The following is a 461,373-nucleotide window of genomic DNA, read 5'->3' on the forward strand; positions in this document are numbered from 1 at the left end:
CCCAGGGCGCCTCGGGCATCCGCCCGCAGACGCTGGCCCTGCTGGAAGCCTTCCTGCAGCACGACTTCATTCCGGTGATTCCGTGCCAGGGCTCGGTCGGCGCCTCCGGCGATCTGGCCCCGCTCTCGCACCTGGCGAGCGTGATGATCGGCGTCGGCGAAGCCTTCGTGGCGGGCGAGCGCCTGCCGGCGGCCGAGGCGCTGGCCAAGGTCGGCCTGGCCCCGCTGGTGCTGGGCGCGAAGGAAGGCCTGGCCCTGCTCAACGGCACCCAGTACTCCACCGCCTATGCACTGGCCGGTCTGTTCGCGATCGACACCGTGTTCCGCGCGGCGTTGGTCACCGGCGCGCTCTCGGTGGAAGCGGCCAAGGGTTCGGACACCCCGTTCGACCCGCGCATCCACAGCATCCGCGGCCAGCGCGGACAGATCGCCACCGCCGCCGCGCTGCGTACCCTGATGCAGGGCTCGGCGATCCGCGAATCGCACCGCGACAACGACGTGCGCGTGCAGGATCCGTACTGCCTGCGCTGCCAGCCGCAGGTGATGGGCGCCGCGTTCGACGTGATGCGCCAGGCCGCCACCACGCTGGCGATCGAAGCCAACGGTGTCTCCGACAATCCGCTGGTATTCACCGATACCAACGAGGCGCTGAGCGGTGGCAACTTCCACGCCGAGCCGGTCGCTTTCGCGGCGGACATGCTGGCGATGGCCGTGTGCGAGATCGGCTCGATCAGCGAGCGCCGCACCGCGATGCTGGTCGACCCGGCCCTGTCCGGCCTGCCCGCCTTCCTCACCCCGAAGCCCGGCTTGAATTCCGGCTTCATGATTCCGCAGGTCACCGCCGCGGCGCTGGTCTCGGAAAACAAGCAGCGCGCCTATCCGGCCAGCGTCGACTCGATCCCGACCTCGGCCAACCAGGAAGACCACGTCTCGATGGCCGCACACGGTGCGCGCCGCCTGATGGCGATGGCCGAGAACGCCGCCAACGTGATCGGCATCGAGCTGCTGGCCGCTGCACAGGGCTGCGATTTCCATGCCCCGCTGCGCTCCAGCGATGCACTGGAAGCCGTACGCCAGCGCCTGCGCGCGCAGGTGCCGACGCTGGAAGACGACCGTTACTTCCACCCGGACATGGTGGCCGCGACCGACCTGGTGCGCAGTGGCGTGCTGGCTGCCGGGCTGGACGACATCCTGCCGCCACTGGAGCCGCTGGCATGACTTCCCAACCGGATTGGCTGCAGATCCACCGCGGCGATGTGCCGTTGATCGTCAGCTTCCCGCACACGGGCACCGAGCTGCCCGATGCACTGGCCGCGCAGTTCGTCTCGCCGTGGCTGGCCCGCCGCGACGCCGACTGGTGGGTGCATGAGCTGTACGCCTTCGCGCAGCAGATGGGCGCCACCACGGTGCGCACCGCGGTGTCGCGCTCGGTCATCGACGTCAACCGCGACCCCAGCGGCACCTCGCTGTACCCGGGCCAGAACACCACCGGCCTGTGCCCGCTGACCACCTTCGACAACCAGCCGCTGTACCGCGATGGCCACGGCCCGGACGAGGCGGAGATCGCGCGCCGCCGCGATACCTGGTTCGCGCCTTACCACGACGCCCTCGCGGCGGAGGTCGCGCGACTGCGTGCCCGGCACGGCACCGTGGTGGTGTACGACGCGCACTCGATCCGCTCGCACATCCCGCACCTGTTCGATGGCCAGCTGCCACAGTTCAACCTCGGCACCAACGGCGATACCACCTGCGACAACGCGTTGACCGACGTGGTCGACAATCTGTGCGCGATGAGCGGCATGAGCCATGTGCGCAACGGCCGCTTCAAGGGCGGCTACATCACCCGCCATTACAGCGACATCCCCGGCGGCGTGCACACGCTGCAGATGGAGCTGGCCTGCCGCGGCTACATGCACGAGCCCGAGGCCGTGGATGAGCACAGCTGGCCCACGCCATTGGATCCCGATCACGCCGCCCCGCTGCGCGCCACGCTGCAGCAGGTGCTCGATGCCTGTCTCGACTTCGCTACGTCCCGGAGTGCTGCATGACCCGTCTCGATTCCACCCGCACCATCCTCGCCCCGACCGGCACCACGCTGACCTGCAAGAGCTGGCTGACCGAAGCCCCGCTGCGCATGCTGATGAACAACCTGCACCCGGACGTGGCCGAGCGCCCGCAGGAGCTGGTGGTCTACGGCGGCATCGGCCGCGCCGCGCGCGACTGGGAGAGCTACGACAAGATCATCGAGACCCTGCAGCGGCTCGAAGATGACCAGACCCTGCTGGTGCAGTCGGGCAAGCCGGTCGGCGTGTTCCGCACCCATGTGGATGCCCCGCGCGTGCTGATCGCCAACTCCAACCTGGTGCCGCGCTGGGCCAACTGGGACCACTTCAACGAGCTCGATAAGAAGGGCCTGGCCATGTACGGCCAGATGACCGCCGGCAGCTGGATCTACATCGGCGCCCAGGGCATCGTGCAGGGCACTTACGAGACCTTCGTGGAGATGGGCCGCCAGCACTACAACGGCAGCCTGGCCGGCAAGTGGCTGTTCACCGGTGGGCTGGGCGGCATGGGCGGCGCACAGCCGCTGGCTGCGGTGATGGCCGGCGCCTCGTGCCTGGCGGTGGAATGCCGCAAGAGCAGCATCGAGATGCGCCTGCGTACCGGGTATCTGGACACCTGGACCGACGACCTCGACGAAGCGCTGCGCCTGATCGAAGAGTCGTGCACCGCCAAGAAGCCGCTCTCGGTCGGCCTGCTCGGCAACGTCGCCGACGTGCTGGACGAGCTGCTGATCCGCGGCGTGAAGCCGGACCTGCTGACCGACCAGACCTCCGCGCACGACCCGGTCAACGGTTACCTGCCGCAGGGCTGGACGGTGGAAGAATGGGACGACAAGCGCGTCTCCGCGCCGAAGGAAGTGGAAGCGGCCGCGCGCGAATCGATGGCCAACCACATCCGCGCCATGCTCGGCTTCCACTCGCTCGGCGTACCGACCGTGGATTACGGCAACAACCTGCGCCAGATGGCGCTGGAAGAAGGCGTGGAAGATGCCTTCGACTTCCCCGGCTTCGTGCCCGCCTACATCCGCCCGCTGTTCTGCCGCGGCATCGGCCCGTTCCGCTGGGCCGCGCTGAGCGGCGATCCGGAGGACATCGCCAAGACCGACGCCAAGGTCAAGGAACTGATCCCGGACAACCCGCACCTGCACCGCTGGCTGGACATGGCCGCCGAGAAGATCAAGTTCCAGGGCATGCCCGCGCGCATCTGCTGGGTCGGCCTGGGCGATCGTGATCGACTCGGTCTGGCCTTCAACGAGATGGTCGCCAATGGCGAACTGAAGGCGCCGGTGGTGATCGGCCGCGATCACCTGGATTCGGGCAGCGTCGCCTCGCCGAACCGCGAAACCGAAGCCATGCAGGACGGCTCGGATGCCGTCTCCGACTGGCCGCTGCTCAACGCCCTGCTCAACACCGCCAGTGGCGCCACCTGGGTCTCGCTGCACCATGGCGGCGGCGTCGGCATGGGCTTCTCGCAGCACTCGGGCATGGTCATCGTCTGCGATGGCACCGACGCGGCGGCCAAGCGCATCGCCCGCGTGCTGTGGAACGACCCGGCCACGGGCGTGATGCGGCATGCCGACGCGGGGTATGCGATCGCGGTGGACTGCGCGAAGGAAAAGGGGCTGGATCTGCCTGGGATTCTTTGAGTGCGCGCGGAGGAACGGTACGCACCCGCTGCAGGACGGTGCGCCGCCGGCTGGAATGACTCCGCCAAACGTACGCTCTGACGTCCTCAATTTGGTCGCTTTTAGAACCAGTTGCCTGTCTAATGTTTCTGGGAAGACCTCGCGCCGCCCATGTGGCGGCAAGTCTCATCGTTCAACGTTGATGGATCACCATGCTGAACTTTCCGGAAAACTCCTTAGCGTTTCACTTGGAAGCGTTCTTGCAAAATGCAAGAACACATCAAGATCAAGAGCTGACGTTGCCTGCCCAGCTATATCTTGATGGCGGCTTAGGAAGTGCCGCACAGGCAGTTCAAGTCTTATCTCAGCTATCCATCGACACCGACCAAGATCTTTCAATACAGGTTAAAGATGAGGCGCTTGCGACAGAGCCAAGCCGGCGCCGCCTCGCTGAGACGCTACATGGCATGGCCGCATTGTACTTTGCGAACAGCGCCGCACTTTCAGATACAGTAATTTCCCGACGAGATCTCCGCCAGACGCTCGTGCCGCGATTGCTGGCCATGAGATCACAGAACTACAAGACACTTGACCAGAAAAAATCTGCGTCCCTGTGCTTTCTCATGGGATCGAAGAATGAATTCCTACCCTCTGTGTACTCAGCATCAGAACCACGCACAGTTCGGTCACGATCAGAATTTTTGATCGCTTTTCGCAGAATGCTCAACAGTCTTGATCCAGAGAGAGATGAGAGCTTTCTCACAGAGGGCGCGGAGAATTACCTCAACACCTTGGTACACGAACTATTCCTGAATGCAGACGAGCATGGCTCAATCGACGCTTACGGAAATCGGCTGCGCCAGGGCATGCGAGGCATACACATGCAGCTCACCAGCATGGTGTCCGCGCCAGACGTAGCTCGCGACGCCGGCGAAGACAACGCACTAAGATTCTATTTGGCCACACTCCCTCTACATGGATCATTCGAATCTGAAGATAACGCAACTCTTCTCGAGATGAGCGTATTCGATACCGGCCCCGGCATGGGCCTAAGTTGGCTATCAAGGATTAGCGACGCAAAAACGTACGACGATTTTGAGTTGGAGGAAGAACTTGAGGCAGTAAAGACCTGTTTTAAGAAGCAGGCGACCACTCGTTCAAGCGTCGTCCGTGGACAAGGCCTTCCAACTGTCCTTAGAGCACTCAATAGGCTTAACGCCTTTATGACTGTCCGGACAGGAAGGACAAGCCTCTACCAAGATTTTTCACTAGTGGATTCCGACGAGTTTCATCCCTATCAGCGATTCTCTAATGAGGAACTACCCCTCATCAGCGGAACGTCTTTCACGATATGGTTTAGGATCAAATAACGCATGGACGCGCCAGCGGATTTCTACTACTTCTCCGTGCCAGCAAGTCACGGCGGCCATTACGCATTCGTCTTTAGCCCGAACGCCGGGCTTTTCTCGTTTCAACTGAATGCCATTTCCTTTGGCGCGTTCAACACCCCGGTTGCGCCTGACGCAATTGTCATAGTGGGGCCTGACTTAGACCCGACTACCACACTAGCGAAGCTCCGGGAATCGAATGCAGAGAGCGAAGCTGAAAGTGTCAAAGAGCGCCTTGCCAATCACACTCCACTGATTTACCTGGCCCTGAGTCCACTGAGCCTCGGGAAAGATGTTGCCGAGGTCGTGTTCCCGGAGTCGACGATGCCGCCGCATCTAGCTCAAACCATCAGGGACCGTTCATGGGTGCGTGACGGCCTTGCTCAAGTTTTCTCACCTGAGCTAGTCATCCACCGCGCGCCACCCGGCCACGCATTTCTCAAGCCTTCTGGCGAGTCTTCGACGACCTTCCTGAAACCTGAATTTGCACTAAGCACTTCGCCGAGAGTGTCATTTGTTGCCTTTTCAATTCTCAAGAAGATTTTCGACGGAAATCAGGAGTACGCGCGAGTCTTGACGGTTATTTACGTCGACACGATGGCTATTTCTCCAGTTGCATTTGCTCTGCGAGAGCTCCTCCAGATGGGAGGATCAGAACAGACGATTCGCATAAGCAGCTTTCATTCATATGATGGCATGGAGAACATCTCCAACCCTATGCCAATGAGCTCGCTCTGTCTGATTTCTGCGTCATCATCAATGTCTCTTCAGGACAGATGGTTGAGGGACAAAGGAGTTTCACCTAGCGAGGTCATCACACTGGTCACCCAGACTTCCGCAAGGAACCCGGACCGCGCACTTTTCGCACTAGATATTGGAAGATCAGGAGATTCTGAGGGGCCGCAAGAACTCTGCATCAAGATCTATGGCGAGAGCTTCATTCCAGCACTCGAAACCCCGAAAAAGGTGCTACTCAGGTATGAGGCGCACAGGATAGATGTCGGCGAGGTGTTTGGTCTTCGCGATGAACAAGTATTTGATGTCTACACGCCAGACCGCATTTCGTCCGGCATGCAAAGGACGGTCAATGTCAATGGTCAAAATTTGATCAAGGCGGCCGACTTTACTAAGTGGGTGAAGCGAACGCTCCCACAGCTTCTGAGAGCTAACTGCCGCCATATCATTCATCAGAATGATCCATCATCCGCAGCGTTTGCCGACGAGCTCGCCGCGCAATGCGATCAGTTGTCAGGATTGCGGCCCATCTGCATTCCCGCCCACCTTGTCAGAAAAGAAAACATCGAGAAGACCTCCGCTATATTGATTTGCGCTGCGGTTGTTGGGAGAGGGTCAGACTTACTTCAAGTTAGCAGAGCGTTACGGGATTTACATGATGGACCAAGACTTTACATGGTCGGATTTCAGGTGACTGACACTCGAGAAGAGATCGCAACACTTCGGAACAATCTGAGATTCCGCGAGCCGTATCACTATGATTACGCAATGTATGCATCAATCGCTACGGGATCACAGCTATGGCATTCATTTAAGAAAGAGGTGGATCTCTATAGGTCCACAGAGCTATGCGATGCCGCGCCGCCAGGCGAACTGTCCACTCGAATCCAAGAGCTCGGAACCTCGTCATACACAGGCAAGCGAGCCCTGATGCCGTTTGGCAATTTGGCGGATACAAGCATGAAACTGCGTACAGGATTTGCATTCTGGCATCCAAAAAAGTATGAGCCGAAGGCCTATCATGCAGAGGTGATAGTGACTATCGCCGGAATTCTTCAGCGCGCCCGAGAGGATAAAAGGATATCGGAGGACAACAGACTTTCGTCCCCAACATTCCGCCATATCCTTTTGGATCCGGAGAACTTCGCTCGTTACAACGACGGAGTCATCCAGGGCGCCATACTCCGATGCGCTTATCCATCTGAGCTTGACTATCGTAGCGACTATTCTTCTAGCGACTTCATCGCGCAGCTTATCGTTCGACTCATTTCGAGGATGAATACGGAGCATGGAGAAGCCGCACTGGAATTCCTTGTAGCCCTATCAATTGGTCGCTTGAAGCTCCATTCCGACCATTTACATAAAACTATCGCGTCGATTGATTCGGCACCTGTCGAGAAGATGACGCGCAGGTTCATGCACTTGTTGATCGAGGCTCCCAAGACCGATCCCGCTGGCGAGGTTGAGTTCTGACGATAGTTAGAGCGCAAGCGGGGCCATATGGGCCTCGCTGCACCAGGGCGGCGTCGGCATGGGCTTCTCGCAGCATTCGGGATGGTCATCGTCTGCGACGGCACCGAAGCGGCGGCCAAGCGCATCGCGCGCATGCCGTGGAACGACCCGGCCACGGGTGTGATGCGGCGTGCGGATGCGGGGTATGAGATCGCGGTGGACTGCGCGAAGGACAAGGGGCTGGATCTGCCTGGGATTCTGGGCTGATATGGGTGGGCCCCGGCCGACGATAGGGGCCTTTCACGACCGGGGGTGACTTCCGCCGCATTGACCGGGGTGCCAGCGGTTCCTACTGTGCGGGCTCACCCACGCGGATGCCCGCAATGCATCGTTTCGCCTTTGTCGCGGTCCTGCTGCTCGCGGTATCGACGCCGTCCGGCACCGTGCGCGCCGCGGAGTTAGACGCCCGGATCACCCGGCAACTCCACACAAACGCAGCTCGCTATGGCATCGCCGGCCAGGCAGTGCTGATACGGCACAACGGCACGCTGCTTGCGCAGGCCGTCGCCGGAGAGGCCGACCTCACCACGCACCAACCGGTGATACCCGAGACGGTGTTCAACACTTACTCCCTGGCCAAACTGCTGGTCAGCGCTCTGGTCATGCAACGGGTGGAGGCCGGCAGGGTCGAGCTGGATGCACCGGCCAGCCGCTATCTTCCCGATCTGCCCGAGGCCTGGCAGGTGATCACCGTAAGGCAGTTCCTCAACCATGCGTCCGGTGTTCCCGAGTATTTCCAGTATCGGGAAGGTGAGGTGATCACCTCGCAGGGCAACCGGTTCCCGGCCACGGCAGCGGAGGTGTTCAAGGCACTCACCGGCACGCCACTGCAGTTCACGCCGGGCACTGCCAATCGGTATACGCAGACAAACTATCTGGTCCTCACCGCGCTGCTGGAAGCGCAGTACCAGCAGCCCTATGCGCAGATCGTCCAAGACCGCGTGCTGAGTCCGCTGTCGATGACGCACACCTCGCTGGGCCCGGCAACGGATGTGTCGCACGACAATGCCATCGCCTACATCGGCAAACAAGGCGCCCTGCAGCGCGAAGACGACATCTCCTGGCCATCCTATGCCTACGGGCATGCCGCACTGCATACCACCGTCGGTGATCTGGACCGCTTCCTGCTGGCCCTGACCCGCGGTGAGCTGGTGAGTCGTGCCACGCTGCAGCAGCTGTGGCAGCCACAGCTGCTGAGCAACGGACGACGCAGCGGCTTCTCCACGGGTTGGGAATTCGAAGAAAGCGGCGAGTACCGCTTGGTGGGGCATGACGGTGGCACGCGGGTACGTGCACGGATTGCCTTCCTGGACGACTTGGGCGGGGATACCTACAGCTTCCTCTACCTCACCAACGGCAGTGCGAAGAATGTGTGGTCGCGCACGCTGGTGGACAGCACCATGGCAGTGGTGGCCCCGATGCAGTTCCCTGGCGAGGCCCTGTCGGAAAGGCTGATCACCTACGCACTGGAGCCCCAGACGGTCGCACGCACAACCGCGTTGAACCAGTGGCTCATCACTACCGGGCGCAGTGGTCAGCCGATGCTGGAGCAGGACATCAACCGCGTTGGCTACGCGGTGGCCGAGAACCTGGGCCACGCCACCGCCGTGCACATCTTCACCCTCAACACCACGCTGTTCCCACGCTCGCCCAATGCCTGGGACAGCTTGGCGGAGACCTACTCCGCGATGGGGGACACGAAGCAGGCCAAACAGCTGTACGCCAAGTCGAAAGCCCTGGCAGCGGCCCGGTAGTGCCGGCCGCTGGCCGGCAACCACGCAATCATGGTTCTCACGCGACGGGATCGCGTAGATCCTGGCGAGCCGGCCAGCGGCCGGCACTACGGACATCCCGCCGTCGGCGTTCGTCACCCATACGCCCCACAAGGGTGACGAACTCGCAACATCCTGTTAACTTGCGCGCCCCACATGAAGTTGACAGGGTGCCACGGCGACGTGGGCGCTGTCCGCACTGATACCGCGCACGAATGACTGCCCTCCCGAATCGCTCCATCGCCCCTGCCCCATCCCTGCTCGCCGCTGCCTTGCTGGCCAGCCTTGCCGCCACCGACATCGCCCATGCCGCGCCCGCCGGTCAGGCGGTCACCCTGGATGCGGTGAACGTCACCGCCGCCGACGCCACCGAGGCGGCGCGCCGCGCGCTCGACCGGGTCCCCGGTGCAGGCAACGTGGTGGATCTGGCGCAGGTCGGCCAGGGCCGCATCGCCGGCACGGCCGATGTACTCGCCTACCAGCCCGGCATCAGCGCGCAGAGCGCCGGCAATGAAGGCGTCAAGGTCTCCATCCGCGGCTCGGGCCTCAACCGCGCGCCGGGTGCGCATGCCTCCGGCCTGTCGGTCTCGCTGGATGGTCTGCCGCTGACCGGCCCGGGTGGCACGCCTTACGAGCTGCTGGAGCCGCTGTGGCTGAGCCGCGTCGAGGTCCTGCGCGGCGCCAACGGGTTCGAGCGCGGCGCGCTGGCCTTGGGCGGTGCGGTCAACTACATCACCCGCAGTGGCCGCGATACGCCCGGGCTGGAGCTGCACTACGAAGCTGGCGCACGCGGCTACCAGAAGCGCGGGATCAGCCTGGGTGGCGTGCGGGACGCGGTCGATTACTTCATCGCCTACACCGACAGCGAGTACGACGGCTATCAGCAGCACGCTGCCGGCAAGGGCAAGGGTGCGGTGGCCAACCTAGGCTGGCAGCTCACGCCGGATCTGGAGACGCGCTTCTTCCTGCGCTACCGCGAGACCGATCACGAAACCCCGGGGCGCCTGACCCGCGCGCAGATCCGCAACGATCCCCGCGCCGCCAACCCGGCCAACGTGGCCATCGATGCGCGCCGCCCGCAGCCGGGCAGCACCTGGGTGGGCAACACCACTACCTACACGATCGATGAAGATTCGTCGCTGCAGGCCGGCCTCGTCTATCACAAGTACCCGATGGACTTGAACGAGAGCCTGTACCGCCAGCAGCTGGAGTACGCCAACCTCAACGGCACGCTGGACTACCGCCGCCGGCACGCGCTGTTCGGGCATGACAGCGTGACCACGATCGGCCTGCGCGTCACCCACGATCTGGATGCCAACGTGCGCGAGACCCTGCGCTTTGCCAGCAACGGCTACGCCGCCGGCACGCACACCCGCGACGTTGAGCATTACGGCACCGACAGCGTGCTGCACATCGGCAATGATCTGGCGCTGAGCGACACGCTGCGCCTGCAGACCGGCATGGCGTTGATCCACACCCGGCGCGATGTGCAGGTCACCTGGCCGGCGACGGCGGAGAAACTGTCCGAGCGCCAGTGGGATTACGCGCCGCGGCTGGGTTTCACTTGGCAGCAGACGCCGCAGACGCAGTGGTTCGGCAACCTGAGCCGCTCGGTGGAACCTGCGCATCCGTGGTCGATGATCTGGGGCTCGAACAAGTATTTCGCCGCCGGCAACGGTGCCTCCACGGGCCGCCAGCGCGCGCCGGTGAACCTGGACAACCAGACCGCGACCACGCTGGAACTCGGCGCACGCGGCGACAGCGCACTCGGCCGCTGGGAGCTGACCAGCTATTACGCTTGCCTCAACCACGAACTGCTCACCGTGGAAGTGCAGCCGGTGCCGAACCTGTTCATCGCCGAATCCAACGCCAGCCCGACCGTGCACCGCGGCATCGAAGCTGGTCTGGACAGTGCGCTGTGGCAAGGCGTCGGCGGGCGGCTGTCGTTGCGCCAGGCTTACACCTTCAGCGACTTCCGCTACCGCGATGATGCGCGCTTCGGCAGCAATCGCCTGCCCGGCCTGCCGCGCCACTACTACCAGGCCGAACTGCGCTACGACCACCCGGCCGGCTTCTACGCCGGGCTGAACACCGAGTACGCGTCGAAAATGTTCGTCGACTATGCCAACAGCATGGCCGCTGATAGTCACGTCATCTTCGGCACCCGCATCGGTTACGACGCCCCCGGTGGCCGCTGGCAGGCCTGGGCGGAGCTGCGCAATCTCACCGACCGCCACTACGCCGCCACGGTCACGCCGGGCTACGACGACGCGGGCAAGGATGTCGCGCGCTCGACGCCCGGTGATGGGCGTGGTGTGTACGCCGGGGTGCGTTGGCGCTTCGATTGAGCGCTGCGGACGGCGCGGTGCCTCACACCACCGCGCCGATCTGGAACATCGGCATATACAGCCCGAACACAGTCACCAGCGCACCGCCCAGCATCGCCAGCACGCCCAGCACGGCCGCCAGATGGGGGCGATACAGGCCGCCCGGGCCGCGAAACCACTGCAGCACCACCAGCACCGGCGCGATCCAGGCCCAGCCATACCCGTGGATCAGCGCGCGCGTGAGCCACGGCAGCGCCACGCCGAAACTGGTGAACACCTCCTGGAACTGCGGCACCACAAAGAACCCGATGGCGGTCATCACGATCGCGGTCAAGCCACTGCTCAGCACACCCACCGCCAGCAGGCCGTAGCCGCGCGAGGCAGGCGGGAGCGAGGCTCGTACCGCCACCGAGTAGGGATTGTTCATCGTCAACGCGCCTGCGCCCGCGCGATCGCCGCTTCGGCCAACGGTACCATCCGCGCATAACCTGCCGGCGTGGGATGCACGCCATCGGCGGCCAGTTGCGGGTCGAGGCCGCCGTCTTTGTTGGTCATGGCGGTGTGGTAATCCAGATAGACCAGCCCCTGCTGCTCCGCATACGCACGCAATGCCCGGTTGAGCGCCGTCACCTTGCCCGCAGGCTGCACGCCGGGTTGCCACGGGTAGTCGCTGACCGGCAGGACAGACGCCAGCACGATGCGGATGTTGTGCGCCTGCGCCAGTTCCACCATCGCGTGCAGATTGTCTTCGATCATCGCCTGCGTGGTCGGCCCGGTGTTGCCCGCGATGTCGTTGGTGCCGGCGAGGATGACCACCACCGCCGGCTTCAGGGCGATGACATCCTGCTGGAAGCGCAGCAGCATCTGCGCCGTGGTCTGCCCGGAGATGCCGCGGTTGACGTAGGGCTTGCCCGGGAAGAAACGCTCACTGCCGGTTGGCCCCCAGCCTTCGGTGATCGAGTCACCGTAGAACACCACGCGCTTGGTCCCCGGCGCGACGGGTGCCAATGCGGCGTTCTCGCCGCGGTAGCGCTGAAGCTGCGGCCAGTCCAGCAGGCGCTGCTGCATCTCTGTGACCTGCGCGGGCGTCGCCTGGTCGGCAGGCACCCGATACAGCGGATGGGTCGCAGGCGATTCCTGCGCGTGCGCACTCGGATGCAGGGCGCACGCGGCAAGCGTCGCGGCAAACACGGCGGAACGGATCAAGGCGGTCAAAGCGCGGCACTCCGGTTGCGGCAGGCCGACAGTCTCAGCGATCGGCGACCAGGGAAACAAGCTGCGCTGCGACGCGATCGAACGGGCCGATGTCACGCGTGGCCCGGCTCATCGCCACCGCGCCTTCGATGCTGGCGATGATCATGGTGGCAATGCCATTGGCCTGCTCGGGCGAGCGACCACCGCGGCTCAGCGCTTCGGTCAGCCGGGCTTCCCAGCGCGCGAATACCTCGGCCGCGGCCCGCCGTGCATCGTCGGGGGCATCGTCGATCGGCTCTTCGACCGCCGCCGCGAGCACCGGGCAGCCCACGTGGAAATCCGAACGGATCAAGCGCTCGCGCCACGCGGCCAGGAACAGGTGCAGCCCCTCGGGGGCCGCTCCCTGCAGGCAGGTATCGAGCAGCGCATCCACCTTGGCACCCGCCAATGTCGTGGCTTCGGCCAGCACCTGCTGCTTGCCGCCCGGGAAGTGGTGATACGTAGAACCGAACGGCGCCTGCGCGCGCCTGGCGACCTCGCGGACGCTGGAGGCATTGAGTCCGTAGGTGGCCAGCATTTCCGCGGCTGCAGCCACAACGCGCTGCGGTGCATCGGAATGACGTGCGCTCATGGGCCGGACTCCTTGCTAAGACGAGTGTCATAGATTAGCGTATTTGAATTATGACGACTGTTATAGATGAGCACCCACGCCCATGAATCTCTGGTTCCGCCTGCTGTTCCTGCTGCTGTCCTCGCCGTTCCGAGCCAAACTCACCGCCCCGCTGGCCGTGTCGCGACTGAGCTTCCGGGTGCTGCCCAACGACATCGACAGCAACCTGCACATGACCAACGGCCGCTATTGGACGATCTTCGACCTGGGCCGGCTCGATCTGGTATTCCGCATGGGCCTGGGCCGGGTGGCATGGCGCTCGAAGTGGGCCCCGATCGTCAGTGGCGGCAGCATCCAGTTCCGGCGCGAGCTCAAGCCGTTCCAGCGCTTCGTGCTGGAGACGCGGCTGGCCGGCTGGGTCGGCACGCGCATCATCATGGAGCAGCGGGTGCTGATCGGCGACGAGGAAAAGGTCGCCACGCGTGCCCTGCTGATCACCGGCATCTACGACCGCCGGCATCGCCGGTTCGTCTCCACCGATCAGATGATGGAGGCCATCGGCGCGCCCATCGTGCCTTCGCCGGAACTGAGCACGGCCGCGCAGGCGTTGCTTGCGGCGGAAGTGGCGATGAAAGAGGACTGAGGCTCGCGCTGGTCGCGCAGTGACAGGAGCGCTCAGGCGTCGCGCCAGGGAAGGATCTGCGCCTTGGTCATCATTGTCTGTTCGATCAGGCGCAGGCACTCCTCCCCCGGGCTGACCAGATACCACTGCGCGCTGTTGCGCAACAGCGGCAGATCGGCGCAGTGGTCGGTGTAGGCGACGCGCCACGGCGGCGGATAACCGCGCTCGGCCAGCATCGGAATCTTGTTCTCACCCAGGCAATGCCGCTCGCTGACCCACCCTCCCAGGCAGGGGCGCAGGGTGGAGGCGACCAATGGGACGTCCTGCAGACCCTCGCGTTCGAGCAGCGCCTGCGCCAGCGGCTCCCAACACCCCGTGGCGATGACCACCTGGTCGCCCTGCGCGAGATGGTCGCGCAGCCGTTCCACGCCCTGCGTCAGGAACACCGGCTCCGGTCCGCCAAACACCTCGTCGGCATGCGCGACCGCAAGCGCAGCCAGTGCCTCACCGCTACGTCCGAACGTGGCCATCCAGACCGCGAAGCGGACGGGCAGCCGCCGCGTGTGCGGCAGCGCCCAAAGCGGAACCAGCACCGGCAGCGCCAGCACCACACCGGCGATCCGCCACGGCTGGCGTCGCAGCAGCGTTTTGAAGAACCGGCTTGCGGTCTCCCATCCGGTCAGCGTCAAGTCGAAATCGAACACCACTACGTGAGGTCTGGACATCCGTGTCACTCCATTCAGAAGACGCCCTGCACCAGCAGTTTGTCGTCATCGGTCGGTGTGAGCACCAACCCGTAAGCCTCGTTTCTGCGATGGAAGCCTGCCGAGCAGATCGCGTCCCAGCCCTGCCCGCAATCCACCTCCGGATGCGCGGCAAAGACGGGCGTGCCCTCGTTGTCGGGCGCGGATGCGAGCCATCCGGCCTTGATGAGCAGCGCCTTGGCCTGCGCGTATGGCATGCCGACGGTGATGCCGATCTGCGTCCACGCTGCGGGCAGCGACGGTGCATCAGCGGCATGCACGTGGCCGGCAGACAGCAGGAGCACCACGGCCAGGAACATCGATTTCATCGGCATCACACCAACAACATGGCTGCACAGGATAAAGCGCAGAACCCATCAGAACCCATCCAGCGTCCGCAGCAGTGAGCCAAAGGTCAGATAGAACGAAGTGTGCCCACCCTGCGCGCGGCCGTAGCCGAGGAACACCGGTCCCAGGAACGTATCGGCACCGACGAACAGGCTGCCTGCGGTCTGCATGCCATCCAGGCTGACATCCTCGCGGCGCTGCCAGAATCCGCCCCACTCCACACTGCCGCCGACATACAACGGGATGGTCAGCAGCGAATCCGCGTGCGCGACGCGGCGGTAGTACACCACTCTCGCCAGCGCGGTCTGTGGCGCGAAGATGGATTCTTCCGGATAGCCGGACAGATTTCCCAACCCACCCAGGAAACCGTAGGTGGCCAGCAGATCATCGCCACCGTGTGCGGAGGAGGCGCGCAGGCCCCCCAGCCAGCGGTTGTGACCGTGCGCCCATGCCCCATCCCACTGCACCCGCGTGACCGCCGCCGAATTGTCGGCGCCCAGTGCATCGAGATAGTGCTGGCGCGTGAGCGACAGGCGCTGGCCGCGACTCGGGAAAGCCGAACTGTCGATCGAATCGTGCCGAAGCTGCCAACCGAGGCTGCCCATGTCCGCGCGGTAATTGCCCAGCTCGGTCGGGTTGCCGACGTCCAGGCGCAGGCGCTCACGGCCACGCTCGCCGAACAGCGCGATTTCCCAATCCGGATGTGGCGAATATGCCCAGCGTAGCCCGCCCAGCCACTGGCTGTAGCGGAACTCGGCGAGTGCGCCGCCGCGCATCAGGGCCAGGTCCAGATCGGTGGCGCGGTACTTGGCATAGGTGGACAGCGCATGCCGGCCACTGCTGCCGAACGGCCGGTAGTACTCGGCGAAGGCCTCTTCGACTTCGCCCAGCCCCACGCGCAGTTTCAGCTCCGCGCCCTGCTCGCTGAGGCCGGTACGGGTCAGCTCGGTGATGAGCTGGTAGTTGCTGCTGCCGTCGAAATCATCGGACAGGCGCAGCGCGAAATGCAGGAAATCCGGACCCCAACGTTTGTCCTGCGGTGCAAGCACCAGGCCCTGTTGCCCGTCGCGCTCTTCCAGCCGCCACTGCACCTGCTGGTAGCGGCCTTCGCCGTAGGCCGTGGCCACGTTCTGCTCCACGCGGTCCGGCGCCAGCGGCTGGCCGACCTCCGGCTTCAGGCGCTGCTCGATATAGCGCGCGGTACGTGTCTTATCGCGCAGCACATCGATGAAGGCCACGATCGGCGCTTCATATGCCGGCGGCCGATGCTGGCGCTGGAAGGCGGCGTAGCGGGTGTGATCCACCTGGAAGCGACGAACTGCCGCGACCTCGGCCTGCGTGGCCTGCTCACCGACGCCGACCGCCTGTGGTGAGCGGTTGAAATCCTGGCTGCCCATATCCCCCAGCGGTGGTGTGATCAGCAGATCCTGGGGGCCGAGCGTGGCCAGCTGCGCCAGTACTTCGCGCTGCATCAGCACGCTGGCCATCTGGTGGCTGATCGCCAAGGGTGAATCCAGCTGCGCTTCGGTCATCAGCGGCGAGCCGACCCGCGACACGATCAGCCGCTGCGCGCCCAGCCGCCGCGCTTCATCGATCGGCACGTTGTCGACCACCCCACCATCGACCAGCAGATGGTCCTCATAGCGCACCGGCGCGAACACGCCCGGCACCGACATGCTCGCGCGGATGGCCAAGGCCAGATCGCCCTGTGCGAACACCACCTTCTCGCCGCTGACGATATCGGTGGCGATGGCCCGGAACGGAATCGGCAGATGATCGAAGTCGCGCACCTGCCAGGTCGGCAGCAGCAGGCGGCGCAGCAGCATCTCCAGCTTCTGGCCCTGGATCAGCCCCTGCGGGAACGCGATCTTGCCGTTGCTCAGGCCTACTTCGACGCCGCCGAGCAGGCGCAGGTCATCTTCCTTGCGGCGCATGCTGCGCTCATCGCGTGGCGGTTTGTCGCGCAGCACCTCGGTCCAGTCGATCCGGTCCAGCACCGCCTCGATCTCGTCGGCCGTGTAGCCGGAGGCATACAAGCCGCCGACCACCGCGCCCATCGAGGTGCCGACGATGCAGTCGATCGGTACGCGCTCGCGCTCGAGCACCTTGAGCACGCCGATATGGGCCGCGCCGCGGGCACCGCCACCGCCAAGGACCAGGCAGGTGCGGGGGCGGTCGGGATCCCGCGTTGCGGAATCAACGGGCGCGGTAGCGGTCTGCGCCACCGCCATGAGCGGGGCGCACGCCAGCGCTGCCAGGACGAACAGCCAGCGGCTGCACCGACGCCGCGTGGCGGTACCGGTGGGTTGTAATGGAGTCTGCTGCATTCGATCCCTCATTCCCCGGTACCCGGCATCCCCTTGAAGCGCACTTTGCCTGCCGGGCCGGGCGAGGTCCACCCGTCGCGCGTCGGTCCGCTGTCCGCCATCTCAACGGCCGATGGGAAGAAAGCCCACCAGTGCCACGACCAGACAGACCAGGCCGCCAGCCAGCGGCAGATAGGTGGCCCATACCGGCGCCCCTTGGCCGATCGCGAAGGCGACGAACGCTTCCCGTATGCTTCGACCGGTCAGGAACGGAATGACGACCAGTGCCAGCAGGGGCAACAGCGACGCGAGCCCGAAGCCGAGCAATGCCGGCCGGTGATCGTTGCTGGCGAATCCGCCCAGCAGGTACAGGGCCAAGCCACTGAACAACCCCACGAAGAGCAGGATGTTGGCGGCCCGGATCGTGGTGCGGTGACGGCGCCGCAGCGCGGCCCGGGACCAGCCACGGTAGTGCGTCTGCAGTCCCCTCGCCCAGTACGCGACGAGCCATGTGGCGATGATGCCGCCGACGACACCGCTGCCCGCCGGTCCCCAAGACTGGATATCCATGCCTGCATCCTTGTGGTCTGATCCGAGTGTAATTCCATCCCCCGCCCAGGAATGCAGAACGGCCGCCCATTGAGGGCGGCCGTGGGTCTGATGCGAAGCGCAGCCGACTGACCAGCGGCGCTACCGGTGTCTCGCCTCAGTGCTTGGCCGGCGGCGCATTCTTCACATAGGTGTCGAACCAGGTGAGCATTTCCGACACCAGCTGCTCATTGGATTCCAGTGCGGTGTACCAGTGCGGTTCGTGCGGCAGCATCACCAGGCGGGTGGTGCCGCCATTGCCGCGAATCGCCTGGAACAGCTTGCGCGACTGGAACGGCTCGGTGCCCGGATTGGCATCATCCTCGCCGTGGACCAGCAGCAGCGGCAGCTTGATCTTGTCGGCGTAGAAGAACGGCGAGGCCTTCAGGTACACGTCCTGTGCCTGCCACACCGAGCGACGCTCGTTCTGGAAGCCGAACGGGGTGAACGTCTTGTTGTACGAACCACTGGTGGCGACCCCGGCCTTGAACAGGTCGGTATGCGCGATCAGGTTGGCGGTCATCAGACCCCCGTGGCTGTGCCCGGTGACACCGATCCGGTTGCGGTCGACCACGCCCAGCTCCACGGCCTTGTCCACTGCGGCCTTCGCATCGGCTTCAAGCTGTTCCAGATACGTGTTGTAGGCGGTTTTCGGGTCGCCGACGATCGGGAACGAGGCGTTGTCGATGATCGCGTAGCCGGCCAGCAGCATCAGCCGGTACGGCGCCAGGCGGGTGAAGGTCTGCTGCGAACCGGACACCTGCCCCGCCTGCGCCGCGTTGGCAAAGTCGGCCGGGTACGCGTAGAGAATCGCTGGGACGCGCTGGCCTTCCTTGTAACCCGGCGGCGTGTACAGGGTGAACGACAGGTCCACGCCATCGGCGCGCTTGTAGGTCACCAGGCGCTTCTTGATCTGACGCACTTCGGGGGTCGGGTCCACCAGGTGGGTCAGTGCGTCCGGCTTCGACGCGAACTGCGCTTCGCCCGGCGTGGCGGCGGCGACCCGCTCGCCCAACAGGCGCACGAACGCATTCGGCGCATCGGTCACCGACTGGTGCCACGTGAGGAGGTGGCCAGGCATCGCGCTGAAGCCGATGAACTGCTCATAGGCATCGGCATCGCTGCGGAACAGGCGCTCGGTTTTCAGGCTGCCGAGGTTGAGTGCATCCAGGAAGGGACGATCCCCCTGCGGCGAAGCACCCTGCCCGCGCAGGAACACGCTGTTGCCTTCCTGGCGCACCACGTAGGCGCCGTTGGGCAGGCGCTGGTAAACGAAATTGCCCGGGTCCTCGTACAACTCATCGCTGGAAAGATCCCACAGCAGGCGACCTTCCTGCTTCGGCTTGTCCACGTTGACGATGCGGGTCTGGCGCCAATGCCGGTTCTCGTCGTTCTCATCAAGGAAGGCAACGTCCGGCTGCGCGGTCCAGGCAAGGCCTTCGAAGCGCTGCGCGGTGCGGGCGATCTCCGTCGGCTTGGCGGTGAACGGAGCCTTGAGCATCAGCACGCGGTCGCGATGCGGGACGGTGACTTTCCAGTCGCCCTTGTCCAGCGCCTCGGCGTAGACCAGTGTGGCTGGATCGGTGGCGCGCCAATCGAAATCGCGTGGGCCTTCCGGCACGCCGTGTACCGGTACGCGGTCGGCCAGCGGCAGGCTGGCAATCGGCGTGCTGCGGCCGCTGGCGAGATCCAGCACCGCCACGTCATTGGCGAAACGCTGGTAGGTCACCGCGTGCGAGAACGGTGCCTTGAGCGTGCTGGTGAGCACATGCACGCCATCCGGTGCGGCCCCGACGCTGTCCAGCAACGCCGGGGCACCCACGGTGCGCACGGTGTTGGAGGTGGTATCCACGACCGCCAGCTGCGACTGGCCGTAGTACGCGAACATCGCCTCGTCGTGGGCACTGGTCAGCGTATCGCGGGCTTCGTAGGTGCTGCTTTCGCCGGCCGTGCCCAGCGACTCCTGGATGTCCGGGCCGATCGCACCGTCCGCAGACGGTGCCGGGCCCTGCGTGGCAGGCACCAGCTTGACCAGCAACTGCTGGCTGCCACCGAGCCACTGCACGGTGCTGCCGAAGATCGGGTTGAGCGCCACGTTGGGCACCTGGCGGACCTGGCCGGTGACCGCATCGCCGACCCACAGCTGCACGCTGTCATCGACCACATTCTGGAACGCGAAGCGCTGGCCGTCGGCCGACCACTGCGCCATGCCGGCACACCCGTTGGGCAGCGCCACCTTGGTAGAGCGGCCGCTGAGGGTCTCCACCACGGTGAAGTCACCGACGCACGGTGGAATGCCGTAACCACCCGGGGTGTCGTGGCGGCTGCGGTTCTTCGGCTCCAGGCGCACACCGGCCAGCTTCAGGTACGGCTGGGCGACGCGGGTGATCGAGGGATAGGTCTGCGTGGTGGTCAGCAGCAGGCGCTGGCCGGTCGGGTCGACGCTGGGTATCGGCGGCGGCGGTGCCTTGAGCACCTTGAGCAGGCGCTCCGGTGGTGTGGCGTAGCCACTGGCATGGGCGGGCATCGTGCCCAGCGTGGCGAAGGCTGTCACGGTGAACGCCGTGGACCAGAACGTACGAGCAAGCATGCGTGTCCCCTTGGATATGGTGGGAGCCGGCGCGGCAGGGTCGTCGGTCGGCACGTCTCGAATCTAGCACTGCCGTCCTTCCCGAGGATGGGCCAGAAGAAATGGCCGGCGGCTTTTCACCTGATCCGGCAAAGCCTGCCGCAGGCGGCCATCGAGACCGGTATCGCGGTGCGGTACCCTTGTCGTTCCATTGCTTCCGGGTGCCGCTGTGCGAACCGTGCACGCCCTTCGTTATGTCACCCCGCTGCGCGAAGGCGGCTCCCTGCCCGCCGTGGTCGAGACCGACGACGACGGCATGGTGGTGCTCAAATTCCGCGGCGCTGGCCAAGGGCCGAAGGCCCTGATCGCCGAGCTGATCGCCGGCGAGATCGCGCGGACGCTGGGCCTGCCGATCCCCGAGATCGTGTTCGTCGAGCTCGACCGCGAGTTCGCGCGGACCGAGCCGGACCCGGAGATCCAGGACCTGATCCGCGCCAGCGAAGGCCTGAACCTGGGCAGTGATTACCTGCCCGGCGCGATCAACTACGACCCGGCCGCGATGCAGCCCGATGCGGAACTCGCCTCGAAGATCGTGTGGTTCGATGCGTTCACCAGCAACGTGGACCGCACCGCGCGCAATCCCAACCTGATGGTGTGGCATCGCAAGCTGTACCTGATCGACCATGGTGCAGCAATGTACTTCCATCACGATTGGGCCAGTGCGGGCGAGGCCTGCAAGAAGCCCTTCGTGCTGATCCGCGATCATGTACTGCTGCCCTTCGCCACGCAGATTGCCGAGGTCGATGCCGGTCTTGCGGTGATGCTGCCCGATGCGGAGATCGAACGCATCGTCGGCCTGGTGCCGGACAGCTGGCTGGTGGATGAACCCGTGTTCGACAGCCCGGCCGCCTACCGCCAGGCCTATGTCGATTACCTGCAACACCGCCTTCGCGTTCGCGCGGCCTTTGTACAGGAGGCCGTCCGTGCCCACACTGCACACGTATGACTATGCGGTGATCCGCGTGGTGCCCCGCGTGGAACGCGAAGAGTTCATCAACGTCGGGGTCATCGTGTCCTGCCCGGGCGCCAAGCACCTGGAAGCGGCGATCGAACTGGATCTGGACCGGCTGCGCGCCTTCGCGCCCGCCCTGGATATTGAAGGGCTGCAGCCGTGGCTGGATGCCATCGTGGCAATCTGCCGCGGCGATGCGAACGCAGGCCCCATCGCGCAGTTGCCGGCGCGTGCACGTTTCCATTTCTTGACCGCCAAACGCAGCTCGGTGGTGCAGATGTCGAGCACGCATGTGGGCCGCACGGCGAATCCAGCCGGTGTAGTGGAGCATCTGATGCGTAAGATGGTGCGGGTACCGGCGTAGCGCCGGGGGCTCTCCTCACCCTTTGGGCAGCGCGTAAGCGATCACGTAATCGCCAGCCGGGGTTTCCATGAAGTGGTGGCCACCGGCCATGATGACCACATACTGGCGCCCGCCAAATTCATAGATCATCGGGTTGGCCTGCCCACCGGCCGGCAGTTTGGTGTGCCAGAGTTCCTTGCCGGTCTTCAGGTCGATCGCGCGCAGCAGATCGTCGGTCGCGGCCGCAATGAAGATCAGTCCGCTGGCGGTGACCACCGAGCCACCGTTGTTCGGCGTGCCGATCTCGATCGGCAGGCCGGAGCGGATGCCGAACGGGCCATTGCCACGGGCGCTGCCGAACGGGCGGTCCCACAGGGTCTTGCCGGTACGCAGGTCGACCGCGCGGATGCCACCGTACGGCGGCTCCTTGCACAGCAGCTTGGTGAACGGCAGGCGCCAGCCAGCGTTGACGTCGATGGCGTACGGCGTGCCCACCTGCGGATCGCCTGCGCCTTCGGCACCGCCCTTGTCGGCGGTGATCTCCTCGCGCGGCACCCAACCCAGCTTGTCCGCCTTTTCGCGCGGCACCAGCCGGTTGTAGTTGGGCATGTCGTTGTAGTTGGCCACGATCACGCCGCGGCGCGGATCCACGGCCACGCTGCCCCAGTCCGAGCCACCGTTGTAGCCGGGATATTCGATGGAGTGACGGTCCGCGGTCGGCGGGGTGTAGAAACCTTCGTAGCTGGCCTCGCGGAACTGGATGCGGCACACCAGCTGATCGATCGGGGTCATGCCCCACATGTCGCGCTCGGTGAGGTCCGGCTTGCGCAGCGTGTGATACAGCGAGAACAGCTGGGTCGGGGAACGCTGCTCCGGCTCGACGCCGCCGGTGGGCACTTTGCGCTCTTCGGCCGGGGTCAGCAGCTTGCCGGTGCGGCGGTCGAGGATGTACATGTCGCCCTGCTTGGTCGGCAGCAGCAGCGCCGGGACTTTGCCGGCGGCGGTCGGGTAGTCGATCAGGGTCGCCTGCGAACCCATGTCGTAATCCCAGACGTCCTTGCGCACGGCCTGGAAGTGCCAGGCCGGCTTGCCGGTGTTGACGTCGATGGCGACCAGCGACGTGGCGTATCTGTTTTCGTTCTCGGTGCGCGAGCCACTCCAGTAATCGCCGGCCGAGTTGCCCATCGGCAGGTAGACCAGGCCGAGTTCGTCGTCACCGGTCGCGGTGGTCCACATGTTCGGGGTGCCGCGGGTATAGGTCTCGCCGGCCGGCGGTGCGCCGTTGCGTTCCGGGCGGACCATATCCCACGCCCAGCGCAGCTTGCCGGTCACGGCATCGTAGGCCTGGATCACGCCCGAGGGGGCGTCGCGGCGCTGGCCATCCAGCACCTGGTGGCCGGTCACGATCACGCCCTGCACGATCGCCGGCGGCGAGGTGATGGAGACATAGCCGGCGGGGCTGTCGCCCATGCCAACGGTGATGTCCACCTGACCGTTGTTGCCGAAGCCTGTGCACAGCTTGCCGGTGGCGGCATCGACCGCGATCAGGCGGCCATCCAGGGTGCCTTCAATGATGCGGGCGGCACAGGCGCCGCGCGGCACCTGGGTCAGCACCGGCACGCCACTGGGGACGGCAAGATCGGCGGCGACATCGTTCAGCGCGGTGTCCTGCGCGGTGGCCGGCACTTCGTAATAGGAGACGCCACGGCAGGCCGCGGTGTACGGAATGGACGTGTCCTTGATCTTCGGGTCGTAGCGCCAGCGCTCGGTGCCATCGGCCGCGTTGAGCGCGACCAGCTGATTGCGCGCGGTGCACAGGTAGAGGCTGTCGCCGACTTTCAGCGGCGTGGTTTCCGCGCCCCAGCGCTTCTCCGGCAGATCACCGGTGCGGAACAACCAGGCCTGCTCCAGCTTGGCCACGTTATCCGGGGTGATCTGCTGCAGCGGCGAGAAGCGCGTGGCGGCATTGTTGCGACCATAGGCGGCCCAGTCGCCATCCACCGGGCGGTCGGCCGGCTGCAGGGGCGCATCGGCGGTCGGTGCCAGGCCGGTGCTGGTCATCGGTTCGGGGAACGCGCCCTCGGCGGCTGTAACGCCGTGCGGCACGAAGGCCAGGGTGAAGGCGGCGACGAACACGAGCGCGAGCACGCCGGCGATGCTACGCGAGACCTTGCGTGAGACCGGGCGATCCAGCGTGGGCAACAGCAGCGACAGCACGAAGCCGATGGCCACGATCAGGCCCAGGCGCGGTACCCAGCGCCAGTAATTGCTGCCTGACTCCCACCATGTCCACAGCAGCGTGCCGACGAACACCAGCGCAAACCACAGCGCGCCGCTGTAACGGCCCCGCCACAGCTGTACGCCAGAGATCAACAGGCCGACACCGGCCAGCACGTAGTACCAGGAACCACCGAGGCTGGCGAGCCAAGCGCCCCCTGCGGTGAATACAACCCCCAGCAACAGAATGACAATGGCCAGCACAGCCACCAGCCAATGGCGGGTGCGGCGGGTCTGCGTCGTGGTGGACATCGGTCTCTCCTGAAGCGCGAAGATCGCCGACATTGCTGCCGGCCCCGCGGCTCTTATCCCACCGGGGTCGTGAACGTTGCGCGTTCTTTGCAGCGGTCGCCAACGTCGGCACAGCCGACGATGAAACCCGGCAAGCCCCTGCCCCACAACGAAAAACGCCGGCGTGTGCCGGCGTTCTCCGTATGACTCCCACTGGCAGGGCTTACGCCTCCGGGGGTGTCACTGCCGGGCTGGCCTCGATGGCTGCCGGTGTCTCTTCTTCCACACCCTCGTCCAGCGAGGCGTCCATGCGTTCAACCGCCTGGAGTTTCTCTTCCTTGGACAGACGGATCAGGGTCACGCCCTGCGTGTTGCGGCCGACGCGCGAGATTTCCGAACCACGGGTGCGCACCAGGGTGCCACCATCGGAAATCAGCAGCACTTCGTCGCGCGGCCCCATCAGCACCGCACGCACCAGCTTGCCGTTGCGCTCGGTGGTCTGGATGCCGATCACGCCCTGCGTGCCACGGCCCTTGCGTGGGTAATCCGGCAGCGGGGTGCGCTTGCCGTAGCCGTTCTCGGTCGCGGTCAGGATGTACAGCGCGTTGTCATCGTCAGCCCCGTTCTCGATCACGGCATCGCCGCTGTCGATCACGGTCTCGTCGACCTGGCTTTCATCCTCGTTCTCGTCTTCACTGCCGCCTGCACTCTCGGCCACGATCAGACTGACCACTTCCTCGCCCTTGGGCATCTTGATGCCGCGCACGCCGGTAGCGGTACGGCCCATCGAGCGGACCTTGTCCTCACCAAAGCGCACGGTCTTGCCGTTGGAGGCGAACAGCAGGATGTCGCGCTCACCGTCGGTCAGGCCGACGCCGACCAGCGCGTCACCCTCATCGAGGTTGATCGCGATCTTGCCGCGTGCCAGACGGAAGGCGAACTCGCTGAGCGGGGTCTTCTTGACGGTGCCGTTGCGGGTGGCGAAGAACACGAACTGGCCTTCGGCATACTCGCGGACCGGCAGCACGGCCTGCACCCGCTCACCGGCTTCCAGCGGAATCCAGTTGATGATCGGGCGGCCACGGGCGTTGGAACCGGCTTCCGGCAGCTGATGCACCGGCAGCCAGAATACCTTGCCCGCACTGGTGAAGGTCAGCAACGTATCGTGCGTGTTGACCAGCCACAGCTGTTCGATGAAATCCTCTTCCTTGGTCGACGCGGCGCTGCGGCCACGGCCACCGCGGCGCTGGGCCCGGTAGGCGCTGACCGGCTGGCGCTTGGCATAGCCGGCGTGCGACAGGGTGACCACCACGTCTTCCGGGGCGATCAGGTCGAGGATGTCCAGGTCTTCTTCGCTGTGGCGGATCTCGGTGCGGCGTTCGTCACCGAACTCGGTACGCACGTTGATCAGCTCTTCGCGGATTACCTGCAGCAGACGGTCGGGATCTTCCAGGATTTCGATCAGCCCGGCGATCACTTCCAGCAGCTGCTTGTACTCGTCGGTCAGGCGGTCCTGCTCCAGCCCGGTCAGGCGATGCAGGCGCATTTCCAGGATCTGGGTCGCCTGGATCTCGGTCAGCTGGTAGCCGCCCTCGAGCAGGCCCACACCCTTGGGCAGATCATCCGGACGCGACGCTTCGGCACCGGCGGCGCCCAGCATCGAGCCGACCAGGCCCGGCTCCCACAGGCGGGCGAGCATGCGTTCGCGCGCTTCGGTGGGGTTCGGCGAGGTCTTGATCAGTTCGATCATCTCGTCGATGTTGGCCAGCGCGACGGTCAGGCCTTCCAGCACGTGCGCACGGGCACGCGCCTTGCGCAGCTCGAACACGGTGCGGCGGGTGACCACTTCGCGGCGGTGACGCACGAAGGCCTCGAGCATCTGCTTGAGGTTCATCAACTGCGGGCGGCCATCCACCAGCGCCACCATGTTGATGCCGAACACCGACTCCATCTGGGTCTGCTGGTAGAGGTTGTTCAACACCACTTCCGCCGACTCGCCACGCTTGATCTCGATGAAGATGCGCATGCCGTCCTTGTCGGACTCATCGCGCAGTTCACTGATGCCTTCGAGCTTCTTTTCCTTGACCAGCTCGGCGATCTTCTCGATCAACCGGGCCTTGTTCACCTGGTACGGGATCTCGGTCACGATGATCGATTCGCGGCCGTTGTCAGCCACTTCGACCTCGGCCTTGGCGCGGATGCGCACACGGCCACGACCGGTCCGGTACCCGGCAACGATGCCGGCGGTGCCGTTGATGATGCCTGCGGTCGGGAAGTCCGGGCCCGGGATGAACTCCATCAGGCCGTCGACGTCGATCTCGGGATTGTCGATCAGCGCGATGCAGGCGTTGATCGATTCGGTCAGGTTGTGCGGCGGGATGTTGGTCGCCATGCCCACCGCGATACCGGCCGAACCATTGACCAGCAGGTTCGGGAACCGGGTCGGCATGACCGTCGGCTCCAGTTCCTTCTCGTCGTAGTTGGGCTGGAAATCGACCGTTTCCTTCTCGATGTCCGCCATCAGCTCATGGGTGAGCTTGGACATGCGGGCTTCGGTGTATCGCATCGCAGCGGCGGAGTCGCCGTCGACCGAGCCGAAGTTACCCTGGCCATCGACCAGCATGTAACGCAGCGAGAACGGCTGCGCCAGACGCACCAGCGTGTCGTACACCGACTGATCGCCATGCGGGTGGTACTTACCGATGACGTCACCGACGATACGCGCCGACTTGAAGTAAGGCTTGTTGGCGTGCGCGTTGAGTTCACTCATCGCGAACAGCACGCGGCGATGCACCGGCTTGAGGCCATCGCGCGCATCCGGGAGTGCGCGCCCCACGATCACGCTCATCGCGTAATCGAGGTAACTCTTGCGCATCTCGTCTTCCAGGTTGACCTGGATGATTTCCTTGGCGGTTTCTGCCATTCGGGTTCCGTTGTCTGGTAGCGGTCCAGTCCGTCACGACCGCCCTTTCGGGGCAGTTGCGCCGGAATCTCGATTAACCGTTGGATTCTACCACAGCAGGCCGTTCTCCGCCTGCTTTTACGGGGGTTTTACCGGCAAGAATCAGGAACTTACGAGGGCGTTGCCGGACGCTGGGGTGGGTACCGACCCATGCTCATCGGCGGTACCGACCAACGGTTGGCCGCTACCGGGCAGGCCACGACCCTTGGTCGTGGCGCGGGCCGCAGCAGGCCTCAGCCGAAGGCGGCCTGCATGTTGGCCACTGTCGGGCTCAGGATCACCCCGCGTTCGGTCACGATGGCATCGATCAGGCTGCCCGGGGTGACATCGAACACCGGGTTCCAGGCGGCGATGCCCTCGGCCACGGTGCGGGTGCCGCCCACGCCGTACAGCTCGCCCGGGTCGCGCTGCTCGATCTCGATCTGCTCGCCGTCGGCGGTGTCCATGTCCACTGTGGAGGACGGCGCCACCACCATGAACTTCACGCCGTGGTGGCGGGCGGCGATGGCCAGCTGGTAGGTGCCGATCTTGTTGGCGGTATCCCCGTTGGCGCAGATGCGGTCCGCACCCACGATGACCCACTGCACCGCACCGGTCTTCATCAGGTGCGAGGCCGCCGAATCGGCGATCAGGGTGGCGTCGATGCCGTCCTGCTGCAGCTCCCACACGGTCAGGCGCGCGCCCTGCAGCCACGGCCGGGTCTCACCGGCGAACACGCGGGCGATGCGGTGCTGGGCCATGCCGGCACGGATCACGCCCAACGCGGTACCGAAGCCGGCGGTGGCCAGCGAGCCGGTGTTGCAGTGGGTCAGCACGCCGCTGCCCGCCTCGATCAAGCAAGCGCCCAGCGCGCCCATGTGACGGTTGGCAGCCAGGTCCTCCTCGGCGATCGCCTGCGCCTCGGCAGCCAGCACCTGCTGCCAGTCGGCACCGGCCGGGGCCAGCGCGCGGCGCATCCGGGCCAGCGCCCAGGCCAGATTCACGGCGGTCGGGCGGGAGGCATTGAGGCGCTGCAGCGCCGGTTCCAGCTTCAGCAGCGCCTGGGCGCCATCATCGGCCTGCACCTCGTTGGCCGCCAGTACCACACCCCAGGCGGCCGCAATGCCGATGGCCGGCGCGCCGCGCACGGTCAGCGCGTGGATGGCCTCGGCGACTGCATCGCTGTCGCGGCACTCCACGTGCTCGACAATGAACGGCAGTTTGCGCTGGTCGAGCAGCTGCAGGCTCTCGCCGGTCCACAGGATCGGGCGGATATGGTCGTAACGGGCGTAATCGATATCGGTGGATGCGTTCATCGGCCCATTGTAGCGGCGCGCCGATGCGGGCGGAATCGCGTGCTCAGTTGACCGCGAACTCGGCGCGGCAGCCCTTGTCCACCCATACCCCGCGGCTGTCCCAGCCCCAACTGCTGCCCTGCTCGCAGGGCGTGCCGGAGAGCTGCTTGTTGAGCGTGGCACCGTGGGTGATCCCGGCGCCACAGAAGCGGCGCTGACGGGATTTGGATTCGCAGACGAGAATGCGTGGCACGTTGAGGAAGCCGCTGCCATCGGCGGCACCGACCTCGAACTCGCCCTGGCAACCGCGGGTCACCCAGATCTCGTTGCGGCGGTAGCCCCAGCTGTGACCTTCGCGACACGGCAGCGAGGTGAGCTGGCGAAGCAGGCGCACCGGCGCACCCTGCAACACCACCGGACAGCTCTGCGGGCGGCCATTGGATTCACAGCGCACGACGCGGCGCGTGCGACGCTCTCCATCGGCGCGGGTGGCGGCAACGGCCGTGCGCGCGCGGAACTCAGCGCGGCAGCCCAAGGTGACCCAGACGCCGGAGCGATCGGTGCCCCACTCCGAGCCACGCACACAACTGTTGTCGGACAGCTGGCGGATCAGATCCACGCCGCGCTCGGTGGGAATATCGCAGTGCACCCATCCCATATCGCGCGATTCGCAGCGCACCACTTCGCCGGCATAGCCGCCCGCCTGCGCGAGGGCCGTCTCCGGCATCAGCGCAGTCCACAGCAACACCGGCCACAAGGGCATGCCCGCGCCTACCAACAGCTTCATCAACTCGATCCCTGCCACGCCTGAACGATCACCTGACCACCTTCGGACATCCGGTGTGATCAGAGCATCATCATGCAGGCCGCGCAAGACGCGAATGCGTCAAAACGCCTCAGGCGTGGGCGAAATCCAGAGCCAGCACATCGGCGATCCGGCCGGTGCCGTTCATCGCCATCAACAAGCGGTCCACACCGACCGCGACACCCGCGCAATCGGGCAGGTCCGGCAGCGCTGCGAGCAGGTGTTCATCCAGCGGCGGCAGCACGTCGCCACGTGCGGTGCGTATCGCATGGTCGCGCTCGAAACGCGCGCGTTGCTCAACCGCGTCGTTCAGCTCGTGATAGCCATTGGCCAGTTCGACACTGCCCAGGTACAGCTCGAAACGCTCGGCCAGGGGCGGTGTACCGGGACGGATCCGGGCCAGTGCCGCCTGGGTCGCGGGCCAGTCATGCACGACCGTCATGGTGTCGTCACGGAAGTGCGGCTGGATGCAGTGGGTCATCAGCAGATCGAGCCAATCGTCGCGGGTGAGCCCATCGGCATCGATGCGGATCTCGGCCAGCGGCGCCTGCAGCTGTTCCAGGTTGGCCTGGAACGGGTCCAGCCCGATGTGCCGCTGGTAGAGACCGCGGTAATCGATCACCTCCAACGTGGCCTCGCGCTGGACCAGCTGCAGCGCGGCGCGCACCAGCTCGGCGGTCTCGCCCATCAAGCGGCGTTGATCCCAGCCGACCCGATACCACTCCAGCATGGTGAACTCGGGGTTGTGGCGGCCACCGGCCTCGCCATTACGGAACACGCGGCCGAGTTCGTAACAGTCCCCCACCCCGGCGGCGAGCAGCCGCTTGAGCGGAAACTCCGGCGAGGTGCGTAGCCAGCGTTGCGGCGTGCCTGCATCCACGTGCCCGCTGAAGCGGGTGTGGAAGCTGTCGATGTTCGGCTCGGTATTGCCGGCGGCGGAGAGGATCGGCGTTTCCACCTCCAGCACATCGCGCGCGGCGAAGAAGCTGCGGATCAGCGCGTTGAGCGCGGCACGCTGGCGCAGCGCGGCGATCATGCGCGCGCGTCCTTCAGGCGCTGGGCCAACGGCAGGGTGAGCAGATCGCGGGTGTCATCCACATAGCCGGTGGCCAGGTACAACCGGCGCGCCAGTTCGTTGTGGTGGTTTACCTCCAGGCGCATGCGTTCCACGCCCCGCGCATTGGCACGCTGCTCCAGAATCGCCAGCGCCTGCTTGCCGCGCCCTCTGCCGCGCGCGGCATGGGCCAGGTAGAGCTCGTCCAGCAGCGCGAAATGACCGCCCTGCTCCAGGCTGAAGCCCATCGCCAGCGCCCCATAACCCACCACAGCGCCCGCCTCGTCCAGCCACAACAACACTTCGCCATTGCGCGGATCTTCCAGCAGTGCGGCCAAGGCATTGCGGACCCGGGTGTCGTCGAAATCGAGTTTATCTTCGGCGTAGAAATCACGCATCAGCCCGATCAACAGCGCGGTGTCAGCCACGGTGGCCAGGCGGAAATCAAGGGGAATGGTCTGCATGCGATCTCTCTTGTTCAATGCTGCGCGAGGAAAGCGACCAGCTGGTCTTCGTCCCAGACCGGCACGCCCAGCTCCTGCGCCTTGGTCAGCTTGGAGCCGGCCTCGGCGCCCGCCACCACGAACGAGGTCTTCTTGGACACACTGCCGGCCACCTTGGCGCCCAACGCTTCCAGGCGCGCCTTGGCCTCATCGCGATTCATCTGCGACAACGTTCCGGTCAGCACGGCGGTCTGGCCCTCCAGCGGACCTGCTGCCTGCTCGGCCTGTTCCGGCGCCAGCGCCAGCAGCCTCTGGCGGTACTCCTCGGCCTTGAGCAACATCGGGCCGTGGCCCTCGCTGTCCAGCCAGTCGGCCAGGCCCATGGCCACCTCGTTGGGCAGGCCGGCGGCCACGAAGCGTACCGGCTCGGCATCCAGCAGCGCGGCAGCGTCCGGCAGCACGGCGACCAGCTTCTCGGCGCGCAGGCGGGTGATGCCCGGAATCTCCGCCTCGACCAACAACTGCGCGAAATCCAGACCCTCGCGCAGCTTGGCGATCGGCGGGTGCACATCGCTGATGCGCACCTGACCGACCTGCAGCAGGGCATCGATCGCCTCCTGGTTGCCGGCCTGTTCGAAGAAGTGGCCGAGCGAGCGCGCGACTTCGCCGCCGATATCGGGCACGCGCTTGAACAGCGGCCACGGCAGGTGGCGGATCAGCTGCAGATCGCCGAACCAGGTCGCCAGGGCCTTGGCGGTGCTTTCACCGACATGCTCGATGCCCAGCGCGAACAACAGGCGCTCCAGCGTGGTGGTACGGCTGGCGTCGATGGCGCCGATCAGATTGTCGGCCCACTTGGTGGCGATCTTCTTCGTGTTCCAGGTGAACGTGGCCGGCATCGCCAGCGCCTGCGCGCGCCATCCCGCATCGCTGCCATCCAGCTTGAGCAGCCCGCGGAGATAGTCGCCACTGCCTTCCGGCGGCAGATGCAGGCCGATCTGGCTGGCCAGCGCCTCGGGCGATTCGGCATCCAGCACCAGCTTGAGCTGCAGCAGTTGATCGCGCTGCAGACGGTACAGATCCGACACGCCGCGCACGATGCCGGCATCGACCAGCGTCTCGATGTACTTGCCGCCCAATCCGTCGATATCCATCGCACGGCGCGAGGCGAAGTGCGCGATGGCTTCCTTGCGCTGCGCCGGGCAGCTCAACTCACCCGAGCAGCGCCAGGCGGCCTCGCCCTCTTCGCGGACGATCTCCGAGCCGCACACCGGGCACTGCGAGGGCATCTGCCACGGTGTGGTACCGGCGGGGCGGCGATCGGCGATCACGCTGACCACTTCCGGGATCACATCGCCGGCGCGGCGCACGATCACCGTATCGCCCACGCGGACATCCAGACGCGCGATCTGGTCGGCGTTGTGCAGCGTCGCGTTGGAGACGATCACGCCAGCTACCGCGACCGGCGCCAGACGCGCCACCGGAGTCGCCGCACCGGTGCGGCCGATCTGGATCTCGATCGCCTCCACCGTGGTGGTCTGTTCCTGCGCCGGGAACTTGTGCGCGATCGCCCAGCGCGGTGCACGCGCGACGAAGCCCATCTGTTCCTGGCCGGCACGGTCATCGAGCTTGTAGACCACCCCATCGATATCGAAGGCCAGGCCATCGCGGCGCTCGCCGATATCACGGTAATAGGCGAGCAGCCCCTCCGCGCCCTCCACCACCTGGCACAGGTCGCTGACCGGGAAGCCCCATGCACGCAGCTGGGCCAGCGTGGCCGAGTGGGTGGGCGGCAGTTCACCGCCGTCGACCTGGCCGATGCCATAGGCGTAGAAACTGAGCTTGCGCCTGGCGCTCATCTTCGGATCCAGCTGGCGCAGCGAGCCGGCCGCGGCATTGCGCGGATTGGCCAGCACCTTGCCGTCATGCAGGCGGGCATCGGCGTTGTAGGCCTCGAAATCAGCGCGGGCCATATAGACCTCGCCGCGTACTTCCAACACCCCAGGCCAGCCCTCGCCTTTGAGCACCTGCGGGATCACGCTGATCTGGCGCAGGTTGGCACTGACATCCTCACCGGTGGCGCCATCACCCCGGGTTGCGCCCTGGACGAAGCGGCCATTCTCGTAGCGCAGGCTGATCGCCAGGCCGTCGAGCTTGGGTTCGGCGGAGAAGTAAAGCGTGCTCCGGCGCAGGCGCTCGCTGATGCGGCGCACGAAATCCTGGACTTCTTCATCGCTGAAGGCGTTGCCCAGCGACAGCATCGGCACCGCATGGCGGACCTCGGCGAAGCGCGAAGAAGCCTTCCCCCCCACCTGCCGGGTGGGCGAGTCTGCGGTGATGAGCTCGGGGTGCGCCTGCTCGATCGCTTCCAGCTCGCGCACCAGCCGGTCGTACTCGACGTCGGGAATCAGCTGCTCGTCGCGCTCGTGGTAGGCCTTGCCGGCCTCCTCGATCTGGCGGCGCAGGACGTCGGCACGTGCGGCGGGGCTGGGGGTCATGCGGAAGGCGATCCTGGTGGGGCATTCAATTTTACCCCTCCCCCCGCTCCTGCGCGCAGTGAAGAACGCTTGCCGCCGATCCGCCGTGGCGCTAGCGTGCGCCAAACCCCTTGTTTCCGGTGCCCCGTGACCCCTGCCCTCGTCGCTTCCCGTCGCTCGTTCCTGCAGTTGGCCGGCACCGGCCTTGCGTTGTCCGGCCTGGGTGCACTGCCTGCATCGGCCGCGCCGTCGCGCACGCTCCCCGCCAGTGCGGGACCGGTGCTGCTGAACTTCAACGAATGCCCGTATGGGCCATCGCCCGCCGCGCAGGCCGCGGCACGCGACATCGTCGCCGGCAGCGGGCGGTATCTGTTTGCGCTGGCCGGCGAGCTGCGCGACCTGCTCGCCCAGCAGGAAGGCATCGGCAAGGATCACGTGCGGCTGTATCCGGGCTCAAGCGAGCCACTGAACCGGGCGGCAGTGCTCTGGACCTCGCCTGGCGCGGGGCTGGTGGTCGCTGATCCCACCTTCGAGGCGCTGGGCGATCTTGCGGCTGCGCGTGGGGCCACCGTGGCCAAGGTGCCGCTGCGCGCCGACGGGGCACACGACGTGCATGCGATGGCGGCGGCTGCCGCGACGGTCAATGCCGGCTTGCTGTACCTGTGCAACCCCAACAATCCCACCGGCTCGATCACCCCGGCGGCCGACATCGCCTGGCTGCTGGCCAACAAGCCTGCGCAGACCCGGGTGCTGGTCGATGAGGCCTACCTGCAATACAGCGAACAACGCTCGGTGATTGCCCAGGTGATGCAGCGCGATGACGTGATCGTGCTGCGCACCTTCTCCAAGCTCTACGGCATGGCCGGCCTGCGCCTGGGTGTGGCAGCTGCGCATCCGGATCGGCTGAAGGAACTGGCCAGCCTGGGCGACAACCCGTTGCCGGTCACGGCGGTGGCCGCCGGCCTGGCGAGCCTGCGCGATCCGGGGTTGATTGCGCAGCGCAACGCAGAGAATGCCGTGGTGCGGCAGGAGACCATCAGCTGGCTGGGCAAGCGCGGTTTTACCTGCGTGCCTTCCGAAGCGAACTGTTTCGTGGTCGATGTGCAGCGCGACGGCGCAGCATTTTCCGCGGCGATGGCCGAGCGCGGCGTGGTCATCGGCCGCAGCTGGTCGATCTGGCCGCAGCGGGTGCGGGTAACGGTCGGCACCGAGGCCGAGATGGCCCGGTTCCGTGAGGCGTTCGAGGCGGTGGTCAGCCGCAACGGGTAAATGTAGCGCCGACCGTTGGTCGGCTCTACATGATCACCAACGCGGTGCTTTGGTCAGCGGCGGGGCCTGGTGCTGGCGGTCGTAGGCACGCAGTTCGTCGCGGATGTGCGCGATGCGCTGGCGGCCCAGGGCGTTGCGACTGTCATCGAGCACCACGCCATCGAGCAGTTCGCCCATGCGCTGCACGGTCGGCAGCATCTTTTCCCAGGCGTCCAGCGCGGTCAGCGGCGCCGGCAGGGTCAAGAAGAAGGCGATCGCCGGCGTTTCCATCTCGCGGATGTTGGCCATGTCGAAACTGCCCGGCTTCATGATGCTGGCCATCGAGAAGATCGGGCCACGCTCGGGGTGGCCTTCGACCAGACGGTGGAAGACATTCATGTGGCCGAACACCAGGCCGGTCTTTTCCGCAGCGACGACGATGTCTTCGCCACGCAGCTGCTCACCGGCACGGGCGGCCACGAACAGCGAGACGATCTTGTCGAAATCCTGGGTGGTGCGCTTGCCAAGGTCACTGGCCGGACCGGCATCCACCTCGGGCAGGCCGAGTTCGGGCTGGGTCACGCCGTCTTCGCCCACCACGGGCGCAGCGCCGTCGGCCGGGATCTCGCCCTCGCCCAGTACGGGCTCGCGGCGCTGGCCGTTGGTGCCTTCGGCACCCTCGACGCGGCGGCCCTGCATTTTCTTTTTCGGACGGCCAAACAGGAAGATCGCAGCGATCAACAGCAGGCCGGCGGCCAGGATGCCGATGCGGAGCAGTGCCATGTCGGACATTCGGGAGGTTCTCCGGCTAAATCATTCAGGTACTTAAGGATGGCACGTCACGCCGCGCCCGCCAATCGTGCGGCTTCCTCCAGGTCGACACTGACCAGTCGGCTGACGCCCGGTTCGCGCATGGTCACGCCGGAAAGCTGGTGCGCCGCCTCCATCGTGGCCTTGTTGTGGCTCACAAACAGGAACTGAACCTTCTCGCTCATTTCCTTGACCATGTTGGCCAGGCGGCCGACGTTGGCTTCGTCCAGTGGCGCGTCCACCTCGTCCAGCAGGCAGAACGGCGCCGGGTTGAGCTGGAAGATCGCAAACACCAGCGCCACCGCGGTCATCGCCTTCTCGCCACCGGACAGCAGCGAGATGCTCGATACCCGCTTGCCCGGCGGCCGCGCCATGATCGCAACACCGGTGTCGAGCAGGTCTTCACCTGTCAATTCCAGATACGCGTGGCCACCACCGAACAGGCGCGGATACAGCTGCTGCACGCCGGCATTGACCCGGTCGAAGGTGTCCTTGAAGCGGCCGCGGGTCTCGCGGTCGATCTTGCGGATCGCGTCTTCCAGGGTTTCCAGCGCGGTGGTGAGGTCGGTGTTCTGGGCGTCCAGGTATTCCGAACGCTGCGAGGCCTCGCCGTATTCCTGGATGGCGGCCAGGTTCACCGGCTCCAGGCGGCGCATGCGGCCGTCGATCTGATGGACCGTCTGCTCCCAGTCGGTGATGCGCGCATCCTCGGGCAGGCCGTTGATCACGTCCTGCAGCACGAACCCGGCCTTCTCCACCGAGGCCGACAGCTGGTCGGCGCTGAGCACCAGCGCCTGCTGATCCAGCTTGCGCTGGGAAATCCGCTCGCGCTGCGCCAGCGCCTGTTCGTCGCGCTGATGGCGGGTCTGTTCGAAGGTGCGCAGCTCGGCATCGATGCCATCCAGCAGCGTACGGGCCTCACCGAGCACGCGGTCTGCACGCACGCGCTCGCCGAGCGCGTTCTGGTGTTCGGCTTCGAGCGTCTTGACCGGCGAATCGCCTTCGTCGAGCTGCGAGTGCAGTTCGCCCAAGCGGGTATCCAGCTGCCCGCGCTGCGTGCTCATGCGCTCCAGTGCCTGGCTCAGCGAGGCGATCTGCGCCCGTTGTGATTCCAGGGTCAGTGCCAGCGAGTGCGCCGCCTCGCGTACGTTGCGCGCCTGGTCGCGCGCCTGATCGCGCGCATCGGTGAGCTGGCGGCGCTCGCCCTCCAGCGCGGCGCGGACCGATTCCAGATCGCCCATGCTGGTGACCGCATCGTCCAGCCGCGCGCGCGCTTCGCGCACCTGCTCGCGGCCGGCATCCAGCGTTTCCAGCAGTTGCACCAGCTCGCCTTCGATGCGATCGATGCGGGTGCGTGCGGCCTCCACTTTGCCCTGCTGGCTCTGCAGCTGACCGCCGAGTTCGGACACGCTGCGATGCGCCAGGTACAGCTCGCGCTGCGCGTCTTCGCGCTGCTGCTCACCCGCCAGCAACTGGTCACGGAAACCGGACAACTGCTGTTCCAGGGCCGCTTCGCGGTCCTGCAGGGTTTCAATCTGCTCGCGCAGGGTGACGATCTCGCGCTCACGCAGCAGCGCGCCCTGCTTGGCCGCGCCGGAGCGCGACACGCGCACCCAGCCCTCGCCCAAGCGCTCGCCACCGCGGGTAATGACCGAATCGCCCTCACCCAGCGTCGCCTGCAGTGCACGCGCGGCCTCGAGATCCTCGGCGGCATGCAGGCGCGCCAGCAGGCGACGGATCGCCGTCGGGCCCTGCACTTTCGCGGCCAAGGAGGTCGGGGCGACGTCCAGCGCGGCCTGCTCGGCAGAGACCAGCGCGATGCGGCCTTCGCCGAGTTCGCCCAGCGCATCCACCAGCGATTCCGGTGCATCGACCAACACACCTTCGATCAGCTGACCGAGCGCGCTTTCCACGGCGTTTTCCCAGCCACTCTCCACGGTCAGGCGCTCACCGACGCGCGCGCCGGAATCCAGCCCACGCGCCTTCAGCCATGCCACCGCAGCGCCCTGCTCCTGGCCCAGCGCGGCCTGCTGCAGGGTTTCCAGCGAGGACAAACGGCCGCGTGCGGCCTGGGCCTGCTTGCGGATCTCGGCCAGCTCGGTCTGGCCGGTACGCTGGCGATCCTGCAGCCCGGCCACGACAAGTTTGCGTTCTTCCACCTGTTCGTTGAGCGTGTCCAGCGAGGCCTTCTGGGTCTCGTGCTGGATGTGCAGCTCCTCGAACACCTCGGCCAATGCGTCCAGATCCAGCCCGGTGCGCTCGGCCTGCAGCGACTCGCGGCGGCGGTCGGCTTCCAGCACCTGGCGGTCCAGATAGTCCACGCGGGTACGTTCAACTTCACCGGCGCGCGAGGCTTCCGAGGTATTGCGGGTATGGGCTTCCCAGCGCTGCTGCCAATCGGCCAGACGGGCCTCGGCGTCGCGCAGGGCTTCCTGCTTGATTTCGTTCTCTTCCTGCAGCTGCTCCAGGCGCGGCTCGGCGTCATCGACCGCCTCGCGCAGCACCATCAGCTTGGCCTCATCGCCACTGATGTGCTGGCCCAGATCGGCCAGTGCCTGCTGGGCTTCATCGCGCGCCTTGTTGAGTCGCTGCGACATCTCGCGCTGATGCTGGATCTGCTGCTCAAGGCGCGCCAGCGTACTGCCGACCTGGTACACCTCGGCCTGCGCGGTGTTGAGCGCATCGGAGGCTTCTTCGCGGCGCAGGCGGCTGGTTTCAATGCGGGCTTCGGCGTCACGCTGTTCGGCGATCAACTGCTGCAGGCGCGTTTCCTCGCGCGACAGCGCTTCGCGCAGGCCCCCGAGGCGCCCATCCAGGCCGCGGTACTCCAGCGCCTTCCACTCGGCATCCTTGACCTTGCGCTCTTCCTGCAACGCCTGGTACTGCTCGGCCTGGCGCGCCTGGCGCTTGAGGTGTTCGAGCTGCTTGCCGATTTCCTCGCGCAGGTCGCCCAGGCGATCCAGGTTTTCGCGGGTATGCCGGATGCGGGTTTCAGTTTCCTTGCGGCGCTCCTTGTACTTGGAGATGCCGGCGGCTTCTTCCAGATACACACGCAGGTCTTCGGGCCGGGCCTCGATGATCTTGCTGATCATGCCCTGCTCGATGATCGAGTAGCTGCGCGGCCCCAGGCCGGTGCCGAGGAACAGATCGGTGATGTCGCGGCGGCGGCACTTGGTGCCGTTGAGGTAGTAGTTGCTGCTGCCATCGCGGCTGACGGTACGCTTCACCGAGATCTCGTTGAACGAGGCGTACTCGCCGGTGATGGTGTGGTCGGTGTTGTCGAAGATCAGTTCGACGGTGGCCTGCGAGACGGGCTTGCGGGCGGAGGAGCCGGAGAAGATGACGTCGGTGAGCGAGTCGCCGCGCAGGCGGCTGGCGGAGCTTTCGCCCATGACCCAGCGCACGGCGTCGATGATGTTCGATTTGCCACAGCCATTGGGCCCCACCACGCCGGTCATGTTGGTCGGCAGGTGCAGCGTGGTCGGATCGACGAAGGATTTGAATCCGGACAGCTTGATCGTGGACAGACGCATGGCGTGATGGTTTTCCGGGCGAAGGCCTGAAGCGACCCCCACCATGGTGGATTACGGAGCGGATTTACCCTTCAAGCCATTGATGTTGCAGGGTTTCAATGGCCCCGGGGGCGACGCGATAGCCTGAGTATAACGGGGCGGGTGTTCAGCGGGCTGCGGGGGTTGGTGTTGGCCGTGGCCGTGGCCGTGGCCGTGCAGCCGTAGCCAGAGCCAGAGCAGAAGCGGCATTTCAGGTTGGTGCGTGGCGGGACGGCGTGGGGGGGGTCGCGGGACCCGCCGTGAACCCGTCCATGGGGGCTCATAAGGCGCCATCCATGGCGCCTTATGGTCCCGCCACCCCACCCACGCCATCCCGTAGACACATGGCTGGTGTGCAGGCTGAGAGCCAAGGCATGGCAGCCTTGGATTGACCTGGCCTGGCCTGACCCGAGCGGAATGACTCAAATCGAGCTGAGCCGCCATCGTCTGTGCGTCGGAACGGCGCGGGAGAGCCACGCCATGCGTGGCTGGGGGACGGGGAAGCAAGAACATCCACGCATGGCGTGGATCTACCTGAGAGCTGGACCACCAACATGCCGGCTTGGGTACCGCCCGCCACAGCCGGCGGACGCCAGCTCTTCCAACCGCCCGGACCGGACATTTGGCTGGAGGGTGCCGGGTAGCCTGGGCCGGGACCGTAATGCGCCATGGATGGCGCATTACGAGCCCCCATGGATGGGTTTACGGCGGGTCCCGGCCCAGGCTACCCGGCGCACTCCCACCGATGTCATCAAGGCGCCCAGCCGCTGCCGCTGCCGTTGCCACAAACAAAAACGGGCACCCTCGCGGGCGCCCGTTTCAGTGACTCCCGCCTTTCGGCAGGGATCAGGCCTTTTCGGCTTCCACAACCACCTTGACGGTGGTTTCCACGTCGGCGTGCAGGTGAACAGTCACCTCGTACTCGCCCACGTTGCGGAACGCGCCTTCGCCCAGGATCACTTCGCTCTTTTCCAGCGGCAGGCCGACAGCGGTGAAGGCTTCGGCGATATCGCGCGGGCCAACCGAACCGTACAACTTGCCTTCGGTCGACGCGTTCGCAGCGATCGTGACGCTCTTGCCTTCCAGCTTCGCCTTGCGGGCTTCGGCGTCAGCGTGGATCGACTGGGCCTTGGCTTCGTAATCAGCGCGCTTGGCTTCGAACTCAGCCACGTTGGTCGCGGTGGCCGGAACGGCCTTGCCGGTCGGGACGAGGAAGTTGCGGCCGTAGCCCGGCTTCACGTCGACCAGATCGCCCAGACCGCCGAGGTTGGTGACCTTCTGAAGAAGAATCAGCTTCATGGTGTAGCTCCAAATATGTATTCGTTAGCGAGGCTCAGGCCCCGCAGCGGATGGCTGTCCGAATATCCGAACGGCGAATCCTTAAACCGCCCGACGCTTTACAGCGCGGGCGGCCGGATCCGCGAAAGCGGCGACTCGAAGTCGCCAGCCTTCATCAGACGTCGTGGTTGTCGGTGTACGGGATCAGGGCCAGGAAACGGGCGCGCTTGACGGCCGTTGCCAGCTGGCGCTGGTACTTCGACTTGGTACCGGTCACGCGGCTCGGCACGATCTTGCCGTTCTCGGTGAGGTACTGGCGCAGGGTGTTGAGATCCTTGTAATCGATCTCCTTGACACCTTCGGCCGTGAACTTGCAGAACTTGCGACGACGGAAGAACTTGGACATGTCAGTGCTCCTTAAGCGGCCGAAGCGGCGTCTTCGCCGGCATCGGTGTCAGCGGCGGCGGGGGTGGTTTCACCTTCTTCGTCATCACGACGACGACGCTCGCCACGCTCGGGCTTGTCACCCTTCTCGTCCTTGCTCTTCATGATCAGCGACTGCTCGGTGTCAGCTTCGTCACGCTTGATGACGAGGTTGCGCAGCACGGCGTCGTTGAAGCGGAAGCTTTCCACCAGCTCGCTCAGCACGGCCTGGTCGCACTCAATGTTGAGCATGACGTAGTGGGCCTTCACCAGGTTCTGGATCGGGTAAGCCAGCTGACGACGGCCCCAATCTTCCAGACGATGGATGGTGCCGTTGCCGTTCTCGACCAGCGCCTTGTAGCGCTCGATCATGGCCGGGACCTGTTCGCTCTGGTCCGGATGGACCAGGAACACGACTTCGTAATGACGACTCATGTGTTTTTACCTTTCGGATGTGGCCCTTTGAGGGCCGGACAGCCCCCCGCAGGTGAACGCGGTGGGGCAAGGGTCCTGCCCGGAATCAGGCAGGAAGCCGCGCATTGTGGCAGCAGAAGGGGTTTCAGGCAAGCCGGGCGGGCTGAACAGGCCCGGCGCGCGGGCGATCAGGCCTTGTCGGCCTCGGTCGTGAAACTCTCGCCGCAGCCGCATTCCGCGGTCGCGTTCGGGTTCCTGAACGTGAAGGTCTCGCTCAGCCCGTGCTTGCCGAAGTCGATCTCGGTGCCGTCCACCAGCTCCAGGCTGGTGGCATCCACATAGATGCGGACCCCGTCCTGCTCGAAAACGGTGTCGCCTTCGCGCTCATCGCGGGCCAGATCGGTGATGTGCCCCCAGCCGGAACAGCCGGTGCGGGTCACGCCGAAACGCAGGCCCAGCGCACCGGGGGTCTGCTCGACGAACTTCTGCACACGGGCAAAGGCAACAGGGGTAAGGCTTACGGCCATGACAGGCAACTCCAGCGGATCGTGATCATTATAGAGGGTATGGCGCGGCCCGGCCTCGGCGGCCGCAGCTGCGGTTCACACGGCGCGCAGCCCCGGGGGACGCGAGAAATGCCTCGCAAGCCGAACACCGCACCCGTTAAACTCCGTGTTCAGAGATCGAGTCGATCAACAGAGGATTCAAGTCATGACGGTGGTCAGCGTTGAACATGCGCTTGCCGGGAAGATCCCGGAAGGCGGCGAGGCAACAGTACGCGGATGGGTCCGCACGGTGCGCGGCTCTGCGGCGCTTGCCTTCGTCAATGTCACCGATGGCTCCTGCTTCGCCCCCATCCAGGTGGTGGCCAATGACACCCTGGCCAATTTCGACGACATCAAGAGCCTGACCCCGGGCTGCTCGGTGATCGCCCGCGGCACCCTGGTCAAATCCCAGGGCAAGGGCCAGTCCTTCGAGATCCAGGCCAGCGACATCGAGATCGTGGGCCTGGTCGAAGACCCGCTGACCTACCCGATCCAGCCCAAGCCGATGAGCCCGGAGTTCCTGCGGGAAGTGGCGCACCTGCGCCCGCGCACGAACCTGTTCGGTGCGGTCACCCGCATCCGCAACTGCCTGGCCCAGGCCGTGCACCGGTTCTTCCACCAGAATGGCTTCAACTGGATCAGCACCCCGATCGTGACCACGTCCGATGCCGAAGGTGCCGGCCAGATGTTCCGGGTCTCGACCCTGGACATGGCCAACCTGCCGCGCAACGAAAAGGGCGAGGTGGATTTCAGCCGCGATTTCTTCGGCAAGGAAACCTTCCTGACCGTGTCCGGCCAGCTGAACGTCGAGGCCTACTGCCTGGCGCTGAGCAAGGTCTACACCTTCGGCCCGACCTTCCGTGCCGAGAACTCCAACACCACCCGCCATCTGGCCGAGTTCTGGATGATCGAGCCGGAAATCGCCTTCGCCGATCTGGCCGAAGACGCGCGCCTGGCCGAGCAGTTCCTGAAGTACCTGTTCCGCGCGGTGCTCGATGAGCGTGGCGATGACCTGGCCTTCCTGGCCGAGCGGGTGGACAAGAACGCGATCACCAAGCTGGAAGGCTTCATCAACGCCCCGTTCGAGCAGATCGACTACACCGAAGCGGTGAAGCTGCTGCAGAACTCGGGCAAGAAGTTCGACTTCCCGGTCGAATGGGGCCTGGACCTGCAGACCGAGCACGAGCGCTGGCTGACCGAAGAACACATCGGCCGCCCGGTGGTGGTGACCAACTACCCCGAGCACATCAAGGCGTTCTACATGCGCCTGAACGACGACGGCAAGACCGTTGCGGCGATGGACGTGCTGGCCCCGGGCATCGGCGAGATCATCGGCGGCAGCCAGCGTGAAGAGCGCCTGGATGTGCTGGATGCGCGCATGGCGCAGTTCGGCCTGGATCCGGCGCACTACGGCTGGTACCGCGATTTCCGCCGCTACGGTTCGGTGCCGCACGCCGGCTTCGGCCTGGGCTTCGAGCGCCTGGTGGTCTACGTCTGCGGGCTGAGCAACATCCGCGATGCGATCCCCTACCCGCGCGCACCGGGCAGCGCCGAATTCTGATCGACCTACGGAGGCACTGAACCATGACCCTGTTCTTCGCGCTGTGTTTCGTCGGCGTGGCGATCGCCGGGTTCAGTGCCTTCGTGATCTTCTGGCCGCTGACCCTGGTCCACATCCGCGACCGCCACCCGGCGCTGGCGGATCGTTTCGGCACGGGCGCATTTCTGCGCCCGGATGCGCTGCGCTGGCTGCTCGGGCGCGACTATCGCCAGAGCACCGACCGCTCGCTGACCGGCCTGGCCGCGCCGGCCTGGCTTTCCCTGCTTACGCTGCTTGCTGGACTGGGCATGGCTGCCCTGCTCTGGCTGCTTTCGATGGTAATCACATGAACGACGACACCTCCCACCACGACGAGTGGTTCCTGGCCAGCCTGGGCAACACCCTGATCTGGGCCCGCCTGCGCGTGCGCCCGGCCGGCACCGCCGAAGTGCTGGACAGCGACGGCAACACGCTGAGCTATGACAGCGAAGACACCGCGCGCTCGCAGCTGTTCGACGCCGAGTTCGTCGCCTACGACGGTCTGGATGAAGAAGACGCCCTGGTGCGCGGCTTCTCGCTGCATGAAGTGCAGCCGCCACAGGCCGACAGCGATGACGCATTGCACGGCCGCATGGTCCAGAGCCTGGGCGCCCGCGCGTAACCGACGATGTTCATCCCGTCCGCCTTCGTCGAGACCGACCTGATCTGGCTGGACCGGCTGCTGGCGCGCGATGCGTTCGTCACCCTCGTCACGACCGGGGCCGACGGCCTGCCGCAGGCCACGCGGATGCCGGTGCTGTACCGGCGCGATGCTGACGGCATCCTGATCGAAGGCCACTGGGCCAAGCCCAACCCGCAGGCGGGCCATGCAGGCCCCGCGTTGATGCTGGTGCACGGCCCGCATGCGTATGTATCGCCGGGGTGGTACCCGGACAAGGAAGCACAGGCACGCGTCCCGACCTGGAACTACGCCGCTGCGGAACTGCGCGGGGTGCTGGAACCGACCACCGATCCGGACACATTGATCGCCATGCTGGACGGCCTGAGCGCGCACTATGAAGCACAGGTCGGCGGTGACTGGGACCTGCTGCCGATCGAGCCGCGCCAACAGCGCATGCTCGCCGGCATCGTCGGTTTCCGCTTCCGCCCGGCCAAGGTGCAGATCAAACTCAAGCTCAGCCAGAACCACCCCGAGGCCAACCAGTCCAGCGTGATCGATGCGCTGTCGGCACTGGACGCCCCGGCATCACGCGAGCTGGCGCAGTGGATGCGCTGGCGCCGCGAGGGCGGCCCTGCCGCCGACTGACCTTCCCCACTCCTGCGACGACGCGGCCACCCTGGCCGCGCCTTGCCCCCACCCGACGTCAGGGACCCCGCACGATGAAAGACATCCACAAGCTGCTGCAGAACAACCGCGAATGGGCGGACCGGATCGAGAAAGAAGACCCGGAGTTCTTCCACCAGCTGGCCAAGCAGCAGCACCCGGAATACCTGTGGATCGGCTGTTCCGATTCGCGCGTGCCGGCCAACCAGATCATCGGCATGGCGCCGGGTGAGGTGTTCGTGCACCGCAACGTGGCCAACGTCGTGGTGCATACGGATCTGAACTGCCTGAGCGTGATCCAGTACGCCGTGGATCAGCTGAAGGTGAAGCACATCCTGATCGTGGGCCATTACGGCTGCGGCGGCGTGCACGCCAGCTTGAACAACACGCGCGTGGGCCTGGCCGACAACTGGCTGCGCCATGTCGGCGATGTGGCGCAGAAACACTCGGCCATCATGGACGCGATCGAGGATCCTGCGCTGAAGCATGCGCGCCTGTGCGAGTTGAACGTGATCGAGCAGGTGGTCAACGCCTGCCGCTCGACTATCGTGCAGGACGCGTGGGCACGCGGCCAGAAGCTGATGGTGCACGGCTGGGTATACAGCCTGAAGGATGGCCGGGTGCGCGAGATGGGCATCGACGTGGGCGCACCGGAAGACCTGCAGCCGGCCTACGAGAAGGCGCTGTCCTACGTGCCGCGCCACGGTCGGCGCGACTGATTCTTCCTTTTACGGACATCGCCCATGCTTGCCTCGCCCATCAATCTGCTCGGCTGGATCGAAGAACACCGGCATCTGTTGAAGCCGCCGGTCGGCAACAAGATGATCGAGAACGGCGATTTCATCGTGATGGTGGTCGGCGGCCCGAACAGCCGCACGGATTTCCATTACGACGAGGGCCCGGAGTGGTTCTATCAGCTTGAAGGGGAGATGACGCTGAAGGTGCAGGAGGATGGCGCGGTGCGCGACATTCCGATCCGCGCGGGCGAGATCTTCCTGTTGCCGGGCGGTGTGCCACATTCGCCGCGCCGCCCGCCGGGCGGTGTGGGCCTGGTGGTGGAGCGCAAGCGGCTGGCGCATGAGCGCGATGGGTTGATGTGGTTCTGCGAGCGGTGCAATCACAAGTTGTACGAGGAGTTTTTCGCACTGGAGAACATCGAGACGGATCTGCCGAAGGTGTTCGATCGCTATCACTCTTCGCTGGAGTTGCGCACGTGCGATGCGTGCGGACACGTGGATCCGTTGCCTGCGAAGGTCGCTGTTGAGGGGTGATAGCTTGGAAGCTCGGAAGCTTGAAAGCTTGAAAGCCACCCGTTGAGTGGACTGGGAGTGGGCCGGCGGGGGCGGGTTTCCTGGACCCGCCGCAAGTACGTCCATGTAGGCTCGTAGTGCGGCATCCATGCCGCACACGGTCCCGGAAACCCACCCCCACCGACCCATCCACACTTCGCGGTGCGCATGGAAAAGAGCAACGCTGGAGCTAGCGCGGCCTCTGCTGCTTCTGCTGCTTCTGCTGCTTCTGCTGCTTCTGCTGCTTCTGCTGCTGCTCCTGCTGCTTCTGCTGCTTCTGCTGCTTCTGCTGCTTCTGCTGCCGTGACTGCTTCTGCTGATACTGCGCCGCAGCCTCACAAGCAAAACCAAGCTGCGCTGGTCCCAGCGCCGCCAACCTCGGCGCAGGCATGAACGACTGCGACTGCGACTGCGACTGCGACTGCGATTAAGTCTGGACCAGCTCCGAAAGTTGAGCGAAGACCGGCAAATTGGGTGAGCGAGCAATACCGTTGTGTCCGATCACGGCGGACAGTGCCAAGCGTCGGCAAGTGGATGCATCGTCCACCGCTGTTGGCTCACCCGGCCTCCGCGCTCAAACTGCACCAGTGAACAGTCCAAGGCGCAGGCGCCCGCCTTTTCCCGTACGCACCGACCAATTGTCAGCGGGTCGGTGTGGGTGGGTCTGCAGGACCGTGTGCGGCATGGATGCCGCACTACGAGCCTACACGGACGTACTTGCGGCGGGTCCAGCAGACCCACCCACACCGGCCCGTACACTGGAACGTCACCCCGTACGCATTGGCTTTGGCTTTGGCTTTGGCTTTGGCGTTGGCGTTGGCTCCGGCCTCCAGCTAGAGCGCCAACCACCAGCCCACGCCAAAACAGCACCGCAAGCCAGATTCAGCCCACACCCCCACCACCCGGATAAACTGTCGGCTCACTGACACCGCCGGTTGCACCATGTCCGAACTCCTCAGCCGCACCCATGCCGTTGCCCTGGACGCCGCCGACCCGCTGCGCGCCCTGCGCAACGAATTCGTCTTCCCCCAGCACAACCACCGCGACCAGACCTACTTCGTCGGCAACTCGCTGGGTCTGCAGCCGCGCGGCGCACGTGCCGCCGTCCAGGAAGTCATGGATAAATGGGCCTCGCTGGCCGTCGAAGGCCACTTCACCGGCGACACCCAGTGGCTGCACTACCACCGCCTGGTGAGCGAACAGCTCGCTCGCGTGGTGGGCGCCCTGCCCAGCGAAGTCGTGGCGATGAACACCCTCAGCGTCAACCTGCACCTGATGATGGTCAGCTTCTACCGGCCCACCGCCGAGCGCCCCGTCATCCTCATGGAGGCCGGCGCCTTCCCGACGGATCGGCATGCAGTGGAATCGCAGATCCGCTTCCATGGCTTCAACCCCGATACCGATCTGATCGAGGTGCAGCCCGATGAGCCCAACGGCACGATCTCGCTGCAGGCGATCGAACGCGCGATCACCGAACACGGGCCGCGCCTGGCGCTGGTGCTGTGGCCCGGCGTGCAGTACCGCAGTGGCCAGGTGTTCGATCTGGACGCCATCACCCGCATGGCGCGTCTGCAGGGCGCCCGCGTCGGTTTCGATCTGGCGCATTCGGTCGGCAATGTGCCGCTGCAGCTGCACGATATCGCGCCGGATTTCGCCGTGTGGTGCCATTACAAGTACCTCAACGCCGGCCCGGGCGCCGTGGCCGGCTGCTTCGTGCACGAACGCCATCACCGCGATGCCACGCTGCCGCGCTTCGCCGGCTGGTGGGGCCATGAAGAAGCCACCCGCTTCAAGATGGCGCCGCAGTTCGTGCCCGCGGTCGGTGCCGAAGGCTGGCAGCTCAGCAATCCGCCGGTGCTGGGTCTGGCCCCGCTGCGCGCTGCCCTTGATGTCGTCGACAAAGCCGGTGGCATCGATGCGCTGCGGACCAAATCGCTGCGCCTGACCGGGATGCTGGATGCGCTGGTGCGTGCGCGCCTGTCCGGTGTGCTGGAGGTGCTGACGCCTTCCGAGCCGGAGCGCCGAGGCTGCCAGCTCTCGCTGCGTGTGGCCGGTGGCCGCGAGCGCGGCCGCAGCCTGTTCGAGTACCTGCAGACCGTGGGCATGCTCGGCGACTGGCGCGAGCCCGACGTGATCCGCATCTCGCCGACACCGCTGTACAACCGCTACCTCGACCTGCACCACTTCGTCGAGGAAGTGGAAGCCTGGGCCGGTCTCTGACCCGACCGCCCTCCCCGCCCCCACGGACATCGCCTTGATCGCTACCCCCTCCCGCTCGCTGAGCATCATCGGCGCTGGCCTGGCCGGTTCATTGCTGGCCATCCTGCTGTCCCGCCAGGGCTGGCAGATCACCTTGTATGAGCGCCGCGGCGATCCGCGCGTGAGCGATTACGAGTCCGGTCGTTCGATCAATCTGGCGCTCGCCGAACGTGGCCGGCATGCGCTGCGCCAGGCCGGGGTCGAAAACGCGGTCATGGCCAAGGCGGTGATGATGCGTGGGCGCATGATTCACCCGCGCGAGGGCGAACTGCAGCTGCAGCGCTACGGGCGGGACGACAGCGAGGTGATCTGGTCGATCCATCGCAAGGACCTCAACACCACGTTGCTGCAGCTGGCCGAGGATGCCGGTGCCACCGTGCACTTCCACCGGCGCCTGCATACGGTGGACTTCGATGCGGGCTACGCACGCTTCATCGATGACCGCGACGACCAGCCGCACGATATCCGCTTCGATACCCTGATCGGGGCCGACGGTGCCGGTTCGGCGCTGCGCGCGGCGATGAACCGCAAGCAGCCGCTGGACGAGCGCATCGACTTCCTGGATCACTCCTACAAGGAGCTGGAGATCCCGCCGACCGACGATGGTGGGTTCCGGATCGAGGCCAACGCACTGCATATCTGGCCGCGCGGGCACTACATGTGCATCGCGTTGCCGAACGACGAAGGCACGTTCACGGTCACGCTGTTCCTGCCCAACGAGGGCGATCCGAGCTTTGCCACCACCAACAGCGGAGCCGAGGCCGAGGCGCTGTTCGCGCGCGACTTCCCCGATGCGCTGGCGCTTATCCCGAACCTGCGCCGCGACTGGGAGCAGCATCCGCCGGGCCTGCTCGGCACGCTGCATCTCAAGCACTGGCACATGAAGGGCCGCGCGGTGCTGATCGGCGATGCCGCGCACGCAATGGTGCCGTTCCACGGCCAAGGCATGAACTGCGCCTTCGAGGATTGCATCGCCCTGGCCGCGCATCTGCTGGAGCAGGATTCGCTGGGCGAGGCCTTCGCTGCATTCGAAGCGGACCGCAAGCCGAATGCCGAGGCGATCCAGCAGATGGCGCTGGAGAACTACCTGGAGATGCGCGACCGCGTGGCCGATCCGCAGTTCCTGCTGCAGCGCGAACTGGAACAGGCGCTGCAGGCGCGCTGGCCGACCCGCTTCGTGCCGCATTACACGATGGTCACCTTCCTGCGGACCCCGTACGCCGTTGCGATGGCGCGCACCGAGCTGCAGCGGCGCATGCTGGAGCAAGCTACTGCCGGGCACGACAGCCTGGCGCATATCGACTGGGCCGCACTGGAGCGGCTGGTCCACGAACAACTGCCCGTCCTGGAGGGTGCGCACTGATGGCCGACAGCTTCCTGTTCTATGACCTGGAAACCTTCGGTCAGGACCCGCGCCGCACGCGCATCGCGCAGTTCGCCGGTATCCGCACCGATGCCGATCTCAACATCATCGAAGAACCGGTCAGCTTCTACGTCAAACCGGCCGATGATCTGCTGCCCTCCCCGGTCGCCACCCTGATCACCGGTATCACCCCGCAGCACGCACTGAGCGCCGGCGTCACCGAGGCCGAGGCGTTCGCGCGGATCAACGACCTGATGGCGCAGCCGGGCACCTGCTCGCTGGGTTACAACACGCTGCGCTTCGACGATGAATTCGTCCGCCACGGGCTGTTCCGCAACTTCTACGACCCCTACGAGCGCGAGTGGCGCAACGGCAATTCGCGCTGGGATCTGCTGGACATGATGCGGCTGCTGCATGCGCTGCGCCCGGACGGGATTGTCTGGCCGCAGCGCGAAGACGGCGCCACCTCGTTCAAGCTCGAGCACCTGGCCACGGCCAACAACGTCCGTCAGGGCGATGCGCATGAAGCGCTGTCCGATGTGTACGCGACAATCGGCCTGGCGAAGCTGTTCAAGCAGGCCCAGCCACGGCTGTGGGACTACGCGCTGAAGCTGCGCGACAAGCGCTTCGTGGGTAGCCTGCTGGATGTGGATGCAATGCAGCCGGTGCTGCACATCTCGATGCGCTACCCCGCCCAACGCATGTGCGCCGCACCGGTACTGCCACTGGCGCGCCATCCCTTCATCAACAACCGCATCATCGCGCTCGATCTGGACGGCGATATCGAGCCGCTGCTCGATCTGCCGCCGGAAACCATCGCCGCACGCCTGTACACCCGCGCCGCCGACATGGCCGAGGGCGAGCAGCGCGTGCCGCTCAAGGAGGTGCACCTCAACAAGGTCCCGGCGCTGGTCGCCTGGAACCATCTTCGCCCGGCCGACCATGCGCGCCTGGGTATCGACCCGGCCGCAATCGAAGCCAAGGCCGAGCGGCTGCGCCAGATCGGTCCCGCACTGGCCGAGAAGGTCCGCCAGGTGTACTCCGGCGAGCGCACCCTGGCGCCAAGCGATGTCGATGCGTCGCTGTATGACGGCTTCCTGGCCGACGGCGACAAATCCCTGATGGCCCGCATCCGCACCAGCCCGCCGGCCGAACTGGCCAGCTTCGCCGAGCGCCTGCGGGATCCGCGCATGCCCGAGCTGCTGTTCCGGTACCGCGCCCGCAACTACCTGGACACCCTGGACACTACCGAGCGCTCACGCTGGAACGACTATCGTCGCCAGCGCCTGCTCGGCGATGCATCGCTGGGCGAACAGACCCTGCCGCAGTTCACCGCGCAGCTGGATGCACTGGCCGCAGAGCATGCCAACGACGCCGGCAAGCTCGCCCTGCTGCAGCAGCTGCGCGACTGGGGCACCCACCTGCAGAGCAGCCTATGAGCACCTATTTCAGCCCGGCGACCTTCACGTTCCTGCGTGGCCTGGCCCGCAACAACGACAAGACCTGGTTCAACGAGCACAAGCCGACGTACGAAGCGCACGTCCGCCAGCCGTTCCTGCGCCTGATCACCGATCTGCAGCCGGACCTGGCCGCGGTCAGCGAGCACTTCCGCGCCGACCCGCGCACCGTGGGTGGCTCGTTGTTCCGCATCTACCGCGATGCGCGCTTCTCCAACGACAAGTCGCCCTACAAGAGCTGGCAGGGCGCGCGCCTGTTCCATGAGCGCCGCAAGCAGGTTCCAGCGCCGTCGTTCTATATCCACCTGCAGCCGGGCGAGAGCTTCGTCGGCGCGGGGCTGTGGCATCCCGAGCCGGCCACCCAGCGCAAGGTGCGGCACTTCATCGTCGACAACCCCGGCAGCTGGAAGGCCGCCGCGCATTCGCCGGTGCTGCGCAAGACGTTCGATTTCGAGGAAAGCGAGAAGCTGGTCCGCGCCCCGCGCGGGTTCGAGCCGGAGTTCGAATTCATCGACGATCTCAAGCACCGCAACTGGGTGTTCTGGCGCTCGCTGGACGACGCCACGATGACCGGCCCGCGCCTGCGCCAGACCATCGCGGCCGACCTGGTCACGCTGGCCCCCTTCGTGGATTACCTGTGCGCGGCGCTGGACCTGGAGTTCTGAGCTTCACGTGCACTGACACCCGCTGGGTCAAGCTGGGCACCATGACGACAAGGCAGACCCGATGAAGAAGCTGCTCTGGTTGCTGGTCACCGTGCTGCTGGTGCTGGCCGGCATCGTGTTCAGCGGCCCCTACGTGACCGTGCATGGCCTCAGCCGCGCGATCGAACAGCGCGATACCGCCAAACTCGACCGTTACGTGGATTTTCCGATGCTGCGCGCCAACCTGCGCGCCCAGCTGAGCGATTACGTGGTCCGCCGCGCGGGTCCGGACATGCAGTCCAGCCTGTTTGGCGCGTTGCTGCTCTCGGCCGGCGACCGGCTCAGCGCGACCGCCGTAGACGCGCTGGTCACCCCCACCGGCATCGGTGCGCTGCTGGAGGGCCACACCCTGTGGAAGCGCGCCAGCAACGATCTGGACAGCCCCAGCAATGACGCCTATGCGGCGCCACGGCCGGCGCGGCCCCTGAAGGGCGCCACTCACCGATTCGAGTCGCTGTCGCGGTTCACCGCCACCACCTACACGCCGCAGGGCGCGCCGGTGGTCTTCATCCTGCAGCGCTCGGGGCTGCGCTGGCGGCTGGTCGACATCCGCCTGCCGCTCAATCCTGACACCACTGCGCCGTCGGTCCTGCCGATCCCGTAGGTACCGACCGTGGGTCGGTACACGGATCCCACGCACCCCCGTGGCGCATCAACCGTCGTTGGCCACCCCGTGCGGCACGTGCCCGGCGGCCACGCTCTGGTGCTGCAGCGCGCTGTCGATGTTGTGCTGCGAATCGTCGAAGAAGATGTCCGCGCCGAAGGCTTCCAGGAATGGGCCCTTGTGGCGGCCGCCGAGGAACAGCGCTTCGTCCAGACGCACGCCCCACTCGCGCAGCGTGCGGATCACCCGCTCGTGCGCCGGCGCCGAGCGCGCCGTCACCAGCGCAGTGCGGATCGGCGCATCTTCGCCCGAGGGGAACACGGCCTGCAGCGTATGCAGCGCCGAGAGGAAGTTGCGGAAGGGGCCACCGCTGAGCGGCTCACGGGCGTTCTCACGCTCATGGCGGCCGAAGGCTTCCACGCCCTGCTCGCGCGAGATGCGTTCGCTCTCATCGCCAAAGATCACCGCATCACCATCGAAGGCGATGCGCAGCTGGCCCAGCGGACGGCCCAGATCGACCTGTTCGGCCGCGGCGATGGTCTCGCCCGGCGGCTTGGGCAGGATGGTCGCGGCAGCGATCCCGTGCAGCAGCGCGCGCCGCACCGATTCGGGGTTGGCCGACAGGAACAGATCGGTGCCGAACGGCTTCACATACGGCCAGGTCGGCTCGCCCGCGGTGAAGGTCGCGCGGATGATGCCCAGGTCGTAGTGCTGGATCGAATTGAAGATGCGCAGGCCGGTATCGGCCGAGTTGCGCGACAGCAGGATCACTTCCACCCGCGGCTGTTCCGGTGACTGGCCCTGGTTGAGCGCGAGCAGCTTGCGCACCACCGGGAAGGCCACGCCGGGGCGCAGCACATCATCTTCGTGCTTGCGCTGGTACTCGGCGTAGGCATCGACGCCTTCGGCCTCGAACAGCGCGTGCCCCTCTTCCAGATCGAACAGGGCCCGCGACGTCACGGCAACGGTCAGCAAACGGGGGGTGTTGTCGCCCATGGCAATCAGCAATCCAATGCGGCCGCAGCGGCCGGCCAGCCATTCTCCCACAGAGCATGGCCGCCACGGCCGTGCGCCGTCAGAACATGAACTGCTCGCTCAGGATCCGGTCTTCCAGATTGTGCTCCGGGTCGAACAGCATGGTGACGCGGCGTTCGCGCGATTCACGGATGGTCACTTCCACCACATCGCGGGTTTCATGCGAATCGGCGGTGACGCTGACCGGGCGCTTGTAGGGGTCGAGAACGCGGAACCGCACTTCGGTGTCGGCCTTGAGGATCGCCCCGCGCCAGCGGCGCGGACGGTACGGCGCCAACGGGGTCAGCGCGATCGTGTGCGAGCCCAGCGGAAGGATCGGGCCATGCGCGGAATAGTTGTACGCCGTGCTGCCGGCAGGCGTGGCGACCAGCACCCCGTCGCCGATCAGCTCGGCCACGCGTTCCTGGCCGTTGAGGTCGATGCCGATATGCGCGGCCTGGCGGGTCTGGCGCAGCAGCGAGACGTCGTTGTAGGCCAGCGACCCGGTGGTGGTGCCGGACTCGGTCAGGGCCAGCATCTCCAGCGGCCGCAGGTTGGCCGGCTCGGCGGCCGCCAGGCGCGCGGGCAGATCGTCATCACGGAACTGGTTCATCAGGAACCCGACCGTGCCCAGCTTCATGCCGAACACGGGCCGATCCAGCGCGCCGTAGCGATGCAGGGTCTGCAGCAGGAAGCCATCACCGCCCAACGGGCACAGCACCTCGGCCTGCTCGGGCGCGTAGTCGCCGTAGCGGGCCCGCATCTGTGCCAGGGCGAGCTGCGCCGCTTCGGTGGAACTGGCCAGGAAGGCGATACGGGGGGTGTCGCTCATCGGTGAATCCGGGTGGGGTATGCCGGCAAGAGCATAACCGTTCGTGCCGGTCGCGGGCCGGCACGAACGGAAACGAAAACGGCCCCGCCGAAGCGGAGCCGTGTGTTTCTCATGCAATGCCGTTACCGGCCCCCCGCCCATCCCTCTGGAGCAGAGCCCCCCTGAGTCAGGGGGGCGCGCCGAAGGCGCGGGGGTCTGGACGCATCGTCTGCATGGGGCCCACGGTTTGCTAGGCAAACCGTGGGGCGTCAGCGCGAATGCGCCAACGCACCATGCGCTTACGCACCATGCGAGGCCAGCTGACCCAGGCGCTGCACCGCGACCGACACGGTCGGGTAGTCCAGGGTCTTCTGCTCGGCCAGCTCGGCCAGCATCGCCAGGGTGAAGCGCAGGCTGCTGTCATCGCGCCCCATCCAGGCGGCGACCTTGGCTTCGGCGCTGCTGCCCTTCATCGACAGGACCTGGGCAGCCAGGTTGCGATGGTGGGCGGCCAGCTCGTCGCGCAGCACGCCACGGGCCACGGCGTGCCAGCGGCCGTTGACCTCCAGCGCGTCGATCTGCTCGAACAGCCACGGCAGCTGCAGGGCGTCGCCCAGGCGGAAGTGGACCTTGGAGACGTCCACCGGCTTGAGCTTGCGGGTGCGGGCCAGCTCGATGATGTCGAACGCCGGCTCCAGGAACTGCAGTTCCGAGAGCTGCTGCGACAACGCCGGCGGCAGGCCCTTGTCCTTCCACTCCTGCACGCTGGCCTCGTAGGCCGGGCGCTGCGAATCGGGCAGCACGCCCGAGGCATCGCGGATGTCGTTGAAGGCAGCCTGGTAGCGGTTGACCGCTTCGGTGATGCCCGGCATGGCGCCCGGGCGCGAGAGCAGCCAGCGCACGAACGAACGCTGCAGCTTCCAGATCACTTCCAGCGCGTCGATCTGCACCGACTCCGGCAACGTGCCGTCGAGGGCGTCGATCTGTGCCCACAGGGCGCGTGCATCCAGCGTTTCACGGCTGATCGTGTACGCCTTGGCGACCTCGGCCACGGTGCGGCCGGTGTCTTCCTGCATGCGCATCAGGAAGGTGGCGCCCATGCGGTTGATGGTCTGGTTGGTCACGGCCGTGGCGATGATTTCGCGCTTCAGGCGGTGACGCTCCATCGCATCGGCGTACTTCTTCTGCAGCGGCGTCGGGAAGTAGCGCTGCAGCTCCTTGGACAGGTAGGGATCTTCCGGAATGTCCGACTCCAGCAGCTGCTGGAAGGCCACCAGCTTGGAGTAGGACAACAGCACCGACAGTTCCGGACGGGTCAGGCCCTGGCCACGCGCCTTGCGTGCGGACAGTTCCGCATCCGAGGGCAGGTACTCGATCTGGCGATCCAGCAGGCCCTGCTGTTCCAGCGTGCGGATGAAGTGCTGCTTGGAACCCAGGCGCTTGACCGCCATGCGTTCCATCAGGCTCAGCGCCTGGTTCTGACGGTAGTTGTCCATCAGCACCAGCGCGGCCACTTCGTCGGTCATCGAGGCCAGCAGCTTGTTGCGCTGTTCGACGGTCAACTTTTTGGCACGCACCACATCGTTGAGCAGGATCTTGATGTTGACTTCGTGATCGGAGGTGTCCACACCGGCCGAGTTGTCGATGAAGTCGGTGTTGAGCAGCACGCCGGCCTGGGCGGCTTCGATACGGCCCAGCTGGGTCATGCCCAGGTTGCCGCCCTCGCCCACCACCTTGCAGCGCAGCTCGCCGCCATTGACGCGCAGCGCGTTGTTGGCGCGGTCGCCGACATCGCTGTGCTGCTCGCTGGCCGCCTTGACGTAGGTACCGATGCCGCCGTTCCACAACAGATCGACCGGCGCCTTGAGGATCGCGCTCATCAGATCGTTCGGGGTCATCGACTTGATGCCCTCGTCCAGGCCGAGCACCTCACGCACCTGCGGGGTGATCTCGATCGACTTCAGCGTACGCGGGTACACGCCGCCGCCCTTGCTGATCAGCTTGGCATCGTAATCGGCCCAGCTGGAGCGCGGCACGGTGAACAGACGCTCGCGCTCGACGAAGGTCGTGGCCGCATCCGGGTTCGGGTCCAGGAAGATGTGGCGGTGATCGAATGCAGCCACCAGGCGGATGTGGCGCGACAACAGCATGCCGTTGCCGAACACGTCGCCGGACATGTCGCCCACGCCGACCGCGGTGAAGTCCTGGCTCTGGCTGTCACGGCCCAGCGCACGGAAGTGGCGCTTGACCGACTCCCACGCACCGCGGGCGGTGATGCCCATGCCCTTGTGGTCGTAACCGACCGAGCCACCGGAGGCGAACGCATCGCCCATCCAGAAGCCGTGCGCCACGGCCAGGCCGTTGGCGATGTCGGAGAAGGTCGCGGTGCCCTTGTCGGCGGCCACCACCAGGTACGGGTCGTCCATGTCGTGGCGGACCACGTCCACCGGCGGCACGATCTTGTTGTTGACGATGTTGTCGGTGATGTCCAGCAGGCCCTGGATGAACAGCTTGTAGCAGGCCACGCCGTTGGCGAACACCGCATCACGGTCACCGTTGACCGGCGGCATCTTGGCGAAGAAGCCGCCCTTCGCGCCGACCGGCACGATCACGGTGTTCTTGACCATCTGTGCCTTGACCAGGCCCAGCACCTCGGTACGGAAATCTTCGCGACGGTCCGACCAGCGCAGGCCGCCACGGGCAACGGCACCGAAACGCAGGTGGGTACCTTCCACGCGCGGGCCGTACACGAAGATTTCGCGGTACGGGCGCGGCTTGGGCAGGTCCGGCACCAGCGCCGAATCGAACTTGAAGCTGATGACGTGGCCCGGGCGGCCCTCGGCATCGGTCTGGTAGTAGCTGGTGCGCAGGGTCGCATCGATCACGCCCATGAAGCTGCGCAGGATGCGGTCTTCATCGAGGCTGGAGACGCGGTCCATCAGCTTGAGCAGCGCATCGCGCGCGGCGTCCATCTGCACGGTGCGGTCGCCCTTGCGCGCATCGACCACGGTCTTGAGCACTTTCAGGGTGGCTTCGTCACCGCCGGCGAGCACGGTCAGGTGCGCGCGCAGCTGGGCTTGGCCCTCGGCGATCGCGTCCTTGCTCTCGTGGCCGGTGGCCGGATCGAAGCGGGCTTCGAACAGCTCCACCAGCAGGCGGGCCAGCAGCGGGTAACGGGTGAAGGTGCCTTCCACATAGGCCTGCGAGAACGGCACGCCGGTCTGCAGCAGGTACTTGCAGTAGCCACGCAGCATCGCGACCTGGCGCCAGTGCAGACCGGCGGCGAGCACGAGGCGGTTGAAGCCATCGTTCTCCGCATCGCCGTGCCACACGCGGGCAAAGGTTTCACCGAAGGCGGCATCAACGCTCGGCGCATCGATCGCCCCGGCCACCGATTCCACTTCGAAGTCCTGCACGTACACCGGGGCGTTATCGACCGTCAGACGGTACGGACGCTCGGCGATGACACGCAGGCCCATGTTTTCCATCATCGGCAGCGCATCGGACAGCGGGATATCGTCCAGCTGGCGATACAGCTTCAGGCGCAGGCCATCGCCGCCTTCGCGCTGCACGGCCTGCAGGCTCAGGCGCAGATCGTCCGGGCCGGTCAGCGCATCCAGCTGGCTGACGTCATTGGCGGCGATCTCGGTGCTGGAGTCTTCGATGTAGCCGGCCGGCAACGCCTTGCCGATACGCGCCGCGATGCGCAGGCCTTCGCCCTCACCGTGACGGGCCACCAGCGCTTCGCGCAGATCGTCCTGCCAGTTGCGCAGCACCTGGGCAAGCTTCTGCTCCAGTGCGCTGGTATCCACTTCCAGGGTCTGGCCAGCCTTCGGGCGCACGATCAGGTGCACCTGGGCCAGCGGCGACTCACCGAGCACGACCGAGCTGTCCACGTACTCGCCCTGCAGGGCGTCCTTGAGCATGGCTTCGATGCGCAGGCGCACATCGGTGTTGAAGCGTTCGCGCGGCAGGTACACCAGCGCGGAGATGAAACGGCTGTACTTGTCACGGCGCAGGAACAGACGGCTGCGCACGCGCTCCTGCAGGCCCAGCACGCCCATGGCGGTGCGGAACAGTTCGTCCTCGCTGGACTGGAACAGCTCTTCGCGCGGCAGGGTTTCCAGGATGTGGCGCAGGGCCTTGCCGCTGTGGCTGCTCGGTGCCAGGCCGGACTTGCTCATCACGTATTCGTGGCGCTGGCGCACCAGCGGGATTTCCCACGGGCGGCGGTTGTACGCGCTGGAGGTGAACAGACCCAGGAAGCGCTGCTCGCCGATGATCTTGCCCTTGGCGTCGAATTCGAGCACGCCGATGTAATCCATGTAACCGGCGCGATGCACGCGCGAGCGGGCATTGGTCTTGGTCAGGATCAGCGCGTCCTTCAACCCGGTGGTGGCATTGAGGCCCTGCGCGGCGAGGGTCTTGACCGGACGTGCAGCGGACTTGTCCTGCCCGCGCATCAGGCCCAGGCCGGTGTCGTTCAACGGCGCCAGCACGTCTTCCTTGCCCTGCTTCTCGACGCGGTATTCGCGGTAACCGAAGAAGGTGAAGTGGTTGTCGGCGGCCCAGCGCAGGAACTCCTGCGCCTCAGCGCGCGAGGCGGCATCGACGGGCAGCTGGCGGCTGCCGAGGTCATCGGCCAGGCTCTGCGCCTTGGCACGCATCGCGTCCCAATCGCGGACGATGGCACGCACCTCGTCCAGCGCCTTGATGATCGCCTTCTCGACGTCGGCCATCGCCTCGGCCGGCTGGCGGTCGATCTCCAGCAGCATCACCGATTCGGCGGTGCCGTCGCTGACACCGGTCAGCTTGCCGGCCTTGTCACGCGCGAAACGGATCACCGGGTGACCCAGCACGTGCACGCCGACGCCATGCTCGGCCAGCGACATCGTGACGGTGTCGACCAGGAACGGCATATCGTCGTTGACGATCTGCAGCACCGTGTGCGGCGACTCCCACCCGTTGCTCTTCAGCGTCGGGTTGAACACGCGGACGTTGGCCTTGCCGGACTTGCGCACGCGCGCAAATTCCAGCGTGTCCGCTGCCAGTGCAGCCCACTCCTCGGCGCTGTGGTGCGGGAACTCGTCCGCCTCCATGCGCTTGTAGAAGTCGGCGGCAAAAGCCACTGCCTCGGCCTGCCCGGCCGACGGGTAGCGCTTGCGCAAGGCCGTGTACACCGGCTCCAGCGAGAAGCCCACTGGCGAAACAGTCTGCGTATCGGCTGGTTTGGATTTGTTTTTCACGGTCTTGGCTGCTGGTTTCTGCGGTTTCATGACGGAGCGGTGCGTGTTGCTCAGTTGGGAAAATGAAATTGTAGGCCTACCGCACAGAAATACCTTGCTGCAGGACGGAATAAGGTGATTCGGGTTGGGTCCCGTTTACATCGCCACCGTCAATTCGGCCGGGTACGGATCAACGCATCGGGGTTTCATCCGACGCAGCATCGGCCGCGTCGGTTACAACGTGACGTTGGTCATCAAACGCGACGGAAAGACAAGGCTTCTACAATTCTGAACTGGACGGTATAGTCCACCCCGTGACTCCCCCACCCCCCGCCGCCAGCGCCATGGACGCGCGCGATCATCGCGTGTTCGATGCTGTGCGCGAACTGCTGGCCAGCCAGGGCATGCAATTGAGCATGGACGCCGTGGCCCAGCACGCGGGCTGCTCCAAGCAGACGCTCTACAGCCGCTACGGCAGCAAGCAGGAACTGCTGCGCCGGGTGATGCAGCGGCATGTCTGCCGCGCGACCGCCGGGCTGCGCTCACTCGACGGTGATGACCTGCGTGGCAGCCTGCTGCAGTTCGCCAACGACTACCTGGACCATTTCAACCAGCCGCATGTGGTCCAGGCCCGAAGGCTGATCGCGACAGAATCCAGCCAGTTCCCCCAGGAAGCCCGTACCCTCTATCAGGACGGCGCCGGGGCCCTGGCGCTTCACGTATCTGAATGGCTGGCAACACGCTCTGCCCGCGGCCAATTGAGGCATGACGACCCGCACTTCATGGCTGAACTGCTATTGAGCATGATCGCCGGCTTGGATGTCGAAAAACAGCGCTTCCATATCCCCCATCGCGCTGACGCCGCCGTGCGCCGCCGCTGGGCAGAATTCTCCGTTGACAGCTTCCTGCGCGCGTTCGCCGCGCCCGAAGCCGCCACGGCTTCGTATTCAAACCAACACCGGAGCTTCTCCTGATGATCGCCCCACTCCGCACCCTTGCCCTGACGTGCGCAGTCGCCCTTGCGTTGACCGCCTGCAAGAAGGAAGAGCAGCAGGCCCCGCCGCCGCCGGAGGTGGGCGTGATCGAGGCCAAGCCGCAGACCCTGCCGTTGCAGCGTGAACTGGTCGGCCGTCTGTCGCCGTTCCGCAGTGCCGACGTCCGGGCCCGCGTGCCGGGCGTGCTGCTCAAGCGCGTCTATCAGGAAGGCTCGGATGTGAAGGAAGGCCAGGTGCTGTTCCTGATCGATCCGGCTCCCCTGCGTGCCTCGCTCAATGCTGCGCAGGCCGAACTGGCCTCGGCCCAGGCCACCGCCGCCAATGCCAAGGCCGCTGCCAACCGCGCCCGCTCGCTGGCGCCGCAGGCCTACGTCTCCAAGTCCGACCTGGATGCAGCCGAAGCCACCGAGCGCACTGCCGCTGCCGCCGTGCAGCAGGCCCAGGCCTCGCTGGCCAGCGCGAAGATCAACCTCGGCTATGCCGAAGTGCGCTCGCCGATCAGCGGCCGCGCTGGCAAGCAGCAGGTCACTGAAGGTGCGCTGGTTGGCCAGGGCGATGTGACCCTGCTGACCACCGTGGATCAGCTCGACCCGCTGTACGTGAACTTCTCGATGAGCGTGGATGAGTTGACCCAGATGCGCGCAGCCCAGGCCAAGGGCGCACTGGCCCTTAGTGGTGACGGCAAGTCCACCGTGCAGGTGAAGCTGGCTGACGGCACCGTCTACGACCAGCCGGGCACACTGGATTTCTCCTCGACCACGGTCGACCCGGCCACCGGCGCGGTCTCGCTGCGCGCGGTGCTGCCCAACCCGCAGCAGATCCTGCTGCCGGGTGCCTTCGTCAGCTTCCAGGCGACCCTGGGTGAGCGCAACAACGCCTACCTGGTGCCCCTGCAGGCGCTGCAGCGCGACACCACCGGCGGCTACGTGCTGGTGGTGGGCAAGGACGGCAAGGTTGCCCGCAAGAATGTGAAGAGCGAAGGCCAGCAGGGCAGCAACTGGCTGGTCAGCGGTGGTCTGGATGCCGGCGATCAGGTGATCGTGGCCGGCGTACAGAAGGTCAAGGAAGGCGAACCGGCCAAGGCCGCCCCGTGGAACCCGGCCGCCGGCAACGGCAATGGCCAGGCGCCGGCGGGTGCTGCCCCGGCAGGTACTGCTCCGGCGGCTGCCGCCAAGCCCGATGCCGCGGCCGCCCCGGCTGATGCCGCCGCCGCAAAGTCCGACGCCGCTCCGGCTGCCGAACCGAACAAGCAATAACGGGAATCCTCCGTCATGCCTAAATTTTTCATTGAACACCCGGTATTCGCCTGGGTGGTCGCGATCCTGATCTCGCTTGCGGGCGTGATCTCGATCCTGGGTCTGGGCGTGGAGTCCTACCCGAGCATCGCGCCTCCCCAGGTGACGGTGAGCGCCACCTACCCCGGCGCCAGCGCCGACACCGCCGAAAAGTCGGTCACCCAGGTGATCGAGCAGCAGCTGACCGGTATCGATCACCTGCTGTACTTCAGTTCCTCTTCGGCCTCCAACGGCCGCGTCACCATCACCTTGACCTTCGAAACCGGCACCGATGCCGATATCGCCCAGGTCCAGGTGCAGAACAAGGTCTCGCTGGCAACGCCTCGCCTGCCGACCGAAGTGACCCAGCAGGGCGTGGTGGTGGCCAAGGCCAACGCCGGCTTCCTGATGGTGGTGGCCCTGCAGTCCGACAGCGCCTCGATCGACCGCGACGCCCTCAACGACATCGTCGGTTCGCGCGTGCTCGACCAGATCTCGCGTATCCCCGGCGTGGGCAGCACCCAGCAGTTCGGTTCCGAGTACGCCATGAATATCTGGCTCAACCCGGAAAAGATGCAGGGTTACGGCCTGTCGGCCACCCAGGTACTGGCCGCGATCAAGGACCAGAACGTGCAGTTCGCGGCCGGTTCGCTGGGCTCGGATCCCTCGCCCGAGGGGCACTACTTCACCGCGACCGTGTCGGCCGAAGGCCGCTTCAGCTCGCCGGAAGAGTTCGAGAACATCATCCTGCGCGCCAATGCCGACGGCTCGCGCGTGCTGCTCAAGGACGTCGCCCGGATCGCCTTCGGTGCGAACAACTACGGTTTTGACACCCAGTACAACGGCAAGCCGACCGGTGCCTTCGCGATCCAGCTGCTGCCGGGCGCCAACGCGCTGAACGTGGCCAATGCGGTCACCTCGAAGATGGATGAGCTCAAACCGAGCTTCCCGGCTGGTGTCAGCTGGTTCTCGCCGTACGACAGCACCACCTTCGTGAAGATCTCGATCGAGGAAGTGGTCAAGACCCTGATCGAAGCGGTCGTGCTGGTGTTCCTGGTGATGCTGATCTTCCTGCAGAACTTCCGCGCCACGCTGATCCCGACCCTGGTCATCCCGGTCGCGCTGCTGGGCACGTTCCTGGGCATGAGCATCATCGGCTTCACCATCAACCAGCTGACGCTGTTTGCGATGGTGCTGGCGATCGGCATCGTGGTCGATGACGCCATCGTGGTCATCGAGAACGTCGAACGCATCATGACCGAGGAGAAGCTGCCGCCCAAGGCCGCCACCCAGAAGGCCATGACCCAGATCACCGGTGCGGTGGTGGCCATCACCGTGGTGCTGGCCGCGGTGTTCATTCCGTCGGCCCTGCAGGGCGGCGCCGCCGGCGAGATCTACAAGCAGTTCGCGCTGACCATCGCCATCGCGATGGCCTTCTCGGCCTTCCTGGCCCTGGGCTTCACCCCGGCGCTGTGCGCGACGTTCCTCAAGCCGACGCACAACGACAAGCCGAACATCGTCTACCGCACCTTCAACAAGTACTACGACAAGGTCAGCAACACCTACGTGGGCCACATCACCTCGGCGGTGAAGCATGCCCCGCGCTGGATGATCCTGTTCGTGGTGCTGACCGTGCTGTGCGGTTTCCTGTTCACGCGCATGCCGGGCAGCTTCCTGCCCGAAGAAGACCAGGGCTACGCGCTGGCGATCGTGCAGCTGCCGCCGGGCTCGACCAAGTCGCAGACCAACCACGCCTTTGCCCAGATGCGCGGCATCCTGGAAAAGCAGGATGGCTTCGAAGGCATGCTGCAGGTGGCTGGTTTCAGCTTCGTCGGCTCCGGTGAAAACGTGGGCATGGGCTTCATCCGCCTCAAGCCCTGGGCGGACCGTGACATCACGGTGCCCGAGTTCATCAACAACATGAACGGCGCGTTCTACGGGATCAAGGAAGCGCAGATCTTCGTGGTCAACCTGCCGACCGTGCAGGGCCTGGGCCAGTTCGGCGGCTTCGACATGTGGCTGCAGGACCGTGGCGGCGTGGGCTATGAGCAGCTGACGCAGGCCCGCAACATCCTGCTCGGCAAGGCGGCGCAGGAAAGCGACCTGCTGACCGGCGTGCGCCCGAACGGCCTGGAAAACGCCCCGCAGCTGCAGTTGCACGTGGACCGCGTGCAGGCGCAGACCATGGGCCTGTCGGTGTCGGACGTGTACAGCACCATCCAGCTGATGCTGGCCCCGGTGTACGTCAACGACTTCTTCTACGAAGGCCGCATCAAGCGCGTGACCCTGCAGGCCGATGGCCCGTATCGCACCGGTGCGGAATCGTTGAACAGCTTCTACACGCCCAGCACGCTGCAGACCAATCCCGACGGCACGCAGGCGATGATCCCGCTGAGCACCGTGGTGAAGTCCGAGTGGGTGTCCGCACCGCCGTCGCTGAGCCGCTACAACGGCTACTCGGCGGTCAACATCGTCGGTTCGCAGGCGGCCGGGCGCAGCTCGGGCGAGGCGATGCAGGCGATGGAGCGGATCGTCAACGACGACCTGCCAGCCGGCTTCGGCTACGACTGGTCGGGCATGTCCTACCAGGAAATCCTGGCCGGCAACGCCGCGACCCTGCTGCTGGTGCTGTCCATCGTGGTGGTGTTCCTCTGCCTTGCCGCGCTGTATGAAAGCTGGTCGATCCCGGTGGCGGTGCTGCTGGTGGTGCCACTGGGTGTCCTCGGCGCCCTGGCCTTCTCGCTGGCACGTGGCCTGCCGAACGATCTGTACTTCAAGATCGGCCTGATCACGGTGATCGGCCTGGCGGCGAAGAACGCGATCCTGATCGTGGAGTTCGCGGTTGAGCAGCGGGCCGCAGGCAAGAACCTGCGCGAGGCGACCATCGAAGCCTCCCGCCTGCGTTTCCGCCCGATCCTGATGACCTCGTTTGCCTTCATCATGGGCGTGGTGCCGATGGCCATCTCCACCGGTGCCGGTGCCAACGCGCGTCACGCCATCGGTACCGGCGTGATCGGCGGCATGGTGTTCGCCACCTTCCTGGGTCTGTTGATGATCCCGGTGTTCTTCGTGGTGGTCCGCCGCATGCTGGGTGACAAGCTGGACGAACCGTCCAAGGAGTTCCTGGAACGCCAGGGCGAAGCCAATACGGCCCACCGTCCGGATCGTTGATGCACAGGGGCAGCCACGGTTGCCCCACCGCCAGGTGACCACCGTGGGTGGTCACGCTGGAATGAAAAAGCCCCGGCGCGAGCCGGGGCTTTTTTGTGTGCGCCGCATGACGGGTAGAGCCACACCATGTGTGGCTGAGCGGGGGCACGCATCGGGGGACCAGGTAATGACGGCCGCTTGCCGGCTGCTCCGGGCACCTGCCAGGCAAGGATCGCCGGGTTGCCGGCCGACGGCCGGCACTACCAAATGGTCTCAGCGCAGCAACGCTACTGCCGCGCATACCAACACGATCACCAACGACGGCCACTGCATTGGCATGTAGAAGAAGTGATGGCGGGCATGCTCGCCCACCGCGCGCGGGCCGCGGTTGAGCACGATGCCGAGCACGACATTGATCGCTGCGCCGATGCCGAATCCGACCAGCAGCTGCGCCAGCGAGGTATTGCCTTTGGCAACCGCAGGATCCGGCCACAGCCACATCAGCAGCAACAGGGCGGCAATGGGGGTGAGCAGGGTCAGGAACCCTGCGCCTCGATAAATAACCATGGGGTGACCTGCAGAACGGGGCCGCACATTCTGCACTACCCCGCGTTCCGACCAGCGGTCGGCACCTACCTTGATCCGACGCTGGAGCGTCCGCAACCTCTCAAGGCCACTTCAGAGGCCCCGGACCGACCAGCGGCGCCCAACGGGCGCCGCTGTCCTATCGATCAGCGCAGCCCGGTCTCGTTGCGCGCGATCACCAACCGCTGGATTTCCGAGGTGCCCTCGTAGATCTCGGTGATCTTGGCATCACGGAAGTAGCGCTCCAGCGGCATTTCCTTGGAATAGCCCATGCCACCGTGGATCTGCACGGCCTGGTGGGTAATCCACATCGCCGCTTCGGAGGCGGTCAGCTTGGCGATCGCCGCTTCGTTGCTGAAGCGCTTGCCCTGCCCCTTCACCCACGCCGCGCGCAGCGTCAGCAGCAGGGCTGCATCCAGCTTGCACTTCATGTCGGCGATCTTCGCTTGGGTCATCTGGAAAGTGCCGATCGCCGCGCCGAAGGCCTTGCGGTCCTTCACGTACTCGATCGTGGCCTCATAGGCAGCGCGGGCGATGCCGATGGCCTGGGAGGCGATGCCGATGCGGCCGGCGTCAAGCACGCCCATGGCGATCTTGAAGCCCTCACCTTCCTTGCCCAGCACGTCGTCGGCGCTGGCCACGTAGTCCTGGAACTCGATTTCGCAGGTGGCCGAGGCGCGGATGCCCAGCTTCGGCTCGGTCTTGCCCCGGTGGAAGCCGGCCTTGTCGGTGTCGATCATGAAGGCGGTGATGCCACGCGCGCCCTGTTCCGGATCGGTCATCGCAAACAGCACGATGTACTTGGCCACCGGGCCGGAGGTGATCCAGCTCTTCTTGCCGTTGATCACGTAGGTGCCGTCGGCCTGCTTGACCGCGCGGCAGCGCATGGCTGTCGCATCCGAACCGGACTGCGGCTCGGTCAGCGCGAACGCACCGATGGCCTCGCCCTCGGCGATGGCGCGCACATACTTCTGCTTCTGCGCTTCGCTGCCGTGGGTCAGGATGCCGTTGCAGAACAGCGAGTTGTTGACCGACATGATCGTCGAATGCGCAGCGTCCCCGGCGGCGACCTCCACCATCGCCAGGACGTAGGCGATCGGGTCCATGCCCGCACCGCCGTAGGCTTCGGGCACTTCAATGCCCATCAGCCCGTTCTCGCCCAGCAGGCGAATGTTCTCCAGCGGGAACTCGCCGGTGCGGTCGTGGTGTTCGGCGCTGGGCGCGATTTTTTCCTGCGCGATTCGGCGCGCAACGTCCTGCAGCATCAACTGCTCTTCGGTAAAACTGAAATCCACAACACCCTCCCGGGTACAGAGTGATAAGGGCCGCAGTGCGCGCGGCCCGGTCGGGCGATTGTACCGGGGGCCGGGGAAAGCACGCCTGACTTGACCGCACCGCCGCCAAAGGACGAAAATATCTCTATATCGCGATAGGTAGATATTTATGGATCTCGAGGACTGGTCCGTCCGGCTGAAAGTGTTTGCCGACGCCACCCGGGTGCGCCTGCTGGCGCTGCTGGAACAGGAAGAACTCACTGTGGCCGAGCTGTCGGCCATCACCACGCTGGCGCAGCCGCGGGTGTCCACCCACCTGGCCCGGCTCAAGGAAGCCGGCCTGGTACGCGACCGTCGCTCTGGCGTCTCGGCGTATTACCGCTTCGATGACGCTGCGCTGGATCCGGCGCAGCGCGCATTGTGGCATGCCCTGAGCACCGGCAGCGACGACCCGCTGCTGCGCCAGGACGCTGAGCGCGTGGCTGCCGTCATGGCCAGCCGAGCGGCGGACCAGAACTGGGCCGACAGCGTCGCCGGCGACATGGAGCGCCATTATTCCCCGGGTCGCACCTGGGAAGCGCTGGCACGCACCGCTCTGCCGTTGCTGGAAACCGGTGACGTGCTCGATATCGCCTCCGGTGACGGCGTGCTGGCCGAGCTTGTGGCGCCGCACGCCAAGCGCTACATCTGTATCGACACCAGCGCGCGCGTGGTCGCCGCTGCCAGCGAGCGCCTGCGCCGGCTGGCCAATGTGGAAGTGCGCGAAGGCGATATGCACGCGTTGCCCTTCCCCGACCAGAGTTTCGACCTGGTGGTGCTGATGCACGCACTGACCTATGCGGCCAAGCCGGCGCAGGCCGTCGCCGAGGGCGCGCGCGTGCTGCGCCCGGGTGGTCGCCTGCTGTTGTGCAGCCTGGCCCGCCACGAACACCGTGCGGCCGTGGATGCCTATGGCCACGTCAACCTCGGCTTCAGCGACAAGGAACTGCGCAAGTTCGTGGAGAAGGCCGGCCTGGTCGTTTCCAGCCTGGAAACCGTGACCCGCGAGAAGCGCCCGCCGCATTTCGAAGTCATTTCGCTGATTGCCAGCAAGCCCTGAGGTCTGCCCATGCCATCCCTGCCCTGGCTCCACCCCGACCGCGTGCATGCGCTGGAAACGGCGCTGGCCCAGCGCATCCTGATCATCGATGGCGCCATGGGCACGATGATCCAGCGCCATGGGCTGGAAGAGGACGATTACCGCGGCGCGCGCTTCGCCGGCGGTTACGACCACCAGCACGAGCCCGGCTGCGATCATGCCGCGACCGGTGACACGCCGGAGGGACATGACCTCAAGGGCAACAACGACCTGCTGTTGCTGACCCGCCCGGAGGTGATCGGCGGCATCCATACCGCGTACCTGGAGGCCGGCGCCGATCTGGTCGAGACCAATACGTTCAATGCGACCTCGGTCAGCCAGGCCGACTACCACCTTGAACACCTGGTCTACGAGCTCAACAAAGCCGGTGCTGCAGTGGCGCGTGCCTGCTGCGATGCAGTCGCGGCGACCACGCCGGGCAAACCGCGCTTCGTGATCGGCGTGCTCGGCCCGACCAGCCGCACCGCGTCGATCAGCCCGGACGTGAACGATCCCGGCTTCCGCAATACCAGCTTCGATGCGCTGCGCGAGACCTACCGCGAAGCCATCGATGGCCTGATCGACGGTGGCGCCGACACCCTGATGGTGGAAACCATCTTCGATACGCTCAACGCCAAGGCCGCGCTGTTCGCCATCGAAGAAGTGTTCGATGCGCGCGGTGGTCGACTGCCGGTGATGATCTCCGGCACGATCACCGATGCCTCCGGCCGCACCCTCTCCGGGCAGACGGCCGAGGCGTTCTACGCCTCGGTCGCGCATGGCCGGCCGCTGTCGATCGGGCTGAACTGCGCGCTCGGCGCCAGCGACATGCGGCCCCACGTGGAGACATTGTCCACTGTGGCCGAGTGTCTGGTCAGCGCGCATCCCAATGCCGGCCTGCCCAATGCCTTCGGCGAGTACGACGAAACCCCGGAAGAAATGGCCACCACGCTGCGCGAGTTCGCCAGCGCCGGTCTGCTCAACCTGGTGGGCGGCTGCTGCGGCACCACCCCGGCGCACATCCGCGCGATTGCCGAAGCGGTGGCCGATCTGCCGCCGCGCCGCCTGCCCGCACCACCGCTGGAAGACGCGGCATGACCGCATCCGCCCCACGCTCCCGTTGTCGTTGACCCTCCTCCGCCAGCCCGTGCCAGCCTGCCCATGACGTCTTCCCGCCACACCCGCCTGTCCGGTCTCGAGCCGCTGGTCATCACCCCGGACCTGCTGTTCGTCAACATCGGGGAGCGCACCAACGTCACCGGCAGCGCGCAGTTCCGCAAGCTGGTGAAGGAAGAACGCTATGAAGAGGCGGTGGAAGTGGCGCGCCAGCAGGTCGCCAACGGCGCGCAGATCCTCGACGTCAACATGGACGAGGGCCTGATCGATTCCGAAAAGGCGATGACGCGCTACCTCAACCTGATCATGTCCGAGCCGGACATCGCCCGGATTCCGGTGATGGTCGACTCCTCCAAGTGGAGCGTGATCGAAGCGGGTCTGAAGTGCCTGCAGGGCAAGAGCGTGGTCAACTCGATCTCGCTCAAGGAAGGCGAAGCGCAGTTCATCGAACAGGCACGCAAGGTGCTGCGCTACGGTGCGGCCGCCGTGGTGATGGCCTTCGATGAGGACGGCCAGGCCGATACCTGCGCGCGCAAGGTCGAGATCTGCACCCGCGCCTACCGGGTCCTGACCGAGCAGGTCGGCTTCCCGCCCCAAGACATCATCTTCGACCCGAACATCTTCGCCGTCGCCACCGGCATCGAAGAGCACGACAACTACGCGGTCGACTTCATCGAAGCCACCCGCATCATCAAACGCACCCTGCCGCACTGCCATGTCTCCGGCGGCGTCTCCAACGTGTCGTTCTCGTTCCGCGGCAATGAAACCGTGCGCCAGGCGATCCACTCGGTGTTCCTGTTCCATGCCATCGGCGCGGGCATGGACATGGGCATCGTCAACGCGGGCGCGATGCCGATCTACGATGATCTGGACGCCGAGCTGCGCGAGCGCGTGGAGGATGTGATCCTCAACCGCCGCAGTGACGGCACCGAGCGCCTGCTGGAAATTGCCGAGCGCTACAAGGGCAAGAAGGGCGAAGTGCGCGGCGAAGACCTCGCCTGGCGCGAAAAGCCGGTCAATGATCGCCTCGCGCATGCGCTGGTGCACGGCATGGATGCGTGGGTCGAGCAGGACACCGAAGAAGCCCGTGCGCGCTCGACCCGTCCGCTGGATGTGATCGAAGGACCGCTGATGGACGGCATGAACATCGTGGGCGACCTGTTCGGCGCCGGCAAGATGTTCCTGCCGCAGGTGGTCAAGTCCGCACGCGTGATGAAGAAGGCGGTGGCCTACCTGCTGCCGTACATCGAGGCGGAAAAGGCCCGCAGCGGCGACACTGCCAAGAGCAACGGCAAGATCATCATGGCCACGGTCAAGGGTGACGTGCACGACATCGGCAAGAACATCGTCGGCGTGGTCCTGGCCTGCAACAACTTCGACGTGATCGATCTGGGCGTGATGGTGCCGGCACAGAAGATCCTGGATGCCGCGCGCGCCGAGAACGCCGACATCATCGGCCTGTCCGGCCTGATCACGCCCTCGCTGGAAGAGATGAGCCACGTCGCGCGCGAGATGGAGCGCCAGGGCTTCACGATGCCGCTGATGATCGGCGGTGCGACCACCTCGCGCGCGCACACCGCGCTGAAGATCGATCCGCACTACAAGGCACCCACGGTGTGGGTGAAGGACGCCTCGCGCGCGGTCGGCGTGGCGCAATCGCTGATCTCGCGAGAGCTGCGCGATGCCTTCGTGGCTGCCAACGAGGCCGACTACGCCGACATCCGCCAGCGCCACCGCAATCGTGGCGACGCCAAGCGGTTGGTCACCCTCGCCAAGGCACGCGCCCAGCGGTTCGTGGGCGACTGGGCCACCTACACACCGCCGGCACCGCGCAAGCCGGGCCTGCATGTGCTCGACGATTACCCGCTGGCCGACCTGGTCGAGGTGATCGACTGGACGCCGTTCTTCCAGGCCTGGGAACTGGCCGGCAAGTTTCCGGCGATCCTCACCGATGAGATCGTCGGCCCGCAGGCCACCGATCTGTACAAGGACGCCCGCGCGATGCTCACCCGCATCGTCGAGGAGAAGTGGCTGACCGCCAAGGCCGTATTCGGCCTGTGGCCGGCCAACAGCGTTGGCGATGATGTGCACCTGCGTACCGACAATGGCCCGGCCGTGCTGCACTTCCTGCGCCAGCAGGTGGACAAGCCGGTCGAGCGCCCGGATTTCTGCCTGGCCGATTTCATCGCCCCGGCCGACAGCGGCAAGCAGGACTGGATCGGCGCGTTCGCGGTGACCGCCGGCATCGGCATCGACCCGCACGTGGCCCGCTTCGAGGCCGACCACGACGACTACAACGCGATCCTGCTCAAGGCACTGGCCGACCGCCTGGCCGAGGCCCTGGCCGAGCGCCTGCACCAGCACGTGCGCATGGATTACTGGGGCTACCAGCCCGATGAGCAGCTGGACAACGAATCGCTGATCGCCGAGAAGTACGCCGGCATCCGCCCTGCGCCCGGCTACCCGGCCTGCCCCGAGCACAGCGAGAAAGCCACGCTGTTCCGCTTGCTGGATGCCGAGCGCAACGCGGACATGCAGCTGACCGAGAGCTTTGCGATGCTGCCCACCGCGGCGGTGTCGGGCTACTACTTCAGCCACCCGCAGAGCCAGTATTTCGTGGTCGGCCGTGTCACCCGCGAGCAGGTGGTCGATTACGCCAAGCGCAAGGGCGTGGACCGTGTACAGGCCGAGCGCTGGCTGGCGTCCAATCTGGATTACGATCCGGAATAAGGCGGTCGCCCACCCCGTGCCCGGGTGCGCGCGTCCATAATGCACCGGTCGTCACCGAGATCCCGCATGACCGCCCTCCCCCGCGACGCCGTACCGGCCGTCCGCCTGTCCTCGTTCTACCTGTTCTACTACGCCGCTCTGGGCGCGTTCACACCGTACTGGTCGTTGTTCCTGACCTCGCGCGGCATGAGCGTCACCGCGATCAGCGTGATGATGGGCATCTGGTATGCCACCCGCATCGTGGCGCCCACCACCTGGACCTCCCTCGCCGCCGCCTCGCCGCGCCCGATCTTCTGGCTGCGGCTGGGCTGCGTGATCACCCTGCTGACCTTCTGCGCGTTCCTGCTGCCGTTGCCGCAGCCGTGGCTGTACCCGGCGATGATCGCGTTCTGTTTCTTCTACAACGCGGTGATGCCACAGTTCGAATCGATCACGTTGACCCACCTGGGCAGCGACAGCCATCGCTATGGGCTGATCCGGGTGTGGGGCTCGCTGGGCTTCATCGCCGTGGTGATGCTGTTCGGCTGGATCATCGAAGGCGACGGCGGCGCCGGCAACGCACATCTGCTGCCGTGGTTGATGCTGCCGCTGTTCGGCCTGCTGACCGCCTCGGGCTTTGCCAACCACTACGCACGCAACCTGCAGCGCAACGACGGTGATGCCAGTGGATTCTGGGCGATCGTGCGCAAGCCGCAGGTGCTGGCGTTCTTCCTGGCCGCGTTCATGGAGCAGCTGTCGTTCGGCCCCTATTACACCTTCTTCTCGGTCTACATGGATCACCACGGCTACGCGACCTCCACGCTGGGCGTGCTGTGGACGGTCGGGGTGGTGTTCGAAGTGGGTGTGTTCTTCACCATCGGCCGCTTCTTCCGCCGCTATGACGCCAGCTGGATGCTGCTGATCGCCCTGCTCAGTTCCGCGGTGCGCTGGGCGGTGACCGCGCTGTTCCCGGAGAACCTGCCGGTGATGCTCCTCGCCCAGACTGCGCATGCGCTCGGTTTTGCCGCCTTCTTCGCCGCCGCGATGCAGATGCTGGCCACCTACTTCCCCGGGCGCCTGAACGGCCATGGCCAGGGTTTGTTGTACGGCTTCTCCTCCGGAGTGGGCGGCGTGCTCGGCGCACTGATCGCGGGCCAGTTGTGGCCGATCGATCAGGGCCGTACCGCGTTCCTCGCGGGCAGTGGCTTTGCATTGGCTGGCGCACTGTTGTGCTTCTTTGCGATCAGTCTGCCGCTGCTGCGGGCGCGCACGCGCTGATCGTCCGCTCCCGGGCGTACCGGCCACAGTCCGGCAACACGATCCCCCGGATGGGGTAGGCTCAAGGCTCCCCCTGACTGGAGCCGCCGATGCGACCGACCCGCCTGTGGGCGCTGCTGCTTGCCGCCACCACCGCCCTGCCTGCCGCAGCCGAGCCGATCCTGTTCGAAAACGCCCGCGTCTTCGATGGCACGCGCGACCTTGGCGTCACCCCGGTGCTGATCGACGGCCCACGGATCGTGCATGTCGGCACGCCGCTGCCCGCGGCGGCGACCGGTGCCCGCCGCATCGATTACAGCGGCAAGACCTTGTTGCCCGGGCTGGTCAGCGACCATGCCCACGTCGGCAATACGCAGGGGCTGGAACACGGCGACCGCTTCTACACCCATGACAACGTGGTGCGCGATCTGCGCCAGTTCCAGCGCTACGGCATCACCACGGTGACGGCGCTGGGCATGAACGGCGCGGACTTCTTCACCCTCCGCAAGGGGATCAACATCGATCCCGGCCTGGGTGCGCAGCTGTACGGTGCCGGCGGCGGTATCGGCGCCCCGGAGGGTGCGCCCCCGGCCGACACCATGGGCCTGCGCCACGATCCGGTGGCACGCCCGCGCAACGCCGAAGAGGCGCGCGCGGCCGTGGCCACCCAGCATGCCGATGGCGTGGACCTGATCAAGCTGTGGGTGGACGACCTCGGTGGCAAACGCCCGATGATGACTCCGGAGGTGTATCGCGCCGCCATCGCCGAAGCGCATGCGCGCGGGCTCAAGGTTGCCGCGCACATCCACGATCTGGAGCAGGCCCGCGACCTGGTCGATGCCAAGGTCGACATCCTCGCCCACGGTATCCGCGACCGCGCGGTGGACCCGATGCTGGCGCGGAAGATGCGCGACCAGGGCACCTGGTACATCCCCACCATCGCCATCGACGAGGCCAATTACTGGTATGCCGAGCATCCGCTGGCATTGCAGAAGCCCTTCCTGCGCCAGGCACTGCACGCCGATGTGCTGGCGCGCTGGTCGCAGCCGGACTGGCAGCGCAGCCAGCTGGCCAGCGACGGCATACCCGCCGCGCGCAAGGCGGTCGCGACCAATCTGGACAACGTGCGCCGCCTGCATGCGGCGGGAGTGAAGCTCGGCTTCGGCACCGATGCCGGCGCGATGCCGCAACGGGTGATCGGCGTGGCTGAACATCGCGAACTGCAGCTGTTGGTGGAAGCCGGGCTGACGCCCTCCGAAGCCTTGCAGGTCGCCACCACGCAGGCGGCGGCATTGCTGGGGCTGACCGACCGCGGCCGCATTGCCGCCGGCAAGCGCGCCGACCTGCTGGTGCTCGATGCCGATCCGCTGGTGGATATCGCCAACACGCAGCGCATTGGCGCGGTCTGGCAAGCCGGCCAGCGGGTCGCCGGCCCGATCGAGGCCGCTGCAGACACGGCTACCCGCGACTGATCGCGGGGTGTGTGATTCAGGGGGCGACGGCGGGCGCCGTCGTCTCCCACCGCTTCAGCTGCGCCTGGAAATCAGGCAGCAGCAGACGATTGCCATAGCCGCTGAGATGATCACCATCGAAGAACAGCGGCTTGCCCTCACGTGTCGGCAGGCATTGCTCGCCGGGGCACAGCAACGGCATCGGATCCCAGATCGACGCGCCGGGCAGACCTGCAGCCACCTGCTGCAGGCCGGCCAATACCGGCGCACGCAACTGCTCGATCTCGGTGCGCGGCACGGTCATGCCGTTGGCGCAGATCGGATTGTGCCGGTTGAACACATCCGAGCACCGGTACGGGGGCGCTGGCAAAACGGGTTTGGGCGCCTCCAGCACGATGTGAACACCGCGATCGGCCAGCGGCGTGAGCTGCTCGATCCAGTGAGATATTTCGGCGGTACGGCCTGCATTGGCCGCCTCGCTGAGATGGGCAGCGCGAACCTGCGCGACATCGAACAGTGCGTACTGTTCGGACAGGCGCGGCAGCCGCAGCCCTGCCAACAGCACCACATCGCCCGGCTGCGCACGCGCCTGGATATCGTCCAGCACATTGCGCGCATAGGCCTCGCACGCCGGATTGGGCCCCTGCCAGGCGCGCAGCCCGACCAGCGCGCAACCTCCGCTGCCATACAGTCGGATCGGCGCTCCATCCAGCACAGCCAGGCGCTGCAGCATTTCGTGGTAGGCCAGCGCATGCGAATCGCCGGCCACGAACAGTTGGCGGGTGGATGCGGTGCGTCCCGGGCACTCACCACGCGCATACAGACGCGCTTGCCCGCCCAGCACCGGCACGTTGCTGACCCGCACGCGGCAGTCCGGGATCTCCTTCTTCAACCCCTTGGCATACGGATACCAGTCCAGCGGGGCACGGCTGACCACGCTGAGCGAGGTGTACTGCTGGGTCTTGACCAGCGCCGCCTGCAGGCCGGCGCCAAGCACCAGTACGCCCAGCCCGACCACGACCCAGCGCGCGTTGCTGACGCCCCAGCGCGCACCATGCCGCAGGGGCTGTTCCACCCAGCGCCACGACAGCCAGGACAACAGTGCCACGCACAGCAGCGCGGCGCCGCCGGTGGCCACCGTCTCCAGGCCCACCGTCCAGCGGAACAGCACGAAGACCGGCCAGTGCCACAGGTACAGCGAGTAGGACAGCCGACCGATCGTCACCATCGGTGTGGTCGCCAGCGCCCGCCCGACCCAGCCCCCGGGTGAGCGCTGCAGCAGGCCCAGCAACCCCAGCGTGCCCACTACCGGCCACAGCCCATCGATCCATGGCGAATGCCCCGGCCGTGCGGCCCACAAACCATAGCCCAGCGCCGCAAGGCTCAGCACCAGCAGCGGCGAGCGCCAGCTGATACCGCGCGGCGGCACCGGCGGCGGCGTGAACCGCCCGCTCAGGGACAGCAGCTGGAACAGCAGCACGCCAGCGCCCAGCTGCCAGAAGCGCGTGGTCGTGAGGTAGAACGCATCGATCTCATGGCCGCCCTGTCGCGCGCGGAACACCGCATAGCCCAGCGATGCCACGGTTGCCACGCCGAACAGGCCCAGCGACAGCCAGCGCCCACGCGGGCCTTTGGCCCACGCCAGGAACAACAGCGGGAACAGCAGATAGAACTGCTCTTCCACACCCAGCGACCAGGTATGGGTGTACGGATTGAACTCGGTGCGCGGCGAGAAGTAATCGTTGCCGGTGCTGGCGAGCACCCAGTTGCTCAGCCCGACGAACGCCATCCGGCCGGTCTTGTCGCTGGTCTCGCTGAGCCAGGATTCGGGAATCAGCAACGCGCTGAGCATCGCCGTTACCAGCAGGCAGACCACCAGTGCCGGAGCGATGCGACGCATGCGGCGCGCATAGAAGCGTGCCAGCCCGGCCCAGCCGCCGACCGCCGGCAGGCGATCCACCGAGGCGCTGACCACGAAACCGGAGATGACGAAGAACACGTCCACACCAGTGAAGCCGCCCGGCAACCAGCTCGCCTTGAGGTGATAGAGGATGACCGCCAGGACCGCGATCGCACGCAGGCCATCGATATGCGGGAAATACCCGGGACTGCGTTCCTGCATGGCCCTGCTCCTGACATGCACTGGGCGCCTCACGGCGCCCAGTGCGTTCAACAATGGTTGCGTTGGTTTACCAGACCAGGTCGTCGGGCACCTGGTACTGCGGATCGGCATACGGATCTTCACCGGCCGGCGCATCCGGATCGACCTTCAGCGCCACCGACGGTGCGAACACCGCTTCGGCTTCGGCCAGCACCGCGGCAGTCACCAGCACATAGCGGCCGTTCTGCTGCAGCACGCCGAGCTCGCCGGCATTGAGTGCCCTGAGCTGGTCGGCGGTGACGTAGATACGCTTGATCTTGCCGCCGTACGGGAAGTGGCGCGCGATGTCGGCCGCTTCAGCGTTGAGGGACTTGCCTTCCAGCAGGACCTCCAGCTTGGCCTTGGCTTCGCGACGCAGACGGGCTTCTTCCTGCTTCAGGCGCTCGGCCTCGATACGGTCGTCTTTTTCCTTCTGCGCACGGATCGCATACGCCTTGGCGAGGTCGATGTCCTCGCGCGAGCGCGGCTTGCCGGGTGCGCCCTGCGGCGGGCGGGCACCAGCGGGGCGGCCCTTGCCCTGCGGGCGGCGCTCGCCGTCGCGGGCGGGCCGCTGGCCCTCGCCGGGCTTGCCGGCCGGGCGCGCGCCCTGCGGCTTGCCGGCCGGGCGGCCATCGCGGCGCGCGTCGGGTCGACGATCCGGCTTGCGGTCGTTGGTTCGTTCGGGTTTGGGCGCGGCTTTGAAGCCAAGGCCCAGCAGCTGGTCGCGGAGAGTATCGCTCATGACGTCAGATCAGTAGTGCGGCGGCGGCGGCTCTTCGGCCGAATCGGAATACAACGCGGTGCGGACCTTGCCGAGGTCTTCGAGCAGGATGCGGGTCAGGTCGGCATTGCGGTTGCCTTCCATGCGCGCATCGGCCAGGGCCTCGCTCAGTTCGGCCAACGCCTGCTCCTGGAAGGAGACGCGCATTTCCAGCTCGATCAGGCGTGCTTCCAGTGCCTGTTCGCGCTCGGAGGGTGTGGACTCATGCATTCAACGAACGTCCCCGGCCAATGCCGTAATAAGCCAGGCCCGCGGCTTCGATGTCCTGCGGGTCGTACAGATTGCGGCCGTCGAACACGACCGCATCGTTGAGCATTTCACGCAGGCGGACGAAATCCGGGCTGCGGAACTGCTTCCATTCGGTCACCACGACCAGCGCATCGGCGCCCTCGAGGGCGTCATAAGCGTTGTCGCAGAACACCAGATCATCGCGCTCACCGAAAATGCGGCGCGCTTCTTCGGTCGCTTCAGGATCGTAGGCGCGCACCTGCGCACCGGCCTCCCACAGCTGCGCCAGCAGGCGGCGGCTGGAGGCTTCACGCATGTCATCGGTGTTGGGCTTGAACGCCAGGCCCCACACCGCGAAGGTCTTGCCGCGCACGCCTTCATCCTCGCCACGGTCGTAGTGGCGCTGGATCAGGGCGTACAGATGGCCCTTCTGGTGTTCGTTGACGGCTTCGACCGCGTTCAACAGCTTCGGCTCATGGCCGTACTGCTGGGCGGTCCGGGCCAGCGCCTGCACATCCTTGGGGAAGCACGAGCCACCGTACCCGGCGCCGGGGTAGATGAAGTGCCAGCCGATGCGCGGATCCGAGCCGATGCCCTGGCGGACCTGCTCGATATCGGCACCGACCTTCTCGGCGATGTTGGCGATTTCGTTCATGAACGAAATCTTGGTCGCCAGCATCGCGTTGGCCGCGTACTTGGTCAGCTCCGCCGAGCGCACGTCCATCTCCACCACGCGGTCGTGGTTGCGGTTGAACGGCGCATACAGGCGGCGCATCAGCGCGACCGATTCGGGATTGGACGCGCCCACCACGATGCGGTCCGGCCGCATGCAGTCGGCGACCGCGTCACCTTCCTTGAGGAATTCGGGGTTGGAGACCACGTCGAACGCGATCTCCACGCCGCGGTCGGCCAGCGCCTGCGCGATGGCCTCACGGACTTTGTCGGCCGTGCCTACCGGCACGGTCGATTTGTTCACCACCACCACCGGCACGGTGATGTGCCGGCCGATGGTGCGGGCCACGGCCAGCACGTACTGCAGGTCGGCACTGCCGTCCTCGTCCGGTGGCGTGCCCACGGCAATGAAAATCACCTGGCCATGCGCGATCGCGGCGGCGGCGTCGCAGGTGAAGGTCAACCGCGACGCATCGTGGTTGGCCTTGACCATCGGCTCCAGGCCGGGCTCATAGATCGGAACGATCCCGTTGTTGAGGCCGTCGACCTTGGCCTGGTCGATATCGACACAGATCACCTGGTGGCCAACCTCGGCCAGGCAGGTACCCGTGACAAGACCGACGTAGCCGGTACCGAAAATCGCAACGCGCATGGGCGGTGGTGCTCCAGATCCGTTACGGCAGAACGTTCAGCAGCTCGACGTCGAACGTCAGCGTCGCGTTCGGACCGATCGGGCCACCCGGGGTGCCCTGCTCGCCATAGGCCAGCTCGCCCGGAATCCAGAAGCGGTACTTCGAGCCGGTCGGCATCAGCGAAACGCCTTCGGACCACCCCTTGATCACCTGGTCCAGACCGAACTCGATCGGCTGGCCACGCTGGTAGCTGCTGTCGAACACGGTGCCGTCGAGCAGCTTGCCTTCGTAGTTCACGCGCACCTTGCTGGTCGGCATCGGGCGCTCGCCCGAACCCGGGCGCAGCACCTGGTACTGCAGGCCCGAGGCGGTGGTCACCACGCCCGGCGCGGTCTTGTTCTTGGCCAGGAAGTTGTTGCCATCCACGCGGTTGGTACCGGCCTGGGCGGCGGACTTGGCGTCCATTTCAGCCTGCTTGCCCTTCATGAAGCCTTCCAGCGTGGCCTTGGCCTGCTCGGCGCTCATCTTCGGAGTGCCGTTGTTGAAGGTGGTGCTGACCGCATCGAACAGCGCGTCCAGGTCCAGATCGTCCTTCAGCGGTGCCAGCGACGGGCCCACGGCGAAGCTGCCCAGCATCAGGCCGACCTTTTCACGGTCCACCTTCGGCGGCGCGGTGCCCGGCGCAACGCCCGGAACCGGCTGGCCGCTCTTGGCCATCACGGCCTGGCGCAGGGCGGCATCGGTCTTCTGCGCCTCTTCCTGGCTGATCAGCGGCTGCTTGCCTTCAAAGGCATTGGTCACACCGCGACGCAGGGCGGCCAGGTCGATCTCGCTGGAGATCGGACCGAACGAATTGGCCACATCGATACCGATGGCGTAGCCGAGCTTTTCCCGTTGGGTGTTCAAAGTGGAAGTCTCCTTGACAGCCGCGCGGGCGGCTGGTTGTTGCGACATCGCGGTACCGGTGGCACCCATCGCCAGAATCAGAACCGACGCCGCGGCGCCGCGCATTCCCATCTTCATTCGCTGCATTCCTGGAAGTGACTGGACGCCGACGTCGGCGCGAAAGCAACCATTGTCGCACGCGCGTCCGAGATGTCGATATCGTCAGCGCGTGTTGGTGGTGACAGAGAGTTCACGTTCGATCGCCGCCACCAGCTTCGGATCGTCCGGCGTGACCTTGCTCGGGAACTGCGCTACCACCCGGCCATCGCGGCCGATCAGATACTTGTGGAAGTTCCAGCCCGGAGACACGCCCGTGGCGGTGGCGAGACTGCGGTACAGCGGCGTCGCATCCGGCCCGGTCACCACCACCTTCTGGAACATCGGGAACTTCACGCCGTAGGTCAGCGTGCAGAACTCCTGGATCTGGCTCTCATCGCCCGGCTCCTGACCCTTGAAGTCGTTGGAGGGGAAGCCAAGCACCGAGAAACCACGCGCGGCGTACTTGCGCTGCAGCGCCTCCAGACCTTCGTACTGCGGGGTGAAACCGCACTTGCTGGCGGTATTGACCACCAGCAGCACCTTGCCGCCGTACTGCTTGGCCAGGTTGACCTCGCCCTTGCCGGCCAGCGGGCGGTAGCTCACATCCAGCAGATCGGCCGCCTGGGCCGACGCGCCCACCAGCAGGCTGGCCGCCAGCAACAGCAGGGACCAAGGCGCCCGGCGCGCAGCGCGGTCGCGACGGACAGACGACAGAGACACGTGGTGCATCGCGACACTCCAAAGTGGGGACAACGAGGGGGTGAACGGGCCTGGCAAGGGCTGCCAAGGCTGCGGCGGGCACTATATCACCGGTGTTTTTGCCGCCGGACGCCGCCGGTCCGCCGGTTTCAGGCACACGCAAGCAACGCGGTCGCAGCGCCCCATGCAGGGCGCGGGCCCAGCGCATTCGGGGGCTGCTTTGCCGCGTTTGGCGGTGTCGGTTGCGGTAGCGGGCATCCGCATCCCATTGCCTGAATGCGCTTACGGCTTGCCATACCATTGACATCAATGAATGTGCGCTGGCGCATGTCGACGTCGCGCATCCAACAAACATCCTTTCCATTCAAAGACTTGGGAGATTCCGGACGGGGCCGCCAGGCCCCTGCCATCAGTTGGGTATCGCCCCCTGTTGATCTTCGGCGTGCCGGTGTTATAGTTGCATACAACACCAGTCACCTAGACAGGGGAAGCCCATGAACCGCATGCGCCACCGCCACGCCGCCAAAGCCGTCACCGCCGCCTCGGCGCTGCTCCTGCTCGGCTGGTTCGGCACCCCCTCCGGTGACGCTGGCAGCCCTGCCAGCGCCGATGTGTTTGAAGGCCCGCAGGACGCAGGCGTCATCGAGGCAGGGACCGCCAACGGCGCCCCCACGCCCCCCCGCCGGCTGCACAGCTCCCTGTCCATGCCTTACTTCTCATTCGCGCAGTCGCTGAACCCACGGAGCTGACCATGAGCGATATTCAATGGAGCGATGGTGCTCCGATCTACCGCCAGCTGAAAGAGCGCGTGATCGCCATGATGCTTGACGGCATCATCAAGCCCGGCGACGCCCTGCCTTCGGTCCGGCAGGTTGCCGCCGAGTACCAGCTCAACCCCATCACCGTATCGCGCGCCTACCAGGAACTGGCTGATGAAGGCCTGGTCGAAAAGCGCCGCGGCCTGGGCATGTTCATGACCGAGGAAGCGGCCACGCAGCTGCGCAGCAGCGAGCGCGACCGCTTCCTCAATGAAGAATGGCCGCTGGTCCTGGAGCGCATCCAGCGCCTGGGCCTGAACCTCGACGAATTGCTGCCCCAGGGGAAATCCTCATGAATGCCGTTGCAAGTGATGTCGTCATTTCCGCTCGAGGCCTGCGCAAGGCCTATAAACAGACCGTGGCGCTGGACAACACCAGCTTCACGATCGCGCCCGGCCGCATCACCGGCCTGATCGGCCCCAACGGCGCCGGCAAGACCACCCTGCTCAAGGCGCTGCTCGGCCTGACCTCGGTGGAAGGCGAGCTGCGCGTGCTCGGGCTGGACCCGACCGAGCAGCGCAATGCCCTGATGAACGATGTGTGCTTCATCGCCGACGTGGCGGTGCTGCCGCGCTGGATGAAGGTGCGCGAGGCGATCGATTTCGTCGCCGGCACCCATCCGCGTTTCGACCGGGCGCGCTGCGAGCGCTTCCTGGCCTCCACCAAGCTGCATCCCAAGCAGCGCGTGCGCGAACTGTCCAAGGGCATGATCGTGCAGCTGCACCTGGCCCTGGTGATGGCCATCGATGCCAAGGTGCTGGTGCTGGACGAGCCGACCCTGGGCCTGGACATCCTGTACCGCAAGGAGTTCTACCAGCGTCTGCTGGAGGACTACTTCGATGAGCAGAAGACGATCATCGTCACCACCCACCAGGTGGAAGAGATCGAGCACATCCTCACCGATGTGATGTTCATCCGTGATGGCCGCATCGTGCTCACCACCGATATGGAAGACATCGGCGAGCGCTATACCGAAGTGCTGGTGTCGGCCGATGCCGTCGAGGCCGCGCGCGCACTCAAGCCGATCGACGAACGCGCCCTGCCCTTCGGCAAGACCGTGCTGCTGTTCGACGGGGTGCCACGCGCCCAACTCACGCCCTTGGGGGAAATCCGCAGCCCGGGGCTGGCGGATCTGTTCGTGGCCATCATGAAGGGAACCTACGCATGAACACCGTCAACCACCCCATCAGCAAGGCCAGTTCGTTCAAGTGGCTGCTCAAGCGTGAGTACTGGGAAAACCGTGGCGGGTTCCTGTATGCGCCGGTGATCGCCGGTGGCATCTCGCTGGTGATGAGCCTGCTCGGCATCGTGTTCGGCCTGGTGGCCATGCACCGTGCGGTCAAGAGTGGCGGCCTCCACCTCAACGACGAAAACGTCAGCATCAACGGACTGGACCTGAGCCTGCTGACCAGCAAGCTCGATGCCAAGAACCTGCATGACCTGGCCAACGGCCTGGATCTGACCCTGATCCTGAGCTCGGGCTGGCCGCTGATCGTGCTCGCCTTCGTGGTGTTCTTCTACTGCCTGGGCGCCCTGTACGACGACCGTCGCGATCGCAGCATCCTGTTCTGGAAGTCGCTGCCGCTGTCGGATACGTCCACCGTCCTGTCCAAGGCCGTGAGTGCGCTGCTGATCGCCCCGCTCATCGCGGTGATTGCCTCGGCCCTGACCATGTTCGGCTTCCTGGTGATGATCTCGATCGTGGTGATCGCCCACGGCGGCGACCCGATGCTGCTGATCTGGGGCCCGGCCAGCCCACTGACCATTCTCGCCGGTCACCTGTCCTGGATCCCGGTCTACCTGCTCTGGGCCCTGCCGACCGTTGGCTGGCTGCTGCTGTGCTCGGCCTGGGCCAAGACCAAGCCGTTCCTGTGGGCGGTGATGCTGCCGCTGTTCGCCGGCATCATCGTCAGCACCACCAAGGTGATGACCCTGTTCGACCTGACCGGCGGCTGGTTCTGGAAGCACATCGTGGGCCGCCTGCTGCTCAGCGCGGTCCCGGCCAGCGACCAGTTCTACCGCGGCGAGTCGATGTTCAGCGGCAACGGCAACATGGACAACCTGGTCAACGAACTGGGCCCGAGCCACCAGCTGGCTACCTTCGCCATGCCGGAACTGTGGATCGGTGCCGCCGCCGGCGTGGTGTTCCTGTTCCTGGCCATCCGCCTGCGCCGCCGCGCCGGCGAAATCTGATCCCTGCCCTTCACTGAGGAGCCACCCATGATCCGCACGCTCGCTGTTGCTTCCCTGTTGTTGCTGCCGCTGACCGCCCTCGCCGATGAACCGCAGTGCAAGTTCAACGAAGTGCGTGACCTCAAGCTCGACCTGGCCGGCGCCAAGGCGGTGGTGTTCGAAGTGAACCAGCACGACCTGGTGCTGCAGGCCGGGCCGGGTGCGGCCCAGCTCGGGGGGCGCGCCTGCGCCTCCAATGCGGATTGGCTGCGCGAACTGACCGTGACCCAGCAGAAGGTCGGCGACAAGCTGGTCGTCCGCCTGCAGCGCGACGCCCGCAACACGCTCACCATCAGCGGCAGCAGCTATGCCTACCTGGACATGCGCGGCACCGTACCGGACTCGATCCTGGTCCAGCTCAAGGTTGGCTCCGGCGATGCCAGCGTCACCGGTGCGCACTCGCTGAGCGCCGACGTCGGCTCGGGTGACATCAAGGTTCAGCAGATCAAAGGCCTGGTGACCGCAGCGGTCGGCTCGGGCGATGTCATCCTCGACGGTGCCGGTGCGCTGAACCTGCTGTCGGTCGGTTCCGGCGATTTCAAGGCCCGCAACATCCGCGGCGATGCCAAGGTCGGCACGATCGGCTCGGGCGACTTCGAGCTGGATACCGTGGGTGGCAACGTCGAGATCGGCGTGGTCGGCTCCGGTGATACCGATGTGCGCAAAGCCAAGGGCAACGTGCGCGTCGGCACCGTCGGCTCCGGCGACACCGACCTGCGCGATATCGGCGGCAGCGTCACCGTGGACCGCCATGGCTCCGGCGATGTCACCGCGCGCGATGTCGGCGGCGACCTGCGCGTGGCCAACAGCGGCAGCGGCGACATCCGCCACAGCAACGTGCGCGGCCGGGTGGAACTGCCGCGCGGCAAGTAAGCCTCTCTTCTCCTCTGACGGATACGCATCATGACGACTCGACTGCTGCTGCCTGCCCTGCTGTTGTGCCTGCCGATCGCAGCCTGTACCGCCCCCGACAGTGGCAAGGGCAAGGCGCCCGCCGACCAGAGCGCCGCCGCCCCGGCGACCAGCACGCTGGATACCGATGGCATCGGCAAGACCGTGCAGGAGGCCACCGAGAAGGCCCGCCGGGAGATCAGCCAGGGCAACATTTCCATCGCCAACGGGAAGACCCCGAAGGCGGAGATCAGCCCGCAGGGCGACCTGCTCATTGATGGCAAGGCCGTTACCGTGGATGCCCACCAGCGTGCGCTGCTGCTGGACTACCGCAAGCAGGTCGAGCAGCTGGCCAGTGCCGGCATGGAGATCGGCGTGGCCGGTGCCAATCTCGGCGTGAAGGCGGCCGGCGAAGCCATCAAGGGCATGTTCTCCGGCGACACCCAGGGCATCGAGGCGCGCGTGAACGACGAGGCCAGGAAAATCGAGGACCAGGCCAAGAAGCTGTGCGGGCTGCTACCCGGCATGATGGTGAAGCAGCAGGCGCTGGCCGCTGCGCTGCCGGCCTTCCAGCCCTACGCAACGATGGACCAGAGCGACATCGACGACTGCGGCAAGTAATCCCGGCACTGCCTGCGACGATGCGTCGCAGGCAGGCCCTTCCCGGCGCCGGAGGACTACAATCCCCCTTCCCGTCGCATGCGTTGCCTGCTCATGAAGAAGCTGAGTCTGTTGCTGTTCGCCCTGTTCTGCCTGGTCGCCACCGGTTGCGATCAGGAGTACCGCAATCACCGCGCCGAGCGCAGCAAGCCGAAGATCACCGTCAGCGACGGCATGGTCACCGTGCGCCGCGCGCCTGCGCCGAACATCATCATCCTGCCCAACGGGCACATGAAGATCGATGAGATCGAGATTCCGCTCAACGAAGAGCAGCAGGCGATGCTGCAGGGCATGTTCGGCCAGCTGCAGGTGCTGCGCCAGAACACCCTGACCGACGCCCCGCCGGACCCGGCCAAGCGCTCGGTGAAGATCCAGGTCCCCGAGGGCATGCAGCCGATCCCGCCGGACCTGATCACGAAGATTCCGGAATTCAAGGACTACACCGAAACCTTCGGCAACCTGCAGGCCGCTCGCCACTGAGTGTGTGCGCGAGCCCCGCAGTGACCGGCAGGCCCCTGGGCAAATGTCCCCCGTCCGCCGCCTGGCGGCGACGGCCTCCTCCTTGATTTTGCCCTGGGGCCCGCCGGCCGATACGGAGCTCACGCACAAAAAAACGGGCCGTTCGGCCCGTTTTTCGTTTCAGGTAGTGCGAGCGGTCAACCGCCCCCACCTCCACCGCCATGGATGCCACCGGCAGTCAGTGCCGCCGGATCCAGCAACCTGCGCAGTTCGGCTTCGGACAGGCCACTGTCTTCCTTGGCCACGTCCAGCACCGGGCGTTGTTCCTTGTAGGCGCGCTTGGCAATTGCCGCCGCCTTCTCGTAGCCGATGATCGGGTTCAAGGCGGTCACCAGGATCGGGTTGCGATCCAGTGCCTCGCGGACGCGATCCTCGCGCACCTTCAACCCGGCGATTGCGGTATCGGCGAGCAGGCGGGTGATGTTGGCCAGCAGATGGATGCCATCAAGCAGGTTGGCCGCGATCAGCGGCAGCGTCACGTTCAACTGGAAGTTGCCGGTCTGGCCGGCCACGGTGATCGCGGTGTGGTGGCCGATCACCTGGGCACACACCATCACGGTGGCTTCGGGAATCACCGGATTGACCTTGCCCGGCATGATCGAGCTGCCCGGCTGCAGCGCCGGCAGTTCGATCTCGCCCAGCCCGGCCAGCGGCCCGGCATTCATCCAGCGCAGGTCGTTGGCGATCTTGATCAGTGCCACCGCCAACGCATTGAGCTGGCCGGACAGTTCGACCGCATCGTCCTGTGCGGCCAGGCCTTCGAACTTGTTCTCGGCGCTGTCGAACTTGATGCCGGTCTGCTGCTTGAGCTGCTTGGCCACCAGCGCGCCGAAGCGCGGGTCGGCATTGATGCCGGTGCCGATCGCCGTGCCACCCAATGGCAGGCGACGCAGCCGCTTGAGGCTGTCTTCGATCCGATCCTGGGCCGAGGACAACTGCGCCGACCACGCGCCGAATTCCTGTTCGAAGGTCAGCGGCATCGCATCCATCAGATGGGTGCGGCCGGTCTTGACCACCTTGCGCAGTGCGCGGCCGCGCTTGTCGATGGTCTTGCGCAGGTGCACCAGCGAAGGCAGCAGCTGCTCATGCACGCCCAGCAGCGCGGAGACACGCAGCGCGGTGGGAATCACATCGTTGGAGCTCTGCCCCTGGTTGACGTGATCGTTGGGATGCACCGCGGTCTTGCCGGCCTTGCCCGCGCGGTTGGCGAGCGTGGCGATGACCTCGTTGGCATTCATGTTCGAGGAGGTGCCCGAACCGGTCTGGTACACATCGATCGGGAAGTGCGCGTCGTGGCGGCCGTCGGCAACGTCCGCCGCCGCCGCTTCGATGGCCTTGCCGATGTTGCGCGGCAGATGGCCCAGCTCGACATTGACGTTCGCCGCAGCGCCTTTGACCAGGCCGAGCGCGCGGATGAAACCGCGCGGCATACGTTGGCCCGACACCGGGAAATTATCGACGGCGCGCTGGGTCTGCGCGCCCCACAATGCATCGGCGGGCACCTGCAGCTCGCCCATGCTGTCGTGTTCAATCCTGAAACCCTTGCTCATTGCTTCAACTCCGCACATCTTTCGTGGATGAAAGGGAACCTGCGGCTGGCAACGGGCCTGATTCCCTGGCTGGCGGCTCGCATCACGATACTCCCAAGCGCCGTTGAAACCCAAGGCCGCGATGGATCGGCTAGACTCGGGATTCGCTTCCATTCAGACAGCCTGCCGCCCCCATGGGTGACGATCCCGACAGTAGTACCGGGCGTGCCGCCGCGCACGCACCGATGACCGCCCTCGCCGCCCCGGCGACCGCGGGTACCCCCTCGCCCCTGGCAGCGCCGCTGCGGGGCCGCGAATGATCGGCAACCTCCTGCTCCTTGCGCTGGCGCTGCTGCTGGTGGTGCTCAACGGTTTCTTCGTGGCCGCCGAGTTCGCGCTGGTCAAGCTGCGCCACACCCAGGCCGTGGGCCTTGCGGAAAAAAACGGCTGGCGTGGGCGCCTGCTGCTCAACGTGCACGCGCACCTGGATGCGTATCTGTCCGCCTGCCAGCTGGGCATCACACTGTCCTCGCTGGGCCTGGGCTGGGTGGGTGAACCGGCGTTCGCGCATCTGCTGCAGCCGCTGTTCGATACGCTGGGGTTGACCCCGGAAGCCTCGCGCCTGACCGCTTTCATCATCGCCTTCAGCATCATCTCGTTCCTGCACATCGTGCTGGGCGAACTGGCCCCGAAGTCGATGGCGATCCGCCGCCCGGAAGCGATGTCACTGTGGACGGCCGCACCGCTGTACCTGTTCTACTGGGCGATGTACCCGGCCATCTGGCTGCTCAACAACAGCGCCAACGCGCTGCTGCGCCTGGCCGGCTGGGGGGATGTGGAGCACACCTCGCACCGTTATTCGCGCGAGGAGCTCAAGCTCATCGTGGGCCGCCAGCAGCCCACCGGCAGCGCGCCGGACCAGGACCTCACCCTGATGAGCCACGCCCTGGAACTGCCCGAACTGGTGGCCGGCGACCTGATGCGCTCACGCGACCATATGCGTTCGTTCCGCGACGGGATGAGCCTGGCCGACGTGATGGCCGAGTTCGCCGAGAGCCGCTACAGCCGCTACCCCTGGTTCGACCGCGACGGCGAGGAAGTGCTCGGCATCCTGCACATGAAGGACCTGCTGGTGGAAATCGCCCGCGGCAACCCAACCGACGATCTGCGCCCGCTGCTGCGCCCGGCCAACCTGATCGCGCTGGAGACCCCGGTGCCGCTGGTGCTGGAGCGCTTCCGCACCGGCACCACCCACCTGGCACTGTGCGTGGAAGAACACGGCCGCATCCTGGGCTACTTCACCCTGGAAGACCTGCTGGAAGTGGTGGTCGGCGATATCGAGGACGAGCACCCGCATGTCGTCAAGGACGCCCCGACCCGCGGCGCGGACGGCACCCTGCTGGTGGCCGGCTCGACCTCCATCTTCCGGCTGGAGCGGCTGCTGGGGCATGACCTGAGCGCGCCGGACCACCTCAATTCGGTCGGCGGGCTGATCGTGCACCAGCTCCAGCGCCTGCCCGAGGAAGGCGAGCAGCTGGAGATCGACGGGCACCTGTTCACGATCAAGCGCATGGCCGGGCACCGGATCCAGGCGGTGACGGTGCGCATGGCACAGGCCGAGGACGCCGGGGCAGCGTAGAATGACGGCCCCCGCTGCCACCGATCTGCGCCCTGCCATGTCCGAATTCGCCCTGCTCGCCCTGTCCCCGCTCGATGGCCGCTACGCCGGCAAGGTCGACGCCCTGCGCCCGATCTTCTCCGAATACGGCCTGATCAAGGCCCGCGTGAAGGTGGAAGTGGAATGGCTGCTGGCACTGGCCAATGAGCCGGGCATCGTCGAACTGGCCCCGTTCTCGGCCGCTGCCACCGCGCGCCTGCGGGCCCTGGCCGATGACTTCGCCCCGGCCCACGCCGCGCGGGTGAAGGAGATCGAGCGCACCACCAACCACGACGTCAAGGCCGTGGAGTACTTCATCAAGGAGCAGCTCACCGCCGATGCCGAGCTGGGCCCGGCGCTGGAGTTCGTGCATTTCGCCTGTACCAGCGAAGACATCAACAACCTCAGCTACGGCCTGATGCTTGAGCAGGCCCGCCGCGAGGTGCTGCTGCCGTCGCTGGACAACATCGCCGGCGTGCTGCGCGCCCTGGCCCACGCCCAGGCTGCCCAGCCGATGCTGTCGCGCACCCACGGCCAGACCGCCTCGCCGACCACCCTGGGCAAGGAAGTGGCCAACGTCGTGGCCCGTCTGGAGCGCCAGCGCCGCCAGATCGCCGCAGTGGAGCTGACCGGCAAGATCAACGGCGCGGTGGGCAACTACAACGCGCACGTCATCGCCTACCCCGACGTTGACTGGCCGGCCTTCGCCCAGCGCTTCGTGGAAAGCCTCGGCCTGGTGTTCAATCCGTACACCACCCAGATCGAGCCGCACGACAACGTCGCCGAGATCGGCGATGCCGCGCGCCGCGCCAACATCATCCTGATCGATCTGGCCCGCGACGTCTGGGGCTATATCTCGCTGGGCTACTTCAAGCAGAAGCTCAAGGAAGGCGAAGTCGGCTCCTCGACCATGCCGCACAAGGTCAACCCGATCGATTTCGAAAACGCCGAAGGCAACTTCGGCATCGCCAACGCCCTGTTCGAGCATTTCAGCGCCAAGCTGCCGATCAGCCGCTGGCAGCGTGACCTGACCGACTCCACCGTGCTGCGCGCGGTCGGCACCGCGTTCGGCCACACCGAGGTCGCCCTGGACTCGCTGGCCAAGGGCCTGGGCAAGCTGACCGTGAACCCGGAACGCCTGGACGCCGACCTGGACGCCGCGTGGGAAGTGCTGGCCGAAGCCGTGCAGACCGTCATGCGCCGCCACGGCCTGCCCAACCCTTACGAACAGCTCAAGGCCCTCACCCGTGGCCAGGGCATCACCACCGAATCGATGCAGGCCTTCGTCGAATCCCTGGAGCTGCCGGCCGACGCCAAGCAGAGCCTGCGCGCCCTGACCCCGGGCGGCTACATCGGCCTGGCGGCGGACCTGGCCAAGGCGATCTGAAGGCATGGGCGCGGCACCGTCGCGCCCCCCAATACCCGTCTATACGCTGCAAGGATCTCCCCCATGGCCGCACGCAAGACCAAAACCCCCGTCATCGACATCCAGGCCCGCCCCGGCCTGCCGCTGGGCATGCCCGCCGCCACCTTCCTGCGCGATTACTGGCAGAAGCGCCCGCTGCTCATCCGTGGCGCGTTCCCCGATTTCGAAACCCCGGTCCAGCCCGAAGACCTCGCCGGCCTGGCCTGCGAAGAAGGTGCGCTGTCGCGCCTGATCACGCACGATCGTGCCACCGATGGCTGGAGCGTGCGCACCGGCCCGTTCCAGGAAGAAGAGTTCCCCGGCATGCCCGACCACGACTGGACCCTGCTGGTCCAGGACGTGGACAAGTGGGACGCCGACGTGCGCGCCCTGATCAGCCACTTCAACTTCCTGCCGCGCTGGCGCATGGATGACGTGATGATCAGCTTCGCCGCCACCGGCGGCTCGGTCGGCGCCCATGTGGACCAGTACGATGTCTTCCTGCTGCAGGCCCATGGCCATCGCCGCTGGCAGATCGACGCCAGCGAATCCATCAAGGGCAAGCGCCCGCCGCTGGACTTCCGCGACGACGTCGAACTCAAGCTGCTGCGCCGCTTCAAGCCGACCCACGACTGGGTGCTGGCCCCGGGCGACATGCTGTACCTGCCGCCGAACGTGCCGCACAACGGCGTCGCCGAAGATCCCTGCCTGACCTTCTCCTTCGGCATGCGCGCCCCGGCCTCCGCCGAGCTGATCAGCGACTACCTCGATACCCTGATCGACGGTGCCGACGAGTCCATCCGCTACCAGGATCCGGACCTGAAGGTGCCTGAAGATCCGAACGAAATCGACGTGGTCTCGATGAACCGCGTGGTCGAAGCGCTCAACGCCATCCGCATGAACGATCCGGACAGGCTCGGCGACTGGTTCGGCCGCTTCATCACCACCTACCGCGCCGCCGGGGAAGTGATGGCGCACGGCGAACCGCTGCCGCGCGAAGAAATCGAAGCCGCACTGGGCGCAGGCGTGGAACTGCAGCGCCACCCGTGGGCGCGGCTGGCCTGGCGTCGTGCCAAGCGCGGTGCCAGCCTGTACTGCAGCGGCCTGGACTTCGCCCTGCCGGTCAAGGATGCGCAGGTGCTGGCCGGCGCCGAACAGATCGGCGCGGCGCTGTACCAGAAGCTCTCGGCCAAGAGCCGCGATGCCGTGCAGGCGCTGGTCGCCGGCGGCTTCTACCAGCTGGTGGACGATGCCGGGTTCGAGGACGACGACAACTACGTCGCCGAGTACGACATCGTCGACGGCACCGAGGCGGTCGAGGTCATCGATGACGAGGCCATCCAGGCCGATGTGCACGAGGTCACCATCCATGACGACGGCATCGAAGTGATCGTCGATTTCGACGACAGCGACGAGACCGACGGCAAGGACGAGCCCCCGCGCGGCTGATCCGCCCGCCCGCCATGGCCGCCTCCGGTTTCCAGGTTGACGTGGTCGATTACCCGGCGCAGCACGCCGCGCTGCACCGGGTGCGGTTCACCGTGTTCGTCGAGGAACAGCAGGTACCGGCCGAGCTGGAGATCGACGCGCTTGATCCCCTGAGCGTGCACGTGCTGGCCCGGGACACCGACGGCACGCCGATCGGTGCCGGCCGGCTCACCCCGGAGGGCCGGATCGGCCGGATGGCGGTGCTTGCGGCCTGGCGCGGCAAAGGCGTCGGCGACGCCCTGCTGCAGGCCCTGATCGAGCAGGCCCGGGCCCGTGGCTGGCGCGAGGTCGGGCTGCATGCGCAGCTGCCGGCCCGCGTGTTCTACACCCGGCAGGGCTTCCTGCCCGAGGGCGAGGTGTTCGAAGAGGCCGGCATCGCCCACCAGCACATGCGCCTGGCCCTGTCCGGGGCGGTCGCGATCGACCGGGCCGAGGACGCCGTGGCGATCACCACCGCGCTGGTCCACCGCGCCCGCCGCCAGCTCTGGATCCACAGCCGCCAGCTTGACCCCGGCCTGCTTGATGCACCGCCGGTGCTGGAGGCGCTGCGCCGCTACGCCACCGCCCGCCACGACAAACATGCCTGGCTGATCGTCCACGACAGCGCCGCCATCCATCAGGCCGGCTCGCCCCTGTTGACCCTGCTGCAGCGCCTGCCGAGCGTATTCCGGGTGCGCGAAGCAAGCGATCCGATCGACCGCGCCACGGCATCGGCCTGTCTGCTCAATGACGCCGGCGACTACTACTTTCGTCTGAGTGGCCACCGCTTCGACGGTGAGGCGGGTTTGTCCCAGCCTGCACGTTCACGACCGTTGCAGGACGGTTTGCAGCGCGTATGGGAACGTTCGCGTGATTGCAGCGAACTGCGCGCACTGGGCCTGTAGCTCACCCCACGCTCCCGAACCTGTCTGGGAATGACACCGCGGTCCCCGCACTGGCCCGTACGGTGCCCCTTCCTGTCTCGATGGGGGTACAATTTGGGGTGTTAGATACCGCCCGCGCAGGGCTATTCACTTTTCCCTGCCGGATCATCGAAGCCTTACCCCACAAGCGAATCCGACTCTCCATCGTGGACAATCAACTGAAGCAGTTTGCGCAATCTTCGCAGCTCGCCGGCGGCAACGCCTCCTATATCGAGGATCTGTACGAGCAGTACCTCGTTTCTCCGGACAGTGTCGATCCCAAATGGAAGACCTACTTCGACGGCTTCCAGGGCCGCGAAGCCGGTGATATTCCGCATTCGGCCGTCATCGCCCACATTGCCGACGCCGCCAAGAATGCCGTCAAGAGCGGCACCGCCGCCGGTGCCGGCGACGAGCGCGAGCGCAATGTCGGCCGCCTGATCACCGCCTACCGTTCGCGTGGCCACATGGCCGCCCGCCTGGACCCGCTGAGCCTGACCGCGCCGACCAATCCGCCGGATCTGGGCCTGCCGTTCCACAGCCTGTCGGAAAGCGACCTGGGCAGTGAGTTCAGCACCGGCGGTGTCGCCGGGCAGCCGCGCATGAAACTGCGCGACCTGCTGGAGCGCCTGAAGAAGACCTACACCGGCTCGATCGGTGCGGAATTCATGCACATCTCCGAGGTCGAGCAGCGCCAGTGGCTGTACCAGCGCCTGGAGCTGGCCGGTGGCAACTACAACCTGGATGCCGATACCCAGCGCCGCACCCTGGAGCGCCTGACGGCTGCCGAGGGTCTGGAGCGCTACCTGCACACCAAGTACGTCGGCCAGAAGCGCTTCTCGCTGGAAGGCGGCGATGCGCTGATCCCGATGATGGACACCATCATCCGTGACGCTGGCAAGGATGGCGTCAAGGACGTGGTGATCGGCATGGCCCACCGCGGCCGCCTGAACGTGCTGGTCAATACACTCGGCAAGAGCCCGCGCAAGCTGTTCGACGAGTTCGAAGGCAAGTTCGAGCACGATGACCACGCCTCCGCCGGCGACGTGAAGTACCACATGGGCTTCTCCGCCGACGTCTCCACCCCGGGCGGCGCCGTCCACCTGGCGCTGGCGTTCAACCCGTCGCACCTGGAAATCGCCGATCCCGTCGTGGCCGGCAGCGTGCGCTCGCGCCAGGAACGTCGTGGCGATACCGCCCGCAAGCAGGTGATGCCGATCCTGATCCACGGCGACGCGGCCTTCTCCGGCCAGGGCGTGGTGATGGAGCTGTTCCAGATGTCCCAGGCCCGCGGCTTCGCCGTCGGTGGCACGGTGCACATCGTGGTCAACAACCAGGTCGGTTTCACCACCTCCAACCCGCTGGATACGCGCTCCACGCGCTACGCCACCGACGTGGCCAAGATGATCGCCGCCCCGGTGCTGCACGTGAATGGCGACGATCCGGAAGCCGTGGTGTTTGCTGCCCAGCTGGCCTTCGAGTTCCGCCAGAAGTTCGCCAAGGACGTGGTCATCGATCTGATGTGCTACCGCCGTTGGGGCCATAACGAGGCCGACGAACCGGCGATCACCCAGCCGCTGATGTACCAGGTGATCCGCAAGCACCAGACCACCCGCGAGCTGTACGCCGCGGCGCTGGAAGCTGCCGGCGTGATCGAAGCCGGTGGCGGCAAGGCGCTGGTCGATGCCTACCGCAACAAGCTCGATGCCGGCGAAGTCACCACCGAGCTGGCCCAGGTCGAAAAGACCCCGGCCACCAGCAAGATGTACGTGGATTGGCCCAAGCTGCTCAACGGCAAGCTCTCCGACGCGGTCTCCACCGCGGTCGGCATGGAGAAGGTCAAGCAGCTGGCGCAGATGATCAACACCGTGCCTGAAGGCGTGGAACTGCACTCGCGCGTGGCCAAGGTCTATGACGACCGCCGCAAGATGGCCGCCGGCGAGATCCCGGGCGACTGGGGCTTTGCCGAGAACCTGGCCTACGCCACGATCCTCGACGAAGGCAACAACCTGCGCCTGGTCGGCCAGGACGTGGGCCGCGGTACGTTCACGCACCGCCACGCGATCCTGCACGACCAGAAGACCGACAACTACTACCTGCCGCTGCGCCAGCTGGTCGAGTCGCCGGAACAGGCCACCATCATCGATTCGCTGCTCAGCGAAGAAGCGGTGATGGCCTATGAGTACGGCTTCTCCACCACCGATCCGAACACCCTGTGCATCTGGGAAGGCCAGTTCGGCGATTTCGCCAACGGCGCCCAGGTCGTGATCGATCAGTTCATCGCCGCCGGCGAAGCCAAGTGGGGCCGCATCACCGGCCTGACCCTGCTGCTGCCGCACGGTTACGAAGGCCAGGGCCCGGAGCACAGCTCCGCGCGCCTGGAGCGCTTCCTGCAGCTGTGCGCACTGGAGAACATGCTGGTGTGCGTGCCGTCGACCCCGGCGCAGGCGTACCACATGCTGCGTCGCCAGATGCGCATGACCACCCGCAAGCCGCTGATCGTGATGTCGCCCAAGTCGCTGCTGCGCCACAAGCTGGCCGTGTCGACCCTGGAGGAACTGGCCAACGGCGAGTTCCAGCACCTGATCGGCGATGCCAACGCAGACGCCAAGAAGGTCAAGCGCGTGGTGCTGTGCTCGGGCAAGGTCTACTACGACCTGCTGGAAGACCAGACCAAGCGTGGCCAGGACGATGTCGCCATCATCCGCGTGGAGCAGCTGTATCCGTTCCCGCGCGTGGCACTGGCAGCAGAGCTGAAGAAGTATGGCAAGGCGGCCGATGTGGTGTGGTGTCAGGAAGAACCGCAGAACCAGGGTGCCTGGTACCAGATCCGTCACCACCTGCAGGCGTGCCTGGCCGATGGCCAGAGCATCCATTACGCAGGTCGCGCCCGTTCGGCATCGCCGGCCGCTGGACACATGGCTGACCACATCATCGAACAGCAGAAGCTGATCGCCGATGCCCTGGTCAACCCGTTCAACGACTCGGTCGCTGAATAACTCTCCCCCTCATTCTAGAAAAGACAAACCAGGAAGCTCCCGCATGGCCACCGAAGTCAAAGCCCCGGTACTGCCCGAATCCGTCGCCGACGGCACCATCGCCACCTGGCACAAGAAGGTCGGCGATGCCGTCAAGCGCGATGAAAACCTGCTTGATCTGGAAACCGACAAGGTCGTCCTGGAAGTGCCGTCGCCGGTCGACGGCGTGCTGAAGGAGATCAAGTTCGAGGTGGGCGCCACTGTGACCTCCAGCCAGGTCGTGGCGATCATCGAAGAAGGCGCCGTGGCCGATGCCCCGGCGCCGGCCGCGGAAGAGAAGAAGGCCGAGGCCGCACCGGCCAAGGCGGCGGCTCCGGCCGCTGCCGCAGCGCCCGCACCGGCCGCCAAGTCCGCTGCCGACTCCCTGCCCCCGGGCGCCCGCTTCACCGCCATCACTGAAGGCGTGAACCCGGCCGACGTGGACGGCACCGGCCGTCGTGGCGCAGTGACCAAGGAAGACATCGTCAACTTCGCCCGTAACGGTGGCGCCGGCAAGTCGGGTGGCGCACGTCCGGAAGAACGCGTGCCGATGACCCGCATCCGCAAGCGCATCGCCGAACGCCTGATGCAGTCCAAGAACGGCACCGCGATGCTGACCACCTTCAACGAGGTCGACCTGTCCAAGGTCTCGGCCGCGCGCAAGGATCTGCAGGACGAGTTCGTCAAGGCCCACGGCATCAAGCTGGGCTTCATGAGCTTCTTCGTGAAGGCCGCCGCCAACGCGCTGCAGCGCTTCCCGCTGGTCAATGCCTCGATCGATGGTGATGACATCATCTATCACGGCTACTCGGACATCTCGATCGCCGTGTCGACCGAGAAGGGTCTGGTGACCCCGGTCCTGCGCAACGTCGAGCGCATGTCCTTCGCCGACATCGAAAAGACCATCGCCGACTACGCCAAGAAGGCCCGTGACGGCAAGCTGAGCCTGGAAGAACTGCAGGGCGGCACCTTCACCGTGACCAACGGCGGCACCTTCGGCTCGCTGCTGTCGACCCCGATCATCAACCCGCCGCAGAGCGCCATCCTGGGCATGCACGCCATCAAGGAGCGTCCGATCGCCCAGAACGGCCAGGTCGTGATCGCGCCGATGATGTACCTGGCGCTGTCCTACGATCACCGCATCATCGATGGCAAGGACTCGGTCCAGTTCCTGGTGGACATCAAGAACCAGCTGGAAAACCCGGGCCGCATGCTGTTCGGCCTGTAAGACCTCCCACCCCTCCGCGCCTGCGCGGAGGGGTTCTGGTAAAGAAACAAGGAATATCTCAATGGCTGAACAATTCGACGTCGTCGTCATCGGTGCCGGCCCGGCCGGCTACCATGCCGCCATCCGCGCCGCGCAGCTGGGTCTGAAGACCGCCTGCATCGACGCTGCGCTGGGCAAGGACGGCAAGCCGGCCCTGGGCGGCACCTGCCTGCGCGTGGGCTGCATCCCGTCCAAGGCGCTGCTGGATTCCTCGCGCCAGTTCTGGAACATGGGCCACATCTTTGGCGACCACGGCATCAGCTTCAAGGACGCCAAGATGGACGTCGAGGCGATGGTTGGCCGCAAGGACAAGATCGTCAAGCAGTTCACCGGCGGCATCGCCATGCTGTTCAAGGCGAACAAGGTCACCGCGTATTACGGTTTCGGTGAGCTGCAGCCGGGCAACATCGTCAAGGTGAAGCAGCACGACGGCTCGGAAGTCGAGCTGAAGGGCACCAACGTCATCATCGCCGCCGGTTCGGATTCGATCGAACTGCCGTTCGCCAAGTTCGACGGCGAGACCATCGTCGACAACGTCGGCGGCCTGGACTTCACCGAAGTCCCCGCCCGCCTGGCCGTGATCGGTGCCGGCGTGATCGGCCTGGAACTGGGCAGCGTCTGGAAGCGCCTCGGTTCGGAAGTGACCATCCTGGAAGCCCTGCCGGACTTCCTGGCGGCCGCCGATGCCGAAGTGGCCAAGACCGCCTTGAAGGAATTCAAGAAGCAGGGCCTGGACATCCGCCTGGGCGCCAAGGTCTCCAAGGCCGAGGTGACCGGCAAGGGCAAGAAGAAGGAAGTCGCCCTGACCTACACCGATGGTGAAGGCGAGAAGAGCCTGATCGTGGACAAGCTGCTGGTGGCCGTTGGCCGTCGCGCCGCCACCAAGGGCCTGCTGGCCGAAGGTACCGGCGTCAAGATCAACGAGCGTGGCCAGATCGAAGTGGACGCGCACTGCCACACCGGCGTCAATGGCGTCTGGGCGGTCGGTGACTGCGTGCGCGGCCCGATGCTGGCGCACAAGGGCTTCGAGGAAGGCATCGCCGTGGCCGAGCTGATCGCGGGCCTGCCGGGCCACGTCAACTTCGACACCATCCCGTGGGTAATCTACACCGAGCCGGAGCTGGCCTGGGTCGGCAAGACCGAGCAGCAGCTCAAGGACGAAGGCATCCCGTACAAGGCGGGCAGCTTCCCGTTCGCCGCCAACGGCCGTGCCGTGGCGATGATCGAGCCGACCGGCTTCGTGAAGGTCCTGGCGCATGCCGAGACCGATCGCATCCTGGGCATGCACCTGGTTGGCGCGAATGTCTCCGAGCTGGTGCACGAAGGCGTGCTGACCATGGAGTTCAGCGGTTCGGCCGACGACCTGGCGCGCATCTGCCACGCCCACCCGTCGTTGTCCGAAGTGGTGCATGACGCCGCTATGGCCGTCAGCAAGCGCGCGATCCACAAGGCGAACTGAGCCGGCGTTGGTGCCGTAACGAAAAACCCCGCCTCGGCGGGGTTTTTTGTGGGCGACAGGTACTGTGCCGGCCGCTGGCCGGCTCCACGCCATCCCGACAGAAGAGCAGCCGGCCAGCGGCCGGCACTACCCGATCGCGGTGTTGTTCAGGCCGTCGCCGGGCGCCCGCCACCCAGGACCCGCGCCGGCAGCATGAGCAGCGCGCCCAGGAACGCGAACAGTGCCGAGAAGGTGATGCCCACCAGCCGGAACGGCAGGCTCAACAGCCACACGAACGGCCACGCCACCAGGGCCAGGATCGCCAGCGGCCAGCACAGCACGAACAGCAGGCACCACACGCCCAAGGCGAACAGGGTCTTCATCGCACGTCTCCGTTGGCGGCACCCTGCCGCCCGGAGACCACCATCGCGCCCAGCCCGCGCGCACTGCAACGGGTTTGCGACGAAACCCGGGATACGCCGATGAAACGGCAGTGCCGGCCGCTGGCCGGCTCTGCACGATGACAGTTCCATAGGAGCCGGCCAGCGGCCGGCACTACCGTAACGCCTTTGGCGTTACTCGAACGAACCCACCGAATCGTGCGACAGGTTGTCGAACCGGGTGTATTCGCCGAAGAACTTGAGCTTGCACGAGCCGGTCGGGCCGCCTCGGTGCTTGCCGATGATGATCTCGGCCAGGCCCTTGTCCGGCGAGGTTTCCTTGTTGTAGTAGTCGTCGCGGTAGATGAACACGATCATGTCCGCATCCTGCTCGATAGCGCCGGATTCACGAAGATCGGCCATCACCGGGCGCTTGTCGGTACGCGTTTCCAGCGAGCGGTTGAGCTGGGAGAGCGCGATGACCGGCACGTTGAGTTCCTTGGCCAGGCCCTTCAACGACCGCGAGATCTCCGAGATTTCGGTCGCGCGGTTTTCGCTGTTGCCCGGCACGCTCATCAGCTGCAGGTAGTCGATCACGATCAGGCCCAGGTCGTGCTCGCGCTTGAGGCGGCGGCACTTGGAACGCAGGATTTCCGGCGACACGCCCGGCGTATCGTCGATGAAGATCTTGGTTTCCTTCAGCATCCGGATCGCACCGGTGACCCGGCTCCAATCCTCATCTTCCAGCTGACCGGTACGCAGGCGCTGGGCGTTGATGCGGCCGTTGGAGGAAATCAGACGCATGGCCAGCTGCGAGGCCGACATTTCCATCGAGAACACCGCCACGCCCTTCTTGGACTTGATCGCGGCGTACTCGGCGATGTTCAGCGCCAGCGTGGTCTTGCCCATGGCCGGTCGCGCGGCCAGGATGATCAGATCGGTCGGCTGCAGGCCGGCGGTCATCGCATCGAAATCGGTATAGCCGGTCGGCAGACCGGTGATGTTGCCGCCGTTCTCAAAGCGGTTGCGCAGCTCTTCGAAGGCGTCTTTCAGCGCGCCCGGCATCGCCACGAAATCAGTGCGCCCGCGCGCGCCCTGCTCGGCGATCGCGAACACCGATTTTTCCGCTGCCGAGAGCAGTTCGCTGCTCTCGCGGCCTTCGGGCTGGAAGCCGTCGTTGACGATGTCCGTGCCGACCTGGATCAGCTGGCGCAGCACCGCTTTGTCACGCACGATTTCCGCGTAGGCGCTGATGTTGGCGGCTGACGGCGTGGTGCTCGCCAGCTCGATCAGGTACGCGCCATCGCCGACCAACTCCATCTTGCCCTGCGATTCGAACCACTCGCCCAGCGTCACCGCATCGAACGGGCGGTCGCGTTCGGACAGCTCGCGGATCGCGCGGTAGATCATCTGGTGATCGCGGCGGTAGAAGTCGGTTTCGGTCAGCTGGTCGTTGACCCGGTCATAGCTCTCCGGGGCCAGCATCAGCCCGCCCAGCACCGCCTGTTCGGCCTCGATCGAATGCGGCGGCACGCGCAGGGCGTCGATGCGCATTTCATCGCGATCAAAGCGGTCACCGCGGTCTTTGCGGTCGGAACGGAAGCCAGAACGGGCGGACATGGGGGGCGTACTTCCTGCAGTATGAGGCGTAGGACATGGTAGGCACGCGGGGCGCCCCGCAGCCATGCACAAACCTGTGGATAAACAGTGGATGAGCTGGGGATACCGGCGCCTGCCGGTACGATCGGCCGGGGCCGTCGCATCGCGTGCGACGGACGCCCTTGCGGCGCCCGTCCCCGCCATTATCGCAGAAGCCTGACCCGCTCGCGGTGGATCAGTGCGTGCCGCCGTGGGTGCCGACCCAGGCGATGAATGTGTCCACGAAGCCCTGCAGGAAGTCCTTGGTGCCCTCGTTGCTGATCGTGCCGTGCGCATCGATCAGCCCTTCCTTGAAGTGCAGGAAGGCCTCGGGCTGGCCCAGCACCGGCATGTCCAGGTAGGCCAGGATGTTGCGCAGGTGCTGCTGGGCCAGCGCCGTGCCGATCACCCCGATCGAGGCGCCGATCACCGCCGCCGGCTTGCCGGCGAAGGCACTGTCGCCATACGGGCGCGAGCCCAGGTCGATGGCGTTCTTGAGCACGCCCGGGACCGAGCGGTTGTATTCGGGGGTGACGAACAGCACCGCATCGGCATCCCGGATCTGCTGCTTCAAGCGAAGGCCCTGGCTGGGATAGTCCTTGTCGAAATCCTGGTTGTACAACGGCAGGTCGCCGATCTCCACGTAGGAGAACACCGCCTTGCCGGTGGCCAGTTTCTCCAGCGCGTGAGCCAACGCCTGGTTGTGCGAGCCCTTGCGCAGGCTGCCGACCAGTACGGCAATCTTGAATTCGGCCATCACGTTCGCTCCGTTGGGGGAAAGGCCCAGCCTAGGCGGGACCACCTTCGGCAACGGTGAAGGCGGCGTCAGCCACCCATGGGTGGCTGCCTTCCGTCCAGATGTACTCGCACGCGTCGCGCTATGCGCGCGTCACGTCGGCGCGTGCCTTGCGCCAATGCGCCTGCCAGGCCTGGAACATCAGCACGTTCCACAGATGCGTGTGCCATTTGCGCTCGCCCTGCTTGAACTGCTGCCACAGCGGCGCCACCGCCTCGACGTTGAACACCCCCTCCTCGGCCAGCCGCGCCGGATCCAGCAGTTCATCGGCCCAGCCACGCAGGTCGCCCTTGAGCCACGCGCTGACCGGGGCACCGAAGCCGCGTTTGGGGCGGTGCACCATATCCTGCGGTACATAGCGGCCCAGCACGCGCTTGAGCAGGTACTTGCTGACGCCATCGCGCTGTTTCATCGCCATCGGCAGCGACCAGGCGAACTCGGCCACCCGCCAGTCCAGCAGCGGGGCACGCGCCTCCAGGCTGACCGCCATGCTGGTGCGGTCCACTTTGCACAGCAGATCATCGGGCAGATAGGTACTGAAATCGGCCAGCATCATCGCGTCCGCCGGTGAGCCGGCGCCGTGCAGCGGATCGGCCAGGTCGTAGAAACTGCCGGCCGCCTGTGCACCGCGAACGGCGGCCACCGGATCGCGCCAGCGCGAAATGCGGTTGCGGTAGACATCGCCGATGCCGCGCGCGCCGGACTCGGCCAGCAGCGCGGCCAGCCCGCCCGTGCGCGAGGCCTCGCCCTGCGTATGCGCATGGCTGGCCATCCAGCGCCGCAGCGGCGCCGGCACCTTGCCCAGCAGGCGCCAGTTGCGCATCGCCCGCTGGTAACGGGTGTAGCCGAAGAACAGTTCATCGCCACCGTCGCCGGACAGCGCCACGGTCACGCCCTGCCGCGCCAGCTTGGCAACCAGCGCCGTGGGCACCTGCGAGGCATCGGCGAAGGGTTCATCGAACATTGCCGGCAGGCTGGGCACCACCGCGAGCGCGTCGGCACCGCTGACATACAGCTCGGTGTGATCGCAGCCCAGGTGCTGGGCCAGCGACTTGGCCAGCGGCGCCTCGTCATGATCCGAGCCGGTGAAGCCGATGCTGAAACTGTGCACCGGCTGGCTCGACTGTGCCTGCATCAAGGCGGCCACCACCGAGGAATCGGTGCCGCCGGAGAGGAAGACGCCGACCGGCACATCGGCCACCATGCGCAGCGCGACCGCGTCGCGCAGCACGGCATCCAGACGTTCTTCGGCCTCGGCCTCATTGCCGGTGAACGGCGCGGCCAGGGCCTGCTGCATGCGCTCGCGCGCGTTCCAGAACGGCTGCTGCAACTGGTCCGGGCGATGCGCGGCAGCACCGGCGGCTACCGCCTCGGCGTCCAGCCGCAGCACGCGGCCGGGCATCAGCTTGAAACAGCGTTCGTGGATGCAGTGCGGCGCGGGAATGTAATCCAGCCGCAGCAGCAGGGTCAGCGCATCGCGGTCGACCTCGTTGTCGAAGGCCGGGTGCTGCCACAGGGCCTTGAGCTCGGAGCCGAACACCAGCGTTTCACCGGCCCAGCCGTAGTACAGCGGTTTCTTGCCGACCCGGTCGCGGGCCAGCCACAGGCAGTGCTCGGCGCGGTCCCACAAAGCGATGGCGAACATGCCGTTGCTGCGCTGCAGGGTCTCGTCCAAGCCCCATTCGGTGATCGCCGCGAGCAGCACTTCGGTATCCGAATGGCCGCGGAAACCATGCCCCAGTGCGTCGAGCTCGGCGCGCAGCTCGGCGAAGTTGTAGACCTCGCCGTTGTAGGCCAGCACGTAGCGGCCATCGGCCGAGGTCATCGGCTGATGGCCCAGCGGCGACAGGTCCAGGATGCTCAGCCGGCGGTGCGCCAGCGCGATGCCGGCCGAGGCATCGGCCCACACCCCGCTGTCATCCGGGCCGCGGTGCACCAATGCGTCGCCCATGCGCCGCGCCTGTTCTTCCAGTGCTGCCTGCTCCCTTGCCGGAGCGGGCAGCAACATGCCTGCCAATCCACACATGTATCAATGGTCCTGCGCCAGCGCGAGGGCGGCGTTCAATACCGCATTGTCGCTTGGAAGCACGCACAATGCTGCCCCCGCCAGCGGCGTGTAGCTATCGGCCCCGCATACCCGCCGGATCGGCAGGTGCCCCAGCCCGGCCTCGACCAGCGCGGTGATCACGCCCTCGCCCACCCCGGCGCTGTGCCGCCCCTCATCGACCACCAGCACGCGCTGGGCATCGGCAGCCTGGCCAGCGATGAAACCGGTATTGAGCGGCACCAGCCAGCGCAGGTCGACAATGCGCACCTGCCAGCCCAGCTGCTGCTCGATCGCCCGCGCCGCCCGCAGGCTCATCGGCACGCCATTGCCGTAGGTGAAGATGACCAGGTCACTGGCCTCCGGCGCGTAGACCCGGCCCTCGCCGAGCACCAGTGCCTGGTCGGCGGCCGGATACGGGAACAGCCATTGGCCATCGCCCGGCGCGTGCAGGTCCTTGGTCATGTACAGCGCGATCGGCTCGAGGAACACCGCGACGCGGCCATCGACGGTCGCCAGCGCCGCCAGGGTGCGCAGCATCATCGCCGCATCGTCGCCGCGCGAGGGACAGCCGACCACCAGGCCGGGAATGTCGCGCAGCGCAGCGATCGAGTTGTCGTTGTGGAAATGCCCGCCGAAGCCCTTCTGGTAGCCCAGCCCGGCAATGCGCACCAGCATCGGGTTGCGGTACTGATCGTTGGAGAAGAACTGCAGCGAGCACGCCTCGCCACGCAGCTGGTCGGCCGCGTTGTGCAGGTAAGCCAGGTACTGGATCTCCGGGATCGGCAGCATGCCCAGGTTGGCCAGGCCCTGCGCCATGCCCAGGATCATGGTTTCGTCCAGCAGGGTGTTGAACACGCGGCGTGGGCCAAACGCCTTGAGCAGCCCCTTGCTGACCGTGTACACCCCACCTTTCTGCGCGACGTCCTCGCCGAACAGCAGCGTGGCCGGGTACTTGGCCATCAGATCGTGCAGGGCCTGGTTGATCTGGATCGCCAGATGGCGCGGCGGCTGTATTTCCGGCAACTGCGACGCACCCCCAAATGCGGCAGCACGCGCGTCATCGGCGGCCACGCGCGTAGCTTCGGCATGCACCGCCGCCGGCGAGTACGGCGCCAGTGGGGCGATGACCTCGGCGAGAGCGGTCAGCTTCGGGCGTCGGTCCGCCTCGGCGGCCGCGGCGAAGCAGCGCGCGCGCACGCGCTCGTACAGATCGAGCACCTGCGCGGCGGTCATCCACCCGGACTGCATCGCGATCGCCGCCGAGCGCAGCAGCGGATCGCTGGCCTCGGCGGCGCACAGCTCCGGCAACGGCCGCCATTCGATCTCGAAATCGGTGCCCGCATGGCCCATCAGACGCGTGGTACGCAGGTGCAGGAAGGTCGGACGGCGGGTCTGCCGGCAATGCGCCAGCGCGCGCTCGACCTGCGCATGCCCCTCGACCAGATCCAGCCCATCAGCGAAGAAGTAATCCAGGCCCGGGCGGTGCGCGAAACTCTGCGCGATCCAGCCGTCCGGGGTCTTGACCGAAATGCCGATGCCGTTGTCTTCGCAGACGAACAGGATCGGCGCGGGCAGCCGCTGGTAGGCCGCCCACGCCGCCGTGTTGAACGCGGTCTGCGCGGTGGCGTGGTTGGCCGAGGCATCGCCGAAGGAGCAGATCACCACGCTGTCCTCGGGAATCGGCAGCGTGTGACCGATGCGTCGCCCGCTTTCGATGGCCAGCGCGGTGCCCAGGGCCTTGGGCAGGTGCGAGGCGATCGTCGAGGTCTGCGGCAGTACCCACAGGGGCTTGCTGCCCCACACCTTGTGGCGTCCGCCGCTGGCAGGATCGTCCCGACTGGCCGCAAACGAAAGCGCCGCATCCATCACCGGATCCATGCCCGGCAGCTTGCGGAAGCGCTCGGCCATGAAGCCGCCGGAGCGGTAATGCAGGAAGGCCGGATCGGTATGCCGGGCCAGCCGCGCCACCAGCGCATTGCCTTCATGCCCGGACGAACCGATGGTGTAGAAGACCTTGTTCTGCACCCGCAGCACGCGCGCCATCAGGTCCAGGTGGCGGCTGATCAGCTGCGACTCGAAGAGGTCGGCAAAGCCCTGCGCATCCAGCGTGCTGCCGGGCAGGACGGGGCTGCCGGGGGCTGGCCTCGGCGCAGGCTCGCCACGCCACTGCTGCACGAAATCGATGAAGTTGGCGTCGCAGATCTCGGCCCGGTTGAGGCCCTTCATGCGCGCGGGAATCGGATCGGGAACCACGGCAAACATGCATCACCCTCCGGGACGTGTTGCGTAGGCGGATAGCCGGATGGACGCTTGCTCATGCACCGCGGGCGGCTCGCCCGCGATGCCGAGTCTGGCCTCACCCCATCGCCTTTGCCAAGCGCGGGTGCAGCATCACCGCTGCCCGGCGCGGCGCTGCTGCCACTGCTGCCGCGACTGGCCCCAGATCTCGATTGGCTTGCCGGCATGCGGCGGCGGCAGCTCGCCCATGCGCAGCAGCGAGCTGCCCAGCTTGCGCGCGACGACCTTGGAGTTTTCGTTGGCGGCATCGATGGTGTGGATGACCTCGTCCCAGCCCAGCGTGTCGAACGCCCAGTCCATGCTGGCCACGGCCGCTTCGGGCGCATAGCCCCTGCCCCAACTCTCGCGGCGGATGCTCCAGCCGACCTCGGTGCCCGGCCAGTCCAGCGGCTGCCAGGGGCCCATGCGGCCGACCCACTCACCGCTGCTCTTTTCGATCACCGAAAACATCGAAAACCCGTACAGATGCCAACTGCCGACCAGGCAGCTGAAACTGCGCCACGCCTGCGACGGGGCCTGCACGCCACCGAGGTGCTGCATCACCTCGGGGTCCGAGCAGAAGCGCAGGAAGGCATCGAAATCCTCGGCGCGCGGTGGGCGCAGGATCAGACGGTCGGTCTCCAGCTGGAGGTCGAAAATGCTCATGGCGCCCTCGTGTGTTGCATGCGTGCCGGCATGATCGCAGATGCCGTGATCGGCGTGCCGTGCGGCTCGCCCCAAAACGCAGCACGCCGGCAGATGCCGGCGTGCGGGTGGTGCATTTGGAGCTGCAGGAACTTACTGCCTGTTCGCATCCAGTGCAGCGGTCTGGGTGACCAGCTGGCCATCGATCATCGGCAGGCGATCGCTGCTCGGCTTGTTGTCCATCTTCACGGTCTTCTCGGCGCCGTCGTAACGGTAGGTCACGTTGTAACCGGTGACCGCATTGGTGGTGCCCATCGGGATGCGGTTGCCCGGCTTGCTGGCCATGCGCATGGTGCCGGTGGTGCCGTCTTCATTGCGGTAGGTCACGTTGTAGCCGGTCACGCGGGTCGACTCGGAGGTCGCGGTTTCGGTATGGCACTGGCGCTCGGTGCGGTTGACCACGCGGCCACCCACATGGCGCTTGTCCACCTGGTTGCCGATCATGCCGCCGGCAACGGCACCGGCGGCCGTGGCGGCCTTGCGGCCATTGCCACCACCGACCTGGTTGCCCAGCAGGCCACCGATGACCGCACCGGCGACGGTACCGCCAACGTTGCCGTCGCGCTCGGGCAGGCGTTCCTGCACCACCACGTCCTGGCAGACTTCATGCGGCGTCTGCGTGCTGGAGGTCTCGCGCACCGGCTCGGTGCCGATCACGGTGGCGAAGGCCTTTTCCTTCTTGGTCAGCGGATCGACCTTGACGATGTCGGCGTACTCGAGCTTGCCCGCCTTGTCTTCAATGGCCAGCTGATCGGTGCGCGCGCCATCGTCGGCCAGTGGCGTGGTGTCCAGAGTGGGCCGGGTCTGAGCAGCGGTCACCGCATCGGGCGAGGAACTGCCGCCCTTCATGAAGGCAGCGGTGGCGATACCGCCAACCAGCAGCGCACCCGCAGCGACCAACGCAGTAGTAGTTGTACTTTTCATAACCGGCTCCTTGCGGACGATCCGCAACGTTCTTGAGTGAATTCCAGCACGGCCACCCTGAACGGAATCTCCACGGATCGTGAACATCCGGTCGCCCATTCAGGTTCGGTGAGCCTTGGGCTCGTGATAGCGTTTACAGCATCTGCCCAGGAGTGCCTCATGTCCAATCCCATACTGTTGCCGGTGCTGGAATGGGCCCGTCGGCTGCGCTACCCCACCCTGTTCAAGATCACCGCCGCCCTGTTCGCAGTGACGCTGGTGATTCCCGATCCGCTGCCGTTCGTGGATGAAGTCCTGTTTGGCCTGGGCACACTGCTGCTGGCCAACTGGAAGCGACGCGGCGACAAGCTTCCCCCGCCGCTGCCGGCCAAGCGCCGCGCGTGAGGTTGATCGACAGCCACTGCCACCTGGATGCGGGCGAGTTCGATGCGGATCGCCCTGAAGTGATCGCGCGCGCGCGCGCGGCCGGCGTCATGGCCCAGGTCGTTCCCGCCGTCACTGCCGCCAGTTGGCCCGGCCTGCGCGATGCGTGCCGGCTGGCCGACGGGCTGCACTCGGCCTACGGACTGCACCCGATGTTTCTGGACCAGCACCGCCCCGAACACCTGGAGGCTCTGCGTGCGTGGCTCGAACGCGAGCGCCCCTGCGCGGTTGGGGAATGCGGGCTGGACTTCTTCGTGGAGGGTCTGGACGTGGACGCTCAGCTGCACTACTTCCTGGGCCAGCTGCGGCTGGCACGCGAATTCGACCTGCCGGTGATCGTGCATGCGCGCCGCGCGGTGGATGCGGTGATCGCGGCGATCAAGCAGATCGGCGGGCTGCGCGGCGTGGTGCACAGCTTCTCCGGCAGCCCCGAGCAGGCGCGGCAACTGCACCAGCTGGGCTTCCTGATCGGACTGGGCGGCCCGCTCACCTATGACCGCGCCCAGCGCCTGCACCGCCTGGTCGCCAGCATGCCGCTGGAGCAGCTGCTCCTGGAAACCGATGCGCCGGATCAGCCGGATGCTGGGATCCGTGGAGAGCGTAATGAACCGGCACGCTTGCCGGTGATCCTGGAGACGGTGGCGCGACTGCGCGGGGAGCGGGCCGACGTGATTGCCGCGCAGACCACGGCCAATGCGCGCAGCCTATTCGGGCTTCACGGTTTCTCCTGAAGCGCGCAACGGGTGCAGCGGCCCCGGCCGCATGCCAGACCAGCACAGGACGCTCGCCAGCAATAGCGCTGCCGCCGACATGCCGATCGAGATGTGCATGCCATGCATGAATGCATCCGGCGCGCCATCGCCGATCAGGCTGCCGAACAGGGCGACACCCAGCATGCCGCCGACCTGTCGCGCACAGTTCAGTACGCTGGAGGCGATGCCTGCCCGCGACCGGTCGATCGATGCAAGCGTCGCGTTGGTCATGGTCGGCACCACCAAGGCGACCCCGCTTGCCGCCATCAGCATCGGTACGATCAACAGCGCGTAATGGCCCCCGATGCTCACCGGCATCAACAACAGGTAACCCGATCCTGCCAGCGCAAGACCCATGAACATCAGCAACCTGGGACCGAGCCGCGTAATCAGGCGCCCCGCCACCACATTGAGTGCGACCAGAACGAGGGTCATCGGCAGAAAGGCCAGGCCGGTCTGTTGCGGGGATAGATGCTGCTGCATCTGAAAAAACAGACTGAACACAAAAATCAGCCCGTAATAGGCGAAATTCACCGCGACGCCTGCCAGCGAGACGATGGAGAACGTGTGATTCCGAAACAGATTCAATGGCAGCATGGGTGAGGTGCTGCGAGCTTCAATCCACAGGAAGGCCGTGAGGGACATGAGCGCCAACAGGGCCCCTCCGCGCACCACGCCATGCCCCCAACCCAGCTGACCTGCCTCGATCAGGGTCATGGTCGTCGCTGCCAGCGCAACCATGGCAGCCACCTGCCCACTCCAATCGAGGCCACGCCGATGTCCGCCGCCGGAAGGCGCCGCATGCCGAAGCGTCAGGCAGATCCCGATCAAACCCATCGGAAGGTTGATCAGAAACACGCTGCGCCAGCCTGCATGCGCTACCAGCACTCCGCCCAGCACGGGACCGGCAGCCAGGGCCGCTCCCCCGAGAGCGCCCCACCAACCGACGGCACGACTACGTGCCTGGCTGTCCGGAAATGCCTGCTGCACCATGACCAGCGAGTTGGGTACCAGCAACGCCGCGCCCATGCCCTGGATCAGTCTGGCCCCGACCATCACAGTCAGACTGCCCGAAAGCCCGCAGGCAGCCGACGCCAGAGTGAACACCACCAAGCCCGAGAGATAGAGCCGGCGCGCGCCGAAGCGGTCGCCCAGCGCCCCGCTGGTAAGCAGCAGAGCGGCGAAAGCCAAGGTGTAGGCATTGACCACCCACTGCAAGCCGGCCACATCGGTTGAAAATTCATGCTGCAGGGCATCCAGTGCAACATTGACCACACTGATGTCCAGCAGCACCACCACGAAGCCGAGCGCGGCGGCCCAGAGCGTACCGCGCGCGGAAGCAGAAAAAGCTGTCATTGGGGTCCCACAAGCAGAAGAGACCGCCCATGCTAGGCTTGGCGAGCACCCTCGAAAATTCCCCGAAATCACACTCCATACCTGCGAAAACGCACCGATGTTCGACTGGGAGAATCTCCGTCATTTCCTGGCGGTTGCGCGCGACGGCACCTTGTCAGGCGCGGCTCGGGCGTTGCATGTCGACCATGCAACCGTCAGCCGTCGTGTTGCGGCGCTGGAGGTCGAACTGCAGGTTGCGCTGGTCGAGCGCTTGCCACGCTCCGTCCGCCTTACCGCGATGGGCGTCCAGATTTACGAGCACGCCAAGGCCATGGACGCCTCAGCATTTGCTGTCGCCCGCGTGAGCCGGGCCAGCCAGGAGGCCGTCAATGCCAGGGTGACGCTTAGTGCACCGCCAGTGCTGGTGGCGCACCTGCTGGCGGAACGGGTTGCCGACTTCCGGGCAGCGCAGCCCGGCATTCAACTTTCCGTGTCGGCCCAAGCCCAGCAGGTATCACTCGCCCGCCGCGAGGCGGATGTGGCTCTGCGGCTGGTCCGTCCCAAGGAAGCCAGCAGCGTTGTGCGCAGAATCGGACGAATGCCGTTCGCGCTCTATGCCAGCCACGAGTACGTCGCCACCCGGCGGCCCGAAGACTGGGCCTTCATTGCCTATGACACGCAGTTTGCTGACATGCCCCAGCAGCAGTGGCTGTTGCAGATCGCGGGAAGCCGGACCGTGGCGTGCGAACTGAGCGACATCAGCAGTCATCGGGCAGCCGCTCTGGCCGGAGCGGGCGTGGCCGCGTTGCCGCGCTTTCTGGGTGATGCCGCGCCCGGACTGACTCCGCTGGAGCATGACGGGGCGCCGTTCTCGCGTGACATCTGGCTGGTGGTGCACCGTGACCTCCGGCGCTCGCCATCGGTACGCACGGTCATGGACTTTGTGGCGAAAGTCGTCGCGGACCGGCCCGGCCTCGGGTTGGACGCGTAAGCCGGTCCACTGCGTGACCGCAGCGGCTCAGTCGGCCGTGACCGCCGTGGCCGGCTTCTTCATCAACATCTCCAGCGCCTTGCCCACCGCCGCGAACGCGAACGCGCCGGTGATATGCGTGGCCGCGCCCAGCCCGGCGCCGCAGTCCAGCTTCAGCGCCGCGTCGGCCCCGAGGTTCGGGCGGATGCCACACACGCTGCCGTCGGCCTGCGGGTACTTCACGTTTTCCAGCGAGTACACCGCCGGCACGCCGAAGTAACGCGAGGCGTTCTTGGGGAAGTTGAAATCGCTGCGCAGCTTCTTGCGGATCAGCGCCATCATCGCGTCGTGTTCGGTGCGCGAGACATCGCGGATCCGCACCAGGGTGGGATCGGTACGACCGCCGGCCGCGCCCACGGTCAGGATCGGCAGCTTGCGGCGGCGGCACCAGGCGATGGTCTCGACCTTGACCCGGAAGCTGTCGCAGGCATCGATCACCAGATCGAAATCGCGGTCCAGCAGCTCGACCATGTTGGACACGGTCAAGAAAGAGGCGACCGCATCGACACTGATGTCCGGGTTGATCGCCCGGCAGCGCTCGGCCATCGCCTCGGCCTTGTTGCGGCCGTACTGGCCGGCCAGCGCCGGCAGCTGGCGGTTGGTGTTGGACACGCAGATGTCATCGGCATCGATCAGGGTCAGATGGCCCACCGCCGTGCGCGCCAGCGCTTCGACCACCCACGAGCCGACGCCGCCCATGCCCACCACCGCCACCCGGCGGGTGGCAAGCAGATCCACGGTGCCTACCCCATACAACCGGTCGATGCCGGCAAATCGTTCGCGCAATACGTCGTTCTTCATGCCCCTATTTTAATGTGCACAGGGCGCTCCGGGACGCGCCGTGGACAGGACGCGTCGTACCATCGCCGCAGCCACCCTCACCGAAGCCCTCACCATGAACGACCCTATGTCCCCGCCCCGCCGCCCGTCCGCCGCGTACCGCTATCTGTTCGTCGGCCTGCTTGGCCTGGTGATCGGCCTGATCGCCACGGTGATGGTCTCGCGCGCGATCCAGGCCCGCCAGGACCCCTTCCCGGATTCGCTGATGCACGTGATGAACCGCCAGGTGCAGTTGCTTCAGGCGGCGCAGGCGCAGAACCGCTGCAGCCTGGCCGACACCGTGCCGCGGCTGCAGACGCTGCGCTCGCTCTCCAATGATCTGGACCTGGCCTTTCCCGGCCTGAAGGACAGCCAAGGCTTCCAGCAGCACGCCAGCGCCCTGCGCGCCACCCTCAATGAGGCCCTGGCCGCGCCGCCGACCGACTGCCCGGGCATGGCTACGCTGGTGGAGAAGATCCAGACCGACTGCAAGGCCTGCCACCAGGATTTCCGCTGATTCATCTTCCAGCCACCCTGGCGCACCGGGATTGGCACGCTGTTCACGCAGCACAGGACACGATCTGCTCCATGCGCACCAGACGCATTCGACCACCCCTCTGGCCAGGAGATACACCATGAAGATTCAACTGATTGCCGCCGCTGCCGTTGCCACCGTCGCCCTGGCTGGCTGTGCCACCACCTCGCCGGGCTACGGCAGCAGTGGTTACAACAACGGTTACGGCAATTCCGGCGGCAACTACAACACCAACCGCTGCGCGGACTGCGGCATCGTGACCCGTATCAATCAGGTCGCTTCGGGCCGCAGCGCACCGAGCGCGACCGGCGCGGTGCTGGGTGGCATCGTCGGCGCCGTCGCCGGCCATGAGATCTCCGACCACACCGGTGGCAGCCGTGGCAACAAGAACATCGCCGCCGCCGCAGGCGCGGTGGGTGGTGCGCTGGCCGGCAACCAGATCCAGAAGAACGTGACCAGCGATACGTTCGACATCACCGTGCGCATGGATGACGGCCGTACCGTCGTCGTCAACCAGCGTGATCTGGGTGGCATCCGCGAGAATACCTACGTGCGCGTGGTCAACGGCAAGGTGATCCTGCGCTGATCGGCGCAACGCACGCGTAGATAAAAAAGGGCCCGCGCAAGCGGGCCCTTTTCGTGTTTCAACCAGGCAGGACCCGGTCTGCGCTCAGAGCGGCTTGACCTTGTCGGCCTGCAGGCCCTTCTGGCCCGTGACCACTTCGAACTCGACCGCTTGACCTTCCTTCAGGCTCTTGAAGCCCTGGGATTCGATCGCACGGAAGTGCACGAACACATCTTCGCCGCTCTCACGGCTGATGAACCCGAAACCCTTCGCGTCGTTGAACCACTTGACGGTGCCCTTCTCAGCCATCTCAGCTACTCCCTAACTGTCTTGTTGTTGGATACACCCGTACAGGCGGCTGACAGCAAGGGGAAGCGGGGTGCAACGATGCAGCGGATCTGGAAGATCTACCATCATCAGGCCACGATCCACGGTGACCTTGCCAAGCTCAGCGTCTGCAACTTAACCCGGGCAAAACGAAAAAGCAACTAGCTAAAAGCTTCCGATGTCAACCCCATTTCAGGAACCATACTCGACAGCATGGACCCTTCATTCATCTTGTATCTGCTAGCAGCCCTCCTGGTACTGGTCGGCATCGCCGGCATCCTCCTCCCGGCCCTGCCCGGAATTCCCCTGGTGTTCGCCGGCCTGCTGCTGGCGGCATGGGCAGATGGCTTTGTCCATGTGGGCTGGATGCCCCTGGCGGTACTGGGGCTGCTGACCCTGCTCTCCTTCGCGGTGGACATCCTCGCCACGGTGGTCGGCGCCCAGCGGGTCGGCGCCAGCCGCAAGGCGCTGTGGGGCACCTTCATCGGCAGCATCGCCGGGCTGTTCTTCATGCCGATCGGCCTGTTCGTCGGGCCGCTGGCCGGTGCGCTGCTGGGCGAGTATTGGCATACCCGCGAGCTCGGCCGTTCGACCAAGGTGGGCCTGGCAACCTGGGTTGGCATCCTGCTCGGGTTCGCCTTGAAACTGGCGCTGGTGATCGCGATGCTGGGCCTGTTCGCGTTCGCGTGGTTCTTCTGACCGGCGGCGGCGTGACGGCTTCACGCCCTGACCACACCATTGACCGGCATAAACCGGATCAGATCGACCGTGTCGTGCGCTGGCGGGAATAGTCCTCAGCGGCCACACTGTGCCGGTTGACCCATTCATTCTTGTCACGCGGCCCTGCTCCCATGACCATTCCCCATTCCCGCTCCGCCCTGTTCACCGCCCTGGCCCTGGCCTGCGCGGCGCTGCCTGCTGCTGCCCAGGAAGCCGCGCCCACCCCGGCCTCGCCGGAGGCCTGCGCCCAGGTGGACACAGACGCAGCGCGCCTGGCCTGCTACGACACGCTGTTCGGGCGTACGCCCGAGGTCACCCTGGCCGCCGATGCCGCTGCCACCGCCGCCAAGCAGGAGCGCCGGGAAGAACGTCATGCCGCCCGCAGTGCCGACGCCGACGCGCCCGCGACGCAGCGGGTCAAGCAGCGCCTCGGAGAAGTGTTCAAGAACGACGGCCATGAAGATGCGCTGGCCAATGCCGGCAAGGGCTCGCTGCTCGACAGCCGCTGGGAGCTCGCGCAGGACTCCAAGCTCGGCGCGTTCCAGCTGCGCGCCTACAAGCCGGTCTACCTGCTTCCCGCGTTCTGGACCAGCGACAAGAACCAGATGCCGCAGTCGCCCAATCCGGTCAACACGGTCACCACCTCGCAGCAGTTGGACAGCGCGGAACTGAAGTTCCAGCTCAGCTTCAAGACCAAGATCGTGGAGAATCTGTTCGGCGACAACGGCGACATCTGGGCCGGCTACACGCAGAGCTCGCGCTGGCAGGCCTACAACGCCGACAACTCGCGCCCGTTCCGTGAGACCAATTACGAGCCGGAAGTGATGCTGATGTTCCGCAACGGCTACTCGATCGGCGGCTGGCGCGGGCGCATGAGCGGGATCAGCATCAACCACATGTCCAACGGTCGCGCCGATCCCCTGTCGCGCAGCTGGAACCGGGTGATCGCCACCGTCGGCCTGGACCGCGAAAACTGGGCGCTGGTGCTGCGCCCGTGGTATCGCATTCCGGAAGATCGCAAGGACGACAACAACCCGGACATCTCCGATTACATGGGCCGCGGTGACGCCACCCTGACCTGGAACAAGAACGGTCACGAAGTCTCGCTGATGGCGCGTCACTCGCTGCGCGGCGGCGACCGTTCGCACGGTGCGCTGCAGCTCGATTACGGCTTCCCGATCAGCAATCTGCTGCGCGGCCACGTGCAGATCTTCGATGGTTACGGCGAGAGCATGATCGATTACAACCACAAGGCCACCTATGTCGGCCTGGGTGTGTCGCTGCTGGAGTGGTATTGATGGCCGTGACGATCTGGCACAACCCGCGCTGCAGCAACTCGCGCGGGGCGCTGGAGATCCTGCGTGAACACGGCATCGAGCCGGTGGTGGTCGAGTACCTGAAGACGCCGCCGGACCGTGCCACGCTGGCAGGGCTGATCACGCGCATGGGCATCGCCCCGCGCGCGTTGCTGCGCAGCAAGGAGCCGGCCTATGGTTCGCTCGGGCTGGACGATGACGCGTTGCCCGATGCCGCGCTGATCGAGGCGATGGTCGCCCACCCGGAGCTGATCAACCGCCCGATCGTGGAGACCCCGCGCGGCGCACGCCTGTGCCGGCCGCCGGAGACGGTGCTGGCGATCCTGCCAGCCTAAGGCCGTGCCTCAGCTGCCCCCGCAGCGGCTGGTGCACCGGCTGTTATCCTCGCCGCAGGTCAGCGCGGGCAGCCGGTTGCGGCAGTAGTCGCTGCTGGCCTGGCATGATTTACGCAGGTCCGGGTTGTCGATCTTGTCGCACTTCGCGTCGCGCTGGGTCGCCACCCCGGCGCCACAGCTGTCGCCGCTGCCAAATCCCGTCCGGTTGGTCATGCAACTGTCGTACTGGCGTTGGCACTGCTGCATGCACTGATTGGCGGCGGTGACCTCGCGCAGGCTGGGCGGGGCGGTGTGGAAATCGCCATCACTGCTGCAGGCGGTGACCAGCAGGATCAACAGCAGGGCGGAAAGCATCCTCGGCATCGTCGTGCTCCGTGTCGAAAGCATCCGGCCTTGGCCGGCATGTGTGCATGCCCGGAATGTAGCACTGCTTGTTTTCCAAATTAATACCGGGCTGCCACCGCAGCCGCAAATGCCTCTTCCGTTACGCCGGCTCCGGCGCCCACAATAGCCCCGCCCTTTCACCTGGATGCCAGCGGATGGCCCGACCACAACGCTCGTTCTTCGCCTACGGCTCGGCTCTGCTGGGCCTGCTAAGCCTGATGGGCGTGGCCTGCTTCCATTTTCCGGATCTGTTGACCAGCCGCGAGTTCCGCGCGGTCTACAACGAACAGTTCGCCCGCCACCTGCTGCTGGTCGGGCTGGCCGCCGCCTTCATCATGGGCACCCTGGCGATCCTGCGCGACCGCAACAAGCGGATCGCCACGATCGGCGTCGGCAGCGCCACCCTGGCGGTGCTGCTGGGGGGTACCAACGTGCAGTTCGATGCGATCGGACAGACACCCTACTCGCTGGGTCTGGACTGGTTTGTGCTGTCGCTGTTCTTCTCGGCACTGGTATTCGTGCCGCTGGAGCGCTACCTCGGCAAACACGTACTCTCGCCGCTACGGCCGGGCTGGCGTACCGATGTCGGCTATTTCTTCATGAGCCACGTGCTGGTGCAGTTCATCCTGATCCTGGTGACCGCCTCGACCTCGACCATTGCCGGGCTGGCCGCGTTCCCTGCGCTCAAGACGCTGATCCAGTCGATGCCGGTGTGGCTGCAGTTCCTGATCGCGGTATTCGTCGCGGACATGGCCCAGGCACTTCTGCACCGCGCGTATCACAACACCCCATGGCTCTGGCGCTTCCACGCCGTTCACCACTCCAGCCGGCACATGGATTGGCTGGCCGGCTCGCGCATCCATTTCGTCGAAATCGTCATCACCCGCAGCTGCGTGCTGCTGCCACTGCTGGTACTCGGCTTCTCGACCCCGGCGATCAATGCCTACGTGATCCTGGTGGGTCTGCAGGCGGTGTTGGCCCACGCCAACCTGGGCATCCGGTTCGGGTGGCTGGAGTACCTGCTGGTGCTGCCGCGCTACCACCATTGGCATCACGCGCGGCAACAGGAGTACGTCGACGTCAACTACGCCATCCACCTACCGCTGGTGGACATGCTGATGGGCACCTTCAAACTGCCCCGGGATCAGCGCGAATGGCCGCAGGAATACGGCGTCATGAAACTGGAGACCGTGCCCAAGGGGCTGCTCAACCAGCACCTGATGCCATTCCGTGCACGACGGACCTTCGACGAGTACGTCGACTGAACCCTGTCAGCGCCAGTCGGTGATGCCCTCGCGCCGGTAGACCTCGGCGAACGCCGGCCGTGCTTTCAGGCGATCCGCGTACGTCTTCAATGCCGGCCAGGTGTCACTGGGCGTGGGCATGTTGCGCGACCAGCGCATCAGCATCACCAACATGAAATCGACCACGCTCAACGACTCGCCCAGCACATACGGGCCGCGCGTGGACAGGTGCTCGGTCAGATGCTGCCAGGCGCCTTCCAACCGCTCGCGCGCACGCTGGCGGGTCGCGTCCACGTGCTCGGGGCCCGCCATTTCCTGCGGGTAGAACCACGCCCGGTACGCCGGCTGTACGGTGTTGGCGCACCAGAACATCCAGCGGTACGCCTCGGCGCGGTCGGCAGACCCCGGTGCTGGCAGCAGGGCCGCTTCCGGATGGCGGTCTGCCAGATGCAGCGCGATCGCTGCCGCTTCGGTCAATACCTGCCCGTCCAGCACCAGCGTCGGCACCAGGCCCGCGGGATTCAAAGCGAGATACGCTGCATCCTTGTGCTCGCGCTTGTCGAAATCCAGCAGCACCAGATCGTGCTCGATCTGCAGTTCCAGCAAGAGCCAATGGACGACCAGGGCGGCGGTACTCGGCGATCCATACAACGTGGTGCGCATGCTCAGGGCCTCTTGAGGGAGGCGCACAGTATGCGCCCGCGCTCCGTGCCATCACATGGGTACAGAGCACGGGCGATGGGGACGCGTTCTGTCTCTGCCACTGCGCCGCGGACGCTCGCAGAATGCGTCCTCTGCCCCGCCGCCAGCCCAGGATCCCCCCATGCCCGATTCGTCCGCTCTGCTCGCCTTCGGTCTGATTTCGCTGGGGATGGTGCTGACGCCCGGGCCGAACATGATCTATCTGATCTCGCGCTCGATCTGCCAGGGACGCACCGCCGGGCTGATCTCGCTGAGCGGTGTCGCGCTGGGTTTTCTGGTGTATCTGGTGTGCGCGGCACTGGGCATCACCGCGCTGCTGATGGCAGTGCCGCATGCCTACGATGTGTTGCGTTTCGCCGGCGCGGCGTATCTGCTGTACCTCGCCTGGCAGGCGCTGCGCCCTGGCGGACGTTCGCCGTTCCAGCTGCGCACGCTGGACCATGACAGCCCGCGCAGATTGTTCGGCATGGGCCTGTTCACCGCGCTGCTCAATCCGAAGATCGCCGTGATGTATCTCTCGCTGCTGCCGCAGTTCATCCAGCCCCGTGGGCATGGCAGCGTGATGGTGCAATCGGTGGTGCTCGGGCTGGTGCAGATCGCAACCAGCGTCAGTGTCAACGCACTGATCGTACTGGCCGCCGGCAGTATCGCCACCTTTCTGGCCGGGCGCCCGCGCTGGCAGACGGTACAGCGTGGCCTGATGGGCACGGTGCTCGGCGCGCTGGCGGTGCGCATGCTGGTGGACGCGCGCCGCTGAGGGGAAGTAGCGGCCAACGGTCGGTGCCTGCCAGCGTCAGCCACGAAAAACGGCGCCCTGGGGCGCCGTTTTCGTTTCCAGCGTTGCCGCGACCGGAGGCCTCAGGCGACCACAACTGGAATCTTGCCGATGCGGGCCTGCCATTCGCGCGGGCCGGTCTGGTGCACGGACTCGCCGGTGGAATCCACCGCCACGGTCACCGGCATGTCCTGCACGGTGAACTCGTAGATCGCTTCCATGCCCAGATCCGCGAAGCCCACCACCTTGGCCGCCTTGATCGCCTTGGAGACCAGGTACGCCGAGCCGCCGACCGCCATCAGGTAGGCCGACTTGTTGTCACGGATCGCTTCGATCGCCGCCGGGCCGCGCTCGGCCTTGCCGACCATGCCCAGCAGGCCGGTCTGTTCCAGCACCTGGCGGGTGAACTTGTCCATGCGGGTGGCGGTGGTCGGGCCGGCCGGGCCCACCACTTCGTCGCGCACCGGATCGACCGGGCCGACGTAGTAGATGAAGCGGCCCTTGAGGTCGACCGGCAGCGGCTCGCCCTTGTCCAGCATCTCCACCATGCGCTTGTGCGCGGCGTCTCGGCCGGTCAGCAGCTTGCCGTTGAGCAGCAGGGTCTGGCCCGGCGTCCAGCTGGCGACGTCTTCCGGAGTGATCGTGTCCAGATCGACCCGGGTGCCCTTGGAGGCGTCATAGGTGATCTGCGGCCAGTCTTCCAGCGACGGCGGATCGAGCATCACCGGGCCGCTGCCATCCAGCGTGAAATGCGCATGGCGGGTGGCCGCGCAGTTCGGGATCATCGCCACCGGCAGGTTGGCCGCGTGGGTGGGGAAATCCTTGACCTTGATGTCCAGCACAGTGGTCAGGCCGCCCAGGCCCTGCGCGCCGATGCCCAACGCGTTCACCTTGTCGAACAGTTCCAGGCGCAGTTCTTCGGCACGGTTGGAGGCGCCACGGGCCTTGAGCTCGTTGATGTCGATCGGCTCCATCAGCGACTCCTTGGCCAGCAGCATCGCCTTCTCGGCGGTACCGCCGATGCCGATGCCGAGCATGCCCGGCGGGCACCAGCCGGCGCCCATGGTCGGCACGGTCTTGAGGACCCAGTCCACGATCGAATCGGACGGGTTGAGCATGGCGAACTTGGACTTGGCTTCCGAACCGCCGCCCTTGGCCGCGACGATCACCTCCACGGTGTCACCCGGCACCACCTTGACGTTGACCACGCCCGGGGTGTTGTCCCTGGTGTTGATGCGCTTGCCGGCCGGATCGGCCAGCACCGAGGCGCGCAGCTTGTTGTCCGGGTAGTTGTAGGCACGGCGCACGCCTTCGTTGGCCATGTCCTCCACGCCCATCGTGGCGTCGTCCCAGCGCACGTTCATGCCGATTTCCAGGAACACGGTCACGATGCCGGTGTCCTGGCAGATCGGCCGGTGGCCTTCGGCGCACATGCGCGAGTTGATCAGGATCTGGGCCATCGCCTCCTTCGCGGCCGGCGACTCTTCGCGCTCGTAGGCAGCGTTGAGGCTCTTGATGTAATCGACCGGGTGGTAGTACGAGATGTACTGCAGCGCGTCGGCGATGGACTGGATGAGGTCTTCCTGCTTGATCGATGTCACGACTTGCTCGCTTGCTGGAGGCTGGCGGGGTTGAACCGCCGATTTTAACAACTACCGCCGGGCGGCGTTGAGAATCGCTCGCGGCCGCGGCGTTTGGTGCACAGTGGCCGCCCAGCCTTGTCACAGCGGCCTGCCCGGCCGCGTCCTTCCGGCATGACCCCGACCGATACCTTCCAGACCCACCGCCCCCGCCTGTTCGCCCTGGCCTACCGCCTGCTGGGCAGCCGCAGCGACGCCGAGGACATCGTCCAGGATGCCTGGCTGCGCTGGCAGGGCGCCGACACCACCGTGATCCGCGACCCGGAAGGCTGGCTGGTCACCGCCACCACCCGGCTGGGCCTGGACCGGCTGCGCGCCCGCCGCAGCGCACGCCTGGAGTACGTGGGGCCGTGGCTGCCCGAGCCGCTGGAGATCACCCTGGACCCGGACCCGCTGCAGGACCCGGCCCAGCGCCATGCGTTGGCCGACGAGGTTTCCGTGGCGTTCCTTGCCCTGCTGGAGCAGCTCACGCCGGACGAGCGTGCCGCCTTCCTGCTCAAGGACGTGTTCGACTATGACTACCCGGACATCGCCCCGCTGCTGGAGCACGCCCCGGCCAACTGCCGGCAGCTGGTCCATCGGGCGCGGCAGCGGCTGCAGACCGGCGCCCCACGCTTCGCGGTCTCGCCGGCGCAGCACCGCAACCTCCTGGCACGCTTCATGGACGCCTCCCAGCAGGGCGACCTGGCGGCGATCCGCGCGCTGCTCGACGCCAACGCCGAGATGATCTCCGATGGCGGTGGCCGCGTGACGGCGGCAATCCGTCCCCTGCTCGGCGCCGAGCGCATCGCGCAGCTGTACTGGGCGATCGCGCGCCGCAACGGCCAGCATCCAGCCCAGCTGGGCCAGGTCAACGGCGAGCCGGCGATCCTGCGTTTTGCCGGGGACCAGTTGCACTCGGTCACGATGATCACGGTCGATGCAGGGCGTATCGTGCGCGTGCTCAGCGTGCTCAATCCGGAAAAACTCACTGCGCTTGTCACAGCGCGCGAGGCTGGCGCGTCCTCCTGATGAAGACGGCCATTGTGGCCGTCATGGAGTACCCACATGTCCGCTTCACCCCGCGTTCCGTACACCCGTCTGGCCGCCGAGGCCTTCAAGGGCCTGCTGGCCACCAGCAAGGCCGTCCACGACAGCTCCATCGATCCTGTGTTGATGGAGCTGGTGTTCCTGCGTGTCTCGCAGATCAATGGCTGCGGCTACTGCATGGACATGCACGGCACCACCCTGCGCAAGGGGGGAATCGAACCGCGCAAGCTCGATACGCTGCCGGCCTGGCACGAGAGCCGCTTCTTCGATGCGCGCGAGCGTGCCGCGCTGGGCTGGGCCGAGGCACTGACCCGGCTGAGCTGCGCAGCGCCCTCCGATGCCGCGTACGAGGCACTGTTGCCGCACTTCGATGAAAAGGGCATCAGCGACCTGAGCATGGGCATCGCGGTGATCAACGCCTGGAACCGCCTCGGCGCCGGGCTGTTGCCGCCCCTGCCGTAAGCACCGGGTAGTGCCGGCCGCTGGCCGGCTCTGCACGATGCTGGCTGCCACGTGGAGCCGGCCAGCGGCCGGCACTGCCGGGCTGCGGTCCGCGCGCACTCCTGCGCTGTGGTGCGTATGCGTCCGCAATCTGCGCGTGCATTGAATTCATGCATCAACCACGGTCACGACGCGCACAATGTCGCCCATGCCCGCCTCCCCCGCTGCCGGTGCACCCGGCCAGAAGAATCCCAGCCTGCGCGAGCGCGTCAACGCGATGCGCAATCTGCCCCCGTTCCTGCGCCAGGTCTGGCAGACCAGCCCCGGGCTGACCCTGGCCAGCCTCGGCCTGCGCGTGATCCGTGCATTGCTGCCGGTGGCGATGCTGTATGTCGGCAAGCTGATCATCGATGCGGCGGTACTGCTCAGCCAGCACGATGCGGGCTTCCCGCCGTTCGGCGAGGCACTTTCCAGCGGGCTGCTGAACCCGCTGCTCGGTCTGCTCGCACTCGAGTTCGGCCTGGCCATGGCCTCGGACCTGCTCGGCCGCATGGTCAGCTACGCCGATACGTTGCTGTCGGAGCTGTTCACCAACGTCACCAGCGTGCGCCTGATGGAACACGCCGCCGAACTGGACCTGGAGGATTTCGAAGACCCCGACCTGCAGGACAAGCTGGACCGCGCACGCCGCCAGACCATGGGCCGGATGAACCTGATGAGCCAGCTGTTCGGCCAGGTGCAGGACAGCATCACCGTGGCCAGTCTCGCGGTCGGCCTGATCGTGTACGCGCCCTGGTTGATCCTGCTCCTCGCGGTGGCGCTGATCCCGGCGTTCATCGGCGAATCGCATTTCAACGCTGCCGGCTACAGCCTCAATTTCCAGTGGACGCCCGAGCGCCGCCAGCTGGAGTACCTGCGCCAGATCGGGGCCAGCGTTGAGACCGCCAAGGAGGTGAAGATCTTCAACCTCCATCGCTTCCTGATCGACCGCTACAAACGGCTGGCCGAGAAGTTCTACCTCGCCAACCGCGCCCTGGCGCGCAAGCGTGCGATCTGGGGCACGCTGCTCGCCGCGCTGGGAACGCTCGGGTACTACGCGGCGTACGCTTACATCGCCTGGCGCACCGTGCGCGGCGATTTCTCGATCGGCGACCTCACCTTCCTGGCCGGCAGTTTCCTGCGCCTGCGCCAGCTGCTGGAAGGCCTGCTGATCGGTTTTTCGCAGGTCGCCGGGCAAGCGCTGTATCTGGACGACCTGTTTTCGTTCTTCCAGATCGAACCGGAGATCCATTCGCGGCCTGACGCCATCGCCATCCCACAACCGATCACCCAGGGCTTCGTGTTCGAGAACGTCGGCTTCCGGTATCCCGATGCCGAAAGCTGGGCGGTGCGCCATCTGGATTTCGACCTGCGTGCCGGCGAAGTGCTGGCGCTGGTCGGCGAGAACGGTGCCGGCAAGACCACCCTGGTCAAGCTGCTGGCCCGCCTGTACGACCCCGATGAAGGCCGCATCCTGCTTGATGGCCGCGACCTGCGTGATTACGACCTCGATGACCTGCGGGCCAACATGGGCGTGATCTTCCAGGACTTCGTGCGCTACAACCTCAGCGCCGGCGAGAACATCGGCGTCGGCCTGGTCGAGGCGATGACCGACGACGCCCGCATCCGCGATGCTGCGCGCCGTGGCATGGCCGATGAAGTGATCGCCGGCCTGCCCGGCGGCTACGACCAGCTCATCGGCCGCCGCTTCAAGATGGGCGTGGACCTGTCCGGTGGGCAATGGCAGAAGATCGCGATCGCCCGCGCCTACATGCGCAATGCGCAGGTCATGATCCTCGATGAACCGACCGCGGCCCTGGATGCCCGCAGCGAGTTCGAGGTGTTCCAGCGCTTCAAGGAACTGTCCGACAACCGCACCGCGGTGCTGATCTCGCACCGCTTCTCCTCGGTGCGCATGGCCGACCGCATCCTGGTGCTGGCCGGCGGCCGGATCGAGGCCAGCGGAACCCACGCCGAACTGATGACCCAGGGCGGCCGCTACGCCGAACTGTTCGAGCTGCAGGCCGCTGGCTATCGCTGAAACCCACGCCTGGCGGGCCTGCCCAGCCAGTCAATGAGAATTTATCTCATTTGAGATAAACTAGACCCGACGAAACCGACCAGAACCCCACCCCCATGTCTTCCGCTTTTGGCGCCGAAACGGTGCTTGAGGTCCGTCACTGGACCGATGCCTACTTCAGCTTCACCACGACCCGCGACAGCGGCTTCCGCTTCGAGAACGGCCAGTTCGTGATGATCGGCCTGGAAACCGAGGCGCGGCCGCTGCTGCGCGCGTACTCCATCGCCAGTGCCAACTGGGAAGAAAACCTGGAGTTCTTCAGCATCAAGGTCCAGGACGGCCCGCTGACCTCGCGCCTGCAGCACATCCAGCCGGGCGACAAAGTGCTGGTCGGCAAGAAGCCCACCGGCACCCTGCTGATCAGCGACCTGCACCCGGGCAAGCACCTGTACCTGCTCGGCACCGGCACCGGTCTTGCGCCGTGGCTGTCGGTGATCAAGGACCCGGAAACCTACGAGCGTTTCGACAAGGTGATCCTCACCCACGGCGTGCGCTACGAAAAGGACCTGGCCTACCGCGACCTGTTCGAGAAGGAACTGCGCGAGCACGAATTCCTCGGCGAGATGATCGGCGACAAGCTGCTCTACTACCCGGCGGTGACCCGCGAGGCCTTCCCCAACCAGGGCCGGCTGACCTCGCTGATGGAAAGCGGCGAGATGCAGAAGACCCTCGGCCTGCCGCCGCTGGATCCGGAAAACGACCGCGCCATGATCTGCGGCAGCCCGCAGATGCTGGCCGACCTGCGCACCGTGCTGGACAGCCGCGGCTTCCAGACCTCCCCGCGCATCGGCACGCCGGGCCACTACGTGTTCGAGCGCGCCTTCGTCGAAAAATGACGTAGAGCCACGCCATGCGTGGCTGGGCCCGCGAAGATCATGCAACACGAGCAGCCGGCCAGCGGCCGGCGCTCCCCGATCACGGCCCGTCGTGGTCGGGCAACCGCCTCAGCCCAGCGCCGCGCCGATATCCCCGCGCAGCGATTCGGGCTTGTCAGTCGGCGCGTAGCGCGCCAGCACCTGCCCATCGCGGCCGACCAGGAACTTGCTGAAGTTCCACTTGATCCCGCGCGTACCCAACACCCCGGCCTTCTCGGCCTTGAGCCACTGCCATAGCGGATCAGCGCCGGCGCCGTTGACCTCCACCTTGTCCGACATCGGGAAACTGACCCCGTAGCTCAGCGAGCAGAATTCCCCGATCTGCGCCGCATCGCCCGGCTCCTGGTGTCCGAACTGATCGCAGGGAAACCCGACCACCACCAGCCCCCGCGGCCCGAACTCCCGCCACAGCGCCTCCAAGCCCTCGTACTGCGGCGTAAAGCCGCACTTGCTGGCCACATTGACCAGCAACAACACCTTGCCCCGATACTGCGCCAACGCCTGCGGCTGGCCGGACAGATCCACGAACGGGAAATCGAAGGCAGTGGTCATGGCAGGGGTTCCGGTGGAAAGACCTCATCTTAGCTCGCCCGCTGGACTTGTCCTGCACGGCTGGGGAGCCGGCCAGCGGCCGGCACTACCGCTCCTAATCTTGGCCGCACGCCGCTTTTCGAGGCGCCGGACAGTGTCCGGCGCGGGGCGGGTGGGGGTTGGCGGGGCCGTAGTGCGCCATGGATGGCGCACTACGAGCGTACATGGACGTATTCACAGCGTGCCCCGCCGGCCCCCACCCGCCCCGCGCCTCGCAGCAGCCCATCGCCGCTGTTGCTGTTGCTGTTGCTGTGACCGCGCCCTTTCGCAATGCCCCGGCCGTGGTCCGGCCAAAACATGCCTTTCGACACAAGCCGCTCCCCAACGGCTCGGGTTACCCTCAAAGACTTGTCTGACCGGAGAACTCCCCTTGACCACCCGTCTTGCCCTCGCCGTCGCCGTGACCCTCGGCCTTGCCCTGCCCGCCTATTCCGCCACCGCCGCCACCCCGGCCGCGACCACCGCCCAGCAGGCCAACCCGTTCTTCGCCGACAGCCCGCTGCCGCTGCACTTCCCGCAGTTCGACAAGATCAAGGACAGCGACTTCGCGCCCGCCTTCGACGCCGGCATGGCCCAGCAACTGAAGGAAGTCGACGCGATCGCCAACAACAAGGCCAAGCCGACCTTCGACAACACCATCATCGCCCTGGAAAAGAGCGGTGACACCCTGGATCGCGCCACCACCGTCTTCTTCAGCCTCGTCGGCGCCGACACCAACGACGCACGCAAGAAGCTGCAGGCCGATTACTCCGCCCGCTTCGCCGCGCACAGCGACGCCATCGCGCTGAACGGCAAGCTGTTCGCCCGCATCCAGAGCCTGTACGACGGTCGCGCGGCGCTCGGCCTCGACGCCGAAGGCGTGCGCCTGGTCGAGAAGTACTACGAGAGCTACGTCCGCGCCGGCGCCAAGCTGTCCGAAGCCGACAAGACCAAGCTCAAGGAAATGAACGCCGAACTGGCCAACCTGGGCACCAAGTTCAGCCAGAACGTGCTGGCCGAAGTGAACGCCTCGGCGATCACCGTTGATGACGTCAAGGAGCTGGCCGGTCTCTCGCAGGAGCAGATCTCCGCCGCTGCCGAAGCCGCCAAGGCCCGTGGCCAGGACGGCAAGTACGTCATCACCCTGCTCAACACCACCGGCCAGCCGCCGCTGACCAACCTGGCCAACCGCGCGCTGCGCCAGAAGATCTACGAAGCCTCCATCACCCGCGGCAGCCGCGGCGGCGAGTACGACAACACCGCCCTGGTCTCGCGCATCATGCAGCTGCGTGCCGACAAGGCCAAGCTGATGGGCTTTGCGAACTTCGCCGCCTACAACCTCACCAACCAGACCGCCAAGACCCCCGAAGCCGTCAACGCCATGCTCGGCCAGCTCGCCCCGGCCGCCGTCGCCAACGCCAAGCGCGAAGCCGCCGACCTGCAGGCCATGATCGACAAGGAACAGAAGGCCGCCGGCAAGCCCACCTTCAAGCTCGAAGCATGGGACTGGGCGTTCTACAGCGAGAAGGTCCGCCAGGCCAAGTACAACTTCGACGAATCCCAGCTCAAGCCGTACTTCGAAATGAAGAACGTGCTCGAAAACGGCGTCTTCCACGCCGCCCAGCTCGAATTCGGCCTGACCTTCAAGCAGCGCACCGACCTGCCGGTCTACCACGAAGACGTCACCGTCTACGACGTGTTCGATGCCGACGGCAGCCAGCTGGCGATCTTCATCTTCGACCCGTACGCACGCGCCTCCAAGCGCGGTGGTGCATGGATGAACTCGTATGTCTCGCAGTCCGAGCTGACCGGCTTCAAGCCGGTGGTCGCCAACCACCTCAACATCCCCAAGCCGCCGGCCGGCAAGCCGACCCTGCTGACCTGGGATGAAGTGACCACCACCTTCCACGAATTCGGCCATGCCCTGCACGGCATGTTCTCGAACGTGAAGTACCCCTATTTCTCGGGCACCTCGGTGCCGCGCGACTTCGTCGAGTTCCCCTCGCAGGTCAACGAGATGTGGGCCGATGATCCGGTCATCCTGAAGAACTACGCCAAGCACTACCAGAACGGCACGGCCATGCCGCAGGCCCTGCTCGACAAGGTCGTCGCTGCCGCCAAGTTCAACCAGGGCTTCGCCACCACCGAATACCTCGGTGCGGCCATGCTCGACCAGCGCTGGCACCAGATCGGCCCGGACCAGGTGCCGGCTGCCAAGGACGTGATGAAGTTCGAAGCCGAGGCCCTGGCCAAGGACGGCATCTTCTACGCGCCGGTCCCGCCGCGTTACAAGACCCCGTACTTCAGCCACATCATGGGCGGCTACTCGGCCGGCTACTACGCCTACATCTGGTCCGAAGTGCTCGATGCCAACACCCAGAAGTGGTTCCGCGAAAACGGTGGCCTGAGCCGCAAGAACGGCGACCACTTCCGCCAGACCCTGCTCTCCAAGGGCGGCAGCGTGGATGCGATGGAGCTGTTCCAGAACTTCGCCGGGCACGCCCCGCAGATCGAGCCGCTGCTCGAAAAGCGCGGCCTGACCTCGGGTGACAGCAAGAAGTAAGCGTCTGTTTCAAGGACGTGCAGTACGAAAAACGCCCGGCATTACCGGGCGTTTTTTTGTTGCCCTCACCGCGGCGCCACATACCCCCCCGGCACACCATCCGGCGACAACACCAACTGCCACAACTGCGCATGCCGGCAGCGGAAACTCGCCATCGAGCCGGCCAGATAGAACTGCCACATCCGGCGGAAGCGTTCGTCATAGCGCTGCGCATCCAGCCGTGGCCACGCCGCCTCGATATTGGCCCGCCACGCCTGCAGCGTCCGGTCGTAATCGGTGCCGAAGTTGTGCCAATCCTCCAACACGAACAGCCCCTCGAACGCCTCCGTCACCTGCGCGGCCGAGGGCAGCATCGAGTTCGGGAAAATGTACTTGGCGATCCACGGATCGGTACGATGCCGCGACAGATTGCTGCCGATCGAATGCAGCAGGAACAATCCCTCCGGCCGCAGGCAGCGCCGCGCCATCTCGAAGTAGCCACGATAGTTCTTGTCGCCTACGTGCTCGAACATGCCCACTGACAGGATCGCGTCGAACGACTCGTCCACCGCGTGATAGTCCTGCAGCCGGATCTCGATCGGCAGCCCCGCGCACAACTGGCGCGCATACTCCGCCTGTTCCTGCGAGATCGTCACGCCCACCCCGGACACGCCATAGCGCTCGGCCGCGAATTTCAGCGCCTCGCCCCACCCGCAGCCGATATCCAGAATGCGCTGGCCAGCGCGCAGCCCCAGCTTGCGGCAGATCAGATCGAGCTTGGCCTCCTGGGCGGCATCCAGATCCGTTGCCTGGCGCCAGTAGCCACAGCTGTAGACCAGGCGTTGGCCGAGCATCGCCTCGTACAGATCGTTGCCCAGATCGTAATGGCGCCGGCCGACCTCGAAACTGCCGGCCCCGGCCTGCAGGTTGAACACCCTCGCCTTGAGCGCATCGGCCAGATCGCGCCAGCCGTGCACGCGCTCGTCCAGATGCGCCTGCATCAGATGAAAGAGGACGTCATCCAGCGCGCGGGCATCCCACTGCCCGTCCATGTAACTCTCGCCCAGGCCCAGCGAGCCGTGGGCCATGACCCGCGCGTAGAAGCGCGGGTCGTGCACCGTGATGTCCTGCGGCTGGTCACCTTCCACGGTGATCCCCGCCTCATGCAGCAACCCTGTCACCCGTCGTTGCAGCCCAGCGTCCACATCGCCTCCGTCGATCAGCCCCGGGCGAACAACCCTGCGACATCCTGACCCACGTGCGGCACCAGCACGGCGGCCGGGACGTCCACGGTCTGCGTGCCGTCCGAGTACGGCCCTACCTGGTAGGGCGGGAACACGAAGCGTATCGCAGAGATGCGCCCGTCGGAACCGGTCAGCGGCTGGAACTGGCTGAAGTTGTCGGCACTTGGCCCGGTGCCGTCGGCGATCATCCGGCTGGCATTGCGCAGCGATTCCTGCATCTGTGCCGGCTCCAATTCATCGCCGCTCAACCGGGTCGCCACGCGCTCGCGCAGCTGGTCGGCCACGTAATCGCTGATCGCTTTCCAGCCCTTGGCATCGGCCACCAGCTTGTCGGCGGTCAGCATCTGCTGCTGCTCCGGCAGCCACACAAAGCGCGCCACCAGCGGCTCACCGTGCGCACCGCCGGTATAGCGGCTGCCATCGGCGGTCACCACCACCAGCTGCGGCGTTTCCAGCACCTTCTCGAAGGTCAGCGAAAGCTCGTAGGGCATGGTCGGCTTGTCGTTGCCCAGCCCGTCCAGCGCCTGCTGCAGCTCTGCCCGCGCACTGTCGGCATAGCCGCCCAGCGCCTTGGCCAAGCCCGGATACCGGGCGATGTCCGGCGGGTAGGTGATTCCGACCACGGCCTGCGGCGAGGTTTCGATCACATCGCGCAGCTCGACCGGTGCGTCGGGCGCCACCGCGGGCGCGACAGGTTCGGCAGCCGTGTCGACCGGCGCCGCCGGTGCTTGTGTGTCGCCGTCGTGCTTGTTGCAGCCTGCCAGCACCACCACGCCCATGGCCATGGCCAACGCGCTGGCGCGCAGCGCGCGACGGTTTCCTGCGATGTTCATCCTGAAATCCCCTTGTTGTAACCCACCATCATGATCGGCCATCCCTGAAGCATGACCCGCTGTCGTCATCGGACCAGCAGGTCGTCGTACTCCTCGTGCCGCTGCAGGAACGCCTCGGCGTAAGCGCAGGCCGGCACCACCTTGAATTTCTGTTCGCGCGCATAGCGCAGCGCCACCTTGGTCAACTCACCCGCCACGCCACGGCCAGCGATCGGCTCCGGCACCTCGGTATGGGTGATGATCATCCGCTTGCGCTTGATCTGGTAATCCAGCAGCGCCAGATGCCCTTTGACCCGGGCCTGGAAGCGGTGATTGGCCAGATCGTGCTCCACCTCGTAAGCCAGTCCGGGCGGCGTGACCGAAGCCATGAGCGGTGTCTCCTGCGGCGACTGCAGCGATAGTGCGCAGCCGGCCGCCATGATCGCGTGAAGCCTGAACAGGGGCAAGCAGCGACGTGCTGCGTCACATCCCGCCCTAAAGCCCGGCGTCCTCCGGCCGATACCGGAGTCGGACAGGGCGTGAAAGCTGGCATGGCTTTTGCGAAGACCTGCCTGTACGCACCCGCTTTCCGGAGGTCCGCATGGACAACACCGCACCTGCCCCCGCCCCCCACGGCGACGCCGACACCTCCCTGCTGGAAGGCTTGTTCCAGTTGGCCGTGAACGGCCAGACCCAGGGTTGGGAATTCGACCAGATCGACAACGAGGTCTATTCCCGCCTGCTCAGCACCTATGGCGTAGACGGCAAGAAGGCTGCCTGACGGCTGAGACGCTCACGCCTGACGGTTACCGGGCTCACGACCAACGGTCGTGAGCTACCCGCGCCAGGTACCACGTTGCAGGTACCGACCGTTGGTCGGTAGGCCCGGACTCAACCGCCGAGGCGGAAGGTCGGGTTGCTCAGCTCACGCAGGAAGTGGCTGAAGATGCTCGGCTGCATGGCCAGCATGAACAGCACACCGAAGGCCGCACCGGCCAGATGCGCGCTGTGGTTGATGCGATCGCCGCCGCGGCGGTCCATCCAGATGCTGTAGCCCACGTAGAACACCGCATAGATGATCGCCGGGGCCGGAATGAACAGCACCAGGATGATCGACCACGGCTTGATCAGGATGAAGGCGAACAACACCGCCGACACCGCGCCCGATGCCCCCAGGCTGAGGTAGTTGGGGTTCTTCTGGTTCTTCAGATAGCTCGGCAGGATCGACACCAGCAATGCACCCAGATAGAACGCCGGATAGGTCAGGTAGCTGCCGCTCAACTGCAGCATCACCTGTTCGATGAAGCCGCCGAAGAAGAACAGCGTGATCATGTTGAACGCCAGGTGCGACAGATCGGCGTGGATGAACCCGTACGTGATCAGGCGATCGTACTGACGGTTGCGGTCCACCGCCGGCGGCCACAGGATCAGGCGGTCGGCGAGCGCACGGTTCTTGAACGCCATCCACGACACGATGACGGTGATGGCGATCAGCAGCAGGTTGACTGGGGTCATGTCAGGCTCAGGCGGTGCGGTAGTTGTCGACCATACGATAGCGCTTGGCATACCAACCGAAGGCCAACGCCGCCAGGAACGCAAAGCCGGCGAAGAAGAACATCAGGAACGCCGCCTCGCTCAAGCCGGTACTGGCGATCTGGTGGGTCACCGTATCGTTGCGCACCGCCGCGTTGGACAGCAGCACCCACAGGTTGCCGATGGTGGTGGTCAGGTTCCAGAAGCTCATCACCACGCCCTTCATCGCCTGCGGCGCCTGGCTGTAGGCGAACTCCAGGCCGGTGGCCGAGACCAGCACCTCACCGAAGGTGAGCAGCGCGTAGGGCAGCATCTGCCAGAAGATGGACATGACGTTGCCGCCATCCATCATCACCTGGATGCCACCAACCACGATCCAGGCCAGGCCGCTGAAGGCGATACCGGCGGTCATCCGGCGCAGCGCGGTCGGCTCGAAGCCGAAGCGGCGCAGCATCGGGTACAGCACCAGGTTGTTGAACGGGATGAGGATCATCACCAGCAGCGGGTTCAGCGCCTGCATCTGCGAGGCGGTGAACCAGCTCGGCATGGCCATCTGCTGGCCCTGCAACACCCAGGTCGAGGCCTTCTGGTCGAACAGCGAGAAGAACGGCGTGGTCAGCGCGAAGATCACCAGCACGCGCAGCACCGAGCGCACACCTTCCACGGCCTCGGCCGGATGCACTGCACGGGCGCGGTCCAGCTGGATCCAGGTGCCGCCACCGATACCGGCCAGCAGCAGGACCAGCGCGATGCACAGGCAGATCACGATGCCCAGGCTGCCCACCAGCCCCATCGAGGCCACCGCCAGCACCGCACCGAGGATCGCCAGCGTACGCCCCGGACGGCCCTTGCCCGGCACCTGCGCCGACAGCGCGGTGCGCACCACGTTGCCGAACGAATGCGGGTCCTTCGGCGGCAGCGACACCAGCACATAGCGCTTGCGGCCCATCCAGAACACGAAGGTGGCCACGAACATCAGGATGCCCGGGATGCCGAAGGCCCACGACGGGCCCAGGTTCTTCAGTGCCAGCGGGATCAGCAGCGAGGCGAACAGCGAGCCGAAGTTGATGATCCAGTAGAAGGCATCGAACACGAGCTTGGCCAGATGCTTGTTGCTCTGGTCGAACTGATCACCCATGAACGAGGCCACCAGCGGCTTGATGCCACCGGCGCCCAGCGCGATCAGGCCCAGGCCGACGAAGAAGCCCTGGCGGCTGTCCTCGAAGATGGCCAGGCAGGCGTGGCCGGCGCAGTAAATGAGGCTGAACCACAGGATGGTGTGGTACTTGCCGAAAAACTTGTCGGCCAGCCAGCCACCAAGCAGCGGGAAGAAATACACGCCGATCATGAAGCTGTGCATGATGTCCTTGGCCTCGCCGGCACGGCCATCGGCGGTGATCTCCTGCAGCAGCAGCGAGGTGATCAGGAACTGCACCAGGATGTTGCGCATCCCATAGAAGCTGAAGCGTTCGCAGGCCTCATTGCCGATGATGTAGGGAATCTGGCGCGGCATCTTTCCTTTGCCTGCGCTGGCGGCTGCGATATTGCTCATCCTGTGGGGCTGTCCTGCAAACACGAAAGGACCAAGATTACCGGAAGCCCCTACCCCAGCGCACGCTGCACAGCTGCATGACAGGCGGCGCCGGACATGGCAGGCAGGCCGAAAACGGCCGCGCGGGATGGCACCCATGTCACGGATCGTCGACGGCGGAAGCGTAAACTTATCGTTATGCGCACGCACATCACTGGTGGGACCCGACGTTGGACAGGCTGGATCCTGCTGCTGTTGCTGGCGGCCCCCGCCGCAGGCGCGCACGCACGCCAGGCCGAGGATGCCCTGCCCTCGCTGAAGATCGCCACGCTGGAACTGCCGACGCAGGACGATGCGCAGTGGCAGCAACGGCGGGACCAGGTGCTGCAGCTGCTCGAATCCATGCAGCCGGACGTGATCGCGGTGCAGCGCGTGCTGCAGACCCAGGGGCGTAACCCGGCCTGCTGGCTGGCCAGCCGTCTGCGCTACAGCTGCGATTTCGTCACCGCCGATCCGCCCAGCCAGCCGTTGCGCCATGGCAGCGCGATGCTGACCCGGTTGCCGGTCACCGACGACGCCGTCACCCTGCTGCACCCGCCCGGGCAGTTCAGCGCCGCCGGCATGGTGCGGATCAAGCTGCGCGAAGAGCTGATCAACATCTACGTGGCCCGGCTGCGGCCGGAGCCGGACGACGCGCAGATCCGCCGGCACCAGACCAGCGACCTGATGACCTGGATCGGCGCGACCGCCGAGGGCCTGCCCTCGCTGATCGCCGGCGATTTCTCCGCCGAGATCACCGAACTGGTGGGCAGCACGCCGGGCTTCCAGCCGGCCCGCAAGAACCCCGGCGAACGCGTGGATCCGCCCTCACTGGCCGGCGCGGCACGTGGGCACGGCCTGGACGTGCTGTTCCAGGTGAAGTATTTCGGCGGCATCCGCCAGGACAGCATCAAGCTGCCGGCCAGCGAAAGTGACCCCGCCACGATGCGTCTGGGCACCATGGCGACCCTGCGCCTGCAGACGCCGGAGAGCACCAGCGCGCCCTGATGTCGCAGGGCTCCCGGCGGCGCAACGAAGAACGGCCAGGCATCGCTGCCTGGCCGTTCTCGTTTCAGGTGACCCTGCCGATCAGGCAATGGCGTCCTGGTAACGACGCTCGACTTCATTCCAGTCGACGACGTTGAAGAACGCGCCGATGTATTCCGGGCGACGGTTCTGGTACTTCAGGTAGTACGCGTGCTCCCACACGTCCAGGGCCAGGATCGGCGTGTTGCCGTCCATCAGCGGGCTGTCCTGGTTGGCGCTGCTTTCCACCACGACCTTCTTGTCCGGGGTGACGCTCAGCCAGGCCCAGCCGCTGCCGAAGCGGGTCAGTGCGGCCTTGGTGAAGGCTTCCTTGAACTTCTCCAGGCCGCCCAGCTGCGAATCGATGGCCTTGGCCACGTCGCCCACCGGTGCACCGCCGCCGTTGGGCGACATCACGGTCCAGAACAGGGTGTGGTTGGCATGGCCGCCGCCGTTGTTGCGCACGACGCCCTGCAGGTTTTCCGGAAGCGACTTGGTCTTCTTGACCAGTTCTTCCACCGGCAGATCGGCGAACTCGGTGCCTTCCAGCGCGGCGTTGACGTTGTTGATGTACGTCTGGTGATGCTTGGTGTGGTGGATTTCCATCGTCGCTGCGTCGATATGCGGCTCGAGCGCGTCGTAGGCGTAGGACAGCTTGGGGAGGGTATAGGCCATGTGGTTCTCCTGGTAGCTCACTCACCCGGCAAAGACCGGGCGTTGCGGAGTCGATGATGGGGATGGCCGATAAGCTTACCAAGGGCCATGTAAAGGAAACTTCGTCCTGTGCGGTCGGTCGCGTGTCCGGATCGTGACGCGACAGTGACGGTGCACGCCGGGCGAGGTGGGCTCCCTCGCAGCGCAGCACGCCTGTTCGGCTGGGCCTCACCGTGCGGGGCGATGATCGCAGTAGAGTAGTCGCCTCGCCCATCGCCCTTGGCCCCTCATGCGCAAGCCACTGCTGTTGTTGATCGCCATCGTGCTGCTGGTGGGCGGCCTGGCCGCCATCAAGCTGGCCCAACGCCCGCCCGCTCCGCAGTTCGCGCCATCGCTGACGCAACCGGATGCCGCGCCGCCCGCCAGTGCCGCGACGTCATCACCGGCATCGGCCAAGGCAGCGCGCGATCCCCTGCCCCCGTTCCTGCCCGCCGAGGCGCGCGACACCATCGCACTGATCCAGCGCGGCGGCCCGTACCCGCACCGGCAGGACGGCAGCATTTTCAGCAACCGCGAACAGCGCCTGCCGCAGCGGCCGCGCGGCTATTACCACGAATACACGGTGGACACGCCCGGCGCCGGCAATCGCGGTGCGCGGCGCATCGTCACCGGCGGCACACCCCCTACTGGCTGGTTCTACACCGATGATCACTATGAAACGTTCCGCAGTTTCGACGTTCCACCTGCCGGGAGCTGGCAATGACGCATGACGGATTCGAGTTGGGCCTGCACGACATCAACAATGCCGGTATCTATGCGATCGGCAACGATGATGTCGCCCCCTTGTCGGCCGCGATGCGCGATGCCGGCCTGCGCGTGATCCAGATCGATCTGGACGGCTGCCACGACAAACGCACGCTGCTGATGCGCCTGGCCGCACGCCTGGATTTTCCAACCGGCTTCGGCGGCAACTGGGATGCGCTGACCGATAACCTGCGCGACCTGGCCTGGCTGCCGGCGAACGGCTATGCGCTGTTCTTCAGCGACGCCGATGCCCTGCGCAGCGATGCCGGTGCCGATTTCGACACGCTGCTGGATGTGCTCGACGAAGCCAGCCGCTACTGGAGCGACAGCAACGTGCCGTTCTGGGCGTTCGTGGCACTGCGCGATGCAGACGTGGAACTGGACGAGGACGCCGCGACGCCGTAACACCCTCTCCGGGCAGAGCCACGCCATGCTTTGCTGTGACGCCCCTGATGCCTGACCCCAGGGCGGCCACCCCTGGGGTGGCTCTACTGCCGATGAGGCACAGCCTCATCGGCTGCCGTTGTCTTCCTGCAGTTCTTTCTTGAACGGGATGTCCGGCGGCGGGCGGGCGATGGCCGGCTGGTCCTGCATGTTCGGATCGCTCAGGCCGCAGCCGCCACCGAACTGCAGCACGGAAATCACGCAGGAAATGGACGAACTCGTGCCTGGGATCGGAATCTCGACGGCCTTGATGCCCTTGCGTACCCACTCGGCCAGCAGCGATTCGTTGGGGGCCCAGTACTTGTCGAACGAGGTCGGCGTGTAGTCGTACGGCGGGCGCTTGAGCCATGTGCCGGACTGCGCGATGCGCTCCTTGCTCCAGCCGTCCTTATCGCCGCCCGGCGCGCCACGCTCGCTGTTTGCGCGCCCCTCCTGGCCAGGCACGCGCACGCTGCCATCGGCCTTGAACAGGCTGCCGGCATTGCCTTGGGTCGCACTCACGGCCCTGCCATTGAGGTCGGCATCCTGCGGATGATTGGCCGCACCCCAGTCGTCGGAACGGTTGGGCGTGGCCCAACTGCCCGGGGGCGCCTTGGAGGGGCTCGCCGGGGCGCGCGCTGCAGCGGACGCACTCGCAGCACTGCTGGCATTGCTCGCCGCCGCCGCCGCCGGTGATGGCGGTGCCGGGCGCGGGGCGGCGTTGGGCACCGCGCGCTCGCGCACGGCGACATCCGGCGTTCGACCGGACACAGCCACCTCGCGCGCGGGCAATGTGGCCACGCTCACCGCCGGCGCGCTCACCGGCCGGATCTCGCGTTCGCGCACCTGCACGTCACGTTGGGGCACGGTGGCCTCCACGCGCGGCCCGGGAATGGCCACGGTGGGTGTCGGCGCTTCGACCACGGTGACCTGCCGCTCCTGCACGCTCAGCTCGGGCGTGCGCACCTGCGGTTCGGCCGGGCGCGGCGCCGGTACGGTGGCACGCGGCGTCGGCGTCTCCACCGTGACCACGGTGCGCTCACGGACGGCAATGTCCTGCGGTTCGCGCGTCATCACACGTACTTCGGTGCGCGGGACGCTGGTCGGCGGCACCACGAAATCGGTGGTGGCCTCGGCCACCTCGGTCGCCTGGACGGGCTGCTCCACCGCGGGCGTCGCCGGCGCGGGTGGCGCCGGTTGCGGCTCGCTCGGTGGCGCCGGCGCTGCGGTCGGCTGTGGGGCCGATGCTGTCTGCGCATCGGCCTCGGCCTGCGCCATCGCCTGGGCATTGGCCATCGCCGCAGCGATCGCAGCTTCCGCCGTGGCCGGCTCGGCAGTGGCAGGTTGCGCGCCCTCTTCCTGCTGCGGCGCGCCGCGTCCAACGAACGCCACCTGCACACGCCCGCTCTCACCGCCTTGTTCCGGTTCGCTGGGCGGCCGGATCAAGGCGACCCACAGCAGCGCCACGGCGAACAACAGATGCAACAACGCGCTGATCACCGCCGAGGTCCAGCGCATCCAGCGCTGGTCGCGCGGGGCCGGTTCCCAGCCCTGCCAGAGCAGCCGGCGCATCGCCTGCACGAAACTCAGCGCCGGCAGCCGCCCGCCGTGCCGTACCGGCTCACGCTGGGCCAGCTCGGCCAGCACTTCGCTGGCCCGGAACGGACGCGGCAACGGCGACAACGCACGTAGCCACAGGCCCCACCCATAGGGGAGGCCGGTGGTTTTTTCAAGAAAGCGCGTGTCCGGCTGGCGAGCCAGCAGCCACTCGAGGATGTCGTCAGCCCGGCGCAGTGGCACGCAGCGGGATCAGGCTGCCGTGCCGCGGGGAATGTACGGCGCGTCGCCACTGTCGTGGTCGGTCGCATCGCGCACCGCGGTGATGCCGGGCACCCGCCCCATCAGGGTCTTTTCAATGCCCTGCTTGAGCGTGACGTCGGCCATGCCGCAGCCCTGGCAGCCACCGCCGAAGCGCAGCAGCACCACGCCATCGGCCGAGACTTCCTGCACCGCGACCTTGCCGCCGTGCGAGGCCAGCTGCGGATTGACTTCATTCTCCACCACCCAGCGCACGCGCTCGACCAGCGAGGAGCCTTCGGTCGGCGCCTCGCCCTTGATCTTGGGGGCCTTGATGGTCAGCTGCTGGCTGCCGGTGGCATTGGTGACGAAGTCGATCTCGGCGCCATCGACCCAGGCCACACTGGCGGCGGCCACGTAAAGGGTGAAGCCATCGCAGTCCACCGCCCACTCATCACCCAGCAGTTCACTGGGATCAGCGAACTCCAGGCGGGCATCGGCGCGCGGGGTACCCGCATCGACGGCGGTCAGGCGCACACCCATGCCGGGCACGGCCTCACGTTCGATCAGCTTGCGGAAATAGGATTGGGCAGTGTCGGATATCTGGATCATCGGGCTATTCTAGCCAATCCCTTGTTATGCGCTCATTCGGTTTATACACCGGACCGCGCATTGTTCAGTCATCCAGATGTGGAGGAACCCATGGCCGACCTGATTCCGCTGGCGCAAGCGCACTGCGTGCCGCGCAAAGGCAGCGACCACAAGCTCGGCACCGCCCGGGTCACCGAGCTGCTGGCGCAGATTCCCGGCTGGGAGCTGGCCGAGGCCGGCCAGGCGCTGACCCGCACCTTCCGCTTCGACAACTACCACGGCACCATGGCCTTCGTGAACGCCTTGGCCTGGGTGGCCCATCGCGAGGACCACCACCCGGACCTGGGCGTGCATTACGACCGCGCCGTGGTGCGCTTCTCCACCCACGATGTGGGCGGCCTGAGCGAGAACGACTTCATCTGCGCGGCGAAAGCCTCGGCCCTGACGGAGTAAGCCCATGAAATTGCAGTACATCATGCTGTCCAGCCTTGCCCTGGCCGCCCTGGCCGGGTGCAACAAGACGCCCGCCGAACCGGCCGCCCCGGTCGCTGCACCCACCGAGGTCGCCGCGGTCAAGACGCCCCCGCCGGAGTACCCGATCGAACTGGCCTGCCAGGGGATCGGCGGCACCAGCACCTTCAAGGTGACCATCGCCGCCGATGGCCAGCCCAGCCAGGTCCAGCTCGCCAGCGGCAGCGGCAATGCCCAGCTCGACGAGCAGGCACAGAAGGCCGTACAGGCCTGGCAGTTCAAGGCGGCCACCCGCGCCGGGCAGGCGGTCTCGACCACGATCCAGGTGCCGGTCAGCTTCAACCCGCCGCAGCCCAAGCCCGACCAGTGCTTCGCGGTCGAAGAACGGCTGCGCCGCGGCGGCTGATCGTCGCGTTGTATTGAGGTCAGCCGCCGCAAACCGCGCATCATGGATCGTCAAGGCGCCCGTCGGATCAACGCGTCGCCACGCGCCCGGTGAACACCGCCCCCACGCAGCACCGCATTTGAGCGGTCCGGTGCGGAGGTTGGGATCGCATGGCGCACTTTTCTCGTACAAGGACGCGTTGGCGGATGCCTGATATTTCCAGTGAAAACGTATGGATCGCCCTGGCGGTCACCCTGGCCGCCGGCCTGGCCACCGCGCTGGGCAGCCTGATGGTGCTGTTCTCGCGCCGGCCCAACCCGCGCCTGCTGGCGTTCGGGCTGGCCTTTGCCGGTGGCGCGATGGTTTTCGTCTCGCTGACCGAGATCCTCAACAAGGCAATCGACTCGTTCACCCAGGCCTATGACGCCCGGCTGGGCTTCGCCTACGGCACCGCGGCCTTCCTGGTCGGCGTGCTGCTGATCGTGGTGATCGACCACCTGATCCCGAACCCGCACGAGAGTCTGGACAAGCAGGACCCGCTGTTCCGCGACAACAACAAGGCCTACATCAAGCGGGTCGGCCTGCTGACGGCGGTGGCGATCACCGCGCATAACTTCCCCGAGGGGCTGGCAACGTTCTTCGCCACGCTGGAAAGCCCGTCGGTGGGCATGCCGCTGGCCTTCGCCATCGCCATCCACAACATCCCCGAGGGCATCGCGATCGCGGTCCCGGTGTATTTCGCCACGCAGAACAAGTTCTACGCGTTCGGCGCCAGCCTGCTGTCCGGGTTGGCGGAGCCGATCGGCGCGGCGATCGGGTACGTGGTCCTGTCGGGGGTCCTCAACCACGCCACCTTCGGCTGGGTGTTCGGCATCATTTCCGGGGTGATGGTGTTCCTGGCCTTGGATGAACTGCTGCCGGCGGCCAAGCGCTACGCCAAGGGCCACGAGACCGTGTACGGTCTGGTGGCCGGCATGGGCAGCCTGGCGATCAGCCTGGTGTTGTTCAAATGGTGACGGTGCAGAGCCGGCCAGCGGCCGGCACTACCCTCCGTTCGGCACGGCGTTATCTGCCGGCGCTCACTTCAACCGGTTCAACACCTCGACGAGCTCCTCGGCGAGCGGTGCATTGATCAGGTACGGCGTCTTGCCCGCGTCCAGGGCGAACTCCAGCGAGGCCGCGTGCAGGAACAGCCGTTTCAGGCCGATCTGCTCACGAAGCCGCTTGTTGACGTCCGGATCGCCGTACTTGTCGTCACCGGCCACCGGATGACCCAGATGCTGGGCATGTACGCGGATCTGGTGGGTGCGGCCGGTTTCGATGCGGACCTCACAGTACGAATGCCCGCCCTTGCGCTCCAGCACCTTGAAGTGGCTGATCGACTCCTTGCCGATCGGATTGACCTGCACGTGCCGCTCGCCGCCCTGGCGCAGACCCACGTGCAACGGGGCATCCACGGTCATGGTGCCATCGGGCATGCGGCCGGCCAGCAGGGTCAGGTAGCGCTTGCGGATGCCGGCGCCGTGGTCTTCGCGCAGCAGCGCCTGCAGCTCGCTCAGCGCCGAGCGCTTCTTGGCCACGATCAGCAGGCCCGAGGTATCCCGGTCCAGCCGATGCACCAGTTCCAGGGTCTTTCCCGGACGCAGGGCACGCAGCGTCTCGATCGCGCCGAAGCTGATGCCACTGCCGCCGTGGCTGGCCACGCCCGACGGCTTGTTCAGGGCCAGCAACCGATCGTCTTCGAACACGATGGCATCTTCCAGCCGTTTCATGAATGCCGCGGGCGGACCCGCTTTGTCGCCTTCCTCGTTGAGACGGACCGGCGGGACCCGGACTTCGTCGCCGCCCTCGAGCTTGCGCTCGGCCTTGGCGCGGCCACCATTGACGCGGACCTGGCCACTGCGGACGAGCTTGTAGATCAGGCTGCGCGGTGCACCCTTGAGCTGGCCGAGCAGGAAGTTGTCCAGGCGTTGCCCGGCGCGGTCGGCCGGGACAGTGATGATACGTACGCTGGTCATGGCTTCAGCGGCTTTGGGGGTGGGCTCGGTAACGGTCATTGGCCTTTTATTCTGTTACACTCGGCAGGCGAGATAAGGGATTGATTTCGTTGGAAGTTGCTCTGGGCCAGAAGCCCGACTTCCCGCGATTCCGGCACAGTGCGCAGCCACCGCCCCCGGGGCGGCCATGTTAGCGGCTCACCGGCGGTCCCGGCCATCGCCGGATGTCTGACACGCATTCGCGCTGAACATGTCCCTGTGGCGCTCCAGCCTGGCTGAAAGCTGCCTCCGGCCCCGTTACACCCAAACCAAAACAAATGAAGCGCTCCCGCGGCCTGCCGTGGTGTTGTAGCGCTGGAAACCCAAACCGCCCTCCCCGCGCATGCGCGATGGGCGGTGAAGCGTGACCAGAAGCGAAACCCCATGGCGTTCCGCGCGGTAGCAGCGCGCGAGGAACGCAAGAATGAAGCGAATGCTGATCAATGCCACGCAGGCTGAAGAGCTGCGGGTAGCCATCGTGGATGGCCAGACGCTGTACGACATCGACATCGAACAGCCGTCCAAGGAACAGAAAAAGTCGAACATCTACAAGGGTCGCATCACGCGCCTTGAGCCTTCACTGGAAGCGGCCTTCGTCGAATACGGCGGTGAGCGCCATGGCTTCCTGCCGCTGAAGGAAATCTCCCGCGATTACTTCCAGGCCGGCGTCGACCACAACAAGGCCGGCATCCGCGAGCTGCTGCGTGAGGGCCAGGAAGTCGTGGTCCAGGTGGACAAGGAAGAACGCGGCAACAAGGGCGCTGCCCTGACCACGTTCATCTCGCTGGCCGGCCGCTACATGGTGCTGATGCCGAACTCGCCGAGCGCCGGTGGCGTCTCGCGTCGCATCGAGGGCGAAGACCGCGCCGCGCTGAAGGAAGCGCTGGACAAGCTGAACATCCCCGACGACATGGGCGTGATCATCCGCACCGCCGGCGTCGGCCGCGATGCCGAAGAGCTGCAGTGGGATCTGGATTACCTGCTGCAGGTCTGGAAGTCGATCGCCGAAGCGGCACTGACCAAGCCGGCCTCGTTCCTGATCTACCAGGAATCGCGCCTGATCGTGCGCGCCCTGCGTGACTACCTGCGCGCCGATGTCGGCGAGATCCTGGTGGACACCGAAGAGCTGTACGAGACCGCCCAGGAGTTCATGCAGCAGGTGATGCCGCAGACCCTGCGCAAGCTCAAGCATTACAAGGACGACATCCCGCTGTTCAACCGCTTCCAGATCGAATCGCAGATCGAAGGCGCGTATGAACGCAACGTCCGCCTGCCGTCGGGCGGCTCGATCGTGGTCGACCAGACCGAAGCGCTGACCGCCATCGACGTCAACTCCTCGCGCGCCACCAAGGGCAGCGACATCGAGGACACCGCGTTCCAGACCAACCTGGAAGCGGCCGACGAAGTGGCCCGCCAGCTGCGCCTGCGCGATCTGGGCGGCCTGGTGGTCATCGACTTCATCGACATGGCCTCCAACAAGCACCAGCGCGAAGTCGAGAACCGCCTGCAGAACGCGCTCAAGTACGACCGTGCGCGCGTGCAGCTGGGCCGCATCTCGCGCTTCGGCCTGATGGAAATGAGCCGCCAGCGCCTGCGTCCGAGCCTGGGCGAATCCAGCCAGATCGTCTGCCCGCGTTGCGACGGCCATGGCCGCATGCGCAGCGTCGAGTCGCTGTCGCTCTCCATCATCCGCGTGGCTGAAGAGCATGCGATGAAGGAGAACACCGGGCAGGTGCTGGTCCAGGCCCCGGTCGAGATCGCCAACTACCTGCTCAACGAAAAGCGCAGCGCGCTGCGCGAGATCGAACAGCGCCATGACGCGCCGATCGTGATCGTCGCCGATGAGCAGTTGCACACCCCGCATTACGAAGTAACCCGCCTGCGTGAGAACGAGCTGGGCGAAGAAAGCGGCAAGCCGAGCTACCAGCGCGGTACCCCGCGCAAGCTGCCGGTGCACGCGCTGACCAAGGCCCAGCTGAACATCCCGGTCGCCCCGGTGGTGACCCAGGTCAAGCACAGCCAGCCGGCCCCGGTGCGTGACGCCCCGGAACCGGAAGCCGCACCGGCCCCGGTCGCGGCCCCCGTTGCCACCCCGGCGGCAACCGGCGTGGTGGGTTGGCTAAAGCGCATCTTCGGTGGCGAACCGGCCCCGGCCGCCGCACCGCAGCCGAGCAACCGCTCGGGCCAGGACGGCAACCGCAACGGTCGCAACAAGGATCGCAACGGCAAAGACCGCAACGGCCGCCGCGATGAGCGTGGCGAACGTGGTGGCAACGGCAATGCGCAGGCGCAGGGCCGTGGCAAGGACCGTGGTGAGCGTGGCGAACGTGGCCCGAAGGGCGAGCGCCGTGAGGAGCGCCGCCAGGACACCGCCGCACCGGCCAATGGCAATGCGGCACAGGTGCAGGCACCCGCGCAGGGCAAGCCGCGCAACGAGCAGCAGCCGGCCAAGCCGCGCAATGAACCGCGCAATGACCAGCAGCAGCCGAAGCTGAAGCAGAAGCAGGGCCAGAACGGCCAGGCCAAGCCGCAGCAGAACGACGGCGACAAGCCGGCCATGAGCGAGAAGCCCGCGCGTCAGCCGCAGGCCGATGCACCCAAGCCGACCACCGCCGCACCGGTCGCTGCCGACGCCGCCGTGATCGCTGCGGCTGCCGTGGTCGCCACCGATGGCGCCGCGCCGGCCGCCCACGTCCAGGAAACGGCCAAGGCCGCTCCGGCCGAGGATGCACAGCTGGGCGACACCGACGCCACCGAACAGGGTGACGCGCCGGCCAATGCCGAAGACGGTACCGGCGAAGGCGCTTCGCGTCGTCGTCGTGGCCGTCGCGGTGGCCGTCGTCGTCGTCGTGGCAACGGTGAGCAGGCTGCCGGCAGCGATGGCCTGAATGGTGACGACAACGGTCTGGATGACGAGGGCGACGACCAGGACGGCGATCAGGACGGCGATACCGCCGCCCCGGCCGAGCGCCAGGTCGCCAATAACGGTCAGCCGCAGCCGGAGTTCGAGTTCGACGACGAATCCGGCAACGCGCCGGCCGCTGCCCCCGCACCTGTCCAGGCCCCGCGCCCGGCCCCGGTGGCGGCAGTGGCTGCCGCCGCTCCGGTCGCCGTGGTCAGCAGCCCGGTCGTGACCGCTGGTCATGCCGAGCCGACCCCGGCCCCGGTGGCCGAGAAGGCACCAACCCCGGTCGTCGAGAAGGCCGCTGCGCCGGCCGTCGAGCCGGTCGCTGAGAAGGCCCCGGCCTCCTACAACGACCCGGTGCCGTTCGTGGAAAGCCCGAGGCCGGCTCCGGCGGCTCCGGTGGCTGCTCCGGTGGCTCCGGCTCCGGTCGCTGCTCCGGTGGCTCCGGCCCCGGTCGCTGCTCCGGCAGCTGCTCCGGCAGCTGCTCCGGCAGCTGCTCCGGCAGCTCCGGCTCCGGTAGCTGCTCCGGCGGCGACCGCCCCGGCCCCGGTGGCTGCTCCGGCGGCTCCGGCTCCGGTTGCTGCTCCGGCGGCCCCGGTTGTTGAGGCCGCCCCGCAGGAAGTGAAGGAGCCGACCGTCGCACCGGTGCAGACCAGCATGCTGGATGCCGTCGATGCGACCCAGGCGCCGGCACAGCCGGCAGCCCCGCAAGCCCGCACCGAATCGGCCCCGGCCGGCCCGGTCGTGCACAACGGTCAGTTGTTCGGTTCGGCCGCCAGCGACACCCCGGCGGCGACCAACGCCGCCGAACAGGCCGCGCAGGCCGAAGCGCGCGAGGACATCCCCACCGATGCCCCGCAGGCCGAGGAAGGCGACAAGGCCGACCAGGAAAAGAAAGACACGCTCTGATCCTGAGTGAGTGACGCAACAAACAGACAGCGGCCTTCGGGCCGCTGTCTGCGTTTGGGGGGGGGATGGCGCATGCAGTGGCGTGCGTCAACCGGTCATGATGGCGGCGCTGAGCGCATCCACGCATGGCGTGGATCTACACGGGCCATCGGATGCATCAAGGGTAGACCCACGCCACGCGTGGATCCTGCACGGAATACGTCAAGGGCAGATCCACGCCATGCGTGGAGGCAGCCGGTCGCGCGCTACGCCATCACCGATGACGCGGCGCGCGCCTCAGGGCGTCGTCGCGCCGGCGTTTCCGGTGGCCGGCGCGAACTGCAGCCGGGTCCACACGCCGTAATGATCCGAGGCCCAGCGGCCATCGGCGTACGGCTGGTCGAACAGGATCTTCGCCTCACGGGCAAGCAGTCGATCCTGCTGGAAGAAAATATGGTCGATGCGCGAGGGCGCGTCGTAGTAGTGCCGGTTGAGCGTGCTGACCTGGGCCAGTTCGTTGTTGACGTGCACGCTGCCGTAGCTGTCGCCGTAGTGATTGCGCAGCTCGCTCAGGTCCCCGGCGTCCACCAGCGCGTTGAAGTCACCCGCCACGACCACCGGCGCGTCGCCTGCGCTCTGCGCGATGAAGGCCAGCAGATCCGCCACCTGTTCTCCACGGATGCGGCTGCCGACCTCGTCCGAACGCTCGTTCAAATGCGTGGCATAAACATTGACCGGGCGACCGTCCACATCGATGCGCAGATGCGCCACGGTCCGGTAGTCGCCCAGCGGCGCCAGCAGATGGTCGTTGCGCGACAGCACCGGCCGCCGGGTCAGCAGGGCATTGCCGTAGCGCTTGAAACGCCCCGGCGGATCGGTCGAGACGAACTGATACTCATAGCCCAGCTTGCGCGCCAACCATGCGGCCTGGTTGCGCACATGGGGCTTCTGGATCACTTCCTGCAGCGCGATCGCATCGGGCTGCAGTGCCTGCAGTTCACGCAGGATCACCTGGCGGCGGGCCGGCCAGTTCTCGCGGTCGTGGTGAAGATTGAAGGTGACCATGGTCATCTCCTGCGCGGGCGCCGCCACGGTGCCCTGCGCCAGTGCCACCAGCGGCGCGGACGCCAGCACGGCGGCCAGCAGGCCGCGCATCATCATCGTCATCTGCCGCATTACGGTGCCTTGCGTTCCGCCCGGCGTACCGACGCCGGAATCTCGATCTCGACCTTGGCCGGCACCTGCATCACACGCAGTTCGCCGCCCACCCATTCCGCCGGCTCACCATTGACGGTGGTGGCGCCAGGCTCGCCGCTGTACGGCCACGGCAGCACCACGCCACCGGCCGGCGGCACCAGGCCGGCCGACACGGTCAGGGTGAGCTGCTTGTCGTTGCGGATCAGCGCGTAGTTGAGCTGCCCGTTCGGTGTGCGCAGGCCCTGCACGCCCACGCCCTTGCCTTCCAGCCAGCGCGACGGCACGCCCGCGGCCAGCACCAGGCTGTCGTCGATGTCGCGGCTGTAGGCGAACATGTCCAATGCCGAACGCACGAAGTCCGAGGCCACCCACGCATGTGGCAGGTCACCCAGGAAGAACGGTTTGCGCGGCGTGCGCGAGACCACTTCGGCCCACTGGTTCCACGGCTGCGGTGCACGGTCCTTGAAGAAGAACTCGGTCGCCTGCCAGGCGCGGTCACGCCAGCCCAGGCGCACGAAGGCGGCCACGTTGCGCCACTCGTACGGGGTGTAGTCCTTCCACTCGCGCTTGCCATCGCGGCGCGCTTCGAACTCGCTCCAGTAGCGCTCGAAGGTGTTGTTCAAGTACGGCTGCGGCAGGCGCCCCTGCTCGCCGGCCGGCGCCAGTGCGATGGTGGTCGAGGTGGCATCGAAATCGCCCGTTCGGCTGAACCGGGCAGATAGTCGATCTTGTGCTGCGCGGTCGCCGCCAGCAGCGAAGCCTGCAGGTCGTCACGGAACTGATCGCGCGATTCACTGATCTGCAGCGCTTCGGCCTTGCCCAGCGTGCTGGCGATGATCGCCGCGTCCTTGTAGCCACGCAGCGCCCAGAAGTTGTCCCAGTACGAATGCATCGGCTTGGCCGAATACCCTTCGTGACTGATCGAGACCGGCATCATCCCGTAGAAGGCGGGGTTGCGCGCGCGGTTGTCTTCGGTGCGCTCGCTCAGGCGCAGCTGCTCCATGTACTGGTAGGCGCCCTGCACATGCGGCCACATCAGCTCCAGGAAGGTGGAGTCGCCGGTGTAGCGCCAGTACTCGGCGATGTTGAAGATCAACTCGCCGTGGCTGTCGTTCTCCGGCACCGGGTCACTGCCGCGCGAGTCCACGCAGCACGGCACCTTGCCATTGTCGAACTGATAGGGCGCATACCAGTTCACGTACTGGCGCACCGCATCACTGCGGCCCATCCGCAGCAGGCCTTCGGAAATCATCGCGCCATCGCGGATCCAGCTACGCGAATACGAACGCGTGCCCGGCTGCAGGCTGGGGCCGATGCGCGAAATCAGCATGTGCGCCAACGCGGTGCGCAGCGTATCGGCCAGCGGCTTGCCAGCCGCGGGGACCTGCAGCGTCACCTGGTCCAGTTTGGTCCGCCACATCGAAGCGACCTGCTGCTGCGCCTTGGCCGCATCGAAGGCCTTGGGCATCGCCCAGTTGCCGGTCTGCGGCAGCACGATGGCGACCTCGCGGCTCTGGCCAGGCTCCAGCTTCCAGCGGTACAGCAGCGCACCCGAGGCCAGGCCGGTGCTGTCCTTCACTTCGGTGGTGCCTGGCAGCTTGCCGCTGGCCAGGTGGACCACGTCGAACTTGCTGTCGAACGCGGTGGCGAAGGCCGCGTCCGGTGCCTGTGCCGGGTACAGGCGCGGCGTGCCGTTGACGTCGACATGGGTCGGGTCGAAGGACAGGTTGTCGATCCGGCTGACGCCGCCGACGGTATTGAGGAACTGGGTCGGCGGGTTCACCTGCCATGGGCGCACGGCCAGGGCCAGGGTGTACTCGTGGGCCACCTTGTCCGGGTTGCGCAGGGTGTAACGACCGACCAGCTGCGCGTTGTCCGGCGTGCCCTGCACGAAGCCGGTCACCTGCAGGCCAGCCTTGTCGTGGGTCCAGCCGACGTTGGCGATAGGCAGGTAATCGTCCTGCAGCGCTTGGCTGGTTTTTACGTCGGCCCAGCTCAGCAGTTTGTTGTCGACCAGCACGAACGGTTCGACGCTGAAGCTGGACTTGGCCACTTCCAGCGCACCGTCTTCGCCGATCAAGGCCTGCTCGCGACCGCCATCCAACCCGAGCAGCGTCCAGTACGGCTGCTCGCCGGTGAAGCCACGTGGCACCGAACCGCGTGGCAGGTCGGCACCGACCGAGCGGACGAAATCATTCGGGGTATCGGCGAACTCGAGCGGCTTGAGCGTGATATCGCGGATACCGTAGCGCCAGCTCGGGCCGCCCTTGAGGTCGAAGCGCAGGTACCGCGCTTCCGTATCCGGCAGCGCCAGCCAGTCGCGGCCACCGCCGCCGGCGGTCACCTCGCGCAGCGTGTTCCAGTTGCGCCCATCGGCCGAGGAACGCACCACGTAGCGTGTGGCCTCCAGCCCGGGCAGCCATTCGATCACCGCCCCGCCAAACTCGCGCACCTTGTGCAGGTCCAGGCTGATGGTCTGTTCGGCCACACCGCCGCTGATCCAGACCGTGTCCGGCTTGCCATCGACGATGCGGTTCTGCAGCGCGGTGGCGGTATCGGCGATCACCGAGGGGCTCAGCGAAGATGTATCGGCCGGCGGCAGGCCCTGCAGCGTGAGCCGGTCGAAACAGACCGTGCCCTTGCCACCGACCTTGCTGTAGATCGTGAACTCCATCGCAGCGCTGCGCTTGAGCGTCTTGTCCGTCTCCGGGCCCCAGGCCTTGTCGATCTGGCGCTTGCGGTACTGCACCGGCGTCCACGCCTTGGGGAACGCATAGCCGGGGCGATTGACCCACCACACGTTGTCGCCACTGGCATCGATCAGCTTGAACTGCAGATCGTTGGCGGGGGAATCGCCACGCAGCTGGAAGCCGAACTGGTAATTCTCCGGGTACTGGATGCCCAGCTCGCGGCGTATGCCGACATAGCCGGACACGTTGTGGAAGTCGTAATCCACACACAGCGCGCGGCCACCGCCACTGCCGGCCACGCTGCGCAGCGAGCCGCTGACCTGATCGGAGACGACCAGCTTCCACGGGGTCATGTCATCGAAGCTGTCCAGCACCTTGGGTGCGGGCAACACCGGCGTCGCCGGCGGTGCGGCCGAGGCCGCCAGTGACCAGACCAGACCCAGACCCACCGCGACGACGGCATGCTTCACCCTTTGACACTCCCCAGCAACAGACCTTGGATGTAATAACGCTGCAATGCCAGGAACAGCAGCAGCACCGGAACCACCGTGACCACCGCGCCGGCCATCATCATTTCAACGTCCATGATGTGCTCGCGCGAGAGCGTGGCCAGGGCCACCGGGAGAGTGTAGTGCTCCTGGTCGGTCAACACGATCAAGGGCCACATGAAATCGTTCCAGGCCGCCATGAAGGTGAAGATCGACAGGGTCACCAGCACCGGCTTGAGCATCGGCAGCACGATCTGGAAGAAGATCCGCAGCTCCCCTGCCCCGTCGATGCGGGCCGCTTCGAGCAGCTCATCCGGGATCGAACGGGCGTACTGGCGCACCAGGAAGATGCCGAACACGGTGGCCAGCGCCGGCACGATCACGCCACCGAAGTTGTTGACCAGGCCCAGCTGCTTCATCAGCAGGAACAGCGGCAGCATCGCCACCTGCGCGGGGATCACCAGTGCGGCCAGCAGCAGCTGGAAGATGCGCTCGCGGCCGGCGAAGCGCAACTTGGCGAAGGCGTAGCCGGCCATGGTGTTGAGCAGCAGCGAGCCGAAGGTGATGGCCAGCGACACCATCAGGCTGTTGACGAAGTTGTTGGCCATCCCGGTGCGCGCGAACAACTCGTGGTAGTTCGCGGTGGTCAGCGAGGACGGCAGCAGCGGCGGCGGGAAATGCGCCGCCTCGCCGGTCGGCATGAACGACACCGACAGCATCCACAACAGCGGCGCCAGGCTCAGCGCGGCAAGCACCAGCAGGCCACCATTGACCCACCAGGCATGCCAGCGCGATTGACCGATTTCACGACTCATACCAACTGCCTCTTGCGGCCGAAACGCAGCATGATGCTGGTCACGCCCAGGATGATCAGGAACAGCAGGAACGCCACCGCGGAGGCGCGGCCCAGGTTCCACCACTTGAAGCCTTCTTCGAACATGAAATACAGCACGCTGACCGTGCTCTGCAGTGGGTCGCCACGCGTCATCACGTAGGGCTCGGCGAACAGCTGGAAATAACCGGACACGGTGATCACACCGACCACCAGCAGTACCGGGCCCAGCATCGGCAGGGTGATGTGCAGGAACTGCTTCCAGCGCGAGGCACCGTCGATGCGCGCGGCCTCGTACAGGTCATGCGGGATCGCCTGCAGGCCGGCCAGGAAGATCACCATGTTGTAGCCGAAGTTCTTCCACACCGCGAACAGCATGATGGTCGGCATCGCCCAGTTCGGGTCGCCCAGCCAGTCAATCGGGCTGATGCCCAGATGGCCCAGGCCGTAGTTCACCAGGCCGTAGCTGGTATGGAACAGGTAACGCCAGATCACCGCCACCGCCACCAGGGTGGTCACCACCGGGGCGAACAGCGCGGTACGGAACAACGCCTTGAAGCGGGCGGCCGGCGCGTTGAGCAGGATCGCCGCGCCCAGCGATACCGCGATCGACATCGGCACGCCGACGATCACGAAGTAGGTGGTATTCCACAGCGACTTCCAGAACATCGGGGTCTGCAGCAGATCGATGTAGTTGCCCAGGCCGACGAAACGCAGGTTTTCGCCATCGGCCAGTGCGTACAGATCGAAATCGGTGATGCTCAGCGCCAGCGCCGAGAACACCGGCAGGCCGAAGAACACCGCGATGACCAGGATGGCCGGGCCGGCAAACATCCAACCGGCAAGCGAACGCTGCTTCATGGTGCCGCCTCCGTTGCGACCGCACTGGAGTGCTGCTTGTCGCTTACGCCAGACGAGTCCTGGCGGTGCTGCTCATGCATCCAACGGCGTTTGGCGAGGACCTTGTCCACGCGCTTGTCCAGTTCTTTCACTGCTACGTCCTGATCCATGCCACCACGCACCACCTGTTCGGTGATGATCCGCATTTCCTGCACGATGCGCTCCCACTCCAGCACTTTCGGCGTGGGCTTGACCCGCTCGAGCTGATCGCGGAACGGCTGCGCCAACGGGTCGTTGGCCAGCGAGGGGTATTCCCAGGTGCTGCGCCGTGGCGGCAGGTCACCGATGATCGAATGGAAGCGCTCCTGGATCGCCGGGCGCGACAGGAACTCGATCAGCTTCCACGAGGCTTCCTTCTGCTGCGAAGAACGGAAGATCACCAGGCTGGTACCCCCGGCGATGCCGGCGCCGGGGCCGTCCGGACCCGGCAGCGCAGCGGTGCCCCACTGCCCCTCCAGCGCCTTGGGCTGCAGCTTCTTGAACTCGCGGATGTTCCAGGGGCCGGACACGTAGAACACGTTGAAGCCGCGGAAGAACTCATCCCAGACGTTGGAGATCTGCGTCTCGGACATGCGCGGGGCCCAGCCCTGCGCGAACATGTTTTCGTAGAAGCCCAGCGTCCTGCGGAAGCCGGGGCTGCTGAAGTTGCCACGGGTGTCATCGTCACGCAGCAGCGGATCGGGCTGCTGCAGGGCGAAGGACAGCTGCTGCTCGAACTCGTTGATCGGCATCAGCACCGCATAGCGGTTCGCGCCCTGCATCTTCTTGATCGCCGCCATCATCTCGTTCCACTCGCCCCAGGTACGCGGCGGGTGGTCATAGCCGGCCTTGGCCAGCATGTCCTTGCGGTAATACAGCAGGCGCGTATCGACGTACCACGGCACGCCGACCAGTTCGTCATGGATGACGTTGGTGTCCCAGATGCCCTGGAAGTAGTCGGCCGGGTCCACCACCTTGGACTGTGCCACATAGGGCTGCAGCGGGGTCAGGGTGTTGAGCTCGGCGAACTCGGGAATCCAGGTGTTGCCCAGCTGGCACACATCCGGCAGCCCGTCGGCCGCGAATGCGGTTAACAGTTTTTCATGCGCGGCCGTCCACGGGATGTTCTGGACATCCACATGAATGCCCGGGTTTTCCGCTTCAAACTCGCGGATCAGGCCGGTGACCACTTCGGCCTCGCGGCCCATCGCCCAGAAACGCACGGTGACCCCTTCCGGTTCTTTCCGGCAGGCACTCAACAACAGGCTGCCGACCAGCAGCAGCAACAGACTCAACCCCAGCTTCGGGCGCGACGACGATGGCACTGCTTACTTCCCCTGCTGCTGGTTGCGGTTCGAATTGGAATTGTTCTTCTGTTCCTGGGCGGCCGCCGCGCGCGATTCGGCGATGCCGACCGAGCGGGCCGAGGCCGCCTTTTCATCTTTCTGCAGTTCCATCGGCTGATCCTCGCCTTCCGGAGTCAACCAGCCACCACTGAAGCCGGCACGCTCCAGACCCTTGCGGATATGGGCGTTCTTCTTCATCACATCCCAGACGAAATCGTTCCGGTAGTTGGCGATCATGGTCAGGATCGGGCCTTGGTCGATACCGATGTAATCGCTGGCCACCCAGCCGCGATCCGGCACCAGGCGACCGGTCTTGATCGGGATGTCGTAGTTGAAACTCGGGTTGAACGAATCCAGGAAGCCGTAGCTGGAATAGATGTAATCGCCATAGCGCTTGTGCATCTCCACCGCGGCCGGGATGACTTCTTCCGGCGCGAACACGATCGAGGCGATCGCCGCGGTCGGCGCGATGGTGCCGTCATCGAAGTTCTCGCGCAGGCCGGCGCCGCGCGAAGAGTAATGGCGGAACTGGCGCTGCTCGCCCCGGTATTCCTGGGTGGTGTTCTGCGGACCGTCGCTGGCGGTCAGGCCCCATACGTTCTGGCCGTAATCCTTCCAGTTCATCGGGTTGGCGATCGCGTACTCGCGCTGCGCCAGGGCGGCCGAACGGCTGTTGAGGAAGTAGGTACTGCCCCGCTCGCGCATGTAGGCATCCTGGATGTCGCGGAAGTCCACCCACACATGCGTGTACTGGTGGCCGAACAGCGGGCCGAAGGACAGGTATTCCTGGCCCTGGTAGACGCCCCAGTCGTTGTCGTAGGTACGCGTCCAGACCGTCCAGGCGTCCGGGCTGACCGGGTGGGTGGGCGAGCCGAGCGCGAGGATGTAGACCATCATCGCCTCGTTGTAGCCCATCCAGTCGTGGTCGATGAAGCCGCTTTCCGGGAACCAGCCCATCGAGATCAGCGGCGCGCGCTGCTGCAGCCACGGCCAGTCCACGCGCTTGTACAGCGTATCGGCGATCTCGCGGATCTCTTTTTCGCGCGCGTCGTCACCGTCGTAATAGGACTGCGCGAACAGCACGCCCATCATCAGCAGCGCGGTATCCACGCTGGACAGTTCCACCCAGCTGTCATAGCGGCGGCCTTCCTGCATGTCCAGGAAGTGGTAGTAGAAGCCTTTGTAACCGCCCTTGCCGGTGCGCTGCGGGCCCATCGGCAGGTCGCGGAAGAACTTCAGCGTCAGCAGGGTGCGGTCGATCGCCTGGTTGCGGCTGACCCAGCCGTTCTCGATGCCGATCGGATAGGCGGTCAGCGCATAGCCCACCGAGGCGATGCTGGCGAACGGGCGCGACGGATAACGGTCCGGGCTGAGCCCGTTGACCTCGTTGGTGGTATCCCAGAAGAACTGGAAGGTGCGGCGCTCGATATCGTCGAACAGCGGCGGCAGCTCCGGCTTCATCGGCCGCGGCGGCACGTCCGCCTCGACCAGGATCACGGGCGGCTTGGGCTTGGCCGGCTCCTGCTGGGCCTGCGGCTGGCAGGCAGCGACGGCGAGACTGATCGTCGCGGCGGTCAACAGGTGGCGTGCCTGCATGGGCCAACTCCTTCTACAGTGTTCGTGACTGGGAAGCATAACGTCCAATGACCTGAAATCGTTTACAGAACGCGGCCTAAAAAAACCACGCAGGCGTGGTCCAAAGCCGCGGTCATTGCCCAGGCCGCTGCCACCCTCCGTGGCACCGGCCTGGACAATGGACTGGCCCGAAGGCCAGCCATTGCCATGAAACCGGCCCCGTCCGAAGACGGGGCCGTGTGCTGCATCAGAAGCGGAAGCCGACTTCGGCCTTCACCTGGCGCGGCGTACCGACGATATCGCCGGTCTCGTTGTAGCTGGCCTGCAGCTTGCCGTCGGTCTTGAAGTAGTTGTAGGTGGCGAAGTTGTCGAAGTTGAACACGTTGATGATGTCGATACGCGCGTACAGCTCGGTATCGCCCGCCATCTTGAACGTCTTCGTCGCCTGCAGATCGACCGAACGGTAGCCGAAGATCTTGCCACCCAGCAGGAACTTGCCATTGGCGTTGGGCACCGCGGCCTGCGGCGTCGGCAGGTCGTAGCCACTGGCCTGCGGCACGCCGTACCAGTCGTTGACGGCCGTCGGGGTGGCCAGGGTGACCTTGCCGCCGAAGGTGATGCCCCAGAAGCCCGCGTACGAACCGGTGACCACCAGGCGGTGGCGCGGCGCGCCGTTGGAACGGATGGTCGGATAATCTTCGATCAGGCCGCGGTCGAACGCGTACTTCTCGTTGATGTCGCGGTTGTGGCGCGCGGTGGTCCAGGTGTAGGCCACCGAGGTGCCCCAGCCGCTTTCCTGGGTGAACGGCTTCTGCGCCGACAGCAGGACCTGGGTCGCACGGGTCTTGATGCCCTGCTGGCCGATGATCAGGCTGCCGAAGCCCGGCACGTTGCAGCTCCAGGCCTGGCTCAGGCCCGGGTCGGTGCCGCCGCACAGGCGCGGGTCATCGAAGAACTGGCCGGTCGGGTAACGGTTGCCCAGGGTGAAGGCGAAGCCGTCGTAGCTCAGGGTGCGGGAGATGGTGGCATCGGTCAGCCACTCACCCACCTGGTTGCTCATGCCGAAGCTGAACTGATCCGAGTACGGCACCTTGAGGTTGTTGTTCAGCAGGTCCACTTCCAGACCGGCATTGCTGGTCGAGCCGACCAGGGCCTGCAGGTTGCCGATCCCGTTGAGCAGGTTCGGGTTCCAGTCGTAGCAGGCGGCCTGGCCGTTGATGCAGGTGCCGGTCGACGGGTTGCGGAAGTAGATGGTCGGCTGCGGCAGGGCCAGCTTGGTGGTTTCCAGCTGCAGGTTGTCGAACAGGTCGCGATCGTACGAACGACCGGCACCACCGTGGAACACGTGCTGCTCGTCGGCGTTGAGGTCATACGAGAAGCCCAGGCGCGGCTGCCAGGCATCCTTGAACGCCTTGCGGTTTTTGCCGGTGCTGATGTAATCGCCGATGTTCAGGCCACCCAGCGCCAGCGAATCGGCGTAGGTCTGGCCAGCGGCCGCGCGCGGATCCTGCGAGTAGATCGCGTCGACCACCTGCTGCGGGGTCACGAAGTCCAGGTAGGACGGCGTCTTCTCGTAGTCCCAACGCAGGCCGAGGTTGAGCTGCAGGTGGTCGTTGACCTGCCAGTCGTCCTGGATGAACAGGCCGATCTGCTTGGACTTCGAACGCACTTCGCCCGACACGCCCGACACGCCGGTCACCGGCTTGACGAACTGCGCCTTGTACGGGATGGAATCCGGGAAGTCCGGATCGCCCAGGGTGTAGGTGAAGGTCGGGTTGATCTGCGCAGCATCGGATGCGTACAGGTCGATCTGCTTGTACTTGGCGCCCATCTTGATGGTGTGGTCGCCCGCCCACTGGATGCCATCCAGGGTCAGGTTGTCTTCGATCGACCAGCCCTTCTGGCCCTTCACCTGCGAATCCAGCGCCGATGCGCCACCGATCTTCACCACGGTGCGGTCTTCGGTGCCGTCCGGCGCGGTGTAGGTGATGCCGTTGGCCAGGGTCAGCGGGGTCGGGTTGTTGAACGAATCTTCGTGGGTGACCATCAGTTCGTTGTAGTAACGCTCGCCGCTGTGGTTCCAGCGCAGGGCGTAACGACGGTCGGTGTTGACCACTTCACGGCCGGCTTCCGGCGCGGTCTGGCCGCTGAACTGCGACTGGGTTTCATCGCGGTCCTGGAAGGTCAGCTCGATGCGATCGTTGTCGGTCGGCTCGAAGTCGACCTTGGCGAAGATCAGATCCTGCTGGAACGGCTGGCTGGCCGGGCCGAGGCCGGCGGCGCCTTCCGGCGGCAGCAGGGCGGCAGCTCGGCCGACCGCGCCGTCAGGCGCGATGGTGACCGGCAAGTCGAAGCGCTTGGCTTCATAGGTCACGAAGAAGTGGGCCTTGTCCTGGATGATCGGACCACCCAATGCAAAACCGTATTCCTTCTCGGCCGATGCCTCTTTCGTCTGGCCAGCCTGACGCTCGGCCGGGGTCTTGGCGCGCATGTCTTCGTTGGTGTAACGGTAGAAGGTTTCACCCTTGAACTCGTTGGTGCCGGACTTGGTGGCCGCGGTCACGGCCGCGCTCGACACCTGGCCGTACTCGGCCTTGTAGTTGCCGCTGATGACCTTGTATTCGCCGATCGCCAGCTGCGGGAACGGGTTGCCGGCGCTGCCGGACTGGCCGGCCACGCCGCCGCCCTTGACGTAGCTCTTCTGGCCCACGCCGTCGATATAGACGTTGGTGCCGTCGGAGTTGGTGGCACCGCCGCGCAGGGAGGTGTTGCCCTTGGCATCACGGGTGAAGATCAGGCCCGGCACCGCGTCGGCGAATTCCAGGAAGTTGCGCGACACCTGCGGGGTGGTCTGGATCTGCTGCAGGCTGACGGTCTTGCCCACTTCGGAGGTACGCACTTCCTGCAGCAGGGTCGGTGCAATGACGTTGACCGTGTCCAGGTTGGTGGCGTTGGCAGTGCTGCCGTTGGCCGGCGCGCCGCTGAAGTTCAGGGTCGCGGTGGAGGCCACGGTGACCGTCACCTTCTGCGTCTGGCCATTGGCCACCACGTTGTAGGTGCCCGGGTCCAGGCCCATCAGCGAGTAGCTGCCATCGGCACGGGTGGTGGCGCGGCGCACGGTGCCGCTGGCCACGTTGGTGGCGGTGACTTCGGTGCCGGCGGCAGCCTCGGCGACCTGGCCGCGCAGCGACGAGGTGGCCGACTGCGCCATCACGCTCGGGGCGGCGCCCAGCATCAGGCAGGTGACCAGCGCGCTGGACAACAGACTGCGTGCGGGCGCGCGGTTGCGGTGATTGGAATACGTCATGTAACTCTCCGGGTGGTGGTGGCCGTCTTTGCGGCCCCTGTCGTTTTATGTGGTGCGTTTTTTTAGGGCGTCACGACCAACGGTCGTGACCTACTGCTGGGTTCTGGCTTTGCTCGAATCACGCACGATCAGGGTCGGCACGAGCGTCTGCTTGTCGCCGGCCCCTTCTGTGTTGTTGCCATCCATCAACTGCAACAGGCGCGTCGCGGCCTTATCGCCGAGGTCGGCGATACTCACCTGCATCGTTGTCAACGATGGGTGAACGAAACGTGCCAGCGGAATGTCATCGAAACCCGCCAAGGCGACATCGGCCGGCACCCGGACACCTGCCTGCGCGAACGCATACAGACACCCCAGCGCCATCATGTCGTTGGCGGCGAACACCGCATCGGGCAGCGTGCCGGCTGCCAGCAACTCCTGTCCGGCGCGATGGCCGGAAGCTTCGTCAAAGTCACCGGGCAACTCGATCCCTTCGGCAGCATCGCCGAAGGCCGCCAGCGCATCGCGGAAACCGCGCAGGCGCTCACGGGCGTCGTAGTTGAGGTCCGGACCGGAAATGAAGGCGATGCGCCGATGCCCGACGTCCAGCAGGTGACGGGTCATGGCCATCGCGCCGGCATGGTCATCGATGCTCAGCACCGGATGATCCTGCTCGGGCAGATACGTGTTGATCAGCACCGTGGGCAACGACTGCGGCAGGTTGTCGGTCAGGAAGCCGGGGCTCTCGGCATACGGCGAAAGCACCAGCAACCCATCGACACGACCGCGCATGGCCCGCAGGGCCGCGCCCTGCTGCTCCTGGTCACCGTGGTAACTGGACACGAGCAGATGCTGGCGACGCTCGCGGGCCACCCCATCGATGCCACGCATCAGTTCGGAGAAGAATTCGCCATAGAGATCGGGCAACACCACGCCAATGGTGTTGGTCCGTCGGCTGCTCAGGCTCCGGGCCGCTGCATGCGGGGTATAGCGCAGTCGCGCTGCCACCTCCAGCACCAGCTTGCGCACGGGCTCGGCAACATTTTCATGGCCATTGAGTGCGCGCGAGACCGTGGCAACAGAGACACGGGCTTCACGGGCGACATCTTTGATAGTGATCGCTGCCTTGTTCACTTCGCCGCCCTCCACGGCTTAGAGATCTGGGCTTGGCGCGGAATGTAAGCGTTTTCAAACCCGAATGTAAACACTACGTTAGCCTCATGTCGTACGGCGGTAACCAAAAGCTGTCCATGTCGGCCCCTTTCGGGACTGGCCAGGACAAGGCGGGACAAGGGTTTCAGCGGTTTTTGACCGGTGTCTCGGCACGGATGGACAACGCGTGGATATCGGTCTCCATCATCGTTCCCAGGGCCGCATAGACGGCCCGATGGCGCGCCAGCGGGAGCTTTCCTTCGAAGGCTGCGCTGACCACGTGCACCTTGAAGTGCCCCCGGCCGTCACGCGCGCCCTCATGGCCGGCGTGGCGGTGGCTGTCATCCTTGACCTCCAGCAGTTCCGGATCCAGTGCCTGCTGCAGCGCCTGCCGGATGCGCTCGACCCGGTTCATGGCAGGACCTTGCGGAACGGACGCACCTGGACGCGCACGTAGACGCCCGCCTCTACATACGGATCGGCGGCGGCCCAGTCCTGGGCGTGGGTCAGCGAATCGAACGCGGCGATCACCACGCTGCCACTGAAGCCGGCCGGGCCGGGATCTTCGCTGTCGATGGCCGGGCACGGGCCGGCCAGCAGCAGCCGCCCCTCGTCCTGCAGGGCCTGCAGCCGGGCCAGATGGGCCGGGCGCGACGCCAGACGGGCGGCCAGCACATCGGTGCCGTCATAGCCTTCAATCACATACCACACGGGCAACTCCGAGGTCTTGTTGAATCAATCCCGGGCATTCTAGCGGGGCTGGCTGGACACTGGCGCGGCAACCCCGTAGTCTTATGTCCATTGCACGTGGCTGGATGCAGCGCCCCGTCGGCAACCGGCTCCACCGCCAGCCGACGACCGATCCACTGCCCCACACCAGCACACGTAGACGACCTCCCCGTAGTTCTGTCGCTGCCCATCGCGGCGCGCCTTGCTGTTTGAAGTGTGGAATCGCGCCGACCCAGGCGTGTCATGGCTTGCCATCCTGCCGCCCGGGACCGTTCCGGACGCTGGCATGGTGCGGCGACCGGTCCGTTGCAATACTGACGTCTATTTGATGACTGCCGAACTCGCGCCCGACGCGAACCCGCCAATCCGAGTGCCCGCCCCACAGCAGCAGGAAATGCCGCTGGCCGTGGTGCATGGACAGCCGGTCCTGCAGATTCCGCAGGACCTGTACATCCCGCCGGACGCGCTGGAAGTCATCCTGGATGCGTTCGAGGGTCCGCTGGACCTGCTGCTGTACCTGATCCGCCGGCAGAACCTGGACATCCTGGATATCCCGGTCGCCGAGATCACCCGCCAGTATGTCGAGTACATCAACGTCATGCAGGAGCTGCGCTTCGAACTGGCGGCCGAGTACCTGGTGATGGCGGCGATCCTGGCCGAAGTGAAGTCGCGGATGCTGTTGCCGCGGCCGCCCAGCATCGAGGGCGAGGAAGCCGATCCGCGCGCCGAGCTGGTGCGCCGGCTGCAGGAGTACGAACGTTTCAAGCAGGCCGCCGAGGACATCGACAGCCTGCCCCGCCAGGACCGCGACACCACCGTGGTCCACGCCTTCGTCCCTGACCGCGCGGCCGTCAAGCTGCCGCCGCCGGTGGATCTGAAGGAAATGCTGATGGCGCTGCACGACGTGCTCAAGCGCGCCGAGCTGTTCACCGGCCACGCGATCAAACGCGAGGCACTGAGCGTGCGCCAGCGGATGGGCGACGTGCTGGGTCGTCTGGAAGACGGCAGGTTCTACCGGTTTGAAACGCTGTTCACCGCCGAAGAAGGCAAGCTGGGGGTGCTGGTCACCTTCCTGGCCCTGCTGGAACTGGCCAAGGAACAGCTGCTGGACATCGTCCAGGAAGCTCCGCTGGCGCCGATCTACGTCAAGTCCCTGGCCGCCGGCAACACCAACGAACCGCTGCAATTCAACAGCGAGTTCGACGACAACGACGCCGCCGCCAACGAATCCGACTGAGCACCCGACCCACGCATGGATCAACCGCTGATCAACCGTATTGTCGAAGGCGCCCTGCTGGCGGCCAGTGAGCCGTTGACGCTGGCGCAGCTGCAGGGCCTGTTCCCGGAAGAGGAACCGGCACCGCCGGGCAGCATCGAACGCGCGCTGGAACTGCTGCGCGAAGGCTGCCAGGACCGCGGCGTGGAGCTGGTCGAGGTGGCCTCCGGCTTCCGCTTCCAGGTCACCAGCGAAGTGCATGGCTACATCACCCGGCTGTGGACGGAGCGCAAGACCCGCTACACCCGTGCCACGCTGGAAACGCTGGCATTGATCGCCTACCGCCAGCCGATCACCCGCGGCGAGATCGAACAGGTCCGCGGTGTGGCGGTCAGCAGCAACATCATCCAGGCCCTGGAAGAGCGCGAATGGATCCGCGTGATCGGCCACCGCGACGTGCCCGGCAAACCGGCGCTGTTCGGGACCACCAAGGGCTTCCTGGATTATTTCGGGCTCAAGCGCCTGGACGAACTGCCGCCGCTGTCCGAGTTGCGCGACCTGGGCGAGCTGGAACCGCAGCTGCCGCTGGACAGCGAAGGCCAGCCGGCCGGTCGCCTGCCCGCCGGCGCGGCGACCCCGGAGGCCGAGCTGGAGACGGACGCGGCCAATGATGACGCCACTCCAGCACCGGCGGACCCGGCGGACCCAGTGGACCCTGCAGCGGCCCGGTTGGCAGCCCGCGTGGCGCTGGCCTCGGCGCGACTGGCGGAGCAACTGGCAGAACCGGACAATAGCGAGGCGCCCGATGCTGCAGACGCCACCGACACCCCATCCCATGCGCCGTTGTCGCTTGCCGACGACGACGCGGATACGACCGCCAGCGATGGCGAACCCGATACCGCGCCGGGAGAGCGCGCGGCGCCCCAGAACGAAACCGGAAACAACGCCGTCGCGAAGACGACCGTGGCTGTTGACGAAGCCGATCCCGAACCAGAGGCCGACGCATCCGTTGCCGGCCGGAGCCAAGTAAATGAGTGACACCCCCCGCAAGCCATCGTTGAACAAGCTTTCGCTCAAGCGCGAATCCGCCTCCGAACAGCCCAAGCTCGAAGAGCGCCTGCACAAAGTGCTGGCGCAGGCCGGCCTGGGTTCGCGCCGCGCGCTGGAACAGCGCATCGCCGATGGCCTGGTCAAGGTCAATGGCGAGGTCGCGCAGACCGGCCAGTCGATCAAGAGCGGCGACAAGGTCGAGCTGGACGGCCGTGGCTTCGTCGCCACCGCGCTGACTGAAACGTCCCGCGTGCTGGCCTACAACAAGCCGGAAGGCGAAGTGACCACGCGCGAAGACCCCGAAGGTCGCCCGACCGTGTTCGAAGCGCTGCCTGCCCTGAAGGGCGCGCGCTGGATTGCGATCGGCCGCCTGGACATCAACACCACCGGCCTGCTGCTGGCGACCACCGACGGTGAGCTGGCCAACGCGATGATGCACCCCTCCTACGAGGTCGAGCGCGAGTACGTGGTGCGCGTGCGCGCCCCGGAAGGCGAAGAGAAGGTGCCCGACAGCATCGTTGACCGCCTCGCCCGTGGCGTCGCGCTGGAAGACGGCCCGGCCAAGTTCGACGAGATCGAACGCATCGGCGGCACCGATTCGCACGACTGGTTCCGCGTGGTGGTCAAGGAAGGCCGCAACCGCGAAGTGCGCCGCCTGTGGGAATCCCAGGGCTGCCAGGTCAGCCGCCTCAAGCGCACGCGCTACGGCAAGGTCAGCCTGCCGCGCGAACTGCTGCGTGGCCAGTCGGTCGAACTGCCGGCCAAGCAGGTTGAAGCGCTGCGCGCCGAACTGAAGCTGGAAGAAGGTGCCCCGTCGGCACTGACCCTGCAGCCGGTGATCGGTCAGCGTCGTGCCGCCAAGACCACCGTGCGCGTTTCGCGCGACGGCGGCCGTGGCAACGCCTACGTCAACGGCCACAACTCGGCCGATGAAGGCCGCGAACTGCGTCGTTTCGACAACGTGCGCGAAGAGCGCGGCCGTGGCCGCGGCGGCAAGGGCGGCGGCTTCAAGGGTGGCCTGACGGTCAGCGGCGAAGCAGCGGCCAAGCAGTCGCAGCGCCCGTTCAAGGCTCGCCCGGACAAGGGCAACCGGGCACTTCCGGAAGGCAACCCGGCGGCGTTCCGCAGCTGGTACGTGCCGGACGGTGTCAGCACCGGGCCGAGCGGCCACCGCAATGCCGGCCCGGGCGCTGCCCGTGGTCCCGGCGCGCGTGGTCCGGGCGCCGGCGCAGGTGCCGGTGGCCAGGGCCGTCCGTATGGCAAGCCGAAGGGTCCGGGTGGCGCAGGCGGCCCGGGGCGCGGCAGCTACGGCGGCGGTGCTGAAGGTCGTGGCGGTTACGCCGGCGGTGGCGAAAGCCGTGGCGGCTACGGTGGCCAAGGCCGTCCGGCCGGTCCGGGTGGCGGTGGCAACCGCGGTGCCCAGGGTGGCCAGGGTCCTTCCCGCCATCCGTACGGTCATCCGGGCAATGCCCCGAGCTTCCCGTCCGATCACGCCAATCCGGGCGCCAGCCCGTACGGCAGCGCGCGTCCGGCGGGTAACCGCGGTCCGGGTGGTCCGGGTGGCAACCGTGGCCCGGGTGGTCCCGGCGCACGCGGCCCGGGTGGCGCCAGTGCGCGCGGCCCCGGCGGTCCCGGTGGCAACCGTGGTCCGGGTGGTCCGGGCGGCAACCGTGGCCCGGGTGGCCCCGGTGCTCGTGGTCCCGGCGGCCCGGGCGGTCGCCCCGGCGGCAACCGCGGCCCGGGTGGCGGCGGTCACCGTGGTGGCGGCCCGCGCGGCGGCTGATCAGTGACACAAAAAAACCCCGGCTTCGGCCGGGGTTTTTTGTTGGGTCAACTCACCCTCAACGGCGTTCGATGGTGAAGCGCCCCACCCCAATGCCCAGATCCCAGCCCTTGCCGGTCCCGGCCAGGGCCAGCGATACATCGCCCTTGGTCATCACCTGCGCATTGCTGGATTTGTCCGCGCCGGCGTGCGCTTCAACGGCCGCATAGGAACCGATCAGGTCGTTGACCGAGTAGGCACCGGAGAACTTGCCCTTGCCGTCGACGATCTTCGACTTGCCCACGGTGAGGCCGCCGCCCTTGGCGGTGATCTTGACCGGGATGCGGGTGCCGTTGTCGCACTGGATGGTGCCGGTCCCCGAGGCGGTCTTGTACAGCACCGACCAGCCGGCCAGGGTGTAGTGCAGCTCGCAATCAATGTTGCCGGCGGCCTGTGCGGCCGGGATGCCAGCCAGTGCGATCAATGCCAGGGAGAACTTCTTCATGCAGGTCCGCTCGTACTGAAGGGGTAACGAGCCGAATCTAGCAGCGCGCGCGTGTGGCGCGGATGATGCGTATCGCGCGCCTCCGGCATCCGTTCAGCCATCAACTGCGTTCCTGCAGGCTGAAGCTGTCCGCATCGAGCATCGCCGGGAAGCGCGCACGGTGCGCGGCCAGTGCCGCCGCCGAGATCGTGGTGGTGACCACCTGCTCGCGCTCGTGTACTTCCACCTGCGGCTGGCCGAGGAAATCGATCACGGCACTGTCGCCGGCGTAATGCAGTTCGTTGCCGTCCACACCGATCCGGTTGACCGCCGCCACATAGCAGAGGTTCTCGATCGCGCGCGCGCGCAGCAGCGTCTTCCAGGCATAGGCGCGGGCCGACGGCCAGTTGGCCACGAAAATCTGCAGATCGAAATCCAGCTGGTCGGCGCGCTCGACGTTGTAGCGGTTGCGGCAGAACACCGGGAAACGCAGGTCGTAGCAGACCTGCGGATTGATCCGCCAGCTTTTCCATTCCACGCACAGGCGCTCGCGGCCAGCGGCATAGCGTTCGTGCTCGCCGCCGTAACGGAACAGGTGGCGCTTGTCGTAGTACTCAAGCTCGCCCTCCGGCGTGGCCCACAGCAAGCGGTTGTAGACGCCCTCGCCCACCCGCAGCTGCACGCTGCCGGTGACCGCCGCGCCCAGCCGCACAGCCTGCTCGCGGATCCAGGCGACGGTGGGGCCGTCCATGCCCTCGGCCTTGTCGATGGCCTCGTTGGAGAAGCCACTGGTGAAGGTCTCCGGCAGGATCACCAGATCGGTCCGCCCGGCCAGCGGCGCCAGCAGCGCACCGTAATGCGCGCGATTGCCCGCCGGGTCGTGCCAGCGGGTGTCGCCCTGGATCAGGGAAATGCGCAGATCCTGCAGCCCGGTCACGGCACTCATCACAGGGCCCGCAGGCGTTCGATCGCCGCGTCCATCGTGGCGTCGTTCTTGGCAAAGCACAGGCGGACCAGGCGCTGGCCGGCCGGGGCGGTCTCATAGAACGGCGACAGCGGGATCGCCGCCACGCCCTGCTCGATGGTCAGCCATTTCACGAATTCGTGGTCTGGCAGATCGCTGACGGCCGAGTAATCCACCAGCTGGAAGTAGCCGCCCGGCACCGACAGGGGTGTCAGGCGCGTGGTCAGCAGCTGCTCGCGGAAGCGGTCGCGCTTGGCCTGGTAGAACGCGCCCAGCTCCAGATGGTGCTCGGGCTCATCGCGGATCATGGCAGCGAAACCGTATTGGGCCGGGCCGAAGCTGGTGAAGGTGTTGTACTGGTGCACTTTGCGGAACTCGGCGGTCATCGCCGGCGGCGCGATGGCATAACCGATCTTCCAGCCGGTGCAGTGGTAGGTCTTGCCGAAGCTGGAAATGACGAACGCGCGCGCGCGCAGTTCCGGATGGCGCAGCGAGGATTCGTGGCGACGACCGTCGTAGATGATGTGCTCGTACACCTCATCGGAAATCAGATAGATATCGGTACCGCGCAGCACATCGGCCAGCGCCTGCATGTCCTCGGCGGTCAGCATCGCGCCGGACGGGTTGTGCGGCGTGTTGACCATCAGCAGGCGGGTGCGCGGGGTGATCGCGGCACGCACGCGGTCCCAGTCGACCGCGAAGGTCTGCGGGTCCAGCGGCACGTGCACGGCCCGCGCGCCGGCCAGGTCGATCGCCGGCTCGTAGCAGTCGTAGGCCGGATCAAGCACGATCACTTCCTCGCCGGGGCGGACCACGGCGTGGATGGCGTTGAAGATCGCCTCGGTGGCGCCACTGGTGACGGTGATCTCGGTATCCGGATCCACCTGGGCGCCGTACAGATCCAGCGACTTCTGCGCGATGGCCTGGCGCAGCGGCGCCACGCCGGTCATCGGCGGGTACTGGTTGAGTCCGCCCTGCATCGCGGCGATGGTTTCATCGATCAGCCGCTGCGGTGCGGAGAAATCCGGGAACCCCTGGCCAAGGTTGACCGCGCCGTGTTCGGCGGCGAGCTGGGACATCACGGTGAAGATGGTGGTGCCCACCTTGGGCAGCTTGGTTTGCGGTTGCATCGGCAGCAGGGAAAGAACCGGGAGAACTCCCAGTGTACGCAAATCATCCCGCCCGTTCCCCCGATACAATGGCGGCCCATTCCGGTGCAAAGATCCCGCCCCTTGAACGCCCCTCCGTTGCTGGCCGCGCATGGCCTTGGCTTCAGTCGCAACGACGAACCCGTCTTCGGCCCGCTGGACCTGCACGTGGATGCCGGCGAAGCCCTGCTGGTGCAGGGCGACAACGGCGCCGGCAAGACCACCCTGCTGCGGGTGCTGGCCGGCCTGCTGCGCGCCGGCAGCGGCCAGGTCGAGATCGATGGCAAGCGCGCCGGGCACAAGGAGCGCGCCAACTACGTGGCCTACCTGAGCCACCTGCCCGCGCTGAAGCCGGACCTGGACACGCTGGAGAACCTGCATTTCCTGTGCGGGCTGCACGGCCGCCGCGCCCGCCAGATGCCCGGCAACGCGCTGGCGATCGTCGGCCTGGCCGGCTATGAGGACACCTTGGTGCGGCAGCTGTCGGCCGGGCAGAAGCGCCGCCTGGCACTGGCCCGCATCTGGCTCTCGCCCGCGCCGCTATGGCTGCTTGACGAGCCGTACGCCAATCTCGATCTGGACGGCATCAACCTGGTGAACCGCATGATTTCCGCGCACCTGCGCAGCGGCGGTGCCGCCCTGGTCACCACCCACGGCGCGTATGCCGCGCCACCGGTGCGTACGCGCCTGCTGACCCTGGGAGCGGCGGCATGATCGCCCCGGGTACCGAACCGGGTCTGTGGCAGACCGCACGGGCGCTGGTCGGCCGCGACATGCGCCTGCTCTGGCGCCGCCGCGGCGATGCGTTGCAGCCCTTGCTGTTCGCGTTGCTGGTGGTGGTGCTGTTCGCATTGGCACTGGGCCGCGACCCCGAGGCGATGGCACGCGTCGCCGCCGCCGTGATGTGGCTGGCGGTGCTGCTGGCCGGCCAACTGGCCCTGGATTCACTGTTCCGCAGCGACGCCGAAGATGGCTCGCTGGAGCAATGGCTGCTGGCCCCGGTGCCGCTGGCCTGGCTGGTGCTGGTGAGGGTGCTGGTGCACTGGCTCACCACCGCCCTGCCGCTGATCGTGATGTCGCCGCTGCTGGCGGAAATGCTGCATCTGCCGCATGACCAGCTGCCGATGTTGCTGGCATCGTTGCTGCTGGGAACGCCGCTGCTGAGCCTGATCGGCGGGGTGGTCGCCGCGCTGACGGTCGGCATCCGGCGCTCTGGTATTCTCGTGGCGCTGCTGGCCCTGCCGCTGTATGTGCCGGTGCTGGTGTTCGGCGCGGGCAGTGTGGCGGCGGTCGCCCGCGGCCAGGACCCGATCGGCGCGCTGCTGATGCTGGGCGCCGGGCTGGTGGTGGCGTTGGTGCTGGCCCCGCTGGCGACGGCCGCGGCGATCCGCATCTCGCTGAGTTGAGCGGTATGGCGTACTGTCGGTGGCGTGCGCTGCGTTGTGAGCGTCACCTGCCTCCGCGTCATCCGTTACCGAGCCACTCCACGTCCGTTCCATCGTCGCCCTTCGTTGGATAGCCACTGCCGCATGCACCCGATCGTCCGCTGGTTCCACCAACTCGGTTCGCCGCCCACCTTCGACCGCTTTGCCGCGCGCTGGTCGCGGGTGTTCTACCTGGCGGCGGTGCCGGTGCTGCTGGTCGGCATCTGGCAGGCGCTGGCCGTGGTGCCGGCCGATTCCAAGCAGCTGGACAGCTTCCGGATTCTCTACATCCACGTGCCGAGCGCGTGGATGAGCCTGTTCGTGTTCGCGCTGATGGCGCTGTACGCGGCGATCGCGCTGATCTGGCGGATCAAGACCTGCGAAATCCTGGCAATGGCCTGTGCCCCGCTCGGCGCTGGCTTCACCCTGATCACCCTGCTCACCGGCAGCATCTGGGGCAAGCCGACCTGGGGCACATGGTGGGACTGGGACCCGCGCATGACCACCGAGCTGATCCTGCTGTTCCTGTACCTGGGCGTGATCGGCCTGTACCACGCCATCGAGGACCGCCGCAGCGCCGCGCGCGCAGCGGGCCTGCTGGCCATCGTCGGGGTGAGCCTGCTCCCGGTGATCCGCTATTCCGTGGAATGGTGGGGCAGCCTGCACCAGGGCCAGACCATCCGCCTGTTCGGCGCGTCCACGCTGGATGCCAGCATGGCACTGCCACTGTGGCTGATGGTGATCGGCACCAAGCTGTGGTTCGCCGGCTCGCTGCTGGCCAAGGCCCGCGCCGACAACCTGCTGCGCGAGGCCGGCAAGGCCTGGGTCGCCGCTGGCACCCGTGCCCCGCTGGAGGACAGCCGCCCGTGACCCATCTGCCTTATGTGATCGCCGCCTACGCGGTGTTCGTGCTGGTACTCGGCAGCGATGCCATCGGCTCCTGGCTGCGCCTGCGCTGGGCGCGCCGCCTGGCCGCGCGCCGCCAGCAGCGCCAGCAGGCCCGCACTGCAGCAGGCAGCGCACCGCCGCTGGCGCCGGAGCTGACCCGATGAATCCGGTCCGGCGTCGTCGCCTGCTCTGGGTGATGCTGCTGGTGCTCGCCTCCGGCCTGGCGACCGCGCTGGTCGCGATGGCCCTGCAGCGCAATATCGCCTACCTCTATACCCCCTCCGAAGTGCTGCGCGGCGATGCCGGCGATCACGCCCGGTTCCGCCTGGGCGGCATGGTGGTCAAAGGGTCGCTGCAGCGCGCGCCCGGTTCGCTGGATGCGCACTTCGTGGTCACCGATGGTGACGCGACCCTGCCGGTGATCACCTCGCGGATCCTCCCGGACCTGTTCGCCGAAGGCACTGCCGTGGTCGCCACCGGGCGCCTGCAGGACGGCCGTTTCGTTGCCGAAGAAGTGCTGGCCAAGCACGACGAGACCTACATGCCCAAGGAAGTGGCCGACAAGATGGGGCAGGCGCATATCAAACACGATGTGCCCGTGCCGGCGCCGGAGACGTACTGAGTGCTGCCGGAACTGGGGCAGATCCTGCTGGTCACCGCACTGTTGATGGCCGTGCTGCAGACCGTACTGCCGCTGTGGGGCGCCCATCGTGGCCGCGCCGCGTGGATGGCGGTGGCGCGACCGGCGGCCTACGCGCAGCTGGCGCTGCTGCTTGGGGCGTTCGGCGTGCTGACAGCGGCGTTCGTCACCCAGGATTTCTCGGTGCGCTATGTGGCGGAGAATTCCAACTCGCTGCTGCCACTGGCCTACCGCTACTCGGCGGTGTGGGGCGCGCATGAAGGCTCCCTGCTGCTGTGGGCGCTGGTGCTGGCGCTGTGGTGCGGCGCCGTCGCGCTGTGGTCCAAACGCCTGCCGGCCGAGGTGTCCGCCCGCGTACTGGGCGTGCTTGGCATCATCAGCATCGGCTTTCTCGCCTTCCTGATCTTCACCTCCAACCCGTTCGCGCGGCTGCTCCCGGCGCCGCTGGAAGGACGCGACCTCAATCCGCTGCTGCAGGATCCCGGGCTGATCATCCACCCGCCGATGCTGTACATCGGGTACGTGGGCTTCGCGGTGCCGTTCGCGTTCGCGATCGCCGCGCTGCTGGAAGGGCGCGTGGATGCGCGCTGGCTGCGCTGGACCCGGCCGTGGACCAATGTGGCCTGGGGCTTTCTGACCATCGGCATCGCACTGGGCAGCTGGTGGGCGTATTACGAACTGGGCTGGGGCGGCTGGTGGTTCTGGGATCCGGTCGAGAACGCCAGCTTCATGCCGTGGCTGGCCGGTGCGGCACTGATTCATTCGCAGGCGGTTACCGAGAAACGCGGCAGCTTCGCCAGCTGGACGCTGCTGCTGGCCATCGCCGCGTTCGCACTGTCGCTGCTCGGCACCTTCCTGGTGCGCTCGGGCGTGCTGACCAGCGTGCACTCGTTCGCGGCCGATCCCTCGCGCGGCACCTTCATCCTGATCTTCCTGGCGCTGGTGATCGGCGGCGCGCTGCTGCTGTACGCGCTGCGGGCTGGCGCGCTGACCAGCGAGGATCCGCGCCGCGGCTTCCTGCCGACCTCGCGCGAGACCCTGCTGCTGGCCAACAACCTGCTGCTGGCCGCCGCCTGCGGCATGGTCCTGCTCGGCACGCTGTATCCGCTGCTGGCCGATGCGTTGGGCCTGGGCAAGGTCTCGGTCGGGCCGCCCTACTTCGGCACGCTGTTCGTGGTGTTGATGGCGCCGCTGGTGGCGCTGCTGCCGTTCGGGCCGCTGGTCAACTGGCAGCGCGACCAGGCCTCGCGGCGGTTGGCGATGCTGGCACCGTGGGCCGGGCTGGCGCTGCTGCTGGGCGTGATCGCGTACTTCATGGCACCGCAGGGCGCGTTGAAGACCGCTGCCGGCGTGACCGGTGCGGCCTGGGTCGCGTTCGGTACCGGGCGCTTCGTGTGGACCCGCCTGCGCGGCAACGGCAGGTTCACTGCCGAGATGATCGGCATGCTGCTGGCCCATGGCGGCGTGGCCGTGTTCCTGGCCGGCGCACTGCTGGTGGAAGCGTTGAACGTGCAGCGCGAAGTCGCGCTCGCCCCCGGGCAGTCGCTGGTGGTCGGCACCTACGAAGTGCGCTTCGAAGGCGTGGACCATCAGCAAGGCCCGAACTACGTCGCCGATCGCGGCCACCTGCGCGTGTTCCAGCACGACCGCCAGTTGGCGCTGCTGCATCCGGAAAAACGCCTGTACGCCAGTGGCGGGCAGGTGATGACCGAGGCCGGCATCCACGCCCGCCTCAACGGCGATGTTTACGTGGCACTCGGCGAATCGCTGGGCAACAATGCATGGGCCGTGCGCGTGCACATCAAACCGTTCGTCCGCTGGGTCTGGCTGGGCGCGCTGCTGATGGCACTGGGTGGCTTCGTCACCGCCGCCGATCGTCGTTTCCGTCGTCCCTAGGAGTTTCCCGTGTCCGATCCCCGCCCCGCCTCCCGCCCGCTGCCGCCCGTGGCCATCGTCATCGGGGTGCTGTTCTTCTTCGGGCTGCTGGGGCTGATGATCTACGGGGTGATGAAATCCGGCGCGCCGGACCGCGATGTCCTGCCCTCGGCACTGATCGGCAAGCCCGCACCGGCCTTCGAGCTGCCGGTGCTGCACGACCCGCACATCAAGGTCAGCAGCGCTGAACTGCGCGGCGCCCCCTACGTGCTCAACGTGTGGGGCAGCTGGTGCGCGGCCTGCCGCGATGAACACCCGATCCTGACCAGGTTCGCCGAAACCAAGCGCGTGCGCGTGATCGGCTACAACTGGAAGGACGAGCCGGCCGATGCCCTGCGCTGGCTGGAACAGCTGGGCAATCCGTTCGTGCTGGTGCTGAGCGACATCGAAGGCCGCACCGCGATCGACTGGGGCGTCACCGCCGCGCCGGAGACCTTCCTGGTCGATGCCAGTGGCGTGGTGCGCTGGAAGTACAGTGGCGCGCTCAGCCAGCGCGTGATCGATACCCAGCTGATCCCGGAACTGGAAAAGGTGGAGCGTGCCAATGCCCAGCCGCAGCTGCCCGCCTCGCCGTAAGCGCAGGATCCACGGGCCCGGCGCGGCGCTGCTCGCGCTGTCGCTCGCCATGGCCTCGCCGGTGATGGCGCAGGCCGTCTCCGACCCGACTCCGTTGCAGTACCGCGATGCCGCCGAGGAAGCCCGCTTCCACGCGCTGGCCGCCGAGCTGCGCTGCGTGCAGTGCCAGAACCAGTCGCTGGCCGATTCCAATGCGCAGATCGCGCACGACCTGCGCCGCGAAGTGCTGGTGCTGATGCAGCAGGGCAACAGCGATGCGCAGATCAAGCAGTTCCTGGTCGATCGCTATGGCGAGTTCGTGCTGTACCGGCCGCCGATGGAAGCACGCAATGCGCTGCTCTGGTTCGGGCCGCCGGTGGCGCTGCTGCTCGGCGCGGGCGTGCTGGTCTGGGTGGTGCGCCGTCGCAGCCGCGGGATCGAACCGATGGACAAGAGCGAGGAGCGCTGGTGAGCCTTTGGATGGCCCTGAGTGCCGCGGTCGTCGCCGCTGCCGTGGCGGCACGCGTGCTGTGGCCGCTGCGTGCAGGCGGCCAACGCCGCCCCTTCGTGATCGCGATGCTGGCCCTTGGGTTGGCCGGTGGCGCGCTGTACCTGCTGGTCGGCACGCCGGATGCCGCCGAGCGGACGGCGGCCAGCGACGAGCCTGCCACGCTGGAGGATGGCGTGCAGGCGCTGCAACAGGCGCTGGCGAAAGACCCGCAGCGCGCCGATGGCTGGGCTCTGCTTGGCCGCTCGCAGCTGGCCCTGGGCAAGCTGGCCGAGGCCACGGCCGCGTTTGACCGCGCGGTGCAACTCGCCCCGGACGACCCCGGCGTGCTGGTCGAAGCGGCGCAGGCGCGCGCACAGGCCGCGCCGGGCAAACAATTCGATGACCAGGCCCTGCAATGGCTGCGTCACGCCAACGCACTCGCGCCGGAGAGCGAACGCGCCGGCTGGCTGATCGGCATTGCCCTGCGCCAGCGCGGGCAGGACGCCGAAGCGGCGGCCGCCTGGGAAGCGCTTCTGCCACGCCTGGAGCCGGGCGCGGCGCGCGCGTTGCGCGAGCAGATCGCCATCGCCCGCGGCACTGCCGGGCTGCCGCCCATGACCGGAACCTCCGTCCCTGCGGCGGCGGGCAACCACGCCCTCACGGTGCAGGTCCGGTTCGCACCCGGAACCACGTTGGATCCCGCGTTGGCCAACGCGAGCGTGTTCGTGATCGCGCGCGCACCCGATGGCCCGCCGATGCCGATCGCGGTGCAGAAGCATCCGGCCAGCCAGGTGCCGCTGCTGGTCACCCTTGGCGATGGCGACAGCCCGATGCCGACCAGCACGCTCTCGCAGGTGCAGGAGGTTGAGGTCATTGCGCGGCTGTCGCGTTCGGGCCAGGCCAACCGCCAGCCGGACGATCTGGAAACCACGCCGGTACGGGTGCGTCTGCCGCATGCCGGGCCGGTGCCCCTGGTGTTTGATCGCCCATGACCGATGCGCGGCCGCGACGCAGCGTGCCGCTCACCACTACGGCGCCATCGCGGCGCCCGGCTAAACTGCGCGCATGACTGAATTCATTCCCCCCGGCACCCGTTATCACGCCCTGCCCTCGCCGTTCGCGTTCAAGCGCGGCGGTGAACTGCGCGGTGCGCACGTTGCCTACGAAACCTGGGGCACGCTCGCGGCCGATGCCGGCAATGCAGTATTGATCGTCACCGGGCTCTCGCCCGATGCGCATGCCGCGGCCAACGCCGACAACCCGGCCGCCGGCTGGTGGGAGGCGATGGTTGGCCCAGGCAAGCCGATCGATACCGACCGCTGGTTCGTGATCTGCGTGAACTCGCTGGGCAGCTGCAAAGGCTCCACCGGGCCGGCCAGTCTCGATCCGGCGACGGGCGAACTGTATGGCCTGCGCTTCCCCGAACTGTCCATCGAAGATGGCGCGCGGGCGGCGGTGGAGGTGGTGCGCGCCTTGGGCGTGACCGAGCTGGCCTGCGTGATCGGCAACTCGATGGGCGGGATGACCGCGTTGGCCCTGCTGATGCTGCACCCGGGCCTCGCGCGCAGCCATATCAATATTTCCGGCAGTGCCCAGGCGCTGCCGTTCTCCATCGCGATCCGCTCGCTGCAACGCGAGGCGATCCGGCTTGATCCGCAGTGGAATGGCGGGCGCTATACCGACCAGGCCTACCCGGAATCGGGCATGCGCATGGCCCGCAAGCTCGGCGTGATCACCTATCGCTCCGCGCTGGAATGGGATGGCCGCTTCGGCCGCGTACGGTTGGATTCGGACCAGGCCGATGACGATCCGTTCGGCCTGGAGTTCCAGGTCGAAAGCTACCTGGAAGGCCATGCCCGCCGTTTCGTGCGCTTCTTCGATCCCAACTGCTATCTGTACCTGAGCCGCTCGATGGACTGGTTCGACCTGGCCGAATACGCCGACGGCGACGTGATGGCGGGGCTGGCCCGCATCCGGGTGGGCAAGGCACTGGCGATCGGCGCCAACACCGACATCCTGTTCCCGGTGCAGCAGCAACAGCAGATCGCCGAGGGCCTGCGCGCCGGCGGTGCCGATGCGCAGTTCATCGGGCTGGATTCGCCGCAGGGGCACGATGCGTTCCTGGTGGATGTCGCGCGGTTCGGGCCGGCGGTCAGCGGTTTCCTGTCTTCACTCTGAGTTTACCCATGCGCCTTCAAGGAAAGATCAGCGAGTGGAACGAGGCGCGCGGATTCGGCTTCGTGCACCCCAATGGCGGCGGCGAGCGATGCTTCGTACATATCCGCGCATTCTCGGCACGCGATCGACGCCCGGTACTGGGCGATGTAATCACCTATGACATTCAGACCGATGCGCAGGGGCGCCGCAACGCGGGCGCGGTGCGGTTTGCGCTGGACCGCGATGGGGGCCGCCCTGCTGCACGCGCTGCGGTGCGGGGTGCGGGGCCGGATCGATTGCCACGTACGGCCATCGCGCTGGTGTTCCTCGCAGGCCTCATTGCCGTGGCGATGTGGCAGCACTGGCCGACGTGGGTACCGGGTGCCTACCTCGCCCTGAGCGTGGTGACATACCTCTGGTATTGGCATGACAAATCCGCCGCCCGGAATGATCGCCAGCGCACACCGGAAAGCACGCTGCAGGGCCTGGCCCTGCTGGGCGGTTGGCCGGGTGCGTTGATGGCGCAGGCCGTGCTGCGCCACAAGAACCGCAAGGCCTCCTTCCAGCGAGTGTTCTGGGTGGCGGTAGTGATCAACATAACGGCGCTGGGCTGGCTGATCCACAACGGCAGCATCCCAGGGTAGATCCACGCCATGCGTGGATGCTTTACACGCTGCGTGCGGATCGCCCTCGCCGCTACCCTTCCAACCGCCCATCCCGCAAACGATAGCTGCGATGCACGATGCCCTCCGGCAGTTCGTCGTGGGTGATCATCAACAGACTGCGGTTGCCCAGCGCCGCCACCATGTCCTGCAGCAGCGCATGCGCGGTATCCACATCCAGGCCTTCGGTGGGCTCATCCAGCAACAGGATCGGTGCGTCACGCAGCAGCGCGCGCGCCAGCGCCAGGCGCCGTGCCTGCCCGGCTGACATGGTCGCGCCGTTCTCGCCCACCCACGCCGCCAACCCACCGATCTGCTCGGCCCACGCGTGCAGACGGACCTCCGCCAGTACCTGCCACAGTCGTGCATCGCTGGCCTGTGCATCGCCGAGCCGCAGGTTGTCCGCCACGGTGCCAGCGAACACCGGCGCGTTCTGCGGGAGCCAGGCGATCTGACGGTGCCAGTCGGCCTGCGCGACACTGCGGATATCCGCATCGCCGTAACGCACGCTGCCGGCCTCCGGATCCCATAGTCGCAGCAGCAGCGAGGACAGCGTGGTCTTGCCACTGCCGCTGTCACCGCGGATCGCGATCCGTTCGCCCGGTGCGAGTTCCAGTTGCACATGGTCCAGCAACACGCGCGCCTGGCCGGGCCAACGGAACACCACGTGATCGAATCGCAGCGTTGCGGGCACGGATGGCACGGCCAGCGGCGCGTCGGGCTCGACCACGCCCGGCGCCTGATCCACGATCGCCTCCAGCCGCACCGCGGCGACGCGGCCGGACAACCACGATTGCCAGGCCAGCCCGATCCCGGCCCACAGCTCCAGCAGTGCGACGGTCAGAAACACCAGTGCCGCCGCCAGCGCGGCATCCACGCTGCCACGCTCGAACGCATGCAGGGCCAGCCACAGCATCGCCACCAAGCCACCCGCGCCACACAGACCATGCAGCGCATTGCCACTGATCAAGCGCCAGCGGCGACGTTTGTCACGCGACTTCAGCTGTTTGGCTGCCACCAGCACGCGCTGGTTCCAATGCTCGCGCGCCTGCAGCGCAGCAAGATCGGCCGCGCCTTCCAGCCCTTCGAAGGATTGGGTACGCAGCTGCGCACGGTGCAGCGCGCGGTCGCGCTCCTGGTCGGCCGCGCCACGCACGGTCAGCCACGGCACGCCCACCCCGATCAGCAAGGCGAGCACCGCCAGCAGACCGGCCGCCGGCAGATAGATGATGCCGGCCGACACCACCGCGACCAGCGAGACGCCGCCCAGCGCCAGCAGCGGGCCGATCGCGCGCACCAACAGGCCATCGACCTCGCCGATGTCCGACATCAGCCGCGCCAGCAGTTCACCGGTGCGTACACCGGCCAAGCGCGCCGGTGCGAGTGGCAGCGCGCGACGGAAGAACCACACGCGCAGATCGCGTGCGATGCGCAGGGTGACATCGTGGCCGACCAGTTTTTCGAAGTAGCGCGACACGATGCGCGCCATGGTCAGCCCGCGGATGCCCGCCGAGGGCGAGAAGAAGTTGAAGCCGTTGCCGAGCCCGGCCGCGCCGGCCAGGGCGGCGGCAGTGAGGAAACCACCGGACAACCCGAGCAGCGCGGTGCCAGCCAGCATCGTCGTCCACAGCAGCAGCACAGTCAGCAGCAGGCGGCCGCGGTGCCGGGCGAACACACCCTTCAGCGAATCGATGTGCGCCGCCTTCATGGCGTTACCTCCGAGGCCAGGCGCGCGCCGCCGGCGGTCAAGGTCAGGCGGGTATCGGCCCAGCGCATCGCGGTCTCGCTGTGGGTGGCGATCACCACGCTGCGCCCACGCGCGAAGGCGGCCAGGGTACGCAGCAGATCGGCTTCGGTATCGGGATCGAGGAAAGCGGTCGGCTCGTCGAGCAGCAGCAGCTGTGGATCGCGCAGCAGCAGCCGGGCCAGGCCGATGCGGCGCGCTTCGCCACCGGACAATCCGAAGCCGCGCTCACCGATCACGGTGTCCAGCCCCTGTGGGAGTGCGGCGGCAAACCGCATTACCTGGGCGGCCTCGGCCACGGCGCGCAGGTGCGCATCGGTCGCGCCGGGTGCGGCCAGGCGCAGGTTGTCGGCGATCGTGCCGTGGAACAGATAGGGGCGCTGCCCGGCGTAGCCCACGTCCAACCCGGGGCGCAGCACGATGCTGCCCTCGCGCGGGGGCAACCAGCCGGCCAGCGCTTCCAGCAACGTGCTCTTGCCACTGCCGCTGGGGCCGACCAGCGCCACGCGCTGCCCCGGCTCGATCTGGAACGAGAGCTGCTGCACCACATCGTGATGCGCACCCAGTGGTCGCAGGCTCACCCCGCGTACCACCACCGGCGGCGCGTGCTGTTCCAGCAGTTCCGGAGCACGTGCGGTGGCCGGCGATGCCTCCTCGGCCACGGGTGCGTCCGGCAACTCGCCAAGCAGACGCTCCACTTCGGCCGCCGCGGCCAGGGCGTTGGCGCGATCGTGGTAGTGCGCGGCCAAGCGCCGCAGCGGTGCATAGAACTCCGGTGCCAGCAGCAGGCAGAACATGCCCACGCCCAGCGTCGGCACCTGCGCATGCAACGACATCAGGCCGAGATAGCTCAGGCCCAGATACAACGCGACCATCGCCACGCTGACCGACGCGAAGAACTCCAGCACTGTCGAAGAGAGGAAGGCGATCCGCAGCACTTTCAAGGTGCGCTCACGCACGCCTTCGGCCGCCGTGGCCACACCGTCCAGCTCGGCCTCGCCCCGCCCGTACAGGCGCAGCAGGCCGAGCCCCTTGATGCGATCAGCGAAGTGGCCGCTCATCCGCGCCAGTTCGCCCAGCTGCGCGCGGCCGGCGGCTTCAGCGCCCCAACCGACCAGCATCATGAAGAACGGCACCAGCGGCGCGGTGAACAAGAGAATCAGCGCGATCACCCAATCGGTCCAGGCCACGGCGATGGCGATCAGCAGCGGAACCACCACCACTTCGATGCGGACCGGCTGGTAACCGGCGTAATAATTCTCGATCGCATCGGCATGGGCGAGCATCAGTTCGCCGAGTTCGCCGGTGCGTTGCTGGCGCAGCCACAGGGGCCCGCGCCCCAGCAGCCGCTGATAAACCCGTTCACGCAGCGCCAGCCGCGCCGCATCGGCGACCTCACCGGCCGCCGCCTGGGTCGCACTCCCCAACAGGGTGCGGATGCCCAGCACCGCCAGCAAGCCCAGCAGCACGGGCGTGGCGTCGGCCAGGGGGCGGTGATCGACCAGCACCGCCTGGATCAACCAGGCGATGGCGGCCGCCTGCCCGATCAGCAGGGCGCCGGACAGGCAGATGCAGATCGCCGCCAAGCGCTGCTTGCCGCGGGCGGCCGCCGCCAGCCCACCCAGCCAGTGCAGGCGACGGCGGCGCAGGGCGGTTGTCTCAACAATGGTCGCGTCGGGGGGTATGCTCAAAACAAGTCACTGGCGGCCACAGGGAGGTTCCGTCGATTGTAGTAGGTGCTGGCCCCGCCCCCGTGCGGCCAGCGGTCGCAGGGGCGGGATGGCCTACGATCCCCGTGCGAGTGCGTTTGTACATTGATCTGAATCAAGGCTGTTTGAAGTTGCTGGTCACAGAATTCACCCCGTAGACCCCCCTTCCCGCCACCTGAAACGGCAAAACCCAACGAGGTAGCCAGGCCATGATTGATCAGACAGTCGTAGAACTGTCGCGGCTGCAATTCGCTCTGACCGCGATGTACCACTTCCTTTTCGTTCCCCTCACGCTTGGCCTGTCCTTCATGGTGGCCATCATGGAGAGCGTCTACGTCATGACCCGCAAACAGGTCTGGCGCCAGATGACGCTGTTCTGGGGCACGTTGTTCGGCATCAACTTCGCCATCGGCGTCGCCACCGGCATCGTGATGGAATTCCAGTTCGGCATGAACTGGTCGTATTACAGCCATTACGTCGGCGATATCTTCGGCGCACCGCTGGCGATCGAAGGCCTGATGGCGTTCTTCCTGGAAGCGACCTTCATCGGTCTGTTCTTCTTCGGCTGGAAGCGCCTGAGCCCGGTCAAGCACCTCACCGTGACCTGGCTGATGGCCCTGGGCACCAACCTCTCGGCGGTGTGGATCCTGATCGCCAACGGCTGGATGCAGAACCCGACCGGCGCGATCTTCAACCCGGAAACGATGCGCATGGAGGTGGTGGATTTCGCCGCCGTGCTGTTCAACCCGGTGGCCCAGGCCAAGTTCGTGCACACGGTCAGCGCCGGCTACGTGACCGGTGCGGTGTTCGTGATGTCGATCAGCGCCCTGTTCCTGCTGCGCAACAAGCACAAGGACATGGCACGCCGCTCCTTCGCGGTGGCGGCCGCCTTCGGCCTGCTGTCCTCGCTGTCGGTGGTGGTGCTGGGTGACGAAAGCGGCTATGCCGCCAGCGAACACCAGAAGATGAAGCTGGCCGCGATCGAAGCGATGTGGGAAACCGAGCGTGCGCCGGCCGACTTCACCGCCTTCGGCATTCCGAACCAGACCACCCAGCAGAACGATTACGCGATCAAGATCCCTTACCTGATGGGCCTGATCGCCACCCGTTCGCTGGACCAGCCGATCCCGGGCATCCTGGAGCTGGTGGAACGCGCCGAGAACCGCATCCGCGGCGGCCAGCTGGCCTACGGTGCGCTGGAGCGCGTGCGCAAGGACAAGAACGACGTCGAAGCGCGCGAGATGTTCGACCGCCATTGGCAGGATCTGGGCCACGGCCTGCTGCTCAAGCGCTATCGCGAGGACATCCTCAACGCCACCCCGGAAGAAATCTCCAAGGCCGCGATGGATACCGTGCCGCGGGTCGCCCCGCTGTTCTGGACCTTCCGCATCATGGCCGGGCTGGGCTTCTACCTGATCGCCTTCTTCGCACTGGCCTTCTACTACTCGTGCCGCCACAACTTCCAGGACAAGCGCTGGTTCCTCAAGCTTGCCCTGTGGTCGCTGCCGGCGCCGTGGATCGCGATCGAATGCGGTTGGTTCGTGGCCGAGTACGGTCGCCAGCCGTGGGCGGTGGACGGCGTGCTGCCGACCTTCTACGCCGCCTCGGGCCTGGCCCTGCATGAAATCCTGACCACGCTGGCCGTGTTCACCGCGCTGTACACGGTGCTGTTGATCATCGAAGTGAAGCTGATGCTCAAGGCGATCCGCAAGGGCCCGGACGACATCCTGCCGTCGCTGCAGGCTGCAGCCACGTCCCTTTCCCCCAATGCCGCTGCGCCGACCCACGGTCGGGCGTAAGGCAGGAGAACCCAGATGGAATTCATTGGACTCGATTACACCACGCTCCGCGTGATCTGGTGGCTGCTGCTCGGCATCCTGCTGATCGCCTGGGCGGTGATGGACGGTTTCGACCTCGGCGTTGGCACGTTGCTGCCGTTCGTGGCCAGGACCGATGACGAACGCCGGCTGGTGATCAACACCGTCGGCCCGGTATGGGAAGGCAACCAGGTGTGGCTGGTGCTCGGTGGCGGTGCGATCTTCGCCGCCTGGCCGCCGCTGTACGCGGTCAGCTTCTCCGGCTTCTACCTGGCGGTGTTCCTGATGCTGTTCGGGCTGATCCTGCGCCCGGTCGCCTTCAAGTACCGCAGCAAGATGCCCGGCAAGCGCTGGCGCGAGAACTGGGACCGTGCGCTGTTCGTCGGCGGCCTGCTGCCGGCACTGATCGCCGGCGTGGCGGTGGGCAATGTGCTGGTCGGCGTGCCGTTCCACTTCGATGACAGCATGCGCATCTTCTACACCGGCACCCTGATCGGCCTGCTCAACCCGTTCGCGCTGGTGGCGGGGTTGGTCAGCGTGGCGATGGTGGTCTCGCACGGTGCCGCGATGCTGGTGCTCAAGACCGATGGCCCGGTGGCCGAGCGCTCGGCCCGCTACGGCAGCGTCGCGGCGGTGCTGACCTTCGTGCTGTTCGCCCTGGCCGGCGTCTGGGTGGCCTTCGGCCTGCCGGGCTACCAGATCACCTCGCAGGTGGTGACCGATGGCCCGACCAACCCGCTGCTCAAGACCGCGGCCGTCGGTGCGGTGGCCGGTGGCTGGCTGCGCAACTACCAGAGCATGCCGCTGACCCTGCTGGCCCCGATCCTCGGGCTGGTGGGTGCGCTGGCCAGCGCGGTACTGCTGCGGGCCCGCCGTGGTGGCCTGGCGTTCCTTGCCTCGGGGGCGTCGATCGCCGGCATCATCCTGACCGTCGGTTTTGCGATTTTCCCGTTCCTGCTGCCCTCCTCCAGTCAGCCGGGCTCCAGCCTGACCGTCTGGGACAGCTCCTCCAGCCACCTGACCCTGGGGATCATGCTGATCGCCACGGCCATCTTCCTGCCGATCATCATCGCCTACACCTCCTGGGTCTACCGCGTGATGAAGGGCAAGACCACGGCCGAAGAGATGGGCGACAACCCCAACGCTTACTGACGCGCCCCACGGCGCCATAGGAGACTTACCATGTGGTACTTCGCTTGGATTCTGGGTGCAGGGCTGGCTTCGGTCGTGGCCATTCTCAACGGCATGTGGTTCGAAGCCCGCGAGCAGAGCCGTACGGATCACGAAGAAGGCTAAAAAAAGGTTGCCGATCGGGTCTTCACACCGTATCCTTGTCGGCTCCTTCGGGGTGTAGCTCAGTCTGGTAGAGCGCTACGTTCGGGACGTAGAGGTCGCAGGTTCGAATCCTGTCTCCCCGACCACTTCGGTGGTCGTATTGAAGCCTGGGAACACGTTTCCAGGCTTCTTTATCAAGGGCCGTGGCAACACGGCACCGAAGGCGAAAAACGCGATCCCCCCTTGCCGCCGACCGGCGGGATCGATACAATAGGCGGCTCCTTACGGGGTGTAGCTCAGTCTGGTAGAGCGCTACGTTCGGGACGTAGAGGTCGCAGGTTCGAATCCTGTCTCCCCGACCATCTGATGGTCACAATCAAGCCTGGAAGACGTCACTGTCCTCCGGGTTTTTTTGTGTCTGGCGATTGGCAGGCCGGGTAGCGGCTGCGGATCTCCCCTCCGCAGCTGCCGGTGTAGCGGTAGCCCTTCCCCAGCATGCACCGTTGTGCCGCGTAGAGCTTGTCGCGTGAAAGATGGGCGGTTTCCTCACCCGTGGCACCTTGCCGGTCTGGGGAGATGTTCCCGCTGCGTTGGCCGCCGCAGGCCTGCCAGTCCGTATCACGCACCAGGGCACCTGCGTCCGGCCTGCTCCAGTCGTGGCCCGGCGGCACCAGCTGCCGGGTTGCGGCAGGGTTTCCATTCATCCACATCCCACCTGCACCACAGGCGGTCAGCCCGAACAGCATGCCGAGCACCACCGTCGCACGACCGGTGTGCCGTTTGGCGGGATGCTTGCGACAGATGAACCCCCTACGGACGAACAGCAGTGTCATGCGCATCGTATTCACTCCACCGGAAACCCACGACGCACGAACTCGAACCCCTCGCCGGCCATGCATGCATCATGGAGCTGGCCCAGCCGAGCGGCGATCTCTTTGCGCCGCTTCTTCTGTGCCGAGGTACGTTCGGCATGCCAGATCTTCGTGATCACGGCGCTCTCCTTGAGAAGCCCAACGTACTCGTCGGTGTTGCGCAGGTGCTGGCTGCATTGCTGCCGGGCCAGGTCCGCGTCGGCCTTGCTCGCCCCCGCCTTGCGCCAGTACTGCCGCGTCGGCATGACACGAACGGAACCCGCCGGAACAGGCCCCATGTCCGTCACCGCCACCTGCCCCGGTACAGCGGGAGTGCTGGCACAGCCTGCAACCGCGAAAAGTACGATCGCCATCAGCATCGATATACGTCTGACCCTCCGGCTCGCGCGAGGGTGCTCATGCGCCGTCCGCCGATCCCAGGGAGCAGGTGCAGCGGTGAACGCAACGCCACGAGGTCGCCGCACGTTCATCGCGACTGGCAGGCGGGGAATCGACTCGCAGTATCCCCTGAGCATGTCCCGGTGTATCGGTATCCCTTTTGCATCATGCAGCGCTGGACGTCGTCATTCTTCCGGGTGAGGCGCTGCACGGTTTCGGGACCGTTGCCGCCCTGCTGATCGATGCCGACGTTGCCGTTCGCCATGCCGCCGCATGCCACCCACGCCGCCCCCAGTTGCGAGGCATCTGCCGTGCCCGCGGCCCAGCTGTCGCGCTGCGAAGGGGGATTGGCCAAGGCGTCGTGGGTTTTCTTGTCACAGTAGGCGCGCGGCGTCTGCGGGCCGCATAAGCGCCCGTTGCCCGCGGTGCAGCCCGTCATGACCGCTACCGCCATCAGCAGACCGAACCCCGTACAGCTTCGCCTTCGAACCTGCTTCATGCGCTTCGTCCAGGATGTCCGCAGACGCCTTACTTCTGGCATGCGGGATATTGACTGCGTATATCGCCTTCGCAGGAGCCCGTGTATTGATACCCGCGGGACATCATGCAACGCTGCATGTCGTCGAACTTGCGGCTCATCGCCTGCTGGATCACCGCAGAGCTCGATCCATCCGACGTGGCGACGTTGTAACCGCCGCTGTCCGCCCCGCCACAACCGAGCCAGTCCGCACTGCGGGCCGCGGGGTCATTGCCTGCTTTCTGCCAATGATCGCGCGGTGGAACGATGTTCCTGCCCACGGACGGATCTCCATTCATCCACATACCGCCGATGCCACAACTGGCGAGCATCAACGTTACACAGGCAAGTAGGAGCCTGTTTCCTGCACGCGGGGAACTCATGCTGACGTACCTTTTCTTTGAGGGATTGAGGAGGGATGTCATCGACTGGCACCGGCAAGAATGGAGATCGCGGACCAGACCTGGGGCGGCAGCGCCTTCGCCATTGCGAAGGGAGCCGCCACGGGAATCGCGACGACGGTCCAGCCTTCGTGGAAGGTGGACAGCGCCCATGGACGGCCACGACGTGCATTCCCCTGCTCATCGTACAACCCTGCAAGTTGCCCGCCGATCATGTCATGCGGGCCGGCGAAGTACTCGATCAGCCTGTCCTGCCAGTCTCCTGGCTTGTAGGGGTCGCCTCGCAGCGTCCCTGTCCAGCCTTGGATACCCCCAGTTACGCCGCCCAGTTTCTTGCCTTCCTCCGACGCCAGGTACTGGGCGAGGGTCAATCCCCCCTGTTTATCGTCGAACTGCACGCGTCCCAGCGAATCCAGGGCAAGTGTGCCGTCTGGATTCGTTGCACAGCGGATGCTGCCAGGTCCGCACAGCTGATCCAGGTCCACGCGGGTTCCCCCGATCTTGAACTCATCGCCATCCACACCGGCACTCTTTCCGTGGATGTTGTCCAGTGTCGTCACGCCGTCGGTGACACCCGGGAACAACTGCGAGTTCTTGATCATCTCCTGCCGCATCCAGTCCGCCGCACTGGCCAGCGCCTCCTTGGAGACCGCGCTGGTCGCCGAGCCGGTCACCGCGCCGATCAGGATGTTGAGCATCTTCTCCTGCGTGCGCAGTTCATCGGCTTCAGCCTGCAGCGCAGCCTTCTGCTCCGGCGTGGAGGCTTCCTCGTAACGCTCCTTGATGCTGGCGCCGCGGCTGGCCACATAGCTGCCCACGGCACTGTGCGCCTGCTGGGTGAACGCTGCGCTGATCTGCGCTTCGGCCTGCACCTTCTGCGCGAGCTCCACCGGATCCCAGTTACGGATCAGCCCGTTGGCATCGTCGCCACTGAGCACACCGCGATTGAGGCTGGCCAGGGTGTCGTCGATGCTCTTGCCGGTCTTGGCCAGCTGCGCGTTGCCATCGGTGATGGTCAGCGCGCCTGCGCTGATACCGCTGCGGGTGGTGCTGGCATCGCTGCCCTTGTCGCTGGCATAGCCGGGTGCGGCGGCGCTGGCATCGTTGCCATAGTTCTGCCACGACCAGCTGCTGCCCTGCCCGGCTGCACCGGTGGACCCGGGCGTGCCGTCGTTGCCACGGCCGCTGTTGCCGCCATTGGACGGGCCGCCTGTGCCGCTCTTGCTGAAGCCGCCGGACAGGCTCAGGCTGCTGGCCTTGTAATCGCTGCGGTTGTCCAGATCGCGCACACTCAATGTGCTGGTGATCAGCTGGTTGCGACCGTCGGCGATGGCCTGCTCGCTGGAGGCGATCACGCCACCGATCAGATCGGTATTGCCGCCTACGCGCACCTGGTAGCCACCGTCGCCCGCCTTGATCCCGCTCTGCTCGACAACACTGGCGTAGTCACCATCGACCTTGGTGTTGCCGTAGCTGGCGCTGCCGGAGAAACCCAAGCCGACCGTGACACTGCCGCCGACACTGGTGTCCTTGCTTTGGAAGGTGGAGGTGTCCTGCAGGCTCTCGATGTTGAGGTCGCCGCCGATATCGGCGATCACCTCGCGGCCGCTGGCCACCGCGCCACGCAGGGTGGTGTCGCCACCGGATTCGAGCACCAGCGTGTTGCCGGCGTTGACGTGGCTGTTGGTCCACTGCACGTCGGTGCCCTCGCCCTTGCCCTTGGAGCCACTGGCGTTGGCGGTGATGCCCGCACTGGCACCGCCGGAGCCGATGCTGATGGCCACGCCGACACCACCGCTGGCCGCGCTGCTCTTGCGATCGGTTTCCTGCGTGTTCTTCGCCGCCAGCAGGGCGATATCGCCATCGGCCCGCAGGTAGGCGTTGTTGCCGGCGTTGATGGTGCTGCCAATCACGGTCAGATCCGAGTCCTTGCCCGCGCCCGTGGCACTGATGCGCACGTCGCCGCCCGCGGTGATGCTGGAGCCGGCTGCGTTGTCATGCGTGGTGGTGGTCTTGCTGTCGCTGCGTGCGCCGCCCACGGTGATGGAGATGTTGATGCCGCCCGCCGCGCCCGGATCGGCCTGCACCGCACCCACCGCTGCCGCCGTATTGAGCACGGTGGTCGCCGCCGCCAGCGTCTTCATGCGGCTGTCGTCGGTCTGGCTGGCCGCCTTCTTCATCTGCTCGGCGCTCTGGATCGCCGAGATCACCGGCGCGGTCAGCGCCACCGTCAGGCCGGCCTGGCGGAACTTGTCCTCCTGGGTGGCGACGCCGGTCTCGCGGGCCTCCACGATGTCGACCTTGCGCGCATGGATGTCGATGTCGCCCTCGGGCGCGACGACGTGGCTGCCAACCTGGCGGTAGTTGTTGCCCGCCACCATCACCACGTTGCCCGCGGTGGAGCCGATGGTGGACGCCGAGGCACTGGTACTCACGTCCTTGGCATCGCGGCTCTGCATCTGCGTGCCGACCGTGAACGCGACGCCGCCGTTGTAGAGGAAGCCGCTTTCATCCTTGCGCTTGTAGTGGCTCTCACCGCGCGTGTTGGTCGCCGCCTGCACGGTCAGATCGTTGTCGGCCAGCAGCACGGTGCCCGCATCGGAGACCACGTTGCTGCCGGTCACGGTGATGTTGTTGCCGCGCACCGCCACCTGGTGCCCGCTGAGCGTGCTGGCGATGGCCTGGGTTTCCTCCAGGCTGTCGCGCGTGGTGTTGGTGGTGGACTTCAACAGCCCGCGATGGGTGTGCTTGCGGCCCTCGCTCCAGTTGTTGCTCTGCTCGCCGCTGGCGATGCTGACGTCGTTGTCGGCCATCACCGAGATCGCGCCATCGCTGCTGTAGACCTGCGCGGCGCGCAGGTTCACGTCATGCCCGGCCTGCAGCTGCACGGCCCCGGCGGTATCGAGGGTGGTGCCGACCTCGCGCACGTAGCCTTGGCGCAGGTAGTTGTCGTTGTTGCGGACATTGTTTTCCTGGCGCGCCTCGGTGACCGTGCCCAGGGAGAGATCCCGCCCCGCCGCGAGCAGGGTCTGGCCCTGTGCACCGGTGTTGACCACCTGGGCGCCGTCCATGCGCAGATCGCGGCCGGCCTTGGCCAGCAACGTGGCGCCCTGGTCGCTCACGAACAACCCGGCCACGCGATCGATGTTGGTCCGGCTGAAGTCGCTCAACCCCGCGGTGTTCTGACCGCTGCGGGTGGTGGTGACCATGTTGAGATCACGGCCGGCGCTGGCGACCAGCACGCTGCGCGCATCGATCAGGCCGCCGAGGTTGTCCAGATCGGTACGCGCGTTGGCACTGACCGTGTCACCGCTGATGCGGCCGTCGAGGTTGCGCAGGTTCTGCGCGTCGATCTTCACCGCGGTGCGGCCAGCAATGGTGCCGCTGTTGACCAGGTCGCCGCGCAGGTTCAGCTCCACCGAGCGGCCGGCCAGCAGCGTACCGGTGCCGTCGATATCGCCGGGGCGCACGCGCACATACACCTGCGGAACCAGTGCGGTGGTGGTGCTGCCATCGGCCAGGGTGACGCGCTGCTCGACCAGCCAGACGATGTCGCTGGTGAGCTGGGCCATCTGCGCCGGGGTCAGCGCCACGCCCGGGCGCAGGCCCCATGCGTCGGCGATGGTGGCCGCGTTGTCGAGCAGCGCGCGGTACTGCGCTTCATCGTCGGCGTAGCCATCCAGGAAGCGGCGGCCGGTGAGCTGGGCGACCTGATCGCGGACCAGCTTCTGTTCGTAGAACCCATCGCCCAAGCGCTTCTGCACGTTGGCCGGGTCCACGCCCATCTTCTGCAGCAGGTACTCCGAGCCGAGCCAGCTGCGGTAATCGGCAAAACGCGGATCGGTTTCGACCAGGTACTGGCCGGCATCCGGGCCGCTCTGGAACAGGCTGCTCTGCGGCAGTTCGGCCTCCACGCCGATGGTGCGGATCACGGTCGGCTGGTTGCCCGCCGCACCCTGCGCACCGGTGCCGGCAGTGCTGCCGGGCCCGGCCAGCGAGGCCACGCTGGCGCTGACTTCGGTCACCTGGCGCTGCCCACCCACGGCACCGGCCTCGGCTGCGCCACCGACCTGCCCACCGACGGAACCGGTGCTGACGCCGCCCACCTGATAGCCGCTGCCACCGTCGCGGGTGTGCTCGGCCGTCCGGGTGACGCCCAGGTTGATGGTGCGCACTTCATCGGCCGGGCGATAGGCGATCTTCCGGTCCCACTTGCGTTCGTGATAGCGCTTGAAACCACCGCGCCAGCGACTGTAGGTGTACTGGCTGGTGCCTTCCTCGTGCACCCGGTACTCGCCGAACGCATCGATGTTGCGCAGGTTGCCCAGGTCGCCCAGCAACGCACCGCCGGCCAGGATCTGGCTCTTGTCGTTGATCAGCTCATCGCCGCGCAGGCTCATGTTGCCGCCGGAAATGATGCGGCCGGGCGCGCTGGAGGCGACCTGGGTTTCGTACTCGGTATGGGTGACGTCGTACTGGGTCCAGTCCTTGACGTCGCCGTTGCCGTTCTTCCACCAGTACTTGCCGGCGCGGCTCCAGCTGGACCAGGTGAACTCGCTGGCATCGTGCATGCCCGGCGTGCCCTTGGGCTGGATGTACAGCTTCTTGGTCGGGCCCACCACCATCACTTCAGTGGTGGCGAAATGCTCGTTGCTGTTGAGCAGGCGCGCGGCATCGATGCTCACGCCACCCAGCGACTCGATGGTCGCGCTGGCATTGTGCACCGAGCCGGCGCGACCGACCGCATGCCCCTGCGCATCCAGCGCACCGCCGATGTTGAGTGCATTGTCGCCACCGCCGGCGCTGAAGATCAGCGCCTGCTCGCGGTTGACCACGGTGCCGGCGCCGATATCCAGGCGCTCACGCGCGGCAATGGTGGCGGCGCGGGTCACGCCCTCCAGCGTTTCGTCACTGTTGACCAGGGTGTTGGCACCGATCGACAGGCGGTCGCCATAGATGCGACCGGTGCCGACGTTGAGGATCACATCGGCATCGACGCGGGTATCCACGCCATCGATCAGCCCACGGTTGCCGAGCACGCCATCGGCGCGTACCTGGGTGCGGATGCCGCTGATCTCACCCGTGGCGAGGTTGTCGATCTGGCGTGCGTGCAGGTTCAGATCCCCGGCCTGCACCTTGCCTGCATTGGTCCACAGCCCCTGCGTGGAAACGGTGGCCTTGCCATTGGCGGTGATCTGGCCATCGTTGCGGTAGTCCTGCTGCAGCGCCAGCACCAGGTCGCCCTGCGACAACACCCGGCCCGTACCGTTGAGCGCGTTGGCATGCAGCGTCTGGTTGCCCGCCGACAGCAGCGTGCCGTCGGTGTTGCCGACCTGGCCGGCGTGCACGTCCAGGCTGCCCGCCGAGGACACCAGCCCCTGCTGGTTGAGCAGTGCATCGGTCGCCTGCAGCGCAATGCGCTGGTCGGCAGCGATCATGCCGCTGCTGTTGTCGATCTGCGCGGCAGTGAGGTCCACGTTGCGACCCTGCAGCCCGAGCGCGGTGCCGCCGCCGCTCGTGGCGCGGTTGTCGATGCGCGCGGCCCGGGCGACCAGATCGCCACCGGCCACGGCCAGCCCGGCCTGGTTGACCAGCTCACCGCTCAGATCGAGGGTCAGATTCTGGGCGGCCTGGAGACGGCCACCGCTGTTATCCACGCGCTGCGCCTGCAGCAGCAACGAGGCCCCGCTACCCACCTGCCCGCCGCTGCGGTTGTCCAGCGAGGCCAGCCGCGCATCCAGCGCCGCCTGCGCCTGGACAAGGCCGGCCCGGTTGTCCAGCTCACCCGCGCGGAGGGTCAGCCCAGCACCGCTGACGATACCACCGCGCGCGCCCGCCTCGGTGTTGCCCAGGCGCTGGCCGTGGGTATCGATGCGCATCGCCGCACTGGACTGCAGCAGGCCAGCGCGGTTCTCCAGCGCGCCACTGCGGATATCCAGCGTGCCGCCGGTGGCGGCGAGGATGCCCTCACTGTTGTCCACGCCCCCCAGGCCCGTATCGAGAGCAACGGACGCGCCCGCCAGGGTGCCACGCACGTTGGTCAGCCCCTGACTGGCGACCGAGAGCGCACGTTCGGCCTGGATCACACCGGCGGTGTTGTCGATAGCGCTCGCGCTATCGAGCGTGACATCGCCCTCGACCGAGGCCAGCGTGCCCGCCTCACGGTTGACGATGCGGCCGGCCTGCACCTGCAGCGTGCCGTTGGCAGCAACGGTGCCGGCGCTGTTGTCCAGCGCCTGCGTCACCGCCACGCCGAGCGTATCGCCCGCGTTGACGGTGCCGCTGCGATTGTCGAGGCTGCCGGCGCGCAGCTGCTGCGCACCACCGGAGGCGATCAGGCCACCCTGGCGGTTGTCGAGCAAGCCGTCCACGCTCAGCTGCAATGCACGGTCACCGGCCGCCTGGACCGTGCCAGCCTGGTTGTCCAGCTGGCCAGCCTGCAGGGTCAGATCGCCCGCGCTGGCCAGTGTGCCGCGCTGGTTGTCGATCACACCGGCCACCTGCAGCGCGGAGGCCGCATTGCCTGCCGCCAGCAGCTTGCCGTCGCGGTTGGAGAGGCTGCCCGCCTCCACGGCGAGCGCACCATTGCCGATGATCTGACCGCTATCGTTTTGCAGCGCGTGGGTCACGCGCAGGCCAAGTGTGTCGGTGCCGGTGGCGATCAGCTCACCCCGACGGTTGTCCAACTGCCCGGCGTCGATCTCCATGCGCACCGCCGAGGCGATACCGCCGGAGACGTCGATGCGCTGTCCCTGCAGGTGTAGCGCGCCATTGCTCAGCAGCTTGCCGCCTGCCCCGGCCAAGGTCGCCGCGGTGACGTCCAGGCGGCCGCTGCCGGCCTGCTGCACCTGCCCACCCGCGTTGCTCAACAGCGCGGTATCGATGGCCAGATCGCCGTTGCTGGCGAGCGTGCCACCGCTGTTGTCCAGCGCGGTTGCCGCCTTGATGCGGTTGGCCTGGCTGCCGGTCGCCAGCAGCTGGCCGCCACGGTTGTCGAGCGTATCGACCTGGAGATCGAGCGTGCCGGCCTGCAGTTCCGCCTGGCGATGGTCGACCTGCCCTGCGCGCAGGCTGAGCGTTCCAGCCGTGGCGATCTCGCCGCGCTGGCCGTCCAGCGTGCCGGTGGTGAGCTGCAGGCCGTCGCTGCCGGCGTGCAGCAGCGTGCCATCGGTGTTGACCAGCATTGCACTGGTCAGCGCCAGCGAAGCGGCGTTGCTGGCGAGACTGCCGTCGGTGTTATCGAGCGTGCCTGCCACCTGAAGCTGCGCGGGTGCAGTGCCGCTGTGGGCGATCTTGCCGCTGCGGTTGGACAGCTGCGTGGTGCGCACATCGAGGGCGCCGCCCACATTCAATGCGCCCGCGTCGTTGTGCAGTGCCTGGCCCTGCACGCGCAGGTCGCGCTGGGTGGTCAGTTCGCCCTGCCGATTGGACAGCACACCACCGTTCACGCTCAGGTCGCGCACGCCGATGCTGCCGGCGTCGTTGTCCAACCCACTGGCGCGCAGATCGATATCGCCACCGGCCAGCACCGCGCCGGCATTGTTGTCGAGCAGGCCGGCAATCACCACGCGGCCCTGCGCGAGCGGCGCGGTGGTCGGCGGAATCACGCCCGGCGCGCTGCCGTCGGTGCTGCCGTTGCCGGTGCCCGGTGTTCCTGGGTTGCCCGTGCCTTCCCCCGTGCCTGGCGTCGTCGGTGCGGTGCCATCCTGCTGGGCCAGCGCGCCGATGCTGCCCTTGTCGCGGTTGTTCAGCTGCCCACTCTCTACCGCCAACGCCTGCACACCCGCCTGCTCAATGCGCCCGTCGCGGTTGACCAGCGAGGCGGCTTCCACATCCAGACGGGTGCCATTGAGCTGGCCGCCGCGGTTGTCCAGATCCTGGCCGGTGCGCAGGTTCAACTCGCGACCCGCGCTGACCAGACCTTCATTGCGCACACCGCCGCTGGCCGCGATGCCGGTGTCATCGCGCGCCTGCAGTTTGCCGGTGTTTTCCAGCCGGCCATCGACGGTGACCACCAGCTCACCGGTCTGCGCGCCGAGATTGCCGGCGTTGCGCACGCCTACCCCATGCTCGGTGCCCATCAGCAGAATCTTGTTGGCATACATGCCGCCGAGCTGGGCGACGTCGAGCGCGTACTGCGGCGTGCTGCCGTCGGCCGCTTGGGCCTGCACGCGGCTCAGATCGGCGCTCACCGTATTGGCGCCAGTGGTGACCTGCAGCTGCTGTGCCCAGAGGCCCGCATTGAGCTGCACCGAGCGCGCGATCAGATCGGTGTAGTCGACCCGGCTGGCATCCATGCCGGCGCCAAAGATATGGATTGCCCCGCCCTGCACGCGATAGCCCTCCAACGCGCCGCCGTTGAACGTCGGCGTGCCGGTGGTCAGGGTGATGCGGTTGGCGTTGATGAAGCCGCAGCCATCGCAATCGATACCAGCGGGGTTGGCGATCACCACCTGCGCACGGTCGCCGGCAACTTCCACGTAGCCGCGCAGCTGGCTCGGGTTGGCGCCGTTGATCTCGTTGAGGATCACCCGTGCGGTGCCACCGGCCAGCCACGGATTGCCCTGTACCCAGCCACCGAGCTGGGACTGCGTGTTGCCGCGCGAATTGTTGAGGATGGCGCCCTGCTGGTCGACATCGAAACGCTGGTAGGTATTGCGCGAGACACCCGCCGCACTGGGGGTCTGGATGTTGATCTGCGGCGTGCCGTTGGCGGTTTCCAGCACGGTCGGGCGCTGGTTGCCCGGTGCGTTCGGATCGGCCACCACCTGCGCCGCGGCCAGGCCGCTCACGCCGACCCAGCCCAGCATCACCCACAACGCGAAGGCCATCGGGCGCAGTGCCGCCGTGCGATCGCCATCCTGCCCGGTACCGGCGCCGCCGGGGCGCGGGGTGATTTCCGCGGCGACCTGCCAGAGCATGAGGGCGTGGTTGAACACGAGGCGGTACAGATGCTTGTTCATTACAATTCCTTTGTGTGCGTGCGGTCGGTGCGGCGCGAACGCGCCCGCACTGAAATCAGAACGACCAGCTCAGGGTGAATTCGGTGACCGTGTACGCGTTCTGGAAGCCAGACGGCTTGTTCAACGGGGCGCCGACGAAGCCGTCCCAATACAGGCCGCGATAGGACCCGCGCAGGCCGATCACCGTGCCTGCGAGGTCATTGCCCAGCTGCCATTGCGTGGCGCTGCCGCCGACATGGCCGTAATCGGCGCCGACGTAGAACTCCTGCCCACCGCCGAGTGCCAAGCCGATGTCGTTGCGGATGAGCCAACCGCGTTCGCCCATCAGCGACATCTCGCCATCGAAGCCGCGCACGGTGTAGCGGCCACCGATCGCGAAGCGGTCCTGCGGCACCAGCCCGCCACGGTTCCACTGCGCGCGCCAGCTGCCGGTGTAACGCAGGCGCTGCTGGCCCAGCTGGAACGGGACGCTCAGCTGGGCGTCGGCGAAGTAGATCTTCGGGTGCGAGGTGGCTTCACCGAACAGCTCCTCGGGCGCTGCGATCGAGCCGAATGCCCCGGTGCCGCGGCGGAAGCCGACGGTGCCATCCAGCGTGGCCTGGCCGATGAAATGCCGGTGGTTCAGGCCGAGTTCCCAGCCGCCCATGCGCCGGCGCTGCACCAGGATTTCGGTGTCGTCGATGAAGTTGCGCGAGTCGCGCTCCCACGCGCGCAGGTACATGCTGGTCTTGCTGCTCGCGTTGCGGAACAGCAGGCGCGTTGCCCGTACTTCGGCGTTGTAGCTTTCGCCGCTGTACAGATACGACTGCTGGTTGCCGGCCACGGTCTGCTCGTATTCGTAGCCGCTGCGCGTGGCGCCGAACAGCCAGTAGCCGACAGGCACGGAGTAGTGGAAGGTGAAGCCCTTGGTGCCGCGCTTGCCGCCGCTGAACACGTCATGGTTGAGGTTGACGTAGAACAGGTCGTTCTGGCGCAGCGCGTGGTCCAGCGACATCGTCGCACCGGCCTGGGTCTTGCCGGTGGCCTTGCTCCCGGAATCGTCCAGGCTCAGGTTGAAGCGCACCAGCCGCTGCTGCGACCACTGCACGACCAGGTCGCTCTGCCCGGGCGCGGCATCGGCGCCTTCGGCCGGGCTGATCTGGATGTCGGCCTCGGCGGTCGGTACCCGCTTGAAGTTCTCCAGTCCCTGTTCGATATCGCGCAGGTTGAGCAGGTCGCCACTGCGCGCGGGGATCGCATTCCACAAGGTGGCGTCGCGATGGGTGCCCTCGGCGAACCGGATCTGGCGCAGCGTGCCGGGTACGACGGTCAACTCCAGCGTGCCAGTGGTCAGGTCCTGCGGTTGGGCCAACACGCGTGTGGTGACAAAGCCGCGTTCCACGATGGCGTTCTGCACGCGCGACATCACCACGTTGATCCCGGTGGTGCCCAGGCAACGGCCAAGCGCCGGGTCGCCTTTGACGTTGGCCGCAGCCAGCGCCCACTGGAATCGCTCGGCCTGCTCACCGCCCAAGGTGATGCGTTCGATCACGAAACAGGGGGCCTCATCGGTGGGCAGCCGCTCCGGGGCCGCTACCGGTGCTTCCTGCAGGCGCGCATCGGGCCGGGTTTCAAGCTGCTCGCGCAGCGCGCGTTCGCGCTCCTGCTGGCGGAGCAGTTCCTGATCCGGGGCAGGCAGCTGCTGGGCGTGCACGGGCGAGCAGATCAGGGCGAGCGCGGCCGCCAGCGGGGCCAGCAGCCATGCGCGCGGGGAAGCGCCGTGAGTACCGGCGCGAGCCGGGGTGGGGAATACGTTGTTTGGCATGCAGGATCTCGAACGTGGGCTGGCACGAACCATCGTTCGCTATAGACCGCCCCTATGGAGGCCCGCCAATTTAAGAGCTATTTGCGACATGAAAACCGTCAAAAACCCCACTCACTCGGTAGGGCAAGCACCCGTCGGCGTGTAGGTATTTTCCTAAATAGTCATTTTTTTGACGTAGCTCACATGGAAGGAGATCGCGCGACCCTTGTTGTGAAGACGTTTTCACACGTAGCGCCTGCCGAGGGCCTCGATGAGGGACCTGTCGGGATCGAACCCGTACAATGGCCGGTCCTGGCCCCGCCTTCGGCGGCGGCCCAGTCCCCTACCCCGCAGATGCCGGCCGCTGGCCGGTCTCTGCCGTTGCACCCGCGTGCCTGAGGCCGCGGTGCGCCACCTGTCAGGAACCATGCTGATGACTCACCCCACTTCACCGTCCCAGTCCCTGCTGCACGGACGCCTGCTGGCCTTTGCCGCCATCCTGCTGGCGGCCTTGAACCTGCGCACCGCGGTCACCTCGCTGACCCCGCTATTGGATGTGCTCGGCCAGACCTTCGGCTTCGGCACCACCATGACCGGCGTGCTCGGCATGCTGCCGACGGCCGCCTTCGCGCTGTTCGGCGTGACCACCCCGGCAGTGGCGCGCCGCCTGGGCCTGGAGCGCACCGCCTTGCTGGCGATGAGCCTGGCCACCGTGGGCCTGCTGCTGCGCTCGATGGCCGGCGGCGTGGGCAGCCTGCTGTTCGGCTCGGTGGTGGCGCTGGCCGGCATGGGGATCGGCAACGTGGTCGTACCGCCGCTGGTGAAGCGTTACTTCGCCAACCGCGTGGGCACCATGAGCACGCTCTACATCACCGTGCTGCAGATCGGCACGATGATGCCGGCCCTGCTGGCGGTACCCGTCGCGCAGCAGGCGGGCTGGCGCGTATCGCTGGGCATCTGGGCGCTGATGTCGCTGGCTGCGGCACTGCCGTGGCTGATGCTCTCCCGCGCCCGTCCGCACCCGGACACGATCAGCGCTGCCAACGATCCCTCCAGCGCGCCGCACGGCAAGGTCTGGAAGACCCCGCTGGCGTGGGGCATGACCCTGATGTTCGGCATGACCTCGTTGATGACCTATTCGATGTTCACCTGGCTGCCGCGGATCGTGGTCGAGGCCGGTGCAACACCGGCATTCGGCGGCATCATGGTGGCGATCTTCGCGGCCTGCGGCCTGCTGCCATCGCTGACCATGCCGGCCCTGGCCGTGCGCCTGCGCAATCCTTTCGGGCTGGTGCTGATCGGCTTCAGCGCGTTTCTGATCGCCTTCGCCGGCCTGTTGTTCGCCCCGATGAAGGCCCCGTGGCTGTGGGCGGTGCTGCTCGGCATCGGGCCGTCCACGTTCCCGTTGGCGTTGACCCTGATCAACCTGCGCACCCGCACCCCCGCCGGTTCGGCCGCGTTGTCCGGCTTCATGCAGGGCGTGGGCTATGCCTTCAGCTGCCTGGGGCCGTTCCTGTTCGGCTGGCTGCACGCGGTCAGCGGTGGCTGGCACCTGCCGTTCGGCTTCCTGGTGCTGTGCGCGGTGGTGCTGTTGTGCGCCTCGTGGGTCGCCTGCAAACCGCAGAAGCTCGAAGACCAGTGGTAAGCGCCCCGGCGCGTCCATCTACACGCGCTGTGCGCAACTGCTGACGTAGCGTGTCGCTAACTGACCCGGTGGGCTGCACCGGGCAGTGTTCGGAGCCTCTGGCGTCGCCAGCCGGCTGAACAGCTTCATGGCGATGGAGTGCGCTGTCCATGTTGGCGACATGGTCTGAATCCGTAGCAATTCAATGGCTTGCCTTTCCCCTCCGGGTTCCACCCGGGGGCTGATCGGCCGTACCCGGCCATTAACGATTTGGCAACAACTGCGCAGTCAGGCACGATTGGCATGTGATGTGCGTCACACTTTTGACGCAACACACCTTTGAAAGGATGCTCCAAGGGGGGTTCCATGTACGACCATCGGCCGCTGGCGCTCAGCGTCGGCCTGGCATGCGCCGCACTCGCTTTCTCCACTCCGGCCACCGCAGCCGCCGACCCGCAGGCTGACGCGTTGGCCGAGATCGGCCACTACCGCGACCAGGCCCATTGGCTGGATGCACTGGCCGCGATCGAGCGGGCACGGGTGCAATCGCCCGACGACGCACTGCTGTATCGCCTGCAGGTGCTGACCCTGGCGGACATCGGCAACGCGCACCGCGCCTGGCAGCTGTATCTGGCGCGCCCCACCCTGTTCGATGCGGCACAGAAAGAACGGCTGGAAGGCAATTACCTGGCCAAGCTGGTGGGCTGGAGCCTGGCCTATGGCCCCAGCGAGGACACCCGCCTGGATGAAGCCGATGCCGCGCTGGTGCAGATGCAGCAGTACCTCGAACGCGATGGCACCCCCGTGCAGCAGGCCCCGCTGCGGATCCGCTATGACCGGCTGATCCTGCTCAACCGGCTGGGGCGTCATGCACAGGTGCGCGAGGAGTACCGCACGCTGCTCGCCGAGGGCCACCCGGTGCCGAACTATCTGCTGGCCGCCGTCGGCGATTCGCTGATGGCCACGCAGCATCCGGCCGAGGCGATCCCGGTGCTGGACGCCGCGCTCAAAGCCGATCCGTCACTGCCGCAGGCGCGCTCGGAACTGGCCTATGCGTATCTGGAGGACGAGCAGGCCGACACCGCGATCGCCCTGCTGAAGAAGTGGCAGGCCGATGAGCCCGCGTGGCGCTGGGCGAACGGTGCCAAGGCACCCTATGCGAACTGGCCGCGCTACGAGGCCGACCTCAACCTGGCCATGGTGCGTGCCTACAGTGGCGACCTGCCCACCGCCCAGCGCGATCTGGAGAAGATGGTCGAGATCGGCCCGGGCAACACCGGCACGCAGTCCTCGCTGGGCAACATCTACCTGATGCGTGGCTGGCCACGACGGGCGCTGGAGCGCTACAGCATGGCCAACACGCTGGACCCGCGCGACGTACCTGCGCGCCTGGGTCAGTACGACGCCTATGTACAGGTGCAGCGCGATGACCTGGCGCGACCGGTCCACGACACGCTGCTTGCCGCCTACCCCAACCAGCCCTCCGTGCAACGCATGGACCGCAGCTGGCGTGCGCACCGTGGCTGGCAATGGCATGCCTACGCCGAAGGTGGGCGCAGCTCGGGCGGTGGCGGTGCATCGCCGCTGGGCAATGATGACGGCCGCTACGGCGTGGAAGTGCAGTCCCCGGTGCTGGACGACCGCTGGCGCCTGGTCGCGTTCGCCGATCGGCGCAGCGTGGATTTCCAGGACCAGACCATCGACCCGTTGCGGATCGGCGCGGGCACGCGCTACCGCTACGGCCGCGCCGATGCCGAAGCCTTCGTCAACCGCGCCAACGACCACATCGGCGATACCGGCCTCAGCGCCGGGTTCGGCTGGCAGTTCAGCGATCAATGGCATGCCGGCATCACTGCCGCACGCAATGACCCGGATGCCTCGATGCAGGCACGCGTCTCCGGCATCACGGCCGACAGCATCGCACTGGCGGCCGACTATCGCCGCGACGAGCGCACCCACTGGAGCGTGGGGGCCAGCCAGTTCCGCTACGACGACGGCAACCGTCGCGATACCGTCAGCACCGCCATCGAGCAGCGCCTGATGACCCGGCCGACGGTATTCCTGGACGGTCTGGGCAGCGTGTATGCCAGCCGCGGCAGCCGCGATGACGTGCCCTATTTCAATCCCTCCGAGGATCACTCGGTGGAGATCGGCCTGCGCGTGGACCAGCAGTTATGGCGCCACTACGAACGCCACTTCCGGCATCGCCTGACCGTCTCCGTGGGCCAGTACTGGCAGCAGGGTTATGGCAGCGCGATCGTGCCCTCGGCCGAGTATCGCCATGAGTGGCAGCTCGGCGAAGGCCGCATTTTCGAGTACGGCATCCGCTGGTCGCGACCGGTCTATGACGGACAGCGTGAACGACACATCGGCCTGGATGCCGGCCTGCGGTGGGGAGAATGACATGCGGCACATGGACTTGAAGCGCTGGACCCGCTGGCTGTTGCTGGCCCTGCTCACCGCGGTGCTGCCGGCCCAGGCACAGCAACCACCGGCCGTACTTGATGCCGCCGACAACGGGCTGCTGGTGCTCAGCTACCACGACATCCGCGACGAGGTCGCCGCCCGCGGCGACCCGGACGCGTATGCCGTGAGCACGCAGAACTTCGCCGCACACCTGGACTGGCTGTCCGCGCATGGGTATCACCCGGTGTCGCTGTCGCAGCTGATCACCGCCTCGCAGGGCGGCACGCCGCTGCCCCCCAAGCCGGTACTGCTGACCTTCGATGACGGCCTGCGCAGCGTGTACAGCAAGGTCTTCCCGCTGCTGCGCGCCTACAACTATCCGGCGCTGGTCGCGGTGATCACCGACTACGTGGACATGCCGGCCGGGCGCCAGATCGACTACGGCTACCGCCCGTTCACCCGCGATGATTTCCTGACCTGGGCGCAGCTGCGCGAGATGCAGAAAAGCGGACTGATCGAACTGGCCAGCCACACCGACAACCTGCACCATGGCGTGCAGTCCAATCCGCAGGGCAACTCCACCCCGGCGGTGATCACCCGGACCTACGATCCGGCCCGCAGGACCTATGAAACCGCGGCCGACTACGAGACCCGCCTGCGCGCCGACCTGGGCCGCAGCGTGGAGCGCATCCAGCGCAATGTCGGCGTCAGCCCCAAGGCGATCGTGTGGCCGTACGCGGCCTACAACGCGCTGAGCAACGACATCGCCGAGCAGCTGGGCATGCCGGTCTCGTTCGATCTGGAAGGGCGCAGCACGCCGGTCAAGCGTGATCTGCACGGTCTGGCCCGGTTGCTGGTGACCAACAACCCGACCGTGGTGCAGCTGGCTTATGAACTGCGCCGCGATGTCGAACGCGATGGCATGCGGGCGCTGCAGATCGACCTGGATGCGGTCTACGATGCCGACCCGGTGCAACAGGGCAAGAACCTGGATGCGCTGATCGACCGGGTCAAGAAGATCGGCCCGACCCACGTGTTCCTGCAGGCCTTCGCCGATCCGGACGGCAACGGCTCGGCCGATGCGCTGTACTTCCCCAACCGCCATCTGCCGATGCGTGCGGACCTGTTCAACCGCGTGGCGTGGCAGCTCAAGACGCGCGCGGGGGTGAAGGTGTTTGCGTGGCTGCCGGTGCTGGGCTACGAGCTCAAGGATCCGGCCATCCGCAAGGCGCTGGCCATCGAGAGCCCGGAAAGCGACGGCATCTTCCGGCTGGACTTCACCCGGCCCCAGGTCCGCAAGATCATCGATGACATCTACGAAGACCTCGCGATCAACTCGTACTTCGAGGGCCTGCTCTTCCACGATGACGCCTACCTGCGCGACACCGAGCTGACCCAGCTGCCGCAGGAAGGCGATGACGGTGCACGTACCCAGGCCCTGATCGACTTCACGCTGGAGCTGCGCACCGCCGCGCAGCGCTGGCGGCCGAAGCTGGGCACCGTGCGAAACCTGTATGCCCAGCCCGTGCTGGAACCGCAGAGCGCGAGCTGGTTCGCCCAGCGCCTGGACCTGTTCAACAAGGCCTACGACCACACCGCTTTGATGGCGATGCCGTGGATGGAAGGCAGCCGCAGCCCGGAACGCTGGCTGGACCGGCTGGTGGTGGCGGTGAAGCAACACGATCCGCAGTTGTCGCAGACGATGTTCGAGCTGCAGACGCTGGACTGGCGCACCGGCAAGCCGATCCCCGGCGACCGCCTGCGCGCGCAGATCCGTCGTCTACAGGCGCAGGGCGTGCGTCATTTCGCCTGGTATCCGGATGACTTCATCGCCGGACGTCCCTCCACGTATGACGCGCGCGCGGCCATGTCGGCCCGCAGCTTCCCGTACGAGGAAAAGTGAGGTCGCCATGCATCCTCTTCTCTACACCTTGTTCCAGTTCGCCTTCTTCTACCCGATGGTGATGGCGTTCTTCTGGATGTCCGGCGGCCTGTATTACTTCTTCCGGCGCGAACGCAAGGCACGCGACCGTGATGATCCGCCGCCGATGGCCGAGTATCCGTTCGCGTCGATCCTGATCCCGTGCCACAACGAGGCGGAGAATCTGGACGACACCCTCGGTTCGGCGCTCAAGCAGAACTACCCGGATTTCGAAGTCATCGCCATCAACGATGGCAGCAGCGACGACACCGGGGCACGGCTGGATGCCCTGGCCGCCCTGCACCCACGCCTGCGCGTGGTGCATCTGGACCGCAACCTGGGCAAGGCCAATGCGCTGCGCATGGGCGCGCTGGCGGCACGCTCGGAGTTCCTGGTCTGCATCGATGGCGATGCGATGCTGGAGGAATACGCCACCCACTGGATGGTCTGGCACCTGACCTCCGGCCCGCGCGTGGGCGCGGTCACCGGCAACCCGCGCATCCGCAACCGTTCCACCCTGCTGGGCCGGCTGCAGGTGGCCGAGTTCTCCTCGATCATCGGCATGATCAAGCGCGCGCAGCGGGTGTATGGGCGCATCTTCACCATCTCCGGGGTGATCGCCGCGTTCCGCCGTACTGCCCTGCATCGGATCGGGTACTGGTCCGACGACATGGTCACCGAGGACATCGACATCAGCTGGCGCCTGCAGCTGGATCATTGGGACATCCGCTACGAGCCCAATGCGCTGTGCTTCATCCTGATGCCGGAAACGCTGAAGGGGCTGTGGCGGCAGCGCCTGCGCTGGGCCCAGGGCGGCGTGGAAGTGCTGCTGCGGCATGGCGGCTCGCTGTTCCACTGGCGCAAGCGCCGCATGTGGGGCGTGCTGCTGGAGTACATCCTCAGCGTGCTGTGGGCGTACACGATGCTGGCCATCATCGTGCTGTGGGCACTGGGCAAGTTCATGACGCTGCCGCCCGAGCTGTACATCGCCACGCTGCTGCCGCAGTGGCATGGCGTGATCCTGGCGCTGGTCTGCCTGCTGCAGTTCGCCAGCAGCCTGATCATCGACCGACGTTACGAAACGCATATTGGACGTAATTACTTCTGGGTGATCTGGTACCCGATGGCGTACTGGCTCATCAGTCTGTTCACGACCCTGGTGGCGTTCCCCAAGACGATCTTCAAGCGTCGTGGCAAGCGCGCGGTCTGGGTCAGTCCTGACCGGGGTATCCGATGAACACTGTCAAATCCACCCGCCGCTTCGACTCGCGGCTGATCCAGAAACCGCGCCAGCAGCCACGCCTGCAGCGTACTGCCTGGGGCTTTGTGACCATCGCCTTCTGGGCGTTCTACTTCTACCTGTGGGCACCGTTGGTGACGCTGATCTCTTGGCTGCTCGGCGGGCGGATGGCCTGGGCGCAGCTGTACGAACAGAAGCAGACGGTCGATCCGTTCGTGGTCATCGCGCTGCCGGTGATGCTGGTGTGCTGCGCAGCGCTGCTGATCGCCTGGGCCGAGTACAACCGCATGCGGTTTTCGGGCAAGGAGCGCCGGCTGCCGCATGACGATGTGACCCGTGAAGAGATGGCGCACGACCTGGGCGCGAGCGCTGCGGTGGCATCCCTGCTGGCCGATGGCAAGGCGGTGACCCTGCACATGGATGACCACGCGCGGCCGGTGCGGGTGACAGCGCAGGCGCTGGCCGGTTGAGGCTCGTGCCGGCCGCTGGCCGGCACGACCGATTACGTGCGTGTCTGGCCTTCGCCGCGGACGACGAAGCGCTCCACGGTGAGCGCTTCCAGTCCCATCGGGCCGTAGGCATGCAGGCGGGTGGTGGAGATGCCGATCTCCGCACCCAGGCCGAGCTCGCCACCATCGGAGAAGCGCGAGGAGGCGTTGACCATCACCACCGCTGAGCGCAACGCGTGCACGAAGCGCTCCGCCGCCGCGGCATCCTCGGTCGCGATCACTTCGGTGTGGTCCGAGCTGTACTGCTGGATATGCGCGAGGGCGTGGTCGAGGTCTTCCACCACGCGCACGGCGAGGATCAGATCCAGATACTCGGCGGCGTAATCGTCTTCGCTGGCTGCCTCTGCATCGGGCAGCCACTGGCGTGCCACCGCATCGGCGCGTAGCTGCACCCCACGTTCGGCCAGCGCTTTCGCCGCCAAGGGCAGGAAGGTCGGCGCGAGGTCGGCATGGACCAGCAGCGTCTCCAGCGAGTTGCAGGCCGACGGCCGGCTGCACTTGCCATCCACCAGCAGGCGCAGCGCCAGTGCAGGATCGGCGGCGCGGTCCACGTACAGATGGCAGACGCCCTTGTAATGCTTGATCACCGGTACGCGGGCATGCTCGGCCACGAAGCGGATCAACCCTTCCCCGCCGCGTGGAATCGCCAGGTCGATCAGGTCGTTGAGCTGCAGCAGCGCCAGCATGGTCTCGCGGCGCAGATCCTCGACCAGCGTCAGTGCTGCATCGGCAATGCCGGCCTCGCGCAGCGCGCGCTTGAGCGAGGCGGCAATCGCGGTGTTGGAGTGGATCGCCTCCGAGCCGCCGCGCAGGATCACGCCGTTGCCGGCCTTGATGCACAGCGCTGCCGCATCGGCGGTCACGTTGGGGCGCGCCTCGTAGATCATCGCGATGACGCCCAGCGGTACGCGCACTTTCTGAACGCGGATGCCATTGGGGCGCACATCATCGCGGGTCACCTGGCCGACCGGATCGGGCAATGCGGCGACCTCGCGCAGGGCGGCGGCGATACCGGCCAGACGCGGCGGGTTCAAGGCCAGGCGATCCAGCATCGCCGTGCCCACGCCCTTCTCCGTGGCCGCAGCAAGATCGCGGGCGTTGGCGGCGAGAATCGCATCGGTATCGGCGTCCAGCGCGGTGGCCATGGCCTCCAGCAGTTCGGCCTTGGCGGCGGATGACAGCTGAGCAAGTTGCTGGGCAGCCTCGCGGCAGGCCAGCGCCTGGGTGCGGATGTCGGTAGTGGAGCTGGCGACCATCTCAATATCCTTGAAAAAACACGGCGGGGACGCAATCACAACAGCACCAGATCGTCACGGTGGATGACGTTGCCACCGTAGTTGTAGCCGAGCACGCTTTCGATGTCGCGCGAGTGACGCCCGGCGACGCGGCGGATGTCGCTGGCCGAGTACTGGCTGACGCCACGGGCCAGGCAGACCTCGCCGGCCTCGGTGCGTTGCCGGATCTCGACCATGTCACCGCGGCGGAAGTCACCCTCCGCACCGACCACGCCGCCGGGCAGCAGCGAGGCGCCCTTGCCACGCAGCGCATCGGCCGCACCGGTATCGACCAGGATCGCGCCCGGTTCCAGCGGTGCGTGCCGCAGCCAGTATTTGCGCGCGGCCACGCGGGTCTGCGCGGCATGGATGCGGGTACCGAAGAGGCGGCCCTGGCTGAGCGCGCGCACCACCTCGGCGCTGCGCCCGTTGAACAGGCAGGTCTCGATGCCGACACGCCCGGCCTTGGCTGCGGCCTCCAGCTTGGTATGCATGCCGCCGGTGCCCGCGCCGCTGCCGGCCCCCCCGGCCATCGCCAGCACCTCGACGGTCAGCTCGGGCACATCGTGGATCGGCCGCGCCTGCGGATCACGCCGCGGGTCGGCGCTGTACAGGCCGTCGATATCGGTGGCGATGAACAGCACATCGGCGTCGATCAGCGCAGCGACGGTCGCCGCGAGATTGTCGTTGTCGCCGAGCTTGAGCTCATCCACCGAGACGGTGTCGTTCTCGTTGACCACCGGCAGCGCGCCCAGCCGCAGCAGTTCGTTGAGCGTGGCCCGGGCATTGAGGTAGCGGCGGCGGTTGCGCAGGTCGTCATGGGTCAGCAGCACCTGCGCCACCGGACGTTCGAAGAAGCGCTGCCACAGCCCGATCAGCTGTGCCTGGCCCAGCGCGGCCAGTGCCTGCCGTGCGGCCATCGCCGCCCCGGCTTCCAGCGCGCGCGGCACGATCGCCCGGCCAGCGGCGACCGCGCCGGAGGACACGATCACCACTTCACGCCCGGCCAGGACATTGGCCGAGACGAACTGGGCCAGCCCCAGTGCGTGGCGGGGCGAGAGACCGCCGCCGTCAGCGGCCAGCAGGCTGCTGCCCACTTTGAGGACGGCACGTTTCCACTGCGGAACGGCTTGTTCGGTAAACGGCGAAGGCACGGACTGGTTCATGTGATCGGTGCGCTCAGCGCGTGCTCCATTCGTGGATACGGGCGGTGGCACTGCCGTGCACCAGCAGCGGATCAGTGTCGACCAGCGCCTGCGCGGCGGCCAGGTCGGCGATGTCCTGCAGCACGTAGGCGCCACCGCTCTTGTCGGTGAAGCCCCCGGTCAGCAGCAGCTGCCCGCGGGCCCGCACCGCATCGAGAAAGCGCACGTGCTCGGCACCCACGTCATCGCGGAAGTCCGGCGTGCGGGTGACCATCACCAGGTAACAGGTTTTCATGTGGATCCTTTTCCCGGGCTCGCCCGGCAAGACGTTACAAAAACGGCGGCCTTGCGGCCGCCGTCGTGATTACACCAGTGCGGCCCAGCGGGCGCGCAGTTCATCCAGCCGCAGGTCGGCGGCCGCGCCGGGCGACACGCGCGCGGCCAGGCTGCCTTCGGGGGTCCGCCCCTGCCCGGCCGTATCCGCCGCCGCGGCGGCGGCCTTGTAGGCCTCGCGGAACGGCACACCGGCCACCGCCGCTTCCACGGCGACATCGGTGGCGTACATGCCCGAGTCGATCGCCGCACGCAGCTTGTCATCGCGCCATTCCAGGTTGGCCAGCAGCGCTGGCAGCAGTTCCAGCGCGGCCAGACCGCGGCCGAAGCCATGGAAGATCGCGCCCTTGCTGCTCTGCAGATCGCGGTGATAGCCCGACGGCAGCGACAGCAACTGCTCGATCTCGGTGCGGGCCGCGGCCACGCTGGCGTGGGTGGCACGCATCAGTTCGATCACGTCCGGGTTGCGCTTGTTCGGCATGATCGAACTGCCGGTGGTGTACTGCGCGGGCAGCGCGACAAAGCCGAACTCGCCGCTGGTGAACAGCGACAGGTCCCATGCGATGCGGCGCAGATCCAGGGTGGCGCCGCCAAGCGCTTCCAGTGCGGCCAGCTCGAACTTGCCGCGCGAGAGCTGCGCGTAGATCGGCGAGATCTGCATCCGCGCGAAGCCGAGTGCCTCGGTGGTGTGCGCGCGGTCCAGCGGCAGGTTCACGCCATAACCGGCGGCCGTGCCGAGCGGATTGGCATCGATCAGGGTGAAGGTGTCGTGCGCGCGGATCGCGTTGTCGATGAAGGCTTCGGCCCAGCCGGCCCACCACATGCCCGCCGAGGACACCACGGCGCGCTGGATGTGGGTATAGCCCGGCACCGGCAGGTCTTTTTCGGCCTCGGCGCGATCCAGCGCGACCTTGGCGATCTCGCGGCTCAGCTCGGCCACGCGCAGCAGCTTGTCCTTCAGCCACAGCCGGGTCGCCACCAGGATCTGGTCGTTGCGGCTGCGCCCGGTGTGGATCTTGCGGCCGGCATCGCCGAGGCGCTCGGTCAGGCGCGCTTCGATCGCCGAGTGGCAATCCTCGAAGCGCTCATCCAGCACGAACGCGCCACTGCGGAAATCCTCGGCCAGCACGTCCAGCTCGCGCTGCAGGCCGATGCGCTCGTCGTGGGCGAGGATGCCGATGTTCTCCAGGCCCTGCGCATGCGCCTTGCTGGCCGCCACGTCGTACAGGAAGAACGCGCGGTCCAGGATCACATCATCGCCGGCCAGGAAGGTCTGGATCTTGGCGTCTACCGCCACGCCGGGCTTCTGCCACAGAAGGTCTGCCATGTCTTGCTCCGTAGGCGGATTCGCTCCGCCGGGTTGTCAGGGCGCGCGCAGGGGGCCGCGCTGCGCCGTGGGAATTCAGTGCGGGATGGAAGCCAGTTCGTCCAGGCCCAGCGCCAGGTTGAGGTTCTGCATCGCCTGGGTGGCCGCGCCCTTGAGCAGGTTGTCCAGAGTCGCCACCACCACCACGCGCTTGCCGCCCGGGGCCACGTCGAAGCCGCCGATCTGCACGCCGTGCCGGCCCGCAATCTGGCTTACCCAGGGCGCTTCGTCGATCACGTCGATCAACGCTTCGTTGGCGTAGTACTTCTGATAGAGAGCGATCACGTCCTCGCGCGTGACCACCGTGTTGAGCCACAGGTTCACGGTCATGGTGATGCCGCGGAAGTGCGGCGCCACATGCGGCATGAATTCGACCGGCACGCGCAGGTGCGCGGTCACTTCACGCTCGTGCACATGGTTGGTCAGCGCATACGGCATCAGGTTGTCGCGCAGCAGTTCGGGATTGTTCTTGTCCGAGGGCGTGGTGCCCGCGCCGGAGTAGCCGGAAACACCAAAGCACTGCGGCGGGCCGGCCAGCTGCTGCAGCAGCGGGCTGATCGCCAGCTGCATCGCGGTGGCGTAGCAGCCCGGGTTGCTGATGTGCTTCTGGCCCAGGTAGTCGCCCCGGGTCAGCTCCGGCAGGCCGTAATACCAGCTCGGCTCGAAGCGGTGATCGGCCGACAGATCGACGATCACCGTGTCCGGCCTGGCCGCATCCAGCGCGGTGACGAACGGCGCGGACAGGCCATTGGGCAGTGCCAGGATCACGGCGTCCATGCCCTTGGCGGCGACAGCATCCGCATCCAGGTTCTCGAACTGCAGTTCACCGTGCCAATCGCTGTGGTGGTCGCTCACGCGCTGGCCAGCCAGTTCGCGCGAGGACACGAAGCCCAGCTGCAGGCGCGGGTGGGCGGCGATCAGTTTGATCAGCTCGGCGCCGGTGTGGCCGCGGGCGCCGACGATGCCGACAGTGAAGATCTTGGTGCTCATGCGTGTGCGTCCAGGCGGTGCTGCAGGTGGCGTTTCACCCCCGGCCATTCCGCATCGATGATGGAGAAGATGACGGTATCGCGCGGGGTGCCATCCGGGTGGCGCTTGTGGTTGCGCAGCACGCCGTCCTGCTTGGCGCCCAACCGTGCGATCGCGGTGCGCGAGGTAAGGTTGAACCAGCTGGTCTCGAACACCACGCTCAGGCATTCCAGCCGCTCGAAGGCGTGGGTGAGCAGCATCAGCTTGGTCTCGGTGTTGATGCCGGTGCGCTGGGCGGCCTCGCCATACCAGGTGTAGCCGATGCTCAGGCGCGGCACCTCGGCGTCCAGATCGTAGTAGCGGGTGGTGCCGACCACTTCATCGGCCTCGTTGAGGACCGCGAACGGCAGCACCTTGCCCTCGGCCTGCGCCTGAAGCGCGGCCTGGACATAGGCGGTCATGGTCTTCGCACTCGGCACCTGGGTGTACCAGAGCTTGGACAAGGTGCCATCCCCCAGTGCACCGCGCAGGCCATCGATGTGCGCCATCTGCAGCGGCTCCAGCCGGGCGTGGGTGCCGGCCAGTGTGGGGACCTTGGTCCAATCGGCGAGATTCATGAGGTTCAGCCCTCCAGGCTGGGGGTGCGTGCGGCGCAATGCTCGACGTACGCTTTGATGCGGTCGAAGCCATCGGCGCCGAACCAGAACACTTTCCAGTGGCCCTGCTTGTAGCAGCCATCGGATTGCGCGTAATAGAAGTGATTGATCGGGTTGCCGTTGCGCGAGCGCCAGAACAGCTGTGGGGTTTCGTCCAGCATGACATTCCAGACCGCGCGGCCAAGGCCTTCGCCCTGCGCGTCATCGAGCACCGCGAACTTGTCCAGGTAGACGCCTTCGGGCTCGTCGGTAAGGATCACCGCGGTGCGGTAGTTCTCACTGACGTAGGCGCGCAGCAGCTTGGTTTTCTGGAAGTAGTCCGGCACCAGGGTACGGCCGAAGCTGGATTCGATCAGCTGCTTCAGGCGCGGCAGATCGAGCGCATCCCACGCGGTGGCGCGCAGCACCTTCTCGCCCTTGCGCACCAGCGTGCCCGAGCCCTTGTGGGTGAACAGCTCCTTGGCCAGGTCCGCCGGGCGGGTGATCGACACCGACGATTCCAGCGGCAGGCGATCGAGCAGGTCCTTGATCTGCTCGATCTTGACCCGCATGCCGCCATGGATCCACGGCTGCTGCATCAGCTGGTCGTACTCGGTGGACAGGTTGATCGAATCGATCACCTTGCCCTCTTCATCAAGCAGGCCGCCGGTGCCGGTCAGGAAGATGATCTTGTAGGGCTGCAGTTCCTGCACCAGCTCATTGGCGGCGAAATCGGCGTTGACGTTGAGGATCTGCCCGCAGCGGGTTTCGCCCAGGCTGGTGATCACCGGGATCGAGCCGGCACGCAGGCTTGCTTCGATCGGGGCCAGGTTGACCTTCTTGACCTCACCGACCAGGCCGTAGGTGTCCTGATCCAGGTACTCGGCTTCGAACACGCCGCCGGTGATCGAGGTCGCGCGTGCGCCGTTCTGCTGCAGGGCTTCGACCAGCTGCAGATTGGAGGCCTGGAACACCCGGCGCACGATCGCCAGGCCTTCGGCCGAGGTCACGCGCAGGCCGTTGACGGTCTGCTTCTCGATGCCGGCCGCCGACAGTTCGGCATCCAGCTGCGGGCCGGCGCCATGCAGCACGATCGGGGTCAGGCCGACTTCCTGCAGGAACGACAGCGAGGAGGTCAGCGCCTCCAGGTCATCGCGCAGCACCGCGCCGCCGACTTTGACCACGGCGAAGCGTTTGGCGTCCAGCTGCGAGAAACGCTTGAGGTACTGGCTGATTTCCTTCGCGCTGGCCATGCTCGAGAGCAGGCGCACGATGGTCTGACGGGTCTGGCGGTGGGGCTGGGAAGAAGGCATTTCGATATCGTCGCAGGCGGCCGGGGCCGCGATGGGAGTTCCGTCAGTGGGGGACCACGACGGCGTCATTCGATCAGGCGCCGTGCGCAATGATGCGGTGCACGGACGCGGCGTAACGCTGCAGCTGCTCCAGTGTCACGAACTCATCGGCGGTGTGGGCCTGGGCGATGTCGCCCGGGCCGTACACCAGCGTGGTGTAACCCCCGGCCGAGAACAGCGAAGCCTCGGTCCAGAAATCCACCGCGTTGCCGATCGGGATATCCAGCGCATCGGCCACGTCACGCGCGGCCAGCCGGCGGTTTTCTGCTTCGGCAATATCGCCGGCCGGGAAGCTGGGCCCACGGAAGGTCTCGGTGAACACCGCGGCCTCCGGTTCGGCGAAACCGGCAAAGGTGGCCAGCAGCGCATCGATATCCATCGACGGCAGCGGGCGGAAGCCGAAGCGCACCTCGGCGGCGGGTGCGATCATGTTGGCCTTGATGCCGCCTTCCACGCGCCCGATGTTGAAGCGCAGGCCGGTGAGCCCGCCGAAGCGCGCATGCGACAACGACTCGACATGGTCCAACGCGCGGTTGCCCCAGCGCATCGCCTGATGCAGTGCGCTGGCGGCCGCATCCTGCTTGCCCGAGGCATGCCCGGCGCGGCCCTTGAACTGCATCAGCACCGAGCTGATGCCACGGTGCGCGAGTACCGCTTCGCTCATCGTCGGCTCGGCCACCAGCACCGCTTCATACGCAATGCCACGGGCGAGGAACGCGGCGATGCAACGCGGGTCGTTGGCCTCCTCGTCGCTGGAGAACAGAAACGCGGCGTCGCCATCACTGGCGTTCGCAGCCGCCACCAACGCCGCCGCGGCGCCCTTGATGTCGCACACGCCCAGTCCGATCACGCGGTCCTCGGCGCGCCGCATCACGTGCGGATCGGCCGTCCAATGCGGCGAATCCGGCACGGTATCCAGGTGCACGTTGAACAGGTACTTCGGGGTGCCACGCACCGCATACAGGCTGACTGCACCGTCGCCATGGTCGATCACCTCCACATTGAACCCGGGCAGGTTCGCACGCAGGTAATCGAAGATGCCGCCGGTGGTGATCGCACGCGGCGGATTGCGCGTGTCGAACGACACCAGGGCCTGCAGGTGGGTAAGGGTGTTTTCGAGCATGCGGGTCAGTCCTTCACTGCGGCAACGGCCGCATCCTGGTAGATCGTGGGTCGCGCAATTTCCATCAGCAGCTCCGGGCGCGCCGGAGCATCGAATCCGAAACGCGCGTACAGGCCATGCGCGTCGCGGGTGGCGAGCATGAAACGGCGCAGGCCCTGCAGCGCCGGCTGCGCCAGCAACGCCTCGATCAACGCCGTGCTGTAGCCGCGCCCCCGGTGGTCGGGCAGCACGAACACATCGGCCAGGTAGCCGAAGGTCGCACCGTCGGTGATCACCCGGGCAAAGGCCACCTGACTGCCATCGTCCAGATAGCCGCCGATGCACAAGGAGCCGTCGATCGCCCGCTGCACCGTTTCCCGTGGAATCCCTTCGCTCCAATACGCTTGGGTCGACAGATACCGGTGAATCAGCGCGACATCGAGCCGCTGTTTATCGGTGCAGACGTGCAGGTTCATGGTCTCGGTCCAGTTCAACGCCCGGCGGGTGGCGCGCACCCGCCGGACACGTCGATCAATCGATCAGCGATTCACCTGCGCATACAACGTCGAGCTCATGCCGAACAGCTTGATGAAGCCTTCGGCCTCTTCCACGCCCCAGTCGGCCGACTGTGCATAGGTGGCGCCCTTGGCGTTGAGCAGGTGCGGCGACTTCACGGCCACGGCATCCACACGGCCACCACGGGTCTCCAGCACCACTTCACCGTTGACCTTGGTCTGCGAGGACTTCAGGAAGGCCTCGATGTCGGTCTTGAGCGGGTCGTGGTAGAAGCCTTCGTACACCAGCTCCACCCACTTGCGTGCCACGTCCGGCTTGAAGCGGTTCTGCTGCTTGGTCAGCACCGCATCTTCCAGCGCACGGTGCGCGGCCAGCAGCGAGACCAGGCCCGGCGCTTCAAACACGATGCGGCCCTTCAGGCCGATCACGGTGTCACCGGTGTAGACGCCACGGCCGACGCCGTACGGGGCGAACAGCTTGTTGAGCTTGGCCAGGATCTGCTCACCCGGCAGCGCCTTGCCATCCAGCTCGACCGCTTCGCCTTCGACGAACGTCAGGGTCACGGTGAGCGGCTCGACCGGCCATTCGCTGCGCGGGGCGCACCAGCCGCGGGCACCCTCGCCCGGGGCTTCCCAACGGTCGATCTCGCCGCCGGACATGGTCAGGCCGAGCAGGTTCTCGTTGATGGTGTAGGCCTGCTGCTTGGCACGCACGCCGAAGCCACGCTCTTCCAGGTACTTCTGCTCATAGGCGCGGGTCTGGGTGTGTTCCTTCTGGATCTCACGGATCGGCGCGACGATCTGGTAATCGCCCAGTGCCTTCACGGCCAGGTCGAAACGGACCTGGTCGTTGCCCATGCCGGTGCAGCCGTGGGCGATGATGTTGGTGCCCAGCTCGGCGGCGCGCTTGAGCGCGGCATCCACGATCAGGTAGCGATCGGAGACCAGCAGCGGGTACTGGCCCTGGTAGCCTTCGCCGGCCCACACGAACGGCTTGACGAAACCACTCCAGATCGCCGGGCCACCATCGACGGTGACGTGGCTGGTGACGCCCAGCTCGGCGGCACGCTGCTCGATGAAATCGCGCTCTTCGTCATCCACGCCGCCGGTATCGGCGAACACGGTGTGCACGTTGTAGCCGCGCTCCTGCAGGTAAGGCACGCAGAAGCTGGTGTCGAGTCCGCCGGAGAAGGCCAGGACGATGTCTTTGTTGCTCATGGGGGTCAGGTCCAATAGGGGGATGCGGTAAGAATCTGGGTTGGTGCGGGTAGAGCCACGCCATGCGTGGCTGCACCATTGGAGGCGTTCGATCAGCGGCTGATCAATGCCGACATGATCGCCTTCTGCACATGCAGGCGGTTTTCGGCTTCGTCGATCGCGATGCACTGCGCCGAATCCATCACGCCGTCGGTCGCTTTCACGTTGCGACGCAGCGGCAGGCAGTGGCTGAAGACACCGTTGTTGGTGAGCGCCATCTTGGCTTCGTCGACGATGAAGTGCTTGTACTGATCGCGGATCGGCTTCTCCGGTTCCCAGTTGCCGAAGAACGGCAGCGCGCCCCAGCTCTTGGCGTACACCACGTCCGCGCCGGCGTAGGCACTGGCGATGTCATGGCTGACCTGCAGCGAACCGCCGCTCTCGGCGACGTTCTGCTCGGCCCAGCCCATGTAGCGCTCATCCAGGATGTAATCCGGGGTCGGGCACAGCAGGGTCACGTCCATGCCCATGCGGGTGGCGATGGTCAGCGCCGAGTTGGCCACCGCGGTGTTGAGCGGCTTGGGGTGATAGGTCCAGGTCAGCACGTACTTCTTGCCGCGCAGGTCCTGGGTGCCGAAGTGTTCCTGCAGGGCCATCACGTGGGCCAGTTCCTGGCACGGGTGGGTGATGGTTTCCATGTTGATCACCGGCACCGGCGAGTACTTGGCGAAGCTCTTGAGCACTTCGTCCTCGCGGTCCTTGGTCCAGTCGATGAACTTCGGGAAGGCACGCACGCCGATCAGGTCCACATAGCGGCCCAGCACTTTGGCCACTTCGGCGATGTGCTCCTCGGTGTCCCCGTCCATCACCGAGCCCAGGTTGAACTCGATCGGCCAGGCGTCTTTGCCCGGCTGCAGCACGATCGCGTGGCCGCCCAGCTGGAACGCGCCCAGCTCGAAGCTGGTGCGGGTGCGCATGGAGGGATTGAAGAACACCAGGGCAATCGACTTGCCCTTGAGCTCGTCGCCCAGTTTGTTGCGCTTGAACAACGCGGCCTGGGTCAACAGGGCATCCAGGTCGGTGCGGCTCCAATCCTGGGTGTTCAGGAAGTGCTTCAGGGACATCGATCGATCCTTTGCGGCTGGTTTTCCACCGTTTCCGGCAGGGGTTGGGGGCGCCGGGGCGCGTTCAGGGCTCAACAAAACGTATACAGATGAAACTTTTCAGATCGTAGAAACGAAAAAACCCAGCGCGGGGGCTGGGTTTTCCAAACAGGCAGCACGAAGCTCCGGTTACCCAGCGAAAATGTGGGGTTCCGGTCGGCGGGCACGCGACGTCATGCCCGTAGCCATACGGGCGGCGCTGGTGTCGTGCTGGAAGTCGGTGAGTTTCATGGCCGCCCATCTTTGCATGCACCCGGGGCGGGTGCAAGGCCTGAATGGAAATTCAGGTTGAAGGCGTCGCCCGTGAGGCGACGGGAGGTGTCACGGGTTGGCGCCACCGGCCTGCTCGTTGCCCACCCACGGGGTGATCGAAACGCGGATCTTGAGCCGGTTGCCCGGGTCTTCAGGCAGGCGGGAACGGTACTTGGTGCCCTTGTAGACGTAGTCCACGTCGTAGGCGATCGGGCGGCGGAACTCACGGCCGACCGGGATGATCTTGCAATCCCGGGTCAACAACGGCCCGGTGTTGGCCGGCGTGGCCTCGACCACCACCGTTTCTGAGTAGCCACTTTCGTCGGTGCTGCCGTCCTCCCGGCGGAAGATCGAGCGCACCGAATCCATGAAGCGGCCGAAGCGGCCCTTGTCTTCCTGCGGCTCCTCGCCGGTGACGTTGACCGGCGCGAGCGTGCGGGTGGAGACCGGCTCGCAGTGCTCTTCAGTGCGGGTGGCGCGCAGGGTCTGGAAGACCGGCTCGACGTTGAGCACCTGGGCGTAGTCGAACTTGACGTTCTCCACGATCACCACCCGGTTGCGCACCTCACCCTCCTGGGCGCACGCCCCGAAGGCGGCACTTCCGAGCAGGCAGACCAGCGTCAACAACGAAGCGGATTTCATTGGCAACAAGGAAAAGGACAAGAGGGATAGTTTAGGCAGTGGCAAGCACAAGGGGCTGAACATTACCCTTCCGTGACGTTTCTGCCCATAGGCCGACCCCACCTGCGGGGCCGGAAGCCCGCCACGACGGGACGGAACCCCTGAAGCCTTCAGCCACACCGCCGGCGGCCGGGGTCGCCTGCCTGCCCTGCCCACATCCCCCCAAAGCCCCCGACACGTTCTAAAATCGACCGCTTACCCCCGCTCCCGACCCTCATGACCCTGCGCCTGCACAACAACCTGACACGCCAGCTCGAACCGTTCACCCCGCTCGATCCGACCTGTCCGACCCTGTATGTGTGTGGCCCCACGGTCTACAACTACGTCCACATCGGCAATGCCCGTGGGCCGGTGGTGTTCGGGGTACTGGCCGATCTGCTGCGCCGCCGCTTCGGCGGCCTGCGCTATGCCCGCAACATCACCGACGTGGATGACAAGATCAACACGGCCGCGCGCGAGCAGCACGTCCCGATCAGCACCATCACCGACCGTTTCGCCGCCGCCTACCGCGAGGACATGGCCGCGCTGGGCGTGGTGCCGCCGGACATCGAGCCGGAAGCCACCGCGCACATTCCGCAGATCGTGACGATGATCGAGCAGCTGATCGCCAACGGGCATGCCTATGCGGCCGAAGGCCACGTGCTGTTCTCGGTGAGCTCCTACGCCGACTACGGCAAGCTCTCGCGCCGTGACCCTGACGAGATGCTGGCCGGTGCGCGCGTGGATGTCGCCCCGTACAAGCGCGACCCGGGCGATTTCGTGCTCTGGAAGCCCTCCAGCGACGACCTGCCCGGCTGGGAGTCGCCCTGGGGCCGTGGCCGCCCGGGCTGGCACATCGAGTGCTCGGCGATGGCCGCCGCGCACCTGGGGCCGACCATCGATATCCATGCCGGCGGCGTGGACCTGCAGTTCCCGCACCACGAGAACGAGATCGCCCAGAGCGAGTGCGCGCACGGCGGGCAGACCTTCGCCCGGTTCTGGCTGCACAACGGCATGCTCAACTTCGGCGGCGCCAAGATGAGCAAGTCGATCGGCAACATCGAGCGCGTGCACGATCTGGTCCGCCAGCATGCCCCCGAGGCGCTGCGCTATGCCCTGCTGTCGGCCCACTACCGGCAGCCGCTGGACTGGTCCGATGCGCTGATCGAGCAGTCGGTGCGCACCCTGGACCGCCTGTACGGCACCCTGCGCGATCTGGTCGGGGTGGACGCCGCTGCGGTGATTCCGGCCGAGATCGAGGCCGCGCTGGATGACGACCTCAACACCCCACAGGCACTGGCCGAGCTGGCCCGTATCGCCGGTGAGGCACGCAAGGCTGCCGACGCCGACAAGGCGCACTGGAAGTCCGCGCTGCTCGGTGCCGGCCTGGCGCTGGGCCTGCTGCAGCAGGATCCCGCGGCCTGGTTTGGCACCGCAGGCGGCAACGACGACGATGCGGCCATCCAGGCCCTGATCGATGAACGCGCCGCTGCCAAGCAGGCCCGCGACTTCGCCCGCGCCGATGCGATCCGCGACCAGTTGGCCGCCGAGGGCATCGTGCTGGAAGACACCGCCCAAGGCGTGCGCTGGTCGCGCAAGCGCTGAACGACCGCCCGGCTGACCGTCGGGCGCTACCCGACACCGCCCGATCCACTGGGCATTGCCATGACATCGCCCCGGCCACGGACGGCCGGGCTGCCTCCCCCCGCAACTGCACGGTCACCCACGGACGGCGAACACCGACCCGGAGCCCCCATGACCCCCACCTCCCCGTTCCCGCTCGAACCCACCGCTGCTGAAGCCCAGGCAGCCATCGCCGAGGAATTCGCGTTCTTCGGTGACTGGTCCGAGCGCTACCAGTACCTGATCGACCTCGGCCGCAAACTGCCCCCCTTCCCGGAAGCGTGGAAAACCGAGGAACATCGCCTGCTCGGCTGCCAGTCCATGGTCTGGATCGTGCCGGACGGCAATGCCGAGGCGCTGCGCTTCCACGCCATCAGTGATTCGGCGATCGTCTCCGGGCTCATTTACCTGGCCCTGCGCGTCTACTCGGGCCGTTCGGCGGCCGACATCCTGGCCACCGAGCCGAACTACATCCAGGACATCGGGCTGTCGCGCCACCTGTCGCCGACCCGCAGCAACGGCGTCGCGGCGATGCTGGCCTTCATCCGCGACACCGCCCAAGCGCAGTCGTGACGCTCTCCGCCGATCCGCAGGAGCCGGACAGCGCCCTGCAGCTGCTGGCCCGCCCAGGCTTTTCGCTGGTGCTGGCGTACCGCATCTTCGCGATGCTGTCCTACCAGATCGTCGCGGTGACGGTCGGCTGGCATATCTACGAGGTCACCCGCAATCCGTTCTCGCTGGGCCTGGTCGGCCTGGCCGAGGTGCTGCCGTTCTTCTGCGTGGCGCCGTTTGCCGGCTACCTGGTCGACCACCTGCCCCGCCGCCGGCTGGGCATGGTCGCCTGCAGCGGGCTGGTGATGACCGCACTGGTGTTGACCGCGGTCGCCCAGGGCTGGCTGCCGTTCCACGGAGTGTGGCCGATCTATGCGGCGATCGCCCTGACCGGCATGGTCCGCGCGTTCCTCTCGCCGATCTACAACGCTCTGTTCGCCCGCGTGCTGGAGCGTACGCAGTACGCCCGCGGAGCCGGCCTTGGCGCGGTCGTCTTCCAGGCCGGCATGGTGCTCGGGCCGGCCCTGGGCGGTGCGCTGGTGGCGTGGGGCGGCAAGGGCGTGGCCTATGGCGTGGCGGTAGGCGTGTCGCTGATCGCGCTGGGCTGCCTGGCGGCGCTGCGCGTCTCCGAGCCGGTGCACACGGGCCCGGCGGCGCCGATCTTCAAGAGCATCGCCGAGGGCGGCCGGTTCGTGCTGGGCAACAAGATCATGGTCGGGGCGATGGCGCTGGACATGTTTTCGGTGTTGCTCGGCGGCGTGGTGGCGATGCTGCCGGCGTTCCTGCACGAGATTCTGCATCACGGCCCGGAGGGGCTGGGCGTGCTGCGTGCGGCGCCGGCGCTGGGTTCGGTGTGCGTGGGGCTGTGGCTGGCGCGTCGGCCGCTGCAGCGCAATGCGGGGCGTGTGCTGTTGTTCGCGGTGGCCGGCTTTGGCCTGTGCGTGATCGGCTTCGGGCTGTCGTCGAATTTCTGGCTGTCGGCGGCGATCCTGTTGTTCTACGGTGCGTTCGACGGTGTGTCGGTGGTGGTGCGTTCGACGATTCTGCAGTTGGCGACGCCGGAGGAGATGCGTGGTCGGGTGTCGTCGATCAATGGCATTTTCATCAGTTCGTCCAATGAGCTGGGTGCGTTCTATGCGGGCACGATGGCCAAGCTGTTGGGGCTGGTCCCGGCGGTGGTGCTGGGCGGCTTTGCGGTGTTGAGCGTGGCGGGCATTACGGCGTGGAAGAATCCGACGCTGCGGCGGTTGAACCTGCGCGATCTGCATTGAGCATTTGGCCGGCTCATTGCTTGGTGCTGGCCAGCTGGTTGGCTGGCGCCGCGCGGTTGGGGTGCATGCGTTGTCGGCTCGGCGCCTTCCTGTGCCTGGGGTTGGGCGGCCGGGCAGCGCAGTGCAGGACCCGCCGTAAACCCATCCATGGGGGCTCGTAGTGCGGCATCCATGCCGCACACGGTCCTTCACTGCGCCACCCGTCCACCCATGGACAGTGGGTTGCTTGCGCGGAATCAACAGCGAAGAACAAACGACGACAGGCAAAAAGCAAATAGCCGACTCCTCACCGCTTATCACTCACGGAGTGCGACGCCGGTTGTTCGCTGTCAGCTGTCAGCGCTTAGCTTTTGGCTTTTGGCTGTTAGCTGCTGGCTTACGACATACCGCTTACGGCTTGCGGCTTGCGTCTTGCGTCTTGCGGCTTCGGTCTCGCCTCCGGGTGCAAGCGGATTGCAGATTGCGTAATTTTCGGCGCGCCCGCCTAGCCGGTAGATCCACACCACACATGAATACCGCGCGCCGCGGCACAAGCATCCAGACCAGCGTTTGGTAGTTCCTGAAGGCCCAGCCAACCCTGGCAGCTGATTCAGAGCGTGCCGAAAGCGGGAGTCCAGGCTCTTCCAGCCGCCCACCCGTGAACGTATCGGGAGTGGGTCGGGTAGCCCGGTCCGGGACCGCGTGCGGCATGGATGCCGCACTACGAGCCCCCATGGATGGGTTTACGGCGGGTCCCGGACCGGGCTGCCCGACCCACTCGAGCACCAGACAGCAAGGCGCCAACGCCCTTCGCGACCAACCCGAACCAACCCGAACCAAAAACAAACAGCCAGCCAAAAAAAACCCGGCCGAAGCCGGGTTTTTTCGTAGAACAGCACAACCAACAGCGCGATCAGTCGCCCTGCTGCTTCTGCAGATGCTCCCAACGCTCCTGCGCATCGATCGTGCGCTCAGCGGTCAGGCGGGCTTCCAGACGGTCCAGGCCAATTTCTTCGCCCGTATCCACACAGAAACCGTAATCGCCATCTTCCAGACGCTTCAGCGTGCTGTTGATCTTGCCGATCAGCTTGCGATAACGATCGCGGGTACGCAGTTCCAGCGAGTTCTCAGTCTCGCGGGTGGCGCGCTCGGCCTCATCGCCGATATCACGCACTTCCTCCTGCAGATTCGCGATGGTCTGCTTGGATTCCTCCACCAGATCATTGCGCCAGTGCTGCAGGCGCTGGCGGAAATACTCCAGCTGCAGCGGGCTCATGTATTCCTCTTCCGCGCTCGGCTTGTAACCGTCGGGCAGGATCGGACGACCGGTGGCTTCGTCAGTCTTGTATTCCACCACCTTCACCTTGGTGCGAGGGGCCGGGGCGGCCGAACGCGCTGCCACGGCAACGGCGACCTTGCCGACCGGACGGGACACGGGCTTGGGGGCGGACTCGGACTTGGCGGGGGTTTTTGCAGGCGATTTCGAAACGGGCACGGGATTCTTGTTTTGCGGGGCCTTGGAGGCGGCGACAGGGGCGACCGGCGCCGGCGCGGACGCCGGAGAAGGTGCCGCCTTGGCCGGGCTCTTGGCCGGGACAGACTTGGCCGGCGCCGGCGATGCCGGCTTCGGTGCGGACTTCACTACGGGTGCTGCAACCGGCTTGGTGGCCGGCTTGGGTGCCACGGGCTTGCTGGCGGTCTTGCTGGCCTTCACCGGCGTAGCCGGTGCCTGCTTGACTGCGGTCTTCTTCGCCGGTGCCGGCTTGGCCGCCGGTTTGGCGACAGCAGGCGTCACGGTCTTCTTGGCTGCCGTCTTGCTGGCAGCGGCTTTCTTGACGGGCGCCTTGCTCACCGGCTTGCCTGCCGCGCGCTTGGCGGGCGTGGCAACCGGCTTGGCGACCGTCGACTTCTTGGCAACGACCTTCTTGGCGACGGTCTTCTTGGCCACCACCGTCTTGGCAGCAGGCTTCTTGGCGACAGCCTTCTTGACGGTCCTGGCCGGCGACGTGCTGGCCGCCTTTTTAACGGGTGCCGTCCTGGCCGCCGGTTGTTTGGATGCAGGCTTGCCAGCCGGCTTGGCGGCCGGCTTCCTGGCAACGGACTTGGCCGCCAACTTCTTTACAACAGGCTTGGCGGTTTTCTTGGCGGCCTTGACGGCCTTCTTTGCAGTTTTTTTAGCAGCCACGAAACGCTCTTCCTTGGATTCCCCGGGGCCCGGGAAAGCGGGCCTTTATAGCCTACCCGACCAGCAGCAGCAACCACACCGCCTACTCCGTTCAGCCCCGGAGTCGCAAGGCGTGCGACCGGTCCACCTGGCAGGCGGGCCAACGTGCGCAGTTCGGTACCTGACCCGGCGACACCGCCGGGGTGGCCCGTCGCGCGCGTGGGTGCGGACGGGTCCAACGCCCCATCCTGCGACAAATGCGCCCTTCATGCCAACTGGAATAAGATTGGGGGGTGATCTCACGCCTGCTCATCGCCCTGCTGCGCTTCTACAAGCGCTTCATCAGCCCGTTGCTGGGGCCGCGTTGCCGCTTCATGCCCAGCTGTTCTGAATACGCCATGCAAGCCATCGCCACCCATGGCCCCGCGCGCGGCAGCTGGCTGGCCGCGCGCCGGCTGGGCCGCTGCCATCCCTTCCATCCCGGTGGCATCGACGAGGTGCCCCCGCGCGCCGCGCATGACGCCACCTGCCGCTGCACAGGAAAACACTGAATGTCCTCCACGCTCATCGTCAACGCCCGCTTGGTCAACGAAGGCACCATCACCCAGGGGGACCTGCGCATCGAAGATGGCCGCATCGCGCAGATCGGCCCCGGTTTGGATGCCCGCCCCGGCGAAACCGTCGTCGACGCCGCCGGCCGCTGGCTGCTGCCGGGCATGATCGACGACCAGGTCCATTTCCGTGAGCCCGGCCTGACCCACAAGGGCGACATCGCGACCGAATCGGCCGCGGCCGTCGCCGGGGGCCTGACCAGCTTCATGGACATGCCCAACACCAATCCACCCACGCTCAACGCCGAGATCCTGCAGGCCAAATACGATGCCGCCGCCGGCCGCGCACGCGCCAACTACGGCTTCTACATGGGCGCCAGCAACGACAACCTGGCCCACATCCAGTCGCTGGATCCCAAGACCGCGCCGGGCATCAAGGTGTTCATGGGCGCCTCCACCGGCAACATGCTGGTCGACAACCCGGAAACGCTCGATGCGATCTTCCGCGATGCGCCCACGCCGATCATCACGCACTGCGAAGACACGCCGATGATCGATGCCAAGGCCAAGGAGTACGCCGAGAAGTATGGCGATGCCCTGAGTGCCGAGCAGCACCCGGACATCCGCTCGCGCGAGGCCTGCCTGAAGTCCTCCGAGCTGGCCGTGTCGCTGGCCAGGAAGCACGGTACCCGCCTGCACGTGCTGCACATCTCCACCGCTGATGAGCTGGCCCTGTTCGAACGCGGCCCGCTGATCCGCGCCGATGGCAGCCGCAAGCAGATCACCGCCGAAACGTGCATCCACTTCCTGCGTTTCGACCGCAGCGATTACGCACGGCTGGGCAACCTGATCAAGTGCAACCCGGCGATCAAGGAAGCCAGCGACCGCGAGGCGCTGACCCGCGCCGTGGCCGATGACGTGATCGACGTGCTCGCCACCGATCATGCGCCGCACACCTGGGAAGAAAAGCAGAAGCCCTATGCACAGGCGCCGTCCGGCCTGCCGCTGGTGCAGTACGCGCTGGTCGCCGCGCTGGAACTGGTACACGAAGGCAAACTGGAGATCACCCAGGTCGTGCAGAAGTTCGCGCACGCGCCGGCGCAGCTGTTCGATGTCAGCCAGCGTGGCTACCTGCGCGAAGGCTACTTCGCCGATCTGGTGCTGGTCGAAGACGTGCCGTTCACCGTCAAGCGCGAAGACGTGCTGTCCAAGTGCGGCTGGTCGCCGTTTGAAGGCACCACCTTCCGTTCGCGCATTGCCTCGACCTGGGTCAACGGGCAGTTGGCCTGGGATGGCGAGAAGCTGGTGGGCTCGCCGAACGGCCAGCGCATGAGCTTCGACCGCTGATGCGGGCACGGGTGTTGCGCGCGGCCCTGGCGGCCGCAGGCGTCGCGGCGATGGGCAGTCTACTGCCCTCGCCCGCCGTGGCCCAGGCCGATGCGCGCGTGGTGTTTCCGGCCAGCGCCTCGCAGGGCGCGATGGTGATCGGCAAGGTGCCGGCCGGCAGCGTCGTGCAGTACGGCGGCCGCACCCTGCGCGTGAGCGGGTACGGCAGCGTGGTGTTCGGCATCGGCCGCGATGAGAAAGGTCCACTGCAGGTGCAGGTGACGCGCCCGGACGGCGGCAGCGAAACGGCCAGCATCGCGGTCACCCCGCGTGACTGGCCGACCGAGCGCGTCAATGGCGTGCCGCCGAAGACGGTCAATCCGCCGCCGGCGATTGCCGAACGGATCAAGCGTGAGCAGGCGCAGGTCACCGCCGCGCGTGCCCGCGATGACAATCGCGCCGACTTCGCACAGGCCTTCATCTGGCCGGTGCAGGGCCGCATCAGCGGCCGCTTCGGCAATGCGCGCGTCTATAACGGCCAACCCGGTTCGGGCCACTCCGGCATGGACATCGCGGTGCCGACCGGCACCCCGGTGAAGGCACCGGCCGCCGGCGTGGTCACCTTCGCCGGCCCGGACCTGTACCTGACAGGCGGCACGCTGCTGCTGGATCACGGCTTCGGGATCAGTTCGAACTTCCTGCATCTGTCGCGCATCGACGTGAAGGTCGGCGACCGCGTCGAGCAGGGCCAAGTGATCGCCGCTGTCGGTGCGACCGGTCGCGCGACCGGCCCGCACCTGCATTGGGGCATGAACTGGTTCGATACCCGCATCGACCCGCTGCTGGTGCTGGAACGCGGAAAGTAACGGAGGGCCGGCCGCTGGCCGGCACCCACGCTCAGCCTCGCGCAGCCCACCAGGTCAGCCACAGCGTACGCATCGGCGTGGCCTGGTACTGACGGTCCTGCGCCCAGGTCTGCTGGCGGGCACGGGCCAACGCGGCGTACAGCCGGCGGGGCCGCGGGCCGGCAACCCGCGCCGGCCACTTCGCCAGCAACTGCTGCGCCCACCTGCGCGGTGCGGCGGTGTCATCCTCGGCCAGCAGCGAACGCGGAATGGCGGCAACGCCACTCTCGTGCAGCCGCTGGGCCAGGGTCTGCAACAGCACCGGGGTGGCGACATCGCCACGCGCCGGGGTATCGAACATCACCGCTTCGACCGCGGCCACCGCGGCCGCATAGGCCTGCAGCGCGCGCAGCGCCTGCGCCGGATCGACCGGCACCGCACGCGCGTCGATCAGATCCGGCAGGGTCTCGGCCAGCTGCGCCCACGGCGCGCGCACCGGCTCAAGCACGCGGCCCAGCGGATGGCGCGAGCGCTGTGCGGACCAGCTGCGCAGCTCTTCACCCCACCACGCCAGTTTGGCGTCGGACGGCAACGGGTCGCCGGCGGTATTGAGGATGTCGTCGAACTCCTGCAGCAGCGAGAACCACGCCACCACCAGGGTGCGCTGGTGCTCGGGCACGAAGCGTTCGGCCACCTGCCACTCGGGCCAGCGGGTCCGCCACTTGTCCAGGAAACTGTCCAGGGCGCTGGGAGTACTCACGGTGTATTCCTTGAAAGGCTAGAGCGTGCGCGGAAGCGGCCACGCCTTGGCATGTTGCAGGTGTTCGGGACGTGCGATCAGCGTGTCGGCGCCCCAGGCCATGGGATCGTCGGCATCGAGCCGATAGCCCCACAGCGCGGCGACCGAGGCCATGCCGGCGGCGTTGGCGGCGACGATGTCGCGCTCGTCATCGCCCACGTAGACACAGGTACCCGGGGCGATGCCCATGCGCTCGGCGGCAGCCAGCAGCGGCAGTGGATGCGGCTTGCGCTGGGCCAGGGTATCGCCGCCGATCAGCACCTTGCAGCGCTGTTCCCAGCCCAGCTGCGGCACGATCAGCCGGGCCAGGTATTCGGGCTTGTTGGTGACGATGCCCCACGCGCAGCCGGCCGCATCGAGCGCGTCGAGCATCCCGGCGATGCCATCAAACAGCACGGCATGCTGGCCGATCAGGCCTTCGTAGCGCGCCAGGAACTCCGGCACCAGCGCATCACGCTCGGCCTGCCCCAGCTCGGGAAAGGCCACCGAGACCATCGCACGCGAGCCCTTGGAGACCACCGGGCGCAGCGCACCCAGGGTGATCGGCGCGCGCTCGCGCGCGGCCAGCATCGCGTTGGCGGTGGCCAGCATGTCCGGTGCGCTGTCCAGCAGGGTGCCGTCCAGATCGAACAGCACCGCCGGCGGGAAACCGAACTCAGACACGAGCCGCGTCGTCCGGCTTGACCGCGTGGGCCAGGTAATTGATGTCGGTGCGCGTGCTCAGGCGGGCACGGTTGCGCCACGGCTCATACGCCATGCCGCTGACATCGCGCAGGTTGAAATCGGCCTCGCGCAGCCACTTGCCCAGCTCGGCCGGCTTGATGAAATCCTGGTAGTGGTGCGTGCCCTTCGGCAGCAGCCGCGCCACGTACTCGGCACCGACGATCGCCACGGCGAACGCGGCCGGGGTGCGGTTCACGGTGGACAGGAACAGCTGGCCGCCCGGCTTGAGCAGGCGATGGCAGGCGGCGATGATCGCGCCCGGGTCCGGCACATGCTCGAGCATTTCCATGCAGGTGACCACATCGAAGCTGCCCGGCTGTTCGGCGGCCAGGTCTTCAGCGGCCTGCACGCGGTAGTCGACCGTGACGCCCGACTCCAGCCCGTGCAGGCGGGCGACCTTGACCAGTTCCGGGGCCAGATCGATCGCGGTGACGTCCGCGCCTTCCTTGGCCAGCGCCTCGCTGAGCAGCCCGCCACCGCAGCCGATATCGAGCACGCGGGCACCGCGCAGGGTGACGCGCTGGGCGACGTACTGCAGGCGCACCGGGTTCAACGCGTGCAGCGGCTTCTGCGGGCCATCGACGTCCCACCAGCGGTTGGCGAGCGCGGCGAACTTGTCCAGTTCGGCCTGATCGAAATTGGTGGAAGCATGGGGGGTGTTCATGGGGATCCTTGATGCATCAAGCACGGATGTGTCGGATACGCTCGCGCCACTGGCGGGCGTTGGCGACGATCGCGGCGGTGTCCATGCCGACCAGTTCGCGCTGGACCAGCTTGGGCTGGCCGGCGATCCAGACATCGCTGACCTGGTGGCGGCCGGCCGCGTAGACAAGCTGAGAGAGCACATGGTGCAACGGTTGGGTTTCCAGCGCGGAGAGATCCACGCAGACCAGATCGGCCTGCTTGCCGACCTCGATCGAGCCGATGCGGTCGCCGAAGCCCAGCGCGCGTGCGCCGCCCAGGGTGGCCGCACGCAGCGTGGTGGCCGCGTCCAGCGCGGTGGCGTCATTGGCCACGGCCTTGGCCAGGATCGCCGCGGTGCGGTTCTCGCTGAACATGTCCAGGTCATTGTTGCTGGCGCAGCCATCGGTGCCGATCGCCAGGTTCACACCGGCGCGCTGCAGCGCGCACGCCGGGCAGAACCCGGAAGCCAGCTTGAGGTTGGATTCGGGGCAATGCACCACGCTGACGCCGCGCTCGGCGCAGAGGTGGATCTCGGCCTCGGTCAACTGGGTCATGTGCACCGCGATCAGGCGGTCGTTGACCAGGCCGAGCCGATCCAGACGCGCCAGCGGACGCTGGCCGTGCAGCTTGAGCGAGTCGCTGATTTCCTGCGCGGTTTCATGCGTGTGCAGGTGCACCTGCATGTCCAGCTGGTCGGACAGCATGCGCACGCGTTCGAAGTTCGCGTCGTTGACGGTGTACGGCGCGTGCGGGGCGAACGAGGTGCCGATCAGCGGATCGTTGCGCCACTGGTCGTGCAGGTCGCCGGCCTTGGCGAAGTACTCGTCGTCGGTCTTGGCCCAGGCGGTCGGGAAATCGATGATCACCGCACCGACCAGCGCACGGAACCCGTGCTGCTTGTAGACGGCGGCCTGGACGTCGGAGAAGAAGTAGTTTTCGTTGGCGCAGGTGGTACCGCCGCGCAGCATCTCGGCGATCGCCAGGGTGGTGCCGTCGGCCACGAACTCCGGCCCGATCACCGCCGCTTCCACCGGCCAGATGTGCTGCTGCAGCCAGACCATCAGCGGCAGGTCGTCGGCGACGCCCCGCAGCAGGGTCATGGGATTGTGGGTGTGCGCGTTGACCAGACCCGGCATCAGGGCGGCGTCGGGACGCGAGACGGTCTGGACGGGGGCAAAGCGCGCACGGGCCTCGGCGCGCGGCAGGATCGCGATGATTTCGCTGCCACGTACGGCCACGGCGTGGTCTTCCAGCACCACCGCATGCGGTTCGATCGGGACCACGTAACCGGCTTCGATCAGCAGGTCACAGGTTTCGGGAATGCGTGCGGTGTCGGTCATGCGGGCTCACTTTGCTGGAGAAACAGGTCAGCCTACGGCAGGGCCTACCTCGAACCTTCAGAAGACCGGTCCCATGCTGGACGGCTACCGCGATGCTTCTGGAGGACTAGCCCCTGAATCAGGGACGGCCGCGAAGCGGCGGGGTGTGGATGCGGGTGAGTTGGGGCCCACGATCCGCGGCGCGGATCGTGGGAGCGCCAGCGCGGATGCGCTGCCGCGTACCCGGATTACTTGCCTGCGCGTGCGGAGTATTCGCCCGAGCGGGTGTCGACCTTGATGATTTCATCCTGGTTGACGAACAGCGGCACGCGGACCACCGCGCCGGTTTCCAGGGTGGCCGGCTTGCCGCCGCCGCCCGAAGTGTCGCCACGGACGCCCGGATCGGTTTCGGTGATCTTCAGTTCCACGAAGTTCGGCGGCTGCACGAAGATCGGCTCGCCGTTCCACAGGGTGACGATGCAGGACTCTTCGCCCTTCAGCCACTTCTCGGCGCCGCCCATGCCGGCCTTGGTGGCCTGCACCTGCTCGAAGGATTCCGGGTCCATGAAGTGCCAGAACTCGCCGTCGCTGTACATGAAGTCCATATTGGTATCGACAACATCGGCCTTCTCCACGTCATCGGTAGCCTTCATGGTCATTTCGACCACACGGCCCGACTTGATGAAGCGGTACTTCATGCGGGTGAAGGCCTGGCCCTTGCCCGGCTTGACGTATTCGGTCTCGGTGATGACCGCTGGTTCATTGTTGACCAGGATCTTCATCCCGTTCTTGACGTCGTTCATGCCAACAGTGGCCATGCTGAAACTCCTGAATGGGCAAACGCCGCGCAGGCGCGGCGAGCCGGATAGAATGGGAAATCCCACCGACACCGGTGGGGTGACTCGATATTTCTGACCCACATGATAACCGCAGGCCCCCATTCCATGCAGCTTTCCGCCATGCCCCTGGCCGCCCCCGTCCGCTGGCAGCAACGGTGGCGCGAGGCGATCCGCGACCCGCGCGAGCTGCTGCGGCAGCTGGGGCTGGATCCGGTGGCGCTGGGGGTCTCTGACGAGGCGGCCGGCCAGTTCGCGGTGCGCGTGCCGCAGGGCTTCGCGGCCCGGATGCGCCATGGCGACCGGCATGACCCCCTGCTCCGGCAGGTCCTGCCGATCACCGACGAGCTGAAGGTCGTGCCCGGCTTCAGCCTGGATGCGGTGGGCGACGGCGCGGCCAAGAAGGCCACCGGGGTCATCCAGAAATACCGCGGCCGTGCCCTGCTGGTCACCACCGGCAGCTGCGCGATCAACTGCCGCTACTGCTTCCGCCGCCATTTCGACTACGGCGCCGAGAACGCGGCCCGCGAGGGCTGGCGCGATGCGGTCGACGCGATCGCGCAGGACCCGGACATCGACGAGGTGATCCTGTCCGGCGGCGACCCGCTGTCGCTGGCGACCCACAAGCTGGTGGAGCTGACCCAGGCCCTGAAGCAGATTCCGCACCTGCGCCGCCTGCGCATCCACAGCCGCCTGCCAGTGGTGCTGCCCGAACGCGTGGACGACGAGCTGGTGCAGTGGATCGCCTCGCTGCCGTGGCCGGTGGCGTTCGTGATCCATGCCAACCACGCCAACGAATTCGATGCGACCGTGGATGCTGCGATGGCGCGCCTGCGCGCGGCCGGCGCCACCCTGCTCAACCAGGCGGTGCTGCTGCGCGGGGTCAACGATTCGATCCAGGCGCTGCAGGCGTTGAGCGAGCGCAGTTTCGCGGCGGGCGTGCTGCCCTATTACCTGTATCAGGTGGACCGGGTCGAAGGCGTCGCCCATTTCGAAGTGGCCGACGACACCGCCAAGGACCTGCATGCACAGCTGACCGCACGCCTGTCCGGCTACCTGGTGCCCAAGCTGGTCCGCGAGATCTCCGGCGACAGCAGCAAGCGCCCGGTCTAGCGTCAGCTGCCCGATTCGAGCAGCTGCACCACCTCGGTCGCGCTGACCGGATGGCTCAGCCAGTAGCCCTGGGCCAGGTCGCAGCCGCGCTGGGCCAGCAGATCGAACTGCACTTCCTGCTCGATACCTTCGGCCACCACGGTGATCCCCAGCGCATGGGCCATGGCGATGATCGCCGTGGTCAACGCCAGATCGTCCGGGTCACGCTGCATGTCGGCCACGAAGCTCTTGTCGATCTTGACCCCGTCCACCGGCACCTGGCGCAGATGACTCAGGCCGGAGAAGCCGGTTCCGAAATCGTCCAGCCAGACCTTGACGCCGGTCCGGTGCAGCTTGTCCAGCAGCGCGGCAGCCAGCATTTCATCGCCGATCACGGCGGTTTCGGTCAGTTCCAGGTGCAGGCGCGACGCCGGCAGCCCGGTGTCGCGCAGGCACTCGGCGACCAGAGTCGGCAGCTCGCCGCCCCGCAGCTGGCGCGGTGACACGTTGACCGAGACGAACAGCCCTTCACCATCGGCGCCGGGTGGCCACTGCACCGCCTCGGTGCAGGCCGCGCGCAGCACCTTGGGGCCGATCACCTCGATCAGCCCACTCTGCTCGGCCACTTCGATGAACACCGAGGGCGGAATCGTGCCCAGGGTGGGGTGCTGCCAGCGCAGCAGTACCTCCACGCCGACCATGCGGCGGTCGCGGGTCCGGTAGATCGGCTGATAGGCCAGCCGCAGTTCGCCGCGCTCCCAGGCACCGCGCAGCTCCTGCTCCATGTGCACGCGGCGCTCGACCGCGTGATCCATGGCCCGGCTGTAGTAGCGGTAGCAGTTCTTGCCGGCCATCTTGGCCTGGTACATCGCGATGTCGCCGTTCTTGAGCAGCGTGGTGGCATCGGCGGCATCGTCCGGAAACAGGGTCACGCCGATCGAGGTGCCCAGGAACAACTCGCGGCCCTGCACCACCAGCGGCTTGCCCAGTTCACGCACGAGTATCTCGGCCAGCTCACGGGCCCCGGCGGGAACATCGCCGTCACCGATCAGGATCACGAACTCATCGCCACCGAAGCGCGCCAGCAGCGCCTCATCGCCGCCGGCCTGGGCCACCGCCGCGCTGATCCGCTGTGCGAACTGCAGCAAGGCCTCGTCACCGGCCTCGTGGCCCAGCGTGTCGTTGACGCGCTTGAAATCGTCCATGTCAGCGAACAGCAGCCCCAGCCGATGCCCGGAGGCCCGCGCCGCCATCAAGCGGTGATCCAGCGCCTCGCGGAAAGCCAGCCGGTTGGTCAGCCCGGTCAGGGCATCGGTATAGGCCATGTGCCGCACCTCACGGTCGTGCCGGGCAATTGCCTGGCTCATGCGACCGAACGCGCGCATCAGCTCACCGACCTCATCCTGGCGCCGGATCTCCGGCATCTGCAGGGTGTAATCGCCGGCCTCGATCTGGCGGGCGGCACCGGCCAGCCAGCGGATCGGCGTGACCAGGGTGCGCTGCACGTAGATGATCACCACCGCGCCGATTCCAACCAGCAGGCCGAGCATCAGCAGCAGCCAGCCCAGGTGCCGCTTGCCGACCTGCTGCAGGCGATCGCCCAGGGTCTGGTTGGCCTGCTGCTCCATGGCCTGCACATCGTCCAGCGCCATCCCCACGCGCACGCCGCCGATCCGCTGGTTGCCGATCATGATCGGCATCGCGTTGTCGAGCACCTTGGGCGACTGCTGCACCACCAGCGCGCGCGCGCCGGCCGCGCCCGCCGCGAGCGGATCGGTCATCGGCTGGCCAAACTCGAGCACGTCCACCGTGCCGTCGTGGATCAGCCTGCCGTTGTCATCGAATACCAGCACATAGCGCACCACCTGCTGCCGCGAGGTATTGCGTACCAGCGCGCCGACCTGCTCCAGGTCGTTGTAATAGAGCGGATTGGCCAGCGCATCGGACAGCTCCCGCGCCAGCGCTTCGCCACGGCTGCGCACACTGCGGTCGAACAGGTCATGGATGACCGTCCCGCTGAGGTGCTGCACCTCATCCTGCATCGTCGCCTGGCGCCCCAGCACCACGGCCACGATCGCCACCACGACCAGCATCGCGCCGCCCATCGCCAGCACGAAGCGGGCCTGCATTCCCGAACCCAAGCGACTCATTCCACTTCCATCCGCACGCGCGTCAAGCCTTGTTTCAATTCATCCAGCCGGTGCTGCATCTGCGCATCCACCCGGTGGAACCCGGACGTACCAAAAAATGTTTTCAATGCCGGCTGCGCCTGCGGATCCGATGCGGCATCCAGCAGCACCTGCTGCAACCGGTCGCGCACCTTCGGATCCAGGTCGTCACGCACCATTTCGACCGCACGCGGATACGGTTCGGTGCGATGGATGATGCGGAAATCGCGCAGGAAATTGGCCGGAATGCGCTTGGCATCGGACCAGTCCACGCTGCTCACCGCACCGGCATCGACCAGCCCCTTATGGACGAACGTGGCGATGTTCGATTCCGACCGGGCGAACACGTAACCCACCGTATCCGGCGCGGCGACATCGCCGATCGAGGCCAGGATTTCCGGCGTCTCGCCATGCTGCAGCAGGGTCATCACCGGCACCAGATACGCGCTGGTGGAGGCCACGTTCTGCAACGCCAGGGTGTGCCCACGCAGGTCTCCCAGCGTCTGGATGGGGCTGTCGCGGCGCACGAAAAACACGGTGTAGTAGTCGCGAACGCCGCTGCGCTCGGTCAGCAGCAGCGGCCTGGCGCCGCTGCGCAACCCCAGCGCGACGGCGGTACCGGAGGTCTCGGTCACCCAATCGACACGGCCGCGGCGCAGGTAACTGCCCATCTGCTGGGTATCGCGCGCCATCAGGATGCGGCCTTCGGTGATACCAACATCGTGCATGCGCGGAATCACGTAATCGAGCAGGGGCTGCAGTTGCGCATAGTGTGACCTGGGGTCGTCGCTGATCCGGCCCAGCACCAGCACTTGAGCGGGCCCGGCCCACACCGGGCCGGTCATCGCGACGATGGCCAGACACAGCACTACGCTCTGCAGCAGCCTTCGCAGTCCCGACAAGCCCATCACTCCCCCCAAGGAATCGAGACAGACTACCCGAAAAAATGAGAACTGCGTCAGCTTACAGGGGCTTATTGGTCGCCAATCTCGCCATGCGCTGTGCGTCGGAGAGGATGCCGCGCAGCAGGCGCACTTCCTGTTCGCTCAATTCGGTGCGCAGAAACAGGCGGCGCAGCTTGCGCATCGCCGATTCAGGGGCACGGCCCTTGTGGAAATCGATCTCATCCAAGGTGTCACCCAGCTGGCCGAACAGGCCTTCCACCTGGGCATGGCTGGCCGGCGCTTCGCCGAAGCCGGGGTCGGCCGGGGCGGCGGCCGGGGCATCGGCCGCGCCGAGAATGGCCATGCGCACTTCATAGGCCAGCACCTGGACGGCGGCGGCCAGATTCAATGAACTGAAGTCCGGGTTGGACGGAATATGGACGGCGGCGTGGCAGAGCTGCAGCTCTTCATTGGTCAGGCCGGTGCGTTCACGGCCGAACACGAAGGCCACTTCGGCCGGCTCGGCCGCCTTGGCCAGCACGCGCTGGGCAGCCACGGCAGGCAGCAGCTCTTCCAGCTGGACCCGGCGCGAGCGGGCGGTACAGCCCAGCACGAACCGGCAGTCGGCCACGGCCTCGGCCAGGGTCGCCACGACCGGCGCGTTGCCGAGGACGTCTTCGGCACCGGCCGAGCGTCGGAAGGCCTCTTCATCCAGCGGTTTTTCCGGGGCGACCAGGACCAGGCGGCCCAGGCCCATGGTTTTCATGGCGCGTGCGGCCGCCCCCATGTTTCCGGGGTGCTGGGTGCCGACCAGGACAAAGCGGATGCGGGCGGGAGCGGTTTGAACGGACATGAACAGGCCAAATGCGAGCAGGACAGCGACAAATGGTAAACTGTGCGGCCGGCCTCTGCGCCGGGACCGCTCTTTTCCCCCGCCAAACCCCTACTCTGCCTTTACGGGAGCTTTTCGCCATGCAGAAACCCGCCGTCACCGTCATGGTCAAGGCCGCCCGCCTCGCCGGCAACGTCCTGTTGCGCAACATCAACAAGCTCGAGGCGTTGAACGTCGTGCAGAAGGGCCGCATGGACTATGCCAGTGAAGTCGATGCAGATGCGGAAAAGGTCATCGTCAAGGAACTCAAGCGCGCCTATCCCGAATACGGGATCATGGGTGAGGAAGGTGGCGTGCAGTCGGTCAACCGTTACATGTGGGTCATCGATCCGCTGGACGGCACCAGCAACTACCTGCGCGGCTTCCCGCATTACTGCGTGTCCATCGCCCTGGTCGAGAACGGTGAGCCGATCGACGCGGTGATCTTCGATCCGCTTCGCAATGAACTGTTCACCGCCAGCCGTGGTGCGGGCGCGGTGTTCAATGACCGCCGTATCCGGATTGCCGAGCGCAAGGATCTGGGCGGCGCGATGATCCATACCGGTTTTGCACCGCGTGAGCGCCAGCGCACGAGCGCGCAGCTGAAGGCGGTGGACGCGCTGCTGGTACAGGCCGAAGACGTGCGCCGCACGGGTTCGGCGGCGCTGGATCTGGCCTATGTGGCCTGTGGCCGTGCCGATGCGTACTTCGAGGCCGGTGTGAAGGCCTGGGACATCGCCGCCGGTGTGCTGCTGGTCCGTGAGGCCGGTGGCCGTGTGTGCGATTTCAAGGGCGCGACCCCGGCCCGCATGGACAGCCGTGGTCCGGAAACCCAGCAGATCGTCGCGGGCAACGTGAAGATCAGCGATGCGCTGCAGAAGGTGCTGGTCAATACGGGCTACGCGGCGGAGTTCGACGCGAAGTTCTGATCGGGCTGGATCTGATCTGCAGGATGACGGCGCCTTCGGGCGCCGTTGTTGTTTGTGGGCTGTCATCGTGCGCCGTTCTGGACGCGTCATAGCGAGCCTGGCTCGTCGTGCTTCGGTAGTGCCGACCGCTGGTCGGCTGCTGTTGAATGCTGGCAACGGTAACGGCAACGGCAGCGGCAGCGCTTCCATTGCTGAGGGCGAGAGGCCGGTGGGTAGCCTGGGCCAAGACGCGCCGTAAACCCATCCCTGGGGGCTCGTGGGTGCCATCCATGGCGCCCTGACGGTCTTGGCCCAGGCTACCCACCGGCCTCTCGACAGATCTCGATGTGGCGGATGGGAGAGCTCAACGCTCCTGACATCTACTGGACGGCACTGACATTTTTTGGTCGCGGGCGCCCGCCCAACAAAAAACGCCCGGCGGGAGCCGGGCGTTCTGCTCTGCGCACTGCGGTGTGGGTTACACCACGGTGTTGTTGGCGGCGCGCAGGGCGGCGATGCGCTCGTCCAGCGGGGGGTGGCTCATGAACAGCTTCTTGGCGGCGCCGCCGGCGATGCCGAAGGCGGCGATCTGGGTCGGCAGCGTGCTCTGGCCGTGGTTGACCTTCAGGCGTTCCAGGGCGGCGATCATCTTCTGGCGGCCAGCCAGGTGGGCGCCACCGGCGTCGGCGCGGAATTCGCGGTGACGGGAGAACCACATGGAGATCATGGTGGCGAACAGGCCGAACACCATTTCCAGGACGAACACGATGATGTAGTACGCAAAGCCGCGGCCGCCGCCTTCGCGGTTGCCGGACAGGGCGCTGTCGATGAAGCCGCCGACGATGCGGGCCAGGACGATCACGAAGGTGTTGAGCACACCCTGCAGCAGGGCCATGGTAATCATGTCGCCATTGGCGACGTGGGCGATTTCATGGCCGAGCACGGCTTCGGCTTCGTCTTCGCTCATGTTGTGCAGCAGGCCGGTGGAGACGGCGACCAGGGCCTTGTTGCGGTTGGCGCCGGTGGCGAAGGCGTTTATTTCCGGGCCTTCGTAAACCGCCACTTCGGGCATGCCGATGCCGGCTTCGCGGGCCTGCCGTTCCACGGTGGCCAACAGCCAGCGTTCGGTCGGGTTGCGCGGCTCGGTGATCACGACGGCGCCGGTGGAGCGCTTGGCCATGAACTTGGAGAGCAGCAGCGAGATGAACGAGCCGCCGAAACCGAAGATGGCCGCGAAGACCAGCAGGCCGCTCATCTGGTTGGGATTGACGCCCAGTACCGACATCACGATGCCGGCCAGGATCAGCACCGCAAAGTTGGTCAGCAGGAAGAGAGCAATGCGACTGAACATGGGAAAAGGACGCTCATGGGAGGTTGATGAGTGCAAATCTGCGGTGACTTCAGCTTGAATTCAAGTCGCAAACTGACCGACGATTCATAGTCCATGTCTGATACCTCCTATTGCGGGCGCTTTGCGCCCTCGCCTACCGGCCCCCTGCACCCCGGCTCGCTGCTGGCGGCGCTCGGCAGTTGGCTGCTCGCCCGCCACGCCGGCGGCCAGTGGCTGGTGCGCGTGGAGGACGTCGATCCTCCTCGAACGGTGCCTGGCGCGGTGAGCGGCCAACTGGCCGCACTGGCCGCCTTCGGGCTGTGCAGTGACGGGCCGATCGTCCATCAGAGCCAGCGCGATGCGCTGTACCAGGGCGCGCTGGACCGGCTGCTGCGCGAGGGCAAGGCGTTTGCCTGCCACTGCAGCCGCAGCGAGCTGGCCGCGCAGGGCGGCATCCATCACCACTGCGTGGCCCGCGCCGCGCGTGCGCAACCGGCGGTGCGGCTGCGGGTGCCACCGGACAGCGTGGTGGGGTTCGACGACGGCTTGCAGGGCCGCATCGTGCAGGACGTGCACGCAAATGTCGGCGATTTCGTGCTGCGCCGGGCCGATGGCTTCTGGGCCTATCAACTGGCAGTGGTGGTCGACGATGGCGCGCAGCGCGTGACCGACGTGGTGCGCGGGGCCGATCTGCTCGAATCCACGCCGCGCCAGATCCTGCTGCAGCAGGCCCTGGGTCTGCCGACACCGCGCTACCTGCATCTGCCGCTGCTGCTCGGCCCGGAGGGACGCAAGCTCTCCAAGTCCGAGGCGGCGCTGCCGGTGGACCCCGCCCAGCCGCTGCCAGCGCTGCGCCGGGCATGGGCGCAGCTGGGCCAGGATCCGGCGATCGGTGCAGGGGCCGATGAGGTGGGCGGGTGGCTTCGGCAGGCGGCCGATGGCTTTGATCCGGCGCGATTGCCACCGGGCGACATTCCGCTGCCGCACGCCGCTGGCGAGGCCGCCCCTTTTGCCCGCTGATGTTGCAGAATCCTGTTCCCCCTTGTTCGCCCTGCCTTTCGGAGTAGCTGCTCATGACATCTCGCGTCGCACTGGTCACCGGTGGTACCGGCGGTATCGGTACTGCCATCTGCCAACGCCTGGCCGACCAGGGCCATCGGGTCGCCACCAACTACCGCGACGAAGCCAAAGCCAAGGCCTGGCGCGAGAAGATGTTGGCGCGCGGCTGCGATGTGGCGATCTTCCCGGGCGATGTGTCCGACCCGGGCACCGCCGAGAGCATGGTGCAGGCCGTTGAAGCGGCGCTGGGCCCGGTCGAGATCCTGATCAACAACGCCGGCATCACCCGAGACACCACCTTCCACCGCATGCGTGCGGACCAGTGGCACGACGTCATCAACACCAACCTCAACTCGGTGTTCAACGTCACCCGCCCGGTCATCGAAGGCATGCGCCGCCGCGGCTGGGGCCGGGTCATCCAGATCAGCTCGATCAACGGCCTGAAGGGCCAGTACGGCCAGGCCAACTACGCCGCCGCCAAGGCCGGCATGCACGGCTTCACCATTTCGCTGGCGCGCGAGAATGCGGGCTTCGGCATCACCGTGAATACGATTTCGCCGGGCTACGTGGCCACCGACATGGTGATGGCCGTGCCGGACGAAGTGCGCGCCAAGATCATTGCCGACATCCCCACCGGCCGCCTCGGCAAGCCGGAGGAGATCGCCTACGCGGTGGCCTTCCTGGTCAACGAGGAAGCCTCTTGGATCACCGGCTCCAACCTGGACATCAACGGCGGCCACCATATGGGGTGGTAACGGCCGAAATTGCTGCACTCCATGTTGCGCAACATAAATGCGGCCCCTTGCTACCTATGGCGGTTGCATAGGCTGCTGCACTGCGCCATGCTGCGCGCCTACTGTGATGAGTGACTGCTTCATGGCTGCGACCCGCATTATCAAGAAGTACCCGAACCGCCGGCTCTACGACACGGAAATCTCCAGCTACATCACCATAGAGGATGTGCGCCAGCTGATCCTGGACGGTGAGGACTTCGAGGTGCGTGATGCCAAGAGCGGCGATGACCTGACCCGCTCGGTGCTGCTGCAGATCATCGCCGACCAGGAGCAGGACGGCGAACCGATGCTGTCCACCCAGCTGCTCAGCCAGCTGATCCGCTTCTATGGGGACTCGCTGCAGGGCTTCATGGGCAATTACCTGGAGCGCAGCATGCAGGTCTTCCTGGACCAGCAGCAGCAGTTCCGCCAGCAGATGGGCAATCTCCTCGGCCAGACTCCCTGGGCGATGATGAACCAGCTGACCGAGCGCAACATGGAGATGTGGCAGGACTTCCAGCGCAACATGGGCACCGGCTTCGGCGGCCGCCCGGGTAGCACCGGGACAGGTACCGCCACGGGTACGGGTACGGGTACCGGCAAGAAGCCGGAAACGCCGGCACCGGGTGCAGGCAAAACCCGCCGCTGAGCCCCCGGCGTGGCGCAACAAAGAAAAAGGCGCAGCCCTCGGGCCGCGCCTTTTCTCGTTTCGGGGCTGGGCGACGTCACCGTCGCCGGCCAGCCAGCCCTATCGCCGTCCAGCCGCGCCCATCAGCGCTTGGGCTTGGCACAGCCAGTGCAGACCCGCTCGACCTTGTAGCCCTTGGCGCGCAGCTTCTCGACCACGCCGTCGTTGCCGAGCAGATGCAGCGTGCCGACCACCACCATCGTGCCGCCCTGCCCGGCCTGCAGATGCTGCTGCAGCTTGGGTACCCAGGCATCGTTGCGGTCGGTGTTGATGCGCTTGTACAGCTGCGGGTACTGGCCGCGCATCTCGGTGGCCATCGAGGTCCACAACAGCTTGTCGTCGCCACGGCGCCAGGCATCATGCAGCTTGCGCCCCATCTCGTCGCCCTTGCCGGCCTGTTCCAGCGCTTCGGCCACCATCTGCTGCTGTTCCTTGGCCGTCATCCCCGACAGCACCGCGATCTGGGTATCGATGTCTTCCAGCCCGGCGGTCGCCTTGCCGGCACTCGCGGCGCGGGTCATGAAATGGCGATCCAGGCCGAGCGCGGGGTCCAGTCCCATCTTGGTGAACTGACTCAGGGTGATGGTCAGGCCGACGAACCACGGCTTCATGCCCTGCAGTTGGGCCAGTGGCAGCTTGTTCTCCTGCGCATAGGCCTGCAGCCTGGTCCAGGTCGCAGCGTCCAGGTCGCGTTTGAGCTCCGAGCCATCGGTGCGCATCGCGGCCTGCACCATTTTCTGCGCCAGCTGCGGCGATTCCATGTCCTGCGGCGACAGCTCGAACACCACCCGCTGCGAGGCCGTGAACGCCTGGTCGACATCGGCAGAGAGCGGGTAATCGCTCGGCTGCAGCAGATGGAACGAACCCAGCAGATACAGGCGGCTGTCGCCCGGGCCGGTCACCTTCCACAGCAGCGGGACCGGCGGGGTGGCTTTCGCCGCTGTCGGCGCGCTCGGCGCCACCGGGCGCGCGTCGGCGCTGCCCGTACCGACCAACAGGCTCGCAGCGATCAGCAACGGGGATACGACACGCGACAACATCGAGATCATCAAGCCTCTCCTTCAGGGGCGTGGTACGCCTGCTCACCTGCGTCCACACGCAGGTCCAGGCGGTTTTCAGGGGGTGTCAGTGGACACGTCGCGAACGGCGTGAACGCGCACGGCGGGTTGTAGGCGTGATTGAAATCGATCACCACCCGGCCCTGGTCATCGGGCGCGGGCAGATCGAGATAGCGGCCGGCCGGATAGCTGCCGTGGCCGCTGGTGCGATCGCCGAAGATCACGAACAGCTCGCGCCCAGGCTCACCAATCGCCTCCAGCCGCCAAGTGTGGCCGTCGCGTTCGAATTCCAGCGTGCCGGCATTGGGCATGTTCGTGGTCAGCCCGGTGATGTCCACGATCGGCAGCGTCTTGCCGGCCGGATGTGGCACGAAGCGCGCGGTGATGCGCCAGGACGGACCACCCGGCCAGTAGGTCAGGCCGGTGAAGTTCGTCCGCGAGGGGGCATCGGCGTGCTTGACCCGCAGCGCGAAGCGCTCACCGCGATGGATCAGGCTGAGCCGGCCCTTGTCGTCATCGAAGGCGATGACTGTCGGGGTGGGATCGCGATCGCTGAAGAAGCGGATGCGGCCGGTGACCGGCTTGCCCTCCACGCGCATCGGCACGCCACGCTCCGGCGTGAACCAGACGGTGTTGCCGTCACGCGCGACCATGCCCAGCTTGTCCGGGCCGACCGCCAGACGGATGCCGCTGCCCGGCCCACGCCCGATGTAGTGCGCCTTGTATTCCAGCCAGTGCAGGCCAACCAGGCTGGTCCAGCCATCGGCGGCGTGCAGTTCTTCGTAGCGCTGTTGGCGCCACTGCTGTTGTTCGGCGGCGAAGGCCGGATCGATCGCCACCTTCGCCGGTGCCGCCTCGTTCTTTTCGCCGCATCCTGACACGCTCACTGCCAGCAGCAACGCGGCGGCCCACACTCCCCAGTGCTTCATGACCTTCCTCTCAACGTCCGCGCAGGAACCAGCGGTCGATTTCCGCCAGCGAAAAACGCGCCCAGGTCGGTCGGCCGTGATTGCACTGACCCGAGCGTTCGGTGATTTCCATGTCGCGCAGCAGGCCGTTCATTTCCGGCACGGTCAGGCGCCGGTTGGCGCGCACGGCACCATGGCAGGCCATGGTGGACAGCAGTTCGTCGCGGGCACTGGCGATGCGTCGGCTCTGGCCATGCTCGCGCAGGTCGGTCAGCACGTCGCGCAGCAGCGCTTCGGGTTCGGCATTGGCCAGCAATGCCGGAATGCTGCGCACATGCAGTGAGCCCGGCCCAGCGCGGGTGATTTCAAAGCCCAGCGAGGTCAAGGTCTCGGCCTCGCGCTCGGCGGTGTCGGCATCGCGTTCGCCCACCGCCAGGGTGATCGGCACCAGCAGCGGCTGCGCATGCAGGCCCATGCCATCGTGCGCGGTTTTCAGGCGCTCGTAACCGATGCGCTCGTGCGCGGCGTGCATGTCCACCACGATCAGGCCTTCGGCGTTCTCGGCGAGGATGTAGATGCCATGCAGCTGTGCGATCGCATAGCCCAGCGGCGGTACGCCACTGTCGGCTGCGGTCACCGGCAGGCCGTTTTCGCTCGGCATCGGCGCCAGGCTGCTGGTCGCTGCGGTACCGCCCGGCGCGCCATACAGCGCTGCATAGGCGGACGGCGCATCGGCCACGCGCAGCCCCAACGGTGATTGCTGCGGGCGCCAGTCGCCGCCCATGCCACCGCCACCGCCTGCACCGTTACCGGCGAGTGCATAGCCGGTGCTGCCGGCGGACGGCAGGCCGTAGGCCGGCGCCGCAGTGGCGACACTCTCGGTGGCATGCACCTGGGGACCGGCCGCGGTCATGCCGGCACGGGTTTCAGCCAGCGCCTCCTTGAGCGTGCGGTAGACGAAATCGTGGATCAGGCGCGAGTCGCGGAAGCGAACCTCGTGCTTGGCCGGGTGCACGTTGACGTCCACGCGGGTCGGGTCGAGTTCCAGGAACAGCACATACGCCGGCTGACGGCCATGGAACAGCACGTCGCCGTAGGCCATCTTCACCGCATGGGCGACACTGCGATCGCGTACCGAACGGCCGTTGACGTACAGGTACTGCTGATCGGTGCTGGCCCGCGAATAGTGCGGCTGCGCGATCCAGCCGTGCAGGCGCAGGCCGGCCCCGCTGTGGTCCACCCGCAACGCCTGGTTGGCGAAGTCTTCGCCCAGTGTTTCGCCCAGGCGCGCATCCGAGTACAGATCGCCGGGCTTGTAGCGGCGCGAGGGTTTGCCGTTGTGCGACACGCGCAGCTCCACATCCGGACGCGCCAGCGCGAGCGAGCGCAACCACTCTTCGATATGGCCCAGCTCGGTGCGCTCGGCGCGCAGGAACTTGCGGCGCGCCGGCACGTTGTAGAACAGCTCGCGCACTTCTACCGTGGTGCCGGGCGCCTGCGCGCGCGGGGTGACTTCGCCCAGCCGGCCGCCCTCGATATGCAGGGCCGAACCGTGCTCGTCGATGGCGCGGCGCGAGCTCAGGGTGAAGCGGCTGACCGAGGCGATCGACGGCAGCGCTTCGCCGCGGAAGCCGAGCGTCGCCACCGATTCCAGATCATCCAGGCTGGCGATCTTGCTGGTTGCATGCCGCGACACGGCCAACGGCAGCTCTTCCGGAGCGATGCCACCGCCGTCGTCGCGGATGCGGATCAGCCGCACACCGCCCTCTTCCAGGTCGATATCCACGCGGGTCGCACCGGCATCCAACGCGTTTTCGACCAGTTCCTTGACCACGGACGCAGGGCGTTCGACCACTTCGCCGGCGGCGATCTGGTTGATCAGGATCTCAGGGAGTTGGCGGATGCTCATGCGCACCTCCAGGCAGTGGAGGTGGCAGGCATGGCAGCGGTGGGAATTCGGGAAACGGACGTCATCCCGTGATGATAGCGTGCGCCGGGCGGTGCAGCCCGGCGGGGTTACTTGCTGCCGCCCGCCACGGTGCCGGCGGCATCGATTTCAGCCTGCGCGCGCGCGGCGTACAGGGTGCCCGGCGGCGGCTGACGGCTGAAGAAGGTGTGCACACCATCCAGCACCGCACCGGCGATCTGGCGCTGGTAGGCCGGATCGATCAGGCGGCGCTCTTCATCCGGGTTGGAGATGAAGGCGGTTTCGACCAGCATGGCCGGCATGTCCGAGGTGCGCAGCACCGCGAAGTTCGCACGTTCAATGTTGGGCTTGTGATTCTTGCCGATCCGCTTCAGGCCGCCCAGCACATGCCCGGCCGCGTCTTCGGAGGCCTTCATGTAACCGCTCTGGGCCAGATCCAGCAGCACGTTGGCCAGGGTGCCTTCGGTCTGCTGCAGGCGCACGCCACCCACCAGATCGGCGGCGTTTTCCTTGTCGGCCAGCCAGCGCGCACGCTGCGAGGAGGCGCCCTTGGTGGAGAGCACGTACACCGACGAGCCGGTCGCGGCCCGGTTCTCGGCGGCATCGGCGTGGATCGAGATGAACATGTCGGCCTTGGCCGCACGCGCTTTCTGCGCGCGCATCGGCAGCGGAATGAACACGTCGCTGTCGCGGGTCAGGTAGGCCTTCAGCCCGGGCGTCGCGTTGACCTGGCGGGCCAGTTCACGTGCCACCGCCAGGGTGATGTCTTTTTCGCGCTTGCCGGTCGGGCCGACGGCGCCGGGATCCTGGCCGCCATGGCCGGGATCGATCGCGATCACCAGTGGACGCATGCCGGCGCGCATCTTCACGCGCGAAGCGTCGCTGGGCATGGCCGGACGCGGGTTGTCCTGCAGCGCCGGGGTCGGCGCGGGCGCCGGAACCGGGGCACTGGCCACGACCGCCGGGGTCGACTGGCCGGCCAGGATCGCGGCCGGCGACGCACTGTTGCTGGCCGCGTTGGCGGTCCCTGCGGCAGCGACGTTGACCGTGGTGGCCGTCGCGGCAGCCGGGCCCGGCGCCGAGGTGGCGACCGTGGCGCTGGCCTGCTGGCGTACCGACGCGGTCAGCAACGCGGTGGCGCGCGCGGCATCGCTGCGTGCCTGTGCAGTCTGGGCGGGGGTCGGTGCAGGGGTCGGTGCCGGCGCGGTGGCCGGCGTCGAAGCCGCTGGCGTGGGCGAAGGTGCTGCGGCCGGGGTCGGCGCGGCCGCACTGGCAACGGTGGCCGCGGCCGGCGCATCGCCCGGCCACTCGATCACCAAGCGCGACTCATTGCCCTGCTTGATCATCTGCGGGCGGAACGGCGCGACCGATTCGGCCAGATCGAACACCACGCGGAACGTGCCTGGCACCGGCTGCCCGGTGCGGACAGCGGTGACCACGCCCTTGGGCGCAGGCAGTGTGAGGTTGCGGATCGCGCTGGAATCCGGGAAATCCACCACCAGCCGGTTCGGACCGGCCAGGGACAGGGTCTTGTAGCCCCCGCTGCCGGCCAGCGAAATCTCCGCACGGGTACCGGTCGCACCGGTCTCCACGGCCACCTGGCGGACTTCGCCCGCCCACGACAGCGCGCTCGCCAGACAGAGTCCGACGGCAGTGCAGAGGGCGGCGAGTGATTTCCCCATTGGCATGGGTCTGGATTCAATCACCGCGCTGAATGAAATGCAACTCCTTTTCCCTTAATAATCCGTAACCTGCCGGTGTTTCCTAGTGTCAGCCGACAGAAAGGGCCTGCAAGTCACCCCCTTGGGGCAGCCGTGCGAGCCATTCACGACCGGCCGGACTGGTGGCGGTGAGCCGGGCGCGACGCCCCTGTCCTTGGATATCCAGGGCCACTTCGAGGTCCGTCGGCGGCAATGCACCGGCACCGCGCTCGGGCCATTCGACCAGCCACAGCGAGGCGCTGCCTTCGTCCAGCCCGAGGAAATCCAGCTCCTGCGCGTTGCCGATCCGGTACAGATCCAGGTGCCAGGCCTCGTGGCCGTCGGCCAGCGGGTAGCGCTCCACCAGGGTGTAGGTCGGGCTGCGGATCGCCCCCTGCACGCCCAGCGCGCGCAGCAGTGCGCGGGCCAGGGTGGATTTACCGGCCCCCAGGTCGCCCTGCAGCTGCATCACCGCCTGCGGCGGCCGGGTCGCGGCCAGCCGTTGCCCGAGCAGGTCGGTGTCTTCGGTCTGCGCGAGGAAAAACTCGATCATGTTCAAACGTCCGGATTGACCAACCGGCGCAGCGGCGCCAGCAGATCGGTGGGAAGCAGGCCCCGCTGGCCGTCACTGGCGGCGGCATCGCCGGCCAGGCTGTGCAGCAATGCGCCGGTGCTGGCGGCATCGAAGGCGCCCAGCCCCTGCGCACGCAGGGCGGCAATGATGCCGGTGAGCAGGTCGCCCATGCCACCTACGGCCATGCCGGGATTGCCGGCGGCCATCACCCGCGGCAGCGCATCGGGCGCGGCGACCACGGTGCCGGCGCCCTTGAGCACCACCACCGCGTGGAAACGCTCGGCAAGCGCTTTGGCAGCCGTGAAGCGGTCGGCCTGCACCTGCGCGGTGCTCAGCCCAAGCAGGCGCGCGGCCTCCCCCGGGTGCGGGGTCAGGATCGCGTCATGGAGTGGCTGCGGCGCCTTGGCCAGCAGGTTCAGGGCGTCGGCATCGATCACCAGCGGCTTGCCGCTGGCCAGCACCTGGCGCCAGAGTTCGTGCGCCCAGTCGTCCTGGCCCAGGCCAGGCCCGATCGCAATCACACCCGCGCGGGGCAGCAGGGCCTGCAGCTCCTGCGCGTCCTGCACGGCATGCACCATCGCTTCGGGCAGGCGCGCCAACAGCGGTGCGACATGCGGTGACTGGGTCGCCACACTGACCAGCCCTGCGCCGGCGCGCAACGCCGATTCACTGGCCAGCATCACCGCGCCACCGCTGCCGAGGTTGCCGCCCACGCACAGCACGTGGCCGGATTCGCCCTTGTGGGTGTTGGCGCGCCGCGCCGGCAGCTGCGCGCGCAGGCGCGGTTGCTGCCAGCACTCGGCGCTGTGCTGCACGCCTTGCCCAGCGTCTGCAGGCAGATCCAGCGCGGCCAGGCGGCGACCGCCGACATGCTCCAGCGCTGCGCCGGTATACAGCCCCTGGTGGCGCACGATGAACTGCAGGGTGACCGTGGCACGGATGGCAACGCCCGGCACGTGACCGGTGCGCGCATCCACCCCGCTGGGCACGTCCAGCGACAGCACCGGCACGCCAGCGCCGTTGATGGCCGTGACCAGATCCACCGCGGCACCGGCCGGCGCGCGGTTCAGGCCGATGCCGAACAGCGCGTCCACCAGCAGGTCCATCGGCGGGAGAACGCCATCGAAGCGCCCCACCGCACCGCCGGTGGCGAGGAACGCCTGCTCAGCCCGCTGCGACAACGGGGTAGCCGGCGCATCGGTGTCGAGCCGCAGCACCGTCACCGGGCGGCCGGCTTCACGGGCCAGACGGGCCAGCACGTAGCCATCGCCGCCGTTGTTGCCGGTCCCCACCACCACACCGATGCGCTGCGCCTGCGGCCAGCGCTCCAGCAGGCAGTGCCAGGCGGCCTGGCCGGCCTGTTCCATCAGCGAGGCACCGCCATCGCCCAGCAAGGCACTGGCCTGCGCATCCAGGCGGCGCGCAGCGGCGATATCGAACAGTTCAGCAAGCTGGGGCATGCCGGGATTCTATACTTGTCGCCCAGGCGCAGCCTTGCCGCGCCCTCCCCAGGCTCCGTTTCCGCCCAGGCCATGTCCGCCGTTCCCCTGCCCGCCCCCGTCCATCTGGCCCGTGCCGCCGAACGCATCCGTGCGATCGCGGGCGTGCACGGCTTCCAGCGCTGCGGGGTGTCCGGCATCGATCTGCGCGAAGACGAGGCGCACCTGGCCGATTGGCTGGGCAAGGGCCTGTACGGCACGATGGAGTGGATGGCGCGCCACGGCACGCTGCGTGCGCGGCCGGATGAACTGCTGCCGGGCACGGTGCGGGTGATCTCGGTCGGCATGGATTACGGCCACAAGGACGACGCCGAAGCCTGGGCCACCCTGCACGATGGCGACCGCGCCTACGTGGCGCGCTATGCGCTGGGCCGCGATTACCACAAGCTGATGCGCAACCGGTTGCAGAAGTTCGCCGACAGCATCGCCGCGGAGATCGGGCCGTTCGGCTATCGCGTGTTCGTCGATTCGGCCCCGGTGCTGGAGCGTGCGCTCGCCCGCAATGCCGGGCTGGGCTGGATCGGCAAGCACACCTGCCTGATCGACAAACAGGGCGGCTCGTGGTTCTTCATCGGCGAAATCTACGTCGACCTGCCGCTGCCGGTGGATACACCGGCCACCGCACACTGCGGCACCTGCACGCGCTGCATCGATGTCTGCCCGACCCAGGCGATCATCGCCCCGCACCGCCTGGATGCACGCCGCTGCATCTCCTACCTCACCATTGAACACGACGGCGCGATTCCCGAGGACATGCGCACGGCGATGGGCAACCGCATTTACGGCTGCGACGACTGCCAGCTGGTCTGCCCCTGGAACAAGTTCGCCAAGCGCACCGACGAGCCGGATTTCCGCGCGCGCAACGATCTGGACACCGCCTCGCTCGCCCAGCTGTTCGCTTGGGAAGAAGACGAGTTCCTGCGCCGCACCGAGGGCAGCCCGATCCGCCGCAGCGGACATGAACGCTGGCTGCGCAACATTGCCGTGGCGCTGGGCAATGCCCCCACCCACGCCGAAACACTGGCCGCGCTGCAGGCACGACGCGAGCATCCTTCGACGATCGTGCGCGAGCACGTGGCGTGGGCGCTGCAGCAGCACGCCAACCGCACCTCCGCGGGATGAAGCATCGCCGCCGACGTGCGACCATGGCCCCCCGTTCGTACCGTTTGGCCTGATTCCTCCATGGACCGCAGCGCGCAGATTCTCACGCCCAGCCAGCTCAACATCCTGGCCCGCGACCTGCTGGAAGGCGCGTTTCCCCTGATCTGGGTGGAGGCCGAACTGGGCAGCGTGACGCGCCCTGCCTCGGGCCATCTATATTTCACGCTGAAGGATGCGCGCTCGCAAGTCCGCGCGGCGTTGTTCAAGCCCAAGAGCCAGTGGCTGAAGTTCGTGCCGCGCGAAGGCATGCGCGTGCTCGCGCGTGGCCGGCTGACCCTGTACGAAGCCCGCGGCGAGTACCAGATGGTGCTCGACCACATGGAGGAAGCCGGCGAAGGCGCCCTGCGCCGCGCCTTCGAGCAGCTCAAGGCACGCCTGGAGGCCGAGGGCCTGTTCGCGCCGGAGCGTAAACGCCCGCTGCCGGCGCATGTGCGTCGCCTGGCGGTGATCACCTCGCCGACCGGCGCGGCGGTGCGCGACGTGCTGAGCGTCCTTGAACGGCGTTTCCCGATGCTCGAGGTCGATCTGCTGCCCAGCTTGGTGCAGGGCGACAGCGCAGCCGCGCAGATCACTTCGCTGCTGCGTGGCGCCGATGCCAGCGGCCGCTATGACGTGATCCTGCTGACCCGCGGTGGCGGCTCGATGGAAGATCTCTGGGCCTTCAACGACGAGCAGCTGACCCGCGCGATCGCGGCCAGCCAGACCCCGGTGGTGTCTGCCGTGGGCCACGAAACCGACTTCAGCCTGGCCGACTTCGCCGCCGATCTGCGCGCGCCGACGCCGTCGGTCGCGGCCGAACTGCTGGTGCCTGATCAGCGTGACCTGCTGCTGCGTGTGCGTCGCCTCGATGCACGTCTGGCGCAGCTGCAACGGCACAGCCTGGGGCAGGCGATGCAGCGCGCGGACCGTGCCCTGCTCCGCCTCAACGCACAGAGCCCGCAATCACGCCTGCAGCTGTTGCAGCGCCGTCAGCAGGACGTCGCGCGCCGTCTGCACGCAGCGTGGACGACACAGCATCAGGGCCGTCTGGCCCAGCTGCGCCACGCGGCGGCCGTGCTGCGCAGCGGTCATCCGCAGCGCCGGCTGGATGCCCTGCGTGAGCGCCTGCAACGCCTGCAGCCGCGTGCGGACAGCGCGATCGGTCGCCAGCTGCAGCGCGACGCCCTGCGCCTGCGTGCCCTCGCCCGTTCGATGGAAGCAGTCAGCCCGCTGGCCACCGTCGCGCGTGGTTACGCGATCCTGACCCGCGAGGACGATGGCAGTCTGGTGCGTTCGCCGTTGCAGGTGCGCCCGGGCGACACGCTCAAGGCACGCGTGCAGGACGGCGTGATCGACGTAACCGTCAACGAACCGGCGCGCTGATCCGGCGCGCCCAAGCCGCTGCGCGGTTCGCCTTCAACGTCCCGCGCTTTCGCAGAATTTCTGCCGGTATTCCATCGCCTTGGGCATCAACGCCTGCAGGTTCTGGATGCGCGTGCCCGGGTTGGGATGCGTGGACGCGAATTCCGACGTCGACTGCCCACCACTGGCCTGTCCCATCCGCTCCCACAGCGGAATCGCTTCCTGCGGATCGAAACACGCTGCCGCGGCCAGCATCAGGCCTACTTCATCGGCCTGGGTTTCATGGCTGCGCGCGTACGGCAGCAGGTAGCCGTAGCCCATCGCCGACATCATCATCTGCTGCTGTTGCGGGTCCATGCCGCTGGCGGCACCGGCCATCTGCCCGATCTGGGTCATCTTCTGCTGGGCCATGCGCTGGGCGCCATGGCGCAGCAAGGCATGTGCGATTTCATGCCCCATCACCACCGCCATCGCATCCACCGTACGCGCGACCGGAATCAACCCGGTGTAGACCGCCATCTTGCCGCCCGGCAGGCAGAAGGCGTTGGCCTGATCGGAGGGGATCACGTTGACTTCCCATTCGAAATCCCGCGCGAAATGGGCTGGCTTCAGGCCATGTTCTTCGGCGAGGGCGGTCTCCACCACGTCCACCTTGGCGATCAGGCGCTGGGCGATCGCCTGGATTTCGCGCGACTGCGGTGCACTGGGATCCAGCGGCCGCTCCTGCGCCAGGATTTCCTGGTAGGCCTGCAGGCCCAGCGCCTTTTCCTGGGTCGCATCGAGCGAGCTGTCGATCAGCACGCTCTCGCCGGTATACGGATCCACCGCACGGTTGGAGAACCAATAGAACGCGGCATAGCCGGCGAAGGCCAGCAGCACCCACCAGCGGATGTTGCCGAACAGGCCCGGCCGCCGGGCGCGGCCCTGCTGCTGACCGCCGAATGGATCGTTGCGCATGCGCGTGGTTCCTGAGATGGCCGCGGCACCCTGCCCGACACTGTGCCAATCCTAGAACGCGCGCCGTGGCGCCGGGTGAAATCCGCTCACCTCACCGCGGGGACGTCCCTCAGATGCCGCGCACCAGGCGGAAGCCGATCCGTGCGCTGGTGGTGTCCGAATCCTGCGATTGCCGCCAGGCCGCGCGGGTCTGCGCCGGCGCATTGGCCCAGTTGCCACCGCGGATCACGCGCTGCCGGCAGCCCGGGTTGAACCAGGCCACGCCATCGGACGGCGCACGCCGGTAGCTGGCATGCCAGCAGTCGGCCACCCATTCGCTGAGGTTGCCGGCGATGTCGTGCAGGCCCCACGGGTTGGGATCGAAGCTGGCCACCGGCGCCGGCCCCCAATACCCATCGCCGTAGCCGACGAAGGCGTTGTACCAGTGCCGCCCGGAGGGCGAGACATCCTCGGCCCCGGTGAAATTGCCCGCACGCGCGGGCGGCGTGCCTGCATCGCCCCACGGGTACCGGCCGCTGCTGCCGGCGCGCAGGGCGTATTCGAATTCGGCCTCACTGGGCAGCCGGTAGGAGCGCCCGGTCTGCTCGGACAGCCAGGTCGCGTAATTCTCGGCATCGCGTACGCTGACGTGCATCACCGGCAGGTTGGCGATCGCCTCGGCCCCGTTGTAATCGGACTGCCAGTCCACCCCGCTGCGCCGGACGAAGTTGCCGCTGCGCTCGTCATACACGATCGAATGACCGCGCCGCGTGGCCCGGGGGCGGGCCTTGGTAGCCTGCACATAGCGGCGGAAATCGGCGACCGTCACTTCGGTGATCGACATCGCGAAACCACGCTCGAAGCGCACGTAGTGCGCGGGCTTCTCGGCATCGGTCGCGCCGAGCTCGTTCTCGGCCGCGCCCATCTGGAAGCCGCCGTGCGGCACCACGATCATCTGCGGCCCGCGGCCGCCATCGCGCAGCGCATCGCTGAACACCTGCCGCGGCCGGAAGCTGCCGTAATGGGTGACCAGTTCGATGCGCTCGCGCAGCTGCCCCACGACAGGATCACCGGGCAGCGCGATGCGCAGGGCATCTTCCAGCTTCTGCCGGGCCGGCTTGAGTCCCTGCGGCGTGGCCAGATCGCGCAGGCCCTCGTTACGCAGCCGCGCCAGGGTGTCGGAGCGGATCGTTTCGATACGTTCGAAGGCGTCGGCAATGGTGATGGAGGAATCCCGGACCTTGGCCGCTTCGGCCAGCCAGGTACCGGCCGTCGCGAAATCGGCCGCCAGCGCCGCCGTCTCGGCACGCCGGATCAGCGCGCTCTCGGCCGCTGCCAGCCCTTGCCGGGCGCGGGGGTTGTCCGCGTCCAGTGCGAGTGCTTCACGGAAATTGGGAATGGCGCCATCGCCGTCTTCGCCGATGCGGTCCGCGCGCAGATCGTCTTCGCCGGCGCGGTTGTACGCCACCACGCGCTGGGCAATTTCCACCCGCGACTGCAGCTCGCGCACCTTGGGATCGTCCGGCGCCAGGGTCAGCAATACCAGGGCCATCTCGCTGGCCTGGGCCAAGGCCTCGCGCTGCTTGAGCGGCCGCTCCAACAACGCTGAGGCTTCCTGCAGCAGGCGTTGCCGCGCGCGTTTCAGCCCGGCCTCGGCCACGCGGTCCTTGGGGTCGTGCTGCAGCAGGGCAAGCCAGATCGGGATCGCGTCCTCGGCGGTGCGGTACAGCCGGTCTTCCTCGAAGGCGCGTGCGGCATCGCGGCGAGCCTGGACAACGTCGTCGTCAACGAGGGTGACGGCAGGTGGCTGCCAGCGCTCCACCGTCTCGGCAGCGTCCTCGCCTCCGATGGTGACCTGCGCCACCGGCGCGCTCGCTTTGGCCGGTGCGGCAGCCGGCTTGGCGGCCGGCGCTGCCGACGGTGCCGGCGCGGGCGCGGGCGCGGGAGAACATGCGGCCAGCATGCCCAACAGAGCAGTGAACAGCAGCGGCAATGGGCCTGACGGTCGCAAATGGGGGTCCTTGGGGCGTGTCATCGTCTTGCTGGTGCCCACGCCACGTCGCAAGCCGCCGCCCGGGGCGCGATGGCGATCCAGGGGGCATGCCGCAGGCGCAGGCAGGGGATCATCATAATCGCCACCGTCGCGGGGGGCGACCGTCCCCGGCCCGGGCGTTCATCACCGCACGGCGGGATGCCGGCCGTGGCGTGGCGTGGCGTTAGGCTATCCTCCCCGACCTGAGCACCCCTTTGCAGTACATGGAATCCCACGTGGCTTACTGGATCAAAACCCCGGCGGAACTGGACGAGCGCTACCGCCAGCGCCCCACCCGCATCGGCCTGGACACCGAGTTCATCCGCGAACGCACCTACTGGCCGCAGCTGGCGCTGGTGCAGATGGCCGTCGGCGATGAAATCCTGCTGATCGACCCGCTGATCCCCGGCATGAACGAGGCCCTGGCCCCGTGGCTGGCCGACACCTCCATCCTCAAGATCATGCACAGCGCCAGCGAAGACCTGGTTACCTTCAAGGTCGCCTGCGGCGTGCTGCCGCGCCCGCTGTTCGATACCCAGATCGGTGCATCGCTGGCCGGCATCGGCGGCGGCATGGGTTACCAGAAACTGGTCACGGCAGTCACCGGCGTCACCTTGGCCAAGGGCGAAACCCGCTCGGACTGGATGCGCCGCCCACTCTCGGAGGCGCAGCTGGAATACGCCGCCGACGACGTGGAATACCTGTTCCAGATCCACGACACCCTCGACGCGCGCCTGCAGGAACTGGGCCGCCGCCAGTGGCTGCAGGACGATGCCGAGCGCCTGCTCGCCAGTGTCGAACACGATGAAGAGCGTTGGCCGCACGTGGCGATGCGCTCGGCACAGTTCATGGATACCCCCGCGCAACTGCGTCTGCTGCGGTTGCTGCGCTGGCGCGACGTCCAGGCCCGCGCCAGCGACAAGCCGCGCAGCTGGGTGCTCGACAACGAACTGGCTGCGGTGCTCGCACGTACCCCGCCGGCCGATGTGGATGCGCTGTCCAAGCTGATGGAGGGCTTCCCGAAGGCCCCCCGCAAACTGGCCGCCCAGGTGTGGCAGGCGCTGATCACCCCGCTCGCCGACGAAGCCGAGGCACCGCTGGCGCTGCCGGCCAACGATGCCAACAAACAAGCCCTCAAGCGGCTGCAGGATGCCGTCAGCGCGCGCAGCGCCGAACTCGGTCTGCCCGATGGCGTGCTCGCCTCGCGCAAGCATCTGGAAAGCTACCTGGAAAGCCGCCAGTGGCCGACGGCGTTGGCCGGCTGGCGCCAGGCGCAGCTCGAACCGATCCTCTCGGCGCTGTTGCCGCCGACTGCATGAGCCTCACGCATCGGTGCGGATCTGACCGCACCGATGCGCCGCTCGCATCACCTTGCGAGTGCACTGACGACGGCCCACTGCCGTCGAATCCTGAACGAAGCGCACACCGTCCCTGACATGTCGTCATCGGCATGACCGCAGACACATACGCACGTTCAAACCGCATGCAAGAGTGAATCGCACGCAACGCTCCGCGCCTGCAACAGGCCCGGTCCGGACACGGCATCCCGCAGGACCGCGCCGTCGGCGCAGGTTCTGCCCACGCGGCTGCGCAAAGGACTCCCATGCATCTGATCGCGACTCGAAGGAACGCCCCCTCCCCTCGCCGCACCCCGCGCCGCCTGCAGCGCTGGCTCGGCGCGACCCTGCTGCTGGCGGCCACTACGGCCAGCGCTGCCGATGATCTGAACGAACGGCTCGCACAGGCCCTGCAGGGCACCGCCACGCCTGCGATGGGCGTGCTGGTCATCCGCGATGGCAAGATCGCCGAACATGCCGTGCATGGCGTCCGTCGCAATGATGCGACGACACCGGTCACCACGGACGATCAATGGATGATCGGCTCCACCGGCAAGCCGATCACGGTGGCGATGATCGCGCGGCTCGTTGAACAGGGTGTGCTGCGCTGGGATGCACCGCTGTCGACCTTGTTGCCCGACCTTACCGCACAGATGCAGCCGGCCTACCGCAGCGTCACCCTGGTGCAGTTGCTCTCGCACCGCGCCGGCCTGCCGGAAAACCTCACCGACGCCGCCGCACTGGATGCGTTCTTCGTTGATACGCGGGCCCTGCCCGTGCAGCGCGAGGCTTACGTCAAGGCAGCCTTGGCCGAAGCGCCGGTGCACCCGCCCGGCACCGAATTCGCCTACAGCAACAGCGGCTTCCTGATCGCGGCGGTGATCGCCGAACGTGCCACTGGCAAGGACGTGGAAACGCTGATGCAGCGCGAAGTGTTCCAGCCACTGGGCATGACCGGTGCCGGGTTCGGCCCGACCCCGGCGGGGCAACCGCTGGGCCATCGCGCCGGCAAGCCGGTGACCACCGCGCCGCAGAAGGCCGATGACGGAGTGCCGCCGCTCTACACCGCCGCCGGTAATCTGCACATGCGCCTGCAGGATCTGGCGCTGTTCGCCATCGATCAGCTCGCCGGCGGCCAGGGCAAAGGCACGCTGCTGACACCGGCCTCGTACGCGCTGATGCAGACCGCGCAGCCGGGCAGCGGATCCGGGCTGGACTGGGGCGTGCAGCCGTCGATTGCCGGTCGTCAGGGGCCGGTGCTGGTGCACGGCGGCTCAGACGGCAACTGGCTGGCCTGGGTGGTGCTGTTCCCCGGCCAGAACAACGGCGTGATCGCCATCGCCAACGCCGCCGAAGACATGGGCGCCGACCAGGCCACCATGGGCGTGCTGGGTGGATTGTTCGCCGAACTGGCGCCGGCTGCAGCGCCCGCCAGGTAACAGAAACGACAACGCCCCGCAGATGCGGGGCGTTGTCGAAACACGCATCATGCTCACCGGTGCCCTGCGGCACCGGTGATCGCGTGACTTACCAGTTCATGTTGAGCGAAACGCCCACGGTGCGCGGTTCGTTGTAGACCGCGGCCATGTAGTTCTCGATCACACCCTTGAGGTTCTTCTCATTGGTGATGTTGCGCGCGAACAGCGCCACTTCCCACGCACCGTAGTTGGCGGAGTAACCCAGCTTCAGGCCGCCTTCGAAGCTGCCCTTGGCGTTGAACTCGGCCGAGTCATACAGCACGAAGCTGGTGTAGCCCTGCTTGTTCCAGTCGGTGGAGATGAAGAACACATCGCTGTCATTGACCGGCATGTCGTAACGCGCGGCCAGGTTGATGTTGTACTTCGGTGCATTCGGCAGCGGGTTGCCGTTGATCTGCGCGAAGGTGTTGGCACCGACCTTGATGGTCGGGTCATTCACGGTGCAGACCACGGCGCCATTCAGGGCACAGACCTGCGCGTACACGCGGTCGTCCTGGATTTCGCTGTGCAGCAGGCTGACACCGGCGCTCAGGGCCAGGTTCGGGATCGGGCGCAGCTCCATGTCCGCTTCCAGACCGTAGGCCTTGGCCTTGTCGGCGTTGAACAGCACGCCGTTGCCGTCCGAATCGTTGCCGTTGAGCTGGATGTCGTTGACCACGTAGGTGAACGCGGCGGCGTTCACGCGCAGGCGGTTGTCCCACAGGCTGCTCTTGATGCCCGCTTCCCAGGACAGGATGGTTTCCGAGTTCGCCGTGGTGAAATCGGCATTGAACACGGCCGAGCGGCCCTGGATGGTCGGGCCGCGGAAGCCGCGGGCCACGCGCGCATACACGCTCAGCTGCGGGTTAAACGCGTACATCGCGCTGAGGTCCCAGCTCGGCGTGGTGTCGGACATTTCCACGTAGGTGCGGCCCTTGTAGGTCACGGCACCGGCGGCGGTATCGGCGGTCTTGAGCAGACGGGTCTTCTTCTCGTCCCTGGTCTGGCGCAGGCCGGCGGTCAGGGTGAACTTGTCGGTCACGTCATAGCTGACCTGGCCGAACCCGGCCCAGGAGGTATTGACGTTACGCAGGCGCACCCAGTTGTTCGGGTTGCGGGCATTGCCCTGCAGGAACCAGGCGCGCTGGTAGAAATCGGTGGTGTCGCGGCCGTCGAAGTAGAACGCGCCGACCTGCCACTTCAGGCGGTTGTCATCGGCGTTGGCCAGACGGAATTCCTGGGTCCACTGGTCCAGATCGCGGATCTGGCCCATCGACTGGCCGTAGCCGTTCGGCACGCCATTGACCGGATAGTTCACCGCGGCGCCGCCGTCGGTGTCACCGCGGCTGTAACCGGAGGTAGTCTCGTAGGCAGTGATCGAGGTCAGCGAGACGTTGCCGAAATCGTAGATCGCCTTCACCGAGCCGCCGTAGGTCTTGTAGGCCTGCGGGTTGTTGTCGGCTTCGTCGTAGGCGACCTTGTCGCGCGGCACGTCGGTCGTGTTGGAACCCTTGGTCAGCGCGCTGCGCAGGAACAGGGTCGAGGTGCCGTCGTAATCGCGTGCGTGGGCCGAGGCCAGCAGCGAGAAGTTGTCGCTCGGCTGCAGCAGCAGCTGCGCACGCACGTTGCGGTCGTCGAAGCCGCCCATCGCGTTCTTCTTCGGCGAGACCGTGCCATCGGCGCTCGGGCCGCTGTAGGTGTTGTCGACGTAATCATCGCGGTGCTGGTACAGCGCCGACACGCGGAACGAGGCGATGTCGTTGATCGGGCCGCCGAAGCCGCCATCGATGGCCACGCTGCCGTAGGAGCCATAGCTGGCCTGCACGCGGCCGCTGTAATCCTGGCTCGGCTTGATCGTGTCGAACTTGACGATGCCGGCGGTGGTGTTGCGGCCGAACAGCGTGCCCTGCGGGCCGCGCAGCACCTCGATCTGGTCCACGTCGTAGACCGGGTTGGACTTCAGCACCACGTGTTCAAGCACCACGTCGTCCTGGATGATCGACACCGGCTGCGAGGCACCCAGGTAGAAATCGATGTTGCCCAGGCCACGGATGTAGAAGCGCGGGAAGATGCGGCCGGTGGTGGTTTCGGCGTAGAAGCTCGGCACCTTGCCCGACAGGGCCAGCAGGGTGTCATCGCCGCCAGCGGTGTAATCACGGATCTTCTCGCCCTGCACCACGCCGACCGACACCGGCACTTCCTGCAGGTTGCGCTCGCGGTGGTCGGCGGTGACGGTGATGGTGTCCAGCGAGGTCGCGCTGGCGGACTGCGCGTCCTGCGCCGAGGCGGCAGCGGACAGCATCAGCGCAGCGGAGGCGCAGGCCAGCGCCAGCGCGCGGCGGCGCGGCAGCACGGCAGCGGAGAGGGAACGGGAGAGAAGACGCGTCGACACAGGGGCGTGGCGTAGAGCGGGCATGCAGAGGTCTCGGGTAGTACAGATCGGGGCATCCGGCAGATGGCCGGGCACCATAGGAAATCGGCATCGCTGTGGAGACAGCGATGCGGCACGGTATTGGCTGGATGTTGCAGATTGGTGTCAGGGCGTTGTGGGCGACGGCTGTCCGGCCCCCCTGGTCCACTGGCTATGCGGCCGCGTTTTCTGGCGCGGATTATGCCCGGCCAAGGCGCGCGCCGGAAGGGCGGGGTTCGCGTTTGATGCTTTCCGGGCCATCGGTCACGTGTCGCCCGGCACTTGTCGCCCTGGCAGCGGCGGCGAACACTGAACCGGTCATCCACGAGATCCCCGCATGTCCTCTCGCCCGCTGGCCTGCCTGCTCCTGTTGTTGTCCGCCTCGGCCGCCCAGGCCGCCGAACCGCCCGCACAGTGGCTGGTCACCACCGACCTGTGGGGAAACCCGGCCTACCAGCTGCTCACCCTGCCCGACCAGCAGGGTCCGGTGGAGGGGCGTTTCGATGGGGATAGTCTGCAGGGCAGCCGCCAGGGCACCACGCTGGCGTTTGTCGTCACCGGCAGCGATGGCGCGACCTACCGCTTCCGTGGCGAGCAGACCGGCACGACCCTGCGCGGTACGGCCGATTATCCCGACACCAACGCCAGCGAGCGACGCGCGATGCATCCCTTCAGCGCGCGCCGCCTGCCCGAGCGGCCGGCCGGCGGCCCACGCCAGCATGACTTCGTGCCCACCTCCTATTCGAATGAGTTTTCGCCCCACCGCGCGCCCGTGCTGACGGTCTGGCCGGGCGACAGCGTGCGCACCACGACGCTGGATTCCGGCGGCGTGGATGCCAACGGCCAGACCCGGGCGCTGTTCGGCAATCCGCAGACGGGGCCGTTCTACGTGATGGAGGCCGAGCCCGGCGATGTGCTGGCGATCCACATCAAACGCCTGCGCTTGAACCGCGGCTACGCCGATAGTCTGGACAGCATCGTGGGACGCGCGCTAACACCGGCCTTGGCAGCAAAGGCCACCGCACTGGACAAACCGGTGCGCTGGACCCTGGACCGCGAACGCGGCCGTGCCCGCCCAGAGGCGGCCACCGGCAAGCTCAAGGACTTCTGGGTGCCGGTCAGGCCGATGCTTGGCGGGCTGGCGGTGGCACCAGGGTTTGGCAACGCGCCGATCTCCACCGGCGACACCGGCCGCTTCGGCGGCAACATGGACTTCAACGAAATCCGCGAGGGCGCCACCGTGTATCTGCCGGTATCCCAGCCCGGCGCCCTGCTCTACCTGGGCGATGCGCACGCGCTGCAGGGCGATGGCGAAACCTCGCAGTACGCGCTGGAGACCTCGATGGACGTGGAGTTCAGCGTGGAGGTGATCAAGTCCCGTGCGCAGTCAGCGCCGCGGGTGGAATCAGCGACGCAGTTGATGGTCCTGGGCCAGGCCGGCTCGCTGGATGATGCCCTGCGCGCGGCCACCGCCGGGATGGCGCAGTGGCTGGAACAGGACTACGGGTTGAGCCTGTCCGAGACGGCGCAGGTGCTGGGCAGTTCGGTCAGTTTCGTGGTGGCCAACCTGGCCGGGCGCAGCGTCGGGGTGGCGGCCAAACTGGACAAAGCCCTGCTGCAGCAGGTGGAACGCGCGCCCGCCACGGCGCGGGCCAGGCACTGAACCCAACGCAGGTCCCACTTGGCAGGCGCCGCCGGTCGGCGCTAGACTAGGCCCATTGCGGGGTACGGCCGAGGCCGGTGACGCCACGCAGCAGCAGCATACGTGGGGCCATAGCTCAGCTGGGAGAGCGCGTCGTTCGCATCGACGAGGTCAGGAGTTCGATCCTCCTTGGCTCCACCACTATTCAACAGAACGCCCCGGGAATCAGGTTCCCGGGGCGTTCTTGTTTCTGCAGCCCGCGCGCGGTTGCTTACGCGCCCTCGGGATTGTCCTTGCGCTCCGGCCGGCGCGTGCCTGCATCATGGATCGCCTGATCGGTCTGTCCCGGCCGCTGCTTGGCGGTTTCGTCCTGCTTGCGGTCCTGCTGGCTTTCTTCGATGCCTTCCTGCTTGCCGTGTTCGCTGGGCTTGGTGTCAGCCATAGGTCTACTCACTCGTGCGGGCGCCGGGGCGGCGCCTTCCCGGGCAGACTAACCAGCCGATCGTGATGCACAAATCACGATCGGCGCGGCCTCGCACACAGCGCGCTCACGCGTGAGGCGTCGGTCACTCCAGCTTGACCACCAGCTTGCCGAAGTTGCGCCCCTTGAGCAGGCCGAAGAACGCCTCGGGCGCGTTCTCCAATCCCGCCACGATGTCCTCGCGATACTGCACGCGGCCGTCCCTCAGCCACTGCCCCATGTCGTGCAGGAACGCGGGGAAGAAGGCGTGCAGATCGGACTGGATGAAGCCGCGCACGGTCAGGCGCTGGCGCAGCACCTGGCTCATGAAGCCGGGCAGCCGATCCGGCCCGGGCAGCACCGCGCCGCGCGCGTTGTAGGTAGCGATAGTGCCGCAGACCGGAATGCGTGCGAAGTCGTTGAGCAACGGCGCCACCGCATCGAACACATGCCCGCCGACGTTCTCGAAGTAGACATCGATGCCGTCGGGCACCGCCGCACGCAACTGCGCAGCGAAATCGTCGGCGCGGTGATCCAGCGCCACATCGAAGCCCAGCGTTTCCAGATACGCGCGCTTCTGCTCGCCACCGGCAATGCCCACCGTGCGCGCACCCTGCAGCTTGGCGATCTGCCCGACCGTTGCGCCCACCGGGCCGCTGGCAGCAGCCACCACGAGCGTTTCGCCCGGCTGCAGCTTGCCGATTTCCTGCAGGCCCACGTACGCCGTGAATCCGGGCATGCCGTACACGCCCAGTGCAGTGCTGATCGGCAGGCCGTTGTCTTCCAGCTTGCGGCTGAGCTGATCGCCGTCGATGACGGCATGCGTCTGCCAGTTACCCGGTGCCAGGACATGCTCGCCGGCCGCAACATCCGGATGGTGGGAGGCGAGCACCTCGGCAACGGTGCGCCCCTCCATCACTGCATCCAGCGCAACCGGGGCGGCGTAGGACGGCCCTTCTTCCATGCGACCGCGCATATAAGGATCCAGGGACAGGTATCGATTGCGCAGCAGCACCTGGCCTGGGCCCAGCGCGGGAACCGGCACCTGTTCGACACGGAAGTTAGCCGCGACCGGGGCGCCGTTCGGGCGCGAAGCGAGCACGATGCGTTTGTTGGTGAGTGCGTTCATCAGCGGATCGCTCCGGGGGAGATGAAAAAGGAATCCCGACAGTACGCCGTCCAGGCACGTCCAGACGGGGGGGCAAAACAGCGTTCCATCGGTGCGGCGCGATGCGGAGGTGGCCTGGCCTTTGCGCGACAGCGACCGACGCTCTGGATGGCGTCACAGCATTCCATCCATACGCTGCACCGATCATCCGTTGCCCGCGCCGCAGGCCAAGGCGCATGATCGCGTCATGAACGTTCCCTCTTCCAGCCGACGCCGCTACCTGCTGCCCGTGTTGATGTCCGCCACCACGGTGTTCGGCTTGGCATGCTGGGCGATCCTGGCGACCGAGCCCGGTTGCCTGGCCGCGCAAGGCCATTGGTCGTCCGGTGCAGGCAAGTGCCACACGCGCCTGTGCCTGCTGCAGGGCGACTGCGGCGAGATGGCTTCACCTATCGTGGCATGCAACAAAGTGCAGGTCGGCGACAGCCGTGGCCGCGTGTACTTCCACTTGGGCAATCCCCTGCCTGGTGCGGGCGCCGAAGCGGAGTGGCCCGCAGGCAAAGCCGACAACGGCACGATCCGTGCACGCTTCGAGGATGAGCGGCTGGTCAGCCTGGCCTGCCCGGTCACGCCGTAGTGCGTGCGCGCTTCCATTGCAGCGGGCTCATGCCCATCTCGATCCGGAACATGTAGTTGAACGCCGATGCCGAGGCATAGCCCAGCTCGTGCGCGATTACCGTGGGCGAACGCCCCTGCGCCAGCCACTCGATGGCGCGCAGCAGGCGCAGCCGCAACCGCCAGTCGCGCAGGCGCATGCCGGTCTCGCGTTCGAAATGGCGTGCCAGAGTCCGTGCCGATGCCCCCAGCAACGGTGCCCAGTCCTCCACGCTGCGGGTATCGGCCGGCTGCTCGTAGAGTGCCTGGCACCAGCGCTGCAGGCGCGCGTCCTGCGGCCATGGCAGGTGCCGGGTGTGTTGCGGCTGGCGCGGCAACTGCGCGGTGATCAGCGTGCACAAGGTGGTGTAGTAGGTGCGGTCGTGATCGGGCACGGTGCGGTCGCGTTCGATGATCAGTTCGCGCAGCAGCGGTAACACTTCCAGGACCACGCAGCGCGTGGGCATGCCCAGATCCGGGGCATCATCCACGTACAGATTGCGGAATGCCGAAGTGCTCAACGCGCCGGTGTGATGCAGCGTGCCCGTCGGCACCCACAGCGCCTGATGCGGGGTGATCACGTGACGGGCCTGCCCCGCGCTGGCCTGCAGCACACCCGTGCTGGCGTGGACCAGCTGGTTCCAGCCGTGCACGTGCGGCGGGAAGCGCTCGCCCGCCTCCAGCCGCTGGCTGCGCGCCACCACCGGCCACGGCAGACGCCGCAGCGGCGGCACCAGGACTTCGCGCCAACCCGGAGCAGTGGGTTCCGCCGTGGCCATGTGACGCCTCATCGACAGGATGGGTCATTCTATCGAAAGACGCGGTCACCTCTGTCCACGGACCATGGGCCCTCCCCGCTGCCCTCCCCACCCATGTCACTCTTGATCCCGCCTCCCCGCCACGCCTGGCAGGTCATCACGGCCGGCATCTGCGCGCTGGTACTCACGGTTGGCCTGGCGCGCTTTGCCTACACCCCGCTGCTGCCGGTGATGCGACTCGACGCCGGGCTCACGGCAGCCGGCGGCGGCTGGCTGGCAACGTTCAACTATCTGGGCTACCTGGCCGGCACTGTGCTGGTCGCCCGGGTCGGCGACATGCAGCTGAAATTCCGCTTCTACCGCATCGGACTGGTCCTGGCAGTGGTATCCACCGGCCTGATGGGCACCACCACGGACATGGCCACCTGGGGCGTGCTGCGCTTCGTGGCCGGCCTGTCCAGCACCGCCGGCCTGCTGCTCGCCTCCGGGCTGGTGCTCCATTGGCTGCTCGCCCATCAGCGCCGCCCACAGCTCGGCCTGCACTTCGCCGGCCTCGGGGTGGGGATCGCGGTCTCGGGCCTGGCGGCTGCGGCGATGGCCGATCAACTGGCGTCCTCCCGGCAGTGGATCGCGCTGGGCACCCTCGCGGTGGTGTTCCTGATCCCGGCCTGGGCATGGATGCCGCCGCCGGCAGCGATCTCCAGTGCCACTGGGGCCAATGCTCCCCCGCCACCCGGGCGGCGCTGGCGCTGGCTGCTGATCGCCTCGTACTTCTGCGCGGGGGTCGGCTTCGTGGTCAGCGCGACCTTCATCGTCGCCATCCTGGTGGAGACCCCTGCCTTCGCCGGCCACGGCAGTTGGGTGTGGGTCCTGGTCGGCCTCACTGCCATCCCCTCGACGTTTGCCTGGGATCGGCTCTCGAACCGGCTTGGACTGATCCGTGCATTGATGCTCGCCTATGCGTTGCAGGCTACGTCCTTCGTATTGCCCTTGCTGGATGGCGGGCTGTGGGCCGGCGCGGCCAGCGCCGTGCTGTTCGGCCTGACCTTCGCCGGCATCGTCAGCCTGACCCTGACCGTGGTCGGTCGCCACTACCCGCACAATCCTGCCAAGGCGATGGCGACGCTGACGCTGAGTTATGGCGTCGCCCAGATCATCGCCCCCGCGATCGCCGGCACGCTGGCGCGCGACAGCGGCAGCTACCAGGGCGCATTGGTGCTGGCGGCGATCATGATGGTGATCGGCTTCGTGCTGTTGTGGTGCATTCCCGACGACCCACGATCCACCACGGGCTGATCAACTGCACCGGCGGAAAGCATCCGCCTGAACCGACGTTCATGCGCTTGTGTGATGTGCTCGGGCCCGCTGGATCAAGCACTTGGATGTGGGCGGACACGGGTTTGGAAACAAATGTGAAATTTTTTTCGCGAAACGCTTGCCGAACCCCTCATACCTCCGTATTATTCGCGTCCTCGCCAGCGGCAACGCAGCGATGAAGTGGCCGGGTAGCTCAGTTGGTAGAGCAGGGGATTGAAAATCCCCGTGTCGGCGGTTCGATTCCGTCCCCGGCCACCACAATTTCAGATGACCTGCAGAAATGCAGGTCATTTTTTTTGTCTGTTGTGCGGCGTCGCCACATCGCGCAGCGTTCAAGGAAGGAGGTTCCGCACATGGTTCGTGCTTTGTTCGCCGCGCTGTTCGGCAAACGTCCCGTTACCTTCCACAGCACATCCCCGATCGATGTGACCGTGCTGCGCCTCAAGCAGTCGATCCAGCATGGCCCGCGTCTCTCTGTCGCCGGAATGCGCGGGACGGCCTCCGCTCAACGGATCCGCCTGTGCTGGACGCGCCCGTTCGTGTCCAATTCTTTCAAGCCGTATTTCATCGGTCAGTGCATCCCCACCGAACGCGGCACGCGGCTTGAAGGTGCGTTCCAGATGCATCCCTTCATCCGCACCCTGATGATCGGCATGTTCGTCAGCCTGCTCATCGTTCCGTTGGTGGCGGTGGTGAAGCACTGGCAACACACACACGACCTCGCGCCTGCGCTGTTGGCCAGTCTGGCGGTGGTGCCTGCTGCCTACTTCATGGCCGGCGCGGTGCCGGTGATCGTCACGATCAGCCGCTGGGCCGCACGCGACGATGAAGCGATGATCGAGGCGGAGATCCATCGCGCGCTGCAAAGCGGGCACACCGCTCAGGGATGATTTCCGCGGGCAGGCCGTTGCGCGCCTTGCCGTCCATCGCCACGCGCTGGCATGCTCACCCGGCGGACAGGATCGTCTGCGGCCGCGCTTGTTCGTCCCCATGGCCGCACACACAGGGAGAGGTGAATGTCCGAAGGCATCGAAGTGCTGCAGGCGCAGATCGCGCATCTGCAGCGAAACCAACGGCGACTGACGCTGGGCTGCGCAGCGGCTGGCCTGCTCACCATGGCCGCGTTGATGATGGGTGCGACGTCACAGCGCAGCGCCAGCTTTGATGTCATTGATGCGCAGCGCATCAACATCAAGGAACCTGACGGAACGTTGCGGCTGGCGATCTCCAATCGCACACTGTTTCCTGGCGTGGTCATTCACAACAAGGAGCAACCTCATCCGCGCCCGATGGCAGGCATGCTGTTCTTCAACGATGAAGGCACGGAAAACGGCGGGCTGATCTACAACGGTTCGCTCGACAAGAGCGGCAAACCCTCCAGCGGCATGAGCCTGACCTTTGATCGCTATCAGCAGGATCAGCAGATGCAGCTGCTGGGCGTGGACGACGCGGGCACACACTACGCCGGGCTGACCTTCAATGATGTTGCCGATGGCCTGTCCCGCCCGTTCTTCTCCGAGCGGGACGAAGCACTTCATCGGAAGGGCATTCCTGCGATCACCGAGCGCGTGTTCCTTGGCAAGTCTGATGCGCGCGATGCCATGCTGACCCTGCGCGATGGTCAAGGAAAGCCGCGGCTTGAGTTGGTGGTCACGCCCTCTGGAGATGCCAAGGTGCGCTTCCTGGACGAGAGCGGCAACGCCACGCGGGAACTCTCCGCTGACAGTCGGTAGCGCGGGTGCCGCATGCTGCCACGCGCACGTCAGCGACGTGGGACGGCCACTGCATGACGGAATATTCACAAATTCCGCTCAGCCTGTGCCTAAGCTCGCTGCGTCTTGTGTGGAGTGTCGACAATGCGCAGCCGCTATCTGATCAGTGCCCTGCTCGCCCTCGCCGCCTCCGGGTCGGCCGGGGCCGCCGCGCCGGTGACCTCGGTGGAGACGCTGGACATGGACCGCTATGCCGGCCAATGGCATGAGATCGCGCACCTGCCGGTCTCGTTCCAGAAGAAATGCGTGGGCGACATCACCGCCACCTACAGCCTGCGTGCCGATGGACGGATCAGCGTGCACAACGCCTGCCGCGAAGCCGATGGCGACCGCGTCGCCGCCGATGGCGTGGCACGCCCGGTCGAGGGTCAACCGGGCCGGTTGCAGGTGCGCTTCGTGCCGGACTGGCTGTCCTGGGTGCCACTGGTCTGGGCCGACTACTGGGTGATCGCACTGGACCCGGAGTACCAATGGGCGGTGGTCGGTGAACCGGACCGCAAGTACCTGTGGATCCTGTCGCGGTCGCCGAGCATGGATACCGCCCTGTTCGAGCAGCTCAAGGCCCGCGCCGAGGCGATGGGCTATGACCTCGCCCCGCTGCGGGTGATGGCGCCGCTGGACTGACCCGGCCCGGCCTCACCCCACGCCCGGGCCGGCCCGGCCCTCCCCACGACTAAAAGCACGTGGCCCGGTCATCCCGGTGCCCTACCCTTGCATCTCGCTGCCACAGGCAGCGCGAACACCATACGCCGTAGTATGCTCGTACCCATGCAACACCCGCCTGAGGATTGCGCCATGTCCCACCGCTTCCGTCCCCGCCTCGCCCTTGCCCTGATCGTCATCGCCTCGCTGGCCCTGACCGCCTGCAACAAGACGGTCAAACGCGTTTCCGAGCCGGCCGCCAGCGTGCAGGAGTTGACGGTGCGTGCCGATGGCAGCTGGACGGTTGCGCTGCGCCTGCAGAACTTCAGTTCGATGCCCATGACCTTCGACAACGTCGCGCTGCAGTTGAAGGTGAGCGATGAGGATGCCGGGCAGCTGCAGCTGAAGCCCGCACTGTCCATTGGCGGGGTCTCGGCCGATGTGGTCAACGTGGACATCAAACCGAGCTCGGGCGCCCGCCTGGTGATGGCCGATGCACTGGCCGGCAACCGCACCCTGGGCTATTCGCTCAAGGGCACGGTAAGTGCCACCCCGCAGGAAAAGAAGCAACGCACGTTCGAGATTGATAGCCGCAGCACGCTCAACCAGGCTCCCGGCCTGCCCGGCGTCCTGCGCTGACCGGCGGGCTTTCCGCCACCCTTCGCCACTGATCGAGACTGTCCCCGATGAGCAGCTACACCGCCCCGCTTTCCGATATCCGTTTCGCCCTGCATGACGTGCTCAAGGTCGAGCCGCTGTTCGCGCGCCTTGGCCTGACCGATGCCACCGCCGATGTGGTGGATGCCGTGCTGGAAGAAGCCGGCCGTTTCAGCGCCAGCGTGCTGGCGCCGTTGAACAGCGTGGGCGATGAGATCGGCTGCGTCCTCGACCAGGCCACCGGCGAGGTCACCACCCCGCCGGGCTTCAAGCAGGCCTACGCCCAGTTCGTGGACGGCGGCTGGACCGGTCTGACCGCGGCACCGGAACTGGGTGGCCAGGGCCTGCCGCATACGCTGGGCGTGCCGCTCAACGAAATGATCAACGCCGCCAACCTGGCGTGGGGCAACTTCCCGCTGCTCTCGCACGGTGCGATCGAAGCGCTCAAGCAGCATGGCGAGGCCTGGCAGCAGGACGCCTTCCTCAAGCCGCTGATCGAAGGCCGCTGGACCGGCACCATGTGCCTGACCGAACCGCATTGCGGCACTGATCTTGGCCTGCTCAAGACCAAGGCCGAGCCGAACGCGGATGGCAGCTACGCGATCACCGGCACCAAGATCTTCATCACCGCCGGCGAGCACGACCTCACCGAGAACATCGTGCACCTGGTGCTGGCCAAGCTGCCGGATGCACCGGCCGGGGCCAAGGGCATTTCGCTGTTCGTCACCCCGAAGTTCAAGGTCGATCGCGAGGGCAAGGTGGGCGAGCGCAATGCGCTGCGCTGCGGCTCGATCGAACACAAGATGGGCATCAAGGGCTCGGTCACCTGCGTGATGAATTTCGACGGTGCCGAAGGGTATCTGGTCGGGCAACCGCACAAGGGCCTGCAGGCAATGTTCACCATGATGAACACCGCGCGCCTGGGCGTCGGCCTGCAGGGCATCGGCCTTTCCGAGCGGGCCTACCAGAACGCGCTGAAGTACAGCCGCGAGCGCCTGCAGTCGCGTTCGTTGAGCGGTGCGAAGAATCCGGAGAAGCCGGCCGACCCGATTCTGGTCCACCCGGATGTGCGGCGCATGCTGCTGACCATCAAATCGCTGGTCGAAGGCAGCCGCCTGCTGGCCCTGCACGCGGCGACCCTGATCGACGTCGCCCACCACGCCGAGGATGCCGGCGAGCGCGAACGCGCGGACACGCTGGTGAGCTTCCTGACCCCGATCTCCAAGGCCTGCCAGACCGAATGGGGCATCGAGAACACCTACAACGCGCTGCAGTGCTTCGGTGGCCATGGCTACATCCGCGAGCACGGCATGGAGCAGTTGGCCCGCGATGCGCGCATCACCACGCTGTACGAAGGCACCACCGGCATCCAGGCGCTGGACCTGATCGGCCGCAAGACCGCTTCCAGCCAGGGCGCGGGGCTGAAGCTGATGCTGGCCGAGATCGAGGCCTTCGCCAAGGCCAATGAAGGCAACGAAGCGCTGGCCGAGTTCATTGCCCCGCTGCGCGCCAAGGCCGACGAATGGGCCACGCTGACCATGGCGACCCTGCAGCGCGCGGCCACCAACCCGGACGAACTGGGCGCAGCCAGCTTCGATTACCTGTTCTACTCGGGCTATGTGGTGCTGGCCTACTGGTGGGCCCGCAGCGTCGCCGCCGCCGAGGCCTCCGCGCAGAGCGACGCGTTCAAGCAGGCCAAGCGCGAGACGGCCCGCTTCTACTTCGCCCGCGTGCTGCCGCGCACGCTCAGCCACGCCGCCGCGATCCAGTCCGGCGCCGAACCGTTGATGGCCATGACCGACGCGCACTTCGGCGAAGGTTGATCGGTCGCCAGACCACCGACCAACGGTCGGTGGCTACCTGATTGCCACGCAGGTGCCGACCGGCAGTCGGAACACCGATACCTGATCGTCGGTAGGTGCCGACCGTTGGTCGGCACCCCGGATACACCTTCTGGAGAAAAGCCCCCTTGATGTTCAAGGGGGCGCGCCGAAGGCGGGGGGTCAAGGTGGAATGCCTGTCCGAATCGTTACGAATCGGGTAGGGGCGCAAGCCCCTATACCCAATTCGTAACGATTCGGGTATAAGCTGTTTTCCCGATGGAGACAGACACTACACGCTTGGGTCTGATCGATACCGGAGCCTCGTCCGCCCCGGTCGCCGAGGTGTCGCCGATCGTTACGCTGCATCGGCCCGGATCGGTGCGGTTATTGGCCCTGGACGCCCACGGGCGCGTACTCGACTGGATCAATTGGCAGGACGCCTCCTGCCTCTACGCGCGTGGCGCGGTCGCCTGGACCCTGGGCGACCCCTGCCTGCACATCCACGGCGGCATCTGCCGCACCACCGGCCTGCAGAGCGGCCTGGACCTGCACCCGATCATCGCCGCCCGCGGGCATGCGCGCTCCCGCGCGATCGACCCCACCCCGAATCTGTCCAATCCCGCGCTGTTCGCGCGCGATTCGCACCTGTGCCTTTACTGCGGGCAACAGTTCAACCGCCCGCAGCTGACCCGCGACCACGTCATGCCGCTGTCCAAGGGGGGCCTGGACGTGTGGGAGAACGTGGTCAGCGCCTGCTTCCACTGCAACTCGCGCAAGAGCAACCGGACCCCGCAGCAGGCCAGCATGCCGCTGCTCGCCGTGCCCTATCGGCCGAGCTGGATCGAACACATGATCCTGTCCAACCGCAACATCCTGGCCGATCAGATGGCCTTCCTGAAGGCGCAGTTGCCCAAGCGTTCCAAGCTCTGCGCCTGAGCGCGCTGCGACGTTCTGTCGCAGCCTCCGTCACCGTTTACTCACTGAAAAGGCGGTTTGCTTGCCCCACCCTCATTTGGGGGGGAAAATAGGCGCTCAGAAGAAGCGCGATAAACATGATCGATTCCGCCCGCTATCCCCGCCTTGCGCGCATCCAGTCACCGGATGACCTGCGCAGGTTCGAAGAATCCGAACTGCCCGCGATCGCGGATGAACTGCGTGCCTACCTGATTGAGTCGGTCGGCAAGAGTGGCGGCCATTTCGGCGCCGGGCTGGGCGTGATCGAACTGACCGTCGCACTGCACTACCTCTATCAGACGCCCGTCGATCAGCTGGTGTGGGATGTGGGTCATCAGACCTACCCGCACAAGATCCTGACCGGCCGCCGCGACGAGATCCACACGGTCAAGCAGAAGGACGGCGTCGCGCCGTTCCCCAAGCGTGAGGAAAGCGAGTACGACACCTTTGGCGTCGGCCATTCCTCCACCTCCATCTCGGCGGCGCTTGGCATGGCGATCGCACGCCAGGCCGAAGGCGATGACCGCAAGGTCGTGGCCGTGATTGGTGATGGCGCGATGACCGCCGGCATGGCTTACGAGGCGCTCAACCACGCCGGCGGCATGGAGCAGGAACCGAACCTGCTGGTGATCCTCAACGACAACAACATGTCGATCTCCGAAGCCGTGGGCGGGCTGACCAAGATGCTCGGCCGCGCCACCGGCAGCCGCACGCTCAATGCGCTGCGCGAAGGCGGCAAGAAGATCCTCGGCGACAAGAAGCACAACCCGACCGCGCGCTTCGTCAAGCGCTGGGAAGAGCACTGGAAGGGCATGTTCGTGCCGTCCACGTTCTTCGAGGAAATGGGCTTCCATTACACCGGGCCGATCGACGGCCACGACGTGCCGGCGCTGGTCGCCACGCTGAAGACGCTCAAGAGCCTGAAGGGCCTGAAGCTGCTGCACGTGATGACCACCAAGGGCAAGGGCTACGAGCGCGCCGAAGGTGATCAGATCGGGTACCACGCGGTCGGCCCGTTCGATCCGGACAAGGGCCTGGTCTCCAAGGGCGGGGCCAAGAAGCCGACCTATACCGACGTCTTCAGTGACTGGCTGTGCGATGCCGCCGCGGCCGAGCCGAAGCTGATGGGCATCACCCCGGCGATGCGCGAAGGCTCGGGCCTGGTGCGCTTCAGCAAGGAATATCCGGAGCGCTACTTCGATGTGGCCATCGCCGAGCAGCACGCGGTGACCCTGGCGGCCGGCATGGCCACCCAGGGCGCCAAGCCGGTGGTGGCGATCTACTCGACCTTCCTGCAGCGCGCCTACGACCAGCTGGTGCACGATGTGGCCGTTCAGGAGCTGGACGTGCTGTTCGCGATCGACCGTGCCGGCGTGGTCGGCCCGGATGGCGCGACCCATGCCGGCAACCTGGATTTGAGCTTCCTGCGCTGCGTGCCGCACATGGTGGTGATGGCGCCGTCCGATGAGGCCGAGTGCCGCCAGATGCTGACCACCGGGCTGCGCTATGCCGGCCCGGCCGCGGTGCGCTACCCGCGTGGCAGCGGGACCGGCATCGCCGCCGGCACGGATCTGGCCACGCTGGAGATCGGCAAGGCCGATCTGCGCCTGCAGGGCAGCCGGATCGCCCTGCTCGCGTTCGGCAGCACGGTGACGGCCGCCGAACAGGTCGGCCGCGAACTGGGCCTGACCGTGGTCAACATGCGTTTCATCAAGCCGCTGGACCGGGCCCTGCTGCTGGAACTTGCGCAGCGCCACGAAGGCTTCGTCACCATCGAAGACAACGTGGTCGCCGGCGGTGCCGGCTCCGGCGTGGCCGAGCTGCTCAATGCCGAGAACGTGCTCAAGCCGTTCCTGCACCTGGGCCTGCCGGACAGCTTCCAGCACCATGCCAGCCGTGAAGACCTGCTGGCCGAAGCCGGCATCAATGCCGATGGCATCCGCCAGGCCGTGCTCAAGCGTTGGCCGATGCTGGTCAAGAGCGGCCAGACGCTCAGCGCGGCAGGCTGACACGCTGCCCACCGCCCTTGGGCGAGTGCTCCGCAAAAAACAGCGAGGCCGCGTCCAATCGACGCGGCCTCGTTCGTTTGAGCACTCAGGGGGCGCTCAAGCGCTGTGCACCAGCCATCAGTAGATCTGGAACTGGGCGCGGCAGCCGCCATCCACCCAGACGCCGGTGCGGTCCCAGCCCCAGGTCCGCCCTTCGATGCAGGCATTACGCGAAGTCTGGCGGATCAGCCGCGCCTCGCGGCGGACATTGGCCACGCAGCGCTGACGGCGATGGTCGTTGGAATCGCAGGTCAGGATCTGGCCCCGGCCGTTGTTGCCGCCGCCGTTGTGGCCCCAGCCGCCCCCACCGCCATTCCAGCGGCCGCCGCGACCGCCCTCGGCAATGAACTCGGCCCGGCAGCCCTGCGTCACCCACACGCCGTTGCGTGCCTGGCCCCAGGTCTGGCCTTCAACGCAGGGCGAGCCGGAGATCTGCCGCACCAGGCGTGCACGCCCTGGCAAGGCGCACTGCTGCGTGCGGTTCTTGATCGATTCGCAGCGTACCGGACCGCCGTTGTAACCGTCGTCATAGCGGTCGTAGTTCTGCGCCTGGGCAGCGCCGGCCAGCGCCATCAGCGCCGGCACCACGGCCCAGCGCAATCGTCTGGCGGCCTGGGAAGGGCTGGTGTTCGACATGGGATCCTCGTTGCGTGTTGGGGGAGGCGCACAGGATCGGTGATCGTCCGGCGCCGCGACATAGGCCAGAAGTCGCTGATTTCATCCCCTATTTAGGTACCCGACGCGTGGCTGACTGGGCGGGCGGCCGGCGGTCACATCCGCACGAACAGCCTTGGATGGCCGGCTCAGCCGTAGCGGACGGCGTCCACGTAGGTCTCCAGCACCTGCACCCGGACGGCGCTGCTGTCGCCGGTCTCGGCATGGTACTCGCGTGCCAGGGCATCGGCGAAATCGAAGGCGGTGGCCCCGCTGCGGAACGCAATCGGTGCGGATTTGGCCGGGTGCACGACGTGCCAGCGGCGTTCGATGTGTTGCAGTTTGATCACCATGCGGATCGTTCCTTTGCGGCATGCCTGGGCGAAAAGCTCACGACGTGAGGGATCCATCCCTCAGCAGGAACGATAGAGCAGGTTGAAGCCCGTTGTTATCGGATTAGTCTGATTTTGCTCAGCCGTCGGTGCCCAGGAACCGGAACGGTTCCGCCGGCTGGAACCGGGGCAGCGCGTCGCCCGCGAACACGTTGCGCTGGTCCGGCCCCAGGTCCAGTTTCAACACCGGGGCACCGCGCGAGAAATCGGCCTTGTTGAGGTCTACCCAGAAGGTATTGGGCGTCATCGCCGATTCAAAGAAATACAGCTTGCGCTTGTGGTCGGCCACGGTCCGCCAGCGGGTGGAGGAGATGTTCGGCTCACCCGGCGTGGTGATGCCATACGGCACGGACACATTGCGGATCACACTGAACACACTGGCCAATGCGACCACGGGATCCTCGCTTTTGGGAATGGCGTTGATGTAGAACTTCGCGCGAGCGAAGCGATCGGCCGAGCGGTTGGTGCCGGGCAGCATCACGGTGCCACCGATTTCCTGCCAATACGTATTGAGCGCCAGTTGCTGATCGAACACCGGCGAGTTGGTCATCACCTGATAGGCGCGATCGTGATGGATCACCTGCTTGCCGTTGATGTATTCCACGATGGCGCTGTCACCGCTGGCATCGGACAATGACAGGTGCAGCGTGGCCAGCCGGGACTCGCCCGGCACCTTGTCCGTCACGATCGAAAACGGCTCGCGCTCCAGCGCGGCGACGGCCTCGGCAACGGTGGCGAAGTTGTCGAGCACGTATTGCGCCCACAACGAGATCGCCAATCCCGGTTTGCTGCCACGTTGCTGCGGGTACTGCGATTCTGCCAGCCACAACAGATTGGCTGACAACCCCGCTTCGTTGAGTCCATCGGTGGTGGAGATGTCATACCCGGTGGCGACCACGCTGCCGTAGCGTGAGGTCCAGCGGATCGAGCGCGGGCCGGCCTGGCCATCGCGGTCGATGCCTTTGGGCAGCACCCACAGGTTGGTGGCCACATCGCTCTTCCAATCCATCGAGCGGGCCGTGATCACATCCTGATTGTCGCCCAGATACACCACGCGGGTGCAGGCATCGGCCCGGGCGGAGACGCAGGTGAGCGCCGCAGCGAATGCGATGTGACGGATCGAAAACAGTGTTTTCATGACGTGCCTCCTGGCAGTGGCGCTGACAACCTGGCGTCAAACCTGATACCCGCGATGTCCACACAGGCGGGTCGCACGCATCCTGCTTCAACGCATCATCGCGTTCCGCGGTGCTGGTCACGGACTACAACGCAGCATCGGCGGAATCCTCCAGCGTCATATCAGCCCACGCCGGGTGATGGAGGAGTGAACCCTGCATCCTGCACGTGACATCGACGGACCCGGCGCGAGACTGCCCGCGACCTCAAGCGCCTACGGAGCCTGCATGTCCATTCGAGCCGCCCTGCTTCCCCTGCTTCCCCTGCTCGCCGCCCTCACCGCCTGCGCCCATCCTGCGCCGTCACCCTCCTCGCCCACGGCAGGCGTACCCGGCTCGGACCGCGATGCGCATGGGTGCATCGGCTCGGCAGGCTACCGTTGGTGCGAACGCACACAGCAGTGCGAACGTCCGTGGGAGTTGGCCAATGCAAACGGGTTGGAGAACACCGCCGAGGCCATCACCGCCTACTGCGCCGCGCCGGCGCCACGCTGATCTCGTCATAGGCGGCGCAACCGGACAGGGCGGACAGGGCGTCATGCCGGGGACGCGCCCGGAAACGGCCGCGCGTCCACTGGCAGGACCACCAGGAACCGCGCGCCACCACCGGGGGCGCTGTCCACGGCGATGGTGCCGGCGTGACGCAGCACGATCTCGCGGGCCAGGTGCAGGCCCAGCCCGCTGCCGCTGCCGCTGGGCCGCAATCGGTGGAACGGCTCGAACACGGACAGCCGCTCGGCCTCCGGCACGCCCGGGCCTTCATCACTGACCGACAGGCCGCCATCATCATGAAGTGCCACGGCGATCATGCCGCGGCCGCCACCGTGGGCGATGGCGTTCTGCAGCAGGCTGGCGATGACCCGGTGCAGCGCATGGGGATCCCCGCGAACCCAGATCGGCTGATCCGGTGCATCCACCGAAAAGCCGTAGCCGGCATCCACCACCAGTGGTGCGACATCGGCGGCCACGTCGCGGGTCAACGCGGACAGGTCGATACGCTGGGACTGGCTGCCATGCCGGTCCAGCCGCTGCAGATCCAGCAGCTGCTCGGCGATGTTGCTCAGCCGGCTCAGGTCCAGCTGCAGGCGCGAACGCGCATCGCCGGGCGGCAGATCGGCCAGGCGCGTGGCGAGGATCGCGATCGGCATGCGCAGCTCATGCGCGGCACCGGCGAGGAAGCGATCCTGCGCATCGTAGCTTTCACCGATGCGGCGCACGGCCGCGTTGAAGGCGTCCACCAGCGGATAGATCTCCAGCGGCACGGCACGCGTATCCAGGCCGCTGCCGCGCTCGTTGACCTGGATCGCTGCGGCCTGCGCCGCCACGCGGTTGACCCCGCGCAGCGCGCGATGGATCACCCATGGCGCCACCACCAGCGTGATCACCAGCACCGGCAACGCGATCCAGCCGCCCAGGTAGCGGAAGATCAACAGCAGCTGCCGCACGATGCTGCGTTCGGGAATGCCGCCTACCGCCACGTGCAACCGCCCTTCCGGCCGAACAACGACCACCACGCGCACGGCAAGCGCATCGGCATTGATGCGGGTACGGATGTCGGTCTGCTCGATCTGATCCAGCCGTGCCACCAACTGACGGTACTGCACGGGAACATCGCCATGCACCAGGCGTCGGCCACGCTCATCGGCCGCGGCGAACCAGAACATCGCCGGCGGCCGTGGCACGGCCAGCGCCACCTTCGGCAGATCCGCCTCCAGTCCCTGGGCACCGAAGGTGATGGCCGATGCGATCTGGTCGCTGGTCTTCCAGTCGATATAGGCCGAACGGCGGTCGCCGTAGGTCAACACCATCGCGCTCAACGCCAGGGCGATCGTGGCCGCCTGGATCAGGCAGACCTTCCACACCAGGTTGAACGCCAGCGAATCGGGTTTGAGCAATCTCACGGCGTGTCCTTGAGCAGATACCCGATGCCGCGCATGACGTGGATCTCCACGCCCGCGTCGGCTTCCAGCAGCGCTTTGCGCAGCTTGGAGACATGCGCATCCAGCGCATTGGATTGGATGGCATCGTCAAAGCCGTACACGGCTTCCAGCAACGAGGCGCGGCCCACCGTGCGCCCTTGCCGCAGTGCCAGTGCTTCGAGCACCAGCAGCTGCCGCCGCGGCAGCGCGAGCAGCAGCTCTGACACGCGGGCTTCGCGCGCCACGAAATCGAACTGCAGCCGGCCCAGCGACAACACCGGCAGGGTGATCTGCGAGGGCCGCCGCGAGATCGCGCGGATGCGCGCAAGCAGCTCTTCGACCGCGAACGGCTTGGTCAGGTAATCATCCGCGCCCACGTCCAGGCCGGTGACCCGATCGGCCACCGAATCGCGCGCGGTCAGCATGATCACCGGCAGGTTCGGCACGCGCTCACGCGCGATCCGGACAAAGCTGGCACCGTCGCCGTCGGGCAGCTGCCGGTCCAGCAGCAGGATCTGGTGGACGCCGGCCTTGAGGGCTTCATCGGCCTGCGCCATCGTGCCGACCACGTCGATCACCATGCCGTGGCGCGCCAGGCTGACCTGGATCGCGCTGGCCATTTCCGGATCATCTTCCAGGAGAAGAAGGCGCATGGGGCGGTGCCTTGCGGGGTACGAAGGAGGCGATGGTACCGCGCAGCCGGACGTAACGTTCCGACAATGTAGGGCGCCCACCATGACACTCCGGTTGTTCCCCCTCGGCAGGTCCATGCACGTCCGTTTTCGTTCCCCGCGCCCTTCCCTTCCCCTGTTTGGCCTGGCCCTGGCCAGTGCATTCACCGCCGCCAGTGCGCAGGCGGCTGATGCGCCCGAGGGCGCCAGGAAAAGCAGCATCGGCATCGCCGTCGTGGCGCTCAAGGCCCCCTATGCCGGCTATGACACCGATCGTCTAGCCGCCCCGATCGTCAGCTGGGAAGGCCGTTCGTTCTTCTTCCGCGGTGGCAGCGTGGGCTATCGGCTGCACCAGACCGCGCGGTCCGAGCTTGCCCTGACCGCCTCGCCGTACGTGATGCGCTTCAAGCGCCGCGACAGCCACGACCCGCAACTGCGCCAGCTCGACAACCGCAGCCTGTCCGGCATGCTGGGCGTCTCCTGGCGGCACCAGGCCGAATGGGGCGTACTGCAGGCCAATGCGCAGGCGGAAGTCACCGGACACGGCGGCGGCTTCTCGGCCGATGCCCGGTACGCCTACCCGATCCCGGCCGGCCGCGTGACCTTCATGCCCGCGGTGGGCGTGACCTACACCAGCGCCGATCTCAACGACTACTACTTCGGCGTCAGTGAGCGCGAAGCGGCACGCAGCGGCCTGGCGCGCTACTCGTCCGGCAGCGGTGTGTCGCCCTACATGGACATTGCCGCCGTGATGCCGCTGGGGCCGCGCTGGACCGCGACCGCGTCGATCCGCCGCACCTCGCTGGCCGATGCCGTGCGCGACAGCCCGATGACCCGTGGCGACCACATGGATACCGCCGCGCTCTCCCTCAGTTACGGATTCTGATCATGCGTCAGGGAATCGTACGTCGTGTCGCGGATCTGGCCTTGCAGATCGAACCGGACCGCGCCGCCGTTCTTGAATGGATTCTGCATTCCCCACTGCCCGCGCTCGACGGGCAGACCACGTTCGAACTGGCCTGTGAGGGCCAGGGTGAACGCGTCGTCGCGCTGCTGGACACCCTGCTGCGGCAGGGTGATCCGGTCCTGCCGCGCGGCTGATTCTTCGTTTTTCCCCTACCGGTGTCCTGGAGGCGCGAATGCACAACGCAACCGATACCCCGCTGCTGCAAGCAGCCAACGATGACCTCGCCGCGCACACGATCGTGGCCAATCTCCACCGCGCGATCCTGCACCGCATGGACCGCGACAGCCAGGCCCACGGCCGGTTCTCACGGGCTTACATCGCCGAGCTGTTCGACATCGGGCGCACCATCAGTCCCGCGTGTCGCCCGCACCAGGTCGACAGTGAATGGATCACTGCGCGACGGTCGTGGCTGGATACGGTGCTGCGCGAGCATCCGCTGGACCGTCGCGATGCGCAGCTGACCGCTGCACGGCACGCCGCCGATGGGTTCCTGCTCCGCGCCTGCGTGCTCGGCTGTGACGCCACGCCGGAAGCCGCGACCGAGCGCGTGCGCGATGCCCTCATCGCCATGACCCGGCCGACGCACTGAGTGACGAAACGCCACCGACACCTGCACATGACCGCCGGAATCACCGTGCTACATTCCGGCCAAGAGGCAGGCTGACTGCTTCTTGATGCCGGTATCGGCCGGCCCGGAGCGTGCCCATGCGGTGTTCGGCCCTGCTGCTGTCCCTGCTGTTCTGCGATGCCGTGCACGCCCAACGGGACGCGCCGCCGGACCTCGCCTTCGACCGCCCCGGCATCGGCTTCGCCGCCTCGACACTGCCCCGCGGTGGCGTCGCGCTGGAGGCGGGATTGCCCAGCTTCAGCCGCGACCGCGACGGCGCGGGCGTGCTGAGCACGCAGTACAGCGCCGACATCAATCTCCGGATCGGCTTGGTCGAGCATCTCGAACTGCAGGCCTTCACCTCGCCCTGGAACCACCTGCGGGTGGCGCCGCGCGATGCACCGGCCGAGCACAGCCGCGGTGCTGGAGACCTGGGCCTCGGCCTGAAGTTCGCCCTGCCCTTGTCCTCGGAAAAGCACGCCGTGGCGCTGCTGGCCAGCACCACGTTCGCCACCGGCTCGCGCGACTTCAGCGAGGGCGCCACGCAGTACGCGCTGGGTGCGAGCTATGAGTACAGCTTCGATGATCGCTGGACAGGCGCGCTGTACGCCAATGTGACCCGCGGTGCCAGCGAGGACAGCGTCAGCTGGGCGCCGAGCCTGAGCTTCTCCGCCACCGATACCGTCAGCACCTATCTGGAGGCCGGCTTCACCGACACCCACGGCGAGCCCTCGACCGGGATTGCCGGCGCAGGCATCACCTGGATGGTGACCCCGACGGTCCAGTTGGATGCCTCATTCGATGTGGGGCTGGATGACGACAGCCCGGACACGCAGGCTGGCCTTGGGGTGTCGGTGTATTTCGAGTGAGGTTTGCGGGGCACCCTGCTGCATCGCCAACGAAAAGGCCTGCACGAAACCGCGCAGGCCTTTGTCTGGAACCGCAACGTCTTGGCGCGGCGGGTCAGGTCACCTTCTTGGCGATGGTCATGCCCAGCACGAACAGCACCACAGCGATGATGATGCCCGCCCAGAACAGGAACTTGGCGATCCCGATCGCAGCGCCGCCGATGCCGGCGAAACCGAGGGCACCGGCGATCAGGCCGATGACGGCAAAAATGATGGCCCACTTGATCATGATGATCCTTTCCCCGAATCGGGTTGAATGACAGGACTCCACGGTAGCCAGCCGACTGTCTCACCTTCGTGAACGCGCCGACTGAACGGCGTGAAGTCAGGCGCCCGGCGCCACGCGCATTTCCATCGGCTGGTAGCGCAGCCCGGAAGATTCCGCTGCCTCCCCTGTGCAGGTAAAGCCATAGCGCTCATAGGCGGGTACCGACGAGAGCGACGCGCTCACGGTCAGCACCTCCACACGCGCCTGCTCGATCATGGCCGCCATCAGGGCCTTGCCGACCCCCTGCTGCTGGGCCGCCGGGTCGACAAACAGCATGGCCACGTGACGGCCTTCCTTGAGCTCGGCGATACCGATGAGCCGATCCTCCTGCGCGTAGGCCAGCATCACATTGTCCTGCACCATGCGCGCGCGGAACCCCTCCACCGAGGCGATACGGGCAAAGGTCTCGATCCCAAGGGGGGGCAGTGATTCCGCCACCGCCCCCATGAAGGCGGCCATGCACACACGGCTGGCCTGTTCGAGATCGGCTGCCAACAACGCTCGTACCGCCATATGCATTTCCTTCCGCGTCCATGAGGTAAGCGATCACTCTACCTCGATGATCTGCAGCCGCGCACGACTCACCACCGGATCGACGCCAACTCAGCGCGCGACCTCGACAAACACGGGATTGGAATAGAACCACAGGTCCTGCCAGGGATCTTCGCCTGGCACATCGGGCAACGGCGCCACTTCAGGGGTGCTGCTGCCGCGTACACGAACGAATCCGCCCTGTGCAGGCGCCGGCAACACCCAGGATACCGTTCGCCATGCGCCGTCCACTTGCCAGTCACTGGCGCGGAATACACGCGTCTGCATAACAGGAGCATCGCTTTTTCCAGGGCTGCCCACTATCAGCTCGACGTGATCCAGCACCGGGGGCTGGCCAGCGTGATTGACTGACGCCGGCACACGCACCCGCAGTTCCACGCGCATGGAGGCGTCAGGCGACATCGACAGCGTGCCGCCCATCGTGGCGCTACGTGCCTCGTCGTCGTTCGCAGTCACCCGCAGCTCCAGTGCATCGATCAGATCGCCGGTCACCGCGAACATGCGCCCGTGGCGAAGGCCATCAAGGATGTCCTCGGCGTCCTGCCGCGCCCAGACATGGGTCTTGCTGTATTGGCCCGGATCGAAGTCACTGCCGCCATCACGCTGGTTGACGTGCGAATCGGAGCTGGCCGTGATCCAGAAGCGATGCCCCTGGGACAACAGCGTGTCCCAGATCCCGCCGACGGTTGCCGTCATCTGGTCGAATCCTCCCAGGGTCGGTGCATCCGCGTTGCGATACAGGCCGCGATGGACACGGGTGGCCTGATGGCCCGGCGCGCCTTCCATACCAACCAGCACCTGCGGTGCAGCCGCATGCCAGGCGCGCAGCTCATCGGGCTCGACGTCGCCCCACCGGCCCATGGCGGTGGCAGTGCGCGCGGGGTGATTGATGAACATCAGCGGCGGTGCCGGCAGCGCCCGCATGTGGGCCAGTGCATCGAGCATCGTCTGCCCGTCGTCGCGGCTTCCCTGCAGCGGCTCGCTGCGGCCGTAATCGCGTTCGATCGCGACCAGCTGCTCTCGCTCATCCGGGCCTGGGGCGATGATCAGCGAGGCGTGCTCGCCGGCCGGCACGTCGAATTCCATGCCATTGAACTGGATCAGTCCGGGCACCTCGCGCCGGGCCTCCAGCAGCGCCGGCCACGCATGGTCCCGGGTGACCGCCGAATGCCCCGGCCCGCCATGATCGGTATGCACCATCCAGCTCAGCCCATTGGCGAGCGCCTGCTGGGCGTTATGGGTGCGGGTGTAGGACGAGTCGCCACCACGGATCGGCGTGGGCGGCGTGGTGCTGCGATCCCAATCCACGCTCCACTCGCTGTGGACATGGTGGTCGCCAGCCTGCCAGCTGCGGCCGGCATCGTCATCGGCAGCCTGCGAGACCGCCGGCCACGCCAGCACCGCCACAAGCGGCAGGAAGAAAACATGTCGCATCGTATGTTCCTCACAAACGGGCAGCCGCATCCGGGGCACGCGCACGTGCCTCCGGATGCACCGCGAAGGTGGCTCAGAAGTCCGCGCGCAGGCCGAGGCTGATCCGGCGGCCGGAGCGCTCGTACATCGTCGGGAACGCGGGATCCATCGTGTAGCCGGTGGTCGCCTGGTTGGTCAGGTTGATGCCCTTCAGGCTGAGCTTGATGCTGTCGGTCAGGCGGTAGCCGATCGACACATCCAGCTGGCCGTAGTCATCGCGCCAGATCGGGTACATGTTGTAGCCGATCGATTCGACGTACTCTCCCTTGTGGTTGTACGACACGCGCGCGTCGAAGCGGTCGTTCTCATAGTAGACGGTCATGTTGTATGACTTCTCCGAGAGCCCCGGCATCGGCGTGCTCACGCCCAGATCGGATTCGCCGGCCAGCGAGCTGTCCAGCATCGTGTAGTTGGCATTGATGCCGAAGCCTTCCAGCGAACGGTGCAGCATGCTCAGCGGCAGCTGCGCGATCAGCTCGACGCCTTTCACCACATAGGTGCCGTCGGCATTGATCGGCTGGTACACGTCGAAATCATAGGTGCCGTTGAGCGAGCCGTTGGCGTTGTAGACCGCCACATCCGGCACCACGCCGGTCAGCGCATTGATCACCACGCCGTCGATCTTCTTGTGGAAGTACGAGGCCGCCAGCAGCCCGCCGTTGTCCAGGTACTTCTCCAGACCCAGCTCCCATTGCTTGGCATAGGTGGGCTGCAGATCCGCGTTGCCATCGGTGAAGCGGAACGAACTCCAGCTGGCGGTGCGCTTGTAGGCGATGTCGGTCAACGCCGGGCGGATGAACGTCTTGGAGGCGGCGCCCCGCAGCACCAGGCCCTCGGCCAGTTCGGCAGTGGCATTCAGGCTCGGCAGCAGATCGTTGTAGCTGCCTTTGCGCGAGACGGGCGTGTCGGTATAGCCGGTGGTGCCATCTGCCCGCTGGATCGGGTGGAAGCCGGAGGACTGCACCGAGGTATCCACATAGCGCACGCCGGCGTTGATCGAGACCGGCACGCGGCCCACATCGAAGCCGATGTCGGTCATCGCGTACAGACTGGTCACGTTCTCGTCGACCCGGTAGTACTGGCCCGGATCAAACGGCGTTGCGAAGCCCGGATAGCGGAACGCACTGCGTGCGTAGTCGTTGGAGACCATCTTCCAGTCCAGGTCTTTCACCGAATAGCCACCGCCCGGCACGATATCGGCAATCGACTGCAGCGGACTGTCGGCCAGGGTGCGCTTGTTCACCCAGCTGTTGTCACCCGCCCCCGGCCCGTAGATCTTGGCTTCGCCATACTCGCGCTGCTTGGACTTGTCGGTGTAGCGCGCGCCGAACTGCACGCTGCGCAGCGCCGGCAGGAAGGCCAGTTCCAGCGCCTTGGTCACATCCACCTGGGCGGCATACTTGTCATCGCTGACCTTCTCCAGCGTCGTCTCATACGCTTCGAACAGGTACTTGTCCGAGGCGTTGTACATGTCGATGCTGGCCGGGTTGGCGCTGGGAATCGTCTCCCCGCTCTTGCCGGTCCAGCGGGTCCGCGAGGGCGCGTAGGCCACATGCTTGAGGTTGCTGGCATCCAACGTCTTGTCGGCGCCGGAGTAACCGACCATCGCATCCACGCCCCAGGTGTCGTCCTGCCAATCCATTGCCACGCTGTACTGGCTGAAATCGGTCTTGTTGATCCGCTCCTTGCTCAGCATCTCGTGCTGGGTGGCGGTGTAGGACACATCGCGCAGCACCACGATGCCGTACTGCGACAGCGTGCTGGCGTCGTAATCATGGATGGTCTCCAGCGTGCTTCGGCTGGACGCCGAATATGCCGCCGCGTCGTACTCGTCTTCGGTGGTGTCGTAGCCGCCGCGCATCGCATCGAAAGTCAGGCTGAAGCGGCTGCTCGGCTTGTACTGCAGCGATGCGGTGGCACCCCACTTGTCCTGGTCGTTGACGAACACGCGGTCGCCCACTTTGTCCTGGAACACGATCAGGTTGCTTTCATCGGTGTTGTTGCGGTTCTTGACCACCACGCCGGCATCGCGTGCCAGCACCGCGGCGGCCTGCGTGCCGCGCGTGCCCGAGGCACCAAGGAAGCGCGACATGGGGCGGAAGTTGATGCCCGACGTCGCGTCCGTGCGGTTGCTGCGCTTGGCCGTGGCGAAGGACACCAGGCCACCCCAGTCGCCCCAGGTGTCGCTGGCCAGGAAAGAGAATTTCGGGTCCACCTCTTCGGAAATCGAGTTGTGCGCCCCTTCCACCGACGCCACCAGCTTGCGGCCGGTGTAGTCGAACGGGCGTGCGGTGGAGATCTGCACGGAGCCGGCGATGCCACCCTCCTCATCCGCCGCAGTCGGCGACTTCAGCACCGTGACCTGCTGGATGATCTCCGAGGCGAAGATGTCGAATTCGATATCGCGACCACCGCTGCCCGATGCCGTGGCCAGGTTGTTGATCGAGACATGCGTGTACTCCGATGGCAGGCCACGCACGTTGACGCGGCTGCCCAGACCCTTGTCACGCTCGATGGTCACGCCCGGCATGCGCTGCAGGGCTTCGGCCAGGTTCTGCTCGGGAAAGTCGGCCACGTCGGTGGCCACGATCGAGTCGGAGAAACCGATGGTGGCGCGCTTGATGTCCACTGCCTGCTCCAGGCTGCGGCTGTAGCTGCCCACCACGTCGATGCGCTCCAGCTGCTGCAGGCCGGCGCCTTCCGCTGCGGGGGCCGCTTCAAATGCCAGGGCCGATGTGGCGACGGGCACGGCGGATGTTCCCGACGGTGCGGTATCACTGCGTGCTTCGATGGTCACCGTGGTGTCGTTGAGATACCGATAGCGAAGGCCGGTGCCGTCCAGCAGCTGCTCCAGTGCCTGCTGCGGGGCCAGCCCCGCCGGCATCGCGCGGGTGCGCGGGTTGCCGGCCTGCTGCGCGTTGTAGACGAACTGCAGGCCGGTCTGGCGCGAGAGATCGTTGAGTGCACGGTCCAGCGGTTGGGCGGGAATCGCCTCGCTGGCCACGCGGGTCTCCTGCGCGGTGGCGGTGACGGCGGCGCTCTGCAGGGCAAGAGCGATCGAAAGGAAAAGAATGCGGCGCATCGTAGAAGTCCAGTGGGGTGGTATGAGCGTCGCGAGACGGAATCGTTCGCGCTTGCCTGGACTACGAGGGCGCAGGGCGAGGATCGGGCACCGGCATTTCGATGAATTTTTTTTGACAGCCGCTCGATGTGCGCCGCGCGATGACGCGCGGATAGTGCAATTACTGTTGTTTCGCGCTGGTTTCCGCCGCTGCTCGGCTGCTCACGTGGATCTGTTTGTCGACCACGCGCGTGCGCAGCGATGGCTGCTGATCGAGGAAGGTACGAAGTGATGCAAGATCGTCGCCACGCAGGTTGCCGGTCAGTCGCAGTGCCCCGGCGACATCGTCGTCCACCTGCAGGCGCACGCGGTTGAGGCGATTGAACTGCTCGGCCACCTCGCGCAGCGGCTCATCCTGGAACACCACGCGGCGACGCCACCAGGCGGTCATCGTGTCCGCATGCTGCTGGCGGAGGCTGACGGTCTGATCGCGGTAGTCGATGTAGGCACTCTGGCCCGCGCGAAGATCGGCGAGCAGCCGGCCCTGGCCCGAGTCGCCGCGGATCTGCACGCTGCCCTCGGCCACCTCGATCCGCGCCTGCTCGCGCCGCAGCGACACGTCGAACGTCGTGCCGATATCGCGCACCTCCAGCCCGGCCGCATGCACGGCAAAGGGACGGCGTTCCTCGGCCACCACAAAGCTGGCCTGCCCGCGCGACAGCTCCACGCGGCGGCTCAACAAGGTGAAGCGGATCGACAATTCACTTTCCGCGTTCAGATACACGACGGTGTGGTCCGGCAGCGTAAATCGCTGTGGTGCGCCGTGCTCCGCCACATAGTGCCGGGTCTGTGGCCACGCCATGTGCCCTACGAACACGACACCCAGCAGCAACGCGGCCGCTGCGGCGATGCCCGGCAGGTGCCGGCGCGGCGCACGGGAGGCCGCGGGCGGTGGAGGGCGTCGCCGCACCGGCAAGGCCACCACGTTGTGGTCGGCGGGCGGCGGCCCGGCGGCGATCAGTGCATCCAGATCCACTGCCATGCCGCGCAGCGCATCACTGAGCTCGCTGGCGACGCGGCTGACCGTGATGTACTCGCGCAGGTGTGCGGGTGAGGTCACCAGCCATTTCATGAACTGGCGTTGCTGCTCGGGGGTCACCCCGCCCTGGCGCTGCAGCGCATGCCAGTGCGCGGCCTCGTTGGCGAGGGACGGGCGTGGGGCGGGCATCTCGCTCACCACGCCTCCGCATGACCGGCCAGCGCACGGCGACACACGGACAGCCCGCGCACCACATGCTTCTTGACCATGTGCGAGGACACGCCGAGCCGCTCGGCGATCTCCTTGTAGCTGAGCCCATCGCGATACTGCATCACCAGCACAGCGCGGGTGTGCTCGGGCAAGGTGCCCAGCAGCGTCTGCAGGTGCGTGCGGCGCTGCTCACGCTCGGCGGCGTCTTCCACGGTTTCCTCGCCGGTCAACAGCGTGGTGAGGTTCTCAAGATCATCGATCGGCAGCATCAACCAGCGCCGGCGCGCGGCCTGCTCGCGTGCGAGATTCTGCGCGACAGTGAACAGGTAGGCCTCCGGATTGGCGATCGCCTCGCCTTGATCCTCATGTGCGCGCAGCAGGCGCAGATAGGTTTCCTGCACCATGTCCTCGGCATCCTGACGCGCACCGCGGCGGGTGAAGAATCCCCTCAGCACCGGCCCCTGTTCCTGAAACATGCGCGCCAAACGCCGTTTTGCGTGTTCGGCCACGATCCCACCTCGCCCCCAGGTGCGGCGAAGGTACGTGGCTCGCATGACGATTCGATGACGCAGGCGACACGGTATCGCCGCGCGGCGATACCGTGGACACGCGCCTCAGGCGGTACGTGCGTCGATCAGAACGTGTGTTCCGGGCCGGGGAACGTGCCTGCCCCCACCTCTTCCGCGAACTCACGCGCGGCCTTCTGCAGCAAGCCGTGCATATCCGCGTACTGCTTCACGAAGCGCGGCAGCTTGCCGGTGCGCAGCCCCGCCATGTCCTGCCAGACCAGCACCTGTGCATCGCAATCGCTGCCCGCCCCGATGCCCACCGTCGGAATTCTAAGCGCGGCGGTGATCTGTGCAGCGACCGCGCCGGGCACCATTTCCATCAGCACCGCGAAGGCACCTGCAGCCTCCAGCGCGCGCGCTTCCTCGATCAGCCGTGCGCCATCCTCGCCCCGCCCCTGCACGCGGAAGCCACCCAGCTGATGCTCCGACTGCGGGGTGAAGCCGATGTGCGCCATCACCGGGATGCCGCAGCTGACCAGCTTGCGCACCTGCGGCACCATTTCGATGCCGCCCTCCAGCTTGACCGCGTGGGCCCCGCCTTCCTTCATGAAACGCACCGCCGTGTGGAAGCACTGCTCCGGCGAGGCCTGATAGGAACCGAACGGCAGATCGGCGATCACCAGCGGCCGCCGCGTGCAGCGGCTCACCGCGCGCACCAGCGGCATCAGCTCATCAACCGTGACCGGCAACAGCGAGTCGTTGCCGAACACGTTGTTGGACGCCGAATCGCCGATCAGCAGCACCGGAATGCCGGCGTCTTCGAAGATCGCCGCGGTGTACATGTCGTAGGCGGTGAGCATGGCCCACTTTTCGCCGCGCTCCTTCATCTGCTGCAGATGCGGAATACGCACGCGCGGTGCCGGGGCCGGGGCGCTGCCCGGCGTCGCGTAGGGATGGAGCTGTTCGGTCATGCCAGGATCCTCGTGGGGACAACGTGGGGTCAGAGTGTGCCGGTTCCGCTCAGCAACAGCACGGCGATCAGGATCATGGCGGCGCCCGAGACGCGGCCGACCACGCGTGATGCACGCGGGCGCGTGCGCAGCACGGCACCGGCGCCATACCCGACGGCCAGATAGACCGCCGCGCAGCTGACCAGGTGCACCATGCCCAGCGCGATGATCTGCACAGGCATCGCCCATGCCGCGCTGGCGGAAATGAACTGGGGCAGCAGCGCCAGAAACAACAACAGCACCTTGGGATTGAGCCCGCTGACACAGACGCCCTTGACCGCCCAGTGGCGCCACCCCGTCACCGCTCCCGCATCGTCCGCTGCGGCCACCGGCGGATGGCGCAGCAGCCCGATGCCCAGCCACAGCAGATACAACGCGCCCAGGACGGTCAGTACGTGCAGCGCGACCGGCGCCTGGGTGAACATCGCGCCGACGCCCGCAGCGACCAGCGCGATCGCCAGCAGATGGCCAGACAGCAGCCCGGCCACCGCTGGCACCACCGCCCGCCCGCGCAGGCCGGCAGCGATCGCATGCGCCCAATCCGCACCGGGGGTGAGCACGAAGAGGATCGAAACCGCCCAGAAGGCGACGATGACGCTGGGTTGCATGGGGTCCAAAGGGCGGTCTTGCCGCGATCTGCGTGCCAGACGGAAGAATATTCCCACGACTCTGGAATGTGCTTCCAAATACTTGCCCTGCAATGCGCATCAGGAGGAAACTCTTGCGCATGGACATCATCGATCAGCGGATTCTTGCCGAGTTGCAGAAAGACGGGCGCCTCACCGTGACCGAACTGGCCGAGCGCATCGGGCTGAGCGTCTCGCCCTGCCACCGCCGGGTACGTGCCTTGGAGCAGTCCGGCGCGATCCGCGGCTACCGCGCCGAGCTGGATCCCGCCGCCCTGGGCCTGAAGTTCTCGGCCCTGGTGTTCATCACCCTGCGCGACGGCGACCGCCGCGCGGTGGACGCCTTCGAACACGCGGTGGCCGACGTGCCACAGGTGCTGCAGGCGCAGCGTCTGTTCGGCGATCCGGACTACCTGCTGCACGTCATCACCCGCGACCTGGCCGCGTTCCGTCAGCTCTACGACGAACACCTCTCTGCCCTGCCCGGCGTGCAACGGCTGACCTCTACCCTGGTGATGAAGGACGTGGTGATCGACCGGCCGCTGCCGTTGCACGGGCATTGAGGCAACGGCGTTATACCCTCAAATCGCGGCCTGCATCCAACGGCGAATGACCCGCCGGAAGAAATGTGCGACCGGCGTACTACGCACCGACGGCACCCGCGCAACCGGACAACGCCAAGGCGATCGCCACGTTGATCGGGCTGCGGTATGACCGGCAACCGACAGCAGCCCAAACAGAAAAAAGGCCTGCGCATCGCTGCACAAGCCTTTGATCGAATCACCAACATTGGTCGGGACGGCCGGATTTGAACCGACGACCCTCTGCCCCCCAGGCAGATGCGCTACCAGGCTGCGCTACGCCCCGATGATGCTGGCAATGTCCCCGCCTCTCAGCGGGCCGACGAGTATAACGGGTTTGCGTGAAAAATGGTTCAGCGGCGCAGCAATTGCAGCACTTCTTCCAGTTCCATCCGCGTCTGCTTGATGATCTGGTTGCTCAGCGCCGATTCCTCGCGCGCATCGGCACCTTCCAGGCGCAGACGCGCGCCGCCGATGGTGTAGCCCTGCTCATAGAGCAGGCCGCGGATCTGGCGGACCATCAGCACGTCGTGGCGCTGGTAGTAGCGGCGGTTGCCGCGGCGCTTGGCCGGCTCGAGACTGGGGAACTCGGTTTCCCAGTAACGCAGCACGTGCGGCTTGACGTCGCACAGTTCGCTGACCTCACCGATGGTGAAGTAGCGCTTGGCCGGTATCGGCGGAAGTTCTCGGTTACTGCCCGGATCCAGCATATGCCTCTACCCTTTCCTTGAGCTTCTGGCCCGGACGGAAGGTGACCACCGTACGGGCGGAAATCGGAATTTCCTCACCGGTCTTGGGGTTGCGACCCGGGCGCTGGTTCTTGCGCCGCAGGTCGAAATTCCCGAAGCCGGACAGCTTCACCTGACGTCCCTGTTCCAATGCTTCACGCAGCACATCGAAGAACGCGTCGACAAATTCCTTGGCTTCGCGCTTGTTCAGACCGACTTCGTCGAACAGCTTTTCGGCCATCTCCGCCTTGGTCAATGCCATTGCCTGCTATCCCCCATGCTTCCCGCTCAACCGCGGATCCGGGCGTGATGTTCACGCTCCATGGCAGAGACCGCCTCGGCCACCACCGCATCCACGTCGCGGTCCGTCAGAGTGCGCGACTTGTCCTGCAAAATCAAGCCCATAGCGAGACTCTTGAACCCCGGCTCGACCCCCTGGCCGACGTACCGGTCGAACAGGGTGACCTCCCGCAGGAGCGGCCCGACGGCGCGGCGCAGGGTGGCTTCCAGGTCGGCCCAGGCCGCGGCCTCGGGCACCAGGAAGGCCAGATCGCGGCGCATCGACGGGAAGCGCGACAGCTCGGTCGCGCGCGGCAGCGCGCGGGCGGCCAACGGCGCCAGGTCCAACTCGAAGGCGAACACGTCCACGTCGATCTCCATGGCCTTGGCCAGGCGCGGGTGGATCTGGCCGATCCAGCCCAGGCTGACGCCGTCACGGGAGACCTCGGCCGACCGTGCCGGGTGGCCATACGGACGCTGCGACGGCGTGAACGCCAGCTCCGCGCCACTGGCCGCGGCCAGCGATTCCAGGTCGCCCTTGAGGTCGTGGAAATCGACCTTGCGGGTCGGCAGACCCCACTGCTGGGTGTCGGCATCGCCACAGATCGCGGCGGCCACGCGCTGGGTTTCCAGCGGCGCGGGCTGGCCTTCGCCGGCCTGCTGATGGAATACGCGGCCCAGTTCGAACAGGCGCACGCGGCCCAGCTGGCGGGCGGCATTGCGGCCCAGGGTGGCGACCAGGCCCGGCAGCAGCGACGGACGCATCACCGCCAGTTCGGCCGACAGCGGGTTGGCCAGCGCGACCAGACCCTCGTCCAGCTGCCACTGCGCGAGCAACGCGGCATCGACGAAGGCGTAGTTGATGGTTTCCTGCAGATCGCGGGCGACCAGTTGGCGACGGACGCTCAGGTCGTCCAGGCGGGTCTCGGTCGGCATCGCCACGCGCGAGGCACCGCCCGGCAGCGTGGTCGGGATCTGCTCGTAGCCGTGGATACGGGCCAGCTCTTCGATCAGGTCTTCTTCGATGGCGATATCGAAGCGACGGCTCGGCGCGGTGACCTGCCAGCCATCGGCGGTCGCGGCCACCTCCATGCCCAGCGCGCGCAGGATGCGCTCCACATCAGCATCGGCGATCTGGATGCCCAGCACGCGCGCGATACGGGCGCGGCGCAGACCGATGGTGGCGGTCGCCGGCAGGTCCGCTTCGCGCACGGCCTCGGTGACCGGCGCAGGCGTGCCGCCGGCCAGGTCCAGAATCAGGCGGGTGGCGTACTCGATCGCCGCGCGCGGCAGCACCGGGTCGACGCCGCGTTCGAAGCGGTGGCCGGCATCAGTGTGCAGGCCGAGCTTGCGGCCCCGGCCCATGATCGCGGCGGGCGCGAAATGCGCGGCCTCCAGGAATACGTTCGTGGTGTCGTCGGTGACGCGCGTATCGAAGCCGCCCATCAGGCCGGCCAGCGCGATCGGCCGATCGGCGTCGGTGACCAGCAGGAAGCTGTCGTCCAGCGCGGCGTCGCGGCCGTCGAGCAGCTTCAGGGTTTCACCCGCGCGCGAACGGCGCACGCCGATGCTGCCCTGCAGGGTGCCCAGATCGAAGGCATGCATCGGCTGGCCGAGTTCCAGCATGACGTACTGGGTGACGTCCACCAGCAGCGAGACCGGGCGCACGCCACTGCGGCGCAGGCGCTCGGCCATCCACAGCGGGGTCGCGGCGCGGGCGTTGACGCCTTCGATCACGCGGCCGACGTACCGCGGGGCTTCGGCGCCGGCGTCCAGCTGGATCGTCAGCTCACGCGTGCCCACGGCGGCGACCGGCGCGGCGTCGAACGGCACCACTTCACTGGCGCACGCGGCGGCCACGTCGAAGGCGATGCCGCGGATGCTGAAGCAGTCGGCGCGGTTGGGGGTCAGCTTGATCTCGATGCTGGCGTCGGGCAGGCCGAGGTACTCCACCAGCGTCTGGCCGACCGGCGCATCGTCCGGCAGTTCGAACAGGCCGGAGGCATCGGTGTCCAGACCCAGTTCCTTGGCCGAGCACAGCATGCCGTTGGATTCCACACCACGCAGCTTGGCCGGCTTGATCTTCAGATCGCCGATCTGCGCGCCGACCATCGCCAGCGGCGCGACCAGGCCCGGGCGCGCGTTCGGCGCGCCACAGACGATCTGCAGGTGCTCGCCCTGCCCCGCATCGACCTGGCAGATCTGCAGGCGGTCGGCTTCGGGGTGGCGTTCGGCGGAAATGATCTTCGCCACGACCACATGCTGCAGGCCATCGCCCAGCGCATCGACCGCTTCCACTTCCAGACCGATGGCGGTCAGCACCGCGCTGAGTTCATCGCGCGAGACGGTGGTCGGGACGTGGCTGCGCAGCCAGTTTTCAGAGAATTTCATGGTGTCACCCTAGTGGACCCGGCGCAGGCGCCTGGGCCGTGATGAATGGTGGTGCGACGTCGCGCCGGGGGCAGCCCGGCGGTTCCGCTGTTACGCGAACTGCTTCAGGAACCGCACGTCGTTTTCGAAGAACGCGCGCAGGTCGTTGACGCCGTAACGCAGCATCGCAAAGCGCTCCACGCCCAGGCCGAAGGCGAAGCCGGTGTAGCGTTCCGGATCGATGCCGACGCTGCGCAGCACGTTGGGGTGGACCATGCCGCAGCCGAGCACTTCCAGCCAGCGGGTGCTGCCATCGGGCTGCTGCCAGGCGATGTCCACTTCCGCGCCGGGTTCCACGAAGGGGAAGTAGCTGGGACGGAACCGCATCTCGAAATCGCGCTCGAAGAACGCGCGCACGAACTCGGACAGCGTGCCCTTGAGATCGGCAAACGTGGAGTGCTCATCGACCAGCAGACCTTCCACCTGGTGGAACATCGGCGAATGGGTCTGGTCGCTGTCGCTGCGGTACACCTTGCCGGCCGCGATCATGCGCAGCGGCGGTGCGTGTTCGCCCATGTAGCGCACCTGCACACCGGAGGTGTGCGTGCGCAGCAGGCGGCCATCGCCGAAATAGAAGGTGTCGTGCATCGCGCGCGCCGGGTGGTGCGGCGGGAAGTTCAGCGCTTCGAAGTTGTGCCAGTCGTCTTCGATTTCCGGGCCTTCGGAGAGCTCGTAACCGAGGCGGCCGAAGATCTCGGTGATGCGCTCGAGGGTACGGGTCACCGGGTGCAGGCCACCGCGCTCTTCGCGACGGCCCGGCAGGGTGATATCGATCGCTTCGGCGGCCAGGCGCGCGTCCAGCGCAGCGTCTTCCAGCACGGTCTTGCGATCACCCAGCGCGCTGGTCAGCGCATCACGGGCACGGTTGATGGCTTCGCCGGCGGCTTTGCGCTCATCGGCCGGCAGGCCACCGAGCTGCTTGAGCTGGGCGGTGATGCTGCCGTTCTTGCCCAGCAGGGCCACGCGCAGGGCTTCCAGCGCATCGGGGCTCTGGGCAGCGGCCACGTCGGCCAGTGCCTGCGTGGTCAGGGATTGGATGTCACTCATGGATAGCCGGAGCCTCGCGTCGGTATGCCATCGCGATGCGCGTCGGGCCGACCCCCGTCGCCACCGCTGTCGATCGATGGCACCGGGAGGGCCACCGCCAACACAAAAAAGAATGGGGAAGGACTTGCGCCCTTCCCCATGCATTTGCCTTACCCACAGCCGTTGCGCGTGAACGGCAACGGCAGGGGAATGGACTTATGCCGCCAGTGCGCCCTTGGCCTTTTCGGCCAGTGCAGCAAAACCAGCTGCGTCGTGCACGGCGATGTCAGCCAGAACCTTACGGTCCAGGGTGATGCCGGACTTGAGCAGGCCGTTCATGAAACGGCTGTAGCTCAGGCCGTTGATGCGGGCAGCCGCGTTGATGCGGGTGATCCACAGCGAACGGAAGTTGCGCTTCTTCTGCTTACGACCGATGTAGGCGTACTGCTGTGCCTTGATCACGGCCTGCTTGGCAACGCGGAAGACCTTGCGGCGAGCGTTGTAGTAACCCTTCGCCAGGGTCAGAATTTTCTTGTGGCGGCGACGCGCCTGTACGCCACGCTTTACTCGTGCCATGGGTCAGTCCTCAGAGGTAGGGAAGCATACGGTTCAAACGGCCTGCGTCTTCTGCACGAACATGGTTCGTCTGACGCAGATTGCGCTTCCGCTTGGTCGACTTCTTCGTGAGGATGTGGCTACGGTTGGCGTGGCCAGCCTTGAACTTGCCGGACGCGGTCTTGCGGAAGCGCTTGGCCGCCGCCCGGTTGGTCTTGATCTTGGGCATTGCTATGTCCTTGATGATGTTTTGTCACTGACCAGGGCGGTGGCATTGCCACACTTTCCGTCCGTGCCCTTGCCTGCTTGTAAGCCCGGGATCCCCTATGGGAACCAGGCCGGTCCTGTTTGCCGTTGAAACAGCGTGCCTTTGTGGGGCGGGAAACCGTTCAAAACAGCACCCCCGCAAAACGGGGCCGCCCATTATGCCCGTGAATCCAGGCAGTTGCAAACGCTTGATTGGGCGGGTGTTTACCGGTGCCGGCAGGCGTGGAACGCCCGCCGGACGGGCCGCAGAGGCTGCGGCCAGGGCAAACGGCAGCAGGCGCCTGAAAAGGCGCCCGTGCCTTGTAACGCGAATCTGAAGCACTCGACGCCGGCGGCGCCGGCAGCCGGGCATGGCCCGGCGCTACGCCCCGCCCGTCCGGGCTGGGGCCGATGGCCGGTTACTTCTTCTTCGGCGCGATCATCATCACCATCTGCCGGCCTTCAAGGCGCGGACGGGACTCGATCACGATGTCCTCGCCCAGATCACCTTCGATCCGGCTGGCCATTTCGCGACCCAGTTCCTGATGGCTCATTTCACGGCCACGGAAGCGGATGTTGACCTTGATCTTGTCGCCCTCTTCCAGGAAACCGCGCATCTTGCGCAGCTTGATCTGGTAATCACCTTCATCGGTGACCGGGCGGAACTTCACTTCCTTGATCTCGACCTGCTTGGTCTTCTTCTTGGCCTCGTTGGCCTTCTTCTGCGCTTCGAACTTGAACTTGCCGAAGTCCATGATCTTGCACACCGGCGGATCAGCCTGCGGCTGAATCTCGACCAGGTCCAGACCTTCGTCTTCGGCCATCGACAGCGCTTCGTCACGCGTCAACACACCAATCATCTCTCCGTCGCTGCCGATCACGCGGACGCGCGGCACCCGGATTTCCTGATTCTTGCGGTTCTGTTTGTTGTCAGGGGTACTGATATTGCAATCTCCCAGAGGAATCAAACCGGCCCATCGCGGAGCATCCGCAGGGCCGGGACTTTCTTACACGGACTGTTCTGCCTGCAACCGCTCGATGAAGGCCTGGACGGACATGCTGCCCAGATCTTCGCCAGAGCGCGTACGCACGGCCACGGCGCCATTTTCCTTCTCACGGTCGCCAACCACCAGCAGGTACGGGACCCGCTGCAGCGTATGCTCGCGAATCTTATATCCGATCTTCTCGTTGCGCAAATCGGCGTTCACGCGGAAGCCTTGATCTGCAAGGGTTTTCCGCACTTCGCTGACGTATTCAGCCTGCGCATCGGTGATATTGGCCACCACCACCTGGGTCGGAGCCAGCCAGGACGGGAAGGAACCGGCGTGGTGCTCGATCAGGATGCCGATGAACCGCTCCATCGAGCCGACGATCGCCCGGTGCAGCATGACCGGGTGCTTCTTCTGGCTGTTTTCGTCCACGTACTCGGCGCCGAGGCGGCCGGGCATCATGAAATCGACCTGCATCGTGCCCAGCTGCCAGGTACGGCCGATGGCGTCCTTGAGGTGGTACTCGATCTTCGGGCCGTAGAAGGCGCCCTCGCCCGGCAGCTCCTGCCACTCGACCCCACAGTTGCCCAGGGCCGAACGCAGCGCGGCTTCGGCCTTGTCCCAGGTGGCGTCATCGCCAAGGCGCTTTTCCGGGCGCAGCGCGATCTTGATCTGGATCTCGTCGAAACCGAAGGTCGTGTAGACCGCCAGCGCCTGCTGGTGGAACGCCGTCACTTCAGCTTCGATCTGCGACTCGGTGCAGAACACGTGGCCGTCGTCCTGGGTGAAACCACGCACGCGCAGGATGCCGTGCAGCGCACCGGAGGGCTCGTTGCGGTGGCACGAGCCGAACTCACCGTAGCGGATCGGCAGATCGCGGTAGCTGTGCAGGCCCTGGTTGAACACCTGGATGTGGCCCGGGCAGTTCATCGGCTTGACCGCGTAGGTGCGCTTCTCCGATTCGGTGAAGAACATGTTTTCCTGGTAGTTGTCCCAGTGGCCCGACTTCTGCCACAGCGACACATCCAGGATCTGCGGGCAGCGCACTTCGCCGTAGCCGCTGTCGCGGTACACACGGCGCATGTGCTGCTCGACCACCTGCCACAGCGCCCAGCCCTTGGGGTGCCAGAACACCAGGCCCGGCGCCTCTTCCTGCAGGTGGAACAGCTCCTGCTGCTTGCCGATGCGGCGGTGGTCGCGCATTTCGGCTTCTTCGATGCGCTTGATGTAGGCCTCGAGCTGCTTCTTGTCGGCCCAGGCGGTGCCGTAGATGCGCTGCAGCTGCTCGTTCTTGGCATCGCCGCGCCAGTAGGCACCGGAAATGCGGGTCAGCTTGAAGGCCTTCAGGAAGCGCGTGTTGGGCACGTGCGGGCCGCGGCACATGTCCACGTATTCCTGGTGGTAGTACATGCCCATGGCCTGGATCTCCGGCGACATGTCGTCGATCAGGCGCAGCTTGTAGTCTTCGCCACGCGCCTTGAAGATCTCGATGACCTCCGCACGCGGGGTGACCTTCTTGATGACGTCGTAGTCCTGCGCGATCAGCTCAGCCATGCGCTTTTCGATGGCGGCCATGTCGTCGGGCGTGAACGGGCGCTCGGAGTAGATGTCGTAGTAGAAGCCTTCGGCGATGACCGGGCCGATCACCATCTTGACGTCCGGGTACAGCTGCTTGACCGCATGGCCGACCAGATGGGCGGCGGAGTGGCGGATGATCTCCACGCCCTCCTCGTCCTTGGCGGTGATGATGCGCAGGCTGGCATCGTGGTCGATGACGTCACTGGCATCGACCAGCACGCCATCGACCGAGCCGGCGATGGTGGCCTTGGCCAGGCCGGCGCCGATGGACTGGGCGACGTCCATGACACTGACGGGGTTTTCGAATTCACGGCGGCTGCCGTCGGGGAGCGTGATCGCGATCATGAGAGTGCTTTGGTCTGGTGGCCCGCAAGGGGGCCTGGAGAATCCGGGGGCGAGGCAATAAAAAAGCGCCACGAAGGCGCCTGCGTCAGGGGCCGTCGGGGGCGTTCAGCGGTGGGCGGTGGTAGTGCTCATGTCACACGCTAGACCGGCGCAGGGCGCGGGCCACCTTGTTGCCTCGATAGAGATGCCCTGATCTTAAACCAATCCGCCGATGAATGCGCCGCTGCCGCTGCGACCGAGGGACCGGACCGCCTGAATGCGCCCGTGTGGCGCACACAAACCGCAATGATTACCATGCGCGGATTACTGTCCTGCCCAGGACAGGTTTGCCGATTGGATTCCCCCATGCCCTGCCCCGCTTCCTTCCCGGCCTGCCGCGCCCTGCCGCCCGTGCCGGCGGCCGCCCGATGATCACCGTCGCCCTGACCTCGCTTGGCTTCTGCAGCCTGGCGCTGGCCGGCTCGGCGTTCTCGGCGCTGGCGCTGTATGCCGCCTCACCGCACTGCCGCTGGCCGCGCCTGCGCCGTGCCGGCCGGCTGGGCCGGCAGATCAGTCTGGTGGCTGCGGTGGCGGCACTGTGGCTGTGGATCGCCAATCTGGGCATCGCCACCGGCGTGGTGGTGATGCTGTGCAGCTGGATGCTGGTGGCGGTTCTGCTGCCGCTGCTTGCTGCCTGGCACCGCCCGGCACAGGTGATGCGCTGATGTGGGCCCGCGCGGGCGCCGGCCTCCTGGCGGGGTTCTTCGTCGCGGCCGCGGCCACCGGCCTGGTCGCCTGGCTGCCGCCGGGGCCGTGGCAGAGCGCACTGGTACCCAGCCTGATCGCCTTCATTCCGCTGTGGATGCTGGCGGCGATCTGGGCCTTCAGCTTCCGCACCGGGATGCGGGCGTGGGCCGTGATGAGCGCGACCGCCCTGGCCGGATTTGGCCTGTTGTGGCTGCTGCGCCTGACCGGCGCGGTGCAATGAGAGCGATACGATGAAGTTCAGTTCCCAGACCCTGCGCACCTTCACCACGCTGCATACGTGGGTCGGCCTGGTGGCCGGTTTCGCGCTGTTCGTGGCGTTCTACGCCGGTGCGCTGACCCTGTTCCACCACGACCTGCCGCTGTGGCAGACCCCGCATGCGGTGGATACCCCGGCCGCGAGCCTGGACGACGCGCAGCGCCTGCTCGAAGGCGTACTTGAGCGCCACCCGGCCGCACGCGCCCACGTGGGCATGACCTTCCCGGGGGCGGATCATCCGCAGCCGATCGCGTATTGGCAGGATGCCAAGGGCACGTGGCTGTACGCCTGGCTGGACCATTACGACGGCAGCGTGAACCCGCCACAGACCGGGCTGGCCGAGCTGGTCAACGAGCTGCATTACAGCCTGGGCCTGCCGGTCGCGGGCACCTACCTGATGGGCATCGTCAGCCTGCTGTATGGCGTGGCCCTGCTCAGTGGCCTGGTCATCCACCTGCCCAGACTGCTGGGCGATCTGTTCGCGCTGCGCCCGGGCCGCAACCTCAAGCAGATGTGGCAGGACGCGCACAATGTGATCGGCGTGCTCAGCCTGCCCTTCCACCTGATGTTCGCGGTCACCGGCGCGCTGCTCTGCCTGATCTTCCTGCAGATGGCGGCGCTGAATCCGCTGATCTTCGACGGCAAGCTGCTGCAGGCGGTGCCGGCGGCGATGGACACCGCCCCGGTACGCGAGCCCAGCGGCCAGCCCGGCGATGACACCCACCTGCGCATGCTGCACGCACGCGCCATCGAGGTAGCGCGCGCGCAGGGCGTGGCCGATTTCGAACCAGCCTTCCTGAAGCTCGCCCATGCCGGCGATGCCAACGCGACGATCGAGATCACCGGCGAATCCGGCGGCACCCTGGGGCCGCTCGGCGCGGTCGGCCTGGATGCGGCCACAGGCCGCCTGCTGAGCAGCCAGTTGCCCGGCCAGCGCGATGCCAACCATGCCACCCTCAGTGCGGCCTACGCGCTGCACTTCGGCGAGTTCGGCAATGGCGTGGTGGTGTGGTTGTACTTCCTGCTCGGCCTGGGCGGCGCCTTCCTGTTCTACTCGGGCAACCTGCTGTGGATCGAATCGCGGCGCAAGCGGCGCCAGGTGGAACAGGGGCGCGCGCAGATCAACATGGCCCGGGCCACGGTGGGGGTCTGCATCGGGCTGTGCGTGGCAGTCTCGGCGAGCTTCGTGGGCGCGCAGATCCTGGAGCAGATCGCGCCGCAGGCAGTGGATCACGGCATCCGCTGGATCTGTTTCGCCACCTGGGCCGCGTGTGCGCTGTGGGCGGCACTGCGTCGCCCCGACCAGGCCGCCCGCGAGCTGCTGTGGGCGGCCGCCATCAGCACCGCACTGGTGGCGGTGGCGCACGGCGGTCTGACCGGCTACTGGCCGTGGGCGAGCGCGGCACGTGGCTACTGGCCGCTGTTCTGGGTGGATGCCGTGGCACTCGCACTGGCGTTCGGGTTTGCCACGCTGGCCCGTGCGAGCCTGCGCCGCGCGCGGCATGGCGACCCGAACAGCGTCTGGAGTGCACCGCGCTGATTAGCCTGGAGGCCTGCTGCGGCGGGCTTTCAGAATTCTTCAGGCGCCTTTCCAGCACTTCAGACCGCGTCATGGCGTAGTCGGCCCTCATCTCGAGGAGCCTTGCCCATGCACCACCACCAACACCGACTTGCCGCCCTGGTCTTCGCCCTGGCGGCCGCCCTGCCACTCACCGCTCCCGCCGCACCCGCGGCGCTGGACAGCGCCCGGATCACCGCACTGGAATCGGCGATCGCCAGCCAGGACATCAAACAGGTCACCAGCGTGCTGCTGCTGGTGGACGGCCAGGTGGCGTACGAGGGCTACTTCAACGGCGGCACGGCGGAGACCCTCAATGACGTGCGCTCGGCCAGCAAGAGCGTGACCGCGATGCTGGTCGGCGCGGCCATCGGCGACGGGTCCCTGCCCGGCGTACAGGCCCGTGTTTACGACTACTTTCCCGCGTTCACCGCTGGCCATCCCGTCGATCCCCGGCTGCGCGCGATGACGGTGGAAGACCTGCTCACCATGAGCACGCTGTGGGAGTGCGATGACGAGAATGCATTCTCGGCCGGCAACGAAGAGCGCATGTACGTGACCGAGCACTGGCTGGACTTCGCGCTGTCGCTGCCGGTCAAAGGCTTCGCACCGTGGATGACGCGACCGGAAGACAGCCCGCACGGCCGCGCGCATGCCTACTGCACGGTCAATTCCTTCGTGCTCGGCGCGGTACTGGAACAGGCCACGAAGCGACCCTTGGCCGACTACGCCGCGCAGGTGCTGGAGCGCCCGCTGGGCATCACCACGAGCAGATGGAACCGCTCACCGGAGGGCATCGGCATGGGCGGCGGTGGGACGCGTTACCGCAGCCGGGACCTGGCACGGTTGGGCGAACTGGTGCTGGCCGAGGGCCGCTGGCAGGGCAAGCAGCTGATCCCCGCCGGCTATGTGCGGGCGATGCTCAGCGCGCAGGCCACCGCCGGTGATGGCAGCGACTACGGCTATCAGTGGTGGGGGCTGAAGCTTCCGGTCGATGGGCACGGCAGCACCGTGTGGACGATGTCCGGCAACGGTGGCAACTACGTGTTCGTGATGCCGGAGAAAAAGCTGGTGGCGGTGATCACCAGCCAGGCCTACAACCGCAGCTACGCCCACCCGCAGTCGCGCCGCATCCTTACCGAGTTCCTGCTGCCCGCGCTGCGCTGAGGCCCTGGAGGTCTGTTGGCCGCCACGGGGCGGCCAACACCTGGGCACGCTGGGCAGATACGTCCGCCTCGATCGTGTCGAGCAGTCCCTGCCAGCCGGCCGCACCGTGCAGCGGCGCAAACAAGGGGGTGGCGCGCAACCACGCCGCATCGCGGAAGCCGGCGTTCACCGCGTGATGCAGGGCCGCCAGCGCTGCGGCGGCGTCGCCCCGCGCCTGCAGCAACAACGCGCGTTCCAGCGCGGTATCCGACCAACCATCGTCCGCCTGGCCCTCCAGCGCATGCAGGCGCGTGGCGACCCACGCCGGCGTGGCGGCCTCATCGCCATACAGCCCGGCCAGGGTCTGCCCCATCGACTGCTGCGGACGCAGGGCACGGCTACGCTCGAAGGCCTCTGCAGCGCCCTGCCGGTCCCCCTTCAACAGCAGCAGTTCGCCTTGCAGGCGCAGCAGTTGCGGATGCGGCGTGCCGCGGGCCAGCGCCTGATCGAGCGCCTGCTGCGCCTTGCCCGGCTCGCCCATCGCCAGCAGGCTGTGCGGCCAGGCGATGTTGGCGAACACATTGTCGGGATAGAGCTGGAAGTTGTGTGCATGGCGGCGCGCGGCGGCATCGGTGAAACCGAGCAGCTCCAGTTCGCGCGCGACCTGCACGTCGCGGAAGCGAACCCGCTCGGGCGCGCGCAGCGACAGGTTGTCCTGCAGCGCCTGCGCAAGGTACCCGCGTTCCTGACGCAGATAGGCCAGCGAGGCGCGGGTGCGCTCATCATCCGGGTCGCGCTGCAGGGCCTGCTGGTAGTCGGCCATGGCCTGCGGCATCGCGCCGAGGCAATCGTAGGCGTAGCCCCGCGCCGCCCATCCGGCCGCATCGTCCGGCGCCATGCGGACCCCCTGGCCGGCCAGCACCAATGCCTCCTGCGCGCGCTCGCGGGCGCCATTGAACAGGCAGGCATCCGCAGCCAGCGCCCGCGCGAGCCCGCGCCGCGCCGCCAGTGATTCGGGGTCGATCTGCAGCGCCTGGCGGTACAACGCCATCGCGCGCTCGTTGTTGCTGGCCTGGCCGATGCCCGCGTAATACGCAGCACGCTGCAGCACCGGATCGGCAGGCGACACCGGCGCGGTGCCGGGGCGGATCACGATCAACGCGCCAACCGCTGCGGCCGCTGTCATTCCCGCTGCCATCCAGACCCAGTGTGTACGTCCGTGCCTGCGTGTCGCGCGGGCACCCTCAGTGGTACCGGTGGCAACGGTGTCGTGCATCACCGGCTGCGGCGGTGTGCACAGCTGGTAGCCACGGCCGCGCACCGAGCGCACATACCGTGGCCGTCGGCTGTCATCGCCCAAGGCCTGCCTGAGCAACTTCACCCGCTGGCTGATCGCATCCTCGCCGACCACCGCCGGTGCCCACACCTGCTCGGCCAGCGTGTCGAAATCGACGACGGCGTCGCCATGCGCCAGCAGACACTCCAACAGCCGCCAACTCAGCCCGTTGACCGGCAACACCTCATCCCCGCGCCGCACTTGCTGTGCGGTGCGGTCGATGTGCAGATCCAGCAGGCGGACGGTCTCCATGCCGGCAAGCATAGGGCACGTGCCTGCGTCGCGGTGCCCCTTCCCGCGGGGCTTACTTCGCAGGGCCCTGGAACGGCGCCACCATCGCCTTGAGCAGGCTGCCCTGCGCATCGTCGCCGGTCAGCTCCCACATGAAGACACCGCGCAGGCCGCTGTCCTTGGCGAACTTCGCGCGCAGGCCGATCGAGGTGGGATCCTCGAAGCTGACGAAGACCTTCTCGGTGGCGTTGTACAACCACGGGCTCTGCGCAACCCGGTGCCAGTGCCGCTGCCAGCCGGGTTGGCCGAGCATGCTGGCCTGGATCTGCCGCCAGTCGCCGGCCGGATGCGGCACGCTGTAGGGCTGGTAGAGGCCATGATTGGCGTCGCCTTCAAGCTTGAAGCCGCGGCCGTAGAACGGCATCCCCAGCACCAGCTTCTCCTTCGGCACGCCCTGCTGCTCGTAGTAGGCCACCGCGCCGGCCACGCTGTTCCAGCGCTTCAGCCCGGGTGCCAGCGGATCTTCGGGCACCTCGTGCAGCGGCGCGTTGAAGGTGGACACCGCTGAAAAGCCGGTGCCCATGTCGTAGCTCATCAGGTTGATGAAATCGAGCGTGCGGCCGAGCGCCTTGAGCTCATAGCTCCGTGCCGGATCATACGGCCCATCGGTCTGCACGCGGCCGGCCGGCAGTGCGGCGGTGACCAGCCGGTGCTGGCCGTCGGCCTTGTCCAGCGCATCCAGCTGGCGGCGGAACTCGCGCACCAGCAGGGTCATGTTGCGGCGATCCTCCGGGCGGTCGGTGATCTCGGCCGGGCCGCCATACACGGGGAACTCCCAGTCGATGTCCACGCCGTCAAAGCTGCCGCGATGACGCTCGAAGAACATCGCCACGCAGGAAGACACGAAGCGCTGGCGGCTTTGGGCGGTCAGTGCTGCATCGGAGAAGCCCCCGGCGTTCCAGCCGCCGATCGAGATCAACGTGTGCAGCTTGGGATGCGCGCGCTTGAGCGTGGCCAGCGCCTTGAAGTGCGCATCCGCCTCCGGCGCGACCACGCATTGCCCTTGATCGATGGTGGCGAACGCGTAGAACAGATGGGTCAGCGTATCGGCCGGAGTGTTCTCCACCGGATAGCGCTCGGCGGAGCCGCCGGGGTAATACGCACCGATCACCTTGGGCAACGGCTCGGCGGCGGAAGCGGCCTGCGGCATGACGCTGGCGATCAGGACGGCGAGGACAGCGACAGTAGAACGGAACATGGGATCTCCCGGATCGAAGGCGAGGCCACGTTAGCAGCGCGATGTGGTGTGTGGGCGCTTTACGCGGTGATGTCCTGCGAATCCGTCCGGCGGACACGCACGGCTGACCCGCGCGGGCCTGGCGACGGTCTGCAGGCCGCGCAGCGCGAGCGGGTAAGCGCCACAGACATGTCACCCGAGGGCGTCGACTGCGGCGCATGAACACGCAATCTGTCCCGCACGCCCCGCTGCGCAGAACGCGGGCACAAAAAAAGCGGGCCGAAGCCCGCTTTTTTCTTGTCTGCGTAGGCGTGAGGACCGACGGTCCTCACCTACCGCGAGATCGGCGTGGGCCGATTACTCGGCGGCCGGGGCGCCCTCGCCTTCTTCGACGGCCTTCATCGACAGGCGGATACGGCCCTGCTTGTCGACTTCCAGCACCTTGACCTTGACCACATCGCCTTCCTTCAGCACATCGCCGACCTTCTCGACGCGGTCGCTGGAGATCTGCGACACGTGGACCAGACCGTCCTTGCCCGGCAGGATCGTGACGAACGCACCGAAGTCCATGATCTTGGCGACCTTGCCTTCGTAGATGCGGCCCGGCTCGACGTCCGAGGTGATCTGCTCGATGCGGGCCTTGGCAGCCTGCGCAGCGATGGCATTGACCGATGCGATGACGATGGTGCCGTCATCCTGGATGTCGATCTGGGTGCCGGTTTCCTTGGTGATGGCCTGGATGGTGGAACCACCCTTGCCGATCACTTCGCGGATCTTGTCCGGGTGGATCTTGATGGTCAGCAGGCGCGGCGCGTAGTCCGACAGCTCTTCGCGCGGGGCGGTCAGGCCGTGGGCCATTTCACCCAGGATGTGCAGACGGCCAGCCTTGGCCTGCTGCAGTGCCTGCTTCATGATCTCTTCGGTGATGCCTTCGATCTTGATGTCCATCTGCAGGGCGGAGATGCCCTCAGCGGTACCGGCGACCTTGAAGTCCATGTCGCCCAGGTGATCTTCATCACCCAGGATGTCGGACAGGACGACGAAGCGCTCGCCTTCCTTGACCAGACCCATGGCGATACCGGCCACCGGCGACTTCACCGGCACGCCGGCGTCCATCAGGGCCAGCGAGGAACCGCATACCGAGGCCATCGACGAGGAGCCGTTGGATTCAGTGATTTCCGAGACCACGCGGATGGTGTACGGGAAGGCTTCCAGCGACGGCATCACTGCCAGCACGCCGCGCTTGGCGAGACGGCCGTGGCCGATTTCGCGACGCTTCGGGCCCATCATGCGGCCGGTCTCGCCCACCGAGTAGGGGGGGAAGTTGTAATGGAAGAGGAAGTTTTCCTTGTACTCACCGGCGACGGCATCGATGACCTGGCCATCACGGGCGGTGCCCAGGGTGATGGTCACGATGGCCTGCGTTTCACCGCGGGTGAACAGCGAGGAGCCGTGGGTACGCGGCAGGATGCCGGTCTTGACCGAGATCGGGCGGACGGTGTCCAGCGCACGGCCGTCGATGCGGACCTTGGTGTCGAGCACCGAGTTGCGCATGGTGCTGTATTCCAGCTCGCCGAATTCCTTCGACAGCTCGGCCGGGTTCCAGCCTTCGGCGGCCACACGGCCAGCCAGCGACTCGACCACGTCCTTCTTGATCGCCGAGATGGCGTCACGGCGCTGCAGCTTGTCGCGCACCTGGAAGGCTTCGCCCAGGCGCGGGCCGATGGCTTCCTGCAGGGCGCTGATCAGCACGTCGTTCTTGGCCGGGGCTTCCCAGGTCGACGGCTTGGTGCCGGCTTCCACGGTCAGCTCGTTGATCGCGTTGATGACCTTCTGCATTTCGCGGTGACCGAAGGTCACAGCGCCCAGCATCACGTCTTCGGACAGCAGCGCGGCTTCGGATTCCACCATCAGCACGGCGTTGGCGGTACCGGCGACAACCAGCTCCAGCTCCGAATCCTTCAGTTCGGTCACGGTCGGGTTGAGGATGTACTCACCGTTCTTGTAACCCACCTTGGCGGCGGCGATCGGACCCTTGAACGGGGTGCCGGCCAGCGACAGCGCAGCCGAGGCGCCGATCAGGGCAGCGATGTCGCCATCGATGTCCGGGTTCAGCGACATCACCGTGGCGATGATCTGAACTTCGTTCTTGTAGTCTTCCGGGAACAGCGGACGGATCGGGCGATCGATCAGGCGCGAAATCAGCGTCTCTTTTTCGGTCGCGCGGCCTTCGCGCTTGAAGAAACCGCCCGGGATACGGCCACCTGCGTAGAACTTCTCCTGATAGTCGCAGGTCAGGGGGAAGAAGTCCTGGCCCTCACGCGCGCTCTTGGCGGCAACGGCGGAGACCAGCAGCACGGTGTCGTCGAACTTGACGATGACGGCACCGCCGGCCTGACGGGCGATTTCGCCGGTTTCAAGCGTGACGGTGTGCTTGCCGTACTGGAAGGTTTTGGTGATTTTTGCCACGGGGGTTTCCTTGGATGATGCTTTCTTCAATGGACCGCGGGCGACCCTTGCCGCCGACGGGTGACCGGTTGTCCGGCCCATACGTTTGATGCGGTACTGCCAAAACAAAACCGCGGCGCATTCCTGCGCCGCGGTGGGGGTTCGTGCTTAGCGACGCAGGCCGAGCTTTTCGATCAGGGCCTTGTAACGCGGAGCGTCTTTCTTCTTCAGGTAGTCCAGCAGGCTGCGGCGGCGGTTGACCATCTGCAGCAGACCACGACGGCTGTGGTGATCCTTCTTGTGGGTCTTGAAGTGGCCGGTCAGCAGTTCGATGCGGGCGGTCAGCAGAGCGACCTGGACTTCCGGGGAGCCGGTGTCAGCCGCGCTGCGCTTGTTGTCTTCAATGACTTTCTGGGTGTCGATCGACATATCTGTTTTCTCTTGGATGCGTGGCCCGCAGAAACGTCCCATTGACGTACCGCGCGACTCGCCGTTAACGAAAGGATGAACCCGCAGAACGCGGGAAGCCTGAAAAGGCCGCGGAATTGTAACGTCCGCGGGCGTCAGGAACAAGGACCGGGGTGGTGCCCGGGCGGCTCGCTCAGAGGTTGAACAGGCGCTGCGGGGCCAGCAGACCGGTCTCGTCGACCTGGCCCAAGCCCTGGATTGCCTCCGCCGGGCCGAAGACCACCACCCCACCCTGCGGCCAGCTGGCGTCCCGGATCCGCTGCCCGACGCGGAAGCGACGGGTCTGCTCGTCGTCCAGCGTGACCCGGGGGTAATGGGCCAGCCCCGCGTCCAGCGGCAGCAGCAGGGCCTCCATGCCGGCTTCATCGCCCTGCTCGGCCAAGGCGCGCAGGGTGTCCAGGGTGACCATCGGTGCCTCACGGAAGGGATCCACCCAGAGCCGGCGCAGGCCGGCGATATGGGCGCCGCAGCCCAGCGTCTCGCCAAGATCGCGGGCCAGGCTGCGGATGTAGGTGCCTGAACCGCAGGTCACCCGCAGCGACAGCCGGGTCGGCTGCTGCGTCAGCACCTCCAGAACGTGGACCTCCACATCGCGCTCCGGCGCTTCGATCGCCTCGCCACGGCGGGCCTTCAGGTACAGCGGCTCACCCCCCTGCTTGAGCGCGGAGTAGATCGGGGCGCGCTGGCGGATGCGACCGCGCAGCGGTGCCAGCGCCGCCTCCAGTTCGGCCGCACTGATGGCCGGGACCGGGCGCTCGCGCAGCACGGTGCCATCGGAATCGTCGGTATCGGTGGTCTGGCCCAGCACCACCTCGGCGTCATAGGCCTTGGCCGAGCCGAGCAGCAGGCCCGCGATCTTGGTCGCTTCACCGAAGCACAGTGGCAGCAGACCGGTGGCCAGCGGATCCAGGCTCCCGGTGTGGCCGCCCTTCTCGGCGCGGTACAGGCGGCGGGCCACCTGCAGGGCCGCGTTGGAGCTCATGCCGGTCGGCTTGTCGAGCAGCAGGATGCCATCCAGGCGGCGGAATGAAATTCGGGGTGCCATGCATTCAATTCAAAACGGCGCCGTGTGGCGCTGCCGGTCAATCCGGCCTCCGGCGGAGCGGTCGCACTGCGACAGGCCCCGCCCCATAAGACAACAGCCCTTTCGGGCTGTTGGTCCATCAGGCTTTCTTTTCGCCTTCGTCGGCGTCTTCGCCTTCGTCGTCTTCGCCGCCGTCATCACCCTGCCGGCTCTTCTCTGCCGCCAACGTATCGGGCAGATCGCGCAGGATGTTGTCGATGCGCTCGCCGCGATCCACCGAATCATCGTAGTGGAAGTGCAGCTCGGGCACGTGGCGCAGCTTCATCGCCCGCGCCAGCTCCATCCGCAGCTCCCAGGCCAATTCCTTCAGGCCTTTCATGGCCTCCACCGAACGTTCGGGCATCAGCGCGGTGACGAAGATCTTGGCATGCGCCATGTCACGGGTGATTTCCACGTCGGAGACGCTCACCGAAGGCAGGCCGTGTACACGCACGGCGTTGTGCACGAGCGTCCCCAGTTCGCGGCGGATCTGGGCGGAAACACGGTCGGTTCGATGGAAGGTCTTTGGCACGGTAGGCGGACTCGTCTTGAAGGGTGATGCGTAAGCGAAAAAGCCGGACCGCGCGATGCGGTCCGGCCTGGAACATTACAGGGTGCGCGGCACTTCGATACGCTCGAAGCACTCGATCTGATCACCCGGCTTGACGTCGTTGTAAGCCTTCACGCCGATACCGCATTCGGTACCGTTGCGGACTTCTTCGACGTTCTCCTTGAAGCGACGCAGCGATTCCAGCTCGCCTTCGAAGACCACGACGCTGTCGCGCAGGACGCGGATCGGCTTGCTGCGCTTCACCGTGCCTTCGATGATCATGCAGCCTGCGACCGCACCGAACTTCGAGCTGCGGAACACATCGCGGACCTGGGCGATACCGATGATCTCTTCGCGGATTTCCACGCCGAGCAGACCGGAGGCCACCTGCTTCACCTGATCGATCACGTCATAGATGATCGAGAAGTAACGCAGGTCCACACCGTTGGACTCGATGATGCGACGCGCGGAGGCGTCGGCACGCACGTTGAAGCCGATCACGGTGGCCTTGGAGGCAACCGCCGAGTTGGCGTCCGATTCGGTGATGCCGCCCACGCCAGAGTGGATCACGTTGATGCGGATGTCGTCGTTGGACAGCGCGACCAGTGCCTGGCTCAGCGCCTGCACCGAACCCTGCACGTCGGCCTTGATCACCAGGTTCAGCACCTGCTGGCCATCGCCCTTGCCCAGGGTCGCCATGATGTCTTCCATGCGGCTGCCCGCGGACTGCACCAGGCGCGATTCACGGCGCTTGGTTTCGCGCTGCTGCGCAACGTCCTTGGCCAGACGCTCGTCTTCAACCACGACGAAGTCATCACCGGCATCCGGCACGCCGGACAGACCCAGCACCTGCACCGGAATCGACGGGCCAGCCTGATCAGGCTGTGCGCCGGTTTCGTCGAACAGGGCGCGCACGCGGCCGTACTGGATACCACAGACCAGGTAATCGCCCTTCTTCAGCGAACCCTGCTGCACCAGCACGGTGGCGATCGGGCCACGGCCCTTGTCCAGCGAGGACTCGATGACCACGCCGGTGGCGCGACCGTCGGCCACGGCCTTCAGTTCCAGCAGTTCGGCCTGGATCGAGATCGCGTCCAGCAGGTCGTCGATGCCCAGCCCGGCCTTGGCCGAGATCTCGACCATCTGCACGTCACCACCGAAATCTTCGGAGACGACCTGCTCGGTGAGCAGCTCGTTCTTGACGCGCATCGGATCGGCACCGGACTTGTCGATCTTGTTGATCGCCACGATCAGCGGCACACCCGCCGAACGGGCGTGCTGGATGGCTTCCTTGGTCTGCGGCATGACGCCGTCATCGGCCGCCACCACCAGCACCACGATGTCGGTCAGCTTGGCACCGCGGGCACGCATGGACGTAAACGCCGCGTGGCCCGGGGTATCCAGGAAGCTGATCACGCCCTTCGGCGTTTCAACGTGGTACGCACCGATGTGCTGGGTGATGCCACCGGCTTCGCCCGTGGCGACCTTGGTGCGGCGGATGTAATCCAGCAGCGAGGTCTTGCCGTGATCGACGTGGCCCATGATGGTGACCACCGGCGGACGTGCCACCGGCTCGCCCTGGTTGCCACCGGCCAGCGCCAGCAGCGCGTCTTCGGCGTCGTTGGTGTTGGCACGGATCACGTTGTGGCCGAGTTCTTCGGTCACCAGCGCGGCGGTGTCATGGTCGATGGTCTGGGTGATGGTCGCCATGACGCCCATCTTGAACAGCGCCTTGACCACATCGCCGCCCTTGACGGCCAGCTTCTGGGCCAGATCGGCGACGGTGATGGTGTCGCCGATGGTGACGTCACGCACGATCGGCGCGACCGGACGTTCGAACCCATGGGCACCACCGCCGCTGCGCGACTGGTTGCTGTCACGGCGGCTGCCGTGCTGCACGCGCCCGGTCGGACGACCGCGCGAGTTGCTGTTGTTGCCGCGGCGGGCACGATCGGCGGCCGACAGATGCAGCTGACCGGCGAAGCGGTTGCCACCATCGTCGTCGCGCTTGGCGCCCGGACGGTTGTTGTTGTTGTTCGAGTTGCGATCGTCCGAACGCGGTGCCGGACGGGCAGCCGACGGTGCAGCCGGGCGCGCGTTGCGGGCCGGTGCATCGGCAGCAGCCGGCTTGGCCGCAGCCGGGGCCGGGGCCGGCGGTGCGTTCTTGGCCGCTTCAGCAGCGGCTTCGGCCGCCTTGCGCTCGGCTTCGGCACGTTCCTTGGCGTCGATTTCTTCCTGACGCTTGCGGGCGATTTCTTCGTCGCGCGCACGGTCCTTCTCGGCCAGTGCGCGCTGCTCGTCCAGATTGCGCTGGCGGGATTCCTCCAGCTTGCGCAGGATGTCGGCGCGCTCCTCATCCGCGGTCATCGGCTTGCCGCTGGCGTCCTTCATGTAGGTACGCTTCTGGCGCACTTCCACGTTGACGGTCGTCTTGCTGCGGCCGGCACTGACGGTCACTTCCTGCAACTTGCGACGGTTCAGGGTGATCTTCTTGGCGGCTTCGTCGGTGCTCTCGACGGGCTGCTCGGTCTTGCCGTGCGAGCGACGAAGGAAGCCCAGGAGCTTCACCTTTTCGGTACTGGTCACGACCTGGTCGGGACCGCTGAACTTCATGCCGGCTTCGGCAAGTTGTACGAGCAGTTTATCGACCGGGGTGTTGACCAGTTCGGCAAGCTTGCGGATGGTGGTTTGCTGCGACATTCGGATCCTATGATCTGGTTGGCGCTCCCTCGAAACGTGCGAAGGCAGCGCGGAGTCTAAGCCCTGAGCGGGTCAGGGCACTGTTCATCGCTGGCTCATTCGCCGCGCTCCAGGCGGGCGATCTCCTCGGCTCGGGCGGCAAGGATCAGGGCGGCGGCGCGCTCCTGGTCCATGTCCTCGATGCCGAACTCGAGGATCTCGTCGGCGGCCAGGTCCGACAGGTCCTCACTGGTACGCACGCCGTGACCGGCCAGGGCGTAGGCAGTTGCCTCGTCCATGCCTTCCAGGGCGAGCAGGTCTTCCGACGGCGAGCCGTCTTCCAGACCTTCTTCCACCGCGAGCGCTTCGTTGAGCAGCGCATCGCGGGCACGGGCACGCAGCTCTTCGACGATGTCTTCGTCGAAGCCTTCCACGGCCAGCAGTTCGCCGACCGGGACGTAGGCGATTTCTTCCACGGTGTTGAAGCCTTCGGTCACCAGGATGGCGGCGATTTCTTCATCCACTTCCAGCTTGTCCATGAACAGCTGGCGGGCAACACCCTGCTCTGCCTCGGACTTGGCGGTCACCTGGTCCTGGGTCATCACATTGAGCTGCCAACCGGTCAGGCGGCTGGCAAGACGGACGTTCTGGCCGCCCTTGCCGATCGCCTGGGCCAGGCGCTCTTCCGCCACGGCCAGGTCCATCGAGTGCTTTTCTTCATCGACGATGATCGACTGCACTTCCGCCGGCGCCATCGCGTTGATGACGAAGTTGGCGGGGTTCTCGTTCCACAGCACGATGTCCACGCGCTCGCCATTGAGCTCGTTGGACACGGCCTGCACGCGCGAACCGCGCATGCCGATGCAGGCACCGATCGGATCGGTACGCGAATCGTGGGCCAGCACGGCGATCTTGGCGCGGTCGCCCGGATCACGTGCACAGGCCTTGATCTCGACCAGGCCCTGGCCGACTTCCGGCACTTCGAGCTTGAACAGTTCGATCATGAATTCCGGGGCGGCGCGGCTGATGAACAGCTGCGGGCCACGCGGTTCGGAGCGAACTTCGGCCAGGTAACCGCGCACGCGGTCGCCAGCGCGCAGTACGTCGCGCGGAATGCCCTTGTCCTTCGGAATGAAGGCCTCGGCGTTGCCGCCCAGGTCCACATAGATGTTGCCGCGCTCGGCGCGCTTGACCACACCGGTGACCAGTTCACCGACGCGATCCTTCCATGCATCGACCACCTGCTGACGCTCGGCCTCGCGCACGCGCTGGACGATCACCTGCTTGGCGGCCTGTGCGGCGATACGGCCGAAGTCCGGGTTTTCGATCTGCTCTTCGATGTAGTCGCCGACTTCCACGCCGTCGGCTTCATCGATGGCGTCCATCAGACGGATCTGGCGGTCCGGGGACTCCATGACCACGTCATCGGCCACCACTTCCCAGCGGCGGAAGGTTTCGTAGTTGCCGTCCTTGTGGTCGATCGACACACGGGCCAGCACTTCTTCTTCCGGGTAACGCTTTTTGGCAGCCGAAGCCAACGCTGCCTCGATGGCATCGAAGATGACTTCGCGCGGGACGCCTTTTTCGTTGGCGACCGCATCCACTACCAGCAAAAGTTCCTTGCTCATTGGCTCACTCCGCGCGCGGCTTTTTGGCCGCCGGCTCGTTGGATGGTTTCTTGTTCGCCTTGCCACCCTGTTTGGGTGCCGGGCCAGTCGGTTTGGTCGGAGCCAGGCCGAGGGCGGCCCAGTCCGGCATGATGCGCGCCTTGTCGATGTTGTCGATGTCGGCGGTAAACGGGGCATTGTCGACCTTGAAGGTGACCGTGCCTTGTTCGATATCCACGGCGAGGATCTCGCCCTGCAGACGGCGGCGGCCGTCCTGCGGCAGGCTCAGCGTCACCTTGGCGGATTCGCCGATGGCGCGCTCGAACTGGTCGCCGGTGAACAGCGGGCGGTCCACGCCCGGCGAAGACACTTCCAGCGTGTAGTTCGCCGTGATCGGGTCCTCGACGTCCAGCTGGGCGGACACTTCGCGGCTGACGCGTTCGCAGTCGTCGATGTTGACGATGCGCTCGGGCTGTTCGGCCAGCGGCACGTCGATGTACAGGCGCAGCGTGGCACCACCCGGGGCGGTCAGATATTCCACGCCCAGCAGCTCGAGACCCAGCGACTGAACGGTGGGGGCGAGCAGATTCGCGATTTCGGTTGCCTTGTCGCTCACAGTCGGCCTTGATTCGTTGAAAAGAAATACGGGTCTGGTCCGTTGCATGGACCACCTTCCGGAAACAACAAAGGGCCCGTTGGGCCCCTGTCCGGTACAACTCCGGTCATGCTGGATTCCGGTGCAGATGCGCACGTGGTGCGTTCCTGCGAGCCCAGCGTTCCGGGGGTCACGGCGGCCTGGGTACAGGTTGCCGTTCCTGGAAGCCGGTTGCGGGGCCTGTTCATTTCCGTTGACAGGAGATGAGTAGACAGTCCGCTAAGCCACTGATGATAGCCGGTGCACCGCGCTGGTGCAATGGTTGGGGTGGCTACTGGCGCCTCTATTCGGAAAGCTGAACAGCGAAGGCGGGCTGTTTAGGCTTTCGTCGAGGGCATCGGTGCAGGCAGGTCCGCGGGACGCGCCGTGAACCCCGCTCCGCGGCCCGGCCCAGCCGCTGGCGGCTGTGCGTTCGAACGCATGCGAGGCAGTGCCTCGCAGGCAATGCGCCCTCACCCATGGGGGCTCATGGGCGACATCCATGTCGCCCAATGGTCCCGCCAACCTGCCCACACCGCTGCCTACGGAAATGGCTGGCCAGTCACTGAAGTCGCAAGCAAAGGCGGGCAACATTTCAGGCGATGCCACAACGAAAAAAGCGACCTCGTCGACGAGATCGCCTTTTCGTCTACTGCATCTGCACTGCAGATTTTCTGTGGTAGCGGGGGCAGGATTTGAACCTGCGACCTTCGGGTTATGAGCCCGACGAGCTGCCAGACTGCTCCACCCCGCAGCAGAAGCGGAATTGTAAGGGAGTTTGAGTTCCCGTGCAACCCCTTTGAAACATCGGCTGTGAAAGGCGAGCCAGACCCAGGAACGAAAAAAGCGACACCGTTTCCGGTATCGCTTGATTCGTCCACTGCCTCCGGTTTGCACCGGAGCTATATGGTAGCGGGGGCAGGATTTGAACCTGCGACCTTCGGGTTATGAGCCCGACGAGCTGCCAGACTGCTCCACCCCGCAGCAGAAGCGGATGAGTGCGGAAGACCCGGGGGGCTTCCTAGCAACGATGTTCTGGCGAAACCGCTGCATCAACAACTCAGGAGATGAATATTACACGAGTTGCGCACGTTTGTATCGTTTTTTACGAAATATGTGGAAATGCCTGCTGGCACCACACCATGATCGGGTTCCACGCCACGCCCAGGGCCAGCAGCGCCAGGGCATTCACGCCCAGCACCACGCCCAGCACGCGGTCGTTGTTGGCCGGCAGCGGCTCACCCACCGGCTCATCGAAGTACATGACCTTGATGACGCGCAGGTAGTAGAAGCAGCCGATCACGGCGCAGATCACGCCGACCATGGCCAGCCACAGCATGTCGCCTTGGATCGCGGCACCGAGCACGGCCAGTTTGGTCCAGAAGCCCAGGAACGGCGGGATGCCTGCCAGCGACGCCATGATGCACAGCACCAGGCCGGCCATCCACGGGTTGCGGGCATTCAGACCCTTGAAGTCTTCGATCCTCTCGGCTTCAAAGCCATTCCGCGACAAGGCGATGATCGCGCCGAACGCAGCAGTGGACATGATCGCGTAGCTCAGGGCATAGAACAGCGCCGCCGAGTAACCCCGCTCGCCACCACCGGCCATGCCCATCAGCAGGAAGCCGATGTGCGAGACGGTCGAGAACGCGAGCATGCGCTTGAGGTTGGTCTGCGCGATCGCCATCAGATTGCCGATCACCAGCGACAGTGCGGCCAGACCACCGATCAGGTACTTCCACTCGTCGGCCAGCGGACCCACGCCCATTTCCAGCAGGCGGTAGGCCATGCCGAACGCCGCCAGCTTCGGGGCCGAGCTGATGAACAGCGCGACCGGTGCCGGGGCACCCTGGTAGACGTCGGGCAGCCACATGTGGAACGGTGCCGCACCCAGCTTGAAGGCCACGCCGGCGATCATGAACACCGCGCCGGTCAGCAGCAGCATCTTCTCTTCGGTATGCGGAATGGCCGCGTTGATGGCGTCCAGGTGCAGCGAGCCGGTGGCGCCGTAGATCAGCGACATGCCGTACAGCAGCAGGCCCGAGGCGAGCGAGCCGAGCACGATGTACTTCATCGCCGCTTCCGAAGCCAGGCCGTTTTCACGGTTGCTGGCGACCAGGGCGTAGGAGCACAGCGCCAGCAGTTCCAGGCCAAGATAGACCATCAGCAGGCTGCCGGCCGAGACCAGGATCATCATGCCCGCGGTGGCGAACAGGATCAGCACCGGGATCTCGCCCTGGTAGAGCTTGCGCTCGCGCAGGTAGCTCCAACCGTAGATCAGGGTCAGGCCGCTGCACAGCACGATCACGGTCTTCATCACGTCGGCCGCGTTGTCGCGGACGAACATGCCGTGGAAGACCTCGCCCTGCCCGCCCACTCCGGTGGCGAGCATGAAGAACACGACCGCCAGCGCAGCGATCGAGAACAGGTGGGTCCAGATCTTGTTCTTCTCACTGATGAAAAGATCAAGCATCAACAGGGCGAACGCACTGCCAACCAGCACCAGCTCGGGAGCGAGCGGCGGGAGGTCAGCGGCGGTCAGTGGCAACAGCGGCGAGGTGGTCATCATCAAATCCTGGAATCAATACTCTCGACGGCCCGATTACAGCAGCTTGCTGGATGCGATCTGCATCGCCAGCTTCGCGATCGAGGGCTCCATCAGGTCGGTCAGCGGCTTGGGGTACAGGCCCAGGGCAAGGGTGCCCACGGCGAATACACCCAACACCAGCCACTCGCGACCGTTGATGTCCTTCAGTTCGGCGACATGGGCATTGGCCACCTCACCGAAGAACACGCGCTTGTACAGCCACAGCGTATACGCCGCGGTGATCACCAGGGTGCTCGCCGCGCCGAGTGCCAGCCACGGATTGCGCTGGAAGCTGGCCATGATGATCATGAATTCACCGACGAAACCGCTGGTACCCGGCAGGCCCGCATTGGCCATGAAGAACAGCATGGCGAAGGTGGCGAACCAGGGCATCACGTTGACCACGCCGCCGTAATCGGCGATGCGGCGGCTGTGCATGCGGTCGTACAGCACACCCACGCAGGAGAACATCGCGCCGGACACGAAACCGTGCGAGACCATCTGCACCATCGCGCCCTGCAGGCCCAAGCGGGCTGCGTCCGGGTTGCCGGCGTCACGCACCAGCCACAGGGCGATGAAGGTGCCCAGGGTGACGAAGCCCATGTGCGCGATCGACGAATAGGCGATCAGCTTCTTCATGTCGTCCTGCACCAGGGCGACCAGGCCGACGTAGATCACCGCAATGAGCGACAGCGCGATCACCAGCCAGGCCCATTCATGCGAGGCGTCCGGCACGATCGGCAGGTTGAAGCGCAGGAAGCCGTAGCCACCGATCTTCAGGGCGATGGCGGCCAGGATCACCGAGCCGGCGGTCGGCGCTTCCACGTGGGCGTCCGGCAGCCAGGTGTGGACCGGGAACATCGGCACCTTGACCGCGAAGGCGATCAGGAAGGCGAAGAAGATCCAGGTCTGTTCCTTGCCCGACAGCTGCAGCTGGTACAGGTCGGCCAGCTGGAAGCTGCCGCCCTTCAGGTACAGGTAGATCAGGGCCACCAGCATCAGCACCGAGCCGAGGAAGGTGTACAGGAAGAACTTCAGCGCGGCATAGATGCGGCGCGGGCCGCCCCAGACACCGATGATCAGGAACATCGGGATCAGCATCGCTTCGAAGAACACGTAGAACAGCATCGCGTCCGTCGCCGAGAAGATACCGACGGTGACACCTTCCAGCATCAGGAAGGCGGCCACGTACTGGTTCACGCGCTTGTCGATCGCGCTCCAGGCACCGATCAGGGCCAACACCGAGACCAGCGTGGTCAGCAGGATCAGCGCGATCGCGATGCCGTCGACGCCGAGGTTGTAGCCGATGTCGTAGGCGGGAATCCAGGCGCGGGTCTCGACGAACTGCAGCGCGTCGATTCCCGTGTCATAGCCGCTGAGCAGCGACAGGCTGGCCACGAAGGTCAGCACCGCGACGCCCAGGGACGCCCACCGGGCGGTTTGGGCATCACGGATGGCAAGGATCAAGGCACCGCCGATGATCGGCAGCCAGATGAGAACACTAAGTAGGGGCCAGTTCGACACGTCTTCTTATTCCGTACAGGTCATCAACGCAGGTAATGCATCAGGACGCCCAGAAGGGCAATCAGGCCGATGATCATCGCGAAGGCGTAGTGATAGAGGAAACCGGATTGGGTGCGACGCAGCAGGTTGGCCGCCAGATCGATCAGGCGCGCCGAACCGTTGACCACCACACCATCGACCACATTCGTGTCGATCGCGCGCGAAACCTTGCCGAGCTTGATACCGCCGCCGGCGAAACCGCCGATCCAGAGCTTGTCGAAGCCGTACTTGTTCTCCAGCACCGACACGATCGGCGCGAAGGTCTTGCGGGCCTTGCCGGCCAGTTCCGGCTTCCACAGGTAGAACAGCGCCGCCAGCAGGAAGCCGACCACCGTCAGGATGAAGGCCGGGGCCATCATGCCGTGGATCGCGAAGGCCACCGGGCCGTGGAACTCTTCGGCCAGCGCACCGATGGTGTTGCGCGCCGGGTCGTAGAAATCAACGATGCCGGTGAAGAACGAATGCACCTGGCCCGGGATGGCGGCGTCGGCGTGGTCGCCGGCCCAGTCGGTGCCATACAGCATCGGACCGATGCTGAAGAAACCGATGACCATCGAGGGGATCGCCAGCAGGATCAGCGGCAGCGTCACCACCCACGGGGTTTCGTGCGGCTCATGCGCGCCATGGCCGTGGCCATGATCGTCATGATGCGCGTCGCCGTGGTGGGCGTCGGCGGCATGCGCGTCAGCGGCGTGGTGATCGTCATGGCCGTGACCGGCGTGCTTATCGTCATGGCCGTCGCCATGGGCATCATGCGCGTCGCCATGGGCATCATGCGCGTCGCGGAAGCGCTCCTTGCCATGGAAGGTCAGGAACAGCAGGCGGAAGCTGTAGAAGCTGGTCACGACCACGCCACCCAGCACCGCCCAGTACCCGTAGGTTGCCACCCAGCTCGAGGACACATGCGCGTGGTGCTGCGCGGCCTCGATGATGGTGTCCTTGGAGTAGAAGCCGGAGAAGAACGGGGTACCGACCAGGGCCAGCGTACCGATCCACATGGTGACGAAGGTGATCGGCATGTACTTGCGCAGGCCGCCCATCTTGCGCATGTCCTGCTCGTGGTGCATGGCGATGATCACCGAGCCCGCGCCGAGGAACAGCAGCGCCTTGAAGAAGGCGTGGGTCATCAGGTGGAACACGGCCGCCGAGTACGCCGACACACCCAGGGCGACGGTCATGTAACCCAGCTGGGACAGCGTGGAGTACGCGACGACGCGCTTGATGTCGTTCTGCACGATGCCGATCAGGCCGGTGAAGAACGCGGTGGTGGCGCCGATGAAGAGCACGAAGTTCAGCGCGGTCTGCGACAGCTCGAACAGCGGCGACATGCGGGTGACCATGAAGATGCCCGCGGTGACCATGGTCGCGGCATGGATCAGGGCCGAGATCGGGGTCGGGCCTTCCATCGAGTCCGGCAGCCAGACGTGCAGCGGCACCTGGGCCGACTTGCCCATCGCACCGATGAACAGGCAGATGCAGATCACGGTGGCGACCGACCAGATCACCGGCTCGCTCATCACCGGGATGGAGGTGCCGAACAGATCGATCGTGCCCGACCAGATCTGGATCAGCGCATCCGGGTGGCCCAGCACCTGGGCGTTGGCGAACACGGTGGCGTAATCCAGGGTGCCAAACACCCACAACACGCCGGCGATGCCGAGGATGAAGCCGAAGTCACCGACACGGTTGACCAGGAAGGCCTTCATGTTGGCGAAGATGGCGGTCGGGCGCTTGAACCAGAACCCGATCAGCAGGTACGACACCAGGCCCACCGCTTCCCAGCCGAAGAACAGCTGCAGGAAGTTGTTGCTCATTACCAGGGTGAGCATCGAGAAGGTGAACAGCGAGATGTAGCTGAAGAACCGCTGGTAGCCCGGGTCATCCTGCATGTAGCCGATGGTGTACACGTGCACCAGGAAGGATACGAAGGTCACCACGACCATCATCATCGCGGTGAGCTTGTCGACCATGAAGCCGACGTGCGCCGAGTACTGGCCCACGTCGAAGAACGTATAGAGGTTCTGGTTGAACGGCTGGGCGCCGCCCCACAGCAGCATGTACAGCACGTAGCTGGACAGCACGCAGCTGACCGCCACGCCGAGGATGGTGACCGCCTGCGCGCCAGCGCGACCGACCTGACGACCGAACAGGCCGGCGATGATGCTGCCGAACAGCGGTGCGAGCACCACTGCGATCAACAGACTCTTGGAGAGAGTGATTTCCATCTACGGATCAGCCCTTCAGCGAATCGACTTCGCCGACATTGATGGTGCGGCGAGTACGGAACAGGGTTACCAGGATCGCGAGGCCGATGGCGGCCTCGGCCGCGGCCACGGTCAGGATGAAGAAGACGAACAGCTGTCCGGCCGTATCACCCATCTCACGCGAGAACCCGACGAAATTGATGTTGACCGACAGCAGCATCAACTCGATGGACATCAACAGCACGATGATGTTCTTGCGGTTGAGGAAAATGCCGGCAAGGCTGATGCAGAACAGCACCGCACCCAGCGCCAGAATGTGGCCAAGCGTGATCATGGCTGCGCCTCCTCGTTGCTGGACGGCTTGATATTGGTGTGCACGACCGGCTTCTCCACATCCATCTTGACGATGCGCAGGCGATCGCTGCCCTTGACCATGGTCTGCTCGGACGGGTTCTGGGTCTTCAGGCCGGTGCGGCGACGCAGGGTCAGCATGACGGCGGCAACCACGGCCACGGTCAGGATGACGGCAGCGAACTCGAACGGCAGCAGGTACTCGGTGAACAGGCTGCGGGCCAGCCAGGTGATGTTGGAGGTGTCAGCCGCCAGCGCGGCAGCGTTGTCGGCCGGGAACGGATTGACCGCCCTGCCCTTCACGCCGATCAGCACCAGCATCTGCACGAGCATCGTCACCGCCACCACCAGGCCGAGCGGCAGGTAACGTACCCAGCCCTCACGCAGGTTGGAGGGATCGATGTCCAGCATCATCACCACGAACAGGAACAGCACCATGACCGCGCCGACGTAGACCAGCACCAGCGCGACACCGAGGAACTCGGCCCCGACCAGGATCCAGATGCAGGCCACGGAGAAGAAGGTCAGGATCAGGCACAACACGGCGTAGACCGGATTGCGCACGCTGATCACCGCCGCAGCGGAAATGCCCGCCACGATGGAGAAGACCCAGAAACTGATATTTACCCAATCCATCATTCGACCTCAGCGGAAAGCGGCATCGGCGGCGCGACGCTCGGCGATCTCGGCTTCAAGCCGATCACCGATGGCCAGCAGCTGCGGCTTGGTAACGATGTTCTCGCCACGGTTCTCGAAGTGGTACTCGAGAATGTGGGTCTCGACGATCGAGTCCACCGGGCAGCTTTCTTCACAGAAGCCGCAGAAGATGCACTTGAACAGATCGATGTCGTAACGGGTGGTACGGCGGGTGCCGTCCTCGCGCTTGGCCGAATCGATGGTGATCGCCAGCGCCGGGCACACCGCTTCGCACAGTTTGCATGCGATGCAGCGTTCCTCACCGTTGGGATAGCGGCGAAGTGCATGCAGACCGCGGAAACGCGGCGACTGCGGGAACTTCTCCATCGGGTACATCATCGTGTACTTCGGCTTGAAGGCGTACTTCAGGGTCAGCCACAGACCACCGAGCAGCTCAAGGAGCAGCAGGCTTTTGAAGTAATGGGTAATTCGGTTCATCGCTTAGACGCCCTTCTGGATCACGCCGTAAAACACCATCAACGCCGTCACTGCAATCCAGAAGATGGTGAGCGGGATGAAGACCTTCCAGCCCAGACGCATGATCTGGTCGTAACGGAAGCGCGGGAAGCTGGCACGGAACCAGATGTAGGAGCTGGCGAAGAAGAAGACCTTCAGCAGCAGCCACGGCCAGCCGCCCTTCCAGATCCAGTCGATCCACGGCGAGATGTCTGCCGTGATCCAGCCCTGGAGCGGGCTCAGCCAACCACCGAGGAAGAAGATCGAGATCAGGAAGCTGATCAGGATCATGTTGGCGTATTCGGCCAGGAAGAACAGCGCGAATGCACCACCGGAGTATTCGACCATGTGGCCGGCCACGATTTCCGATTCACCTTCCACGACGTCGAACGGCGCGCGGTTGGTTTCGGCGACGCCGGACACCCAGTACACGATGAACAACGGGAACAGCGGCAGCAGGAACCAGTCGAACAGACCGGAGTTGCCCGCCTGCGCCATCACGATGCTGCTCAGGTTGAGGCTGCCCGAGGCGATCATCACGCCGACCAGGGCAAAGCCCATCGCGATTTCGTAGCTGATCATCTGCGCCGAGGCGCGCATGGCACCCAGGAACGCGTACTTCGAGTTGGAGGCCCAACCGGCCAGGATGATGCCGTACACGCCCAGCGAGGTCATTGCCAACAGGTACAGCAGACCGGCGTTGGCGTTGGACAGCACGATCTGTGCGTCGAAGGGAATCACCGACCAGGCCGCGAAGGCCGGGCCCAGCGTGATCAGCGGCGCAAGGATGAACATCGCCTTGTGCGAGCTGCTCGGCTGGATGATCTCCTTGAACAGCAGTTTGAAGACGTCGGCGAAGGCCTGGAAGATGCCCATGCCGACATACATCGGGCCATGACGCACGTGCATCCAGCCGATCAGCTTGCGCTCCCAGACCACGTAGAAGGCCACCGAGATGATCACCGGCATGGCGATCACCAGGATCTTCAGGATGATCCAGAGCAGCGCGCCGATGTCGCCCAGTGACAGCAGCCACTGGTGCAGCGGGTCAACTGCGTTCAACAGCAATTCGTTCATGCAGCCACCACCGTTACGCGTGCGGCACCCAGCGGTGCGGTTGCACCGTGGCCCGATTCAATCCAGACCGACCCGGCCGCAACGCGGGCGTCGACCACCACCGGCAGGGTGGCGCGGCCGGCATCGGTGCCGACCTTGGCCATCTGGCCTTCCACCAACTGCAGGCGGGCAGCGTCGTCGGCGTTGAGCACGATGCGCGGGGCGGTGTTGAGCGGATGCGACTGCAGTGCCTGGGCGCGACGGACCACCGCATCGGTGCGGTAGATCGCGGCGGTCGAGGTCACTTCCAGGCCCTCGCCTGCCACCGGCATTGCCGCCGAGGACGAGACGGTGACGCTGACCGGCGCCAGGCTGGCGCGCAGGCCGGCCAGATCGGTGAACTCGAAACCGGCCAGCGACATCTCGCCGCCCAGTGCACGCAGCACACGCCAGCCTTCACGCGCCTCGCCCGGCAGCTTGCCGCCGGCACGGGCCGACTGCTCGCGACCATCGAGGTTGGTCAGGGTGGCATCCACTTCCGGCAGCGCGCCGATCGGCAGGATCACGTCGGCGATGTCGCGGGTCGAGGCACAGGCGAACTGGCTGAAGGCCACCACCTGGGCACCGGCCAGTGCCTTGCGGGCAGCGGCGGCGTCAGCGAAGTCCAGGCCCGGCTCGATGCCGTAGATCGCATAGGCCTTGCGCGGCTGGGCCAGCATGGCGTTGACGTCCTTGCCGGCCGGCAGCACGCCGGCGCGGGTCAGACCCACGGCATTGGCGCCCTGCGGGATGCGGCACAGCTTGGCACCGGTCGCGGCGGCGAAATCACGCGCAGCGGCGCGGATCGCGGCGGCCTGCGGGTGGTTTTCGGCGATGCCACCGACGATCAGCACGGCGTTGCTCGCGCCCTTCACGGCATCGCGCAGCGCGGCGTTGCCCAGTGCGTCGATGAAGGCCGACGGGGCGACGATCTGCTTGCTGGCCAGCTTGAAGGCGAAATCGAAGTCCACCGGGTTGACGGCGTGGATCTTCGCGTTGCGCGTGGTCTGCGCCTTGCGCAGGCGGGCATGCAGCAGCGGCAGCTCGTGGCGGATGTTGCTGCCGAGCACGACGATGCTGTCCGCGCCTTCGATCTCGGCCAGCGGCAGGCCGAAGACTTCGGCGGTGGCGGCGTCGGAGAAATCGCGGTTGTTGATGCGGTGATCGATGTTCGTGGTGCCCAGGCCGGCGGCGAGACGGGCCAGCAGTGCACCCTCCTCGTTCGAGGCCGACGGGTGCACCAGCACGCCGAGGTCGTCACCCTGGTGGGCGGCGAAGATCTCCTTGGCCGCGGCCAGGCCTTCGGCCCAGCTCACTTCCTTCCACTCGCCATTGACCTTGCGCAGCGGCTTGACCGCACGGTCTTCGCTGTACAGGCCCTGGTGCGAATAGCGGTCCCGATCGGACAGCCAGCATTCGTTGACCGACTCGTTGTCGCGCGGCACCACGCGCAGTACTTCGCCGCGGCGCACGTGCAGGAACAGGTTCGAGCCCATCGCGTCGTGGTAGCCCAGCGATTCGCGCGCGGTCAGTTCCCACGGCCGGGCGCGGAACTGGAACACCTTGTTGGTCAGCGCACCGACCGGGCAGACGTCGACCACGTTGCCGGACAGCTCGGTGGTCAGCGGCTTGCCGTCGTAGGTGCCGATCTGCAGGTTCTCACCGCGGTACATGCCACCCAGCTCGTAAGTACCGGCAACGTCGGCCGTGAAGCGGACGCAGCGGGTGCACTGGATGCAGCGGGTCATTTCGGTGGCGACCAGCGGACCGATGTCCTCGTCGGGCACCACGCGCTTGCGCTCGTTGAAGCGGCTGACCGAACGGCCATAGCCCAGCGAAACGTCCTGCAGCTCGCACTCGCCGCCCTGATCGCAGATCGGGCAGTCCAGCGGATGGTTGATCAGCAGGAATTCCATCACCGAGCGCTGGAACTTCAGCGCCTTTTCACTGCGGGTGGCGACCTTCATGCCATCCATGACGGGCGTGGCGCAGGCCGGCGCCGGCTTGGGCGACTTTTCCACGTCGACCAGGCACATGCGGCAGTTGGCGGCGATCGGCAGCTTCTCGTGGTAGCAGAAGCGCGGGATCGGAATACCCGCCTTGTCGGCGGCCTGGATGATCATCGAGCCCTTGGGCACGACCAGGGACTGGCCGTCGATTTCGACGGTCACATGATCCGGTGGCACGCTCGGGTTTACGGGTTGCGCGCTCATGCGGCGGCTGCCTCCACCTTCTTGCCGTCAACCATCGAATGACCGTTGACGATGTAGTACTCGAATTCGTCCCAGAACTGGCGCAGGAAGCCCTGGATGGGCCATGCCGCCGCTTCACCGAACGCGCAGATGGTATGACCTTCAATCTGGCCGGCCACCGTCTTCAACTGATGCAGGTCTTCCATCGTGGCCTTGCCGGCAACGATGCGCTCCAGCACGCGGTGCATCCAGCCGGTGCCTTCACGGCACGGGGTGCACTGCCCGCAGGATTCCTTGTGGAAGAACTGCGAGATGCGGCAGGCGAACTTGACGCAGCAGACGCTGTCATCCAGCACCACGATGGCGCCCGACCCCAGACCGGTGCCCAGGGCACGCAGGGTGTCGTAGTCCATCTGCAGGCCCTTGAGCTCTTCGGCCTTCAGCACCGGCATCGAAACGCCGCCCGGGACCGCACCCTTGAGCGTGCGGCCCGGCTTCAGACCACCGGCCATTTCCAGCAGGTCGTCGAAGGTGGTGCCCAGCGGCACTTCGAAGTTGCCACCCTTCTGCACGCAACCGGAGACCGAGAAGATCTTCGGACCGCCGTTCTTGGTCAGGCTCAGGCCTGCGAACCATTCCGGGCCGTTGCGGATGATCGCCGGCACCGAGGCATAGGTCTCGGTGTTGTTGATCGTCGACGGCTTGCCGTACAGGCCGAAGTTGGCCGGGAACGGCGGCTTGTAACGCGGCTGGCCCTTCTTGCCTTCCAGCGATTCCATCAGCGCGGTTTCTTCGCCGCAGATGTAGGCGCCGGCACCCAGCGCACCGTAGATGTCGATGTCCACGCCGCTGCCGAGGATGTCCTTGCCCAGCCAGCCGTTCGCGTATGCGTCGGCCAGGGCCTGCTCGAAGTTCTCGAACGGCTCGTGGTGGAACTCACCACGCAGGTAGTTGTAGCCCACGGTCGAGCCGGTGGCGTAGCAGGCGATCGCCATGCCTTCCACGACCGAATGCGGGTTGTAACGCAGGATGTCGCGGTCCTTGCAGGTCCCCGGCTCGGATTCATCCGAGTTGCACAGGATGTACTTCTGCATGGTGCCCTTGGGCATGAAGGACCACTTCAGGCCGGTCGGGAAGCCCGCGCCGCCACGGCCGCGCAGGTTGGACTGCTTGACCATCTCGATGACCTGCTCCGGCGAGATCTTCTCTTCGAGGATCTTGCGCAGGGCAGCGTAGCCGCCGGTCTTGAGGTAGCTTTCATACGACCACGGAGTGTCGTAATGCAGGGTGGTGTAGACCACCTGGTGCGGCAACGGTTTGGGACCGACCGGACCACTGGGTGCGTGATGATGTGCCATGTCTTACTCCAACCCGTCCAGCAGCTCGTCGACTTTCTCGACGGTCAGGCGCTCGTGGTAATGGCCATTGATGACCATCATCGGCGCACCGGCGCAACCGGCCAGGCATTCTTCTTCGCGCTTGAGGTAGATGCGGCCATCGGCGGTGGACTGACCGGTCTTGCAGCCGAGCTTCTTCTCGGCGTGCGCGACCAGGTCTTCGGCACCGTTCAACCAGCAGCTGATGTTGGTGCAGAAGGCGACGTTGTGGCGGCCGACCTTCTCCAGTTCGAACATCGAGTAGAAGCTGGCGACCTCGTAGGCCCACACCGGCGGCAGATCCAGGTACTTGGCGACGCCGGCGATCAGCTCGTCGGTCAGCCAGCCCGCATTCTGTTCCTGTGCGGCGTGCAGGCCCTGCAGGACAGCCGAGCGCTTGCGATCCGGCGGGAACTTGGCCAGCCAGTGATCGATGTGCGCACGGGTCTTGTCATTCAAGACCACCATCGGGTCGACGTCACGCGCCGCCTCGAAATTACCTGTCGCCTTCATCGGCCGACCTCAGCGAATACGAAATCGTTAAAAACCAGAGCCTGCAGCGCCGGCAGCAGCCGGCGGGTGTCAGGCGTCGTGCAAGCGGATGCGATCACCGGTCCACCTCGCCGAACACCAGATCGTAGGTGCCGATCATGGCCACCACGTCGGCGAGCATGTGCCCGCGCACGATCGAGTCGATCGAGGACAGATGGGCGAAGCCCGGCGCGCGCAGATGCACGCGGAACGGCTTGTTGGCACCATCGGACATCAGGTAGCAGCCGAACTCGCCCTTGGGCGCTTCGACGGCGGCGTAGGTTTCGCCGGCCGGGACGCAGTAGCCTTCACTGAACAGCTTGAAGTGATGGATCAGCGCTTCCATGTCGTCCTTCATGTCTTCGCGGCTGGGCGGCGCGACCTTGAAGTTCTTGACCATGACCGGACCCGGGTTGGCCTTCAGCCAGGTCACGCACTGCTTGATGATGCGGTTGGATTCGCGCATCTCGGCCACGCGGCACAGGTAACGGTCGTAGCAGTCACCTTCCTTGCCGAGCGGGATGTCGAACTCGACCGCGTCGTACTTGGCATACGGCTGCTTCTTGCGCAGATCCCAGGCAATGCCCGAGCCGCGCAGCATCACGCCGGTCATGCCCCAGGCATGGGCCAGTTCCGGGGTGACCACGCCGATGCCGACCGTACGCTGCTTCCAGATACGGTTGTCGGTCAGCAGGGTTTCGTATTCGTCGACGCGCTTGGGGAATTCAACGGTGAAGTTCTCCAGGAAATCCAGCAGCGAACCTTCGCGCGAGGCGTTGAGGTTCTTCAGGGCCTTGCCCTTGTGCCAGCGCGATTCCTTGTACTTGGGCATGTGGTCCGGCAGGTCGCGGTAGACGCCGCCCGGACGGTAATACGCCGCATGCATGCGCGCGCCGGAGACCGCTTCATAGCAGTCCATCAGCTCTTCGCGCTCGCGGAAGGCGTACAGCATGACCGCCATCGCGCCCAGATCGAGCGCGTTGGACCCCAGCCACATCAGGTGATTCAGGATGCGGGTGATTTCGTCGAACATGGTGCGGATGTACTGGGCACGCTCGGGCGCCTCGATCCCCATCAGGGTTTCGATCGCGCGCACATAGGCGTGCTCGTTGCACATCATCGACACGTAATCCAGGCGATCCATGTAGCCGATCGACTGGTTGAACGGCTTGGACTCGGCCAGCTTTTCGGTACCACGGTGCAGCAGGCCCACGTGGGGGTCGGCACGCATGATGGTTTCGCCGTCCATTTCCAGGATCAGGCGCAGCACACCGTGCGCGGCCGGATGCTGCGGACCGAAGTTCATCGTGTAGTTGCGGATCTCCTGCCGGAGTTCGGCCGGATTGCTCGCAAAGGCCTGGCTGGCCTGGTGGAATTCACTCACTTGCTTGCCTCCGTCTGCGCGCTTTCGCCGGCAGCGGTCTGGAAACGGGCGTCGTCACGGATGACACGCGGCACGCCGACGCGCGGCTCGACCGAGGTCACCGGCTCGTAGATCACGCGCTGCTTCTCTTCGTCGTAGCGCACTTCGACGTTGCCGATCAGCGGGAAATCCTTGCGGAACGGGTGCCCGACGAAACCGTAGTCGGTCAGGATCCGGCGCAGGTCCGGGTGACCTTCGAAGATCACGCCGAACAGATCGAACGCTTCACGCTCGAACCAGTTCAGGCCTGGCCAGATGTTGGTCAATGACGCGACCACCGGCAGCTCCTCGTTCGGCGCAAAGCAACGGATGCGCATCGTGAGGTTGTGCTGGTAGGAACGCAGCTGGGTAACCACGGCAAAACGCTGCAGCGGGATCGGCTGCGGCTGGGCGCCATCGCTGGTTTCGCGGGTGGGGAATTCACCCCAGGCGAAACGACCGACGGACTTGCCCTCCACGCCACGGCTGAAGCCCTGGGACGACACATCGGCCGTATCCCATTCGTCGCTGCCATAGCCGAGGTAGTCCAGGCCGCACAGGTCAACCGCCTGCTCGAAACCGAATTCGTCGCGCAGCGCCAGAGCGGTGGCATGCCAGTCAGCGGCGGGCACTTCCAGCGTCACTTCGCCGCGGGGTTCGACCACGAAGACCTGCGCACCTGCGAAACGTGCGGAAAGTCGGTCGATGAAGGAATGTGCTTGCTCTGCCATGGGGGCTTGGCGTGCTCTTGTCAGGAGGGATGTCAGCGGGCGATGGTCTGCGTACGCCAGATCTTCTTCTGCAACTGCAGGATCCCGTACACCAGCGCTTCGGCGGTAGGTGGGCAGCCGGGGACATAGATGTCCACCGGCACCACGCGGTCACAGCCACGCACTACTGCATAGGAGTAGTGGTAGTAGCCGCCACCGTTGGCGCAGCTGCCCATCGAGATGACCCACTTCGGGTCCGGCATCTGGTCATAGACCTTGCGCAGGGCCGGAGCCATCTTGTTGACCAGGGTGCCGGCCACGATCATCACGTCGGACTGACGCGGCGACGGGCGGAACACCACACCGTAACGGTCAAGATCCAGACGCGCCGCACCGGCGTGCATCATTTCCACTGCGCAGCAGGCCAGACCAAAGGTCATCGGCCACATCGAACCGGTACGCGCCCAATTCAACAGCGCATCGACGCTGGTGGTCACGTAGCCCTTTTCGAGCAGGGGGTTGTCGCCTTCGGGGCGCAGGATGTCATCGACCCGCCCTTCCGGGACCGGGTTGTTCATCAGGCCGTCGAGCGTCTGAATTACTCCCATTCCAGCGCTCCCTTCTTCCAGACGTAAATGAAACCGAGGAAAAGCATGCCTACGAAGAGGCCCATCGTGACCAGCGAACGTGCGCCCAGCTCCATGAAGACCTGGGTCCACGGCACGATGAAGATGATTTCCAGATCAAATACGATGAACTGAATCGCGATCAGGTAGTAGCGCACATCGAACTTCATGCGCGCGTCCTCGAAAGCCTCGAAGCCGCATTCGTACGGCGAGAGCTTTTTAAGATCAGGACGTCGGGGACCGAGGAATCGGCCAACCAGCATCAGCGCAACGCCGATACCGGTGGCAACGATCAGAAACAGCAGAGACGGCAAATATTCGGCCAGCACAGCGATTCTCTCTTGCCTCTGCCGCTGCGCCTGCAGGCGCTTTGGCATGGGGGAGTGGACGGATACCGCTACCTGGCGCTTTGCGCGCCAGACGAACCCGCTTACAAACAAATGGTGCCCAAGAGGGGACTCGAACCCCTACGACTCTCGTCGCTACCACCTCAAGGTAGTGCGTCTACCAATTCCGCCACCTGGGCTTACGATCGCACCGGCTGTTCTCCAGTGCGCCGCATATTGTAACCGTCTTCAGCGAGTCTGGGTGCCTTCCGAAGGCTTTTCTTCACCAGATTTTGGCGTTTCCGCCTGAGCCGGCACAGTGGCCGACGGAACAGGCTGCTGCGACGGGGTTTCCGGGGCCTTCGGCACGACCGGAAGCTCGCCTGCCGGCGCGACTGGCGCACTGGCGGCCGGCGCCGACATCAGACCCAGATCCTGCTGCGCCGCCGGGCGCGAGCCATGGCTGGCGTACCAGGCCATGAAGAGGCTGATGCCGAAGAACACCACGGCCAGCCACTTGGTCGACTTGGACAGGAAGTTGGACGCGCCACGCGCGCCGAACACAGTGCCCGAGGCGCCGGCACCGAAACCCGACCCTGCGGCCGCGCCGGAACCACGCTGCATCAGGATGAGCGCGATCATGGCCACTGCGACCAGCACGTAGACCACATTGAGGATCAACATCAGCATTTCGAATCCGTCCTCGGACATGTCGTGCCGGCGGTTGGGCCGACAACGTAACTAATTAGCGCCCCGCCGCCGCGGCAGCGATGGCAAGGAAGTCCGCGGCCACCAAGGAGGCGCCGCCCACCAGCCCACCATCGACATCGGGCTGTGCGAACAGTTCCGCGGCGTTGTCGGGCTTCACGCTGCCGCCATAGAGGATCGACAGTGAATCCGCAATTCTAGCATCGAGCTTGGCCACTTCGCCACGGATGAACGCGTGGACCTGCTGGGCCTGCTCCTTGGAGGCGGTCCGGCCGGTACCGATGGCCCAGACCGGCTCATAGGCGACTACAGCCTGGGCGAAGCCGGCGGCGCCGACCAGTTCCAGCACCGGGGCGAGCTGGGCGGCGATGACCGCCTCGGTCTGATGGGCCTCGCGCTGTTCGAGGGTTTCGCCCACGCACAGGATGGGGGTCAGGCCGGCATGCAGGGCGGCGGCGAACTTGCGCGCGACCAGCTCACTGCTTTCGGCATGGTACTGGCGGCGTTCGGAGTGGCCGACCAGGCCATAGCGGGCACCGACTTCAGCCAACATGGTGGCCGAGACTTCGCCGGTGTAGGCGCCCTTTTCGTTGCTGCTGACATCCTGGGAGCCAAAGGCGACGGCGCGCCCTTCGAAGGCTTCGACCAGTTCGCCCAGGTATGGGAGCGGCGGCAGGACCACGACTTCGACGCCCTGCAGTGGGAGGTCGGCAACCAGGTCACTGACCAGGTCGGTGGCGAATTGGCGGCTGCCGTGCAGCTTCCAGTTACCGGCGACGATCTTGCGGCGCATGGCGGGGGCTCCTTTGGGTATCAGCCGGCCATGATAACGGATGCAACGAAATGGCGTTGGCGAGAAAACGCTTACATTTCAATTGGATATTTATTTTTCGTTGCGGCCCCAAGTCAAAAGCAAGGGCGACGGGGCCGGTGGACGTGCCCGGACTGGGCGGGCGTGGGTGGGTTGGCGGGACACGCCGTAAACCCCGCTCCGCGGCCCGGCCCAGCCGCTGGCGGCTGTGCGTTCGAACGCATGCGAGGCAGTGCCTCGCAAGCAATGCGCTCTCACCCATGGGGGCTCGAGATGCGCCTTCCATGGCGCATAACGGTCCCGCCAACCCACCCACGCCCACCCTCTGACAGTGTGTCGGCTTGCATGGGACGGCTAAGACGCGGTGGGTCGGCGTTGAATCTGCCCTGCTCTCCGGCGAGGCAATCTGTCGGGGCGAGCGCTGCCATGCCCAGCCGGGACCGTCGGGCGCCATGGATGGCGCACGTCGAGCCCCCATGGACGGGTTTACGGCGCGTCCCGGCTGGGCATGGCAGCGCTCGCCCAACACGGGGCAGCGAATAGCCAAATGCAACCAGGGCAGCAATGTTTGGAGCCAGCCAGAGGCAGGCAATACACGAAACGAAGAAGGCCGCCTTTCGGCGGCCTTCGTTCTTGCTCCGGTAGGATCGCTTACTTCAGCTTGATCTCGCGCAGGCGCTCTTCCAGGAAGCCGTGGGCGGTGATCGGCTCCGGGTAGCGGCTCGGGTTTTCCGGGGTGATGCAGGTCGGCAGCACGTCGATCAGGAAATCCGGGTTCGGGTGCAGGAAGAACGGCACCGAATAACGCGGCTGGCGCGCCTGCTCGCCCGGGGGATTGACCACGCGGTGGATCGTCGAGGGATACACATGGTTGGTCAGGCGCTGCAGCATGTCGCCGATGTTGACCACGATGGTGTCCGCGTCCGAGGTGAACGGCACCCACTTGCCCTCGTGCGACTGCACTTCCAGGCCGGCGGCGCTGGCGCCGACCAGCAGCGTGATGAAGTTGATGTCGCCATGGGCACCGGCGCGCACGTTCGGGATGTTCTCCGCGGTGATCGGCGGGTAGTGGATCGGACGCAGGATCGAGTTGCCGTTGTTGGTCTTGTCGGCGAAGAAATCCTCCGGCAGGCCAATGTGCAGGGCCAGCGCCGACAGGACGCGCGAACCCAGCTTGTCCAGCGCCTGGTAGATGGCGTAGCCGCGTTCACGGAAGTCCGGGACCTCGCTCGGCCACAGGTTCGGGGCCATCACGTCACGGTACTTGGAGTCGTCCGGGATCTCACGACCGATGTGCCAGAACTCCTTCAGATCGAAGTGCTGCGAACCCTTGGCGGTCTCCACGCCGAAGGCGGTGTAGCCGCGCGCGCCGCCGCTGCCGGGCACGTGGTACTGGCGCTTGGTCTCTTCCGGCAACGCGAAGAAGGCCTTGAAGACCTCATACGCGGCGTCGATGTCGGCCTGCGGAATGCCGTGGTTGCGGATGCCAGCAAAGCCCCATTCGCGGTAGGCCGCACCCAGCTCGGCCACGAACGCGTCGCGGTCGGTGTCAAAACGGGTGATATCGAGGGTGGGGATCTGGCTCACAGCGATTCCTGCTTGTTCATGGTGGTCGGTGGGCCAGCTGTGGCCCGGCTGAACATTGTGCCAGAACGGGCCAACCCCGCCACCGATACATTGATACAAACCGATACAATGCGCGCGCCCAGACGGCCAGAACGGGCTAACGGCGACGCTCACGCGCCGCCCCCCTTTACTCCCAGCGTCGCCCGGTCCGCCTCATGGATGCCCTGCCCTCCCCTCATCGCCGACGGCGTTGCGCTGGCTCACGCCGGCAGGGCCCAGCGTGTGGCCAATGGACCCGCATGACCCTCCACCCATGGCACCGCACAGCGCATGGGATGCGCTGGCGCGATCCCGCAGGCAATGACGATGGCCGCCCGCGCATGCCACGGGCGCTTTTCCACACATGGACTGTCCACCGATGAACGTGCCACTGAAAATTCTCCATACCGAGGCTGCCAAGGGATTTGGCGGGCAGGAGATCTACATCTATCGCCACATGCTGGCCATGCGCGAGCGCGGCCATGACGTCTCCCTGCTCTGCCAGCCCGGCGCCCGCCTGGGCGAGATGGCGCGCGAAGCCGGCTTCACCGTCCACGCGCTGAAAATGGGCGGCCTGCTGCGCATGCTGCGGGGGATCTGGTCAGTCTCGCGCCTGGTGCGCCGCCAAGGCTACGACGTGGTCAACACCACCAGCCGCCGCGACAGCCTGATCGCCGCTGCCGGCGCACGCCTGGGCGGCACGCCACTGGTGGTGCGCTCGCGCCACCTGATGAGTCCGATCAACTCGCTGCTGACCTACACCGGCCTGCCCCACCGGGTGATGACGGTGAGCAGTTTCGTGAAGAAGCTGATGGTCAGCCGCGGCATCGAGGACGCGCACGTCGGCATCGTCCCGCCGATCGCAGTACCGCCGCAGTGGTCGCAGATCGCCAAGCGCGACCCGTGGCAGTGCCTGCAGGACACCCGCGCGGACGTGCGCGCGGAGCTGGGCTTCAACGACGAACAGATCGTGGTCGGCTGCGTCGCGGTGCTGCGCGAGCCCAAGGGCCACCTGGAACTGCTGCAGGCCATGGCGCCGCTGTGCCGCGCCGATGCGCGCGTGCAGCTGGTGATCGTCGGCGACGGCCAGCCGGTGATGGACCGCCTGATCGCCCTGCGCGAGCAGCTCGGCATCGCCGCCCAGGTGCACTTGCTGGGCTACCGCCAGGGCGCTTGCCGGCTGATGACCGGTTTCGATATCTTCGCTCTCGCTACCCACAAGGAGGCAGCCGGCACGGTGTTTCTCGAAGCTGCGTACGTCGGCGTGCCGATCGTCGCCACGCGCGTGGGCGGCGTGCCGGAGATGGTGGTGGAAGGCAGCAACGCCCTGCTCGCACCGCTGGGCGATCAGGCTGCGTTGACCAACGCACTGCGCACCCTGATCGAGCAGCCCGACCGCCGCCAGCAGATGGGCCTGGCGGGCTGGGAGTGGATGCGCAGCGCCCACCGTTTCACCCCGACCGGTCACACTGAAGCGACCGAACACTATTACCACCAGTGGTTGAAGGAACTGGGCCATGGCCAACGCTAGATCCGTCCCGGTGCTGATGCACCACCATGTCTCCCCCTCTCCGGGGATGATCACGGTGTCGCCGGAGAACTTCGAAAGCCAGATCGCCTGGCTGGCGGCCAACGGCTGGACCTCGCTGACGCTGGACCAGTACGCAGGCTTCCTCGCTGGCAAGCCGACCCCCGCCAAGTCGATCGTGATCACCTTCGATGACGGCTACCTGGACAACTGGGTGTACGCGCACCCGATCCTGGCCAAGTACGGCATGCACGCGGTCGTGTTCGTGGTCACCGGCTGGATGGGCGAAGGCGATGTCCGCCCGCATGCCGGCCAGGCCGGCGCCACCCTGCCCGCAACGCCGGACCATCGCGGCTGCGAGGCGGCGATCCTGCGCGAGAACCGCCCGGACGAGGTGATGATGCGCTGGAGCGAAGCGCGCGCGATGATCGCCGCCGGCACGTTCGAGGTGCACTGCCATACCCACACGCACACGCGCTGGCTCAAGCAGGATATCTCCCGCGAGCACAAGCGCCAAGGCATCAGCGGCGACCTCTCGGTGGCACGCGAAGTGCTGCAGCAGCAGCTGGGAACGGTCTCGGACACGCTGTGCTGGCCGTACGGCGATTTCGACGAGGACTACGTGCAGATCGCACGGGCGCAGGGCTTCAACTACCTGCATACCACGCATCCGTTCGGCCGCAACGTGGTCGGCGGCGATCCGGGGCACATCTATCGGTTCGCGATCCGCAACCGGCCGGCGAGCTGGCTGCGCAAGCGCATCGCCTACAGTTACCACCCGTTGATCGCACCCCTGTTCAATCGCTTCAAGGCGAAGAAGAAGAAGATGGTGGCGGGGCCGTAACGCACCACGCCGCTGCAACGAAAACGCCCCGGTCTCCCGGGGCGTTTTCAGTTTCCGGCATCCCTGCCCGGCTCAGGCCGCGGCAGCTGCCTTCACCGCTGCCGAGAGGCTGTCCAGCGTGGACTGCATCAGCTCGGCGCTGTCGGCCTCGACGGTGACGCGCACCACCGGCTCGGTGCCCGAGGGGCGCAGGAACGCACGCCCACGCCCTTTCACTGCCTGCTGCGCAGCCGCCAGCGCGGCCTGCACGCTCTCGGCCTGCACGGTCGCCTTGGCCGCGCCCTGCAGACGCACGTTGACGGTCTTCTGCGGCACCTTGTTGAGCACCGACAGCGCCTGGCGCAGCGAGGTCCCGTCACGGCGCAGCACTTCCAGCACCTGCAGCGCGCTGACGATCGCATCACCGGTGGTGGCGCGATCCAGGCACAACAGGTGACCGGAGGCTTCGCCGCCGAGCACGCCATTGTTTTCCACCAGGGCCTGATGCACGTAGCGGTCGCCGACGTTGCTGCGCTGGAACGGGATGTTCAGCCGTTCCAGTGCCTGCTCCAGGCCGAAGTTGGTCATCAGCGTACCGACCACCGGACCATGCAGGCGCCCACTGCGCTGCCAGGCCTGGGCCAGCACGAACAGCAGATCATCGCCATCGACCGGATTGCCCTGGTCATCGGCCATCAGCACGCGGTCGCCGTCGCCGTCGAAGGCGATACCGAAATCGGCCCCAACCTCACGCACTTTCGCAGCGAGATTGTCGATGTGCATCGAGCCGACGCCATCGTTGATGTTCAGGCCGTTGGGCGCATCGCCGATGCTGATCACCTCCGCGCCCATCTCGCGGAACAGCAGCGGGGCGACGTGGTACGTAGCACCGTGCGCGCAGTCGAGCACGATCTTCAGCCCGCGCAGATCGAACCCGCGCGGCACGCTGGCCTTGCAGAATTCGATATAGCGGCCAACCGCATCGCGGGCACGCATGGCCTTGCCCAGCCGCTCGGACTCGACCGTGGTGAACGGCGCATCGAGCGCGGCTTCCAGCGCCAGCTCGGTGGCGTCATCGAGCTTCTCGCCATCGGCGGAGAAGAACTTGATGCCGTTGTCGTAGTGCGGGTTGTGCGAGGCGCTGATGACGATACCCGCATCCGCACCGAGGGTGCGGGTGAGGAAGGCTACCGCCGGCGTCGGCATCGGGCCGAGCAGCTGCACATCGGCGCCGGCGGCGACCAGCCCGGCTTCCAATGCGGCTTCGAACATGTAGCCGGAGATACGGGTGTCCTTGCCGATCACCACCACCGGGCGGTGCCCGTTGCGCTCGGTCAGCGCACGCCCGAGCGCATTGCCCAGGCGCAGCACGAAATCGGCGGAGATGACGCCCTCACCGACCTTGCCGCGGATGCCGTCGGTGCCGAAATACTTGCGCGACGCCATCAGGCCGCCGCATCCGGTGCGGGTGCGGGCTGACGCGCCAGCATGGCCAGGATCTCCGACAGGCGGTCACGCATCTCGCGGCGGTCGCAGATCTGATCGATCGCACCGTGCTCGAGCAGGAACTCCGAGCGCTGGAAGCCTTCCGGCAGCTTTTCGCGCACGGTCTGCTCGATCACGCGCGGGCCGGCGAAACCGATCAGTGCCTGCGGCTCGGCGATGTTGATATCACCCAGCATCGCGAACGAGGCCGACACGCCACCGGTGGTCGGATGGGTCAGCACCGAGATGTACGGCAGGCCGGCATCGCGCAGGCGACCCAGCGCGGCCGAGGTCTTGGCCATCTGCATCAGCGAGAACAGGCCTTCCTGCATGCGCGCGCCGCCACTGGCGGAGAAGCACACGTAGGGCGCGCCGATCTCCAGCGCCTTTTCCGCAGCCAGCGAGAAACGCTCACCGACCACCGAGCCCATCGAGCCGCCCATGAAGGCGAAATCGAAGGCCGAGGCAACCAGCGGGCGGCCCTTCATCAGGCCCTGCATGGCGATCAGTGCGTCGTACTCGCCGGTGTTCTTCTGCGAGGCCTTGATGCGCTCGCTGTACTTTTTCTGGTCCTTGAACTTGAGCAGGTCCGTCGGCCCCAGGCGCGCACCGATCTCGGTGGTGCTGTCCGCATCGAACAGCGCGGCCAGGCGCGCACGCGCGCGGATGGCCATGTGATGGCCACACTTGGGGCAGACTTCCAGGTTCTCTTCCAGCTCAGGACGGTAGAGCGCGCTGCCGCAGCTGCTGCACTTCTCCCACAGGCCCTCGGGGACGCTGCGCTTCTTGCTGGGAACGTTGTCGGTGCGGATGCCAGACGGCATCAACTTGCTGAGCCAACTCATGCGGGATGCTACTTCCGTTCAGGGCGGCCCGGGGGCCGCAAAGGCGGACAGTCTAGCTCACCGTTTCCATGCTCGGGCACCCCCCGGCGGTTGCCGGGGGGCTGACGTAAACCATTCTGGTACGTACGTTTACGTGCTTCAGGCGGCGTCGAGGGCACGTCGCAGCGGCGTGAGGAATGCCTGCGCGGTTGCTGCCGCAGCCGTGGCGTCGGGCGCCTCACCCAGTGCAGCCACCAGCGCACTGCCTACCACCACGCCATCGGCCTCCACGGCCATGGCCGCGGCACTGGCCGCATCCTTGATCCCGAAGCCGGCCACCACCGGCACGCTGGAGCGGCGGCGCAGGTCGCGCAGGCGGGCACTGGCCGCACTGCTGTCCAGGCGTTCGGACGCGCCGGTCACGCCGGCGAAGCTGACGTAATACAGGTAGCCCTGGGCCATCGCGGACAGCGTATCCAGGCGGGTATCGGCGGTCGTCGGCGAAGCCAGCAGGATCAGCGCCAGGCCGGCCGCGGTGAAGATCTCGCGGGTTTCTGCCGCTTCTTCCGGCGGCAGATCGACCAGCAGGATGCCGTCCACGCCGGCGGCGATGGCGGACTGCGCGAAGCGGGCCGTGCCGTGGATCTCGACCGGGTTGAGGTAGCCCATCAGCACCACCGGGGTAGTGGCGTCGTCCTTGCGGAACGCGGCGACGGTCTCCAGCACATAGCGCAACCCTGCCCCACGGGCCAGCGCACGCTCGGAGCTGCGCTGGATGGTCGGGCCGTCGGCCATCGGGTCGGAGAACGGCACCCCGAGCTCGATCACGTCCGCACCGGCGGCGGCCAGTGCATGCATCACCGGCACGGTAGCCTCCAGGCCTGGATCGCCGGCGGTGATGAAGGGGATCAGCGCCTTGCGGCGCTCATCGCGCAGGCGGGCAAAACAGGCATCGATACGGTCCACGGACATCTCAGGCACATCCTTCAATCAGTTCAACGGCGCCACTGGCGCCCCAGTACAGCTTCGATATCACCCCGTCGAAGATCTCCAGCCGGATCGCCAGATCCGAACCGGGGTCCTGCCAGGTCAGGTACTCGCCCGTTTCCGGGTCATAGGCATGCGGTGCGCGCGTACTGCCGGGCGGCAGACGCTTGAGCGCTTCATCCAGCGTCATGCCCAGGCGCAGCCCGAACGGCCCCGGCTGGGTGATGGCCTCGTAGGATTCCTCGATCGGGGCCAGCTCGAAGCGCTGCACGTGGTCATCCTCGACCATCATCGAGACGCCTTCGGGCAGGTTGCCACGCTCGTAGTACTCGCAGGCGCCGCTGGGCTCGCCTTCGCTCAGGCCGGCCGAATGCCACGGGCCATCGGCGGCGAGCTCGGTGAAGCGCTGCCCGATCACCACATCGCCGGCATGATCCAGCGCGACCGAGACTACCGACGGCGCAGCGTCATCCACAACGGGCGCATCGGCAGCCTTGGGCGGTTCCGGCGCGTCCTCGATCGGGCGGTTGGCAATGTCATCGTCATTGCTCGCCAGCTGCCGCGCCGGCGCCACCGCGCCCACAGGCGCGGCAGGGGCCGGCAACACCGGCGGATCCGGCGGCGCGCAGCCGGTCAGGCCGACCACCATCAGCAGCGCACTTCCCTGGCGCAGCAGCGGATTCACAGAACGAGACCCTCGCGGGCAGCGATGGTGTGCACGTCTTTGTCGCCACGGCCGGACAGGTTGCACAGCACCAGCTTGTCGCGCGGCAGATCGCGCGCGATCTTGATCGCCTGGGCCACCGCATGGCTGGATTCCAGCGCGGCCAGGATGCCTTCGCTGTGGGCCAACTGGTGGAACGCAGCCAGCGCTTCGTCATCGGTGATACCGACATACTCGGCGCGGCCGGCATCGGCCAGGAACGCATGCTCCGGGCCGACGCCCGGATAATCCAGGCCGGCCGAGACCGAATGGGTTTCGGTGATCTGGCCGTCATCGTCGCAGATCACATAGGTGCGGTTGCCGTGCAGCACACCCGGGCGACCGGCCGCGATGGAGGCAGCATGGCGCCCGGTCTCGATGCCGTCGCCAGCGGCTTCGGCGCCGACGATGCGCACGTCGCGGTCGTTGAGGAAGGCATGGAACAGGCCGATTGCGTTGCTGCCACCACCGACGCAGGCGGTGATCGCATCGGGCAGGCGGCCGTAGTCGGTCAGCATCTGCGCGCGCGCTTCACGGCCGACGATCGCGTTGAAGTCACGCACCATGCGCGGGTACGGGTCCGGGCCGGCGACGGTGCCGATGATGTAGAAGGTGTCGCGCACGTTGGTGACCCAGTCGCGCATCGCTTCGTTGAGTGCATCCTTGAGCGTGGCCGAGCCGGAGGTGACCGGCACCACCGTCGCCCCGAGCAGCTTCATGCGGTAGACGTTGATCTTCTGCCGTTCGATGTCGGTGGCACCCATGTACACCACGCATTCCAGGCCCAGCCGGGCGGCCACGGTGGCACTGGCCACGCCGTGCTGGCCGGCGCCGGTCTCGGCGATGATGCGCGTCTTGCCCATCCGCGCGGCGAGCAACGCCTGGCCGATGGTGTTGTTGATCTTGTGCGCGCCGGTGTGGTTCAGGTCCTCGCGCTTGAGCAGGATCTGCGCGCCGCCGACCTGCTGGCTGAGGCGCTCGGCGTGATAGATCGGGCTGGGACGGCCCACATAGTGGGTCAGGTCCTTGTCGTAGGCGGCGATGAAGGCCGGATCGCGACGCGCTTGGTCATAGGCGGCCGCCAGCTCCTGCAACGGTCCGATCAGGGTCTCGGCGACGAAACTCCCGCCATAGCGGCCGAAATGGCCGTTGGCATCGGGGTAGGCGTGGAAATCGACGATGGGGGAGACGGGGGAAGCAGACATAGCGCGACAGCCGGTGGAGACAGGCTGCCAATTTAACGCACCTGTCATGACAGGAATATCGATAATATCTGCCACGACCTGTCAGGAAAACTCACATGACCGACGGACCGTTGCCCCCGCTCAATGCCCTGCGCAGCTTTGAAGCGGCCGCGCGGCTGGGCGGGGTTGGCCGTGCCGCCGAGGCACTGCATGTCACCCATGGCGCGATCAGCCGCCAACTGCGCCTGCTGGAGGAACACCTCGGCGTCGTGTTGTTCCAGCGCGAAGGGCGTGGGCTGCGCCTGACCCGCGCCGGCGAGGATCTGCAGGCCGCCTGCGAAGGTGCCTTCGAGCAGATCCGCGAGGCGGTGGTGGCGCTCAAGCGCCAGCAGCGGCCCGAAGCGCTGGTGCTCGGCTGCAGCGGCAGCATCCTGGCGCGCTGGATGATTCCCCGCCTGCAGGCGCTGCAGACCGCCCTGCCCCAGCTGCCGCTGCATTGGTCCGCCCAGGACGGGAGCTTCACCGCCGGGCAGCAGGGCCTGGATGCGGTCCTGCTGCTCGCCCAGCCGCCGTGGCCACGCGGTTGGCAGGTGCGCGAACTGGCGCCCGAGCGGGTGGGCGTGGTGGTGAGTCCGCAGCACCCGGCCGCGGCGCGGCTGGCGCATCAGCCGCCCGCCTCCTTGTTGGGCGAATCGCTGTTGCATACGACCTCACGCCCGCAGGCGTGGCCGGCCTGGGCCCTGTCGCATGGGCTGGAGCCGGCACAGCTGCAGCTGGGCAGTGGCTTCGAGCATCTGTATTACCTGCTGGAAGCGGCGGTCGCCGGACTGGGCGTGGCGATCGCGCCAGAACCGCTCGTGGCCGATGAGCTGGCCGCCGGCCGGCTGCTGGCACCCTGGGGATTCGGCGCGACCGGGGGGTTTTGGGCGCTGGCCACGCCGGAGGGGGCGGCGGATCCGCGGGTGGATGCGCTGGCCGGGTGGCTGCAGGAGCAGCTGAAGGGGTGAGTGCGCGGGTGTATCAGGCTGCCGGCCAACGGCCGGCACTACCGGGTGCTGGGTGCCAGGCCCAGGGTGGGCGGATCAATCCGCTTCGTGGCAATCGGCGCGGCGCACTTCTTCGACGAACTTGCGCATCTTGTAGCCGTCCTTGATGCCCGGTTCGGATTCGATGCCACTGGACACATCCACACCCCACGGCAGCGTGGCCACGATCGCGTCGAACACGTTGTCCGGGGTGATCCCGCCGGCCAGCAGGAAGGGCCGGTGCAGGCCGGTCGGCAGGCGGGTCCAGTCGAAGGCCACGCCCGTGCCACCGCCGCCACCGGGGGCGTGGCTGTCGAACAGGAAGCCGGCCGCGCTGGGGTAGCGCAACTGCAGCTGGCGGGCGTTGACCTCGTCCTTGCCCCCCATCGCCACGGCCTTCAGGTACGGCATGTTGAAGCTGCGGCAGAACGATTCGTCTTCGTCGCCGTGGAACTGCAGCAGGGTCGGCCGCACAGTGCGCAGCACTTCGCGCACCTCTTCCTTGGTGTTGTCGCGGAACAGGGCCACCACGTCCACCATCGGTGCGATCGCCTGGCGCATGGCGCGCGCCTCGGCCGGGGCGACCCGGCGCTTGCTCTCGCGGGCGAAGATGAAGCCGACGGCGTCCACGCCGAGCTCGCCGGCCAGGCGCACATCGCCGGCACGGGTCATGCCGCAGAACTTGATACGGGTGCGGTAGAAGGAGCGGCTCATAAGGTGACCTCGGCAGGCAGCTGCCAGTTGTCGGGGTACAGGGGACCAACGAAGACCAATCCCTGCGGCGGAGCGGTCGGGCCGGCCACGGTGCGGTCGCGCCCGGCCAGCAGTTGCCCCATCCACGCGACCGGCTGCTCACCACAACCGACCAGGATCAATGAACCGACGATATTGCGCACCATGTGATGAAGGAATGCATTGGCCTGAACGGCGACCTCCACGACCTCGCCCTGACGGGTCACCGAGAGCGACTGCATGTGCCGGCGCGCGTGCAGGGCCTCGCACTGCACGCTGCGGAAGGCGCTGAAGTCGTTCTCACCCAACAGGGCCTGCCCGGCCGCGTGCATCAGCTCGGCATCCAGCGGCCGGCGCTCCCAGCTCAGGGTCTGCCGATAGAGTGCCGGGCGGACCTGGCGGTTGAGCAGACGGTAGCGGTAGCGGCGCGCGCGCGCGGCGAAGCGCGCATGGAACTCGTCGGCCACCGGTACGCACCAGCGCACAGCGATGGAGCGCGGCAGGCGCGTGGTGGTGCCCAGCATCCAGCTGCGCGGATCACGCACGACATCGGTATCGAAATGCACGACCTGGCATTCACCGTGAACCCCGGCATCGGTACGCCCCGCACACACGACCTGGATCGGCGCATTGGCCACCGAGGACAGCGCATCCTGCAGGCTGGCCTGCACGCTTGGGCAGCCGCTCTCACCGAGCTGCTGCCAGCCTTTGAATTCGCTGCCGTCGTATTCCACGCCCAGTGCGTAGCGCATGGTGAACCTCAATGGTTTGGGGGGGCCGGCGCAGGCGCCGGGTAGTGCATCAGACGGCGTCGCGCTCGGACCATACGGCCAGCTCGTTGCCGCCGGGCTCCACGAACTGGAAGCGGCTGCCACCGGGGAAGGCGAACACCGGTTTGATGATCTGCCCGCCCTGGGCCAGCACGGCCTCGAGCATGGGCTGCAGATCATCGGCGTAGATCACCAGCAATGGCGCGCCGCCAGCGGAGGCCGTCTGCGGCTCAGCGCGGAAGAAGCCGCCCTGGAAACGGCCATCGTCGAAGGCGGTGTAGTCCGGGCCGTAATCCACGAACGACCAGCCGAACACCTGCTCGAAGAAGTGGCGGCTGGCGGCGGGATCGCGCGAGGCGAACTCGACATAGTCCAGGCGCCGTTCGCGGGCGGCCAGCGGGCGGGCGTCGCTCATCCCAGTCGCGCCAGCAGTTCGCGCGCCTCGGCCTGGCTGTGCGGGTCGGCGCCGACGGCCACTTCGTGCAGCAGGGTCCGCGCGGTCTCGGCATCGCCGAGGTCCAGGTAGGCGATGGCCAGTTCCAGTCGATCACGACCGGGGCTGCCGATGGGCGCGGTGGGCGCGTTGTCGGCGACCGAGTCGGCACTATCGAGGGTGACGTCATGGCCGGCAGTCACCGGCTCAGCGTCGGCCGCGAGGGTGTCATCGCTTTCGACTGCTGGACGTTCGGCAGTGGCCGTTTCATCGGGGAATTCGAACACGCCGCGGAACGACGGCTGCGCGGCAGCTTCCAGCGCATGCGCTGGCGGCTCGATCAGCGGCGTCGGCTCGCGGAACAGCGCATCGTCTACGTTCACATGCTGAGCGTCGGCCTCGATGCTGTACGCAGACGCCGCCGTCGCCTCTGCCTCGGGCAACACCGGCGCTTCGTCCGTCGCGGTAGCACTCCAGCGAGGATCGTCGAGGGCATCGTGCGGCTCGGCGTCGTGCGGGGAAGGCGCGAGCGGGAAGACCGGCTCGCGGCGCAGCCCGGCGTAGACGTCGGCCTCTGCAATGGTCTCTTCGTCGGGCACGCGCTGCGCGTCCTCCTGCTGCGCGGCCAGTTCGTCCACATAGTCGGCTGCGGGGACGGCCGCGGCCAATGCCGCGCCATCGAGCCCATCGCGCGACAGCGGCGGCAGCGGCGATGGCTTGCGGCGGCGTACCAGCGCCCATCCACCGACCACCAGCAGCAGCACGACCAGGCCCAACCAGTACCAGCCACCGCCGGCGCTGTCACGCGTGCCGGGTGCCTGCTCCAGGCGCTGTTGCGCAGCGGCCAGATCGTTGTCCTTCATCGTGATCAGGGATTGCTGCTGGGCCTTGAGCTTTTCCAGCTCGGCCACGCGTTCGCGCAGTTCCTGGATCTCGGCATCGCGCGTGGCGACGTCTTCCTTGGCCTGTCGCAGTTGTTCGTTACCCAGCATGTCGCCCTCGGTGCCGGCAGCGGTGCCGGTGGTTGTGCCTGCGGTGGTGCCGGCGGCGGCGACGGCCGGCGCGATTTCCAGGCGTGCGCCCTGGCCAGCAGCGGTCGGTGCGGCCGGGGCCGGAGACGGCGCGGCGGCCCCCCCGCTGTCGGCGGGCTGCGGGATCGCCGCGCGCGACTGCCGCCATTGCGCGGTGTGCTCGCGCACAATCGCCGCAGCCTGTTGTGCATCGATCTGGGCAAGCCCATCGGCGCCCGGCGTGCGCAGCACCGCACCCTGCTTGAGCAGGTTCACGTTGCCACGGATGAAGGCCTCGGGGTTGGCCCGCAGCAGCGCGATCATCGCCTGGTCGCGGTTGATGCCCTGCTCGCGCGCCAGCGGACCGGCGATCTGCGAGAGCGTCTGTCCGCGCTGGACGGTGACGCTACCATCGGCGGCGACGGGCGCGGCCGGGGCGGCCTGTGCAGCCCTCGGCGCGGCCGGCCGGGGTGCGGCGGCGGGTTCAGCACGGCGCGGCGGCGCAGCGACGGCTGCCGCCTCCGGCGCAGGCTCACGGATGATGGCGTTGGACATCGCGCCCGCCGGGGCGACGATCTCCGGCTCGGCCACGGCGGCGGCGCTGTTGGGCGCATCCACCAGGGCGGAATACTCACGGACCAGACGGCCCTGCCCCCAATAAGCTTCGATCAGGAAATTCAACGCGGGCGTCGCCACGGGCGCATGACTGCTGACGCGCACCACGGCGCGGCCCTGCGCATTGCGGGTCAACTCAAACTGCAGCTCGCTGACCAGTCCGGACGGCGGTTCCAGCCCGACCCGGGCGAAGGTCGCTGGCGAGGCCAGCGCAACGCGGAGGTTTTCCAGCTCGGACGGATCGGCGGAAATGACCGGGATTTCGGCCAGCAAGGGTTGGCCCGGTTTGGACAGCACCCGGATATCGCCCAGGCCCAGGGCCATGGCGGAACTGCTGGCCAGGGCCAGCAGCAGCGTCGACACATACTTGAGCGGACGCACTGCGCCCGGAGCCCGGTTCTTCATGGCGGCCAATATAACGGCTCCCCCCGTGATCGGCGATGTTTCAATGCGGGCGGTCGGCGGCATCCCCATGCCGCCGACCACGACGCGATCAGCCTTCGGCGGCGACCAGTTCGGCCAGCTGCACGGCATTGAGGGCAGCGCCCTTGCGGATGTTGTCCGAGACGATCCACAGGTTCAGGCCACGCGGGTGCGACAGATCCTCACGGATGCGGCCGACGTACACCGCATCGGTGCCCGACGCGTGAGTGACCGGGGTCGGATAACCACCCGCTTCATGCTTGTCGACCACCTCCACGCCCGGCGAACGTGACAACAGCTCACGCGCGGCATCCGGGGTGACCTTGTCGCGGGTTTCGATGGTGACCGCTTCGGAGTGGCCATAGAACACCGGCACGCGCACGGCGGTCGGGTTCACCAGGATGCTGTCATCGCCGAGGATCTTGCGGGTTTCCCAGACCAGCTTCATTTCTTCCTTGGTGAAGCCGTTGTCCTGGAAATCATCGATGTGCGGGATCAGGTTGAACGCGATCTGCACCGGGAAGCGCTGCGGGTCGATTTCCTGGAAGCTGAGCAACTGGCCGGTCTGCTTGCCGAGTTCTTCCAGCGCCGAGCGACCGCCGCCGGACACCGACTGGTAGGTGGCCACATTGATGCGCTCGATGCCATACTGGCGGTGCAGCGGCGCCAGTGCGACCAGCATCTGCATGGTCGAGCAGTTCGGGTTGGCGATGATGCCGCGCGGGCGGTTCTTCAGCGCTTCCGGGTTCACTTCGGAGACGACCAGCGGCACGTCATCGTCGTAACGGAAGGCCGAAGAGTTGTCGATCACCACCGCACCGGCGGCGGCGAACTTGGGGCCGAACTCCTTGGAGACGCTGCCACCGGCGGAGAACAGCGCGATGTCCACGCCGTTCGGATCGAAGGTGCTCAGGTCCTGGACCTTGATCTTCTCACCCTGGTACTCGATCTCGCCACCGGCCGAACGCGAGGACGCGAGCAGGCTCAGCGTGGCGATCGGGAAGTTGCGCTCAGCCAGGATGGCCAGCATGGTTTCGCCGACAGCACCGGTGGCACCGACGACGGCGAGGTGGAAACGACGATCTGGATTGCTCATGAAAACCTCTGTTGGGTGTACCGACCCGTGGCCGATACGTAACGTGCGTTGGGGATGTGTACCGACCAACGATCGGTACCTGCCGTGCCTTGGAGATATGTGCCGACCATCGGTCGGTACCTACCGGTTCGGGAACCTCGCCTGTTGGCCAGCGCGGTTCCCTATCGTTTTGCGTCGTCGATTTTTTTGCCGCCCACGGTCGCGCCGCCGGTTTTCACGGCAGCGACAGCGTCGGCGTTGATCGCGCTCGGCGGGTGGCCGGCATCCGGGCCCTGCCCCAGTGCGGCGGTCAGGTTGTCCACGGCCAGCTGCACCATCGCCCGGCGGGTGGCCTGGCTGGCGCTGCCGATATGCGGGGTCAGCACGATGTTGTGCAGGGCGAGCAGTTCCGGGCGCACCGTCGGTTCGCCTTCGAACACATCCAGCCCGGCGGCGGCCAGGCGCCCGTTGGCCAGTGCATCGGCGAGCGCCAGCTCATCCACGATGCCGCCGCGGGCGATGTTGATCAGCGTGGCGGTCGGCTTCATCTTTGCCAGCGCATCGGCACCGATGATGTGGTGCGAGGCGGCGTTGTACGGCAGCACGAGCACGAGGTGATCGGCCTGCGCCAGCAGCGTATCCAGGCCCACGTACTGCGCGCCGACCTGGGCCTCGGTGGCCTCGGGCAGCCGCGAACGGTTGTGGTACAGCACGCGCATGCCGAAGCCGTGCGCACCGCGACGGGCAATGCCCTGGCCGATGCGGCCCATGCCGAGGATGCCCAGCGTGCTGCCGTGGATGTCCGCACCGAGCATGGTCTGGAACGACCACTGCCCCCACTGCCCGTCACGCAGCCAGCGCTCGGATTCGGTGATGCGGCGGGCGGTGGCCATCAGCAGCGCAAAGCCGAGATCGGCCGTGGTTTCGGTCAGGACATCCGGGGTGTTGCTGGCCAGGATGCCGGCGGCGCTGAGCGCGTCGATATCCAGGTTGTTGTAGCCCACACCGACGTTGGCGATCGCGCGCAGCTGGGGCGCGTTGGCGATCTCGGCTGCACCGATGCGTTCGTTGAGGGTGATCAGCGCGCCGTCGACGTGGGCCAGCTGTTCGGCCAGTATCTGCGGCGTATAGCGGGTGACGTCGCCGGTCATGGTCAGGTCGAAATGCTGCCCGAGCTGTTCGACGACATCGTCGAACAGGGGCTGGCTGACCCAGACCTTGGGGCGCCGATCAGCCATCGATCGTGCCCGGGATGCGCGGGGTGATCTGGCCGACATCACCGCACTGGGCGCGGTGGCGCAGCGCCTGGTCCATCAGCACCAGGGCCATCATCGCCTCGGCGATCGGGGTGGCACGGATGCCCACGCACGGATCGTGACGGCCGGTGGTGATCACCTCGACCGAGGTACCGGTGGCGTCCACCGTGGCACCGGGCAGGCGCAGGCTGGAGGTCGGCTTGAGCACGATCGAGGCAGTGACCTGCTGGCCGGTGGAGATGCCACCGAGGATGCCGCCGGCATGGTTGCTGGCAAACCCCTGCGGGGTGAGCAGGTCACGGTGTTCGGTGCCCTTCTGCGCGGCACTGGCAAAGCCATCGCCGATCTCCACGCCCTTCACCGCGTTGATGCTCATCAGCGCGGCCGCCAGATCGCCATCGAGCTTGCCGTAGATCGGCTCGCCCCAGCCCGGCGGTACGCCGTCAGCCACCACGTTGACGCGCGCACCGACCGAATCACCGGACTTGCGCAGCGCATCCATGTAGCTCTCCAGCGCAGGCACCTGATCGGCGACCGGCCAGAAGAACGGATTGTCTTCCACCGCCGACCAGTCGAACCCGGTCGGGATGATCTCGCCCAGCTGCGAGAGATAACCACGCACGGTGACGCCATGCCGCTGCAGCAGCCACTTCTTGGCGATGACACCGGCGGCGACGCGCATGGTGGTTTCGCGCGCGGAAGAACGACCACCCCCGCGCGGATCGCGGATGCCGTACTTCTGCCAGTAGCTGTAGTCGGCATGGCCCGGGCGGAACTGCTGGGCAATGTTGGTGTAATCCTTGCTGCGCTGATCCGTGTTGCGGATCAGCAGCCCGATCGGGGTGCCGGTGGTGCGGCCCTCGTACACCCCGGAGAGGATCTCGATCTCATCCGCTTCACGCCGCGCGGAGGTGTGCCGGCTCTTGCCGGTGGCCCGCCGCTGCAGATCATGGGCGAATTCGTCGGCGCTGATCTCCAGCCCCGGCGGACAGCCGTCCACCACGCAGCCGATCGCCGGACCGTGCGATTCGCCGAAGGTGGTAACGGTCAGCAGTTTGCCGAAGCTGTTGGAACTCACGGCCGCTGCGCTGCCAGTTCGGTGATGCGGGCGCTGTGCGCGATCAGTTCGCGGCACTCCACGGCGAAGATGCCCATCTGGCCGACCTTGAACTCGACCCAGCGGAAATCCACTTCGGGCAGCAGCTTGTACAGGTGCTGCTCGGACTCGCCCACTTCACAGATCAGCAGACCATCCTCGCTCAGGTGCAGCGGGGCGTCGCGCAGGATCTTCAGCACCAGGTCCAGGCCGTCGTGCCCGGCACGCAGGCCCATTTCCGGCTCGTAGGCGTATTCCTGCGGCAGGGCATCGGTCTCGTCGTTGGTGACGTACGGGGGATTGGTGACGATCAGGTCGTAGTGACGGCCGGTCAGGCCGTTGAACAGGTCGGACTTGAGCAGGGTGACGTTCTGCGTCTGCAGACGTTCCTTGTTCTCTTCGGCCAGCGAGAGTGCTTCGTCGCTGAGGTCGACGCCATCCACTTCCCAGTTGGGGTAGTAGTGGCCCATGGCGATGGCGATGCAGCCCGAGCCGGTGCACAGGTCGAGGGCGCGATGGACATCGCGGCCGGCCAGCCACGGCTCGAAGCCGCACTCGATCAGTTCGGCGATCGGGGAGCGCGGCACCAGGGCGCGGGTGTCGCTCTTGAAGCTCAGGCCGGCGAACCAGGCCTCACCGGTGAGGTAGGCAGCCGGGATGCGCTCGTCGATGCGGCGCTGGAACAGGTCCAGCACGCGGACCTTTTCGTCCTGCAGCAGGCGCGCCTGGCCGTAGGCGGGGCCGAGGTCATGCGGGAGGTGCAGGCTGTGCAGGACCAGCTGGGTGGCTTCGTCCAGGGCGTTGTCGTAGCTGTGCCCGAAGGTCAGCCCGGCGGCGTTGAAACGGCTGGTGCCGTAGCGGATCAGGTCGATGATCGTGTGGAGTTCGGCGGCCGTTTCGGCGGTCATGGCGGGGCAACAGGCAATGTGGCCCCCGATTATAGGCGCTGGGGCGGGCCGGGGCATCCGTTGCAGTCGAAACGAGCCGGAGCCGGAGCCGGAGCCGGAGCCAGGGCCACGGCCACGGCCACGGCGAGGATCAAGACAGAAGCCAATGCGGCGGTTGCCAGTCCGTGGGCTGGCGTGGCGGGGGTGGGAGGGCGGGACACGCCGTAAACCCATCCCTGGGGGCTCGACAAGCGGCATCCATGCCGCTTGACGGTCCCGCCCTCCCACCCCCACCACGCCGTTGACAGTGGGTTGGTTCTTTCGGGAACAGCCAAGGCCAAGGCGGGGTGCGCACGAATTACGCATCGAAGGCGGTTTTTGTAGTGCCGAGCCATGCTCGGCATTTCGCCAACAGCAATCCGTGCCCTGCCCCAGACGCTCAGGTTTCGATGCTCGGCTGTGCACTTGGCACTGCTTACCCACCCGTGCCGACGCCCCTCCCGACAATCCGGCGTGGCTGCCTCTATCATGGTGGCCACTTCCGGGACGGGGCCCTTATGTTCAATCGCAATGTCGGCATCATCCTGCTGATCGCCCTCGCCGCCGGGCTGGGACTGGTCGTGGCGCAGAAGGTCTTCGCGCCCAAGCCGGGCGGTGACCGCCCCGCCACCGAGTCGATCACCTTCTATCCGCAGCCGCGCCCGCTGCCCGATTTCAACCTGGGCCAGTCCGACGGCACCCGGCTGATCCCGGGCGAGCTGAAGGGCCACTGGACCCTGGTGTTCCTGGGCTTCACCTTCTGCCCGGATGTGTGCCCGACCACGCTGGCCGATCTGGCCCAGGCCCAGAAGCAGTGGGAAGCCCTGCCCGAGACGCTGCGCCCGCGGCTGGTCTTCATTTCGGTCGATCCCGAGCGCGATACGCCGGCACGGCTGGGCGAGTACGTGCATGCGTTCCATAAGGACACGCTGGCCGCGACGGCCGATGTGCCCTCGCTGGAGCGTTTCGCCACCTCGCTGGGCTTCGTGTTCCAGAAGGTGCCGGGCAAGCACTTCGATGAGAATCCCGAGGATTACACCCTCGAACACTCGGCCAGCCTGGCCGTGCTGGATCCGGAAGGCCGCTTGGCCGGTCTGATCCGCCCTCCTTTCCAAGCGCAGGCCATCGCCCGCGACCTGCAACTGCTGACCGAGAAATCCGCCCCATGAGTTTGATGACCACGCTGAGCTACGCCCTGCCCCATCGCCTGCTGTCGTCCATGGCGCGCAGACTGGCGTACTCCAGCAACCCGCGGGTCTCGCGCTGGCTGATCGACACCGTAACCGCCAAGTTCGGCGTGAATCTGGCCGAAGCCGCCAATCCGGACCCGCGCAGCTACCCGACCTTCAACCAGTTCTTCACCCGGGCGTTGAAGCCGGGCGCGCGCGTGGCCGATGCCGATCCGCGCACGCTGGTGATGCCGGCCGATGGCCGGATCAGCCAGCTGGGCAAGATCGAGGATGGGCGCATCTTCCAGGCCAAGGGCCAGTCCTTCACCGCCGCCGAGCTGCTGGGCGATGCCAAGGATGCCGAGGTCTTCCACCACGGCCTGTTCGCCACGGTGTATCTGTCGCCGAAGGATTACCACCGCGTGCACATGCCGTGGACCGGCACGCTGCGCGAGACCGTGCACGTGCCGGGGCGGTTGTTCAGCGTCGGCCCGGCCGCGGTGAACAGGGTGCCGGGGCTGTTCGCCCGCAACGAACGCCTGGTGTGTCACTTCGATACGGACTTCGGCCCGATGGTCTCGGTGATGGTCGGCGCGCTGCTGGTCTCCGGCGTGGAGACGGTGTGGGGCGGCGAGGAGATTCCGGCCTACGGCGATACGATCACGCGCAAGGATTACCGTGGCAAGGGCATCACCCTGGAACGCTTCGCGGAGATGGCGCGCTTCAACTACGGCTCCACCGTGATCGTGCTGCTGCCGCCGGGGGTGGCCGAGTTCGCGCCGCACCTGGATGCCGAGCATGCGGTTCAGTTGGGGCAGGCACTGGCCACCCTGAAGTGACGGTGGTGCCGGCCGCTGGCCGGCATCGCAGGTATTCCGGGGAGCCGGCCAGCGGCCGGCACTACTGGTAGACCATGCGATCCGCACCAATGAAAACGCCCCGGTTTCCCGGGGCGTTTTTCGTTGTGTCCGGTTCGATCGGATCGCGCCGATCAGATCTCGACCGGGCCAACATCCATGCCGTCATAGTCTTCCACGCCGTTCGCTTCGGCCAGGGCCTGCAGCTCATGGTTGCGGGCATCCAGCGAGGCTTCGGTGTGCACCTCGGCGCGCTCCACGTGCAGCACGTGGTACGGGTCTTCGCCTTCTTCAAGGTCCGGCTCGAACACTTCCACCAGGGTGTAGCCCAGTTCGACCAGCTTCTCGCCCAGGCCGTGCAGCGGCTCCGGCGTGGTGTTGACGAAGAAGTAGCCCCACAGCATCGGGCCGTTGAGGTCCCAATCGGTGTTTTCACGGATGTTGGCGAACATCTCGTTGATTGCGGTGATATCCATCTGGGTGTCCTGTATGCGTGTTGCGGTGAGCGTCGGCACGTGGCCGAGGCTGCGATGGATGTGCTGGGCCGGGCGGCCACAGGCGTGATGCCGGCGAGCCTACCCGGTTATGGCTTACTTGTCGCAGCCCTGCAGCTTGATGCTCTGGCCCTGCTTGAGGGAATAGGCCGGCGCCTTGAGGCCGTTTGCCCGGGCCAGGGTCGGCACATCGCACTGGAACCTGGCGGCGATCTTGCCGAGGGTCTCGCCCTTGCCGACCTTGTAACTGCGGGCCGGCTTGGCCTTGGGCTTGGCGGCCGGGACGGCTACCGGCGCGGCCGGGGTCACCGCAGGCATGGCCTGCGGCTGGGCCACCGGGACCACGCTGCCCACCGCCACGTTGCCGGTGTAGCTGACCGCCGTAGGCCGCACGATCGCCGCATTGAGGTCGGCGGTGATGAGGGTGCGGGCCAGGTCGGCGCGCGGGCCGCTGACGCAGAACCGGTTGTACAGGCCGGCGATGCGGGTGGTCGCGTTGATGGTGGTGCCGGCCGGAATCCAGCCGTCGGCCTCATAGCGCGGGTTGAGGTTGCGCAGTGCACGCATGTAGCCGTCGCGGGTACCGCTGCTGCCCAGGCAGATGGTCAGCTCGTAGATCGTGGTCGACTTGGCCAGGCGGATCGTGGCCGGCTGCGCGCTGATCTTCGGGAACTCCACGCCGTACTGCTGCGGGTGCAGATAGATCCACGCCGCAGCGATCACCATCGGTACGTAGTCCTTGGTCTCGCCCGGGAACTGGTTGTAGACGCTGTCGGTCCAGAAGCCCTGCCCCGGGTACTGGCGGAACACGCGGATGGCGCGGCCTTCACCGCCGTTGTAACCGGCCAGCGACAGCTCGACGCTGTTGTTGAGCTCGCGCATGCGTTCGTTGAGGTAGGTCGCGCTGGCCTCGGCCGCGCTGCGGGCATCAAAGCGCGTATCAAAGCCGGTGCCGTCCGGGCCCAGCCCGAAGCGACGCCCGGTGGCGGGCATGAACTGCATCAGCCCGGCGGCGCCGGCACGCGAGGAGGCGTGCACGCGGCCGTTGGATTCCTTGGCCATGATCCCGAACAGCAGCGCTTCGGGCAGGCCGCGCTTTTCCCACTCCGGCCACATCACCGCACGCAGGTTCTGGTAGTTCTCGTAACTGGTGAGCAGCGCCGGGCGCATGTCGGTCAGCCAGCGGCGGATGCCGGCCTGCACGGCCGGGTTGTACTCGACCATGGTATCGAAGGCGTGCCGCTTGTCGTTGAGCAGCGCGGCAGCGCGGGCCGCTTCGGGCACATCGGCGGCCAGCGGGCCGACATGGTCCGGGTCGGCCTCCAGCAGGGTGCCGTCGGCGATGGCCGTGCCGTCCTCGCTGTCCTGCTGGCTGTCGGCGTTGCTCTTGAGCAGGCGCTTGTAAGTCGGCAGCAGGTTGCTGACCTGGCAGCCCTTCTGGGCCACACAGGCGCTGATCACATCCTCCATGTCCTCCAGCGCGGCGTCGGCCTCGTTGGTGCCCTTGGGGTCGGCATTGTTCACCAGCACCAGCGCCGCGTTGTAGCGCTTCTCGGCGGCTGTCATGCGCTGGTCGAGCGCCTCCACCTTGGCCTTGTCGCGGGCGGAGACGCGCTGGGCATGGGCCTCGGGGACGATCGACAGCATCGCGGCAACGGCCAACAGCGGCCAACCACGGACAAGCAAGACAGGAACGGGCATTTTTGGCACTGTGTGCGAACGATGGGGCAGAGTAGCCGCGCCGCTTGCATCGGGGCAACCCGTCTGCCGGCCGGCCAACGCCGACGTTTAGAATCCCGCCTATTCACACTGCGAGTTGACCATGGATCCGATTCTGCTCGGCAAAGGCATCACCGACGATATCCCCGTGACCCTGCTGCCGCGCCTGGGCAACCGCCATGGCCTGGTGGCCGGCGCGACCGGCACCGGCAAGACCGTCACCCTGATGACGCTGGCCGAGGGTTTCTCGCGGATCGGCGTGCCGGTGTTCCTGGCCGATGTGAAGGGTGACGTGTCCGGCCTGGCCGTACCCGGTACCGGGACCGAGGCGCTGCTGCAGCGCGCGACCGACCTCGGCGTGGCCGACTACGCGCCCGCTGCCAGCCCGACCGTGTTCTGGGACCTGTACGGCAAGCTCGGCCACCCGGTGCGCACCACGGTCAGTGAAATGGGCCCGACCCTGCTCGCGCGCATCCTGGAACTCAACGATACCCAGGCCGGCGTGCTGGACATCGTGTTCAAGCTCGCTGACGACCGCGGCCTGCTGCTGCTCGACCTGGATGATCTGCGCGCCCTGCTCGGCCTGGTCGCCGAGGAGCGCAAGGACATCTCCACCGAATACGGCCTGGTCAGCGCGCAGACCGTGGCGGCGATCCAGCGCTCGCTGCTGCGCCTGTCACAGGACGGCGGCGAAGCGTTCTTCGGCGAGCCTGCGCTGGAGCTGGCCGACCTCATGCGCGTCAACCACGATGGCCGCGGCGTGATCGGCATCCTCGCCGCCGACCAGCTTGTGCTCAAGCCGCGGCTGTATTCCACCTTCCTGCTGTGGCTGCTCTCGGAGCTGTTCGAAACGCTGCCGGAAGTGGGCGATCTGGAGAAGCCGAAGCTGGTCTTCATCTTCGATGAGGCACACCTGCTGTTCGATGACGCACCGCCGGCGCTGGTGCAGCGCATCGAGCAGGTGGTCCGGCTGATCCGCTCCAAGGGCGTGGGCGTCTACTTCTGCTCACAGTTCCCGGATGACGTGCCGGCCAACATTCTCGGGCAGCTCGGCAACCGCGTGCAGCACGCGCTGCGTGCGTTCACGCCGCGCGACCAGAAAGCGGTGAAGGTCGCCGCCGAAACCTTCGTGCCCAATCCCAAACTCGACGTGGCTGCGACGCTGGCCAAGCTGGGTACCGGTGAAGCGCTGGTGTCCACGCTGCAGGACAAGGGCATCCCCTCGCCCGTGCAGCAGACCCAGATCGCGCCACCGCGTTGCCGGATGGGCGCGATCACCGAGGCCGAACGTGCCCAGGTACGTGCCGGCAGCCCGGTCGGCACCCGTTACGACACCGCGATCAACCGCGAATCGGCAGCCGAACTGTTGGCGCAGCGCGCGCAAAAGACCGTCGAACAGGCCGATGCACCCAAAGCCCGTACCCGCCAGCAGGATGAGGCGCAGGAAGGTGGCTTCGGCCAGAGCATCAAGGATGCGATCTTCGGCACCAAGCGCCGCCAGGGCATGATCGAAACCATGGCCAAGCAGACCACGCGCACCGTCGGCACCAAGCTGGGCAACCAGATCGTGCGTGGCCTGCTCGGCGGTATTTTCGGCGGAAAACGCTGATACTTCGTGTCGCGCCCTGTGGCGCGGCACCTTTTGAAGAGCACAAGCAGACCTGATGTCGCGTTGGCGCCCCCCCGCGGAAAAAAGCACGGCCCTGATCACCGCACAGGGCCACCAGCGGCTGAAGACCGAACTGGATGAGCTGTGGCGGCACAAACGCCCGGAAGTGGTGAAGGCACTGGCCGCCGCCGCCGCGGAAGGCGACCGCTCCGAGAATGCCGAGTACACCTATCGCAAGAAGCAGCTGGGCGAGATCGACCGGCGCGTGCGCTATCTGACCAAGCGGCTGGAAGCACTGCGCATTGTCGATACCGCGCCGACCGATCCGAACGCGGTGTTCTTCGGCGCGACGATCGAGCTGGAGAATGTCGACTCGGGCGACATCCACGTGTACCGCATCGTCGGCCCGGACGAAACCGATGCCGGTGCAGGCTGGATCAGCATCGATTCGCCGTTGGCGCGCGCGCTGCTGAAGAAACGCGTGGACGATGAGTTCGAGGTGGAGCTGCCCAGCGGCCGCCATGGGTTCGCGATCCTGTCGGTGGCATACCCCGGCTGACAGGAAGTACATCCACGCATGGAATCACCCCAGCGCTGCGGGATACGCACGACCCTCGCGTAACGGGCGGAAGTAGTCGGCCCGCGCATGGAAGGCCGCATCCTGGTGGACGTGCCACCCGGGTATCCCCGCCAGTGGCAACGGCCGCAGCTCCAGCGGATCAGTGAGCACTGCACCGTCCGTGATTGCCCGCGCAGCCACGGCAATCGCGGCGGCATCGTCATCGCCCTGCACCACCACGCACTTGCCCACCAGCAAGCGCTCCGGGACCAAGGCCTGCTCCAGCAGCGCATGCCCGATCACTGCCGCGACGGCAATGTCGCCGCGTCGCCACAACCCTGCCCCATCCCCGAACAGCGCCTGCCAGTCGTGCTGGTCCCACGCACGCAGCAGCGCCGGTTCGCGCACACGCACGATCACGCCGCTCTCGTCGAATTGGGTCAACGCGGCCTGCGCCCGGTTGCGCTGCCCTGGCGCCATCGCCGCGATGTGCCGGCACTGCTGCCGGTTGAGCGCGCGCTTGATGGCGGGGTAACGCGCCCAGATCAGGGCATTGAACAGGTCATGCCAGTTGGCCGCACGCGTGGCGATCTGGCCGCGCTCGGCAATGCGGGTTTCATAGTGCAGGCCGTCGGCCAGCAGCGCCTCGTCCTGCTCGGCAAGATGCGTGTCCGGCAGCGCGAGGCGTGCATCGAGCGATGCAATGGCGGGCCAGTTCGGCGCGAGCATCAGGTCCTGGAAGTCGCTCAACCCGGCGTAGATCGGCTGCGCGAAGCAGGCCGCATCCACCGCCTCGCGCGGCGGAGCGATGAAGCGGCGTCGACCGCCGTGATCGGCCGTCGACGCCGCTGCGTTCACAGCACCTGCAGATCGAACGGCTTGCGCGCTTCCGCCGCGATGATCGCGTCACCAAACAGGTCGTGATCGTCGCTCTCGGTGATCTCGACATCGACGAACTGGCCGACACGCAGCTTGGCTTCATCGGCGTTCTGGATATGCACCAGGCCGTCGATCTCCGGCGCATCGGCCTTCGAACGGGCCACCGCGATGCCGTCTTCGATGGCATCGACCAGGCACTGCTGCACGGTACCGATCTTGGCCTCCAGGCGCGCGGCGGAGATCTCCGCCTGGCGTTCCATGAAGCGTGCCAGGCGTTCCTGCTTCACTTCTTCGGGCACCGCACCGGGCAGATCGTTGGCGGTCGCGCCGGTGACCGGCGAGTAGGCGAACGCGCCCACGCGGTCCAGCTGCGCCTCGTCCAGGAAGCTGAGCAGCTCCTCGAACTCGGCATCGGTCTCGCCCGGGAAGCCGACGATGAAGGTCGAGCGCACGGTGATGTCCGGGCAGAGCTGGCGCCAGCGCTGCACGCGCTCCAGGGTCTTGTCGACCGCGCCCGGGCGCTTCATCAGCTTGAGAATGCGCGGGCTGGCGTGCTGGAACGGGATATCCAGGTAGGGCAGGATCCGGTTCTCGGCCATCAGCGGCACGATCTCGTCCACATGCGGGTACGGGTAGACGTAATGCATGCGGGTCCACGCATCCAGCTCGGACAGGCCTTCGCACAACGCCTTCAAGCGGGTCTGGTAGGCCTTGTCACGCCACATGCGCTCGGCGTACTTCACATCCACGCCATAGGCCGAGGTGTCCTGGGAGACCACCAGCAGTTCCTTGACGCCCCCCCGCACCAGCCGCTCGGCTTCGCGCAGCACCTCATCGACCGGGCGCGAGACCAGCTTGCCACGCATCGAGGGAATGATGCAGAAGCTGCACGTGTGATTGCAGCCTTCGGAAATCTTCAGATAGGCGTAGTGGCGCGGGGTCAGCTTGATACCGTAGTCGGGCACCAGATCCACGAAGGGATCGTGCTTGGGCGGCAGCGCAGCGTGGACGGCCTCCATCACGCTCATGTAGTCCTGCGGGCCCGACACCGCCAACACGTTCGGGTAGGCCTCGCGGATCTGCTCGGGGCGCTTGCCCAGGCAACCGGTGACGATCACCTTGCCGTTGGCGTTCATCGCCTCGCCGATCGCATCCAGCGACTCGGTCACGGCCGAATCGATGAAGCCGCAGGTGTTGACCACCACCACGTCGGCCGCGTCGTAGGAGGGAACGATGTCGTAGCCCTCGGACCGCAACTGGGTGAGGATGCGCTCGGAATCGACAAGGGCCTTCGGGCAGCCAAGGCTGACGAAGCCGACTTTGGGGTTCAGCTGGGACATGGATCGCAAGGACTCTGGGGGCCTGGGCCCATGCCGGAATGGCGTGGGGACCTGGGGCCGGAAACGGCGGCAAGTATACCGGCGTTCAGCCCGCGCCCCTGAACCGGATCGGGCTGATCCCGCCAGATCCGGCATGCCCCCTGACATCGCGCTAACCCGCGCGGGGCCGATAATGAATGCCTGAACCAACGGGAGTCTCGCACCATGGGTGAGTGGATCACACTCGATACGCATTACGGACCGGTCCGCGCCTGGCAGGCGACGCCGGAAGGCAAGCCGCGCGGGGGTCTGGTGGTGATCCAGGAGATCTTCGGCGCCAACCCGCACATCCGCGCGGTGGCCGACGATTACGCCGCCAAGGGCTATGCGGTGCTGGCCCCGTCGTTCTTCGATCTGGTCGGGTCGGCCCCGGACAGCACCGAACCGCCGGAGCTGCCTTACGACAGCGATGGCGTAGCCGCCGGCCTGGCCATGGTCGACGAGCTCGGGGTCGAAAAGGCGCTGGAGATCGTGCGGGCGGCCGCCTCGCGGCTGGCCCCGGCCGGCAAGGTCGGCACCGTCGGCTATTGCTGGGGCGGCAGTATCGCCCTGCTCTCCGCGCTGCGGCTGGGCCTGCCCTCGGTCAGCTATTACGGGGCCCGCAACGTGAAGTACCTGGACGAGACGCCCAAGGCGCCGGTCATGTTCCACTTCGGCGCGCAGGACAAGAGCATCCCGCCGGAGGCGATCAAAGCCCACCGCGAGAAGCTGCCGCAGATGGCCACCTTCGTCTACCCGGCCGATCATGCCTTCAACCGCAGCGTCGGACATGCGTATGATCCAGACAGCGCCCACCTGGCGCTGGAACGCACCCTGGACTTCTTTGCGGAGCATCTTGGATGAGCGAGTTCGAACTGGATTCACGCCTGGCCACCGACAGCGTACTGGTAGCAGAAGGGCCGTTATCGCAAGTGCGATTGATGAACGATGAAAGGTACCCCTGGTTGATCCTGGTCCCGCGCCTGAGCGGCGTGACCGAGTGGATCGATCTGGACGGCGAGCAGCAGGACAAGCTGCGCACCGAATTGAACCGGGCGTGCAAGGCGCTCAAAGGCACGGATGGGGTCGAGAAGATCAACATCGGCTCGCTGGGCAACATCGTGCGCCAGCTGCATTTCCATGTGATCGGGCGCCATGTCGGCGATCCGGCTTGGCCGGGCCCGGTCTGGGGCCAGGGGCAGGCACACCGTTTTGATCCACAGGTGCTGGCCGAGCGTGTCGCACACTGGAAGGAACGGCTAGGATATTCGCCCCAGCCCTAGCGGACCCTGCCCCTGATGCGTTCCAACCTTGTCGCCGCCATCGTCCTGATCCTCGTCGGCCTGTTCCTGCTGGCCAGCAATCTGGGCTGGACCAACATGAACATGGGGAAGCTGATCCTCACCTGGTGGCCGGTCGTGCTGGTGGCCGTTGGTATCGGGTTGCTGTTCGGCCGCGGCAAATAACGCCAGCCGGGAAGACGGAAACGAAAAAAGCGCGGAGTGATCCGCGCTTTTTTCCTGTGTGCTGTCTGGTGCCGGCCAGCGGCCGGCACTACCGGTCACGCGGCAGTGGACCCAGGATGATCAGGTGCGCGGCAGGGTGACGCCGGTCTGGCCCTGGTATTTGCCACCGCGATCCTTGTACGAGGTTTCGCAGATATCGTCCTTGTCGGCCTGGAAGAACAGCATCTGTGCCACGCCTTCGTTGGCGTAGATACGCGCCGGCAGCGGCGTGGTGTTGCTGAATTCCAGGGTGACATGGCCTTCCCACTCCGGCTCCAGCGGGGTCACGTTGACGATGATGCCGCAGCGCGCGTAGGTGCTCTTGCCCAGGCACACCACCAGGGTGTCACGCGGGATGCGGAAGTACTCCACGGTGCGCGCCAGCGCGAAGCTGTTGGGCGGAATGATGCACTCGTCGCCGACGATGTCCACGAAGCTGCCCGGATCGAAGTGCTTCGGGTCCACGATGGTGGAGTTGATGTTGGTGAACACCTTGAACTCGCGCGAGCAACGCACGTCGTAGCCGTAGCTGGAGGTGCCGTAGCTGACGATGCGCTGGCCGTTGGCCTGCTTGACCTGGCCGGCTTCGAACGGCTCGATCATGCCCTGCTGCTCGGCCATCTGACGGATCCAGCGGTCACTCTTGATGCTCATGTAAGGGGGTCCTGGGCTGCGCCGGTTCGGGCCCGCCATTATGCCGCAGCCCCCCTGCCCCGGCACGCGTAGTCGGGGGCCGCTGCGGCGACCGCCCCGGCTCAGATCAGCGAGGACAGGATCGGAATGCTGGCCCGCGGGCGCTTGGCCACTTCCTCGATCAGGCGCTGCGCGGCGCGCAGATAGGCCTGGGCGGCCGAGGATTCCGGCGCGGCGGCGGTGATCGGGGTGCCCGCATCGCCCTGCTCGCGGATGCCGATTTCCAGCGGGAGCGAGCCCAGCAGCGGCACCCCGTACTGGGCAGCCATGCGCTCGCCGCCGCCTTCGCCGAACAGATGCTCCACCTGGCCGCAGTTGCTGCAGGTGTGCACGGCCATGTTTTCGACAATGCCCAGCACCGGCACCTCGACCTTCTCGAACATCTTCAGCGCCTTCTTCGCATCCAGCGTGGCGATGTCCTGCGGCGTGGTGACGATCACCGCACCGGCCAGCGGAATCTTCTGGGTCAAGGTCAGCTGGATGTCACCGGTGCCCGGCGGCAGATCGATCAGCAGATAGTCCAGGTCGTCCCACAACGTATCGTTGAAGAACTGCGTCATCGCCGAGGTCGCCATCGGACCGCGCCAGATCATCGGCGTCTCGTCCTCGATCAGATACCCGATCGACATGGTCTCCACCCCGAAGGCGCGCATCGGCTCGATCGACTTGTTGTCCGGACTCTCCGGGCGACCGCTCAGGCCAAGCATCGCCGGTACGCTGGGGCCGTAGATATCGGCATCCAGCAGGCCCACGCGCGCGCCGAGCGCGGCAAGTGCGACAGCCAGGTTGACCGCGGTGGTCGACTTGCCGACCCCGCCTTTGCCTGACCCCACCGCGATCACGTTGCGGATGCGCGGATGCGGCGACAACCCCTTCTGCACTTGGCTGGCGTGGGGACGACGCGTCTGGCTGGCACTCACTGCGGGCACTCCGGAAACACAACAATGGGACGCACCACTATACAACCTTGACTGCACCTGACTGAAAATCGCGATTGCTACGAAACCATGCAATTTTCGTTAAGTTCATGTTACGGTCGAAACGCACTACGTTGAGCGTTTTCCGCGCGTTCCGGGAGGGAATCATTGGCGTCAGTGCTTTCTGTTTTGTTCTATGGACTATCAATGAATTACAGCACCACCGCACGTCGCAACACGCTCGCCGCTGCATTGTTCTCGGCCCTGATCGCCACTGCAGCCGCTCCGGCCATGGCACAGGATAAAGCCACGACGCTGGACAAAGTCACCGTCACCGGCTCGCTGATTCCGCAGACCGATATCGAAACCCAGACTCCGGTGATGTCCATCACCGCGCAGGACATCCAGACCCGCGGCTTCACCAGCGTGGCCGAAGTCCTGCAGCAGTCCTCGCTGACCACCGGCGGCCTCCAGGGCGGCCAGACCTCGGCGTCCTTCACCCAGGGCGCGGAAGCCTCGGGCATGTTCGGCCTGAATCCGGGCTACACCAAGTACCTGATCAACGGCCGTCCGATGATGTCGTACCCGGCGCTGTACAACGGCGGCGATACGTTCAACAACATCAGCGGCATTCCGATCGACATCGTCGAGCGCATTGAAGTCCTGCCGGGCGGCCAGTCGTCGCTGTACGGTTCGGACGCCATTGCCGGCGTGGTCAACATCATCCTCAAGGAACGCATGGACGGCGGCAGCATCTCCGTTCGTGGCGGCACCTACACCGAAGGCGGCGGCAACAGCGTGCGCTTCAGCGGCGCGCATGGTTTCAGCGCGTTCGATGACCGCTTCAACGCACTGGTCAACGTGCAGATCGAGTCGAGCAACCCGATCTGGGGCTACCAGCGCGACCTGACCCGCACCACCAATGCCAACGGCTACACCGCACAGCTGCCGAGCAATGATTTCGCCGTCATCGACGCCGATACCAACCGCCTGTACATGATGGACCCGAACAACTGCGCCAACGTGGCCGGCCAGTTCGGCGGTACCACGGTGCTGGGCAATCGCCCGACCGGCCAGTCGTGCGGTACCTACTTCGGCGCCGGCTACAAGACGCTGAAGAACGGCAAGGACAGCGGCCAGTTCTATTCCGCGATGACCTTCGACGTCAACGACAACCTGCAGCTGTTCGCCGACGTGCTGTACAGCAAGGAAAAGACCGAGTACACCTCCGGCTCCAGCTACCTGTGGTGGGGCACCAAGAGCGGCATGGGCGGCTTCTACGACCAGTCCTCGGGCAAGGTGGTGAACCTGCAGCGTGCATTCGCACCGGAAGACATCGGTGGCCAGGGCTACAACGACGTCCTCAACAGTGACGAGAGCCGCTCCTACCAGGTGACCCTGGGCGCGAAGGGCATGGCCGGCAACTGGGACTACAGCGCCAGCTTCACCCGCGGTGAGTACAAGCTCACCGAAAACAAGTTCATGCGTTGGAAGGACCCGATCAACAACTACTTCGCCGAACACGTCCTGGGCCCGCAGCTGGGCACCACGGCCGACGGCTGGGGCATCTACAACCCGAACTACGACGCGTTCTACTCGCCGATCTCGCCGGAAGATTTCGCCAGCTTCACCGGCTACGCGACCAACCGCAGCCGTACCTGGCAGAACCTGGGCCGCGTGCAGATCACCAACGGCTCGCTGTTCTCGCTGCCGGGCGGTGACGCCGGTTTCGCGGTCGTGGTCGAAGGTGGCAGCGAAGGCTGGGATTACTCGCCCGACCAGCGTCTGCTCGACGGCCAGGTGTGGGGTTCGTCGGCCGTGGCCGGCAATGGCCACCGCAGCAACTATGCGGTGACCTCCGAGCTGCGCATGCCGGTCCTGGAGCAGGTCACGGTGACCGCCTCGGGTCGCTACGATGCGTTCAAGATCGCCGACAACACCGTCGACAAGGCCACCTACAGCCTGGGCCTGGAATACCGCCCGATCGACAGCCTGCTGTTCCGCGGCAAGTACGGCACCGCGTTCCGCGCACCGACCCTGTCCGATGCCTTCCAGGGCAAGAGCGGGTACTACGCGGCCAACTCGACCGATTACTACCGTTGCGGCACCCTGGGCTATGCACCGGGCAATACCGCCGACTGCCGTTACCACGACAACGTCTCGGTGTACTCCGAGCGTGCCGGCAACCCGGACCTGGAGCCGATCACGGCCGACGTCTGGAACGCCGGCGTGGTCTGGGCACCGATGCCGAACCTGTCGATCTCGGCCGACTACTACAACTGGAAGATCGAGAACGAAGTCGATACGGCCAGCACCGACCAGTTGCTGCTGGCCGAGTACTACTGCCGCAACGGCCTGCCGAACGGTTCCTCGGCCAGCTGCCAGAACGTGGCGGACTGGGTCGTGCGCGACGCCGCCGGCAACCTGAGCAGCCTGTACACCCCGAAGATGAACGTGGCTCGCCAGAACCTGCAGGCCGTGACCGTCGGCTTCAAGTATCTGCAGGACATCGGCCGTTTCGGCTCGCTGCAGTTCTCGGCCAACTACACCAACATGCTCAAGCGTGAAGTGCAGTCGCAGCCGGGCGAGGAGTTCCAGGATCTGCTGGGCAACCCGATCGCGATGTGGAACTACGACAACTTCGCCAAGGTCCGCAGCGATGCGTCCGTGGGCTGGTCGGTCGACAAGTTCACCACCACGCTGTACGCGAACTACATCGGCAAGACCCCGAACTACCTGGCCGGCATCAATGGCTATGACTACGTCCACCCGGCATCGGGCAAGGCCGCAGGCAAGTGGGGTTCCTACACCACGTACAACCTGAGCGTGAACTATCGCGCACAGGACGACCTGACGCTCTCGCTGATGGTCAACAACGTGTTCAACAAGATGCCCGACGGCCAGGCTTACAGCTACCTGGGCACCTCGGGTGCGCCGTACAACACCGGCCTGTACAACGCATACGGCCGTGCCGTGTACGTCCAGGCCAAGTACGACTTCGGCAAGTAATCGCCGCAGGCAGCACCGGCGACCGTGCAGGGCCCTGCCCTGCCGGTTCGCCAACCGGAACGCCCCGAAAGGGGCGTTTCGCGTTTGTGCACCTGCAACCGGCGTGATGCCCGTCCGCCTGCCTGGCTACAACGACACGCGCCGCCTCAACAGGGGCATGTGCATGTCCGACGTTTTCATGGCGCGATGCGCCTATGGGACAGGCATATGCACACCGATCTCAGTTGTTAATTCCGAGCCATATTCAGCATTCACTCATTGACGAAACATAAATAAAATTTCATTTAGTCCCAGGCAATTGTTTTTCAACGCCTTTCACTTTCCGTCAACGCTCAGCGCTTATCGACGATGACCATTCAGAGAATTTCACGTTAAGCGTGTGTTACGTTCGCCGCACGCCGGTTTCAACTGAACGCAGAATGAAACCACCAAGGACGGCCGCCCAGGCCTGATACCGGTTCGTTGTTGAACGCAGTCAAGAAGTCCCATGGAAGGGAAAGCCACGACATCACTACTACACGGGGTTGCACATGTCTTGCCAAGGTAATTCGATCTCGCGTCATCCGCTTGCCGCCGCCGTTCTCACCGGCCTGCTGCTCACCAGCGCCTCCGTCTTCGCACAGGACAACGCCGCCACCAATCTCGATCGTGTCACTGTCACCGGGTCCTTGATCCCGCAGACCGAGATCGAGAACCACACGCCGGTCCTGACTGTCACCGCCGAAGACATCCAGACCCGCGGCTTCACCAGCATCTCCGAAGTCCTGCAGCAGTCTTCGCTGACCACCGGTGGCCTGCAGGGCGGCCAGACCGCCGCCTCGTTCACCCAGGGCGCTGAAGCGGCCGGCATGTTCGGCCTGGATCCGGGCTATACCAAGTACCTGATCAATGGCCGGCCGATGCTGCAGTACCCGGCGCTGTACAACGGCAGCGACGCGTTCAACAACCTCAGCGGCATTCCGATCGACATCGTCGAGCGCATTGAGATCCTGCCGGGCGGCCAGTCCTCCCTGTACGGCTCGGATGCGATCGCCGGTGTGGTCAACATCATCCTGAAAGAACGCATGGACGGCGGCGTGCTCAACGTCCGCGGGGGCGCCACCACCGAAGGCGGCGGCAACAACATCCGCGTCAGCGGTGCCAAGGGCTTCAACAGCGCCGATGACCGCTTCAATGCGCTGGTCAATGTGCAGTACGAAAAGAGCAACCCGATCTGGGGCTACCAGCGCGACCTGACCCGCACCAACAACCGCGTCGGCTACAGCGCGCAGGTGCCGGCCAACGATTTCCTGGTCTATCTGCCGGCGGACAACAACGCGTTCGTGATGATGGATCCGACCCGCTGCGCCAGCGTCGCCGGCCAGTTCGGCGGCACCACCGTGCTGGGCACCCGCGCGGCCGGCGAGTCCTGCGGTTCGGCCTACGGCGCCGGCTACCGCACACTGAAGAACGACAAGGAGAGCAGCCAGTTCTACAGCTCGATGACGTTCGATGTGAACGACAACTTCACCCTGTTCGCCGATGCGTTGTACAGCCTGGAAGAGGTCAAGTACACGCCGGGTTCGGGCTATACGTTCTGGGGCAGCGACCTGAGTTTCGGCGCGTTCTATGACCAGGACACCGATCAGTACATGAACCTGCAGCGCGCGTTCGCGCCCGAAGACATCGGGCCGAACGGCTACAAGGACATCCTCAACACCGACCGCAACAAGGCCTACCAGGTCACCCTGGGCGGGCGTGGCACCTTCGGCAACTGGGACTACAGCGCCAGCTTCAGCCGCGGCGAGTACAAGCTCACCGAGCGCGGCTTCGTGCGCTGGGCCGATGACATCGACAGCTACTTCGAAGACCGCGTGCTCGGCCCGGTGCTGGGCACCACCGATGACGGCTACAACATCTACAGCCCGAACTGGGGCGCGTTCTATTCGCAGCTGCCGGCCGGTGATTTCCAGAGCTTCACCGGCTACACCTACAACCAGAGCAAGACCTGGCAGAACCTGGGCCGCTTCCAGATCACCAACGGCTCGCTGTTCACCCTGCCCGGTGGCGATGCAGGTTTCGCCGTGGTCGCCGAAGCCGGCAGCGAAGGCTGGGACTACCGCCCGGACGAGCGCTTGATGGATGGCAGCGTGTGGGGCACCACCTCGGTAGCCGGCAATGGCCATCGCAGCAACTACGCCGTCACCTCCGAACTGCGCCTGCCGCTGATCGACTCGCTGACCGTCACCGGTTCGGGCCGCTATGACGCCTACAAGATCGCCGACAACACCGTCGACAAGGCCACCTACAGCGTCGGCGTGGAGTTCCGTCCGATCGAAAGCCTGCTGTTCCGCGGCAAGTACGGCACTGCGTTCCGTGCGCCGACCCTGCCCGATGCCTTCCAGGGCGAGAGCGGCTACTACGCCAACGGCGCGGTCGATTACTACCGTTGCGGCCAGCTCGGCTACGCCCCGGCCGATACCCTGGCCTGCCCGTACGGCAACGAATCGGTGTTCGGCGTGCAGGCCGGCAACACCGAGCTGGAACCGATCACCGCCGATGTCTGGAATGCCGGCGTGGTCTGGGCACCGATGAATAACCTCTCTGTCTCGGTGGACTACTACAACTGGAAGATCGACAACGAAGTCGACACCCTGAGCTCGGACCAGCTGCTGCGCGCGGAATACTACTGCCGCAATGGCCAGGGCAACCCGACCTCGGCCAGCTGCGAGAACGTCGCGGACTGGATCACCCGCGATGCCGCCGGCAACATCGAGCAGATCTTCACGCCCAAGCTCAACGTCGCGCGCCAGAACCTGCAGGCCCTGACGGCCAGCTTCAAGTACGTGCAGGACATCGGCCGCTTCGGCTCGCTGCAGTTCGCCAGCAACTACACCAACATCCTCAAGCGCGAGCTGCAGCCGCAGCCGGGCGATGACTACCTGGATCTGCTGCGCGACCCGTATGCGATGTGGTACTACGACGCCTACGCCAAGGTCCGTACCGATGGGTCGGTGGGCTGGGCCAAGGACCGCTGGACCACCACGCTGTACTTCAACTACATCGGCAAGACGCCGAACTACATGTCCTACCTGGGCGAGAGCTTCGACTACGTCCACCCGTCCGGTTACAAGGCTGGCAAGTGGGGCTCGTACACCACCTACAACCTGAGCGTGAACTACCGGGCGTTGGACAACCTCACCCTCTCGGTGATGGTCAGCAACGTGTTCAACAAGATGCCCGACGGCCAGGCCCACAGCTACGCCGGCAACATCGCCTCGCCGTACAACAGCAGCATCTACAACCCGTACGGCCGCGCGGTGTATGTGCAGGCCAAGTACGATTTCGGCACCAAGACCAACTGAGCCGCCCCCAGGGATGACACCCCCAGGCCCCGCCGCAAGGCGGGGCTTTTCTTGTCCGCCCGGGGCCAGGGCCACGTCCGCAGTTGACCGGATCGGGCCTCTTGCCATCGGCCATGACCTTCGACACCCTTGCAGGCCGGGCCAGCGGCGTATCGTCTGGCCCACAGGCCCTTCCGGGCCATTCCTGCATGACTTTCCGGCCTGGAGGCCAATCACGTGATCGCTCGTACACCCAAACTGGTACTGCTGACCCTGGCCGTTTCGGCCGCGCTGGTCGGCTGCGGCAAGAACGAAACCCCGGCCACGGACAGCGCAGCCTCCACCGCCGCGCCGGCGGCCCCCGCCGCCACCGAGTACACGCTCGACGAGAGCAAGCTGCCGGCCTACAACGCCTTCCACCCGTCCGATCTGGACACCAGCATGGACGCCTGCGGTGCGTTCGGTGACTACGTCAACAGCAAGTGGCTGGCCGCCAATGAGATCCCGGCCGACCGCACCAGCTGGGGCGCCTTCACCATCCTGGACGAGCGCTCGGTCGCCGTGCAGCACCAGCTCGCCGAGCAGGTCGCGGCGGTCAAGAACCCGGCCGGCATCGAAAAGATCGTCGGCGACTTCTGGGCCACCGGCATGGACGAAGCCAAGATCAATGCCCAGGGCATCGAGCCGATCAAGGCCGAACTGACCGCCATCGACGGCCTGCAGGACAAGGACGCGATCGCCAACTACCTGCGCACCAGCGCGGCCAAGGGCGAGAACGTGCTGTTCGGCTTCGGCCCGGAAGCGGACTTCAAGAATTCCAGCATGAACCTGGCCTACGCCAGCCAGGGCGGCCTCGGCCTGCCCGACACCACTTACTACACCGACGCCAAGAACGCCGACAAGCTCAAGGCCTACCAGGCCCATGTGGCCAAGGTGCTGGAACTGGCCGGCGTGGCCACGGCCGATGCCGAGAAGCAGGCCGCCGATGTGGTCAAGTTCGAAACCCGCCTGGCCAAGGCCTCCAAGTCCAGCGTCGAGCTCTCGCGCGATGTCTCGCTGTTCTACAACCCGGTCACCGTGGCCGATGCGGACGCGCTGACCCCGAACTTCAGCTGGACCGAGTTCTTCAAGGCCCAGGGCATCGCCGCGCCGGAGAAGTTCTCGCTGGCCATGCCGAGCTTCCACCAGGAAGTGAGCAAGGCGCTGGGCGACACCGACCCGTCGGTGTGGCGCGCCTACCTGCGCTTCCACACCGTGGACGGCGCCTCGCCGTACCTGGCCGATGCCTTCGTCAACGAGAACTACAACTTCTACGGTAAGACCCTGAACGGTCAGAAGGAGCAGAAGCCGCGTTGGAAGCGCGTGCTGGGCACCATCGAAAACGATGCCGGCGATGCGTTCGGCCAGCTGTACGTCAAGGTCGCGTTCTCGCCGGAAGCCAAGGCCAAGATGGAAGAACTGGTCAAGAACCTGGCCGCCTCGCTCAAGGAGCGCATCCAGGGCCTGACCTGGATGAGCGACGAGACCAAGGCCAAGGCGATCGCCAAGTGGGAAACCTTCACCCCGAAGATCGGCTACCCGGACAAGTGGCGTGACTGGAGCGGCCTGACCACCGGTCGCGACAGCTACCTGGGCAACGTGCGCGCGGCGAACGAATTCAATTACAAGTTCGCGCTGTCCAAGATCGGCCAGCCGGTGGACAAGACCGAGTGGGGCATGACCCCGCAGACGGTCAATGCCTACTACAACCCGCTGCAGAACGAGATCGTGTTCCCGGCCGCCATCCTGCAGCCGCCGTTCTTCGACCCCAAGGCCGATGATGCGCTGAACTACGGCGGCATCGGTGCGGTGATCGGCCACGAAATGACCCACGGTTATGACGACCAGGGCAGCCGCTTCGGGCCGACCGGCAACTTCGAGAACTGGTGGACCGAGGCGGACACCAAGAACTTCAGCGGCCTGACCGGCAAGCTGATCAAGCAGTTCGACGGTTACAAGGTGGACGGCCAGCCGGTCAACGGCAAGCTGACCCTGGGCGAGAACATCGCCGACCTGGGTGGCCTGGCCACCGCCTACGACGCCCTGCAGAAGGCCTCGGCCGGCAAGGAAGACCCGAAGGTCGACGGCTTTACCCGCGACCAGCGCTTCTTCTTCAACTGGGCCACCGTGTGGCGCACCAAGTACACCCCGGAGAACATGAAGGTCCGTCTGGCGACCGACCCGCATGCCCCGGCGCAGTTCCGTGCGATGGGTGCCCCGTCGAACCTGCCGACCTTTGCCGCTGCGTTCCAGTGCAAAGCCGGTTCGCCGATGGTGCGCGCCGGCGACCAGCAGGTGGTGATCTGGTAAGCCATCGCGCCCACGCGTGAGGTGATGCATGCAAAGGCCCGGGATCTCCCGGGCCTTTGCTTTTGCGGCGCATGCTCCCCATCACGCTCGTTTCGCTTTGCTTGGTACACTCGCGCGATCCCAATCCTGCTGGATTCGCTTTACATGTCCAACCTCCGTCCGCTCGCCATTGCCCTGGGCCTGAGCCTGGCCTCCCTGGTCATCGCACACGATGCGCACGCCGCGCCGAAGAAGAAGGCCGCCGCCCGCGCGCCGGCCGTCAGCGCCCAGTGCAGCGACTTCTACGAGGCCACCAACGCGACCTGGCTGAAAGCCAATCCGGTGCCGCAGACCGGTGCCACCACCGCACTGGGCCAGCTGGCCGACCGCGCGCGCCAGCAGCAGCGTGAACTGCTGGATGGGGCGATGACCGCACCGCAGGGCAACGTGCAGAAGCTGCTCGGCGACTTCTGGGCCAGCGGCCTGGACGAGGCCGCGGTGGAAGCCGACGGTTCCAACCCGATCGCCCCGTTGCTGACCCGCATCAACGCGATCAAGAAGGCCAAGGACGTGCCGGCCTCGATCGCCGCGCTGCACCAGGTCGGCATCCCGGTGGCCTTCAACTTTGCCCCGGACGTGGACCTGAAGGCGCTGGACCGCCACATCGGTTACTTCATGCAGGGCGGCATGGGCCTGCCGGACCCGGCGTTCTATACCCGTACCGATGCCGACACCGTCGCGCTGATGGCGCGCTACCGTACTTACGTCAAGCAGGTGCTGGCGCTGACCGGTACCCCGGCTGACAAGCTCGATGCCGAATCGCAGTCGGTGATCGCGCTGGAGACCGAGCTGGCGCGCAATGCGCAGTCGCTGGCCGGCATCAACAATCCGTTCAACAACTACGCGCCGATCTCCACCAAGGAGCTCAACAGCCGTTACCGCAACCTGCAGCTGGAGGCCTTCCTGAAGGCACAGGGCGTCAATGACGACCTGGTCTCGCTGTCCGATCCGGCGCTGTTCAAGCAGCTCGACGGCATGGTCACCCGGCTCAAGCCGGAACAGTGGAAGGTCTACCTGCGCTGGCGCGTGGGTGATGCGATGGCCCCGTACCTGTCCAAGGCCTACCGCGATGCCGAATTCGAATTCCGTGGCCGTGTGATGCGTGGCCAGACCCTGCCGCCGGCGCGCTGGGAGCAGGTGCTGGATGCGATCAACGTGGCTGCCGGCCCGATGGTCGGCCGCGAATATGCGGCCAAGCACCTGTCGGCCGACGACCGTCGCAAGGCAGCGCTGGTCGTGGACAAGATCCGCGAAGTGCAGATCGATGCGGTCAAGCGCAGCACCTGGATGAGCGATGAGGCCAAGACCGAAGCACAGGCCAAGCTGGCTGCGCTGAAGATCGAGATCGGCACCCCGCTGCGCGATCTGGACTACACGGTGCAGCCGATGGGCCGCGGTAGCTTCGGCGGCAACATGCTGATCGCCTCCACCTGGCGCCACCGCGAGGAAATGAAGCGCATCGGCAAGGGCAACGCCGACCGCCGCTGGGACGTGCTGCCGCAGCAGCCGGCACTGGCGTATGACATCGCGCAGAACCGCCTGATCGTCACCGCCGCCGTGCTGCAGGGCCCGGTGTTCAATGCCAAGGGCGATACCGCCGACCTGTTCGGCAGCTACGGCGCGCTCGTCGCGCACGAACTGACCCGTGCGATCGACGCCAAGGGCGCGCTGGTGGATGCCAAGGGCGAACTGCGCAGCTGGTGGACCCCGGCCGACAAGACCGCCTGGACCCTGTTCGGCAACCGCGTGGCCGCGCAGTACAGCGGCTACGACTACCCGGGCGTGAAGGGTGCCAAGGTCAACGGTGAACTCACCCGCGAAGAGAATCTGGCCGACCTGGCCGGTCTGGAACTGGCGTGGGAGGCTTACAAGGCTGTCGAACCGGCGGCCAAGCCGGCCGCCCAGCAGGGCTTCTTCCGTGCGTGGGCGAGCCTGTGGCCGCAGCAGCTGTCGCCGAACGTGGCCGCCCAGCGCGTGACCTCGGACATCCTGGCCCCGGGCCGCTGGCGCACGAATGGCCCGCTGTCCAACCTGCCGGCCTTCGGTGCCACCTTCACCTGCAAGCCCGGCCAGCCGATGCAGCGCGTGGACAACGACCAGATCAAGGTCTGGCGCTGAGTCTGGCTATGTAGCAAACGAAAAGGGCGCCCACTGGGCGCCCTTTTCGTTTAACGGGGACGGAGGTGGTTATTAACTACCTCCGTCCCTGTTATTTGCCTTACTTGATGCTGCGCAGGTGGTTGGGACGCTTCGGCGGGCCCGGCGGACGTCGGTTGTTGAACGGTGGTTGGCCGCGCCAGTAGCGGATCAACAGCCAGCCGAACAGCATGCCGCCCAAGTGCGCGAAGTGGGCCACGCCCGGCTGCCAGCCGGTGGCGCCCAGCATCAGTTCCATCGCGCCGAACACGATCACGAAGGTACGTGCCTTCATCGGGATCGGCGGGAACAGCAGCATCACCCGCTGGTTGGGGAACAGCATGCCGTAGGCCAGCAACAGGCCGAACACGCCACCCGAAGCACCCAGCACCGTGGCCGGGTCGGCCAGCATCATGCCGACCAGCAGCTGGCACAGGCCGGCGCCGGCGACGCACACCAGGTAATAGGTGAGGAAGCGTTTTTCGCCCCAGGTCTGTTCCAGCGGCGCACCGAACATGAAGAGCGCGAGCATGTTGAAGAACAGATGGCCGAAGCTGCCATGCAGGAAGCCATAGGTCAGCAGCTGCCAGGGCTGGAAATTGCCGCCCGGCGAGAACGGATCGAAGCCGCCCCCCAGAGGCTGCAGCATGAAGGGCTCGAACGTGGCATTGCCAAGCAGGAACGGCTGCTGCAGCAGGAACAGCAGGGCATTGGCGATCAGCAACGCTTTGGTGACAGTGGGCAGGCGCGGAAACATGAGGGCATCCTTTGGAACTGCGCCCATCATAGCCGCAGCACCCGGCCGCGATCTGCGCGCCAGCGCGGGCATTCAACGCGCAGGCAGCGTCAGCCCGGTCCCCACAGGGCGGCATCCAGATCATTGGCACCGGCCACCGGCATGCCCTTGACCCGCCCCCGCTCGATCGCCACGCCCTCGGCGCGCAGCCGCTGGCTCTGTTCTTTCCACCCGGCCGAGCCTTCCGGCATCGCGATGCGCCCGTCCGAGCGCAGCACGCGGTGCCACGGCAGTTCCGGGTCGTCATTCATGCCAAGCACGCGTGCGGTCAGCCGCGCCCTGCCCGGCAGCCCGGCCTTGGCGGCGACCTGGCCATAGCCCATCACCTGCCCGCGCGGAATCGCCCGGATCACCGCCAGAATCCGTGCACGCGCCTGCGCCGCCGGGTCATCGCCCACGGCGGCCGCGTTCACGCGCGGACCCGGCTGACCAGCAGCACGCCGAGCAGGACCAGGGCCGTGCCGAGGATCTGCCACGGCCCCATGGGTTCGTCGAGCAGCCATAGACTCATCACGATGGTGGAGACCGGACCGAGCATACCCACCTGGGCGGCCAGCGACGAACCGATCCGCTTCACCGCCAGCATGATCGCCATCACCGGCAGCACCGTGCAGACCGTGGCATTGATCAGCGACAGCCAGTACACCGGCGTGGGCGCCTGGCCCAGCGCGGCCATCGGGTGGAGCACCGCGAAGTGCAGCACGCACAGCACGCAGGCCACGCAGCTGGCATAGGCGGTCAGGCGGATCGCACCGATCCGGGCCACCACCTGGCCACTGCCGAACAGATACAGCGCATAGCTCAGCGCGCTGGCGAACACCAGCGCACTGCCCAGCACGATGCGCCCGCCTTCCAGCTGCAGGTCATGGCCGAAGGCCAGCAGGACGCCGAGATAGCTGAGCACCAGCGCCGCCACCTGCCAGCGACCGGGGCGCTTTTTCAGCAGGACCAGGCTGATCAGCAGCACCAGGGTCGGGTTCAAGTACAGGATCAGCCGTTCCAGTGTCACGCTGATGTACTGCAGGCCCTGGAAGTCCAGCAGGCTGGACAGGTAGTAACCGGTGAAGCCCAGCCACACCACCCGCCCGCGGTCGCCCCACGACAGCGCCGGCGCGCGCCGGGCCGACCACACCGCCAACACCGCGAAAAGCGGAAAGGCCATCAGCATCCGCAGCGCGAGCAGCGTGGTGGCGTCCACGCCATGCCGATAGGCGAGTTTGACGATGACCGCCTTGCCCGAGGCCGCGATCGCGCCGATCGCGGCCAGTGCGATACCGCCGGCGGCGATGCGGCTGGAGGACGTGGGCAGCGAGGAGGCGGGAGAGGACATCAGGACGGCGGACAGCCGCACGGAGGCGGCTGGGCAGCAGGTGGGGCGGCCATTGTCGCATGCGTGGCGGCACTCCCGGATCCCTGCTGCGGCTGCGGCAGGTGCACGCCGCTGATGCGCGTTCAGCGCATCAGTACGACTTCTTCTGCGGAGGTTGGATGGATCGCCACGGTGTCGTCGAACTGGGCCTTGGTCACACCCATCTTCACCGCCAGCGCGAACCCCTGCAGGATTTCATCCGCAGACTCGCCCAGCAGGTGCACGCCGACCACGCGCTCGTCCTCGCCCACGCAGACCAGCTTGAACAGGCTGCGTTGGGTACCGTCAGCCAACGCCTGCAGCATCGGGCGGAAGTTGCTGCGGTACACGCGCACATCGCCGTATCTCGCACAGGCCTCTTCTTCGCTCAGCCCCACCGCGCCCAGGGCCGGATGCGAGAACACCACACTGGCCACGTTTTCATAGTCCATCTTCGCCTGGGGCTGGCCACCGAACAGGCGGTCCATCAGCTTGCGCGCCGCGGCGATCGCCACCGGGGTCAGGCCAACCTTGCCGGCGATGTCGCCCACCGCATGCACGCTGGGTACCGCGGTGGTCTGCCACGCGTCGACCTCGACCTCGCCCTTCTCACCGACCACCACACCCACGGCCTCCAGCCCGAGATCGGCACTGTTACCGCGCCGGCCAGTGGCGAAGAACACGGCATCGAAGTGACCATCGGCGGGCCCGTCGTGCCCGAGCGCCACCACCGCATCACCATCACGCTGCAACTCACGCAGGCGATACCCGAAATGGAGCTGGACGCCCTGATGGCGAAGATTATCGGCGAGCTGTCCGGTCAGTTCCGCATCGAAGCGCTCCAGCAACCGTTCACCACGGACCAGCAGGGTCACGCGGCTGCCGAGCGCCTGCAGCAGCCCGGCCAGCTCCACTGCGATGTAGCCACCGCCCACGATCGCGACCCGCTCCGGCGCACTGCACAGATTGAAGAAATCATCGGAGACCAGGCCCAGTTCGGCACCGGGAATGTCCGGGCGCTGGGGATGGGCACCGGTTGCGATCAGAATGTGCGAGGCGCTGATCCGTACACCATCGCTGCACTCCACGGTGTGCGCATCCACGAGGCGGCCACGACGCGGCACCCGTACCACCTTGTTTTCATCCAGGCGCTTGAGATAGCTGGCATGGATGTTGGCAATGTACGCCTGGCGATGTACCACCAGCTCTTTCCAATCCAGTGATGGGCGCACCGGCACATCGAATCCCATCGCTGCAGCCAGGCCGATGCGTCCGGACAGATCGGCGGCGAGCCACATCGCCTTCTTCGGCACGCAGCCGACATTGACGCAGGTGCCGCCGAGCTCGCCCGGCTCCAGCATCGCTACCCGCTGGCCGTGCTGCGCGGCGCGGAACGCCGCGGCCAGGCCGCCGGAACCACCGCCCAGCACGATCAGGTCATAGTCGTATTGCATCGTCATTGGCATCGCTCAACTCGGTAAGGGGCAGGACCGATCACCGGCGCGCGGCCGTTGATCAGGTCTGCCATCAACTGGCCGGTGCCGACGCTCATGCTCCTGCCCAGCATGCCACGACCGGCTGCGATCCAGACGTGAGGGTGCGCGGCACCGCCGTGTCAGGCCCGGCGCAACGGCGGCCACTGCAGATAGGTCATCGCGCGCCAGATCCACTCCAGCGGCCCGAACCGGAAGTACCGCAGCCACGCATGGCTGATCGCGAGCTGCAGCGCGAACAGCGCCAGCGCGAACGGGATCTGCCACAGCCGCGGCATCGTTTCGAACGCGCCCCATCCATAGCCATAGAACACCCAGGTACAGACCAGCGACTGGCCGATGTAATGCGTGAGCGCCATCCGCCCCATCGGCGCCAGCATCTGCAGGCGTGCGCGCCAGTGCACGATCCAGGCCAGATAGCCCAGGCACATCAGCAGCCCGGCCAGTGCACTGATCGCATACGCCACGCCGCTGCGCAGATCCAGCGTGCCAGGTGCCTGATAGGGGTGCCAGATCGCACTGCCCAGCATCAGCACCAGCCCGACCGGCAACGCGATCCAGCGCAGCCGTGCATACAGCCGCGCAAACCGCTCGGGTTCGGCCAGCGCGCCACTGCGCGCGAACCAACTGCCGATCAGGAACATGCCCAGCACTTCCGGACCGATCACGAAGATGCCCGACAGCATCGCGCCGAGATCACGCAGGCGCTGTCCCACCGCCTGCCCCCAGCTGCCATGCGCGTACGCCTGGCGCTGCAGCTCGATCGTGCGTTGGGCCTGGGCGATGGCCTCGCGCAGCGGTTCCTGCGTGTGCTCCATGCTGGCCATCCAGCTCATCAACGCCCCCAGCACCAGCACCAGGGCGGCAGCGCCCAGATAGCTGATCGCGCCCATCGCGGGCAACCAACTGCGCGGCGCCTCGCGGCAGGCGAGCAGCAGCAGCGAGATCAACGCGTAGATCACCAGGATGTCGCCGGACCACACCAGCACCGCGTGGCACAGGCCGATCAGCAGCAGTGCCGCACTGCGGCGCAGATAGAACGGTGCGAATGCGCGACCGGCCGCGTCGGCGCGCTGCGCCATGACCGAGAACCCCGCGCCGAACAGCAGCGAGAACAGGGTGAAGAACTTGCCCTGGACCAGCACGTAGATGGCCGCATCGGCCCAGTAGTCCGCGCCCTGCCAATGCGGATCGATGCCGGTGAAGGACAGGTCCAGCGGACCGCTGAAGGCCTCCATGTTCATCAGCAGGATGCCCAGCAGCGCGAACCCGCGCAGGATGTCGATGACGGCGATGCGCTCGTGGGCACCCACCGGCTGCAAAGGAGAAGAAGCTGCGTTCACAGGCAATCCGCTGACCAGGCCCGCCATTATGCCGTGCGCGCGGGGGCCTGCCGCACGAACGAAAACGGCCCGCCGAAGCGGGCCGTTGGATCAACGAGGGATTACAGCACTCAGTGCTGGTGGCCGCCGTCGCCGTGCACGTGGCCGTGCTCGATTTCTTCCTTGCTGGCTTCGCGCACGTCAACGATCTCCACGTTGAAGTGCAGGTCCTTGCCGGCCATCGGGTGGTTCAGGTCGACATCGACCACGCTCATGCCGACCTTCTCGACGGTGACCGCGCGCGGGCCAAAGTTGGTCTGCAGCACGACCTGCTGGCCCGGCACCAGCTTGCTGGTGCCGAAGTGCTTCTTGGGCACGCGCTGGGTCAGGCCTTCGCGGCGCTCGCCGTAGGCATCGGTCGCCTTCACGTCCACCTCGAAGGTGGCGCCGGCTTCCTTGTCCATCATGGCGTTTTCCAGGCCCGGGATGATGTTGCCGTGGCCGATCAGGATCGCCAGCGGATCACGGTCCTTGGAGCTCTCGATCGGCTCCTGGCCCTGCTCGGCGACGGTGTAATGGAAACGGACGACGCGGTCTTTTTCGATCTTCATGCGCAACTCTGGTCTGGAGACTGCCGAGGGCAGACGGGTGAGGCGGGTTGTGGCCTGCCGGATACGCCGCCATCATGACGGCCTTCTAAGGTCGCGCATTATCCGGACAACATGCACATGACGCCAGTTTCGCGCCTGACCCGCCTGCCCGGCCGCCTGGCCCTGCTGGCGATCATCGCCCTGCTGAGCGCCTGTGGCGGCGGCAAGACCACCCGCCCGGCCCCGCCGCCCGCCTCCACCCAGGTATGGCCCAGCGTGGCCCCGAACGACCCGCAGGCCGCCAACGCAGTGCTGATGCGCGCCATCGGCCTGGTGGGCACGCCCTACCGTTACGGCGGCAACACCCCGGAATCCGGCTTCGACTGCAGCGGCCTGGTCGCCTATGTCTACCGCGAGATGCTTGATCTGCGCCTGCCGCGCACCTCGCGCGATCTGGCCGCCGTGCAGGGGCCGAAGATCGATCCCAAGCGCCTGGCGCCGGGCGATCTGGTGTTTTTCGGCACCAAGGGCAACGTGTTCCATGTCGGCATCTATGTCGGTGAAGGCCGCTTCGTGCACGCCCCCAGCACCGGCGGCACCGTCCGGCTGGACTCGCTCGGCGGTCCCTACTGGAAGGACCACTACACGGGGGCGAAACGCGTCCTTAACTAACCTGAACAGGGGTAAGGTCCAATTTTGTGACCAACATCACATAGTTGTAAACGAAAAATTAACGGAATTTGTACCTAATCACTGCGCTTACACGGCATCATCACCCATCGTTTTTATTCAGTGACCGCCGCGTGACGACAGACGACCTGACGTGCAAAGGCCAGACCGCCGCCATCCGGCGACGCGCCCGCCCCGCTTTCCTCGCTGCAGCACTCTGCCTGGCCAGCCTTCCGGCCTGGGCGCAGTCCGCACCGACGACCGCTCCCGAGGTTGCTGCATCCCCCGTCACTGTCACCCCCGATTCTTCCGCGCCGGCCAAGCCCAAGGCTGATGCGCCGGCCCGCAGCAAGGCCGATGCCGCTGCCAGCGCCACCCTCGCCGCCCTGCTTCCGCACCTGGCCGCCAACGACACCATCCCGCTCATGGACCGCTCGGCGATGTTCGCCGGTGATCTGAGCCGCCTGCTCGCCAACTACGACGCCAGCACCGGCGCCATTACCGTGGCCGGCGACGCCGCCGAAAACGGCAAGGTCCAGTCCCTGCTGCGCCGTGCGATGACCCTGCTCGGCACCCCGTACCGCTGGGGTGGCACCTCGCCGGACAGTGGTTTCGACTGCAGCGGCCTGGTCGGCTATGTATTCCGCACCGCGCTGGGCGTGGAACTGCCGCGCGTGTCGCGCGAAATGGCCCATGACGGCGCGGCCGAACTGATCAACGACCGCAACGCCCTGGCGGCGGGCGACCTGGTGTTCTTCGGCCGCAAGGGCCGGGTCGACCACGTCGGCATCTATGTCGGCGAAGGTCGCTTCCTGCATGCCCCGAGCACCGGCAAGGACGTCCGCGTCGACAGCCTGGTCAGCGGCTACTGGGGCGGCAAGTTCATGCAGGCCCGCCGCGTCGATCTCTGACGCGCCCTGCTGAACCGATGGATCGAAGGCCGCTGCCCCGCAGCGGCCTTTTTCGTTGGGCCCGGCGATGGCCGCTGACCGGCCCAACCCGCGTTCCTTTCTCTGTCACCGCCTGTTTTCCAGCGGGCGACACGCCCGGCGCACGCGCGCCGCGGCGGGGGACGGACCCGGACGTGGGGCGGCACGTCCTGGGCAACCGATCAGGCAGCAGACACCGCCCGTGATCCTCGTCGACAAGGTGACGCATGGCGGCTGTCCCCGATTTTCCTGCCCGGTGTGTGATCTGGTTTGGGCAACCCCTCGCGCTTGAACGGGCGACGCTGGCTGCGGCCGGCTGGCAGGTGCGCGGCGTCGCCCCCGAGCAGTGCGCCGGCATCGGCATGCGTGGCAGCGATCAGGTCGTCGGCCTGCTGGACCTGCGTACCGTGGTCCCGGCCAACCTGGCCCACCTGCAACAGCTGCTGGTCGACCACCGCCACATGAGCCTGCTGGCGTTGTTGCCGGCCGCTCCGCTGCGCGCCTCGCCGGTGCTGGATGCGCTGCTCGCCGCCTGTGTGGATACCTACACCGCCCCGATCGATCTGCCGCGCGTCGTGCAGCGGCTGCAGCAGCTGGCGGGCGCCGAACCCCTGCCCGCGCCCCATGGCCCGCAGTCCCTGATCGGCGACAGCGCGGTCCTGCAGGTCACCCGCGCGGCCATCCGCAAGTACGCACCGGTAGACCTGCCGGTACTGATCACCGGCGAAACCGGCACCGGCAAGGAACTCGCGGCACAGGCACTGCACGCGCTGTCCGCGCGCCACGCGCGTCCCTTCCTGGCGGTGAACTGCGGCGCCATCCCGGCCGCGCTCGTCCAGTCCGAGCTGTTCGGCCACGAGCGGGGCGCCTTCACCGGTGCGGCAACGCGGCGCCTGGGCCTGTTTGAATCGGCCAGTGGCGGCACCGTATTCCTGGACGAGATCGGCGACCTGCCGCTGGATGCGCAGACCAATCTGCTGCGTGTACTGCAGGAAGGCACCGTCGAACGCGTCGGCAGCAACCGGCCGCTGGCGGTGGATGTGCGTGTGTTGGCCGCCACCCACGTCGATCTTGAAGCCGCGGTCGAACAGGGCCACTTCCGGCGCGATCTGTTCTATCGGCTCAACGTGCTGCGCCTGCCCCTGCCACCGCTGCGCGAGCGCGGCACGGATATCGCGATGCTGGCCCAGCATTTTCTCGCCAGCTTCCGGCATCGCCACGTCACCCGGGCGCGTGGCTTCACCGCCGATGCCGTCCAGGCGCTGGAGCGCTTTGCATGGCCGGGCAATGTGCGCGAGCTGCTCAACCGGGTGCAGCGTGCAGCGATCGTCAGCGATGCCGAACTGATCACCGCCGCGGATCTGGAGTTGAGCCAGCCGCTGCTGCCCATCACCGCGCACGGCCTGCACGGCGCAAAGCAGGTCGCCGAACGCGAGACCCTGCTGCATGCCCTGCGCCAGAACGACTTCAACATCGCCGCCTGCGCCCGCCACATGCAGGTCTCGCGGGTGACTGTCTACCGGCTGTGCCGCAAGCACCAGCTGGCGCTCCCCGAACTGCGCTGACCCCTGGACGGTGGCGTAGCCCCCTGCGCAGCGCGCCTACAAGCTGTACGGCACCTTGAAGGCCAGGGTGAAGTCCGGTGCATCCGGGGTCAGGCCGATGCCCAGCAGGCTCACCAGCGTGGTTTTCTGGTTGAGGGCGTAGGTGATGCCCAGGTTGAGCGTGCCCGCGTTGGCGTCACTGCCGATCACCTTCAGCCACTGGCCGTTCTTGTAGCGCGTGGAGGCGCGCGCGCTCAGCTTGTCGCTGAAGGAGATGCTCAGGCTGGTGCGCTCGTTGAACGCGAACGCTACGCCGGCACCGAAGTAATACGAACCGCCCAGCTTCACATCCCCCGGGTTGGTGGTGTCCGGGTTCGCATCGATGTCATCGAAGCTGCGCGGGAAGGAATGGATGTAACCGATGTTGGCGAACAGGATCGCCGGATCGGCGGTCTTCACTGCGGACAGCCCGACGTTGGCCTGCCACACCCCGTTGCCGGTGGGCTGCTGCTCGGGCACGGCGAAGCGGATGAAGTCATCGTCGTCGCGCTCGAGCACCTTCCAGTCCAGCCCATACGGTGCACGCCCGGTCGGCGCGGTCGCGCCCACGGTCAGCACGGTTTCCGGCAGCCGCCCACGTTCGGCGAACAACCGATAGTTGGCGCTCACGCCAACATCGCCGATGCCGTTGCCGGTGGTTTCTTCCTGCGCGATCGCCGCCGCGGAACCGCCGGCGCCGCCCTTCTGGAACACGGTCTTGCGAGCGAGATACGGGACGTCCAGGTTCAAGGTAAGGCGCGGACTGACACCCCAGCGCGCGGCCAGGTTGTAGGTCAGCGTGTCCGACTCGACGTTCTCGATGGCGATGTTGCCCAGGAAGATCGCATCCAACGCCAGGAAGCCGTTGAGGCTGAGTTGCTTGCGGTCATAGCGCGCGTAGGACAGGCTGTTTTCGATCGTGAAGCGGCGACTGAACAGCGCGGCCTGCTGCTGTTTGACGTCATCCACGCTGCGCCGCGATTCCTGTTTGGCCTGCTGCGCTTCGGCCGCCGAGCTGGCGTAACCATCGGCGCTGGCCGGTGCGGCGGGCGTGCCAGCCGGCAGGGCCTGTTGAGGTGGAGGTGCGGCACCGGCGACCGGCGCGGTCTTGCCGGTCAACCGCGCCTGCATGGCCTGCACCTGCATGTCCAGCTCGCGCAGGCGGCGTACTTCCTGCGCGTAATTGGCTTTCAGGCTTTCCAGCTGCGCCATCAAGGCCTTGACGTCGGCTGCGTCATCGGGCGCCGGCTGTTGTGCCTGTGCCTGGGCGGACGCAGCCGCCATGAGTGCCAGCGCCGCCAGCGCCAGCGGTGTTGCGCGGATCATCGTGTGCATTGCCTTGGCCCACTGTTGTGTTGTCGCTCCCCCTGCCGTGCCGCAAGCTCACTGGCCCGGCCCCATGCCTACCCCGCGTACCAGCGTCATCGCCTGCGCCACGTTCTGATTGAGCGGAACGTTGTTGGCCAGCGACTGCCGGACAAGGTCGATCTGCAGCCGGTTGGTCACCGACTGTCCATCACTGCCCAACACGATGCTCTGCCCGACGCTGCCGTTGCGGATCCACTGCTGGACCGCACCCACGCCCTCGATCTGCAGCTGCACCTTGGCCGTGTTGCCCTCCAGCTGGGCCAGCGCGCTGACGCCGCCCTGCTGCACGCTGGCCAGGTTCACCCCTTCGCCGGTGGGCGCAGGTGCGGTGCCATCACGTACGGTGAGCTGGGTGGCGTTGCTGGCCAGGTTGCCGTCACCGGCCACCTGGATGCTCTGACTCAGGCCAGCCACGTTCTGCAGGCCGCTGGAATCCACGCTGCGCCCGGGTGTCACCGGCAGCGGTGCATCGGCAGCGGTCACACTCACGCTCGGTGCGAAGCTGATCTTCGGTGTGCTGCCGCCGTGGCTGAAGTCCATGCCCAGCTTCAGCGCGCTCTGTGCGGACTGCCCGCCGGCGGTCTGCCATTGCGAGACCATGGTGACGCCGAACCACGCCACGGTGTTGCCACCGACCGTGTAGCGGCCCCGCATGAGGTTCAATTCCGGATCGGGGATCTCGCTCAATCCCTTGCCGGGCCGGCTCTCGTCGGCATGCGCCGGCGCGATGCCCAGCAGGGCAAGCAGCACGATGCCGGGCGTCCAGGTTGCGATGTTCATGGTGCCTCCTTAAAACAGATCGGCATGGGTGAATCCGAAATCGACCAGTTCCGCATCGGTGATCGGCCCCTGCCTGGCGTACAGCGAACGGGCACTCGGCCGTTCACCGGGCTGCAGCAGCACCGTGTTGCGATCGAAGTCACTGCCGATCACGACAAACACGGCGCGCGACGGCCACGCCTGGAGAAATTCGCTGACGGGAATGCTGCGGTTGCCCAGGATCGGGTCGGCGACATCCACCAGATCGCCGCGGACCTGTTTGAGGACCACGAAGTGGCGGAAGCCCCGCACATCCATCAACACCAGCCCGGGCACGCGCAGTGAGCGCAGGCGCTCTTCATTGACGCGGTAGCCGCGCCCACGCATGCCCATCGATTCGACGTAACGCTTGATGTCCAGCAGCGAGAAACCGCGCTGGTGGACCAGTTGTGGATCCGAGACCCCCATCATCCCTTCGATCACCGTGCTCTCATCGGCCTCCAGGTGGTAGGCGTAGCGCAGGATCGTGGCCAGGGCAGCTGCGCCACAGCTGTAATCGGTGTGTTGCCGTACGACATTGCGGAAGCGCCGTTCCTGCATGCTCTCCACGCGCTGGGTGAGGACCGCCCCGTTGGGCAGCACACCACTGAAGCCGACGTCGCCGGCACGCACGATGCCCATCGGCATCATCAGCACCGACAAGGCCCACACCAGCACCCACGTGCGCATACGACTGGACATGTAGTACTCCGGCTCAGGAAGGAGCCCCTGCCCCAAGGGGGAGAAGGGACAGGGGCTCCCGGGGAGCCCGGTCATTGGCGGATGACCGGGTTTGTTGCGCTCAACGCGTACTGCTTGCGAAAACGGACAGACTTACTGTTCCGGACCGCCGCCACCACCGCCGCCGGTGGAGGGCTGTGCAACCGCCAGGGCCAGACTGTTGGCCTGCAGGTTGCCGGTACCGGAGGCCACGTTCACCCCGATGTTGCCGGAGGCGCCGGAGAACGCACTGCCGGACAGCGCCGCGGTGTTGGTCGCATCCACGTTCACCCAACGGGTGGTGGAGACGGTGCCGCTCAGGCTCGCGTAGAGATCGGCCACGCCCAGTTCAACGAACTGGCTGGTGCCGCGCTCATCGGTATCGAACGCAATGCCGCCCACGCCCGGACGATTCGGGTTGGCGGTGGCATTCTGGATATCGCTATCCATGTCGATATGACCGGTTTCGCTGCCGCTCGGGTGATCCAGCGCGCCGCTCCAGGTATCCAGGTAGTAGTTGTCTTTCTGGTAGGCACTACCCGAACCGCTGTAACGGCCCGCACCGACGGCCAACGTGGCACCGGCAACGCGACCGCTCAGGTTCACGTCCACGGTGTCGGTCATCGACTGCAGGTAGCCGGCGTTGCTGACGGTGTTGCCGGAGGACACCTGGTTGGAGCTGATGCTCGAGGTCGCATAGGCGCTGGTGGCGACCGAGGCGGCGAGCGCGTTCTTCTGCTCGTTGTTGTTGCCCGAGGCGACGTTGGCACCAATGTTGCCGGACGCACCGCTGAAGGCATTGCCACCCAGGCCCGCGGCGTTGGTCACGCCCGAGTTGAGGGTGGTGTTGCCACCGCCGAACTGGTTGACGAAGACTTCCGCATCGGCCATGCCGAAGCTGAAGGACGCATCGGCAGCGGACAGCGAGGCCGCATTGTCCTGGGCGTTGTTGTCGCCGGCGGCGACGTTGAAGCCCAGGTTGCCGGAGGCATCGGCACCGACGTCGTCGGCGATCGAGGCGCTGTTGGTCACCAGGCTGTTGCCGGCCAGGTTGTTGGTGACCGACTGGCGGTTGTCGATGACGGCGATGGCGGCCGAGTCGATATCGATCGAGCCGGTGATTTCCGGATCACCCGAGAAGCTGATGTCCGAGCTCAGGCGCAGGTCTTTTTCGATGTTGACATCAACGCCGTGGTTGTTCTTTTCCTGGCGTTCGTCGGCCTGGATGTTGCTGGTCTTGTTGACGTTCTCGGTGACGTTGCGGTTGCTGGTCACGTCGCGGTTGCTGGTGACATTGGTATTGCTCGTCACGTTGTCGTTGATGGTGGTGTTGGTGGTGCTGTTGTTGTTGCGGGTGTTGTTCCAGGTCCGGTTCCAGGTGCGCGAATCGGTATCGGTGTTGGTGGTGGTATTGGTTTCGGTGTTCGTATCGGTGTTGGTGTTGGTGCGCGTTTCAGCCACGTTGTGCAGGTGGTTGATGTTCGCGCTCTGGTTCTGGTTGTCGCGGTCATTGCCCCAGCCATTGGCGCCGGCGGAGGCGGATGCAGCGGCGACGGCGATGGCCAGTACGGTCCGTTTCATGTTGGTGTTCATGGTGCCCTCTCTCTCATCACAGACAATCGGGTGGATGTGACTACTCACGGGGTGGACTGCACCGAAATGCTCAGTTGGTTTGCGGTGGCGTTGCCGGATCCCGCGATCTGATTGAGTTGCAGGACGCCGTCGAATCCCTGCAGCGCGGAGGCTTCGACCGCCACCCTGCGAGTTCCGGCCGACCGACCGCTGTTGACGGCCCCCTGCCCCCCTGCTGACGCGAGTGCGCCCGACCCGGCCAAAGCCGCGTCGTTCGTTTCGCGTATGCCCTGTTGCGCCAGCGTGGCGGTGACGACGTTGAGCGTCGCGTTGCCATTGCCGCTGGCCTGGTTGATCGATGCGACGCCGCTGGCGCCGTTCAGTGCCTGGCCGCCGAGCGTGGCGCTGGCGTCCATGGCGGTGTCGCTGAGGCTGAGATTGTTGGACTGCTGCTGGCGTGCATCCACCTGGATGTGGGCGTTGCGGCCATTGGCGATGCCCATCAGGTTGGCCTGCTGGTTGAGGTCACCGGCCGCCATGTTGACGGTGATGGCGCCGTCGGCACCGGCCAGCGTGCGGCCATCGATGCGGCTCTGGTTGAGGTAGGAAAGCATCGCGGCGTAGTCGTTGCCCTGCTGGGCGTGTGCAGCCCAGGGAGCCAGCAACAGGCTGCTCAGCAGTGCTGTGCGCAGGACGGCGTTCATTTGCCGGGCCCGCCCACAGGCTGGCCGAGCGGGAACTGGGCGAGTGCGCCACGCACCTGGTCGCCGATGCCGCGGGTCGCGTTGCCGACGGCGCCCATGGGGCCGCCGATGGTGTTGCTGAACTGGCCGCTGGAGAGCATGCCGCTGTCGGTGACTTTGCCGAGCGTGCCGTTGACCGTATGGCCGGTGACGCGTTCGATGGTGGTGGCGTTGCGGGGAATGCCGGCGCCGGTGTTGGAACCGAGCGAGGCGTAATCGTCGTCGCTGAGTTCATCCATGCCGGTGGAGGTGCCGAGGGCGTGGCCGATTTCGCGGCGCGGTGAGGGGTCTGCGATCAGCGCCATGCCGGGGGGCGCAGGGCGGTACGCAGGCCGTGCGGAGACGTCACGCAGCAGGACGATTTCGCCGGATTGTGCTTTGACGCCCTGGCGTGCGCCGGAGGCGTCGGCGGCGGCCGGCACGATGAGTGCGGCGGCAAGCAGCCAGAATGTGGTGTGTCGTGTGCGGTGTGCGGCAACGCTGTCCATGGCGACCTCCGATGACATGCGGAGGGATGGAGCAGCATTCGTGCCAAGTTCCGGACGCCCGTGTTTGCGGGGTTTTTGTGGGAGTCCGGTTAATGGCGCGCAACATTGCTGTTACAGCGGCGTTAGCGTTTGTGCGTATGAATAGGTTTGGCGATGGACGGCGTTGCGCTGAGAGGCAAGCGTGGTGCGGGTGTATCACGGGTGTTACACCGGGTGATACAGGGGGTTACGGTGCGGATTCAGGGTGGATTCCTGGCGAGCGTAGCGCGTCACTATTCACTGGCGGAGGCGGCCGGCGCGTCGAGCGCTGGGCCAACGCTACGGTTGCCGGCGGATGTCCCCCGGCGCCGGCCTGCGGCCGTCTCCTCCTCCTTGATTTCGCCCACAAGCGCAGCGCGGCCCATCGTGTCCAGCCACTGGCGCCTCACGGCAAGCACCGGTTTGCAGTACGCCTACCACCGCGGACGAGCCCCGAAGCGGCCGGTAGGCGCCTGGGCAAAATAAAGGAGGAGGCCGTCGCCGCCAGGCGGCGGCCGGGGGACATTTGCCGAGGGGCCTGCCGGTCGCTTCGGGGCGTAACGCTCGCGGCGACCCCAAGCGGAAAAAAAAGACCGGCTCTCGCCGGTCTGTGGGTGGTGCGTTCGTGCCTGCATCAGGACGTTCGTTCTTCGCCTTCATCCACGCCGAGGTTGGTGGATGGGTTGTCGTAGATCTCACGGTCGAGCAGACCGGTTTCCTTGGCGACGATCACCGGGACCAGCATCTGGCCGGTGACGTTGGTCATGGTGCGCATCATGTCCAGGATGCGGTCGATGGCGTAGAGGTAGCCGATGGTCTCCAGCGGAAGGTTGGCGGCGCTGAGGACGACGGTGGCCATGACCACGGCGGTGCCGGGGACGCCCGCGGTGCCGAAGCTGCCCAGGACCGAGGCGATCAGGACGACGATGTACTGCTCGGGGGTGAGCGGCACGCCGGTGTACTGGGCGATGAAGACGGCGCACAGGGCCGGATAGATCGCGCCGCAGCCGTCCATCTTGATGCTGGCGCCGAGGGGGACGGCGAAGGAAGCGTAGTCCTTGTTGACGCCGAGGTTGTGGGTGATCGAGCGCATCGCGGCGGGCATGGCGGCGAAGCTGGAGGAGCTGACGAAGGCGACCTGCATGCCGGGGGCGGCGCCGCGGAAGAACTTGAGCGGGTTCAGGCCGTGCATGAGCAGCAGGCTGCCGTAGACCACCACGATGTGCAGGGCGCAGGCGATGTACAGGGCGAGCACGAAGTTGCCGAGCGGCAGCAGTTTTTCGAAGCCGTAGCTGCCGACCAGGCCGGCGATCAGGCCGAAGGTGCCCAGCGGGGTGATCTCCAGCACGAAGCGGGTGACCTGGATCATGATCTCGCTCATCTGCCCGGTCAGCTTGCGTGCCTCGCTGACCTTGTCGCCGAGCTTGACCATGGCAAAACCGAGCAGGCCGGCGAAGAAGATCACCGGCAGGATCGAGCCGCGCCCGGCGGCCAGGACGGTTTCACCGGCGCTGTTGATGCGGGTGCCGATGCCGGTCAGCGCGTAGAACACGTTGGAGGGCACGACATCCATCAGCACCTTGATCACGCTGGGTACTTCGCGCGGGGTGTAGCCGTGGTCCATGCTCAGGCTGAGCGCGCCGTTGCCGGGCTGCATGACGGTGCCGACGGCCAGGCCCACGCACACCGCCAGCGCGGCAGTGATGATGAACCACAGGAAGGTGCGCCCGCCCAGCGCCGCCACGGACTTCTGACCGTGCAGCGAGGAGATGGCGTTGATCACGGCGAAGAACACCAGCGGCACCGCGATCATCTTGATCAGGGTGACGTAGAGATCGCCCAGCGGGCCGAACCAGGTTTCGGCCGCCGGCCCGAGCAGCCAGCCGGCCAGTGCGCCGAGGACGAAGCCGCCGAGGACCCGTTGCCAGAAGGGGATCCGCAACCAGGCAGAGACCAGCTTCATGCGCATTCCAGAGATGATTTGACAGCTAGGCACCTTAGCCCAAGCGGGGCCGTGGAACGAGGCGTACACGGAAAATCAGCGTGTCATCGGCGTGCCTTGCGGCGTTCTGCATAATGAACGCCCGTTTCACATGTGAGATGCATTCATCCATGTCCCGTTTCACGCCTCTGGTGGCCGCCGTCACCACCCTGCTGCTCGGCGCCTGCGCCACTACCGCTCCCTCCTCCAGCGCCACTACCGGCGCGGTCCAGGTCGATGTGCCGGCCATTGCCCACCCCGCCGGGGAGACCCCGCAGTGGTGGTACCGCAGCGGTGCGGCGCGCGCGGCCAGCACCGGTGCGATGGACGGCAAGGCCAAAAACGTCATCCTGTTCCTGGGTGACGGCATGAGCCTGACCACGGTGGCCGCGGCGCGCATCTTCGAGGGGCAGCGCAACGGGCATCCGGGCGAGGAGAACCTGCTGTCCTGGGAGCGCTTCCCGGCCACGGCGTTCAGCAAGACCTACAACACCGATTCGCAGACGCCGGATTCGGCCGGCACGATGACGGCAATCACCACCGGCGTGAAGACCCACATGGGCGCAATCGGGGTCAGCGCGGGCACCCGCAATGACTGCGCCGACAGCCTGAACAAGGGGCTGCTGACGTGGTTGCAGCTGGCTGACAGCGCCGGCATGGCGACCGGCGTGGTCTCCACCGCGCGCCTGACCCATGCCACCCCGGCGGCGACCTACGCGCACTCGCCGGAGCGCAACTGGGAAAACGACACCGACGTGCCGGACGAGGCCAAGGCCGCCGGCTGCCGCGATATCGCCCAGCAGCTGTTGTCGACCTCGCGCTTCGGGCGCGGCCCGCTGGTCGCCCTCGGCGGTGGCCGCGGTGAGTTCACCACGGTGGAAGAGCGCGATCCGGAATACGACGACAAGGTCGGCCAGCGCCTGGACGGGCGCAGCCTGGTGACCGAGTGGCAGCAGGCGCACCCGCAGGGTGCCTATGTGTGGAACGCCAAGCAGCTGCAGGCCGCCGCGAACGCACCGGCGATCCTGGGCCTGTTCGAGCCGGACCACATGCGCTACGAAGCCGAGCGCAAGGAGGATCCGGCCGGTGAGCCCAGCCTTGCCGAACTGACCCAGGCGGCGATCGCCAACCTGTCGCGCCACCAGGAAGGCTATGTGCTGATGGTGGAAGGCGCGCGCATCGATCACGCCAACCACAGCGGCAATGCCTACCGGGCACTGACCGATACCGTGGCACTGTCCGATGCGGTGCGCGCCGCCGTCGAGGCGACCTCGGATCAGGACACCCTGATCATCGTCACCGCCGACCATTCGCATACGCTGAACTTCGTCGGCTACCCGGCACGTGGCAACCCGATCCTGGGCAAGGTCAAGGACAAGGGTGGCGAAGACGGCGCCGGCAAGCTGGACCTGGCCCGCGATGGCCTGGGCCTGCCCTACACCACGCTGACCTACGCCAACGGCCCGGGCTACACCGGTGCCACCAACCAGCAGCCGGTCGGCCCGAAGCGCTACCCGCACAACCCGAGCAGCTTCGATCCGAGCACCGGCCGGCCGGACCTGACCGCGGTGGATACCGAGCATCCCGATTACATGCAGGAAGCGCTGGTGCCCGCCAAGAGCGAATCGCATGGCGGTGAAGACGTCGGCATCTGGGCACGTGGCCCGGGCAGCAAGGCGGTGCGCGGCACGATGGAGCAGAACGCGATCTACCACATGATCGTGCAGGCCACGCCGCGCCTGCGCCTGCGCCTGTGCGAGGCCGGCACCTGCGACGCCAAGGGCGTGCCGGTCGAGCTGCCCAAGCCGACCGCGTTCGAGCGCCAGGCCGGCGATAGCAAGTGATGCGTGGGCTTCGTCACAGCGCAACGAGCAGGGGCCGCCTCGCGCGGCCCCTGCTGCTGGCAGCCAGCCTGCTCGCCTCCGGCATGGCCTGGGGCGCCGGCACCGGGTGCACCGCCTTCACCGAGGAAGACGGCCTGCAGCCTTTGCGCGGGTGCCAGTGGCTCAACGGCCGTCTTGCGCTTGAGACCAACGCGTTGGCGTCGTTGTCCTACGATCAGGACGGGCTGGCCGCGGTCCACGCCGGCGGCGGATTCCACTATGTCCGTGCCGATGGCCGGCAGTTGCCGGTGATCACCTTCGACAACGGCCCGGACTACGTCGTGGAAGGATTGGTGCGCGGCCGCGTGGGCGCGCGCATCGGCTACTTCGATACCCAGCTGCGCCAGGCGTTCCCGGCCACCTTCGATTTCGGCTGGGCGTTCGATGACGGGGTGGCCCGCGTCTGCCAAGGCTGCCGACCCGGCACGCCGGACGATCATGGCCACATCGCGATGGTCGGTGGCACCTGGTATCGCATCGATCGGCACGGGCGTCCGGCGATGGATGCCGGCACGCCATGACGGCCCTGCGTGGCAACGTCGCCGCGCAGCGCCGATACTGCCGGTCTGCCTGAGATCGCGTCCCCATGACAGCCCCGCTTCCCCATCCCCCGTCCGTCGCCCATCCCGTGCTGGTGGGCTTCAGTGGTGGGCTGGATTCCACCGTCCTGCTGCACTGGCTGGCCACCTCGGCGGCCCAGCGCACCGCGGGCCTGCGCGCCGTACATATCCATCATGGCCTGCAGGAGCAGGCCGATGCCTGGACCGTGCACTGCACGCAGGTGTGCGCGCGCTGGAATATCCCGCTGCGGGTGCTCCGTGTCCAGGTGCAACGCAACCAGGGGCAAGGGCCGGAAGCTGCCGCGCGGCATGCACGCCGTGAGGCGTTCGCCTCGCAGCTGCTGCCCGGCGAACAGTTGGCGCTGGCCCACCATCGCGACGACCAGGCCGAAACCTTCCTGCTGCGGGCGCTGCGTGGCTCCGGGGTGGATGGATTGGCGTCCATGCAGGTCACCAGCGCATTTGGCGCCGGCACCGTGTGGCGGCCGTTGCTGGAGGTTCCGCGCAGCACCCTGCGTGCGCATGCCCAGGCCGAGGGCCTGGACTGGATCGAAGACCCCAGCAACGCCAGTGACGATGCCGACCGCAATTTCCTGCGCCTGCAGGTACTGCCGCAGCTTCGTCAGCGCTGGGCGCAGGCCGATGCCGCCTTCGCGCGCAGCGCCGCGTTGTGCGCGCAGTCCCAGCATCTGCTCGACAGTGCCGACCGCGACGCACTGGAACGCTGCAGCGTCGGCCCCGGTGTGATCGACTGCGGGCGGCTGATGCGCCAGCCGGTGGAACGACGTGCACGCCTGCTGCGGCATTGGGTACGTGGCAGTGGCCTGCCGCCACTGCCTGCCGCCGGGGTCGAGGCGGTCGAACGCGAGCTGCTCCCGGCCGCGCACCATGCCGATGCGCAGTTTGCCTGGCAGGGTGCGCGCATCCGCCGTTGGCGCGGGCAGTTGCACTTGCTGTCGGCCAGCCTCGCACTGCCGGCCGACTGGAGCGTGCACTGGGATGGCCGCGCGCCGCTGGCCCTGCCCGATGGGGGCGCGCTGCGCCTGCTCGGCACGGACGCCGGGTTCGACAGCCCCGTGCAGATCCGCGCGCGCCGCGGCGGCGAGCGCATCCAGCTGCCCGGGCGCACACATTCCCATGCGCTCAAGGATCTGCTGCAACAGCAGGGCCTGCCGCCGTGGCAGCGCCGTCAGCTGCCGCTGCTGTTTGATGAAGACACGCTGCTGGCCGCGGGCGACCGCGTGATCGGTGCGGCCCTGCAGCCGTGGTTGCAGGCCCATCATGCGCAGTTGCAGTGGACCCCGGGCGCGGCGTGAATTGACCCCGCCGGGCCAGCAGCCCACACTTGGCGCATGGCAAAGAAGTCCCCCAATGAAACCTCCCCGGTCGCCCACTTCGAGCAGTCGCTGGAAGAACTGGAGCAACTGGTGGAGAAGATGGAAACCGGCGAAATGAGCCTGGAACAATCGCTCAGCGCCTACGAACGTGGCGTCGGGCTGTACCGCCAGTGCCAGCAGGCGCTGGAACAGGCCGAACTGCGCGTGCGCCTGCTCAGCGATCCGGCCCAGCCCGACACCGCCGTGCCGTTCGACCCGCCCAGCCATGACGGTTGAGGCCACGTTCGCGCGGTGGCGCGACCGTATCGAAAGCCAGCTCGACGCCGGCCTGCCTTCCCCGTCCGATGCCCCCCGAGGGCTGCATCAGGCGATGCGTTATGCGGTGCTCGGGGGCGGCAAGCGCATGCGGCCGCTGCTGGTCTATGCCGGCGGCCGGGTCTTCAGCGCCGACGAAAACGCACTGGATGCGCCTGCGATGGCGGTGGAGCTGATCCATGCGTATTCGCTGGTGCACGACGATCTGCCGGCGATGGACGATGACGCCTTGCGGCGCGGCCGCCCGACCACGCATATCGCCTTCGATGAAGCCACCGCGATCCTCGCCGGCGATGCCCTGCAGACGCGCGCTTTCAGCCTGATCGCCGACGCGGCGTTGCCAGCGCAGCTGCGCGTGGAGTGCCTGCAGACCCTGGCGCACGCCTCCGGCGCGGCCGGCATGTGCGGCGGCCAGGCCTTGGATATCGACGCCACTGGCCATCAGCAGCCGTTGCAGGCTCTGGAACGCATGCATGCGCTCAAGACCGGTGCGCTGATCCGCGCTGCGGTGCGCATGGGCGCGCTGTGCGGCCAAGCACCTGCCGCGGATATGGCGACGCTGGATACGGTGGCCTCGGCGCTGGGCCTGGCCTTCCAGGTGCGCGATGACATCCTCGATGTCGAGGCCAGTTCCGAACAGCTCGGCAAGACCGCTGGCAAGGACGAAGCGCAGGCCAAATCGACCTTCCCGGCGCTGCTGGGCATGGACGGTGCCAAGGCGCATCTGCGCACGTTGAGCGAGCAGATGTTCGACGGTCTGGCCGGCTATGGTGAGTCGGCCGATGCCCTGCGTGCGCTGGCCAAGCTGGCGGTTGAGCGGGATCACTGAGCGATCGCGCAGGCCGCCACGCATGGCGTGGCCCTACAACGCCAGGACACAAAAAAACGCCCGGGATTCCCGGGCGTTTTTCGTTCCAGCGCAGCGGATCGATTACTTGATCAGGCGCAGGGTGAACGGATAGCGATAGGCTTCACCGTTGTTGGCCTTGACCGCCGCCAGGATGCACAGCACCAGGTTGGCGATCCATACCAGGGTCAGCAGCAGGCCGCCGATCAACACGACCAGCAGGATGGTGGAGATGACGTAGGCGATCAAGACGGTGATCTGGAAGTTCAGCGCTTCCTTGGCCTGGTCGGTCACGAAGCCCTTCTGCGGGTCATCCTTGTTCACCAGCCAGATGATCAGCGCACCGATGAAGCCGGTGAAAATACCCAGCAGGTGGGCTACCAGCGACAGCGTACGCTGGTCGGCCGGTGCAGCGCCGGCCGGCGGCGGCGGCGGGGTGGTGACGTTATCGAAATCGCTCACGTGAAACTCCTTGTTCGAGGTAATGGGTAGTGCACGCGGCAGGCTCCCCGCCTGCCAGGGCAGCCTCCATAGAATACGTCAATCGTTACCAGCAACGGTCATTCGTCCTACAAGGATCGACCCGGTGTGCACGTGCGAGCGCGGGTCGATGTCGGTGCCCACCGCTTCGATGCTGGCGAACATGTCCTTGAGGTTGCCGGCGATGGTGATGCCGTCCACCGGGTAGCTGATCTCGCCGTTCTCCACGCGGAAGCCGCCGGCACCACGCGAGTAGTCGCCGGTGATGCTGTTGACGCCCTGTCCCATCAGTTCGGTGACCAGCAGGCCATTGCCCATCTGCCGGGCAATGGAGACCAGATCACCCGCGTTGGCGGTGACCTTGAGGTTGTGTACGCCACCGGCATTGGCGGTGGTCGGCAGGCCGAGCTTGCGTGCCGAATAGCTGCCCAGGATGTAGCGCTCCAGCACGCCATCGCGGATCAGCGCTGAATTGCGGGTGGCCACGCCATCGCCATCGAAGGCGGCCGAGCGCAGCCCACGGCGCAGCAGCGGCAGCTCTTCGATGCCGAACCAGTCCGGGAACAGGCGCGTGCCGACGCTGTCGAGCAGGAAGCTGGCACGGCGGTACAGCGCGCCACCGGAGACGGCGCCGAGCAGATGGCCGATCAGCGAGCGGGCCACCTCCGGCGAATACAGCACCGGCATCTGCGCCGTGGTCATCGAGCGCGGCTCCAGCCGGGCCACGGTACGCGCGGCGGCACGGCGGCCGATCGACGCCGCATCGTCCAGGTCTTCGCGGGCCAGCGCGCTGCTGTACCAACCGTCGCGCTGCATGCCATCGCCCTGCCCGGCGATCAGCGCGCAGCCGATCGAATGGTGGCTGCTGCGCTCGCGGCCGATGAAGCCATGCGAGTTGGCGTACACCGACAGGCTCTGCGCGGTCGCCGCCGAGGCACCGTCGGAATTGCTGATGCGGGTGTCGGCCTCACGGCCGGCCGCTTCGCAGGCCAGGGCCAGATCCAGCGCCGCATCGGCGCTGAGTTCCCAGGGGTGCCAGCCGTCCAGATCCGGGAATTCACGGGCCATCAGCGCCGCCTCGGCCAGGCCGGCGGCCTCGTCGTCCTCGGTGTGGCGGGCGATCGCGCAGGCCTGGGCCACGGTCGACTCCAGGCTGCTCTCACGCAGGTCGGCGGTGCTGGCGCTGCCCTTGCGCTGGCCGACGTAGACGGTCACGGCGATGCCGCGGTCACGGGTGGACTCGACCGTTTCGACCTCGCCCAGGCGCACGTTCACATCCAGGCCGCGCTCATCGCTGCAGCTGACCTCGGCCTGGGTGGCGCCCAGGGCCTTGGCCCGCTCCAGCAGGCGCTGGGAGATGTCGGCCAGCTGCTCCAGGCGCTGCAGGCTGTCGTCGGCCGGGGAGACTTCAGGGGAGATCACGTTCAATGCTTTATCCTGTACAGGTGAGTGCCCGGCGCGACGCCGGCACAGTTTACGGATGTGGAAATAAGACGATGCGCGGACGCGACGAAGAAACCGGTGAATTCCTTGATATCAGCCGCAGCCAGAACCGCCGGGCTGCGCTGGACGTGCTGGCCCTGGGCGAAAAGCTGGTCTCGCTGACCCCGGCCCAGCTGGCGCGCCTGCCGGTGCCCGAAGATCTGCTGCCGCACATCGCCGAGGCCAAGCGCATCACCGCGCATATCGCCCACAAGCGCCAGCTGGCGTTCCTGGCCAAGCACATGCGCCGCGAAGACGACGCCGTGCTGGATGCGATCCGCGATGCGCTGGATGCCAACAGCGAGACCTCGCGCCGTGAAGTGGCGACCATGCACCGCGTGGAAGACTGGCGCGAACGCCTGCTCAAGGACGGCGACAAGGCGCTGGGCGCGTTGCTGGACGAATACCCGCATGCCGACCGCCAGCAGCTGCGTACGCTGGTCCGCAACGCCCAGGCCGAAAAGGCCAAGAACAAGCCGCCGCGCGCCTACCGCGAGATCTTCCAGCTGCTGCGTGCGCTGCTGCTGCCGGCCGCGCTCGGCCTGGAAGGCGTGAACGCCGGCTCCGAAGACGCGCTGGACGACGCGGTCGACACCGACAGCGACGAGAACGCCGAGGACTGAGTCCCGGCGCTCACGCGGCGGCGCCAGCACCCAGCTGGCGGCCGCGTGATCAGGCAGCGCAGGCGAATGCATCCCGGCTCAGGCCTGGGTGCCGCCCACGGTGATGCCATCGATCAGCAGGGACGGCTGGCCCACGCCGACCGGCACACTCTGGCCATCCTTGCCGCAGATGCCCACGCCCTCGTCCAGGGCCAGATCGTTGCCGATCATGCGCACTTTCTGCATGGTTTCCGGCCCGTTGCCGATCAGGGTGGCGCCCTTCACCGGCGCGGTGATTTTTCCGTCTTCGATCAGGTAGGCCTCGGTGGCCGAGAACACGTACTTGCCACTGGTGATGTCGACCTGGCCACCACCGAAGTTGACGGCGTACAGGCCACGCTTGACCGAGCGGATCATTTCTTCCGGATCGTGCTGGCCGGCGCGCATGTAGGTGTTGGTCATGCGCGGCATGGTCATGTGCGCGAATGATTCACGGCGGCCGTTGCCGGTCGGGGCCACGCCCATCAGGCGCGCATTGAGCGAATCCTGCATGTAGCCGACCAGGATGCCGTCCTCGATCAGCGTGGTGCATTGGGTCGGGTGGCCCTCGTCATCGATGTTCAGCGAGCCGCGGCGCCCGTCCAGGGTGCCGTCGTCAACGATGGTCACGCCCGGCGCGGCCACGCGCTCGCCGATCCGGCCGGCGTAGACGCTGGTGCCCTTGCGGTTGAAGTCGCCTTCCAGGCCGTGGCCGACCGCTTCGTGCAGCAGCACGCCGGGCCAGCCCGGGCCCAGCACCACGGTCATTACCCCGGCCGGGGCCGGAACCGCCTCCAGGTTCACCAGCGCCTGGCGCAGCGCCTCGCGGGCAAAACCTTCCGGGCGCCCATCGGCGAACAGGTCTTCATAGCTGTAACGGCCGCCGCCACCGGAGTAGCCCGACTCGCGACGCCCATGCTGCTCGACGATGACCTGTACGTTCAAGCGCACCAGCGGGCGGATATCCGCGGCGAGCACGCCATCGCTGCGCGCGATCAGGACCGTATCCACGCCGCCGGAAAGGCTGACCATCACCTGCTGCACGCGCGGGTCGGCGGCGCGCAGATAGCGGTCCAGCCGCTTGAGCATCTCCACCTTGGCCTCGTTGCCCATGCCGTCGATGGGGTCCAGCGCCGGGTACAGCGCGCGGCCACTGCCACGCACCAGCGAGCGGGCCGACTGTGCCCCGCCCTCGCGGGAGATGGCGCGGGCCGAGTTGGCCGCGGCCAGCAGCGCGTCGCTGTGAATGTCATCGGAGTAGGCGAAGCCGGTCTTCTCGCCGGCGATGGCGCGTACGCCCACGCCCTGCTCGATCGAATGCGCCCCGTCCTTGACGATGCCGTCCTCCACGCTCCAGCTCTCGCGGCGCGCGTGCTGGAAATAGAGATCCCCGAAATCGATGCCCGGGCCCAACAGGGTGCCGAACGTGCGTTCCAGACCGTTCGCATCCAGCCCGGCGGGCAGCAGCAGACGGTCGGTGGCCAGCGAAAGTGCGTTGTTGTTCATGCTCTTTGATCTGTGGGCGCCGGGCGCAATCGCAACCCGGGCGCGGGAAAGGGGTCAGCGCGCCGGCGGTACGGCCGGGGCCGGCTTGGGCGCTGCGTCGCGGTCGATCACATCGACCTTGGGTTCGGCCCAGGGGCCGGTCACGCGGTACGTCTTGGCGCCGATCTCGCCCAGCGGCTTGGACAGCACCGCGTTGGCCGCTGCACCGACCGCCGCCCCCACCGGCCCGCCGGCGACCGCGCCGACCACGGTCAGCAGGTTGCCGGCGCGCGGGTTGACGTCGATGGTCTGATCGAAGCGTTGCTGGCGCAGGTCGGTCTGGCCGCGGATGGTGATGTTCGCCGCCGGGCCTTCGATCAGCACCTTGTCGGTCGTGGCCATGCCATCGGCGAACGCCACGCGGCCTTCGACCTGGTTGAAGGCGAAGCCCTTGGAGAAGAAATCGCGGAAATCGAACATCAACCGGCGCGGCAGCTGGGTCACGCTGAGCAGGCCGAGCACGCGCCCGGCACCGGGTTCGAGTTCCAGCAACTGGCCGTTGCGGGCCTGCACGTCGAGCTGGCCCTGCAGCGCGCCGAGCTGGAAGTCGGACGGGCCGCCCTGCCAGCCGGCGCTCATGCTCAGCTGGCCCTGGCCGCCACGCAGCTGGCCGCCGTAATCCAGGTTCTGCATCAGTCCCCCCAGGTCCTCGCTCTTGACCTGCACGTTGAACTGGCTGCGCGCGGCCTCGCCCATGCCCATCCAGCGGCCATTGACGTCGATCTCCTGCTTGGGTGCGCGGAACTGCAGCTGGTCCACGCTCAGGCCGTTGGCCATCGGCCGCGTGCGCAATACCGCCTGGCCGAGCTTGGCCTTGCCGAACTGGAGGTCATCGATATCCAGCGACAGCGGCGGGATTTTGGCCGGATTGGTGTCATTGGCACTGGCCTGGACCCGCGCCGGCAGGGCCACGTCCGGTGGCAGCAGGATCGGAGCGCCATCGCTGGGCGCCTTGACCGGCGTCGGCAGCGATTGCCAGTGCACCCGGCTGAGCTTGCCGACGATGGTGCCGCCCTCGGCATTGGGCACGCTCAGGCCGCCCGCCAGCGAGGGACCGTCCAGGCGCACGTCCACGCTGCTGCTGGTCGGCCGCAGTTGCAGCCGGGTCTGTGGGAACACGCCACCGGCAAGCAGCAGCTGGCCGACCTGCACGTCCACCTGCCGCAGCGGCATCGGGTTCTTGCCGTCGCCGCCATCCGGCGAGCGGGCCAAGGCGATCCACTCCAGCGCATCCAGCGAGCCGCTGCGCCCGTTCACCACCAGCCCACTGGCCGGCGGATCACGATCCACGCGGTCGCTGCCGAGGGTGACCTGCACGCCGGTCTGGTTGTCATGCGTGCGCGCGGCCAAGGCCAGGCGCTGGCCGAAGGCGACATCCACACGGCCGCTGCCCATCGGCAGCTGTGCGGTGACGTCCGTCGCCAACGGCGTGGCGGCGGGCTTGTCCAGCGGCGCAGGCAGTTCCAGGGTGGTGCCGACCAGATCCGAATGCAGCTTGAGCACGGTGGGCGGCTCGACCTTGCTGCCGGCCGCGACCTTGGGCAGGGTCACCCCGATGGTCCAGCGTGAGGTGCCCTGGATGTAAGGTTTGAGCCAGTTCAATTCGGGCGCCCGGTCCAACAGCGCGCCGGCTTCCAGCGAGGCGGTCAGCTCGGATTCGAAGGCCTGTTGCGGATCCCGCACGAACTCCCCGGCGCGCAGGCTGAGCAGCCCGTCCTGGCCCTGGTGGCGCACGGCCAGGTGCTCCGCATCGAAGCCGCCGTGGCCATAGCGTGCCGTGCCGCGCATGTTCTCGAAGACCAGGTCGAAACGCTTCTCGGTGAGGGTCGCGCCATTGAGATCGACCGTGCCCTGCAGGTGACCGCCGCCGTCGTCGTGATGCAGTGGCTGCAGCAGGTCAAAGGTGACCGCGGCCGGCCCCTTCGCAGTGAGATTGTCCAGCGTCTCGCCATAGGTGGCCTGCAACGGACTCTGCTTGAGCATGGCCAGCAGTGCACCGGCATCGCTGCGGCTGGTGGCCTTGACGTACAGATCGGTCTCGCCGAAATCGGGAATGCCGGCATCGAAGTGGTCCACCGCCACCCCGGCCAGGTCGCCCTTGCCATGCAGTTCGAAGCCCGGGCCGATGAAGGCGATATCGGCATCGACCTTGTTCATCGCCGGCCAGTCGTGCTGGAAGCGGATGCTGCCGGCGTCGATGTGGCCGGTCGCCTCGAAGCGGCCGTTGTTCTTGTCGAACGGCCAGTCTTCCAGATCGCCGGTCACCAGGCCCACGCCGCCACGCACCTGGCCGGAGACCAGGGCGGCATCCAGCCAATCGGTGGCAGTCTTGCTCATCTTGGAATGGATCCAGAATCGCTTGGCCGCCGTCATCGGCACATCGTCGATCCTGGCCGCCAGTTCCAGCCAGGGGCGCGTGCCGTTGTTCTGGAACCAGATGCCGCCGCGCACATCGGCGGCGTAATCGGTGCCCTGCACGCGCAGCGCCGGGGTGCCGATCCGCCAGCCGCCGGCCTCGTCGCGCCAGCCCACCAACCGGCCGGCCAGGCGCACGTCGTGGCGCTCGCCAAAGCCGCTCGGCCAATCGAAATGCATCACCTGCTGCGGCTGCAGATCCAGGGTGAAGCCATCGGCATCGCCGTTGAAGCGCCCGCCCACACCGCTGAGCCCGGGCGAATGCCCGACCGCCGCGAAGCGGATGTCTTCCAGATCCCCGTCGACCGACAGCGGGCCGCCCTGCTCGCCTGCCACCCGCACGCGGGTCATGCGCACCTGCGGTGCGGCCTCGTGCAGCCACTCGCGCAGGCCGGGATCGATCCGGTCGGTCAGCGCCAGCCCCCGCAACAGCGCGGTGGCATCGATGTTGTCGCCGGCCAGCGCGAAGTGTTGCCCGCCGGCCAGCAGCAGCCCATCCAGTTGCTGGGTGCTGCCTTCCATGCCGATCCGCAACCGCGGCGCATCGGCGCGCCAGCCACCCTGCACCCAGCGCCAGCGTGCGCGCAGTTCCAGCGTGTCCAGCGCGAGCTGCGGGTGGGTGCCGTCCGCCAGCTTCACGCCGCGCACCTGTACGTTCTGAAGGTCCGCATCGGTGGTGACCATCACCACCCGGTGATCGCGCAGGTCCACCCACGCATTGAACTCACCGGTACCCTGCTGCAGGCCGATGCCGCCGAACTGCAGCAGCGAGGACCACGCCCGGAAGTCGGCCGGGTCGGCCGAGAACCAGGCCTGACCATCGCCGCGCTTGCGCTCGAATTCCAGCACCGCCGTCAGCGGCTGTGCGGACGGGTCGGCCCACGCACGCGCCCCAACCCGCAGGCGCTGGCCGTTGACGCGCAGGCGCAGGTCGATCCGCGGTAGCACCGCGCTCACGCCCAGCGAGGGCGCGTCCACCTTCAAGCGGCCACCGATCACCTGCAGCTCGCCGAGGCGGCGCAGTGTCTCCAGCGGATCGCCTGCACCGGACTGCGGCAGGCCCTGCACCGACCAGCGGCCGTCGTCGGCACGCTGCAGCACCAGCGCCAGGCCGCGCAGGCGCAGCTCGGTCAGCGAGTGGCCCGGCAGCAGGCCGGCATACATCGAGACCAGCACCTCGGCCTCGCCGATGCGCAGGCCCTGCCCTTCACCGATGCGCAGCCCTGTGAGCTGCAGCAGCGGGCCGCGCCGGGTCCAGGCGGTGTCCAGCGCATCGAAGCGCACCGGTTGGCCCGCGCGCGCACTCAACCACGCCGCCACCTTGTCCGGGTGACGCTCGGCCAAGGGCAACAGCTGGCTGGCAGTGCCGACCAGCAGCGCCACGCCCACGAGCAGGACCGCCACCGCATACACAGCATGGCGGCGGATCCGGCGCAGGCGCAGGCGCAGCGGTGTGCTCATCGGAACGTGGGAATGCCGGACCGGCCGCGGTCAGAGCAGCACAACATCGAACTGCTCCTGCAGGTACTGCTCGTCCGCCTGGAAGCGGATGCTCTTGCCCAGGAACTCCTCCAGTTCGGCCACCGCCGAGGATTCCTCGTCGGTGATGCGTGCGACCACCTTGGAGGAGGCGATCACCAGCAGGCGCGCCGCATCGAACTGACGCACCGCCCGGGTGATCTCGCGGAAGATCTCGTAAGTGACCGTTTCGGCGGTCTTGATCGAGCCCCGCCCACTGCACTCCGGGCACGGCTCGGACAGTTGCCGCTCCAGGCTTTCCACGGTGCGCTTGCGGGTCATCTCGACCAGGCCCAGCGGCGAGAAATCGTAGACGGTGGTCTTGGCATGGTCGCGGGCCAGCGCCTTCTCCAGGGTGCGCAGCACCTGGCGGCGATGCTCGGCATCGTCCATATCGATGAAGTCGATGATGATGATGCCGCCCAGGTTGCGCAGCCTCAGTTGCCGCGCCACCGCCTGCGCGGCCTCCAGATTGGTGCGGAACACGGTCTCTTCGAGGTTGCGCTGGCCCAGGAACGAACCGGTGTTCACGTCGATGGTCGTCATCGCCTCGGTCTGGTCGATCACCAGATAGCCACCGGACTTCAGCGGGACCTGCTTGTCCAGCGCCCGGCCGATTTCATCCTCGACCCCGAACATGTCGAAGATCGGGCGATCACCGCTGTACAGCTCCAGTTTCTCGGCCAGCACCGGCATGTACTTGGCCACGAAGGCCTGCAGCTGGTTGAAGGTCTCCTTGGAATCGACCTTGACCTTGTCCACGTCCTTGCGGATCAGATCGCGCACCGAGCGCAGCGGCAGGCTCAGGTCTTCATAGATCACGCTGAGCGGTGCGGCATCGCGGCCACGGCGCTCCACCACGTTCCAGACCCGCGACAGGTAGGCCACGTCTTCGGCGATCGCCTCCGCCGGCTGGCCTTCGGCATTGGTGCGCACGATGTAGCCGTAGCCGCCGTGCTGGGCCGACAGTTCGGTCACCAGGCTCTTCAGGCGGGCGCGCTCGGCCTCGTCCTCGATCCGGGCCGACACGCCCACCACCTTGGACTGCGGCAGCAGCACCATGTAACGCGAGGGAATGCTGATCTGGGTGGTCAGGCGGGCGCCTTTGGTCCCGATCGGGTCCTTGACCACCTGCACCACGATGTCCTGGCCGTCGCGCAGCAGCTCGACGATCGGCACCGAGGACGGCGGCGGCAACGTGGTGCCTTCGGTATCCGGGCTGGCCACCGGGGCCGGGCGGATCACATCGTTGGCGTGCAGGAACGCGGCGCGCTCCAGCCCGACCTCGACGAAGGCCGCCTGCATGCCCGGCATCACCCGCTGCACCTTGCCCTTGTAGATGTTGCCGACCACGCCGCGGCGCCAGCCACGTTCGATGTGCAGTTCCTGCAGCATGCCGTTCTCGATGACGGCGACGCGGGTTTCCCGCGGAGTGACATTGACCAGGATTTCTTCAGACATGGGCGACTCCCTTCAGTTCGAACGTCTGCAGCAACTGCTCGGTCTGTTGCAGGGGCAAACCCATCACACCCGAATAGCTTCCCGCCAGATGGCGGATATATCGTTCGGCGCCACCCTGGATCGCATAGGCACCGGCTTTGTCCATCGGCTCGCCACTGGCCACGTAGGCTGCGATCCGATCCTCCTCGATCGCCGCGAACGTCACCTCCGAGACCACCAGCACGCTCTGTTCCCGGCCCGCAGCGACCAGCGCCACGGCGGTCATCACCTGGTGGGTGCGCCCGGCCAACGCGCGCAGCATCGCGCAGGCGTCGGCAGCATCGGCCGGTTTACCGAACACGCGCCCGTCGAGCACGACTTCGGTGTCCGAGCCCAGCACCACCGCCTCGGGGTCATGCGCGACAAGCGCCAACCCGGCGCGCGCCTTGTCGGCGGCGACCCGCTGCACGTAATCGGCGGCGGACTCGTCGGGCGCACGGACTTCGGGCACGTGAAGCTCAAGCGCCTGGAACGGTCGTTCCAGGCGCGCAAGCAGTTCGTTTCGTCGGGGGGATCGAGAGGCAAGATAAAGCATCGAGGAAGCATAACCTGAGCCTACTGTCTGAATCGCGAGCAACACGCTTGAATCGTGATCAACCCCATCAAACCTCACGACGCGTTCATCGCCCCGACACCAACCTCAACGTCTTCACAAGGAGATGTACATGCGCCGCCCGTCCCTGTCCCCGTTGCTGCTCGCCCTGTCCCTTGCCCTGGGAGCTTCGATGACCGCCCACGCCCAGTCCCAGCCCACCATCGCCGTGCCGGCCGACGGCACCCTGCTCAACATCTCGGCCAATGCCGAGGCCAGGCGCGTGCCGGACGTGGCCACGCTCTCGGCCGGCGTGGTGACCCAGGCCGTGGACGGCAACACCGCCATGCGCCAGAACGCCGAGCAGATGACCAAGGTGCTCGCCGCGATCAAGGCCGCCGGCATCGCCGAGCGTGATGTGCAGACCAGCGGCGTCAACCTGAGCCCGCAGTATCGCTATGCCGACAACGAGGCACCGAAGATCACCGGGTACCAGGCCAGCAACACGGTCAGCCTGAAAGTGCGCGACATCGCCAAGCTCGGCAAAGTACTCGACGCACTGGCCGCCCAGGGCGCCAACCAGATCAACGGCCCGCAGTTCGAGATCGACCAGCCCGAACCGGTCTATGACGAGGCCCGCCTGGCCGCGCTGAAGAAAGCCCAGGCCCGTGCGGAGACCTACGCCAAGTCGCTGGGCCTGCGCGTGCGCCGGATCGTGAGCATCTCCGAGAGCGGCGGCGGCAACTTCCGCCCGGTGATGATGCGTGCGGCGGCGGCGCCGATGGCAGCCGACGTGTCCACCCCGGTCTCGCCGGGCGAATCGACCGTGTCGGTCAACCTGGACGTGGTGTTCGACCTGGGCCGGTAACACGTCAGAAGAGAGCGGACCAGCGGCCCGCTCCTGCCTGGCATGACGGCGCCTGCGGGCGCCGTCATGCTGTCTGCGGCTGGATCCTGACTGCCAGCCAACTCGCCACCCTGCCCCTGACTTCCGGCCCGTGCCGGGCTCGGGTATTGCTGTCAGTGCGCGGCCCCGCCTGACCCCACGCGCCGCGCAGGCACGTTGATGTTCCCGCACATCTGGCAAGGAGAGTGGAGCATGGTCCGTACCCCGTCCCCGGTTGTCCCGCTGCCCATCGAAGCGTCCCGCGTGCTCGGGTGGAGCACCGCCATCGCGGTCCATGCGCTGGCCCTGATGCTGTTGTTGATTCCTGCCGCACAGCCGCTGATCACGGCCCCGCGCGAGCGCATGCGGGTGAGCTGGGTGCTGCCTCCGCCGCCGCAGCCGCAGCCGGAGATCATCCGTCACCCTCCAGCGGACCCGCAGCGGCTCCCCCCGACCGTGCCCGTGACCACGCAACGCGCGCCGGCACCGCTGCCGACACCCACCGCCACCCTCGACGAGGCGCCCGCGGTGGCACCGATGCCCGCCAGCGAGACCGCCGCACCGGCGCTGGAACCGGCCCCCGCCGCGCCCTCGCCCGCCGCCGGAGCCCAACTGCAGTACCGCAGCGCGCCACCCCCGCCCTATCCCGTCGCGGCGATCCGCCTTGGCCAGGAGGGGACGGTCCTGCTGCGCATCCGGGTGGGCACCGATGGCAACCCCGTCGCGGTCAGCATCGAAAAGAGCAGCGGCTCTCGTGCTCTGGACCAGGCAGCGCGTCAGCAGGTAATGCGTCATTGGCGCTTCGTGCCCGCGACCGTCAATGGGCAGGTGGTCCAAGCCGATGGCCTGGTGCCGGTGGAGTTTTCGTTGCCGCACTGATGGGCTGGGGAGGGCCCCGTCGGGGCTCTCCCCATTCACACAAGGCCCTCACACGATCTTTCGCGAATTAAGCAATTTTTCACACTTGCGTCACCTGCCGGAAACCTAGATTGGCGCCGTCGCCAGTGATTTCGATGACGACCCTCACACATGTAGGTTTTCCCAGTCAGGAGAGAAGCTGTGAAACACCCGATCCAACGCCGCGACGACAGCCGCCGCAATACCCTGGCCCATTCCATTTCCACGATCCTGACCAGCGGCGCGCTGCTGCTGGTGGGCGCCATGGCGTCGTCCTCCGCGTTCGCGCAGGAGCAGGCGACCAACCTTGACCGGATCACGGTGACCGGCTCGAACATCCCCCGCACCAATACCGAGACTCCCTCCCCCGTCCAGGTGGTCACCCGCCAGGAGATTGACCGCACCGGCAAGACCACGGTCGCCGAGTACCTGCAGACCCTGACCGCGGATGGGTCCGGCTCCATTCCCAAGACCTTCGGCAACGGCTTTGCCGGCGGTGGCGCGGGCATCTCGCTGCGCGGCCTGGGCGCCGGCTCCACGCTGGTGCTGTTGAACGGCCGCCGCATGGCGACCTACGGCCTGGCCGATGACGGCCAGAAAGTCTTCACCGATCTGAGCACGATTCCGCTGGATGCGGTCGAGCGCATCGAAGTCCTCAAGGACGGCGCTTCTGCGATCTACGGTTCCGATGCCATCGCCGGCGTGGTCAACATCATCCTGCGCAGCGACTTCAACGGCGCCATCCTGCGCGCCTCCTACGGCCTGTCCGGTGACAGCGACGGCGATGCCAAGAAGGCCACCCTGACCGCCGGTACCGGCGACCTGGCCACCGATGGCTGGAATGCGTTCTTCAGCCTGGACGTGGGCAAGACCGACGCAATCAAGATCAGCGACCGCAAGAACCGCAAGTGGATCGGCACCGGCGATATCCGCCCGTGGGGCTACGGCAACAACGCCCAGTTCCTGGGTGGCGCCGCGCTGTCCGGCGGTACCCGTGGCGGTGTGGGTCCGACCGGTTCGGTCTTCGACGATCGCGCCGTGACCGCTGACAATCCGGCCTTCCTCGTTGCGCTCCCAGGCTGTGCGGGCCTTACCACCATTCCTGGCCAGAACGACGTCACCGCACAGCAGCAGGGCTGCCTGTGGGATCCGAACCAGCTGTACCGTGACCTGACCCCGGAAGAGAAGTACGTCAACGTGTTCGGTCGCGCCAGCTTCGCCTTCGGCGAGGGCGGTGAGATCTACACCGAAATCGGCTACTCCAAGAAGGAAACCACCTTCAGCAACACGCCCTCCGGCGTGTCCGGCGGCTGGGGCTATCCCGGCGGCCCGGTCAACGCCAACAGCGGCGATGGCGCCACCGTGCTCGGCCCTACCCATCCGGACAATCCCATTCCCGGCCAGGCCTCGCGCCTGCGCTACTCGGCCTGGGATGTCGGCCCGCGCGTGACGGAGAACACCAACGAGTTCAACCGCTTCCTGGTGGGCGTGAAGGGCAACTGGGGTGAGTGGAGCTACGACACCGCCTACCTGCATTCGGGGACGGATCTGGTCAACAAGCGCACCGGCTTCCTGCGCTACAGCGCCGTGCAGTGCGCGCTTGGGAACCCGGCCTGCCCAGGCGGGGTGTGGCGCATCGGCGACAACGCCGGGCTCAATTCGCAGGCGCTGTATGACTACATCTCGCCTGACATCAGCGCACGCGCCAAGTCCAGCCTGGACATGTTCGACTTCACCGTGTCGCGCAGCCTGATGGACCTCAAAGGTGGCCCGCTTGGCCTGGCGCTGGGTACCGAATGGCGCAAGACCAGCAACAGCCTGACCCCGCAGACCTATACCGACCAGGGCGACATCATCGGCCTGGGTTACTCGGCCTATGACGGCACGCAGAACGTTTACGCCGGTTACGTCGAACTGTCCGCTCCGGTACTGGAGCAGTTGGAACTGTCCGGCGCGGTGCGCTATGACAAGTATGAAAGCGGCGAGGGCAAGGCGACGCCGAAGGTCGGCATCAAGTGGACCCCGGCCGACTGGATCGCGGTCCGCGGCAGCTATGCCGAAGGCTTCCGCGCGCCGAATCCGGCCGAGAACGGCGACGGTGGCCTGGCCGCGTTCTCCAACGCTGCCGATCCCGTGCGCTGCCCCGGCGGCAACCCGGCCCCGGGCGCGACCGATGACGATTGCGGCGCACTGCCGGTCGCCATCATCACCCGCCCGAACCAGGACCTGAAGCCGGAGGAATCCAAGAGTTATTCAGTCGGCCTGGTGCTGCAGCCGACCTCAAGCACCTCGATGACGGTCGACGCGTGGCAGATCAAGCGTACCAACGAAATCGCCCAGGGCAGTACTGCCGAAGCGATTGCCGCAGGCAACGTGCTGCGTGACAACAACCTGCTCAATGGTGTTCCCGGCACCGGCAGCATCCTGGCGGTCAATACGCAGTACATCAACGCTGCATCGACCCGCGTCCGCGGTATCGATACCGACATCCGCCAGACCTTCGACATCGGTCCGGGCCAGCTGGAGATGGACCTGCAGTGGAGCCATGTGCTCAAGTTCGAGCGTACCGATGCCGACGTGACCGTCGACTATGCCGGCACGCACGGCAACTGCGACGTCACCAACTGCATCGGCACCCCGAAGGACCGCATCAACTTCGGCACCACCTGGAAGCAGGGCCCGTGGAGCGTCAGCGGCGTGGCCAACTACATCTCCAAGATGGAGAACACCGACTTCCGCGGTCCGGACGGCTCGTATCAGTTCGCCTATGCCGACGGCACCGATGTCACCAAGATCTCTTCGTTCACCACCTTCGACCTGTCCGGTCGCTGGAACATCACCGAGGCCTTCGAGTTGAACGCATCGGTGCAGAACCTGTTCGACCGCATCGCTCCGCTGGATCCGACCACCTACGGTGGCGTGAACTACAACCCGCTGCACTTCAGCGGCGCGATCGGCCGTTACTTCACCGTCGGTGCCAAGTACACCTTCGAATGAGGTAAGCGCACTTGGGGAACAAGGAGCCCGGGCATTGCCCGGGCTTTTTGTTTGGATCGCGGCACGCGGGTAAATCGCGGACAAGAAAAAGCCCCGCATCGCTGCGAGGCTTTTCTTCAAATCTTGGCGCCCGAAGTTGGACTCGAACCAACGACCCCCTGATTAACAGTCAAGTGCTCTAACCGGCTGAGCTATTCGGGCGGGGTGCGCATTGTAGCCCGTTTTTCGCGAGATGTAACCCGTCTGGCGACAACTATTTCACGCGCGGTGATACGGATGGTTGGCCAGCATCGCCGCGGCGCGGTACAGCTGCTCGGCCACTACCAGGCGCACCAGCATGTGCGGCAGCGTCAGCGGGCCGATCGACCATTTCTCATCAGCCATTGCCGACACTTCCGCCGAATGCCCCTCCGGCCCGCCGATCAGGAAGGCCAGGTCCCTGCCCTGGCCGCGCCAATGCTCCAGGCGCTGCGCCAGCTGCTCGGAACTGAGCGGGCGTCCCGGCACGTCGAGCGCGACCACATAGGCATTTTTCGGCAACGCGGCGATCACCCGCTTGCCTTCGTCATCGGTCGCGCGGCGCGCATCGCGGCCCTTGCCGCGCAGGCCGGGTTCGATCTCGACCAGCTCGAACGGCAACCAGTGCGAGAGCCGCTTCTGGTACTCGGCAAAGCCCTGCGCCACCCAGGATGGGGCGCGCTCGCCGGTGGCGATCAGCTTGGCTTTCATGTCTGTCCTCCGCAGCCACCACAGGCGGCGCCGCAAAAGACAACGGCGCCATCGGCGCCGTTGTCGTGACCGGGCACGCTGCGATCAGCGCGCGTCGTAGTCGTCGTCCGCATCGTCGAGCAGTTCGATCGGCGGCTGGTCGCCCACGGTCCACAGGCGCTCGAGCGCGTAGAACTCACGCACGCGCGGCAGCATCACGTGAACGATCACATCGCCCAGGTCGACCAGCACCCACTCGGCTTCGCGCTCGCCTTCCACACCCAGCGGCATCACGCCCAGCTTCTTGGCGAACTTCACCACTTCGTCGGCGATCGACTTGACGTGACGGCTGGAGGTGCCCGAGGCGATCACCATGTAATCGGCGACGCTGGAGCGGCCGATGACGTCGATCTCAACGAGATCCTTGGCCTTCAGTTCTTCGGTGGCCCCGCGCACGCACTCGAGCAGCTGCAGAACGGAGGGCGCCGGATTGGGCAGTTGGACCTTGATGGTCTGGGGCTGGGCTTGGTTGCTCAAAGCGGGTCAACTCGATAAATGTGGGGCCGATTATACGGGGCGGCGGGCCCGCGCGTATTCACGACGGTGTCGCGCCGTACAGGCGGTGGTCGATGATGTAGCCCGCCACCGCCTCAGGCAGCAGTTGCTGCCAGGGCCCGGCGGCGGCGATCTGCGCGCGCACCGCGGTGGCCGATTCCTCGCGCAACGGCGCCTGCAAGCGCATCAGGCGCCCGGCCGGCGCGCTGAACAGCTCACGCTCGTGGCTGGCCCAGCGCCCTTCCAGGGCCTGCGCCAGCACCGGGTCGCAGGCGGCGGCCAGGGGACTGCCGGGGCGGTCGGCGACGATGAAATGCGCCAGCTCGAATAGCGCTTTCCAATCGTGCCAGCTGGGCAGGGCCAACAGGCTGTCGGCCCCGACCAGCCAGGCGATCGGCTGGCGCGGGCCCAGCTCGGCGCGCAGCTCGCGCAGCGTATCGACGGTGTAGGACGGCACGCCGGGCTGGCGCTCGGCCCGGTCCAGCTCGCGCCGGTCCAGCAGCAGGCCGGGCTCATCGCCGATGGCCAGGGCCAGCATGGCCAGGCGCTGTGCAGCAGCAGCGCCGGGGGCGGCACGGTGCGGTGGATCGGCGGCCGGCAGCAGGCGGACGGCTACCTGCAGCTGGTCGCGGGCGGCGCGGGCAATGGCCAGATGGCCCAGATGGACGGGATCGAAGGTCCCGCCGTAATAGATGCGCAGCCCCATGGGCTCAGGCCCGGGCGAGCAGGCGCACAGCGCGGGCTTCGGAGACGGCGATCAGCAGCCGCTCCAGCGCCAGCCAGGCGTCGCCATCGGCGCGCCCCTTGGCGATGCGGTCCACCAGCCCGGCTTCGGCCACGAAGCGCTCCCAGCGCTTGACCTCGGGATGGCGCTGCAGCGCGCGCTTGAACGGCGCCTGCCGCGATTCCCAGATGCCGCGGCTCTTCATTTCCGCAGCCAGGTTGCCACCGCGCGCCTGCACCCGCGCCAGACCGGCGGTGGAGAGCAACTCGCGGATCACGATCGGCGTCAGCGCCGCCACCGCTTCACCTTCGGCACGCAGGCCGGCGATCATGCGCAGCACGGCCGCAGGCTGACCCGAGAAGGTCGCCTCGACCAGACGGAACACGTCATAACGGGCGGCATCGGCCACCAGCGATTCCATGGTGTCCACATCCAGGGTCTGGCCATCGGCCAGCAGCGCCAGCTTGTCGATTTCCTGGGCGGCGGCGAGCAGGTTGCCTTCCACCCGTTCGGCCAGGCGCTGCACCGCCTGCGGGTCGGCGCGCAGGCCCTTGCCACGCAGCCGGCGCTCGATCCACTCGGTGAGTTCATGCGGCTTGATCGCCCAGGCCACCGAGATAACCCCGGCGCGGCCAACGGCATCGGCCCACTTGGTCTGGTGGGCCTTGCTCCATTCATTGCAGGTGATCAGCAGGATCACGTCCGGCGCCGGGTTGGCACAGAACTGGCTGATCACTTCGGCGCCTTCCTTGCCCGGCTTGCCACTGGGCAGGCGCAGTTCCATCAGGCGACGTGCACTGAACAGACTGGGCGCGTTGAAGCTGGCATCGAGCTGGTGCCAATCGAAGTCACGGCCATCGGCATCGAAGACTTCGCGCTCGTTGACGCCCTCGGCGCGTGCGCGCGCCCGCACCGCATCGGCCGCTTCCAGCACACGCAGCGTTTCTGGACCTGCGATCAGGTAGACCGGGGCCAACGGCTGGCTGGCCGGTTGGCTGGCAAGCTGTTCGGGGCGCAGTTCCATCCGGGCAGGCCGATCCGCAGGCGGACCGGATTCAGTGTCCCTGCGGGACGTCGGCGGGTACCGCCGGCGCCGGGGTCGGGGTGGCAGCGGGCGTCACGGCCGGGGTCGTGCCGGACTTGGCCGGGGCACGGCCATGCTCCAGTTCCGCGCGGACCACGCTGTCGATACGCCGCATGATCGAGGCGGACATCTCACGGCGCAGTTCGTCGGCGAGGATTTCGCGTTCGGTGGTGGTACCGGTGGCGTCGGTCGGCGGCGACACGTAGTCGCGCGAGAGTTCGATCACCTGCTGCGGCACCAGCTCGCTGCCGTCTTCGCGGCGGAAGATGAAGATCACCGCATAGCGCAGGCTGTACTCCTGGGCACGGCCCTGGGCATCGATCGCGATCGGCAGATCGCCCCAGCGCTCGGACAATACCTGCAGCTGCGAGGCCGGGCCGGTGCTGTCCGGATCCGCCAACTGCGCACCGGAGGCCTGCAGGCCACGGCGGAGCAACTTGACCAGCTCACTGTAAGGCGCGGTGGAGACCACCTGCACCGCGGCCGTATCGGCCGGCAGCATCAACTTGTTGCGCAGATGGAAGCCGCACCCGGCAAGGGTTGCGGTCAGGACAAGGGCAAGCAGGAATCGGGTCATGGATACAGTCTGTAGGAGCGCGGCGGTCGCGGCAACAAGCAGTGATCCTGCCGGATGCCGCGTGAACAGGACTTGATACCGGACGGTCTGCAGGATCTGCCTGCGACCGGCCCTTGGAGATCGGTACCACCGGAGGCGCAGGCCCCCGGTGGCACGACGGGATCAGCCCTGCGGGGCCGCCACGATGTTCACGATCTTGCCCGGCACGATGATGATCTTGCGCACGGTCAGCCCTTCCAGGAACTTGGCCGCATTCGGCTCGGCCAGGCCCAGTGCTTCGATCTGATCACGCGGCGCATCGGCAGCGACGTCGATGGTGCCGCGCAGTTTGCCGTTGACCTGCACCGCCAGGGTCACCGCATCGCGCACCAGCGCCGCCGGATCGGCGTCCGGGAACGCCTGGTCTTCCAGCAGTTCCTCGGCGTGGCCCAGCACCTGCCACAGCGCATGGCTGGCATGCGGCGTGATCGGGTTGAGCAGCAGCACGGTGGCGCGTAGTGCTTCCTGGCGCACCGCACGGCCCTGCTCGCTGACGTCATCGAACTTGGCCAGCGCGTTCATCAACTCCATCACCGCGGCGATCGCGGTGTTGAAGCTGTGGCGGCGGCCGTAGTCGTCGCCGACCTTGCCGATGGTTTCATGGGTCTTGCGGCGCAGCGCCTTCTGCTCGGCATTCAGCGCGGCCACGTCCAGCGCCGGGGCGGCGCCATCAGCGGCATGCTTCTGCACCTGGGCCCACAAGCGGCGCAGGAAACGGGCCATGCCATCCACGCCGGCTTCGTTCCACTCCAGCGACTGTTCGGGCGGCGCGGCGAACATCGAGAACAGGCGCACGGTGTCGGCGCCGTACTTGCCCACCATCACCTGCGGGTCCACGCCGTTGTTCTTGGACTTGGACATCTTCTCGGTGCCGCCGATCACCACCGGCTGGCCGTCGGCGATCAGGGTCGCCCCGACAATGCGGCCGCGCTCGTCACGCTGCACATCCACATCGGCCGGGTTGATCCAGTCCTTGGAGCCGTCCGGGTTCGGGCGGTAGTAGGTTTCGGCGATCACCATGCCCTGGCACAGCAGATTCTGCGCCGGCTCGTTGCTGTCCACCATGCGCGCATCACGCAGCAGCTTGTGGAAGAAACGGAAGTACATCAGGTGCAGGATCGCGTGCTCGATGCCACCGATGTACTGATCCACCGGCAGCCAGTAGTTGCCCCGCTTGTCCACCGCATCGCGGGCACCCGGCGAGGTGTAACGCGCGTAGTACCAGCTCGATTCCATGAAGGTATCGAAGGTGTCGGTCTCGCGCTCGGCCGCGCCGCCGCAGTCCGGGCAGGTGGTCTTGCGCCATTCCGGATCGGCCTTGATCGGCGAGCCGGTGCCGACGAAGTTGACGTTCTCCGGCAGGACCACCGGCAGCTGCTCTTCCGGTACCGGCAAGGCACCGCACTTCGGGCAGTAGATCACCGGGATCGGGCAACCCCAGTAGCGCTGGCGGCTCACGCCCCAGTCGCGCAGACGATAGTTCACGCGGCGCTGGCCCTGGGCCTTGCGCTCGAAACGCTCGGCCAGTGCCTCGAAGGCGCCCTGGAAGTCCAGCCCGTCGAACTCTTCGGAGTTGACCAGCTCGGTCTCGCGGGTCTTGTCGCCGTACCAATCCTGCCAGCGCGTGGCGTCGTACGCGCTTTCTTCCTTGCGCAGCGACTTCAACGCGATGACCTGGCGGATCGGCAGGCCGTACTTGTTGGCGAATTCGTTATCGCGCTGATCATGGCCGGGGACGGCCATCACCGCGCCGGTGCCGTAACCCATCAGCACGAAGTTGGCGACCCACACCGGCACCTGGGCGCCGGTGACCGGATGGATGGCGCGCAGGCCGGTATCCATGCCGCGCTTTTCCTGGGTTTCCAGCTCAGCCTCAGACACGCCGCCCTGCTTCATCTCGGCCAGCAGCGCGGCCAGCGCCGGGTTGGACTTGGCCGCGTGCTGGGCCAGCGGATGTTCGCCGGCGATGGACACGAAGGTCACGCCCATCACGGTGTCCGGCCGGGTGGTGAACACGCGCAGCGGGTCCAGCGTGCTGCCGTCGGCGTCACGCACATCGAACTGGATCTCCAGCCCTTCCGAGCGGCCGATCCAGTTGCGCTGCATGGTCTTGACCGAGTCGGGCCAGCCCGGCAGTTCGTCCAGGCCGTCCAGCAGTTCCTGGGCGTAATCGGTGATGCGCAGGAACCACTGCGGGATCTCGCGCTTTTCCACCAGCGCGCCGGAACGCCAGCCGCGGCCATCGATGACCTGCTCGTTGGCCAGCACGGTCTGATCGATCGGGTCCCAGTTCACCACCGCGTTGCGGCGGTAGGCCAGGCCCTTGCGCATCAGGCGGGTGAACATGCGCTGCTCGTGCACGTAGTACTCGGGCGTGCAGGTGGCGAACTCGCGCGACCAATCGATCGCATAGCCCATGGCCTTGAACTGGCCACGCATGTGCTCGATGTTGGCGTAGGTCCACTTGGCCGGCGCGGTCTTGTTCTTGATCGCCGCGTTCTCGGCCGGCAGGCCGAAAGCATCCCAACCCATCGGCTGCAGCACGTTGTGGCCGGTCATCCGCTTGTAGCGGCTGATCACGTCACCGATGGTGTAGTTGCGCACGTGGCCCATGTGCAGCGCACCGGACGGATACGGCAGCATCGAGAGGCAGTAGAACTTCGGCTTCTCCGAAGTCTCGGTGACCTCGAAGGCACGGGTGGCATCCCAGTACTGCTGGGCGGCGGATTCAACCTGCTGCGGATCGTAAACGTTGGGTTCGACGCTGGTCATAAAAACGCTAGTGCGGCGGCAAAGCGGCACAGGGTACCGCAGTGCGGCAAAGGGCTCCAATCGACGTGGCCCACCGTCGCGGCCAAACCTGTCATCTCATTGAATTGACTGGGGATTGGCGAAACACCTCCGCCCTCGCCGCGCGCCACGGCGCGTGCCGGGGCGCAGCAACGGCTGCGGCTGTGCTCAGGTGCGCCGCGTGGAGGGCGCCAACGGCAGCACCGCCACCAGCCAGACCAGCCAGACCCCGAAGGCCACGCGCTGGGCCATCGGGGCCGGCAGCAGGGCCTGCAGCGCGAACGCGGCAAGCAGCACCCCCACCCCGCAGGCCAGGTGCAGGCCGCCCACGGCGCGCCACGCCGGCAGCCGCAGCGCGCCGATCCCGGACATCATCGCGCCCGGCACGAAGGCCAGCACCCACACCATCCAGGCACTGGCGTGGTACTGGCTGGCCGGGTTGTCCAGATCACGGGTATCCAGCGGCAGCACGCCCATCGCGGTGAAGCCGACGCCGGCCAGCATCAGCAACTGCGCACCCACCCGCATCGACCACGGCGCGGTGCGCGGCACCCGCAGCAGCAGGCGCAGCGCAACGAGGCTGGCGAGCAGGCCGGGCAGCGCGAAACCGAGCATGTTGAACGCCTGCGCATGCGGCACGTCCATCGCCCCGAGCAGCGCGACCGGATGGCCGACCGGATCGAACAGCGGCAGCGCCGCGCCGAAGCCCAGCACCGCGCCCACGAACAACACCGCGGCGGCAATGCCCAGGCCACCTTCCCAACGTTGGACTCCCTGCATGCGGCTCACCCGGCTGCGTCTGAAGGCCTGCATTGTCGCTGTTCCAAGCGGAATCCGCCCGGTGGGGTTGCGTCCGGCCGCGGGCGGCACCATACACTTCCTCTCCAGTTTCCCGTTGATTTGAAACCATGAGCGATCTGCCCCACGTCTTTGACGCCACCACCGAGACCTTCGAGACCGAGGTCCTGCAGAAATCCCTGCAGACCCCCGTGCTGGTCGATTTCTGGGCCACCTGGTGCGGCCCCTGCAAGACCCTGGGCCCGATGCTGGAAAAGCTGGCCGGCGACTATCACGGCGCCTTCGAGCTGGCCAAGGTCGATGTCGACAAGGAACAGCAGATCGCCGCGGCCTTCCAGATCCGCTCGGTGCCAACCGTGTTCCTGGTCAAGGGCGGTCAGATCGTGGACGGTTTCCCCGGTGCGGTGCCGGAAGGCCAGCTGCGCGAGTTCCTGACCCAGCACGGCGTGGTCCCGCTTGAAGCGGCCCCGGACGAGGCAGAAACCGTCGAAGCGCCGCCGCTCGACCCGCAGGCCCAGGTCGATGTACTGCGCGCGGCGATTGCCGCCGAGCCGGACAAGGAAGAGCTCAAGCTCGATCTGGCCCTGGCCCTGCTGCAGACCGGCGCCACCGCCGAGGCCACCGCCCTGATCGACGCGCTGCCGGCCAACCTCTCCACCGATGACCGCGCCGTGCGCGCCCGCGCCCGTCTGGAATTCGCCAGCGCCCTGCAGGAAGCCCCTGCTCCGGAGGTGCTGGAGGCGCGCATTGCGGCCAATGGCGACGATCTGCAGGCGCGCCACCTGCGCGGCGTGCAGTTGCTGCTGTCCGGGCAGGATGCTGCCGCGCTGGAGCAATTCCTGGACATGCTGCGCCGCGACCGCAGCTACGACGACGGTCGCCCGCGCAAGCTCCTGATCGATGCCTTCAAAGTGATCGAGGATGAAGACCTGGTCGGCCAGTACCGCCGCCGGATGGCCTCGCTGCTGTTCTGATCGGCCACGGCCAGCGCCTTTCGGGGGCGCTGGCCCAACGAAGCCGCCTATCCAGACCGGCAACTTCGATGTGTGACGTGAATCACGTTCAGAAACCCTGCACGACTCCCGGGCAATAATGCCGCCGCGGCCCACTGGAGGCTGCGATCCATCGGGGAGGATGAGGTCTGGGCCATGGCGGCCTACTTGGCTGCGCCCCGCCTTGCAGGGCCGTGAATGACCGTGAGATTGACCCGATTCCTCCGTTTCCCGATGGCCGCCCGCCTGTTGGTGCTGGCCGCCATGATGCTGTCTGCCGCGCCGGTCCTGGCGCAGGACTGGACCTACCGGGTCCGCCCCGGCGACACGATCTGGGACCTCAGTGCCCGCTACCTGAAGCCGTCCATCGCCTGGGAGCAACTGCAGTCGCACAACGGCATCGCCGATCCCTACCGCCTGCCGCCCGGCAGCCAGCTGCGTTTCCCCGTCGCCTGGCTGCAGGTGCAGCCCGCCCCGGCGCGGGTACTGGCCGTGCGTGGCCCGGTGCAGAGCCAGGCCGACGGCCAGCCCCATCGCGAGGTGATCGAAGGCGACCTGCTGCGGATCGGGCAGGAACTGGTCACCGGCGAGGATGCCAGCGTCACCGTGGTGTTTGCCGATGATTCGCGGCTGCAGCTGCGCGAGCGTTCGCGCCTGCGCTTCGACCAGCTCTCCCGCTACGGCCGCACCGGCATGGTCGATACCCGCCTGCGCCTGGAACAGGGGCGCGCCAGCAACCGGGTGACCCCGGCCAACGGCCCCGCCTCGCGCTACATCATCGATGCGCCGACGGCGACCAGCAGCGTGCGTGGCACCGTCTTCCGGGTCAGCGCCGGCCAGGACGGCCGCGGCGCGGCCACCGAAGTGCTGGAAGGCCGCGTGCAGGTCGGCAACCCCCGCGGCCAGCGCCTGGTCAGCCGCGGCCAGGCCACCCGCAGCCCCTCGCTCGACGCACGCCCGGCCGGCGTGGAGGCGCTGCTGCCCGCACCGGTGCTGTCGAGCGAACCGCAGCGGCTGGCCACCCTGCCCGCGGCGCTGGCCTGGCAGCCGGTAACAGATGCCGCCGGGTACCGGGTGGAGGTCGTCCGCGCCGACCAGCCGGAGGTCCTGCTGTTCGCGCGCGATACCGACGCCACCACGCTCACCCTGCCCGATCTGCCGCCGGGCGAGCTGCGTCTGCTGGTCCGCGCGGTCAGCGCCGAGCAGGTGGAAGGACTGGATGCCGAGCAGGATTTCCAGGTGCGTGACCAGCCGGTCGCGCCGCTGACGGTGCGGCCGCTGCATGGCCAGACCATCAACAGCGCGCGGCCGCGCTTCGAATGGACCCGGGTGGCCGAGGCCGAGCGCACGGTGCTGCAGATCGCCCGCGATCCGCTGTTCCTCCCTCTCCTGCTCGAACAGGACACCCGCGCCACCCACCTGCGTCCCGTCCTGGACCTCCCCCCGGGCGAGTATGTCTGGCGCGTGGCATCGGTGGATCGCAACGGCGACCGCGGGCGTTTCGGGCAGCCGCTGCCACTGACCATCACCGACGAACCGGTCGACCCGGCGCTGCAGCCGCCGGAGGCCGCCAAAGGCCGACTGACGCTGCGCTGGCAGGCCGGCGAACCCGGTCAGCGCTATCGCGTGCAGTTGGACCGTCGTGGCGACTTCCGTGCCCCGCTGCTCGATCAGGAACTGGACCAGCCGGAGGTCTCGATCAAGCGCCCGTGGCACGGCACGCTGCACGTGCGCGTGCAGTACATCGATGAGGACGGTTACGCCGGTCCGTTCTCGCCGGCCCAGCAGATCGCCCTGCCGTGCCGGACCTGTTACGCCACCGGGGGCGGTGCGCTGTTGTTGTTGCTGCTGCTGTGACGCCCCTGCACCTGCCCTGGCCGCAACGCATCGCGCTGGCCGCACTGGTCGGCGCGCTGGCGGTCGCGGCCAGTCACTGGCAGTGGTTCTGGAAACAGGATGAGGTGGTCTACGACGCCTACGTCGGTGGCTGGGAATACACGCCCGACGCGCGCCTGCTGATCGTGGCCATCGACGACAACAGCCTGCAGCAGCTGGGCCAGTGGCCGTGGCCGCGCGGTACCCACGCGCGCCTGCTGGACCGGCTGACCGACGCCCGCGCCGCGCGCGTCGTGCTGGATCTGATGCTGTCCGAACCGGACCGCCAGGACAGTACCCAGGATGCCGAACTGGCGGCGGCGATCCGGCGCAACGGGCATGTGGTGCTGCCGGTGCTGGCCGCGCCCGCCAGTGGCCCGCGCATGGCCGAAGAACTGCTGCCGATTCCGCTGATCGCCGCCAATGCGGCCAGCCTGGGTCACAGCGACATCGAAGTCGACGGCGATGGCGTCGCCCGCGGCCTGTACCTCACGGCCGGTATCGGCTCACCGCACTGGCCGGCCCTTGGCTTGGCGCTGGCGGACACCCACGGCCCGCTGCCCGGGCTGCACGATGATCAGCCGGACCTGGTGTCGCCGTACCAGTGGCGACGCGACCACTACGTTCGCGTGCGCTACGCCGGTCCGCCCGAACGCTTCCCGCAGGTCTCCTACGCCGATGTGCTCAACGGCGAGGTCGATCCGGCGCTGCTGCGCGGCCGCCTGGTGCTGGTCGGCATGACGGCCAGCGGGATCGCGCCGCGCCTGCTGACCCCAACCACCCGCGAGCGCTGGATGAGTGGCAGCGAGTACCAGGCCAACGTCGCTTCGATGCTGCTCGCCGACAAGGTGATCAATCCCCTACCGCCAGCGTGGCAGAGCGCCCTCAGCGGGCTGCTGGTGGCCCTGTGCTGCCTGTTGTTGACCCTGCCGCGGGCGTGGCTGAGCGGCGTGCTCGCCCTGCCGTTGACGTTGCTGGCGAGCTTCGTGCTGCTGCGCGCCGGCAACCTGTGGTTCGCACCGGCCGCCGCCTTGATCGGCATGCTGGCGGTGATCCTGGCCTGGACGCTGTGGCGGGTCAGCGCCTGGCGCCGCCAGGCCAACAGCGATGCACTCACCGGGCTGGGCAACCGGCTGCGCTTCGAGCAGACCCTGCAGGCCGAGCACGATGCCGGCCGCCGCAGCGGACGGCCGCTGAGCCTGGTGCTGATCGACGTGGATCACTTCAAGCGCCACAACGACGATTTCGGTCATCAGGCCGGCGACACCGTGCTGCGCCGGATCGCGCAGGAGATCCGGGCGCACGCGCGCCGGCCCCGCGACATGGCCGCGCGCTTTGGCGGCGACGAGTTCGCGCTGATCCTGCCCGACACCACGCCGGAAGGCGCAGTACAGGTGGTGCAGGATCTGGTCGCACGGGCGCAGGCGCTGGAAATCCCCGCCGGCCACGGCACGACCACGCACATCACGGTAACCGTCGGCGTGTTCACCCGGGTGCCGACGCCCGGCACCGAGCCGCGGCACTTCTTCGAAGGCGCCGATGCCGCGCTGTACCGGGCCAAGGGAGCCGGACGGAATGGGTATGCGGTCGATGACGGCGGGTCGGGCTGACCCCCCAAGGCACCCATACGCAGGCGAATGGTAGACTCCGGCCACCCTCAGCACCGAGATGCGATCCAAATGAAGGCCTCCGTCTTCCGCCTTGGCCTCAACCTGTGGCCGCCGTTCCTGTTCACGGGCATCCACGTGACCACGGTCAGCCCGGACTACCGCCATGTACGCGTCGAACTGCGCATGCGCCCGTGGAACCGCAACTACGTGGGCACCCACTTCGGTGGCAGCCTGTTCGCGATGACCGATCCGTTCTGGATGCTCACCGTGATGCAGAACCTGGGGCGCGATTACTACGTCTGGGACCGCGCGGGGGAGATCGAATTCCTCAAGCCGGGCCGCGGGACGGTGGTTGCCGAGTTCCGGCTGGACGAGGCGCTGCTGGATCAACTGCGTGCGGCCACTGCCAGCGGGGAAAAGTACCTGCACTGGTTCAGCAATGACATTGTCGATGCGAAAGGCGAAGTGATCGCCCGCGTGCGCAAGCAGGTCTACCTGCGCCTCAAGCCCGAGGCGCGCCAGCGCGCGGGATGAGTCATCGCGCGCTTGCTATGCTCGCGCGCCCGCTTCACCCCACGGACGACCATGCGCCTGCCCCTGCTCGCTGCCCTGCTGCTCACTGCCCTGCCCGCGTTCGCGCAGGAACTGCGGATCCCACCGGTCGACTATCCGGTATTGCCCGCCCACGCCACCCGGGCCGAAGGTTTCGTGCCGTCAGGATGGCGCATCGAGCAGCAGCTTCGCGGCGATCTCAACGGCGACAAGCGCGATGATCTCGTTCTGGTGCTGCGCCAGCAGGACCCGCGCAACATCGTCGAACACGATGGCTTCGGCATCAGCCCGCTGGACAGCAATCCACGCATCCTCGCCATCGCCTGGGGCACGCCGGCCGGCTACACGCTCGCTGCGCAGAACCACACATTGATCACCCGCCACGAGGCCCCGAACCTGTCCGATGTGTTCGACGACGGCGACGGCGTATCGATCGTGGGCGGCACGCTGCGCACCACGCTGTTCTTCTTCTCCAACGCCGGCAGCTGGTCGACCGGCTCGGCCAGCTACACCTTCCGCTGGCAGAACGGTGCCTTCGCGTTGATCGGCTATGACCGCAACACGATGATGCGCAACTCCGGGCAGACCGAAAGCCTGAGCATCAATTACTCGACCCGCCGCGTGCGCCATGCCGCGGGCAGCATCGAATCGGACCAGGACAGCGTGCGCTGGGAGACCCTCGCCTCGCCACGCCGCTGGACGCTGGAGACGGTAGGCGATGGCAGCGACTTCGACCCCTTCGGTCCGGCGCAGGATCGGTAAGCACTGCGTCGCCGCACGCCTCTTATCGTGCGGGCGCGCGCATCGGCACCTGCACTGTCGGCCCGGCCTCGTCCATCTCCACACGCCGATCGACCTGCAGCCACTGGCCATCGTCGCTGAGTACCGGTGCGCGCGTGGGCGAACGCAGCGCCTCGGGCAAGCGCTTCAGCGTCTGCGATGATGCCGTGGGCTGCTGCCGCAGCCAGCGCTGCGCGGCGACCAGGCGCAGCATCGCGGCGGCATCCTGCGGGCGGCCGGCATACTGCCGCATGTCCGGCCCGCCGATGTTGGCCACGGCACAGCCCAGCGGATTGGCGATGCAGGCAAAGCGATCCTGCGCGGGCCCGGGAATGGGCGTGGGCGCGTCGCGCGCTGCTCCCCGTTCTGCACTGGCGGCGCACGCCCACGCATAGCGGGGCGCCATGCGCGCCAGAGTGCGCGGCACATCCAGCAACAGGCGATGGCCGTCAGGGTTCCCAGTGGACGGCCGCACGCCCGCCCGGGCCAACGCGAACTCACCGCGCATCGCCGTGCACAGGCTCTGCTCGCCGGCCGTCATCGGCGCCAGTGCCGCCGCGCAGACCGCAGGCAGTGCAGCGTCGGCGGGCAGTTCAACCAGCATGTCCGCCAGCAGCCGCGCGTTGCTCTCCACCATCGCCGCGCCGACCATGCTGGTGATCAGCGTATCGCCCTGCCCCGTCATCGCCCGACCACTGAGGATGTCCGCGCAGGCACCGGCAAGTGCGGTGCCACTGTCGCCCCGTACATGCGCCAGCGCGTGGGCTGACAGCGGATCAAGCAGCGGCTGAAAGACGGGCAGCGGCGCCATCGGGTCCGTGCCGAATGGCTCGAACGGGGAGACGAAGTGACCGTAGCCGGCCAGCGCGGCCACGCGCTGGTGAAGCGCATCGTGGCCGGCATGCGTGGCGGCGAACCCCTCGGGGTCTGCACGCACCGCTGCAAGACAGCCGACACCCCGGCGGCCACAACGCGCCAGCGCCGACAGCGGGACCGCGGGGAACCGCCCTTCCGCGCTGGACGCTAGCGGCCGCTGGCCAGGCGTGCCGTTGCGCCAGCGCTCGACATCCTGTGCGATCAGGGTCTCGCGCCCGCGGGCATCCAAGCCGTCGTAGCGCAGGGTCCACAACGCGGTGAAGCCGTTCTCACCAGGCCTGGGCAGCGGCGCCTGCAGCAGCCGCATCGCCTCACGCTGCTCGGCCGGCAGCGGCCAGAAGCGCGAGGCCGCCCAGAGCCCCGCCACGGCCAGCACCAGGCTCAGGATCGAGATGCCCACCCATTTCAGTCCATTCCTCACCACAGCATTCTCCCCAGACCCCGCGTCCTGCGGGGATGGGCAGCGTAAACCGGGCATCGCCGCCGCTACAATGCGCAGATGTCGCCCGAAGCCCCCCAACTCGTTCCGCGTCCCTCCCTGCAGCGCCTGTTCCTGACCGGCCTGCTGACCCTGCTGCCGATCTGGCTGACCTGGGTGGTGGTCAAATTCGTGTTCGTGCTGCTTTCGGGCATTTCCAGCCCGCTGGTGGTGCCGCTCTCCGAGCAGATCGCCGCCTCGTTCCCGCATTACCTGGGCTGGATCAAGGTCGAGTGGATGCAGGACATCATCGCCCTGGCCGCCACGCTGCTGGTGATTCTCTCGGTGGGCGTACTCAGCCGCCGCGTGATCGGCCAGCGCCTGCTGCGCTGGTTCGGTGCGGTGATCAAGCGCATCCCGTTGGCCAGCATCATCTACGACAGCGCCAAGAAACTGCTGGACATGCTGCAGACCGAACCGGGCAGCACGCAGCGTGTGGTGCTGATCGACTTCCCGCATCGCGACATGAAGTCGGTCGGCCTGGTGACGCGGGTGATGAAGGAAGAAGGCAGCGGCCGCGAGCTGGCCGCCGTATACGTACCCACCACCCCCAATCCGACCTCGGGCTATCTGGAAATCGTGCCGGTTGAGCTGCTCACGCCCACCGACTGGACCGTGGACCAGGCGATGAGCTTCATCATCTCCGGCGGCGCGGTCGCCCCGGAAACCATGCCGTTCACCCGCGCCGGCGATCGTTGAGCATCGCGGCAGCAGCACGCTGCCGCAGCTGACTGGCCGCCGTACATGACAAACCTGACCGGGGGCCGATGCTGGCCGTACGCAGGCGAATCGGGCAAGCTCCCGTGTCTGTGCGTTTACGGAAACAGCCGATGCCCCACCCCGCCCGCGCCCTGGCGCTTGCCATTGCCGTACTGATGGCCTTCAGCGCTGCCGCTCCGGCCGAAGCTGCCAAGAAGAAGGCCACCCGGCCCGCAGCGGCCCAGTCCCGGCCCGCTGCCAAGCCCAAGGCCAAGCCGCGTGCACGCCCAGCCGCCGCCCCTGCCCGCCAGCCGCTGGTGCGCCAGCAGACCAAGGCCGCGCAGCTGGACCGGATCTACGATGAGTACTGGGATGCCTCGATGCGGCTCAATCCGCTGCAGGCCACCTTCCAGGGCGACAGCCGCCACAACGATCAGCTGCCCAACATTCTTTCCGCCGCCTACAGGCAGCAGTCGCATGACTTCACCGTGGAGTGGCTGGGCAAGGTCGAGAAGATCGGGCCGGACGGCCTGACCGGCCAGGACCTGCTCAGCTACGAAATCTTCGTGCGCGACGCGCGCATGTCGCTGGCCGCCGAGCAGTTCCCCGGCTGGATGCTGCCGGTGAGCCAGTACTACAACCTCGGCAGCATCATGGCCATTCTCGGCTCCGGCTCCGGTGCGCAGCCGTTCAACACGGTGCAGGATTACGATGGCTGGTCGCGCCGCTCGCTGGGCATTCCGGCCCTGTTCGAGCAGGCCATCGCCAACATGCGCCAAGGCATGGCCGCCGGTGTGGTGCAACCGCGTGACCTGATGGAAAAAGTACTGCCGCAGCTGGATGCGGTGATCAAGCCGACCGCGGAAGAGAGCATCTTCTGGGGGCCGGTGCGCAATCTGCCCGACGATTTCCCGGCGGCCGACAAGGCGCGCATCACGGCCGAATACAAGCGCATGATCGAGTTCCGCATCATGCCGTCCTATCGCGCCCTGCGCGGCTTCATCGCCACCGAGTACCTGCCGGCCGCGCGCAGCACCGATGGCCTGGCCGGCCTGCCCGGCGGCAAGGCCTGGTATGCGCAGACCATCGTGCAGAGCACCGCCTCCACGCTGACGCCCGAACAGATCCATGCCCTGGCCGAACAACGCGTGGCCACACTGCAGGCGCAGATCGCCACGATCATGAAAGACAACAAGATCCGTGGCTCGCAGCAGAAACTGCTGCGCACCATGCGCACCGACCGCGATTTCCAGTACGCCAACGCCGATGCGCTGCTCAACCGCTACAAGCAGCTGCAGAGCCAGGTCAACGCGCGCCTGCCGACGCTGCTCGGCACGCTGCCCAAGGCCCCGATGGAGATCCGCGCGGTCGAGCCCGAACGCGCGGCCACCGCCGGGGCGGTGAGCTACCAGCAACCATTGCCGGACGGGATGCGCCCGGGCGTGCTGTACATCAACACCGGCGATCTGCCGAGCCGCCGCCGCTGGTCCGCACCGATGCAGTTCCTGCATGAGGGCATTCCCGGCCATCACGTGCAGCTGGGCCTGCAACAGGAGCTGGACAAGCTGCCACGCTTCCGTCGTCTGGGCGGCGATATCGCCTTCGTGGAGGGCTGGGGCCTGTATGCCGAATCGCTGGGTGAGCAACTGGGCGTCTATCAGGATCCCTACGAGCGGATCGGCTATCTGCAGGCCGCGCTGACCCGTGCCGCGCGCATGTCCGCCGATACCGGCGTGCACGCGCAGGGCTGGAGCAAGCGCCAGGCCGTGGACTATCTGGTCAAGACCGCGGACATGAGCGCCAGCGATGCCACCGCGGAAGTGGAGCGCTTCATGGCCCTGCCCGGGCAGACCCTGGCCAATGGCCTGGGCGAGCTGAAGATGATGGAGCTGCGCGACAAGGCCAAGGCCTCGCTGGGGGCACGTTTCGACGCGCGTCGCTTCCATGAGGAAGTGCTGCGCGACGGCTCGATGCCGCTGGATATTCTGGACGCCAAGATCGCCCGCTGGATTGCCAGCCAGAGTGGCGCGGCCACGCCCGTGCCCTGAACCCTGAAGGAAACCGAGCATGCACATCGTCGGGCATCTGCGTGTGTGGATCAGCGCGATGTGCATCGCCGGCAGCGGCACCGTCATCGCAGCGCCGGTGCTGACGCCACCGGATCCGGGCATCGATGCGCTGATGCAGCGCTACGATGGTCAGGTCCCCGGCGCGGCGGTACTGGTGCTGCACGACGGCCAGCCGGTGTTCCGGCGCGGCTACGGGCTGGCGGTGCTGGAAGATCGCACCGCGGTGACCGCGCAGACCAATTTCCGCCTGGCCTCGGTCAGCAAGCAGTTCACCGCCGCGGCGATCCTGCTGCTGGCCGAGGATGGTGCGCTGGGCCTGGATGACCCACTCCAGCGCTGGCTGCCCTCGTTGCCGGCGGCCGCCGATGCCATCACCCTGCGCCAGCTGCTCAGCCACACCAGCGGCCTGATCGATTACGAAGACCTGATGGCCACCGACGCGTCCGCGCAGGTGCGTGACCCGGATGTGCTGCACCTGCTGGAAGGCCAGGATCGGACGTACTTTGCACCGGGCACAGCCTACCGTTACAGCAACAGCGGCTACGCGCTGCTGGCGCTGGTGGTCGGCAAGGCCTCCGGCACCGATTTCGCCAGCTTCCTGCGCCAGCGGATTTTCCTGCCGCTGGGCATGCGCGACAGCGTGGCGCATCAGGACGGCGTGGACGATATCGCGCGCCGCGCCTATGGATACAGCGAGCGCGACGGGCGCTGGCAGCGCACCGATCAAAGCCCGACCAGCGCAGTGCTCGGCGATGGTGGCGTGTATTCTTCGCTGGATGACCTGGCGCGCTGGGATGCGGCGCTGTATGACCAGCGCCTGTTGAAGGCGACATCGTTGAAGCAGATGTTCTCCCCTGCCACCCCCACCGCCGAGACGGACGTGCCGTTCTACGGTTTCGGCTGGCGGCTCAACGGTGGCGCGCAGTGGCACAGCGGCGAGAGCATCGGCTTCCGCAACGTGATCCTGCGCTATCCGGCGCAGCGCCTCACCGTGATCGTCCTCAGCAACCGCAATGCCCCCGAACCCTATCCGCTGGCGCTGCAGATCGCCCGGCGCTGGCTGGATACTCTGCAATGAACGCTTCTGACACTTCCCCACTGATCGGCATCCACCACGTGGCCCTGATCTGCGCCGATTACGCCCGCTCCAGAGACTTCTACACCCGGGTGCTCGGCCTGCAGGTGATCGCCGAAAACCACCGCGCGGCGCGCGACTCCTGGAAGCTCGATCTGGCCCTGCCCGATGGCAGCCAGCTGGAGCTGTTCTCGTTCCCGGGCGCGCCCACACGGCCCAGCCGCCCCGAGGCGCAGGGCCTGCGCCACCTGGCCTTCCGCGTGCACACGCTGGAGCCCATGATCGCCCGCCTGACCGCGGCCGGGGTGGCCTGCGAACCGATCCGGGTGGACGAGTACACCGGCCGCCGCTTCACCTTCTTCGCCGACCCGGACGACCTGCCGCTGGAGCTGTACGAGATCCCGGCCGACGCGGGCTGAAGCGTGCACCCGGCACGTTCCGTACCGGAGCGAATGGGTATACAGTCGGCCCTGTACCGGCCACCTGCGCCGGCGTTCACGGACATCCCTGGGAGGGGAACATGCGCAAGACCTTCAAGACCCTGTTGCTGGCGCTGCCGCTGATGATGGCCGCGATGTCGGCCAGCGCCGCCGACGGCGCCGTCGGCCGCTGGAAGACCATCGACGACAAGACCGGCAAGGTGAAGTCGATCGTGGAGATCACCCAGGCCACCAACGGCACCCTGACCGGCAAGGTCGTGGACATCCTGCACTCGGACAAGGGCCCGAATCCGGTCTGCGACGGCTGCGAAGGCGCCAACAAGAACAAGCCGGTCAAGGGCATGACCATCCTGTGGAACCTCAAGGCCGACGGCACCAACGCCTGGTCCGGCGGCACCATCCTGGATCCGGGCAACGGCAAGACCTACAAGTCCAAGATGAAGCTGCAGACCGGCGGCGCCAAGCTGGACGTGTCCGGCTGCGTGGCCTTCATCTGCCGCGCCCAGACCTGGGTGCGCGAGTAAGCCCGGCGCTGCTGTTGAGCCCCCGTAACCCGGCTTCGGCCGGGTTACTGCGTTTTGGCGTGCGATAATCCCCGGTTCCCCTGGCAACAGCGCTCATCATGACCCGCACCGCTCTCGTCACCACCGCCCTGCCCTACGCCAACGGCCCGCTGCACCTGGGCCACCTGGTCGGCTACATCCAGGCTGACATCTGGGTGCGCGCGCGTCGAATGAGCGGCGGCAAGACCTGGTTCGTCTGCGCCGATGACACCCACGGCACCCCGATCATGCTCGCGGCCGAAAAGGCCGGCGTGACCCCGGAGGCCTTCATCGCCAACATCCAGGCCAGCCATGAGCGCGATTTCGCCGCGTTCGGCGTGGCGTTCGATCATTACGACTCGACCAACTCGGCGGCCAACAAGGCACTGACCGAAGCCTTCTACCTCAAGCTCGAGGCCGAAGGCCACATCGCGCGCCGCTCCGTGGCCCAGTTCTACGACCCGGCCAAGGGCATGTTCCTGCCCGACCGCTACATCAAGGGCATCTGCCCGAACTGTGGCACGCCGGATCAGTACGGTGACAACTGCGAGGTCTGCGGCGCCACCTACAGCCCGACCGACCTGAAGGACCCCAAATCGGTGATCTCCGGCGCCACGCCGGAAATCCGCGATTCGGAGCATTTCTTCTTCGAGGTCGGCCGCTTCGAAGGTTTCCTGCGCGAGTGGCTGGCCGGCGACGTCGCCCTGCCGGGCGTGAAGGCCAAGCTGGGTGAGTGGCTCAATGCCGAAGGTGGCCTGCGCGCGTGGGACATCTCGCGCGATGCGCCGTACTTCGGCTTCCAGATTCCCGGCCACCCGGGCAAGTACTTCTACGTGTGGCTGGATGCGCCGATCGGCTATCTCTCCAGCTTCCAGGCGCTGTGCGCGAAGACCGGCGAAGATTTCGACGCCCACCTGCGCGCGGGCACCAGCACCGAGCTGCACCACTTCATCGGCAAGGACATCGTGAACTTCCACGGCCTGTTCTGGCCGGCGGTGCTGCACGGCACCGGCCACCGCGCGCCGACCCGCCTGCACGTCAACGGCTACCTGACCGTGGATGGCGCCAAGATGTCCAAGTCGCGCGGCACCTTCGTGATGGCCCGCACCTTCCTGGATGCCGGGCTGGAACCGGAAGCGTTGCGCTATTACTTCGCGGCCAAGTCCTCCGGCGGCGTGGACGATCTCGACCTGAACCTGGGTGACTTCATCGCGCGCGTCAACGCGGATCTGGTCGGCAAGTTCGTCAACCTGGCCAGCCGCTGCGCCGGCTTCATCAGCAAGCGCTTCGAGGGCCGCCTGGCCGCCGCGCTGCCCGATGCCGCCCAGTACGACCGTTTCGTCGCCGCGCTGGCGCCGATCCGCGAGGCGTACGAGCGCAACGATCCGGCCAGCGCACTGCGCCAGACCATGGCGCTGGCCGACGAAGCCAACCGCTATATCGACGATGAAAAGCCGTGGGTGATCGCCAAGCAGGACGGCGCCGACGCGCAGCTGCAATCGGTCTGCACCCAGGGCCTGAACCTGTTCCGCGTGCTGGTCACCGCGCTCAAACCGGTGCTGCCGGCCACCGCCGCGCAGGCCGAGGCCTTCCTGGCCGCGCCCGTGCAGGCCTGGACCGACATCGCCACCCCGCTGACCGCGCATACCATCGCGGTATACGCGCCCCTGTTCACCCGTATCGACCCGAAAAAAATCGACGCCATGACCGACGCTTCCAAGGACACCCTGCAGGCCGCCACCCCGGCCCCCGCCGCCCCGGCCAAACCGGCCAAGCCCGCTGCCGCACCGGCACCGGTTGCTGCGGCCGATGGCGAGGCCGCACCGGCCTACATCGGCATCGACGACTTCGCCAAGCTGGATCTGCGCATCGGCAAGGTGCTGGTCTGCGAGTTCGTGGAAGGGTCGGACAAGCTGCTGCGCTTCGAACTCGACGCCGGTGAGCTGGGCAAGCGCCAGATCTTCTCCGGCATCCGCGCCAGCTACGGCGAGCCGGAGCAGCTGGTCGGCCGCAGCGTGGTCTTCATCGCCAACCTGGCCCCACGCAAGATGCGCTTCGGCCTGAGCGAAGGCATGATCCTGTCGGCCGGTTTCGACGGCGGCGCGCTGGCCCTGCTGGACGCCGACAGCGCCGCGTTGCCGGGCATGCCGGTCCGCTGATCGCTGCGGCAGGGCGGCCACCGGGTCGCCCTGCCACGCTCTTCTGCCTGGAGGTGTGGGTTGGAACTGGCGCTGTTCGATTTCGACCACACGGTCACCACCTGCGATACCTACGGGCGGTTCCTGCGCCGCGTGGCCACGCCCGAGCAGCTGGCACAGGCCTGGTGGAAAGTCGGCCCGTGGTTGCTGGCCTATCGCCTGAAGCTGATCTCGGCGCAACGCCTGCGCGCCCGTGTCACCCGCCTGACCTTTACCGACCGCCATCTGGAGGACATCACCGCACAGGCCGCCGGCTACGCGCGCGATGTACTGCCCGGCGTAATGCGGCCGGAGATGCTCGAGCAGATCCACTGGCACCTCAAGCAACACCACACCGTGGTGATCGTGTCCGGCTCGCTGGACCTCTACCTGCGCCCTTGGTGCGAGGCGATGGGGTTGCAACTGATATGCAACCGGCTGGACAGCCACGACGGACGCCTCACCGGGCGCTACGCCGAGGGCGACTGCGGCCCGCGCAAGGTCGACCACATCCGCCGGCGGTTCGACCTCTCGCGCTACCTGCGCATCCACGCGTACGGCGACAGCCGCGAAGACCGTCCGATGCTGGCACTCGCCCACGAGCGCTGGTATCGCGGCAAGCCCATGAAGCCGCGTCGGGATCCACCGGCGGGCACACCAACTGCCCGGGACAGCCGGGCCTGATGCCCCACCGCGCAGCCACCGCCACGCCATGAGCCTCCCCATCGACACCCTCACCGAACGCCTCGACCGGCTGTTGCCGCAGACCCAATGCGGGCAATGCGGTTATGACGGCTGCCGTCCGTATGCCGAGGCGATGGCACGCGGCGAGGCGGGCACCGATCACTGCCCGCCGGGCGGTGATGCCGGTGCGCGTGCCTTGGCGAATGTCCTGGGCGTGGCGGCGGTGCCGTTCGACCGCACGCGCGGTGCACATAAGGCACCGCAGGTCGCGGTGGTGATCGAAGCCGACTGCATCGGCTGCACCAAGTGCATCCAGGCCTGCCCGGTGGATGCCATCGTCGGCGGCGCCAAGTACATGCACACCGTCATCGCCGATCTGTGTACGGGCTGCGAGTTGTGCATCCCGCCGTGCCCAGTGGACTGCATCGACCTGGTCAGCGCGCCCTGATCCTTGCGTCGGCCGCTATGCGCCTTGCGGCGGCGGCAGGGTCTGGGCGCACGGCGATGCGTCGATCACCATGGCGCCCAGCGGTGCGCGGTGCGCTTACGGCAATGCCGCCGTCACCACGATCTCCACTTTCCAGCTCGCATCCGCCAGCTTGGCTTCCACCGTCGCGCGGGCCGGGGTCATGCCGGCCACCACCCACTCATCCCACGCGGCATTCATGCCGGCGAAATCATTGATATCGGCCAGGAAGATTTCCGCGCGCAGGATGTGCTGCTTGTCACTGGCCACCAGCGCCAGCAGCTTGTCGATCTCTTCCAGCACCTGGCGGGTCTGGCCGGTGATGTCCTGGCTGGTGTCTTCGGGGATCTGCCCGGACAGATAGGCGACCTTGTTGTGCACGGTCATTTCGGACATGCGCGGGCCAACGTCGAAACGTTCCAACATGGCGATTACTCCTCTGGATGGAACCGCATTGTCACCGATGCGGCGCGCGCCTGCCGGGCCCGGTGCGCAAAGCAGCCACAGCCCGCACACCGCGCCCGCTTGGCAAGCGTCGGCATCAGGCGCACGATTTGCCGGTCAGGCGGCCACGCCTGTGTTGACTCTTTCATCGCCCACCCCGGAGCACGCTGTACCGATGACCGACACCGCCCCTGCTCCCACCCCGGCCCGCGCCCCCTGGCGCCGCGCCGCGACCGTCGTCATCCCGCTGGTGATCCTGGCCTTGGCCCTGCGTGGGCTGGCCAACGAATTCGATGAGCATGGCTACCGCGCGATCCGCGAGGCGTTCCGGCATCTGGGCGCCGGCCAGATCGCGCTGACCGTGCTGCTTGGCCTGGCCAGCTATGCCTGCCTGATCGGTTTCGACGCGATCGGTCTGCGCCGCAGCGGCAAGCGCCTGCATCCGGCGCGGGTCGGCATCACCGCGTTCCTGGCGCATACGCTGGGGCAGACCTTGGGCTTTGCGGCCCTCACCGGCGGTGCCGTGCGCCTGCGTGGCTATGGCCGTGCCGGGCTGAGCCTGGGCGAGATCGGCCAGGTAGTGTTGATGAGCACACTGGGCTTCGTATTCGGTGCGTGGCTGCTGCTGGCGTTGGCCTTCCTGCTTGAACCCGGCGCGGCGGCGCTGGCGCTGCCGATCCCGGTGCAGGCGGTGCGGGTCATTGGCGTTCTCGGCCTGCTGGCCTATGCCGGCACGGTGCTGCTGGTCGGGCGTGAAGGTCGCAGTTTCCAGATCCGCGGGCATGCCTTGTGGCTGCCCGACCGCCGCACGATGCTCGGTGTCACTGCGCTGAGCGTGGTCGAACTGGTGCTGGCCAGTGCGGCGTTCTATGTGCTGCTGCCGATGGATACGCCAACCGGCCTGCCCGGTTTCGTCGGGCTGTATCTGGTCGCGGTGCTGGCGGGCCTGATCTCCAGCGTGCCAGCCGGGCTGGGCGTGTTCGAGTGGAGCCTGCTCAAGCTGTTGCCGCAGGTGGCGCCCGCTGCGGTGCTGGCGGCGGCGCTGATCTACCGCGTGACCTATTACGTGCTGCCGCTGCTGCTGGCCACGGCACTGGCGGTTGCGCCGGCGCTGCGCCGCCCGCTGCGTGCCGGTGCTGGTGCGACCCGGGTCGGCTGGACCGCGCTGCGCCCGTGGCTGCCGCAGATCATCGCGCTGGCGGTGTTCAGCGTCGGCGCCGCACTGGTGATCGACGGCACCCTGCCGACGCCGCGCCGGCACCTGATCTCCGCTTCGCTGCCGATCCTGGAAACCTCGCACCTGCTGGGCAGTCTGGCCGGTGTCGCGCTGCTGCTGATCGGCCAGGGCCTGCAGCGGCGCAGCCACGCCGCGTGGATGCTCGCGCTCGGCATCTGTGTGCTCTCGCCCTTGCCGATCTGGCTGCGCGGTGGGCAGGTGCTGATCGCGCTGTCGGCGCTGCTGGTGGCTGCCGCGCTGTGGGCCTCGCGCCGCGAGTTCTATCGCCAGGGCGCATTGCTGGACGAGGCCTGGTCATGGCCGTGGATCCGCAACCTCGGGCTGGTGCTGGTCGCGGTGATCTGGCTGCTGTTCTTCGTCTACAGCCACGTGGAATACCAGAACGAGCTGTGGTGGCAGTTCGCGCTGCAGGGCAACGCGCCACGCGCGCTGCGTGCCTTGTTGCTGGTAGCGATCGCGCTCACCATCTTCGGCCTGGCACGGTTGCTGCACAGCACGCGCAGCCCGTTGCCAGCCGCCGATGCCTCCACGCTGGACGCGCTCGCCCCGATCCTGGCAGCAACCGAAGACACCCAGGCGTGCCTGGTACTCACCGCGGACAAGGCGGTGCTGCGTGATGAGGCGCAGCGGGGCTTCGTGATGATGCAGCGCTACGGCGGCTCGTTGATTGCGATGGGCGATCCGGTCGGCCCGCCCGACGTGGTGCGTGCGCTGATCTGGCGCTTCCGTGAGGAAGCCGATCGGCTCGGCCTGCGCCCGGTGTTCTACCAGGTCGGTGAGGCGCACTGGCAGACCTATCTCGACCTCGGCCTGACCCTGGTCAAGCTTGGCGAAGAGGCGATGGTGCCGCTGCAGGCGTTCACGCTGGAAGGCCGCGATCGCGCGGATCTGCGCCAAGCCTGGAACCGCGGCAAGCGCGGTGGCTTGAGCTTCCGGGTGGCGGCGCCCGAGGAAGTACCGGGATTGCTGCCGGCGTTGTCGGTGGTCTCCCAGCAGTGGCTGGATGACAAGGCCGGCGATGAGAAGGGCTTTTCGCTGGGCAGTTTCGATCCGGCCTACCTGTCACGCTTTCCGGTCGCGCTGGTCGAAGCCGAAGGCCGCATCGTGGCCTTCGCCAATCTGTGGCAGGCACCGGCCGGCAATGAGCTGTCGGTCGACCTGATGCGGCATGTCGATGATGCGCCCAAGGGCACCATGGATTTCCTGTTCATCGAGCTGTTCCTGTGGGGCCGCGAGCAGGGTTTCCACCGGTTCTCGCTGGGCATGGCACCGCTGTCCGGGCTGGCCCAGCATCGCCTGGCCGGGCGCTGGAACCGCTTCGCCAACGTGGTCGCGCGGCATGGCGAACGCTTCTACGGCTTCAGCGGCCTGCGCCGTTTCAAGTCGAAGTTCGCCCCGGTCTGGCGCGCACGTTATCTGGCCGCGCCGGGCGGTGTGCACCTGCCCGCCGCCCTGCTTGATGCGACACGGCTGATCTCACTGGACCCGCGCCGGCACGATTGAGTCTGTGCCGGCAGAGACCGCAGGCGCTCAGCGTGCCGGCAGATGCTGGACGATGGTATCGGCGAGGCGGTCGTAATCGCCCTTGAAGTGATGGTCGCCGGGGAGCTTGATGACCTGCGCATTGCCACCGGCCGGAAGCGACGGGCACAGCGCGTCGCCATCGTCTTCGCCGAAGACGCACAACGTTTTGCCGGCAGGCAGCTTGGCCACCTCCGGCGCGATCGGCAGGCCATCGCCACCGCCGCCGAGCCAGTTGCTGACATGGAACTCATAGTCGGCAGTCTTGCCCACCGAGAGCAGCGCGATCATCGAGACCGATTCCCGGGTAGCCGGTGACAGCTGATTGATTGCCGCCGGCAGCACATCGGCGCCCTGCGAGAAACCGACCAGCACCACGTTGCGGCGCTGCCACTGGCGGCTGTAGTGGGTGGCGATGCGCTCCAGATCGCGGGCGAAGCCCTCAGGCGTGCGTGCGGTCCAGAAGTAACGCAGCGAATCCACCCCGACCACCGGCACCCCGGCCTCGCTCAGCGACGCGGCCACTTCCTTGTCCAGCCCGGCCCAGCCGCCATCGCCGGAGACGAAGATGGCGAAGGTGTCGCCCGGCTTGCTCGACGGCACATCGACCACCGGCAGGCCCTTGAGGTCATCCGGCGGCGGCGCCAGGCTGACGCCCTTCTGCGCGCCGATCACCTTGGCCGCGGCCAGCAGGCCGGGCAACGCGTCGCCCCGCGCGGTGCGCTCGAACTGGCGCCCCATGCCGACCTTGCGCACGAATGCGGCCGACTCGCCGGCCGGGCAATGCACATCGCCGGCAGCGTTCAACCACGGGAAATTCAGTTCCGCCGGCTGCAGGCGGCCGTGGCTGCTGCCGGCGCCGCAGACCTTGCGCTCGCGCACGCCCGAGGGGCAGAAGCCGGTGGTAAGCAGTCCAGCGAATACCTGGGTATCGGCCTCGGCGGCCACCGCGTACGCCAGCGCCGCGCCCTCGCCATCGCCGCCGATCAGCGGCAGGTGGTAGCCCGGCACGTGCAGATAGGCCTGGAACCAGCGCGAGAAATTCTCCACATCGCCGGCACCGAAGGCGCAATCACCGCTCTTCTCGCGGGCCAGCACCTGGCGCAGATGCGCGACATCGACCTGGGCAACCAGCGCGCCTTCGGCACGCAGCGCATCGATACGCTGCTGGCTGTCGGGGTGGCCGGCAGTGCCGTCGAACCACACCACCACCCGCTGCGGGTGACCGTCCGGGAGGTACACCGGCACGTTCTCGAAACGACCGTGACTGAGCGGCGGCGGCGCGGCCAGCGCCTGTCCGGACATCCCCGCCAGCACCACACCCAGCATCATCCCCCAACCGGCTCGCCGCATCGTCGCGCATCCCATGACTAGTGTGCCAACGATACGCCCCTGCTCCGCCAAGGGCATGTACAGACCGTGGCCGGACGCTCAGCGCGCGTCGCGACGCGCCTGCCGCCACAGCTGCCAGGCCACCGAGACCAGCCACACCAGCACCACGGCGATCACCAGCTTCTGCCCGGCGCCGCGCGGCGGGCCGCGCCACAGCACGTGCAGCCACAGCAGCACGAAGCACAGCCAGGCCCACCACCAGACCGGCCCGGCCCAGCCGCGCCAGCGCGGATCGGCACGTAGATACCAGCTCTGCAGCAGCATCGCCACACTCACGCACAGGAACGCGGTATTGGCCGACAGCCCGTGCACCAGCGGTGCCAGCAGCGGCGCGCGCTCGGGCAGCCAGCTGTCGCCGATCGCCACGCCCATCAGGCCCAGCGCGGCTACCCAGAACAGCAGGGGGGCCGCTGCACTGCGTCGCGGCGAGCGACTGTTGGCATGCAGGGAGACGGCCAGCAGCATGATCGCCAGCGCCAGCAGGCAGTAAGCGGTGCGCAATGCCAGCCCCCACGGGCCATGCAGGTACAGGCTCAGGGTGGCCTGCACCCAGTCCAGGTCATCGCGTGCCCATTGCGTCCACAGCGCGGTAGCGATGAACAGCCCCAGCGCCATCAGCGTGGTCAGGGCGGCACGTCCGTGATGCTGCGCGGGCCAGCGGGAAGGGCATGGCAGGGGACGCGACATCTCCAGCTCCTGGGGTCAGTCGGTGGACTCGGGGTGACGCTCCTTCCAGGCGGCCAGCGCGGCGCGATAGCGCTGCAGCTCATCGCTGTACAGATCCAGCACGCACAGCGGGCAGCCGCTGCCGCAGCACTCGTTGGGGCCGGGCTCTTCCGGCGGCTGCGGACGCGGATCGGGATCTGGAACGGACACGGACATGGCCACACACGTAGGGAAAACAGCGCGCACAGTGTAGCGGGCGTGGTTCAGCGCTCAACCCGCCGGCGCAGATTGTCGCGCGCGGCCGCATCCAGCCGCTGGTGGAAGAAGTCGCTCAGGAAGATCCGCGGTTGCGCCAGCACCTGCTTGAGAAAGCGCCGGCGGTTGAGCCGGAACAGGAAGCCCGGCACGTGCCCGGCGTACTCCTCGGCGATGCCGCGGTCGTACGCATCGAACACCGCCGCCGGCGCCCCCAGAATGGCCATGTCGCAATCCAGGAACAGCGCCGCCTCCGGGTCGACGTCGCCAGGCGCGAGCTTGCTGTGGCGGGCGGTCAGTTCGATCAGCTCGACCACCCGCGTCGCATCGATCCCGGCCTCCGGCAGCCACCGTGCGATGGCCTGGCGTGCCATGTCGGCCGAGCGCGCTTCGTTGTCGCCCCGGCCCGCGTCGTAGATGGCGTCGTGATAGAGCGCGGCCAGGTGCACCTCACGCGGCCTGACCCAGCCCGGACCGGCCTCGGCAACCGTGCGGCAGTGCTGCAGGACGGCCTGGACGTGCGACCAGTTGTGATACGCCCGCGGCGGCAGGGCGTAGGCGGTTTCCAGCGCGGCAAGCTGCCCGGCGGGCAGCGGAATCGGTTCGACGTGCATGCACGCATGATTGGCCGTCGCAGCGACGCTGGCAAGCCGGGCGGTGCTTTTTTGACCACCTTCACAGAACCGTTGCCGCGCAGTGGGTGCGTCCGGTTATCCACATGTTTGTCGACCGCTGATCCACATCCCCTGTGGATGGCGCGATCGGCCGATGAACGGCATGCCGGCGCCCGACGACGCGCCTAGACTGGCGTGGACGGACCCAACGCCTCGCGAGGTGACGGCGATGACCGCATGCAGACTCTTCCTGATCGCGTGGATGGCCGTGGCCGCTACGCCGGTCTGGGCGGCCGACACGGCGCCGCCGGCCGCAGCTGAGCCAAGCGCCACCGCACTGCCCACGCCGGCGCAGATCCTTGAGGTGCCCGCCCCGCTGCTCGCCCTGCTGCACGAACGGGTCATCGATCCGGGCTACGCGCGCGAGCGCCGCCTGCAGCGGCTGGTCGAGATGATCTTCGACGAACACGGGCTGCACCTGGCCTACGACCCCGACGCGACCCATACGATCGGTGAAACGTGGCAGACGCGGCGCGCCAACTGCCTCTCGTTCACCCTGCTGTTCGTCACCCTTGCCAACCTCGCCGGCATCGATGCGCATGTCCAGGAAGTGGCGCAGGTGGTGAGCTGGTACCAGGCCTCCGGGGTGATCTACAGCGTGGGCCACGTCAACGCGGGCATCGTGCTGGACGGGCGCAGCGGCACGGTCGATCTGGACCACAGCGTGCTGTATGACCGCCTCGGCCCGCAGCGCATCAACCGGCAACGCACGCTGGCGCATTTCTACAACAACCGCGGGGCCGACCGCATGGCCGCCGGCGATACCGGGGGCGCGCGCGCCTACTTCCGCGCCGCGCTGGGCATGGCGCCGGACTTCGTGGCCGCCTGGAACAACCTGGGCGTTCTGGATGCGCGCATGGGCAAGCTGGACCAGGCCCGCAGGGACTATGGAACCGCCCTGCGCCTGCAACCGCGGCATGGCGCCAGCCTGAGCAATGCCAGCGCGCTGTACCGGCGCACGGGCGACACCCGGCAGGCCGGCCTGCTGGCCAGCCGGCTGGCGCGCGTACAGCGCGACGATCCCTTCGCCCAGTACATGTTCGGCGCCCAGGCCGAGCAGCGCCGGGACTACGCCGCGGCGGTGCGTTTCTACCGCCGGGCCGTCCGCCTCTACGAGACCGCCCATCCCTTCCACTTCGCGCTGGCCCGGAGCTACTTCCTGGCCGGCGATGCGCGCCGGGCCTCGATCGAAATGCAGCGCGCACGGGATCTGGCCGGCGAAAACGGCGACGCCCTCAGATCCCGCTACCAGGCCAAGCTGGACAGCCTGCAGCGCTGGCGCCAGCGCGGCACCAACGCCAACTGAGCCGGCTCAGGCCTTCTTGAGGAAGCAGGTCTTCAGGACCAGGCCCTTGATCTTTTCCGAGTTGCCTTCGATGTGCTCGGCATCGTCCTCGACCAGGCGGATATTGCGGATCACGGTGCCCTGCTTGAGCGGGATCGAGGAGCCCTTCACCTTCAGGTCCTTGATCACGGTCACGGTGTCGCCGGCGGCCAGCACGTTGCCGTTGCTGTCGCGTACCACCAGGGCCTCGCCGCCACCGTCACCGGCCGCCCACTCGTGGCCGCAATCCGCGCAGATGAAAAGCGCGCCATCGGCATAGGTGTTTTCCAGGGTGCACTGCGGGCAGGCGGGAATGGCGGACATCGACAGCTCTTCGGTTACGAAACGGCCGTTAGTGTAACCGCCCGTTACCTGCTGCCCTTGCGTCGGCGGTCCCGTTGCCGCAAAGTGCGCGCCCCCTGACCACCGGCCCGGCCCCCGCATGAAACTCGGCATCGACTTTGGCACCAGCAACTCCGCCGCCGCCGTGGTGATCGACGGCAAGGTCGTGCCGATCCAGTTCGGCCAGGCCGAACAGTTCCGCACCACGGTGTATTTCCCCGAGGTGATGCGCGACCCGAACGACTTCGAACTGACCCCGGCGCTGGAACACGATCTGGCCCGGCTGGTCGACGCGGCCGCGCGCGATGCCCGCGCCGCCGGCCAGGAGCGTACCCCCGATGCACTGCGCCGCGAGGCCCTGCGCGTGGTGCGCCGGCAGTGGATGGAAGAGCAGATGCGCGCCCCGCTCAGCTCCACCACCCTGCTGCAGAACGCGGTCTACGGCGATGACGCGCTGGAGGCCTACTTCGAAGAGAACGAAGGCAACCTGGTGCAGAGCCCCAAGTCGATGCTCGGCTACAACCTGCACCCGCGTGCGCGCCAGACCATCGCCGGCATCGCCACGCACATCCTCGAGCACATCCGCCTGACCGCCTCGCGCCAGCTGGACACGCCGATCCGCACCGCCACGCTGGGCCGCCCGGTCCAGTTCCGCAGCTCGATCGGCGAGGCCGGCAACGCGCAGGCGCTGGAGATCCTGCACGGTGCGGCGATCGCAGCCGGCTTCGACAGCATCGATTTCCTCGAAGAGCCGGCGGCCGCCGCGATGCATTACCACGCCGAGAGCCCGCAGGAGCATGACGCGGTGGTGGTGGATATCGGCGGTGGTACCACCGATGTCGCCCATGCGCGCGTGGGCGGCGGCCAGGCCCCGACCATCCACCGCGCCTGGGGTATCGCCCGTGGCGGTACCGATATCGATCTGGCGCTGAGTCTGGGCGGCTACATGCCGTTGTTCGGCCGCGGCATCACCCGCGTGCCGGCGCACCACTATGTAGAAGCGGCGATGGTGCAGGACATGACCCGCCAGCGTGATTTCCGCCAGCACACCTACCGTGATGTGGACGCGCCGTTCGGCCCGCGCCTGACCGCCCTGCAGGACACCGGCAATACCGCGCGCCTGTATCGTGAAGTCGAGCGCTGCAAGATCGCCCTCAGCAGCGTGGCCAGCCACGACAGCGCGCTGGACTTCATCGAGCGCGGCCTGCAGATGCAGATCGATGCCTCGCGGCTGGAGACCGCCGCCGGCGGGTATCTGGGCGAGCTGACCGCCCTGCTGGAGCAGGTGCGCAGCGACATCGGCCACGACCCGGCAGCGGTGTTCCTGACCGGCGGCATGTCGCGCGCCGGCTACCTGCAGCAGGCCGTGGCCAACGCGTTCCCGGGCTCGACCCTGGTTCGCGGAAATCCGTCCTTCGGTGTGGTGCACGGGCTGGCATTGGCCGCCGCCAACTGATCCACCGGCAGCGCCAGGCCTTGCCCCGCAAGGCCTGAAGAGGCGTGAACGGCCTTATTAACAAAACGTTACGCCGAAAGCGCTATCATCTTTCGGCTTCAAAGCGCAATGCGCTTGACGCAACAAGCACCATCTTCCGGGCCTCCCAGGCCACCGTCCTCTTCGATGCTGCCACCGTCCGGACCTGTCCGCGGTGCCGGGATCGCTCATCGCTGTGATCCGGCTCGTTCACAGCCTGCTGCACCCCGAGCCGCCAAGAGACACTCAGATTGGGCGAACGCCTGGCTGCACTTCTTACATCGTCCGAGCCCGACCCCATCGATTGCCGTCGTTGCGACGCGGTGTGCTGTCGGCTCACCGTCACCGTCATGCCTGACGACAACGTGCCCGGTTACCTGCTGGACACCGATGCGCGTGGCGGCACGGTGATGGCACGCAACGAAGAAGGCTGGTGCGCTGCGATCGACCCGTATCACCTGCGCTGCACGATCTACTCGCAGCGACCCGCGATCTGCCGTCAGTTCGACATGGGCGGCGATGATTGCCGCCTCGTGCGGCAGGACTACCGTCGACAACAGCAGGATCTGTCGACGTTTTCTTCCACGCTTCATCCATAGCAGGAGCATCCATGGCTCGTACGCCAAAGACCTCCCCCAAGGCAAGCAACACCGTTCGCGTCGACCGCAAGCAAGGGTCCAACTCCGCCGTCAGCAGCCAGAGCATCGCTGCGGATCTGGCTGCCTTCCGTAAAGGTGGCGGCAAGATCGAAGTGCTGGGCAATACCCTGGCGCTGAAGAAAGCCGGCTGACGTTGCTGCCGACCGCACCGGCATTGGCCGGTGCGGTGGCCGCACTCAGCGGCCCAGGCTGACCCGCACGCTCCCGGAATGGGAGTTGATCGAAATATCCCCATCGCCCGACCCCAGACGCGCATCCAGGCTGCTGCCCGGGCCATAACGCGGCTTTTCCACCTGCCCGGCGTCGGACTGGATGCCACCGCTGAACGTCTTGACGTTCAACTGCGCCGAGACAGTGGCCGGCAGCTTCAGCGCGACCGAACCGCTGACCGTCTGCATCGTCACCTTGCCGCCCGGCGCCATGCCGGTCGCGCTCACGTCCAGGCTGCCCGAGACGGTTTCCACCGCCAGCCGCTGGATCCGCCCGGCATTGACGTTGACCCGGCCGGAAACCGATTCGGCCGCCACTTCCCCTGACGCCCCACCGCCGGCCAGCAACTGGCCACTGACCGTGCGCGCATCCAGGCGTGCGGTCTGCAGCTGCGAGCGGATGCCACCACTGACCGTGTTCAACGTGGTCTCGCCACTGCGCCCGGCCGCGGTGATGCTGCCGCTGACACTGTTGGCCTGCAGGCGGCGCACGTCGATGTCGGCGACGTCGATGTCGGCGCTGATGGTGCCCAGCTGCACTTCCACCGAACGCGGCACGCGCAGCTCCAGGGTCGCCCCGCCGTTGCTGCGGCCACGCGGGTACTCCACTTCCCAGCGCACCCGGTTGCTGCTCTTGTCCTGCTTGAGGGTGAGCCCATCGGCCATCGAACCGGTCAGCGCCACGTCGCTGCGGTCCCAGCCGCGCACGGTCACTTTGCCGGCGATGTTGCTGATCTCCACGCGGCCGCCGGCCCCCAGTGGGTGGCGCTCATTGACGTTGGTGGCGGCCTGGGCAACCAGCGGCAGGCACAGGGCCAGGGCGGCGATCAGGGACAGAGGAATGCGCATGGGGTTCTCCTTCAAGTGGGCAGGCCGGCGGACAGCACCGCCTGCTGGGTGAGTTCCAGCCGCAGCGCGTAGGTACGCTGCAGTTGCCCGAGCAGATAGCGCGAGCGGGGATTTTCAGCGATGGCCGCGCGGATGTTGTCCGCGCTGGCGTCGAGTTCATGCAGGGCCGGGCGCCACTCATCGGTGAGATCGGCACTGGGCAGAGCTGCAATGGCCTGCTGGTATTCACCGGCCATCGCATCGGCCTGGCGTTGCAGCAGCGATGGTGCCGGCGTGTGCGGGACCGGCGTCGGCACCACCATCAGCAGCGCCAGCGCGGCGGCCAGGCCGAGCCCGATGCGCAGCGGCCAGCGTTGCCGCCGGCGGCGTGTCGGCAGCGTTGCCACCGCAACCGCCGGGGCCGGGGCCGGGGCCTGGGCCTGGGCCTGGGCCTGGCCTGGCAGCTGCGCGGCAATGCCCTGCCACACCCGTGCCGGCGGGACGCGCTCGGTTGGCAGGGCGCGCAGGCGTGCACTCAGCTCGTCGTGAGCGGACAGTTCGTCGTGATCGGAATCATGGGGGGTCATGCGGTTTCTCCTAGGCGTGCACGCAGCAGGCCGCGCGCACGGTGCAGCTGTGCTTTGGAACTGCCGACGGCCATCTGCAGCTGGTCGGCGATTTCCTGGTGTTTCCACCCTTCGATGTCATGCAGGACCAGGACCGCGCGGGCCCGTGGCGGCAGTGTTTCCAACGCGCGCTCCAGGTCCATCGAGGTGCCGGCGCAGCGGTCCTGGGCGGGCAGCATGGCCAGCGACTCCCAGCCCTCCTCACCGGCATCGCGCGCATCGCCGGTGGCGTTGGCGCGCAGTTCCATCAGCGCTGCATTCACGCCCAGGCGGTGCAGCCAGGTGCCCAGGCTGCTTTCGAAACGGAAGCCCGGCAGGGCGCGCCATGCCTGCAGGAAGGCCTCCTGCAGGGCATCCTCGGCGCGGGCCGCGTGGCCGCCGCACAGCCGCCACAGCACGGCGTATACACGCGGCGAATGCCGTCGGTAGATGCGTTCGTACGCGGTCACGTCGCCGGCCGCCGCGGCACGCACCAGGGCGTGGTCATCGGCGGCGTCGGCCTGGGTCGTGGCGCTGGAGGCGGGCATGGTCGTGTCGAGCATATCCGTTGGATGCGGGGGGCATGGAAAAGGTTTAAGCCCGTTCTGACTTTCTTTTCAGGTGCCTCCGCTTGGGGCTGCTGCGAGCGTGAGGGCCCCGTAGCAACCGGCAGGCCCCTCGGCAAATGTCGCCCGGCCGCCGCCTTAAGGCGACGACCTCCTCCTTGATTTTGCCCAGGGGCCTACCGGCCGCTACGGGACTCGCGTGTGGCACGCGTGCGGCAAGGCGGATTATTTCTGCGGTCTTTAAACCTTCCTGGCCGGCGCTGCATCCAATCCCATGTCACTACCGGCCCCCGCCAAGGAGTATTCCCATGTCTTCCAGTTGCCTGGCCCTGCTGCTCTCGCTGGCCACCGGCTGCACGCTGCCGTGGAGCCCGCTGCAGATCCAGGTCACGTTGAGGTCTGAAGCACCCGATGTCTGTGTGCAGTACGCGCAGAACGCGCCGCTGTGTGCCTCGGCGATGATCGCTGTGTTCGATGTGTACGGCAGGAAGCCGGAGTAAGCCGGCACCACGATGCGGTGAGGCGCATCGGCATTACCATGGCGGGATCGGCACTAACGCTGCAAAGGAATTCCTCCCCCATGAAAGACCATCTGCCCGCCTGGACCCACGAATGGCTGCACTACGGGGTCCCTGCCCTGCAGATTCTGGTGACCCTGCTGGTGGCCTGGCTGCTGCGGCTGGTTGCCCGGCGGCTCATCCGCCGCGTCGGTGAGCACTACACACTCCCGCCGGAAATGATCATGGGCGCGCGCCGGGTGTTCACCTTCGTGGTGTATTTCACCGTGCTGCTGATCGTGCTCAACATCGTGGGCGTCTCGGCAACGGTACTTTGGACCGCTTTCACCGGGTTCGCCGCGGTCGGCGCGGTGGCGTTCTTCGCGGCGTGGAGCGTGCTGTCCAACATCTTCTGCACGCTGCTGATCTTCACCACGCGGCCGTTCCGCCTGCACGATTACATCGAGCTGCTGGAGAACGGTGAGAAGCCTGGACTCAAGGGCCGCGTGATCGACATCAACCTGATCTACACCACATTGCAGGAAACCGGCAGCGGGCATGAAGGCACGGTGCTGCAGATGCCCAACAACATGTTCTTCCAACGCACCGTGCGCCGTTGGCGCGATCCTTCGCAGGCGCCGGGCGGGATTCAAGGGGACGGCTGAGTCCCGCCGCCATCGGCCAGGCAATGCCCGGGCGCAGGATCGATACCTAGCGCAGCTGGCTGTCCTTGCTGCCGCGGCGGTTGTAGCCGCTGCCCTCCTGCTGGGCGGCGTCCTCTTCTTCCTGGCAGCGCACGCACAGGCGTACGCCGGGTACGGCCTTCCGCCGCGCCTCGGGAATGGGCGCGTCGCAATGCTCGCAGTGGGTCAAACCGGGGCCGTCGCGCAGCTGCGCGCGTGCCCGCTGGATGGCTTCATCGACGGTGGCGTCGATCTGATCCTGGACGGCACCGTCGCCAGCCCAACCTGTCGCCATGATGTGTCTCCCATGCCGGTGTCAGGCCACCAGCATAGACCCCGTCCACCGCGCCCAGCCAACGTAGGGCTGAACGCCCGCGGCGCCGGGTGAACGCTTCAGACGTGGCTTACCAGACCAGGTCGTCCGGCACCTGGAACTGGGCGTAGTACGCATCGTCCTCGGCGTTGCCGGTGCTCGGTTCGCTGCCGGGCTGGGCGTTGTCGAGCACGATCACACTGGCATCGCGCTCGCGGACCTTCTCGGCCGCAGCCCGCGGCAGCAGTTCGAAACCGTCGCGATGGCGCACGATCACCAGGCTGCCCGAGGCCAGCTGGCGGCGCAGCACGTTGTTGACCAGCAGGGTGCGGATCACGGTGCCGTCGTTGAAGCGGTACTCGCTCTCGCCTTCACGCTTGACCTTGTGCGCCTCGACGATCTGGCGGACCTGGGCCTGCAGCTCCTGGGCGTGGGCCTTGGCCTTGCGCTCGGCTTCCAGCGCACGATCGCGTTCAGCCTTTTCCGCACGCAGGCGCTCGGCCTCGCGCTGGCTGTCGCTGGGCGCGACGGGGGCCTTGCCGTGACGGGCTTTCACCTGTTCACGGGCGGCCTGGGAGACCTGGGATTTCTTGACCAGCCCAGCCTTGAGCAGCTGCTCCTGCAGGGGATTTGCCTTCGCCATACGCCTAGCATCTGTTGTTGCGGGATTCCGGGGGCCATCATACTGGTCTGCCCGCCCCGCCCCAACCGCCCGCATGACCGCCCTGAAGTACCTCGCCGGCTATCCCGACGCCCTGCAGCAGCAGGTGCGCGAGCTGATCGCGGGCGACCGGCTGGGGCCGTGGCTGGAGCGCCGCTATGCCGAACTGCATACCGTCCGCAACGACCGCCAGCTCTACGACTACACCCAGGGCCTGAAAGAGCGCTACCTGCGCCAGTCCGCGCCGCTGTCCAAGGTGATCTACGACAGCAGGCTGCAGGTCCTCAAGCACGCGCTGGGCACGCACACCACGGTCTCGCGGGTGCAGGGCAGCCGGCTCAAGGCCAGCCGAGAGATCCGCATCGCCACGGTGTTCCGCGAGGCGCCGGCCCCGTTCCTGAAGATGATCGTGGTGCATGAACTGGCCCACCTGAAGGAATCGGACCACAACAAGGCCTTCTACCAGCTGTGTACCCACATGGAAGCGGACTACCACCAGCTGGAGTTCGATCTGCGCCTGTACCTGACCCACCTGGAACGCACGCCGGCCTGAGCCGCAGCGACCCTCATCGCGCAGCGCCGGGCCCCAGCCAGTACACTCCCCGCCCGCTTCCCGTTTTATGTTGCCTGCCCCATGACCGACCCGATCCGACTCGACAAACGCCTGACCAGCCTGATCGGCTGCTCCCGTGGCGACGCCCAGCGCTACATCGAGGGCGGCTGGGTGACCGTCAACGGCCAGGTGGTCGAACAGCCGCAGACGATGGTCACCGACGAGGACATCGTACTGCGCGAGAACGCAGAGGCAACCCGCACCGAGACCGTGAGCATGCTGCTGCACAAGCCGGCCGGCATGCGCTCGGACGAACTGTGCGCCCTGGTGACCCCGGAAAGCCGCAGTGAACTCGACGCCACCGGTGTGACCCTGCTGCAGCGGCATTTCCACGCCCTGCAGCTGGTGATGCCGCTGTCCGATGACGAGAGCGGCCTGGTGGTGGTCAGTCAGGACGGGCGCGTGATCTCGCACCTGAAGGATCGCGGCGCAACGCTGGAGCAGGAATACCTGGTGGAAGTCAGTGGCGAGCTGGCGCCCTACGGCATGAAGCGCCTCGCGCACGGCCTGAGCTTCCGCAGCTGGCCGTTGCCACCGTGCAAGGTGAGCTGGCAGAACGAAACCCGCCTGCGCTTTGCGATCAAGCCGGTGCATCCGGGCCAGCTGCGCGACATGTGCGCCCAGGTCGGGCTGGAGGTCATCAGCATCCGCCGCCTGCGCATCGGCCGCGTGGCGATGGGCAAGCTGGTCCCGGGCCAGTGGCGTTACCTGGCGCCGGACGAGCGTTTCTAAACCGCGCCAGCACTCGCCCTGCACGCCCCGGCCGCTTACGATCGGGGCATGACCGAGAAAAAACCGTTCTGGCGCCGGCTGCTGCGCTGGCTGGGGATCGTTGTCGCCCTGCTGATCCTGCTGGTCCTCAGCGGCCTGCTGCTGGCCGATCACCTCACCCCGCAGGCCGTGGGCGAGCGTTCGACGGTGCTGCCCACGCAGGCCGACCAGACCCCGATCGATCGCGAGCTGGTCCGCCTGCAGGCCGAGCACCCCGGCCAGACCGGTGTGGCCTTCCTGTCCGACGGGCTGGACGCATACGCCGCACGCGCGGTGATCACCCAGCACGCCGGGCGCAGCCTGGACCTGCAGTACTACATCTGGCACGACGACCTCATCGGCCATCTCATGGCCAACGAGTTGTACCGCGCCGCCGAGCGCGGCGTGCGGGTACGCATCCTGCTCGATGACATGAACGCGCAGGACAAGGACGCGCTGATGATGGCGCTCGATGCGCACCCCAACATCGAGATCCGCCTGTACAACCCGTTCCGCAACCGCAGCGGGCTCTGGCGCCTGGTCGAGATGGTGCAGCGCGTTTTCAGCGTCAACCACCGGATGCACAACAAGTCATGGATCGCCGATGGGCGCGTGGCGATCGTCGGTGGCCGCAACATCGGCGAGGAGTATTTCAGCGCACGCCCGGATGTGAACTTCCGCGACCTGGACCTGCTGGTGGCCGGCGAAGCGGTGCAGCAGGCCAACACGATCTTCGACGAGTACTGGAACAGCGATACCGCCGTGCCGATCCGTGCGCTGGCGTTCTACACCGAACCGCAGCTGCGCCTGCTGATCCGCGAAAGCGAGCACGAAGCGCGCCTGGACAGTGCCAAGCCCTACCTGGAACGCGTGGCGCGTTCGCAGGCGGAGAAATCGTATTACCGCGATGCGCTGGATCTGCACTGGTCAAACCACGTGGCCATCGCCTCGGACCCGCCGATGAAGCACCGCCGCGACGATCAGGCCGGCTGGCTGGTGACGCGCCTGGTGCAGGAGCTGCAGAGCACGCAGCACAAAGCCTTGCTGATCTCGCCCTACTTCGTGCCCGGCGAGGAGGGCACCGAGGGGCTGGGCGCGATGGTGGCGCGTGGCGCGCAGGTCGGGGTGATCACCAACTCCCTGGCCGCCAATGACGTGGCCGCCGTGCACAGCGGTTACATGCACTACCGGGCACCGTTGCTGCGCAGTGGCGTGCAGCTGTACGAGCTCAAATCGCGCGGCAACGTTGATGGCGGCGGCCTGTTCGGCAGCAGTGGCGCCAGCCTGCATACCAAGGCCTTCATGATCGACGACCAGCGCGGCTTCGTCGGCTCGTTCAATCTGGACCCTCGCTCGGCGTATCTGAACACCGAGATGGGCGTGCTGTTCGACGATCCGGTGCTGGCCGCGCAGCTGCGCGGGGAATACCTGCGCCTGGCCAGCCCACGCCAGAGCTACTGGGTGGCCCTGGGACCGGACGGCGACGTGCGTTGGCTGGAGCGGGATGCGCAGCCGCCGCACTGGCTGTCTACCGAACCGGACACCGGGTTCTGGCTGCGGGCCAGCGCACGCGCGATCAGCTGGCTGCCGCTGGAGTCGCAGCTCTAGCTCAGCCGGCCTGGGCCACGTCCAGCTCGGCCTCTTCGCCCTCCAGCGTTTCCACGGCCCGCCCGTGCACGCGCCGCCAGATCCACTGCAGTGCATGCGGCGGCGTGTCGTCCAGTTGCTCCAGCAACGCCAGCGCCTGGACCTGACCGATCTGGCCATGGCGGCACAGCAGGCTGGCCGCCGCCGCCGCACGCGCAAAGCGCAGGCTGGCCGCCAATCCACTACCACTCTGGCGGATCAAGGCATCGTGCACGGCCTTGGGCAGCTCCCATGCCGCGGCGATGCGGCTGGCCACCGGCAGGGTCCAACCGTCGAGAAGATCGGCCGCCAGCGCACGCGGCGGGGCGGCGAGCGCCTGTTGCGTGCAGGCATCGAGCAGATGGCGCATCACCAGCGCCGCGCCCAGGCCCTGGGTCAGGCCCAGCCACTGCGCCGCGAAGCCATCTTCATGGGTCACGGTGCGTGCGTGGTCGGCGGCAGCGCGCGAGGCCAGCAGCGCATGCTCCCAGATCACCGCGCTGAACTGCGGAAAGGCATCGCACTGCAGTTGCATCACCGGCTGCACCAGCACCGCGCTGATGATCTGGCGGATGCCATCGGTACCGACCAGGGTGACCGCGCGTTGCAGGGTCTCCACCGGGCGCGCCTGCACCCGGTAGACCGGGCTGTTGGCGATGCGCAGCAGATTGCCGGTCAACACCGGGTCCTGGCTGATGATCCCCGCCATTGCGCGCGCCGAGGCGTCGCTGTCGTTGACGGTCTGGATCAGCTGCGGCAGCAGCTGCGGACGGCGGGGCAGGTGTTTGGCCGACCAGTCCCGCGCCAGCAGCGATGCGGTGACGGCATCACGCAGTTCAACGGTGCGCGGGGCCGCCGCGTCGGCGGCATCGCCACTGCGCGGCACCAGTGCCAGCGTATGCAGCCCGGCCTGCAGCACCCCCACCGGATCGGTACCCGGCGCTACCGGGGCGACCGGCAACGCCGCGGCCCGCCCGTGCGTGGCGGCGCCACGCGCCATCGCCCGGGCCACCACGGCACGCCGGTGACCGAGCACAGCGGCCATGCCAAGCAGCGCCAGCACAGCGGCGCCGACAACCATCGCGCCGTTCATGCCCATGGCCCTGGACGCGCCGGGTCCCGCACTTGCCTTGTTGCGACTGCGCCCACGTGATCCTTCCTGCGATGACCGGCCATCCACACCGTTGCCACGGCATCGGCCTGCGCTTCAGCAACTTTAATGGCCGTGGTGCGCAAGACCCCTGACAACACCGTCCGTCGGAATGCACTAGAATGGCGCCGCGCGACCCGTCCGAGACCCGACGACGTCGCTTTTTTTGTTTTACAACCCACCTTTTGCTGGCGCGTTCGCCGCTGTTCGCCACCGTTCGCACCATCGGAGCCACCATGTTATTTGAAACCCTCGAAACCACCGGTCACGAACAAGTGGTGTTCTGCCACAGCCGCGACGCCGGTCTGAGGGCGATCATCGCCATCCACAACACCACCCTCGGCCCGGCCCTGGGCGGTGTGCGCATGCGTCCCTACGCCAGCACCGACGAGGCCTTGGCCGATGCGCTGCGCCTGAGCCGCACCATGACCTACAAGAACGCCCTGGCCGGCCTCAACGTGGGTGGTGGCAAAGCGGTGATCATCGGTGACCCCAAGCGCGACAAGACTGAAGTGCTGTTCCGCGCTTTTGGCCGTTATGTCGATTCGCTGGGTGGCCGCTACATCACCGCCGAGGACGTCGGCACCGATGTCAACGACATGGAAAATATTTACCTGGAGAGCGAGTACGTCACCGGCGTACACCAGGTGCACGGCGGCTCCGGCGACCCGGCACCGTTCACCGCGTACGGCGCGCTGCAGGCGCTGATGGCATCGATGCAGCACAAGCTGGGCCATGAGGAAGTGGGCAAGGCCAGCATCGCGGTGCAGGGCCTGGGCCATATCGGCATGGAACTGGTGAAGCTGCTGCGCGATCGTGGCGCCAAGCTGTACGTCAGCGACCTGGACAGCACGCGCGTGGACCGCGCTGTCACCGAATACGGTGCGGAGGCGGTCAAGCCGGAAGACATCTACGACGTCAACGCCGACATCTTCGCGCCCTGCGCGCTGGAAGGCGCGATCAATCCGGATACCCTGCCGCGCCTGAAGTGCAAGATCGTCTGTGGTACCGCCAACAACCAGCTTTCCAGCCTGGAGGTCGGCGACGAGCTGCACGCGCGCGGCATCCTCTACGCACCGGATTACGCGGTCAACGCCGGGGGCGTCATGAACGTCTCGCTGGAGATCGACGGCTACAACCGTGAGCGCGCGATGCGCCTGATCCGCAGCATCTACCACAACCTCGGCCGCATCTTCGCGCTGTCGCAGAGCGAGGGCATCGCCCCGCAGCGCGCCGCCGACCAGATCGCCGAATCGCGCATCCTGTCGATCGGCAAGCTGAAGATGCCGCTGGGCCGGAGCACGCCGCGCCGGGGCAGCCTGCGCGGCAACTGAGCCGTTGCGCTGACAAACGAAGAGGGCGCGATCATCGATCGCGCCCTCTTTTTTTTTTTGCGTCGCGGCCAGGTCCGCGTTTAGAACCCAGCCGAATAGCGCACCTGCACCTGACGCAGATCGCCGCGCGGCCCAAAGCGCTGGTCGTACCCGAACGCCAGTCGGCTGTTGCGGTTCAACCACGACTCCAGCGAGAGCCCGAACAACCCGCCCGAGCGGGCCGGCTGCAACCCTGCTACCGGCGCCCAGGCCTCGACGCCGACGAAGCTGGCCTCCAGCGAAAGGCCGTCGCTGGACAAATGCTGCTGCCATTCGGCATAGCCGCGCAGCGACCAGCCGCCCCAGCGCCGCTCGGCGCGCAGGCCGGCCAACGCCTGGCTGCGCGTACTCACGGCATCGCGCGCGCGCAGCCCGAAGCCCATGCCGCCTGTTTCACTGAAACCATCGCTGTCCACCCGGGCGTACTCGGCGCCCAGGTAAGGCGTCAGCGAGGCAGTGGCACTGCCGAAACGGTAGCCCGACTCCACGCTGGCCGCGCTGAAGCTGCCGCCATAGCGCGCATTGACGCCGTACTGCCCGGCACCGAGCAGCAACTGGCGATCGATCTCACGGGTGAACTGGCCGGCGCCGATCTGGCCCATCGCATACGCGCGGCCCGTGCCCCAGCCGGCATACACCTGCGCCTGCGACTGACGGTCGCGACCACGGTCACTGCCCCACGCGCGGCTGCCGTAGCTGCGCGTTTCACCGAATGCGAAACCGAGCATGCCGTGGCTGCCCAATGCCATGTCCTGGCCCATCATCCAGCCGCGGGTCGCCACGCCGTTGCCGGCGAAACTGCCCTGGCCCGCCTCGCCCAGCGTGCTCTGCCAAGCACCGCGCAGGCGTGGCGCGGCCTGCACATCACCGACCCGTGCCGACAGCGCACGACGGTTCATGTCGATGCTGTCGAAGGTCGCTGCCGTGGCCAGGGCGTGGGCCTTGCCGGAGAGGCTGTCCAGGCTGGCCTGCAAGGCGCTGGCGCCATCCACCTGCTGCAGCTTCCCGGCCCCGTCGGCAAACCCATCCAGTGCCGCGCCGCTGCGATCCAGCACTTCAAACGCGGATTCGACCCGCGCTGCCGAGGCCAGCGCCGTGCCGCCCAGGCCGGCCTGGAGGCTGGCGCTGGTCACGCTGATGCGGTCGATGACCATGGTGACGTCGTTGTTGGCGTGCAGCAGGCTGGCCTGGAGCAGGCTGCCGGGTGTCAGCCCATTGGTGACGCTGGCGAACGTGCCGGCCACCCCACCATCGGCATGCAGCAGTGGCTGCGTGCGTCCGTCACGGGGCACGTAACCGGCGATGATGCTGTCCACACGGACCGTGCCGGCCAGCGTGGCGGTGCCGTTCACCATGAGCGGGTTGGCCCCCAGTGCGACGACCAGTTGCGCGCCGGCACGCTGGATGTAGTTGCCTTCGATGACAGCATCTATATTGTCGCTGCGCAGCATCACGCTGGCGCCGTTGTCCACGTTGCCGCCCACCCGCGTGGTGCCGTTCATGAACTGCAGCGCCGCGGCGTTGGGATCACCTGCCTGCGGCACGATGAGCACGTTGGAACGCAGCGACGCACCGCCGCGCAACGCAAGGGTGCCGCGCTCGATGAACGTGTCACCGGTGTAGGTATTGGCGCCGGCCAGGGTCAACGCACCCGTACCCTGCTTGGTCAGTCCGCCACTGCCGCTGATGTCGTTGCTCCATACCGAATTCAGCCCCGGCGTGCTGACATTGACCGTCGTATCGCCCCAGTCCAGCCTGGCCGGTCCGTTGATCGCCTTGGCGATGTTGAGCAGGCCATAGCCGAAGGTGCTGTCCACGCCACCCGCGCCGAGATCGGTCGCCGTGCCGAGCAGGGTCTGACGCACCAGGTCGTTGGTGAAGTACGGGTACTTCTGCCACACCAGCGCGGCCGCGCCGGAGACCAGCGGCGCTGCATAGGACGTGCCCGAGCCGTAGTAGTACGTGGGCGTGCCGCCGGTGTTGGCCGGATCGACGTACGCCGCGGTGCCCGGGGCCGCAAGGCAATAGCGTGCTGCCACGCCGCACGCGTTGGCGTAGGAGGCCAGCTTGCTCGGGTCGGCGGTATCGACCGCGGTCACGCTGAGCCACCCGCGCTCCAGATCCGCTGCCGGCAGGCTGCCGCCGGTGCCCGGCTGGCTGGGCAGGGCCGCCATGCTGGAGGGATTGGCCTTGCTCTCGTTGCCGGTCGCGAACACCACCAGGCCGCCATTGCCGATGATGAAAGGACGGTACTCCTGGGCAATCGGCGCGGTGGCGGCCGGATTGGTCCAGTACAGGCCGCCCCACGAGTTGTTCATGATCTTGACGCCGGCATTGATCAGATCCTGGTGCACGGGCGCCAGGCCCAGCGCACCGCTGACCTGGTTGCCGCTGCCGGACCCATCATCGACCGGGCTTTTGTCGGCGATGATCCGTGCCGACACGATCTGCGCATCCGTCGCCACACCGCCTGGCCAGCTTCCCACCCGGCGACCGGCCGCCAACTGGGACACCACAGTGCCATGCCCGACCACATCATCCACGTTGGGGTTGTTCACCCGCGGATCGACGTAGGTGTAACTGGCCACGACGCGCCCGTTGAGCGCCGGATGGCTGCGGTTGACGCCTGAATCGACTACGCCGATGCGCACGCCAGCGCCGGTCCAGCCGGCCGCCTGCGCGGGGCCGGCCTGGATGATGCTCAGGTGCGCATCGAAGGCCGGCTGTGCCGGCGGTGCCGTGGTCGGCGGTGGCGTCGGGGGCGTGGTGGGGGGCGGCGACGGGGGCTGGGTCGGAGGCGGCGACGGCTCCAGATCCCCGCGGACATTGCTGCCCCCGCCTCCGCAGGCACTGAGTGCCAACGCCAACGCCGCGGCCAAGGCCGACCTGCCGATCACAACCTGCTTCATCCCTGCTCCCCTTGTGAATGGACCTTCCCCACCTGCCTGCCCCCGGGCAGACACCGGCAGTCAATGCCGACCCTCTATACTGGACCGACCCCCACGCAGTCTGCCGGGAAATGCGTCGGCTTCCAACGCCCGCGTTCCCATTCCGCTCTTCGCTCACGCACCAAAGAGATTGCACATGTCCAACATCGTCATCGCCGCCGCCAAGCGCACCGCCATCGGCTCCTTCCTGGGCCAGTTCAACGGCGTGCCGTCCCCGACCCTGGGGTCCACCGTGATCGCCGCGGCCCTGGAGCAGTCCGGAGTACCGGCTGCGGACGTTTCCGAAGTGATCATGGGCTGCGTGCTGCCGGCCAACCTCGGCCAGGCGCCGGCCCGCCAGGCCGCGATCGCCGCCGGGATTCCGGTCTCCACCGGCGCCACCACCCTCAACAAGGTGTGCGGCTCGGGCATGAAGGCCATCATGCTGGGGCATGACCTGATCAAGGCCGGCTCGGCCAGCATCGTGGTCGCCGGCGGCATGGAGTCGATGTCCAACGCCCCGCACATGATCCCCAACTCGCGCACCGGCAACCGCTTCGGCAACTTCCAGGTGATCGACCACATGGCCCACGACGGCCTGGTCAATGCCTATGACGGCAAAGCCATGGGCGAGTTCGCCGAGTGCACGGTGGAGAAGTACCAGGTCAGCCGCGAGGACCAGGATGCCTTCGCCATCGAATCGGTGCGCCGTGCGCAGGCCGCCCAGGCCAACGGCGCTTTCGACGGTGAGATCGTCCCGGTGAAGGTCAGCACGCGCAAGGGTGAGGTGGAATACGCACAGGACGAGCAGCCGAGCCGCTCGGACATCGCCAAGATCCCGACCCTGCGCCCGGCGTTCAAGAAGGACGGCACCGTCACCGCCGCCAGTTCGTCGAGCATCTCCGACGGCGCTGCCGCCGTGGTGCTGCTGTCCGAAGAGGATGCCGCCGCCCGCGGCCTGCAGCCGCTGGCCCGCATCGTCGGCCATGCGACCCACTCCCAGGCGCCGGAATGGTTCACCACCGCCCCCATCGGTGCGATCCAGAAGCTGCTGGAAAAGACCGGCTGGACGCTGGACCAGGTGGACCTGTTCGAGATCAACGAAGCCTTCGCCGTGGTCGCGATGGCGCCGATCCGCGAACTGGGCATTCCGCACGACAAGGTCAATGTCAATGGCGGCGCCTGCGCATTGGGTCATCCCATCGGTGCGTCCGGTGCACGGCTGGTGGTCACGCTGGTGAACGCATTGCGCAAGCGTGACGCCAAGCGCGGAATTGCTACCCTGTGCATTGGCGGCGGCGAAGCCACGGCCATCGCTATCGAATTGATTTGATTTGATTTAACGCGCATTTCTCAAAACTGAATGCGCGATCGCTTGACAGCCAATCGTGGCTTGTCATCATGTTGCCGGGCGCGCAATAGCGCGTTGCCTAATCTAACGACGAGGATTCACAACAATGAGCATCAACAAGCTGCTGATCGCGATGGCCCTGGGCCTGGCTCTGACCGCCTGCTCGAAGCAGGAGCAGGCTGCTGACGCCGCCGCTTCGGCCAACGAAGCTGCCGCTGACGCCCAGGCCGCTGCTGACCAGGCCGCTGCTGCTGGCGCCCCGGCTGCTGACGCTGCCCAGGCTGCTGCTGACACCGCCACCACCGCTGCTGACGCTTCGGCTGATGCCGCTGCCCAGGCTGCCGGCGCTGCCACCGACGCTGCTGCCGACCAGGCTGCTGACGCTGCCAAGGCTGCCGAAGGCACCGCCGAGAAGGCCAAGGACGCTGCTGAAGAAGCCAAGAAGTAATAACTTCTTTCTTCAAGCACGTCTGAAGAAGCCGCTGGTTCGCCAGCGGCTTTTTCTTTGGGCGCGGGTTGTGCAGATCCTGCCACCCACCGGTTCTTCACAGACGCATGAATAGGCTGGCCTCCCATCCATCGCCGTTCTGGAGCGCCACATGAAGATCCGTCCGCTGACCACCTCCCTGCTGGCTGCTTCCCTGCTGCTCGGCCTGGCCGCGTGCAAGGGCCCGGAGGCCGAACAGGCCCGCCGTGATACCGCCCAGGCTGCCGACAGCACCAATGCCGCCGCGCGCGAAGCCGTGGACAAGGCCGCTGCCGCCACCCGCACTGCCGCCGACGATGCCGCTGCCGCCTCCGAGCGCGCCGCCGCCGACACCCAGCAGGCGCTCGACCGCGCAGCCGCAGCGACCTCCGAGGCCGCTGGCGAAGCCAAGGTTGCCGCCAAGGATGCGGCCGCCCATGCCAGCGACTCAACCGCCGACGCGGCGCAGAAAGTCGCCGACAAGGCACGCGACGTTGCCGACGACGCCAAGAAGAACGCCAACGAAGCCAAGCGCTGAGTCGGCTCCCTCACGCCGTCTTCGGGTGTGACCAACGCCCCCTCTCCGGAGGGGGCGTTTTCATTGGGGCGCGTTCACGGCAGAGCGCGGCTCAGCACGGCCGCGAAATCCACGTCGGCCGGCAACGTCCCGAAGGCCATCCCATGCTCGGCACCCAGCCGCGAGCGGACGAAGGCCGATGCGTTCGGGCTCTGCGCGCCCAGCAGGACCGCGGCCTGCAAGACCAGCGCCAGGCGTTCGGTGATACGGCGGGCCTGAGCTTCCTGTGGCGTTGCCGCACGCTGCATGCGTAACGCCCGCAGTGCCGCGTCATAGATCGCATCCACACCGGCCACCGCATCCAGCTCGGCGTCCAGCGCCTGCAGCACCTGTGGTTCGCGCGACAGCGCACGCAGCACATCCAGGCACTGGATGTTGCCGCTGCCTTCCCAGATCGAATTCAACGGCGCTTGACGATACAGCCGCGGCAGCATCGACTCCTCCACATAGCCGGCACCGCCGAGGCACTCCTGCGCTTCATTGACGAACACGGCCGCGCGCTTGCACACCCAGTACTTGCCCACCGCCGTCGTGATGCGTGCGAATGCGGCCTGCTGCGAGTCCGTCCCGGCCTGATCCACCGCCCGCGCCACGCGCAGGGCAAACACCGTGGCCGCTTCGGATTCGATCGCCAGATCCGCCAGTACGTTGGCCATCAGCGGGTGCTCGCTCAGCTGCTTGCCGAAGCTGCTGCGATGCCGGGTGTGATGCAGCGCCTGCGCCAGGGCCATGCGCATCTCGGCGGCGGCACCGAGCATGCAGTCCAGCCGCGTCATCATGACCATGCCGATGATGGTCGCCACCCCGCGCCCTTCCTCGCCCACCCGCTGCGCCCAGGCCCCGCACAGCTCCACCTCGCTGGAGGCGTTGGACCAGTCGCCAAGCTTGTCTTTCAAGCGCATCAGACGGAACGCGTTGCGGTGGCCATCGGCCAGGCGCCGCGGCATGAGGAAACAGCTCAGGCCGCCCGGCGCCTGCGCCAGCACCAGGAAGCCATCGGACATCGGCGCGGAGAAGAACCACTTATGGCCCACCAACGCATAGCTGCCATCGGCCTGGGGCTCGGCCCGCGTGGTGTTGCTGCGTACGTCCGAGCCGCCCTGTTTCTCGGTCATGCCCATACCCAGGGTGATCCCGGCCTTGTCGGCAATCGGTACGTCACGCGGGTCGTAGTGAGGCGCTGCCGCCTTGTCCGCCCAGGCGGCGAGCGACGGATCCTGGCGCAACACGGCGACCGCAGCGTGGGTCATCGTCAGCGGACAACTGGTACCCGCCTCGGCCTGGTGATGCAGATAGCTCAACGCCGCGCGTGCCACGTGCGCACCGGGGCGACCATCGTGCCAGGACAGCCCGGCCACGCCATGCGTTTTCGCCGCCGTCATCAGCTGGTGGTATGCCGGATGGAACTCGACGGTATCGATGCGATGGCCCTGTGCATCGTGGGTGCGCAGACGCGGGCGATCGCGATTGGCATCGAAGCCGATCCGATAGAGCTCATCGCCGGCGAGATCGCCATAGCGCGCCAACTGGCCCGCGAACGCGGCGCCGCCTTCGCGCTGTACTGCCTCGGCCAGCGCGACGTCGTCGGCCCACAGATTGCGCCCTCCGAACGGTGGCGGCTGGTTGCTCACCTGATGCGTTTCGAACGCGGGCAATGCAGACGTCATCACGGCGACCTCCTTGCAGACAGATGCACCGATTCTGCCGCATCCCCCTGCAGGCCGCCGTTCATGCGGATTCTCACCTCCTGCACGAGCGCGGCGGCACAGTGCAGACATGAACACCGATGCCGACAACGAAGACCTGGTGGTGCTCCGGCCCGAGGGGCTGTACTGCCCGGCCGGTGATTTCCACATCGACCCGTGGCGGCCGGTGCCGCGTGCGGTGATCACGCACGGCCATGGCGATCACGCGCGCAACGGCATGGGCCATTACCACTGCACCACGCAGACCCTGCCGATCCTGCGCTGGCGCCTGGGCGATGTGGACTGCACCGCGCACGCGTACGGCGAGCGCTTCCCCTTGGGCGACACCGAGGTCTCGCTGCATTCGGCCGGGCATGTGCTGGGCTCGGCCCAGGTGCGGATCGCGCACGCGGGACGGGTATGGGTGGCCTCGGGCGACTACAAGCGCCAGCCCGATCCGAGCTGCGATCCGTTCGAGGTGGTGCCCTGCGACACCTTCATCACCGAAGCGACCTTCGGCCTGCCGGTCTACCGCTGGCCGGACACCGCGCAGGTGGCCGCCGACATCGTGGCCTGGCGGCGCGAATGCGAAGCACGTGGCGAGGCGGCCGTACTGCTCTGCTACGCGCTCGGCAAGGCGCAGCGGATCCTGGCCGAACTGCTGCCACTGGATGACCAGCCTGCGCTGCTGCATGGCGCGATCGCCACCGGCGTGGCGGTCTACCGCGAGGCCGGCATTGCGATGCTGGCCACCGAGCCGGTCAGCGAGCAGGCGCGCGGTGCCGAGTTCGCCGGCAAGCTGATTCTTGCCCCGCCCTCGGCCGCCGGAAGCGCGTGGATGCGCCGCTTCAAGCGTGCGCAGCTGGGCTTCGCCTCCGGCTGGATGCGGGTGCGTGGCAACCGCCGCCGGCGCAACTACGATCGCGGCTTTGTGGTCTCCGATCACGCCGACTGGCCCGACCTGCTGCGCACCATCGCCGAAACCGGCGCGCGACGCGTGATCGCCACCCACGGCAATACCGATGCGCTGATCCGGTTCCTGCGCGAGCGGGGTGTCGCCGCCGAAGCGTTCGCCACCGGCTACGGGGACGAAGAATGAAACGCTTCGCCGCGCTTTACAGCGAACTCGACCGCAGCACCGCTACCGGCGACAAGCGCGCCGCGCTGGTGCGCTACTTCCAGCAGGCGCCACCGCACGACGCGGCATGGGCCCTGTTCCTGCTGGCCGGTGGCAAGGTCACCAGTGCGCGGCAGAAGATCGCCGGCAACGCCGAACTGCGCGCGTGGGTCGCCGAGATGTCCGACACACCGGCGTGGCTGGTGGACGACAGCTATGACCAGGTCGGCGATCTGGCCGAGACCCTCACCCTGCTGATGGACGACCCGGTGCAGGCCGGGGCGGATATCGCGCTCGCCGACTGGATCGAGCAGAAGCTGCTGCCGGTCGCCAATCAACCCGAGCCGGTGCGCCACGCCGCGGTCACGCAGGCCTGGCAACACCTTGCCTTCGACGAGCGGCTGGTGTTCAACAAGCTGCTGACCGGCGCGCTGCGCGTGGGGGTATCGCAGCGGCTGGTGCAGCAGGCACTGGCCGAATGGTCGGGCCTTGATATCGCGCGCATCGCCCAGCGCATGCTCGGCAGCTGGGTGCCCACGCCCGGGCTGCTGGCGGCGCTGCTGTCACCGGAAGAGCGGCCGGAAGATCGCCAGCAGCCCTACCCGTTCTTCCTGGCCTCACCGCTGGAGGCGGAGGTCGACACGCTCGGGCCGATCGAGGACTGGCTGCTGGAATGGAAATGGGATGGCATCCGCCTGCAGGTGCTGCGCCGCCAGGGCGAGGTCGCGCTGTGGTCGCGCGGCGAAGAACGTCTGGATGGGCGCTTCCCGGAGATTGAAGCGGCGGCGATGGCGCTGCCCGATGGCTGCGTGATCGATGGCGAACTGCTGGCCTGGGCCGACGGCGATGATCTACCGCTGCCCTTCACCGCGCTGCAGACGCGCATCCAGCGCCTCAAACCTGGCCCCAAGACGCTGCGCGATACGCCGGTGCGCGTGCTCGCCTACGATCTGCTCGAACTGGACGGTGACGACCTGCGCGCCTTGCCTCTCTCGCAACGGCGTGCGCGCTTGGCCGAGGTGCTCGCCACGCTGGCGGACCCGCGCCTGATGCTGTCGCCGGCGGTCCGCGTGGCGGATTGGAGCGCGGCGGCCGCGCAGCGCGATCTGGCCCGCGAGCGCGGTGTGGAAGGGCTGATGCTCAAACGCGGCGACTCGGTCTACCAGGCCGGGCGCCGGCGCGGCGACTGGTGGAAATGGAAGATCGCCCCGCTGACCATCGATGCGGTGATGATCTACGCGCAGTCCGGCCACGGCCGGCGCAGCACGCTCTACACCGATTACACCTTCGGGGTGTGGGACGGCGAGACGCTGGTGCCGGTGGCCAAGGCGTACTCGGGCCTGGACGACAAGGAAATCCTGGCGCTGGACCGCTGGATCCGCGCGAACACGATCGAGCGCTTCGGGCCGGTACGCAGCGTGCGTGGCGAGCAGGTGTTCGAGCTCGGCTTCGAAGCGGTGAACCGCAGCAAGCGGCACAAGTCCGGCATCGCCGTACGCTTCCCGCGCATCCTGCGCTGGCGGCATGACAAACCCGCCAGCGAGGCCGACACCCTGGCCCAGCTGCAGGCACTGGCGCGGTGACCCGACGCGAGGCCATGGCCCGGCTGACGGCGTGGTTCGCCAGCCGGGGCTGGGCGCCACTGCCCTTCCAGAAAGCGATGTGGCGGCATTACCTGGCCGGCGCGTCCGGCCTGCTGCACACACCGACCGGCAGCGGCAAGACGCTGGCCATGTTCGGTGGCCCGTTGCTGCAGGCGCTCAACAACCCGCCCCCCCGAACCACCCGCGGCCGCGCGAAGACCCCCGTACCCGTCCTGCAGGTGCTGTGGATCACCCCGCTGCGCGCACTGGCCGCCGACACCGCGCGCGCGCTGCGTGAGCCACTGGATGCCCTCGGGTTGGACTGGCAGGTGGGCCTGCGTACCGGCGATGCCAGCGCGCGCGACAAGCGCCTGGCGCGAGAAGGGCGGCTGGATGTGCTGGTGACCACGCCTGAATCATTGGCGCTGCTGCTGAGCTATCCCGACACGATGGCGCGCCTGCAGCACCTGCGCTGCGTGGTGGTGGACGAGTGGCACGAACTGCTCGGCAACAAGCGCGGCGTGCTGCTGCAGTTGAATCTGCGCCGCCTGCGCGATGCCCTGCCCGCGCTGCAGGTGTGGGGACTGTCAGCGACGCTGGGCAATCTGGACGAAGCGCGCGAGGTGCTGTTGCCCGATGTGCCCGATGCCCCGCTGGTGGCCGGCGCGCGGCCGCGCCCGGTCAGTGTGGAGACGCTGCTGCCCGCGCAGGGCGAGCGCTTCCCGTGGGCAGGCCACCTGGGTCTGTCGCAGTTGCAGCGCGTGCTCGAAAAACTGCTGACGGTGCGTACCAGCCTGCTGTTCACCAACACCCGTGCGCACGCCGAGCTCTGGCATCAGGCGCTGTCGGCGGTGTGGCCGGAAGACCCGGCCACACTCGCCCTGCATCACGGCTCGCTCGACCCGGCGTTGCGCCGCGCGGCCGAAGAAGGCCTGCGCGAGGGCCGCCTGCGCTGCGTGGTCGCCACTTCCAGCCTGGATCTGGGTGTGGATTTTCCCAGTGTCGACCAGGTGCTGCAGATCGGCAGCCCCAAGGGTATCGCACGGTTGCTGCAGCGCGCGGGGCGCGCCAGGCATCGTCCCGGCGAATCCGGGCACATCGTGTGTGTCCCCTCGCACGCGCTGGAGCTGGTGGAATACGCGGCTGCGCGGCGCGCGCTGGCCCACGGCCACATCGAAGCACGCCGGCCGCTGCGCTTGTCGCTGGATGTGTTGGCGCAGCATGCGGTGAGCTTCGCACTCGGCGGCGGCTTCGATCCGGACGTGCTGTTCGAGCAGGTGCGGCGCACACACGCGTTCGCCGGTCTGGATCGCGCGCACTGGGAGGGCGTGCTGGAGTTCATCGTGCAGGGCGGCCGCGCGCTGTCGCAGTACCCGGATTTCCACAAGGTCGTGCGCGATGACGATGGCATTTACCGCGTGCACGACCGTCGCGTCGCGCTGCGGCACCGGTTGTCGATCGGCACCATCACCAGCGATGGCAGTGTCATGGTGCAGTTCCTGCGCGGCGGCCGGCTGGGTGCGGTGGAAGAACAGTTCCTCAGCCGGCTGCGGCCCGGTGATCGCTTCCAGTTCGCCGGCCGCCTGCTGGAACTGGTGCGGCTGGAGAACCTGACCGCCTACGTGCGCGTGGCACGCGGCGGCGATGGGGTGGTGCCGCGTTGGCAGGGCGGTCGGTTGCCGCTGTCGGACGCGCTAGGGCATGAAATGGAAACAGTGCTGGCCCACCCGCCCGAGAGCCCGGAGATGCAGTGGCTGGCGCCGCTGTTGGCGCTGCAGATGCGCCTGTCGGCCCTGCCTGGGCCTGAGCTGCTGCTGGTGGAGCATGTCCGCCGGCGCGAAGGCCAGTTCGTGTTCGTGTATCCCTTCGCCGGCCGTCAGGTCAATGAAGGGCTGGCCGCGTTGATGGCGATGCGCTGGACGCGCCTGCAGACCAATACGTTCGGCTACGCGGCCAACGATTACGGTTTCGTACTCGCCCCGGCACGTGCGGTTGAGATCGATGCGGCACGCGTGCGCGCGTTGCTGGAACCACAGGGACTGCTTGCGGATCTGCGCGAGAGCCTCAATCTGGGCGAGCTTGCCCGACGCCAGTTCCGCGACATCGCGCGCGTCTCCGGCATGCTGGTACCCGCGCTGCCGGGGCGGACACCGCGCAGCCTGCGTCAGCTGCAGGCCTCCAGCGGATTGCTGTTCGACGTCCTGCGCCAACATGATCCGGATCACATCCTGCTGACGCTGGCCGAACACGAAGTGCTGCACGATCAACTCGATATTGAGCGTCTGGCCCGCGCCCTCACCCTCTGCCAGGCGCGGACGCTGAGCCTGCAGCATCCGGCCAGCCTGGGCCCACTGTCCTTCCCCCTCTGGGCCGAGCGGCTGCGCGGCCAACTCAGCAACGAAGACTGGAAGACCCGCGTCCTGCGCGCTGCACAGCAACTGGAGAAGCGCCATGGCGCCTGAACTGCCGATCACCCTCGCCGGCGAAGCCGTCCACCTGCTCGGCGCGCGTGCGCTGCATTGGCCGGCGCGCAACGCGCTGTTGATCGCTGACCTGCATCTGGGCAAAGCGGACCTGTTCCGGCGGTCGGGCATCGGCCTGCCCAGCGGCGGTACGTCCGATGACCTGCAGCGGCTGGGCGCGATGGTGCAGCACCACGACGTGCGCCATCTGTGGATTCTCGGGGATGTGCTGCATGGCGCGGCGCATCGCGCGGCGTGGTACCGGCAGTGGCAGGGATGGCGCGAGCAGCATCCTCACCTGTGGATCGGCGCGCTGGAAGGCAATCACGACCGGGTGTTGCCCAAGGCCGACCTGGGCATCGAACTGCTCGGCGAGCGTGTGCAGGAGGGGCCCTTCCTGCTGCGCCATGCACCGCAGCGCCAGCCGGGCCTGCATGTGCTGTGCGGCCATCTGCACCCGCTGGCGCGCCTGCCCGGCATGCAGCGGCGGTGGCCGTCGTTCTGGATGCGCGAGGGAATGACGATCCTGCCGGCGTTTTCCGGATTCACCGCCGGCATCGCACCGGTGCTCGGTGCCGGCGAGCAGCTGGTGGCCTGTGTCGAAGACCAGGCCATCGCGTTGCCGGCGCGCTGATTCGGGCAGCGCGCGACGTCAGTGGCCCCAACTACCTTGCCTGGATCAGGCAGCCGAAGCCAACAGGTCCGGCATCAACCGGATATCCGGTGCGTTCGGATTGGGCCGTACGGGTTGCCGTTGGATCGCGGTCAGCATGTCATGGGCGGCGGCACGGATGCGCGGATGGTGCTCCGGCGCGGCGTGCGTGATGAGGCTGGTCACATGGAACTCGAACACGTCTTCCATCACGTCCGGCTGATCCTCATGCAGCATCTGCAGTAGTCCGCGCAGTTTGCGGATTTCACTTTCCAGAGTTTCGGCCGAGAACAGCATTTCAATCTCCTTGGGTTGCGATCGGTCCACCGGACCGTAGGTCGCAAACGCAGCATCACCGTACCACCCCGCCGTCGCGGGCCTCCAAGCGATCAGGAATCGGACGCGCATGGGCGGTGTCAGCAGGGCGCGCATGGACAAGCGCGAGCGCTGCGTTTGCCAGGGTGTTGTCCCATGCCAGCGGTGAGTCCACCGTCAATGAATGTTATTCACGCCTTCACATCGGCGTGCGCGCACCGATACGCAGGGGTATCAGCGGATGCCATCCGTCGCTCGCGCGGCATGCATCGCCTGCACGAAAGCGGGCGACAACGGCAGTCTGCCCAGCCAGCCACGTTGGGTTCCGCTGAGCACGCGGAGCATATGCCCGCGCCCACCCGGCACGCGGCCCATGGGTTGGAACAGCACATCGCGTGCGCGCGCCAGTCCATCGCGTTCGGACTGGAACAAGGGCGTCAGCCATCGACTCCAGTACTGGTAGATCGCCACGTGGGCGCGCCGCTGCACCTGGTAGGCGCGCAGCGCGACCTCGGCATCGGCGTGCGCGCGCAGTGCGTCACGCAACGCCAGCGCGTCCATCAGCGCCATGTTCACGCCCTGCCCCAGCTGTGGACTCATCGCGTGCGCCGCATCGCCGACCAGCACCAGCCGCCCGCGATGCCAGCGCGAGAGCACGGCGTCACGGTACCCGGCGCGGGCCAGTTGACCCGGTTCGGTCACGCCGGCGAGGCGCTCGTGCGCCTGCGGCCACAGCGTGGCGATCTCGTCGAGCCAGCGGGCCATGCCGTCACGCTCCCACTGTGCGAAGCGGTCACGCGGCAGGCTCCAGAAGAAACTCAGCTGCGGCGCATCGTTGCCCGGCCGAGTCCCAACCGGCAGCAGCCCGATCATCTTGCGCGCGGCCACATAGCGTTGCCGCAGTTCATCCACGTGCGGCCAGTCGCCGCGCGGCAGCAGGCACCACAGCGCGCCCCACGGGTATTCGCGGTCCAGCGTGGTGCCCTGCACCTGCGCGCGCAGCGAGGAGGCGGCACCATCGGCAGCAATCACCAGATCGTACGGCCCGTGCCAGCGCCCGTCCGCATCACGCACGCGCCCCTGCGCGGTGTCCACCTCGACGATGGCGGTACCGGCCTGCAGGTTGCCCGGCTGTTCCCACGCAGCTGCCAGCAGCGAGAACAACGCGCCGCGCTGCATGCCCACGCCGTGCAGTGCGGCATCCAGATGGACGTACCGCATATCCATCACCGCGCGTCCGCACGGCGTCTCGCCGTACAGGCGGCGCACGGCAGCGCCGTGACGGAGCACCGCGGGCAGCAGCCCCATCTGCCAGAGCACGTCCAGACCGCTGGGCTGGAGCAGGAAGCCTGCACCGACGGGTCCCGGGGTTGCGGCACGCTCGAACACGTGCACATCGTGATGATCGCGTGAAAGCAGGATCGACAACGCCTGCCCGGCGGTGCCGTAGCCGACGATGGCGATGGTGCGAGGTGGAGACATGCGCGTACTCACTGATGAAAAAAAAACCCCGCCGAAGCGGGGTTTTCAATGCGCAGCTGAAAGAATCACTCAGCCGGCACGATGTTCGAGGCTTGGGCGCCCTTCGGGCCCTGGGTCACGTCATAGGTGACCTTCTGGCCTTCCTGCAGACTGCGGAAGCCCTTGGAGTTGATCGCGGAGAAGTGCGCGAAGACGTCGGCGCTGCCGTCCTCCGGCGAGATAAAGCCAAATCCCTTGGCGTCGTTGAACCACTTGACGGTACCGTTCGGCATGGTAATGCGAGACCTTCTTCTATGAATGGGTGGTGTACGCTCAACCAGCGCACTGGCGGAGTATGCAAACCTTGTACGGTAATGACAATCACCCCCGTGCCAATTCACCGATCAATTCGGGCAGACCGGAGGAGGCAGCCTCCACATTGGCCAGCACTTCAGCCATCGTGATTTCATCGCCATCGCCACAGCCGGCGGCCCAGTTGGCCACAATCGCCAGGCACGCATAGTCAAGGCCAAGCTCACGCGCCAGGCTCGCTTCGGGCATGCCGGTCATGCCGACCAGATCGCAGCCATCGCGGCGCATGCGCGCGATTTCCGCATTGGTTTCCAGCCGCGGACCCTGGGTGGCGCCGTAGCAGCCACCGTCCTGCAGGCGCACGCCGGTCACTTTCGCCGCGGCCAGCACCTTGCTGCGCAGCATCGGGGTGTACGGATGGCCGAAGTCCACGTGCAGCACCTCGGTACCCGGCTCTTCGCACAGGGTGGAGATGCGGCCCCAGGTGTAATCGATCAACTGGTCCGGGCAAGCCAGCACGCGCGGGCCGAACTGTTCGGTGATGCCGCCAACC

At 66.7% G+C, this 461,373-nt stretch carries 402 protein-coding genes, 9 tRNA genes and 4 pseudogenes (2 of these 415 running past the window's edge); 186 read left to right on the forward strand and 229 right to left on the reverse strand.

Translation table 11 applies throughout. The features are described from left to right. From hutH to BCL79_RS04170, 8 genes and pseudogenes are all read left to right on the forward strand, one after another. Positions 1-1,217, forward strand: partial view of a histidine ammonia-lyase gene (gene hutH, locus BCL79_RS04130; RefSeq protein WP_121037765.1) — the 3' portion only. Its footprint begins 325 nt before the window's first position; 1,217 of the gene's 1,542 nt are visible here — the last part of the coding sequence; its start codon lies off the left edge, out of view; its stop codon occupies positions 1,215-1,217. Continuing rightward, entirely contained in the window at positions 1,214-2,047 is an 834-nt protein-coding gene (gene hutG, locus BCL79_RS04135) for an N-formylglutamate deformylase (protein ID WP_121037768.1), read from the forward strand. The genes hutH and hutG overlap by 4 nt, the downstream gene beginning before the upstream one ends. Then, positions 2,044-3,708: a urocanate hydratase gene (gene hutU / locus BCL79_RS04140; RefSeq protein WP_121037771.1), complete on the forward strand. Its 1,665-nt coding sequence runs from the start codon at positions 2,044-2,046 to the stop codon at positions 3,706-3,708. The genes hutG and hutU overlap by 4 nt, the downstream gene beginning before the upstream one ends. 191 nt (positions 3,709-3,899) lie before the next feature. Next, positions 3,900-5,057: a hypothetical protein gene (locus BCL79_RS20055; protein ID WP_147433855.1), complete on the forward strand. Its 1,158-nt coding sequence runs from the start codon at positions 3,900-3,902 to the stop codon at positions 5,055-5,057. A 3-nt stretch (positions 5,058-5,060) separates the two neighbouring features. Then, positions 5,061-7,283 (forward strand): hypothetical protein, encoded by a 2,223-nt coding sequence (locus BCL79_RS20060; RefSeq protein ID WP_147433856.1) that lies wholly within the window; start codon positions 5,061-5,063, stop codon positions 7,281-7,283. A 10-nt stretch (positions 7,284-7,293) separates the two neighbouring features. Continuing rightward, positions 7,294-7,529, forward strand: a pseudogene (locus BCL79_RS04160) (urocanate hydratase); the annotation flags it as partial. A gap of 116 nt (positions 7,530-7,645) precedes the next feature. Then, complete coding sequence (locus tag BCL79_RS04165; RefSeq protein WP_121037784.1) at positions 7,646-9,076, forward strand: serine hydrolase domain-containing protein; 1,431 nt, start codon at positions 7,646-7,648, stop codon at positions 9,074-9,076. A 233-nt stretch (positions 9,077-9,309) separates the two neighbouring features. Further along, positions 9,310-11,442: a TonB-dependent receptor family protein gene (locus BCL79_RS04170; RefSeq protein WP_121037787.1), complete on the forward strand. Its 2,133-nt coding sequence runs from the start codon at positions 9,310-9,312 to the stop codon at positions 11,440-11,442. A 22-nt stretch (positions 11,443-11,464) separates the two neighbouring features. Here BCL79_RS04170 and BCL79_RS04175 read toward each other — a convergent pair whose 3' ends face one another. The 3 genes from BCL79_RS04175 to BCL79_RS04185 are packed head-to-tail and all read right to left on the reverse strand — an operon-like array spanning position 11,465 to position 13,246. Then, entirely contained in the window at positions 11,465-11,848 is a 384-nt protein-coding gene (locus tag BCL79_RS04175) for a hypothetical protein (protein ID WP_121037791.1), read from the reverse strand. Between the two features lie 2 nt (positions 11,849-11,850). Further along, positions 11,851-12,636 carry an SGNH/GDSL hydrolase family protein gene (locus tag BCL79_RS04180; RefSeq protein ID WP_428999397.1) on the reverse strand — a complete coding sequence of 262 codons (786 nt, stop codon included), beginning with the start codon at positions 12,634-12,636 and terminating at the stop codon, positions 11,851-11,853. A gap of 34 nt (positions 12,637-12,670) precedes the next feature. Next, positions 12,671-13,246: a TetR/AcrR family transcriptional regulator gene (locus tag BCL79_RS04185; protein ID WP_121037794.1), complete on the reverse strand. Its 576-nt coding sequence runs from the start codon at positions 13,244-13,246 to the stop codon at positions 12,671-12,673. An 82-nt stretch (positions 13,247-13,328) separates the two neighbouring features. Here BCL79_RS04185 and BCL79_RS04190 point away from each other — a divergent pair, with 82 nt between their 5' ends. Beyond that, positions 13,329-13,868: an acyl-CoA thioesterase gene (locus tag BCL79_RS04190; protein ID WP_121037797.1), complete on the forward strand. Its 540-nt coding sequence runs from the start codon at positions 13,329-13,331 to the stop codon at positions 13,866-13,868. A gap of 32 nt (positions 13,869-13,900) precedes the next feature. On the opposite strand, the gene BCL79_RS04195 is transcribed toward BCL79_RS04190, so the two are convergent. From BCL79_RS04195 to BCL79_RS04215, 5 genes are all read right to left on the reverse strand, one after another. After that, positions 13,901-14,572: an HAD family hydrolase gene (locus BCL79_RS04195; protein ID WP_121037800.1), complete on the reverse strand. Its 672-nt coding sequence runs from the start codon at positions 14,570-14,572 to the stop codon at positions 13,901-13,903. Positions 14,573-14,586: 14 nt separating this feature from the next. Then, entirely contained in the window at positions 14,587-14,919 is a 333-nt protein-coding gene (locus tag BCL79_RS04200) for a hypothetical protein (protein ID WP_147433857.1), read from the reverse strand. A 48-nt stretch (positions 14,920-14,967) separates the two neighbouring features. After that, positions 14,968-17,265 (reverse strand): patatin-like phospholipase family protein, encoded by a 2,298-nt coding sequence (locus tag BCL79_RS04205; RefSeq protein WP_183073671.1) that lies wholly within the window; start codon positions 17,263-17,265, stop codon positions 14,968-14,970. A 102-nt stretch (positions 17,266-17,367) separates the two neighbouring features. Beyond that, positions 17,368-17,814 (reverse strand): hypothetical protein, encoded by a 447-nt coding sequence (locus BCL79_RS04210; RefSeq protein WP_121037809.1) that lies wholly within the window; start codon positions 17,812-17,814, stop codon positions 17,368-17,370. A gap of 136 nt (positions 17,815-17,950) precedes the next feature. Beyond that, entirely contained in the window at positions 17,951-20,422 is a 2,472-nt protein-coding gene (locus BCL79_RS04215; RefSeq protein ID WP_121037812.1) for a S9 family peptidase, read from the reverse strand. A gap of 208 nt (positions 20,423-20,630) precedes the next feature. Here BCL79_RS04215 and BCL79_RS04220 point away from each other — a divergent pair, with 208 nt between their 5' ends. Together BCL79_RS04220 and BCL79_RS04225 are read left to right on the forward strand one after the other, a co-directional pair. Continuing rightward, a complete protein-coding gene (locus BCL79_RS04220; RefSeq protein WP_121037814.1) occupies positions 20,631-21,407 on the forward strand; it encodes a HipA family kinase in 777 nt (258 codons plus the stop codon). Further along, entirely contained in the window at positions 21,385-21,777 is a 393-nt protein-coding gene (locus BCL79_RS04225) for a DUF3037 domain-containing protein (RefSeq protein ID WP_121037817.1), read from the forward strand. Before BCL79_RS04220 ends, BCL79_RS04225 begins: the two co-directional genes overlap by 23 nt. Before the next feature lie 15 nt (positions 21,778-21,792). On the opposite strand, the gene BCL79_RS04230 is transcribed toward BCL79_RS04225, so the two are convergent. From BCL79_RS04230 to ligA, 7 genes are all read right to left on the reverse strand, one after another. Further along, a complete protein-coding gene (locus BCL79_RS04230) occupies positions 21,793-24,285 on the reverse strand; it encodes a membrane-bound PQQ-dependent dehydrogenase, glucose/quinate/shikimate family (RefSeq protein WP_121037820.1) in 2,493 nt (830 codons plus the stop codon). Between the two features lie 202 nt (positions 24,286-24,487). Then, positions 24,488-27,187 carry a DNA gyrase subunit A gene (gyrA, locus tag BCL79_RS04235; RefSeq protein ID WP_121037823.1) on the reverse strand — a complete coding sequence of 900 codons (2,700 nt, stop codon included), beginning with the start codon at positions 27,185-27,187 and terminating at the stop codon, positions 24,488-24,490. A gap of 272 nt (positions 27,188-27,459) precedes the next feature. Next, a complete protein-coding gene (gene mtnA / locus BCL79_RS04240) occupies positions 27,460-28,521 on the reverse strand; it encodes an S-methyl-5-thioribose-1-phosphate isomerase (protein WP_121037826.1) in 1,062 nt (353 codons plus the stop codon). A gap of 43 nt (positions 28,522-28,564) precedes the next feature. Next, the gene (locus BCL79_RS04245) at positions 28,565-29,287 is read right to left on the reverse strand and encodes a DUF3011 domain-containing protein (RefSeq protein ID WP_121037829.1); all 723 of its coding nucleotides are present in this window, start codon (positions 29,285-29,287) and stop codon (positions 28,565-28,567) included. Positions 29,288-29,396: 109 nt separating this feature from the next. Further along, a complete protein-coding gene (gene epmA / locus BCL79_RS04250; RefSeq protein WP_121037832.1) occupies positions 29,397-30,341 on the reverse strand; it encodes an EF-P lysine aminoacylase EpmA in 945 nt (314 codons plus the stop codon). Then, positions 30,338-30,823 carry a GNAT family N-acetyltransferase gene (locus BCL79_RS04255; protein WP_121037835.1) on the reverse strand — a complete coding sequence of 162 codons (486 nt, stop codon included), beginning with the start codon at positions 30,821-30,823 and terminating at the stop codon, positions 30,338-30,340. The genes epmA and BCL79_RS04255 overlap by 4 nt, the downstream gene beginning before the upstream one ends. Before the next feature lie 14 nt (positions 30,824-30,837). Further along, positions 30,838-33,300, reverse strand: coding sequence for an NAD-dependent DNA ligase LigA (gene ligA / locus BCL79_RS04260; protein ID WP_121037838.1), 2,463 nt, complete (start codon positions 33,298-33,300; stop codon positions 30,838-30,840). A gap of 126 nt (positions 33,301-33,426) precedes the next feature. Here ligA and BCL79_RS04265 point away from each other — a divergent pair, with 126 nt between their 5' ends. Then, entirely contained in the window at positions 33,427-34,548 is a 1,122-nt protein-coding gene (locus tag BCL79_RS04265; protein ID WP_121037840.1) for a pyridoxal phosphate-dependent aminotransferase, read from the forward strand. 33 nt (positions 34,549-34,581) lie between these two features. On the opposite strand, the gene zipA is transcribed toward BCL79_RS04265, so the two are convergent. The 6 genes from zipA to BCL79_RS04295 all read right to left on the reverse strand — a co-directional run bounded on the left by zipA (position 34,582) and on the right by BCL79_RS04295 (position 41,530). Beyond that, a complete protein-coding gene (gene zipA, locus BCL79_RS04270) occupies positions 34,582-35,319 on the reverse strand; it encodes a cell division protein ZipA (protein ID WP_121037842.1) in 738 nt (245 codons plus the stop codon). Between the two features lie 47 nt (positions 35,320-35,366). Then, entirely contained in the window at positions 35,367-38,870 is a 3,504-nt protein-coding gene (smc, locus tag BCL79_RS04275) for a chromosome segregation protein SMC (protein WP_121037845.1), read from the reverse strand. An 864-nt stretch (positions 38,871-39,734) separates the two neighbouring features. Then, on the reverse strand, positions 39,735-40,187 hold the full coding sequence (gene rplI, locus BCL79_RS04280) for a 50S ribosomal protein L9 (protein WP_121037848.1): 453 nt from the start codon (positions 40,185-40,187) through the stop codon (positions 39,735-39,737). A gap of 154 nt (positions 40,188-40,341) precedes the next feature. Next, entirely contained in the window at positions 40,342-40,572 is a 231-nt protein-coding gene (rpsR, locus tag BCL79_RS04285) for a 30S ribosomal protein S18 (RefSeq protein ID WP_002804494.1), read from the reverse strand. An 11-nt stretch (positions 40,573-40,583) separates the two neighbouring features. Beyond that, entirely contained in the window at positions 40,584-41,024 is a 441-nt protein-coding gene (rpsF, locus tag BCL79_RS04290) for a 30S ribosomal protein S6 (protein WP_019184348.1), read from the reverse strand. Positions 41,025-41,191: 167 nt separating this feature from the next. Further along, a complete protein-coding gene (locus tag BCL79_RS04295) occupies positions 41,192-41,530 on the reverse strand; it encodes a HesB/IscA family protein (protein WP_019184349.1) in 339 nt (112 codons plus the stop codon). 184 nt (positions 41,531-41,714) lie between these two features. Here BCL79_RS04295 and asnS point away from each other — a divergent pair, with 184 nt between their 5' ends. From asnS to BCL79_RS04325, 6 genes are all read left to right on the forward strand, one after another. Beyond that, a complete protein-coding gene (gene asnS, locus BCL79_RS04300; protein WP_019184350.1) occupies positions 41,715-43,109 on the forward strand; it encodes an asparagine--tRNA ligase in 1,395 nt (464 codons plus the stop codon). Positions 43,110-43,132: 23 nt separating this feature from the next. Further along, the gene (locus tag BCL79_RS04305; protein ID WP_102787980.1) at positions 43,133-43,438 is read left to right on the forward strand and encodes a hypothetical protein; all 306 of its coding nucleotides are present in this window, start codon (positions 43,133-43,135) and stop codon (positions 43,436-43,438) included. Then, positions 43,435-43,749, forward strand: a complete 315-nt coding sequence (locus tag BCL79_RS04310; protein WP_121037851.1) for a hypothetical protein — start codon at positions 43,435-43,437, stop codon at positions 43,747-43,749. Before BCL79_RS04305 ends, BCL79_RS04310 begins: the two co-directional genes overlap by 4 nt. A gap of 6 nt (positions 43,750-43,755) precedes the next feature. Continuing rightward, positions 43,756-44,394, forward strand: a complete 639-nt coding sequence (locus BCL79_RS04315) for an FMN-binding negative transcriptional regulator (RefSeq protein ID WP_121037854.1) — start codon at positions 43,756-43,758, stop codon at positions 44,392-44,394. A 74-nt stretch (positions 44,395-44,468) separates the two neighbouring features. Then, complete coding sequence (gene can / locus BCL79_RS04320) at positions 44,469-45,131, forward strand: carbonate dehydratase (RefSeq protein WP_121037857.1); 663 nt, start codon at positions 44,469-44,471, stop codon at positions 45,129-45,131. 24 nt (positions 45,132-45,155) lie between these two features. Next, entirely contained in the window at positions 45,156-45,683 is a 528-nt protein-coding gene (locus BCL79_RS04325) for a 3-hydroxyanthranilate 3,4-dioxygenase (RefSeq protein WP_121037860.1), read from the forward strand. Positions 45,684-45,891: 208 nt separating this feature from the next. Here BCL79_RS04325 and BCL79_RS04330 read toward each other — a convergent pair whose 3' ends face one another. Then, positions 45,892-46,092, reverse strand: coding sequence for a hypothetical protein (locus BCL79_RS04330; RefSeq protein WP_147433858.1), 201 nt, complete (start codon positions 46,090-46,092; stop codon positions 45,892-45,894). Positions 46,093-46,643: 551 nt separating this feature from the next. Between BCL79_RS04330 and kynU the strand changes: the two genes are divergently transcribed. The 5 genes from kynU to BCL79_RS04355 all read left to right on the forward strand — a co-directional run bounded on the left by kynU (position 46,644) and on the right by BCL79_RS04355 (position 52,088). Next, positions 46,644-47,921: a kynureninase gene (kynU, locus tag BCL79_RS04335; RefSeq protein WP_121037867.1), complete on the forward strand. Its 1,278-nt coding sequence runs from the start codon at positions 46,644-46,646 to the stop codon at positions 47,919-47,921. Positions 47,922-47,955: 34 nt separating this feature from the next. Further along, complete coding sequence (locus BCL79_RS04340; RefSeq protein ID WP_183073672.1) at positions 47,956-49,323, forward strand: FAD-dependent oxidoreductase; 1,368 nt, start codon at positions 47,956-47,958, stop codon at positions 49,321-49,323. Beyond that, entirely contained in the window at positions 49,323-50,762 is a 1,440-nt protein-coding gene (gene sbcB, locus BCL79_RS04345; RefSeq protein ID WP_121037873.1) for an exodeoxyribonuclease I, read from the forward strand. The genes BCL79_RS04340 and sbcB overlap by 1 nt, the downstream gene beginning before the upstream one ends. Next, positions 50,759-51,445, forward strand: coding sequence for a DUF2461 domain-containing protein (locus BCL79_RS04350; RefSeq protein ID WP_121037876.1), 687 nt, complete (start codon positions 50,759-50,761; stop codon positions 51,443-51,445). Before sbcB ends, BCL79_RS04350 begins: the two co-directional genes overlap by 4 nt. A 61-nt stretch (positions 51,446-51,506) precedes the next feature. After that, positions 51,507-52,088, forward strand: coding sequence for a DUF2939 domain-containing protein (locus BCL79_RS04355; RefSeq protein ID WP_121037879.1), 582 nt, complete (start codon positions 51,507-51,509; stop codon positions 52,086-52,088). 48 nt (positions 52,089-52,136) lie between these two features. Here BCL79_RS04355 and BCL79_RS04360 read toward each other — a convergent pair whose 3' ends face one another. The 3 genes and pseudogenes from BCL79_RS04360 to BCL79_RS04370 all read right to left on the reverse strand — a co-directional run. After that, a complete protein-coding gene (locus BCL79_RS04360) occupies positions 52,137-53,084 on the reverse strand; it encodes a 5'-nucleotidase (protein ID WP_088434636.1) in 948 nt (315 codons plus the stop codon). A gap of 79 nt (positions 53,085-53,163) precedes the next feature. Then, positions 53,164-53,934 (reverse strand): NAD kinase, encoded by a 771-nt coding sequence (locus BCL79_RS04365; protein WP_121037882.1) that lies wholly within the window; start codon positions 53,932-53,934, stop codon positions 53,164-53,166. Between the two features lie 278 nt (positions 53,935-54,212). After that, a pseudogene (locus BCL79_RS04370) lies at positions 54,213-59,108 on the reverse strand (NAD-glutamate dehydrogenase); the annotation flags it as partial. 374 nt (positions 59,109-59,482) lie between these two features. Here BCL79_RS04370 and BCL79_RS04375 point away from each other — a divergent pair. From BCL79_RS04375 to BCL79_RS04385, 3 genes are read left to right on the forward strand one after another with little or no spacing between them, the layout of a single operon-like run. Next, positions 59,483-60,112 (forward strand): TetR/AcrR family transcriptional regulator, encoded by a 630-nt coding sequence (locus tag BCL79_RS04375; protein WP_121037888.1) that lies wholly within the window; start codon positions 59,483-59,485, stop codon positions 60,110-60,112. Beyond that, a complete protein-coding gene (locus BCL79_RS04380) occupies positions 60,112-61,389 on the forward strand; it encodes an efflux RND transporter periplasmic adaptor subunit (protein WP_121037891.1) in 1,278 nt (425 codons plus the stop codon). Before BCL79_RS04375 ends, BCL79_RS04380 begins: the two co-directional genes overlap by 1 nt. Before the next feature lie 15 nt (positions 61,390-61,404). Further along, positions 61,405-64,578, forward strand: coding sequence for a multidrug efflux RND transporter permease subunit (locus BCL79_RS04385; protein ID WP_121037894.1), 3,174 nt, complete (start codon positions 61,405-61,407; stop codon positions 64,576-64,578). A 252-nt stretch (positions 64,579-64,830) separates the two neighbouring features. On the opposite strand, the gene BCL79_RS04390 is transcribed toward BCL79_RS04385, so the two are convergent. Then, the gene (locus BCL79_RS04390) at positions 64,831-65,124 is read right to left on the reverse strand and encodes a hypothetical protein (RefSeq protein WP_121037897.1); all 294 of its coding nucleotides are present in this window, start codon (positions 65,122-65,124) and stop codon (positions 64,831-64,833) included. A gap of 164 nt (positions 65,125-65,288) precedes the next feature. After that, positions 65,289-66,473 carry an acyl-CoA dehydrogenase family protein gene (locus tag BCL79_RS04395; RefSeq protein ID WP_428999441.1) on the reverse strand — a complete coding sequence of 395 codons (1,185 nt, stop codon included), beginning with the start codon at positions 66,471-66,473 and terminating at the stop codon, positions 65,289-65,291. Between the two features lie 112 nt (positions 66,474-66,585). On the opposite strand from BCL79_RS04395, the gene BCL79_RS04400 reads away from it, so the two are divergent. The 5 genes from BCL79_RS04400 (at position 66,586) to BCL79_RS04420 (ending at position 74,087) form a co-directional block, all read left to right on the forward strand. Then, on the forward strand, positions 66,586-67,515 hold the full coding sequence (locus BCL79_RS04400; RefSeq protein WP_121037902.1) for an ArsR/SmtB family transcription factor: 930 nt from the start codon (positions 66,586-66,588) through the stop codon (positions 67,513-67,515). A gap of 9 nt (positions 67,516-67,524) precedes the next feature. After that, complete coding sequence (locus tag BCL79_RS04405) at positions 67,525-68,631, forward strand: homocysteine S-methyltransferase family protein (protein WP_121037905.1); 1,107 nt, start codon at positions 67,525-67,527, stop codon at positions 68,629-68,631. Positions 68,632-68,694: 63 nt separating this feature from the next. Continuing rightward, on the forward strand, positions 68,695-71,379 hold the full coding sequence (gene metH, locus BCL79_RS04410) for a methionine synthase (RefSeq protein WP_121037908.1): 2,685 nt from the start codon (positions 68,695-68,697) through the stop codon (positions 71,377-71,379). A gap of 66 nt (positions 71,380-71,445) precedes the next feature. Then, positions 71,446-72,636 (forward strand): MFS transporter, encoded by a 1,191-nt coding sequence (locus BCL79_RS04415; protein WP_121037911.1) that lies wholly within the window; start codon positions 71,446-71,448, stop codon positions 72,634-72,636. Positions 72,637-72,725: 89 nt separating this feature from the next. After that, positions 72,726-74,087: an amidohydrolase family protein gene (locus tag BCL79_RS04420; RefSeq protein ID WP_259462102.1), complete on the forward strand. Its 1,362-nt coding sequence runs from the start codon at positions 72,726-72,728 to the stop codon at positions 74,085-74,087. A gap of 16 nt (positions 74,088-74,103) precedes the next feature. On the opposite strand, the gene BCL79_RS04425 is transcribed toward BCL79_RS04420, so the two are convergent. The 6 genes from BCL79_RS04425 to BCL79_RS04450 all read right to left on the reverse strand — a co-directional run bounded on the left by BCL79_RS04425 (position 74,104) and on the right by BCL79_RS04450 (position 80,232). Continuing rightward, positions 74,104-76,188, reverse strand: coding sequence for an acyltransferase family protein (locus BCL79_RS04425; RefSeq protein ID WP_121037917.1), 2,085 nt, complete (start codon positions 76,186-76,188; stop codon positions 74,104-74,106). Positions 76,189-76,255: 67 nt separating this feature from the next. Then, entirely contained in the window at positions 76,256-76,948 is a 693-nt protein-coding gene (locus BCL79_RS04430) for a DUF2058 domain-containing protein (RefSeq protein ID WP_121037920.1), read from the reverse strand. A gap of 9 nt (positions 76,949-76,957) precedes the next feature. Then, on the reverse strand, positions 76,958-77,197 hold the full coding sequence (locus tag BCL79_RS04435; RefSeq protein ID WP_019185948.1) for a SlyX family protein: 240 nt from the start codon (positions 77,195-77,197) through the stop codon (positions 76,958-76,960). Further along, complete coding sequence (locus tag BCL79_RS04440; RefSeq protein ID WP_121037923.1) at positions 77,190-78,539, reverse strand: UDP-glucose dehydrogenase family protein; 1,350 nt, start codon at positions 78,537-78,539, stop codon at positions 77,190-77,192. The genes BCL79_RS04435 and BCL79_RS04440 overlap by 8 nt, the downstream gene beginning before the upstream one ends. Before the next feature lie 22 nt (positions 78,540-78,561). Continuing rightward, positions 78,562-79,542, reverse strand: a complete 981-nt coding sequence (locus BCL79_RS04445) for an FKBP-type peptidyl-prolyl cis-trans isomerase (RefSeq protein WP_121037926.1) — start codon at positions 79,540-79,542, stop codon at positions 78,562-78,564. 84 nt (positions 79,543-79,626) lie between these two features. Further along, positions 79,627-80,232, reverse strand: a complete 606-nt coding sequence (locus BCL79_RS04450; RefSeq protein WP_121037929.1) for a glutathione peroxidase — start codon at positions 80,230-80,232, stop codon at positions 79,627-79,629. Positions 80,233-80,696: 464 nt separating this feature from the next. On the opposite strand from BCL79_RS04450, the gene BCL79_RS04455 reads away from it, so the two are divergent. The 7 genes from BCL79_RS04455 (at position 80,697) to BCL79_RS04485 (ending at position 85,283) form a co-directional block, all read left to right on the forward strand. Then, on the forward strand, positions 80,697-80,951 hold the full coding sequence (locus BCL79_RS04455) for a hypothetical protein (RefSeq protein WP_121037932.1): 255 nt from the start codon (positions 80,697-80,699) through the stop codon (positions 80,949-80,951). A 2-nt stretch (positions 80,952-80,953) separates the two neighbouring features. Further along, on the forward strand, positions 80,954-81,316 hold the full coding sequence (locus BCL79_RS04460; protein ID WP_019185943.1) for a GntR family transcriptional regulator: 363 nt from the start codon (positions 80,954-80,956) through the stop codon (positions 81,314-81,316). Continuing rightward, the gene (locus tag BCL79_RS04465) at positions 81,313-82,188 is read left to right on the forward strand and encodes an ABC transporter ATP-binding protein (protein WP_121037935.1); all 876 of its coding nucleotides are present in this window, start codon (positions 81,313-81,315) and stop codon (positions 82,186-82,188) included. The genes BCL79_RS04460 and BCL79_RS04465 overlap by 4 nt, the downstream gene beginning before the upstream one ends. Further along, on the forward strand, positions 82,185-83,213 hold the full coding sequence (locus BCL79_RS04470; RefSeq protein ID WP_121037938.1) for a hypothetical protein: 1,029 nt from the start codon (positions 82,185-82,187) through the stop codon (positions 83,211-83,213). Before BCL79_RS04465 ends, BCL79_RS04470 begins: the two co-directional genes overlap by 4 nt. Before the next feature lie 27 nt (positions 83,214-83,240). Beyond that, positions 83,241-84,125 (forward strand): hypothetical protein, encoded by an 885-nt coding sequence (locus BCL79_RS04475; RefSeq protein ID WP_121037941.1) that lies wholly within the window; start codon positions 83,241-83,243, stop codon positions 84,123-84,125. A 30-nt stretch (positions 84,126-84,155) separates the two neighbouring features. Next, the gene (locus BCL79_RS04480) at positions 84,156-84,764 is read left to right on the forward strand and encodes a DUF2884 family protein (RefSeq protein WP_121037944.1); all 609 of its coding nucleotides are present in this window, start codon (positions 84,156-84,158) and stop codon (positions 84,762-84,764) included. Between the two features lie 93 nt (positions 84,765-84,857). Further along, positions 84,858-85,283: a hypothetical protein gene (locus BCL79_RS04485; RefSeq protein WP_121037947.1), complete on the forward strand. Its 426-nt coding sequence runs from the start codon at positions 84,858-84,860 to the stop codon at positions 85,281-85,283. Positions 85,284-85,459: 176 nt separating this feature from the next. Here the strand turns inward: BCL79_RS04485 and BCL79_RS04490 are convergent, their stop codons facing one another. Continuing rightward, on the reverse strand, positions 85,460-86,872 hold the full coding sequence (locus BCL79_RS04490; RefSeq protein ID WP_121037950.1) for a class II fumarate hydratase: 1,413 nt from the start codon (positions 86,870-86,872) through the stop codon (positions 85,460-85,462). 295 nt (positions 86,873-87,167) lie between these two features. On the opposite strand from BCL79_RS04490, the gene BCL79_RS04495 reads away from it, so the two are divergent. The 7 genes from BCL79_RS04495 to lpdA all read left to right on the forward strand — a co-directional run bounded on the left by BCL79_RS04495 (position 87,168) and on the right by lpdA (position 98,046). After that, positions 87,168-88,490, forward strand: a complete 1,323-nt coding sequence (locus tag BCL79_RS04495; RefSeq protein WP_121037953.1) for a hemolysin family protein — start codon at positions 87,168-87,170, stop codon at positions 88,488-88,490. Positions 88,491-88,527: 37 nt separating this feature from the next. Beyond that, a complete protein-coding gene (gene purB, locus BCL79_RS04500; protein ID WP_121041127.1) occupies positions 88,528-89,895 on the forward strand; it encodes an adenylosuccinate lyase in 1,368 nt (455 codons plus the stop codon). A gap of 63 nt (positions 89,896-89,958) precedes the next feature. Further along, positions 89,959-91,362, forward strand: a complete 1,404-nt coding sequence (locus BCL79_RS04505) for a cupin domain-containing protein (RefSeq protein ID WP_121037956.1) — start codon at positions 89,959-89,961, stop codon at positions 91,360-91,362. A gap of 14 nt (positions 91,363-91,376) precedes the next feature. Further along, complete coding sequence (locus tag BCL79_RS04510) at positions 91,377-92,285, forward strand: GNAT family N-acetyltransferase (protein ID WP_121037959.1); 909 nt, start codon at positions 91,377-91,379, stop codon at positions 92,283-92,285. 185 nt (positions 92,286-92,470) lie between these two features. Next, positions 92,471-95,302, forward strand: a complete 2,832-nt coding sequence (locus tag BCL79_RS04515; RefSeq protein WP_121037962.1) for a 2-oxoglutarate dehydrogenase E1 component — start codon at positions 92,471-92,473, stop codon at positions 95,300-95,302. A 43-nt stretch (positions 95,303-95,345) separates the two neighbouring features. Continuing rightward, complete coding sequence (gene sucB, locus BCL79_RS04520) at positions 95,346-96,548, forward strand: dihydrolipoyllysine-residue succinyltransferase (RefSeq protein WP_121037965.1); 1,203 nt, start codon at positions 95,346-95,348, stop codon at positions 96,546-96,548. A 61-nt stretch (positions 96,549-96,609) separates the two neighbouring features. Further along, complete coding sequence (lpdA, locus tag BCL79_RS04525) at positions 96,610-98,046, forward strand: dihydrolipoyl dehydrogenase (RefSeq protein WP_121037968.1); 1,437 nt, start codon at positions 96,610-96,612, stop codon at positions 98,044-98,046. 146 nt (positions 98,047-98,192) lie between these two features. Here the strand turns inward: lpdA and BCL79_RS04530 are convergent, their stop codons facing one another. The 7 genes from BCL79_RS04530 to BCL79_RS04560 all read right to left on the reverse strand — a co-directional run bounded on the left by BCL79_RS04530 (position 98,193) and on the right by BCL79_RS04560 (position 106,792). Continuing rightward, positions 98,193-98,408: a hypothetical protein gene (locus tag BCL79_RS04530; RefSeq protein ID WP_121037971.1), complete on the reverse strand. Its 216-nt coding sequence runs from the start codon at positions 98,406-98,408 to the stop codon at positions 98,193-98,195. Between the two features lie 192 nt (positions 98,409-98,600). Beyond that, on the reverse strand, positions 98,601-100,025 hold the full coding sequence (locus tag BCL79_RS04535) for a replicative DNA helicase (RefSeq protein WP_121037974.1): 1,425 nt from the start codon (positions 100,023-100,025) through the stop codon (positions 98,601-98,603). Between the two features lie 214 nt (positions 100,026-100,239). Next, a complete protein-coding gene (locus BCL79_RS04540; RefSeq protein ID WP_121037977.1) occupies positions 100,240-100,800 on the reverse strand; it encodes an NADPH-dependent FMN reductase in 561 nt (186 codons plus the stop codon). A gap of 121 nt (positions 100,801-100,921) precedes the next feature. Then, on the reverse strand, positions 100,922-102,865 hold the full coding sequence (gene asnB / locus BCL79_RS04545; protein WP_121037980.1) for an asparagine synthase (glutamine-hydrolyzing): 1,944 nt from the start codon (positions 102,863-102,865) through the stop codon (positions 100,922-100,924). 3 nt (positions 102,866-102,868) lie between these two features. Continuing rightward, positions 102,869-105,148 (reverse strand): thiamine pyrophosphate-dependent enzyme, encoded by a 2,280-nt coding sequence (locus tag BCL79_RS04550; protein WP_121037983.1) that lies wholly within the window; start codon positions 105,146-105,148, stop codon positions 102,869-102,871. Positions 105,149-105,277: 129 nt separating this feature from the next. Continuing rightward, on the reverse strand, positions 105,278-105,829 hold the full coding sequence (locus BCL79_RS04555; protein WP_121037986.1) for a GNAT family N-acetyltransferase: 552 nt from the start codon (positions 105,827-105,829) through the stop codon (positions 105,278-105,280). Between the two features lie 132 nt (positions 105,830-105,961). Beyond that, complete coding sequence (locus BCL79_RS04560) at positions 105,962-106,792, reverse strand: glycine zipper 2TM domain-containing protein (RefSeq protein WP_121037989.1); 831 nt, start codon at positions 106,790-106,792, stop codon at positions 105,962-105,964. 159 nt (positions 106,793-106,951) lie between these two features. Between BCL79_RS04560 and BCL79_RS04565 the strand changes: the two genes are divergently transcribed. Then, a complete protein-coding gene (locus tag BCL79_RS04565; RefSeq protein WP_121037992.1) occupies positions 106,952-107,176 on the forward strand; it encodes a DUF6116 family protein in 225 nt (74 codons plus the stop codon). Next, a complete protein-coding gene (locus tag BCL79_RS04570; protein WP_121037995.1) occupies positions 107,173-107,946 on the forward strand; it encodes a TatD family hydrolase in 774 nt (257 codons plus the stop codon). The genes BCL79_RS04565 and BCL79_RS04570 overlap by 4 nt, the downstream gene beginning before the upstream one ends. On the opposite strand, the gene BCL79_RS04575 is transcribed toward BCL79_RS04570, so the two are convergent. After that, on the reverse strand, positions 107,920-109,323 hold the full coding sequence (locus BCL79_RS04575) for an MFS transporter (protein WP_121037997.1): 1,404 nt from the start codon (positions 109,321-109,323) through the stop codon (positions 107,920-107,922). The two genes, BCL79_RS04570 and BCL79_RS04575, sit on opposite strands and share 27 nt — an antisense overlap. Positions 109,324-109,420: 97 nt before the next feature. Here BCL79_RS04575 and BCL79_RS04580 point away from each other — a divergent pair, with 97 nt between their 5' ends. Then, positions 109,421-110,293 (forward strand): LysR family transcriptional regulator, encoded by an 873-nt coding sequence (locus BCL79_RS04580; RefSeq protein WP_121038000.1) that lies wholly within the window; start codon positions 109,421-109,423, stop codon positions 110,291-110,293. Between the two features lie 27 nt (positions 110,294-110,320). On the opposite strand, the gene BCL79_RS04585 is transcribed toward BCL79_RS04580, so the two are convergent. Next, complete coding sequence (locus BCL79_RS04585) at positions 110,321-111,133, reverse strand: tRNA threonylcarbamoyladenosine dehydratase (protein WP_121038003.1); 813 nt, start codon at positions 111,131-111,133, stop codon at positions 110,321-110,323. Positions 111,134-111,239: 106 nt separating this feature from the next. Between BCL79_RS04585 and BCL79_RS04590 the strand changes: the two genes are divergently transcribed. Beyond that, positions 111,240-111,668 carry a hypothetical protein gene (locus BCL79_RS04590; protein WP_428999399.1) on the forward strand — a complete coding sequence of 143 codons (429 nt, stop codon included), beginning with the start codon at positions 111,240-111,242 and terminating at the stop codon, positions 111,666-111,668. Between the two features lie 118 nt (positions 111,669-111,786). Then, positions 111,787-112,272, forward strand: coding sequence for a glycine zipper 2TM domain-containing protein (locus BCL79_RS04595; RefSeq protein ID WP_019185918.1), 486 nt, complete (start codon positions 111,787-111,789; stop codon positions 112,270-112,272). Positions 112,273-112,356: 84 nt separating this feature from the next. Here the strand turns inward: BCL79_RS04595 and BCL79_RS04600 are convergent, their stop codons facing one another. Further along, positions 112,357-112,560, reverse strand: a complete 204-nt coding sequence (locus BCL79_RS04600) for a cold-shock protein (protein WP_019185917.1) — start codon at positions 112,558-112,560, stop codon at positions 112,357-112,359. 231 nt (positions 112,561-112,791) lie between these two features. Between BCL79_RS04600 and BCL79_RS04605 the strand changes: the two genes are divergently transcribed. From BCL79_RS04605 to arsC, 3 genes are all read left to right on the forward strand, one after another. Then, the gene (locus tag BCL79_RS04605) at positions 112,792-113,277 is read left to right on the forward strand and encodes a DUF456 domain-containing protein (RefSeq protein WP_121038009.1); all 486 of its coding nucleotides are present in this window, start codon (positions 112,792-112,794) and stop codon (positions 113,275-113,277) included. Between the two features lie 152 nt (positions 113,278-113,429). Further along, positions 113,430-114,596, forward strand: coding sequence for a phospholipase A (locus BCL79_RS04610; RefSeq protein WP_121038012.1), 1,167 nt, complete (start codon positions 113,430-113,432; stop codon positions 114,594-114,596). Further along, positions 114,596-114,949: an arsenate reductase (glutaredoxin) gene (gene arsC, locus BCL79_RS04615; protein WP_121038015.1), complete on the forward strand. Its 354-nt coding sequence runs from the start codon at positions 114,596-114,598 to the stop codon at positions 114,947-114,949. The genes BCL79_RS04610 and arsC overlap by 1 nt, the downstream gene beginning before the upstream one ends. A 9-nt stretch (positions 114,950-114,958) precedes the next feature. Here arsC and BCL79_RS04620 read toward each other — a convergent pair whose 3' ends face one another. Next, positions 114,959-115,312 carry a hypothetical protein gene (locus BCL79_RS04620; RefSeq protein WP_147433859.1) on the reverse strand — a complete coding sequence of 118 codons (354 nt, stop codon included), beginning with the start codon at positions 115,310-115,312 and terminating at the stop codon, positions 114,959-114,961. 176 nt (positions 115,313-115,488) lie between these two features. Here BCL79_RS04620 and BCL79_RS04625 point away from each other — a divergent pair, with 176 nt between their 5' ends. Then, positions 115,489-116,598: a sterol desaturase family protein gene (locus BCL79_RS04625; protein WP_121038021.1), complete on the forward strand. Its 1,110-nt coding sequence runs from the start codon at positions 115,489-115,491 to the stop codon at positions 116,596-116,598. Between the two features lie 6 nt (positions 116,599-116,604). Here the strand turns inward: BCL79_RS04625 and BCL79_RS04630 are convergent, their stop codons facing one another. Then, positions 116,605-117,240, reverse strand: coding sequence for a glutathione S-transferase family protein (locus tag BCL79_RS04630; RefSeq protein WP_121038024.1), 636 nt, complete (start codon positions 117,238-117,240; stop codon positions 116,605-116,607). A 160-nt stretch (positions 117,241-117,400) separates the two neighbouring features. On the opposite strand from BCL79_RS04630, the gene BCL79_RS04635 reads away from it, so the two are divergent. Next, the gene (locus BCL79_RS04635; protein ID WP_121038027.1) at positions 117,401-118,036 is read left to right on the forward strand and encodes a LysE family translocator; all 636 of its coding nucleotides are present in this window, start codon (positions 117,401-117,403) and stop codon (positions 118,034-118,036) included. 101 nt (positions 118,037-118,137) lie between these two features. Here the strand turns inward: BCL79_RS04635 and BCL79_RS04640 are convergent, their stop codons facing one another. Continuing rightward, a complete protein-coding gene (locus BCL79_RS04640) occupies positions 118,138-119,655 on the reverse strand; it encodes a fumarate hydratase (RefSeq protein WP_121038030.1) in 1,518 nt (505 codons plus the stop codon). Between the two features lie 153 nt (positions 119,656-119,808). Here BCL79_RS04640 and BCL79_RS04645 point away from each other — a divergent pair, with 153 nt between their 5' ends. From BCL79_RS04645 to BCL79_RS04660, 4 genes are all read left to right on the forward strand, one after another. Then, positions 119,809-120,705, forward strand: coding sequence for an RNA polymerase sigma-70 factor (locus BCL79_RS04645; RefSeq protein WP_121038033.1), 897 nt, complete (start codon positions 119,809-119,811; stop codon positions 120,703-120,705). Positions 120,706-120,741: 36 nt separating this feature from the next. Next, positions 120,742-121,185, forward strand: coding sequence for a carboxymuconolactone decarboxylase family protein (locus tag BCL79_RS04650; protein ID WP_121038036.1), 444 nt, complete (start codon positions 120,742-120,744; stop codon positions 121,183-121,185). A gap of 187 nt (positions 121,186-121,372) precedes the next feature. Beyond that, entirely contained in the window at positions 121,373-123,244 is a 1,872-nt protein-coding gene (locus tag BCL79_RS04655) for an ABC transporter ATP-binding protein (RefSeq protein ID WP_121041130.1), read from the forward strand. 95 nt (positions 123,245-123,339) lie between these two features. Next, positions 123,340-124,119, forward strand: coding sequence for a ferredoxin--NADP reductase (locus BCL79_RS04660; RefSeq protein ID WP_121038039.1), 780 nt, complete (start codon positions 123,340-123,342; stop codon positions 124,117-124,119). A 108-nt stretch (positions 124,120-124,227) separates the two neighbouring features. Here the strand turns inward: BCL79_RS04660 and BCL79_RS04665 are convergent, their stop codons facing one another. Beyond that, complete coding sequence (locus tag BCL79_RS04665) at positions 124,228-124,710, reverse strand: glutathione peroxidase (protein WP_121038042.1); 483 nt, start codon at positions 124,708-124,710, stop codon at positions 124,228-124,230. 409 nt (positions 124,711-125,119) lie between these two features. Between BCL79_RS04665 and BCL79_RS04670 the strand changes: the two genes are divergently transcribed. Then, on the forward strand, positions 125,120-127,291 hold the full coding sequence (locus tag BCL79_RS04670; RefSeq protein WP_121038045.1) for a M3 family metallopeptidase: 2,172 nt from the start codon (positions 125,120-125,122) through the stop codon (positions 127,289-127,291). A 65-nt stretch (positions 127,292-127,356) separates the two neighbouring features. Here BCL79_RS04670 and cfa read toward each other — a convergent pair whose 3' ends face one another. The 3 genes from cfa to BCL79_RS04685 all read right to left on the reverse strand — a co-directional run bounded on the left by cfa (position 127,357) and on the right by BCL79_RS04685 (position 129,715). Then, positions 127,357-128,475 (reverse strand): cyclopropane fatty acyl phospholipid synthase, encoded by a 1,119-nt coding sequence (gene cfa / locus BCL79_RS04675; protein WP_121038048.1) that lies wholly within the window; start codon positions 128,473-128,475, stop codon positions 127,357-127,359. 14 nt (positions 128,476-128,489) lie between these two features. After that, a complete protein-coding gene (locus BCL79_RS04680; RefSeq protein ID WP_121038051.1) occupies positions 128,490-129,347 on the reverse strand; it encodes a DUF3298 and DUF4163 domain-containing protein in 858 nt (285 codons plus the stop codon). Positions 129,348-129,412: 65 nt separating this feature from the next. Beyond that, positions 129,413-129,715, reverse strand: coding sequence for a GNAT family N-acetyltransferase (locus tag BCL79_RS04685; protein ID WP_121041132.1), 303 nt, complete (start codon positions 129,713-129,715; stop codon positions 129,413-129,415). A gap of 212 nt (positions 129,716-129,927) precedes the next feature. Between BCL79_RS04685 and BCL79_RS04690 the strand changes: the two genes are divergently transcribed. Further along, a complete protein-coding gene (locus BCL79_RS04690; RefSeq protein ID WP_121038054.1) occupies positions 129,928-130,107 on the forward strand; it encodes a hypothetical protein in 180 nt (59 codons plus the stop codon). A 110-nt stretch (positions 130,108-130,217) separates the two neighbouring features. On the opposite strand, the gene BCL79_RS04695 is transcribed toward BCL79_RS04690, so the two are convergent. Both BCL79_RS04695 and BCL79_RS04700 read right to left on the reverse strand, forming a co-directional pair. Further along, entirely contained in the window at positions 130,218-130,841 is a 624-nt protein-coding gene (locus BCL79_RS04695) for a rhomboid family intramembrane serine protease (RefSeq protein WP_019182898.1), read from the reverse strand. 7 nt (positions 130,842-130,848) lie between these two features. Further along, positions 130,849-132,411: an oligopeptide:H+ symporter gene (locus BCL79_RS04700; protein WP_121038057.1), complete on the reverse strand. Its 1,563-nt coding sequence runs from the start codon at positions 132,409-132,411 to the stop codon at positions 130,849-130,851. A gap of 177 nt (positions 132,412-132,588) precedes the next feature. On the opposite strand from BCL79_RS04700, the gene BCL79_RS04705 reads away from it, so the two are divergent. Further along, positions 132,589-133,437, forward strand: a complete 849-nt coding sequence (locus BCL79_RS04705; RefSeq protein WP_121038060.1) for an endonuclease/exonuclease/phosphatase family protein — start codon at positions 132,589-132,591, stop codon at positions 133,435-133,437. 81 nt (positions 133,438-133,518) lie between these two features. Here the strand turns inward: BCL79_RS04705 and BCL79_RS04710 are convergent, their stop codons facing one another. After that, positions 133,519-134,130: a superoxide dismutase gene (locus tag BCL79_RS04710; protein WP_121038063.1), complete on the reverse strand. Its 612-nt coding sequence runs from the start codon at positions 134,128-134,130 to the stop codon at positions 133,519-133,521. Positions 134,131-134,398: 268 nt separating this feature from the next. Here BCL79_RS04710 and BCL79_RS04715 point away from each other — a divergent pair, with 268 nt between their 5' ends. Together BCL79_RS04715 and BCL79_RS04720 are read left to right on the forward strand one after the other, a co-directional pair. Then, positions 134,399-134,872, forward strand: a complete 474-nt coding sequence (locus BCL79_RS04715) for a ribonuclease domain-containing protein (RefSeq protein ID WP_121038066.1) — start codon at positions 134,399-134,401, stop codon at positions 134,870-134,872. Continuing rightward, on the forward strand, positions 134,869-135,318 hold the full coding sequence (locus tag BCL79_RS04720) for a barstar family protein (RefSeq protein ID WP_121038069.1): 450 nt from the start codon (positions 134,869-134,871) through the stop codon (positions 135,316-135,318). The genes BCL79_RS04715 and BCL79_RS04720 overlap by 4 nt, the downstream gene beginning before the upstream one ends. 105 nt (positions 135,319-135,423) lie before the next feature. Here BCL79_RS04720 and BCL79_RS04725 read toward each other — a convergent pair whose 3' ends face one another. Both BCL79_RS04725 and BCL79_RS04730 read right to left on the reverse strand, forming a co-directional pair. Further along, the gene (locus BCL79_RS04725; protein WP_121038072.1) at positions 135,424-137,136 is read right to left on the reverse strand and encodes a hypothetical protein; all 1,713 of its coding nucleotides are present in this window, start codon (positions 137,134-137,136) and stop codon (positions 135,424-135,426) included. A gap of 9 nt (positions 137,137-137,145) precedes the next feature. Further along, a complete protein-coding gene (locus tag BCL79_RS04730; protein ID WP_121038075.1) occupies positions 137,146-137,745 on the reverse strand; it encodes an NfuA family Fe-S biogenesis protein in 600 nt (199 codons plus the stop codon). 90 nt (positions 137,746-137,835) lie between these two features. Between BCL79_RS04730 and BCL79_RS04735 the strand changes: the two genes are divergently transcribed. The 3 genes from BCL79_RS04735 (at position 137,836) to zupT (ending at position 139,596) form a co-directional block, all read left to right on the forward strand. Continuing rightward, the gene (locus BCL79_RS04735) at positions 137,836-138,177 is read left to right on the forward strand and encodes a 4a-hydroxytetrahydrobiopterin dehydratase (RefSeq protein WP_019182889.1); all 342 of its coding nucleotides are present in this window, start codon (positions 137,836-137,838) and stop codon (positions 138,175-138,177) included. A 4-nt stretch (positions 138,178-138,181) separates the two neighbouring features. Then, on the forward strand, positions 138,182-138,601 hold the full coding sequence (locus BCL79_RS04740) for an energy transducer TonB (RefSeq protein WP_121038078.1): 420 nt from the start codon (positions 138,182-138,184) through the stop codon (positions 138,599-138,601). 185 nt (positions 138,602-138,786) lie between these two features. Then, positions 138,787-139,596 carry a zinc transporter ZupT gene (zupT, locus tag BCL79_RS04745; RefSeq protein WP_121038081.1) on the forward strand — a complete coding sequence of 270 codons (810 nt, stop codon included), beginning with the start codon at positions 138,787-138,789 and terminating at the stop codon, positions 139,594-139,596. A gap of 63 nt (positions 139,597-139,659) precedes the next feature. On the opposite strand, the gene BCL79_RS04750 is transcribed toward zupT, so the two are convergent. Beyond that, positions 139,660-140,637: an RluA family pseudouridine synthase gene (locus BCL79_RS04750; protein ID WP_026069733.1), complete on the reverse strand. Its 978-nt coding sequence runs from the start codon at positions 140,635-140,637 to the stop codon at positions 139,660-139,662. 403 nt (positions 140,638-141,040) lie between these two features. Between BCL79_RS04750 and BCL79_RS04755 the strand changes: the two genes are divergently transcribed. After that, positions 141,041-144,430 (forward strand): ribonuclease E/G, encoded by a 3,390-nt coding sequence (locus BCL79_RS04755; RefSeq protein WP_121038084.1) that lies wholly within the window; start codon positions 141,041-141,043, stop codon positions 144,428-144,430. Positions 144,431-144,706: 276 nt separating this feature from the next. Here the strand turns inward: BCL79_RS04755 and BCL79_RS04760 are convergent, their stop codons facing one another. The 10 genes and pseudogenes from BCL79_RS04760 to BCL79_RS04805 all read right to left on the reverse strand — a co-directional run bounded on the left by BCL79_RS04760 (position 144,707) and on the right by BCL79_RS04805 (position 158,565). Beyond that, positions 144,707-145,585: an endonuclease/exonuclease/phosphatase family protein gene (locus BCL79_RS04760; RefSeq protein WP_121038087.1), complete on the reverse strand. Its 879-nt coding sequence runs from the start codon at positions 145,583-145,585 to the stop codon at positions 144,707-144,709. Beyond that, positions 145,585-148,688 (reverse strand): annotated as a pseudogene (locus BCL79_RS04765) (discoidin domain-containing protein). The gene BCL79_RS04760 and the pseudogene BCL79_RS04765 overlap by 1 nt, the downstream one beginning before the upstream one ends. Before the next feature lie 74 nt (positions 148,689-148,762). Next, positions 148,763-149,599, reverse strand: coding sequence for a carbohydrate ABC transporter permease (locus BCL79_RS04770; RefSeq protein ID WP_019182882.1), 837 nt, complete (start codon positions 149,597-149,599; stop codon positions 148,763-148,765). Beyond that, positions 149,596-150,477, reverse strand: a complete 882-nt coding sequence (locus BCL79_RS04775) for a carbohydrate ABC transporter permease (protein ID WP_019182881.1) — start codon at positions 150,475-150,477, stop codon at positions 149,596-149,598. Before BCL79_RS04775 ends, BCL79_RS04770 begins: the two co-directional genes overlap by 4 nt. Then, positions 150,474-151,790, reverse strand: coding sequence for a sugar ABC transporter substrate-binding protein (locus BCL79_RS04780; RefSeq protein ID WP_226956633.1), 1,317 nt, complete (start codon positions 151,788-151,790; stop codon positions 150,474-150,476). Before BCL79_RS04780 ends, BCL79_RS04775 begins: the two co-directional genes overlap by 4 nt. A 33-nt stretch (positions 151,791-151,823) precedes the next feature. Then, positions 151,824-153,437 carry a glucoamylase family protein gene (locus BCL79_RS04785; protein WP_121038093.1) on the reverse strand — a complete coding sequence of 538 codons (1,614 nt, stop codon included), beginning with the start codon at positions 153,435-153,437 and terminating at the stop codon, positions 151,824-151,826. 226 nt (positions 153,438-153,663) lie between these two features. Next, positions 153,664-156,723, reverse strand: coding sequence for a TonB-dependent receptor (locus BCL79_RS04790; RefSeq protein WP_121038096.1), 3,060 nt, complete (start codon positions 156,721-156,723; stop codon positions 153,664-153,666). A 90-nt stretch (positions 156,724-156,813) separates the two neighbouring features. After that, complete coding sequence (locus BCL79_RS04795) at positions 156,814-157,851, reverse strand: LacI family DNA-binding transcriptional regulator (protein WP_121038099.1); 1,038 nt, start codon at positions 157,849-157,851, stop codon at positions 156,814-156,816. Between the two features lie 148 nt (positions 157,852-157,999). Then, on the reverse strand, positions 158,000-158,269 hold the full coding sequence (locus BCL79_RS04800; protein WP_121038102.1) for a BolA family protein: 270 nt from the start codon (positions 158,267-158,269) through the stop codon (positions 158,000-158,002). Then, on the reverse strand, positions 158,266-158,565 hold the full coding sequence (locus tag BCL79_RS04805; protein ID WP_019182875.1) for a YciI family protein: 300 nt from the start codon (positions 158,563-158,565) through the stop codon (positions 158,266-158,268). Before BCL79_RS04805 ends, BCL79_RS04800 begins: the two co-directional genes overlap by 4 nt. Positions 158,566-158,911: 346 nt before the next feature. On the opposite strand from BCL79_RS04805, the gene BCL79_RS04810 reads away from it, so the two are divergent. From BCL79_RS04810 to BCL79_RS04820, 3 genes are read left to right on the forward strand one after another with little or no spacing between them, the layout of a single operon-like run. Beyond that, on the forward strand, positions 158,912-159,820 hold the full coding sequence (locus tag BCL79_RS04810; RefSeq protein ID WP_121038105.1) for a segregation and condensation protein A: 909 nt from the start codon (positions 158,912-158,914) through the stop codon (positions 159,818-159,820). A gap of 15 nt (positions 159,821-159,835) precedes the next feature. Continuing rightward, on the forward strand, positions 159,836-160,837 hold the full coding sequence (gene scpB / locus BCL79_RS04815) for an SMC-Scp complex subunit ScpB (RefSeq protein WP_121038109.1): 1,002 nt from the start codon (positions 159,836-159,838) through the stop codon (positions 160,835-160,837). Then, the gene (locus BCL79_RS04820; protein ID WP_121038112.1) at positions 160,830-162,632 is read left to right on the forward strand and encodes a pseudouridine synthase; all 1,803 of its coding nucleotides are present in this window, start codon (positions 160,830-160,832) and stop codon (positions 162,630-162,632) included. Before scpB ends, BCL79_RS04820 begins: the two co-directional genes overlap by 8 nt. Positions 162,633-162,690: 58 nt before the next feature. Here BCL79_RS04820 and BCL79_RS04825 read toward each other — a convergent pair whose 3' ends face one another. The 3 genes from BCL79_RS04825 to BCL79_RS04835 all read right to left on the reverse strand — a co-directional run bounded on the left by BCL79_RS04825 (position 162,691) and on the right by BCL79_RS04835 (position 165,189). Continuing rightward, the gene (locus tag BCL79_RS04825) at positions 162,691-163,116 is read right to left on the reverse strand and encodes a hypothetical protein (protein ID WP_121038115.1); all 426 of its coding nucleotides are present in this window, start codon (positions 163,114-163,116) and stop codon (positions 162,691-162,693) included. A 100-nt stretch (positions 163,117-163,216) separates the two neighbouring features. Beyond that, entirely contained in the window at positions 163,217-164,023 is an 807-nt protein-coding gene (locus tag BCL79_RS04830; RefSeq protein ID WP_121041134.1) for an amidohydrolase, read from the reverse strand. Between the two features lie 17 nt (positions 164,024-164,040). Beyond that, positions 164,041-165,189, reverse strand: a complete 1,149-nt coding sequence (locus BCL79_RS04835) for a pyridoxal phosphate-dependent aminotransferase (RefSeq protein WP_121038118.1) — start codon at positions 165,187-165,189, stop codon at positions 164,041-164,043. A gap of 102 nt (positions 165,190-165,291) precedes the next feature. On the opposite strand from BCL79_RS04835, the gene ccmA reads away from it, so the two are divergent. The 11 genes from ccmA (at position 165,292) to BCL79_RS04890 (ending at position 173,940) form a co-directional block, all read left to right on the forward strand. Beyond that, entirely contained in the window at positions 165,292-165,921 is a 630-nt protein-coding gene (gene ccmA / locus BCL79_RS04840; RefSeq protein ID WP_088434712.1) for a heme ABC exporter ATP-binding protein CcmA, read from the forward strand. Continuing rightward, entirely contained in the window at positions 165,918-166,613 is a 696-nt protein-coding gene (gene ccmB, locus BCL79_RS04845; RefSeq protein WP_121038121.1) for a heme exporter protein CcmB, read from the forward strand. Before ccmA ends, ccmB begins: the two co-directional genes overlap by 4 nt. A 123-nt stretch (positions 166,614-166,736) precedes the next feature. Then, positions 166,737-167,501, forward strand: coding sequence for a heme ABC transporter permease CcmC (gene ccmC, locus BCL79_RS04850; RefSeq protein WP_121038124.1), 765 nt, complete (start codon positions 166,737-166,739; stop codon positions 167,499-167,501). Next, positions 167,498-167,683, forward strand: coding sequence for a heme exporter protein CcmD (gene ccmD, locus BCL79_RS04855; RefSeq protein ID WP_019182865.1), 186 nt, complete (start codon positions 167,498-167,500; stop codon positions 167,681-167,683). Before ccmC ends, ccmD begins: the two co-directional genes overlap by 4 nt. Beyond that, positions 167,680-168,141: a cytochrome c maturation protein CcmE gene (ccmE, locus tag BCL79_RS04860; RefSeq protein ID WP_121038127.1), complete on the forward strand. Its 462-nt coding sequence runs from the start codon at positions 167,680-167,682 to the stop codon at positions 168,139-168,141. Before ccmD ends, ccmE begins: the two co-directional genes overlap by 4 nt. After that, complete coding sequence (locus BCL79_RS04865) at positions 168,142-170,055, forward strand: heme lyase CcmF/NrfE family subunit (protein WP_121038130.1); 1,914 nt, start codon at positions 168,142-168,144, stop codon at positions 170,053-170,055. Positions 170,056-170,064: 9 nt separating this feature from the next. After that, complete coding sequence (locus BCL79_RS04870; protein ID WP_121038133.1) at positions 170,065-170,670, forward strand: DsbE family thiol:disulfide interchange protein; 606 nt, start codon at positions 170,065-170,067, stop codon at positions 170,668-170,670. Positions 170,671-170,719: 49 nt separating this feature from the next. Continuing rightward, positions 170,720-171,121 (forward strand): cytochrome c-type biogenesis protein, encoded by a 402-nt coding sequence (locus tag BCL79_RS04875; protein ID WP_121041136.1) that lies wholly within the window; start codon positions 170,720-170,722, stop codon positions 171,119-171,121. Then, positions 171,115-172,131, forward strand: a complete 1,017-nt coding sequence (locus BCL79_RS04880) for a tetratricopeptide repeat protein (RefSeq protein WP_121041138.1) — start codon at positions 171,115-171,117, stop codon at positions 172,129-172,131. The genes BCL79_RS04875 and BCL79_RS04880 overlap by 7 nt, the downstream gene beginning before the upstream one ends. A gap of 73 nt (positions 172,132-172,204) precedes the next feature. Further along, positions 172,205-173,317 carry a homoserine O-acetyltransferase MetX gene (gene metX / locus BCL79_RS04885; RefSeq protein ID WP_121038136.1) on the forward strand — a complete coding sequence of 371 codons (1,113 nt, stop codon included), beginning with the start codon at positions 172,205-172,207 and terminating at the stop codon, positions 173,315-173,317. An 8-nt stretch (positions 173,318-173,325) separates the two neighbouring features. Next, positions 173,326-173,940, forward strand: a complete 615-nt coding sequence (locus BCL79_RS04890; RefSeq protein WP_121038139.1) for a DUF1294 domain-containing protein — start codon at positions 173,326-173,328, stop codon at positions 173,938-173,940. Between the two features lie 52 nt (positions 173,941-173,992). Here the strand turns inward: BCL79_RS04890 and cydC are convergent, their stop codons facing one another. Together cydC and cydD are read right to left on the reverse strand one after the other, a co-directional pair. Beyond that, on the reverse strand, positions 173,993-175,666 hold the full coding sequence (gene cydC, locus BCL79_RS04895) for a thiol reductant ABC exporter subunit CydC (RefSeq protein ID WP_121038142.1): 1,674 nt from the start codon (positions 175,664-175,666) through the stop codon (positions 173,993-173,995). Then, on the reverse strand, positions 175,663-177,393 hold the full coding sequence (cydD, locus tag BCL79_RS04900) for a thiol reductant ABC exporter subunit CydD (RefSeq protein WP_121038145.1): 1,731 nt from the start codon (positions 177,391-177,393) through the stop codon (positions 175,663-175,665). Before cydD ends, cydC begins: the two co-directional genes overlap by 4 nt. 227 nt (positions 177,394-177,620) lie before the next feature. On the opposite strand from cydD, the gene BCL79_RS04905 reads away from it, so the two are divergent. The 5 genes from BCL79_RS04905 (at position 177,621) to BCL79_RS04925 (ending at position 180,865) form a co-directional block, all read left to right on the forward strand. Next, positions 177,621-179,210 carry a cytochrome ubiquinol oxidase subunit I gene (locus tag BCL79_RS04905; RefSeq protein WP_121038148.1) on the forward strand — a complete coding sequence of 530 codons (1,590 nt, stop codon included), beginning with the start codon at positions 177,621-177,623 and terminating at the stop codon, positions 179,208-179,210. Between the two features lie 15 nt (positions 179,211-179,225). After that, a complete protein-coding gene (gene cydB, locus BCL79_RS04910; RefSeq protein ID WP_121038151.1) occupies positions 179,226-180,380 on the forward strand; it encodes a cytochrome d ubiquinol oxidase subunit II in 1,155 nt (384 codons plus the stop codon). Positions 180,381-180,410: 30 nt separating this feature from the next. Further along, complete coding sequence (gene cydX, locus BCL79_RS04915) at positions 180,411-180,524, forward strand: cytochrome bd-I oxidase subunit CydX (RefSeq protein ID WP_019182852.1); 114 nt, start codon at positions 180,411-180,413, stop codon at positions 180,522-180,524. A 48-nt stretch (positions 180,525-180,572) separates the two neighbouring features. Next, a tRNA-Pro gene (locus tag BCL79_RS04920) sits at positions 180,573-180,649 on the forward strand. A gap of 139 nt (positions 180,650-180,788) precedes the next feature. Continuing rightward, positions 180,789-180,865, forward strand: a tRNA-Pro gene (locus BCL79_RS04925). A 30-nt stretch (positions 180,866-180,895) separates the two neighbouring features. Here BCL79_RS04925 and BCL79_RS20065 read toward each other — a convergent pair. The 6 genes from BCL79_RS20065 to BCL79_RS04950 form a co-directional block, all read right to left on the reverse strand. After that, on the reverse strand, positions 180,896-181,336 hold the full coding sequence (locus BCL79_RS20065; RefSeq protein ID WP_183073674.1) for a hypothetical protein: 441 nt from the start codon (positions 181,334-181,336) through the stop codon (positions 180,896-180,898). An 11-nt stretch (positions 181,337-181,347) separates the two neighbouring features. Further along, the gene (locus tag BCL79_RS04930; RefSeq protein WP_121038154.1) at positions 181,348-181,734 is read right to left on the reverse strand and encodes a hypothetical protein; all 387 of its coding nucleotides are present in this window, start codon (positions 181,732-181,734) and stop codon (positions 181,348-181,350) included. Positions 181,735-181,841: 107 nt separating this feature from the next. Then, positions 181,842-182,252, reverse strand: a complete 411-nt coding sequence (locus BCL79_RS04935; RefSeq protein WP_121038157.1) for a hypothetical protein — start codon at positions 182,250-182,252, stop codon at positions 181,842-181,844. Between the two features lie 29 nt (positions 182,253-182,281). Continuing rightward, positions 182,282-182,653, reverse strand: coding sequence for a hypothetical protein (locus BCL79_RS04940; protein WP_147433862.1), 372 nt, complete (start codon positions 182,651-182,653; stop codon positions 182,282-182,284). A gap of 38 nt (positions 182,654-182,691) precedes the next feature. Beyond that, positions 182,692-191,634 carry a hemagglutinin repeat-containing protein gene (locus tag BCL79_RS04945; RefSeq protein WP_121038160.1) on the reverse strand — a complete coding sequence of 2,981 codons (8,943 nt, stop codon included), beginning with the start codon at positions 191,632-191,634 and terminating at the stop codon, positions 182,692-182,694. Positions 191,635-191,689: 55 nt separating this feature from the next. Then, positions 191,690-193,438 carry a ShlB/FhaC/HecB family hemolysin secretion/activation protein gene (locus BCL79_RS04950; protein WP_259462104.1) on the reverse strand — a complete coding sequence of 583 codons (1,749 nt, stop codon included), beginning with the start codon at positions 193,436-193,438 and terminating at the stop codon, positions 191,690-191,692. A gap of 412 nt (positions 193,439-193,850) precedes the next feature. Between BCL79_RS04950 and BCL79_RS04955 the strand changes: the two genes are divergently transcribed. From BCL79_RS04955 to pgaD, 5 genes are all read left to right on the forward strand, one after another. Further along, positions 193,851-195,062 carry a CynX/NimT family MFS transporter gene (locus BCL79_RS04955; RefSeq protein WP_121041142.1) on the forward strand — a complete coding sequence of 404 codons (1,212 nt, stop codon included), beginning with the start codon at positions 193,851-193,853 and terminating at the stop codon, positions 195,060-195,062. 345 nt (positions 195,063-195,407) lie between these two features. Then, on the forward strand, positions 195,408-197,444 hold the full coding sequence (pgaA, locus tag BCL79_RS04960; protein ID WP_121038163.1) for a poly-beta-1,6 N-acetyl-D-glucosamine export porin PgaA: 2,037 nt from the start codon (positions 195,408-195,410) through the stop codon (positions 197,442-197,444). 10 nt (positions 197,445-197,454) lie between these two features. After that, a complete protein-coding gene (gene pgaB, locus BCL79_RS04965) occupies positions 197,455-199,350 on the forward strand; it encodes a poly-beta-1,6-N-acetyl-D-glucosamine N-deacetylase PgaB (protein ID WP_183073743.1) in 1,896 nt (631 codons plus the stop codon). A gap of 7 nt (positions 199,351-199,357) precedes the next feature. After that, a complete protein-coding gene (gene pgaC / locus BCL79_RS04970) occupies positions 199,358-200,605 on the forward strand; it encodes a poly-beta-1,6-N-acetyl-D-glucosamine synthase (RefSeq protein WP_121038166.1) in 1,248 nt (415 codons plus the stop codon). Further along, positions 200,602-201,078, forward strand: coding sequence for a poly-beta-1,6-N-acetyl-D-glucosamine biosynthesis protein PgaD (pgaD, locus tag BCL79_RS04975; protein WP_121038169.1), 477 nt, complete (start codon positions 200,602-200,604; stop codon positions 201,076-201,078). Before pgaC ends, pgaD begins: the two co-directional genes overlap by 4 nt. A 32-nt stretch (positions 201,079-201,110) precedes the next feature. Here the strand turns inward: pgaD and BCL79_RS04980 are convergent, their stop codons facing one another. From BCL79_RS04980 to BCL79_RS05035, 12 genes are all read right to left on the reverse strand, one after another. Beyond that, positions 201,111-202,373 (reverse strand): glutamate-5-semialdehyde dehydrogenase, encoded by a 1,263-nt coding sequence (locus BCL79_RS04980; RefSeq protein WP_121038172.1) that lies wholly within the window; start codon positions 202,371-202,373, stop codon positions 201,111-201,113. 35 nt (positions 202,374-202,408) lie between these two features. Next, positions 202,409-203,557 carry a glutamate 5-kinase gene (proB, locus tag BCL79_RS04985; protein ID WP_121038175.1) on the reverse strand — a complete coding sequence of 383 codons (1,149 nt, stop codon included), beginning with the start codon at positions 203,555-203,557 and terminating at the stop codon, positions 202,409-202,411. Positions 203,558-203,570: 13 nt separating this feature from the next. Further along, positions 203,571-203,831 carry a YciI family protein gene (locus tag BCL79_RS04990; RefSeq protein ID WP_121038179.1) on the reverse strand — a complete coding sequence of 87 codons (261 nt, stop codon included), beginning with the start codon at positions 203,829-203,831 and terminating at the stop codon, positions 203,571-203,573. 69 nt (positions 203,832-203,900) lie between these two features. Continuing rightward, a complete protein-coding gene (gene argH, locus BCL79_RS04995; protein WP_121038182.1) occupies positions 203,901-205,196 on the reverse strand; it encodes an argininosuccinate lyase in 1,296 nt (431 codons plus the stop codon). Between the two features lie 75 nt (positions 205,197-205,271). Continuing rightward, entirely contained in the window at positions 205,272-206,225 is a 954-nt protein-coding gene (argC, locus tag BCL79_RS05000) for an N-acetyl-gamma-glutamyl-phosphate reductase (protein ID WP_121038185.1), read from the reverse strand. Then, positions 206,222-206,821, reverse strand: a complete 600-nt coding sequence (locus BCL79_RS05005; protein WP_121038188.1) for a GNAT family N-acetyltransferase — start codon at positions 206,819-206,821, stop codon at positions 206,222-206,224. Before BCL79_RS05005 ends, argC begins: the two co-directional genes overlap by 4 nt. A 5-nt stretch (positions 206,822-206,826) precedes the next feature. Then, on the reverse strand, positions 206,827-208,152 hold the full coding sequence (locus BCL79_RS05010; protein WP_183073675.1) for an acetylglutamate kinase: 1,326 nt from the start codon (positions 208,150-208,152) through the stop codon (positions 206,827-206,829). Positions 208,153-208,225: 73 nt separating this feature from the next. Continuing rightward, positions 208,226-209,314, reverse strand: coding sequence for an acetylornithine deacetylase (locus BCL79_RS05015; RefSeq protein ID WP_428999400.1), 1,089 nt, complete (start codon positions 209,312-209,314; stop codon positions 208,226-208,228). A 5-nt stretch (positions 209,315-209,319) separates the two neighbouring features. Next, the gene (locus tag BCL79_RS05020) at positions 209,320-209,769 is read right to left on the reverse strand and encodes a GNAT family N-acetyltransferase (RefSeq protein WP_121041150.1); all 450 of its coding nucleotides are present in this window, start codon (positions 209,767-209,769) and stop codon (positions 209,320-209,322) included. 63 nt (positions 209,770-209,832) lie between these two features. Continuing rightward, a complete protein-coding gene (locus BCL79_RS05025; RefSeq protein ID WP_121038191.1) occupies positions 209,833-211,026 on the reverse strand; it encodes an argininosuccinate synthase in 1,194 nt (397 codons plus the stop codon). Positions 211,027-211,118: 92 nt separating this feature from the next. Further along, the gene (locus BCL79_RS05030) at positions 211,119-212,129 is read right to left on the reverse strand and encodes an N-acetylornithine carbamoyltransferase (protein WP_121038194.1); all 1,011 of its coding nucleotides are present in this window, start codon (positions 212,127-212,129) and stop codon (positions 211,119-211,121) included. Between the two features lie 360 nt (positions 212,130-212,489). Further along, positions 212,490-213,062 carry a hypothetical protein gene (locus BCL79_RS05035; protein ID WP_121038197.1) on the reverse strand — a complete coding sequence of 191 codons (573 nt, stop codon included), beginning with the start codon at positions 213,060-213,062 and terminating at the stop codon, positions 212,490-212,492. Between the two features lie 255 nt (positions 213,063-213,317). Between BCL79_RS05035 and cysS the strand changes: the two genes are divergently transcribed. The 3 genes from cysS (at position 213,318) to BCL79_RS05050 (ending at position 216,526) form a co-directional block, all read left to right on the forward strand. Beyond that, positions 213,318-214,685 carry a cysteine--tRNA ligase gene (cysS, locus tag BCL79_RS05040; protein ID WP_121038200.1) on the forward strand — a complete coding sequence of 456 codons (1,368 nt, stop codon included), beginning with the start codon at positions 213,318-213,320 and terminating at the stop codon, positions 214,683-214,685. A 150-nt stretch (positions 214,686-214,835) separates the two neighbouring features. Beyond that, positions 214,836-215,276, forward strand: coding sequence for a SufE family protein (locus tag BCL79_RS05045; RefSeq protein WP_121038203.1), 441 nt, complete (start codon positions 214,836-214,838; stop codon positions 215,274-215,276). After that, the gene (locus BCL79_RS05050) at positions 215,273-216,526 is read left to right on the forward strand and encodes an MFS transporter (RefSeq protein ID WP_121038206.1); all 1,254 of its coding nucleotides are present in this window, start codon (positions 215,273-215,275) and stop codon (positions 216,524-216,526) included. Before BCL79_RS05045 ends, BCL79_RS05050 begins: the two co-directional genes overlap by 4 nt. An 892-nt stretch (positions 216,527-217,418) precedes the next feature. Here the strand turns inward: BCL79_RS05050 and dksA are convergent. Further along, positions 217,419-218,690, reverse strand: a complete 1,272-nt coding sequence (gene dksA / locus BCL79_RS05055; RefSeq protein WP_121038209.1) for an RNA polymerase-binding protein DksA — start codon at positions 218,688-218,690, stop codon at positions 217,419-217,421. Between the two features lie 272 nt (positions 218,691-218,962). Here dksA and yidD point away from each other — a divergent pair, with 272 nt between their 5' ends. Genes yidD through BCL79_RS05070 form a run of 3 tightly spaced genes read left to right on the forward strand, consistent with a single transcriptional unit; the run spans position 218,963 to position 221,412 of the window. Further along, positions 218,963-219,220 carry a membrane protein insertion efficiency factor YidD gene (yidD, locus tag BCL79_RS05060; protein WP_121038212.1) on the forward strand — a complete coding sequence of 86 codons (258 nt, stop codon included), beginning with the start codon at positions 218,963-218,965 and terminating at the stop codon, positions 219,218-219,220. Next, positions 219,221-220,567 carry a dihydroorotase gene (locus BCL79_RS05065; RefSeq protein ID WP_121038215.1) on the forward strand — a complete coding sequence of 449 codons (1,347 nt, stop codon included), beginning with the start codon at positions 219,221-219,223 and terminating at the stop codon, positions 220,565-220,567. Next, positions 220,567-221,412 carry a M23 family metallopeptidase gene (locus tag BCL79_RS05070; RefSeq protein ID WP_183073676.1) on the forward strand — a complete coding sequence of 282 codons (846 nt, stop codon included), beginning with the start codon at positions 220,567-220,569 and terminating at the stop codon, positions 221,410-221,412. Before BCL79_RS05065 ends, BCL79_RS05070 begins: the two co-directional genes overlap by 1 nt. Before the next feature lie 31 nt (positions 221,413-221,443). Here BCL79_RS05070 and BCL79_RS05075 read toward each other — a convergent pair whose 3' ends face one another. The 5 genes from BCL79_RS05075 to efp form a co-directional block, all read right to left on the reverse strand. Next, complete coding sequence (locus tag BCL79_RS05075; protein ID WP_121038219.1) at positions 221,444-222,151, reverse strand: squalene/phytoene synthase family protein; 708 nt, start codon at positions 222,149-222,151, stop codon at positions 221,444-221,446. Between the two features lie 18 nt (positions 222,152-222,169). Next, positions 222,170-222,853 carry a phosphoglycolate phosphatase gene (locus BCL79_RS05080; RefSeq protein WP_121038222.1) on the reverse strand — a complete coding sequence of 228 codons (684 nt, stop codon included), beginning with the start codon at positions 222,851-222,853 and terminating at the stop codon, positions 222,170-222,172. Beyond that, positions 222,846-223,577 (reverse strand): bifunctional 2-polyprenyl-6-hydroxyphenol methylase/3-demethylubiquinol 3-O-methyltransferase UbiG, encoded by a 732-nt coding sequence (ubiG, locus tag BCL79_RS05085; protein WP_121038225.1) that lies wholly within the window; start codon positions 223,575-223,577, stop codon positions 222,846-222,848. The genes BCL79_RS05080 and ubiG overlap by 8 nt, the downstream gene beginning before the upstream one ends. 16 nt (positions 223,578-223,593) lie before the next feature. After that, positions 223,594-224,937, reverse strand: a complete 1,344-nt coding sequence (locus BCL79_RS05090; RefSeq protein ID WP_121038228.1) for a TRZ/ATZ family hydrolase — start codon at positions 224,935-224,937, stop codon at positions 223,594-223,596. A gap of 227 nt (positions 224,938-225,164) precedes the next feature. Beyond that, complete coding sequence (gene efp / locus BCL79_RS05095; RefSeq protein WP_019182820.1) at positions 225,165-225,734, reverse strand: elongation factor P; 570 nt, start codon at positions 225,732-225,734, stop codon at positions 225,165-225,167. A gap of 126 nt (positions 225,735-225,860) precedes the next feature. Here efp and epmB point away from each other — a divergent pair, with 126 nt between their 5' ends. Continuing rightward, complete coding sequence (gene epmB / locus BCL79_RS05100) at positions 225,861-226,865, forward strand: EF-P beta-lysylation protein EpmB (protein WP_121038229.1); 1,005 nt, start codon at positions 225,861-225,863, stop codon at positions 226,863-226,865. 2 nt (positions 226,866-226,867) lie between these two features. Here the strand turns inward: epmB and BCL79_RS05105 are convergent, their stop codons facing one another. From BCL79_RS05105 to BCL79_RS05115, 3 genes are all read right to left on the reverse strand, one after another. Continuing rightward, the gene (locus BCL79_RS05105) at positions 226,868-228,994 is read right to left on the reverse strand and encodes a putative bifunctional diguanylate cyclase/phosphodiesterase (RefSeq protein ID WP_121038232.1); all 2,127 of its coding nucleotides are present in this window, start codon (positions 228,992-228,994) and stop codon (positions 226,868-226,870) included. After that, the gene (locus BCL79_RS05110) at positions 228,991-229,914 is read right to left on the reverse strand and encodes a phosphate/phosphite/phosphonate ABC transporter substrate-binding protein (RefSeq protein ID WP_428999401.1); all 924 of its coding nucleotides are present in this window, start codon (positions 229,912-229,914) and stop codon (positions 228,991-228,993) included. The genes BCL79_RS05105 and BCL79_RS05110 overlap by 4 nt, the downstream gene beginning before the upstream one ends. Positions 229,915-229,975: 61 nt before the next feature. Next, a complete protein-coding gene (locus tag BCL79_RS05115) occupies positions 229,976-230,749 on the reverse strand; it encodes an RNA methyltransferase (protein WP_121038237.1) in 774 nt (257 codons plus the stop codon). A gap of 119 nt (positions 230,750-230,868) precedes the next feature. On the opposite strand from BCL79_RS05115, the gene BCL79_RS05120 reads away from it, so the two are divergent. Beyond that, positions 230,869-231,696, forward strand: coding sequence for an inositol monophosphatase family protein (locus BCL79_RS05120; protein ID WP_019182815.1), 828 nt, complete (start codon positions 230,869-230,871; stop codon positions 231,694-231,696). Between the two features lie 457 nt (positions 231,697-232,153). On the opposite strand, the gene htpX is transcribed toward BCL79_RS05120, so the two are convergent. Continuing rightward, positions 232,154-233,026 (reverse strand): protease HtpX, encoded by an 873-nt coding sequence (gene htpX / locus BCL79_RS05125; protein WP_121038240.1) that lies wholly within the window; start codon positions 233,024-233,026, stop codon positions 232,154-232,156. A gap of 93 nt (positions 233,027-233,119) precedes the next feature. Between htpX and gluQRS the strand changes: the two genes are divergently transcribed. From gluQRS to phaR, 3 genes are all read left to right on the forward strand, one after another. Continuing rightward, positions 233,120-234,025 carry a tRNA glutamyl-Q(34) synthetase GluQRS gene (gluQRS, locus tag BCL79_RS05130; RefSeq protein ID WP_121038243.1) on the forward strand — a complete coding sequence of 302 codons (906 nt, stop codon included), beginning with the start codon at positions 233,120-233,122 and terminating at the stop codon, positions 234,023-234,025. 53 nt (positions 234,026-234,078) lie between these two features. Continuing rightward, positions 234,079-234,819, forward strand: coding sequence for an acetoacetyl-CoA reductase (phbB, locus tag BCL79_RS05135; RefSeq protein WP_121038246.1), 741 nt, complete (start codon positions 234,079-234,081; stop codon positions 234,817-234,819). A 121-nt stretch (positions 234,820-234,940) separates the two neighbouring features. Beyond that, on the forward strand, positions 234,941-235,486 hold the full coding sequence (gene phaR / locus BCL79_RS05140) for a polyhydroxyalkanoate synthesis repressor PhaR (protein ID WP_121038249.1): 546 nt from the start codon (positions 234,941-234,943) through the stop codon (positions 235,484-235,486). A 122-nt stretch (positions 235,487-235,608) separates the two neighbouring features. Here the strand turns inward: phaR and BCL79_RS05145 are convergent, their stop codons facing one another. From BCL79_RS05145 to BCL79_RS05170, 6 genes are all read right to left on the reverse strand, one after another. Further along, positions 235,609-236,571 (reverse strand): TraB/GumN family protein, encoded by a 963-nt coding sequence (locus tag BCL79_RS05145; RefSeq protein WP_428999442.1) that lies wholly within the window; start codon positions 236,569-236,571, stop codon positions 235,609-235,611. A gap of 2 nt (positions 236,572-236,573) precedes the next feature. Then, positions 236,574-237,512 carry a DUF1684 domain-containing protein gene (locus BCL79_RS05150; protein WP_121038255.1) on the reverse strand — a complete coding sequence of 313 codons (939 nt, stop codon included), beginning with the start codon at positions 237,510-237,512 and terminating at the stop codon, positions 236,574-236,576. Positions 237,513-237,522: 10 nt separating this feature from the next. Continuing rightward, complete coding sequence (mutL, locus tag BCL79_RS05155; protein ID WP_121038258.1) at positions 237,523-239,400, reverse strand: DNA mismatch repair endonuclease MutL; 1,878 nt, start codon at positions 239,398-239,400, stop codon at positions 237,523-237,525. Between the two features lie 107 nt (positions 239,401-239,507). Then, on the reverse strand, positions 239,508-241,106 hold the full coding sequence (locus tag BCL79_RS05160; RefSeq protein ID WP_428999403.1) for an N-acetylmuramoyl-L-alanine amidase: 1,599 nt from the start codon (positions 241,104-241,106) through the stop codon (positions 239,508-239,510). An 82-nt stretch (positions 241,107-241,188) separates the two neighbouring features. Beyond that, positions 241,189-241,671, reverse strand: coding sequence for a tRNA (adenosine(37)-N6)-threonylcarbamoyltransferase complex ATPase subunit type 1 TsaE (gene tsaE, locus BCL79_RS05165; protein ID WP_121038264.1), 483 nt, complete (start codon positions 241,669-241,671; stop codon positions 241,189-241,191). A gap of 2 nt (positions 241,672-241,673) precedes the next feature. After that, positions 241,674-243,152, reverse strand: coding sequence for an NAD(P)H-hydrate dehydratase (locus BCL79_RS05170; RefSeq protein ID WP_121038267.1), 1,479 nt, complete (start codon positions 243,150-243,152; stop codon positions 241,674-241,676). 72 nt (positions 243,153-243,224) lie between these two features. On the opposite strand from BCL79_RS05170, the gene queG reads away from it, so the two are divergent. After that, positions 243,225-244,313 carry a tRNA epoxyqueuosine(34) reductase QueG gene (gene queG, locus BCL79_RS05175; RefSeq protein WP_121038270.1) on the forward strand — a complete coding sequence of 363 codons (1,089 nt, stop codon included), beginning with the start codon at positions 243,225-243,227 and terminating at the stop codon, positions 244,311-244,313. 60 nt (positions 244,314-244,373) lie between these two features. Continuing rightward, positions 244,374-245,714 carry an exodeoxyribonuclease VII large subunit gene (gene xseA, locus BCL79_RS05180; RefSeq protein WP_121038273.1) on the forward strand — a complete coding sequence of 447 codons (1,341 nt, stop codon included), beginning with the start codon at positions 244,374-244,376 and terminating at the stop codon, positions 245,712-245,714. Positions 245,715-245,747: 33 nt separating this feature from the next. Here xseA and BCL79_RS05185 read toward each other — a convergent pair whose 3' ends face one another. Beyond that, complete coding sequence (locus tag BCL79_RS05185; protein ID WP_121038276.1) at positions 245,748-246,650, reverse strand: M48 family metallopeptidase; 903 nt, start codon at positions 246,648-246,650, stop codon at positions 245,748-245,750. A gap of 109 nt (positions 246,651-246,759) precedes the next feature. After that, positions 246,760-248,664 (reverse strand): formylglycine-generating enzyme family protein, encoded by a 1,905-nt coding sequence (locus tag BCL79_RS05190; protein ID WP_121041152.1) that lies wholly within the window; start codon positions 248,662-248,664, stop codon positions 246,760-246,762. 233 nt (positions 248,665-248,897) lie between these two features. Between BCL79_RS05190 and rnd the strand changes: the two genes are divergently transcribed. Then, the gene (gene rnd / locus BCL79_RS05195; protein ID WP_121041154.1) at positions 248,898-249,980 is read left to right on the forward strand and encodes a ribonuclease D; all 1,083 of its coding nucleotides are present in this window, start codon (positions 248,898-248,900) and stop codon (positions 249,978-249,980) included. A 284-nt stretch (positions 249,981-250,264) separates the two neighbouring features. After that, a complete protein-coding gene (locus BCL79_RS05200) occupies positions 250,265-251,437 on the forward strand; it encodes a serine hydrolase domain-containing protein (RefSeq protein ID WP_121038279.1) in 1,173 nt (390 codons plus the stop codon). 88 nt (positions 251,438-251,525) lie between these two features. Here BCL79_RS05200 and BCL79_RS05205 read toward each other — a convergent pair whose 3' ends face one another. Beyond that, the gene (locus BCL79_RS05205; protein ID WP_121038282.1) at positions 251,526-253,871 is read right to left on the reverse strand and encodes a TonB-dependent receptor; all 2,346 of its coding nucleotides are present in this window, start codon (positions 253,869-253,871) and stop codon (positions 251,526-251,528) included. Positions 253,872-254,202: 331 nt separating this feature from the next. Here BCL79_RS05205 and BCL79_RS05210 point away from each other — a divergent pair, with 331 nt between their 5' ends. Together BCL79_RS05210 and BCL79_RS05215 are read left to right on the forward strand one after the other, a co-directional pair. Beyond that, positions 254,203-255,528, forward strand: coding sequence for an acetamidase/formamidase family protein (locus BCL79_RS05210; protein WP_121038285.1), 1,326 nt, complete (start codon positions 254,203-254,205; stop codon positions 255,526-255,528). A gap of 104 nt (positions 255,529-255,632) precedes the next feature. Further along, positions 255,633-255,708: transfer RNA gene (locus BCL79_RS05215), tRNA-Ala, on the forward strand. A 70-nt stretch (positions 255,709-255,778) separates the two neighbouring features. Here the strand turns inward: BCL79_RS05215 and BCL79_RS20275 are convergent. Further along, a complete protein-coding gene (locus tag BCL79_RS20275; protein ID WP_183073677.1) occupies positions 255,779-255,949 on the reverse strand; it encodes a hypothetical protein in 171 nt (56 codons plus the stop codon). Between the two features lie 124 nt (positions 255,950-256,073). Beyond that, entirely contained in the window at positions 256,074-257,096 is a 1,023-nt protein-coding gene (locus tag BCL79_RS05220) for an NADP-dependent oxidoreductase (protein ID WP_183073678.1), read from the reverse strand. Positions 257,097-257,322: 226 nt separating this feature from the next. On the opposite strand from BCL79_RS05220, the gene BCL79_RS05225 reads away from it, so the two are divergent. Next, positions 257,323-257,712: a hypothetical protein gene (locus BCL79_RS05225; RefSeq protein WP_121038291.1), complete on the forward strand. Its 390-nt coding sequence runs from the start codon at positions 257,323-257,325 to the stop codon at positions 257,710-257,712. Here the strand turns inward: BCL79_RS05225 and BCL79_RS05230 are convergent. Next, positions 257,702-258,508: an AraC family transcriptional regulator gene (locus BCL79_RS05230; protein WP_121038293.1), complete on the reverse strand. Its 807-nt coding sequence runs from the start codon at positions 258,506-258,508 to the stop codon at positions 257,702-257,704. The genes BCL79_RS05225 and BCL79_RS05230 overlap by 11 nt on opposite strands. A 93-nt stretch (positions 258,509-258,601) precedes the next feature. On the opposite strand from BCL79_RS05230, the gene BCL79_RS05235 reads away from it, so the two are divergent. From BCL79_RS05235 to dxs, 9 genes are all read left to right on the forward strand, one after another. After that, a complete protein-coding gene (locus BCL79_RS05235) occupies positions 258,602-259,783 on the forward strand; it encodes a YbfB/YjiJ family MFS transporter (RefSeq protein WP_121038296.1) in 1,182 nt (393 codons plus the stop codon). Between the two features lie 203 nt (positions 259,784-259,986). After that, a tRNA-Phe gene (locus BCL79_RS05240) sits at positions 259,987-260,062 on the forward strand. Between the two features lie 107 nt (positions 260,063-260,169). After that, complete coding sequence (locus tag BCL79_RS05245; RefSeq protein WP_121038299.1) at positions 260,170-260,694, forward strand: hypothetical protein; 525 nt, start codon at positions 260,170-260,172, stop codon at positions 260,692-260,694. 126 nt (positions 260,695-260,820) lie between these two features. Next, positions 260,821-261,537: a hypothetical protein gene (locus BCL79_RS05250; RefSeq protein ID WP_259462106.1), complete on the forward strand. Its 717-nt coding sequence runs from the start codon at positions 260,821-260,823 to the stop codon at positions 261,535-261,537. Between the two features lie 123 nt (positions 261,538-261,660). Continuing rightward, a complete protein-coding gene (locus tag BCL79_RS05255) occupies positions 261,661-262,200 on the forward strand; it encodes a lipocalin family protein (RefSeq protein WP_121038302.1) in 540 nt (179 codons plus the stop codon). Between the two features lie 171 nt (positions 262,201-262,371). Further along, entirely contained in the window at positions 262,372-262,857 is a 486-nt protein-coding gene (locus BCL79_RS05260; protein WP_121038305.1) for an LEA type 2 family protein, read from the forward strand. A gap of 47 nt (positions 262,858-262,904) precedes the next feature. Further along, complete coding sequence (locus tag BCL79_RS05265) at positions 262,905-264,698, forward strand: acyl-CoA dehydrogenase C-terminal domain-containing protein (protein WP_121038308.1); 1,794 nt, start codon at positions 262,905-262,907, stop codon at positions 264,696-264,698. A gap of 276 nt (positions 264,699-264,974) precedes the next feature. After that, positions 264,975-265,634 (forward strand): HNH endonuclease, encoded by a 660-nt coding sequence (locus BCL79_RS05270; RefSeq protein WP_088432555.1) that lies wholly within the window; start codon positions 264,975-264,977, stop codon positions 265,632-265,634. 116 nt (positions 265,635-265,750) lie between these two features. After that, entirely contained in the window at positions 265,751-267,661 is a 1,911-nt protein-coding gene (gene dxs / locus BCL79_RS05275) for a 1-deoxy-D-xylulose-5-phosphate synthase (RefSeq protein ID WP_121038311.1), read from the forward strand. Positions 267,662-267,778: 117 nt separating this feature from the next. Here dxs and BCL79_RS05280 read toward each other — a convergent pair whose 3' ends face one another. The 3 genes from BCL79_RS05280 to BCL79_RS05290 all read right to left on the reverse strand — a co-directional run bounded on the left by BCL79_RS05280 (position 267,779) and on the right by BCL79_RS05290 (position 269,884). After that, positions 267,779-268,336: a DUF3011 domain-containing protein gene (locus tag BCL79_RS05280; RefSeq protein WP_121038314.1), complete on the reverse strand. Its 558-nt coding sequence runs from the start codon at positions 268,334-268,336 to the stop codon at positions 267,779-267,781. A gap of 167 nt (positions 268,337-268,503) precedes the next feature. Further along, positions 268,504-268,707, reverse strand: coding sequence for a hypothetical protein (locus BCL79_RS05285; protein WP_121038317.1), 204 nt, complete (start codon positions 268,705-268,707; stop codon positions 268,504-268,506). A gap of 118 nt (positions 268,708-268,825) precedes the next feature. Further along, a complete protein-coding gene (locus tag BCL79_RS05290; RefSeq protein WP_121038320.1) occupies positions 268,826-269,884 on the reverse strand; it encodes a linear amide C-N hydrolase in 1,059 nt (352 codons plus the stop codon). Positions 269,885-270,149: 265 nt separating this feature from the next. Here BCL79_RS05290 and BCL79_RS05295 point away from each other — a divergent pair, with 265 nt between their 5' ends. Beyond that, complete coding sequence (locus tag BCL79_RS05295; RefSeq protein ID WP_121038323.1) at positions 270,150-270,416, forward strand: peptidase; 267 nt, start codon at positions 270,150-270,152, stop codon at positions 270,414-270,416. Positions 270,417-270,457: 41 nt separating this feature from the next. Here the strand turns inward: BCL79_RS05295 and BCL79_RS05300 are convergent, their stop codons facing one another. Next, positions 270,458-271,822, reverse strand: a complete 1,365-nt coding sequence (locus tag BCL79_RS05300; RefSeq protein WP_121038326.1) for a sensor histidine kinase — start codon at positions 271,820-271,822, stop codon at positions 270,458-270,460. Continuing rightward, a complete protein-coding gene (locus tag BCL79_RS05305) occupies positions 271,819-272,493 on the reverse strand; it encodes a response regulator transcription factor (protein WP_121038329.1) in 675 nt (224 codons plus the stop codon). The genes BCL79_RS05300 and BCL79_RS05305 overlap by 4 nt, the downstream gene beginning before the upstream one ends. A 115-nt stretch (positions 272,494-272,608) precedes the next feature. Between BCL79_RS05305 and BCL79_RS05310 the strand changes: the two genes are divergently transcribed. From BCL79_RS05310 to BCL79_RS05325, 4 genes are all read left to right on the forward strand, one after another. Beyond that, positions 272,609-273,397, forward strand: a complete 789-nt coding sequence (locus BCL79_RS05310) for a MipA/OmpV family protein (RefSeq protein ID WP_121038332.1) — start codon at positions 272,609-272,611, stop codon at positions 273,395-273,397. 2 nt (positions 273,398-273,399) lie between these two features. Then, positions 273,400-273,612: a hypothetical protein gene (locus BCL79_RS05315; RefSeq protein ID WP_121038335.1), complete on the forward strand. Its 213-nt coding sequence runs from the start codon at positions 273,400-273,402 to the stop codon at positions 273,610-273,612. Positions 273,613-273,650: 38 nt separating this feature from the next. Beyond that, positions 273,651-274,067 (forward strand): hypothetical protein, encoded by a 417-nt coding sequence (locus BCL79_RS05320; RefSeq protein WP_121038338.1) that lies wholly within the window; start codon positions 273,651-273,653, stop codon positions 274,065-274,067. A 116-nt stretch (positions 274,068-274,183) separates the two neighbouring features. After that, on the forward strand, positions 274,184-274,954 hold the full coding sequence (locus BCL79_RS05325) for a transporter (RefSeq protein ID WP_121038341.1): 771 nt from the start codon (positions 274,184-274,186) through the stop codon (positions 274,952-274,954). Between the two features lie 94 nt (positions 274,955-275,048). Here BCL79_RS05325 and BCL79_RS05330 read toward each other — a convergent pair whose 3' ends face one another. From BCL79_RS05330 to BCL79_RS05365, 8 genes are all read right to left on the reverse strand, one after another. Next, on the reverse strand, positions 275,049-275,222 hold the full coding sequence (locus tag BCL79_RS05330; protein WP_019182774.1) for a DUF1328 family protein: 174 nt from the start codon (positions 275,220-275,222) through the stop codon (positions 275,049-275,051). A 96-nt stretch (positions 275,223-275,318) separates the two neighbouring features. Next, positions 275,319-275,780, reverse strand: coding sequence for a GNAT family N-acetyltransferase (locus tag BCL79_RS05335; protein WP_259462107.1), 462 nt, complete (start codon positions 275,778-275,780; stop codon positions 275,319-275,321). 84 nt (positions 275,781-275,864) lie between these two features. Further along, positions 275,865-277,247 (reverse strand): hypothetical protein, encoded by a 1,383-nt coding sequence (locus BCL79_RS05340; RefSeq protein ID WP_183073679.1) that lies wholly within the window; start codon positions 277,245-277,247, stop codon positions 275,865-275,867. A 73-nt stretch (positions 277,248-277,320) separates the two neighbouring features. Continuing rightward, positions 277,321-280,368: a TonB-dependent receptor gene (locus BCL79_RS05345; protein ID WP_121038347.1), complete on the reverse strand. Its 3,048-nt coding sequence runs from the start codon at positions 280,366-280,368 to the stop codon at positions 277,321-277,323. A 160-nt stretch (positions 280,369-280,528) separates the two neighbouring features. Next, on the reverse strand, positions 280,529-281,575 hold the full coding sequence (locus BCL79_RS05350; protein WP_121041158.1) for a FecR family protein: 1,047 nt from the start codon (positions 281,573-281,575) through the stop codon (positions 280,529-280,531). Positions 281,576-281,580: 5 nt separating this feature from the next. Next, positions 281,581-282,105, reverse strand: a complete 525-nt coding sequence (locus BCL79_RS05355) for an RNA polymerase sigma factor (RefSeq protein ID WP_183073680.1) — start codon at positions 282,103-282,105, stop codon at positions 281,581-281,583. Between the two features lie 125 nt (positions 282,106-282,230). Beyond that, positions 282,231-283,076 (reverse strand): 3-methyl-2-oxobutanoate hydroxymethyltransferase, encoded by an 846-nt coding sequence (gene panB / locus BCL79_RS05360; protein ID WP_121038353.1) that lies wholly within the window; start codon positions 283,074-283,076, stop codon positions 282,231-282,233. Between the two features lie 29 nt (positions 283,077-283,105). Next, the gene (locus BCL79_RS05365) at positions 283,106-283,723 is read right to left on the reverse strand and encodes a LysE family translocator (RefSeq protein ID WP_121038356.1); all 618 of its coding nucleotides are present in this window, start codon (positions 283,721-283,723) and stop codon (positions 283,106-283,108) included. Between the two features lie 119 nt (positions 283,724-283,842). Here BCL79_RS05365 and BCL79_RS05370 point away from each other — a divergent pair, with 119 nt between their 5' ends. Next, complete coding sequence (locus BCL79_RS05370) at positions 283,843-284,304, forward strand: Lrp/AsnC family transcriptional regulator (RefSeq protein ID WP_121038359.1); 462 nt, start codon at positions 283,843-283,845, stop codon at positions 284,302-284,304. Positions 284,305-284,531: 227 nt separating this feature from the next. On the opposite strand, the gene BCL79_RS05375 is transcribed toward BCL79_RS05370, so the two are convergent. The 9 genes from BCL79_RS05375 to thrS form a co-directional block, all read right to left on the reverse strand. Beyond that, a tRNA-Pro gene (locus tag BCL79_RS05375) sits at positions 284,532-284,608 on the reverse strand. Between the two features lie 67 nt (positions 284,609-284,675). Then, complete coding sequence (locus tag BCL79_RS05380; protein WP_019182707.1) at positions 284,676-285,032, reverse strand: MerR family transcriptional regulator; 357 nt, start codon at positions 285,030-285,032, stop codon at positions 284,676-284,678. Continuing rightward, positions 285,013-285,312 carry an integration host factor subunit alpha gene (locus BCL79_RS05385; protein WP_005410432.1) on the reverse strand — a complete coding sequence of 100 codons (300 nt, stop codon included), beginning with the start codon at positions 285,310-285,312 and terminating at the stop codon, positions 285,013-285,015. Before BCL79_RS05385 ends, BCL79_RS05380 begins: the two co-directional genes overlap by 20 nt. Positions 285,313-285,338: 26 nt before the next feature. Further along, entirely contained in the window at positions 285,339-287,720 is a 2,382-nt protein-coding gene (pheT, locus tag BCL79_RS05390; RefSeq protein WP_121038362.1) for a phenylalanine--tRNA ligase subunit beta, read from the reverse strand. A gap of 90 nt (positions 287,721-287,810) precedes the next feature. Then, positions 287,811-288,806 (reverse strand): phenylalanine--tRNA ligase subunit alpha, encoded by a 996-nt coding sequence (locus BCL79_RS05395; protein ID WP_019182705.1) that lies wholly within the window; start codon positions 288,804-288,806, stop codon positions 287,811-287,813. 195 nt (positions 288,807-289,001) lie between these two features. Continuing rightward, complete coding sequence (rplT, locus tag BCL79_RS05400) at positions 289,002-289,361, reverse strand: 50S ribosomal protein L20 (RefSeq protein ID WP_017355264.1); 360 nt, start codon at positions 289,359-289,361, stop codon at positions 289,002-289,004. 10 nt (positions 289,362-289,371) lie between these two features. Next, positions 289,372-289,569: a 50S ribosomal protein L35 gene (rpmI, locus tag BCL79_RS05405; protein ID WP_017355265.1), complete on the reverse strand. Its 198-nt coding sequence runs from the start codon at positions 289,567-289,569 to the stop codon at positions 289,372-289,374. A 436-nt stretch (positions 289,570-290,005) separates the two neighbouring features. Further along, positions 290,006-290,545 (reverse strand): translation initiation factor IF-3, encoded by a 540-nt coding sequence (gene infC / locus BCL79_RS05410; RefSeq protein WP_172838068.1) that lies wholly within the window; start codon positions 290,543-290,545, stop codon positions 290,006-290,008. Positions 290,546-290,593: 48 nt separating this feature from the next. Continuing rightward, positions 290,594-292,498, reverse strand: a complete 1,905-nt coding sequence (gene thrS / locus BCL79_RS05415) for a threonine--tRNA ligase (protein ID WP_121038364.1) — start codon at positions 292,496-292,498, stop codon at positions 290,594-290,596. Positions 292,499-292,905: 407 nt separating this feature from the next. On the opposite strand from thrS, the gene BCL79_RS05420 reads away from it, so the two are divergent. The 4 genes from BCL79_RS05420 to BCL79_RS05435 all read left to right on the forward strand — a co-directional run bounded on the left by BCL79_RS05420 (position 292,906) and on the right by BCL79_RS05435 (position 296,226). Continuing rightward, complete coding sequence (locus BCL79_RS05420) at positions 292,906-293,202, forward strand: hypothetical protein (RefSeq protein WP_121041160.1); 297 nt, start codon at positions 292,906-292,908, stop codon at positions 293,200-293,202. Further along, positions 293,202-293,465, forward strand: a complete 264-nt coding sequence (locus BCL79_RS05425) for a hypothetical protein (protein WP_121038367.1) — start codon at positions 293,202-293,204, stop codon at positions 293,463-293,465. Before BCL79_RS05420 ends, BCL79_RS05425 begins: the two co-directional genes overlap by 1 nt. Positions 293,466-293,475: 10 nt before the next feature. Then, a complete protein-coding gene (locus BCL79_RS05430) occupies positions 293,476-295,041 on the forward strand; it encodes a PepSY-associated TM helix domain-containing protein (RefSeq protein WP_121038370.1) in 1,566 nt (521 codons plus the stop codon). A gap of 108 nt (positions 295,042-295,149) precedes the next feature. After that, entirely contained in the window at positions 295,150-296,226 is a 1,077-nt protein-coding gene (locus tag BCL79_RS05435; protein ID WP_121038373.1) for a serine hydrolase domain-containing protein, read from the forward strand. On the opposite strand, the gene BCL79_RS05440 is transcribed toward BCL79_RS05435, so the two are convergent. The 29 genes from BCL79_RS05440 to BCL79_RS05580 form a co-directional block, all read right to left on the reverse strand. Next, the gene (locus tag BCL79_RS05440; RefSeq protein ID WP_259462108.1) at positions 296,195-297,793 is read right to left on the reverse strand and encodes a winged helix-turn-helix domain-containing protein; all 1,599 of its coding nucleotides are present in this window, start codon (positions 297,791-297,793) and stop codon (positions 296,195-296,197) included. The genes BCL79_RS05435 and BCL79_RS05440 overlap by 32 nt on opposite strands. Before the next feature lie 52 nt (positions 297,794-297,845). Beyond that, positions 297,846-299,030, reverse strand: a complete 1,185-nt coding sequence (locus tag BCL79_RS05445; RefSeq protein ID WP_121038379.1) for a glycoside hydrolase family 18 protein — start codon at positions 299,028-299,030, stop codon at positions 297,846-297,848. A gap of 336 nt (positions 299,031-299,366) precedes the next feature. Beyond that, positions 299,367-301,478, reverse strand: coding sequence for a polyribonucleotide nucleotidyltransferase (pnp, locus tag BCL79_RS05450; RefSeq protein WP_121038382.1), 2,112 nt, complete (start codon positions 301,476-301,478; stop codon positions 299,367-299,369). Positions 301,479-301,625: 147 nt separating this feature from the next. Further along, on the reverse strand, positions 301,626-301,886 hold the full coding sequence (rpsO, locus tag BCL79_RS05455; protein WP_038687260.1) for a 30S ribosomal protein S15: 261 nt from the start codon (positions 301,884-301,886) through the stop codon (positions 301,626-301,628). A gap of 172 nt (positions 301,887-302,058) precedes the next feature. Then, entirely contained in the window at positions 302,059-302,970 is a 912-nt protein-coding gene (truB, locus tag BCL79_RS05460; RefSeq protein ID WP_121038385.1) for a tRNA pseudouridine(55) synthase TruB, read from the reverse strand. 118 nt (positions 302,971-303,088) lie between these two features. Then, positions 303,089-303,520, reverse strand: a complete 432-nt coding sequence (gene rbfA / locus BCL79_RS05465) for a 30S ribosome-binding factor RbfA (protein ID WP_121038388.1) — start codon at positions 303,518-303,520, stop codon at positions 303,089-303,091. A gap of 75 nt (positions 303,521-303,595) precedes the next feature. Beyond that, positions 303,596-306,238 (reverse strand): translation initiation factor IF-2, encoded by a 2,643-nt coding sequence (gene infB / locus BCL79_RS05470; protein ID WP_121038391.1) that lies wholly within the window; start codon positions 306,236-306,238, stop codon positions 303,596-303,598. 95 nt (positions 306,239-306,333) lie between these two features. Further along, on the reverse strand, positions 306,334-307,845 hold the full coding sequence (gene nusA, locus BCL79_RS05475) for a transcription termination factor NusA (protein WP_121038394.1): 1,512 nt from the start codon (positions 307,843-307,845) through the stop codon (positions 306,334-306,336). Positions 307,846-307,849: 4 nt separating this feature from the next. Next, positions 307,850-308,440 (reverse strand): ribosome maturation factor RimP, encoded by a 591-nt coding sequence (gene rimP, locus BCL79_RS05480; protein WP_121038397.1) that lies wholly within the window; start codon positions 308,438-308,440, stop codon positions 307,850-307,852. A gap of 695 nt (positions 308,441-309,135) precedes the next feature. Beyond that, a tRNA-Met gene (locus tag BCL79_RS05485) sits at positions 309,136-309,212 on the reverse strand. Positions 309,213-309,365: 153 nt separating this feature from the next. Next, positions 309,366-309,442, reverse strand: a tRNA-Met gene (locus tag BCL79_RS05490). A 121-nt stretch (positions 309,443-309,563) separates the two neighbouring features. Beyond that, on the reverse strand, positions 309,564-311,024 hold the full coding sequence (gene nuoN, locus BCL79_RS05495; RefSeq protein ID WP_121038400.1) for an NADH-quinone oxidoreductase subunit NuoN: 1,461 nt from the start codon (positions 311,022-311,024) through the stop codon (positions 309,564-309,566). A 36-nt stretch (positions 311,025-311,060) separates the two neighbouring features. Next, positions 311,061-312,569 carry an NADH-quinone oxidoreductase subunit M gene (locus tag BCL79_RS05500; RefSeq protein ID WP_121038403.1) on the reverse strand — a complete coding sequence of 503 codons (1,509 nt, stop codon included), beginning with the start codon at positions 312,567-312,569 and terminating at the stop codon, positions 311,061-311,063. A 23-nt stretch (positions 312,570-312,592) separates the two neighbouring features. Next, positions 312,593-314,833, reverse strand: coding sequence for an NADH-quinone oxidoreductase subunit L (gene nuoL / locus BCL79_RS05505; RefSeq protein ID WP_121038406.1), 2,241 nt, complete (start codon positions 314,831-314,833; stop codon positions 312,593-312,595). Positions 314,834-314,840: 7 nt separating this feature from the next. Further along, on the reverse strand, positions 314,841-315,146 hold the full coding sequence (gene nuoK, locus BCL79_RS05510; protein ID WP_019182685.1) for an NADH-quinone oxidoreductase subunit NuoK: 306 nt from the start codon (positions 315,144-315,146) through the stop codon (positions 314,841-314,843). Then, positions 315,143-315,799 carry an NADH-quinone oxidoreductase subunit J gene (locus BCL79_RS05515; protein ID WP_121041162.1) on the reverse strand — a complete coding sequence of 219 codons (657 nt, stop codon included), beginning with the start codon at positions 315,797-315,799 and terminating at the stop codon, positions 315,143-315,145. The genes nuoK and BCL79_RS05515 overlap by 4 nt, the downstream gene beginning before the upstream one ends. 9 nt (positions 315,800-315,808) lie before the next feature. Next, complete coding sequence (gene nuoI / locus BCL79_RS05520; protein WP_121038409.1) at positions 315,809-316,297, reverse strand: NADH-quinone oxidoreductase subunit NuoI; 489 nt, start codon at positions 316,295-316,297, stop codon at positions 315,809-315,811. A gap of 3 nt (positions 316,298-316,300) precedes the next feature. Then, complete coding sequence (gene nuoH, locus BCL79_RS05525) at positions 316,301-317,392, reverse strand: NADH-quinone oxidoreductase subunit NuoH (protein WP_121038412.1); 1,092 nt, start codon at positions 317,390-317,392, stop codon at positions 316,301-316,303. Then, entirely contained in the window at positions 317,389-319,623 is a 2,235-nt protein-coding gene (gene nuoG / locus BCL79_RS05530; RefSeq protein ID WP_121038415.1) for an NADH-quinone oxidoreductase subunit NuoG, read from the reverse strand. The genes nuoH and nuoG overlap by 4 nt, the downstream gene beginning before the upstream one ends. Further along, complete coding sequence (gene nuoF, locus BCL79_RS05535; RefSeq protein ID WP_121038418.1) at positions 319,620-320,960, reverse strand: NADH-quinone oxidoreductase subunit NuoF; 1,341 nt, start codon at positions 320,958-320,960, stop codon at positions 319,620-319,622. Before nuoF ends, nuoG begins: the two co-directional genes overlap by 4 nt. A gap of 3 nt (positions 320,961-320,963) precedes the next feature. Then, positions 320,964-321,491, reverse strand: a complete 528-nt coding sequence (nuoE, locus tag BCL79_RS05540; protein WP_121038421.1) for an NADH-quinone oxidoreductase subunit NuoE — start codon at positions 321,489-321,491, stop codon at positions 320,964-320,966. A gap of 94 nt (positions 321,492-321,585) precedes the next feature. Next, entirely contained in the window at positions 321,586-322,893 is a 1,308-nt protein-coding gene (locus BCL79_RS05545) for an NADH-quinone oxidoreductase subunit D (protein ID WP_121038424.1), read from the reverse strand. Beyond that, the gene (locus BCL79_RS05550; protein WP_121038427.1) at positions 322,890-323,642 is read right to left on the reverse strand and encodes an NADH-quinone oxidoreductase subunit C; all 753 of its coding nucleotides are present in this window, start codon (positions 323,640-323,642) and stop codon (positions 322,890-322,892) included. Before BCL79_RS05550 ends, BCL79_RS05545 begins: the two co-directional genes overlap by 4 nt. A 32-nt stretch (positions 323,643-323,674) precedes the next feature. Continuing rightward, positions 323,675-324,229, reverse strand: a complete 555-nt coding sequence (locus BCL79_RS05555) for a NuoB/complex I 20 kDa subunit family protein (RefSeq protein ID WP_019182677.1) — start codon at positions 324,227-324,229, stop codon at positions 323,675-323,677. Then, entirely contained in the window at positions 324,220-324,576 is a 357-nt protein-coding gene (locus BCL79_RS05560) for an NADH-quinone oxidoreductase subunit A (RefSeq protein WP_026069699.1), read from the reverse strand. Before BCL79_RS05560 ends, BCL79_RS05555 begins: the two co-directional genes overlap by 10 nt. A 112-nt stretch (positions 324,577-324,688) precedes the next feature. Continuing rightward, positions 324,689-324,773, reverse strand: a tRNA-Leu gene (locus BCL79_RS05565). 49 nt (positions 324,774-324,822) lie between these two features. Next, positions 324,823-325,263 carry a preprotein translocase subunit SecG gene (secG, locus tag BCL79_RS05570; RefSeq protein ID WP_121041164.1) on the reverse strand — a complete coding sequence of 147 codons (441 nt, stop codon included), beginning with the start codon at positions 325,261-325,263 and terminating at the stop codon, positions 324,823-324,825. A gap of 55 nt (positions 325,264-325,318) precedes the next feature. Further along, a complete protein-coding gene (gene tpiA / locus BCL79_RS05575) occupies positions 325,319-326,074 on the reverse strand; it encodes a triose-phosphate isomerase (protein WP_121038430.1) in 756 nt (251 codons plus the stop codon). A 669-nt stretch (positions 326,075-326,743) separates the two neighbouring features. Beyond that, entirely contained in the window at positions 326,744-327,679 is a 936-nt protein-coding gene (locus BCL79_RS05580; protein WP_121038433.1) for an isopenicillin N synthase family dioxygenase, read from the reverse strand. A 397-nt stretch (positions 327,680-328,076) separates the two neighbouring features. Here BCL79_RS05580 and BCL79_RS05585 point away from each other — a divergent pair, with 397 nt between their 5' ends. Both BCL79_RS05585 and BCL79_RS05590 read left to right on the forward strand, forming a co-directional pair. After that, the gene (locus BCL79_RS05585) at positions 328,077-329,228 is read left to right on the forward strand and encodes a glycosyltransferase family 4 protein (RefSeq protein ID WP_121038436.1); all 1,152 of its coding nucleotides are present in this window, start codon (positions 328,077-328,079) and stop codon (positions 329,226-329,228) included. Further along, positions 329,215-330,069 carry a polysaccharide deacetylase family protein gene (locus BCL79_RS05590; RefSeq protein ID WP_121038438.1) on the forward strand — a complete coding sequence of 285 codons (855 nt, stop codon included), beginning with the start codon at positions 329,215-329,217 and terminating at the stop codon, positions 330,067-330,069. The genes BCL79_RS05585 and BCL79_RS05590 overlap by 14 nt, the downstream gene beginning before the upstream one ends. A gap of 72 nt (positions 330,070-330,141) precedes the next feature. Here the strand turns inward: BCL79_RS05590 and glmM are convergent, their stop codons facing one another. The 5 genes from glmM to trpB all read right to left on the reverse strand — a co-directional run bounded on the left by glmM (position 330,142) and on the right by trpB (position 335,252). Next, positions 330,142-331,494 (reverse strand): phosphoglucosamine mutase, encoded by a 1,353-nt coding sequence (glmM, locus tag BCL79_RS05595; protein WP_121038441.1) that lies wholly within the window; start codon positions 331,492-331,494, stop codon positions 330,142-330,144. Next, positions 331,494-332,378: an acetyl-CoA carboxylase, carboxyltransferase subunit beta gene (gene accD / locus BCL79_RS05600; protein WP_019182669.1), complete on the reverse strand. Its 885-nt coding sequence runs from the start codon at positions 332,376-332,378 to the stop codon at positions 331,494-331,496. The genes glmM and accD overlap by 1 nt, the downstream gene beginning before the upstream one ends. A gap of 138 nt (positions 332,379-332,516) precedes the next feature. After that, the gene (gene trpA / locus BCL79_RS05605) at positions 332,517-333,329 is read right to left on the reverse strand and encodes a tryptophan synthase subunit alpha (protein ID WP_121038444.1); all 813 of its coding nucleotides are present in this window, start codon (positions 333,327-333,329) and stop codon (positions 332,517-332,519) included. 1 nt (position 333,330) lies between these two features. Then, on the reverse strand, positions 333,331-334,029 hold the full coding sequence (locus BCL79_RS05610; RefSeq protein WP_121038447.1) for a hypothetical protein: 699 nt from the start codon (positions 334,027-334,029) through the stop codon (positions 333,331-333,333). Next, positions 334,026-335,252: a tryptophan synthase subunit beta gene (gene trpB, locus BCL79_RS05615; RefSeq protein ID WP_121038450.1), complete on the reverse strand. Its 1,227-nt coding sequence runs from the start codon at positions 335,250-335,252 to the stop codon at positions 334,026-334,028. The genes BCL79_RS05610 and trpB overlap by 4 nt, the downstream gene beginning before the upstream one ends. Positions 335,253-335,347: 95 nt before the next feature. Between trpB and BCL79_RS05620 the strand changes: the two genes are divergently transcribed. After that, a complete protein-coding gene (locus BCL79_RS05620) occupies positions 335,348-336,238 on the forward strand; it encodes a LysR family transcriptional regulator (protein ID WP_121038453.1) in 891 nt (296 codons plus the stop codon). 75 nt (positions 336,239-336,313) lie between these two features. On the opposite strand, the gene BCL79_RS05625 is transcribed toward BCL79_RS05620, so the two are convergent. The 8 genes from BCL79_RS05625 to prmB form a co-directional block, all read right to left on the reverse strand. Further along, complete coding sequence (locus BCL79_RS05625; RefSeq protein WP_088433287.1) at positions 336,314-336,970, reverse strand: phosphoribosylanthranilate isomerase; 657 nt, start codon at positions 336,968-336,970, stop codon at positions 336,314-336,316. Beyond that, the gene (gene truA, locus BCL79_RS05630) at positions 336,967-337,740 is read right to left on the reverse strand and encodes a tRNA pseudouridine(38-40) synthase TruA (protein WP_121038456.1); all 774 of its coding nucleotides are present in this window, start codon (positions 337,738-337,740) and stop codon (positions 336,967-336,969) included. The genes BCL79_RS05625 and truA overlap by 4 nt, the downstream gene beginning before the upstream one ends. Positions 337,741-337,789: 49 nt before the next feature. Continuing rightward, positions 337,790-338,173: a VOC family protein gene (locus BCL79_RS05635; RefSeq protein WP_121038459.1), complete on the reverse strand. Its 384-nt coding sequence runs from the start codon at positions 338,171-338,173 to the stop codon at positions 337,790-337,792. Then, positions 338,170-340,221, reverse strand: a complete 2,052-nt coding sequence (locus BCL79_RS05640) for a FimV/HubP family polar landmark protein (protein WP_121041166.1) — start codon at positions 340,219-340,221, stop codon at positions 338,170-338,172. The genes BCL79_RS05635 and BCL79_RS05640 overlap by 4 nt, the downstream gene beginning before the upstream one ends. A gap of 88 nt (positions 340,222-340,309) precedes the next feature. Further along, positions 340,310-341,335 carry an aspartate-semialdehyde dehydrogenase gene (locus BCL79_RS05645; RefSeq protein WP_121038462.1) on the reverse strand — a complete coding sequence of 342 codons (1,026 nt, stop codon included), beginning with the start codon at positions 341,333-341,335 and terminating at the stop codon, positions 340,310-340,312. A gap of 161 nt (positions 341,336-341,496) precedes the next feature. After that, positions 341,497-342,552 (reverse strand): 2-hydroxyacid dehydrogenase, encoded by a 1,056-nt coding sequence (locus BCL79_RS05650; RefSeq protein ID WP_121038465.1) that lies wholly within the window; start codon positions 342,550-342,552, stop codon positions 341,497-341,499. Continuing rightward, the gene (gene aroC / locus BCL79_RS05655; protein WP_121038468.1) at positions 342,545-343,648 is read right to left on the reverse strand and encodes a chorismate synthase; all 1,104 of its coding nucleotides are present in this window, start codon (positions 343,646-343,648) and stop codon (positions 342,545-342,547) included. Before aroC ends, BCL79_RS05650 begins: the two co-directional genes overlap by 8 nt. Further along, a complete protein-coding gene (prmB, locus tag BCL79_RS05660; protein WP_121038471.1) occupies positions 343,645-344,574 on the reverse strand; it encodes a 50S ribosomal protein L3 N(5)-glutamine methyltransferase in 930 nt (309 codons plus the stop codon). Before prmB ends, aroC begins: the two co-directional genes overlap by 4 nt. Positions 344,575-345,110: 536 nt before the next feature. Here prmB and BCL79_RS05665 point away from each other — a divergent pair. Further along, on the forward strand, positions 345,111-345,761 hold the full coding sequence (locus BCL79_RS05665) for an SCO family protein (RefSeq protein WP_121038474.1): 651 nt from the start codon (positions 345,111-345,113) through the stop codon (positions 345,759-345,761). Continuing rightward, entirely contained in the window at positions 345,758-346,600 is an 843-nt protein-coding gene (asd, locus tag BCL79_RS05670; RefSeq protein ID WP_121038477.1) for an archaetidylserine decarboxylase, read from the forward strand. Before BCL79_RS05665 ends, asd begins: the two co-directional genes overlap by 4 nt. Positions 346,601-346,752: 152 nt before the next feature. On the opposite strand, the gene BCL79_RS05675 is transcribed toward asd, so the two are convergent. Together BCL79_RS05675 and BCL79_RS05680 are read right to left on the reverse strand one after the other, a co-directional pair. After that, complete coding sequence (locus BCL79_RS05675) at positions 346,753-347,094, reverse strand: ribonuclease E inhibitor RraB (protein ID WP_121038480.1); 342 nt, start codon at positions 347,092-347,094, stop codon at positions 346,753-346,755. Positions 347,095-347,208: 114 nt separating this feature from the next. Continuing rightward, the gene (locus BCL79_RS05680; protein WP_121038484.1) at positions 347,209-348,813 is read right to left on the reverse strand and encodes a transglycosylase SLT domain-containing protein; all 1,605 of its coding nucleotides are present in this window, start codon (positions 348,811-348,813) and stop codon (positions 347,209-347,211) included. A gap of 121 nt (positions 348,814-348,934) precedes the next feature. Between BCL79_RS05680 and BCL79_RS05685 the strand changes: the two genes are divergently transcribed. Both BCL79_RS05685 and greB read left to right on the forward strand, forming a co-directional pair. Continuing rightward, positions 348,935-350,440 (forward strand): helicase HerA-like domain-containing protein, encoded by a 1,506-nt coding sequence (locus tag BCL79_RS05685; RefSeq protein WP_121038487.1) that lies wholly within the window; start codon positions 348,935-348,937, stop codon positions 350,438-350,440. 55 nt (positions 350,441-350,495) lie between these two features. Next, positions 350,496-350,999 (forward strand): transcription elongation factor GreB, encoded by a 504-nt coding sequence (gene greB / locus BCL79_RS05690; protein ID WP_121038490.1) that lies wholly within the window; start codon positions 350,496-350,498, stop codon positions 350,997-350,999. Between the two features lie 24 nt (positions 351,000-351,023). Here the strand turns inward: greB and BCL79_RS05695 are convergent, their stop codons facing one another. Continuing rightward, on the reverse strand, positions 351,024-351,857 hold the full coding sequence (locus BCL79_RS05695) for a DUF3025 domain-containing protein (RefSeq protein ID WP_121038493.1): 834 nt from the start codon (positions 351,855-351,857) through the stop codon (positions 351,024-351,026). Next, the gene (gene rimO / locus BCL79_RS05700; protein WP_121038495.1) at positions 351,854-353,218 is read right to left on the reverse strand and encodes a 30S ribosomal protein S12 methylthiotransferase RimO; all 1,365 of its coding nucleotides are present in this window, start codon (positions 353,216-353,218) and stop codon (positions 351,854-351,856) included. Before rimO ends, BCL79_RS05695 begins: the two co-directional genes overlap by 4 nt. Before the next feature lie 204 nt (positions 353,219-353,422). Between rimO and BCL79_RS05705 the strand changes: the two genes are divergently transcribed. The 3 genes from BCL79_RS05705 to BCL79_RS20280 are packed head-to-tail and all read left to right on the forward strand — an operon-like array spanning position 353,423 to position 354,702. Beyond that, positions 353,423-354,100, forward strand: coding sequence for a dienelactone hydrolase family protein (locus BCL79_RS05705; RefSeq protein WP_121038498.1), 678 nt, complete (start codon positions 353,423-353,425; stop codon positions 354,098-354,100). After that, positions 354,097-354,519, forward strand: coding sequence for an HIT domain-containing protein (locus BCL79_RS05710; protein WP_121038502.1), 423 nt, complete (start codon positions 354,097-354,099; stop codon positions 354,517-354,519). Before BCL79_RS05705 ends, BCL79_RS05710 begins: the two co-directional genes overlap by 4 nt. Before the next feature lie 15 nt (positions 354,520-354,534). Further along, positions 354,535-354,702: a LiaI-LiaF-like domain-containing protein gene (locus tag BCL79_RS20280; protein ID WP_019182647.1), complete on the forward strand. Its 168-nt coding sequence runs from the start codon at positions 354,535-354,537 to the stop codon at positions 354,700-354,702. 120 nt (positions 354,703-354,822) lie between these two features. Here the strand turns inward: BCL79_RS20280 and dcd are convergent, their stop codons facing one another. Next, on the reverse strand, positions 354,823-355,395 hold the full coding sequence (gene dcd, locus BCL79_RS05715) for a dCTP deaminase (RefSeq protein ID WP_088433273.1): 573 nt from the start codon (positions 355,393-355,395) through the stop codon (positions 354,823-354,825). Positions 355,396-355,496: 101 nt separating this feature from the next. Continuing rightward, positions 355,497-356,354: an iron-sulfur cluster carrier protein ApbC gene (gene apbC / locus BCL79_RS05720; protein WP_183073681.1), complete on the reverse strand. Its 858-nt coding sequence runs from the start codon at positions 356,352-356,354 to the stop codon at positions 355,497-355,499. 204 nt (positions 356,355-356,558) lie between these two features. Here apbC and BCL79_RS05725 point away from each other — a divergent pair, with 204 nt between their 5' ends. From BCL79_RS05725 to BCL79_RS05740, 4 genes are all read left to right on the forward strand, one after another. After that, positions 356,559-359,360, forward strand: coding sequence for a TonB-dependent receptor domain-containing protein (locus BCL79_RS05725; protein ID WP_121038505.1), 2,802 nt, complete (start codon positions 356,559-356,561; stop codon positions 359,358-359,360). A gap of 530 nt (positions 359,361-359,890) precedes the next feature. Beyond that, a complete protein-coding gene (locus tag BCL79_RS05730) occupies positions 359,891-362,704 on the forward strand; it encodes a TonB-dependent receptor plug domain-containing protein (RefSeq protein WP_121041170.1) in 2,814 nt (937 codons plus the stop codon). 219 nt (positions 362,705-362,923) lie between these two features. Further along, positions 362,924-365,032, forward strand: coding sequence for a M13 family metallopeptidase (locus BCL79_RS05735; protein ID WP_183073747.1), 2,109 nt, complete (start codon positions 362,924-362,926; stop codon positions 365,030-365,032). Positions 365,033-365,176: 144 nt separating this feature from the next. Further along, a complete protein-coding gene (locus BCL79_RS05740; RefSeq protein WP_121038511.1) occupies positions 365,177-367,189 on the forward strand; it encodes a M13 family metallopeptidase in 2,013 nt (670 codons plus the stop codon). A gap of 100 nt (positions 367,190-367,289) precedes the next feature. Here BCL79_RS05740 and BCL79_RS05745 read toward each other — a convergent pair whose 3' ends face one another. The 7 genes and pseudogenes from BCL79_RS05745 to BCL79_RS05775 form a co-directional block, all read right to left on the reverse strand. Then, a complete protein-coding gene (locus tag BCL79_RS05745; protein ID WP_121038514.1) occupies positions 367,290-367,964 on the reverse strand; it encodes a rhomboid family intramembrane serine protease in 675 nt (224 codons plus the stop codon). Between the two features lie 89 nt (positions 367,965-368,053). Beyond that, entirely contained in the window at positions 368,054-368,506 is a 453-nt protein-coding gene (locus tag BCL79_RS05750) for an MGMT family protein (protein WP_428999405.1), read from the reverse strand. Beyond that, positions 368,413-369,333 (reverse strand): DMT family transporter, encoded by a 921-nt coding sequence (locus BCL79_RS05755; protein ID WP_121041174.1) that lies wholly within the window; start codon positions 369,331-369,333, stop codon positions 368,413-368,415. The genes BCL79_RS05750 and BCL79_RS05755 overlap by 94 nt, the downstream gene beginning before the upstream one ends. A gap of 122 nt (positions 369,334-369,455) precedes the next feature. Beyond that, positions 369,456-370,811 (reverse strand): glutathione-disulfide reductase, encoded by a 1,356-nt coding sequence (gorA, locus tag BCL79_RS05760; RefSeq protein WP_121038517.1) that lies wholly within the window; start codon positions 370,809-370,811, stop codon positions 369,456-369,458. After that, positions 370,808-370,951: pseudogene (locus BCL79_RS05765) on the reverse strand (amino acid dehydrogenase); the annotation flags it as partial. The gene gorA and the pseudogene BCL79_RS05765, both read right to left, overlap by 4 nt. Positions 370,952-370,966: 15 nt before the next feature. Then, positions 370,967-372,214: a DUF418 domain-containing protein gene (locus BCL79_RS05770; RefSeq protein ID WP_121038520.1), complete on the reverse strand. Its 1,248-nt coding sequence runs from the start codon at positions 372,212-372,214 to the stop codon at positions 370,967-370,969. Between the two features lie 83 nt (positions 372,215-372,297). Then, entirely contained in the window at positions 372,298-372,777 is a 480-nt protein-coding gene (locus BCL79_RS05775; protein WP_088433264.1) for an FKBP-type peptidyl-prolyl cis-trans isomerase, read from the reverse strand. A gap of 111 nt (positions 372,778-372,888) precedes the next feature. On the opposite strand from BCL79_RS05775, the gene BCL79_RS05780 reads away from it, so the two are divergent. The 3 genes from BCL79_RS05780 to BCL79_RS05790 all read left to right on the forward strand — a co-directional run bounded on the left by BCL79_RS05780 (position 372,889) and on the right by BCL79_RS05790 (position 375,919). Further along, complete coding sequence (locus BCL79_RS05780; RefSeq protein ID WP_121038523.1) at positions 372,889-373,428, forward strand: C40 family peptidase; 540 nt, start codon at positions 372,889-372,891, stop codon at positions 373,426-373,428. A gap of 131 nt (positions 373,429-373,559) precedes the next feature. Beyond that, on the forward strand, positions 373,560-374,336 hold the full coding sequence (locus BCL79_RS05785; protein WP_121038526.1) for a C40 family peptidase: 777 nt from the start codon (positions 373,560-373,562) through the stop codon (positions 374,334-374,336). Positions 374,337-374,581: 245 nt separating this feature from the next. Further along, entirely contained in the window at positions 374,582-375,919 is a 1,338-nt protein-coding gene (locus BCL79_RS05790) for a sigma-54 interaction domain-containing protein (RefSeq protein ID WP_121038529.1), read from the forward strand. 36 nt (positions 375,920-375,955) lie between these two features. Here BCL79_RS05790 and BCL79_RS05795 read toward each other — a convergent pair whose 3' ends face one another. The 7 genes from BCL79_RS05795 to BCL79_RS05825 form a co-directional block, all read right to left on the reverse strand. After that, entirely contained in the window at positions 375,956-377,272 is a 1,317-nt protein-coding gene (locus tag BCL79_RS05795) for a hypothetical protein (protein WP_121038531.1), read from the reverse strand. 48 nt (positions 377,273-377,320) lie between these two features. Further along, entirely contained in the window at positions 377,321-378,085 is a 765-nt protein-coding gene (locus BCL79_RS05800; protein ID WP_121038534.1) for a hypothetical protein, read from the reverse strand. 9 nt (positions 378,086-378,094) lie between these two features. Further along, entirely contained in the window at positions 378,095-378,754 is a 660-nt protein-coding gene (locus tag BCL79_RS05805; protein ID WP_226956711.1) for a C39 family peptidase, read from the reverse strand. A 183-nt stretch (positions 378,755-378,937) separates the two neighbouring features. After that, positions 378,938-380,416, reverse strand: a complete 1,479-nt coding sequence (locus BCL79_RS05810) for an adhesin (RefSeq protein WP_121038540.1) — start codon at positions 380,414-380,416, stop codon at positions 378,938-378,940. Positions 380,417-380,460: 44 nt separating this feature from the next. Next, entirely contained in the window at positions 380,461-381,099 is a 639-nt protein-coding gene (locus BCL79_RS05815) for a hypothetical protein (protein ID WP_121038543.1), read from the reverse strand. After that, positions 381,096-381,626: a hypothetical protein gene (locus BCL79_RS05820; RefSeq protein WP_121041176.1), complete on the reverse strand. Its 531-nt coding sequence runs from the start codon at positions 381,624-381,626 to the stop codon at positions 381,096-381,098. The genes BCL79_RS05815 and BCL79_RS05820 overlap by 4 nt, the downstream gene beginning before the upstream one ends. A 652-nt stretch (positions 381,627-382,278) precedes the next feature. Next, positions 382,279-383,607 carry a dicarboxylate/amino acid:cation symporter gene (locus tag BCL79_RS05825; RefSeq protein ID WP_121038546.1) on the reverse strand — a complete coding sequence of 443 codons (1,329 nt, stop codon included), beginning with the start codon at positions 383,605-383,607 and terminating at the stop codon, positions 382,279-382,281. A 149-nt stretch (positions 383,608-383,756) separates the two neighbouring features. Between BCL79_RS05825 and BCL79_RS05830 the strand changes: the two genes are divergently transcribed. From BCL79_RS05830 to BCL79_RS05850, 5 genes are all read left to right on the forward strand, one after another. Beyond that, positions 383,757-385,469 carry an alkaline phosphatase gene (locus BCL79_RS05830; protein WP_121038549.1) on the forward strand — a complete coding sequence of 571 codons (1,713 nt, stop codon included), beginning with the start codon at positions 383,757-383,759 and terminating at the stop codon, positions 385,467-385,469. Beyond that, entirely contained in the window at positions 385,469-386,029 is a 561-nt protein-coding gene (locus BCL79_RS05835; protein ID WP_121038552.1) for a WG repeat-containing protein, read from the forward strand. The genes BCL79_RS05830 and BCL79_RS05835 overlap by 1 nt, the downstream gene beginning before the upstream one ends. A 65-nt stretch (positions 386,030-386,094) precedes the next feature. Continuing rightward, positions 386,095-387,384, forward strand: a complete 1,290-nt coding sequence (tilS, locus tag BCL79_RS05840; protein WP_121038555.1) for a tRNA lysidine(34) synthetase TilS — start codon at positions 386,095-386,097, stop codon at positions 387,382-387,384. 36 nt (positions 387,385-387,420) lie between these two features. Next, entirely contained in the window at positions 387,421-387,681 is a 261-nt protein-coding gene (locus BCL79_RS05845) for an exodeoxyribonuclease VII small subunit (protein ID WP_019182618.1), read from the forward strand. Further along, positions 387,671-388,549 carry a polyprenyl synthetase family protein gene (locus BCL79_RS05850; RefSeq protein WP_121038558.1) on the forward strand — a complete coding sequence of 293 codons (879 nt, stop codon included), beginning with the start codon at positions 387,671-387,673 and terminating at the stop codon, positions 388,547-388,549. Before BCL79_RS05845 ends, BCL79_RS05850 begins: the two co-directional genes overlap by 11 nt. A 102-nt stretch (positions 388,550-388,651) precedes the next feature. Here BCL79_RS05850 and BCL79_RS05855 read toward each other — a convergent pair whose 3' ends face one another. Both BCL79_RS05855 and pmbA read right to left on the reverse strand, forming a co-directional pair. Beyond that, positions 388,652-389,029 carry a DUF4870 domain-containing protein gene (locus BCL79_RS05855; protein ID WP_121038561.1) on the reverse strand — a complete coding sequence of 126 codons (378 nt, stop codon included), beginning with the start codon at positions 389,027-389,029 and terminating at the stop codon, positions 388,652-388,654. Positions 389,030-389,107: 78 nt separating this feature from the next. Next, complete coding sequence (pmbA, locus tag BCL79_RS05860) at positions 389,108-390,475, reverse strand: metalloprotease PmbA (protein WP_121038564.1); 1,368 nt, start codon at positions 390,473-390,475, stop codon at positions 389,108-389,110. Between the two features lie 68 nt (positions 390,476-390,543). On the opposite strand from pmbA, the gene yjgA reads away from it, so the two are divergent. Then, on the forward strand, positions 390,544-391,152 hold the full coding sequence (gene yjgA / locus BCL79_RS05865) for a ribosome biogenesis factor YjgA (RefSeq protein WP_121038567.1): 609 nt from the start codon (positions 390,544-390,546) through the stop codon (positions 391,150-391,152). 78 nt (positions 391,153-391,230) lie between these two features. On the opposite strand, the gene tldD is transcribed toward yjgA, so the two are convergent. Genes tldD through BCL79_RS05885 form a run of 4 tightly spaced genes read right to left on the reverse strand, consistent with a single transcriptional unit; the run spans position 391,231 to position 398,683 of the window. After that, positions 391,231-392,676 (reverse strand): metalloprotease TldD, encoded by a 1,446-nt coding sequence (gene tldD, locus BCL79_RS05870; RefSeq protein WP_121038570.1) that lies wholly within the window; start codon positions 392,674-392,676, stop codon positions 391,231-391,233. Positions 392,677-392,730: 54 nt separating this feature from the next. Further along, entirely contained in the window at positions 392,731-396,591 is a 3,861-nt protein-coding gene (locus BCL79_RS05875) for a YhdP family protein (RefSeq protein WP_121038573.1), read from the reverse strand. A 30-nt stretch (positions 396,592-396,621) separates the two neighbouring features. Then, positions 396,622-398,109, reverse strand: a complete 1,488-nt coding sequence (gene rng, locus BCL79_RS05880; RefSeq protein WP_121038576.1) for a ribonuclease G — start codon at positions 398,107-398,109, stop codon at positions 396,622-396,624. Then, positions 398,102-398,683, reverse strand: coding sequence for a Maf-like protein (locus BCL79_RS05885; RefSeq protein WP_121038579.1), 582 nt, complete (start codon positions 398,681-398,683; stop codon positions 398,102-398,104). Before BCL79_RS05885 ends, rng begins: the two co-directional genes overlap by 8 nt. A 130-nt stretch (positions 398,684-398,813) precedes the next feature. Here BCL79_RS05885 and BCL79_RS05890 point away from each other — a divergent pair, with 130 nt between their 5' ends. From BCL79_RS05890 to BCL79_RS05900, 3 genes are all read left to right on the forward strand, one after another. Next, positions 398,814-399,548, forward strand: a complete 735-nt coding sequence (locus BCL79_RS05890) for an SIMPL domain-containing protein (RefSeq protein WP_088434541.1) — start codon at positions 398,814-398,816, stop codon at positions 399,546-399,548. A gap of 231 nt (positions 399,549-399,779) precedes the next feature. After that, complete coding sequence (locus BCL79_RS05895) at positions 399,780-400,445, forward strand: energy transducer TonB (RefSeq protein WP_121038582.1); 666 nt, start codon at positions 399,780-399,782, stop codon at positions 400,443-400,445. 180 nt (positions 400,446-400,625) lie between these two features. Next, a complete protein-coding gene (locus tag BCL79_RS05900; RefSeq protein WP_121038585.1) occupies positions 400,626-403,460 on the forward strand; it encodes a TonB-dependent receptor in 2,835 nt (944 codons plus the stop codon). A gap of 124 nt (positions 403,461-403,584) precedes the next feature. Here BCL79_RS05900 and BCL79_RS05905 read toward each other — a convergent pair. The 8 genes from BCL79_RS05905 to BCL79_RS05940 all read right to left on the reverse strand — a co-directional run bounded on the left by BCL79_RS05905 (position 403,585) and on the right by BCL79_RS05940 (position 410,717). Further along, positions 403,585-403,661, reverse strand: a tRNA-Asn gene (locus BCL79_RS05905). Positions 403,662-403,718: 57 nt separating this feature from the next. Beyond that, positions 403,719-404,189: a 23S rRNA (pseudouridine(1915)-N(3))-methyltransferase RlmH gene (gene rlmH, locus BCL79_RS05910; RefSeq protein ID WP_088434465.1), complete on the reverse strand. Its 471-nt coding sequence runs from the start codon at positions 404,187-404,189 to the stop codon at positions 403,719-403,721. Positions 404,190-404,273: 84 nt separating this feature from the next. Continuing rightward, complete coding sequence (gene rsfS, locus BCL79_RS05915; RefSeq protein WP_121038588.1) at positions 404,274-404,705, reverse strand: ribosome silencing factor; 432 nt, start codon at positions 404,703-404,705, stop codon at positions 404,274-404,276. Between the two features lie 58 nt (positions 404,706-404,763). Further along, positions 404,764-405,429 (reverse strand): nicotinate-nucleotide adenylyltransferase, encoded by a 666-nt coding sequence (nadD, locus tag BCL79_RS05920; protein ID WP_121038591.1) that lies wholly within the window; start codon positions 405,427-405,429, stop codon positions 404,764-404,766. A gap of 4 nt (positions 405,430-405,433) precedes the next feature. Then, entirely contained in the window at positions 405,434-406,471 is a 1,038-nt protein-coding gene (gene holA, locus BCL79_RS05925; protein WP_121038594.1) for a DNA polymerase III subunit delta, read from the reverse strand. Between the two features lie 31 nt (positions 406,472-406,502). Further along, positions 406,503-407,108, reverse strand: a complete 606-nt coding sequence (gene lptE, locus BCL79_RS05930; RefSeq protein ID WP_121038597.1) for an LPS assembly lipoprotein LptE — start codon at positions 407,106-407,108, stop codon at positions 406,503-406,505. Between the two features lie 162 nt (positions 407,109-407,270). Further along, positions 407,271-409,919 carry a leucine--tRNA ligase gene (gene leuS, locus BCL79_RS05935; protein WP_121038600.1) on the reverse strand — a complete coding sequence of 883 codons (2,649 nt, stop codon included), beginning with the start codon at positions 409,917-409,919 and terminating at the stop codon, positions 407,271-407,273. A gap of 186 nt (positions 409,920-410,105) precedes the next feature. Next, on the reverse strand, positions 410,106-410,717 hold the full coding sequence (locus BCL79_RS05940) for a DUF998 domain-containing protein (RefSeq protein WP_121041178.1): 612 nt from the start codon (positions 410,715-410,717) through the stop codon (positions 410,106-410,108). Positions 410,718-410,845: 128 nt separating this feature from the next. Here BCL79_RS05940 and trxA point away from each other — a divergent pair, with 128 nt between their 5' ends. The 5 genes from trxA to BCL79_RS05965 all read left to right on the forward strand — a co-directional run bounded on the left by trxA (position 410,846) and on the right by BCL79_RS05965 (position 416,526). Next, complete coding sequence (gene trxA, locus BCL79_RS05945) at positions 410,846-411,709, forward strand: thioredoxin (protein WP_121038603.1); 864 nt, start codon at positions 410,846-410,848, stop codon at positions 411,707-411,709. Between the two features lie 252 nt (positions 411,710-411,961). Continuing rightward, positions 411,962-413,584 carry a FecR family protein gene (locus BCL79_RS05950; protein WP_121038606.1) on the forward strand — a complete coding sequence of 541 codons (1,623 nt, stop codon included), beginning with the start codon at positions 411,962-411,964 and terminating at the stop codon, positions 413,582-413,584. Next, entirely contained in the window at positions 413,581-415,212 is a 1,632-nt protein-coding gene (locus BCL79_RS05955) for a CHASE2 domain-containing protein (protein ID WP_121038609.1), read from the forward strand. The genes BCL79_RS05950 and BCL79_RS05955 overlap by 4 nt, the downstream gene beginning before the upstream one ends. Positions 415,213-415,281: 69 nt before the next feature. After that, the gene (locus tag BCL79_RS05960; protein WP_121038612.1) at positions 415,282-415,746 is read left to right on the forward strand and encodes a DUF4442 domain-containing protein; all 465 of its coding nucleotides are present in this window, start codon (positions 415,282-415,284) and stop codon (positions 415,744-415,746) included. A gap of 51 nt (positions 415,747-415,797) precedes the next feature. Continuing rightward, positions 415,798-416,526: a hypothetical protein gene (locus BCL79_RS05965; RefSeq protein ID WP_121038615.1), complete on the forward strand. Its 729-nt coding sequence runs from the start codon at positions 415,798-415,800 to the stop codon at positions 416,524-416,526. A gap of 22 nt (positions 416,527-416,548) precedes the next feature. Here the strand turns inward: BCL79_RS05965 and BCL79_RS05970 are convergent, their stop codons facing one another. Beyond that, positions 416,549-417,820 (reverse strand): hypothetical protein, encoded by a 1,272-nt coding sequence (locus tag BCL79_RS05970; protein WP_121038618.1) that lies wholly within the window; start codon positions 417,818-417,820, stop codon positions 416,549-416,551. Positions 417,821-417,919: 99 nt separating this feature from the next. On the opposite strand from BCL79_RS05970, the gene BCL79_RS05975 reads away from it, so the two are divergent. The 8 genes from BCL79_RS05975 to rnfB all read left to right on the forward strand — a co-directional run bounded on the left by BCL79_RS05975 (position 417,920) and on the right by rnfB (position 426,032). Next, positions 417,920-418,597: a DUF502 domain-containing protein gene (locus BCL79_RS05975; protein WP_070425632.1), complete on the forward strand. Its 678-nt coding sequence runs from the start codon at positions 417,920-417,922 to the stop codon at positions 418,595-418,597. 131 nt (positions 418,598-418,728) lie between these two features. Then, the gene (locus BCL79_RS05980; RefSeq protein WP_121038621.1) at positions 418,729-420,645 is read left to right on the forward strand and encodes a DUF885 domain-containing protein; all 1,917 of its coding nucleotides are present in this window, start codon (positions 418,729-418,731) and stop codon (positions 420,643-420,645) included. A 58-nt stretch (positions 420,646-420,703) separates the two neighbouring features. Then, on the forward strand, positions 420,704-421,744 hold the full coding sequence (locus BCL79_RS05985) for a serine hydrolase domain-containing protein (protein ID WP_428999444.1): 1,041 nt from the start codon (positions 420,704-420,706) through the stop codon (positions 421,742-421,744). After that, on the forward strand, positions 421,741-422,160 hold the full coding sequence (gene gloA2 / locus BCL79_RS05990) for an SMU1112c/YaeR family gloxylase I-like metalloprotein (protein WP_121038627.1): 420 nt from the start codon (positions 421,741-421,743) through the stop codon (positions 422,158-422,160). Before BCL79_RS05985 ends, gloA2 begins: the two co-directional genes overlap by 4 nt. A gap of 101 nt (positions 422,161-422,261) precedes the next feature. Beyond that, the gene (locus tag BCL79_RS05995) at positions 422,262-422,705 is read left to right on the forward strand and encodes a DUF2147 domain-containing protein (RefSeq protein WP_121038630.1); all 444 of its coding nucleotides are present in this window, start codon (positions 422,262-422,264) and stop codon (positions 422,703-422,705) included. 98 nt (positions 422,706-422,803) lie between these two features. Next, positions 422,804-424,882, forward strand: a complete 2,079-nt coding sequence (gene metG, locus BCL79_RS06000; RefSeq protein ID WP_121038634.1) for a methionine--tRNA ligase — start codon at positions 422,804-422,806, stop codon at positions 424,880-424,882. Between the two features lie 60 nt (positions 424,883-424,942). Further along, positions 424,943-425,584: an HAD family hydrolase gene (locus BCL79_RS06005; protein WP_121038638.1), complete on the forward strand. Its 642-nt coding sequence runs from the start codon at positions 424,943-424,945 to the stop codon at positions 425,582-425,584. A gap of 28 nt (positions 425,585-425,612) precedes the next feature. Next, on the forward strand, positions 425,613-426,032 hold the full coding sequence (rnfB, locus tag BCL79_RS06010) for an Rnf electron transport complex subunit RnfB (RefSeq protein WP_121038641.1): 420 nt from the start codon (positions 425,613-425,615) through the stop codon (positions 426,030-426,032). Between the two features lie 96 nt (positions 426,033-426,128). On the opposite strand, the gene BCL79_RS06015 is transcribed toward rnfB, so the two are convergent. Further along, on the reverse strand, positions 426,129-426,476 hold the full coding sequence (locus BCL79_RS06015; protein ID WP_121038644.1) for a RidA family protein: 348 nt from the start codon (positions 426,474-426,476) through the stop codon (positions 426,129-426,131). A gap of 193 nt (positions 426,477-426,669) precedes the next feature. Here BCL79_RS06015 and mprF point away from each other — a divergent pair, with 193 nt between their 5' ends. Further along, the gene (mprF, locus tag BCL79_RS06020) at positions 426,670-429,234 is read left to right on the forward strand and encodes a bifunctional lysylphosphatidylglycerol flippase/synthetase MprF (RefSeq protein WP_121038647.1); all 2,565 of its coding nucleotides are present in this window, start codon (positions 426,670-426,672) and stop codon (positions 429,232-429,234) included. 27 nt (positions 429,235-429,261) lie between these two features. Here mprF and BCL79_RS06025 read toward each other — a convergent pair whose 3' ends face one another. From BCL79_RS06025 to BCL79_RS06040, 4 genes are all read right to left on the reverse strand, one after another. After that, positions 429,262-430,605 (reverse strand): virulence factor family protein, encoded by a 1,344-nt coding sequence (locus tag BCL79_RS06025; protein WP_121038650.1) that lies wholly within the window; start codon positions 430,603-430,605, stop codon positions 429,262-429,264. A gap of 78 nt (positions 430,606-430,683) precedes the next feature. After that, entirely contained in the window at positions 430,684-431,331 is a 648-nt protein-coding gene (locus tag BCL79_RS06030; RefSeq protein WP_183073682.1) for a DUF998 domain-containing protein, read from the reverse strand. 15 nt (positions 431,332-431,346) lie between these two features. After that, positions 431,347-431,526, reverse strand: coding sequence for an oxidoreductase-like domain-containing protein (locus BCL79_RS06035; protein WP_121038654.1), 180 nt, complete (start codon positions 431,524-431,526; stop codon positions 431,347-431,349). 47 nt (positions 431,527-431,573) lie between these two features. Then, complete coding sequence (locus tag BCL79_RS06040; RefSeq protein ID WP_121038657.1) at positions 431,574-432,179, reverse strand: HD domain-containing protein; 606 nt, start codon at positions 432,177-432,179, stop codon at positions 431,574-431,576. A gap of 229 nt (positions 432,180-432,408) precedes the next feature. Here BCL79_RS06040 and BCL79_RS06045 point away from each other — a divergent pair, with 229 nt between their 5' ends. Further along, on the forward strand, positions 432,409-433,545 hold the full coding sequence (locus BCL79_RS06045) for a tetratricopeptide repeat protein (protein WP_121038661.1): 1,137 nt from the start codon (positions 432,409-432,411) through the stop codon (positions 433,543-433,545). 6 nt (positions 433,546-433,551) lie between these two features. Here the strand turns inward: BCL79_RS06045 and BCL79_RS06050 are convergent, their stop codons facing one another. After that, complete coding sequence (locus BCL79_RS06050; RefSeq protein WP_019183411.1) at positions 433,552-433,887, reverse strand: zinc ribbon domain-containing protein YjdM; 336 nt, start codon at positions 433,885-433,887, stop codon at positions 433,552-433,554. 118 nt (positions 433,888-434,005) lie between these two features. Between BCL79_RS06050 and BCL79_RS06055 the strand changes: the two genes are divergently transcribed. From BCL79_RS06055 to BCL79_RS06065, 3 genes are all read left to right on the forward strand, one after another. Continuing rightward, positions 434,006-435,361 carry an Hsp70 family protein gene (locus BCL79_RS06055; protein ID WP_121038664.1) on the forward strand — a complete coding sequence of 452 codons (1,356 nt, stop codon included), beginning with the start codon at positions 434,006-434,008 and terminating at the stop codon, positions 435,359-435,361. Positions 435,362-435,678: 317 nt separating this feature from the next. Then, on the forward strand, positions 435,679-435,978 hold the full coding sequence (locus BCL79_RS06060; RefSeq protein ID WP_080114834.1) for a YkgJ family cysteine cluster protein: 300 nt from the start codon (positions 435,679-435,681) through the stop codon (positions 435,976-435,978). Between the two features lie 11 nt (positions 435,979-435,989). Further along, positions 435,990-436,169 (forward strand): hypothetical protein, encoded by a 180-nt coding sequence (locus tag BCL79_RS06065; protein WP_019183415.1) that lies wholly within the window; start codon positions 435,990-435,992, stop codon positions 436,167-436,169. A gap of 45 nt (positions 436,170-436,214) precedes the next feature. On the opposite strand, the gene BCL79_RS06070 is transcribed toward BCL79_RS06065, so the two are convergent. The 3 genes from BCL79_RS06070 to BCL79_RS06080 are packed head-to-tail and all read right to left on the reverse strand — an operon-like array spanning position 436,215 to position 438,243. Beyond that, positions 436,215-437,096 carry a DUF4097 family beta strand repeat-containing protein gene (locus tag BCL79_RS06070; protein WP_121038667.1) on the reverse strand — a complete coding sequence of 294 codons (882 nt, stop codon included), beginning with the start codon at positions 437,094-437,096 and terminating at the stop codon, positions 436,215-436,217. 11 nt (positions 437,097-437,107) lie between these two features. Then, positions 437,108-437,662: a hypothetical protein gene (locus tag BCL79_RS06075; protein WP_121038670.1), complete on the reverse strand. Its 555-nt coding sequence runs from the start codon at positions 437,660-437,662 to the stop codon at positions 437,108-437,110. Further along, entirely contained in the window at positions 437,659-438,243 is a 585-nt protein-coding gene (locus BCL79_RS06080) for an RNA polymerase sigma factor (protein WP_121038673.1), read from the reverse strand. Before BCL79_RS06080 ends, BCL79_RS06075 begins: the two co-directional genes overlap by 4 nt. Positions 438,244-438,554: 311 nt before the next feature. On the opposite strand from BCL79_RS06080, the gene BCL79_RS06085 reads away from it, so the two are divergent. Together BCL79_RS06085 and BCL79_RS06090 are read left to right on the forward strand one after the other, a co-directional pair. After that, the gene (locus tag BCL79_RS06085; RefSeq protein WP_121038676.1) at positions 438,555-438,746 is read left to right on the forward strand and encodes a hypothetical protein; all 192 of its coding nucleotides are present in this window, start codon (positions 438,555-438,557) and stop codon (positions 438,744-438,746) included. An 80-nt stretch (positions 438,747-438,826) separates the two neighbouring features. After that, on the forward strand, positions 438,827-439,408 hold the full coding sequence (locus BCL79_RS06090) for a mechanosensitive ion channel family protein (protein ID WP_121038679.1): 582 nt from the start codon (positions 438,827-438,829) through the stop codon (positions 439,406-439,408). Positions 439,409-439,454: 46 nt separating this feature from the next. Here BCL79_RS06090 and BCL79_RS06095 read toward each other — a convergent pair whose 3' ends face one another. Both BCL79_RS06095 and BCL79_RS06100 read right to left on the reverse strand, forming a co-directional pair. Continuing rightward, the gene (locus BCL79_RS06095; protein WP_121038682.1) at positions 439,455-439,721 is read right to left on the reverse strand and encodes a DksA/TraR family C4-type zinc finger protein; all 267 of its coding nucleotides are present in this window, start codon (positions 439,719-439,721) and stop codon (positions 439,455-439,457) included. 109 nt (positions 439,722-439,830) lie between these two features. Further along, a complete protein-coding gene (locus tag BCL79_RS06100; protein WP_121038685.1) occupies positions 439,831-440,382 on the reverse strand; it encodes a DUF2058 domain-containing protein in 552 nt (183 codons plus the stop codon). A gap of 73 nt (positions 440,383-440,455) precedes the next feature. Between BCL79_RS06100 and BCL79_RS06105 the strand changes: the two genes are divergently transcribed. The 3 genes from BCL79_RS06105 (at position 440,456) to BCL79_RS06115 (ending at position 443,371) form a co-directional block, all read left to right on the forward strand. After that, a complete protein-coding gene (locus BCL79_RS06105) occupies positions 440,456-440,953 on the forward strand; it encodes a M48 family metallopeptidase (protein ID WP_121038688.1) in 498 nt (165 codons plus the stop codon). A gap of 81 nt (positions 440,954-441,034) precedes the next feature. Beyond that, the gene (locus tag BCL79_RS06110; RefSeq protein WP_121038691.1) at positions 441,035-441,745 is read left to right on the forward strand and encodes an rRNA pseudouridine synthase; all 711 of its coding nucleotides are present in this window, start codon (positions 441,035-441,037) and stop codon (positions 441,743-441,745) included. Between the two features lie 48 nt (positions 441,746-441,793). After that, positions 441,794-443,371 (forward strand): phospholipase D family protein, encoded by a 1,578-nt coding sequence (locus BCL79_RS06115; protein ID WP_121038694.1) that lies wholly within the window; start codon positions 441,794-441,796, stop codon positions 443,369-443,371. A gap of 1 nt (position 443,372) precedes the next feature. Here the strand turns inward: BCL79_RS06115 and BCL79_RS06120 are convergent, their stop codons facing one another. Further along, on the reverse strand, positions 443,373-444,434 hold the full coding sequence (locus BCL79_RS06120; protein WP_121041182.1) for an HDOD domain-containing protein: 1,062 nt from the start codon (positions 444,432-444,434) through the stop codon (positions 443,373-443,375). A gap of 341 nt (positions 444,435-444,775) precedes the next feature. On the opposite strand from BCL79_RS06120, the gene BCL79_RS06125 reads away from it, so the two are divergent. After that, positions 444,776-445,873, forward strand: coding sequence for a Glu/Leu/Phe/Val dehydrogenase dimerization domain-containing protein (locus BCL79_RS06125; RefSeq protein ID WP_121041184.1), 1,098 nt, complete (start codon positions 444,776-444,778; stop codon positions 445,871-445,873). A gap of 80 nt (positions 445,874-445,953) precedes the next feature. Here BCL79_RS06125 and BCL79_RS06130 read toward each other — a convergent pair whose 3' ends face one another. Then, positions 445,954-448,821, reverse strand: coding sequence for a S8 family serine peptidase (locus tag BCL79_RS06130; protein WP_121038697.1), 2,868 nt, complete (start codon positions 448,819-448,821; stop codon positions 445,954-445,956). A 175-nt stretch (positions 448,822-448,996) separates the two neighbouring features. Between BCL79_RS06130 and BCL79_RS06135 the strand changes: the two genes are divergently transcribed. From BCL79_RS06135 to BCL79_RS06145, 3 genes are all read left to right on the forward strand, one after another. Further along, the gene (locus tag BCL79_RS06135; RefSeq protein WP_121038700.1) at positions 448,997-450,172 is read left to right on the forward strand and encodes a thiolase family protein; all 1,176 of its coding nucleotides are present in this window, start codon (positions 448,997-448,999) and stop codon (positions 450,170-450,172) included. 124 nt (positions 450,173-450,296) lie between these two features. After that, positions 450,297-450,638: a hypothetical protein gene (locus tag BCL79_RS06140; RefSeq protein ID WP_088434503.1), complete on the forward strand. Its 342-nt coding sequence runs from the start codon at positions 450,297-450,299 to the stop codon at positions 450,636-450,638. Between the two features lie 151 nt (positions 450,639-450,789). Then, positions 450,790-451,194, forward strand: coding sequence for a hypothetical protein (locus BCL79_RS06145; protein ID WP_121038703.1), 405 nt, complete (start codon positions 450,790-450,792; stop codon positions 451,192-451,194). 74 nt (positions 451,195-451,268) lie between these two features. Here the strand turns inward: BCL79_RS06145 and BCL79_RS06150 are convergent, their stop codons facing one another. Further along, positions 451,269-452,900 carry an isovaleryl-CoA dehydrogenase gene (locus tag BCL79_RS06150; protein WP_121038706.1) on the reverse strand — a complete coding sequence of 544 codons (1,632 nt, stop codon included), beginning with the start codon at positions 452,898-452,900 and terminating at the stop codon, positions 451,269-451,271. Between the two features lie 109 nt (positions 452,901-453,009). On the opposite strand from BCL79_RS06150, the gene BCL79_RS06155 reads away from it, so the two are divergent. Genes BCL79_RS06155 through pdeM form a run of 4 tightly spaced genes read left to right on the forward strand, consistent with a single transcriptional unit; the run spans position 453,010 to position 458,714 of the window. Next, positions 453,010-454,017 carry a ligase-associated DNA damage response exonuclease gene (locus tag BCL79_RS06155; RefSeq protein WP_121038709.1) on the forward strand — a complete coding sequence of 336 codons (1,008 nt, stop codon included), beginning with the start codon at positions 453,010-453,012 and terminating at the stop codon, positions 454,015-454,017. Further along, entirely contained in the window at positions 454,014-455,618 is a 1,605-nt protein-coding gene (locus tag BCL79_RS06160; RefSeq protein ID WP_121038712.1) for an ATP-dependent DNA ligase, read from the forward strand. The genes BCL79_RS06155 and BCL79_RS06160 overlap by 4 nt, the downstream gene beginning before the upstream one ends. A gap of 14 nt (positions 455,619-455,632) precedes the next feature. Continuing rightward, positions 455,633-458,080, forward strand: coding sequence for a ligase-associated DNA damage response DEXH box helicase (locus BCL79_RS06165; RefSeq protein ID WP_121038715.1), 2,448 nt, complete (start codon positions 455,633-455,635; stop codon positions 458,078-458,080). Then, a complete protein-coding gene (gene pdeM, locus BCL79_RS06170; RefSeq protein WP_121038718.1) occupies positions 458,070-458,714 on the forward strand; it encodes a ligase-associated DNA damage response endonuclease PdeM in 645 nt (214 codons plus the stop codon). Before BCL79_RS06165 ends, pdeM begins: the two co-directional genes overlap by 11 nt. A gap of 45 nt (positions 458,715-458,759) precedes the next feature. Here the strand turns inward: pdeM and BCL79_RS06175 are convergent, their stop codons facing one another. The 4 genes from BCL79_RS06175 to BCL79_RS06190 all read right to left on the reverse strand — a co-directional run. Further along, positions 458,760-459,164 carry a hypothetical protein gene (locus tag BCL79_RS06175; RefSeq protein WP_259462112.1) on the reverse strand — a complete coding sequence of 135 codons (405 nt, stop codon included), beginning with the start codon at positions 459,162-459,164 and terminating at the stop codon, positions 458,760-458,762. 117 nt (positions 459,165-459,281) lie between these two features. After that, on the reverse strand, positions 459,282-460,529 hold the full coding sequence (locus tag BCL79_RS06180) for an FAD-dependent oxidoreductase (protein ID WP_121038724.1): 1,248 nt from the start codon (positions 460,527-460,529) through the stop codon (positions 459,282-459,284). Between the two features lie 65 nt (positions 460,530-460,594). Then, a complete protein-coding gene (cspE, locus tag BCL79_RS06185; RefSeq protein ID WP_019183439.1) occupies positions 460,595-460,801 on the reverse strand; it encodes a transcription antiterminator/RNA stability regulator CspE in 207 nt (68 codons plus the stop codon). 88 nt (positions 460,802-460,889) lie between these two features. Continuing rightward, positions 460,890-461,373, reverse strand: partial view of an S-methyl-5'-thioinosine phosphorylase gene (locus BCL79_RS06190; protein WP_121038727.1) — the 3' portion only. 263 nt of this gene lie beyond the right edge of the window; the window shows 484 of its 747 coding nt (coding positions 264-747); its start codon lies beyond the right edge, outside the window; its stop codon occupies positions 460,890-460,892.

It is taken from the genome of Stenotrophomonas rhizophila, from assembly GCF_003651185.1.
Classification (GTDB): domain Bacteria; phylum Pseudomonadota; class Gammaproteobacteria; order Xanthomonadales; family Xanthomonadaceae; genus Stenotrophomonas; species Stenotrophomonas maltophilia_Z.

Bases quoted from the DNA above. Each gene is read 5' to 3' on its own strand.
- hutG (WP_121037768.1), top strand. From the start codon at position 1,214: ATGACTTCCCAACCGGATTGGCTGCAGATCCACCGCGGCGATGTGCCG.
- hutU (WP_121037771.1), top strand. From the start codon at position 2,044: ATGACCCGTCTCGATTCCACCCGCACCATCCTCGCCCCGACCGGCACC.
- BCL79_RS20055 (WP_147433855.1), top strand. From the start codon at position 3,900: ATGCTGAACTTTCCGGAAAACTCCTTAGCGTTTCACTTGGAAGCGTTC.
- BCL79_RS20060 (WP_147433856.1), top strand. From the start codon at position 5,061: ATGGACGCGCCAGCGGATTTCTACTACTTCTCCGTGCCAGCAAGTCAC.
- BCL79_RS04165 (WP_121037784.1), top strand. From the start codon at position 7,646: ATGCATCGTTTCGCCTTTGTCGCGGTCCTGCTGCTCGCGGTATCGACG.
- BCL79_RS04170 (WP_121037787.1), top strand. From the start codon at position 9,310: ATGACTGCCCTCCCGAATCGCTCCATCGCCCCTGCCCCATCCCTGCTC.
- BCL79_RS04175 (WP_121037791.1), bottom strand. From the start codon at position 11,848: ATGAACAATCCCTACTCGGTGGCGGTACGAGCCTCGCTCCCGCCTGCC.
- BCL79_RS04185 (WP_121037794.1), bottom strand. From the start codon at position 13,246: ATGAGCGCACGTCATTCCGATGCACCGCAGCGCGTTGTGGCTGCAGCC.
- BCL79_RS04190 (WP_121037797.1), top strand. From the start codon at position 13,329: ATGAATCTCTGGTTCCGCCTGCTGTTCCTGCTGCTGTCCTCGCCGTTC.
- BCL79_RS04195 (WP_121037800.1), bottom strand. From the start codon at position 14,572: ATGTCCAGACCTCACGTAGTGGTGTTCGATTTCGACTTGACGCTGACC.
- BCL79_RS04200 (WP_147433857.1), bottom strand. From the start codon at position 14,919: ATGAAATCGATGTTCCTGGCCGTGGTGCTCCTGCTGTCTGCCGGCCAC.
- BCL79_RS04205 (WP_183073671.1), bottom strand. From the start codon at position 17,265: ATGCAGCAGACTCCATTACAACCCACCGGTACCGCCACGCGGCGTCGG.
- BCL79_RS04210 (WP_121037809.1), bottom strand. From the start codon at position 17,814: ATGGATATCCAGTCTTGGGGACCGGCGGGCAGCGGTGTCGTCGGCGGC.
- BCL79_RS04215 (WP_121037812.1), bottom strand. From the start codon at position 20,422: ATGCTTGCTCGTACGTTCTGGTCCACGGCGTTCACCGTGACAGCCTTC.
- BCL79_RS04230 (WP_121037820.1), bottom strand. From the start codon at position 24,285: ATGTCCACCACGACGCAGACCCGCCGCACCCGCCATTGGCTGGTGGCT.
- gyrA (WP_121037823.1), bottom strand. From the start codon at position 27,187: ATGGCAGAAACCGCCAAGGAAATCATCCAGGTCAACCTGGAAGACGAG.
- mtnA (WP_121037826.1), bottom strand. From the start codon at position 28,521: ATGAACGCATCCACCGATATCGATTACGCCCGTTACGACCATATCCGC.
- BCL79_RS04245 (WP_121037829.1), bottom strand. From the start codon at position 29,287: ATGAAGCTGTTGGTAGGCGCGGGCATGCCCTTGTGGCCGGTGTTGCTG.
- epmA (WP_121037832.1), bottom strand. From the start codon at position 30,341: ATGATCGCCGCGCTGCGCCAGCGTGCCGCGCTCAACGCGCTGATCCGC.
- BCL79_RS04255 (WP_121037835.1), bottom strand. From the start codon at position 30,823: ATGCAGACCATTCCCCTTGATTTCCGCCTGGCCACCGTGGCTGACACC.
- ligA (WP_121037838.1), bottom strand. From the start codon at position 33,300: ATGACCCCCAGCCCCGCCGCACGTGCCGACGTCCTGCGCCGCCAGATC.
- zipA (WP_121037842.1), bottom strand. From the start codon at position 35,319: ATGTCCGACATGGCACTGCTCCGCATCGGCATCCTGGCCGCCGGCCTG.
- smc (WP_121037845.1), bottom strand. From the start codon at position 38,870: ATGCGTCTGTCCACGATCAAGCTGTCCGGATTCAAATCCTTCGTCGAT.
- rplI (WP_121037848.1), bottom strand. From the start codon at position 40,187: ATGAAGCTGATTCTTCTTCAGAAGGTCACCAACCTCGGCGGTCTGGGC.
- rpsR (WP_002804494.1), bottom strand. From the start codon at position 40,572: ATGTCCAAGTTCTTCCGTCGTCGCAAGTTCTGCAAGTTCACGGCCGAA.
- rpsF (WP_019184348.1), bottom strand. From the start codon at position 41,024: ATGAGTCGTCATTACGAAGTCGTGTTCCTGGTCCATCCGGACCAGAGC.
- BCL79_RS04295 (WP_019184349.1), bottom strand. From the start codon at position 41,530: ATGGCCGTAAGCCTTACCCCTGTTGCCTTTGCCCGTGTGCAGAAGTTC.
- asnS (WP_019184350.1), top strand. From the start codon at position 41,715: ATGACGGTGGTCAGCGTTGAACATGCGCTTGCCGGGAAGATCCCGGAA.
- BCL79_RS04305 (WP_102787980.1), top strand. From the start codon at position 43,133: ATGACCCTGTTCTTCGCGCTGTGTTTCGTCGGCGTGGCGATCGCCGGG.
- BCL79_RS04310 (WP_121037851.1), top strand. From the start codon at position 43,435: ATGAACGACGACACCTCCCACCACGACGAGTGGTTCCTGGCCAGCCTG.
- BCL79_RS04315 (WP_121037854.1), top strand. From the start codon at position 43,756: ATGTTCATCCCGTCCGCCTTCGTCGAGACCGACCTGATCTGGCTGGAC.
- can (WP_121037857.1), top strand. From the start codon at position 44,469: ATGAAAGACATCCACAAGCTGCTGCAGAACAACCGCGAATGGGCGGAC.
- BCL79_RS04325 (WP_121037860.1), top strand. From the start codon at position 45,156: ATGCTTGCCTCGCCCATCAATCTGCTCGGCTGGATCGAAGAACACCGG.
- BCL79_RS04330 (WP_147433858.1), bottom strand. From the start codon at position 46,092: ATGCCTGCGCCGAGGTTGGCGGCGCTGGGACCAGCGCAGCTTGGTTTT.
- kynU (WP_121037867.1), top strand. From the start codon at position 46,644: ATGTCCGAACTCCTCAGCCGCACCCATGCCGTTGCCCTGGACGCCGCC.
- sbcB (WP_121037873.1), top strand. From the start codon at position 49,323: ATGGCCGACAGCTTCCTGTTCTATGACCTGGAAACCTTCGGTCAGGAC.
- BCL79_RS04350 (WP_121037876.1), top strand. From the start codon at position 50,759: ATGAGCACCTATTTCAGCCCGGCGACCTTCACGTTCCTGCGTGGCCTG.
- BCL79_RS04355 (WP_121037879.1), top strand. From the start codon at position 51,507: ATGAAGAAGCTGCTCTGGTTGCTGGTCACCGTGCTGCTGGTGCTGGCC.
- BCL79_RS04360 (WP_088434636.1), bottom strand. From the start codon at position 53,084: ATGGGCGACAACACCCCCCGTTTGCTGACCGTTGCCGTGACGTCGCGG.
- BCL79_RS04365 (WP_121037882.1), bottom strand. From the start codon at position 53,934: ATGAGCGACACCCCCCGTATCGCCTTCCTGGCCAGTTCCACCGAAGCG.
- BCL79_RS04375 (WP_121037888.1), top strand. From the start codon at position 59,483: ATGGACGCGCGCGATCATCGCGTGTTCGATGCTGTGCGCGAACTGCTG.
- BCL79_RS04380 (WP_121037891.1), top strand. From the start codon at position 60,112: ATGATCGCCCCACTCCGCACCCTTGCCCTGACGTGCGCAGTCGCCCTT.
- BCL79_RS04385 (WP_121037894.1), top strand. From the start codon at position 61,405: ATGCCTAAATTTTTCATTGAACACCCGGTATTCGCCTGGGTGGTCGCG.
- BCL79_RS04390 (WP_121037897.1), bottom strand. From the start codon at position 65,124: ATGGTTATTTATCGAGGCGCAGGGTTCCTGACCCTGCTCACCCCCATT.
- BCL79_RS04400 (WP_121037902.1), top strand. From the start codon at position 66,586: ATGGATCTCGAGGACTGGTCCGTCCGGCTGAAAGTGTTTGCCGACGCC.
- BCL79_RS04405 (WP_121037905.1), top strand. From the start codon at position 67,525: ATGCCATCCCTGCCCTGGCTCCACCCCGACCGCGTGCATGCGCTGGAA.
- metH (WP_121037908.1), top strand. From the start codon at position 68,695: ATGACGTCTTCCCGCCACACCCGCCTGTCCGGTCTCGAGCCGCTGGTC.
- BCL79_RS04415 (WP_121037911.1), top strand. From the start codon at position 71,446: ATGACCGCCCTCCCCCGCGACGCCGTACCGGCCGTCCGCCTGTCCTCG.
- BCL79_RS04420 (WP_259462102.1), top strand. From the start codon at position 72,726: ATGCGACCGACCCGCCTGTGGGCGCTGCTGCTTGCCGCCACCACCGCC.
- BCL79_RS04425 (WP_121037917.1), bottom strand. From the start codon at position 76,188: ATGCAGGAACGCAGTCCCGGGTATTTCCCGCATATCGATGGCCTGCGT.
- BCL79_RS04430 (WP_121037920.1), bottom strand. From the start codon at position 76,948: ATGAGCGATACTCTCCGCGACCAGCTGCTGGGCCTTGGCTTCAAAGCC.
- BCL79_RS04435 (WP_019185948.1), bottom strand. From the start codon at position 77,197: ATGCATGAGTCCACACCCTCCGAGCGCGAACAGGCACTGGAAGCACGC.
- BCL79_RS04440 (WP_121037923.1), bottom strand. From the start codon at position 78,539: ATGCGCGTTGCGATTTTCGGTACCGGCTACGTCGGTCTTGTCACGGGT.
- BCL79_RS04445 (WP_121037926.1), bottom strand. From the start codon at position 79,542: ATGAAGATGGGAATGCGCGGCGCCGCGGCGTCGGTTCTGATTCTGGCG.
- BCL79_RS04450 (WP_121037929.1), bottom strand. From the start codon at position 80,232: ATGCACCACGTGTCTCTGTCGTCTGTCCGTCGCGACCGCGCTGCGCGC.
- BCL79_RS04455 (WP_121037932.1), top strand. From the start codon at position 80,697: ATGAACCGCATGCGCCACCGCCACGCCGCCAAAGCCGTCACCGCCGCC.
- BCL79_RS04460 (WP_019185943.1), top strand. From the start codon at position 80,954: ATGAGCGATATTCAATGGAGCGATGGTGCTCCGATCTACCGCCAGCTG.
- BCL79_RS04465 (WP_121037935.1), top strand. From the start codon at position 81,313: ATGAATGCCGTTGCAAGTGATGTCGTCATTTCCGCTCGAGGCCTGCGC.
- BCL79_RS04470 (WP_121037938.1), top strand. From the start codon at position 82,185: ATGAACACCGTCAACCACCCCATCAGCAAGGCCAGTTCGTTCAAGTGG.
- BCL79_RS04475 (WP_121037941.1), top strand. From the start codon at position 83,241: ATGATCCGCACGCTCGCTGTTGCTTCCCTGTTGTTGCTGCCGCTGACC.
- BCL79_RS04480 (WP_121037944.1), top strand. From the start codon at position 84,156: ATGACGACTCGACTGCTGCTGCCTGCCCTGCTGTTGTGCCTGCCGATC.
- BCL79_RS04485 (WP_121037947.1), top strand. From the start codon at position 84,858: ATGAAGAAGCTGAGTCTGTTGCTGTTCGCCCTGTTCTGCCTGGTCGCC.
- BCL79_RS04490 (WP_121037950.1), bottom strand. From the start codon at position 86,872: ATGAGCAAGGGTTTCAGGATTGAACACGACAGCATGGGCGAGCTGCAG.
- BCL79_RS04495 (WP_121037953.1), top strand. From the start codon at position 87,168: ATGATCGGCAACCTCCTGCTCCTTGCGCTGGCGCTGCTGCTGGTGGTG.
- purB (WP_121041127.1), top strand. From the start codon at position 88,528: ATGTCCGAATTCGCCCTGCTCGCCCTGTCCCCGCTCGATGGCCGCTAC.
- BCL79_RS04505 (WP_121037956.1), top strand. From the start codon at position 89,959: ATGGCCGCACGCAAGACCAAAACCCCCGTCATCGACATCCAGGCCCGC.
- BCL79_RS04510 (WP_121037959.1), top strand. From the start codon at position 91,377: ATGGCCGCCTCCGGTTTCCAGGTTGACGTGGTCGATTACCCGGCGCAG.
- sucB (WP_121037965.1), top strand. From the start codon at position 95,346: ATGGCCACCGAAGTCAAAGCCCCGGTACTGCCCGAATCCGTCGCCGAC.
- lpdA (WP_121037968.1), top strand. From the start codon at position 96,610: ATGGCTGAACAATTCGACGTCGTCGTCATCGGTGCCGGCCCGGCCGGC.
- BCL79_RS04530 (WP_121037971.1), bottom strand. From the start codon at position 98,408: ATGAAGACCCTGTTCGCCTTGGGCGTGTGGTGCCTGCTGTTCGTGCTG.
- BCL79_RS04535 (WP_121037974.1), bottom strand. From the start codon at position 100,025: ATGTCCGCCCGTTCTGGCTTCCGTTCCGACCGCAAAGACCGCGGTGAC.
- BCL79_RS04540 (WP_121037977.1), bottom strand. From the start codon at position 100,800: ATGGCCGAATTCAAGATTGCCGTACTGGTCGGCAGCCTGCGCAAGGGC.
- asnB (WP_121037980.1), bottom strand. From the start codon at position 102,865: ATGTGTGGATTGGCAGGCATGTTGCTGCCCGCTCCGGCAAGGGAGCAG.
- BCL79_RS04550 (WP_121037983.1), bottom strand. From the start codon at position 105,148: ATGTTTGCCGTGGTTCCCGATCCGATTCCCGCGCGCATGAAGGGCCTC.
- BCL79_RS04555 (WP_121037986.1), bottom strand. From the start codon at position 105,829: ATGAGCATTTTCGACCTCCAGCTGGAGACCGACCGTCTGATCCTGCGC.
- BCL79_RS04560 (WP_121037989.1), bottom strand. From the start codon at position 106,792: ATGAAAAGTACAACTACTACTGCGTTGGTCGCTGCGGGTGCGCTGCTG.
- BCL79_RS04565 (WP_121037992.1), top strand. From the start codon at position 106,952: ATGTCCAATCCCATACTGTTGCCGGTGCTGGAATGGGCCCGTCGGCTG.
- BCL79_RS04575 (WP_121037997.1), bottom strand. From the start codon at position 109,323: ATGACAGCTTTTTCTGCTTCCGCGCGCGGTACGCTCTGGGCCGCCGCG.
- BCL79_RS04580 (WP_121038000.1), top strand. From the start codon at position 109,421: ATGTTCGACTGGGAGAATCTCCGTCATTTCCTGGCGGTTGCGCGCGAC.
- BCL79_RS04585 (WP_121038003.1), bottom strand. From the start codon at position 111,133: ATGAAGAACGACGTATTGCGCGAACGATTTGCCGGCATCGACCGGTTG.
- BCL79_RS04590 (WP_428999399.1), top strand. From the start codon at position 111,240: ATGTCCCCGCCCCGCCGCCCGTCCGCCGCGTACCGCTATCTGTTCGTC.
- BCL79_RS04595 (WP_019185918.1), top strand. From the start codon at position 111,787: ATGAAGATTCAACTGATTGCCGCCGCTGCCGTTGCCACCGTCGCCCTG.
- BCL79_RS04600 (WP_019185917.1), bottom strand. From the start codon at position 112,560: ATGGCTGAGAAGGGCACCGTCAAGTGGTTCAACGACGCGAAGGGTTTC.
- BCL79_RS04605 (WP_121038009.1), top strand. From the start codon at position 112,792: ATGGACCCTTCATTCATCTTGTATCTGCTAGCAGCCCTCCTGGTACTG.
- BCL79_RS04610 (WP_121038012.1), top strand. From the start codon at position 113,430: ATGACCATTCCCCATTCCCGCTCCGCCCTGTTCACCGCCCTGGCCCTG.
- arsC (WP_121038015.1), top strand. From the start codon at position 114,596: ATGGCCGTGACGATCTGGCACAACCCGCGCTGCAGCAACTCGCGCGGG.
- BCL79_RS04620 (WP_147433859.1), bottom strand. From the start codon at position 115,312: ATGCCGAGGATGCTTTCCGCCCTGCTGTTGATCCTGCTGGTCACCGCC.
- BCL79_RS04625 (WP_121038021.1), top strand. From the start codon at position 115,489: ATGGCCCGACCACAACGCTCGTTCTTCGCCTACGGCTCGGCTCTGCTG.
- BCL79_RS04630 (WP_121038024.1), bottom strand. From the start codon at position 117,240: ATGCGCACCACGTTGTATGGATCGCCGAGTACCGCCGCCCTGGTCGTC.
- BCL79_RS04635 (WP_121038027.1), top strand. From the start codon at position 117,401: ATGCCCGATTCGTCCGCTCTGCTCGCCTTCGGTCTGATTTCGCTGGGG.
- BCL79_RS04645 (WP_121038033.1), top strand. From the start codon at position 119,809: ATGACCCCGACCGATACCTTCCAGACCCACCGCCCCCGCCTGTTCGCC.
- BCL79_RS04650 (WP_121038036.1), top strand. From the start codon at position 120,742: ATGTCCGCTTCACCCCGCGTTCCGTACACCCGTCTGGCCGCCGAGGCC.
- BCL79_RS04655 (WP_121041130.1), top strand. From the start codon at position 121,373: ATGCCCGCCTCCCCCGCTGCCGGTGCACCCGGCCAGAAGAATCCCAGC.
- BCL79_RS04660 (WP_121038039.1), top strand. From the start codon at position 123,340: ATGTCTTCCGCTTTTGGCGCCGAAACGGTGCTTGAGGTCCGTCACTGG.
- BCL79_RS04665 (WP_121038042.1), bottom strand. From the start codon at position 124,710: ATGACCACTGCCTTCGATTTCCCGTTCGTGGATCTGTCCGGCCAGCCG.
- BCL79_RS04680 (WP_121038051.1), bottom strand. From the start codon at position 129,347: ATGAACATCGCAGGAAACCGTCGCGCGCTGCGCGCCAGCGCGTTGGCC.
- BCL79_RS04685 (WP_121041132.1), bottom strand. From the start codon at position 129,715: ATGGCTTCGGTCACGCCGCCCGGACTGGCTTACGAGGTGGAGCACGAT.
- BCL79_RS04690 (WP_121038054.1), top strand. From the start codon at position 129,928: ATGGACAACACCGCACCTGCCCCCGCCCCCCACGGCGACGCCGACACC.
- BCL79_RS04695 (WP_019182898.1), bottom strand. From the start codon at position 130,841: ATGACCCCAGTCAACCTGCTGCTGATCGCCATCACCGTCATCGTGTCG.
- BCL79_RS04700 (WP_121038057.1), bottom strand. From the start codon at position 132,411: ATGAGCAATATCGCAGCCGCCAGCGCAGGCAAAGGAAAGATGCCGCGC.
- BCL79_RS04705 (WP_121038060.1), top strand. From the start codon at position 132,589: ATGCGCACGCACATCACTGGTGGGACCCGACGTTGGACAGGCTGGATC.
- BCL79_RS04710 (WP_121038063.1), bottom strand. From the start codon at position 134,130: ATGGCCTATACCCTCCCCAAGCTGTCCTACGCCTACGACGCGCTCGAG.
- BCL79_RS04715 (WP_121038066.1), top strand. From the start codon at position 134,399: ATGCGCAAGCCACTGCTGTTGTTGATCGCCATCGTGCTGCTGGTGGGC.
- BCL79_RS04720 (WP_121038069.1), top strand. From the start codon at position 134,869: ATGACGCATGACGGATTCGAGTTGGGCCTGCACGACATCAACAATGCC.
- BCL79_RS04730 (WP_121038075.1), bottom strand. From the start codon at position 137,745: ATGATCCAGATATCCGACACTGCCCAATCCTATTTCCGCAAGCTGATC.
- BCL79_RS04735 (WP_019182889.1), top strand. From the start codon at position 137,836: ATGGCCGACCTGATTCCGCTGGCGCAAGCGCACTGCGTGCCGCGCAAA.
- BCL79_RS04740 (WP_121038078.1), top strand. From the start codon at position 138,182: ATGAAATTGCAGTACATCATGCTGTCCAGCCTTGCCCTGGCCGCCCTG.
- zupT (WP_121038081.1), top strand. From the start codon at position 138,787: ATGCCTGATATTTCCAGTGAAAACGTATGGATCGCCCTGGCGGTCACC.
- BCL79_RS04750 (WP_026069733.1), bottom strand. From the start codon at position 140,637: ATGACCGTTACCGAGCCCACCCCCAAAGCCGCTGAAGCCATGACCAGC.
- BCL79_RS04755 (WP_121038084.1), top strand. From the start codon at position 141,041: ATGAAGCGAATGCTGATCAATGCCACGCAGGCTGAAGAGCTGCGGGTA.
- BCL79_RS04760 (WP_121038087.1), bottom strand. From the start codon at position 145,585: ATGCGGCAGATGACGATGATGATGCGCGGCCTGCTGGCCGCCGTGCTG.
- BCL79_RS04770 (WP_019182882.1), bottom strand. From the start codon at position 149,599: ATGAGTCGTGAAATCGGTCAATCGCGCTGGCATGCCTGGTGGGTCAAT.
- BCL79_RS04775 (WP_019182881.1), bottom strand. From the start codon at position 150,477: ATGAAGCAGCGTTCGCTTGCCGGTTGGATGTTTGCCGGCCCGGCCATC.
- BCL79_RS04785 (WP_121038093.1), bottom strand. From the start codon at position 153,437: ATGCAGGCACGCCACCTGTTGACCGCCGCGACGATCAGTCTCGCCGTC.
- BCL79_RS04790 (WP_121038096.1), bottom strand. From the start codon at position 156,723: ATGACGTATTCCAATCACCGCAACCGCGCGCCCGCACGCAGTCTGTTG.
- BCL79_RS04800 (WP_121038102.1), bottom strand. From the start codon at position 158,269: ATGAACCGGGTCGAGCGCATCCGGCAGGCGCTGCAGCAGGCACTGGAT.
- BCL79_RS04810 (WP_121038105.1), top strand. From the start codon at position 158,912: ATGACTGCCGAACTCGCGCCCGACGCGAACCCGCCAATCCGAGTGCCC.
- scpB (WP_121038109.1), top strand. From the start codon at position 159,836: ATGGATCAACCGCTGATCAACCGTATTGTCGAAGGCGCCCTGCTGGCG.
- BCL79_RS04820 (WP_121038112.1), top strand. From the start codon at position 160,830: ATGAGTGACACCCCCCGCAAGCCATCGTTGAACAAGCTTTCGCTCAAG.
- BCL79_RS04825 (WP_121038115.1), bottom strand. From the start codon at position 163,116: ATGAAGAAGTTCTCCCTGGCATTGATCGCACTGGCTGGCATCCCGGCC.
- BCL79_RS04835 (WP_121038118.1), bottom strand. From the start codon at position 165,189: ATGCAACCGCAAACCAAGCTGCCCAAGGTGGGCACCACCATCTTCACC.
- ccmB (WP_121038121.1), top strand. From the start codon at position 165,918: ATGATCGCCCCGGGTACCGAACCGGGTCTGTGGCAGACCGCACGGGCG.
- ccmC (WP_121038124.1), top strand. From the start codon at position 166,737: ATGCACCCGATCGTCCGCTGGTTCCACCAACTCGGTTCGCCGCCCACC.
- ccmE (WP_121038127.1), top strand. From the start codon at position 167,680: ATGAATCCGGTCCGGCGTCGTCGCCTGCTCTGGGTGATGCTGCTGGTG.
- BCL79_RS04875 (WP_121041136.1), top strand. From the start codon at position 170,720: ATGGCCTCGCCGGTGATGGCGCAGGCCGTCTCCGACCCGACTCCGTTG.
- metX (WP_121038136.1), top strand. From the start codon at position 172,205: ATGACTGAATTCATTCCCCCCGGCACCCGTTATCACGCCCTGCCCTCG.
- BCL79_RS04890 (WP_121038139.1), top strand. From the start codon at position 173,326: ATGCGCCTTCAAGGAAAGATCAGCGAGTGGAACGAGGCGCGCGGATTC.
- cydC (WP_121038142.1), bottom strand. From the start codon at position 175,666: ATGAAGGCGGCGCACATCGATTCGCTGAAGGGTGTGTTCGCCCGGCAC.
- BCL79_RS04905 (WP_121038148.1), top strand. From the start codon at position 177,621: ATGATTGATCAGACAGTCGTAGAACTGTCGCGGCTGCAATTCGCTCTG.
- cydB (WP_121038151.1), top strand. From the start codon at position 179,226: ATGGAATTCATTGGACTCGATTACACCACGCTCCGCGTGATCTGGTGG.
- cydX (WP_019182852.1), top strand. From the start codon at position 180,411: ATGTGGTACTTCGCTTGGATTCTGGGTGCAGGGCTGGCTTCGGTCGTG.
- BCL79_RS20065 (WP_183073674.1), bottom strand. From the start codon at position 181,336: ATGACACTGCTGTTCGTCCGTAGGGGGTTCATCTGTCGCAAGCATCCC.
- BCL79_RS04930 (WP_121038154.1), bottom strand. From the start codon at position 181,734: ATGCTGATGGCGATCGTACTTTTCGCGGTTGCAGGCTGTGCCAGCACT.
- BCL79_RS04935 (WP_121038157.1), bottom strand. From the start codon at position 182,252: ATGAAGCAGGTTCGAAGGCGAAGCTGTACGGGGTTCGGTCTGCTGATG.
- BCL79_RS04940 (WP_147433862.1), bottom strand. From the start codon at position 182,653: ATGAGTTCCCCGCGTGCAGGAAACAGGCTCCTACTTGCCTGTGTAACG.
- BCL79_RS04945 (WP_121038160.1), bottom strand. From the start codon at position 191,634: ATGAACAAGCATCTGTACCGCCTCGTGTTCAACCACGCCCTCATGCTC.
- BCL79_RS04950 (WP_259462104.1), bottom strand. From the start codon at position 193,438: ATGCCAAACAACGTATTCCCCACCCCGGCTCGCGCCGGTACTCACGGC.
- BCL79_RS04955 (WP_121041142.1), top strand. From the start codon at position 193,851: ATGACTCACCCCACTTCACCGTCCCAGTCCCTGCTGCACGGACGCCTG.
- pgaA (WP_121038163.1), top strand. From the start codon at position 195,408: ATGTACGACCATCGGCCGCTGGCGCTCAGCGTCGGCCTGGCATGCGCC.
- pgaB (WP_183073743.1), top strand. From the start codon at position 197,455: ATGGACTTGAAGCGCTGGACCCGCTGGCTGTTGCTGGCCCTGCTCACC.
- pgaC (WP_121038166.1), top strand. From the start codon at position 199,358: ATGCATCCTCTTCTCTACACCTTGTTCCAGTTCGCCTTCTTCTACCCG.
- pgaD (WP_121038169.1), top strand. From the start codon at position 200,602: ATGAACACTGTCAAATCCACCCGCCGCTTCGACTCGCGGCTGATCCAG.
- BCL79_RS04980 (WP_121038172.1), bottom strand. From the start codon at position 202,373: ATGGTCGCCAGCTCCACTACCGACATCCGCACCCAGGCGCTGGCCTGC.
- proB (WP_121038175.1), bottom strand. From the start codon at position 203,557: ATGAACCAGTCCGTGCCTTCGCCGTTTACCGAACAAGCCGTTCCGCAG.
- BCL79_RS04990 (WP_121038179.1), bottom strand. From the start codon at position 203,831: ATGAAAACCTGTTACCTGGTGATGGTCACCCGCACGCCGGACTTCCGC.
- argH (WP_121038182.1), bottom strand. From the start codon at position 205,196: ATGGCAGACCTTCTGTGGCAGAAGCCCGGCGTGGCGGTAGACGCCAAG.
- argC (WP_121038185.1), bottom strand. From the start codon at position 206,225: ATGAGCACCAAGATCTTCACTGTCGGCATCGTCGGCGCCCGCGGCCAC.
- BCL79_RS05005 (WP_121038188.1), bottom strand. From the start codon at position 206,821: ATGAATCTCGCCGATTGGACCAAGGTCCCCACACTGGCCGGCACCCAC.
- BCL79_RS05010 (WP_183073675.1), bottom strand. From the start codon at position 208,152: ATGCCTTCTTCCCAGCCCCACCGCCAGACCCGTCAGACCATCGTGCGC.
- BCL79_RS05015 (WP_428999400.1), bottom strand. From the start codon at position 209,314: ATGCTCGAAAACACCCTTACCCACCTGCAGGCCCTGGTGTCGTTCGAC.
- BCL79_RS05020 (WP_121041150.1), bottom strand. From the start codon at position 209,769: ATGAACCTGCACGTCTGCACCGATAAACAGCGGCTCGATGTCGCGCTG.
- BCL79_RS05025 (WP_121038191.1), bottom strand. From the start codon at position 211,026: ATGAGCAACAAAGACATCGTCCTGGCCTTCTCCGGCGGACTCGACACC.
- BCL79_RS05030 (WP_121038194.1), bottom strand. From the start codon at position 212,129: ATGTCCCTGAAGCACTTCCTGAACACCCAGGATTGGAGCCGCACCGAC.
- BCL79_RS05035 (WP_121038197.1), bottom strand. From the start codon at position 213,062: ATGAAATCCGCTTCGTTGTTGACGCTGGTCTGCCTGCTCGGAAGTGCC.
- cysS (WP_121038200.1), top strand. From the start codon at position 213,318: ATGACCCTGCGCCTGCACAACAACCTGACACGCCAGCTCGAACCGTTC.
- BCL79_RS05045 (WP_121038203.1), top strand. From the start codon at position 214,836: ATGACCCCCACCTCCCCGTTCCCGCTCGAACCCACCGCTGCTGAAGCC.
- BCL79_RS05065 (WP_121038215.1), top strand. From the start codon at position 219,221: ATGTCCTCCACGCTCATCGTCAACGCCCGCTTGGTCAACGAAGGCACC.
- BCL79_RS05070 (WP_183073676.1), top strand. From the start codon at position 220,567: ATGCGGGCACGGGTGTTGCGCGCGGCCCTGGCGGCCGCAGGCGTCGCG.
- ubiG (WP_121038225.1), bottom strand. From the start codon at position 223,577: ATGAACACCCCCCATGCTTCCACCAATTTCGATCAGGCCGAACTGGAC.
- BCL79_RS05090 (WP_121038228.1), bottom strand. From the start codon at position 224,937: ATGACCGACACCGCACGCATTCCCGAAACCTGTGACCTGCTGATCGAA.
- efp (WP_019182820.1), bottom strand. From the start codon at position 225,734: ATGGCCACTGTTGGCATGAACGACGTCAAGAACGGGATGAAGATCCTG.
- epmB (WP_121038229.1), top strand. From the start codon at position 225,861: ATGCAGCTTTCCGCCATGCCCCTGGCCGCCCCCGTCCGCTGGCAGCAA.
- BCL79_RS05105 (WP_121038232.1), bottom strand. From the start codon at position 228,994: ATGAGTCGCTTGGGTTCGGGAATGCAGGCCCGCTTCGTGCTGGCGATG.
- BCL79_RS05115 (WP_121038237.1), bottom strand. From the start codon at position 230,749: ATGTCCGTTCAAACCGCTCCCGCCCGCATCCGCTTTGTCCTGGTCGGC.
- BCL79_RS05120 (WP_019182815.1), top strand. From the start codon at position 230,869: ATGCAGAAACCCGCCGTCACCGTCATGGTCAAGGCCGCCCGCCTCGCC.
- htpX (WP_121038240.1), bottom strand. From the start codon at position 233,026: ATGTTCAGTCGCATTGCTCTCTTCCTGCTGACCAACTTTGCGGTGCTG.
- gluQRS (WP_121038243.1), top strand. From the start codon at position 233,120: ATGTCTGATACCTCCTATTGCGGGCGCTTTGCGCCCTCGCCTACCGGC.
- phbB (WP_121038246.1), top strand. From the start codon at position 234,079: ATGACATCTCGCGTCGCACTGGTCACCGGTGGTACCGGCGGTATCGGT.
- phaR (WP_121038249.1), top strand. From the start codon at position 234,941: ATGGCTGCGACCCGCATTATCAAGAAGTACCCGAACCGCCGGCTCTAC.
- BCL79_RS05150 (WP_121038255.1), bottom strand. From the start codon at position 237,512: ATGAAGCACTGGGGAGTGTGGGCCGCCGCGTTGCTGCTGGCAGTGAGC.
- mutL (WP_121038258.1), bottom strand. From the start codon at position 239,400: ATGAGCATCCGCCAACTCCCTGAGATCCTGATCAACCAGATCGCCGCC.
- BCL79_RS05160 (WP_428999403.1), bottom strand. From the start codon at position 241,106: ATGCCAATGGGGAAATCACTCGCCGCCCTCTGCACTGCCGTCGGACTC.
- tsaE (WP_121038264.1), bottom strand. From the start codon at position 241,671: ATGATCGAGTTTTTCCTCGCGCAGACCGAAGACACCGACCTGCTCGGG.
- BCL79_RS05170 (WP_121038267.1), bottom strand. From the start codon at position 243,152: ATGCCCCAGCTTGCTGAACTGTTCGATATCGCCGCTGCGCGCCGCCTG.
- queG (WP_121038270.1), top strand. From the start codon at position 243,225: ATGTCCGCCGTTCCCCTGCCCGCCCCCGTCCATCTGGCCCGTGCCGCC.
- xseA (WP_121038273.1), top strand. From the start codon at position 244,374: ATGGACCGCAGCGCGCAGATTCTCACGCCCAGCCAGCTCAACATCCTG.
- BCL79_RS05185 (WP_121038276.1), bottom strand. From the start codon at position 246,650: ATGCGCAACGATCCATTCGGCGGTCAGCAGCAGGGCCGCGCCCGGCGG.
- BCL79_RS05190 (WP_121041152.1), bottom strand. From the start codon at position 248,664: ATGACACGCCCCAAGGACCCCCATTTGCGACCGTCAGGCCCATTGCCG.
- BCL79_RS05200 (WP_121038279.1), top strand. From the start codon at position 250,265: ATGCATCTGATCGCGACTCGAAGGAACGCCCCCTCCCCTCGCCGCACC.
- BCL79_RS05205 (WP_121038282.1), bottom strand. From the start codon at position 253,871: ATGCCCGCTCTACGCCACGCCCCTGTGTCGACGCGTCTTCTCTCCCGT.
- BCL79_RS05210 (WP_121038285.1), top strand. From the start codon at position 254,203: ATGTCCTCTCGCCCGCTGGCCTGCCTGCTCCTGTTGTTGTCCGCCTCG.
- BCL79_RS20275 (WP_183073677.1), bottom strand. From the start codon at position 255,949: ATGGCTGACACCAAGCCCAGCGAACACGGCAAGCAGGAAGGCATCGAA.
- BCL79_RS05220 (WP_183073678.1), bottom strand. From the start codon at position 257,096: ATGAACGCACTCACCAACAAACGCATCGTGCTCGCTTCGCGCCCGAAC.
- BCL79_RS05225 (WP_121038291.1), top strand. From the start codon at position 257,323: ATGAACGTTCCCTCTTCCAGCCGACGCCGCTACCTGCTGCCCGTGTTG.
- BCL79_RS05230 (WP_121038293.1), bottom strand. From the start codon at position 258,508: ATGGCCACGGCGGAACCCACTGCTCCGGGTTGGCGCGAAGTCCTGGTG.
- BCL79_RS05235 (WP_121038296.1), top strand. From the start codon at position 258,602: ATGTCACTCTTGATCCCGCCTCCCCGCCACGCCTGGCAGGTCATCACG.
- BCL79_RS05250 (WP_259462106.1), top strand. From the start codon at position 260,821: ATGTCCGAAGGCATCGAAGTGCTGCAGGCGCAGATCGCGCATCTGCAG.
- BCL79_RS05255 (WP_121038302.1), top strand. From the start codon at position 261,661: ATGCGCAGCCGCTATCTGATCAGTGCCCTGCTCGCCCTCGCCGCCTCC.
- BCL79_RS05260 (WP_121038305.1), top strand. From the start codon at position 262,372: ATGTCCCACCGCTTCCGTCCCCGCCTCGCCCTTGCCCTGATCGTCATC.
- BCL79_RS05265 (WP_121038308.1), top strand. From the start codon at position 262,905: ATGAGCAGCTACACCGCCCCGCTTTCCGATATCCGTTTCGCCCTGCAT.
- BCL79_RS05270 (WP_088432555.1), top strand. From the start codon at position 264,975: ATGGAGACAGACACTACACGCTTGGGTCTGATCGATACCGGAGCCTCG.
- dxs (WP_121038311.1), top strand. From the start codon at position 265,751: ATGATCGATTCCGCCCGCTATCCCCGCCTTGCGCGCATCCAGTCACCG.
- BCL79_RS05280 (WP_121038314.1), bottom strand. From the start codon at position 268,336: ATGTCGAACACCAGCCCTTCCCAGGCCGCCAGACGATTGCGCTGGGCC.
- BCL79_RS05285 (WP_121038317.1), bottom strand. From the start codon at position 268,707: ATGGTGATCAAACTGCAACACATCGAACGCCGCTGGCACGTCGTGCAC.
- BCL79_RS05290 (WP_121038320.1), bottom strand. From the start codon at position 269,884: ATGAAAACACTGTTTTCGATCCGTCACATCGCATTCGCTGCGGCGCTC.
- BCL79_RS05295 (WP_121038323.1), top strand. From the start codon at position 270,150: ATGTCCATTCGAGCCGCCCTGCTTCCCCTGCTTCCCCTGCTCGCCGCC.
- BCL79_RS05305 (WP_121038329.1), bottom strand. From the start codon at position 272,493: ATGCGCCTTCTTCTCCTGGAAGATGATCCGGAAATGGCCAGCGCGATC.
- BCL79_RS05310 (WP_121038332.1), top strand. From the start codon at position 272,609: ATGCACGTCCGTTTTCGTTCCCCGCGCCCTTCCCTTCCCCTGTTTGGC.
- BCL79_RS05315 (WP_121038335.1), top strand. From the start codon at position 273,400: ATGCGTCAGGGAATCGTACGTCGTGTCGCGGATCTGGCCTTGCAGATC.
- BCL79_RS05320 (WP_121038338.1), top strand. From the start codon at position 273,651: ATGCACAACGCAACCGATACCCCGCTGCTGCAAGCAGCCAACGATGAC.
- BCL79_RS05325 (WP_121038341.1), top strand. From the start codon at position 274,184: ATGCGGTGTTCGGCCCTGCTGCTGTCCCTGCTGTTCTGCGATGCCGTG.
- BCL79_RS05330 (WP_019182774.1), bottom strand. From the start codon at position 275,222: ATGATCAAGTGGGCCATCATTTTTGCCGTCATCGGCCTGATCGCCGGT.
- BCL79_RS05335 (WP_259462107.1), bottom strand. From the start codon at position 275,780: ATGCATATGGCGGTACGAGCGTTGTTGGCAGCCGATCTCGAACAGGCC.
- BCL79_RS05340 (WP_183073679.1), bottom strand. From the start codon at position 277,247: ATGCGACATGTTTTCTTCCTGCCGCTTGTGGCGGTGCTGGCGTGGCCG.
- BCL79_RS05345 (WP_121038347.1), bottom strand. From the start codon at position 280,368: ATGCGCCGCATTCTTTTCCTTTCGATCGCTCTTGCCCTGCAGAGCGCC.
- BCL79_RS05350 (WP_121041158.1), bottom strand. From the start codon at position 281,575: ATGCCCGCCCCACGCCCGTCCCTCGCCAACGAGGCCGCGCACTGGCAT.
- panB (WP_121038353.1), bottom strand. From the start codon at position 283,076: ATGACCGAACAGCTCCATCCCTACGCGACGCCGGGCAGCGCCCCGGCC.
- BCL79_RS05365 (WP_121038356.1), bottom strand. From the start codon at position 283,723: ATGCAACCCAGCGTCATCGTCGCCTTCTGGGCGGTTTCGATCCTCTTC.
- BCL79_RS05370 (WP_121038359.1), top strand. From the start codon at position 283,843: ATGGACATCATCGATCAGCGGATTCTTGCCGAGTTGCAGAAAGACGGG.
- BCL79_RS05380 (WP_019182707.1), bottom strand. From the start codon at position 285,032: ATGCTGGATCCGGGCAGTAACCGAGAACTTCCGCCGATACCGGCCAAG.
- BCL79_RS05385 (WP_005410432.1), bottom strand. From the start codon at position 285,312: ATGGCATTGACCAAGGCGGAGATGGCCGAAAAGCTGTTCGACGAAGTC.
- pheT (WP_121038362.1), bottom strand. From the start codon at position 287,720: ATGAAATTCTCTGAAAACTGGCTGCGCAGCCACGTCCCGACCACCGTC.
- BCL79_RS05395 (WP_019182705.1), bottom strand. From the start codon at position 288,806: ATGAGTGACATCCAATCCCTGACCACGCAGGCACTGGCCGACGTGGCC.
- rplT (WP_017355264.1), bottom strand. From the start codon at position 289,361: ATGGCACGAGTAAAGCGTGGCGTACAGGCGCGTCGCCGCCACAAGAAA.
- rpmI (WP_017355265.1), bottom strand. From the start codon at position 289,569: ATGCCCAAGATCAAGACCAACCGGGCGGCGGCCAAGCGCTTCCGCAAG.
- thrS (WP_121038364.1), bottom strand. From the start codon at position 292,498: ATGATCGCGATCACGCTCCCCGACGGCAGCCGCCGTGAATTCGAAAAC.
- BCL79_RS05420 (WP_121041160.1), top strand. From the start codon at position 292,906: ATGATCACCGTCGCCCTGACCTCGCTTGGCTTCTGCAGCCTGGCGCTG.
- BCL79_RS05425 (WP_121038367.1), top strand. From the start codon at position 293,202: ATGTGGGCCCGCGCGGGCGCCGGCCTCCTGGCGGGGTTCTTCGTCGCG.
- BCL79_RS05430 (WP_121038370.1), top strand. From the start codon at position 293,476: ATGAAGTTCAGTTCCCAGACCCTGCGCACCTTCACCACGCTGCATACG.
- BCL79_RS05435 (WP_121038373.1), top strand. From the start codon at position 295,150: ATGCACCACCACCAACACCGACTTGCCGCCCTGGTCTTCGCCCTGGCG.
- BCL79_RS05440 (WP_259462108.1), bottom strand. From the start codon at position 297,793: ATGGAGACCGTCCGCCTGCTGGATCTGCACATCGACCGCACCGCACAG.
- BCL79_RS05445 (WP_121038379.1), bottom strand. From the start codon at position 299,030: ATGTTCCGTTCTACTGTCGCTGTCCTCGCCGTCCTGATCGCCAGCGTC.
- rpsO (WP_038687260.1), bottom strand. From the start codon at position 301,886: ATGTCGATCGACACCCAGAAAGTCATTGAAGACAACAAGCGCAGCGCG.
- truB (WP_121038385.1), bottom strand. From the start codon at position 302,970: ATGGCACCCCGAATTTCATTCCGCCGCCTGGATGGCATCCTGCTGCTC.
- infB (WP_121038391.1), bottom strand. From the start codon at position 306,238: ATGTCGCAGCAAACCACCATCCGCAAGCTTGCCGAACTGGTCAACACC.
- nusA (WP_121038394.1), bottom strand. From the start codon at position 307,845: ATGAGCAAGGAACTTTTGCTGGTAGTGGATGCGGTCGCCAACGAAAAA.
- nuoN (WP_121038400.1), bottom strand. From the start codon at position 311,024: ATGACCACCTCGCCGCTGTTGCCACTGACCGCCGCTGACCTCCCGCCG.
- nuoL (WP_121038406.1), bottom strand. From the start codon at position 314,833: ATGGAAATCACTCTCTCCAAGAGTCTGTTGATCGCAGTGGTGCTCGCA.
- nuoK (WP_019182685.1), bottom strand. From the start codon at position 315,146: ATGATCACGCTTGGCCACATTCTGGCGCTGGGTGCGGTGCTGTTCTGC.
- BCL79_RS05515 (WP_121041162.1), bottom strand. From the start codon at position 315,799: ATGGATTGGGTAAATATCAGTTTCTGGGTCTTCTCCATCGTGGCGGGC.
- nuoI (WP_121038409.1), bottom strand. From the start codon at position 316,297: ATGAACCGAATTACCCATTACTTCAAAAGCCTGCTGCTCCTTGAGCTG.
- nuoH (WP_121038412.1), bottom strand. From the start codon at position 317,392: ATGAACGAATTGCTGTTGAACGCAGTTGACCCGCTGCACCAGTGGCTG.
- nuoG (WP_121038415.1), bottom strand. From the start codon at position 319,623: ATGAGCGCGCAACCCGTAAACCCGAGCGTGCCACCGGATCATGTGACC.
- nuoF (WP_121038418.1), bottom strand. From the start codon at position 320,960: ATGGCACATCATCACGCACCCAGTGGTCCGGTCGGTCCCAAACCGTTG.
- nuoE (WP_121038421.1), bottom strand. From the start codon at position 321,491: ATGAAGGCGACAGGTAATTTCGAGGCGGCGCGTGACGTCGACCCGATG.
- BCL79_RS05550 (WP_121038427.1), bottom strand. From the start codon at position 323,642: ATGGCAGAGCAAGCACATTCCTTCATCGACCGACTTTCCGCACGTTTC.
- BCL79_RS05555 (WP_019182677.1), bottom strand. From the start codon at position 324,229: ATGGGAGTAATTCAGACGCTCGACGGCCTGATGAACAACCCGGTCCCG.
- secG (WP_121041164.1), bottom strand. From the start codon at position 325,263: ATGCTGATGTTGATCCTCAATGTGGTCTACGTGCTGGTCGCAGTGGCC.
- tpiA (WP_121038430.1), bottom strand. From the start codon at position 326,074: ATGCGCCGCAAGATCGTCGCCGGTAACTGGAAGCTGCACGGCAGCCGC.
- BCL79_RS05585 (WP_121038436.1), top strand. From the start codon at position 328,077: ATGAACGTGCCACTGAAAATTCTCCATACCGAGGCTGCCAAGGGATTT.
- BCL79_RS05590 (WP_121038438.1), top strand. From the start codon at position 329,215: ATGGCCAACGCTAGATCCGTCCCGGTGCTGATGCACCACCATGTCTCC.
- glmM (WP_121038441.1), bottom strand. From the start codon at position 331,494: ATGGCGTCGCGCAAGTATTTCGGCACCGACGGCATCCGCGGCAAGGTC.
- accD (WP_019182669.1), bottom strand. From the start codon at position 332,378: ATGAGTTGGCTCAGCAAGTTGATGCCGTCTGGCATCCGCACCGACAAC.
- trpA (WP_121038444.1), bottom strand. From the start codon at position 333,329: ATGTCCGTGGACCGTATCGATGCCTGTTTTGCCCGCCTGCGCGATGAG.
- trpB (WP_121038450.1), bottom strand. From the start codon at position 335,252: ATGTCTGCTTCCCCCGTCTCCCCCATCGTCGATTTCCACGCCTACCCC.
- BCL79_RS05620 (WP_121038453.1), top strand. From the start codon at position 335,348: ATGACCGACGGACCGTTGCCCCCGCTCAATGCCCTGCGCAGCTTTGAA.
- BCL79_RS05625 (WP_088433287.1), bottom strand. From the start codon at position 336,970: ATGAGCCGCTCCTTCTACCGCACCCGTATCAAGTTCTGCGGCATGACC.
- truA (WP_121038456.1), bottom strand. From the start codon at position 337,740: ATGCGCTACGCACTGGGCGTGGAATACGACGGCAGCGAATTCAAAGGC.
- BCL79_RS05635 (WP_121038459.1), bottom strand. From the start codon at position 338,173: ATGAGCGACGCCCGCCCGCTGGCCGCCCGCGAACGGCGCCTGGACTAT.
- BCL79_RS05640 (WP_121041166.1), bottom strand. From the start codon at position 340,221: ATGAAGAACCGGGCTCCGGGCGCAGTGCGTCCGCTCAAGTATGTGTCG.
- BCL79_RS05645 (WP_121038462.1), bottom strand. From the start codon at position 341,335: ATGAGCAATCCAGATCGTCGTTTCCACCTCGCCGTCGTCGGTGCCACC.
- BCL79_RS05650 (WP_121038465.1), bottom strand. From the start codon at position 342,552: ATGGCTGATCGGCGCCCCAAGGTCTGGGTCAGCCAGCCCCTGTTCGAC.
- prmB (WP_121038471.1), bottom strand. From the start codon at position 344,574: ATGACCGCCGAAACGGCCGCCGAACTCCACACGATCATCGACCTGATC.
- BCL79_RS05665 (WP_121038474.1), top strand. From the start codon at position 345,111: ATGTTCAATCGCAATGTCGGCATCATCCTGCTGATCGCCCTCGCCGCC.
- asd (WP_121038477.1), top strand. From the start codon at position 345,758: ATGAGTTTGATGACCACGCTGAGCTACGCCCTGCCCCATCGCCTGCTG.
- BCL79_RS05675 (WP_121038480.1), bottom strand. From the start codon at position 347,094: ATGGATATCACCGCAATCAACGAGATGTTCGCCAACATCCGTGAAAAC.
- BCL79_RS05680 (WP_121038484.1), bottom strand. From the start codon at position 348,813: ATGCCCGTTCCTGTCTTGCTTGTCCGTGGTTGGCCGCTGTTGGCCGTT.
- BCL79_RS05685 (WP_121038487.1), top strand. From the start codon at position 348,935: ATGGATCCGATTCTGCTCGGCAAAGGCATCACCGACGATATCCCCGTG.
- greB (WP_121038490.1), top strand. From the start codon at position 350,496: ATGTCGCGTTGGCGCCCCCCCGCGGAAAAAAGCACGGCCCTGATCACC.
- rimO (WP_121038495.1), bottom strand. From the start codon at position 353,218: ATGTCCCAGCTGAACCCCAAAGTCGGCTTCGTCAGCCTTGGCTGCCCG.
- BCL79_RS05705 (WP_121038498.1), top strand. From the start codon at position 353,423: ATGGGTGAGTGGATCACACTCGATACGCATTACGGACCGGTCCGCGCC.
- BCL79_RS05710 (WP_121038502.1), top strand. From the start codon at position 354,097: ATGAGCGAGTTCGAACTGGATTCACGCCTGGCCACCGACAGCGTACTG.
- BCL79_RS20280 (WP_019182647.1), top strand. From the start codon at position 354,535: ATGCGTTCCAACCTTGTCGCCGCCATCGTCCTGATCCTCGTCGGCCTG.
- dcd (WP_088433273.1), bottom strand. From the start codon at position 355,395: ATGAGCATCAAGAGTGACCGCTGGATCCGTCAGATGGCCGAGCAGCAG.
- BCL79_RS05725 (WP_121038505.1), top strand. From the start codon at position 356,559: ATGAATTACAGCACCACCGCACGTCGCAACACGCTCGCCGCTGCATTG.
- BCL79_RS05730 (WP_121041170.1), top strand. From the start codon at position 359,891: ATGTCTTGCCAAGGTAATTCGATCTCGCGTCATCCGCTTGCCGCCGCC.
- BCL79_RS05740 (WP_121038511.1), top strand. From the start codon at position 365,177: ATGTCCAACCTCCGTCCGCTCGCCATTGCCCTGGGCCTGAGCCTGGCC.
- BCL79_RS05745 (WP_121038514.1), bottom strand. From the start codon at position 367,964: ATGTTTCCGCGCCTGCCCACTGTCACCAAAGCGTTGCTGATCGCCAAT.
- BCL79_RS05750 (WP_428999405.1), bottom strand. From the start codon at position 368,506: ATGGCTGCTCGACGAACCCATGGGGCCGTGGCAGATCCTCGGCACGGC.
- BCL79_RS05755 (WP_121041174.1), bottom strand. From the start codon at position 369,333: ATGTCCTCTCCCGCCTCCTCGCTGCCCACGTCCTCCAGCCGCATCGCC.
- gorA (WP_121038517.1), bottom strand. From the start codon at position 370,811: ATGACGATGCAATACGACTATGACCTGATCGTGCTGGGCGGTGGTTCC.
- BCL79_RS05770 (WP_121038520.1), bottom strand. From the start codon at position 372,214: ATGGCGGGCCTGGTCAGCGGATTGCCTGTGAACGCAGCTTCTTCTCCT.
- BCL79_RS05775 (WP_088433264.1), bottom strand. From the start codon at position 372,777: ATGAAGATCGAAAAAGACCGCGTCGTCCGTTTCCATTACACCGTCGCC.
- BCL79_RS05780 (WP_121038523.1), top strand. From the start codon at position 372,889: ATGCACATGACGCCAGTTTCGCGCCTGACCCGCCTGCCCGGCCGCCTG.
- BCL79_RS05790 (WP_121038529.1), top strand. From the start codon at position 374,582: ATGGCGGCTGTCCCCGATTTTCCTGCCCGGTGTGTGATCTGGTTTGGG.
- BCL79_RS05795 (WP_121038531.1), bottom strand. From the start codon at position 377,272: ATGCACACGATGATCCGCGCAACACCGCTGGCGCTGGCGGCGCTGGCA.
- BCL79_RS05800 (WP_121038534.1), bottom strand. From the start codon at position 378,085: ATGAACATCGCAACCTGGACGCCCGGCATCGTGCTGCTTGCCCTGCTG.
- BCL79_RS05805 (WP_226956711.1), bottom strand. From the start codon at position 378,754: ATGATGCCGATGGGCATCGTGCGTGCCGGCGACGTCGGCTTCAGTGGT.
- BCL79_RS05810 (WP_121038540.1), bottom strand. From the start codon at position 380,416: ATGAACACCAACATGAAACGGACCGTACTGGCCATCGCCGTCGCCGCT.
- BCL79_RS05815 (WP_121038543.1), bottom strand. From the start codon at position 381,099: ATGAACGCCGTCCTGCGCACAGCACTGCTGAGCAGCCTGTTGCTGGCT.
- BCL79_RS05820 (WP_121041176.1), bottom strand. From the start codon at position 381,626: ATGGACAGCGTTGCCGCACACCGCACACGACACACCACATTCTGGCTG.
- BCL79_RS05825 (WP_121038546.1), bottom strand. From the start codon at position 383,607: ATGAAGCTGGTCTCTGCCTGGTTGCGGATCCCCTTCTGGCAACGGGTC.
- BCL79_RS05830 (WP_121038549.1), top strand. From the start codon at position 383,757: ATGTCCCGTTTCACGCCTCTGGTGGCCGCCGTCACCACCCTGCTGCTC.
- BCL79_RS05835 (WP_121038552.1), top strand. From the start codon at position 385,469: ATGCGTGGGCTTCGTCACAGCGCAACGAGCAGGGGCCGCCTCGCGCGG.
- tilS (WP_121038555.1), top strand. From the start codon at position 386,095: ATGACAGCCCCGCTTCCCCATCCCCCGTCCGTCGCCCATCCCGTGCTG.
- BCL79_RS05845 (WP_019182618.1), top strand. From the start codon at position 387,421: ATGGCAAAGAAGTCCCCCAATGAAACCTCCCCGGTCGCCCACTTCGAG.
- BCL79_RS05850 (WP_121038558.1), top strand. From the start codon at position 387,671: ATGACGGTTGAGGCCACGTTCGCGCGGTGGCGCGACCGTATCGAAAGC.
- yjgA (WP_121038567.1), top strand. From the start codon at position 390,544: ATGCGCGGACGCGACGAAGAAACCGGTGAATTCCTTGATATCAGCCGC.
- tldD (WP_121038570.1), bottom strand. From the start codon at position 392,676: ATGAACAACAACGCACTTTCGCTGGCCACCGACCGTCTGCTGCTGCCC.
- BCL79_RS05875 (WP_121038573.1), bottom strand. From the start codon at position 396,591: ATGAGCACACCGCTGCGCCTGCGCCTGCGCCGGATCCGCCGCCATGCT.
- rng (WP_121038576.1), bottom strand. From the start codon at position 398,109: ATGTCTGAAGAAATCCTGGTCAATGTCACTCCGCGGGAAACCCGCGTC.
- BCL79_RS05885 (WP_121038579.1), bottom strand. From the start codon at position 398,683: ATGCTTTATCTTGCCTCTCGATCCCCCCGACGAAACGAACTGCTTGCG.
- BCL79_RS05890 (WP_088434541.1), top strand. From the start codon at position 398,814: ATGCGCCGCCCGTCCCTGTCCCCGTTGCTGCTCGCCCTGTCCCTTGCC.
- BCL79_RS05895 (WP_121038582.1), top strand. From the start codon at position 399,780: ATGGTCCGTACCCCGTCCCCGGTTGTCCCGCTGCCCATCGAAGCGTCC.
- rlmH (WP_088434465.1), bottom strand. From the start codon at position 404,189: ATGAAAGCCAAGCTGATCGCCACCGGCGAGCGCGCCCCATCCTGGGTG.
- nadD (WP_121038591.1), bottom strand. From the start codon at position 405,429: ATGGGGCTGCGCATCTATTACGGCGGGACCTTCGATCCCGTCCATCTG.
- holA (WP_121038594.1), bottom strand. From the start codon at position 406,471: ATGGAACTGCGCCCCGAACAGCTTGCCAGCCAACCGGCCAGCCAGCCG.
- lptE (WP_121038597.1), bottom strand. From the start codon at position 407,108: ATGACCCGATTCCTGCTTGCCCTTGTCCTGACCGCAACCCTTGCCGGG.
- leuS (WP_121038600.1), bottom strand. From the start codon at position 409,919: ATGACCAGCGTCGAACCCAACGTTTACGATCCGCAGCAGGTTGAATCC.
- BCL79_RS05940 (WP_121041178.1), bottom strand. From the start codon at position 410,717: ATGCAGGGAGTCCAACGTTGGGAAGGTGGCCTGGGCATTGCCGCCGCG.
- trxA (WP_121038603.1), top strand. From the start codon at position 410,846: ATGAGCGATCTGCCCCACGTCTTTGACGCCACCACCGAGACCTTCGAG.
- BCL79_RS05950 (WP_121038606.1), top strand. From the start codon at position 411,962: ATGGCCGCCCGCCTGTTGGTGCTGGCCGCCATGATGCTGTCTGCCGCG.
- BCL79_RS05960 (WP_121038612.1), top strand. From the start codon at position 415,282: ATGAAGGCCTCCGTCTTCCGCCTTGGCCTCAACCTGTGGCCGCCGTTC.
- BCL79_RS05965 (WP_121038615.1), top strand. From the start codon at position 415,798: ATGCGCCTGCCCCTGCTCGCTGCCCTGCTGCTCACTGCCCTGCCCGCG.
- BCL79_RS05975 (WP_070425632.1), top strand. From the start codon at position 417,920: ATGTCGCCCGAAGCCCCCCAACTCGTTCCGCGTCCCTCCCTGCAGCGC.
- BCL79_RS05980 (WP_121038621.1), top strand. From the start codon at position 418,729: ATGCCCCACCCCGCCCGCGCCCTGGCGCTTGCCATTGCCGTACTGATG.
- BCL79_RS05985 (WP_428999444.1), top strand. From the start codon at position 420,704: ATGTGCATCGCCGGCAGCGGCACCGTCATCGCAGCGCCGGTGCTGACG.
- gloA2 (WP_121038627.1), top strand. From the start codon at position 421,741: ATGAACGCTTCTGACACTTCCCCACTGATCGGCATCCACCACGTGGCC.
- BCL79_RS05995 (WP_121038630.1), top strand. From the start codon at position 422,262: ATGCGCAAGACCTTCAAGACCCTGTTGCTGGCGCTGCCGCTGATGATG.
- metG (WP_121038634.1), top strand. From the start codon at position 422,804: ATGACCCGCACCGCTCTCGTCACCACCGCCCTGCCCTACGCCAACGGC.
- rnfB (WP_121038641.1), top strand. From the start codon at position 425,613: ATGAGCCTCCCCATCGACACCCTCACCGAACGCCTCGACCGGCTGTTG.
- BCL79_RS06015 (WP_121038644.1), bottom strand. From the start codon at position 426,476: ATGTTGGAACGTTTCGACGTTGGCCCGCGCATGTCCGAAATGACCGTG.
- mprF (WP_121038647.1), top strand. From the start codon at position 426,670: ATGACCGACACCGCCCCTGCTCCCACCCCGGCCCGCGCCCCCTGGCGC.
- BCL79_RS06025 (WP_121038650.1), bottom strand. From the start codon at position 430,605: ATGCGGCGAGCCGGTTGGGGGATGATGCTGGGTGTGGTGCTGGCGGGG.
- BCL79_RS06030 (WP_183073682.1), bottom strand. From the start codon at position 431,331: ATGTCGCGTCCCCTGCCATGCCCTTCCCGCTGGCCCGCGCAGCATCAC.
- BCL79_RS06035 (WP_121038654.1), bottom strand. From the start codon at position 431,526: ATGTCCGTGTCCGTTCCAGATCCCGATCCGCGTCCGCAGCCGCCGGAA.
- BCL79_RS06040 (WP_121038657.1), bottom strand. From the start codon at position 432,179: ATGCACGTCGAACCGATTCCGCTGCCCGCCGGGCAGCTTGCCGCGCTG.
- BCL79_RS06045 (WP_121038661.1), top strand. From the start codon at position 432,409: ATGACCGCATGCAGACTCTTCCTGATCGCGTGGATGGCCGTGGCCGCT.
- BCL79_RS06050 (WP_019183411.1), bottom strand. From the start codon at position 433,887: ATGTCCGCCATTCCCGCCTGCCCGCAGTGCACCCTGGAAAACACCTAT.
- BCL79_RS06055 (WP_121038664.1), top strand. From the start codon at position 434,006: ATGAAACTCGGCATCGACTTTGGCACCAGCAACTCCGCCGCCGCCGTG.
- BCL79_RS06065 (WP_019183415.1), top strand. From the start codon at position 435,990: ATGGCTCGTACGCCAAAGACCTCCCCCAAGGCAAGCAACACCGTTCGC.
- BCL79_RS06070 (WP_121038667.1), bottom strand. From the start codon at position 437,096: ATGCGCATTCCTCTGTCCCTGATCGCCGCCCTGGCCCTGTGCCTGCCG.
- BCL79_RS06075 (WP_121038670.1), bottom strand. From the start codon at position 437,662: ATGACCCCCCATGATTCCGATCACGACGAACTGTCCGCTCACGACGAG.
- BCL79_RS06080 (WP_121038673.1), bottom strand. From the start codon at position 438,243: ATGCTCGACACGACCATGCCCGCCTCCAGCGCCACGACCCAGGCCGAC.
- BCL79_RS06085 (WP_121038676.1), top strand. From the start codon at position 438,555: ATGTCTTCCAGTTGCCTGGCCCTGCTGCTCTCGCTGGCCACCGGCTGC.
- BCL79_RS06090 (WP_121038679.1), top strand. From the start codon at position 438,827: ATGAAAGACCATCTGCCCGCCTGGACCCACGAATGGCTGCACTACGGG.
- BCL79_RS06095 (WP_121038682.1), bottom strand. From the start codon at position 439,721: ATGGCGACAGGTTGGGCTGGCGACGGTGCCGTCCAGGATCAGATCGAC.
- BCL79_RS06100 (WP_121038685.1), bottom strand. From the start codon at position 440,382: ATGGCGAAGGCAAATCCCCTGCAGGAGCAGCTGCTCAAGGCTGGGCTG.
- BCL79_RS06105 (WP_121038688.1), top strand. From the start codon at position 440,456: ATGACCGCCCTGAAGTACCTCGCCGGCTATCCCGACGCCCTGCAGCAG.
- BCL79_RS06110 (WP_121038691.1), top strand. From the start codon at position 441,035: ATGACCGACCCGATCCGACTCGACAAACGCCTGACCAGCCTGATCGGC.
- BCL79_RS06115 (WP_121038694.1), top strand. From the start codon at position 441,794: ATGACCGAGAAAAAACCGTTCTGGCGCCGGCTGCTGCGCTGGCTGGGG.
- BCL79_RS06120 (WP_121041182.1), bottom strand. From the start codon at position 444,434: ATGGCCGCTGTGCTCGGTCACCGGCGTGCCGTGGTGGCCCGGGCGATG.
- BCL79_RS06125 (WP_121041184.1), top strand. From the start codon at position 444,776: ATGTTATTTGAAACCCTCGAAACCACCGGTCACGAACAAGTGGTGTTC.
- BCL79_RS06130 (WP_121038697.1), bottom strand. From the start codon at position 448,821: ATGAAGCAGGTTGTGATCGGCAGGTCGGCCTTGGCCGCGGCGTTGGCG.
- BCL79_RS06135 (WP_121038700.1), top strand. From the start codon at position 448,997: ATGTCCAACATCGTCATCGCCGCCGCCAAGCGCACCGCCATCGGCTCC.
- BCL79_RS06140 (WP_088434503.1), top strand. From the start codon at position 450,297: ATGAGCATCAACAAGCTGCTGATCGCGATGGCCCTGGGCCTGGCTCTG.
- BCL79_RS06145 (WP_121038703.1), top strand. From the start codon at position 450,790: ATGAAGATCCGTCCGCTGACCACCTCCCTGCTGGCTGCTTCCCTGCTG.
- BCL79_RS06150 (WP_121038706.1), bottom strand. From the start codon at position 452,900: ATGACGTCTGCATTGCCCGCGTTCGAAACGCATCAGGTGAGCAACCAG.
- BCL79_RS06155 (WP_121038709.1), top strand. From the start codon at position 453,010: ATGAACACCGATGCCGACAACGAAGACCTGGTGGTGCTCCGGCCCGAG.
- BCL79_RS06160 (WP_121038712.1), top strand. From the start codon at position 454,014: ATGAAACGCTTCGCCGCGCTTTACAGCGAACTCGACCGCAGCACCGCT.
- BCL79_RS06165 (WP_121038715.1), top strand. From the start codon at position 455,633: ATGGCCCGGCTGACGGCGTGGTTCGCCAGCCGGGGCTGGGCGCCACTG.
- pdeM (WP_121038718.1), top strand. From the start codon at position 458,070: ATGGCGCCTGAACTGCCGATCACCCTCGCCGGCGAAGCCGTCCACCTG.
- BCL79_RS06175 (WP_259462112.1), bottom strand. From the start codon at position 459,164: ATGCGCGCCCTGCTGACACCGCCCATGCGCGTCCGATTCCTGATCGCT.
- BCL79_RS06180 (WP_121038724.1), bottom strand. From the start codon at position 460,529: ATGTCTCCACCTCGCACCATCGCCATCGTCGGCTACGGCACCGCCGGG.
- cspE (WP_019183439.1), bottom strand. From the start codon at position 460,801: ATGCCGAACGGTACCGTCAAGTGGTTCAACGACGCCAAGGGATTTGGC.